Raw genomic sequence first — 429,412 nt, 5'->3', positions numbered from 1 at the left:
GCCAGCTGCGCCGGTTACGGCAACACGAACAGGTGCTTTCACAATAATTCTCCGGTTTGATCTTTTTGTTTGGTCTTTTGGACTGCGGGGCGCGAAAACCCGCGACCCACCTCTTAAGGCGGGCCCAATTATAGGGATCTTGCAGAAAATTGCATCTAAAAACGCGCCAGACTTAGCCCAAGGTCTACAAGCCCTTTATCGAGCCAGTTCTTGATAGCGCTGATTCAACGCCTGATAGAGCTCATCTTTAAAATCGGACTTGGCGGTATCCAGTTCTTTGACGGCTTCAACCAAGTGCTCGTTGTCTTCTTTACCAGACCAATTCTTGATGTAGCTACCATCCTGATAACCATTGTCCTGACGAAAGAAGTTCAGGACATTCTTTCCTACATAGCCGATGTAAAGATCTTCGAAACTCAGCTCAATGCCGGCCATGAGTCGGGCAAAAGCGCGCACACAAAAGGATTTTTCACTCAGGGTTTGGCAGGCAAAGGCTTCCAGATCCTGACGAAAATCGGGCTCATCAGTCTGGATATGCAACTGGGACTCAATCTCGGCGGCAAGATCAGTAACGGCTTTGCCACTGGAAAGCAGAATACTCAGGCCAAAGTGCCAGATATCGATAAGCTCCAGTTGTACCTGTTCGATATCCGGTGTCTGCTTTTTCCACCACTTCCAGCCATAGTGATCCAGCAACTCGGCGCATTCAATCCAGATGGCCCGATACCATTCAAAATTTTGATTGCGCCAGTCAGTATGAACCTTGGTATTCATGCTGTCCTGAAGCTCCAGCATGGTAATGATCTGTTGTTGCATGTATCCCCCTGAAGTCCCGCTTTAAACGGCCTTTTTAAACAAATTATGGAAATTCTCACTCGTGGTCCGGATGACCTCCTGGTAGCTCACGCCTTTTAACTCGGCGATAAACTCGGCCACCTGTTTGACATACCCCGGCACATTGGCCTTTCCACGGTAAGGTACCGGGGCCAGATAAGGTGAATCGGTTTCAACCAGCATACGGTCGAGCGGCACTTTACTGGCAACGTCCCGCAGCTCAGTGGCATTTTTAAAGGTCACAATCCCGGAAAACGAGATGTAGTAATTCATGTCCATGGCGGCTTTGGCCATCTCCCAGCTTTCGGTAAAACAATGCAGAACTCCGGCATTTTCCATGCAGCCATGTGCCTTGATCAGATCCAAAGTGTCCTGACGAGCATCGCGGGTGTGAACAATGACGGGGAGTTGAGCTTCAGCCGCAGCCTGCAGGTGCACCACAAAACTGTCCTGCTGTACCGACTTGCTGTCATTGCTGTAGTAGTAATCAAGGCCTGTTTCGCCCAGAGCAACCACCTTGGGATGAGCGCTCCACGCCACCAGTTGTTCAGCCGTTGCCAGGCCCTTTTCCACATCCAGCGGATGGACACCAACGGAGCTTACAACCTGAGGATAGTTTTCAGCCATGGCCACCACGGCCTCACGATTGTCGAGACTGATTCCAACACAGAGCATTTTCTCAACGCCCTGCTCTGTTGCATGAGCCATGACGGCATCCAGGGAATCATCAAATTTATCGAGTTTGAGTCGATCCAGATGGCAGTGAGAGTCAATTAACATAATAACTTCCGTACAACAAAATCGGATTAATCAGGGAAATAAAAAGGCCAGCTGATACTGGCCCTGAATAACATCATGTTCGGTATGAATTCGTTACTGTCAGCAAATCACATGGTATGAGTAGGACGATCGGAGTCCAGCGAACCGGCCAGATAGGTTTCAATTTTTTTCGACGCGGTATCGTCCTGGTCACTGAACTGCACACCGACGCCTGCCGCGCGATTACCCTGAGCACCCTTGGGGGTCACCCAGACAACCTTGCCTGCCACCGGAATCTTTTCCGGCTCATCCATCAGATTTAACAACATAAACACCTCGTCACCGAGGCTGTAATTTTTGTTGGTGGGGATAAACAGACCGCCGTTCTTTACAAACGGCATATAGGCCGCATAGAGAACCGCCTTGTCTTTAATGGTCAGCGAAAGAATGCCATTTCTGCCACCGAGTCCCTGCATGTTAAATCTCCAAATGCCGTGTCTATACAGACTTGCAAAAAATCAGGTAAGAACCAATGCTGCTAATTTAGTCCATTTAACAGCGAATGTCTCGCCTGCTGAGGTCTTTGCGACTGTTTTAGCAAGGCTTGCCAGTCCATCAATAATTCTTCGAGAAGCAGTTGCTTGTTGGGGTTACTGCCCGATAGGAGTTGCCGCTTGGTGATGATCAGCTTATCGAGCAGTCGAAAGACCAGTTGCTCTCTGACCAACAGCAATTTGCCAACCACCAGCTTCTCTCCTTCATGGTGTGGACTGGCATCCGAAAAGCGGGCTTTGGCTGATAGCTGCAACCAAAACAGCAACATCTCGACCAGCGCCAGAGGATCACCACCCTGAAGTTTCTGAGCCACATCAAGCGGAGAGATTCGGAACTCGGCAATATCGATCAGATATCGGGCAAACTGCTCCCGTATCTCCAGTTGATCACCATCCATCAACTCAAGGGCAGTCAGGGGAGCACCGGCGGCGCAATCAAGCAAATATTCAGGTTCCTGACCAACGGCCAGCGGCGTCAGCCACTCCAGGCTCTGACTGCGATCGGGAATGGCAAATTCCAACTGCTGACAGCGACTGCGAATGGTCGCCATCAACAGACTGGGCATATGAGAGACCAAAATCAGTGTGGTGTTGCCTGCAGGCTCTTCGAGACATTTTAACAAGGCGTTTGCCGCATTCAGATTCAATGATTCAGCGGGCTCAATAATGGCCACCTTGTGATTCCCCTGCTGGGGGGTTTTGGCGACAAACTCGGTCAACTGCCTGACCTGATCGATTTTGATTACCCGGCTTTTGTCTTCTGGCGCCAGATAAAGGTAATCCGGATGGCTTCCCGCTTTCATTAACAGGCAGGTTTTGCAATTGCCACAGGGGGTTTGATTTACCGGGGACAGGCAGGTTAATAACCGGGCAAAGGCTTTGGCAAAATGAACCTTGCCTATGCCCTCATGGCCCACCAGCAGCAGAGCATGGGGTAATTTACCATCCGCTTGCTGGCCAGACAGCCGTAGCCAGAGTTGCTGCTGCCATGGCAGCGGGGATAACAGGTGATCAGACATGAGGCTTTCAGTGGCGATATTTACAGGCAAACAGACAAGTCGGAAGATTACCAAATTGGCTAGGGCAATAACACCTGTTGATACAGTTGAGACAAAGATGGCTCAGACAAACGGGCTCTGCGATAATCGCGGCCATGAATCATCAAGCACTGCATATTCTCTACGCAGATGAAGATCTGCTGGCCATTAACAAACCCGCCGGATTACTGACCGTTCCCGGGCGAGGCATTGATAATCAGGACTGCCTGATCAATCGGGCACTGGATGCCTACCCCAACAGTCGGGTTGTTCACCGTCTCGATATGGCAACGTCCGGCATTGTCCTGTTGCCGCAAAACCATCAATCACTGAGTGCACTCAGCAAGCAGTTTCAGGCACGCACAGTCAAAAAACGCTACTGCGCCTTAGTCTATGGATGTATGGATGCTGATAATGGCAGCGTAGATCTGCCGTTGGTCTGTGACTGGCCCAATCGCCCCAGACAGATGGTTTGCCACACCAATGGCAAACCTTCACAAACTAATTATGAAGTGGTTGAACGTGAGAATGGCTTCAGTCGCGTTTTACTCTACCCCATCACAGGTCGGTCTCACCAGCTGAGGGTGCATATGCAGGCATTGGGGCACCCTATCCTTGGTGATTTCTTCTATGCTCACGAGCGGGCTTTGACGCCCTATTCCAGACTGATGCTGCACGCTGAATACATCGCTTTCAAGCACCCCAGAACAGGTGAAAGCATCACTCTGGAGTGTCCGCCGGCATTTTGAGCGCCTCAGGGCAACGTCAGTTGTCGCTCTAGACAGCTGCGAATATCCGCCTGGACTTGTTCCAGGGGTTGTCCCGCATCAATCAATTGATAATGATCCGGAGCCTGATCCGCTCGCTCTCTGTAACCACGACGAACCCGTTCAAAAAATGACAGTTCTTCGGTTTCAAAGCGATCAAGGTCGCCTCTTTGCCGAGCCCGTTTCAAACCAGTTTCAACATCGATATCAAGAATGAGCGTCAGATCGGGGCGTATGTCATTTTGTACCAGAGTCTCGAGGGACCTAATGGTCTCCAGTGCCAAGCCTCGACCGTACCCCTGATAGGCAAATGTGGCGTCGGTAAAACGATCACATAACACCCACTGGCCCTTTTCCAACGCAGGCAGAATGACTTGGTTTAAATGCTGTGCTCTGGCCGCAAACACCATTAACAGCTCGGCGGTAGGATCAACGGTTTCATCTCGTTTTTTTAGCAAAAGCTCGCGCAACTCTTCAGCCAGCGGCGTACCACCAGGCTCTCGGGTCACCAGCAAAGGGATGCTTTGATCCCGAAGATAGTTCTCAATAAAAGTGCGATTGGTGGATTTACCAACTCCTTCGGTACCTTCAAGGGTCAGAAATTTTCCGCGTGACTGTGACAATGATTGGCCTGCTGTGGTTATTTTCGCTGGGGTGGCAATGATTACTGAGGTGCCGAGCGATAGTTCGCCTTACGTGTTAACTGGTATTGACGAACTGCTTCCTCGTGTTCAGCCAAAGTGGCAGAAAAATAGTGACTACCGTCACCTTTGGCTACAAAAAACAACGCATCACCGTCTTTGGGGTTGAGTGAGGCTTGAATCGCCGCACGGCCCGGAAGTGCAATAGGCGTGGGGGTCAGCCCATTGATGACATAGGTATTATAAGGTGTTGCCTGTTTCAAATGGTGGCGCCTTATATTGCCCTGATAGTCATCGCCTAAACCATAGATAATGGTCGGATCTGTTTGCAGGCGCATCCCCTTGTTGAGGCGACGCACAAATACGCCGGCGATATCGGCTCTTTCACTGGGTACACCCGTCTCTTTTTCAACAATGGATGCCATGATCAATGCCTCATAAGGCGTTTCATATGGCAGAGGTTCTGTGCGTTTACCCCACTCATCTTCAAGCACCTGTTGCATACGCTGATAGGCCCTAAGCAACAGATCAAGATCAGTCGAACCTTCTGTGTATTGATAGGTATCGGGGAAAAGCCAGCCTTCGGGATTTGGTTGGCTGATACCCATAAGCCCGGCAATTTCGGCCACTGTTTTACCCTTGAGGGTGTGTTGTAATTTGTCCTGCTGAGCCAGAACATCGAGCGACTCTTTGAAAGTCGTCCCCTCAACCAAAGTAATTTTGTAACTGATTACCTGACCTGATAACAGTAGCTGCAACACTTCCAGATCGGAAGTGTTCTCTGCCAATTCGTATTCGCCGAGCTTGATGTTGGTTTGATCCATCAGGCGTGCAAACAGCACCAGCATACGTGGATGCTGAACCACCCCCTTTCGGGCCAAGCGGTTGGCAACAATGGTCAGGTTTTCACCTGCCTGCACTTGTATTGTTCGGTGTTCCGTTGCCACCGCAATGGGGGCTGTTAACATTTTTAATGAAATACCGGCACTGATTAACATCAGGGCCGGCAGCAGAGCCATACCCAATAGAATTTTCTGCAATCTGGTCAAAATTCAAAATGCTCCTTAGGGTGGCCGATAGCTTGGACTAGATAATCATCTACGGCCTGTTTTATGGTTTTAATCAAAGGGTTGCCGGAAACAAACCCCTGAGCTGCAATGGATGCAATTTCTACCACACCAGTAAGGGCATTGCATTTAAAAGCTGCTTTGAATTCTGCCAGGTCTGTTGCGGCAACAGTCTGAACAGTGACCTTTAATTGCAATGCTGGTGCCAGCTCTTCAATAATTAAACGGCGCAAAACCCCGGCGACACCACAGTCGCTTAGCTCGGGAGTTACCAAACGCTGGTGTTGATCAATAAAGAACAGATTACTGTTGGTTGTCTCTATAACGTGGCCGTTGCTGTCGCATAACAGGCCATCGCGATAACCTGCGGCTTTTGCCTCTTGTCGGGCCAGTACATTCTCCAGGCGATTGAGGTGTTTTATGCCCCCCAGACGGGGATTTTCATACATGGGGGTTTCACAGCGGATCAGATGCTCACTGCCGGGTGGATGAACCCGCCCCGGAGTGAAACGCACTACGACATTGGCTTTTATGTCCGCAGAGTACTGATAACCGCTAGTGCTGCTGCCTCGTGTGACCATCAACTTGGTGACGCCATGTCGGGCTTCTGGCTCAGAGTGAGTAAGATAATGTTGCAGCTGATTAAGACTGTCTGAGAGGCAGTCTCGGGGCACATCAATACCCAGTCGATTCAAACCATGCTGCAATCTGTCTTTATGAAACTGCCACAGGGGCATGATACCGGCCTGTACCCGAATGGTTTCAAACACACCGTCACCAAATGCCAGCCCCCGGTCATCGACAGCAATGGTGTCAGTGGGGATGCCATTAACAAGAAGAAAAGGTTTCATCAGCACGCAGATGGTTTAAGCCCGGAAATAAACAGAATCATCAATCAGATTTTACGGAAAACCAGTGAACCATTGGTTCCGCCAAAGCCGAAGGAATTGGACAGAGCAATTTCTATGGGTTTCTCTTGAGCATTCTTCGGCACCAGATTGATATCGCAATCGTCGCTGGGGTTATCGAGATTGATTGTGGGTGGTGCCACCTGATCCTGAATCGCCAAAGCAGTAAAAATAGCTTCGACACTGCCGGCAGCACCCAACAAATGACCGATCATGGATTTGGTGGAGCTGCAGGCTACCGAGTTTGCCCCCTCTCCTAACACCGATTTAACCGCACGACATTCCGCTACATCACCGGCAGGCGTAGAGGCTCCATGTGCATTGATATAATCAACGGTTTCTGGATTGACGCCGGCATCGTTCAGGGCATTGCGCATCGACATGGCTGCACCAGCACCATCTTCCGGTGGTGAGGTCATGTGATAAGCATCACCGCTCATACCAAAACCAATCAATTCACAGTAAATCTTGGCACCACGGGCTTTTGCCATTTCATACTCTTCGAGCATGATCACACCGGCACCTTCCCCCATGACAAAGCCATCACGGTCTTCATCCCAGGGGCGACTGGCCGCTTGAGGATCATCATTGCGGGTAGAAAGCGCACGGGCGGCACCAAAACCGGCAAGGCCAACATTTGTGGTCGACATCTCCGCACCGCCAGCGAGCATGGCATCGGCTTCACCGTATTGGATTATTCTCGCCGCCTGGCCAATGTTATGAGTTCCAGTGGTGCAGGCTGTCACAATCGATATATTGGGACCTTTCAGTCCGTATTTGATGCTCAGGTTGCCGGCAATCATATTTTGAATGGCGCCGGGTACAAAAAATGGAGAAACCCGGCGCGGCCCTTTCTCAGCAATAAGCAATGACGTTTCAGCGATGGATTGTAGACCGCCAATACCAGATCCGATGGCGGCCCCAACTCTTGGGGCATTTTCTTCGGTAATTTCCAGTCCCGCATCCTCAAAAGCCTGAATACCAGCGACCATGCCGTACTGAATAAAAGGATCCATTTTGCGTGCGTCTTTGGGAGCCATATAGGGCTCTACGGAAAAATCTTTCACCTGAGCCGCAAACTTGGTGCCGTAAGCTGAAGTATCAAACTTCTCAATCAGAGATACGCCGCTTTGGCCTGCGAGAATGCCCTCCCAGCTTGAAGCAACATCATTTCCCAATGGGGAAATCATACCCATTCCGGTAACAACAACTCTACGACGCAAAACGAAACCCTCCAAAGGTTTGGGATAAATGGCTTAAAGCCATGCATTATTATTGGTAGCTTACAGGGAATCAGCCAATTTTTTTATTTTGGCATTATCTGGCAGGCATTAAAAAGCCGCTTTATTGAATAATAAAACGGCTTTGGCCGATTTTGCTCTGCTCTTTAAGAAGCCGGATTCACTAACGATAAGCGAATCAAAGCAAAATCAAAATACCTGATTGGGTTATTAACCCAGGTTGGCATTTACGTAATCGATAGCCAGCTGAACAGTGGTGATCTTTTCAGCTTCTTCATCAGGAATTTCGGTCTCGAACTCTTCTTCCAGAGCCATTACCAGCTCAACGGTGTCCAGAGAATCCGCGCCCAGATCTTCTACGAAAGAAGCTTCATTTTTTACTTCTTCTTCTTTAACACCCAGTTGCTCGGCAACGATTTTCTTTACGCGCTCTTCAATGCTGCTCATAGTTAAATTTAACTCCACGTTATTTGTTAGCAGTTTGATTGCACCTTATTTGCTGAGTAAATCCCACCAAACAACGGAACAAACAAGTAGTTAGTTCAAGCGAAACTCGTCGGTCATTTTACCTAAAATTTCGAGAGTTGAAACAATTAAACTCAAAAAATCAGGCCGACCGGCAAATCCCACCAGAATTTAGTTCATATACATGCCGCCATTCACATGAATGGTGTCACCGGTGATATAAGCTGCGGCGTCGCTGGCAAGAAACGACACCACTCCGGCAATTTCTTCAGGCTGTCCCAGACGCCCCAGAGCGATCTGATCAAGCATCAATTTCTTTTGATCATCGGTCAGCTCCTTGGTCATATCGGTATCAATAAAACCAGGCGCAACGGTATTGACTGTAATGTTGCGAGAACCTACCTCTTTGGCCAGAGCACGGGCAAATCCGGCCACCCCAGCTTTGGTCGCAGCGTAGTTGGATTGTCCTGCATTACCCATTGAGCCTACCACGGAGCTGATATTGATAATGCGACCCCAGCGGGCTTTCATCATGCCGCGCAGACAGGCCTTGCTGAGTCGGTAAATGGCACTGAGATTGGTATTGATCACATCGAACCATTCTTCATCACTCATGCGCATCAGCAGGTTATCTTTGGTAATCCCGGCGTTATTAACCAAAATGGTGGGTGCACCGTATTCATCCTGAATTGATTTTAACAAGGCCGCAACAGACTCAGCCTCGGTAACATTCAGCACCTTACCGGATCCCTGAACCCCCTTTTCTGCAAAACGAGCACTGATTTTGTCAGCACCGGATTCCGATGTGGCAGTGCCGATAACAATCGCACCCTGCTCGCCCAGCATGTCGGCAATGGCTGCACCAATGCCACGGCTGGCACCTGTTACCAATGCCACCTTGTCTTTCAAGCTCATATTCATTCCTCAGTTATTCTTAAGATTCAGCAACAGCTTCCAGCGCTTTAGCCAAATCGGCTGGCGTTTCGGAGGCAAAACTGGTCAGAGACTTGTCAATGCGTTTACACAGACCGGACAGGACCTTACCGGGACCACATTCAACCAATGTATCAATACCTGCGGTTTGCAATGCTTTGGTGCAATCTACCCAGGGTACAGGCGTATAAATCTGTTGATACATAAGTTGCTGAATGGCTTCAGGATTATTCTCAACTGCAGCGGTGACGTTATGTACAACAGGTGTTTCTGGCGCCTTATAATCGGTTGCATCAATGGTTTCTTTCAGACGATCCGCAGCCGGCTTCATCAAAGAAGTGTGAAACGGAGCACTGACAGGCAATGGCATGGCACGCTTGGCACCAGCGGCCTTGCACAGTTCACCGGCACGTTCAACGGCAGCCGCTGAGCCAGCGATAACCACCTGTCCCGGTGAATTGAAGTTTACAGCGGCAACAACCTCTCCCTGTTCAGCCTCCTGGCAAGCTTTGTTGATGGCTTCATCGTCCAGACCAATGATCGCAGCCATTGCGCCCTCACCGGCAGGAACCGCTTCCTGCATGTAGCGACCACGAAGCTGAACAGTTTTAACGGCATCTTTAAATTCAACAACACCCGCGCAGACCAGCGCAGACCATTCGCCCAAACTGTGACCGGTCATCAGCGCCGGCTGGGCGCCACCCAGTTGTTGCCAAACCCGCCAGATCGCCACACTGGATGTCAGCAGCAATGGCTGAGTTCGCTCGGTCTGATTGAGTTCTTCCTGAGGGCCTTCCTGAACCAGCGCCCACAAATCATACCCAAGCACTTCCGAGGCCTCAGCAAAGGTTTCTTCCACTACCGGGTACTCGGCTGCCAGCTCTGCCAGCATGCCTACTTTCTGCGAGCCCTGACCGGGGAAAACAAAGGCAAGATTTCCTTTAGACATAGATATCCAATCCTGATTATTTGATTACACAGTAAAGGGAAAAATTGACCACTGCATGACAGTGATCAATTCAGGAGCATTGTTAGAGGTAGGCTTCAAGAAGGCTTTCGTTAATCAATTGGGGGACGTTGTGATTTACCTGATCCAACGCCGTTTCCAGTGCGAAACGAAAGCTCCTCGCGTCCGCACTTCCGTGGCTTTTAACCACTGTTCCCTGCAATCCCAAAAAGCTGGCCCCATTATAGACTGCCGGGTCAAATTTGTTATGCCATTTCAGCAACAGTGGCTGGGCAAATAGGCCAACCAACCGGCCCCACCACGAAGATTCCAGCTCAGCCTTAAGACCTGAAGCTAAAAATCTGGCCACACCCTCGCTGATTTTGAGCGCAATATTACCGACAAAACCGTCGCAGACCACAACATCTGCACGGCCCTCAAAAACCTGATCACCTTCTATATAACCCTGATAATTCAGCGCCTCATTTTCGCGCAGTAACGTAGCTGCAAGACGAATCTTTTCATTACCCTTAATGTCTTCAGAACCATTATTAAGTAAGGCTACAGCAGGTGAATGGGATTTCCCCAATGATTGCGCCAGAACACTGCCCATAATGGCAAACTGAAGTAATTGCTCGGCGGTCGAGTCGACATTGGCGCCCAAATCCAGCGCCAGACAGGAACCCGTCTCGGTTGGCACATATTTACAGATGGCCGGCCGATCAATGCCCGGAAATGTCTTTAACACGAATCGACCAATAGCCATCATGGCACCGGTATTACCCGCACTCACACAAGCCTGACAGCGGCCGCTGGCAACCAGCTCAATAACGCGCCACAACGAAGAATCTTTTTTTGTGCGCAGCGCCTGTGATGGCTTGTCGGCCATACCGATGACTTCTTCGGCGTGCTCGAAGCGAATATTGGGAGGAAAATCAGGGAGTTCAAGAAGGGATTCGTTACCGACCAGGGTCAGCTCTACCTCAGGGTGAGACAGGGCAAACTCCAGACAAGCCGGTAACGTAGAACGGGGACCTAAGTCCCCGCCCATCAAGTCAACTGCAATGCAGGTTCGCTGCATCGGAGCTGTACAATATTACTCGTCGTTACCGGTTTCGATAACTTTACGGCCTTTATAGAAGCCGTCTGGAGTAACGTGGTGACGGTAGTGCTTCTCACCGGAAGTTGGATCTACAGACAGGGTTGAACCAGTCAGAGAATCGTGAGAACGACGCATACCACGCTTGGAACGAGTCTTTTTGTTTTGTTGAACAGCCATTGTGTGCTCCTACTTTTCACTATTTTCCGGAACCGGGGCGCCTCAGGATTTCGGCGAGCCCTTAAGTTGTTCCAGTATTTGAAACGGGTTTCTCTCATTGGATGAGGCCTCTTCACCGGCTTCACCCTCGTCACCGAAACTGGTTTTACTCTGACAATTATGGTCGTGATAAGAAACCATAGGTAGCTCGAGCAATATTTCATCTTCGATAACGGTGTAAATATCTGTGACGCCCTCCCCGACAATCAATGGATCAAAGCGCTTGGGCAGATTCTTGGCCTCGTCTTCATCCCAGACGATCGCCAGATTTAACTCAGCCTCAAACGGTAGCTCCATCGACTCCAGACAGCGCTGGCAAGTAACCTCGGCGAGCCCGGTTATCTCTCCTTTAATCAGGCGAGTGCGTTGCTCATCCATACCAAAAGCCAGTGCCACATGTACTTCGGCACTGGGATTAAGTACCAGTTCCGCCACTCGAGGCATATCTGAGAAGGCTACCGGGCCTTCTATTTCGATCTGCTTTTGAGCGAATTTCCGCGGATCAAGCTGGCGCGGCAATCGTGTTTTATCTGGGGTGGTCGACATAAGCGCGCAATAATAGGGATCTGCAAGGCTCCTGTCAAAGGAAAAAGCCTTTAAAATCGGGGGATTAGCAATATTTTTTGACTGGGACAAAAAGCCGGGGGCAAACCGAACTCCAGCGACTGTCTCAACAGTCAGCTAACAGCCCCCAGTCAAGCACTTCCGCGGACAAAATAAACATCGCATATTGCTTCAATAATGAACTGCAAGCTATTGAAATTTAAAGATTTGCAACCCGAAAAAACATGCTCATGAAAGAGTCTTCAATCAGCCCAAAACAGAATAATCAGGTATGTCCTTCTTCCCAGCTTTGATGCCAGCTTTCGAATGCCTCGGGCTGCAGTGGCTGGGCCACAAAGTAACCCTGCATAAAATCTGCACCAATATGACAAGCCACATCCCACATGGATAGAGTCTCAACCCCTTCTACGACCACCTGCATGCCCAACCGCCTGGCCATGGAAATTGAAGACTCAATGGCCGCACGTTTGGATTCATCGCGATGCAGCTCCAACATAAACTGCTTATCAATTTTGACGACATTGAATGGCAGGTGCTGCAGCCGCTCAACAGTAGAAAAGCCTGCCCCGAAGTCATCAATTGCCAGCTTTAGACCATTAATGGAGAGACGACTCAGAACTTCCAGAACGGCGGTAAAGTCCTCAACCAGCCCAGTCTCGGTCACCTCAAGAATAACCTTGGAAGCAGGTACCTGATACTCCTCCAGTTTGCCAATAAGATACTCTGGAATTTCCAGCGTACTGAGCATGCCGGCAGAGATATTAAAGGAAATATGAGTATCGATACCCTTCTCCTGCCATGCGCGCCACTGTTGCAGCATGCCCTCGATAACAAACAGGGTTACAGGGCGAATCAAATCGGTGTTTTCGAGGGTTTCGATAAATTGTTGTGGGTAAATCACCCCCCGGCTTGGGTGATGAAGGCGCAACAGCACCTCTGCACTGTAGAGTCGACGACTGTGCACATCAATGATGGGCTGGTAGTAGAGTTGAAACTGCTGCTCTGCGATGGCTCTCAGTAATTCATGAACTTTGACTTTGTTGAGATAGGCTTCAGTCCTGTTATGGACCCCCATAAGCTCCTGATAGCGCTGCATCACCTCAACCACCGAGGTAACGGTAATGGGCTTGGGTACACTGCCAATAAAATCCAGCCGGTGCATTTTGACCAGGCTTTCAACGGTTTTAATGACTTTGGGTGACGTACCGCTGATCAGAATAATGGCAACATCCATTTTGCGCTTTTTGATTAAACGCAAAAATTCAATGCCATCGGTTCCCGGCATATTCAGATCGAGAAAGATCAAATCGAGCGGTAAGCCTTCATCAATTAGCTCCAGCGCCCGCTCTGCCGAGTTGGCAGTAAACACATGGGAGAGCTCACATTCATCCTTGAGAATACCTCTTAGCAAAGAGGTTATGGACACGCTATCGTCCACAATCAGACAGCGTGTCTCCTTGGAAATATTAAACGCCATAGGCCTATAGCCGCATTCCCTGTTGGTATTATCCCTAAAGGCTATCTGGATTTTTAACAAAATCAAAGAGCGGCGCAAAAATAAACACAGAAAAGAACAGCAAGAAATCGAAATGACAGCTAATAACACAGATGCCATAAGGGCTCTGTACCAGAGCCCCGATTAAAGATTATCGCTTAAGCTGCCACCGAACTTCTTCAATCAGCTGATCATACTGATCGTGCAGGCCATTGAGCGCTTTGGATGCCAAATCAAAAAACTGTGAGGCCGGCATCGAAACCTGATCGAGAATGATTTGTCTTTTGACGCAATCCAATAGTTCATTGGTGGCATCAATGCACTGTTGATCCGTTCTCAATTGTGACCAGACAGAGTCGGTATTTTCGCTTACCTTCTTGCACAGATAATTCAGCTTGATACGGGAGATGCTGTCGCACTCCCCCTTGGCAGCAACACCGGTACCAACAGCGCGGGCCTGACCGATAAATTCAGAGGCCGACAAAAGATCTCGCCAAAGTAAGTAGAATGGCTTATCTCCTTGAATTTTTAGGCTGAGCAAACCGTGATGCAGTGCCATATCATCGATCAAGAACAGCACGCTCTGGATCAGTTTGTTGTGCTGCAGCAGATTGTTTTCCATCTCATTATGACGGAAATTGCCGGCAAGCCTGGCCCAATGCTGGTTAATATTTTGCCAGCGCTCGCTTTTTTCAACCCACTCACCCACCTGGCAGATATCACTGATGTCACGACTGACCTGCACTTGCAGCGACTGGATTTCAGCCAGCAAGTCCATGCTGCCATTAAGGTAACCGTTACTGAGACCGCGGTGCTGTTGAATATGGGACAGCAATCTCTTCATGCTTTGCAGCCAGGAGAGACCGGCCATTTGTCTCTCATAGCGTTGTTTTACGTAGTTGTGGCGCAACAGTGCCGCCACCACAATCAATATCAACGATGCTGTAACTATCATGGCCAGATTGTTCATATGGCCTCCTCTTCTTTACGACACAATTCATGCAAATGCTGGGCAATACGTGAAGACTGCTCCGCTTTATCACCATTTTCTCTGGCAACCATCGCCACCTCTTCAATCGACTGGGAGATTTCAGCCGCAGCCTGTTTCTGCTGGACAGAGGCCTCAGAGATCGCCGAAAGCCCCTGAGTAACGGATTCTGTGTTATGGGCTATGGATTCAAACATCTCACCGGCCGATTTAACCGCAGCGGAACTCATGGAGGTTTTATTAACTACTTGATCCATACCCTGGATCACCTCATCCATATTCTGCTGAACTTCTTCAATATTGTCTGAGATCTGTTTTACAGAGGAATAACTGCGGGTAGCCAGAGCCCGAACCTCTTCCGCCACCACGGCAAACCCCCTGCCATGCTCGCCTGCACGAGCGGCCTCAATTGCGGCATTGAGAGCCAGCAGATTAGTCTGCTCTGATATCTCGCGGATAACGTTGGATATGGTGGAAATATTGGCGACCTTGTCATTAAGCTGTGTAATTTTCAGTTTGGTCGTGTCTATGAACGTCGTCACCTCATCCATATCACCAATGGCCTCACTGATGGCGCCAACACCTTCATGACAGCGACCAGTATTGACTGCAGACGACTCGTAAGCCCCTTCCATACGCTGAGCAATCTCATCGATACTGTGGCTGATTTCCGTGACCGTAGCAGCTATTGTGGTTGTTGCCTGAGATTGCTGGAGGATATTCGCTGCCAGTTGCTGAGCCGTTGAGCTCAGCTCTGCAGATGAATAGCCAATTTCTGAGGCCATGTCTTTGTGCCCGGTTTTATCCCTGCGTAAATTGCTTTCAGCTTCAAGCAGAGTTTTATCCAGCTGCGCAAACCCATTCATCTGCTCGGTGAGCTGATCCGGATCCAGATGATCAAAATGGGTCAGAGCTTTTTGCAGGTGCCCCATTTTTTGAGCAGTGATCAATGGCAGGCAAAATGACAAATAAACTGCCAGCAAGAAAAACGACAGCGCAACGGCAGAATTCCCACTTACCCATTGCAACAGAACAGTGACCAAAAAAAGCAGTGCAATGATTAATGAGTAGATATTCAGGCCAACCAGCTTAACCAGGTTACCTGCAGGTATAAAAAACATAACAGAACCTCACCCTCATCCTGAGGGATCCAACAATATTCAAGCAATCCTTGCCATCATTTATTCAGGAATACCTTTCCCTGAATGACTCAAACAACAAAAGGTATAATAGACTGAGCAAAATACGTTCCAGCACTAGAGAACGCTAAAAATGCACAGGATTGTGACGAATACACGACAAAAAAGAGATGGCGCGCCTCAAAACAACGCAGCAAAAAAACAGGTGAGCACCAACATGGTGCGCCACCATTCAAAAACTCAAGCGCTCAAAGAGTGAGCCTCACCACACAACCCAGGAATAATGTTATCAAGCGCTTCGGCAGGCATAGGTTTGCTGAACCAGTAACCCTGCCCGAGATCAGCCTTCATGGCAGCCAGGAGTTCGGCTTGTGCCTCACTCTCAATCCCCTCGGCGACAACTTGAATACCCTGACTGTGTGCCAAATCGACAATTGAGCGCACCAAATCGCGGCGCCTGACATCAGTTTCAATGGCATCCACAAAGGTTTTGTCTATTTTCAGTTGCCGTGGCTGAAAGTGGCTCAAATAACCCAAATTAGAGAAACCTGTACCAAAATCATCGATACTTAAACCAAAACCGGACTCGCTCAATGCTTCCAGCAATGGATGACGAGAATTAACAAAATCAGATTCAATAATTTCTATGTCTATATATTTAGGATCGACTCGGTACTGACGACACAGACTGTTTAAAAATTTCACAAAATTGGGATCATCCAGCTGTCTGGGTGAAACATTGATCGCCACGGTAATGTCCACACCGGATTTATGCCAACGGGAAATTTGGCTCACAGCAAGCTCTGCGACCTTTTGCCCTAACAGATGAATCAGACCGCTCTCTTCCGCCAGCGCAATAAAAGTTGTTGGGATATTGAGTTTTGGGTCATCAGATTTGAGCCGCGCCAGCGCTTCCACGCCGGCAACCCGACCGGTCTGCAGATTTAATTGCGGCTGGAAATGCAAATGCAGCTGATTGCGGCGTAAGGCCAGACGCAATTGATTGATCTGCTCTGCCTTGTTCTCCATGGCTTGGGACATTTTCGGATCATAGATAGCTGCTCTGTCCATCCTGTGCAGTTGCGCATGGGTAGCAGCTATGTCTGCGTACTGAAACAGCCTGTCGGCATCACGGGCCTGCAACGGAAACGAACAGCAACCAGCAAACGCGGATATTTGATGTCGATAACCCTTGAATGAAAAATCCTGCCCAAGGCGATCTAATAATTTACCGAGGCCACGCTTAAGGCTGTCGTCATTTCTGCCAGGCATAATCATCAGGAAATCGCCACCCACTGAACGGGCAATGATGTCATCTGGAGCCGACTCGCTTTCAAGTCGCTTGGCCGCCATGGTGATCAAACCATCCTGAACTGAGCAGCCATGTGCTTGGCCCGCCGCGCCAATCCCAAGCAGACTGACCTTAACCAGATGAAAAGGCGTTTCACTATCAATCAGCAGCGTAATTTTCTTTAGCAGACTCTGACGGTTATAGAGCCCGGTAAGATAATCATGTTTAAGTAACCAATTGGCTTTTTGCTTTGCAGCCTGCTCCCGCTGTAATAAACGACTCGTAAATACACCACTGAAGCGCAAATAGAGAACGGAGCAAAGTGCCAGCAATACAGCAAGACAAATGGTCAACCCAACGCTTTTATTCCAAAACTGTGCTGAAGCAGCCTGTGCCTGCTGTTGAATATCATGGTAGACCTCGGCAACCAGATGCATGGGCACGTCATTTATCATTTGCAGATCGCGCAACGCCTGCCTGATATCGGCAGCCTGACCAAGCGAATTTCTGGCCTCCTGGTAGCTGATTCTCAGAACTTCAAGCGCGTAGATGATGTGACGAACACTTTCAGTCAGGGACAGACTATCTGACCTGACCAGCAACTGATTGGCCAATTTCATGGTCTCTACCTCACTGCCCCTGAAACTGACCCATCGCTCTGACTCCTCAGCAGAGCCATAGTGGATCAGATACTCACCCCATTTTTTTGAGTGATTCTCCAGTGATAGCTTGAGATCAGCCGCTATCCGGGCGTCGGCTTGCTCTTTCAGCAAGTGTTGGTGTTGCCCATAGAGGAAATAAGATTGAGTGCTCAGGCCAATGGTTGCCAAAAGCAATATAAGAAGTGGCCCTGCGGCAAGACGCACCAGTATTGTACGTATGGTTTTATCTAACAAACCGGACTCCAGTACACCTATTTACTGGGGCGCGCTGACAAATTCTATTGAATGCCCCAATCCGTGGACTGCAGAGTAACAACAGGCGGTGACAGAAATATGACGAAATAGAGCCTCGATCTCTTCTATTCAGAGACTCAGACACAAGGAATGGGCAATCTGCCCGTTCTATTTTAAGGCCATTTCTAAAACACCCAAAAAGAAAAAAGCCTTGCAAATCATAGACCTGCAAGGCTTTTCTGTATGGGGTGGACGAGGGGACTTGAACCCCCGACGACCGGAATCACAATCCGGGGCTCTACCAACTGAGCTACGCCCACCATAGAGGTGTATCCTCCGGGCAGCATTCAATGAATGGCGCGCCCGGCAGGATTCGAACCTGCGACCATCCGCTTAGAAGGCGGATGCTCTATCCAGCTGAGCTACGGGCGCAATACAAGGCCCTGAAGACCAGCCTTCCCAGGCTCTTGAAATAGTGGTCGGAGTGGAGGGATTCGAACCCCCGACCCTCTGGTCCCAAACCAGATGCGCTACCAAGCTGCGCTACACTCCGACTTCTCATGGACGCTGCCGTCCGAAGAGGTGCGCATAATACTCATGCCCCCTTTGCCCGTCAACACTATTTGCTTCACTTTTTTTATTTTTTTATTAAAACCAATAACTTAGATAAAAAATCGGCGATTTGTTCAAAAATACTGCCCGGCATACTTATACATAGATATTGGACTTAACCATGGGCTATGGGAAAATACGCGCCCTTTAGATTACCACCCATTATTAACAGCCACCTTTAAATAGAACACTTAAATAGAGACCCGACATGTCCGCACTCGTTTTAGACGGAAAAGCCCTGGCGCAAAAGACCGAACAAGAACTTACCAGCCGCGTTGCCGCACTTAAGGAAAAAAGCGGGGGCCAAACCCCTATTCTTGCCACGATTCTGGTGGGCGGCGATCCCGCATCGGCTACCTATGTGAAAATGAAGGGCAACGCCTGTACCCGCATCGGTATGGACTCCCTCAAGGTTGAGTTACCGGAAGAAACCACCACAGATGAACTACTGGCCAAGATTGAAGAGCTCAACACCAACCCCAATGTGCACGGTATTCTTCTGCAGCACCCGGTACCGGATCAGATTGATGAAAGAGCCTGTTTTGATGCCATTGCTCTGGAAAAAGATGTCGACGGTGTAACCTGCCTTGGGTTTGGGCGTATGAGCATGGGTGAAGAAGCCTACGGCTGTGCCACTCCAAAAGGCATTATGCGCTTACTGGAAGCTTATGACATTCCTCTGCAGGGTAAGCACGCCGTTGTAGTTGGACGCAGCCCAATTCTCGGCAAGCCGATGGCCTTGATGCTGTTGAATGCCAACGCCACGGTCACCATCTGCCACTCTCGCACCCAAAATCTGGAAGATCATATTCGACAGGCTGATATCGTGGTTGGTGCGGTAGGCAAACCAGAATTTATCAAAGCCGAATGGATCAAAGATGGCGCTGTGGTAGTTGATGCCGGCTACCATCCTGGCGGCGTTGGTGACATTGAACTGGAACCGCTGAAAGACCGCGCTGCGGCTTACACCCCGGTTCCAGGTGGTGTTGGCCCCATGACGATCAACACCTTGATTTATCAGTCTGTCGATTCTGGCGAGAAAAAGATCTCCTGACCCCCGGCAGACTCTCGTCAATGGAGACCCTCCCCGTTCTCTATCAGGACGAATATCTCATTGCGGTGAACAAACCCAGCGGTCTGCTGGTGCATCGCAGTGAGATAGATCGCCATGAAACCCGTTTTGCCCTGCAAATTCTGCGCAATCAGCTTGGCCAGTACGTTTACCCCGTACACCGCCTGGACAAGCCCACCTCCGGCGTGCTGTTAATGGCCTTGTCCAGTGACATTGCCAGACAACTGAGTGAATCCTTCGCTCAACGTCAGGTGGCAAAAACCTATCATGCCATTGTGCGTGGCTACAGCCCTGAGCAAGGCTATATTGACCACCCATTAAAAGAAGAGCTGGATAAATACACCGATAAAAAAGCACGCCTTAACCGCGAACCACAGTCGGCCCAGACCGCCTTTTCCACACTGGCCACAACCGAAATCCCGGTGTTGATTGAAACCTACCACCAAAGCCGCTATTCACTGGTGGAGTGTCAACCGGAAACCGGGAGAAAGCACCAGATTAGACGCCACCTTAAGCACATCAATCACCCAATCATCGGCGATGCCAAACATGGTCGGGGACGCCATAACCGATATTTTAAAGAGCACTTCGATGCGGGCCGACTGTTGTTGCACGCCAGCAGATTGCAGTTACAACACCCCGTTACCAAACAGCTTCTACATGTTGAAGCGGACTTTGATGCCTGCTTTATGTCTCTGTTCAAGCGCTTTAACTGGGATAATCCCCTAGCCCACTGCTCACAGCCATAACCGTTGTGCGATAATGGTCTTTTATTTCTGAGAGGTCTCCAGTCACGCCATGCGTCTCGACAAGTACATCAGCCAAACTACGGATTTTTCCCGAAAGGAAGTTAAGAAAATGATCAAGAATGGCTGGATTGATGTTGACGGCGCAATCCAGACTGACGCGGGTTCACAGGTGATGCCCGGGCAACAAGTTTGCCTTGATGGTGAACCTCTGGCCCAACCTGGCCCACGTTATTTTATGCTGAACAAACCTCAGGGGTATGTATCGGTTACCAAGGACGCCAATCACCCCACCGTGCTGGAATTGATTGAAGAACCCAATCTGGATAAGTTGCAAATCGCCGGTCGCCTCGATATCGACACCACCGGGCTGCTGCTAATCACCGACGACGGCCAATGGAATCATGCCATCACCTCCCCCAGAAAATCCTGCAATAAGGTCTACCATGTCACTCTGGCCGAGGACATATCCAACGAAACCGCGCCGAGATTTTCCGAAGGAATCCTTCTGGATGGCGAACTGAAACCGACACTGCCTGCCACTCTGGACGTGATCTACGCCAATGAAGCCCGTCTGACAATTCAGGAAGGCAAATATCATCAGGTTAAACGCATGTTTGCAGCCGTCGGCAACCGGGTTGTTGAATTACATCGCGAGCGGGTGGGTGACATTGTTCTTGATCCGGATCTGGCTGAAGGTGACTATCGCCCGTTAACAGAAGCTGAAATCAGCAGCGTTCAGCCGTAAAGGATTAAATCTCTCAATGACCGATTGTTCTTTCCAACTGTTACTGCCTTACCTGCAAAACCGCGGTGAATCCACTCTGCTGATCGCCGATGAAAATTTGCTTGCAAGCATATCGTCACTGGCTAACAACCCGGATTTACAGGTAATCAGTAACCGCTTTGATGTCATCCAGGCCTGCAACAGCAACGGCATTAACGGCTTTTTCTCAGATTTTGACTTCTCCCCACTGCAAGATCACCCTCCGACGACCATTGCCTATCGCATCTCCAAAGAACGCCCGGTTGTGCATCATGTTATCAATCAGGCTTTTCGTATTTTAGAGCCCGGCGGCCGCTTGATACTCAGTGGCGAAAAAGGTGACGGCATCAAAAACACAGTGAAAGCGGCTGCAAAATTATTTGGCGCTGCGACTACAGCAATAAAGAATGGCAACAGTTACTTCGCCGAAATACACAAGCAGATGGAGTCTCCTGTCAGCAAGTGGCTTGACGATAAAGACTACAATAACCTGCGCGAAATCGGACAGCTGCAGGACAAGCCTGTATTAAGCAAGCCCGGCACCTTTGGCTGGAATAAATTCGACAAGGGCAGCGAGTTTCTGATCGAACAGGCAAGCTGCTACCTGAATACCAAACAACTGAGCAATGTCAGCTTGCTGGATCTTGGTTGTGGCTACGGTTACATCACGCTAAAGACCGCCCACTGGGACTTTGTCACCGAGCGATTCGCCACTGACAATAATGCCGTAGCCCTGCTTTGCCTTAATAATAACGCCGAACACTGGGGGATAGATCTCAACCTCAGCGCGGGTGATTGTGCCAGTCACATCGACAAAACCTTCGATCTGATCTTGTGCAACCCACCATTTCATCAAGGCTTTGACACAGACTCATCACTGACAAGGAAATTCCTGTCGCAAACTCATCGTCTGCTCAAGCCCGATGGTGAAGCCCTGTTTGTGGTCAACCAATTTATCCCACTGGAAAAACTGGCTAAAGATCAGTTCAGGGGAATCGACATTCTGGGTGATAACGGCAGCTTTAAAGTCATTGCCCTGAGAAAGCGCGCTGACTAGCCATAAATTTTGATCAAAATATCCCGAGCGCGATTGATTTCCACCAGCTGCTGATGATCACCGCCACGATCCGGGTGCAGTGCCATGGCTAATTTCCGATAGCGGCGCTTTATATCCTCAATCGTTACAGGCGCTTGTAAATCGAGCATCTGGAGAGCCCAGGCGCTGTCATCCATAGCCAGATATTTTTCCCAAAAGCGATTAAGTAAACCCTCAACAGAATCCTGAGTTGCGCCCTTGAAGTTTGTCCAATCCAGATAATAGTCACTTAAATCCGTGTGCATTAAGTCAGCAACAGCGCCGTTGTTATCAAACTGGGCTTGCGGCTGATCGATAAAAATTTCCAGTGGCGAAATAATCAAAGTCGGATAACGATCACGCTTAAGACTGTAAAGTGCATTCATTACCAGAAAGTGCGCCTGAAACATGGCCACTGAATCCCGACTGTAGTCTTCACCCAACGCGTTCTCTTCGACCAGATAACGTATCAATTGATGCTCTGACAGGCGTCCGCCGCCCAAGGAGGACAATATTTGAGCAACTGGTTGCAGCAAGGGGTTATTCAGCGTCGACTCCCGATTTTATTCTGTAGCGCGCAACCGTATAATCGGCGCACTGATATTTGAGGTCTCTATTATGTTCAATACTAACGAATACTTCGATGGCAAAGTCAAATCCATTGCCTTTCAAACCGAAACTTTGCCTGCCACTGTAGGTGTTATGGCTCAGGGTGAATACGAATTTGGCACCAGCCAAAAGGAATATATGACAGTAACCAGTGGCTCACTGACCGTAAAGCTGCCAGGCAGTGATGAATGGCAAACCTTTAAACAAGGCGAAACTTTTACTGTAGAGGCCAATCAGAGTTTTGGCGTAAAGGCTGATGTTGAGTCATCCTACCTGTGCTTATATGAGTAAGATCAAACACCTCTGACGGTTTTTGATTTAGGATCTTAGTTAATACCACTGCAACGGATTGGTTTTCTATGCAATACGATAAATTTATTGAGCTGCACGAGCAGTTTCCTATTGGTCGCTATGAGGTGAATAGCCTGCAGTTGCTCGATCTGCTGTCGCATAAAGGCTTCACCGGAATTGAGTCACGGGTGCTACACATGGGCTCCTTTCCGCTGGATGCCGGTGAAGTAGCCAAGCGACTCAATCAGCACCCACGCCTGGATGGCATCAACATTACCTGTCTGGATGGCACCATCATTATCGATGAGCCGAACCACAGTCACGACTGATCCCTCTGCCCTGTCGCCAGATACCTATCAGGGCTGGCGTCAGGAGCAACTCTTCAGTAGAGCTGAAACCTTTTTTTCCGCCCTGCTCGCCGCTATTGGCAAAGCCCAGTACACCATTGACCTTGAAACCTATATTTTTGATTACGACCGAATTGGTCGTCAGGTCGTCGAAAGCCTGATTGCTGCACATCATCGAGGTGTGCGGGTCAGGGTTTTAATGGATGCAGTGGGAAGTTATCAATCCAGTACCGAAGCGGCCAACAAGCTTGAGCAGGCCGGCATTTCTGTCAAATTGTTTCACCCGTTGCCCTGGCAGATTCATCACTACCATCGTGCAGCAACCCGTCAGGGCCGAATGATCGATCAATTTTTGTATTTTTTTAGCCGTATCAATCAACGGGATCATCGCAAGCTCTGTATCATCGACAAATCTCAGTTATGGACTGGCAGTCTCAATATCACCCAGAAGCACTTGCAAAAAAGCAACGGCGGTGAAGGCTGGCGAGATTATGGGGTGCGCACCACCGGGGTATTGGTTGAGGAACTGGAAAACCATTTTGATGCCCTTTGGCATCGACGCAAAATCATCCGCAAGGAGGGGTTGTTTCGCCACTACTGGCACAACTACGACCTCTGGAGTCGGCGACGCAAAAACCAGTTGTTGTTGCGCCAGATCCGTGAAGCGACATCCAGAATCTGGATAGTCAGCGCCTATTTCGCGCCCTCTGCGTCAGTGATTCGAGCATTGAAACAGGCCAGAGCAAGGCAGGTGGACATCAAAATTCTGGTGCCCAGTCACTCTGACATCGGCATCTTTCCATTTCTTACTGCCACCTACTATACGGATTTGATTCAGGCGGGTATTGATATCTATGAATATCAACCAGGCGTGCTCCATGCCAAGGCCTTATTCATCGATAACAACTGCCTGATTGGCAGTACCAATTTCAATCATCGCAGCTTCCTGCACGACCTTGAATTGGATATCAGTCTGAACAAAACTGAAAGTAAGCAAGAGCTGGAACGCTTTTTTAAAGCGGATCTGCAGGCATCCAAAAAAGTCTCCATGGAGAAACCAAAATACGGCCTATATGGGAGACTGGTTGGCATGCTCGCACGCGTACTGCGCTATTGGATGTAACAACTGGTTATGCCAACCCAACAAGGAATGCGATGAACGATTTCAAAGTTCTCACTTACAACATCCACAAGGGATTCAATGCCCGTAATCGCCAGTTTATTCTCGACGAGATACGTCAGGCCATTCGTCTGACCAAAGCCGATATAGTGGCACTTCAGGAGGTTCAGGGATCCCATAAAGGGCATGCCGAGACAGTAGCAAACTTTCAGGAAGAGGCCCATTTTGAATATTTGGCCGACTCGGTTTGGCTCCATAATTCCTATGGCAAAAATGCCATTTATCAACAGGGGCATCATGGCAATGCCATGCTCAGTAAATTCCCCTTCCATCGAACCCACAACCACGACATAAGCCAGTGGTGGTTTTCCCAACGAGGCATCCTGCATGGGGAAATCATGGAAAACCTGCACATCGCCTGTGTCCATCTGGGCTTTCTTCCCTATGAACAAGCTCGCCAGATCCGACGTTTGCAGCACTGGCTGGATGACTCGGTGCCCCCCCAGGATCCGGTCATTATCATGGGGGACTTCAACGACTGGCATCATCGCCTGCACCGCTTTATGACAAACAAACTGGGCTTCAACGAGGCCAGCTGCTATTGCTCCCACAGCGGCTGGAAGAAACGACCAGCTCGCACCTACCCAGCCCATAAGCCGCGGCTGTCGATGGATCGTATCTATTATCGCCATTTGAAACTCAAAAGTTCGGACGTCTTGAGTGGCGACCCCTGGAATAAACTCAGCGACCACTGCCCCATCACGGCAAATTTTTCTTACATATAAGAGACAATTGGCTAAATCGCTCTCGCGCGTGAATATAAGCTCGCTGCTATACTGACAATCAGGTGTTCGCATTATCGAGCCATCCGCAATCGGGAGAGCCCTTCCCATTGGGACAGCCATGGGAGACCTTATCAGGTTTTCGCTGTTAAGCAGCTGCAATGGCCTTTCACGTGCAGTTTTCTGCCGGCACATTGCTTGAGACGCTCCACTAGCAGCCATTATTATCGGCTCGGTGCGAACACCGCCACCTCAAAAAACCGCTATACTGCCGCGACTTTCCCAAGAGCGGTGCCATGGATATATATCGAACCCAACACAAAAAGCGGCTGAGCTATATGCCTTGGCTGTATTTTTCCCTCAAGCCCAAGCATCGTGAATGGGCCGAGCTCTGGCAGCAGGAAGTTCAGCAGCAACTGCAGAGTGTGGAAACCGTATCCATCGAGCAAGGGTGTTTTATCGCACCAGAAGCGAACATCTTTGCCGAACCCGGGCGAGATATCATCATTGGTAGTGGCAGTCATATTGCTGCTGATTGCTTCTTACACGGTCCCATTCAACTGGGTAAAAACTGCAGTATCAATCGTGGTGTCACCATGGAAGGTGGTCGCTGTGGAATCCACGTCGGTGACAACACCAGAATTGCCGCCAATTGTTGCCTATACGCCTTTAACCACGGCATGGATGGTGCTCAGCTCATCCGTGAACAAGCCACCACATCCAAGGGCATAACGATCGGCAGTGACGTCTGGATCGGAGCCAATGTCTCGATTGTGGACGGCATCAATATCGGTAACGGTGCCATCGTTGGTATGGGCAGCGTGGTCACGCGGGATGTCCCTGCCAACACCAAAGTTGCCGGTAACCCCGCCCGTCCGATCGGCAGCCGTTAACCTGTCTGCCCCGGAAAACGCCAAAACTGACACCGGGTTTGATAACTTGAAACAAAAAGTCTGGTCGTGGTTCCACCCTAAAAAACAGGGTGTTAGTGTCTATGCTCCAAACGTAACCCCTTGATTCTAATAACTGCTTAATAGCGTAAGTGAGCAATGTAATGGCATTACCTGAGATTTTGACCAAAGGCCTGCGTATCCCTGCTGTCGCCTCACCCATGTTTATCGTATCAACCCCAGAATTGGTACTGGCACAATGTAAAGCCGGCATCATTGGCTCTTTCCCGGCACTGAATGCACGTGGCGAAGGTGAATTTGAACGCTGGCTGATTCGCATTACAGAAGAGCTGGATGCCTACAATCAGGCCAACCCGGATCAGCCCGCGGCCCCTTACGCCGTTAATCAGATCGTCCATGGCTCCAATCCGCGGCTGCATGAAGATCTGGAACTCTGTGTTAAATACAAGGTTCCCATCATGATCACATCACTTGGCGCCAAGCAGGAAGTCAACGATGCTGCTCACTCATACGGTGGTATTACTCTCCATGACATCATTAACAATACGTTCGCCAAAAAGGCCATTGCTAAAGGTGCCGATGGCTTGATTGCCGTTGCCGCCGGCGCCGGTGGCCATGCCGGCACCACCAGTCCGTTTGCGTTGATACAGGATATCCGCAGCTGGTTTAATGGCCCATTGCTGCTCTCAGGATCCATTGGTAATGGCGGAGCCATTTTGGCAGCGCAGGCCATGGGGGCCGATTTGGGTTATATCGGTTCGGCTTTTATCGCTACTGAGGAAGCCAACGCCGTGGCAGGCTATAAACAAATGATTTGTGACAGTGACGCCGAAGACATTGTTTACTCGAATCTGTTCACCGGCGTACACGGAAATTACCTCAAGCCGTCTATCACCAATGCCGGAATGGACCCGGAAAAATTACCTGAAGGCGATATTTCCACCATGAACTTTAACTCCGGTGGCGATCAAGACAGCAAGGTATGGAAAGACATCTGGGGCTGCGGTCAGGGTATTGGTGCCGTGAAGGATGTCGTGCCCACCGCAGAGCTGGTTGAACGGCTGATTCGAGAGTACGATGCCGCGAAGGCCCGTCTGAGCATCAGTTAACAGATACACGTCCAGTTGATTGAGGGCGGGCAATCCGCCCTTTTTGTGCTCAAAGCACTTTCCACTGTTGTTGTGTATCAATACCGAGCACTTTCAGCATTTTCTGAATATCGGTTTTCAATATCCGGTGCTCGGTAGAGGGAATCGTGGCAAGAAAGCGTGCCTGATGCTCAAGCGCCATAATGTTGATCTTTTCCAGTAACTCTTCACCGAGCTTGGTCAGGTAGATATTAACCACCCTGCGATCCAGTCCTTCACGTTTTCGAGTCACAAATTTTTTCTCTTCCAGACGATCGAGCAAACGGGTTACTGCTGAACGGTCCACCATAATGCCCGCAGCGATTTCAGCTGGCATGGCTCCGGATTGTTGCCCCAGATGATTCAGTACCAGCCATTGCGGCCAACTGATGGATTTTTCACCCAGTTGGTCTTTCAAAATATCATTAAAATCATCCTGCATCAGTTGCCCAAGTCGACTGAGCCAGAAAGTCAGAGTGTTTTGATAATTCATCATAATTCAAACTCCCCCTTGATTTTATAGGTCACACACAATCTCTGATTGCAATATCAATCTGTTCGATCAATATAGTTGATTAATCAACTATAGGATATTAAAAACACAACCGGGCTATGGTTGTTAAAAATATGTAGTAAACAGACCCTCAAGCCTCTACTGCGTACATCAAAACGCTGTGAGGGTCGGGACTAAGGATTACTGACCGCTAATCCAGAAGACACAGGTGGTAACAAAGATTGCAATAAGAGCCACTGCTGCAATTGCATCAGCCGCACTGTCACCTGAGTCACGCATTTCAATTTCATCGTTCATTATTATTATTCTCCTGTTGGTCAAATTGTTTGTTGTTATCGTTATAAATCAAGCGCTTAGGACCTGACGATTCTAAACATAGTACATTTTATTCTAATAGCCAGTATTGCTAGACCTTTTACAACAGATTTAGAATCGCGCTCCAGCATTATTATCCGGGTTATGGCGCCTTGCAAACCCTTAGGTGTTGATATGCAAGGCATTTCTTAGTGAATTGCTGTAGTATGTGCGCCCTTGTGATTGGTGAGGACCGGGCACGTCTGATACACAGATGTGCACTCAAACCTCCCATAACGCTGTAAATTCGACTTTATCCAGGCTTACCCATGTACAAATACGACGAATACGACAACACGATCATACGTGACCGTGTCGCCCAGTTTCGCGGACAAACCGAGCGTTATCTGGCCGGAGAACTGAAGGAAGAGGAATTTCTTCCTTTGCGCTTACAGAACGGTTTGTACGTTCAGCGACTGGCTCCGATGCTGCGAGTCAATGTCCCCTACGGCATGATCAACAGCACCCAATTGAGAAAAGTAGCCCATATCGCACGTCACTATGACAAGGGTTATGTCCATATCAGTACCCGTCAGAACATACAGTTTAACTGGCCTGAGCTGGCTGAAGTGCCTGACATCCTCAGCGAACTGGCTGATGTCGAGATGCACGCTACCCAATCCAGTGGCAGCTGTATTCGTAATGTGACATCCGATCAGTTTGCAGCAATCAGCAGTGACGAATCCGTTGACCCTCGCCCCTACTGTGAAATTATCCGTCAATGGTCGTCTTTTCATCCTGAATTTGCGTTCCTGCCTCGCAAGTTCAAAATTGCGGTGACCGGTGCCAGTGAAGATCGCGCTGCCGTGCAGGTACACGACATTGGCCTGCAAGTACTGAAAAACGATTCAGGTGACTATGGCTTCCGCGTATTTGTCGGTGGTGGCTTGGGCCGCACCCCGGTGATCGGTACCGCCATCAACGAGTTCGTGGCAGAGCAGGATATTCTGACTTACCTGGAAGCCATCCTGCGCATCTACAACCAGATTGGTCGTCGTGACAACAAGTACAAGGCCCGCATCAAGATTCTGGTCAAGGCGCTGGGTGCAGACGCCTTTAAAGAAAAAGTTGAAGCCGAATGGCAACGCATCAAGAACACCGCACTTGCCTTGACTGCCGAAGAAATCGATCGTGCCAAGAGCTTTTTTACTGAGCCCGCCTATAAAACCATCGATGACTCTCAGGTTCAGGGCGAACTCAATGAGAAAAGCCAAGATCATGCAGCCTTTGGCAAATGGTTGAGCCGCAATGTGCGCTCTCACAAAGTCCCTGGTTACGCCGCTGTGACCTTGTCACTGAAACCTACCGGTGTGGCCCCCGGTGACATTACCGACAACCAGCTTGAAATCATTGCCGATCTGGCTGATGAGTTCAGCTTTGGCGAGGCCCGCACCACTCACGAGCAGAATATTGTTCTGGGTGACGTTGAAAAAGCCCGCCTGTTTGAGCTCTGGGAAAAATTGCGTGCAGCCGGTTTCGCCACCGCCAACATCGGTACATTGACCGATATGATCTGCTGCCCTGGCGGTGACTTCTGCAGTCTTGCCAACGCCAAATCCATTCCTATTGCCGAATCCATCCAGAGACAGTTCGATAATTTGGACTATCTCTACGATCTCGGTGATCTGGATCTGAATATTTCCGGTTGTATGAATGCCTGTGGTCATCACCACATTGGTCATATCGGCATCCTGGGTGTCGACAAGAAAGGACAGGAATTTTACCAGGTACAGCTCGGCGGTAATGCCGGTACCGACGCCAGTCTTGGCAAAGTGCTTGGGCCTGCGTTTGGAGCAGAAGAGATGCCTCAGGTGGTCCAGACTTTGATTGATACATTTGTGGCCTCTCGCGTTGAGGGTGAGCGTTTTATCGATACCTACAAGCGTATCGGCCTGCAACCATTTAAGGAGAAGGTATATGCCAAAGCTGATTAAAGATGGTGTTGTAGCGACCGATCAATGGCAGCTGCTTACCGAGATCGAAGATGGCTCCTCACTGCCTGCCGGTAACATCATTATTCCAGTCAATGTCTGGCTGGAATCTCGTGAAGCCCTCGCTGAGCGTAAAGCTGAGGTGGGTGTATGGCTTAACAGCGATGAGCTGGCCGATACTCTGGGTGAAGCCGCTGCGGAACTGCCGTTGATTGCACTGAACTTCCCAACCTTTATGGATGGACGTGGTTTCTCTACCGCCCGCTTGCTGCGTGATGCCTATGGCTTTTCCGGCGAACTCAGAGCCATTGGCGGGATTATTCGCGATCAGCTGTTTTATCTGAAACGCTGCGGCTTTGACAGCTTCAGTCTGGCAGACGACATTGATGCCGAAGCGGCGATTGCCAGTTTTAGTGACTTCAGTGAAACCTATCAAGGTGCTGAAGATCAGAAACTGCCTCTTTTCCGCCGTAGAGGCTAAAGCCCCCCGAAATATCCCAAAAAGTGTGTTAGGGTCTGTTTAAACCCTTAGAATTTAGTCTGAACAGACCCTGATGCACGACTCCCTATTTCAATCGTTTTTTCTTATCTTCAGTGGTGCGGCCATTATTGCGTCGCTGGCACTTTACACCCGCCAACCCCTGTTGGTTGCCTATATTGTTCTCGGCGCCCTACTCGGGCCCTATGGCATGGGTTTTATCACCGACATCAATTTGATTGTTGAGATAGCCCATATAGGCATCATTTTTCTGCTGTTTCTGTTGGGATTAGACATGCAGCCCAAGGCGTTATGGAGTGTTTTGCGCCAGGCCATCAGTGTTGGTTTAATCAGCTCTTTCGTATTCGCAGCAACCGGTTACGCTATTGGCCATATTTTTGGATTCACCCATGTGGAGAATCTGGTTATTGGTATGGCCATGATGTTCTCCAGCACCATCATCGGCATCAAATTGCTGCCAACCACAGTGCTGCACCATCGTCATACCGGTGAACTGATGATTGGCTTGTTATTGATGCAGGATTTTCTGGCAATTCTGTGTCTGATGATATTGCTCAGCGGCAATTTAGGTGAACTCGATCTGACCCAATTTGGCTATACCCTCGCCTCACTGCCTTTGTTGATCGGTTTTGCCTATGGTTTTGTAAAATTGATTCTGTTGCCATTGATACACCGTTTTGATCGCCTTCATGAGTATATCTTTCTGCTGGCGATTGGTTGGTGTCTGGGACTGTCTGAGCTGGCTCATTATATGGGGTTGTCGTCGGAAATCGGGGCTTTTATTGCCGGCATCAGCATTGCAACCAGTCCGATATCGCAATACATAGCGATTAATTTAAAACCGCTTCGGGATTTCTTCCTAATTCTGTTTTTCTTTTCAATCGGGGCACAATTCAATTTACCCCTATTGCCCGAGGTACTGCTCGCCACCGTAACACTGGCCACCATCATTCTGATCATCAAACCGGTTACGTTTCGTTTTTTGCTCAGAAGACACAGCGAGAAAGACAGCCTGGCCTGGGATATTGGGTTTCGACTTGGACAAATCAGTGAATTCTCATTGTTGATCGCTTTTGTCGCGACCAACGCATCTCTGATCGGTGAGCGGGCTTCTCTGCTAATTCAGGCCACAGCCATCACAACCTTTTTGATATCGAGCTACATCGTGATATTCAATTATCCAAACCCGATTGCTGTAAGCGATAAATTGCGAAGGGATTGAGTCAGAGGGGCAATGCCTAAGATAACAGACTTTACAGCAGTCTGAGGACAAAAAAGACTGCTGTAAGCGGGCTTATTAATCCGTCAATTTAACAATATAACGACCCAGTGCATGGCCGTTATATATCTGCTGCAGGTGTTGTGGCGCCTGCTCCAGGCTGATTTCTGCCGCCATACTCCCCAATTGATCCAACTTTAACTCGTCGGCCAACATCTGCCATGCTTCAGCTTTTACCGACAAAGGCAGCTCAACACTGTCAATCCCCAGCAAATTGACATTGCGTAGGATAAAAGGGAAAACGTTACCCTTGAGACTGGCATCCGCCGCCAGACCACAGGCAGCCACACTGCCACCATAATTCAGGGATTTAATCACGGTGAACAAATAATCGCCGCCAAGACAATCTACAGCGTGAGCCCATTGTGGCTTAAGCATGGGCTTGGCCGCCAGTTCATCGAGACTTTTGCGATCAATCAATTTGGTCGCACCCAACGAAGTGAGCATTTCATTGGAGTCCAGTTTGCCGGTCACAGCCGCAACGCGAAATCCTTTCTTGGCCAGCATCGCAATCGCCATGGTGCCAACTCCGCCCGTAGCGCCAGTGACCACCACTTCACCATCTTCGGGTTGCGCCCCCATTACCAGCAGCTTTTTAAGGCACAGTGCCGCTGTCAGGCCCGCAGTTCCATAAATCATGGCCTCTCTGAGGGTCAGCCCCTCCGGCAAGGGAACAGCCCACTCGGCTGGTACCCGTATGTATTGCGCCAGACCGCCATTGGTATTCATACCCAGATCATAACCAGTGACAATGACCTGATCGCCCTCAGAAAAACGCCCTGACCCATCACTGACTACAACACCTGAGGCATCAATTCCCGGGGTATGTGGATAGGTTTTGGTCACCCCCCTGTTGCCATGCGCAGACAATGCATCTTTAAAATTAAGAGATGAATAGTGCACTTCAATCAACAGCTCGCCTTCAGGCAAGTCATCGACAGATTGCTCCTGCAGGTTCATGGAGAAGTTATTTTCTTCCTCCTCAATCACACGCAGAGCTTTAAATACGGTCATGGTGGGCAATCCTTAAACGGAAATACATCAGGAGAAAAAGCGCGAGCTTTGCAAACGCTCCAGCCAATTCAACACAAAACGGTCTACGGCCGATTCGGCCGCCATACCAAAACGCTCGGGCAACGACTTTTTCAGAACGTAGCTGATCTCATAGATATCGGTCTGTTCTGATTTATCCATCAGATATTCATCGCTTGTGGCCAGTTCATCAACTAGCTTTTGGTCTAAAGCCCTGCTGCCAAACCAGACATCACCATTGGCGACGGCATCAATATCCAGCTGCGGACGATGCTCTTTGACAAACTGTTTGAACAGGTCGTGGGTATCTTCCAGATCTTCGAGAAACTTTTCCCGGCCTTTATCGGTATTCTGGCCAAACATGGTCAAGGTGCGCTTGTGCTCACCGGCCGTCAGCAATTCGAAATCGATGTCGTTTTTCTTCAGCAGGCGATGAAAATTGGGTAACTGAGCCACCACGCCAATAGACCCCATTATGGCAAAGGGCGCAGCCAGGATTTTGTCCGCGACACAGGCCATCATATAGCCGCCACTGGCCGCTACTTTATCGACACAAACCGTCAGCGGTATGCCCTTTTTCTTGATGCGATCCAACTGGCTTGAGCCCAAACCATAACTGTGAACCATACCGCCAGAACTTTCCAAGCGAACCACCACCTCGTCCTTTTCAGTAGCCATGGTCAACAGACTGCTGATTTCCTCACGCAGACTGTCAACGGCAGAAGCCTTAATGTCACCATGAAAATCAATCAGAAAGGTCCTGGGTTTAGCTTCTGCTTCTTTGTTAGCGTTATCTTTAAGTGCTTTTTTCTGCTGTTTCTTCTCTTGCTTGAGCTGTTTCTTTAATTCATCCGGGTCGATAATCGCCTCACGCATGATGTCGCGTTGCTCATCGAAGCGTTCATTGAGTTTAACCACGTCAATATGGCCTTTTGGCTGAGACTTCTGGCGCTGGCCAAGAGCCACCATGCTGCCCACTACTACCAGAATGGCAATTACCAATGTCACGGATTTAGCCAGAAACAGGCCATATTCAGTCAAAAACTCCAAAACTTACTCCATTCAAATTAAAGATTACTGCCAACGGCTGACGGCAGTTTGAGCCCGTTCATTCAGCGGACGAGCCTCGAGACCGGATTGTGTCAAAACAATCTCATAAAGGGCGCCATCGCTCATGGGGACAAAAGCGGCGGTACCGTAAAAGGTTTCAAGCCATTTAAGATGCTGATTAAACTGCTGACATAAAGCCCAGACATCAATGGCCAAATAGCTGGGGTTAAGAGCATAAGCAGTCCTCTCGGCGTTACGCTCTTTTTCAAAGGAATAATAGCGTCCCGAGAGCCTGTCGAGCCGATATCCAGGTTTGAAGCCCATTGAGGCCATTGCCGGGGACCACTTGAAAATACGCACATCGAGCTGCCATTGATCCCCTTTTAGCTCATAAACGCTTTCATCGCCCTGTCGATTCACCACAGTGGACTGGAAATGCTGATCATCAAGCTGTTCAAAACTGATAGTCGCTATGGATTTGCCATCCTCAATCTCTTTATAACGATAGACATCCCAGGCTACCAGTAGTGACAGGGCAGACACGATTAACAACAGTAATCCGAAGGTTCCCCGTAGCCACCCTAGAAACCAGCCCTTCCGCAGTAAGAGTTTGGAGGCGACAAGACAAACCACTCCTCCCAAGATCACAATAATAATGGCAGCAATGTCATACAGCATGGAACGATTCAAACTCCGTTGAATGGGCGGTTACTGAAAACGGTTCACAAAACCCCTGATGAGCTGGCCGGACAGGGTACCCTCGGGGGGAATAAGCGGCAGATCATCATATCGATACCAGTTGGCCTCGGCGATTTCTAGGCCATCAACCTCAATTTCACCGGATTGGTATTCGGCGTGAAAACCAATCATCAACTGACTTGGAAAGGGCCAACTCTGACTGCCAAAGTAACTCATGGGGCCAACATCAATATTGACCTCTTCTTTAACTTCACGAGCCAAAGCCGCCTCCAGAGTTTCACCCGCCTCGACAAAACCGGCCAGAGCACTGAAATAGCGTGCCGGGAATTGAGGGTTGTGCGCCAGCAGGCAGTATTCATCGCGCGTGACAACGGTGATGACACAGGGAGACAATCTGGGATAGAACTCAAGTCGACAGGAACCACAGACTTTTGCCCGTTCGTTGTTGTGAGGCTGGGTCTCTGCACCACAGCGACCACAAAAACGGTGATCTCGATCCCAGGTTACTACCTGCAGCGCCCGTGCAGCGATTTCATACATGGTGGGGCTCAGGCCACTTAACAATGCCCTTAAACCATCCCAGAAATAACCGGGAATGATTTCTTCATGAGTGATTTCCACCACGTAACAGGAAGCTGGTCCCAGCTCGCCCAGATAGTGGACCTGAGCATCCGGTTGTGGATTGAGAAAGCGCCACTGGCCGGCATGGATTGGCTGCCACAAATAATCTTCAGCCACCAGTAATTGCCCCTTACAAATAGGGATGTAGAGACGATCACCAGTATTTCCGCCTGAGCTAGCCTCGGCAATAACTCCCGGAACAAACGGTCCTGAGAGTGTCATTGATCGGCCCCTTCAACCTTATACCCCAAGGCTTCAAGACTGTTCTCCGCAATAGTGAGAACGGAATCATCGGCTTCAAGATCCATTCTCAGACTATCGAGATAATATTCCAGTCCAATAATGGCATCGGCAAAGGTTTCCAGTAACTGCTGCATGGCAACGGCGTGATTGCCATCAATCAGGGTCTGCTCTACAAAATCGACACACCCGGCCACAACCGCAGCGGCGCGATTGAGATTCAGGACAATCAGGCCGCCACGAACCGAATTCAGGGTCGAGGTAACATTCTGGATATGAGCGCTGTCATAGTTTGATTCCGAATAGGAACTCAATGCTCTCTTGATAAGCGCCAGGCCTGACTCAGCCTCCTGGATAACCAATAACTCGGCCTCTGCCAGCTGGGTTGAGGCAATAACCTCACGCCGTGCCAGAGAGTTGGCCATATTCAGCTCTTCATCCGATAGATTGAGTTTTTCGAGGCCGGAAATAGTGCTCTCTACGTACAGAAGTGCGTCGGCCACTTCGATCAATTCACGGGCATCGGTTGGCTCATTGGAGGCTTTCCAGTGTTCTATTTTGACCAATTCTTCCTTGAGGGTGTTGCTGGCCGACACCAGTCCCACCACGGACAGAATATCCGCCACTTTCGTGAGTGTTTGGATCAACTCATCGTAATCGGCGATCCCGTCCTGCCCCATTTGCGAGGCATTTTCGAGAATCTCTTTGGTGCTGCGCAGTTCATCTTTTAAGACAGCCGCCATGGAAGAAACAGTATTGGCACTTGGCCCTCTCATGGATTCACTTTCTTTGCGCAGCAGATCTTCGCTGTACTCGAGTGGCGCTGTGCCAAACGCTTGCAACACTTCTCGGGCGTGATCAGTTGGCTCCTTGGCCAATGCAATGATGTAGACCAGACCCGTCAATAATGCCGGGTTAGGCTTTTGATCCAATGCTTCGCTGCCACGCACCTGCAACTGCTTAAGTGAGCGGTCAATTGAGCTGAGCAGCAATTTGCGGTTTTTGGTGACATCCATACTGTCCTGCTGCATAACAGCCAGCGCATTAGAACCGGCCCATGTCAGCAAGCTGAACTCCCTGTCACAACACAAAGCATCGATACGCAGCAGTGCACGCTGCATGATCATCAACGCATTTTTCGGCTGCTTGCCCTGAAGCACATTCAACAATCCGACCTGATACATATGGCGCAGCCGCTTAACCAAATCAATAAAGTTATCTGGCAGTTCACTTACCTGATTGGAATTGGCCTGACGCCTGGCCGAATCGGAGTTAATCGAGAAAAAAGCAGAATCCGGCATCAGTGGTTGCTGCAGCTCTTCCCGAATGCTGTTGATATACGGGATCAACAGCACGGGTAAAGCGCGTCGGGTTTGCTGAACGTATTCCAGGTAGCGAGGCAGTATGAAAAATGCTCCGGTAATGACATTGAGCAAACTATCCGAGGGAGAGCCTGTTTTTTGAATGGATCGGGTTGCCTCCAGAATTTCAGTAGCGAGGGCCTCGCCACCGGGGAGCTGTATCAGTTTGAGAGTACCCGTTATCTGTTCTATCGCGGCGATACAGCTCGCAAGAGCCTCTTCATCACCCTGATTTAAGACAAATTGTTCGAGCTTGCCGGCAGCCTGCTCAATGGTAATCACCAATTCATCGCTGACCAGTTGCAGCGAATTCAAATTGACCAATTCACCCTGTGCCACAAAATTATCCTTATCATTGTTGTCTGTCGGCTTTACTCATCCCCAAAAACCAAGGCTGGTATTACCGGTTGGTTCCATCAATTCTGCTATCGGAATGCTTGAGCTGTAGCCCTTCAGAACTACTATAGCTTCCCCGACTCATTTTTTGTCTATACTCTCAAAAATATTCTCAAAAAGCACTTTGATCTCATTGAAAAGGTTGAATTTTTTTGAAATCAGAGTAGCTTTCGCCCTGCTTTGAAAACCGCGCCAATAATACACATCGGTCTTTTGGGCTAAAGGCAGACAGGTACGACCATATCTATCCTTTCAGCACGCAAGCCCGATGATGCAAAAACTAAAGGAATCACTATGGATCAGTCTTATGGCAGCGCCTTTACCAAGAACTTTCTTGGGCCAGCTCCCGGCTGGTATAAAAAGGCCATTCTGGCTTTTTTGGTCATCAATCCCATCCTGCTTTACACCGTCGGTCCATTTGTAACCGGCTGGGTATTGATCGCAGAGTTTATTTTCACTCTGGCAATGGCACTGAAATGCTACCCTTTACAACCTGGCGGCCTGCTGGCCATTGAGGCTGTTATTCTTGGAATGACCTCTTCCGAGTCTGTTTTTCATGAAGTGGAAGCCAATATTGAAGTAATTCTGTTACTGGTCTTTATGGTAGCCGGCATCTTCTTCATGAAAAACCTGCTTTTGTATGTCTTTACCAAGATTCTGATTGGTATACGTTCAAAGTCCATGTTGTCACTGCTGTTCTGTTTGGTTTCGGCTGTTTTGTCCGCCTTCCTGGATGCTTTAACCGTAACGGCTGTACTGATTAGCGTGTTTGTTGGTTTCTATACCGTTTACCACAAGGTCGCCTCTGGTAAAAAACAGCACCATGATCACGATCACGGCAACGACTCGGAAGTTATCGAATACCACCGCGAAGATCTCGATGGCTTTCGTAAATTTCTGCGCAGTCTGGTGATGCACGGCGCCGTGGGTACAGCACTGGGGGGTGTTTGTACTCTGGTTGGTGAACCACAGAACCTGTTGATCGCTGAAAAAGCGGGCTGGGACTTTATTGAATTCTTTATGCGTATGGCCCCTATTACCATGCCCGTACTGGTGGCAGGACTGGTCACCTGCCTGGCACTGGAAAAATTCAAATGGTTTGGTTACGGAGCTGAATTACCTGAGTCTGTTCGCAAGGTTCTGGTTCAGTTTGCCGAAAAACAGGATCAGAAGCGCACCAAGCGTGAAACCATGCAATTGGCCGTTCAGGCACTCACCGCGGTTTTACTGGTATTTTCCCTGGCCTTCCATGTGGCACCGGTTGGCCTTGTTGGCCTGATGATCATCGTTATCCAGACCGCCTTTAATGGCGTTGTCGAGGAGCATCAGATTGGTCATGCCTTCGAGGAGGCCCTGCCGTTCACGGCATTGCTGGTAGTCTTTTTTGCAATCGTTGCAGTAATCCACGATCAACATCTGTTCAATCCGATCATCGTGGCTGTATTGGCAATGGAAGAAAGCATTCAGCCCGCCATGTTCTTTGTTGCCAATGGCGTATTGTCCATGATCAGTGACAACGTATTTGTCGCAACCGTGTACATCAATGAGGTGAAAGCCGCTCTGGATGCGGGTGACATCACTCGCGATCACTTTGAAAAGCTGGCCATCGCAATCAACACAGGCACCAACCTGCCAAGTGTGGCAACCCCTAACGGTCAGGCTGCTTTTCTGTTCCTGCTGACCTCCGCACTGGCCCCACTGATTCGCCTCTCATATGGCACTATGGTGGTTATGGCACTGCCCTACACCATCGTTTTAAGCGCTGTGGGCGTCTACTTTGTAAGCACGACACTCTGATACCAACTGCTTAGAAACAAAAAAGCCCCGAACTCCGGGGCTTTTTTAGTCTCACACTCTGCTTTGCTGCGGCTGCAGTAAAGCCTAAGCGGCTCTTCTTTAACCTGATTTTACAGCGATTTATCTAGTCAGCTGACCAGAGACAACTGCCACCAGATGCCTTATCCAGTGATGCCAGTTTGTTGTTGTGCAGTTCAACTTCTTCGGCAGTCGCTGTAACGACCTTTAACGCGGGTCTGCTAACATTCAACCGCTGAACAAGCCCTCCAGCAGAACCGGCATCGGCCTCACTCTCATCATCACTATCACCTGCCAGCAACAAATTGCGCTGACCGCCAGTCATATACAGGTAAACGTCGGCGAGAATCTCGGCATCGAGCAATGCCCCGTGCAAATCACGCTGGGAGTTATCTACCCCGTAGTGTTTACACAAGGCATCCAGATTATTTTTCTGGCCAGGCCTTTTTTGCCGGGCCATAACCAGAGTATCAACAACACCACAGTAGTTCTCTATGGGTTGAAAGTCCGAAGCCCCCAACAGGTTGAATTCATGATTGATAAATCCAACATCAAAGGGAGCATTGTGGATGACCAACTCGGCGCCGTTGACAAAATCCAGGAATTCCCGGGCAATTTGGCTAAAAACAGGTTTGTCGGCCAAAAACTCATTACTGATACCGTGAACCGCAATGGCACCTTCATCCACTTCACGTTGTGGCTGAATATACTGATGATAGTGACGACCGGTCAGTTTGCGATTAACCAGTTCTACACAACCGATTTCAATGATACGGTGCCCCTGCGAAGGCTCCAGACCTGTGGTTTCTGTATCGAGTACAATCTGTCGCATAAATCTCTACTTAAATCTTTTCAATGCCTTGATTGGCCAACGTATCGGCAATCTCGTTCTCTCTGTGACCGGAATGCCCCTTCACCCAACGCCAGTCAATCTGGTGCCGAGCACTTTCTTGATCCAAACGTTGCCAAAGATCCGCATTTTTTACCGGTTTCTTGGCTGAAGTCTTCCAACCATTTCGCTTCCAGTTGACCAGCCACTGGGTAATGCCCTGCCTGACGTATTGAGAGTCGGTAGTCAAAACTACCCGACAGGGTTGCTTCAGAGCGGCCAGCGCCTCAATGGCAGCCAAAAGCTCCATTCGGTTATTGGTGGTTTCGGCCTCGCCACCACACAGCTGCTTTTCAACATCGCCATAACGCAGCAGTGCGCCCCAACCTCCTGGCCCCGGGTTACCTTTACAGGCGCCATCGGTGAAGATCTCAACGGTTTTCAACGAGTTTTCCTTTTGTTACTTGCCACTGGCCTATCACCGGAATGCGTTGCCAGCGAACTTGGGGGCGCTACTTTACCAGATGGTTCGACCAAACCAACAGAAGGTTTACCAACTGCCAACCCGGAAACCGGCCTGAAACCTTCCCAACGGGTTTTGATCGGCGTCATAGTCAACCGCTCTTTGCGTGCAACCAGTATGTAATATCCACCTACAGGAAGACGACTGCGGCGACACAGCCCCTCCCAAAAACCGGATTTATCCAATACCTTCTGGCTCTGCACCGGCGCACTGAAAAAGCCCTGATGGTACTCTACGGTTTCGAGCTCAAGCAGATGCAGCCAGTCCTTTACCCTGCCACGAGGTAAGGTATTCCTGCGCCAGAACCAATCGCGACTGAACAGACGCGAAAAGAAACCGAATAAACCCATCAAACTGTAGGGATTAAAGCCCACTACCACCAGATGGCCTCTTGGGATCAATACCCGACTGGCTTCGCGCAACAGCTGATGCGGGTGCTGGGAATAATCCAGTGCGTGATGCAATATGGCCACATCAATGCTTTCACTGGCGAAAGGTAACTGTTCAAACCGTGTGATCACAGATGCGTCATTGGTGCCGGCTTGTGTCACGCAGAAACGCTGATTAATTCGGCTCGAGCGACTCAGATCAGATTGAGCAAAGGCGGACAATTCCAGCAAATGATAACCAAATAAGGTAGACAGGACCTGATCCAGCTGTTCCTGTTGTTGACCAAAGAAGGCATTGGCCAAAGGCTTCCTTGACCAGCATTCCAATGCCGTCTGAACCGGCTCAGGTTCCCCCGGGCGATTCCTGAGAAGCAGCCAGTCCAAACATTTGTTAATAAAACGATTGTCAGCCACAACCTACTCCAAGGCTCGTGAATATTCAGGCATAATCATCGTTATGCCGACCAGACAGGTTACACCTATGAAGATAATTACTCTTCCCGCTTTTAATGACAACTATATCTGGCTATTTCACGCAGAAAACTCAAACCAAGCCTACGTTGTAGATCCCGGAGATGCAGCCGTTGTCGAACAGGCACTGCAGCAACATAATCTGGTATTGGCTGGGATTCTGGTCACTCATCACCACTTCGATCATACCGGGGGGATTGAAGCCCTGTGTGAAGACCGAAACATACCGGTGTATGGCGGACAAGCCAGTGAAGTAACCTGTCTGACACACAAATTCGAGGAAGGTCAAAAACTTCATCTCGACCAAGATTTGGAGTTTCAGATTATTGACGTGCCGGGGCACACAATGGACCACATCGCTTTTTATAGCGCAGAAAGTAAAACCCTGTTTTGTGGTGACACTCTGTTTGTAGCCGGTTGCGGCCGCTTATTTGAAGGCTCGGCAGCACAGATGCGCCACTCCCTGGAGAAATTGGCCAAACTTCCTACGGATACAAAAATCTACTGTGCCCACGAATATACTCAAGCGAACCTGCAGTTTGCGCTTGCAGTAGAGCCTGACAATCTGGCCATTCGTAAAAAGATTGAACACGTAAATGAGTTACGTGAACAGGATTGTCCCAGCGTACCAAGCACACTGGCTGATGAGCTGGCCACCAATCCGTTTCTAAGATCTGATCAACCTGCTGTTGTCGAGCAGTCGTACAACAGGGAAGGTAATAGCAATCTTAATATTGATCAGGTTTTTGCCAGCATTCGCGGCTGGAAGGACAGTTTTTGAGACCAGCATCGCACTTTTTGATGTGATTGGCGCCATGCCCCAGCTTATGGTTTGACCCTCGGAGGCTGGCTCCGTAGAATTCCCCGGAAACACTTGGGGTTCCTGTCGTCACTATGACACGCATTACTTTTCTGTTCTCAATACTGGCAGTTTTCAGCCTCGTCGGCTGCGTTCAAACAAACCATACCTCCAAAGTCGGTCACAAACAGGCCAATGACATTGAGAAGCTGCTGTCACAAGCCGAAATTGACAAACTCTGCCGTACCACCCACGTCGAACTCGAAAGCTTCCGCGCGGACGATTATGATCTTTTGTGGGACAGAATTCGCGCGGGCTATGGTCTGAAATACCAGCAACACCCCCGCATCGACAAACACCTCAGCTGGTATCGTAAGCACCCTTCCTATATCAAAAGAGTCACTGAGCGGTCCGAGAGATACCTCTTCTATATCGTGGAACAGGCTGAACAGCGCAATATGCCTCTGGAGTTGGCTCTATTACCCGTTGTTGAAAGTGCCTTTGATCCATTTGCCTATTCCCATGGCAGCGCTTCAGGAATGTGGCAGTTCATCGCCAGCACCGGTAAGCACTTTGGTCTGGAACAAAACTGGTGGTACGACGGCCGCCGCGATGTAATGGCTGCAACGGATGCCGCTCTCGACTTTCTGACAAGCCTGCACCGTCGTCTGGATAACGACTGGCTTTTGGCATTGGCTGCCTACAACGCCGGCGAAGGTAACGTCAGAAAGGCGATACGACGCAATAAAAATGCAGGCAAGCCAACCGACTTCTGGTCCTTGCGTCTGCCTAAAGAAACCAAAGCCTACGTACCTCAGCTTCTCGCCCTGTCAAAGGTGGTTATGAGCCCTGAGCAACACGGCGCCGAATTAACCCCAGTGGCTAATAAGCCCTACTTCGAAGCGGTTGATACCGGTTCACAAATTGACCTGGCTCAGGCCGCTCAACTGGCAGAGATTAGCATTAATGATCTCTACAAGCTCAACCCCGGCTTTAATCGCTGGGCAACCGCCCCGGATGGCCCTCATCGCTTACTGGTTCCAGTTGAGAAGGCTGAGACCTTCCGTAGTAACCTCAATGGTGTACCACCGGAACAACGCCTGAGCTGGAAGCGCTACATTATCAGAGACGGAGACTCGCTGATTTCCATCGCCAAAAAATTCAACACTCAGGTATCGGTTCTAAAAGACACTAATAATCTCCGAGGCAACACCATACGCGCCGGTAAAGCCCTGATGATTCCAGTTGCCTCAGCAAGCCAGAACAGTTACGCATACAGTCAGTCACAAAGAGTGAAAAAACAGGCTGACAGATACCAGGGCCGCGCGGGAAATCATAAAATTGAATATCGGGTGCGCCCCGGTGACAGCCTCTGGAACATAGCCAGAAAATACAACGTCAGCGTGCGTGCATTAGCCAAGTGGAACAGCATGGCACCCAAGGATACCTTGAGAGAAAATCAGAAGTTGGTTATTTGGACCAACAACAAGCAACTGGCGAGCACGGTTCCGTCCCCAAAAGGCATCATTCGCAAAGTATCCTACCGCGTTCGTAACGGCGACTCTCTGGCAAGAATCGCGGGCAAATTCAATTTATCGGTAACGGATATTGCCCGCTGGAACCCGGTGGATACCAAGAACTATATTCACCCAGGGCAGTCTCTCACCCTGTTCGTGGATGTGACCCGTATCAATTAGCCCGCCACATCACTAGCGACTACTGGCCAACATCTGCAGGCTCATCTGGGTCTGCAGCATAAAATGACGAAAGCTTTGAAATTGCTCCTCACTGATTTGTGATTCCAACTTCCAGCGGTCGGCATAAAACATTGCAATACATCGACTGCCAATAAATATCCCGGAGATCAGGCCAGAAAACTCCCCACCCATGACCGCTTTTATTTCAGGGGAAAACAGGTGCTTGGGAGCATCAGCAGATTGCATGTTAATCCACAGTGGACCCTTGGTGCGCATGGCTCGTGTAAACAGATTTTCATCCAGCCGTGAAACAGAAAAATCGAACTCTTTACGCCAACTCTCAGTACCTTCACCCAAAACAAACTTGGCCTGAATCCTGTCATTGTGAATAAAGCATAAAGCGACTCTTTCCAGCCCGACGCCTCGATGCAGTCCTTCCAGAACCATTTGAAAAATGGCATTCACATCGAGGTTTTCCATCAGGGCATTGGACAGTTCCCGCAGGATATTCAGCTGTAATTGCGGGTCGGCCTGCATGGGCTGAAAACCCTCATCGCTGAATTCAACCCCGTCCGATACCTTACGACCGGGGATCAAATGGCAGACCCGGGCCGCACCATAAGTCAAAGCGACACTGGAGGCCTCGTCGGCAGCGTCAAGTATCGATTTTTTTGTGTCCGCCAAACTCAATCCGCTGAAACGTGAAATACGTTTGGTAGCCTCCATGGCATCGGGAGATTCCCAGCCATTGATGGCTGCCTGGCTCAGCTGTTGCGCTAAAATGACAGCCGCCACTTTAGGAGACGGTTTACTGGGTGGGTACAATGACTGGATCAGCGTATCGCCCAGATTCCAGTTTTCTGCAAGTGACCGGGAAATGGATTTAAAACTGCATCCCAGCACAGCGTCTGTGGCTTCTCTTACAGGGGTACCCTGAGCCAACTGCTGCTCCAACTCTTCAACAGCGCCTTTACCACAGGACCAAAAGGCCATTTCTCCAAGGTTATAAAGTAAGGCCGCAATAAAAACTTCTTCCTGAACTTCTGCGTCTGTTCGGCGCACGAGATGTCTTGCCTGAACCGCTGCATGAAAAGCGCATGCCATTTGCTCCAGCAGCCGCTCTCGTGGCTCCTTACCCAACAGCGAATCAATCACCATGACGCTGATACAAATCGCTCTGACGCCGTTAAAGCCAATCAGTACAATAGCCCGGCTAACGGTGTTAATTGGATAATTTGAAGGGTTGTAGTGCACACTGTTGGCGATGCGCAGCACCTGTGAAGTCAGATTGGCGTCTTTTAAAATCACTTCTGCCAACTGATTTACATCGGCTTCATCATTACCGGTAAGATCATTTAATTCTTTAACAATACCAGCCAATACTGGCATATCACGCTTGGATAATTGCTCAACCCAAGCGTCTCGACCCTTGATCGTCATAAAAAGCCCCTGAGTAATAACAACAGTGTAGACAAAAAAGCCGCACGACCAACTGGTCGTACGGCTTTTAAGAGCAGATAATCGATGACTAAGGCTGTCACGAACAGCCTTAACCGAACACGATTAATAGACAGTGACCTCTGCAGCGGAACGCTTCTCAGTTTCAAACAGGCTCAACTCCGTTGCTCCCTGTTGCTGATTGACTGATTGCTGCAATCCAAGTTGTTGCTGTTCATCCAACTCGGGCAATTCTCCTTTTTTAACACCATTCAACATAATCACAGCCCAGTCACCATCATTGAGCTGTACTGAACCAACACTGGATTGCTGTTGAGGTTTGCTCATGGCAAATACATACCCAAGTAATTCACCGGGATAACCTGGCTGGGCACGATTGGCATCGATGGCAGCCTGCCATTGAAAATCATTCTGTGTGGCGATGGTTTCGATGTCTGAGCCATCACGCAATTGTTGCTCAATATCAGCAGACAACTGTTCAAGCTCGGCGCTGGCCCTTTGGCTGACCAGAATCTGTTTCACTTCGGCCGCCACATCCTCAAAGGGTTTAACCGCGGAAGGCTTATGTTCAGAAACTCGCAGAACAACCACGTGGTCATCACCGAGTTCGATTAAATCGGTGATCTGGCGATCCTGGAGAATTTCATCACTGAAAGCCATCGCCAGAACCTGATTATTGGAAGTAATACCCTCACCACCTACCCTGCCGAATAAGCCGGAAGTTTTCACTTCAAGGCCCAATTCATCAGACGCTGCAGACAAATCTTCGGCGTTGTAAGTAGCATCCGGGAGAGCATCTAAAAGTTCGACAAAAACACTTTCAGCTTCTGCCAGAGCAATTTCTGCACGGATAGCATCGTAACTTTCTTCCAGTGATGGGGCTTCAGCCTGTTGAATGGAAAGCAGTTTGATAAAATGAGTCCCCGCCTCTGTTTGGATAGGCCCAGACACTTCTTCCAATTCCAGCGCAGCAAGAGCAGCTTCAAATGACTCCGGGAAGGTTGAGCCATCGGTTACACCCAGATCACCGCCCATTTCACGAGACCCTAAGTCATCAGAATACTCAGAGACCAGAGTTTCAAAGCTGACCCCTTCTGCTAATTTCTCTGTGACTTCTGCCACCGTTTGCTGGTGAGAATCGTCCTCTTTGTCTTCAATCAGAATATGGGCCGCCTGACGCAGCGCACTGCCAGTGAAAGATTTAAGATTTTCCTGGTATTGTGCGGCAATATCGGCTTCAGCCACGTCAACGCCATCGGCCAGTTCATCCAAACTCAGCTCAATGTATTCAATAGCAATCATCTCTTTGCTCATAAATCGAGCCTGATTACTTTCAAAATAATCTTTGATATCAGCATCAGTAACTTCAATTTCATCACTGATTGCAGCCTGAGATAAGGTCAGGTAATTGAAGCTTCTGGTCTGCTGCGACAGGGCAATGAGATCTTCGATATCCTGACTCGTCATAAATGCAGTATCAGTAATACCAGAAATATGTTGCCTGACTAAGATATCCTGAGCCAATAACTGCTTATATGTGGTGGGAGTAAAACCACTGGAACGCAGCAACTGTTTGTATAATTCCGGATCAAATTTACCCGCTTGTTGGAACTGCGGGGATAATACGATTAGCTGATCGAGCTGGCTGTCGGCCACAATCATGCCGCCCCGCTCTGCTGATGTTTCGATAATTTCACGTTGAACCAAACGCTCAAGAACCGGTGGGCGAAGATTTTCATCACTCAGTAATTCTACTGGTGCCTGTTCACCGTATTGCTGCAACAATTGTTGTTTCTGATTGCGAACCGCTCTGGACAAATCAACTTCGTAAATGGGGTTACCATCTACCTCTGCAGCTTTACCCACGGTGTTATCTTGCAGAAACAAAGAATCGACACCAAACAAGGCAAAGGGAATAATCATCAGACCAACAACGATAACGGCCAAGGTTCCCTTTAGATTATCTCTAAACGTTTGAAGCATACGGACCTCAAGAAAAAAACTGCATTTAGTACCTATAAAAAAAGCGCATCACTGATGCGCCTTTTTATAATTCAAGCTTGAATGAAATCAACCATGCAAGCTTGAACAAATTTGACAGGGTTAACTTAGTTAACCGCGTCTTTCAGTGCTTTACCAGCTTTGAAGCTAGGAATGTTAGCAGCTGCAATTTCAATTGACTGACCAGTCTGTGGATTGCGACCAGTACGGGCTGCACGCTCTTTTACAGAGAAAGTACCGAAGCCAACCAGAGCAACTTGATCACCTTCTTTCAAGGCACCAGTAATTGCTTCTACAACGGCGTCAACAGCACGACCAGCAGCAGCTTTAGGAATGTCAGCAGAAGCTGCAACGGCTTCAATCAGCTCAGATTTGTTCACACGAAACCCCTTTTATTATTCGGTTTGTCTAAATTTTAGAAACTTTTGGGAGATATCTGTTCAGCAGGATCTAATCCCCAATTCGACCCTGCCTTCCCGCACCACGTCAGGAAAGAAGTGAATTTATACCAATAGACCCACCGAGGGGTCAAGCAAGATTATGAGAATTTCTTAAGACTTTTTTCACTGTGATCAGATTGCAGCCAATGAGCATGAAATACGTGCCAGCCCACGGCTGGCGCGCGCTCACAGGCAGTGGCTATTTTTCTAATGAGTATTCACCCGCAGAGATTTATCACCGCCGCCATTTTGAATTTCAGCTTCCAGTTCTCGATACTCTTCATCGGAATATGGCTTGGGTTGATGCTGTAAAGCAATCTCAAGAACCTCATCAACCCAACGCACTGGCACAATGGTCAAATCCTCTTTGATATTCTCTGGAATCTCAGTGAGATCCCTCTCATTATCTTGAGGTATCACCACAGTTTTAATACCACCACGATGTGCCGCCAGCAGTTTTTCTTTAAGCCCGCCAATTTTCAACACTTCACCACGAAGGGTAATTTCACCGGTCATTGCCACATCGGCTTTAACAGGAATGTCTGTGAGCACTGAAACCAAAGCGGTACACATTGCAATGCCGGCACTTGGTCCATCTTTTGGAGTGGCACCTTCAGGTACATGAATGTGGACATCATTTTTGTCGATGCAGTCAGGCGTTATTCCTAACACCTGGGATCTTGAACGAACAACGGTTAGCGCAGCCTGAATCGACTCTTGCATCACATCACCAAGAGAACCGGTTTTCACCAAACGGCCCTTACCTTTAACGGCAGAGGACTCAATGGTCAGCAGCTCGCCACCAACCTGAGTCCAGGCCAGCCCCGTTACCTGACCAATTTGGTTTTCCTCTTCAGCCACACCGTAATCGAATTTTCTGACGCCCAGATAATCTTCGAGTTGTTCAGCCTCAATGATCTGATGCCCCTTGGCAACTTTGCCTCTGACATGCTGGGTTACAACCTTGCGGCACAGTTTGGCAATTTCACGATCCAAACCACGCACCCCAGCCTCTCGCGTGTAATAACGAACAATATCCCGAATGGCATCCTCAGCCACTTCCATCTCTCCGGCTTTTAAGCCGTTATTTTTCATCTGTTTCGGAATCAAATACTTGAGAGAAATATTCAGCTTTTCATCTTCGGTGTAACCCGGAATGCGGATAACTTCCATACGATCGAGCAAAGGCCCGGGTATGTTCATTGAATTGGAGGTACAAATGAACATAACGTCCGACAGGTCATAATCAACTTCGAGATAGTGATCATTGAAGGAATTATTCTGTTCAGGATCCAGCACCTCCAACAACGCCGATGCCGGATCGCCCCGATGATCCATGCCCATCTTGTCGATTTCATCAAGCAGGAACAGCGGGTTTTTGACCTCTGCCTTGGACATCTTCTGAATCAGCTTACCCGGCATGGAGCCAATGTATGTGCGTCGATGCCCACGAATTTCGGCTTCATCGCGAACCCCACCCAATGCCATGCGTACAAACTGTCGATTAGTCGCCTTGGCAATGGATTCACCCAGTGAGGTTTTACCCACCCCAGGAGGCCCAACCAGACACAGAACCGGGCCTTTAATCTTTTTCACCCTTTTCTGAACGGCAAGATATTCAAGGATTCGCTCTTTGACCTCTTCAAGACCGTAGTGATCGCGCTCTAAAATTTTCTCAGCACGAGCCAAATCATGGCGAACTTTGCTTCGCTTGGACCAGGGTACATTTACCATCCAATCTATGTATGCCCTGACAACCGATGCCTCGGCTGACATGGGCGACATCATTTTTAACTTGGACAATTCTGCCCGGGTTTTCTTTTCAGCCTCTTCCGGCATGCCGGCATCAGCAATTTTCTTCTCCAGCTCCTCCTGCTCAGATGGCTCCTCGCCGATCTCACCCAGTTCTTTCTGGATGGCCTTCATTTGCTCATTGAGATAGTACTCGCGCTGGCTTTTTTCCATCTGCTTTTTAACGCGGCCACGGATTTTCTTTTCCACTTGAAACAGATCAATCTCGGATTCCATCAATCCCAGCAGGTGCTCAAGGCGCTCGCGAATATCGGTGATTTCCAGCAGCTCCTGCTTCTGGTGCAGTTCAAGCGACATATGCGCCGCAACGGTATCGGCCAATTTACCGGGCTCATCAATGCCATTGAGTGAAGACATCACCTCAGCTGGAACTTTTTTGCTTAAATTGACGTATTGTTCAAACTGATTCATGGCTGAACGCAACAGGGCATCCGCCTCTTTTTCCGGCACCTCTTCACAGTCAACCGCTTCAACTTCAACACTGTAGAATTCAATTTCATTGTTAAAGCTCATCACGCGCGCTCTGGATTTACCTTCAACCAGAACTTTTACGGTGCCATCTGGCAGTTTCAACAGCTGCAGGATGCTGGAAATGGTACCCATTTGATACAAATCATCGGGACCTGGATCATCATCAGAGGGGTTGCGCTGCGCCAGCAACATGACTTCCTTGCCACCTTCCATGGCCTGCTCCAATGCTGCGATCGACTTTTCTCGACCGACAAACAAAGGTATTACCATATGGGGGTAGACAACCACGTCTCTTAACGGCAGAAGTGGCAGGTTAATCAACGCATGTGGTTCTAAATCAGAATCAACCATCAGTGGCCTCTTGGAAAGGAATTCGTTCAACCATTGATTGGGGGCTAAACGGAAAAAAACAAGTAACTTCAGATAATATAGACAAAATAAAAGGGGCAAATGCCCCTTTTATTTTTTTATACTTGCCAATCGCGTTGCCTGACTGACAATTTGCTCAAAAAGAAAGCAATCATTCATCAGGAGCCGCTTTTGCTTGCGGTTCATCCTGCTCATCAGTGGTTTCGTAAACCAAAAGAGGCTCAGACTCCCCTTTGATTACGGATTCATCCACAACCACTTTGCTGACATTTTCCTCACTGGGTATTTTGTACATGGTATCGAGCAGAACGGATTCCATGATGGATCGTAAGCCGCGAGCACCGGTTTTCCGCTCCATTGCCTTGTTGGCCACGGCCTCCAATGCATCTGAACGGAAGTCGATATCGACCCCCTCCATTTTAAACAGCTTGGAGTACTGCTTTGTCAGAGAGTTTTTCGGCTCGGTTAGAATTTGAACCAAAGCCTCCAAATCCAGCTCTTCAAGTGTAGCAATAACCGGCAGACGGCCTACAAACTCAGGAATCAGGCCATAGCGCACCAAATCTTCAGGTTCGAGCTCTTTAAAGGTTTCTCCAACATTCTTGCTGTCATCCTTACTTTTGACTTCTGCGCCGAAACCAATACCGCCCTTTTCAGAGCGATCACGGATAACCTTATCCAATCCCGCAAAAGCACCACCACAGATAAACAGAATATTAGAGGTATCAACCTGCAAAAACTCCTGCTGTGGATGCTTACGTCCACCCTGAGGTGGTACGGAGGCAACCGTACCCTCGATAAGTTTCAGCAAGGCCTGCTGAACCCCCTCACCAGACACATCTCTGGTAATGGACGGATTGTCCGATTTACGGGAGATCTTGTCGATTTCATCAATATAGACAATACCCTGTTGAGCCTTATCCACATCGTAATCGCATTTCTGCAACAGCTTTTGGATGATGTTTTCGACATCTTCACCCACATAACCGGCTTCGGTCAGGGTGGTCGCATCGGCAATGGTGAAAGGCACATTGAGCAGTCGAGCCAGAGTTTCCGCCAGTAACGTTTTACCGCTACCAGTAGGCCCCACCATCAGGATGTTACTCTTACCAAGCTCAACATCGTCTTTATCTTTCTTGCTCTCGTCGGCACGAAGACGCTTGTAGTGGTTGTAAACAGCAACAGCAAGCACCTTCTTGGCGCGTTTTTGGCCAATTACGTACTGATCCAGAGTTTCAGAGATCTCAAAGGGCGTAGGCAAGCGCTCTGACGAACCCTCAGGGGAAGCCTCCTGAATTTCCTCACGAATAATATCATTGCAAAGATCTACGCACTCATCGCAGATGAACACCGACGGGCCGGCGATTAACTTACGGACTTCATGCTGGCTTTTGCCGCAGAAGGAGCAATACAACGACTTGCCGCCGTCATCGCCATTTTCATTGGTGTGGTCGGTCATCAAACCTCTCCATTAACTCTTATTTTGGACTTCAGCTACTACAATGGGTCCATTTGGATCTGTTTTCAAGTAGCTCAACTGCAGTATCAGCTAGAGCGGACTTAAGCCTCGTCTTTACGCTGATTGACAACGGCATCGATCAACCCGTATTCCACGGATTCTTCAGCGCTCATAAAGTTGTCTCTTTCAGTATCTTCGGCAATCTGAGCAACATCTTTACCTGTGTGATAGGCCATAATTTCATTCAGGCGATCACGGGTTTTCAGGATTTCCTGCGCATGAATATGAATATCACTCGCCTGTCCCTGGGCACCACCACTGGGCTGGTGAATCATGGTGCGGGCATTAGGTAGGCAATAACGCTTACCTTTTGCACCAGCAGACAGAAGAAACGCCCCCATGCTGCAGGCCTGACCAATACACATGGTACTGACATCTGGCTTGATAAATTGCATGGTGTCATAAATGGACATACCGGCGGTTACGGAGCCGCCAGGAGAGTTTATATAAAGATGGATGTCTTTATCAGGATTCTCTGCCTCAAGAAACAGTAACTGGGCAACAACCAGATTGGCCATGTGGTCTTCCACTTGGCCGACCATAAAAATAACACGCTCTTTGAGCAGTCGGGAATAGATATCAAAGGAGCGCTCACCGCGAGCGGTTTGCTCAATCACCATGGGCACCAGGCCGGAGTTTTGTATCACCTGCCCCTGAGAAATCGAATCAATTGTTGCCATTTTGTTTTTATATCCTTACACGTTATAAAACACATCTACGCCCTGCAGAAGACTGCATTGACGGAATCATTATCAAGGATTTTCGAGCTTAAACCTTGCGAGACTGTTATGCCAGCCTTGAAGGTGAAAAGAAGGGAAATTGCCGCGAAACAGAGCGTTTCGCGGCGGATATGATCAGAAATTAGCCCGCCTGTTCAGCAGGCTTAATCACATCTTCATAGGTGCTTTTTACATCACTAACTTTACAGGTAGAAAGAATGTGGTCAACAACCTGATCTTCCAGAACAACCGACTCAACGCCGTTGAGCATTTGCTGGTTGCCATAGTAGTAGTTGATAACCTCTTCCGGCTCCTGATAAGTAGAAGCAATCTCTTCGATCTTAGCGCGAACCTTGTCTGCATCCACCTGAATTTCGGCAGATTTAACAATTTCACCCACAACCAGCCCCAGAGCAACACGGCGCTCGGCCTGCTCTTTGAACATATCGTCCGGCAGCAGTGATTTCAGATCCATATCAGGCTGAGCGCCACCGAATTGCTGCATCATCTGACCACGCAAACCTTCGATTTCACCTGCAACCAAAGAAGCTGGCAATTCAACTTCATTAGCTTCAATCAACTTGTCCATAACAGATGCTTTCAGCTTTTGGCTGGCGGCATTTTTCAGCTCACGCTCCATATTGCCTTTAACATCAGCCCGGAACTCGGCTTCGTCTTCGGTTTCAACACCAAACTTGGCGTAGAATTCTTTATCCAGCTCAGGCAGCTTTTGCAGCTCATTACCTGTTACTTTAACTTCAAACTGTACTGCCGCACCCTTCAACTCTTCGCTGTGGTACTCCTCAGGGAAAGTCAGATCCAGAGTAGTCTCTTCGCCCGGCTTCATACCGATGATGCCGTCTTCAAAGCCAGGAATCATGGAGTTAGAACCAAGCACCAGCTGCTGACCTTCGGCCGTGCCGCCATCAAAGGCCTCACCATCTTTGGTGCCTTTGTAGTTAATGGTTACACGATCGCCTTTCTGAGCCTTGCGCTTACTGTCTTTCCAGTCTGCTTGCTGCTTGCGCAGGGTATCGATCATATTATCGATGTCTTTGTCGGTAACTTCGGCCTCAAGACGCTCGATTTCGAAACCGGAAGTGTCTGCCAGAGATACCTCAGGGTAGACTTCAAAAGTGGCAACGAACTCAACGTCTTTACCCTCTTCCATCTGCTTCGGCTCAATTGATGGCTGACCGGCAGGTTTTACGTCCTCCTGCTGTACCGCATCGTAGAAAGAGCGGCTCATCAGCTCACCGAGAACTTCCTGGCGAACGCCAGCGCCAAAACGCTGTTTAACTACTTTCAGAGGAACTTTACCTTTACGAAAGCCATTCAGACGCACAGTTTTGGCAGCCTGCTGCAGACGCTTTTGTACTTCAGAATCGATTTGATCGGCAGGAATGCCGACAGTCATGCGACGCTCTAAACCAGAAGTCGTCTCAATTGAAACCTGCATGATGTCCCTCATGAAAAATAGTGATCGCCATCATTTCAGACAGCAGAAACTTAAAAAATGGTGCGGACGGGGAGACTTGAACTCCCACACCTTGCAGTACCAGAACCTAAACCTAGCGCGTCTACCAATTCCGCCACGTCCGCAAAACTTATTCAAACCTCACACAAACTGTAACTCGTTGATTTTATAGAGATATTCAACAAAGAACGGCCTGATAGGGATTCAAGGGGTGCAAATTCTGCCACACAAATATGGGAGGTTCAACAAAATTCCGGGTTATAGGCAGCAAATACGCGGCAGTAGATAAATTAACGGGAAAAACAACAATGACAGCTCAATCATCAAGGCTTTTGGGAAACGATAAAAGCAACACGGCGCCCTGCTCACCCGCCCGGATATAACGTTGATCACTGCCAGTGCAACCGGGAATAAGCACACCCTGTTCAGGAGTGATAATCGTTTGAGAAACATTCGCCTGCCCCTCTACCCCGATTGCCAAAGCGTAGCTTTCGAGCGCATCAAGGTAAAACTCCCCACCAGGCTTCAGTGTCAGGCGCCAGACATAAAAGCTGTCAAAGTTGACGACCTCCTCAACCAAAACAGACGCCGATTCTTCAATAACTGCCAGCAACTGATTATCAGGCATATTGATATCCATTGAAGCCAAAGCCTGCTGGGTATCCCAATGTGGCTGCGTCAGTACTTTCTGGGCAAAAGAAATAATCTGGCGCTCATAGACCGGGGTCTGAAATTCAATGGTTCTAACACCGTGCATCAGCGAGTGTGGTGTGTAACATGGCACCTTAAGCACATCTCCAACACGCAGAGACTTGACCCCCTTAAAGCGATCCATTGCCCGTCGTAATTCAACCTCCTCTGCTAACAAGTCGGATGGCACCCTGCTCAACCAGCCCTTTAATTCCTCAGCCATGACAGGCTCTTCAAGGCTCAAGCCCTGCTCCAGCCTAAAGCCATCGGTCAGATCATCAATTTTGCGGCGAACCACCTCATAGCCAGCGACTGCTTTGGCGAAAGCCTTTTTACAGGCCTCATCTGAAGCAAACTCTTTGCGGACATCATCATCAAAACCAATGGATATCCCGCCAACCCCGGCCGGCCAGGCAGAGGGGTCAACATGAGTCACCACATAAACTTCCTGCTTTTCCTCATGCTGCTCGTAGTAAAGGTCGCCATAAACCGGCTCAGGCAGCGGGTCCAGTATCTTTAACAGATTGATATTATGTTGATTGTTCCCGCAGAGGGCTGATGGCATAAGAGCCAACAACCACGGCAAAGGCACCTGAGAAGAATCGCTGCCGACATTGGACTGACCTCTGGATTCTATGCCCGTATACCAGATTTCCTGCCCCCAGGGCTTGGGAATGGCAATTGGCTGCAGCGAAATGGCGTCATTAAAACAAAACACAGGTACCTGATTACTGCTGCACCACTGCTCGACAGAATCTCTGTCATCGCAACTCAGTAACTGCTGCTCAACTCCTTCAGACCAAGCGCATACAGCCCCCCAGACAATATCTCCACTTTCTATACCTACCACAGCAATGAGATCAATCACCGGCTCACCGGACAGATAATATTGCTTGTGACCAAATTGAAGACATATCAGCTGGTCGACGACAGATTCGTCTGCAACAAGAGACTTCAGATAGGCTTCAGGTTCTACAACCTTAATACAGGCTTTCAAATTGGCTCCAAAAATGGACTTCAAAAATTAAACGGGCGAAAGTCTAGCAAATGCCTTTCTAACTAAACAGAACCAATCACCCATAAAAAAACCGGGCAATGCCCGGTTTTTTAAACTCTGATAGGTATCAGAATTTATACACGCTCAAGTACAGTGGTAATACCCTGACCCAGGCCGATACACATGGTAGAAATACCTACGTTCAGATCTTTCTCTTCCATAACGTTCAGCAGTGAACCGGTAATACGCACACCAGAACAACCGAACGGGTGACCCAGAGCAATAGCGCCACCATTGACGTTCACCTTGGTCTCCATGTCATCGAGCAATTCCAGATCTTTCAACACTGGCAGAGCCTGAGCGGCAAACGCTTCATTCAGCTCAACGTAGTCGACATCCTTCATGTTCATGCCCAGCTGCTTCAGGGCAGTCTGAGTAGAAGGCACAGGACCATAACCCATAATTGAAGGATCAACACCAGCCAGAGTCGTCGCAGTCACCTTGGCAATAGGCTTCAGGCCCAGAGATTCGGCTCGCTCTGCGGACATAACCATCATGGCAGAAGCACCATCAGTCACCTGAGAAGAAGTACCCGCAGTAACAGTGCCGCCTTTAGGGTTAAAGGCAGGACGCAGCTGAGACAGACCCTCAGCGGTAGTTTCCGGACGAATGGTCTCATCCTGCTCAATCAAAACAGGCGCACCATTTTCATCGTGACCCATCATTGGAATGATCTCACGATCGAACTTGCCGGCGGCACGTGCAGCAGCAGCCAACTGATGCGAACGAGCACCAAACTGATCCATCTGCTCACGGGTAATACCGTGCAGCATAGCCAGATACTCTGCCGTCATCCCCATACTACCGGCAGCCTGAGCTACAGACAGACCCATTTTCGGGTTCGGATTCACACCTTTCATCATATTGATGTGACCCATGTGCTCAACACCACCGATCAGGTAAACATCACCGATACCAGCTTTAATATTAGCGGTAGCAGTATGCAGAGCAGACATGGAAGAACCACACAGACGGTTAACGGTCTGAGCAGGTACTGTATGAGGCAGAGAACTGCGCAACAGCATCATACGAGCAATATTCATTGCCTGCTCGTCACGCTGCATCACACAACCCCAGATCACATCATCAATGGTCGCCGGATCAATGGCTTCGTTACGAGCCAACAGGCCGTCAACCACATTGGCGCTGATTTCATCGGCGCGAACATTGCGAAAACAACCATTTTTAGAACGGCCCATCGCACTACGTGCGTAGTCTACAACTACAGCATCTCTTGGATTCAAGCTCACTTCACTTTCTCCTTAATATCGTTAGAGGACCGCCCTTAGGCGTAAAATTTCTTACCGTTAGCAGCCATATCGCGAATCATATCGATCGCTTCATAGCGCTTACCCAGGTCCTTGTACTTGTCACAAGCTGCAACAAAAGCGTCAACACCGATCTCATCAATCCAGCGGAATACACCACCGCGGAATGGAGGGAAGCCGATGCCGTAGATCAGCGCCATATCTGCTTCAGCTGCAGAATCGACAATACCCTCTTCCAGACAACGAGCTAACTCGTTAGCCATTGGGATCATCATGCGCATAACAACTTCTTCGGCATCAAACTCTTTGCGGTCAGCAACAACGGGCTTCAGCAGTTCATAGGTTTCTTCAGAAACCACTTTCTTAGGCTTGCCGCGCTTATCGGTTTCATAAACATAGAAGCCCTTGCCGTTCTTCTGACCGTAGCGATCATTTTCAAACATGACATCGCCACAGGTTTTGTAGTCTTTGGTCATGCGATCCGGGAAGCCAGCAGCCATTACTTCTTCAGCATGCACGCCAGTATCCATACCCACTACATCCATCAGATAAGCGGGTCCCATTGGCCAACCCCACTTTTCCATAACCTTGTCGACAGCCTGGAAGTCGGCGCCATCGCGAACCAGATCGGCAAAACCAGCAAAATATGGGAAGAGAACACGGTTAACCAGGAAACCAGGGCAGTCGTTAACTACAATGGCTTTCTTGCCCATGGCATTGGCGTAAGCAACGGTACGGGCTACAGCGGTATCGGAGGTTTTCTCACCGCGAATTACTTCGACCAGAGGCATGGCGTGCACAGGGTTAAAAAAGTGCATACCACAGAAGTTTTCCGGACGCTCCAGAGCTTCAGCCAGATAAGTAATGGAAATGGTGGAGGTGTTGGAAGCGATAACCGTATCTTCAGACACCTGCTTCTCGACATCAGCGAGAACAGCGTGTTTAACCTTAGGATTCTCAACTACTGCTTCAACCACTACATCAACACTGTGGAAGTTATCGTAGGACAGAGTAGCATCGATATTGGACAGGATGCTGCCCATCTTGTCAGCAGTCATACGGCCACGGCTAACGCGTTTGCTCAACAGTTTGTTGGCTTCATTCATACCCAGATCCAGACCGGCCTGAGCAATATCTTTCATTTTAATAGGTGTGCCTTTCAAAGCAGACTGATAGGCGATGCCGCCACCCATGATGCCCGCACCCAGTACAGCGGCACGCTCAACTTTTTTGTCTGCTTTCTTTTCCCAGCCTTTGGCCTTCTTGGCAATCAGCTGATCACTCAGGAACAGACCAACCAGAGATTTGGCTACCGGAGTGGAACCCACTTTGGCAAAACCTTGCTGTTCCACTTCCAAAGCCTCATCGCGGCTCATGCCAGCAGCTTTTTGAATGCATTTAACAGCCGTTACCGGCGCAGGGTAATTTGGACCAGCCTGACCAGCAATAAAGGCTTTGGCAGTTTCAAATGCCATCAGAGACTCGGTGCCATTCAATTGCAGTGGAGACTTCTTCACTTTACGACGAGCCTGATAGTCCAGCTTGCCGTCAATACAGTTTTGCAGAGTCTGCAGAGCAGCATCACGCAGGGCTTCTGGAGCAACAACACCATCAATAACGCCCGCATCCAGTGCCGCTTCGGGTTTTTGATCCTTACCGGAGGCAACCCATTCAATAGCAGTGCTTGCACCCGCAATACGCGGTAGGCGGACAGTACCACCCCAACCTGGAATCAGGCCCAGCTTTACTTCTGGCAGGCCAACTTTGGCTGCAGTACTGGCTACACGGTAGTCACAAGCCAGACAGAATTCCAAACCGCCACCCAGCGCGAAACCGTTAATGGCAACAACAACAGGTACACCCAAGTCTTCGATGCGATTGTTGTTGATATTATTCAGGTTGATATGCTCGCCGCCTTCTTCAAAGCCTTTATCGAACATAGGAACAAATTCAGAAATGTCAGCACCAACGATAAAGACACCCTTAGCGCTGGTAGCCAAAACACCTTTCAGGCCTTCGGTGTTTTCCAAAGCGGTGATGGCTTCACTCAGCTCGGTTACAGTCTTATTATCGAACTTATTGACCGATTCGCCTTGCAAATCGAAATTCAGCTCTGCGATGCCTGCATCTAGCATTTGCACCGTAATAGCATTGCCTTTAAATATCATTTTCAACCTCTTACAGTTTCAGGGGGAAATCCCAGCCCGCAAATATTGCCGGTTTAGCAAATTAAACCTATAGCAAAATTGTGATTTTATGGTGACCAAACCAACCAGTCGAATCACCTGAATACAGTATAGAAGATTAAAACAACCGTTTGAACGGTATTTGTGACAGGAAAAGATAAAACAGGACGATTCAGGCGCCAGCCAATACCCAACTGGCCTTTTCGCTGACGACTGAAAGCCGATATGGGATGGGAGCATAAAGAGAGACACTGTCACCCATGCTCAATTCCTGATCAAAATCGAGACTGAGCAGCCTGACATCACCATCAGTGACCAACATCAGACAATCATCATGCAGGAAATTGTTCGCCAGCTGATCTCCCTTCATAGCAGTGTAAAACTCTAATTTTCGACCATTATCAGAGTTTTGCTTATCGCCCTGAAAACTGGCATTGAGACTGAATAGAGCCCCCTCTTTAAGGGTGAGCGAGGATGGCACAACCTTGCAGTGTGAATCGGCCATGGAAATTGAGAAAAAGTCCGACATCGACATCGGAAATCCCTTCAGAACCTTTTCCAATGAAGCAACTGAGGGACTGACAGTACCGTGCTCAATGACTGATATTGCACTGTTGGGAACGCCAGCCCTTTTAGCCAACTCCCTTTGCGACCACCCATAAAACTTACGGATTGCCTGTAATCGCAGGCCAACCACTTCTGCCATATTTCCCTCAAGTTTCAACGGGTTATGCAAAACGCATAACCCAATCACAAGAGCTTAAATCATATCGGCGTAGCGGTCATTAGTCCCGTAACAGAGCGCTTTGGCAAAGCCAGGTACTGAAATGCCATTCTGGGTTATTTCAAGGGCATTTTCATCAATCATACCCTCGCCAAATCGATAAACGATTTGATAATCCCCTCGGGTGGCTGCCTGATCATAATTCGAGGCGGCCTGATGAGTGTTTTCCACCTTGTCAGACCAGGCCGCCATGGCGGCATCACCGTGCCGCTTGGCCATCATAGAAGCTACCGTACCGGGAGACAGGACAACCGCCGTCGCGTTGTTCCCGCCAAACCCCTTGGAGTTCAAAAAGGCGACCTTGGTTGGGCGATCGCTCAGATCGAGATCCTCAAGCGGCAACAACAAACGATCGGCCACCACGTCATCGGCGACCTTATCAATGGTTTTGATACCGGGCAGCAAGTTGTAATGGAAGCTGCCTAATGCCACGGCGAGCTGATCACCACTGGCCGGAGCCAATGGGTGCCCGACATAAGCCTTTACTGCGGCAACAGGCCATTCATTAATATCGAATGCTTCTGCTACCCGATCAAACAACTCGGATTCAGTCACCCGGTTTTGGGGGGTACTGGAACCATGGGAATACATCACACTGTGGTGCTGAACAGCTTCAATACCAACCAGATCTTTAGCCGCCGCCACAGCTTTTGCCAACGTAATAAAGTTACCCGGCCCAGGTGCTGGAATGGATTTTTTGAAACCATCGGCATTAATAAAGACTTCAGGTACAGCACCATGAATCTGCGCACCAAGCTCCAGCGCCAATTCATCATCCATCAACACAAAGAACTGTGCGGATTCAGCAATGGTGAAACCACAATTGTCACCAAACGGACGACTGGCGCGTCGATGATCGGGCTCATCATCCGTTTTGGCTTCAATCTTTTTCAGGTTTTCATCGGTGCCCAGTGCCCCCATGGTGGCATAGCCATCAATAATCTCCGGCACTACCGGGGCCTCACTGCAACCGACCATGACCACTCTGGCCTTATTCTGCTGAATCGCCTCAATGCCATTTTTGAGATTGTAAAGAAAGCTTGCACAAGCCCCGGTAGAAGCGCTGGTTGTACCGACATTACCCAGAACATAGGCGTTTACAAAATCGGCCGGCATGGTGTTCAGGCCCAGTGCCAACTGCTTGGCCGACACGCGATTACCTTCGGAGCGGGACTTGATCATCCCGCCAAAGCCGTTGTCGTCCAACTGCCCCATGCCACTACTGGCATAGACCGCAATTTCGTCGGGCTGAACTGCGTTTTTAATCACATCCCACTCGATGCCAACGGAATGCAGCGCATCACTGGCTGCAACAACCGTCATCTGCAGACCTCTGGGGTGGAAACGTGAATTGTATAGTTCTCCGGGATCAAAACCGGAAGGCAACTGCCCTGCCGCTTTAACGGGGAATTCGCGTTCCGAGTCCACTTTAATTACAGCGGCGGCATCCAGTGTTACCTTGAGCTTACCGTCTTCGGCGTCTTCAAGTTGCCAGGTGGCAGGTACCGGTTTGGGCAACTGGCTCTTTGACAAGATAAAACTGGTCGATTGGCCCGCGTCTGCATCAAGGGTCATGGACTGCTGCCATTTGGCGTGGTCAACATCAAAGAAACTCTTTTCAATTCGACGAACCAGAGTAGAATTCAGAATTGTGTTGCCAAGCCGGGTTTCGATCTCTTCGAGAGACAGCACCTCGCCTTCTCGACTGATAAAATCACCGTCATCAGATACTGCCACCTGCTTGGTCATCACAGCCAAGCCAGCCAGCGTATCCAGACGACTTTGACGGTCGATCGATTCAATCACCATACGACGAAAGCCGTGATGAAACGATGTTCTGCCGGCGGCATTGTAGCCACCAAAACCGACAATAACGGGTAAACGTGCCATATTCAGGCAACTCCTATGAGGATGTCCGATAAACAATAAAACCAGTTTATCGGGACGCCCCACTACACAGTTACAGCCTTTTAAGCCATAATTAAAGCCATATCAGCCAAATACTGCCATTTATGATGAATAAACACCTTGGTGCGGCCTTTGTGGTCATGGAACATATGCTCTCAACCAGCTTGACGCTGCCCATTGAAATGCTCAGAGCGGCCGAGGGTGCCGCTCGCGTTATCGACAGGAATGCCATCCGACTCAACATCGCCTCCGTCAGCACCACCACAGACCCTGTTTCCACCCAGTCCGGTTTTGATTTTCAACCTCAGCACTCCATCAATGAAAATCTGAAAACCGATTTTGTGGTTATCCCTGCACTGTGGCGAAATCCAAGACCGGTGATCCAGAAGTACCCGGAAATCATCGAATGGTTAAAGAAGCTGAATGAAAACGGAACCATCATTATCGCCGTCGGCACAGGTTGCTGCTTTCTGGCAGAAGCCGGATTACTGGACGATAAGCCCGCCACCACGCACTGGCATTATTTTGACCAGTTTCAGAAGCGGTACCCGAAGGTTCAACTCAAGCGCCAGTATTTCATCACCCAGGCCAACAACCTATATTGTGCCGCCAGCGTCAATGCCGTTGCCGATCTGACCGTACACTTCATCCACCGGGTTTACGGTGCGGACATCGCCAACCACGTCCAACGAAACTTTTCCCATGAAATACGCCGCGATTACGCCGAAACCAGCTATTACGATGACAAACATCGCTATCACCCGGATGAAGACATCGTTCAGGCACAAATCTGGCTTCAGGATAACTGCCATAAAGAAATCAACCTGAAAAACCTGGCTGAGCATTTTGGTATGAGCTCTCGTAACTTCAATCGTCGCTTTAAAAACGCCACTGACCAGACGCCCTTGCAATACCTTCAGGAAATAAGAATCGATATGGCCAAGGATTTATTGCAGACCAGCAATCTCTCCATCAATGAAATCGCCTATCGGGTGGGTTACAAAGATATGGGGCACTTTGCCGCACTGTTCAAAAAGCTGCTGACCACCACACCAAGTCAGTATCGGGCCACGGTCAGAGGCAAACTCTTCACGCCAAAGGCTTTCTGATAATAACGGTATCACTGCCAGAGTGGATTTTGTCCGCACACCATTCGCGGCAAAGATAATCGAAGCTCTGCTCAGAAAAAAAGCTGATATGAGTCAGATCATTCTTGTAGTGCCAGCGGCTGAAAGCTTCTCGGCTTTTGACTTTCTTGGTCATAATCCCCAGAACCCCGCCAGGTTTTAACAGTCGCCACAAGCGTTCCAATTCCTGCTTTGGTTCAGCAAGATGCTCAACCACCTCCGTGGCGGTAATGAAATCGTATTCGCCTGTAAGAACCTGCTTGTCAGGATGATAAAAAAGATCATAGAGGGACACTCTATGCCCTGCGGTTTCAAACATGGCGGCCAGAGCTGGACCTGGGCCACAACCAAAATCCAAGCCATTTGCTTCTTTTGGCAGCAAGGTAACAAGTGGGTCAAATAAACGGGACAGGAAGTGCCTGTAGCCCGGGTCATCCACCTGATTGTCGTGCAGGTCGTAGATGGCTTTTTCTTCAGCGGCTGATAATTGATCAGCCGCAGGGACATGCACCATGCCACAAGAGGTACAACCAAAGTAAGATCGACGACGATCTTGCCAATAGAGTGACGTGCACTCAGAACACAGAGGGCAATGATGTTGCGTCATAGCTTTTATTACCCGCAAATAAAAAAAGGAGCCCGATTAGGGCCCCTTTCACAGTGGATGATCGGCTCAATCAACTGGCCGCTTTCAAGCTGGCCTTGTCTGTCAATGCAGCAGACTTCTGAATCTCAATGGTCCGGGGCTTCATCGCCTCGGGAATTTCACGAACCAAATCCACATGGAGCAAACCGTTCTCAAGGTGCGCTGCTTGAACGCGAACGTGGTCTGCCAACTGGAAGCGCCGCTCAAAATTACGAGCTGCGATCCCTTGGTGCAGGAACTTGCGATCTTCGCCAGGGGCACCTTTCTGTCCCGAGATAACCAGTGAACCTGGCTCGGTCTGGATATTCAATTCATCTTCGCTAAACCCTGCCAGAGCGATGCTAATCCGGTACTCGTTTTCATCAAGCAGCTCAATGTTGTACGGCGGGTAGCTGGGTTGATTCTGTTCGGTACGGCTCAGGCTATCGAGCATGGATGCCATACGATCAAAACCAATGGAAGTACGGTATAAAGGGGAGAAATCTACATTTCGCATTGTCATATCCTCACAATTAAGCAATATATGCGGTTGCGGCCTATCTTATGATCAGACCGGGGCAGTTGCCCGATTTGAGCTCCTCGGATGAGCAAGCTCAAAAAAGAAATTTGGGCCAATGTGATTATTTTCAAGCCCAAAACAATAAATATCTTAAGGAACCTCACTTCATGCCCGACTACATTCTTGCCATCGACCAGGGAACCACCAGCACGCGCGCCATCCTGTTTGATCATAGGGGGCAGCCAAAATCCCAGGCTCAGCAGGAATTCGAACAGATTTTCCCTCACGACGGCTGGGTGGAACACGACCCGGAAGCCATTTGGGAATCAACCCTGAGTGTTTGCCGCAAGGCCATGGAAAAGCTCAATATTGATACCAGTCACATCAGTTGCATCGGCATTACCAATCAACGGGAAACAACCATTGTCTGGGACAAAAACACCGGCAAACCTGTATACAATGCCATCGTCTGGCAAGATCGCCGCACCGCAGCCCAATGCGAGCAATTAAAAGCCGACGGTTTTGAGGACATGGTTCACGCCAAAACTGGCCTGTTACTCGACCCGTATTTTTCCGCCACCAAGATTGCCTGGATACTGGATCACCAGCCTGGCCTGAGAGCTCAAGCTGAACAAGGCGAGCTACTTTTCGGCACCGTTGATAGCTATTTGCTCTGGCGCTTGAGTGACGGCATCAGCCACAAAACCGACGCCACCAATGCCTCACGGACTCTGATCTACAACATTCATTCCGGAGAGTGGGACAATGAACTGTTAGAACTTTTCAATATCCCAGCAGCCATATTGCCAGAAGTTTTAGACAGCAGTGCCTCATTTGGCGACACCAACGTATTCGACCACAGCATCCCGATCACGGGCATTGCCGGTGACCAACAAGCCGCATTATTTGGCCAGACCTGCTTCGAACCCGGCATGGTAAAAAGCACCTACGGCACCGGCTGTTTTATGATCCTCAATACTGGCGATCAGGCCGTTGATTCCCAGCATCGCATGCTGACTACCATCGGTTATCAATTAAATGGCAAGCCCAGTTACGCCATTGAAGGCAGTATTTTTGTTGCCGGCGCCGCCATCCAATGGTTACGTGATGGCCTACAGCTGATCAGCAAGGCCAAGCACACCGAAAAGCTGGCCAGCAAGGCAAATCCTGACGCCAATGTTTATATGGTCCCGGCTTTTACAGGCTTGGGCGCCCCCTACTGGGACCCACAGGCTCGTGGTGCCCTTCTGGGACTGACAAGGGATACCGGCATTGAAGAAGTGGTTGCCGCCGGCATTTTGTCGGTTTGCTATCAAACCCGCGACCTGCTTGAAGCGATGAACAAAGACGGCGCCAATCTGCCTGACACCCTGCGGGTCGATGGCGGCATGGTCAAAAATAACTGGTTTGTACAAAGCCTGGCCGATACGCTGGCCACCCGGGTTCAAAGACCCACCATCACAGAAACTACCGCTCTTGGGGCGGCCTATCTGGCCGGTTTACAGCTCGGGATCTTCGAATCACTGGAGCAACTGGCGGATCTGTGGCAATGTGACAACACTTTCGAATCCGCCATTGACGACAATCAACGTAATCGTCGTTATAAAGGCTGGCTGGAAGCGGTTGAAAGAGTAAAATCCAAACCTGAACTCACTCACTGAACTCCGACACAAAGTATCACCAACACATGGCAAAACCTCTTCTGCCCCTGAAACAGATTCTGGAGGGCGACTACAAAAGCCTGACCCAAAGTTTCAGGGAAGTTGCCCAGCAGGACAGCGCTTCGCCGAGTTATCGAACCGAATACCCGCTGGATCAACTGATCCAATTGATACCGGATCTGGATCTGGCTACATCGCCTTCTGAGAATGGATTTCTGGCTGCCAGTTTCGAAGCAAATTTGACAGACTGGAGCCCCTATAAAACCGACAGTCCGACGGCACTGATATTCTGTGAAACATTGATCGGAAAATTATACGGCGCTTACCGGTTTCATCCGCTGATTGAGCCCCTACTTCGCAAACTCGCTCTGCTCATCTTGCTGTCACTGAGTAAGCGCACTGAGGCCATTGTCGACAGCAACCACCCTGTTCGCCAATTTACAGAGCAATTGTTCCAGGCCGCCAGCATTTGGGAACCTGCGGGTGGCAGAACCGGTAAAGCCCTACTCAAACAGCTTCAGGTCCTTGTTAACAAATTGCCGGATTTTGACACCCAATCCAATGAAGCCTGGAAACAACAATCTCTGGCGCTTGAGGCCATTGATGATGCCACTCTTGCCAGAACCGAAATTCTGGAGCAACGCCTCCGGGAATCGACACTCAGCGATCCGCAAACCCAGAAAATGCAGCAGCTGGTCAGCCGCTGGATTAACCGTAAACTCAACAACAAGCCTCTGCCAGCGAATGTATTGCTTTTTATCCGCCTTGAATTGATTGCTGACCTTCAGTATCTGGTGGTTCATGAAGGTGACAAACACCCGACTTGGGCCAAGTGGCAAAAGCTGTTGCACCTGTTTTCATGGATATTCAAAGAAACTTCCGACACGGATGACCGACAGAAAAAGATGCAGGTAATCCTGCCTGTGGTTGAAGATTTGGATCAGAGTTATTACGAAGAGCTGGCTGACCCCCAAAAATATGAAAAGTTTTTGAGCGAACTGTCCGATAGCTTAATCGGTTTGATTCAGGGTACGCCACAACCTGTTGAGCTTTATACCGCGACTATTGAGGAGCAAAATTCGACCCCATTGAAACAAAGTGCTGCCATACAAAATGATGATTTTGAAGAACAGCAATGGTTTGTTTTCAACACCGTCACCCTTCAAGGGCTCAGAGCGAAATTACTGATCAAAGCATCAGATCAGGACACTCTCATCTTTGTTAATTGCCACGCCAAAAAAGTCTTTGAAAGTAATTTTGAAGAGTTCAGTCTGCAACTTGCCACCAAAGACTGTCTGCCGATTCGTCGCCACAATCTGTTTAAGCAGGCACTCTTTGAAGCCCTTAAATCGCTGGAACTGCAACATCGTGAAAACCTGAAGGCCCGAAAACTAGAGCTGGATAAGGTTGAGACAGCCAAACTGCAAGCGGCCGAAAAAGCACAGCTCGAAGCGCAGCAAATCAAACAGCGTGAAGAAGCAGAAAAACTGGCCCGCGAGCAGGAATTAAAACGTCGCAGTGAAGTGTCAAACGACCAACTGGAACACTACACCAATCAGATTAAAGCGTTACATGTAGGGGCCTGGCTTGGATTTCATGACCGTGATGGCAATATTGAAAAGCTCAAACTCTCGGTAAAACTGGCCAGCACAGGCCGTTATATATTTACCGATCGACTTGGCCAGCCCGTTAGCGAAAAGTCTCTTGAGGAATTACTTGATTTGATGATCGCCAATCGACTGGATATTATCCGTGGCGGAGAAAATTTCGACAATCGCCTTGAAAAAATTGTTCAGGGACTGCGTAAACCCAGAGATCAGAAAAGCCTATGAACCCGCCCAATAATAACAATAAGACAGAGCACCGACAGGAGTATCGACTGAAAGATTCTGCAACAGTTTTTATCGAGCTGATTGCTGAATCCCCTGAGGGTGATCCGGCCGAGATTCAGATAAGCTCAAGCGTCGATCTTTCCGCCAACGGTCTGCAAATAACCACCGACCAGCCGCTTCCGGTTCAGTCCATCTATCAGGCTGCAATTCAATTTTTTGACAAGCGAGACAGAATTCCTCTGACAGTTCAGGTACGCTGGTGTCGCTTCAATGAAGACAGCAGTAACTACCACGTGGGTCTGGCAGTTCTGGACGACAGTGACAGCCGGCTGGGAGATTGGAAAATGGACATCTCCCAGAGGCTGATGAATATAGAAAATTAGATTATTTGCCAAACAGGGATTTGAGTTGATTTAACTGATTGGCTTTTTCATCACCCAGCTTTTCGTTCAACTTTTCTTTGAGTTTTTCCTCGGCTTTGTCACGAGCCAATGCTTCCAAATCTTTTTTAACACTGCTCTCAGCAGATTTCAAAACCGGCTGAATCATGGCTTCAGCTAACTGCTCAGGTGTCAGGCCAGCATCCTTGGAACCGATATCATTGACCTTGATGGCGGGCAGTTTGATGGTTCGATCCCCCCACTCCTCGGTTGCCAATTCAACAACACTGTCACTGAAAGTGAAGCTTTTGACGGCCAGTTTGACTTCGGGTGCCGCCGAAGAATCAGTCTTGGCTGACGCCGAGGCATCCTTTGCACCCGAACCATCGCCCTGAACATTATCCAGCAAGGCCTGTAGGTTGGTTTGACCCATCCCTTTCATTTCTGCCAGCAGACGTGCACCAGATATCGTAATCTCATCGATCACTATGACCTCTTCGGTAAGGCTGCCCGGATCAACCTGAAGCGCAATATTGCCGAGTTCAAAAGCATTGGCATTACTGAACCCCTGAGGATTTGCTACCGTCAGCCCCTTTAATTCACCTCGACCATTGGTGATCTGAATATCAACTTCTGCCAACTAAACCGCTGTGCCTGTGACATCCGGGCCCACGGTTTCAACGGCAGTTTTTACAATGCCATTGATGTTCTGCAGCCCGATAAATACCACCAGCGCAATTACCACCAACGCCAACGCAATTAAACCGCCAATTACTTTCAATACTTTCATGCTCTAAAGTCCTTTATTAAGTTCTATCCGTACCATCTGGAGATTCCAGTGTTGGCTCCGGTTCAGTGGGTTGTTCCGCAGGAGGGGACGCTGGCATTGACTGCTCCATGGTTTCTCGGGCCCGCTTAACTTCTTCCTCAACGGTTTTCACCATAGCTTCCCAACCGTCAAGAATTGCATCATTGGCTTCCCTTACCAACCCCTGAATGGAGCTGCGATCCAGTTGTGCCACCTGCTCTTGTAAACGTCCCACCTCATTCTGGGTAACAGTCAAAGACTCCTCAAGCAGCTGCACCTGTTGTTGCGATGATGCCAGCTGCTGCTGAGTCTGATACAACATCCAGCCCAGCACCCCTACGGCAACCACCAGAATGACGCCAATTACTTTATTCATATACTACTTCCTTTACAGTTTTAATCATCTGCATGGCCTTTTTGCAGATACTTCATCAGCTTTAATTTTAGTGGAGCCGGTAAATTTTTCACGGTCAGACTGTCACTGCCCTGATCATAAACAATACTGTCGCCAAGGCACTCCACATCGAAGCTCATGCTGAGCCGATCATTGCGGCCACTGATGCGCAGAAACTGCTTGATCTGCCTACGCTCAGGGATCAGATCAACCACCGGCTCAGGAGTTTCACTGGCAATAAAGCGCTCGAATTTTTCCGGCTGATCTTCATTCAACTGGCGCGAAAGATCGCGAATAACCACAGGCTCTCCACGCTTATCCTGTTCAAGACAATAATCGATTACTGCGTGGCGACACTGTTGTCCGGCATCTTCATCCAAGGTTTCAGAATACTGGGTTACTGCCTGCAAAAACTGATTGGTCTCTGCGGCAATATCACGCTGATCAGAAAACCCAAGCCACTGCCAGAACAGATCGGTAAAATCCTTATCGCCCCGAGCGCGCAATACCGACAGGTAACCCGACCCCCCCTGTTCGGACTGCCATTCACTGACTGCCACCCGACCACCCAGCATAACCCCTTTCACATCGAGAAAGCGTGATATATCCAGGCCGAGATCGTGATTGATAAAGTAACCCTCGTTGTGACGCACAAAGAAAACCGAGAAGACTAAGCCATCAGCCAGTTCTTCGATGACGTACAGCAAATGGCCATCCATCACTACATCACTGTTTTCCAGCAGGGATTTGAAGTGCTCGGACGCCCGTTTGGCAAAAGAGGTGAAGGCCATTTTCTGCTCAAGACACTCTCGCAGCCACTGGGATACAACGCTAACAGAGAGATCCTGATCAAATGCACCGTACTGCTTTCCGGCTTTGCCAACATAGGCCTGCTTGAGCTCACCCACCAATTCCTGAAGGCCCCCGGTAATTGACAGAGATTCATCGGGGCAGCTCAGTTTTATTGGGGTTTCAGAATTTGCACGACTCAATTCGTGCACGACACATTCGGTAATCGGCATCCACAACTCTCAGGGATTATCATCAGCAAAAAAGAGCCATAGATTAACGAAAAACGCTAAGGATTAGGAGCCTTACAAGCCGGTTAAGTTACTTGTAAGGCCGCTGTTGATTCAGACTTTAAATTGCGATGCACTATGTTGCAGCTCGTGAGCCAGCGTAGTCAGCTCTGCAGCTGCACTGGTCAGGTTGTGGCTGTTTTCTGTGGTCTGGCTGGCGTGATGACTGACGGTGGTAATATTCTGGTTGATTTCTTCTGCTACCGCAGACTGTTCTTCTGAGGCACTGGCGATCTGGGTACTCATGTCATTAATGATCGACACATCGCTGGTAATTTCCTTAAGCGCATCACCCGCTTTCTGGGCCTGATGCACCGTTCGATCGGCGTATTCTTTACCCTGAGCCATAACCTGAACAGCATCCTGAGAATAACCCTGTAATTCCTCAATCATTCCTTGAATCATCTCTGTGGATTCTTTGGTCCTCTGTGCCAGAGCACGGACCTCATCGGCCACCACGGCAAAACCACGCCCCTGCTCACCAGCCCGGGCCGCCTCAATGGCCGCATTCAACGCCAACAAATTAGTCTGCTCGGCAATACCATTGATCACACTGGTAACATCGCCAATACGCTCACTGACGTCACCCAATTGCTGAATAACATCCGCCGCACGCTGAACCTCACCGGCCAGACCATTGATGGCTTCAATAGCAACTTCAAGTAACGCCATACCTTCGCCAGCTTCACTGTTGGCCTTGGCAGCCGCCTGTGCCGTATTGGCAACATTTTGCGCGACTTCGAGAACGGTAGCCGCCATTTCATTCATGGCGGTAGCTGCCTGATCGATTTCGGCCTGTTGCAAGTCCATACCCTCGCGAGTGCTTTCTGCAATGCTCTGCATTTCCTCCGTTGCAGACAGCACCCGCGTGGAGGAATGGCTGGTATTGGCGGTAATTTTCTGAAAACTGTCCAACATGGCGTTAAAGTCACGACCAATTTCGGCCATTTCGTCATTACCTACTGGCTGGGCGCGCAGAGTCAAATCGCCGCTGTCCTTGACCTGATTGATGGCACCCGCAACGGCCTTCAATGGCTGGGCAATACTGCGAATAATAAAGATATACGTCATGACAGTCAGGGCAGCCACAACCAACATCAGCCAGAATTGAAACAGGGCGTTCTCCATAAAAGTATCCATGACATCATCCAGATAGACACCGGTTCCCAGAATCCATCCCCAGTCCTTAGACGCTTGTACGTATGCAATTTTCTTGACGGGTTGCTCGTGACCGACCTTTGGCCACAGATAGGCAACGCTGCCCTCTCCCTGTTTTGCTGCTACCGACACCATTTCCCGAAACAGATACACACCGTCCTGATCTTTAACCGTACCGCCATTACTGCCTTCCAACTCGGGCTTGATGGGGTGCATAACGATGTTCTGGCTTCGATCCAGTACAAAAAAGTAATTGCCCGAGCCGTAGCGTAATGCCTTTAGTCCTTCCAACGCCTTTTGCTGAGCCTGATCACGATCTAATTCGCCGTTTCGCTCCATACGGATAAATTCATCGGTGATACCTTGGGCTACCTCAACCAGATGCCTGGCTTCATGGGTTCGAGACTCAATCAACTCGAAATACAGATTCACCAAAGCCACACCACTCATACTGCCAACGGCAAAGAGTGCTGCCAAAACCGTCGCCCATAAGCGAACCGCCACCGAATAACGACACAGTATTTCTCGCACAGATTCCTCGCTGAGTTATCAACCAAACTTTTAATTATAACGGCCAAGTCTTTTAATTAATTAGTTTTATTACCTACTTTTTTTAAGGAGATCAAAGAATGGCAGAGTTATGCCCTCCCAAACACATTGAGGAGAATGACTAAGGAAATACATTGTTAAGGGAGGTATTGAGGAGAGGCATTCAAGGGAGGGTGCGCAGACACTGCACACCCTCCTCAATAGTTGTTCTCTATGTAGACACTTTGAAACGACTGGTCAGCTGGCGCAGGCCTGTGGCCATGCTGAGTAACTCTTGACCAGAATCAGAGGCCATCACCGAATCCTCCGCCGCTTGATTACTGGCATTGAGGATATTATTCACATTGCGACTTATTTCATCGATAACACCGGTCTGCTCACCGGCGGCCGTTGCAATCATCGAGCTCTTTTTATTGATCTCTTCGATGGAGCCACTAACCTGCTCCATAAGAACCAATGATTCTTTGGTATTTTCAACACAACGATCGGCATGACTGCGGCTTGACTCAATCGCCTCAACAGCCGATTTACTGCCAAGTTGCAGCTTTTCAATCATCTGATTAATTTCTTCGGTGGATTGCTGTGTGCGTTGTGCCAGCGTTCTGACTTCATCAGCTACAACTGCGAAGCCTCTACCCTGCTCACCAGCCCGAGCCGCTTCGATGGCCGCATTGAGAGCCAGCAGGTTGGTTTGCTCGGCAATGCCTCTGATCACATCAAGTACGGTACCAATATCATTACTCTGTTGATTCAGAGTCGCCATGGTTTCCGCCGCACGATTTACCTCACCCGCTAATTGAGCCACAGAATTTTGGGTTTTCTGGCCAACACTTTTCGATTCCTGGGCGTTGATGTCAATTTCATTGGCTGAATCAGCGGCTTCTTCGGCGTTTCTGGACACCTCAACAATGGCCGCAGACATTTCTTCAACCGCGGTTGCGATCATATCCGTTTCTTTTTGCTGGGTTTCACTCAGCTGTCTCAAGCCCTCGGTCACATTTGCCAAAGCTTCACCACGCTGATTCAGATCTTCTGAGGTATCAGTAACACGTTCAGCCAGCTTGGCAACTTCTTCTGTGTAATCATCAAAACGACACAACAATGGCGTGGCCGCTGAAGATCGATGGGTCAGATCAATGCATTCCTCACCAATGATATGATCAGTTAAAGACATAATTTCAATGGATTGAATGGCATCCTTTTTCAGCTTCAACGACAGCAGCAACAAAATACTGCTTTCTACCACCACATAGGCAGCGTGCAAAAAGATAACCCACCAACCATTTTCGGTACTTCTCAAGATCCAAACCGAACTGCCAGAGAGCTGGAAATAATAAAAACTGAAATGATGTACTGCGATCACCCCGGCCGCCACGAGGATCGGCAACCAATCGCGGTAGTACAGCAGAATCGCGAGCAACACAAACACACCAAAATGCAACTCAATCATCCCATGCGCTTGGTGGATATGCAGTGCTGTCATCACCATAAAAGCGGCTGCCATCACAGAGCGACTGATCGCCGTACCCGGCGACAATTTATAGACTGCCGTTAGAGTTATGCCGGTGAGCAGACAAATAACAATGGACTCAGTCCAGGTATCAAACCAGGAAGCCAATCCCAAGCTGTATACAATCAATCCCAAATTGACAAAATACATGACGCGGTCTGCGTCCCGGTAGTGTTTTTGCATGGGTGATTCATTATTCATCAAACCTGACTCCCTCGTTTCTTATTGATCTGCCACGGGCAAAAACAACCCACAGCCTCATGGTTCAACCACTGCGGGTTGTGACCATCGGCAAGCGACGCCAATACACTGGCGACAAAATCTGTGCCCTCACCACATACTGCGCCGCTGCTGTATGGACCTAAATAAGCCAAATCCCCGCTGGCGCTCCAGATAGCAACAGACGGACTGACAGGCACCTCGAAGGTCCGAGCCACCTCATCACTGACAAATGAAAGATGTTCCATGCCATCAGAGAAATGTATTAGAGAGGAAAACTGGCTCTCCAAATCGGCTATGTGAGGTCGAGCGAAGCGACTGCAAGGGCATTCGGGATCCACAAAATGGACAACCAAAGGCCTCTCAAGGTCGTTCAATTTGGTGTCGAGCACCAGATGCTCACCTTGATAACTGACCCAGTGATTTTCGTAACTACCCAGATAGCGAAACTGAAACCACCAAAACGCAAAGACAGTCGCGATTACCCATACGATGACAATAAACGTACTTAATAGCTGCTTCTTTTTGTTAATTTTGTCAGTTTGTGTCATCGTCATGATTCAATTCACTATAAAAAGAACCTAATCTGAACTATCGGCTAAACGGAACCCTACTTTAGAGCTCTGAGCCACCGAGACGTCAAAGTCACAACCGTTCTCAGGCACAGTTAGTTATCAAGCCATATAACAAGGATAGACAATGCCCCAGGAAAGATCCCTTCTCGCTCTATCTCCCGATCACCTGACCTCTTACGTAGACGCCACCTCATTAGATGAAAAAGGCGACGACGACCAAAGCGATGACCTGCGAATCATTGGCCATGAACGGGCCAAAACAGCGCTCGACTTTGGTCTGGCCATGGACATCGATGGCTTTAATATTTTTGTGGTGGGAGAACGGGGTTCCGGGCGACGCACTCTGGTTCAGCAAATGCTCAAGCAGCACAGCCCTAAACACCCTCCAGGCTATGAATGGTGCTATCTGAATAATTTTGATAACCCTCATATGCCCACGGCACTTTATCTGGAACCGGGAGAAGGCAAAAAATTGATCGAGCGAATTGATCGTTTTATTGATGACCTGCTTGTGCTGTTTCCCGAAACCTTTGACAACCCCGGCTATCAACGCAAAAAGAAAGCCATTGATCGCCATTTTACCCAACGCTATGAACAGGCAATTACCCAGGTTGAACAGGAAGCCCTGCAAAACAGTGTTGGCCTCTACGAAGAAGAAGGAGCCATTACCTTTACCCCTCTGCTCGACGGCAAGGCCATTGACGACGCACAATTTGCGGCACTTGGTGAAGATCAACGCAATTATTTCTACCAGTTACTTGCCCACCTGGAAGAAAAGCTCTCGGAACAACTGCTTGAACTGCCTTCCTGGAAACGGGAATCTTCCGAGGAAATGCGCAAACTCAAATACGAAACCGTTGAACAAGCGGTTCGCCCCCTGCTGAAAGAGATCAGTCACGAATACCCCAGCAATCTGGGCATCCAGAAATACCTGAAACTGGTCAAAGACCATATTGCCGATGCCATCCTCGACATCCTATTGGTGGACGACAACGAAACAGCCGATGAGCGCAAACAAAGAGAACAGCTGATCGCCCTGTTTCAGCCCAATCTGCTGGAGAGCCGCGACCACACCCGCGGTGCGCCGGTGGTGTACGAACAAAATCCCACCTTTCAGAATTTGTTTGGCGTGGTCGACTACTCGGTGTCTCAGGGCGTTTTACAAACCAACTATCGGATGATCCGGCCCGGCGCACTGCATCGTGCCAATGGCGGCTATCTGATGCTGGATGCAGAAAAATTATTGAGCCAACCCCACATCTGGTCGCACCTTAAACTGGCACTTAAAACCCGAGAAATTCAAATAGAACACCCACTGGCTGAATCGGCGCCCAATGGCACCTTTGGATTACAACCAGAACGTATCGCCCTCGATGTTAAAGTTGTCCTGCTTGGTACCCGGGATATTTATTACGCCTTACAGGAATACGATCCTGAATTTACCGAGCTGTTCAGAATTCTGGCTGACTTTGATCACTATCTCGATGACAGCCCTAGTACCCTCAACGCTTTTGCCAATCTGATTCGGGAGAGAGGTAAGCGACTGGATTACCCTCCCATCAGCAATGAAGCCATTGCTGCACTGGCGGTTGCCGCCATGCGTCACTCGGAACACCAGAGGCGCTTAACCGCTAATATCCAATTGTGGAATGAGCTTTTGGATGAGGCCTGCTATTTATGGCGTCAAAGTCAGGACAGTGAAACCATAGATGCCGAGCACGTCGCTGCAGCAATCAGCGCCAAACGTGCCAGAACCGGTCGCATGAGCGAACTGATGCTCGATGAAATCAAAGAGCGCCAAATTCTGATCAGTACGGATGGCCAGGCCGTTGGCCAAATCAACGGCTTGACCGTTTTGGCCGTGGGCGACAGCAGTTTTGGCAACCCGGCGCGCATTACGGCAACCGCTTATGCTGGCAAAGATGGGGTCACAGACATCGAACGGGAAGTGGATCTGGGTCGAGCCATTCACTCCAAAGGGGTATTGCTCTTAACAGGTTTTCTCGGACACAAATACGGTCAGGACTTCCAGTTATCGTTGTCTGCCAATATTGCTCTGGAACAATCTTATGGTCTGGTAGACGGTGACAGTGCCTCATTGGCTGAAGCTTGCGCGCTGATTTCAGCCATCACCCGATTGCCTCTTGATCAGGGGCTTGCGGTAACGGGTTCGATCAATCAGTTTGGTGAGGTCCAGTCAGTCGGTGGTATCAATGAAAAGATTGAAGGCTTTCACCGCCTTTGCCTTGAAAGAGGCCTTACCGGTGAACAGGGTGTGATTCTACCAAAGACCAACGCCATTAACCTGATGCTCAACCAGGAAGTCATCGAGGATGTCAGAAGTGGTCGTTTTCATATCTATGTTGTTACCACCATAGATCAAGCACTTGAGCTGTTAACAGGAAAAGATGCGGGCAGCCATGCAAACCAGGGCTACCCCAAAAACAGTATCCATGGTCTTGCAACAGAGCAATTGAAAAAACTGGCTCGACTCAGCAGCGAGTAGACAAAATCCCCGGCTGGCTTTATGCGGGGTTTTCAGTTCTTACCTTGGCATACCACTGTGAGGGATTCTTCAAATCACCTTCATCGTCCAGTTCCGGGTATGCCAGCCCGCGCTCCTGACAATATTCAGCGATCATGGGTTGGCACCAGCGAAACAGCGTTTCTTCATACTCGGCATCACTGATTCGACGCTGCCCATACATATTGGCCAATTGCCTTTGGCGCTGTGCCTCCACCAAAATGATGGCGCACGCCACTGACACATTATAAGACTCGACCATGCCACACATGGGTATGATCACCTCCTGATCACATAAAGCCAGTGCGGCATCACTGACGCCCTCTTTTTCGGTCCCCATCAGAATGGCTGTGGGCTGGGTGTAGTCCACCTGGTGGTAGGCAACGGCCTTATCAGACAGATTGGCCGCTACAATACGGAACCCCTTCTGCTTCAATTGCGCCACACCCTCTTCTACAGAATCATGATGTCTGGTTTCGACCCATTTGTGACTTCCCAGCGCTGTTCCCCTATAAGGCCGGTAGCCTTTTTTGGGGACCACGCAATGAAATTCACCAATACCAACCGCATCACAGGTTCGAACTATCGCGGAAAGATTTCGGCCCTTGTGCACTTCATCGGTGATAACAGTCAAATCTGGTTGGCGATTCGACAAAACGCTCTTAATGGTGGCAAATCGTTCAGGGGTCATAAGGGGAATATCCGTCATACATCATTTCGCAATAACAAATCAGGGATCCATTATCGTTTTCCACAGATTCTGTGGATAAGTCAGTGGGTAGTTGTGTGATTAAACGCCCAGAACCATAAAAAAGGGGACTTTCAGCAAACTGAACACTTTTTAACCAAAGGAATAATATCCTTATTTTTCAATAACTTACAAATGTCAACAAGTGAATCTGGATTTTATTGAATTTTTTCCAAAGTAAACCATCAGGGATTGCACTGCTGTGCATAAAAAGTTAGGAGACCTTAACCATGTAGGCCGCAAACTTAAATCGGGCACCCAAACAGAAGACTCATCCAATGAAGAATCCGGCCAAAAAAGTGGCCAGATAATGCTTTTTTTGAACAGTTAAATCAACCACTTTCAGAAACGATAAAGCCCGGTAAACCGGGCTCTATCGTTTCTGCAAACATAGCCAGGTACTACCTGGCCATGCTCAGATGATGTTGGCTTAAGCTTTTAGCTCAGGCCCCGTATTTGGCTTTGGCTTCAATACGGTAAGCGTGCAACAACGGCTCGGTGTAACCGGAAGGCTGCTCCTTGCCTTTGAACACCAGATCACAGGCCGCTTTAAAGGCTACGCTGTCTTCAAAGTTACCATCCATATTGCGGTAGCTGGCATCACCGGCGTTCTGACCGTCTACAACTGCAGCCATACGCTTCATGGCTTCCATCACCTGCTCTTCGGTGCAGACACCGTGCTCCAGCCAGTTAGCCAGATGCTGGGAAGAAATACGCAGAGTGGCGCGATCTTCCATCAGACCAACGTTGTTGATGTCCGGTACCTTGGAGCAACCCACGCCACTGTCGATCCAGCGAACCACGTAACCCAGAATACCCTGAGCGTTGTTATCCAGCTCTTTCTGGATGGTGTCAGCGTCCAGAGCAGACACGTCTTGCTGCAAAGGAATGGCCAGAATGTCATCCAGGCTGGCGCGACCGCGCTTGGCCAGCTCCTGCTGAACCTCGACAACACTTACCTGATGGTAGTGGGTGCTGTGCAGAGTAGCGCCATTTGGAGAAGGAACCCAAGCGGTGTTGGCACCGGCTTTCGGGTGGCCAATCTTCTGCTCGATCATAGCCGCCATTTCGTCTGGCATGGCCCACATGCCTTTACCAATTTGCGCCTTGCCCTGCAGACCACACTCAATACCGATATCAACGTTCCAGTCTTCGTAGGCGTTGATCCAGGCCTGCTGCTTCATCACAGACTTAGGTACAAAAGGACCGGCCAGCATGGAGGTGTGGATCTCGTCACCGGTGCGATCCAGGAAGCCGGTATTAATGAACACAACACGTTCCTGAGCCACACGGATACACTCTTTGAGGTTAACCGTGGTGCGACGCTCTTCGTCCATGATGCCCACTTTCAACGTGTTGCGAGCCAGACCCAGGGCATCTTCGATGCGGGAGAACAGGTCGCAGGTAAACTGAACTTCTTCAGGACCGTGCATCTTCGGCTTCACGATGTAAACACTGCCGGTACGGGAATTCTTGCGAGTGGTATTACCCTTCAGGTCGTGAATGGCGGCCAGAACAGTGACCATGCCGTCCATAATACCTTCCGGTACTTCGTTACCGTCTTTGTCGATAATCGCGGCGTTGGTCATCAGGTGGCCAACGTTACGCACGAACAACAGGCTGCGACCGTGCAGGGTCAGCTCAGAACCGTCAGCGGCAGCGCCTGCGGCGATAGCGTGAGCGCTTGGAAGATAGTTGCGATCGGCGTTCATGGAACGGGTCATCACCTTGCCGCCCTTCTCGAAGGATTCTTCCAAAGTACCCTTCATCAGACCCAACCAGTTGCTGTAGACCTCAACCTTGTCTTCGGCATCAACCGCTGCAACGGAGTCTTCGCAGTCCATAATGGTGGTTACCGCGGCTTCCACCAGCAGATCTTTAACGCCAGCAGCATCGGTCTTGCCGATGGGGCTGTCGGCGTCAATCTGAATTTCGATGTGCAGGCCGTTGTTCTTAACCAGAACAGCCGTTGGGTTAGCGGCATCGCCGTTGTAACCCACAAACTTCTCAGGTTGAGCCAGAGCGGTTTCGGAGCCGTCAGCCATTTTAATAACCAGAGCACCATCAACGACGCTGTAACCGGCAGAATCTTTGTGGCTACCAGCAGCCAATGGCGCGGCATTGTCCAGATGGTTGCGAGCAAACTCGATCACCTTGGCGCCACGAGCCGGGTTGTAACCGGTACCTTTCTCCTGACCGTTTTCTTCAGAGATTACATCGGTACCGTAGAGGGCATCGTACAGGCTGCCCCAGCGAGCGTTATCCGCATTCAGGGCAAAACGGGCGTTCTTAACGGGTACAACCAATTGAGGGCCGGCCTGCTCGGCAATCTCAACATCAACGTTTTGAGTAGTAACCTTAAAGTCTTCGCCTTCTGGCAACAGGTAACCGATTTCCTGTAGGAAGGCTTTGTAAGCAGCGGCATCGTGCGCCTGACCTTTACGAGCGGTGTGCCACTCATCGATTTGCGCCTGCATTTCGTCACGCTTGGCCAACAGGGCCTTATTCTTTGGTGCAAAATCGTTGAGGATATTCTCAAACTCAGCCCAGAAGTGCTCAGTATCGACGCCAGTACCTGGTGCAATGTCTTTCTCTACCAGGTTGTAGAGATCTTCGGAAATCTGAAGTCCGCCTTTCTGGATACGATTTGTCATAACTCGCCTCTGCTTAGACCTTTAATGGTCATAGGTATAAAGAATGGCAACCGAACGGCTGCCAAGGTGTAGATTCAACGAGCTATAGTAGCCAAGCGACTATAATTTAGCGAATTTATTGTTTTTATTATCGTCATTCACAGATTGGATTTAGATCAAAAAACAGGCAGGCAATACCAGATTACCTGCCCTCTTTTAATTAGCCTGCTCAGAAAGCCTTTCCGCCACAGTTGCCATTAGTTTGCGCAACCAGCGATGCGCCGGATTATTTTGCAACAGAGGACTCCATGCCATTTTCAACTCAAATTTTGGAATTTCAAACGGCGGTGGCAACAACAGAATATTGGGATTAGCCGCTTGCAGTGTCGCCAGTCGACTCGGAACCGTGACAATCAGGCTCTCCTGCTCAGCCAGCAAGGCTGCTGCCTGATAATGGCGAGTAAATACCGAAATATCACGTTTTTTGCCCAGACGTTTCAAAGCCTCATCAACCCAGCCCAAACGCTGCACATCCGCCGGATTGATGCCCACACCAACCCCCATACCTGTCTTGCTCACCCATACGTGTTGGGCTCCCAGATAACTGTCGAGGTTAAAGTCCTTTGAAATGGGATTGCTCTTACTTAACAGACAACTGAAGTTGTCGTACCAGAGGGTTTTCTGGTGAAACGATTGCGGCATGGAATCAAACCGGTTGATGACCATATCCACTTTGCCCTGCTCCACATCCAGAAAGCTGACGTCACTGGGCGTCATAATATCCAGCGAAATGCCCGGAGCCATTCTGCGCAACTCGGTGAGTACTGAAGGGATCAATGTCGACTCGGCATAATCGCTGGCCATGATACGGAATACACGGTTACTTTTTTCCGGGTCGAAACTGCTTCGAGGTTGGACCGCATGTTCTATCTCGGTCAGAACCTTACGCACCAGAGGCTCAAGCTCCTTGGCACGCTCGGTGGGCGTCATACCCTCACTGGTTCTTATAAGAAGCGGATCATCAAACAGATCTCTTAACCTTTTAAGGCCATTACTCATGGCCGGCTGGCTGATCCCCAGCTGGTTGGCTGCCTTGGTGACATTGCGCTCACGCAGCAAAATATCCAGATAAACCAAGAGGTTAAGATCGACTCGAGCAATATTCATATTAAAAATACCGAATATAGAAACTATAAATTAGCTAAATTCTGTCACAAAAACTAGACTTTGTCTCGCTCAGGTGGGGAAGCGCACCTCCATCCCGCGTGGAACCACCGGATACTAAACACACATTTGTTAGGAAGGACTGATTTTATGTCTACTCTGAACGCCGATATCCAAGCTGTAGCCGCTCTGAAAGAAGCCGCTGGCAGCCCTTGGGACGCTATCAACCCAGAATCTGCTGCTCGCATGCGTGCACAGAACAAATTCAAAACTGGCCTGGACATCGCCAAGTACACCGCTGGCATCATGCGTCGCGACATGGCTGAGTTCGACAAAGACAAAACCAAGTACACCCAGTCTCTGGGCTGCTGGCACGGTTTTGTTGGTCAGCAAAAGCTGATCTCCATCAAGAAGCACTTCGGTACTACCGAGCGTCGCTACTTGTACCTGTCTGGCTGGATGGTTGCTGCTCTGCGTTCTGACTTCGGTCCTCTGCCTGACCAGTCCATGCACGAGAAAACTGCTGTAGCCGGTCTGGTTGAAGAACTGTACACCTTCCTGCGTCAAGCTGACGCTCGTGAGCTGGGTGGCCTGTTCCGTGAGCTGGATAAAGCGCGTGAAGCTGGTGACTCTGCTAAAGAAGCTGAAATCCAGTCTCATATCGACAACCACGAAACTCACGTTGTACCTATCGTTGCTGACATCGATGCTGGTTTCGGTAACGCCGAAGCGACTTACCTGATGGCTAAGCAAATGATCGAAGCCGGCGCTTGCTGTCTGCAGATCGAAAACCAGGTTGCTGACGAGAAGCAATGTGGTCACCAGGACGGTAAAGTAACTGTTCCTCACAACGACTTCCACGCCAAGCTGCGCGCTCTGCGTTACGCCTTCCTGGAGCTGGGTGTAGACGACGGTCTGATCGTTGCTCGTACCGACTCTGAAGGTGCTGGCCTGACCAAAGAAATCGCTGTGGTTAAAGAGCCAGGCGACCAGGGTGACGTTTACAACTCTTACCTGGACGTTGAAGAAATCGACGTTGCTGACATGAAGCAAGGCGATGTTGTATTCAACCGCGACGGCAAGCTGGTTCGTCCTAAGCGTCTGCCTTCCGGTCTATACCAATTCCGTCCTGGCACTGGCCACGAGCGTTGCGTATTCGATTGTATCGAAGCTATCAATGCTGGTGCTGACCTGCTGTGGATCGAAACTGCTGTTCCTACCGTGCACGAAATTAAGGGCATGATGGACGAAGTTCGTAAAGTTCACCCAGATGCGAAGCTGGTTTACAACAACTCTCCTTCTTTCAACTGGACTCTGAACTTCCGTCAGCAAACTTACGATGCGTGGGTTGCTGAAGGTAAAGACGTTTCTGCTTACGATCGTGACAACCTGATGAGCGCTGAGTACGATGACTCCGAGCTGTCTGCTGTTGCTGATGAGCGTGTTAAGACCTTCCAGGCTGACACTTCTCGCGAAGCGAACGTGTTCCACCACCTGATCACTCTGCCTACTTACCACACTACCGCCCTGTCTGTTGACAACCTGGCGAAAGAGTACTTCGGTGAGCAAGGCATGCTGGGCTACGTTGCTGGCGTACAGCGTAAAGAGATCCGTCAAGGCATCGCTTGCGTTAAGCACCAGAACATGGCTGGTTCCGATCTGGGCGACGACCACAAAGAGTACTACGCTGGTGAGAACGCTCTGAAAGCCGGTGGTGCTAAAAACACTTCTAACCAGTTCAGCTAAGTTTGAATTAGTTAAGCAAGTGCTTAAAAAGGCGACCTTCGGGTCGCCTTTTTTGTTAGACTTCCCGTAACACGCAAGACAATACTAAGGTTAGAAAATGACGACCCCTGCTAATCTTCAAGATTCAAAAGAACTGTTATCAAAAGACGGTTTCGCCATCAGCAACACCTGGTATCACGGCACCTCTTCCGGCCTGCTCGCCTCCATCCAGCAAGATGGCCTTAAGCGCTCTGGCGACAAAGCCATGAAGCAGGCCGCCAAGCAAACCATGGCCACCATTGGCAACAGCTATTCCGAATCCTTTGAGCCGGTTTTTTTAACCCAGAGTAAAGAGCTGGCCTACTATTGGGCAGAGCTGGCCGTGCGCAATCGCAAGGTGCGTTTTGAAGCCGATGAAGAGCCGGCCGTATTGGCAATCACCCTGCCTGAAGAATTGAACAATCAGGTAAGACCTGATGTGGGCGCAGCAGGCCTGCTGATGGTTAAAGAAGGCGAAGCCTATCTGGCCTATGTTGCCAGCCTGTTTGAAAAAGCCGGACTTGAGGCTCCCAGCATCGACCTAATGAAAGCCGATCGCATGGATTACCTCAATCAGCTGGGCATGGCCTACTACGACAAAGACATTGCTGCTGACTACGTAAGCGTGGTCTAACCAGACCTGTCACAACGGAGGAATAATCATCAGATTAATCCTCCGCTATACTGATCTGGCTGACATAAAAATAAAAACGGACAAACCGCTATCGTGGATAATGCGAGCCATATTCAGGAAATCAAAAGTCGCCTGATCAATGTGATTCTGGCCATATTGGCCGTTATGTCACTGCCGGGGCTTTCCGGATCATTGATGCGAATCCCGGAGTTCGGGTTTCAGCCCACCATGTTGATTCACATTATTGGCTCAGCCATGATGTGGCTGGTCTTACTGTTTCGCAACCAACTGCCATTACCGGTTAGAGGCGGTTACATCGTCTTTTCCATGTTTTTGGTTGGCCTGGGTGGCGTTCTCAAATTTGGCATTATGAGCACCGCACAGGCGTTCTATCTTGGCGCCATTGTCATTACCACCATCATCTTTGGTGTCAAACAAGGTGGTGTGGTATTTCTGCTGGCCTTGCTGTCCATTTGCTATGGCATGTGGCGCTCAGTCAATGGCGATATGATTTACACTGTAGAACCTGCCGCCTATGTTGACAGCACCTCTGCCTGGGTTAATTTCTTAACCACCATTTCAATGATCTCAATCTCTTTGCTGGTACTTCTCGGTCGCTTCAACAGTTTTCTGATTGAATTGATTGCCAGCCAGGAAGAACGTATTGCTGAACGGACACAGGACATATTGGCCAAGAATCAGGAGCTTGAAGACTCCCGTCGCGACGCTGAAATTGCCAATCGGGCGAAATCCAACTTTCTGGCCAATATGTCTCACGAAATACGTACGCCCATGAACGGTATCATAGGCATGTCTCAACTGTGTTTGCGCACGGATTTGAATCCAGAACAAAAACGCCACGTTGATGGTATTTCTCAATCCGCCAAAAGTCTGCTGGTGATTATTAATGACATTCTCGATTTATCCAAAATCGAGTCAGGCCAGCTGCAACTGGAGGAAATCCCCTTTTCCATTGTGGATACCATCAAGGGACTGGAATCCATATTTGGTCTTGATACGGATAAAACCGAGGTGAGTTTTAGCTGCAACATAGACTCCAGAATTCCGACCATCCTGATAACCGATCCGGTACGACTCAATCAGGTTTTGCTCAACCTCTGCTCCAACGCCATGAAATTCACCAAACAGGGACAGGTGAGTGTGTATGTCACTGGTGAGTTCACAGGCAGTGATGAGTTTAAGCTGAAAGTGTCCGTCACAGACACCGGTGTAGGCATCAAGCAGGAGAAGCTCGACGAAATTTTTGAGCCTTTCGCACAGGAAGATGTTTCAACAACCCGAAAATTCGGTGGCACCGGCCTCGGCCTGACCATTACCCGACACATCATTGAACTGCTGAACGGCGACCTTTACGTCAACAGCATCCCCGGGCAAGGTTCAGAGTTTCAGTTTGATATTCCAGTAAAAGTACAGCAAGAAACCACTTCAGAAGTATTGCCAGAGGCTGAAGCTGCAGCAGATATCGACTACGAATCCATCAATTTTCCTGGCAAGTCCATCTTGCTGGTAGAAGATATGGCCATCAACCGCATGATCATAGAAGACCTGCTGGAAGTAAACGACATAGAAATTGACGTTGCGGAAGACGGGCAACAGGCGCTGGATAAAACCTTAAGCAAAGATTATGACCTGATTCTGATGGACATCAACATGCCCATTATGGATGGCGTGGAGAGCACCCGGAGAATTCGTAGCACTCACTCCAAAAAGGCCCTGCCCATCATTGCCCTTACCGCAAACGTTATGCAGAGTGATATCCAATCCTATCTTGATGCCGGGTTTAACGACCACATCCCCAAACCTGTTGAATACGAGCAGTTGATCAGTACATTAGTCACGTTTCTGAACCCGTAATATTGATATTTCTGGCCTACTCTACTCCGCATGATTTACACCATCGGCTATGCCACCAAACCACTGCCGGATTTTATTGCTCAACTAAACAAATACCAAATCACGGCGGTGTGTGACGTTCGCTCAGTTCCCTTCAGCAAACGATTTTACGATTACCATCAGGATGCCATTAAACGCAGCTTGCACGAGGCCGGTATTCGCTATGTTTATCTCGGTGAAGAACTCGGCCCACGCTCCAAAGACCCTGCCCACTACGATGACTGTAATCAGGTGCAATTTGATCGACTGATGCAATCAGATCATTTTATGGAGGGTTTGGAACGCCTCAGGCAAGGGCAGGAAAAAGGGTTCACCATGGCATTAATGTGTGCTGAAAAGGACCCTGCGACCTGTCACCGCAGTTTGCTGATTGGCTATGCCGCTAAGCGTCTCTTTAATGAAGAGTTGCAACACATAACCCACAATGGCGACCTGGAAACCCAGGAAGCACTGGAAACGAGATTAAAAACCCTGCACGGTCTCGAACAGGATTTGTTTACTCCGGAATCGGAACTAAGATTTCAGGCCTATCAGCAGCAACTAAAAAAAACGTCCTATATCAAACCTGATGCAAACAGCATCCACGCTCAACAGCGACTTAAATAGCCGCCAGCCCGGCCTTGGCTTCTTTGATCTCTTCAAATTTGTAGTCGGCCTGAGTAATCAGATCCACACCGCAATCCAGACCGGATATCCAATTGAGAAACTTCTCAATTTCCGCGCCTTCAAAATAGCGACCATGTTGAGGCACAATTTTTTTGACGTTCATAGCCCGGACCATGTTGGCCCAAAGTGCACAGGCTTTTTGTGAGCACATATAGCGCTGGTGAAAGCCTTTCATTAAAGGAATGTGCGCCTCAAAATCTTCAACGGGAGCAGCCAGATCGTCATCACAAATCGAAGCCCCCATATCACCGGAAAAGAGAATGCCACTTTTCTGATCAAAGAATTGGAAGTTACCTACGGAATGGAGAAAATGCGCGGGAATGGCGTAAACGGTACTCTCACCCAGCGAGATAAATCCACCTTTATCAGGCAGAGGAATCAATCGCTGCATAAATGATTCGCCGTTTTGTTCCTGCATGTAATTGGGCGCAAGATGAGGTAAAAAACGGGCCCAGAGTTTTGAACAAACCACCTTGGCATCGGTCTGCAACATCCATCGGCCCAGTGATGAAATGATATCCGGGTCCTGATGTGACGCGAGGATATAATCCAGAGACTTAAGATCCGTATACTTGCCAACTTCAATACTCAAAGGAGCGTAAGTGAGATCTCCACCTGGATCGATCACTGCTTCGTGTGAGCCATCGATAATCAAAAACTGATTGGCCTGGATACCAGAACCCTTGACCAAATCACTGAACATCAAACACTTGTGCACACCATCATCGTATAAAACGATGGCCTTTGAACCGAAAACCATATTCTCACCGCCACAGAAAAAAGCTTATGGTAATAAGTGATAATGCAACTGCGTTTGATTAACAACAAAAACCCCGCAGATTGGCGTCAATCTCAACCAATTAATAACTCTCTTCTTGAGTCGGCCGGGAAGATAAAAAAGGTTATTAACAGAAACTTTTAACAACTGGTGCAACAAAGTGTGGATAAGTGCCGCAACCCCAGTGATTGCGGCACTTTGAATGGACCGGCCAAGAAATAAACAGCCATCTGTTAGTGAGAATTAAAGACTTTTTGTCACCACCTCAAACACATCCTTGGACAGCTCTTCCGTGGACCTGATCCGCTCAAGTTCATTTTTCATCAATTGCTGCCTTGCCGCATCGTATTTGCGCCACTTGGTCAAAGGTGTCACAAGTCTTGCGGCAATTTGCGGGTTGAGCTTATTCAGGGTGATGATCTGATCGGCAAGAAAACGGTAGCCCTCACCGGACTCAATGTGAAAATTGATGGCATTGTTATTACAAAAAGCACCGATCAAGGAGCGAACCTTGTTGGGATTTTTAAGATCGAAAGCTTCATGACTCATCAATTTTTCTACTCTCGCCACACCATCGGGCAAGCTACAGATTGCCTGAGCCATTAACCACTGATTGACCACCAATGCTTCCTGCTGCCAACGCTGATAAAAATTGGCCAATGCCTGATCCGCAAGATCTTGAGCCTTGTGTGGATCGGCGCCGAGAAGACCATGCAATGCAGCTATGGTATCGGTCATATTATTGGCTTGAGAAAACTGCTGTTGCGCTAAATTGATACCAATGGATTCATCGAGCAATAACAGATAGGAAAGGCAGACGTTTTTCAGGCTGCGCTGGGCGATTTGTTCGGCACTGGCCTTGTAAACAGTCTCCGGATTATTCTCTGCATAGGCTTCCGACAATTCAAACTTGAGCGCCTCAGCAATTTGACGCCGTACTTCCCGGCGCCCAAAGTGAATGGCCTCAACATCAATACTATCGGCCAGTTCACTGAGATAGGCTTCAGAAGGTAATTGCAGCATCAGAGACACCATGGCTTTGTCCAAACTCTTATCACTCAATACCGAGCGATAAGCCTGAACAAGGCGCGCATCCACAACAAACTCCTGATGGTCACGCCAGGCCTGCATAGCATCGTAAATGACTTCTACGGCCAACTGCTGTGCCGCATCCCAACGACAGAAGCCATCGTCTTCGGCGCTCATCAACCGCATCAATTCATCACGACTGTAATCGTAATGCAGTTTTACAGGCGCGGAAAAACCGCGCAATAGCGCAGGTACCGGTTTCTCGGGCAACTGATTAAAAACAAACTCCTGACGGGCTTCAGTCAGCTCCAATACTCTATGAGTATTATCTGGGGTCTCCGTATCCGGTAACGCCCCCTGCAGGTGAATCGCCAAGTTTCCAGCATCCCCTAACAGACCAATGGCAACAGGGATGTGCATGGGTAATTTCTCTTCAGCAGATGCCTCAGGTGTGTCCGGGCAACGCTGTTCGATAACCAGTCGATACTGTTGCGCAGCCTCATCATAGCTGTCGCTGACATGTAACTCGGGGGTCCCCGCCTGCGAGTACCAGAGCTTAAACTGTGTCAGGTCACGGCCGGACGCCTGCTCCATGGCGGCAACGAAATCTTCAATAGTAGCCGCTTCACCATCGTGTCTGTCAAAATAAAGATCACTGCCCTTTCTGAACGTCTTCTGGCCCAGCAGGGTGTGAATCATTCTTACCACTTCAGCACCCTTCTCATAAATCGTCAGGGTATAAAAGTTGGAAATTTCGATAAATGACGGTGGTCTTACCGGGTGCGCCATGGGACCACCATCCTCGGCAAACTGCATGGTGCGCAACAAGCTGACGTCTTCAACTCGCTTTACCGTTGCCGAGTTCATATCCGCAGAAAACTCGGCATCGCGGAATACCGTAAAACCTTCTTTCAAACTCAGCTGGAACCAATCACGGCAAGTAACCCGATTACCCGACCAGTTATGAAAATATTCGTGCGCCACCACACCCTCAACCCGCTGAAAGCCGGCATCTGTTGTGGTTTCCGGTTTGGCCAGCACACAGGAGGTATTAAAGATATTGAGCCCCTTATTCTCCATCGCGCCCATATTGAAATCGTCTACGGCAACGATCATAAAGATATCCAGGTCGTACTCCCGGCCATACACCTCTTCATCCCAGCGCATGGAGTTTTTGAGTGACATCATGGCGTGGTCACATTTATCCAGATCCTTTTCTTCGACGAAGATTTTTAAGTCGACTTGCCGCCCACTGCATGTGGTAAAAGTATCTTCCACCACGGAAAGAGTGCCAGCTACCAACGCAAACAGGTAAGCTGGTTTACGGAATGGATCGTGCCATACAGCGAAGTGTCTGCCCTGTTCCAGTTCACCAGCGTCAATGCGGTTACCATTGGATAACAACACGGGGAATTCCGATTTATCTGCTTCTATGCGAGTAACAAACTCACTCAGAACATCGGGCCTGTCCAAATAATAAGTGATTTTCCGAAAACCCTCGGCCTCGCATTGGGTACAAAACATCGTGCGTGATTTATACAGACCTTCCAATGAGGTGTTTGCCGCAGGATTGATAACAACAACCGTTTCAAGAACAAAGTCATCCCCAGGCTGATGAATGGTCAGGTATTGATCATCGGCACTGTATTCGTCGCCGGACAGAACGCGACCGTTGAGCGTCACCTGCTCAAGTAACATGTCTTGCCCATTCAATATCAACGGAGCATCCGACGCCTCGGATTTTGGGTTACGCCGCATCCGCAGAGTGGTGGCAACCCGGGTTTGTTCCGGATCTAATTGAAACAGCAGTTCTGTCTTATCAATTAAAAAATCCGGCACCTGATAATCGGCCAAATAGATAGCTTGTGGTTGTGCGTCTTTCATTGCCTGCATGACTTGTTCTCAAAAAAAGGTTACTGCCCAAAAAAATCGTTATGGGGTAATGGCTATATCGACCTGATAGCCGGTAAATTTACGAAGGTTGATCACACCGGTATCCAGAATCAGATACTGCCCCTTGATACCTTGCAACAAACCACTGACTTGTGGGGTTTTATCAAGATTGTGTGATTTGATCTTGTCCGGATAGGTCGCAACCGGATAACTGAATTCATATACCTCGCCATCGGTAATTGGCTGAATCGCCTGCACTCCATGTTCGCTTTGCAAACTACTGATGGCGCTGCGAGTCTTCTCAAACAGCTCATCTCGCAACGCAGCCAGATCAACGTCGTCAGCGTCACCCTTCAACAGGGCGCGCCAGTTGGTGCGATCACCTACGTACTCCCTGAAAGCGTCTTCAACGAAACCGGATAACTGACGGGTGGCAACCCGGAATATTGGCAGGGCCTGTTTTGCCCCCTGGTCCATCCAGCGGGTGGGCACCTGATTCAAGCGGGTAATGCCCACCTTGATACCTGAAGAGTTGGCGAGATAGACAATGTGATCGGTCATGCAAAACTCGTCAGCCCATTCCGGTTCACGGCAGGTACCCGCATCATAATGGCACTTTTCCGGACTCATAATGCAACTGTCACACTGAGCCAGTTTCTTGAAACAGGGGTAACAATAACCCTGACTGAAGCTCTTATTACTTTTACGTCCACAATGAATGCAGTGAATCAGATTGTCATAATGGATCGATAATTGGCTGCCAATATATTGGTTTAAGCCAATCAATTGCTCATCGAGAACCAGCTGATATTGGACGTTGTGGCTATCACCCTGACAGGTGTGCTCTGTGGCCATTTTACGCAAATGGCCAGAATAACGGTTTGTCTCCATGGAATACCCGCCGTTATTGCCATTTCAAAGGCTTCTCGCCTTCAGGCTCGGCCACATCCCCTTCCCCGCCACAATGGCTATGGGATTTCGGGGGTATATATCCGGTGCGCTCTTCAGCGGGCACATGCATTTGTTCATAAGCAATTACAGCTTGCATACACAGCTCTTTTTGCTCCTGATCGAGCTTGCGCCCGTCAGCCCATTTGCCCAGCTCAATGGCCGTTTTCAGGTTTTCATAGATGTCCGGAGTAATCGACTCCAGCAATTGTTTGATGTCCATAACTAGTCCAACTTTTTAATGTCACGATCCTGCCAAAACAGCCCCAACAGCATGCCTGACAACAAACCGACAGTATGAGCCGCATTGGCAATACTGCCATCGATAAACAGATTGATAGCGCCGGTTAAACCAATGACCAGCCACACCAACAGAAATCCAATGATGCCCGGGGGCAATCGCATCGGTGAATTGGGATTGCGCATCTGGATAACCCAGATAAAGCCCATCAAACCGTATAACACCCCTGACAGACCGCCGAACAGCGAAGGACCAGACCAGTAATACTGACCAAGATTGCTGAAGATTCCGGTAATCAGCACCACGCTCATCAATGTCACAGGGCTACGAAACCGCTCAATCCGGCGACCAAACTCCCAAACCCACAAACTATTAAAGGCCGCATGAAGCACACCGAAATGCAAAAAAATTGGCGTAATCAAACGCCAGTACTCGGCGCGATCCAGGGTGTCCTGCAGGGTTCCCCAGTAAGCTCGGCCGCCTTCCAGTAGAATTGGCTGCATGGTAAACCAGCCTATCGCACGATACTCACGGTCAAATTCAACCAGCAAAAACCCGCAAATTCCCAAAAAAATGGTCAATAAAGTCACCGGGTAATGGCTGATGCCAGATAAAAGTTTGAGACCGAGACGCGAAAAGAAATTGGAGACTTCAACCTGCTCCTGCTGAAAATCGGTGGTGTAATGCAGGTCATCGATACCTGCTTGCTCAACCTTTGCCAGCCACTGACTGACAGCTTCAACCTGCTCTTGCTGAGCGACCCAGAGACACTGATTGCCTTTTTCTTCCGTAACCCGACACATCACTCCATGGCGTTGCAGATGTACCAGCAGGCCGGAGAGATCCTTTGACAAGGGAAAGCTTTTAACCCGAAACCAACTCAAAATAGTTTTACCTGTCCACAGCCAACCAATTTATAAATCAAGGAGCTCTGCCTCATTGTTCTGCGGGTCGACATAGACCCATTTGAAATTGTCTTCCTTGAGGCTGGTTTCGCCATCAAAACAATAAGCGGTCAACCGACCAAAATTCACCGCACTGTAATCAAGACAGGCAATGTTGTGGAGCAGCGGTTTGGGGCGTCCTTTAAGCCAGTAGTGGCCAAAAAACACGGGAGGATCGTTGGGGTCGTAATGAACCAGACTCGATTTTTCATCCACCGCGATGGGATGCTCAGCCAGATCATAAGGCAGTGGATCGGGCTGAAACACGACATCGCCATAGGTTTTCGGGCTCTCTGACCAGAATTTGGTACGAAAAAAACGCCTGATAAAACCGTCTTTACTTTTTACCTTAAGCCCCTCTGGTAACGGCATACTGGTTCCTCTGGTGAGGCGGTCCACCACCTGGTGCTCCAGACTGTCGCGTTGCCTGGCGGCAGCCAGAAACTCCTCGGTAAGATAACTGGTGTGGTAGCGCTGTTGATACTGTTCAATCAATTCCGCATCCCAACAGGCATGAACCGCACGGAATCCCTCACCTTCCCAAAATAAAGCCAAGCCCTCAAACCATTGCGTGAACTCCTGCCACTCATCCGGGTAATCCCGAAATTGCTCAAGCGTAGCCTGCATTAATTTGTACATACGAGGGTGCAGCGCATCCTGATCACCACTGCGCAGATACTTATCCAGCTCCTGCTTCATCCAGATGGCATTGAACTCATGATTACCCACGATCACTCTGGCGTGGCCAGCTTGCTCCATGGCTCTGACCAGGTGCAGGGTTTCCCTGATTTTCGGGCCGCGGTCAATCAGGTCACCAAGGAAAATGGCTATCCTTTGCGGATGAGCGTAGGCCCCCTGCTGTTCACGATAACCCAGGCGTTGCAGCAGGCGAACCAGAGCATCGTGACAACCGTGGATGTCACCAAAAATATCGAACCCTGTGTTGCCCTCTGAATTATTCACCGCTCGACTCCGTCAGTCACCCAAATGACTGCCCCACCCCAGCTTGGTGCGACAGGTTTCGTAGAAGTTGTGATTCAGCGGATGAATCAGATTCAGTTTATGTGGCTTCTTGTGTATGTAGATTTCGTCGCCGGGATTGGTAACCACGTGAGTTTGACCATCAAATGTCACATGGGGATAGGCCACATTATGTTCGCCCACAATGATGCGTATTTCACTGCTGCCATCAATCACGATCGGTCTGCTGCTGAGTGTGTGCGGGTGCATGGGCACGATAACGATTGCATCCAATTTCGGATGCATAATGGGTCCACCACCGCTGAGAGCATAGGCGGTTGACCCAGTCGGGGTAGAAATAATCAAGCCATCCGAGCGCTGACTGTAGACAAACTGGCCATCAATGTAGAGCTCAAATTCGATCATGCGGACAAACTTACCCGGGTGGATTACCACATCATTCAGGGCATCCCCACCACCGAGCAAAGCGGTTTTGCGCATCACGGAGGTTTCCAGCAGAAAGCGGGACTCCATCATGTACTTACCCTGTAAAACCTCTTCGACCTTGCTTTCAATGTCGTCGGGTTTAATGTCGGTCAGAAATCCCAGGCGGCCACGGTTAACCCCCAGTAGCGGTACATTGTATTTGGCCAGAGATCTGGCCGCCCCCAACAGGCTGCCATCACCACCAACGACAATCACCAGATCACAGGATTTACCCAATTCCTCATTGCTGCAGACTCTGAGGGTATGCCCCGGAAGACTCTCTGCGGTGCCATCTTCAAGGATCACTTCGACACCTGCCCCCTGAAGATAGCGGATCAGACGTTTCAGGCTGTAGAGCGCTTGTTCGCTGCTACCCTGACGCCCTACCAAACCAATGATTTTAAACTCGGACATAGACAGGTATCTTAAATAAATAAAGGATCCCTATTATACAAATCCCTTTCATTGATGGGCACCCAATGACCGAATTATTCCGCAATCCTCTAGTTCCTGCTCTGGCACGAACCCTATCATGGTGCCTGCAATCACCGGATCTGGTTAATCCTCTGGCGTTAAACGCCGGCATCGAGGCAAATGGTTCCGGATTTGACTGTCAGGACATAGCGCCACACTTGCAGTCATGGCTTGATCGTATGGACAAACAGACGAGCTGCAGAACGTCCCCGGCACCATCCATTGAACAATGGCAAGCCGCTTGCCACTCCAAACGCCTCGGCCACCAATTCGAACGCTACTGGCATTATTACTGGCGTTATATCGCCGCACAGCCAAACCCCGCTGACTGGTTGTTCAATCAACAGATTAACGATAACGGCACCACGCTGGGTGAGATCGATGCACTGAATTTTGACGCCAACACCGATGAGCTGCATCACTACGAACTGGCGATCAAGTTTTACCTCGGTTACAACGCTCCGGATTCATCCACCCTGTGGCTGGGGCCCAATTGCAGAGACCGTCTGGATTTAAAACTGAGCCAGATGTGCCACAAACAGCTGACACTTCTGGAGCGGCACCCACAAGCCATTCCCGGGCAATGGCCCGCAACAGACATTGTGAAACACTTGCTGGTAAAAGGCTGGTTGTTTTACCCATTCAAACAACCGCTCGCGCCACCAGATTACGCAACAGACTGTCATAACAGAGGCAGCTGGCTGCATCAGAATCAATTGCGCGAACTTACAGACGACACAGCAACAACACCGCAATGGGTCATACTTCGACGATCGGAATGGCTGGACTGGTTTTTACAGGCAACAGACCTGCTGCACCAAGAACAAAGAGTGTTGGATAGCGTTGAGCTCCGCGCTGAAATCAACCGACTTTTCGAAACCGAAAAACAGTATTGTATGGTCATTCAATGCCAGGCCTGTTCGGCAGACCCGAATTATGTTGAGGAAGCCCACCGCTATATGGTGGTCGGCAATAACTGGCCGGAAAGTCTACCCAGCCCTAGCTGACCGAAGCAATCACCTGACCATCACGAATTACGTAATCCTGTATGGTCACCAGCTCGTGATAAGACTCTCGTGGGATGGCATTGGCTCCGTGCTTTAAATACAGAGCGCTCACGCCCGCTTCATTGAGCAATTTAGTCGCCGCCCTGCTGCGCCTGCCAGAATCGCAGTAAACCAGAAAACTTTTATCTGCCGGCAAGATACGTCGTTTCAGGCTCAGCAGATTGAGAGGGATATTAATGGCATCTTGAAGATGCTGACGACTGTATTCCTGCCCGGTTCTGACATCGATCACGATAAATTGATGCCGCTGTTGCTGCCATTGGGTCCAGTGCAAGCTAGGTACTCTATCCTCGCGCAGCAGCTCCAGAAAACGCCCTTTTTCCAACAGCATCAAGACCCCATCGGAGGTCATGGTGACGTTGGCATTTCTCACGGTCTGCTGCACCAGCGCATCTTCGCCAAAGCAACGGCCCGGGCCTATATCAGCAACATGCTCCCAACTTCCCAAAGCCTCATTGCGGCGCGTCACTTCAGCGGCGCCCTCTTTGATAAAGTAACAGCACTCACCATATTCACCCTGTCGAATAATGACATCACCCTTGTAAACCAACTCGGAGCGAATATCTTTGAACAGGCGCCCCATATTGGTGGGAGGCACCTTCAGAAACAGATTGGACCGCAATATGGTATTCATCCAATGAGTGTCTTCATCCAGATCCATATTCATCGAAATGTCCGCCAGAAGGTATTCCGCTGTCTGGCTCCAAGTCAGCAATTTATCCAGATAATCACGATCAAAACTGATAACCGAACAATCAGCAATCGCCACCAGAGTGTAGGGCCGGGGCTGTTCATCACCCAATGGCGTCAACGTTTGATAGGCTTCGACCGTTTCCACCTCACCGGAGCCATGACGATACTCCACCGTGCCGTAGAGCAGATAATAGACACGAGTATCAAATTGACCACCGGTGAACAGCGTTTCACCCGCAAACAGCCACTGCTGCTCCATGGTTTCGGCCAATGCCTGCAGATGACTGGGTAACATGGCCTGAAGCGGACTCAACATCGATAAAACGTCCGGGCTGACAGCCCTGGCCTGTTCTGATGAATGACTCATAAGCTATGGCAAACCCCTTTACTGGTAACTTCCGACTGCTGCTCGAGTGGCGGCAGCTTGGAGAATCCTCGACGCCCTTGCAGTCCGCCGGTATGAATCGCAACCACACGACTTCCAGCGGGCCAAAACCCCTGTTGCGCCAACTGGAGTATCCCCCACATCATTTTGCCGCTATAGACAGGCTCCAGTGGAATGCCCGTGGTGCCCTCAAAATCAACAATGAAGTCCAGCAGCTCGGGACTGGCTTTAGCATAACCTCCACCGTGGTAATCAAAAGTGATCCGCCACTGCCCTGTTTTTCTGACATCGACACTGTCGGCAATGCGCTGTTCCATTTCCGTCCACTGGCCTTCCCGGTCGCGGTTTGATGGCTTCAAGACACCAAAACCCAGAAACTTTTCTGCGGCATGACTGGTTTGTACGAGCCCCTGCAGAGTGGTGCCGGTGCCACAGGGTAAACAAACGGTTGCCGGACCCGGCATTCCCTGTCGCAGTACCTTCATTAAGGCGGAGCAGTATTCAGCACCTGCTGTACCCCCGCCCCCCTCAGGTATCAAATAAGGTAAATGCAGCGATTCAATATAGGCTTTAACAGTCTCTGCCCTCTCCTTGTCACGATACTCCTGATAACCGGCGAACATCAGTTTCATACCCAGCGACTCGCAATCGCTCAGTGTTGGCGATAACTGCTTTGGCCTGTGCCCCCGAATCACGCCGTGAGTTTCATAGCCTAACGCCTGCCCGGCAGCCGCCAGAGCGTGAAGGTGATTGGAATAAGCCCCACCAAAACTGACCAGTGACTGCGCCTTTTGGCGACGCGCCTGCTGCAGATGCCCCCAGAGTTTGTAGAGTTTGTTACCAGAAATCAGTGGATGAAGCAGATCATCGCGTTTTATCCAGCAATCAATACCGAGGTCGTTCAAGGGTTTCCAGACAAATTGTTGCAGCGGTTGCTGAGCCGTCAGGCGCTCTATATCGCCACCCAGCCATTTCCTCAACCTCGACGTATCAGGCCAACCGGTCATCAATCCTGCCCCTGACGACCATGGCTTTCACAGCGATCGCTCTCGCCCATCAGATAATCTGCAGGGCGCTCGACTCTGGGAATTCGACGACCACAGGGCAGTCCGCCATCGGCAATTGCCTGACAACTGGGGTTGCCATAGTGATGCAACCAGCTGCGGTACAAATGCTTATCGACACCACATTTCTCCGCCACATAGGCTTCGCTGTCTTCCATAAACAGGGGGATATCATCCACAGGCAAGGTTAAATGACCGTACCCCGGCTGAAATGACACAAAACTGATTGAGGCCTTGTGCAAACGCTCCAGTAACTGGTTGCCACTGTTGGCCAGCAGCTCCTGCTTTTCCTGCTGCAGCCGTTTCAATTCTTCTTCGAGGCCACTGCATTGGGTCTCCTTGTACATCAAGGAGACCTCTTTGAGCTGCACTTCTTCTTTCAAACTGGCTGTAGAGGCGTTCACCCGGGCATCAATTTCGGCTTCATAGGCTTTGCGCAGATCCTCCAAACTTTCTTCACCGCTGCTGACAGCGGTAGCCAGCTTATTTTCAAAATACTCACGCAGCCCCTGAATTTTTCCAGCCTGGCCGTCAATGGTCTGCTTCAGTTCTTCGTTTTTGGCTTGTTCCTGCTGGAGTTGTTGCTCAAGTTGTTCCCTGTCGGAACGAGCGTCTTTCAAATTCGACTGAAACTTGCTTTTGAGTTTTTGCAGTGCCTGCTCATGACTTTCCAGCATCGCCGACAGGCGCAAGTGATGCTCCTTTTTCAGCAATTCCAGAGCTTCAGTATTGATGGCCTGAGTCACGCCGGAGGTTACCGCCTGACCTTCCAGAATGGGGATATCATCGGGTTCCTGTTCGGCCACGAAACCCAACCGGTTATCATTGATGGCATCGCGAATCGCATGAAAGTGGGTGCTCTTGGAGCCCATTTCCGGGTCCCATAGATTGGGCTGATGCCACTCAATACAACACTGGCTACGACAGGCCAGGCGAATCGCCCCGCTACCCATATCGGGCCCACGGGCAGAGTTCTCAGCCAGTTGTTGCAGAGGAATATTCCAACGGTGATCGGCAAAACCTTCGGCATCAAAACTGATGGTAAAAAACACCAGTGCTTTAACCTTGAGGGCATCATCAATTTGAACATACACCGCCTTGACCTTGGTCCCGGCCAGCTCCGGCATAGGCGCATAATTGTCGAGAATGGCCTCAAATTCCGAGTAGCGCATTTCCCGCGACAACTTGTCCTGCTCAAAGATTAAGACTGCAGCCCTATCTTCCATTTACAAACACCAATATTCCCTTGTTAGTGATTATGCTGACCCTGCCAGCGCTAGTGAATGACACTCTCAGCTGAACGGCAGCCAAACGACACTCAACTTAATACTATAGTGTCGTCTACTGTGATTATGCCAAGTATTCGGCCAATCATCCTGTGAACTGGCTCAAATCCCGGCAAAGCTATACACATTTACCCTGCAACTGTTATGTTTGAAAACCATAACGGTGTACTTGCTCACAACATCTCCGGTTTCTCTCGCCTACATAAATTGGACTGGCGATACCATTGGGGATCATTTAACACCATTGGCTACCCTCTGATTTACCGGCAGGTTCGATCCGCTATGACCCGAGCTATTGTTACCTTTCTGATTGTACTGACGCTGGCTTTCACCTTTGCTTCAGCCAAAGCCTTTACCAGCGATGAAAGTATCATTTTTGCCGCAATGATCATCGTCCTGTTGGTCATTATCATCATTATTTCTCAAATCAGTCGACGCAAGCACAAACGCGGCAGGATCAATCTGCAGTTTACCCAAAAAGAGCTGGAACAAAAGATCATAGAGCGCACAGAAAAGCTCACCGACGAAATCGCCAAGCAGCAGGCGACCGAGGTGCTGTTAACCGAAACCCAGGAATACCTCAATAGCATCATCAACTCCATGCCATCGATCCTGATTGGCGTTACCGCCGATGGCACCATCACCCACTGGAACAGCGCCGCACACCATGCTACCGATATCACAGCTTATCAGGCCCTGACCCGTAATCTGTTCGACATTTACCCGGACATACCTGTCACCCAGGACATGATTACCACCACCATCGATCAGGGAACTCCCCGGCTTACCGAGAACATTCAGTCTGGCAGTGGCAGCAATGCCCTGCACACAGACCTGACCATTTACCCACTGGTTTCCGCCAATCGCCCCGGAGCGGTGATCCGTCTCGACGATGTCACCAAGCGGGTGCGCATGGAAAATATGATGATACAAAATGAAAAGATGCTGTCACTGGGCGAGCTGGCGGCGGGCATGGCGCACGAAATCAATAATCCGCTCAGTGCCATCATCAACAGCATTCAGAATATCCAACGCCGTACTACCCCTGAACTGCCCAAAAACCATCAGGTCGCACAATCTCTCGGCATTGAGGTGGAACAGATTCACGCCTATTTGAGCCAGCGGGAAGTCTTCAAGTTTCTCGACAATATCCGTGAAGCTGGTGATCGCTCGGCCAAAATTGTGACCAATATGCTGGAGTTTTCACGCAACAGCACTCAGGACCATGAACCGGTCGATTTAGAAGAATTACTGGAACACGCTCTGTTGCTCGCCAATAACTCATTCCAGTTGAAAACTCAGGATGGCGGCACCCAGCTGGCCCTGCAAAAGGAATATGAGACGGATTTACCCAAGGTTCCCTGCGCGGCCACCGAGATTCAGCAGGTGATCCTCAATTTGCTCCGCAATGCCTGTCAGTGCTTTATCACCACGGGAGCCAAAGCCGATGAACCGCCCAAGATTACCCTGCGACTCTACCGGTGGGATGAGCATGTCTGTCTGGAAATCGAGGATAACGGCCCCGGAATGGAAGAACCGGTCAGCCGCCATGTGTTTGAACCCTTCTATACCACCAAGGAGGTCGGCCAGGGCACGGGACTGGGATTGTCAGTCAGTTATTTTATTGTCACAGAGCACCATGAGGGCACCATTGAAGTTGAATCAACCCCCGGCAAGGGCTCCAACTTCATCATTACCTTGCCGCTGTGATCAATAGAGAATTATTTGGTTGAAAAGTGACCGTAACTGCCGTTTAAGTAGAGCAACGGATCAATGTCGCTCTCTTCGTTAACCAGCACCGTTTCTATTTGGGCAATCACAATACCGTGGGTACCGTAATCGACCCACTGATCAACCTGACAGATAAAACTGGCCAGTCCGTCTTCCAGCACTGGTGCTACACCGTCGAGATTCCAGTCACCGACGGACATGCGCGAGGCCCCCTGATCTCCGGAAGCACAGCGATTGGATACCTCCTCGTGTTGGGCGGCCAGCAGGTTTACTGAGAAGGATCTTGGTTTTTCGGCCTTCAGGGTTTTGTACATCAGGGTTTGCTGATTGATGCACACCAGCAGAGAGGCGGGACTGTCAGAGACCGAGGTAATGGACGTGGCGGTCATGGCACAGGGTTGACGGTCATCATCAAGACAGGCAACAACCGATACCCCAGAGGCCAGACGACGCATGCCTTCCTTCATTGCTTCACCCAATTCCACTTGTTTCATAAATACTCTCTGTTTCCATTACGCGCAATCGTACTGCACTGCTTGTCCACTTTATTGAACGGCTCAGGCTGCCCTGATAATGGCTAAAAAGATATAATGCCCTTTTTACCCTTACCCAATTACTTAAAGCAGTATTCCCCATGACGGTCAATCAAATCTTCCCCGAGCAGTACCAAAACCAACTGGACGATAAAATCGTCCGATTAGAGGAGCTGTTCGCCGGGTTTGAGACACCACAGATGCAGGTGTTCGAATCTCCCAAGGCCAATTATCGCATGCGCGCAGAGTTTAAGATCTGGCACGAAAATGGGCGCGCGCATTATGCCATGTATAAGCAGGGAGAATACAAGCGTCCCTTTATTATTGATGACTTTCCGGTCGCCACGGCGCAAATCAACCAACTCATGCCCTTGCTCCTTGAGAAGGTTAATAACAGCGAACTGTTAAGCCGCCGCCTATTTCAGGCCGAATTCCTCAACACGCTGACCGGACAAACAGTAATTACCCTGATTTACCATAAACCTTTGTGCGATCAATGGCAGGCTGAAGCCGAGCAATTGGCCTCCGATCTGGGTGTACACCTGATAGGCCGCAGTCGCAAACAAAAACGGGTAATCGGTCAGGATTACGTAGAAGAAACTCTGACGGTTCACGACCGCAACTATCACTACCAACAGGTTGAAGCCAGTTTTACTCAACCCAATGCCAAAATCTGCGAAAAAATGCTGGAATGGGCTCTGGATTCAGTAGCGACAACCAACCGAGACCTGCTGGAACTCTATTGTGGCAATGGCAATTTCACCATCCCTCTGGCCTCGCGTTTTCGCAAAGTCGTGGCCACGGAAATCTCCAAAACATCGGTCAAATCGGCTCATTACAATCTGGAGAAAAACCAAATCGACAACGTAGATATATTGCGGATGTCGAGCGAAGAGTTTTCTGAGGCGATGGATGGGGTACGGGAATTCCGACGCCTGAAGGAAATTAACCTGGATGAATACGATTTTTCAACGGTTCTGGTGGACCCACCCCGAGCGGGTCTGGATGACCACACCGTACAAATTGTCTCCCGGTTTGACCAGATCATTTACATTTCCTGCAATCCTGAGACGCTGAAAAACAATCTGGAAGCACTCAGTCAAACCCACGATATTCAGCAGTTTGCCCTGTTTGATCAGTTCCCTTACACCCATCATATGGAGTGCGGGATGGTATTGAACAAGAAAAGTTAATCCTAAAGATTATGGTGCCATCGACGGGAGCAAGACAGCTGCTTTCCAGACACGCCGTGAATACATCCCTGTAGGCTCTTTACAGACATCCCTGTCTGTAAAGGTCTGAAAAGCAGCTGCCTCACTCCCTCGGCAAAAGACTTCGAAAAGAGAAAAATGGAATATAAACTTTTCTGGGATTTCAGAGGTGTGACGGGTATTGCTATCCGAGACCGTTTGCAGCAAGGATGCTGCAATCGAGCCTACAGGGATGTATTCACGGCGTGTCTCGGCTAGCAATAGCCGGCGCGGCTCGCCACCCAAAACCAATCAACCTGCCTGATAAAACATTACCGACTCAACCTGAAACCGAGGGTCATCCAGTAAACGCTGAGCCGCATCCAGCACAAACTCTTTATGATCGGATTCTATGTTGACGCGCTCGGAGTCATAGGCCATTTTTTTCTTGGTCGAGAGGGCTTTCCATTCATCCAGAACCGGAATATGGGATGTGGCTTCGGCCAGCAAAAACACCGCTTTAAATTCTTCCTTGTGGCTTTCGCCAGCTTCCATAGACCCCAACAATGCACTGAGTCGAATGGCGCCTTCGGTCAGGGTTAACTGATCTTCTACAACCCCCTGAGCGATAATACGGATACTTTTTTTGCGTTTCTCCCGCTGTTCCTCAAGCTTCTTCTCGAGCAGCGCCATGGCCTCTTTCTGGGCCGCCTCCATTTCCTTCACTTTTTTGGTGTAATACCAGGCCATAACCATCAGCACCACAAGAACAATCAGAGCAAAGGCAACAATTACCAACATCCAGGTTTCATTCACAACATCAACTCTCAGTACACTCGTTATTCATCATCAACTGTTTCTGGCAAAACGCCGACACTGCCCGTCAACTCTTCGGCATCCTGATTGTCTGCCGCCTGAGCCAGTTGCTTTTTGGTCTTGGCCCCAAGCTTGCGCAACTTCTCTACCCGGCCGATCAAGTTGCCGCGGCCGTTGGCTAAGCGTTTCTGGGTCAGATCATAGGCTACCTGGGCTTTATCCAGTTGCTTACCAATATCCTCAAAAGCCGCAATTAACAGTACAAACTGATCATAGAGGCCGCCGGCCTGACGTGCGATTTCCTCGGCGTTCTTGTTCTGCTTTTCATAGCGCCAGATGTTTTCCACCGTCCTTAAGGTAGCCAGTAAGGTAGTTGGGCTGACTAATACAATGTGCTTGTCATAGGCCTCGCGAAACAGTCCCGGATCCTCTTGCAGTGCCAGCATAAAGGCCGCTTCCACCGGTACAAACAGGAACACAAAGTCGAGTGTCCGCAGCCCTTCCAGGTCTTCATAGGATTTGGCGCCCAGCTGTTTAATATGAGTACGCAAGGAATTGACATGTTGTTTCAAAAAATCGGATTTTTCTGGCTCCGAATCCGCTCCATAATACTTCTCGTAGTGCACCAGAGAGACTTTGGAATCGATCACAATGTCTTTGTTTTCCGGTAACCGGATAATCACATCCGGATTGCGGCGAGCCCCCTCTTCCGATTTGAGGCTGACCTGAACGTCATACTCGCGCCCCTTCTGCAAGCCTGACTCTTCTAACAGGCGCTCCAGAATAACCTCACCCCAATTGCCCTGCGCTTTATTATCCCCCTTGATGGCATTGGCCAGATTCAGGGCATCCTCTCCAATTTTGCTGGTCTGTTTTTGCAATTCGGCAATCTGCCCCACCAATTGATTACGCTCGGCCGCTTCTTTGCCGTAGACGTCTTCTACTTTCTTGCGAAAATCCTTTAACTGTTCTTTCAGGGGATTTACCGACGCATCAATGGTGGACTGACTCTGACGGCTGAATGCCTGTTGCTTCTCTTCAAAAATGCGATTGGCCAACACTTCAAATTCTTTGCCCAACTGCTGCTTGGACTCATTCAGCAATTGAAGCTGCTTGGCCATGTGTTCCTGTTCGGCCTCGGCTTTGGCTCGCAATGAGTTGTGCTCTGCCAACAGGGCCTCATAGGCTTCGCGCTTTTGCTTAAGTTCATCCAGTTGGCTGTCACGATGTTTCAGGGACTCTTGCAAAACCTGCTCAGCGGCGATCAATTGCTGACACTGTTGCTGCAATTGCCGGGTATCCTGCTGGTACTGCTCAATCTGACTGGTTTGCTCGCTTAACTGCGCCTGGCTTTGTTGTAACTGCCCCTGCAATTGCTCAAGTTCGCGTTCCGACAAGCCCTTGGTCAAAGCCATGTCCTGTTCAAACTGTTGCTGTTGCGAGGTAAAACGAGCCTCAAATAATTGCTTTTGATGCCGCCATATCAGAAACCACACCAGTGAAGTGGCCAGAACGCCCCCCGACAGGAAAATCAGGGTATCGGGGATTGATGTTAATGGTGTCATTGATTAAATTTCCTGAATAGCCAATTGCATGCGCCATAAAAAGAACAAACTATGACCGAGCTGAACGAGACACACACAAAACAGCTTAAAAAGCTCTGTGCGGATGCCTATGAACGCTACGATTGTGGGGATTTTAAGGCCGCGCTGCGATTATTCTATCAAGCTTGGGTTGGCCTCCCCAAGCCCCAGACCGACTATCGTGAATCCGGCTGGGTTCTAACAGGAATTGGCGACACCTACTTCCGTCTTGGTCAATACCCTCAAGCCTGTGAAGCGCTGGGGTCGGCCCTTCACTGTCCCGGTATGGAAAATAATCCCTTTGTACTGTTGCGACTTGGTCAAGCCCACTTCGACAATCAAGAAAAACCTCTGGGTCGCAAATATTTACTGAAAGCTCACCAACAGGGTGGCCAGGCGACATTCAACAATGAACACCCCTGTTATCTGCAAGCCATCACCGATCTGATTTAGTGTTGCTGACTGAAAATCCCTCTGGGTTGCTTGGCAACCTCAAAGATTAACTTCATAAATTCATCGGCTGGCAAGGGCTTGGCAAAGTAGAAGCCCTGAATGTATTCACACTCCAAGGAATCCAGATATTCATACTGCTCACGGGTTTCTACCCCTTCTGCCACCACCTCCAGAGAGAGCCGCTGGGCCATGGAAATAATCAGCTCTGAAATTACCCGATCATCTTCATCGTCCGGTAAATCCATAATAAAAGAACGGTCGATTTTGAGCTGATCGATGGGCAGACGCTTGAGATAACTGAGCGAGGAATAGCCAGTGCCAAAATCATCAATCGACACTCTGACGCCCAGCGCCCTAAGCTCATCCAGTTGATGTATATTCTGTTCAAGATTGCTCATAAACAGTGACTCAGTAATCTCAAGTTCCAGCAGAGAGGGTTTCAGATTGACTTCATTGATCGCCAGACCTACCTGACTGACAAACGCCGGATTGAGCAGTTGACGGGCCGAAACATTGATACTGATCACCACCTCCTGCCGCAAGGCCTTATAAAGTGTCTTGGCCTGCTGACAGGCGGTTTTCATAATCCACACTCCCAGCTCATCAATCAGGCCGCTGTCTTCTGCTGCGGGGATAAATTCCGCCGGGCTGCGAAATTCACCCGATGGCAGACGCCAGCGAATCAGGGCTTCAGCCGAGTGAATCCCGCCACTTTTCAGATGCACCTTGGGCTGGTAGAAGAGTACAAACTCGTGATTTTCCAGTGCCGACTTCACTTCTTGCTCCAGAGCCAGCCGTCGGGAAACCTGCTGATTCATATCCCGGGTAAAGAATCGGAAATTGTTTTTACCCTTGGCCTTGGCCTGGTACATCGCCAGATCGGCGTTTTTCATCAGTTCCTGAACTTCGACCCCATCATGGGGGGCAATCGTCACACCGATACTGGCCTGAACTTCAATCAATTGTCCTGTCAGGTGCATGGGCTGGCTCAATGCCTTAAGAATTTTATTGGCCACGATGGAGACGTAGTGCAGGACATCCACATCCGTCAACAGGATTGCAAATTCATCGCCCCCGAGACGCGCCACCGCATCCTCATTGCGCAGACACTCCTGTAACCGGCCGGCTACCTCAATCAGCAGCTCATCACCAGCGTCGTGACCCAGGGAGTCGTTAATGGTTTTAAAATTGTCCAGATCCAGATACAACAGCGCCAGCATCGATTCGGACCGATTCAAGGCATTCAATTCCTTTTCCATAACGCCTTTGAAAAAGGTCCGGTTCTGCAGGCCGGTCAGATGATCGTAATAAGCTAAGCGCTGAATCTCAGCGGATGTTTCGCCACTTTGAAACAGAGCCTGAGCGCTGTAGATAATACTGACGATGTCACCCTCTTCCCCTGTCTGGTAGAAGATTTTTTCCAGAAAGTTTTTGGTCGAGCCATCGTCAGTAGACTCAATATGAATTTCATTCTGCCAGATGCCATGGGTCTTGAGAGCGTCTTCCACCTCCTGAAAATGCCCAGCACCCAACTGAGGGAAAAATCCCCTATAGATTTCCCTGAAATCGCCATGGCCCAAATCCGCTCCGAACAAATCCAGAAAGGTTTCATTGGCAAAGATCAGTTCCCAATCAGGCTCCATAATCGCCGTCAAATTACCGGAGGCGTCCAGAGTGGAATACATGCTCGACAGGGACTTGCTCATGGCATCCAGACTGCTGATCGTCTTTTGATGACTGTTGATGGTTCGTCTCAGATTGGTCGCCAGATCGTCAATGGCGTGAGATAACTCGCCAACCTCATCCTCTTTTAAGGTTGGTGCGTTGTAGTGCCAATCGGACATCGGGATTTTCTGGGTTGCCGCCAGCAATTTCTTCAATGGCAGACTGATATAATGCTGCAGGCTCTGATAGGAGATCACGGTCAGAATCAGGGCTCCGGCGATCATAAACACCAACATTGCGTAATTGATCCGCAACAGCCTGTCATCGATAAAGGAATCCGGGTAGAGGCCAATCATCGACCACTCAGTGCCATTCATGGCCACCGTGACCAGATGGTATTTACCTGACCCGGGAATGTGCCACTGATCTACTGCCCCCTCATATTGTGGACCGGGGTAATCCTTCAGGACCGCAGCAATTGATTCCACTGTGAGGTCCGTATTGGGTGTTGCCTCCTCCAATAATTGCAACTGCACGCTGGACGCCAGCAGTCGATTGTCCTTATCAGTCAACAACAATTGTACGGGAAACTCGTTAGTCACCTGAGTCAGTCGATTAAATTTACCGTAGGGCATATCAAACACACCAACCAGAACTCCCCGCTGACGATCCTCTGTCATCACCTTCTGAGTCACGGTCATGGTGAATTCATTGTTGAGCGGGTCGAGTAACACAAACCAGTTACTGCCGTCCTTGTCTTTAGTGTCTGCAACAAACAGATCACTGCTGCGTGGATCAAAGTCCTTGGCCATCAATGACGCCCGGTGCAGCGGCTGGGTTCTCAAAAATCCGGTATCACTGATAAACGACAATGACAGTAACTCTCGCCCCAACTGGCGCTCGGATGCCCCCCAGGCACTGCCTGTGTAGGCGATTTCATCGAGCATATCCTCTGTCACAGCCAGCTGTTTGGGAATAAATACCGAGCTGTGGACGTCCACCTTGAAACGCTTATCAGCCAAATCCTGTTTCGAGCCTTTATCCCAGTATCGGGATACCGCATCAGGGTTGCGATAACTGGCTTCAAGATCATGTGCCAGAGCCAGCAATTGCGCTCTGCGGTCGTAAAAACTGACCTCAAAACGATCGGCCGTGGTCTTGACGAACCGGGCCAATGAGCGATTGTACTCGCGCTCAAAATCCAGACGCAGATAATGGGTCACAGCCAGCAGGTAAAACAGCGAGCCAATCACTGCGACACTTCCTACAATTTTCAAAATTCTTAGGCTGATTTGAGAGCGGGCAAGCACATCCATTTCCAGTTTCTGGTACTGATATTGTTTTCGTAGCAAGGAAAAATGCGACACCTTAAGACTAGCCCAAATACGTAAAAAGTAATTAGCCGCGAGCAGTTATTTTCGGTTTTCTACAACCCCACCTTATGCCATCATCCTGCTTTATCTAGAATCCAGACAGATCAGTAACTCATGCCCCGCCCCCTGATAAATATTGAGCCTCTGTTAGACGACATCGCGCAAGACACCCTGATACTGACACCCAATAGCCGGTTAAAAAACAAACTGTTACAGGCCTATAACCACCATCAGCAGCAACAAAAGCTGACGGTCTGGCCAAATATCAAAGTCTATGCCCTGCGCGAATGGCTGTTGCAATGCTACGAACAATTACTTGGTCAGGGTTTGCTTGAAGATCCAAGGGCTCTGGCCAGCAAGCTGCAGTTGCAACAATTGTGGCTACAGGTCATCGAATCCAACACCGACGGTCTGGAGCTGATTAACCCATTGCGACTTGCCACAGACGCTGCTAGCGCCTTTTCCAGTCTGGAGCAATGGCAACTGTCCGTAGCGGAACTTGACTGTGACAGCGACCAGCAGCGTCAATTTTGTGAGTGGGCTGAACAATTCCAATCGCAGATGGCGGCACAGAAGCTGCAAACGTTTGAGAACTTACAGAACCAGGTTAATCAGGCTTTTATCAGCGGCCGGTTGCCGCAGCAAAAGAAATTAATGGCACTGGACTTTGGCACTGTATCGCCGCTGGTCAGCGAATCCCTGCAAGTCATGGCAGAGCAGCTGCAGCAAAACAGCACCCATGCAATAGCGACCGAACGGTGCCAGCGCATCGCTTGCAACGACCGCAATCATGAAGCAAGACAGGCGGCACTCTGGGCCAGAAACCAATTGCAACAGGAGCAAACGGCGACCATTGGTATCGTGGTGCCGAATCTGGGTCAGGAGCGTGAGCGCATTGCCCGACATCTGACCGAGGTATTTGAACCCCATTATCTGCTGCCGGAAACCAGCCGCTACACCCTGCCCTTTAACTTTTCCACCGGTGTTCCTCTGGGGGCAACACCACTGATCAGTAATACTCTGGCCCTGCTGCGATTGAATAATCGCCAATGGACCTGTCAGGCGCTGACCGATCTGCTCTACTCGCCCTTTTGGGGGGTGAATCAGGACCTGGCTTTTCAGGAACAACTGCTGGCCCGCCTCGAAGGTCTGGGAAGGGACATTGTCCAGGTCGCCAGCCTGCGGCAAATCTGTCATGAGCTGCAACAGCAACACCCCTGCACTTATGGTCAGTGGCTCGATAAAACCCTGCAGGATTTTGAAGCTCAGCGCCGGCGTATCCCTGCCAGGCAGTCACCCAGCCACTGGATTGAAACCTTTCAGACTCAGCTACAACAACTGGGCTGGCCCGGAGAGCGTCGGCTTGACAGTAATGAATACCAACAGATCCAACAGTGGCAAACGCTGTTGGAGGATTTCTGTCGCCTCGACCATGTCCAACCGGCGCTGACGGTATCCGAAGCTTTGGATCTGCTCAACCGCCACGCCAGTGGCACCCCCTTTCAGGCCCAGACCCGCGAATCACCGATTCAGGTTCTGGGGGCGCTGGAAGCCGCGGGATTGGTATTTGACCAATGCTGGGTCATGGGCATGAGCCACGCAGAATGGCCCGCCACGGCGCAACCGAACCCACTGTTACCTCTTGATATGCAACGCCAGCTCAGGATGCCCCACGCCGATGCCACTCGTGAACTGGAGTACGCCCGTGAACTGACCGGTTACTATCAGCGCTGTGCCAACACCGTTATCTTCAGCCACCCACTTCAGGGCGAGGAGAGTCACCTGTCCCCCAGCCAACTGATTCAACACATCCCAGAGGTTACTGCTGAAGCATTGGGACTTGCGAACCAGATTGCGCCATTGGACCACCATATCGCCTGTCAGCGACAAGCTGTGGCGCTGGAAGCCGTCGACAGCCATCGGGCACCGCCACTGTCACACCTCGAACAACAGCATGTTCGCGGTGGCTCACAGATACTCAGAAATCAGGCGATCAACCCCATGGCCGCATTTCTGATTCATCGCCTAGGTGCCCGCCAACCAATAGAACCGACCGCAGGCTTTAGCCCCATTCAACGGGGTCAGATCCTGCACAACGCCCTGAAAATCATCTGGGATAAGCTGGGCGACCAGCAGCAGTTGCTAACGGCCGAACCCGAAGCATTGCAACAATTGGTCAAAACCGCCGTCACCGAGCAGGTTAAGCGTTATCAACGTCGTGAGCCCGGCGTCATAGGGGATAACTACGCCGCTAATGAAATCAGTCGCCAGAGTCGTCTCATTATTGGCTGGCTGGATCAGGAAAAACAGCGCCCCGGTTTTACCGTGATAGCCCACGAACAATCCATCCACACCGAGCTGGCTGGCTTACCACTGACCTTGCGGCTTGACCGACTGGATCAACTGGCAACCGGTGAGCTGATTGTTATTGATTACAAGACCGGCTCACCCAACATCAAACACTGGGGTGGAGACCGGCCCGAGGAACCCCAGCTGCCACTCTATGCCCTGGCCTACCAGAGTGATATTCAGGCATTGATGTTTGTCCAGATCAACGCCAGACAAACCACCGCCATGGGTATCGGACAGTTGCAGGACTATCATCCGGATATCTCTCCGGCCAGTGATGGCGCCAAGATGGAGCTGCCCGATAACTGGCCAGAGATATTGCAGCACTGGCAACAGACACTGGAATCACTGGCACAGGAATTTCAGCAGGGGCACACCCTCAACCAATTCAAAGGGGTCTCACAACAGCACTTTTATGAGTACCTGTCTCCCATTCTTCGGCTCAATCAACAACCGCCGGTAACCGAGGACAAAGATTGATGCAGCCCGCCGATTATCAAGCCCGACAGGCCGCTCTGGATCCAACACGATCCTTTGCCGTAACCGCCCCGGCAGGATCCGGTAAAACCGGTCTGTTGACCCAGCGGGTACTGACCTTATTGGCTACCGCCAATGAGCCCGAAGAAATCCTCGCCATCACATTTACCCGTAAAGCCGCGGCCGAAATGCAGGAGCGCATCAGCAGTGCCCTGATTCAGGCGGCCAGCAGCAACAGACCCGAGGCCGAGCATGACCAGCTGACCTGGGACCTTGCGCAAAGTGTGTTGCAACGGGATCAGGAACAAGGCTGGGCGCTACTGGACAACCCCGGTCGCCTGCGAATTCAAACTATTGATGGTCTGTGTCGTTCAATCACCCAGTTTCAGCCGTTAGCCAGTGGTCTGGGTGGCTCCACCCAGATGCTCGACAGGCCTGAAACCGCCTATCAGCAAGCCATTAACCAGTTGTTCCGATTACTGGAAAGTGATGAGTCCATTGTCGATCAACTGCAATACCTGTTGGCTCATCTGGACAATAATCTGGAGGCGACCCGGGATCTGCTCATGTCCCTGCTGCAAAGACGCGATCAGTGGATGGCGGCGTTAATGCAAACCCGTGATGCCCGTCATTATCTCGAGTCGGTACTTAACCAACTGATCACAGAAAGCCTGCAACAGCTGCAGCAGGCCCTCGGCCCACTGGCTTCGGACCTGTGTCTGGCGGCCGACTTTGCTGCTGGCAATTGTCGTAACGACAAGCCAGATTCAGCCATCTGCCAGCTACAGGGAATTACCACGTTGCCCGGCACGTCGTGCGCCGATCTGGATCAATGGCGAGCACTGACCGAACTGCTGCTGACCAGCAGTAACAGCTGGCGCAGTTCACGGGGCATCAACAAGAATGTCGGCTTCCCCACCGCCAAAGACAAACAGCAGAAGGCCCTGCTGGCCGAGCGCAAGCAACACTTTGTCGATCTGCTGGAACAGCTGCGCCAACAACCGGGACTGGAGGAGCAATTGCGTGTTGTACGCTATCTGCCGCCGGGCCGCTACCCGGAACAACAGTGGCAACTGCTGGCAGCCTTGACATCAATTCTGCCGAGGCTGGTCGGTGAGCTGTTGCTGGTCTTCCGCCAGCTCAATGCCACCGATTTTATCGAGGTAACACAGGGCGCTTTGAAAGCTCTGGGGGACTCGGAATCACCCACCGATACCACCCTGATGCTCGACTACCAGATTCGCCATATTCTGGTGGATGAGTTTCAGGACACCTCAACACCGCAGTTACAGCTGCTGGAACGATTAACCGCAGGTTGGGAGGCCGGAGATGGCCGCACCCTGTTTATCGTCGGCGATGGTATGCAATCCTGTTATGGTTTTCGCGCCGCCAATGTTGGCATCTTTCTGGATGCCCGCAACCATGGCATAGGCACCGTGGCACTGGAGAAGCTTGATCTGACCGTCAATTTCCGCTCACAAGCCCAGATCGTTAACTGGGTGAACGACACCTTTGCCGAGGCCTTTCCCGAGCGGGATGATATTGCCCGCGGTGCCGTACGCTACAGTGAATCCGAAGCCTTTAAACCGGCACTGGAAGGCACCGCCGTACAATGCTGGGGTTTATTGAATACCGACAACCGTTTGCTGGAAGCGGAAACCCTTTGCAGCAAAATCCGGTTGACGCAAAGCCAATTCCCCACTGATTCCATTGCCATTCTGGTCAGAAATCGCGGCTACCTTAAAGCCATTATCCCGGCCTTACAGGCACACCAGATCCAGTGGCAGGCGACCGATATCGAGCCACTTTCCGGGCGCATGGCCATTACCGACCTGATGACCCTGACCCGAGCTCTGACCCACCCGGGTGATCGCAACGCCTGGCTTGCCCTGCTGCGTACCCCATGGATGGGCCTGAATAACAGCGATCTGTTAACCGTGGCAGGCCTGCAACCTCTGGCCGATGGACAGGCCGGTTTTGTCAGCCTGATGCCATCCATCATCGAATGGCTGAACGACGCTGCCAGCACTCCGGATCTCTCACCGGAAGGGGTATGTAACCTCAAGCGCAGCGTTGCACTGATTCATCACGCCTGGCAAAGTCGACGCCGTAAATCCCTCAGACAAGTAATTCATGGGCTCTGGCTGGCGCTTGGAGGCCCTGCGGCGGCAACCGACAGCAGTGATTTAAACAACGCCGAAGATTTTTTCCAGTTACTGCAGAATTACGATGAGGGTGGCAGCCTGCCCCGTTGGCAGGAATTCGCGACCGATGTCGAACGTCTCTATGCCCGGCCTCAGATCACCAGTCACAACCCGGTTCAGGTGATGACCATTCACAAATCCAAAGGACTGGAATTCGATCACGTGTTTATTCCCGGCATCGACAAAGGCGCCAGACCGGATGATCACCAATTGTTGTTATTTCAGGAGCGCATCAATCAAGACCATGAAAAGCAGCTGTTGTTAGGGCCTCTTGCACCCAAAGGCGCTGATGCCGATGCCATCTACAACTATCTGCGTGAAGAGGAAAAGCTGAAACAGAAACTGGAGGCCACCCGGTTATTCTATGTGGGTTGCACCCGGGCGATTAAGCGTTTGCACCTGCTGGCCAACCTGAGTAAAACCGACAAGGGTGAACTCAAAGCCCCTTCCCCCGGTTCGCTGCTCGGTCCATTATGGCCAGTGGTCAAAGATGAAATTATAGGCTTGGAAGATGACTCAGTCGGCTCCACCTCGGGTGGAGACACTGCGGTAACAGACGTTATTTACCGGCTTGAAAAAAGCTGGCAACGCCCGGCACTGGCAATCAGCCCGCTGTTGCAGCCCTATCGCGGGGAAGAGTTCGATGACGAGGACAACATTCCCGAACCCCTATCGCTGCATAATCATTGGCGCCGTCACATGGGTACCATATTGCATCAGGCTCTGTGTCAGGTAACCCTAGATGGTGTTGCCATCTGGAGCAGTGAACGCATCGAGCGCCAGCGCCATTGCTGGCAGGTACAACTGCAAAATCTCGGGGTGACGGCTCAACATCTATGCCAGGCAGTGGATGCCGTGACAACCGGCCTGACCAATACCCTCGATGATCATACTGGCCGCTGGCTGCTGGATAACAGCCACAGTGACAGTCAGTGTGAGCAGGAGCTGTGGCAAGCAGGCCATACACCGCGGTTATCGATTGTGGATCGCACCTTTATTGATGGCGACACCCGCTGGATTGTGGATTACAAAAGCAGCGAACCGGCCCCGGGTCAAAGTCTGAAACAATTCCTGCAACAGGAAGTTGATGAGTACCGAGTGCAGCTACAACACTACGCAAGGCTTTATCAGACGCAGGAAAACGGCAATGACAACCCCGTTGCTGCCAGCAAAATACAAACTGCGCTCTATTTCCCCATGTTGAAGCACCTGGAAGCAGTAGAAATTTAGAAAAAACCCGGATTTCATACTCCTATTAAGGCGCAATTTCAGTAGAATAACCGCCTTTGCACAATTAAGACGATGTAACAACCATGACTCAAACCGCTGTAGATGACTTAAATATTGGTTCTCAGGAAGTTCTTATTTCTCCTGATCAGCTAAAAGATGAACTGCCATTGACCCCGGCGGCTGAAAAAGCCGTAACTGAAGGCCGTCAAACCATTCGCAATATTCTGGACCGCAAAGACCATCGCCTGATGGTTGTTATCGGCCCCTGCTCCATTCACGATGTGGATGCAGCCAAGGACTACGCCCAGCGCTTGAAGAAGCTGGCTGACGAAGTCTCAGACTCTCTTTACATCGTTATGCGCGTCTATTTTGAAAAACCCCGCACCACCGTTGGCTGGAAGGGACTGATCAACGATCCGTATCTGGATGACACCTTTAAAATTCAGGACGGTCTGCACATTGGTCGCCAACTGCTGCTGGACGTATCGGAGATGGGACTGGCCACAGCCACCGAAGCTCTGGATCCAATTTCACCACAGTATCTGCAGGATCTGATCAGCTGGTCCGCCATTGGCGCACGCACCACCGAATCCCAGACTCACCGTGAACTGGCCAGTGGTCTGTCTTCAGCGGTAGGTTTTAAAAACGGCACCGATGGTGGTCTTACGGTTGCCATCAATGCTCTGGAATCCGTATCCAGCCCACACAGCTTCCTGGGTATCAACACCAAAGGTCAGGTAGCCATTACCCGCACCAAAGGTAACCCATATGGGCATGTGGTACTGCGTGGCGGTAACGGCAAGCCAAACTACGACTCTGTGAGTGTTGCGGTATGCGAACAGGAGCTGGCCTGTGCCGGCGTTTCCACCAACATCATGGTGGATTGCAGCCACGCCAACTCCAATAAGAACCACGAGCTGCAGCCACTGGTTATGGAAAACATTGCCAATCAGATCATCGAAGGCAACAAGTCCATTATCGGCATTATGGTGGAAAGCAATCTGGGCGCAGGCAATCAGAAGATGTCTGACAATATGGAGTACGGTGTATCCATTACCGATAAATGCATTGACTGGGATACCACCGAAGCCACCCTCAAAAGCATGGCCGAGAGCATCGGTGATGCCCTTAAAAGCCGCATCTGATCAGCTGACTGATCACCAAAAAAACCCGGCACTGCCGGGTTTTTTTATGCATGACTTTTAATGCACAGCCGTGTGCCGTTTGGCCATCTCCGCATTGATAAACGCGCTGAGTATCAACGATTTAAGCTCGTCGGTTTCTGTGAACTCCACACCATAAACACGCTCACCCTGATTGTTTAAAGCTCCGGTATCACCAGCGGGCAGATCGAAACAGGTGCGGATCAAGGCTGACAATTCGATATTGCGAGCCACGCCGGCAACCTGTAGCTGGGATTTAATGTTTACCTGCTCCCCTACTTCAGCCCCCGCGGTTTCCATGCGGATTCTGCCACCGGAGATACTGATATCGGAAAACACCCCCTGAGCACTGACACCGCTGGCAAAGGTCATTTCCAGTGGCAACGTGATGTCCACGCGAGGGTCCTTGCGCACATTGTTGAAACTGAAATTGCGTGGGTAGGCCAGATACAACAGCGGAAAAGGTGATGAATTCAGTCCCAGCACCTTGGCGGAGAACGTCACCAGACCGTTGCTGGTGGATGCCTTGATGGAAATACTGTCTCCGGTTCTGAGGCGCCCCTCCGGACTGAGCCGTCCGTCACTTGTACGCGGCAAGGTCAGCAGAATACTTTTGTCGGGAATACAGCCAACGTAATGGCTGATCAGCCGCTGGGCTTCACCGGTAGTGTTGGTGTGGATATGCAACTGCTGATAGTTAACCAGCCCCAACTCTTCGAATTTCATCATAGGTTTATCAACCTGTTATCGGCCCATTCACAAGCCATTCACTGTTATTGTGTCGATTCAGACAATGCCGCCCGGCACTTGATACCGGCGGGCACAATCCCGTTTGGATTGGGCAGCTCGGTTCTCACCCGAAAGGTACCGCTGGCCGCATCAATGATCGGGTCTACCATGGTGATTTTAGCCAGATAATCGCCATTCACAGGAGCTTCCGGATAAATATGGATAGTGCCCTGACGGGGTATTTTCTCGAAATACTCATAAGGCATCACCAGTTCAACTTTCAGTGGATCCAGACTGGCCAGGGTCAGGATTGGGTCAGTGCCTACAAACTCACCCGGATCATTGAAGCGGTCAATCACCACACCATTGATCGGGCTCTCTATAGAACGCTGGGACAACACCGCTCTGGCGTGCTCCAGCTCTTTCTGGGCGACGTGCAGTTCGGTAATAAATTCATCCCGTTCGTGTGCAGAGATCAGATTATCCTGAAACAGGATGTCATTGCGTTCTACCTGACGCTGGGCAAACTCTTCCCGCACCTTGGCCAGTTCTACCGAGGCCGCCTCAACCCCTGACTTTAAAGAGAAAAGGCGACCCCCTCGTTTGACACTGTCGCCCAATTTGACCGAGAGCTTATCGACAACGCCTGTAACCGGGCTGCTGACATCAATGCGCATGCTAGGCTCAATCATACAGCCCATGGCAGGCAAATAATCCACGGACGGCCCAGGCGTTGCCATGTCTTCACTTTGCTGTGCAAACGCCAGTGAAGATGTCACCAGCCACGCCATCACCAAAACACCGCAGTGTTTTATACCGGCACTCAATGCCATTTACCGCCTCCCAAAAAAGCCAAAGTCTGTCGCTCCCTTTCATCCGATTTTAATGTCTGCCGCCGCTCACCGGCGTGACGTTTTTCCAACCGCCATTGCGAAAACCGTTGCAGACCATGCCCCAGTATATTGCGCAACGGCGGAATATATCCGCATATTGTGTGAATCACACGGGACAAATACAAGCCGTACATCAACACGATCGGATCATCGTAGGCAAGAATGTATTCAACACTGCCGGGATCACCCTGACGTGCGCAACGACCAGCCAGTTGGCGATCCACCCGGGCACTGTCGTTCAGTTCGGCAATGATGACATGCAAACCACCGGCGGCCTTGCAATCGGCATCCAGCTTGATGTCCGTACCGCGACCGGCCATGGAAGTGGCAATGGTGATCTGACCACTGCGTCCGGCTCCGGCTACGATCTCCGCCTCTTGCTGATCCTGCTTGGCGGTCAATAAGAAATAATCGACACCGCGCTTATCCATCAATTCAGCCAGTGCCTCGGACTGTTTGACCGAAGAGGTACCGATCAACACCGAACGTCCCCGTTTAGCCTGCTCGCAGGCGGACTCTACAATGGCCTGCTCTTTCGCTGCCTGATCTTTCAATACCTGATAACCGGTTTGTTTGCGTTTGGATTTATTCAGCAATGGTACCGCTTTGACTTTCAAGCCATAGACACCGAGAAACTCGTTGCGCACCTCTTTCGCGGTGCCGGTCATGCCAGACAGATAAAAGTATTTGCGGAAGAAATTCTGATAACTGATCTTGGCCAGAGTTTTACGGGGCTTGGTTAAAGGGCAGCTTTCTTTTATTTCAATCAATTGATGCAATCCACCTTCCCAGGAACGATCCCCTGAAGGACGACCGGTATACTCATCAACGATCACAATTTTCTCTTCCACAACGATGTAGTGTTTATCGCGGTGAAACAGGTGCAGAGCCGACAATGCCTGCGTCAGCATTTGCTGGCGACGAATCAGGTTGTACCAGGCCGTACCAATATCCAGACTGATTTGCTCAGCCGCCTCAATACCCTCTGCGTGCATCAACACTCTACGGTTTTTCAAATCTAGACTAAAGTGAGTGCCCTCGATCAGATTATTGGCCACCGACATCACCGTACGCAGATAATCTTCTTCGTCTTCCATATCCACATCACCACCGGAAATCACCAATGGGGTTCTGGATTCATCGATAAAGACACTGTCGGCCTCATCGACAATGGCAAAAGACAATCCCTGATGCATCAGGCGGCTAAGGAAATCCGAGCGGCCGTCTACCACCTCACGATGGACATCGAGAGGATCACGGCGATCTTCCAGCACCAGCGAATCTTTGAGGTAATCAAAAACCAGTTCGTTATTGGAGCAATAAATAATGTCGCCGCCATAGATGGCCTGACGCTCGGGTATCTCGCTCTCGTTGGTAATGGTCCCGGCCTGCAACCCCAGATAATCAAACAGTGGCTGCATTTCTTCACAGTCACGCTGGGCCAGATAATCGTTGGTGGTGATTACATGCACCTTGATTCCAGCCATGGCTGCGGTACAACTGGCCAGAGTACCCGCCAGAGTTTTGCCCTCACCGGTCGCCATTTCGGCCACCATGCCGCGCAGCAGTATCAACGAGGCCCGAATCTGGGTGTGATGATGGCGCATGGCCAGCGTTCTGAATGCCGCCTCACGTACCATCGCAAAGGATTCCACCAATGTCCGGTTGTTAATGCCCTGCTCAATCAAATCCTTACGCACGGCGGCCATCACCTGCTGAAAATCCTGTTCTGACAACTCACCGAATTGTTCTGAACGACGAATGATCTGCCTGACCAGACGACTTTCAGAGATCAGCAGGTTGCACAGGCCAATAAACACATGCTTGTACAGCCAGTAAAAAATTTGATCAAACCAGGTCCGGTTTTTAAAACCTTTCTCAGGGCGATGCTTAACTGACGCCTGTACTTTTTGTGGGTAGCGATAAAGCCATTTTGCAATGGAGTGTGCAACAGCGGATTTAGACATTAAATTGCTCCAGGAACACTCGGCGTACTGCACGATACAGGCGCCAGAAAATTGGTTCACTGCGCAATTGGAACTGAACAAAGAAACGCTCTTCTACAAACTCCAGAAACGCTTCGTCCGATGCCACCAGCAATTCAACGTGATTCTCGACCGCCGTTGGCGCTTCTGACTGCGAAGGGTCCATAACAATGACCCCACCAGCCTGATCGGACAACACCAGACTCGGCAAAATTTGAGTTACCTGAGGTGTAAAGCCGATCAATTCAGCGGGCAATTCCAACGAGCGGGATGAGGCCGAGCGCAACCGAATAAATTGTAATTCTCGGGCAATCTGTTCCGCCTCATGTTCAGGTAACATCACCTTGAGGACCAGTCGGTCTTCCTGAGTCAGGATATAACCCAAAAGCTCACCGCGTTCGAGATAGCTGTGCTGCAGTTGGGTGTGATTGCCCAGTACAACCTGACCGTCACTGAGGCTGACCACTCTGGCCTGCGCCAGACTTTGCCGAGCCTCAAGGAGTTCTGTTTCAAGCCGTTTGATCTCTTCGGCGACCACCAGATACTTGGCGCGGTCGCTGTAAACCGATTGAAACCGAGCTTTGGCTTCTTTCAACTGTGCCTCAAGGATATTGGCTTCACCTTCGAGATCGTAATTTTTTAAAATTGTGATGGTATTACCGGCCTTGACTGGCTCACCATTGCTCACCAGCACCTGCTCAATAAAACCACTTTCACCCGCGTAAAGGCGCTTGTCTTCGGATACCCAGGCCACCCCTTCAACCGTCGTTGTCTTGGGCAACGGTAATTCAAACAGCAACGCCCAGACAAACACCACCGCCATTGACATAACCAGATAGGGATTGCGGCCATTAAACCTGAACTCTTGTTCCGTAAACGGCTTGCTGATGGTCTTGCCAAAGGGAATCACCCAGCCCGAGGTAAAGGCCCAGATGGCCAACGCCACACCGACCACAAAATATTTACTGCCGACAAACAGAATGATCGAGATGGAAATAAACAAACGGTAAGCAAACGACAACAGGTTATAGAAAAACAGCCAAAAGGATTCCCGCGCATCACCACTGGGCGAGTGCACCGAGGTAATACCAAACAGGTAACGTTTAAACAGATAGCCCCAGTAAGACGTCGATTTCTTTGCCAGATTGGGAATCTCAAGATAATCGGAGAGCACGTAGTAGGCGTCGAATTTAAGCAGCGGGTTGCCGTTGAACAAAATGGTGGAAACCCCGGCCATAAACACGACATTAAACAACAGGGATTTCACTAAGCCGGGCTCGGAAATGGACCAGAACAACAGGGCCACCGCAGCGATCAATAGCTCTACGATTACACCTGCCGCAGACACCAGTATCCGGTGGTATTTATTGGTAAACGACGCCGACTCCGTTGCATTGACATAGGGCATCGGAAAAAAAACCAGAAACATGATACCCATTTCATGAACCTGACCACCAAATCTCCGCACCACATAAGCGTGACCAAATTCATGAATGATTTTAATTAACGGATACAAGAACCACATCAACAACAAATTATCAGCCGCCAGAACCCGATCGGCGAGATTGTTGGTCAGCGCATCAAAATGGCGAAGTGCCAGCACCCCGCCCCAGCCAATAAGGAGCAGATAAAGTACAACGAACTTCCAACCCAGCAGCCGGTCAAGAAAAGGCACGAGACGATCGAGTATCCGGGTGGGATCAAACAGTGGAACCTGAATCGCCAGTGGCGACTGCAATTTTTGCAACAACTTGCGTTGGCCTTTACCCGTCTTGCGTTGAAACAGATCCCGGGCATTGGCCGGCACATTCAAATGCAGCATGTCACTTTGGTAAAGATTACCAACCAGCGAAATAACCTCATCCTGAGTCGGCATTTCCTGTTCCAGCTGATCGCCGGAATTTTCCCAAATCTGGTTGAGACTGTGCTCGCCATCCATCAGTCCAATCAGGCTGTAGGCCTGCCAGGAATAGCGCTGTACGGTGCCCGATATGGTGTCACGCAACACATACCAGCGCTCGCCACGGTGCATCTGGGAGGAGATGTCGATTTGGACTTTAAGGCGGGGCTTAAGGTTTTCTACCCGATACCAGTTTTTACTGAACACATTGACCGACATAGCAATTAACTCAGCCCCAGAAAGACCAGAGTTTCATGGCCAGCCACTTGCGCAAATCGTGCGTCCAGTTATCGATCAACAGTCGGTCTTCCACATCAATCTTGGCGATCCCAACCAGACCGGGACGAAATGCCGGATCCGAGGTTTTGATATCGGCTTCGACCCGGAAAAAAGTACCGCCTTCGCGCACTTCCGTAATCGGGGTAATTTTTTCCACCAAAAAATCAAAGTTTTTATGGGGCAAAGAAGACAACACCACCTGACCGGTTTGCCCCAATTCCACATCACGAATTTTGTATTCACTGACATATAGAATCAGGCGATAGGCATTCATTGGTGAAATTTGAAACATTTCCTCGCCCTGATTGATGGAGCCACCCACCCGTTTGCTTAAATCACCGCTGACAATCAGGGCATCAAAAGGCGCTTTGATCACCGAGCGCTCAAGGTGACTGTTGGTCACTGCCAGCTGCGCTCTGGATTGCGCCATCTTGGCAAACAGGATTTGTGCCTGAGAGCGATCGTAATCCGCCAAGGATTCGGTGTATTGTTTTTTATCCTGCTCGATCTGGCTGAGCCATTTGATTTTTTCCAGCCGCAGATCGCGATCTTCCAGTGACGCCAGTTCGGCTCCCGCTGTGACTTTATCACCGGCTCTGACCAGAGCCTGTTTGAGATAACCATTAAACGGCGCCGACACAATCCGGATTTGTCGCGGCTCCAAGGCTACATCGGCATTGACGGTATAATGCCCTTCAACAAGAGAAAAGAAGGCCACTAACAACAAGGCACCGGTGACAAACAGCTTGCGCTTTAACTGCCCCGGTGTGACAAACTTGTGAAGTTGTTTTACCACTGATTTTTGCAAGTGGCGCAACAGGGATTGTTGCCCCTGAATTTTTTCTTCCAGACCCAAACCAACCAGCGCGGCGGCCGACTCGATAAAACCCACCTCTTCATCATTGAAGGGTTGTTCTGCATGTCGCTCCAACAGCACCATGGCGTAGATTGCATCATCTTTGCTAAGAGGCACGCAAAGCAAGCCCGTATTGTGGTGACTGCTGGACAGCTTTTCGGTGTTGTGACTGACTTGATGTGAGCCGCTCCGAGCCTCTGTCGGCGGCCAGACGACCAATGATTTCTGATCAAAAGCCTCTTGCATGGCCAGACGGATTTTTTTGGCGGACACAGATCGCAAATCATTCTCACTGCTGCCGGAGATGACCGCCAACTTAACCTGATGACGGCGAACATAGCCGATACTAACCCGTTCACACTGGAAACGGTTGGCCAGAGTATCGGCCCATTGCAGAGCAGACTCTTGCCAGTTTTCCGCACGAAAAATGGAAAGGTAACCGTCCAGAACCGTTTTCTGATGATCCAGCTTTGTTAAATGACTGGCCTCTGCCAACTTCAGAAAATGCGATTCAATCCAGAAACAAAGCCACTCCAGCCGGGCCATAAAGGTCTCAATATCACTGGCGCTGGACAGCTTGATCCGGCAGGCAAAGACGGATTTTATTTGATGATTGATAACCACCGGATAGGCAATGCCATAAGCCCCCTGACCATCATCCAGAGGCATAACCACCGGGTCTTCACAGTAGGCGGACTCCTCAATTAAATAACCCAGCAGCTCACTGTCCTGACTGCCAGCGATTGAGGCCGCCACAGGTTTTAAGCGTTGGGATTGGTCGTCATCAACGGCCAGTAACGCCGAGGCAATGCCAGATAAATCCCGCAGCGTGTAGTCGAGCCAGACCTGATACCAACTGCCCTGCTCCGCACATTGGTTAAGATAATCCAGTGTAATGGCCGGCGACTTGATGTCGCCTGACACCGGTTCGGTACTGGCGGAATGTGTGATGGACTCTATAGCCAAGTTTTTTCTCGGTAATTCTGAGTAGTTAACGCCGTAATAACAGGCGCTAAATCTAAAAACATCCTGTTAGAACGGAAAAATCCGCCAGGGTCAGCTTTGGTGAAATCTTTCACTAAAAACCCTGACGGACATCCGGTCTGCTTGTAGCAATCAGCGATCAGCCTTCTGAACCATCGCCAATGGTGCCAAAGCGGTTTTCATATTCTTCAACCACCTTACCCAGCAAATTGCTCAGACGCTTGGCAGCAAAAGGGTTCAGGATAATACGATCAGACAAATTGATGGCTACTTCCTTTTGACCAGTGTGCCAGGTCTGGTTGGTGCCAAACAGTAACGTCACCTCTTCACGGGTGCTTGATACATTACAAACATTGGCGTAAGAACTGCGCATATTGGAGTCATCCCATTTCAGCTTGGGTGCGTTCTGCGCTTGTTTCTTATCGGTCATTATGTACTCCCTAATGGTTCACTTTAATTATTCAGTTTGTTATTTCAATTTAACGATCATTGCTTCTGCGCTTGACCTCACCGTCTTGCCAGGTAAACAGTTTCTGCTCTCTGGCTTTGTGCTCAATCAATTCATCGCTATTTTCTACCACAAAACGGCGCTGATCGGTACGTCTTGAGCTCACTTTCCAGCGGCGGCTGACTGCGGCCAGAGCCAATACCGATTCCAGACCAGCAAGGGACTCACCCTCTTTCAGCTGTTCCTCCTCGGTATTCGGATCTTCTACAGGTTCACCGTCCTCTTGAGGCTGACAGGCTTCAGGCAGAACAATGGGCTCGCCGTTTTCATCAACGGCACCCTCTTCAATGATGCACTCTTCTGGGTTCACTTCCTCTTGATTCTGATCATCACCTGCAGCGGGTGCAGGCAGACTTTCAAGGAATTGCTGCAGCGAGTCGTTGGCAGATTCTGCCCCCTCATCGCCACTGCCAACACGTGCCAGCCTCAGGGCATCGTTATTGTAATAATCGACAAATTCGCCACCCACCTGGAATACATCTTCCCAGTTGAGGTTTTGAATCAATGCATAGCCATTGACCAGCAATCCTTGCGAAGCACCGATTAATTCAAGGTTACCCGGATCGGTAGAGACCACCACGCTATTGAGCGATGGCGAATCTGTGACACGACCGTAGTCACCCAGAATGACGTCTTCGGAGAAGTCGCCATCGAACGAGTCGCGTCCGGCACCACCGAACATCCAATCGTTGTCTTCGCCACCGATGAGAGTATCCTCACCGCCCATCAACGGATCGGTGGTATCAGCGTAGAGTTGATCCTGATCGTCATAGGCAATCCGACCGAAGTCGCCAAGAATGATGTCGTAACCATCACCACCATCGAGCTCGTCGTCACCGCCGCCACCCATGATCCAGTCGTCACCGTCTTCACCATAGACGGTATCGCGACCACCCAGAGGGGCTCTGTCGGTGGCCATTTGCACGAAGGCGTTATTGGCGAACAACAACTCGCCACTATCGGCCAGAATCATATCGTCGCCTTCGCCACCCATGACTTCGTCGTTACCAAAGCCGGCAATCACACGATCATTGCCCGCTCCGGTATCAATGGTGTCATTACCGGCGGTACTGCTATTGGTATCGGTGGAAACAATCCGAGTGGCATTGCCGTTGGCAAATTCAATCAGACCGTTATCACCGATAACGTCGTCTTCACCACCACCGGTTTCGACAGAGTCATTGCCGTTACCAGCAAGAACGACATTGTCGCCACCATCTACAGTAACTGTGTCATCACCACCCTCGCCCGGGTTTTGAGTAGACACTTGAACGATAACATTGTCCTGGTAGATAAATTCGGCATTGTCCGCGGCAATAACATCGTTGCCATTGCCGCTGCTTACGGTGTCATCATCCAGACCGGCAATAATGCGATTATTGCCTTCACCTGCATCGATGATGTCTTCACCGGTGGTACTGGTGTCGGTATCCGTGGAAATCAGGCGAGTGGCAATGCCATTGCTGTACTCAATCAGGCCGTTATCACCAAAAATATCATCGTCACCATCCGTAGTGGTAATGGTGTCATCACCCTGACCACCCATAATGGCGTTATGACCACCATCACTGGTGATGGTGTCATCGCCACCATTGGCAATATCGGTGGTTTCAAGTGTGGTAACCACTCCGGCGTTGTTGTAATTCACTTCACCGTTGTCACCGATAATCTGATCATTACCGCTGCCACTATGGATGTGATCATCACCCTGACCGGCAATAACAAGATTGTTGCCTTCACCGGTATCAATGGTGTCATCACCACCCTGTGTGGTTTCACTGCTGCTGGCACGAACCAGAATGGCGTCCACATAAAGCAATTCACCATTGTCGCCCAACAACACATTGTCGCCGGCATAAGACGTGATGGTGTCATCACCCTGTCCGGCCACTACGGTGTTGTTGCCTGAGGTCTGGCCAACGGTGATGGTGTCATCATCACCACTGGTATTGCTGACACGGACAAAGCTGACACTGCCTGTGTTGGGGCCAGTAACACCGGTGAAACCGATCTCGCCAAGGTCACCCAGAACGAAATTATCACCAAGGGCATCGGTAACGGTATCTTCGCCAAGACCGGCGACGATGTAGTCATTACCCTGACCACCATCAATGGTGTCATCGCTGGATACCGCAGTATCTTCACTGACTATTCTGGCCAGATTATCCAGCTCACTGGCCAGCAAATCATTACCGGCAGCATTTTCTGCTGAACCGGAATCACCAAAGACAATGTCATTACCCTGATCACCGAACAGGGTATCATCGCCTTCATTACCGCGAATGATGTCGTCTTCAGTACCGCCGTAAATCAGATCCTCGCCTTCGTTACCTTCGAGGGTATCGCGACCTTCGTCACCGTAAACCCGATCCTGACCTTCATTGGCATAAATGCGATCATCACCGGTATCACCGATCAGAACGTCATCACCCTGACTGCCAAAGATCAGATCATCATTGGCATCACCATCGGCGCGAATGGCCATAGTCGCCGTAGAGGCCTGAACCGTGTCATCCCCGGCATCGCCGAAGATATCCAGACGTCGGGCTTCGATGCCATAACCAGCATCAATCAGAGCCTGATGCGCCGGATCGGTAAGATCGTCTGCAGCGGTTACCGTAATCAGATCATCGCCAGAGTTACCGTAAACCGTGGTGATGGTCAGATCTTCCAGATAGAGACTGTCAACGGTGATGTCATCACCAGCCTGACCACCCCAGATAACCAGATCGTTATTGTAGTTGCCGGAGGTGGCTGTGTAGGTGATATCCGCCACCGACATACCACTAATCAGACCACCAGATAGGGTTGCGGTATTGGCCACATCACTGTCAAAGTCGCTGACATAAAGGCTGTTGGCGTCACTGCCGGCATCGATATTCAGCAGACCATTGATACCGTCCAGCGTACCGTGAGCCGCAGGCTGATTGTTCAGATCGCTGTCGGCATCACTGGTGACAAAAATCCGATCCTGACCGGCATGGGTGTTGATATTGGTCACCGTATCCGGGTGGGTCGAGCGCACATTGATATCATCGTTGCCACTGCCCGTATCAATATTCAGAGTATCCACACCGTAGTAGTTAATACCCTCCATTCGGGTAGCCACTTCAACGCCGGAAACTGCGGTTATGGTTTGATCGGCAAACTCACCCAGCATGCGCACAACCCAGTCGTTGCCCATTTTGGTAACGGCAACATTATTGGTATGCGGCAAAGCATCGTTGCTGTTATTGGGATTAACCACCGGTTGCAATGCGGCAAGGAAAGCGTCTTCATCCGCATCCCAGGCTACTGCGATCTGTTGTCCGAGGATTTCTATTTCAAAATCACCGGATTCTGCAGTCACAGTCAGAGTTTGCACCGTGCCGCTGGTGCTGCTGTCCGAGCCATCACGCAGTGTTTGCACGCGAGCGTCCACCGAAGTATCGGCATCGCTGGTGAGACCGGCGGTATCCACCACCATCTCGGCAATATTCTCTCCGGCCAGTTCACCACCAAAGGTGATGGTGTAGAGATAACCGCTGGCAGATTCAGAAACGTCCACTGTAACACCCGAGGTGACACCAAAATGATCGTTCAGCGCGGTGGTCATGGCGGTTTGATCCAAACCATAGGCAACAGTGAGAACGCCGTGGCTGCCAAAGTCCATGGCAAAACTGCCGCCAGCTGCCCGAATCAACAATTCCTGTTTTTCAGCCAGAGAAGGCATATCAAGACCGATCAGACTGGTCTCATTCACTTGCAAGGTGTTATCGGCCTGATCTCCGCTGTCGTCTAGATTGAGGACGTCGCCACCATTACCTCCCATATCCACGGCCAGCAGGTTGGCTATTTCATCAACCAGCTGTTCATTGCTGCTGACGGTAATCGTATCATCGCCGTCACCGGTGATGATGGAGGTCACACCAGCGACCGTTTTGATGTCCACATTGTCGCTGCCGTCGCCGGTATTGATATGAGTCGTACCCTCATGGGTCGATTCAATGGTGACATTGTCAATACCTGTGCCCAGATCAATATTGAGGCTCTCGAGATTTTCGTAGTGGATACCGCCCGCAATCGGCGTGTCGGCAATCACTACATCGTCACCCATACCCAAACCGGTAATCCGGTTATGAGTCAAGGTCATGGACTCTTCCGCCGGACTGCCGCTGTTGTAGATATTGAGGATATCCACCTGCACCGCTTCATCCACACGGGTATTGAGGTTCACAGGACGAATAAAGTATTCATCACCCACTGCGGGTTCGACACCATCTGGCAGATCCGCCAGAGTGAGAGTGAACAGATCGTCGGATATATCCACAACATCGACCACTGCCAGCAACTCGCCATCACGCATGATGCTGACTTCGTAGGGGTTACCGTCAATCCGCGAATCGAAACCATCCACAAAGGCCTTGGCCTCGGAATCCCAGTGCTCAGCGTTGGCGTTTGTGATGGTATTGCCATCAACCGCAGTCAGGGTGCCATCCACAGGGAACAGATTGGTTTCATCCGGCAGCATGACCGGATTGTTCAGCACATAGTCCGCACCAAGCTGTTCACCACCATTGATAAAGATCGGCCCGCGAATTTGATTGACTCGCTCGGTACCCGGGGCAAACACCTTGACGTCGCCACCATCGACAAACAGATCATCGATGGCATCGACGGAGACTTCCTGAATGGAATTCCAGGTGGTTGTACTGAATGTCACCGAGTCCTTGTCCGTGGACACCTGAATTTCATTGCGCTCAGCCGGATCATCGCTGAAGGCGTTCGCGCTATTGTAGGTTCGGGTTTCCGTACCGCCAATGGCAACACTGACATCATCACTCGGGGCACCGGACAACACCATCAGGTAGCTGTCACTCTGCCAAGCGGTATTGGCTGAGTTGCCATACTCTGCGTATTCAGCGGCCACAGTGTAAGTGATTTCGTAGCGATCCCCTTCACTCAATACCAGATTGGAATCCAGAGTGAAGGTGTCACTCAGAACGTCGTAACCGGTAATGATGGCGCTTTCGCCGTAAGCGGATGAATCTTCGCTGATCACTGTCAGGGTCATACCCACCAGATCAACAAAATCGGTATCCAACCCATGGCCATCCAGCGAAATATTCAACTGGTAGTTCTCGCTAATACCCTGCTCGCTGGTAGTGGTACCCAGGTGGGTAAACTGCGATGAGGTAGAACTGGAATAGGTTGTGGCAAACGGGTTGCTGTAATCGTAACTGGATAGGGTTGTCACCACATTCTGGAACGTGGAATGGGTAACCTCATAACCCACTTCAATGGTGTAAGTCCCAACCGTATCAAACAGCATCAGGAACATCGGATCGTTACTATCGTAACTGCCATTATCCCAGCCAGCCGAGAAATCGGTGACCGCAGCACCGGTTACCTCAATACCATTGCCATCGAAGACTTTGAGATAAGGAACATAGCTATAACTGTTGGTGATCGTAGTGGATACGGACTCAAAGTAATTCACCAGTCCACTGGTCCAACTGTTGAAGCTATCACTGGTGCTACTCAGAGTCTCGCTGTAAGAACGACCGAAATCGATATCAAACAGGCCCTGTACAAAAGCGATGCGTGCGTGAGAAATGACCGCATCATCAATGCCCTCAACCACCACTCTTTCATTGGTAGCGGTACTGCTGGTGGCATAGCCGGCGGTATTGAGCAGCGCCATCAGCTTATCTGCCACTACTTCATTGATCGGATCACTGGCATCGATATCCGCCTGAGTTACCGTGTGGGTAAAGTCCTGGCCGTTGACGGTTATCGTCCACTTATCACCGACTGCGGGAGAGTTGTCAGTATCGAGGTCCAGTACAAATTTGTCCCAACGATCTTGGGTATCGGAAACCGTATTGGACAAGGATTCGTCGTTCTGTATAACCAGACTGGCAGCTACCTGAGACTCATCACTCGCGACTATCACCAACTCACTGCCACTGGCAGTGATGGTGTATTCACTGAACAGGGCATCAAAGGCACTGGCCACATCAGCCAGACTGTCCAAATCACCCGAATCTGCATCGTTCAGTGTCAGCTCAATCGGTGTTTCGCTATCCAGAGTCAGAGTCCAGCGGTCTTTATTGTTAAAGTCATAGCCAGCACCGATATCAATGCTTTGGCTATAGACTGTGACGCTGTTACTGTTTTGGCTGTTTTGAACACTGACATCGGTCGCCACAATGCTTGCGGTAATATCGGGATCGGTAGTATCAGTAATAGTGATCACAGAACCATTGAGTACCGCCGTATCAAAGGCTGCATCCAGAGCGGCCTCCAGGGTCGACAGGTTTGCACTGCTGTTGTCGAAGCTGCCAGATCCCTGCAAGCGGAAGACCTCACCACTGACCAGAGATTGGCTCAGGTCTATGACCTGCTGGTAGTAATCCTGCTGGGTCTCTGTAATTGTGCCCTCAGAATTGGCCAGACTGTGGTAGAGCGTGTCGTTACCGTCAATTTTGGTGACCGTAAAGCCCTCTTCACCGTCAACGTAATCAACCACGTAGTAACCTTGTAACACCGCACTGTTGGCCAGATCGGTGGCCAGTTCATTGGCCAGAGCCTCTGCAATCTCGGCCTTGGTAGGCAGAGTCGCATCGGTATCATCGGTGGTAGTGTAACTGGCAGTAACTGGCGAAACCCCGCCTACAGAAATTTCCCATGTCTGGTCATAGGCAACAGTCCCGATGGAGAAATAGCTCTCAGGGACAAGATCAGAGCCATCCACACTGTAGTTACGCTCACCGGAATAAGCAACGCCTACCGTCGTAGTGGTATCAATCACCGTCAGGGTATTGCTGTTGTTGGTGTAGCTGATTCGATAATCATCACCCAGTGCAGCTTTGACGGTAGCCACGAGCTTGGCACCCACCTTATCGATGGTATTGTCAGCCGCCAGCAGGTCATAATCATAGGTTTCTGTACCAATGGTTACCGACCAGGTTTGACCTGCATCGAGCCCCCCTGCCGGTACAGCAATTACGGTATCCGTCTGAGTCAGAGTGGTATCTGAAGAGCCCGCAGTCAGCGTAGTTTCGTGATCAACGTCCAGTTTAAAGCCCAGATCGGTATTGGTGATCACTACATCGCTGCCATTTTCAACGACAACGGTGAAGAACGTACTGTCCAAACCGGTAGAGGCATCAACCAGCTGATTGTAAAGATCCGTTGCCAGATCATTACCATTGGTGGTGGCCGCAGTCACCGTATAGGTTTGTCCTGTTACATCCACAATCCAGCGATCACCCACAGTGACGGTATCCGGGAAATCAATACCGGCGGAGGTGTACCAGCCAGCCGTACTGCCCGGCGTAGATTGGCCATTGATCAACTGACCAGCAGGGCCAGACAGCATGTCCTGAGTAATTTCAAAGGTGTAGTAGTCTTTACTGCCAGAGCCGATGCCTTCGACCGTCAGGTGAGACATGGAATCATCAATGGCACCGCCCAGCTCGACATTGCCGATATTTTCATTCGGGGTGTCGTACCAACCGGTATTGTTGCCACCACTGAGAGCCTGACCATTAGCCGGATCAGACGATTCTGTTTCATTTTCCAGAACCGGAGCAGGAATAAATTTGAACTCGGAAATTTCCTGCTCAGGCAGGCTCAGGTGCAATTGATAATCCGCACCCTCTGGCACACCAGTACCATAGGTGGCTGCTGGATTAATGGTGCCATCCACCTCGATGATATAAACGCCGGCCTCACTAATACTGAAGGACAAGTGAGCGTCGTTAAGACTGGTGCTGCCGCTATCAAGACTGGCACTGCCAAAGCCGGTTTCGGCTTTCACATCCAGATCTGAACCATCCACACGAGACAACTTAAGGCTGCTCTGCCACCAGACAGAATCGCCGTCGGTGTAGCCATTATCAATATCCGCTGTCACCGTGAGACTGCCACCCGCCTCACTGAGCATGGTATCGGTCACCAGGAATTCAAAGTAATCCCGGCTGCCGTCACCGGTGGCGTTAACCGTAAGATGTGGCGTGCCTTCAGAATCTTCAATGTGATTATTGAGTGCCTGACTCCAGCGAGCCAGAGACACATCCTGAGCGTAGAACCAGGCATCGTTGCCACTCAGCTCATCAATCTCAGCCAAACCCACACTGCCGGTAAACAGATTACCAACCGCATCAGTAATCACCTCACCCTGCGCCAGCACACCATCAACCGCTTTCTCGGCTACGCGAGTAGAAGATCCATCCTGCAGGCTGTATGACTCAATCAGGTTGCCATCAACGGTGATTTCATGACGCTTGAGCAACAACAAGGTAGGGTGATCGCCATCGGCAATGGTGACATCCACCACACCCATAGCCATACCATCGTAGTTGCTGTCGGCACTGGTCACTGCGTGGGAAATGCGCCCGTAATGGGTACCTTCAACCACATCATCTGCCTTGGCACTGAACTCAATGGTTTGTACTTCATCCCAATTGGCCGATGTGAACGTCACCACAATGGAATCGGCATAGTCGGTATCCCCTGCTTTACGCAGTTCTACCTGACCATCCGTGCTGATGGTGATATTCACATCTTCAGCAGGTTGTGAAGTCAGTACCAGACGGTAGGAATCTTCATTCAGCTGAGCGATATCCTCTGCCACCAGCGGGGAGCCATTATTCTGGCTAATCACAACTGACGGTGCATCATCGTCAATCACCTCAACCACCATGCGACTGGCAATCAGGCGATCGTACTCATCACCGTCCTGATCGGTCAGGCCTTCCATCACGCTGTGACGAATTTCCACAGCCTGATTACCCTCTGCCATCAAATCATCCAAAGCAGAAACGGTGATGGTCTGAGCGATAAACCAGTTACTGCGATCAAACAGCAAGGTGGTGGCGTTCTCGTTGCCATTCAAGGCGACTCCCAGAGCACCTGCCGCCAGCGCATCTTCATCCGGTGTCGTCGCGGTGGCAGTAACACGCACCACGTCCTCCGGAGGACGCGTCAGGACCACCTCATAGACATTAACGGCATTGGGATCAACCAGCGCCGTGCCATCATCATCTTCGTGAGCCCTCAGAGATCCGGTAACCGCACGGATGATAATGCCGGCCTCGTCATCGTCCTGAATATTGGCAGAAATCATCTGCTCAATTTCGTTGAGACGATCGTCACCACTGGTAATGACGTTCTCAATCAATCCGCTGTGACCCAGCAGATCGTCGGCAACCACAGAGACTGCATCGCCGTCATTGCCACCAGCGGTTTCAAAAGTATCGCTGCCTTTGCCGCCTACCAGATTCAATTGGATATTTTCGTTGGTGCTATGCACAAAGAAGGTGTCGTTGCCTTCCATGCCATCGATCACCAGCTTCTCAATACCTTCAAAACTGGTGTAACGGCCGGCACCATAAACACCGCTTTCAGTCACGACAAAATCGTCACCGAACTCGGTACCGAGAATGGTTACCGTATCCAGACCATCACCACCGGAAATGTTAACCGGCGCATTCATGGCGTAACTGATAAAGTCAGCACCCTGACCACCGTTAATGTTGGTAAACGGCGCGTTCGGGTCATCGGGGTCGACCAGCACAAAGCTGCGAACCAGGAAGTTATCGTTATCCTCATCACCGTAGAGTGAAATCTCAGCCACGTTGCGATAGATGGTAAAGCTGTCTTCACCAACACCACCGCGTAAAGTGGCCGAATAACTGATGCCGTTACTGATAAAGCCCTGAGTCACACGAGTGGTATCGAACTGATCTTCCGGAGCCAGACCGGCTGCCGCATCGCGCGGTGAATTAAACACCTGTCCGACCTGGAAGCTGTCGTTACCGGCACCACCCAGCACTGTCATGACCGCGCTGGTATCGTCAAAGGTAAAGCTGTCGTCACCGTCGCGACCATAAACGGTAATACCGCCATTGAGGTCACTGCCGTAGTTGATGCGTTCAACCAGGCCGCCGGAAACGATATTGCCCTCGGCGTCGGTCTGCATGGCATTGATGCTGCCGGGACGGAACAGGAAGTTGTCCTTTTCATCCGTACCGTAAACATTGAGGGTGTTTATGGACTCCAGATCACCTGGCGCCTGATCATCAATATTGATAACGGAGGAACCGGTTCCCGCCAGCGCAATATTGTAGAAATCGGAACCGCCCTGACCGTGGAGGTTCAAGGTGCCACCAATGCCATTGAGGAAAGTCTGTTGGTTTTGGGCATCGTAATTGACGTTGATAACATCATCGACGCCTTCACCGGCATTGACCGTGGCACTTAAACCGGTGGCAGAAATATTCAGGGTATCGCCACCGTCGCCCAGATTGAGAAGGGTGTTGTCGGTATTCTCAAGCGCCACATGAATCTGATCGGCACCGTATCCGGCATTAAGAACAAAGTCATCCATGATGGTATTGGCATCGATGTTGATGACATCGGCTCCACCACCGGTGTTGAGCTCTATATCCAACCAATCCACGCCGTCAGTGATATTGACGGTGTCGACTATGTCACGACTGTCATCGGCATTGACGTTGAAAATGGCGTTTTCAAAACCACGCAGCCACAAACCTGACCAGTCGCTGTTTACCAGCTCAATGGTGTCGTAACTGACATCATAGGCGGTGTAATCTTCACCGGCGTCATTGGTCTGGCGACCGCTCACGTAATCGGACTCTACCTTGACATCGACGGTTTCGGTTTTATTAACCGTGATGGTCTCAGGCAGATAGAAACCCGCCGTATCCTGGAAACTGGCAATATCAATGGCGTATTCAACACTGTCAGACGCACCCACCTTCTTCTGCAGAATCAAACCGTCTTGCAGCAGCGCCTGAATATCCACACCATTTTGCTGCTGTGTCAGCTGTATCAGAGCATCCACATTTTCGTCGCTAAAGACCGTGGCCAAATCGTCATTTAAAACAGCCGACAACCCTTGATCTATAAGCAGGTTATCGCGGTAGGTGGCCAACTCGGCTGCCGTTTTGCCGGCATCACTCAACAGAGCATCACGGTAAGCAATCCAGTTGTCTGCCGTGAGGTAGCGCTCAGTGGTGCTGTCGACGTCGTATTCCAGCAAATCTTCATGAGCCACATCCGCGTTAAAGCGGTTGATGGCCACGCCTTCCAGTACCGGATCACCAGCGCTATCAACACCGTAATAGGAATAGGTGTAGTAGCTGGTATTCAACTGATTGATAGCCTCGACATAGGCCTTTTCCATCTCAATGGTATTGCCGGTCAGGGCGCCACCACCAACGCTGCCACTGACGCCACCAGCACCGCCAACCTGATAGATGATCTGTAACAGACGCAGGGTCTCGCCAGTTGTATCGTAACTGGCGAGTTCATCGGTGTTGACTTCATTACCGATCAAACCGGCGTAAGGACCAAAGCCGTTCTTCTGGAACCAGTTATTGGCCTGTTCCAACAGCGCCGGATCCCAGATTTCCTGACTGTACTCGTAAGTCGCCTCACGTAACGACAGATCCAGATCGGAACGGGTATAGACCTTCAGCGCCGTATCGGCGCTCCAGGTGTAGTCATCACTTAACTCTTGTTTGGCAGCGGCCAAGGTAATAAAGTCGCGCACGCTTTCCAGTGCGGTGATCACTGCTTTCGCAGTTGCATCATCATCGCCAGCGGCATCGGTATCACCATAGGCCCAGGACAACAGAGCGCTGTCAATCAACAGAGCTTCAAGTTTATCCAGCGAGAAATCACCGGACCCGATAATCTCAGTGCCATCGGATTCCTCCAGACCCAGCAGCTGCTGGCCTTTCTTGGCAAAGTTTTCAAGGGTAATTACCAGTGAAGCTTGATCGTCATTATTGCTATCCGGCACCAGCGCAGCAATGGCAGCGCGCAGACTCGCCAGTTCATCCTCAAGCGAGAAGGTTTCTTCAGTGGACTCTATCTGTAAGGTCACGGTGCCATCATCAAGTGCATCAGCCAGACCATTCTGGGCGAGACCATCCAACAGTCCGATTTGCTCTTGCTTGTTGGCACGCTCCAGTGCACCTTGCAGATCTTCATGGCTGACGCCATCTGGACGACCGGCTTGCCAAACACCGGAATCATCGAGATAGGTAATCAACGAATCATCCAGATTGTAGTCATACTCAGCCAGATGCAAATCCACACGACCTACATTCAACTCAGCGCCTGCGTCTTCCTGAATGTTGATGGTCAGCTTATCTTCGTTGCCGGGCCCCCCTGCCAGACGCACATTACCGGCAATGCGGGACAGATCATAATTCTCCGGCAAAATCTTGGTGACCGTACGCTGACTCAGATCATCAAAGCGGTAGGACGCTTCACCGCTGACTTCGACACCGATGTAATCCTGCTCAACGTTGGTGTTGCTGTCGTTGGGCATGATCGCCTGAGGATCGTAGAACATGGAGATCAGATCGCGGAACAGATTGCCGCCCTGCCCTTCACTCCATTGATCTTCTGGGATCCATACCGCGGATTCACCTTCCACATGTGGCATATTGATTTGATAGGTAACCGAACCGAAGATCCAGTAATCCACCGTGTACGAGCCAATGGACATCTGATCGCGGTAGTACATATCACCCACGTACAGATCCGGATCATAACCCCAGTTGTCCAGACGGTTTTCGCCATTGTTGGTACTGAAATAGATCTGATCGGCGTGGGCAAAATCACCCCAAATGGTCCAACCAACAACCTTGCGCAGGTATTCCATAAAGAACACATAATCCAGACTGCGGTTACCGGCCATCAGATCCCTGTCTTCAGCTTTAACATTACCGGCTGTCAGTTCATTCCAGGTATCCAAATGGGCCAGCGCCTGCTCCTGATCGCTGTTCAATACGGCACGATCCGGGGACAGGTTCAGCAGGGTCTGGAAGTCGATCGTATCTGGCAGAATCGGCGCGGTGGTGCCCAAGCCAAAGTAACCTTCCCAGTCACCACCAATTGCCTGACCAAAATCTTGCCCTTGGGGTACGCCATCCACTGTCGTACCGGAAGCATTAAGTAAAGCGGCTTCAAACGCATCGACATCGGCGCCGTATTGGGATGTGCCATACCAGGATTCGTTGATTTCCTTGTAAACATTCTGGGTCAGGTCGGACCAATCAATGGCATCCCAGATAGAAGTACCGCGAACCGGATCTTCCAGTGCCCGCTCGACGGCCTGGCTATAGAGTTTCAGTGCCACCGCCAGATTAGCCTCCAGCAGTTTCCAATGGATCAGATCCATCTTCACGGCATTCTTTTCTTCTTCGCTGGCATCCGGTTTAACCCAACGTACATAGAACTCGCGCCACAACTCTTCAATGTCGTTAGGGCTGAGATCGCGCTTGTTAAAGATGATATCGTTGTAGGTCAGACGCTCTTCGCCGTCGCTTTCATCAACAACAAGATCTTTCTCAACGGTGTAAACCGCACTGCTCTCGGGATAAACCACTTCAAAGGTCTGTTCCTCACCACCGAGAATCACTTCGTCATCACCGGAACCGGTATTGATCAGCAGCTCCAGTTCGGCACTCAAACCATAGAGGAAGACCTGATCGTCATCGGCACCGGTCACCAGTGCCAGACGCTCGATATTGCTGACGCCTTCGATCTTCAGACCCGCGCCATAAATGTATTGTTTGTCTTCGTTATCAGTAAAGACATAGAAGGTGTCGGCCAACGCCGTACCCGCCAGCACAATGGTGTCGAAGCCGGAACCGCCATTGATCACCACCCGGTTGTTCTGAACGTAATTGATCAGAATGTCTTTATCCGAATCTTCAATGTTGTTGTCTTCATCACCGGCACCGGCTGTTACTGTATTGCCGTCCACTTCAGAGCCATCGGACTGCAGATGAGCACGCAGGAAGAAGGTGTCATCGCCGGACTCACCGAACAATGACAACTCACCGATGTTGTGATTGACCTCGAAGTAGTCGTCGCCGGAACCGCCATAGAAGAAGCCGTTGTAACTGACACCGGCGGAAATACCTTCGTCACCTTTGACCACATCGATGGTTCGGCCATCAGCCAGTGTTACCGTTTCCGTTTCCAGTACCCGACCAATCAGGAAGTTATCCGCGCCTTCGTCACCATAGACGTAGGTGGCGGCCATGCTGTCATCGGAAATAATGGTATCGGCACCGACACCACCGTGAATCTCCACCTTCTCGGCGCTGAAGTCATAGTAAACCCGCTGGAAGTCGGTTGGATCGGACAACGACAACGAAGGTGCTGTGGTCGCTGCGGCATCGGCAATATCCAGTGGTGTACTGATATCGTCGGTATCCAGCGTCATCAGCTGAGCGTAATTGCCTTTGGAATCAATGTCGGCATCAAGCAGTTCAACCCGCCATGGGTCCCGATGGGTACCCGCACCAGCAACTGTGACATCGTTGATACCAGCCATATTTTCCAGTGCTGCTTCCAACTCAGCCTGACGCTGAGCTATGCGAGCATCCTGATCAGTTTTACTGAATCCACTGTCATCGTTGGGGTTGGTGGATAAGGTAATCAGCTCGCTGACACCGTTGTAACTCAGACTAAAGCTTGGTGTTGCATCGGCATTATCAGAGCGAACATAAAACTGCTGAAGCGCGTACTGCGGCTTTTCAAACATCGCATCGATGTCCGGCTTGCCCGCCAGCAGTGCCGCCGTGACATTATCGTCAAGGCGCTGCACCAAAGCCCTTGCCACACCAGCATCAGCCACAGCACTGTTACTACTGGAAATCTTGTAGAACTTACCTTCCGTATTTTGATCCGCATTCAACAGGGTAATGGCCCAGGGGTTGCTGTCACTGCCATCACCGGAAACTTCTACGCCACCCGTCGCAATACTGGACAGGGCTTCAAGCGCCGCCTGAATCTGGGCAACAGTGCTGCTGCCAGTAAGACTGGTTGTTGTCTGACCGTTGTAGCTCAGAGTAAAGCTCTCTGTAGTACCTTTGTACTCCACTTGCTGGCGGGAGGTATCAACATCCATGTGCAGGGTGTCATCCTGATTCAGGCCATTACCACCACCCCAGATTTCAACGCTGTCGGTATCTTCGCTGTCGTTGCTGCCGGAATCGGCGATTTCAACAAACGACTTGCCGTCAATATCGCCACTGAGTGTCATCACATAGGTGTCGGAACCAATGGTACCGTCGAGGATGGCCTGCTTGGTAAAATCGTTAATGGCAAAACTGTTGCTGCTGGCGCCACCATAGAGAACGAAGGATTCAAATACGCCAACCGTGGTTTCCAGCTCATCCACCACGCTGATCTCACCCAGCAATTCTTCCTGACCAGTGACATGCAACTCACTGTCAGACAGTGAATAATTCAAGTCCCGGGCTTCAATCAGGGTATCGGTTTCGGTGCTATCCGAATCGTCGATAAAGGTATCAACACCACCGTTACCAGTGACCGTGTCATTACCAATACCGGAGTTGATGGTGTCACCTCGATGACTGCCGACAATGCGATCGTCACCAGTGCCACCTATCAAAGTCAGATTATCAACCACATGGGCCGTGATAATTTGACTGGACAGAATGTCCGTGGAATTCGGCAGGAAACCGGCAATGACTTCATCGTCACCACCATCGGCATCTACGGTAACGTTGTCGCGGGTACCGATGCCATCCACATCGTCGTTATCATCGGCATTATCGTCGAGGTCGATACCTCTCACTACGATACTCAAAGAGCGATCACTGTCACCAATGCGATGGTGATCAATTTGCAGGGTATCGGTGTAAATCACCTGCTGGTCAGTACCCTCGGCGTCTACCTGATGACCGATAATAAAGGAATCATCGGCACCGGAACCGGCGATATAGATGCTGTCGACATCATTGTCATTGACGTAAGTCGGGTCGAGGAACCAGTCAGTCGCACCGGTTTTCACCAGTTCATCGCTGATCTTGTTGCCATCAGCATCGCGCTCGTAGTCCCACACATCCTTTTCCACCATGCGTGAGCCTTCCACCAGAATGGTCTGGTAGGGAGAAATATACAGATCACTGCCGGCATCGGTCTGGGTGGTCGACAAAACCGCCAATTGGGAGTTGCTATCGGAAACGGTTTGTAATTCCCAGACGCCCTCATCGCTCAACTTTTCAATGGTGTGATAGCTGGTGGGCGAGCCGATTCTGACGGCTTCAAACCCCTCGTTGTTGAAGTCGTATTCAACGGTCAGGTCCGAAGCACCGCCAAAATTTTCCACGGTGACAAACCATGGGGCCTGATCCGAACCATCACCTTCAACAACGAGTGTACCCATTGCCAGCGGCGCCAGAGCAGAAACAATATCACCGGCTACGGTGCTGTCTGTCAGCGTCAAATCGACTGATGAACCGTTATAACTGAGGCTGCCACCGGCAATGCCCGCCGGCAAAATAATAAAGGCCGATGTCGTTGTGGCAACCAACGCCTCTTCCACTTCCGGGTTGGCTGAATCAGTAAAGTTGGTAGCCAGAATACGGTTTTCCAGATTGGTGCCGTTAATAACGAACAAACTCTGAGTGTCGTCATAGGAGACCGTTACATCAGTAGTATCGGTACTGCTGCCAATGGCGCGAATCAGACTTTGCAGCTCGGCAGCCTGCTGATCTGCATCGGCAAAAATCTGGCTGGCCTCGAGAATAAAATCTTCATCGGGGCTAATCGAAATTCGAGTGCCCTCTTTGATCAGGTCACCGGTCAGTGTCTGAGTGGTAATGTCTTCAACGGTCGTGGTTTGTGCCGTTTCCAACATTTCCTGAACAAACACAGTGCGATTAAAGTCGTAAAGATCACCACCGCTGTCACGGTCAACATCGATAAAGGCCACAGACCATGGCTGACCATCAGCTGCCAATGAGCCAAAGCCGGCCACATCAACATCGGTGATATTACTCAGGCTCTCCAGAGCGGCTTCCACTTCCGCAGCAGTCATGCCCGCTTCAATCAGAACACGCTCGCCGTTGTAGTTGAAATAGCTGCTGGACTGCCAGCTTTCCAGACCGATGGTGCGCTCGGCGACCTCGGCATCTCTCTGAGTATGGCGGTCACCATAATTCAAGCTGATACTGGCCGCACTGAAGGCAGACATCAGACGGTATTCGCCTGTATCCGTCACCTCGGCATCCACCAGAGTGATAACCCAGCTACCCGCAGACCCGGTAACTTCCACCTGATCAATGGCATTGAGGCTTTCCAGTGCGGTTTCAATGGATTCAGCGCTGCCACTGAAATCGATATCCACCCCCTGATCGCCGTACCAAAGGGTTTGCAATCCACTCAAAGCAACAGATTGCAAACTGTTGGTGATTTCAGTGATCGACACACTCAGATCATCATCAATGGTGGCCAGAGCAGCGGTAAAGATATTTTCGAATACCGTGTCACTGCTAACCGTGGACGTCAGGGTCACTACGTATTCATCGTCGACGCTGCCATCGGCAACCACCACATCAGTGCTGGTAAAGGCATCAAAGCCTTGCAGTAACGCCTGAATATCAGCAGCCGTATCGCTTGCAGCAATCACCGCCGTTTCGGTGCCGTACCAGATTTGTGATTCACCGGACAGCAGGAACGTTTGCTCGGAATTCTGTTGATTGCCAGTACTGGCCTGAACCGTTGGTTGTTGCTCCTTGGTGGCTGTAATGGTTAACAGATCGACATCGGCGCCTGCATGAAACACAATTTCCCAGGGTTCACTGACAGCAGCAGGAATCACTACACTCAGGTTTTCATCGGTAAGAGCTTCCAATGCCGCTTCAAGATCCTCGGCAATTTGCGCGCTGCCTTTGGCAGTGACATCCAATACGGTGGTGCTGGCGCCATAACCGATTTCAAGCGCTACCACATCGCCAGGCCAAATAAACTGTTGACGAGCGTTATCAAACGCAGCGACTTCTGTTGCATCTGTGATCGTGCGAGTGTGGACCACTGATGTGTCCAGCGCCTCCCCGCCGGTGTTCAATTCCAGTATCAGCGCAGGGCCAGCGAATACAAATTCCCACGGATTGGCTTCGCTGCCATCTCCGCTTACGCTGACGGCATCGGCTCCCAACAGTGTGTTAAAACGCTGCTCAAGAATGGCCGCGGAACCGGGTGTGGTGTCATCTGCGCTGGTGGGTTCCAGCAGATCGTTGGCATCAAACGCAATGCCCTGATCGCCGTACCAGAGAATACCGTGGTCATCCAACAAGCGATCAAAGGTCAACAGCTGGATCTTATTATCCGTAATCGCGGTGGCGTCATTGGTGTTCTCTACCAAAGCCGGCTCATCGCCATCATAAAGATAGTCGGCGGTATCGCTGTCGAGACGATAGAACACCGTACTCGAGCGGCTGTCGTCGCGCTGTAGCAAGGTGCCGCTGTAAGACTGGTAGTGATAGTGGTAGGCGAAGGTCGACTCCCGGGTGACTTTACCCGGGTCAATGGTGATGACCCAGGGATCAGTTTCTGTGCCTGAACCGGTTACCATCAAGGCACCAGGATTAATACTGGAAAGATTCTCCTCAAGTGCGGTTTTGAGGTCGGCTGCATTCATACCCGCAGAAACTTCAACACTGTCAACCGACGCTATGCCATTGTTGTCGTAATACAGGGTGACCTTATCCAGCCCTTCAGGCAACCAGATGGATTGCTGATTGCCGGATACGTCTGCAAAGGCGCCACCATCCAGCAAGGTCGGTGAGCCATCGTCGTTAAACAGATAGCTGCCACCATCGGCCAGGTCGTAACGATAGAAATACTGCCCGGTGGTGTAACTTTTCTCTCCAGCGGAAGGATTCAGGCGGTATTCAAAACCGTCCGGATACACCTGATGATTCCCCTCGAAATCCCGATCCACCTGGAACATGGTGGCCATATCGGCGCCCAGTTGAACATCCACTGCCTGCAGACTGGTATCGAGCAGATCACCGATACTGATATTATCGCTGCCACCTTTGCTGTCGAGCTCTAGATTTTCAACGTCCAGATTGAGGCTGTCACCGTCGATCGTCAGGGTGGCGAAGTTGGGCTTACCGGTATCAATAGGTGTACCACTGTCATTCAGCGTAATGGTACTGTCACCGTCATTGACCACCGCCAGCAAGGTATCTTCACCGTCGCCACCCAGCACCTCCAGCAGAGAGCCATCGGCAATGTCTTCGTACTGCCAGGAAATGATGTCATCCCCTGCGCCGCCATAGGCTTTAACACCACCGGTACCGGCATCAATAATATCGTCACCAGCATCGCCGTGAATTTCATTGGTGCTTTCATTACCAAACAACTGATCGAAACCATCGCCGCCATAAATGGTGTCATCGCCTTCGCCACCGTGTACCAGATCACCATGGAAGCTGCGGATTACGACACTGACACCGTTGATATCCACCGGTGAACCACTGTGGGTACCGGTTTCACTTTCCATGGCCAGGCGATAAATACCCAACTCATTGTCAAACAGGTAATCGCCACCGGGTTCGGCAATAAACAAAGTCGGGAAACCGTATTCGTTGTAGCCGTGATCGGCCAGCAAGGTGTAGGACTCACCATTGGGCTGGTAAATATCGGGGTTACGCAGATTGCCATTGATATCCACATAGGTCGCGGCGGTTTCCGCACCACCGTAAATGGTGTCATTACCTGCGTAGGTCGCAATCACATCAAAGCCGCTGTCTGCGGAATTGATGCCTTCATCACCACCGTAGACCTTATCATCACCGGCACCACCAAAGATGGTGTCGTCGCCGGTACCACCAACGATGGTCATGCCGGCATAGGTGTTTTCACCGGTAATCTTAATGCTGTCATCACCGGCTCCGCCCTGCAGCAGATACACGCCGTCCTGTGTCAGGAGCATACTGTCAACACTGATACGGTCATCACCGTCACCGGCATTAATGATCAGCCTATCGATTTTGGTGTCGACTTCACCGTCGCCGGTAATTTCAATGATGTCGTCACTGGCGCCGGCATTAATAATCAGCTCGTTAATGCGACCATTGAGGTTTTTCAACACATAGCGATCCGCCTCGGCGTTGTCCGCTGCTGGTGCAGCAACCGGGTCGGTGCCCACCACAATGGAATCCACCTCAGACGCCAGGAAGACTTCAACACGCAGATTGTTACTGACGATAATCACCTCATCGTCCACATTGTTGGTGCGCCATTGGGCCAACTGTGCACTCAACGCCTGCTCTTCCGCCCGGGTGTAATACTCGGTATCGAGCATGCCTTCGGTCACCAGACTTTCCAGAGTCAGATCGTCATTAACGTCCCAGACATCGACGGTGTAATTTTCCGAGCCATCAGAATTGGCGCCAGCATAGCTGAGTGTCAGGGTACGATTATCCAGGTCCGCCAAATCATCTGGGGCCTCATGGACACACTCCCACTCAAATTCGGCAATGATTTCATCCACAAACCGGTCTTTGGCTTCAAACAGGGTAATGGTACTGAAGCCCATATCGATGCCGATCCACATAAAGGCTTCGAGGAAGACACTCAGTTGACCCTGCACATCGAACAGACACTGCGGGCCGTGGGTAATACGCTCAATCAGCTCCGAACCGTACATCTTGCCATCACCCACCGGCAGATCATTGAGGAACTGGGTCTCCATATCATTGAGGTCAAAACCGATGACGGCTTCCAAACCACCGCGCACACCGGCTTCCACAATACCGCCAATACCCAGAGATGCTGAGGCGCCAACTGCAGCGGTAATCGTGGCTTCGAATTCGTCACTGTCGGTATTTTCCATACCGTGATCATCGAGGTAGAAGCCATTGAAAATACGCCAGCTCTCAGCCATATCGAAATCGGTATCCATCCACTCGGAAAGACCGCGGGTATCAAAACCAAAATCGAAGTTGGTGTAGGCACCAATCTCACCAAACAGTCCCAGATTAAGGCCCGGGTATACCATATAGGATTTCGAATATTCGAATTCCAGCTCAAGATCCGGCAGGTCGTACCAGAACAGGTCCACCTCACCTTTACCCAAGATAAAGTTGAGCACCGACATGGGATCTTCAAGAACGGGAATGCGGAAACTCTTACCGCCATCTTTACCGGTCAAACCATCCTGATCCGGACCGGCAATGGCGTTTTGGGTTTCCTGTGACATGGTGTTACTGCCACCGCCACGGCTATTGGTATTGGCCGCAGTCGCCTGCTCATCCGGATCGCCCAGAGCGCCTCCGGTCAGATCAAAGGTACCAAAGTTGATCCCGCCATCCATGCTGCCCACGGACTCCATAAACTCAATGGTGGCATCGAGAACATTCAGAACTTTCTTGGCAGTATCCACCACATTGGCGGGCAAACGCAGGTAAGCAATATCAATAAACTGCAGTTTGGTGATGCCCAGATCAATCTCCATGGTCAGGAGATCCACCAGAGGTTTCAAAGGCGTAACAATGTCGTAAATAACATCGAAAGCATCACCCAGGAAGCTGTCGAATACGGAGCCCACATCCAGGGTAACGTTGTGCAGAACCAGGGTCGGGTCGCCGATCTCGAAACTGCTGTCACCCAGCAGTGACAGGGTTGCGTTCATTTCCTGAGCGTATTCGATGACCGTATTCACCGACGGCAGTACGTCACCGACACTGGTGGCCACTTGAGCGTACAAATTGGCCTGGGCACTGGCATTGGCATTGAGATCCACGCCAATACTTTCACCCAGTTCCAGACGGCCATCGCTGTTGCCATCGGTGATATCGACACCGAAGTGACCGGACAAGCCGGTAAAGCCGTCATTGGTAATTCCGGTGTCTTCTCCATTGAGCTGATCACCGTTGGTGATATCCATGGCAAGGAAGCCCAGAGTACCACTGGCGATGCTGTCATCACCCAACCAGGCGTCGGCATCCAGAGCGATTTCTTCACCTTTGGTATTGATACCGCTGGTATCGAGGAACACGCCCATATCGATACCGGTATCGCTCATATTGCCGATACCCAAGCCAATACCCATCAGGTAGTCGATCAACACTTTGATTTCAGCGTCCATTTCCAGATTTAATCCGGGAATGCCCACACCAAAATCGATTGGCAGAGATTCGGCTTCCAGCTCACCGGTGCGCTCACCGGTGGTTTCATCCAGTACATAATCGCCGACCAGCAGACCGCCAAACTTGAGATTGAAGGTCAACAAACCGGTTTCGGTAAACACCAGCTCAATATCATCGGCACTGGCAGGCAGCTTGGTAATCAGCTTACCGTCGTCATCGTATTGTTCTGCGCCGTATTCATCGTAAATGGGCACCACAAAGGAGAACAGTTTGCTGTCCAGACTGCTTAAACCGTTGAACAGCTCGGTGCGGATTTTATCCAGTACCGCATCCACCACACTTTCATCAGGCCCAAGTCCCTGCAGCCAACCGCCGAGCGAATCCGGATCCAGATAATTACCCACGGCATCGACTTCACCGAGAATATTAATGCGCAAGCTGTAGAGGGTGTTGGCAAGATCATCAAAGGATTCACCACCTACCAGTGGCAGTTCAATATTGGCAATACCGTCAGCAACGGTATCAATGGCATCAAAGAAACCTTCCAAACCGCCCAAAAGATTGTCTGGATCATTAATCAGATTGATCAACGCCATAATCATATCGGCGCTGCTGAAACCAAACGTGGGTAATGAATAGTTGTAATCGGTGGCAAAACCACTGGCAGAATCCCAGCTGAAGCCAGCGCTGGCCGCAAGGCTGTTATCAGCCACCCCATTGCCATCGCGATCCTCTTCACTACCGCCAAGAGGCATGGATTTCAGCGGGAAGTACAGAGGCAAATTCAGATCGGCGCCACCAAAGGCTTCGGCCTCAAAGGTGCCGCCCAGCTCGGTAAGTTCCAGCACTCCGTTATCATCAGTGGCTGCATCAAAGCCCGTCAGACCGGCAGCAAAGCCCAGCTCTATACCAGCCGAACCGTTTTCGGCCATCAAGCCCAGTTCAGAGCCGATACCCAGATCAAGTCCCAGAATAAAATCGATGTCTTCGGCTGCCGCACTCAGCAGCACATCAAAGCCGGAAGTTTCGTCAACGTAGACAATCGGATCGGTAACGTCCGACAGATCCCAGCCAAAGCCCAGATTCAGGTCGGCCTCGGCCAGCAGCTCGATGGTGCCTGAGGCTTCAATGGCCAGCAGTTCATCGAGATTGAGTCCGATATCCCATTGATCCAGTCCCAGATCATCGATATCCAGTGCCAGATCCAGGCTGTGCTCATACAGTGCGTTGAGATTGAAATCAAAGTCCATCACCGAATCGATGTATTCGGCCGTAAACAATTCAACATCGTCGGCGAAATTGAAGAAATCACGCAATTCTGCGTTGATAAAATCAACCAGCTCGTAAATATTGTCGGCGCTGTCACGTGCCGCATCGATGATGCTCTGGATGGCGTCTGCCACCCCTTCGGCGCCCTCGCCGATAAGGTCATCAACACTTTTGCCCACCAGCGGAATGTCCTGATACAGAATGCCGGTCTGGACGGTCCATCCCTGTGTCAGGGTACTGGTATTAAAACTGTTGGCGGTTACCTCCCACAGAGAGCTGGCCTGATTAAAGGCGTACTCGGTTACCGTGGAGCCATTGAGCAGGCCCCAGATTTCATCACCGACATCAGTCAACCAGCGGGTCAAGGTGACATCGCCATCGGTATCTTCGGACAAAGTCTGGATGGCAACGGCGTCGGACGACACCGTCTCGGTTGCATCAGTGGCGGTATAGACTTCTAGAGCCACAATCACATCCGCATCGGCTGCGGCCTGACTGCGGGTTTCCTTACCCCAAACGATAGGCGCACCTGTCCCACTGAGGTTGGTCCACTGCTTCAGGGTGATAAAGTTGCCGTTATCGTCGCGCACCTGAAGGCTAGGCTGTACACCATCCACCAGCAACGCCTCATAATCACCGTCGGCCAGTTCGGATGCGGCATCCACTGACCAGATACGCTCACGCAAATTATCGGCGCTGTCGCCGTAGGCGGTAAATTCTTCGCCCATCACCTGCTGCAACAGGTTTTCAAACATATCGAGGATGCTGTCCAGTGACAGCAGCCCCATATTTTTCAGATCAAAAATGTCCTGCGGAAAGACAACACTGTAATCGCCCAGCTCCGGTACCAGAGTATCAGGGTTCAGACCAAAACCCACACCCAGATGCAGTAAATTATCGGCGAAACCATCGGCATTCAGATCCAGTTCGGAGCCGCCAGCGGGATTGTCTTCAGTCGGGAAATACAAGGGCAAATCAAAGTGGGCATCACCGGCCAGCTCAATATCGAGCGCGTCGACGCCCGAGGCCTGCAATTGATAGATCGAGTAACGACCGGTGTTGATGTCTTTAAGGCCAACTCCGGCATCAATGCTGATCAGTCCCTCACCGTCACGTCCCCAGAAACCCAGCTCCTGACCAAACAGACCAATGGAGGCCTCGGCATCGAGATTAACACCACCGGCCTGGCCACTGAATGACAACTCGGAATCATCGCCCAGATAGGCGTAATTCAGAACATTGGCATTGCCCTTGGTAAAGGCTGTGGCCTTGGCGAATTCCTGCAGATCAAAATCAAGATCAAAAGTGAAATCCAGCACCGCATCAAACAGCAGGTCACCGGACGTGGCAAAGGTGGTCTCGACGAAATCAACCCCAAAGAATTCACCCAGATCCGGCATGGCCAGATCAAAGTCGTACCAGCTCAGGAAATCCCAGTTGAAGTTCCAGTCGAAGCCAAAGTTCCAGCCATCGAACAGGAAGCCCAGGTCGATGTCCGGCAAGCCAAACCAATCCGGCAACAAATCGAACAGGGACAGGATTTTCTGTTCCAGCCAGTCCGCCAGCCCGGCAAGACCATTGCTGATAGAGCCCCAAGCGTCTTTCAAATCATCCAGAATGCCATTAAAGAAAGCTTTGGCCGAATCGTAGCTGTCAGAGATCAGGGCAAACAGCTTGTCGAGATTGAAGTCAAAACCCGGAATATCAAAACTGAAAATATCGAGGCTGGTGATGTAATCAAAGGCACCGCGCAGCAGCTCAATAATGCCGTCGATAGACAGGGCAGAGAAATCGAACAGATCCGATAAATCCGGCAGTTCAATTTCCAGATTACTGAAGAAATCGGCAATGGCCGACAGGTCCGGTAAATCCGGAAGATCGGGCGTTTTGATGACAATGGTAGGCAGATCCGGCAGTTCGATACCCAGCTCCCCTACTTCCACCGTGATGGGCAACTCGGCTTTAAAGCCGGTACCGTCACTGACAGAAACAGCTAACTGGCCATTCAATGGCGCGGCGTTACCAAATTCATCGGCCGGGTCTGAGGGATCGTCCACAATGGCATCGATGGCGGCCTGCAACTCACTCTGAGTTTGATCACCACTGGTACCGAGCCTCAGCTCGGCATTCATTTCAATGGTGCCGTCGACCACACTGCCTTTCACCAAGCCGAAATCAACCGTAGCGTCGACGTCGTCTTCACTGATGCGCGACTCAAACACCAGAGCGGCATCACGCACAAAAAATTCACCGGCAACAGCACTGCCACCGGAATCATCCACCGCCAGTCCAAAGGCAAAATCAAAGCGCAGGGAGTTATTCAATTCAGGTTGAAAGTCGACATTCAATCCGGGGATATTACTCAGTGTGTCCCCCAGATCCAGACCGACTGCGTCCAGCTCGGAGAAAAGGGTCAGATCGGCGGCAAATTCCAGCAGGCGATTATTCAACGTAATCTGCAGCGGTGCCGCGTTAAAAATATCGTCGGTGGTGGCCGTATCACTGTTGTCGTTGGCCGTAGCATCTTCACTGCCCCAGAGCAGTGCTTTCAGAGGCTTGATCAGCTGCTCTTCGATGGCATTGCCAATCACCGTGGCGTAATCAAAAGCCACATCCACTTCAATCGGATCACCGGTCACAGGATCAAAGCCGGTGGTTTCCTTTTCAAACAGTTGACCAAAGGTGACGCCCAGAATCGGTACCGGCGTATCCAGTAATTCATCCCAATCGTCGTAGTTCGTGGAAATCAGATTGGCCCAATCTTTCAGGGTTATCAGGCCATTGATCAGCGCATCCTGAGCAGTAGCATCCAGAGTGACGTTGGCCTGCACCGCGGTGTTATCGCCCTGACCTTCCAGAATTTCTTCAATATCGAAAGTGGAAGTCACGGTATTACTGCCGTCGGTTACGGCAATACTGCGGCCCAACGCGGTAGCCAGATCCACTTCGGCGCCATCATCACGCCCAAAGTCATAACTGAGATCCGCTGTTATGGCGCTGAAATCAAGTTTATCCGCACCATCGGCATCAGAGACATCGTCATTACCCCAATCACCGGAAAACTTAAAGGTATCATTGCCATCGCCACCGGCCAGAGTATCGTCGCCGGCGCCACCGTCCAGCACATTGTCGTTGCCGTCACCGGTCAGGGTATCGGCCTGATCACCACCCACCAGATTTTCAATATCCGCCAGAGTCGCGATCTGATTAGGCGTTGCCTGAAGATCCTCGGCAACACCTGTGGACAGGTCCGCATTCACACCAATGGCTGCGAAGGTCGCAAAACTGACGGTATCATTACCGCCCTTGCCGTCGATGTTATCGGCTGGGTCTGCAGCACTCCAGGCCCCGATCACAAAGGTGTTGTCATTGTCATCACCGGTAAAGCTGTCAGCCGCGCCGGTGGCATTGGACCCCCACACCGTTTGAATATTGCGAATGCCGGTAAACGCGGTGGCCGTGCCCCAATTACTGTCCCCATCATCGGTTGATAAGTCGACGGAAATGGCGTTGTTATAGCCAAAGCTGGCGGCTGAAGCGCCGTTGTAATAATCCAGAGTATTGCGCCCTTCGGCAGCATCCAGCGTGCCGTTAAACACAGGGTTTTCGAGTGCACCCAGTGCCGAATGGCTGATGCTGTTGACCGAAATGGTGTCGTCACCGGAACCGGCTGTAATAGACCAGCTGCTGTTGTCAGTGTCGGTATCGGCGTTGTGATTCAAAGAAATTTTAGCGGTTTTAGGAACAGGCGAACCGGTTGGCGTGATATCGGCTTTGACAGTCAACTGTGCACCGGAATTGGCACCGGCATTATCCAGAAACAGGAACGTCAGATCCGCCGTCAGCATCGAAAGATCCAGAGTATTGGAGCCTTCCAAGTCTTTGATGGTATCGTTTTGACCGTTCTCTGCCGCCTGGGTCAAAGACAGTCGGTCATCCCAGTTTTCGGCAATCACATACTCGTCGTTATCAGCGCCGCCTTCCAAAGTATCGTCACCGAGACCGCCATCGAGCTTGTCATCACCTCCCTGTCCACGCAGGGTGTCATCGCCCTCACCACCGATCAGGGTATCAGCACCGTCACCACCGTCGATGGTGTCGTTACCGCCGCTGCCGTCGAGTATATTGTCCAGATTGTTACCGGTAAGGGTGTCATCGAACGCCGTACCGATAATATTGTTGATCCCCGTTGACGTACCAACGCCATCCAACACTGCCCCGGAAGACAAATCCACGGTGACACCGATTTGTGTGCCACCGGCGTCTTTTTTCACAAACTGGCTGTAATCCAGAATGGACAGACCATTACTGCCGTCAATTTCGCCCGTAAAATCCACTTCACCGACCAGCACAAAACGGTTTTCCCCTGTGCCACCAATCAGTTTTTCAACGTCATCGGCAACTACGGTGTAGGTTACCGTTTCCACTGCGGTAAATTCTTCGGTGCGATGCACCGGTGTGGTGGTGTCATCGCCATCGATCAGGAATTCAGCGCCCAGTGCACTCAGGCCGATCTTTAGGGTCTTTTGATGGGTAATTTCTACGTCGGTGGTCACGGTAACCTGTACCCGTCCAGTATCAGAGCCATCTTCGTTCAGGATTTTTTCGAGGGTAAACACCAGGTCGGAGGAAACCGCACTGAAATCCAGAATCCCCTGATTAACACCGGTGGTGGCGCTATCATCCAGATTGATGGTGCTGTCGCTGTTACCGCCCCACTGGTCGGCAAATACATAACTGTTATTGCCGGCACCGCCTTTGATCAGTTCAATGTTTTCCAGTGAGCCAGAACCGATCTCCAGCGTGTTGGCCGTTGCGGCTGAATCCGCCACCGACAGGGCGCCATTGGCAAAATCCAGCGTCAGATCGTTGCTGACTGCCGCGACGGCGCTCATAGCCAAAGTATCGCCACCGGCAATGATTTCTGCCTGACCGGCAAAGCTCAGGGTGTCATTGCCACCATCGACCAATTCCGTGACACCGCGCACGGACAGGTTGGTGCCCTGGGTCAGACCATTGGCCTGATCCACATTCAACACAGCGCCATTGCTGGCCGACACACTGTCATCACGAACTACGAGACCTTCACTGCCCGCCTGAGCAGTAAATTCCAGAGTAATATCCTGCTCGGAAGTGGTGCCATCGCCGTTATCAAGCGCCACTTTAAAACCGATAGACAGAGTATCGGCGTAATTATCCAGATCCGCAGGATCGTCCAGAACAAAGCTATAGCTGCCATCCTCCTTGATCACTAGATAACCCAGATCAGAGCCCAGACTGGTCAAAACCACGCTATCGGGTGGCGAGAAATTGGTGGTCGCCTGCCCATAGCCTGTCACGGTCTGTCCATCCACCAGATCCAGCAGACCATTGAGCGTCAACCCTTCCGCATTGGGATCAACCGATACGGTTCCGGAATCCACGGCAATTTCACCGCGAACGATGGTCAGAGTACGGGTGTATTCTTCGGAGAAACCGGCATCGTTCTCGACCGTAAAGGTAACGGTATCCATGACCGGTTTGCCCACCGCGATGCTGTCAAAAGCCATGCCCGGATCGTAGCTGTAGCTGCCATTGGCCTGAATGGTAATCTTGGCACCGCTGGGTAACGTGACTTCACTGCCCAAAGTAATAGCAGCCCCAGCGCTGTCCTTGGCAGAGATCACGGTCAGGGAATCAACGTCCTGGCCCCAATCGCCACTGAAGAGATAAGTATCATCGCCGTCACCACCGGCAAGGCCATCACTGCCAGCACCGCCCATGATAATATCGTTGCCATCACCGCCAAAAATCAGGTCGTTGCCACTGCCGCCATGCAACAGATCATTGTCATCTGTGCCAAAGACGTTGGTATCAACGTTGCCCGCTGCCAGAGAGTCTTTGTATTGGGTGCCACGCAACTCATTGATACCGGTTACCGTGCCACCGAAGCCCAACACCTGCCCAGCCACGGAATCGGCGGTAGACAAATCGATGGACAAGCCAGGAATGGCGGGCACCTCTGCTGCAACACCACCATCGACGGCAACACTCAGATTGCCATCGACATCACGACTGACTGTAAAGGTTACGCTGTCGGTTTTATCCGTTGCATAGGGTTGGCCATCAGCATCCAGTGCCCGGAAACTGACGATGATGTCCTCGCTGGTGTCATTGGCCAAACTGCTGAAATCATTTTCCGGATCAACCGTGTAGCGATAGCTGCCATCGCTATCAAGACTGACCTTACCTTTGCCAACCACAGGATGGCTGGTCAGCTCATAGCGGTCTTCACCGGCAATGCTCGCCTGACCCGTCGCGGCTGGATCCAGCTGAATTACATCGGAATAATCCAGACTGTGGGTGCCGGTGCTCGCGGCGGCGGCAATCAAATTCCCGGAAATAGCGCCATCTTCGGCGATTTTGTAGATATTATTAGCCAAACCGCCTTGGATATTGTCTACATTCTCGATCACTACTTTGTTGCCCAGAGTATCGAGCACTTCAACGGTACCGTTTGCCTTAATAGTAAAGTGCAAACTCTTGGTGACCGCGGAAAAATCCAGCGAAACCGTAGCGGGCTCGCCATTTGCAATCACCAGCGGCGACAGCCAGTTATCATTAAAGACGTAGTTCACCACGCCGCTGCCACCGACAATTTTTTCAACCTGGGTAATACCGCTAATGCTATTGGCTCCCACCGCCACATCAAAATTACCGGCATTGAGAGTAAAGGTCACATCGGCTGTGGTCTGAGAGAAATCCACTGTATCCAGAGCACCTTCGCCGGCGCCCTCAGTAATGGTGGTGCCAGCCAGATCATCACCGGAGAACAGATAGGTATCATCACCTTTGCCGCCCTCCAGACTGTCACCGGCGGTGGCGTGCAGACGATCATCACCTTCGCCACCCTTGAACGTATCGCTGCCAGTACCACCGTAGAGTTCGTCGTTACCTTTACCGCCATCGAGGGTATTGGTACCACCAACGCCATAGATTTCGTCGTCCCCGGCACCACCCAACAGTGTGTCGGAGGCCGTGTCACTGCCGATCAAGGTGTCATCACCCAGACCGCCGTCGGCCGTGAGCTGTTCGCCCGTGGTATTGACAATATGGTCGTAATCTTCACCACCGGACACCAGATTGTTGCTGTAAATCAGGGTGGTGCCACCGACTTCGGACACGTCGATGTAATTGAAGTTGATACCCTCAAAGGTCATCCAGCTGTCGTCGGCATTCTGTACACTGCTGGCTTGATAGAGAGCAAATGCCAGAGCATCTCCCTGCTCTGTGGTGGTGTTATTAACCACCACATCACCATTGAAATTGCTGGCAAACTTAAGATTATAATCGGTATCGGCATCCGCGCTGGCACTGGCAGATAAACTGCCGCTCAAGCTGCCATCGCCACTGAAGATGACATTGTTGACGTCGCTGCCCAGCTTGATGTCCGCCACACCTTCGGCATTCAGTACAAAGGTTTGATTGCCCGCCAGATGTATGGTGGCCTTAACCTGACCCTCACCGTAGATTTCGATATCCATCTCGGTGGTAACACTGGAAAGGTCCAGTAAATTTTTGGCCTGATCACCCTCAAACACCAACGCCAATTGACCGGCTTTGGTGATACTGCCAATTTGGTATACGGCGGAGCCAAGATCAGATGCCGGTACTTTTACGGTTTCAATATGGCTGGTATCGATGGCAAACGTCAGATCCTGACGCTCCAGCGTGGTGGCGGTGTTGGTGATGGTCAACACCTGCTCCGGAGCATCGACAAATAAGGTGCCCTCATCGTTAACGTCAACATCCACCTGAGTCAGATCGACACCGCCCACGGTACCTTGAGCAACAATACCGGCCTGAACCTTCTCCTTCCAAAGCTGCATCACCACTTCGGCCAGCTTTTCATTGGAAATGGCCTGCTGAATACTGGTTTTATTGGCGCCGGTATTGATGGCATCGGTATAAGCGCTATCGATGGCGGCTTGAATATCCTGAGCCCAGGCCTCGTACATGGCACTGCTGCTGTCAAATCCGGAATAATCTTTTTCCGGAATGGTCACCTGAAAAGCCACGGCAGCGGCAGCCGAGGCGTTGTCGGCAAAATCACCCAGCGCCAACGAGAAGGTCTGGGCCGCAAATACAGGTTCGCCACTGGTGGGTGGCGAGAAGTAATCCATCAACAGAATTTCAGCACCGGCATCACCACTGCCACGCACATCGCGATCGATACTGCCGGCCGTGGAAGCACTGTTCCAGAAGGCAATGCTGCCGGAATCCGACACCATGCTGATGCGGCCAAACACCTGATTGACGGTCACTGGCGCCTTGAGGCTTTCCGGCTCTGCGGCAACCCCTGATTCAGCCTGTACCGCAGCCGTAATGGCATCCTGAATATCCTGAGCCCAAGCGGCTTTGATTTGTGACGAAGTACCGGAGTAGGTTTTAGCCGCAACAGTGACTTCTACCAGCGTATCGGCGCGACCGACAGCCGTAGTGTCGTCATAGCCCAACGCCAGGGTAAATGTCTGGCCGGCGTAATTGCCGGTTGGTACGGTAAAGAACTGGCTGAGATTGATATCGGTAACGGCATTGGAGCCATTTTCAACGTAGGCGTCCGGTTGACCGGCATTGGTGTTGGCCGCAGCTTCATGGGAGTTCCAGAAAGCAATATTGCCTGTCAGGCTCATCCACAACTGACCACCGGGTTTGATGTCCACATCGGGAATCGGCATGGCAACGTCTTCACTGACGTCACTGGAAATAATTTCATCTTCCAGAACTTCGATGCTGCCAATCAGGGCACGCAATTCATCGGCCGTAATGGTACCGGCAGGTACAGTCACAGCCGCCGGATTACCGGTTTCGTCGGTAATCCAGAAGGTAAAGCTGCTGTAGCTGACATCGGTAATAGACGCGGGAATGTCCGGAACATAACCACTGGCATCAAAAGTCACCGGACCGCCTGTGGTGGTATGACTGATCTCTACGGTGGTGCTTTCAGCCTCAACGCTTTTGGCCGGGGCCGTAATCACCAGATTGCCATCGTCATTGATGACAATGGTCAGACCGGCAGCCACCTGAGTCAGATCGAGAATATCCGCGCCTTCATCGGCATTTTCATTGATGGTCAGATCCAGATTGGACGAGTCACCCCAGTCCTCACTGGAGACCACATAGGTGTCATCGCCAGTGCCACCCGACAGCGTGTCAGTGCCGTCATAGCCACGCAGAATGTCATCGCCTGCGCCACCGGCCAGGGTATCGTCACCTTCACCACCATAGACCCAGTCATCCCCCTTACCGGCATCAAAATCTACGCCACTGCCATCACCGCGCATAATATCCACGCCATCGTGGCCGGTAACTTTGGTGATTTTGGCAAAAATGGCATCGACAATATTGCCAAAACGGGAAATCTTGCCGGTGCCGTAATCGACGTTGGTGTTGCCGGTTTTGCCCTTGAGCACAATCGCCAGCGAGCCATTGAACGCGGAGGTATTAGAGGCGAGAGCCCCTGCAAGGGCTGCACCTTCGGCCAATGTGATGGTCAGACTGGCGGCATTGTTGACGATCAGGTTATCGATATCACCGTCACCACTGCGCAGATACTTGGCAGACTTGCCGGTGTTGTCCGTAACTGTGATCAATCCGGTGCTGGCGATTTCAATACCGACATTACCTGTCAATACCGAGAGATCCAGTGTGTCTATTGCCACATCGACACTCAGAGTTGCCGGGGTTGCCACATAATCGGCGGTTTCTGCCGTAGCGGTTTTGCCTTCAACGTCCTCACTAACCAGGACCCCTTGATACTGAGGATCGTTGGTAGCAAAGAAGTTTTCTGTCTCAATCACGCCACCTTCGAACTCGAGAATCCAGTCACCACCAATGCGATCATTGCCGGTTAGGTCGGTAGACGCAGCGATATCGGCCTGGGTAACGCCAGACAGGCGTTCAACAAATTCAAAGCCCACCTGCCCTGCGGCGAGATTACAACCGTAGAACAAAATATCACCGTTCTCGGTCAGCGCTTCACCCCAAATCGCCAACTGGTCGGCATAATCGGCCAGATTGTCGTTATTGAGCTCCGTACTTCCCAGTTGCAGACTGCCAGCATCGGCATGGCTCAGTACATGCAGAGCGGTGACATCCTGATAATCCGAGAGAACCTCGGTAATCTGGGCAATACCATCCTGTTCTGCATCGAGCAGCACCACAGAGATGCTGACGTCATCGTCTTGCCATTGGGCCACGGACAGTGAACTCTTCTCCAGGTCGCGCACCTGAAAGTCCAGTTCGGCTGCCGCCTCACCCATAAAGCGATCGATTAACAGCTGAAAATCTTCAACAGCGGTGTCCACCACCATGACATGACGGCCAGCCACACTCTGCAGATACACCTCTTCGCTGGCCGCGCGCTCAGCAAACAGATCCAACTGATCTTCATCAGACGGAAGGGTATTTTCGGGGGATTGTTCCGGGGAGATAAAATCGGGAAGGGTTTCGCGCTCAAGCCAAGGGGTTTTCAAATGATTACTGGCATCAACCTGAGCACTGTCGACCAGCTGCTGCAATACCTGTTCGTTATCCAGCAGATCACGAACGGCCTGATCACCGGCAAAAGGCGCCAAATCGGCCGACAGCAAATTTCTTGCTTCCAGCTGCTCCGCCAGATAGCGATTTTTTCGCTGACTGCGGACGGCGTCCATATTCCAAAGGTATTTTCTGAGCTCACGAAGTCGAGCAAAACGGGACTGCAACATGCGCGCGAACATGTATTTCATAACATCACCTAATAACAGTGCTTTTCGTATACGTTTAATCAAACATCCCTAACCAGGCAATCGAGCTCGTCAGCTCTTATGCTTAAATCTGGTTACCCCACCCCTCCCCAGAGGTGGCTCAGGTATCAATTGATTGAAACTCAATTAGAGATAGACGATTTTGGCCACCAATAATGTTAAATCAGGTGCCAGCGATTACCTATTTTCACCCCCCCTACATGGGGGGTGTTTTTGGATCTTTTTTGACTAAAAAAATACCCTTTCAGAAACAACAAGGGGTGCCACTGGCACCCCTTGATAAAAACCTTTAAAAACAAATGGTTAAGATTATTTGGCCGAAGCCTCGAGCCAGCCATTAACCTGCGACAAATCCGCATCGATTAACACGCCAGCGGCACGCTTTAGTCGAATAAAATTGATTGCATAATCATTGCGAGCCGTAATGTAATTCATTTGCGCCATCGCAAGATCCTGTTGGGCATCCAAAACCGCAATCATGCCGTACAAACCCGACTGAAAACCCCGCTCACGATTATCCAGCACAGCCTGCTGTGCCACCACGGTCTGTTCCAACGCCTTGATCTGAGCGATATTGGCCACCACGCCGTGATAGGCGGATTGCGCCTGATTTTCAACACCGCGTTTTACCTGGGTCAGATCTTCCTGAGCCTTATGCATCCGTTTTACGGCTTCGCGCTTGCGGGAAGAAACAGCCCCCCCCTGATAAATGGGCACATCCAGAGTCAGCATTACATCTTGCTGCTCGATTTCATTTTGCCCCCCATACAGTGAGCCGCCGGACTCCTGAGTGTAATCCTGAATCACCAGCGACAGGGTTGGAAAATGACCAGCATTCTGAGCCCTGATTTCATATCGGGCTTCCTGCAACTGTTCCTGCGCCACCTTGACATCAGGGTTGGACTCCAGACCTCGATTGACCCAATCCTCTGAACTGGCAGGCTCCGGAGATATCAACGGCAAATCCCGCTGCATTCCCTCGAGTCGCTCAGGTAAATGGCCGATTATCTCCAGCATGGCATAGCGGGCATCCCCATAGAGGCGTTGATATTCAACTTCCTGCGCAACCGAAGACAAATAGCGAGCCCGGGCATCCTGATATTCAGCCTCACGACCCAGACCAGCGTCAAAGCTTTTCTTGGCGTAATTCAGATGCCCTTCTAAGGCTTTTTTCTCAGCCGCAATGGATGACAACTGCTCTCGAGCTTTGAGCAATTCGAAATAGGTTTCACCAACACGCAGCAACAGATCTTGATAGGCTTTTTCAAACTCAAAGTCCGCCCGGGTTCGAGCCACTTTGGCCTGCCCATAACGCATCCAGTACTCATAATTAAAAATCGACTGCGACAGGGTCAGAGTATCGGTATCGGTTTCGAAATCCTGCTGCCCGGAACCGAATACATCGTTAGGGGTCTGGATGATATTCTGATCGGAATCCATTTGCTCAAGGGAATAGGTGATACCCGGCAATAATCTGGCACGCGCCTGCTTGACCGACTCTCCTACCGCCTCACGCTCAAACCCGGCACCAAGAAACTGTGGATCTGCAAGCTTGGCTTTATCGAGGATCTGCAACAGATTTTCCGCCCCGGCAGAATGCCCTATCAGCAAAGCGCCTGCAGCCAAACCATTAACCAACCACTTCATGTCCCTCTCCCTGTTACTGACTGTGCGTTCATGGGTGCTCATTTATAGACCAGATTCAGCCAAAATGCATACCCCATTCGAGTATTTAATTGCTCATCAGGTGTATACCTAAAACCTGCAATCGATCCCCTTGAACGGCAATGGTTATTTTTAAAGTACCACTGGAGCCAAATTCACTGCGCTCCGAAAAACTGACGTTATAAAACAATGTGTAAACCTGGGCATCACCCAAATTTTTTACAAACTCTGAATGAGAATAGGCACCATCGGGCTTAAGCTGATAAAACGCTTTCTTAAGCCGGCGCAACTCAGAATACATGTCAGCCTTATCAATTCGAGCCTGCGCAGCCGGACTGAACATATCGTATACGGCATCGAAATCTTCCCGATTGAAAGCCTCACGAAACTGGTTGAACCATCGATCTCGAACAACACCGCTGACAACCACCGGCAATTCAGCCGTCTTATCAGACTGCTCAGAAAAATCAGAAGAGGAATCGGGCTGAGTCAACCCGAAATACACAGTAGCCGCCAAATTGGCCAGCAGCAGAACAATCACCCAGCGCTGAAATGTGCTCATGTTCTGCTCCAGCAGAAAGATCAGTACACCTTAGAAATAGGCGTGTGAAGTATCGGTATGATCAGTGACATCACGGACTCCGGTAACTTCCGGAACCTTCTCCATCAGGGTTTTTTCGACCCCTTCTTTCAGTGTGACATCCACCGCACTACAACCCTGACAGCCGCCGCCAAATTCCAGAATGGCAAAACCTTCTTCGGTAAAGGTTTTCAGTGTGACATTACCACCATGAGCCGCCAGACCGGGGTTTACATCGTTGTAAAGTACATAGTTGATGCGGTCTTCAACCGGGCTGTCATCGCTGACTTGTGGCATCTTGGAATTAGGCGCACGTATGGTCAGCTGGCCACCCATACGGTCGGCGTTGTAATCGACCTTGGCATCTTCGAGAAACGGCACACTGCGCTCTTCAAAATGGGCCGCAAAGCCATTGAATTCGACGCGAATATCGCCTTCCTGCTCCTCTCCGGGGCGGCTGTAAGCAATACAGGTTTCCGCCTGAGGCGTACCGGGATTAGCCACAAACATACGGATACCAATGCCTTCACAATCTTGCTTGGCCAACAGTTCGCCCAGATACTCCTGAGCCGATTCGGTAATAGTGACGTTTACCATGAACGGATAATCCTAGAAATTTACAAAACGACCTTATTCTACAGCGTTTTACTCAGGTATAAAAACCTTCATTTATTGCGGCTTTTCCGAATAAGACCCCATAAAACATAGGTATTGACGAGCTTCTGCAAGACTGAACAATTCCTGTAGAATATCCCGCCAAAATACGGGCGAACAAACCTATATCAAAATATTTTGATATAGATTAAAATGCGCCCTTATCAGTGTTTTTAATTAATGTTTTCCAACTCGAGTTTTACAGATGTCAGACCGCAGCCAACGCCTCGCCCAGATACACAACATATTAAAAGACCGCATCATGATTCTCGATGGCGGCATGGGCACCATGATTCAGGCTTATCAGCTTCAGGAAGCCGACTACCGTGGCGAACGTTTTGCGGACTATCACATGGATATCGCAGGCAACAACGATCTGCTGTCCATCACCCAACCCGATATCATTCGTGAAATCCACACCGCCTATCTCGAAGCCGGTGCCGACATTGTTGAGACCAACACCTTCAACGCCACCCAGATTTCGATGGCCGACTACGAGATGCAGGACCTGGCCTTTGAGATCAATTTGGCTTCTACTCGCCTGGCTCGTGAAGCGGCTGATGCCGTGACGGCTAAAGATCCCAGCAAGCCTCGCTATGTGGCTGGTGTTCTGGGGCCGACCAGTCGCACCTGCTCCATTTCACCGGACGTTAATGATCCCGGTGCACGCAACGTCACCTTCGACGAGCTGGTGGAAAACTATCTGGAAGCCACCGATGGTCTGGTAAAAGGTGGTGCTGACTTTATCCTGATCGAAACCATTTTTGACACGTTGAACGCCAAAGCCGCCGTTTTCGCTGTTAAAGACTACTTTGAGCGTAATGGTATCGAATTGCCCATTATGATCTCAGGCACCATCACCGATGCCTCGGGCCGCACCCTTTCGGGCCAAACTACGGAAGCTTTTTATAACGCTCTGGCCCACGCCAAGCCCATTTCCATCGGCTTGAACTGTGCGCTGGGCGCCAAAGAATTGCGTCAGTACGTTCAGGAATTATCCCGTATTGCCGAGTGCCATGTATCCGCTCACCCCAACGCCGGTCTGCCCAACGAATTTGGCGAATACGATGAAACACCGGAACAGATGGCCGAAATCGTTGAGGAATTTGCGGCCAGTGGTTTCGTTAATATTATGGGGGGGTGCTGTGGTACCACTCCCGGCCACATCAAAGCCATTGCCGACAGTGTTGCCAAACACGCACCGCGCAAACTGCCGGATATTGAGCCCGCTTGTCGTCTGTCTGGTCTCGAGCCGTTCAATATTGAGAAAGATTCACTGTTTGTTAACGTTGGCGAACGCTGCAATGTCACCGGCTCTGCCCGCTTTAAGCGCCTGATCATCGAAGAGGACTATGACACCGCTCTGGAAGTCGCTCAGGAACAGGTGGAAAACGGTGCCCAAATCATCGACATCAACATGGATGAAGGCATGCTCGATGGTGAAGCCGCCATGGTGCGCTTCTGTAATCTGATCGCCAGTGAACCGGATATCGCCCGTGTACCCATTATGGTCGACTCCTCCAAGTGGGAAGTGATCGAGGCCGGCCTGAAATGCATCCAGGGCAAGCCCGTAGTGAATTCCATCAGCCTCAAGGAAGGTGAAGAAGAATTTATCGAAAAGGCCAATTTGTGCCTGAAATACGGGGCAGCCGTGATTGTGATGGCCTTTGACGAGACCGGTCAGGCCGACACCAAAGAGCGCAAGATCGAAATCTGTGAGCGCTCCTATCGAGTGCTGGTTGATAAGGTGGGCTTTAACCCGGCCGATATCATCTTTGACCCCAATATCTTTGCCGTCGCCACCGGTATCGATGAACACAACAACTACGCTGTCGACTTTATCGAAGCCAGCCGCTGGATTCGTGAGAACCTGCCGCATGCCGGTGTTTCCGGCGGGGTATCCAACGTGTCTTTCTCTTTCCGCGGCAATAACCCGGTACGTGAAGCCATTCACTCGGTATTTCTGTATCACGCCATTAAAGCCGGTCTGAACATGGGCATCGTTAACGCCGGTCAGCTGGCGGTCTATGACGATCTGCCCGAAGAACTGCGCCTGAAAGTGGAAGACGTGGTACTCAACACCTCCGATGAAGCCACCGAAGCCCTGCTTGCCATTGCCGATCAGTACCGTGGCGATGGCTCTGCCGGTGCAACCAAAGAAGATGAGGAGTGGCGCAGCTGGGAGGTGACCAAACGACTCGAGCATGCTCTGGTCAAAGGCATCACCACATTTATTGAAGAAGACACCGAAACCGCCCGGCAAGGCGCAACCCGCCCACTGGATGTCATCGAAGGCCCGCTGATGGACGGCATGAACGTTGTCGGCGATCTGTTTGGTGAAGGCAAGATGTTCCTGCCTCAGGTGGTCAAATCCGCCCGGGTCATGAAGCAGGCCGTAGCTTACTTGCAGCCCTATATTGAAGCTGAGAAAACCGAGGGCAGCGAGTCCAATGGCCGGATTCTTATGGCTACTGTGAAAGGCGATGTTCATGACATCGGCAAAAACATTGTGGGCGTGGTACTGCAGTGCAACAACTATGAAGTCATCGATCTCGGTGTGATGGTTCCCTGTGAGACCATTCTTAAAGAAGCGGTTGAAAACGATTGTGACATCATTGGCCTGTCCGGTCTGATCACACCGTCACTGGACGAAATGGTGACGGTCGCAAAAGAAATGCAGCGTCAGGGCATCAACAAACCCCTGTTGATTGGTGGTGCCACCACATCCAAGGCTCACACCGCGGTAAAAATCGACCCACAGTTCGATCTCAATCAAGCGACTTATGTGGCCGATGCCTCACGGGCAGTCAGCGTTGCCAGTTCTTTGCTGTCTGATGAGCTTCGCGATGATTTTGTTAACGCCACCAAAGCCGAGTACGTTACGGTGCGCGAACGCAACGCCAACCGCAAAGCCCGGGGCACCACCCTGACCTACCCGGACGCCATCGAGAAAGGCCTGAAGCTGGACTGGGACAACTATACGCCCCCCAAACCGGCCTTTACCGGCACTCAAGTATTTGACGATTACCCACTGGAAGAATTAATCGATTACATCGACTGGACCCCATTCTTCATCACCTGGGATTTGGTGGGCAAATACCCGAAAATTCTGAACGATGACACGGTAGGTGAAGCAGCAACCAGCCTGTTTAATGATGCCCAATCCATGCTTCAGGAGATCGTAGCCGACAAGTTGCTGCAAGCCAAAGCCACCATCGGCTTCTGGCCGGCTAATCGCACCAACGGCGATGACATTGCCATTTATGGCGATGACGACCGTCAAAATGAAATCGCAACCCTGCACCATATTCGCCAGCAAACCCAGAAACCCGGTGCGGTTCCCGTGAATATGTCACTCGCTGATTTTGTCGCCCCCGCAGGTCTGGCAAGCGACTATCAGGGTGGCTTTGCGGTTACCATCACCGGTGCCGAAGAGCTGGCCAAACGCTATGACGAAGCCCATGACGATTACAACAGCATCATGGTCAAGGCACTGGCGGATCGACTGGCGGAAGCTTTTGCCGAGCACATGCACGAGCGTGTGCGCAAAGAGTATTGGGGTTATGCGGCCGATGAAAGTTTTGACAACGAAGCCCTGATCAAAGAGCAATACAGCGGCATTCGCCCGGCCCCCGGCTACCCCGCCTGCCCGGATCACACCGAAAAGGCCACGCTGTTCAAGCTTCTGAACGCTCAGCAAAGCATCGGTATTGAACTCACAGAACACTTTGCCATGATGCCTGCGGCCTCGGTATCCGGTTGGTATTACTCCCACCCGGAGTCCAAGTACTTCAATACCGGCAAAATCCAGAAGGATCAGGTCGAATCTCTGGCGCAACGCAAAGGCATGGAGCTGGCTGAAATCGAGCGTTGGCTACAGCCTGTTTTGGGGTATGATGATTAAATCCCTTTTGATGGATGTCATCCCGAGTGCAAACGAGGGATCTCTATCAAGAGTCTCGAATATTCCGCAGGAGATCCCTCACATTCGTTCGGGATGACGGCGGTATTCCTTAGGGATGACGGCTATATTCGTTCGGAATGACATAAGTAGAGATACCATGAGCAAGGACGCCGACCATAAAAAAAGCCCGGACTCTGATCCCAACAGGGAAAAGAGCCCGGGCTTTTTTGCAATCATTCTCAGCACCATCGCAGCTGCTTTTGGTGTTCAAAGCGAAAAGAACTACCAGCGAGATTTCAACAAAGGCAATATCTGGATCTATATAGCCTCGGGCCTGATATTCACCATAATCTTTATTGTCGTGGTAGCCGCAGTGGTTTCAGCCGTGCTGGCTAACCACTAAGAACTCTTATTGGATTATTATTGAATCTCTCTGGCCAACTGATCCAGACAGCCGATCACGCGATCACTGGCATCCTCCATATCCACAAAGCGCTTATGAGCTGTGTGGTTATCGCCATCAATCTCAAACTGCAAGGCATCCAATCCGCTGGAATGAACCGCCGCATGCGGCGCCTCAAGAGACTGGAAGGCATGACTGCGATTGTAGTGCTCAGCCCCTTCCCCCTGGTAGTACCATTTACCGAGACGGCACATGGTGTGGTCGGCAAAGTCAGCGGGATTTCCGCGCCCCGTAATTGCGGCTTTATATATACTGGACTTCCAGGCAAGGTGATCCATTTTAACCGTCTCGATAAACCCGAGATCGGCATTGGCCTGAATACTGGCAGACATATCACGGGACAAATCGATGACACTCTCAATGGCCTGCATGCCCTGCCCCGCCTCTTCACAAAGGCTGACACAGGTTTCATGGGTTTCGGTGATGTGCTTATCGGTCTGCTCGATATCGTCATCAATCTGAGCCACCAAGGTAGAAATTTCACTGCTGGCCTGACTGGCGCGCTGCGCCAGAGTCCTCACTTCATCGGCCACCACCGCGAAACCACGACCCTGCTCGCCGGCGCGGGCCGCTTCAATAGCGGCATTTAACGCCAGCAGATTGGTCTGCTCGGAAATATTGTTGATGGCACCAACAAATTGGGTAATTTCGGAAGCCACACCTTTTAATTTGGAGATACTCTGATGACTGATACTGGCTTTTTCGGCCACATCGTTGAGATCGGTATCAATGCGAGACAAGGTGCTTACAGCCTGATCGTAGACAACGCCGGTTTGCGTAATGCGATCCCGCTGAGCCATCATCGATTCCGAAAGGCTGGCAACCGTTTCGCGCACCTCACCCAGACCGCCAAAACTGCGCAGTAACAAATCAATCCTCTGATGGGAAAAATCGTCCACTTCCGGCTCGGCCTCAAGTTCGACAATCCTATTCCTGAGTGTCTCAACCTGAGCCATTAGCTCCTGCTTCTCGGATTCCAAAACCTGACACCGGGCTTCTAACCGATCCACTTCCTGTTGCTTTCCCCAAAACATCGTTAATTTTTCTCCAAAATGATTCAAACGACAGTCGAATAACTATCGGCCGATCGGGCACGTTCTGCACCCAAATATATAAAATCCGAACTATGGTTTGCTGAACTATGGCTTGCTGAACTTCAAGGTCATGCGATTGGATTCACCAATGGCAATCATCTTTGCTCGGTATTCCGGGTTGTCTTTGCTTCCCCTGAGCGAAGGAGGCAAACGCCAGACCACCTCATCGGCACCCGGCTGATCCTGCGCATTGTGATTGATGTCGCTGGCTTCGATAAACGTAAAGCCAGCCAGTTCGGCTTGCTCAATCACATAGGATTGTTTGAGGTAACCCCGCGAGCCATTGGCCCATTCATCACTTTTGGTTTCACTGGCCTGATGCTGAACGATCCCCAAAATACCGCCAGATTTGAGCGCCATAAAAGACTCTGCCAATGCAGCTTTCAGATAGGCAGGATCAAATCGGTTGAGGTTATGCATGGCACGAATAAACAGCACTCGATCAGCCGTCGAGTTAAGTTCAGCGGGCATCGAACCAAACTGAAAACCACTGACCTCAGCGCCGTCAGCCACCCAACTACGTGCCTTTTTAGGCCACTGTGAGGTCCAGTTCAGTTTATTTTGCAGCATCTGCTCACTGAAAAAACTGAAGTTGCGCAACAGATCAATGGAGTAATCAGCACCAATCAAATGGCCTTCAGGTCCGAGATAAGCCATTAAAATTTTGCTGTACCAACCACGGCCGGGCAACACTTCCACCACGGTCATCTCGGGCTTCACATCAAAGAATTCAAGGGTTTGTTGCGGGTGACGATAGGGGTACCGGGACTGCACTTCAGGGGTCTGACTGGCCAGCACCGTTTGCAGCCGGTTATCGTCAGCAACCGCAGTGAACGCTGTAAGGAAAATACCCAAGCCCATTAACTGTCGTAGATTCATCGTGTCGCTCCTGACTGTTATTCGTTTTGTTCGATTAATCGCTTTTTTCAATCAACCGGTTTTCGACTGCAGTAATTGCTTCAATTCAGCAATCTCTGCCTGAATGTCTTTCAAAGTAGGCTCTCCTGCCAACTCTGCCTCTTCTTTGGCCATTTGCTGGTGCTCCTCTTCCATTACGCTGACCACAATACCGATCACCATATTGAGGAACGCAAACGCGGTAAAAAAGATAAACGTCAGGTAGTACGCCCAGCTGAAGCCATAAACCTCCATGGTCTCGTACATAACGTCTGTCCAATCTTCGAACGTCATAACCCGAAACAGAGTCAGCAAGCTGACCGCGATATCACCCCACAAGTCCGGATTGATGCTGGCAAAGAAAGTACTGCCTACAGCTGCGTAAATATAGAAGATGATAAACATCATCAACATCACATAGCCCAGTTGCGGCAGCGCCTTAAGCAGAGAATTGAGCAGCATCCTTAACTCGGGGATGATGGATACCATACGCAGCACCCGGAAGATTCGGATCAACCGACCGATCAGAGCCATCTCACTGTCTTCAATAGGCACCAGGCTCATCACCACAATTAAGGTGTCGAACACATTCCAACCATGATGAAAGAAGCGCTTTTTATCCGGCTCACCAATAAAGCGGATGATGATCTCAACCAGAAAGAAAATGGTGATGGTCCAATCCAGTATCGCCACAACACTGATCAGGCCCTCCGGCAGTTCGTAGGTTTTCACACCGATTACTAGAGCCGAGAAAATAATGATGCCGATCACAAACAGCTCAAACAACTTATTGGAGCGGAGCTTAAAAAAGGCATTTTGGAGTTTGTCGTTAGTAACTTCAGACATGATTTAACTCAAACAGTGGATTATCAGACACAACAAAGCCGGATGAATCCGGCTTTGGTTTTTCACTTAAATTGTTATCAGATCAATGCAATAGGATCGCGCTATTTCTAACGAGATCTTATTTAAAGACACAATGCTTGGCAAAATCCGTGGCTTCATTAGCCGTCCAGTCGCCTTTGGGCTTGTCTTTAAGCATAGAGCACCACTTGTCACTGCCAACTTCAGGGGCACAGGCTGCCAACAACAGAACCGCAGCGATCAATGCCAAACTTTTGCTTATGATTGTCATTATTGTCTCCTAGTTAAGCCACTCGGCCATCTGTTCAGCATAGTAGCTGATAATCAAATCGCAGCCAGCCCGCTTAAAAGCCATCATGGTTTCCAGCACCACAGCTTTTTCATCAATCACTCCTGCAGCGGCACCGGCTTTGAGCATCGCGTACTCACCACTGACGTGATAGACCGCCAGAGGTCGTTCGGAATTGGCGCGGATGCTGGCAATCACATCCAGATAGGCAATACCGGGTTTGACCATCAGAATATCGGCGCCCTCCAGTTCGTCCTGCATGGACTCTGCCAGCGCCTCACGGCCATTGGCCGGGTCCATCTGATAGCTGTCGCGAGTGCCTTTGAAGGTGCTATCTACCGCATCGCGAAATGGGCCATAGTAGGCCGAGGCAAACTTGGTGGAGTAAGACATCACCGGAATATGGCTGTAGCCATTTTCGTCAAGTACCTGCCGAATGGCGGCAATCATGCCATCCATCATGCCCGATGGCGCAATCACATCCACGCCGGCCTGAGCAGCGACCAATACCTGTTTTTGCAAATTGGCCAGAGTTGGGTCGTTGTCCACATCATTTTCAGCCACCACACCACAGTGACCGTGTACCGTGTACTCACAGAAACAATTGTCACTGACCACCAACATCTCTGGTTGAGCCTGCTTGGCCGTGCGAATAATCCGCGCCATCAAACCTTCAGGGTTCCAGGTATCGGAACCGCAGGCATCTTTATGAGTGGATACACCAAACAACAATACCGCTTTGATGCCCTTGCTCCAGGCACGCTGAACGGTTTCGGCCAATTGCGATTCCGGGTAGCGCACCACACCGGGCATGGAATCAATAGCGACCGGCTGGTCGATACCCTCTTCCACAAAGATCGGCATAATAAAATCGTTCATGCTCAGCTGATTTTCTCGAACCAGACTGCGCAGTGCCGGCGTTCTTCTTAAGCGACGAAAACGAAATTCCGGGGTAATGGTGTTGGACATAAGAATTTAATCTTCCCAGTTATCAATAATTTCACGAGCCGAGCGCATGGCTTCAATGGATGCCGGAAAGCCACAGTAGGCCGAGGCATGAAGAATCACCGCACGGATTTCTTCCTTGCTGCAACCATTGCGCAACGCACCACGCACATGACCTTTCAATTCATTTGAGGCACGCAAGGCTACCAGCATGGCGATGGTGATCAGACTGCGGGTACTGCGAGGCAGATCATCGCGGGTCCAGGGCCCGCCCCAGGCATTCTCCATCACCAGATCCTGCAGTGGCTGGTCGAATTCGTCGGCGTTATTCAGGGCGCGATCCACAAACTCGTCGCTCATTACTTCGCGGCGAACCTGTTCACCGGCTTTGCGATCTTCCAACCCCATTATTCTCTCCTCAACTCTTTGTTTACCTTAAATGGCGTTGCTTACTCGCGACGCCATTTGGTGCCCTCTCGGGAATCTTCCAAAACCACACCCTGAGCTTTTAACTCCTCGCGGATTTCGTCAGCGCGAGCGTAGTTTTTATCCAGTTTGGATTGCTGACGTTCGGCGATCAGCGCTTCGATCTCTTCGGCAGAAATACCTTCATCACCGGCAGTCTCAGTAAACCAACTTTCGGCATCCTGCTGTAACAATCCCATCAACTCGCCACCTTTCAGCAACAGAGACTTCAGCCGCGGCTTATCAGCCTCATCGGCCTTGTTCAGGTCACGGGCAATATCACGTAACTCACCCAGAGCAATGGGAGTGTTCAAATCGTCCAGCAGTGCCTTGTAAAATGCTTGATCTTTGACATCCACCTCGACGCTCTCCACATCTTTGACATCACGCAAAGCCGCATAGAAAGAATCGAGACGGGATTTAGTCTCTTCCAGCAGATCAACCGAGAAGTCCATCTCGGAGCGGTATTGGGCAGACAGAAGCGCACAGCGAATCACCTCGCCTTTGTATTCTCCCAGCAGTTCGCGCACGGTGCGGAAGTTGCCCAGTGATTTGGACATCTTCTCGCCGCCGATATTGATGTAGCCATTGTGCATCCAGTAGCGCACATATTCTTTGCCGTCGTGGGCACAGCAGCTCTGTGCCACTTCGTTCTCGTGATGAGGAAACACCAGATCGCGACCGCCACCGTGGATATCGATGGTCTCACCCAGATGGGCTTCAATCATGGCCGAGCACTCCAGGTGCCAGCCAGGACGACCGTAACCCCAGGGACTTTCCCAACCGGGCTCATCTTCAGAAGAAGGCTTCCACAGCACAAAGTCACCGGCGTATTTCTTGTAGGGGGCTACTTCCACGCGAGCACCGTCGAGCATATCTTCCAGCGAACGATTGGAGAGCTTGCCGTAATCTGCCATAGACTGGACCGCAAACAACACATGCCCTTCGGCCTCATAGGCGTGCCCCTTATCCACCAGGCGCTGCACCATATCGATCATATTGGGCACATGATCGGTGGCGTAAGGCACGATGGTTGGCCGCAGGTTATTAAGCTGATCCATATCGGCTTCAAACTCTTCGGCGTAGCGCGCTGCCAGCTGGGAAATGGGCTCTCCATTTTCTGCCGCGGCCTTCATGATTTTGTCGTCAATATCGGTGATATTGCGGGCGTAGATCACCTCGTCGTACTCGCTTTGCAACACCCGAAACAGGGTATCGAAAACCACCACCGGGCGAGCGTTGCCAATGTGCACCAAGTTATAAACCGTGGGACCACACACGTACATTTTGACCTTGTTGTCTTCCAGCGGCTGAAAGGCTTCCTTCTGACGGGTCTGGGTGTTGTAAACCGTTAAACTCATTCTTTATTCAACTCTTTAAACTTTGCTTGCCCAGTTATCTTTGAGGCCGATGGCACGATTAAACACTACCTTGCCGTCTTCGGAGTGCTTGCTGTCGAGACAGAAGTAACCTTCGCGCTCAAATTGATAACTCACCTCCGGTTCGGCATTAGCCAGGGATTGCTCGGCTTTACAACCGGTCACCACGGTCAGAGATTCCGGGTTGAGACAATCGAGAAAGTTCTTATCGCCGGCATCGGGTGCCTCGTCATTAAACAGACGATCGTAAAGACGCACCTCACAATCGATGCTGTTAGCGGCCGAAACCCAGTGGATCACGCCGCGCGGACGAATGCCTTCCGGCGGATTCTCACCCACGGTGCCCTCCACCAGAGAACAATGAATTTCGGTTATTTCTCCGGCCTCATCTTTGATGGTGTCTTCGTGTTTGATCACATAGGCACCGCGCAGACGTACGTATTCACCGGCCACCAGACGCTTGAACTTCTTGCGCGAGAGGCTGTTGTCTTCGTTAAAGTCGGCGCGATCAATATACAACTCGCGGTCAAACGGCAAATCGCGTTGCCCCATGTCCTCGCGGTTGGGGTGGACGGGCTGCGTCATGGTCTGTGATTCGCTCAGATTGGTGATCACCACTCTGAGCGGATTCATCACACACATGGCACGCGGCGCATCGCTATTGAGGCTGTCGCGCACGCAGTACTCCAGCTGCCCCATATCAATGGTACTGCCGGAACGGGTCACGCCAATCATCTCGCAGAAATTGCGGATGGCGGCGGCGCCATAGCCGCGGCGACGCATACCGGAAATGGTTGGCATACGTGGGTCGTCCCAACCATCCACATGCCCTTCATCCACCAATTGCTTGAGTTTACGCTTTGAGGTGATGGTGTAATTGAGTTCCAGACGAGCGAACTCGTACTGCACCGGCTTGTTGGGCACCGGCAGGTTTTCGATAAACCAGCGGTACAGCGGGTTGTGATCCGCAAACTCGAGCGTACAGATGGAATGGGTTACCCCTTCAATGGCATCGCCCTGACCGTGAGCAAAATCATAGGAAGGATAAATGCACCATTTGTCACCGGTTTGGTGATGAGCCTGCTTGCGAATGCGGTACAGAATGGGGTCACGCAAATTCATATTGGAGCTGGCCATATCAATCTTGGCTCGCAGGGAACAGGCACCCTCTTCGTACTCGCCGGCACGCATCTTTTCAAACTCGCTCAGGTTTTCTTCCACACTGCGATTTCTGTAGGGGCTCTCCTTACCGGGCTTGGTCGCCCAGCCGCGGTACTCCTTGGCCTCTTCCGGCGACAGGTGGCAAACGTAGGCTTTACCCTCTTTGATCAGATGCAGTGCCCACTCATAAAACTGATCAAAATAATTGGAGGCATAGCACACCTCACCCGGCCATTGAAAACCCAGCCACTCGACATCCCGCTGGATCGACTCGACGTACTCCATATCCTCTTTGGCAGGGTTGGTGTCGTCAAAACGCAGATTACAATGGCCACCAAAATCTTCAGCCAAACCGAAATTGAGACATATCGACTTGGCGTGACCGATGTGTAAGTAGCCATTGGGCTCGGGCGGGAAACGGGTAATCAGTTTGGTGGTGTTACCACTGTCCAGATCTTTGGTGATGATCTGCTGAAGAAAATTCAAGGGTTTGCTGGGTGCTTCACTCATAGGGGTTCTAAACTTGGCCAATTGGTAGGTTGGTTAATTTGGAAATCGTGTATTATAGCCACCTCGTTACGCTCTAGACAGCGGTATATGAGGCTTATTCCGGCAGTTTTTCATGGTTATGACATAACTGCCACGGCCTGACTGCGTAAACATCTCAAAAGGAATACAACATGATCACTTTGCATACTAATTTTGGCGACATCAAACTGGAGCTGGACTTTGACAAGGCCCCCAATACCGCCGCCAATTTCAAGCAATACGTGGAAGAAGGCTTTTACAATGGCACCATTTTCCACCGTGTGATCGACAACTTTATGATCCAGGGTGGTGGTTTTACTGCGGACATGGAGCAAAAAGACGTTCGTGACGCCATTGAAAACGAAGCCGACAACGGCCTGAAAAACGATAATGGCACCATCGCCATGGCCCGCACCATGGATCCGCACAGCGCTACCGCCCAGTTCTTTATCAATGTGAAAGACAATGATTTCCTCAACCACTCCGGCAAAAACGCTCAGGGCTGGGGCTATTGTGTATTCGGCAAGGTTGTTGAAGGCATGGATGTGGTTAACCAGATCAAAGGTGTAAAGACCGGTTTCCACGGCGGCCATCAGGACGTGCCGGTTGAGACGGTTGTCATCGAGAAGGCAACGCTTGAAGGCTGAATCGAGATAGCGTGAGTCCTCGTTCCCTGTCATCCCGAGGAACGAGGGATCTCACACAGCGCAGCGCCTGCTTAAAGAGATTCTTCGGCATGGCATGCCTCAGAATGACAAAATCCCATACCAGCCATCGATTATGACCACCCTGTTTATCTCCGACCTGCATCTGACCCCCGAACGCCCGGATATCACCCGGGCGTTTCAGCAATTTATGACCGGTAAAGCCCTCGAAGCCGACACCCTCTATATTCTCGGTGATTTTTTCGAGGTCTGGATTGGCGACGACGATGATGCCCCCTACGTCCTGAACATCATTAAATGGCTGCGTGAATACAGCGACAGCGGTCATCAGCTGTTTTTTATGTGCGGCAACCGCGACTTTTTGATCGGTGATAATTTCGCCAAAGCAGCCGGTGCCACCCTGCTCAGTGATCCGACAGTCATTGATCTCTATGGCATACCCACGGTTTTGATGCACGGTGACAGTCTGTGCACCCAGGATCTGGAGTACATGGCCTTTCGCCAGATGTCCCGCGCCCCGGCCTGGCAGACCGAACTGCTGGCAAAACCTCTGGCCGAGCGTCGCGCCATCGCCCAACACTTGCGCCAGCAAAGCAAAAGCATGAGCAGCATGAAAGCCGAAGACATTATGGATGTGACACCAGAAGAAGTGGTCAATACCATGAATCAACTCGGCGCCACCCGGATGATCCATGGCCACACCCACCGCCCGAATGTGCATCCACTGCAACTGGGTGACACGCAAGGTGAGCGCATGGTTCTCGGCGATTGGGGTGAAAAGCTTTGGTGGATAGAAGCCACTGCGGACTCAGCACCGACTCTGCGCCAAGAGCTGATTTGATATGAGCTATGAGTTTTTCCCCATAGGCACAGCTTCTACACCCTATCCGGAAAAATTTTCCATCCCCCGCCAACCGGGGCTGGTCACCAGCGACCAGAGCTATATCGAATTGCAGGGTGACGCCAACCGTGAAGAAATCCTTCGCGGCCTGGAGAACTTCTCCCACATCTGGGTTGTGTTCGTCTTCCATCACGCCATGCGCGACAACTGGAAACCCATGGTGCGGCCACCCCGTCTGGGCGGCAATGAAAAAGTGGGGGTATTTGCCAGCCGCAGCCCATTCCGACCCAATCCAATCGGATTATCCGTACTCAAGCTCAAGGGCATTTCATCCCATCAAGGGCGCTGGCGCATCCACATTGAGGGTGCCGACCTGCTCAATGGCACACCCATTCTGGACATCAAGCCCTACCTGCCCTACGCAGACAGCCTGAGCAATGCCCAGGGTGGTTTCGCAACCGCAGCCCCGGAGCGACTCCCGGTCATTTTTTCGGCCACCGCAGAGCCCCAACTGCAGAAGGCGGCCGGTGACTTTATCCAACTGCGCCAACTGATCATTGATGTACTGGGCCAACAACCCCAGCCGGCTTACCATTCCGACAAACAAAAAAGACAATATGGAATAAGCCTCTATACTCTTAATATCCGATGGCAATACAGTCAGATGGAACAAGGCTTTGATACTGCCGCCCCCGGCGCTTTCGAGCCCTGCATTGAAGTTACAGAGATCACCCAAATCGACTGATGCTGTTATTGATAAAAATTTGCCCACTGCACAAGCACTGCAAACGCATAGCCACTGGATTCTTGGCGCTACTGATGACCACTCTGGTGATGTCGCCGGCGGCAGCATCAGCACGTCAGACCATCCATTTCAGCTGCCTGGCCGCCGAAAATTTCCCCGAATACCAAAGACTGGAAACACTCTATCGAGCCAGCTTTGATGAGCTCGGTTATGACTTTAAGATGACTATTCTGCCGGAGCCTGAGATCGACAAAGGCTTTCGGAGCAACCACTACGATGGCGACTGCGCCCGCCTTAAAGGCTTCTTTGACGAGGAATATCAGGATAATTACCTGCTGCTCAATACGTCCACCATGACCATGAAAGTCAATATTTATGGCACCAAGACCATCCAGAACACCCCACTGGATCAACTGGTCGCTGGCACCCAGCCAAACTTTCATTTCCCAAGGGCTCTGGCCAAGCACTACAACATTAAAACCACCCCGCCGGTGACTTCGATGGAGGCCATTTGGGAACAATGGAACAAAGGCGAGATAAACGCTTATATCGGTATTTCCTACAGCTTTCCAACGAACGCAGCCACAGCAAAGAAGCTGGGCCTTGGCCCCCGCTTCAGTTTAATCAAATACCCCCTGCATCCGGCGCTGAACAAACGCTGGCTGCACTTGCAACCTGCCCTTGAAAGATTGCTGGCCAGCAAACAAATAACCTCGCCAGGCAAAGCGACACCAGCATCGCCTGCAGCTGCGAAAGCCAATCTTCAAAATACCAAGGATTACGACATAACGTTTGGCTGCCCAATCGCAGCCAATACCAAAACCTTTATCGATCTGGAACGCTTCTTCAAACAGATTTTTACCCGTCTGGGACTCAGCTTTCGCATGTTGGAGATGCCCCGCAGCAGGGAATCCCACGCCCTGATAACCGGAAAAATAGATGGCTCATGCGGGAGGATTCATGTCCCACAGAGCACGACGCCACCAGTGCGTCTGAGCACCGTGGTCACCAAAGATCGACTGGAAATCTGGAGTACCCGATTGCAGCCCTTGATCCATCACCTGGATCAGATTCCTGCCAGAGCAAGACTGGCTTACCGCAAGGGCTTGCTGACACAGAAGCAATTGCGCTCGGCTGACCATATACAATTTTCGCCTCAGCCACTGGCAGACCAGAGTCTGTTGGCGCTCAGCAATAACAGAGTCGATTATGTTGCTGATCTGCACGTACAGATCGACAACAACATGGCCCACCTGCGAATCGACAACCCCATTTATTTGACAGGCATTCTCGGCGAAAGCCAGATTGCACCCTATCTAAGCCACCAACATGAAAAATTGGTGACGCCCGTCACTCAAGCCATTGAAGACACCCTCAATGGCCACCAAACCATTTTCGATTACCTCTACAATCAAGCTCAGCCTTAAGACAATTAACTATTCTGAGCAATAGCTGCTTATTAGACGGCGGCCTTACTGATTTCAACGGGCAGCCCGGAGTGAAACCGGAAGAGTGGATCAGGAGTGCTGATGGCCTCCTGCTCCAGCTGTAGGAAAAACCCGACCCGCTCGTCAATACAGTCTTCACTGTAACTCTCAGCCAAGGTCAGATAATCCTGATAATGGCGGGCCTCCGACTTCAACAGAGACAGATAAAACTTCTCCAAATCGGGATCCAGGTGGGGGGCCAGAGTGTAAAACCGCTCGCAGGAACGGGCCTCGATAATGGCACCAACAATCAGGGTATCAATCAGATTCTGGCGCTGTTCCTTACGGATATGCCGGGCCATACTCGACGCGTATCGACTGGCCTTCAGCGCTCGGTATGTAATACCGCGCTTTTTCAGAATCTTTAACACCTGTTCAAAATGCACCAGCTCTTCTCGGGCCAAACGGCTCATTTTGTTGAGCAAATCCAGCTTGGTGGGATTTTTCGACATCAGGGTCATGGCCGATTGGGCCGCTTTCATTTCATTGGCGGCGTGATCGATCAGGATGATTTCCAGATTATTCAATGCCTCTGCAACCCAGGAATCCGGTGTGCGACATTTTAAAAAACCAAGAATCGGGGAAATATCAACCATAACTGTTACGAACCACGCCTACGGGACCAAATAATGAGGCGCCATTATAGTGAATTAGGACCACAAGGCACCCTTTCAAGGTGAAATACATGACCCACATCAAGCCACCTGCATCACTTTACCCCTTATTATGATGCGTTAAAGCCCACCACACTCAACCTTTTGGAGATGCGACCATGGCTGGAGAATTTGCCATCGCCCAACGTCTGATCAATGACGCCCTGGCTGAAGTAGAGAACAACAAATCCATGAGTACCGACGCCATGCAACTGGCCATTTTTAACGAAATCGTGGGTCTGTTGGCTAACACCAATAGCCGCGAACAACTTCAGGACCTGCTGCATTTCCGCCTGGCCGCTCAGGGGCAGGATGAACACGTCATCACTCGTGGCTGCTGAGCCTTCAGGACGACCAACGTCTAACTTTTACTGTCATAAATCCCTGCTAGGATTAGTGCACTTTGGCAGGACTCTTCGGGCAGGCCCGGTTACAGCGCCATTTCATCGATTCTGTAAATGCCTTCGGCCATCACTATTCACCTGACTGATAGTGATTATAAGTCGCTGATTCTCATGGTTTCTTAACTCGCAAGCCCAGTTCTGCTAGAATTCAGGCCCGCTAAATAGCAGCCCAAGGCTGTTTGGCCATCGGTGTGGGCCACCGATAGTCTTGACTGTCAGAGATCCTGACAGATCAAGTATCCAATAACAGAGGACAGAACTGAGAGGTTTGAATGAGCTTATATTCAGAATATATGGATGAAATCGCAACCCGTAAGAAAGAACTGGGTTTGAATCCAAAGCCGATTGACAGCGCCGAGCTGCTGTCAGAGATTATTGACCAGATCAAAGACACTGGTAATGCCAACCGCGAAGACTCTCTGAAGTTCTTTATCTACAACACTCTGCCAGGTACCACTCCTGCTGCCGGCGTAAAAGCCAAATTCCTGAAAGACATCGTACTGGGTAACGAAACCGTTGCCGAAATCTCCGCCGAGTTCGCTCTGGAGCAGCTGTCCCACATGAAAGGCGGCCCATCTGTAGAAGCTCTGCTGGACATCGCTCTGTCTGACGACGCTCAAGCTGCTGCTGCCGGTGAAGTTCTGAAGTCTCAGGTATTCCTGTACGACGCCGACACCGCCCGTCTGGCTGACGCCTTCAAAGCTGGCAACGCCATTGCTAAAGACATTCTGGAAAGCTACGCAAAAGCGGAGTTCTTCACCAAGCTGGACGATATTCCAGAAAAAATTAAGGTCATTACCTACATCGCTGCTGAAGGTGATATCTCTACTGACTTGTTGTCTCCGGGTAACCAGTCTCACTCCCGTGCTGACCGTGAACTGCATGGCCAGTGCATGATCAGCCCTGAAGCTCAGCAAGAAATTAAGAAGATGGGTGAAGACAACCCAGACGCTAAAGTCATGCTGATCGCCGAGAAAGGCACCATGGGCGTTGGCTCGTCCCGTATGTCCGGTGTGAACAACGTTGCACTGTGGGCTGGTGAAAAGACTTCTCCATACATTCCTTTCATCAACAACCGCCCTGTGGTTGCAGGTACCAACGGTATCGCCCCTATCTTCCTGACCACTGTTGGCGTAACCGGCGGTATCGGTCTGGACCTGAAAAACTGGGTTAAGAAAACCGACGCCAACGGCGAAGTTGTTCGCGATGAAAACGGCGATCCAGTACTGGAAGAAGCTTACTCTGTAGCTACCGGTACCGTTCTGACCATCGATACCAAAGCCAAGAAACTGCTCGACAGCGAAGGCAATGTACTGTCCGACGTAGCAGACGCTTTCACCCCACAAAAAGTGGAATTCATGAAGGCTGGCGGTTCTTACGCCGTAACTTTCGGTAAGAAGATTCAAACATTCGCTGCTGAAACTCTGGGCGTTGAAGCACCGGTTGTTTACGCTGCTTCCAAAGAAATCTCCAACGAAGGCCAGGGTCTGACCGCCGTTGAGAAAATCTTCAACCGCAATGCGGTGGGCGTCAAATCCAAAACCCCTCTGCACACCGGTTCTGACGTTCGCGTTAAAGTGAACATCGTCGGTTCTCAGGACACCACTGGCCCTATGACCTGTCAGGAACTGGAAGCCATGGCGGCTTCTACCATTTCTCCTGATGTTGACGGTGCTTTCCAGTCCGGTTGTCACACCGCTTCTGTATGGGACAACAAAGCCAAGGCCAACACGCCTAAGCTGATGGCGTTTATGAACGCATTCGGTGTAATCACTGCACGTGACCCGAAAGGCGTTTACCACTCCATGACCGACGTAATTCACAAGGTACTGAACGACATTACTGTTGACGATCGCGCGATCATCATCGGTGGTGACTCCCACACCCGTATGTCCAAAGGTGTCGCTTTCGGTGCTGACTCCGGTACGGTTGCTATCGCACTGGCCACTGGTGAAGCGGCCATGCCAATCCCTGAGTCTGTGAAGGTAACCTTCAAAGGCAACATGAAGCCACACATGGACTTCCGTGACATCGTTCACGCCACTCAAGCGCAAATGCTGAAGAAGTTTTCTGGCGAAAACGTCTTCCAGGGTCGTGTCATCGAAGTACAAATCGGTACTCTGCTGGCTGACCAGGCCTTCACCTTCACCGACTGGACTGCAGAAATGAAAGCCAAGGCTTCCATCTGTATTTCTACCGATGAAACCCTGATCGCGTCTCTGGAACTGGCCAAGTCCCGTATCCAGATCATGATCGACAAGGGTATGGATAACGCTGCCAACATGCTGCAAGGTCTGATCGAACTGGCGGATAAGCGTATCGCTGGTATTAAATCTGGCGAAGAGCCTGCTCTGGCGCCAGACGACAACGCCAAGTACTACGCCGAGCTGGTTGTGGATCTGGACGCTATCGAAGAACCAATGATCGCTGACCCGGACGTCAACAACGAAGACATCTCCAAGCGTTACACCCACGATGTGATCCGTCCGACTTCTTACTACGATGGCCGTAAAGTAGATCTGGGCTTTGTTGGCTCCTGTATGGTTCACAAAGGCGATATGCAAATCATCGCTGCCATGCTGCGCAATCTGGAGAAGAAAGGTCCTATCACCTTTAACGCGCCTCTGGTTGTTGCACCACCAACTTACAACATCGTTGACGAGCTGAAAGCTGAAGGCGATTGGGACATTCTGGCGAAATACGCCGGCTTCACTTTTGATGATGACAATCCAAAAGAAGCTGCACGTACCCAGTACGAAAACATCCTGTACCTGGAACGCCCTGGCTGTAACCTGTGCATGGGTAACCAGGAGAAAGCGGCTCCTGGTGACACCGTACTGGCTACTTCAACCCGTCTGTTCCAAGGCCGTGTTGTAGAAGACAGCGCTGAGAAGAAAGGTGAGTCCCTGCTGGGCTCTACCCCAATGGTTGTTCTGTCTACCATCCTGGGTCGCTTCCCGACCCTAGAAGAGTACAAAGAAGCCGTTGCCGGTATTAACCTGACTTCTTTCGCTCCGCCGTCTGAAGATCTGGCCGTTGAAGCTCAGCCAATTAAAATTGTTGGCTAAGTTTCAGCTGGGGTAGCGTTGCTACCCCAAATCATAAAAAAGCCCCGCCATCATTCGATGGCGGGGCTTTTTTGTTATTGAGTAAAAACCTTTAAATCAAACCAATATAATTCGCCACTTCAAAGGCATCGGGCTTGCCCTCTTCATTGCCGAAGTAGCAAATATCTTCCTGACGATCACCGTCATAGACACCCAGCACAAAATCGCACTTATGACTTTTAGCCAGTTTGAAAAGAAAACTTAATGGCTCTTTCAGATCAGCTCGCTTGCGCACCTGCATATTAATACCAACGCGTTGATACTCACCCTCTTCATCACGATCAGCCAGCAACTGGGCGCCGGTATCCTTTTCCTCTAACCAGGGAGTTATTTCCGCCTCCAGATCTGCCGCAATATCTTGCAACTCTTCGGCTTCGGCCTGGATATAAACATTAAACATGACTTTCATAGGATTACTTCGGTGTTGATGGCTTCAGTGTTAATGGCTTGGGTGTTGATGACTTTAATGCTGGCGCATTCTAACGGTTACCGGGATCAGTTGCTAAGACAAGTTGTCAGCCACTGCGAAATATCCCTGATCTGAGGCATACACACCTCGTGGTCCATGGGATAGGTTTTGTACTCAGCGGTAATAGATTTCGCCTTTAACAATTCAACAGCGCGCTGACCCAAGACCTCGGGAACCACAGAGTCGTAGAGACCGTGGGATACAAAGACCGGCAGCGGTTGATTGGCGGAGTCTACGGCAACGGTGTCACTGGTGGCAAAGTAGGTGGACAGGGTCATCAAACCGCCCAATGGTTTTGGGTAGCTTAACGCCGCCTGATAGGACACCGCTCCGCCCTGAGAAAAGCCGGCAACGATAATCCGTTCCGCGGCAATACCACGCTCAATTTCCCGATCAATAAGATCGTGAATGGCCTGAGCCGACTGCAATATCTGCTCTTCATCAATCTTGCGATCGATATCCAACGTAAAAATGTCGTACCAGGCGGGCATCACCATGCCGTTGTTAATCGTCACCGGGCGTGATGGCGCGTGGGGAAAAATAAAACGCACGGCCAGATCACCCAGATCCAGTTCGGGAACAATGGGGGCAAAATCATCACCGCTGGCACCGAGACCATGCAGCCAGATAACCGCTGCCGTAGCAGCGGTTTGCGGTTCAACTTCAAGACAAGGCAGGTAATTCATAGACTCTCAATTCTTCGATACCAATTGGCGTGAAGAATAACAGAGATGACCTATACGAGCGCTAAAAAAACGTGCTCTAGAAAATGCGATCCCTAAAAAAAGTAACGACCAGCCAGAAAAGCGTTAAGCGCCATCATCAGAAAATCCACCACAAAGATAAACAGCATGGTACCAGACAACACTTGCCACACCCCTTCTCCCCGGCGATTTGCCAGTGCCGTCGGCACATTAAAGGCAAACTGGGTACCGTGAGCGATGGCATTCACCAACAGCAGTAAAGCCCACTGCTGATTTTTATCAAACAGCTCAAGATTCAGCAGCAGTAATACATTCAATACCGCAAAGGCCAGATTGAAACCACCGAGAAATTTACCCGAGTGAATCAGCACATCGATTACCGGTGTATCACGCTGTTCACGCGGCACCACAAGTTTGGCAAAAATTTGTCCGCGCAGTGCAAACACATTGAACCCCATGATGAACCAAACGGCGTTCAGGATCAGTATCGCTTCAAGCATATGTTTCTCCTTGGTATACCACGGTGACGTTAACCATTAATTAACTTTTGCAATGTGCTGGCTTTCAATGGATGACCGCTAATGGAAAAATTGCCTTCCGGGGCCTCATTAAGCGTCACCCAAATATTGGGTTTCAGTGATTTGCCCAACGTACTGACAACCGCATCGGTAAGAGCGGAAGTCAGCTCAGCCTTCTGATCATCGGTTAATACACCTTCAACGGTTGTGTAGGTTATAAATGGCATAACGAATCTCCTTCATGGGTTGCCAATCAATGTGAACTCTTGCTCAGCCAATCTGATTCCAGAGTTTGGCGAAGCTGCCTGAGAGCCTGCAGCGATGACTGTTGTACCTGAGCTGAAAGCCCGGCGAGAATTTTATGCTGCTCTGGTGAAGCCGGATTGGGGTAATACTCCAGAGTTCGGATGAGCAAGCTGCCATCGATGGTTTCATCCAGTTGGTAGCGAATCGAGCCCCTGACGGTTTTCGAGTCGTATGTCACCTCCCAGACAAGTGGCACCCGGGACTCAACCACCCGATAGGTAAACAGAGTGTCCCGCTGGTTGATGCTGACTACTTCCGTAAACGTCTGACCCGCCGTTAATGACCCTCCCGGTGTTTCCGCCGATTCGAGTGGGGATACCAGTCGTGCCAGCGATCAGGCTGGGTAATGTAGTCATAAACAAAACTGATCGGTGCGGCGATAGGTACGCGATTGATATTTATCTCTGCCATAACCGGTAATCCAATTGACGCCAGAAAAACCAAAGCGACTGTTTGCTTGTACATCATCCTCTCCTGTCCAGACTGCTATTCATTCATGAGTTAGCTGATATGCCCTCAGTATCCGGGGCAGCCTCAAACAGCTCCATGGTTACAAAGACCAAAATATGATACTTTCGGACACAAGTAGCATTTATGGACAATAGGGTTTATTCGGAGAGACGAGCTTGGCAACCATTGATTGGCAAAAACGGCGAGACACATCCGGCGCATCCATGTTGTTGGACGTTGCCGCTGAACTGGGGCTGTCACAAAAGCAATGCCTGACCAGTACGGACATCGATCCGGACTCTCTTGATAGTCCCCTCGCCAGTATTTCCGTTTGGCAAGAACTGGCTCTGATCCGCAATATTCAAACCCTTCAAAACAGTGACGAAGGGCTTGGCCTGATGGTATCCAAACGCTGCACGGCTAACGCCATGGGCATGTTCGGCCAGGCACTGGCCACCAGCGAAACTCTTGCTAAAGCCAGAAAGTTGATGGAGCGTTACGGGATGCTGGGATTGGCTTTCAGCCGATTTGAGTTTAAAAACGATCAACACACTCTGCGCATGACGCTGCATGATTTTGAAATGCCCAAGGATTGCCAGCGCTTTTTAGAAGAACGGGGTCTGGGCGGTTGCCTGATGTTATTTTCCGACCTGCTGGGCCAAACATTGACCGCCAAGTCGGTATCCATGCGCTTGCACGCCCCCTCCAAACCCGAGACCTACCATGATTTTTTTGGCACTCAGGTAGAGTTTGCCGCCGACAAAACAGAAATTGTGTTCGAGCGTACCATTGAGCAAAAGCCCTTGCCCGGAGCCAATCGAAAATTGCATTTGGCCAGCATTCGCTATTGCGACGAAGTGGCAGAAGCACAAACCAACGCCCTCACCTACAGCGGACGGGTTCGAGGCACCCTGCAACATCAGGATCTTCTGGCGGATCTGGAAACCGTGGCGCAGCAGTTTGGCATCAGCAGCCGACAGTTACGCCGCTATCTGTCCGAGGAATCGACGAGCTTCCGGGATATCCAGCTTGAATTGAAATTCGATCGCGCCCGAGCCCTGCTGCGATCGGGGCTGTCCGTCAATCAAACCGCACAGGAACTGGGCTACAGCTGTCAGGCCAGCTTTTCCCGGGCATTCAAAAAATACACGGGCCAGCCTCCCAGCCAGTCAGCCAAACAACTGACTGGGTGACTCGCCAAAGTAACGCTTAAACTCACGACTGAATTGGGTCGGGCTCTCATAACCCACCTGTGACGCGGCCTGATTCACCTTGAGACCTCTGTCGAGCAACAGCTCCCGAGCCCGGTTCAAGCGCAATTTCTTTATGTACTGCTTGGGCGATGAGGAGGTCACCAGCTGAAAGTTGCGATGAAACGTGGAAGCACTCATTTTTGCCATCTCGGCCAACTGATCCACCTCAAAATGCTGATGGTAGTGATCGTGCAAGTGGGCCAGTACCTTTTCAAGCCTGGCCAGATGGGTGTTGTAGGACACCAGTGAAAACAGCGGTTTCGCCTGCGGCCCCAACAACAGATGATAAAGCACCTCACGCACCAGTCCCTGTCCCAACAGAGCACTTTCCAGCGGGGAGTTAAGGCATCGGGTCAAACGGGTTACGGCATCGGACAAGTCTGATGTACAGCGGCTGACATAGAGCCCCTTGGCATCGCTGAGTTTGTCCACGGTGTGCTCGTGTCGAAACTCATCGATCTGGCGAACCATCTCCCCCAGCAGCGCGAGATCCAGATCCAGCATCAGTGACAACATCGGCTTGCCGGGCTCCACCACCGTCTCGCATTCGGCGGCCATGGGCAGGGTTAACACCAGATAATTATCCGGGTTGTAGTCATACCCCTGACTATCAATAAAAATGCGTTTGCGTCCCTGCACCACAAAAATAACCCCCTGACGGTAACACAGAGGCGCCCTCTCCAGAGTGGCGGAGGTTTTGTACACACAAACGCCTGGCAACGGGGTTTTGTTCAAGCCCTCGTTAACCGCTAACGCCGCTACATTTTGAACCAATTGGGATGCCATAAACGTCTCTGAATATCACTGACTGACCACGCCGAAGTGTAATAACTCCGAATACAAAAGTCCTGAAAATTATTATCGCAGATAGCTTTAGGCATGATTTAGATAGAATTGTCCGTTTAAACAACCCCTTTGACTGATAATCTGTACACACATCAACAGTGAAGGGCTTACCATGAACAACTTCGACTTCTACAACCCGACCCACATTGTGTTTGGCCAGAACCGGCTCAACGAACTGGACAAGCTTGTTCCGGCCAAAGCGCGAGTCATGGTTCTCTACGGTGGCGGCAGCGTAAAGCAGCACGGCACACTGGATAAGGTACTTTCAGGCTTGGGGGATCGCTGTGTGGTGGAATTTGGTGGTATTGAGCCCAACCCCAAATTTGAAACCCTGATGGCAGCGGTGGCAGTGGTCAAAGAGCAACAGATAGATTTTCTTCTCGCCGTTGGCGGCGGTTCGGTGATGGACGGCACCAAGTTTGTCGCGCTGGCCGCCAAGACGGAGTCCGAACCCTACAAGATGTTGTTCCATGGTTTCAAACCCGTTCCCGCCAAAGAAGCTTTGCCGCTGGGTTGCATTGCCACGCTGCCGGCCACCGGTTCAGAAATGAACTCCGCAGGCGTCATTACTTTCAACAAACAGAAGTTCCCGTTTGCCTGTCCTCTGGTATTTCCTAAGTTCTCGTTTCTCGACCCGGATCTGACCCTGACCTTGCCCAAAGAGCAGATCGCCAACGGCGTCGCTGATGCCTTTGTACATGTGATAGAGCAATACCTGACCCAACCCACAGACGCCAAGGTTCAGGAGCGCATGGCCGAGGGGGTACTCAAAACCCTGATCGAAGACGGCCCCGTGACCTATCGCGACAACAGTGACATGGCGGCGCGCAAGAACTTTATCTGGTCAGCTACCAACGCGTTAAACGGTCTGATTGGTCGCGGCGTTCCCCAGGACTGGTCCACCCATATGATCGGCCATGAAATGACGGCCCTGTTTGGTATTGCCCATGGCCGGACTCTGGCCATTATCCTGCCGCACCTGCTGCGGGTGAGAAAAAACCACAAGCGTGACAAGCTGCTGCAATTTGCCGAGCGGGTCTGGGACATCACCGAAGGCACCGACGAGCAGAAGATCGATCGCGCGATAGACAACACCGAGGCTTTTTTTAACTCGCTGGATATTGTTACCAGCATCAGCCATTATGGCATTGACGATGAGGGCATCAACGCCCTGATAGGCAACATGGAAAAAATGGGGCTTACCGCCCTATCGGAAACCCGAGACCTGACTCTGGAAGATGTCCGTAATATTTTAGAAGCCGCCAAATAAAGATCCGACAAAGGCCCCGTACTGCGGGGCAATCCATTTCAGAGCCTCGCATTTTAATGACAAGTAACCAGTAATTGCCGCGGGGCTGCATGGTTTGTGTGGTAGACTGCCGCACCTTTCTTGAATCCCAAGACCTATAACCATGAGCTTACTCTTTGAAGAGATCGACAGTCAGTCATCCCCTCTGGGTGAAATTTCACTGCGCCGACGCCGAATTCCGGTATTTGGGGATAAAGACATCTACGAAGTAAAGCTGGGCGATGAATTTCTGATGTCGAGTATGTTTGTCGAAGCCGAAGAAGCCTTGTCGACCTTGGGGTTGGCCGCAGTTGAAGGCGACCAGCTCGATGTGGTCGTCGGTGGCTTGGGTCTGGGTTATACCGCCGTGGCCGCTCTGGAAGATTCCAGAGTCGCCGAGCTGCTGGTCGTGGATGCCCTGGACACTGTGATCAGCTGGCACCGCAATGAGCTGGTGCCTCTGGGCAAAACCCTCAATGCCGACTCGCGCAATCGCTATATCCATGGCAGCTTTTTTGATTTGGCTACCGCCCCGGACAGCGGCTTTGATCCGGACCAGAGCGGTCGGCAATTTGATGCCATCCTGCTCGACATTGACCACTCCCCCACCGAGTTTCTTAACGCCGACAACGCGGGTTTCTACACCGAAACAAACCTGTCTTTGATGGTACAACAAATAAAACCCAACGGGGTGTTTGCCATGTGGTCGCAAAATCTACCGGAAGCCGAATTTGAGGCCTTATTAGGCCGCGTATTTCACAGTGTCACCTCTCATATCGTGCCCTTTTACAACCCATTCCAGAATTGTGAATCCACCAATTCCGTTTACGTTTGTATCAAGTAATTGCTCTGGACCTTAACCAATCCATTACCAATATATATGAGTGAAAAAGTCCAACCGGCTATCACAGAAAGATTTCATACGATCTGGATCAAAAATGCATGACTGGCGACTTTTTCTGTCCGGTAAAATTACTATACTGGGGTCATGCCTTGTTTAAAGACAATCAATAACACTGTGTTCAGCCTCTTGCCTGCCCTGTTTCTTGGTAGTGCAGTGGCTGGGCAACAGCAGGAAGACCAAGCCTCCGAAGAACTGCAAGTGTCGACAGTCATCAAAACCGTCCGATGGACGGAGGAAACCAGGGACGCCATTTCATCATCGATACTGACCACCGCCAGAAGCATCGACAGCTGGATGTCCGGTGAGATCAGCGAAGGGAAAAACAAAAGCCGTATCAATATCGGTGTAGAGCAAAGTTTTGAGAAGTCGGGTGAGATGGAAACCGACTTTTATATTCGCGGTAAACTGGATATCCCCAACACCAAGCGCAAACTCAAACTGTTTTTTGATTCCGACACCAACGATCAAAGCAGCCTGGAAGACAAGCGCTTAAACAATAACGAAGAGAGCTTTTCCACCGCGGGTGTCAGCCGTGAGCGAACCGGTGATGTGTTTGATCTCAGCCACGACATAGGTGCCAAATTCAAAATCCCCTTTGACCCCTTCTACCGATTCAAGGCAAAACACAAACGTGAGCTCAACGAACTATGGAAAATGGGGTTTGAACAACGCCTCTGGTACTACCACCGTAAAGGCTGGGGTGAAAGCAGTGAGCTCAATTTCACTCGATTGTTGGGCGATCAACACAGCGTGATTTTCACTACTGAAATCCAATATCAAAACCGCTATGAAGAGTTTGAATTCGGCCAGTTCGCGACCTTGAGGCAAGCTATTCCCGGTAATCACTGGCACTCATTTACACTGGGAATCACCGGGTCCAGTCAGCCAGATCAGCAAACCGACAGTGTGTTTCTGTCGGCCAGCTACAATCAGCTGATTTATAAAGACTGGCTGATTCTTAGCGCCAGACCTATCCTGCGGTTTCCCGATTCCGACAACTGGAAACCCAACCCGGAACTGGAAATCAGACTGGATGTGTTCTTTCAGGAAACCACCAAGCGAAATTAAAGACGTTGCATGATCGGCTGAATGATTTCCTGCCAGACACGCTCATCCACCACACCCACGTGCTTGTAACGAATCACTCCCTCGCGATCCAGCACGTAAGTTTCCGGCGCACCAAACACACCCAGATCAATGCCCAGCCGGCCATCGGCGTCCACCACACTGAAAGCGTAAGGATCACCCAGCTTGGCCAGCCACTCCTGTGCGGATTTGGTATCGTCTTTGTAATTCACACCAAAGATCATCACTCCCTGCTTGGCCAGTTTATTCAGATAAGGGTGCTCGACTTTACAGGCCACGCACCAGGTCGCCCAGACATTCAGCAGTGATGGCTGCCCTTTCAGATCCTCCACCGTCACCCGGCGCTGAGCATCCTTGACAATGGGCAGTTGAAACTCGGGCATGGATTTGTCGATCAATGCCGAGGGCATGCGGGTCGGATCAAGACTCAACCCCTTCCAGAAGAACAGGCCCAATACCGCAAACACGATCAACGGAATAAATAACTTAAAACGTGACATTGATTGTTTCACCCAATACCTGATTAAGCTGCGGCCGTGACAGCCGCAGAGTTCTTCTGACGCAGTTTTACCGCACGATAGCGCTTATCCAGAATGGCCATGAGTCCACCCAGTGCCATAAAGATGGAACCCAACCAGATCCAGCGAACAAATGGTTTGGTGTGCACACGCACAGCCCAGGCGCCGTCATCAAGAGGTTCTCCGAGAGCCACATACAGATCGCGGAAGAAACCGGCATCGATCCCCGCCTCAGTCATAACATTGCCACCGGAGAGATAGCGACGCTTTTCGGGGTACAGAGTGGCAACCAGTTGTTTGTCCTGAAGAATCACAATTGTGCCCTGATCCGACACATAATTAGGACCGCGCACTTTCTGGGTACCTTCAAAGCGGTATTCATACCCACCCTGAGCCAGGGTTTGCCCCGGCGTCATGCGCAAATCGCGCTGGTCACTGTAAACCGTGTTCAGGCCCACACCCATCACCGTAAAGGCGACACCCATGTGAGCGATGATCATGCCATAGAAACTGATTTTCAGGCGCTGCATGCCCTGCCACACGGACTCAGCATTGCGGACCTTGTAGAGCACATCCGCAATTGAAGTAAAGGTAATCCAGGCACCCAAAGCAATGGTAATTGCCGCAGCAATCGAATAGTTCTCTGACATCAACATGGGTAATAAGCTGCCAGTCATCAACGCCAGTATCAGAGGCAACCGCAACCATTTGATGACAATATTACGGGACATCCGCTTCCAGTTGAGGAAAGCACCAACCCCCAGCATCACACTCAGGATGGCCATCAGGGGCACAAAAAAGAAGTTGAAATACGGAGGGCCCACTGAAATTTTTCCCCAGTCGAGCGCGTCGGCAATCAGCGGATACAAGGTGCCCAACAAAATGGTTCCCATCGACACCACCAGCACCACGTTGTTGCCCAGCAGGAAAGCTTCACGGGATAACCACTCAAAGCGAACGGTACTTTTGACATCCGGCGCTTTAAGGGCATAGAGAGTCAGCGAACCACCCACAACCACCGCCAAAAATCCCAGAATAAATACACCCCGCTCCGGATCGGCCGCAAACGCATGCACCGATGTCAGCACGCCGGAACGAACCAAAAATGTGCCCAATAAACTCAGGGAAAATGCAAAGATGGCCAGCAACAGAGTCCAGCTTTTAAACACACCGCGCTTTTCCGTGACTGCCAGTGAATGAATCAGAGCCGTACCCACCAACCAGGGCAAAAAGGACGCATTTTCTACCGGATCCCAGAACCACCAGCCACCCCAGCCCAGTTCGTAGTAGGCCCACCAGCTACCCAGGGCAATGCCCAGGGTCAGAAAGCCCCAGGCCACAGTAGTCCAGGGGCGAGACCAGCGCGCCCAGGCCGTATCCAGTCGACCACACAGCAACGCGGCAATGGCAAAGGCAAACACCACGGAGAAACCGACATAGCCCATATAGAGCATCGGCGGATGAATAATCAGACCCGGATCCTGCAGCAGCGGGTTGAGATCGCCCCCGTCGGCAGGGACATTCGGGAAAGTACGGTCAAAAGGGTTGGATGTCAGCAGCACAAACGAGGTAAAACCAACAGCAATCATGCCCATCACAGCCAGCACCCGCGACACCATTTCCAGCGGCATGCCACCGCTGAACAACGCCACGGCAAAGGTCCAGCCTGCCAGAATCAGCACCCACAATAGCAGTGAACCTTCATGCCCACCCCATACCGCACTGAATTTGTATTCAACCGGCAACAGACTGTTGGAGTGCCCCGCCACATATTTCACCGAAAAATCATCGGTGAGAAAGGCATAACAGAGACAGGCAAACGACAGACACAAGAACACAAAAAAGCCCGCCGACAAACTGCGCGCACTGTTCATCCACACCAGGTTACCCCGGTAACTGCCCCACAGAGGGATAATCGACAGGGCGATGGCCAGACCAAACGCCAGGATCAGGGAAAAATGTCCCAACTCAGGAATCATAACCGGCCCCCTCATAGCCTACGCCATCACAACTGGCCTGATGTTCGCCGCCGGCTTGCTGCATCGCTTCGGCAACCTCCGGCGGAGTATAGGTTTCATCGTGCTTGGCCAGTACTTCGGTAGCCATAAACACGCCATCACCAGTGACCTGCCCATTGACTACAACGGCTTCGCCTTCGGCAAACAGATCCGGCAGAATGCCGGTATAGCGCACCTCTACATTGGAGGCGCCGTCAGTGATTAAAAAGCTGACATCGAGACTGTCTTTGGAGCGCACCACCTTACCGGGTAATACGCAACCGCCGGCTCTGATGCGTTTATCGATCGGTGCCTGACCATGGGCAATGGCACTGGGCGGATAAAACAGATTGATATTTTCGCGCAGGGCAAATGCCATCAGACCAACGGCAACACTGGCAAACACCACAATAAACAGAACCATAATCAGACGTTGCTTTCTAACCGGGTGCATAAAATCTCTCAATAACAGGTTAATTCACGGTAATTCAATTGGTGCTGGCAGCCATTTGCTCGCGCTGCTTTTTTTCATGGGCTTCAATACGCTGGAGCCTTCTGATTTCCCGCAGCAGCACTTTGCGTGACCGCAAGGGGCTCACCGCCAGATAAATCAGACACAGAGCACCAATGATATAACAGGCCCAGACGTAGGGGCCGTGGCCCGACATGGTCAGAAAGTCAGACAGATTTTCAAATTGAAACACTAATTCCATGGTCAGCTACCCTTCTCTTCTGCCAGTGCTTTTACCCACTTGGTTTTCTTTTCCCGGCTCAGTATTTCGGTTCGGGTGCGCTGCAACAACACCAGAGCGTAGAAGCAGTAAAAGCCGGCAATCATGATCAACAGTGGGTACAGCATTGACCAGTGGATCGTAGATTCGGAAGTCAGTTTCAAGGTCGCGGGCTGGTGCAAGGTATACCACCAGTCAACGGACTTGTAGATAATGGGAATATTCACAGTGCCCACCAGAGACAGAACCGCACTGGCCTTATTGGCAGTATCCTGATGCTGATAGGCTTCCTGCAGAGCAATCACACCCAGATACAGGAAGAACAAAACCAGCATCGAAGTGATCCGCGCATCCCAAACCCACCAAGTACCCCAGGTCGGTTTGCCCCAAATGGCACCGGTCACCAATGCCAGAAACGTCAGCACCGAACCGATTGGCGCAGCTGACTTCATGACCATATCGGCCAGTTTCATCTTCCAGATCAGGCCGATGGCGCCACTGATGGCCATGATGTAATAGCCCGCCAGAGCCAGAAAAGAGGCCGGTACATGCAGATAGATGATCCGGTAACTGTTGCCCTGTTTAAAATCCGCCGGCGCAAACGCCAATCCCCATACGGTGCCAATCAGCAGCAGCGAAATGCTGATCACTGCCAACCAGGGTATCCAGGCATTTGTTTTCTCGTAGAACCACTTGGGCGAGCCCAGCCGGTGAAACCATGTCCAATCCACTCAGTTATCCTTTCAATCGTTAACCGTTAATACTGATGCGCAAAGCACCCACAACCGCCAGAGGCGCAAGAATCAGAGCCATTGCCTGAAACGCCCCCAACACCGCCAGCTGCCCAGCGAAGGGAAAGCCATCAATGGCACTGCTGACCGCGCTGGTACCGAAGATCAACACCGGCACATACAACGGCATGGTGATCAATGACAACAGCAAGCCCCCCTTTCTCAGCGCCACCGTCAGGGCAGCACCAATGGCACCGATCAAACTCAGGGATACGGTACCGAGCAATAGTGACAGGCACAGGGGAACAAATCCTTCAGCGGGCAGATGCAGCATCACACCCAGCAAGGGCGCCATAATGGTCAACGGCAATCCGGTAACCATCCAGTGCACACAGATTTTTGCCAGCACCTGAAAATACAAGGGCTGTGGTGTTATCAGCATCTGCTCCAGAGAGCCGTCTTCATAATCCCCGCGAAACAGACCATCGAGGGATAATAAAGTTGCCAACAAGGCCACCACCCAGATCATACCCGGTGCCAGTGACGCCAATACCACCGGCTCCGGACTGATACCCAGCGGCACCATGGTAATCACCATCAAAAAGAACATCAGGGGATTGGCCATTTCACCGCGATGACGAAATGCCACCACAAAATCCCGCTTGAAGGTTGCCACAAACCCCAGCCCCACCTCTGGTACGGGCGTGGCTTCGCTGCGGTTTATCTGATCACTGGCGGAATTCTCAAAAGACTCAGACATCTGCCACCTCCCGACAATCGAGCAGGTTCACTCGGCGAACCCCCTCAATACTCATGGGTTGATGGGTCGTCAGGATCACCGCACCACCTCCGGCTGCGTGCTCCAGCATCAGCTTTTGCAGATTTTCCACCCCCTGAACATCAATGGCGGTAAAAGGCTCATCCAATATCCACAGTCGCGCGGGGGTAAAAAACAGACGGGCCAGTGCCACACGCCTCATTTGCCCGGCCGACAGATGATAACAGGGAGTGTCTTCATAACCGAACAGACCCACCTCTTCCAGAGCCTGTTCCACCGTTGCCCGTTGATGGCCATTATTCATGCCCGCATACCAACCGAGATTTTCCCTCGGGGACAGCGCCTTTTTTATACCGGGTAAATGACCGACATAGAGTAATTGATTGCAGTACTCAACCTTGACCCGGGACAAGGGTTGCCCCTGCCACAGGATCTCACCACTGTAATCAGGCGAAATGCCCGTCAGGGTTCTCAGCAGTGTGGTTTTACCGGAGCCATTGGGGCCCTCTACCTGGAGAATATCACCGGCATTGACCGCCAGATTGAGGCCACTGAACAATACGCGCTCGTCGCGCTCACAAGCCAGATTTTGCAATTCCAACAGTGGTTGACTCAAAAGGGTTCCTGCCTCAATCCATTCGTATTGTGCTAAACGCATGCAGAAAAACATTTCTGCACAATATTCCGCCCCAGCGGCCGCTATAATAGCTGTATCTGCCGCCATCTTATGGCCACAGATCAAAAAAGAGCGCAGATTATAGCGCCTCCTGCAGTAAATTTAATCGGTATTTTATGGTTTATGACGATTGATCCCACCTCCCTGATGGGAAATGCAATTAAGTCCCTCCAGACTCAGCAAAAGCAGACCATCGAAAGCATTGCCCGGGTACTCAACATTCGTGTGGGTGAAGTGGTGAGCGGGACCGTCACGGACATCTCCAGAGTCACACCCCAGACCCGACAAACCCTGCTCGACGCCTATGTCGCCAGACGATCTGACCCGCAAACCGGCAATCCGGCCAGAGGCTACTTGTCTCAACAACCGGAAACCCAAACCGGCAATGCCAGACAAATGGCCCTACTGCAATCGCCCAAACTGCAGTTGCTGCAGGTTGTGGTACAAAACCAAAAATTACTGACCTACAGCGATCTGCCATTGGTGAAGAATCAGCCCGTGCAACTGCTGTTAAAATCCGCCAATCAACTGGAAGTGCTGCCCGGCAGCACGGCCGCCAAGACAACAACCGGTACACAACCAACGCCGCAACAGACCACGGTACAACAGGCCCTAAGGGCCAACCCGGTGCAACAGAGCAATCTGCAGACAGTACCCGCTCGGCAACTAACCGAGCTTCCAACTGCCTTACAGGCCATTCAACTGCTCAATCAGTTGACCCAGAAGCTCGGTAATTATTCGATGCAACCTCTGATTGCCAAGGATTTACAGGAAGCCCTGAAAAACGCCGCCAACCAAATCCGAACACCCGAGCAGCTGACCAAACCCGCGCAATTAAAGCAGGCACTGCGAGACAGCGGCGTGCAATTAGAGGCTCGGGTCAGGCATCAGGCAAACTTACCTGCGGCGGCCAAATCCGCTGAAAACAGACTATTTCAGACCAACACGCCAATAAAACCCGAGCAACTGTTGATGAAATCAGCACCGGCATCACCGCTGCAACCCCGCCCCTTGTCCCCTGTTGCCCAGCAGGATGTCAAAGGTGCCCTGCTGGCCCTACTGAATCGTCTTCAGACTGCAACGGTGGCCGGTGAAGAAGTAACGACCTCATCCACCCATAAAGCGCAGACCAGTCAGCCGCAGAACACTCTGCTGACAATACTGAAGACCCTGCTCGCCGGAACTCCGCAGCTGGCTCAGGTTAAGCAGGAAATCCCCCGTGAGGCCCTGATCCAACAGTTGCAACAACTGGTGCAACAATCACTCAACAAGATCCAGTACCGGCAGTTGCAAACCCTTAATCAACAACTGGCTCAAGGTTCAGAACTGCAGACCGGCCAGCTACAACACTGGCATTTGGAGTTGCCCATCCGCTATGGCCAGGAAGTACATGCCCTGTCCCTTCAGATCGATGAAGAGTGGCGTCAGATCAACGAGGACGAGCCTGAACAAGCCAACTCGGAAGAACGTAACGACAAAAAAGTACGCCAATGGTTTGTCAAACTCTGTTTTGAGCTCCCCGAGGCCGGTTACTTTCACGCGCACCTGACCATAGTCCAGAATGCCGTCAACGCCAGCCTTTGGGCAGAGAACCCGGTCACCCAGAAGAAAGCCGAGCAACAATTGAATCTGCTTAAACAGCGCCTGAACAAAGACGGCGTGGAAGTTAAATCACTGGATTGCTTTCCCGGCAAACCGCCACAACAGTCTAACCGTCTGGGCTATGCCCTGGTGGACATCAAAACCTGAGGGGCAATCGAAAGTGGATTTAAACAACCTGTCAGAGGATCAATTGCGTAAAGCTGTCGCTTTGTTCTACGACGGCGAAAACGCTCCGACGGTGACCGCCAAGGGCATTGGTGAAGAGGCCGAGGCCATTATGGCGGTGGCGAGAGCCCATGAAATCCCCCTGTGTGACAACGCCCAGCTGGTGGATTTGCTGGTGACTCTGGAACTCGGCGATGAGATTCCCGAAGCCCTCTATATTGCCATCGCCCACATCATTGCGTTTGCCTACCAATTGCAAGGCAAGGTCCCGGAAGGTTTTGAGCCAGCGTTTTAACCCGCTTTTGGTTATAATCCGGCGCTTTTGAGCACAGAGACAAGATCATGCCAACCACTTCCCGCATCGGTTTTATCGGCATGGGCCTGATGGGTGCCCCCATGAGTCTGCGTTTATTGAAAGCCGGTTTTCAGGTCAGTGTCTGGAACCGCAATCCCGACAAGACGCAGCCCCTGACTCACGCCGGCGCCATCGCCTGTAATTCACTGCAACAACTGGCTGAATCGAGCGACATCATCATGATGTGTGTGTCTGACACTCAGGCCGTGGAAGATGTCATCTTCGGTGATCATGGCCTGTGCCACAATCTGAAGCCCGGACAAATCATTGTGGATTTTTCCAGCATCGCACCAGATGCCACACAGAAATTCGCCTACCGGATTCAGCAACATCACCGGTGTCACTGGCTGGACTGCCCGGTATCCGGCGGCGTTGCCGGTGCGGAGAACGGCACGCTGGTGATTATGGCCGGTGGCGATGACCAATCTCTGAAGTTGGTGACACCGGCCCTCAACGCGGTATCTCAACGCATCACCCACATGGGCCCCAGTGGCAGTGGTCAGGCAACCAAAGTCTGCAACCAGATGCTGGTCAGCTGCAACGTCATGGTCATGGCCGAGGTTCTGGCGTTGGCCGAAAAAAGCGGCGTCGATGCCAGCAAAATTCCAGCCGCACTCAAAGGTGGTTTTGCCGATACTATCCCGTTGCAGTTAACCGGCAGCCGCATGGTCAACAATGATTTCGACGAAGTTAAATGGCACATCAAGACCCTTCTCAAGGACCTCACTCTGGCAGAGGAACTCGCCTCACAGGCTCAGGGGGCCACCCCCATGGCAGCCATGGCCAAACAGTTGATGCAACAGCAGGCCGAAGCCGGACTGGCCGATCAGGATCCGGCCAATCTGATCAAACACTACCGCAAGTAAGCCAACAAAACCGACCGCCACCATGAAAGATGCCCCATTGAAGCTCTGTGCCAATATCTCCCTGCTGTTTGGGGAATACAGCCTCTGTGACCGGTTTCGAGCCGCTCTCGACAACGGCTTCCAGGCCGTTGAAATCCAGTTTCCCTATGACACCAGCCTAAGCGAGCTGATTGAAGTGAAACGGGAAACCGGCTTGCAACTGCCGCTGATCAACGTCCCCGCCGGTGATTTGATGAACGGTGGTGAAGGCCTCGCTGCCAACCCCAAATGCCGGGACGCATTCAAGCGGGCGGTGGAGCAATGCCTCAGTTACGCCGAGCCTCTTGGGGTTGAAAAAGTCAATGTGCTGGCCGGCCGCTGTTATCAGGATACAGAGACCGAACGCTACTACGATCAGTTTTTGCATAACCTGGATTACGCTGCCGACCAGTTGCAATCGATCGGGGTTCAGGCCACCTTTGAAGCCATTAACACCTTTGATATGCCACACTTTTTGATTCACTCATTTGCCAGCATGCAGCAGGTACTGAGTGATCTGAACCACACCAATGTGGCCATGCAATACGATCTCTACCATATGGCACGCATGGGAGAAGATCTGACGCAACAGCTGGGCTCTCATCTGCCACAGATAGGTCATATCCAGTTTGCCGATACCCCGGACCGCCATGAGCCGGGAAGCGGCAATCTGAACCTGCAGCCTCTGTTGCAGCTCCTCAGAGACAAAGGTTACCGGCACTGGGTCGGGGCTGAATACAAACCTTCAGGCAAAACCGCCGACGGCCTTGGCTGGAGAAAAGCACTGGATTTCTAGCACCAGCGTCGCACCCGACGGCGATAGTCTCTATAGTCTTCCCCGAACAATTGCTCCAGCGCCCTCTCTTCCGGGACGATCTGAAAACGCTGGATATAGAACATAAAACCGGCGGTAAACAACAGGCTCCAGAAACCGGTAAAGTAGAGACAGAACGCAAACACCAGCAAGGCCATAGCCAGATACATGGGGTTGCGCGAGTAGGCAAAAATGCCATCGCAAACCAGTTCGGTAGTACTTTCGGGACTCAGGGGGTTGACTGTGGTATCCGCTCTGACAAACCCCATAATCGATATCCGTGCCAACACCATCGCCACAATCACCAAGACACTGGCAGCCGTCTGTACCACCACATCATCAGCCCCTTTTGGGTCGACCAGCCAGGCCAGTAGCATGGTGATAATCGCTACCATCAACGGCGGGATTCGGTTTTCCAGAAAAGCCATGATGTACTCCTTTTCCTTAACGCTTCTGACCGCAATGGATCTTATTCAATGAGTTGAGGCAGCGGTTCATAACCAGCGGCGAACCCGGCCCTTGTAGTCAACAAACTCTTCGCCGAACAGTTTCTCCATGGCCCGCTCTTCCGGCGAGATCTGAAACCGGGTGATGTACAGCACATAGGCCACTGTAAACAGAAGGCTCCAATAGCCGGTAAAGTAGAGACTGAAGGCAAACACCAGCAGCGCCAGGGCCACGTACATGGGGTTGCGTGAGTAACCGAAGATACCCGTGGTAACCAGAGTCGAAGCGGATTCCGGCTTAAGCGGGTTAACGGTGGTCTTGGCCCGAATAAAACCGGTAATTGACGCTCTGGCAATCAATACGGCCACGATCACCACCGCGGCAACTGCCCCCTGCATTGTGACACTCTCTGTGCCATCAGAGTCCCACAGCCAGCTGAGCAACATAAACAATACCGCCACCAGCGGTGGTGGAATTCTGTTTTCCAAACGATTCATACCATCCCCAAAAATATTGTTGTTATCGGCCCGATCCTAAACCTTTCAGCTACTGCAAGGTCAACACCGATCAGCGATTAGGAAAAACAGACACCGGTACCGCCCAGTCCACAGTAGCCCGATGGGTTCTTATGCAGATACTGCTGGTGGTAATCCTCGGCGTAGTAAAACGCCTGAGCCGGGACGATCTCAGTGGTAATGGCAGGCAACCCCTGTTGATTCAACAGGTTTTGGTAGACCTCCTGGGTTTGCTCGGCCAACTGTTGCTGCTGTTGTGATGCGGTATAGATCCCGGATCGGTACTGAGCACCCCGGTCATTACCCTGACGCATACCCTGAGTCGGATTATGTGATTCCCAGAAAACCTTGAGTAACGCCTCGTAGCTGATCTCCGAGGGATCGAACACCACCAGCACCACCTCATTGTGAGCGGTGCGCCCCGAGCACACTTCTTCGTAACTTGGGTTGGGGGTAAAACCGCCACTGTAGCCAACCGCAGTGGTGTAAACACCGGGCAATTGCCAGAAGCGCCGTTCAGCCCCCCAAAAGCAGCCCATGCCAAATATCGCCTGCTGCAAGTGTTCGGGAAAAGGCGGCAAGATCGGGTTACCCAACACCCCGTGCCGATTAATCACCCGCATGGGTTCGTGCCTACCACTCAATGCCTCTTCAGGTGCAGGCATAGTCAGACTTTTTTCAAAAAATCCCATAGTAAAGTCTCTATCCAAATCTTATCGACAAACGACACTCAGATCGTTCAACAAAACCGCATAAAACTGTAACAAACGCCAGAGGAGGGTCTAGACTGAAAAGTAAGACACGAAAAAGAGACTAAGACAATGCCCAGCTTAACTTTCCGCTTTACCACCGAGTGTGAGCTGACCCTGAATGGTGCTTCCTATGAAGAAGCCTACCTCAAATTCAAGGAGCTCTATCAAGCCAATAACGCCATCGTTGCCACCCCCACCCTGAAAGTCTATCCACCGGAAAGCAGTACCATCTACTTTGAAGTTGATGAACAGGATACGTTCAGTCAAATGGATGGGATCAAAGGTGACTTCCAGCAGGACATTCTGGCCAACTTGCCGCCTAACTGGATTGCCCGGATTGAATCCCGGAATGCCGTCAAACACTGACCGGCTAAAGAGGTAACCCATGAACGTCTGTTTTAACTCACTGGAATTAAAGGTGCCCCCGGTTACTGCAGACCGGTTACTGGCAAAAGGGTTTGAAAACTGTGATTACGACGACTGGGGGTTCAGCCCCCAGTTGTTCAGCTTCAAGGCATTCGTCGGCAATATCACCGATGAAGTAACCCGACTCGAACTGGAAACCATCTGGACCAACTGGATCAACCGGGACAAACAGGGCAACGGCAACGATCAAACCCTGACCATTGAGTTTGAGAGTGAAGACGTGCCCCCGGTAGCCGTTATCAACGCCATGATCGAATGGCTTAAGGCTGAGCAGCTGGATTTTGATCTGAACTACCGTTATCGACTGGAAAATGAAAACTGGCAGGGCCAACTGCAAGCCAACCATCATCATTGATAACCCAAACAACACATTCTTTGTGAACACATTCACTTTCTGAAAAGCCACATACCCAGATTTGGCGCGTTGCTAATTTAACGGCCGTTACTAACCCACTGATACTGACTTCAGGAGTCACCCCAATGAATAAAATGCTCGTCGCCGTATTTGACAATGAAACCGACAGTTTTGCCGGTTTAACCAGCCTTAAAGCCCTGCATCGCGATGGTGATATTACCCTCTACGCAACGGCAGTGATCGAAAAATCCAATGACGAGAGCGTCAACATCAAACAGGCGACCTCGGAAAATGGCGCCGCCACCGCCACCGGCTTGTTGACAGGCTCACTGATCGGACTGCTGGCTGGCCCTGCGGGTGTTCTGGTGGGCGCCTCCATTGGCACTCTCACGGGCATGCTGGTTGATCTTCGCGAAGCAGGTATCGATGTTGAGTTCATCGATGAGGTTTCCGGCGCTTTGTCACCGGGTAAAGTCGCCATCGTTGCTGATATTGATGAGTCCTGGACGGTACCCGTCGACACTCGTCTGGCCGAGCAGGGAGCGACCCTGTTTCGCCGGCTGCGCTCGGAAGTTGCCGAAGATCAACTCAACCGTGAGATGGAGGCAACGGTAGCCGAACTGGAAGCACTGGAAGATGAAATGGCTTCCGCCTCTGATTCCGCCAAACAGGCCATCAACCAGCGCAAAGATACCCTGAACAAGAAAATGCAAGCCACGCGCGATGCCGCCCAACAAAAATACGACGATTTGAAAGCCGACACCGATGCCCGTGTGGCCGCACTGGAAACACAAATCAGCGAAGCCAAGGACAGCAAACGCAAGAAACTCGAAAAGCGCAAAGCCAAGCTTGAAGCCGAAGCTGAAATCCGAATGGCAAAACTGAAAAATCTGCTTAACAGCTAAGCCCATTCACCTGAGTCCGGCCTGTGTTACAGGCCACTCAGGTAGCTTGTCACCGGTTTACCAAACCAGCGCTTGAACGCCCGCCTGAAATTGGCCTCATCACCATACCCCATCAATGCCGCCGTTGCCTCGATGGTCAACCCCCCTTGCTGCAGGTAGTTGAGAGCCTGTTGTTTCAGCCAGTCATCCAGCACCTCCTGAAAGCTGGTGCCCTCCTGTTTTAAACGGCGATTGAGGGTTCTCGGTGAAAAATGCAACGCATCGGTTACCGTGGTCATGGTACAGATGCGACCGGCTTGCTGGGTAAATACAGCCACCACCGAGTCTTTACAACTTCCGGTCTTCTGCAACAGGAAATACAGTTTTTGCAATCGTTCCAGAGCCGCGGAGAAAGCCTCGGGGTTGGAGTCTGGCAGGGTTTTATCCAGATCCCTTTTGGGAATAACAAATGCCGTAACATCACTGTCCCACTCAATTGGGCAACTCAGCAGGCTCACGTAGAGCTGGCTGTTATCGGGCTTTTGGCGATCCATTTTCAATGTAATGTTACTCACGACCGAACGCAGACTTTTCATGCTGCCCGAGGTAAATGCGGCACATACCAGATCAATGGCCATATCCCTTTGATCCTGCAAGGTGTCATCCATCTCAACGATCAGCTCCAGGTAATCGCCGCGGTCGCGCATGCTCAACCCGCCGTGAGGGTTTCTGACTTTGACAAAATTGGCAAACACCTCAAGCGACGCCCTCAATGTCGGAGCAGTTATCGAGGCAATACCCAGATCACCATGGGTGGTAATGGGTAAATTCATGCCCGCTCGCAGAGCAATCGCAGGGTCTCCTGAAACCTCGAAGGCATTTTTCAACAACCGCCGGTATTGCTCACCATTCATTCCCAGGCTTTGACGACCGTCACTTGAATCATCAATACCGGTCCCACGCAATACAGCCTTAACTTCAGAGGCATCTCGACCAGCAGCCCGGCTTATCACCCGGGCATAGATAACCGGAATCAGCGGCTGACCAATATTCATAAACCACCCTCAAAAGGCAATATATGACCTTATTTTGTCATTATATGACCTTATGGGCCAGTCCCTATGCCGACAAAATGGTCACAGGCTTCAACAATGACAACAAATAAAACCCAATAAGCGGATGCGACTGATGACGAACGAAACACAAATAAAGCGAAACCCCAGAGTTGCCATCATCGGTGCCGGCATGACTGGAATCCTGATGGCCATCAAGCTGCAGGAAGCCGGTATCCGGCAAGTAACCATTTTCGAAAAGAAAGACAAGATTGGGGGTACCTGGCGTGAAAACACCTACCCCGGCGTTGCCTGTGATGTGCCGGCTCATATGTACACCTACTCGTTTGAACCCAACCCCGAGTGGAGCAACCGCTTTGCCTACGGCCATGAAATCTTCGATTACTTTCAACGGGTATCGGACAAATACGGCATCACCAATACCATCAATTACAACGAAGAAGTCACCGAATCTGTTTACGATAACGGCTGTTGGCATCTGCAAACCAGCAAGGGGCAAATGCTGACTGTCGACTTTGTGTTCAACTGCACCGGCATCTTACACAAACCGGCATTTCCGGACATAAAGGGGATCAACAGCTTTAAGGGCGACATGTTCCACACAGCCCAATGGGATCACTCGGTGGAACTCAAAGGCAAACGCATCGGCATCATTGGTACCGGGTCCACTGCCACGCAAGTGATCCCGCGCCTGATCAACACCGAGGGTACAGAAGTATCGGTGTTTCAACGCACGCCGCAGTGGATCATCCCCTTCCCGCAAAAAGATTACAGCGACAAGGATAAACAGCGAGTCAGAAACAATCCCATGCTTGCGCCGTTGTTGCATAAATTTTACAGCAAGGGTTTCCGGGAGCTGTTCAGTAAACTGGTCACCGGCAGTAAAGCCCAGCAAGCCATGATTTCCCGATTGGCCAAGTGGAATCTCAAGCGCAGCATCAAAGACAAGACATTGCGGCAAAAGCTCACACCAGAGTATCAGGTGGGTTGCAAACGCCTGATCATCAACAACGACTTCTACCCGGCCATTCAGAAAGACAACGCCCATTTGGTGACGGAGTCTATCGATCAAATCACCGCCAAGGGTATTCAAACCAAAGACGGCAAGCTCCATGAACTGGATATCCTGGTACTTTCTACCGGATTTGATCCCTTTGCCTTTATGCGCCCCATGAATCTGATCGGCAGGGACGGTCTGGATATCAATCAGGTTTGGCAAAACAAAGCCGTGTCCTACAAATCCATCCTGCTACCGGGTTTTCCCAACTTTTTCCTGATGCTGGGACCCAATACCCCGATTGGCAATAACTCGGTGATCAGTATGAGTGAAACTCAGGCCGACTATGCCATGCAATTGATTGAAGACTGGCGTCACCAGCAATTCGATGCGGTTGAGCCTACTGAGGAAGCCGTAAAAGCGTTTATGGCCTATATCAAGAAAGGCATGCCCAATACTGTCTGGGTAACCGGTTGTAACAGCTGGTATCTGGATGCCGATGGCGATGCGGCCTCCTGGCCCTACAGTTGGGAGCAATGGATCACCGATATGAAAACGCCGGACTATGCCGACCTGCAACAGCACCGCGTTAAACCAGAGCCTGCCATTAGTGCGGCCTGAACAGGACAAGGGCTAACACAGGACAAGGGCTAAGACAGGCCAAAGACTGTAAACCATCAATAATAAGAGAGACCCATGGATAACTTTGCAAACGTTGAAAACAAGGTGGCACTGGTCACCGGAGCCGCCACCGGGATCGGCCGCGCCTGCGCCGAATTGCTTTGCGCCGGAGGTGCTCGGGTGCTGCTGACCGATATGGACACCGCCACCCTGGCTCAAACCACTGGTGAACTGAAAGCCAAAGACTATCAGGTAGCTCAGGCCCCACAGAATGTCATCGATGAAGATCGCTGGTCAGAGATTATTGATGAGTGCATCAACCAATTCGGGCGCCTCGACATATTGGTCAATAACGCCGGTATTTATGTTGGCGGCCTGTGCATCAACAATTGCTTGGAAGAGGTACGCCGGGTGCAGGAGATCAATGTCGACTCCATCTTTCTCGGTACCCGGGCTGCAGCCAAGGTCATGCAACCGGGCAGCTCCATCATTAATATTTCCTCAGCCGCGGGCATGATGGGCATTCCCGGGCACTCCGCTTACGGTGCCTCCAAAGGTGCGGTGCGTCTCTACACCAAACACACCGCCGTCGAATTTGCCCGCATGGGCACAGGCATTCGCGTGAACTCGGTGCACCCGGGCGTGATTGCCACCGCCATGGGAGAAAAGGTCTATCAGGATTTCGTGGATTGCGGCATGGCCGCCAGTATCGAAGAGGCTCAGCAAAAAGTTAAGGAGCTCACGCCATTGGGTCGTGAGGGTCGGGTGGATGAGGTTGCCAACGTGGTGCGGTTTCTTGCCTCCGATGCCAGCAGCTATTGCACCGGTGCCGAATTTGTCGTCGACGGTGGCACCTGCGCTTAGATAATCAAAACAAACAACACAACAACACAACAAACAATCTGAGAGAAACCATCATGCGATTAGAAAATAAAGTAGCCCTGATCACCGGTGCCGGTTCCGGCATTGGCGAGGCCATCTGTCACCGCTTTGCAGCCGAAGGGGCCACCGTTATAGCCACCGACATCAACTTTGAGGGCGCCAGCCGTGTTGCAGAGAGCGTCAAGGCCGAGGGTGGCAAGGCCATCGCCCTGCAACAGGATGTCACCAGCGAAAGTCAGTGGCAGGCGATACTGGAAACCGTCATCGCAGATCACGGCAAGCTCAACATTCTGATCAACAACGCCGGCATTGTAATCCCGGGCAACGTCGAAGAATGCAGCCTGTCCGATTGGCAAAAGACCAACCTGGTCAACTCCGACGCCGTGTTTATGGGGACCCGCGAGGCCATCAAGGTAATGAAAGACCGCGAGCCCGGCTCCATCATCAATATTTCATCCATTGAGGGCATCATCGGTGAACCCATCGCCGCGGCCTACAACGCGAGTAAGGGCGCGGTGCGATTGTTCACCAAATCCGCCGCGCTGCACTGCGCCACCAGTGGCCTCAGCATTCGCGTTAATTCGGTCCATCCGGGCTTTATTGAAACCCCTCTGGTGGCCAATGCCTTCGCCGATATGGACGCCGCCACCGCTACCGCCGCCGAGGAACGGATTCTTAACAGCATCCCCATGGGCAGCATGGGTCAACCGGTCGACATCGCCAACGGCTGCCTGTTTCTGGCATCCGACGAGTCCCGTTACATGACGGGAGCCGAGCTGATTATGGATGGCGGTTATACCGCCCGATAAGTTTCACCTAAGCGGCTAGCGGGGCCTGACATCGTTCAGGCCCCAATCGTAATCCAGAAACTCTATGTTGATATCCCCACTGACCAGCGCCTGGCGCTGAACTTCAGACAATCCCAGCGCATCACCATACAGTGCCAGAAATTCGGCCAGACTCTGACTGCCCCGCCAGCCCTCGGCAAAGTCCTGTTGGTACCAGTCAAAAATTTTGGAGACCTGCAGCTCACCGTCGCGAAAGCGATTGCGGCTGGCGTCCTTCAAAAAATTCTGAGTGGCCTGCTCCAGCTGCTGATCCAGTTTGTGGCCCTCAAAGGCTTCCGCCAATAACGCCGGGCAGCCAATGCTGGCACAATTCACGGCAAAGTGAATACGGGGTTCGTTGTAACGATCCGAACCACGAATCAGGCCGTGTTCAATATCGTCCAGCGAGCGGCGCTGCCCCAACAGAGGGATAAACTCGCGGCGCCAGGGGGAACTGAACCAACTGCCGATATCCTTGATGGAATCCAGATGCGGGTAGCGACTGAGAATCAGCTCTACCGTCCAGGCATTGTAGGCATTGATCAGAAAAGCCAGCTGCACGGGCCTGTCCCACTGGTCAAATTCTGGCACCGCAACCTGTTCCAACTGCTTGAGATAGCGTCTTAATAGCGGACGCTCTTTGGCTATCGCCTGATAATCGACCTGCGAAGCCCTGCCGTCATCCAGTACCACCACATGCCGGTTTACTATTTCGTGCCACACTCGGTGATCAAAATCGGCCACGGCTACCTGACTGCAGAGCAGACAAACAACACACCAACCCAGTAAACCGACTATTCTCCCTCGCATTGGTACCTCTCCTGTGATGATCTCTGGTAAGACGGACAACCCGATGATATTTGATTTTTAGCAGTATTTGTTCTGTGGCAGCATTTGATCTGAGGCAGCATTTGATCTGTAGCAACTGCAGCCCTATTTTTAAAGACAATCGGTTGTCGCTTGTTTCAACTCTCTACAAGTCCCGGTGCAGCCATTCTATTATTGGGAAAAGCATAGATCAGGATGACATTATGGCAGCGAAAATGACTGTCCAACAGGCGCTGCAAAGCATTTCCCGACAGCATTTTGTCGAGCTCAACCAGCACACCCGGGTTCAGGGTCACAGTATTCCGCCCCAGAATCGGGTTGAACAGATTCTCAATTCCCTGCATCTGAAACCCTCCGACCGGGTACTGCAGATAGGCACCGGTGCCGGTTACCTCACAGCCCTGATCAGTCGCATGGTCGACCAGATCATCACCATAGAGCAGAGCCAGATTCTGGCAGATGCCGCACAGAAACGCTTTGCCAAACTGAAACTGGAAAACATCTGCTTACTGCACGGCGATGGCAGTCAGGGTGCCGCCGACAAGGGTCCCTTCGAGATCATTCTGGTGGCATCGCCCAAGGTCACCGAACGTCAGCTGCTGTTGTCGCAACTGAGCGCCAAAGGGCGGCTGATTGCCGTTGAAGAAGATGAATATCTGACACCGATTCTGGTCGAATACCAAACCGGTGCCAGCGGTAATACCCGGCGCACTGAGCTTGGACCACTGGAGCAGAATTTCGACACCGGCGCGATTATGCTTGATCTGGGGGTGCTCAACGAAACCCTGCTGCAACAAGCCAGACAGCGTGCACGCAAGGAAAACAAACCACTGATCGAAGTCCTGCGCAAACTGGTGGATATCGAAGAAATTGATCTCTACCGTGCTCTGGCAACGCAATCGGAGATGGCCTTCAAAGATCTTGAAGACCTGATCCCGGTGGCCGACCCCGGATTTTTTGGCAGCTTTTCCCGCAGTTTTCTCGACACCCTGCATCTGATTCCACTGAGCAAAACCGACAAAACCATGCTGGTGGCCACCTTCGACCCGGAAGCCGACACCACCAACCTGCAACCGCTCTACTCCAACCTGAAAATCAACAAGGTACTGGTCACACCAACCGATTTTCGCCGTCTTTGGTCAATGCTGGAGATCTGCCTGCAGGGAGAATTAAAACAACTCAAAAGCTTTAAGCAGGAACAGAAAAACAGCGAGCAGGATCTGCTCAACAAACAGAAATCCGAAGTGGAAGCCCACCTGATTGCCCTGCTCGACGCCCTGTTACTGGATGCCGTCAGTGAAAGAGCCAGTGACATCCATCTGGAACAATACAATCAGCGGGTTCGCATTCGCTTCCGCATTGATGGTGAACTGCGCGATATCAGCCATTATCAGCTATCGCCACAGGAAGCTCGCGGACTGGTCAATGTCATCAAGATTCGGGCCGAATTGAATATTGCCGAAAAACGCCTGCCTCAGGGTGGCCGCTCCCACATGCAGGTGGGCCATGTCAGCTACGATCTGCGGGTACAGGTGCAACCCTCACTGCACGGCGAAGATGTGGTGATTCGTCTGCTACCACAGAACGAACAACTGATCGGCATTGAAGAACTGGGGCTGTCGCCACGCATCGCCAAAAGTTACCAGCGCTTGCTGGACAATCCCGCCGGTCTGATTCTGGTGGTAGGTCCAACCGGTTCGGGAAAATCCACCACCCTCTACGCCGGTCTGCAATTACTGGCCAATGATGGCCGCCGCAAGGTCATCACGGCCGAAGACCCGGTGGAATACTCCATTAACAACATTCAGCAAACGCAGATACGACCGGAAATCGACTTCCATTTTTCCGACGCCATGCGCTCATTTGTGCGACAGGATCCCGATGTGATTCTGGTCGGCGAGATTCGCGATCACGAAACCGCCGAGGAAGCCCTGCGTGCCTCTCAAACCGGTCATGTGGTGCTGTCCACCTTGCATTGCAACGACGCGACCGATGCACTGCAGCGCCTGTATGACCTGCACGTTCATCCCAACTCCATTGCCAGCGAATTGCTGGCAGTCATAGCGCAACGTCTGGCCAAACGTATCTGCCCCCAGTGCCGACAGCAGGTCGAACCGGACCCCGCCATTATCGCTGAACTCTTCCCTCTGGGAGTTCCGGACAACTTCAAATGTTTCGAGGGTATGGGCTGTAACCACTGCGATCAACGGGGCACCAAGGGGCGGATCGGTGTGGTTGAATACATGCAGGTCAACACCGATATCCGCAACGCCATTTCACAACAACAACCCATTCTGGAGTTGCGGGAAACGGCTCTGGATTCCGGTTTGTTAACCATGCGCGACAGCGCTCTGGATCATGTGATTCAGGGGGTAATACCCCTGTCCGAACTGCCTAGAATTCTGCCAGCCGAGCGCATGGCACCAGAGCAACGCGGCCACTTCGGGAGACAGGTAAAATGATGCAAAACAAACCACAACGCCCCTCGGCCGAGCAGATCTACAGCGAAGAATTACAGCGCCTGCGTGAGTGGGACAACCACCACCGCCCACCGGGCTGGCAACTGTCGCCACTGGCGGTAGAGAAATTTATTCTGGGTGACAGCAAGCTTCGTATCGAACGCAAGTTTGTTGCTCCCCGTGACGTGGTCAGCCGGATAGTGATTGGACTGGCAACCAATCGCGGGGCAATGCTGGTGGGCGAGCCTGGGACGGCCAAATCCTGGCTGTCGGAATTGCTCTGTGCCGCCATTTCTAACCAGTCAACCCTGACGATTCAAGGCGGTGCGATTGAGCAGGTGAACCAACTGCTCTACAGCTGGAACAGCCACCTATTAAAAACCCAGGGCCCCTCGCGACAGGCACTCTGCCCGGGCCCCATTTATCAGGGTATGCAGCAGGGCAAGTTGGTGCGATTTGAGGAGATTGCGCGCTGTACCCCCGCGCTGCAGGACGCCATCCTGTCCATTCTGTCCGAACGGATGATTCTGATTCCAGAACTTCACGGAGACGACGGCATAATCTATGCCCGCGAAGGTTTCAATATTGTCGCCACCTCCAACAGTCTCGACGAAGGTGTCAATGTCATGAGTGCCGCCCTGAAAAGGCGTCTGAATTTTGAAACCATTCGGCCAATCACCAAGGTGGAAGATGAAATCGGGGTGATCTACCGCGAAGCCCACAAACTGTTACAGCAATCGGGCGTAGCGGTAGAACCGGATATCCGCATCATTGAGGTGCTGGCGACCATTTTTCATGAATTGCGCAACGGCTGTTCGCTCAGCGGTCGCAGCACCGATCGACTGGCCTCCACCGTTATGTCCACCGCCGAAGCCGTCGCTGTGGCCCACGCGATGGGGGTTCACGCCTATTACTATCGCGACGGTGAAATGCGCGCCGATGATCTGGTGCACTTTCTGATCGGTGCGGCATTGAAAGACAATGAAGTGGATCGCCGACGCATGAAACACTACTTTGAGACCGAAGTAGCCGCCAAGCCTGGCCCCCACTGGCAAGCGGTTTATCAGGGCATAAAACTGCTGTAAATCCGCAAGCCGATCTGCGCGGTTTGAGCCCCCAGCGAGGTAAAGAGCCCTCAGCGCGGCATAAGAATCACGCCCCCAAGCTGTTCCAATGGCATCGGCCGGCCAATGTGATACCCCTGAACATAATCGATGCCAAGTTCCAGTAACGTTTCCACAATATCCGGACTCTCGACGAACTCGGCGATGGTTTTCAGGCCCATTTCATGGCCGATGGTATTGATCGACTGCACCATCACCTGATCCACCTTGTTGCTGACAATATCCTTGATAAACGCGCCATCAATTTTCAGATAATCCACGGGCAGATTTTTCAGATAACCGAAAGACGACAGGCCACTGCCAAAATCGTCCAGCGAGAAACGACAACCCAGCCCTTTCAGGGCCCGGATAAATTTCTGAGCAGCATCGAGATTGGCAATGGCCGCCGTCTCGGTGATTTCAAAGCAGATATTGTGATGCGGCACCTGATAGCGCTTAAATGCTTCCATAATGGCTTTCAGACAGGACTCGTCACCCAGTGACGCGCCCGACAGATTGATGGCGCAAACCTGAATGCTTTCGGGTTGTTTACGCAACATATCCCCAGCCCAGGCCAGTGCATTTTTAACCACCCAAAGATCTATTTCCTGAATCTGGTTATAGCGCTCCGCCGCCGGAATAAACGCACCGGGAGGAATCACACTGCCATCATCATCGATCATGCGCACAAACATTTCATAGTGGCCACTTTGTGCTGATATTTCACCAATCGGGGCAATCGGCTGGTAGTACAAACGCAGCTTGTCGTTATCCAGAGCCTCACGAATTTTCGAAACCCAGTGCATTTGCCCCTGACGCTCGGCCAGTTCGGCATCGTCACTCTGATACAGATGCACCCGATTGCGCCCCAAATCCTTGGCGGCATAACAGGCCGAGTCGGCCAGACTCAGTAACTTTTCAAGACTGGGGGAATCTTTACTCAATGGCACCAGACCGATACTGACACCAATCGCAAATTGCTTGCCATCCCAGGAAAACCGGTAGTCCTGAATGGCCGAGCGAACCTTTTCAGCAATCTCTACGCCCTTGTTCGGCGGACAATTGCGCAACAACACCCCGAACTCATCGCCGCCGAGCCGTGCAATGGTGTCACCTGATCGCAGCTGTTCCTTGATCAAGGTCGAAATCTGGCGCAACAACTCATCACCGGCCACATGCCCGCAAGTATCGTTGACCAATTTGAACTGATCCAGATCCATATAGCCGAGGATGTGCTCATGGTTTTCCAGTGAGGCCTGTTCCAGCAATTGATTGGCCATGGAGTCAAAACCGATGCGGTTGAGCATCCCGGTTAACGCATCGTGGGTAGCCTGATGCACCAACTGATTCTGCATATCCCGGGTGTGGGTGACATCGTGAAAAACCGCCACACAGCCAATGATATTGTCCTGTGGCCCACGGATGGGAGCCAGCGTGTGGTTGACGGCGAACTCCCGCTGGTCGCGACTGACCAACGTAACACCCTGAGAATCAAAAGATTGGGCCATTCCCAACAGGGCCCGTTTCAGAAAGCGGTTACTGTCATTGAAACTGCCCTCTTTAATCCGATAAACCTCACTGAAATGCCGGTCGCAAGCTTCCTGAAACGACCACCCGGTGATGGTTTCTGCCGCGTGATTGAGAAACACCACCCGCCCCTCTTCGTCGGTAGTAATCACACCATCGGCAATCGAACCCAGAGTCACCAGCGCACGTTCTTTCTCATGGTAGAGCTGCTCTTCCATCTGTCGCTTTTCGTGGACATCGCGAAATACCGCGGTGTATTGCGCTCGGCCGTTATTGCGCCCTTCGGTAACCGTCACTTCCATATGGAAAGGGTCCTGATCTTCGCGGTTACCCAACACCTCCCGGGTTTGATTCAGAGGCAACTCTTCAAGCAACTGCGAACCATTGACACTGCCTCGGTAGCGCTCCTGATGAAACAGCGCCTGAACCGGCTGGCCTATGGCTTCGGTAGCACTCAGGCCAAACACCTTTTCGGCAGCGGGGTTAAAACTGGTGAGTAATCCTTCGGTACCAAAAGTGACAATGCCATCGCGAATGTCGCGAACGATGGTGCGCGTTTGCTTAACCGCATCGGCCAGGGCATCCATGGCCTTATTGTAATTCTGGGCAATCTGGCCCACTTCGGTAAACGGCTCTACCGGCACACGAACACTGAGGTCGGCGGAGTGTTGCTGGGCGTCCATGGCGGTTATCAGGTCCACCAGATCATTGCGGGCACCGTGCTCTGACATATTCAAACCGTCTATTTCCGCTTTGACCGAAATGCGTAGCGGCTTGATCCGGTTGATAATAAAGATGCATACGAAAGCCACCAGCAAGGACCACAGAGCAATGGCGACCACCCCGCTCAACTGGGCCAGTAACTGCCCTTTAAAATCCAGTCCGGTGGCCAGAATCAAGGGGTCGCCAAACAGGGCCACAGCCAGAGTTCCCCAGATGCCAGCACCCAGATGCACCGGAATGGCGCCGACCGCGTCATCCAGCCTCAGGCGGAACATCCAATGATCCAAAACAATCATCACCAGCCCGCCCACGGCACCAATCACAACAGCCTCCATGGCTGTCACCGCATGACAGGAAGCCGTAATTGCCACCAACCCGGCCAGACAGCCGTTAAAAGGAACCATCAATTTATCGATGATCAACCGGGGAAACACTTTGGGTGAAACATAACCCACCAAACTTCCGGTCACCCCGGAGAGAATGGTATTGGCAATGATTCCGGGAACGTCCAGATTCAATTCAAGAGTGCTGCCACCATTGAATCCGATCCAACCGAGAACAAAGAACAACACACCGAGAAAAGCCAATGGCATGTTGTGTCCTGATATCGCATTGATCTGGCCATTGTTGAAACGTCCCTGACGCGGGCCAACAAACCACACGGCTACCAGTGCGACCCAGCCGCCCACACTGTGCACAACGGTAGAACCGGCAAAATCCACAAAACCGATTCGAGCCAACCAGCCCTGCCCTTCAGAGACCAAACCCGCCCAGGCCCAATGTCCCGCCACCGGATAAACAAGCACGACAATCAAAAACGTCAGTATCAGATAACCGTTAAAGCGCACTCGCTCGGCAATTGAGCCCGACACAATGGTTGCAGCGGTGGCACAAAACATGGCCTGAAACAGGAAGAAACTGGCTTCCCAGGGATCACCCTGCCCAACATCCGGTGCAAAGCCGGAGAGTCCGACCATCCCCTTCCAGCTGTCACCGAACATCAAGCCATAGCCCACCAGCCAGAAGAAAAAGATTGCCACCACAAAGTCCGCGGCATTTTTCATGGCAACATTGATGGCATTTTTGGAGCGGGTAACGCCGGATTCAAGGCACAGGAAACCGGCCTGCATCAACAGCACAAATGCGCCACACAAAGTCAGCCACAAAATGTTAATCAGATCGGGAGCCATACAACCTCAATAATCATTCATCAGTCACGAACTGCTGCAATAAACCAGCCAAAATCTTGGATTCCACGCCATATCCACGATCTGAGAATCTTATTGAAAACGATCGCACACCAAATTGGTGCGGTAATAAATTAAAACTGAGGTAACGCCACAAAAAGGGGCAAAAGCCTGTCGTATCAAACCCCTAAGTATTTTTCACATTCAGCCGATGCAGTGCTTATAATGATGCGCTTTTACCAAAGCGGATTTTGATAAGCTCAGGACAGGCACATGGCCCTATTTCCCAAGAAAAAAAACGAACCCAGTAAACCCGCCACACCTCTGGGTACCCGGGTAGACGCCTACAAGCGCCTGCTGGACTGCTTCAAAATAGGCAATCGCCTGCGCTTTCACCCGGAATTTGAAGACGACACCGTGCTGGAAGCCCTGATTATCGGCTACTACGTTGAAGGCCAGTTTATCTATCAACAAAAGCACATCGACATCAATGTGATTGAAGGCATACCCAGCCTTACCATCAAGACCCCTCAGGGCACCCAGTCCTATTCCCGCGTGAGCGAGTTCTATCTGGTGGTCCCCAGAGATGTGGGCCTTGAAGAAAAGCTCGATTACGATTCTCGCGCCACCCTGGGCAACACTGGCCCATTTAAAAAAGGAGCGGCACTGAAGCTGATGTCGTTTCAACCGGGTCGTGACAACCTCTCCTGTGAAGCCATGGTGCATCGCAACATCAAAATGGAAAGTGGCCCACACACTGGCCTGACCGTAGTGCAGCTCAAACCCTCTCTGGGCACTGTTCAGGAATATGAGCCCCGTAGTGAAACCCGGGTCAACACCCATTTGCCGGCGCACTTTCACCTCAATGGCGGCAATGACTTTCTGCGTTGCTACATTCTCGACTATTCCGAAAGCGCCATGCGCGTTGGCCTGATTGATGAAGACAACAGCTGGCCGGAGATGGGCAAAAAAGACATGGGCATCTTCTGCCTGAAACTCTCCAAAGACAGCCCGATTACCAAGCTGCAGTGCGACTGTGTCGACCAGCGGGGCAAAGAACGCATCTTCAAAGTCACCAAGATCAACCGTCAGGGACAGTTTGTGCCCTTTACCCGGCTCGACTCTCTGGAGTTCAAAGTCAATCTGATGAATCTGTTCGGTGAATGAGTCCGGTCATCACTGGACTGCGTATATTTTGCCGAAAGGTCATAAAAACCCGGTCATCCACTGGCGCTGCCGGTCTCACCATCTATAGTTAACGGAAGTTATCCTAGACGGCTTTTGCTCCCAAAAAGAACACAGGCTCTAGCCCCCACTGATTTTCAAGGATGATATGAACGCGCCAGCTTACATAGATCAACGCTACCGTGACGCCACCGACTGCTCGAGTAAAGCTCTGGAGAGAATGGCCCAGTTAAAGATCTTGCCCACCCCGGAAAATTACACTCTGTGGTTTCACTTTGAAAGCGGCTCCAACCCCAGACTCTGCGATCGCCTCAAGCAATTACTGCAAGACCAAACCAGTTTTACCAATGAGCTCAACAGCCAGCTGTATAAAGAGTTTTTTGAACAGGATCAGCCGGCCATCAACCTGTCTTCCAACGACGCCGTTGTCAATATTGCCGGACAGATCCGATCCGAGGCCGAGCACATTGGCAATAACATCACGGATTACGGCAACCTGCTCAATCTGTCAGCCAACCAATTACAGAACAACCCAGGCATCACCGCGGTGCAGCAACTGGCCACCCAACTGATCAGAGACACTCAGAAGGTACGCGAAGAGCACGAGGCCTCTACCCAAGCATTGAAAACCATGTCCGGTGAAATCGAGCGCCTGACTCAGGAACTGCGCGAAGCCTCGGAAATCGCCAATACCGACGCCCTAACCGGCATTGCCAATCGCCGTCGGTTTGAAAATTACTACCGCGACGAATTTACTCTGGCCGAAGCAGGACAGCCCCTGACTTGCCTGCTGATTGATATTGACCACTTTAAAAAGGTCAACGATACCTATGGCCACCCGGTTGGTGATCTGGTGATTCGTTTTACCGCCAACCTGCTGCGACGAGCTGTGGGCGACGAAGGCATGGTGGCGCGCTATGGCGGAGAAGAATTTGTGGTACTGCTGCCCAAACAGGGGCAACTGTTTGGTGAAAATCTGGCGGAAAGTATCCGTAAAGCCATCAGCAAGCAGGAACTCAAGTCTGCCGAGCACAAGGTCTCCATTGGCCAAATCACCATCTCTGTGGGGGTCAGTACCTATAAGGATGGCGACTCCATGGAGGGACTCATCGAGCGAACTGATTCCTACCTCTACAAGGCCAAGGAGGCAGGCAGAAACCGCGTAGTTTCAGACTCCAATGCGGCACCGCCGGCCTGGAACTTCACCTAGGACGGCTGTAACGAACTCATTCAAACGGTAAAAAGGATTTTTACTATGATGCTCAAACACCAGCGCACCCTGTTGGTCATTGACGATGACCCCATGGTTCACTTTCTGGTTGAGGAAGGACTCTCCTCTCAGGTAGATATCAGACTCACCGAAACCGGTGAAGCGGGTATCGATGCCGCCATCAAACACAAGCCGGATCTTATTCTGCTGGATGTTTCGCTGCCCGATGGCAGCGGCTTTGATGTCTGTCAGAAGTTGAAAAACGACCCAGATCTGGCAGAGACCCCCATTATCTTTGTCTCCAGCAACACCGATGAGGCATCCCACATCAAAGGCTTTACTCTGGGTGCCTCAGATTATGTCGACAAGCCCTTCTCACCCGATGAAGTCCGAGCCAGAATCGAACAGATTTTCAGCTTTATGGATCAGCGCGATGACATGGCTCTGCAGATAGGAGAAGCCACCAGCGCGGCGTTTACCGCCATGCGCGGTTCCAGCGAGTTGGGGCTGGCAGTACAGTTTATTGAGGCGATTCACAGCATTTCAGATCTGCAAATGCTCGCCACTACGTTTTTTGGCGTCACCAACAGTCTGGATATTCGCTGCAGTCTGTTACTGGAGGACAACGAATCCCGCCACTTTTTCAAAAGCGATGGCATGGTTTCGCCGCTTGAGAAACAGATTATGCAGGTGGTGCACGATCGTCAGGAACGATTCACCGATTTTGAAAACCGCACCATCATCACCTACCCCAAAGCGTCTCTGCTGGTAAAGAATATGCCCCGGGATGATGCCGACCGCTATGGCCATCTGAAAGACCTGTTGCCCTCCATGATGGGCAGCACCAATGCCCGAATGATTGCTATTGGCAATGAGAAGGCGATTACCGCCCTGACTCGGGAAACCAGAACCACTGTAGATCACGTCAAGGACACTCTGGGGGAAGTGGGTTTTGCTCTCGAACAGAATCAGACCGATGTGGTGGGCTTGCTCAAGGGATTACTGGAAGAATTCGAAGTCCGTATCCCTCGCATGGGGCTCGAAGACGATCAGGAGGCCTATCTGATCAATCGTCTGGATGCCACCATCAATGCCGCTCAGGATATTATCGAATCGAGCCACAACACCAGCGCGTCTTTTCTGGCCATCAATCGCTTGTTGCATCACATTTCTGCCCGGCAAAAACAGATACTCGACGGCATGGAAACCATGGCGCCACCAACGCCGACCGAGAACACCGAACCCTCCCAGACCGATGACGGCGTAGAGCTTTTTTAACGCGTCTGCCACAAAATATCTCGCAGGGGGTATATCTGCCCGGGAGCCCCCTTTTGTACCTTCTCCCTATACTGACAAGAGCCTTGCTGTGGCTTGTTTTCATCCAGTCAGATTTTAACAAGGGAAAATAACCATGACCGTATCGCACACCAGTTCCTACTATGCCGCTTCTGCCCACGACAAGGTGGTACGCCCGACACTGACCGAAGACATCACCGCCGACGTCTGTATTGTAGGCGCTGGCTACACCGGCCTGTCCACCGGACTGCATCTGGCCGAAATGGGCTACAAGGTTGTCATTCTGGAGGGCAGCCGCATTGGTTTTGGTGCATCCGGTCGCAATGGCGGCCAGATTGTTCACAGCTACAGCCGCGATATGGATTTCATCGAAAGGAATTATGGCAAGAGCACCGCCAAGGCCATGGGTGACATGGCCTTTGAGGGCGGTACCATCATCCGCAAATTTGTCGATAAATACGACATCGACTGCGACCTGAAAGATGGCGGTATTTTCGCTGCCTGCAACAAAAAGCAGCTGCGCGAGCTGGAAGACAAGAAATCCCTGTGGGAAGCCTACGGTCACGAGAATCTTGAATTGCTGGATAAGCAGGAAGTGCAAAAGTACATCGGTACCAGCCGCTACGAAGGCGCTCTGCTGGATAAAAGCGGCGGCCACTTTCACCCTCTGAATCTGGCCATGGGCGAAGCCGCAGCCCTGGAAAAACTGGGTGGCACCATCTACGAATGCTCTGAAGTCACCCGTGTGGTGGAAGGCAGCAAACCGAAACTCTACACCGCTCAAGGCAGCGTCACCGCCGACTTTGTGGTCGTTGCCGGCAACGCCTATCTGGGCGGTCTGATTCCGAAGCTGGAAGCCAAAGCCATGCCCTGCGGTACCCAGGTGATCACCACTGAACCCCTGTCCGAAACCCAGCAAAAAGAACTGCTGCCCGGTGACGAGTGTGTGGAAGACTGCAACTACCTGCTCGATTACTTCCGCCTGTCCGGTGATGGTCGACTGATCTACGGCGGTGGCGTTACTTACGGTGCCCGTGAGCCAAGCAAAATTGAATCACTGATCGTGCCCAAGATGCTGACCACCTTCCCACAACTGAAAGGCACCAAGATTGACTACGCCTGGACCGGTAATTTTCTGCTGACGCTGATGCGTCTGCCGCAATTCGGCCGCATCGGCAGCAACATTTACTACGCCCAGGGTTACAGCGGTCACGGCATCACCTCTTCTCACCTGGCCGGACGCATTCTGAGCCAGGCCATCAAGGGCCAGACCGAGAGCTTTGATGTGATGGCCTCACTGCCACAGTACTACTTCCCGGGTGGCCGTACGTTCCGCGTGCCCTATACCGCACTGGGCGCCCTCTACTACTCCCTGCGAGACAAACTGGGTATCTGAGCCCGGGCCATTCCAATAAGAAAGCCGGGTTTAACCCGGTACACACCATTAAAGGGTCGGCGCTGTGCCGCCCCTACTGTCGTCCAACAACAAAGGATACATACGCTATGAGCGTTGAAGTAGCATCCTCTCAGGAACCCCGTCCAGGCTATGGCATTGGCAACGGGGAACACACTCCCAACCTTATTCAACTCACCTTTTACGGTCTGGTCATGGCCGTCTTCGCTTATCTCTCGACGCAATTTCAAGGCGGGGATTACGGCGTCGTCAGTGTCCTGCCCGTGATTTTGGTGCTGTTTGTCGCGTTTAAAACCAAACGCCCTCTGGAAGCCATCTTTGCTGGCATCATCTCCGGCTTGCTGCTAATCAACCCCTCCGAAGCATTCACCGGGCTCGGCGAACTGTCCATGAGCGTGGTCATGGATGAGACCATTGCCTGGATTGTATTGGTCTGCGGCATGATGGGCGGTTTGATCACCATGCTCGAGCGCGGAGGCAGCGTGGTCAGCTTTGGGGAGGTTATGGCCAAGCGCGTCAAGTCCAAGCGCGGCACGCTGTTTACCACCGGTCTCCTCGGTATTCTGGTGTTTATTGATGACTACCTGAACTCGCTGGCGGTTTCCGCCTCCATGAAAAATCTCACGGATAAATACGGTATTTCCCGCGAAAAGCTGGCGTTTGTAGTGGACTCCACCGCCGCACCTGTGTGCATTCTGATGCCTGTATCCACCTGGGCGGTTTACTTTGCTGCACTGCTGGAAGAAAACGGCGCGGCAACCGAAGGCGCCGGCATGAGCCTCTATATTGAGGCCATTCCCTATATGGCCTATGGCTGGGCGGCTTTGCTGGTGGTCTGGCTGGTATCTGCTGGCTTGTTGAAAGATTGGGGGGCCATGAAAGACGCCGAAGAGCGCGCCCAGGCGGGTCAACCCATTCCCGATGGCATTGTTCAGGACGGCTTTGATAACTCCAAGCAACATCACGCCGCACCCTGGGTTGGCGTAGCCAATTTTGCGCTGCCCATGGCCGTACTGGTTGGCGCCACCCTCTACTATGAAATTGACCTGTTGATGGGTGCGCTGATCGCCTCCTGCTTCACCATGCTGCTGTACTTCGCACAAAAGTTGATGGACTTCAGTGAACTGGTGGATTCCATGCTAGACGGTTTTAAAGTCATGCTGCACCCCATCGCGGTGGTGTGTGCCGGCTTTATGCTCAAAGGCGTTAACGATCAACTGGGGATGACCCCGTACATCATTGAAACCCTGACACCGCTGCTGTCCAAGGAAATGTTCCCGGCACTGGTGTTCGCCTCCATGGCCGCCGTGGTGTTTGCCACCGGTTCCAGTTGGGGTGTGTTTGTGGTTTCTCTGCCCATTGTGATTCCAATGGCTCAGGCTATGGACATTTCCATGCCACTGACCGTCGGGGCCCTGATGTCGGCCTCCGCCTTCGGCAGCCACGCCTGTTTCTTCAGTGACTCTACCGTACTGACCTCACAGGGAGCCGGTTGTACCCCCATGCAACACGCGCTGACACAGATTCCTTACGCCCTGATTGGTGCCGCACTGAGTTTTGCCACTCTGGTGATACTGGGCTTCACCATGGCGTAAAGCACAAAAGACTTCTTTTCCGGTAAGGTGCTTGCCGGCTTATCCTCTGGGTAAGCCGGCTTTTTTATCTCCAGGGATGGAGTGTATCCTGGAAATGCAGGACGCAATTTCCAGGATTGGTGGGGCTGAATCTATTCTAGAAGCACTGAAGCAACTCTTAGCTTTAACCCCGAAACTATTATTTACAATACCCCAAATGCCTTGGGTATTTTGTTTGTCATTCTGACGACCAATGGGAGGAAGAATCTATGAGATCCTTCACTCCGTTCAGGATGACATAATTGAAATATGTAGAATGCCCCCCTGGCATCGCCGCTCCTGCGCATCGACCACCATGGACGATGGAAATGCAGCTTATGCAGGAGCAATCAGCTGCCATGCGCCCGAGGCATACCGTCCATCCCTGGCATCGCCGCTCCTTCGCATCGACCACCATGGACGGTGGAAATGCAGCTTATGCAGGAGCAATCAGCTGCCATGCGACCGCGGCATACACTCCATCCCTGGACATCGCCGCTCCTGTGCATCCATGCACCCGCGGCATACATGCCATCCTTGGCAATAAAAAACCCGGCAAAAGCCGGGTAAAGTCTCAGTGTGTAATTAAGACGGAAAATTTATAAACCCTGTTTCAGAAACGCCTCCATCCAGCGCCCTACTCTCAGGGATTCCGCCATGGCGCCGTGTTCGCGCAGGCCAGCCAAACCCGGATCGGTGTATTGCTCCGGGATCACATCGCCACGGCGCGCCTGCACCAGTTGATACTCGTAAGAAATACTGAATTCCGGGTGGGCCTGAAAGGTCAGGATCAGGTCGTCGTAATTCAGGGCCGCGTAACGGCAGAAATCCGACTCTGCCACGACTTCGGCGGCTTCAGGTTTTTCAATCACCTGATCCTGATGCATGGCGTTGATGGTAAAGCTCGGGGACTCTTTATCGAGCCAGGGTTTATCGCCACAGAGTTGATAGGTGTGCAGACCAACGCCCCAACCACCTTCGTATTTATCCACCTTGCCACCGAAGGCTTCGGCGACGATCTGGTGACCAAAGCAGATGCCGACCATTGGCTTGCGCACCTTGTGGATTTCGAGAATTAATTGTTTGAGGCGCACCATCCAATCCAGATTCTGATACACGTTGAATTTGGATCCGGTAATCACCCAGCCATCACAAACATCAGCCGCGGCAGGAAAATCCCCCTCGCGTACGTCAAAGGTTTCAAATTCAAACCCGCTATCGAGGGCACCAAACAGCTGCTCGAACATATAGGCGTAGGAGCCAAAATCATCAATCAGTTCATCCGGTGTAATACCGGTTGCCAGAATCCCAATCTTCATAAATCAAAAAGCCTCGTTATCATTGCCTTAAACCCAGTTGTTTTCTCAACAACTGTATTCTGATCACAATTGTGCCAGATACGCATCGTATTCAACGTCGGTAATTTTCGCACTGAGCTTTCCTAATTCCTGACGTTTGGCGGCGGTAAATACCCGAACAAAGGTTTCACCCAGATATTCGTTAAGGATGTCGCTCTGACTCAGGGCGTCAATGGCCTGTGGCCACTGGTTAGGCAGACGCTGCTCTTCCGCAGCATTGCTGTAAGCATCCCCTTCCATAGCCGGCGGCGGCATCAATTTATTTTCAATGCCATAGAGGGCTCCGGCCAGAATGGCGGCCAGTACCAGATAGGGGTTGGCGTCCGCACCGGATACGCGATGCTCAAGACGGCGAGCGACACCAGGGCTCTCAGGTACGCGTATCGCCACCGTACGATTTTCATAACCCCAGGTGGCAAAGGTGGGCGCGTGACTACCCTCCATAAAGCGGCGATAGGAGTTCATGTGCGGTGCAAAGCACAGCATGCTGTCGCCCATGGTTTGCATCAGACCGGCAATGGCGTATTTGAGCATGTCGCTGCCTTCGTCGGTGCCATTATCGAAGACATTATTACCCTGATCGTCCACCAGACTGAAATGGCAGTGGAAACCATTACCGCTGCAATCGGCATAGGGTTTGGCCATAAAAGTTGCGGCAAAATTGTGTTTTTGGGCGACACCCTTGACCAGCCTTTTGAACAGAATCGCGTGATCTGCGGCAATCAGCGGATTATCGATGTGATTCAAATTGATCTCGAACTGGCCCGGCCCCATTTCCGAAATGATGGTATCGGCGGGAATCCCCTGAATATCACAGGCACTGCGCAGCTCAGCAAGAAAGTCGGCAAAACCGTCCATCTCCACCACGGAATAGCCTTCATCGCCACTCAGACGCGGGCCCTGATCGCCGCCCAGCCGAGGGGGCTGTGGTCGCAAGCTGGCACTGGAAGCGCCGTCGAGCACATAGAATTCCAACTCGGTGGCCATAACCGGACGCAGCCCCATGGCCCGGAACTTCTGATAGACTTTGTTGAGAACCTGACGGGGATCTCCCTCAAACGGGGAGCCGTCATCATTGTACATTGAGGCCAGCATCTGATTGCGCGGTTGCTGGGCCCAGGGCACAGGAGTCAGGGCCTCGGCAACAGGTCGACAAATACCATCGGCATCACCGGTTTCAAACACCAGACCATTGTCGAGAACATCAGCTCCCCAGAAGTCAAAACCCATCACCGACAGTGGCAACTTCATGCCTTCGGTATGCATCTTTTTGACCGCGCCGGGGGGCATGCGTTTGCCTCGCAAATTGCCATTGAGATCGGAGACAAAAAGGTCGAATTCAAGATTGGTATTTGACATCGGAAAGCCTATTTTATTAACAATTGCCCTGACTTTAGCGAAGCTGCAAGGCTACTGTAACTATCACCGGGGGGGTATTTCTCACCCGACCGGCTCGAATCTATACTCGTTTTATCAATTACGGAACTGATATAAAAATAATAGCTCCAATAGCCGCCATGAAAGAAAAAACCAGCCAGATAGACATCAATGAAAGCCGCGAGAAAAATCTGGCGATACTGATCGATCACCAGCGTCTGCCGAGCTTTCCCCAGGTTCTCGAAGATTTCCTCGCCAGCCAGTGCGATTTTGATACCTTCCTTATGTTGACCTACAAGGAAGATTACAAACCCATTATGCTGCGCACATCATCGGCTTCCGAAACGCTGATGCAATATATGAACAGTGCCTACGTACTGGATCCCTTGTTCAATCACATCAAAAAGCAACCCAAGGCGGGTATCGTCCGGCTGGCCGAAATCATGCCCGACTACTTCGAAGACACCGATTACTATCGCGACTGCTATCGCAATTTTAAGCTGGTGGATGAGATCGATTTTATTATTCCGCTCAATGACAGGGTCAATTGCGTTATCACGCTGGGGCGCAAAGATGGCCTGGGCTCGATTACCCGACAGGAGCTGAAAAACCTCAACAACCTCTACCCCATCATCAAGGCGCTGGCACTGCAATTCTGGCAGTCACAATCGTCCAACTATGTTGACCAGCAGCAATCCGATGACAACATCAATCAGGCCATCCAGTCGTTTGCTACAGGTATTCTGACCTCCAGAGAAAGGGAGATCACCGCCCTCCTGTTGCAGGGCTTCACCTCAAAGGAAATCGCCGACACCCTGTTTATCAGTGCCGGTACGGTTAAGGTGCACCGCAAAAACATTCACGCCAAGATGAACACCTCCACCCAGGCCGAAATCTTTAACCTGTTTTTAAATCACCTGAAAGAAAGCGCTCTCAACCCCTGAGCCCTCAAGGCGCTACGGGGCTGATTACTCAGCGCCCTTGAGATTGATCCAGACCGATTTTAATTCGGTGTATTTTTCCAGTGCGTGCAGGGATTTGTCTCTGGCATTACCCGAAGCCTTGATGCCGCCAAATGGCATGGTTTGATCTCCGTCCCCCCAGGTATTTACCCAGACCATACCCGCCTCAATTTGGCGGCTGACCCGGTGCACCCGCGACAGATTATCCGACCAGATGCAGGACGCCAGACCGTATTGATTGTCATTGGCCAGAGCGATGGCTTCGGCTTCGCTTTCAAACTCGCCCACAGCCAGAACCGGACCAAAGATCTCTTCCTGAACAAACTTCATCTGGTTGTGAATATCCGTAATCACCGTCGGGCGCGCATAAAACCCCTTACCTTCGCGGTATTGTGGCAGGCCACCACAAATTACTCTGGCGCCTTCATCTACGGCGGATTGAATATACTGGGCCACGGTATCCAGCTGAGCCTTATCCACCATGGGTCCCATGGTGACATCAGGGTCGAGAGGATCACCGGGCAGGTATTCCTGCGCGGCATCCACCAGCGCGGCCAGGAAAGCCTCTTTAATGGATTTCTGCAAATACAGACGTGAACCGGCGATACACACCTCGCCCTGATTACTGAAAATACCTGCCGCCACCGTTGCCGCAGCCGCCTGCAGATCCTCACAGTCATCAAACACCAGAACCGGTGATTTGCCGCCGGCTTCAATCCAGACCTGCTTTAAATTCGATTGACCGGCGTACTCCATCAACATGCCCGCCACCCGGGTTGAACCGGTAAACGCCAGCGAATCCACCTGCGGATGCAACGCCAACGCCTTGCCAGCGGTGTGACCAAAACCCGGCGCCACATTGAGCACACCTTTGGGTAGCCCGGCCTCGACCGCCAGCTCCGCAAGTCGCAGCAGACTTAACGAGGCCTTCTCCGAAGGTTTCAGAACCACACTGTTGCCCGCCGCCAGCGCCGGTGCCAGCTTCCAGCAAGCCATCAGCAGCGGATAATTCCAGGGCGTAATGGCACCAATCACACCAATGGGGTTACGGGTAATCAACCCCAACAACTCATTACTGGTGGGGGCAATTTCGCCATAGACTTTATCGATACACTCGGCACTCCAGCGGAAGCAATCAATGGCATCGGGCACATCAAAGCTTAGCGGTTGCTGAATCGATTTACCCATATCCAGAGTATCCAACAGTGCCAGTTCGTCACTGTGTTGCTCCATTACATCGGCAACCTTCAGCAGGATTCTTTTTCGCTCGGCGGGCGCCATTTGCGACCAGACACCAGAGCGATAGACCTCACGGGCATTGGCGACAGCCATGTCGATATCGGCGGCGTCACAAGCTGCCACATCTGCCAAAACCTGCTCCGTGGCTGGATTGATAGAAGCAAAGGTCTCGCCACTGACCGCATCCTGATACTGGCCATTGATGTAAGCCTGATGGCGAAAATTCACAGTCTGGCTAAAAGCCTGCCAATCAGTGGTCTGGGTCATGGTGCCTCTCTTAAATGAAATATAAAAACTTCAACGAGGATAGAGCAACGGGATCAGGAGGAGCCATATCCCCTGATGGGTATTACCACCCGGCCAGCACATTTTTAAATAAAGCCACTGTCAATATTTGATAGAACTCAAAGTTGCTAAAAAGAAATGGCACAAAACTCAAAATTAACAACACTTTCATCGGGGTTGACTACACTTACTGAGAAATAATCGGGTGATATAAATCGCCACAACAAAACATCAACAAGAAAAACACCAACAAAGGCATAACTCAGTGGAAGACTCCAACCAAGAGCGTCAACGGGAACTGCGCCTTTTCCTGTTTATCGTCGTCGTACTCTTTCCGATTCTCTCTGTCGTTCTTATGGGCGGCTATGGCTTTATCGTCTGGATGAGCCAGCTACTGTCAGGACCTCCAACTTACTGATTCACCAGCAATTGAGCGGATGGTAATGGACAGTCAACGTCGAGCCTTTTTAAGCGGTCGCTTCCGAGAAGCAGGCACCCCTGTTGCAGCTCACGCTGTGCCAGCGAATGTCTTACCGGCTCTGCCCTGGTTTGATCAGGACAGAGCCAGCAACATTGACTGCAGTGATTGCCTCAAATGTGTCACAGCTTGCCCGACCAAGATTATTGAGATCAGCCAGGGTGGCAGGGTCGGAGTCAATTTTCATCGGGGCGAATGTGAATTCTGTCGCGAGTGTGCCGACATCTGCCCCGAGCAGCTGTTTAACCCCGTCAATGATTCCCCCTGGCAACTCAAAGCAGTCATCGAAGACACCTGTCTGGCGAACCAGGGGATTGTTTGCCAGACCTGCCGCGATCAGTGCCCAAGCGACGCCATAGATCTCACCCATCGCATTGGCACGGCACCCGGTCTGAGCATCAATTCAGACAATTGCAACGGCTGTGGTGCTTGCGTTGCGCCCTGCCCGGAGTCCGCCATTGCCATAACCCAAAATGATCAATCGATACTACCCAAACACAACAACCCAACCCAAACTCAGAGCAGCCAATGAACCCAGTCCAAATACAAGAATGCAGTGCAACCAGCGAGGCATCCGAGTGGCATATCGCCAGTCTGGTTGCCTACTGCCAACCTGAGCGATTTATGGCAGTGAAACAATTTCTGGATGAGCGTCCCCACATCGAGCTGCACACTGACGACGGCTCAGCCAAGATGATTTTGACCATTGAGGGCAAGAGCACCGCCGAGCTGTCCGAGCAGATGGATGAGCTCAATGCCAACCCTGATTTTATGAGCCTACAGATGGTGTTTCACCAACACGATCAGAGCGACTCAGCCGAGCAACCACCGGCTGCCAATCGACCCGTTACTGTTCAGCCCATTAACCTACCCGATGGCCCGTCAGCCTAAAGCGCCCCGCGAGGACAAACCATGAGCATAAATCGACGCGACTATATCAAGGCCAATGCTGTGGCTATGGCCGCTGCCGTAGCCGGAGTTCAGGCTCCAGCCAGCGCCAGCAACCTGATCACCAGCTCCGAAGCCACCAAACTCAACTGGGACAAAGCCCCCTGCCGCTTTTGTGGTACAGGGTGCAGCGTCAATGTTGCCACCAAAGATGGCAAGGTGGTGGCCACCCACGGCGATATCAAAAGCCCGGTTAATAAAGGGTTGAACTGTGTTAAGGGCTACTTCCTTTCCAAAATCATGTCTGGCGAGGATCGCCTGACCACCCCATTGCTGCGCAAGAAAAATGGCAAGTTTGACAAGAACGGCGATTTCACCCCCGTCAGCTGGGACGAAGCCTTTGACGTGATGGCAGATAAATACAAAACGGCTTTGAAAACCAAAGGTCCTGAAAGCATCGGCATGTTCGGCTCTGGCCAGTGGACCGTGTGGGAAGGTTATGCCGCCAGTAAACTGATGAAAGCCGGATTCCGCTCCAACAACATCGAGCCCAACGCCCGCCATTGTATGGCATCGGCGGTAGCTGGATTTATGCGCACCTTTGGCATCGATGAGCCCATGGGTTGCTACGACGACATTGAAGCCGCTGACGCCTTTGTACTCTGGGGTTCCAATATGTCGGAGATGCATCCGATTCTCTGGACCCGGGTCACAGATCGGCGTCTGAGCGCACCCCATGTCAAGGTGTCGGTGCTGTCGACCTACAAGCATCGAAGTTTTGATCTGGCCGATCAGGGTATTGTATTCACACCCCAAACGGATCTGGCCATTCTTAACTACATCGCCAATTACATTATCCAGAATGACAAGGTAAACACCGAGTTCGTCAATAAGCACACCCGCTTTGCTCAGGGCAACACCGATATCGGCTACGGTCTGCGCGACGAACATCCGCTCCAGCAAAAGGCAGCAAACGCCAGTAAAGCCGGCGGTTCCAAAAGTATCAATTTCAAACAGTACAAAAAGTTTGTCAGCCAGTACGACGCCGAGACAGTCAGTAAAATTTCTGGCGTATCAGAAGCGGATCTGGAAAAACTGGCGAAACTCTATGCCGACCCAAACACCAAGGTCACCTCGTTCTGGACCATGGGCTTTAACCAGCACACCCGCGGTGTCTGGTGTAACAATTTGATTTACAACATCCACCTGCTGACCGGCAAGATTGCCACACCGGGCAACAGTCCCTTCTCGCTGACCGGGCAACCCTCGGCCTGTGGTACCGCCCGTGAGGTGGGTACCTTCAGTCATCGTCTGCCCGCCGACATGGTGGTAAAAAACCCCAAGCACCGGGCCATGGCAGAAGAAATCTGGAAACTGCCGGAAGGTACCATTCCCGGCAAACCCGGTTATCACGCGGTACAGCACAACCGCCGCCTGAAAGACGGCACTATGAACGTCTACTGGGTGCAGGTGAATAACAATATGCAGGCGGCCGCCAACATCAACGAAGAAGGCCTGCCAGGTTATCGCAACCCAGACAACTTTATTGTGGTATCCGATGCCTACCCAACCGTTACTGCACAAACCGCCGACCTGATTTTACCCACCGCCATGTGGGTGGAAAAGGAAGGCGCCTACGGTAACGCCGAGAGACGCACCCAATTCTGGCACCAACTGGTGAATGCACCGGGTGAAGCCCGCTCGGATGTGTGGCAACTGGTGGAGTTTTCCAAACGCTTTACCACCGATGAGGTATGGCCCAAGGAATTGTTGGATAAAGATCCGTCGTTTAAGGGCAAAACCCTGTATGAGGTCCTGTTCAAGAACGGCAACGTGGATAAGTACCCACTCAGCGACATGTCTCCCGACCACGAAAATCAGGAGTCCAAGGACTTTGGTTTTTACCTGCAGAAAGGCCTGTTTGAAGAGTACGCCCAGTTTGGCCGCGATCACGGCCACGATCTGGCGGACTTCGACACCTACCACGCCACTCGCGGTCTGCGCTGGCCCGTGGTCAATGGTAAGGAAACCCTGTGGCGCTTCCGCGAAGGCTCGGATCCTTATGTCAAAGCCGGCACCGGGTTCCAGTTCTACGGCAAGCCGGACAATCGCGCCGTGATCTTTGCCCTGCCCTATGAGCCGCCTGCGGAATCACCGGATAAGGAATTCGATTTATGGCTGTGTACCGGACGAGTTCTGGAGCACTGGCATTCCGGTTCAATGACACGGCGTGTGCCCGAGCTGCATAAATCTATGCCCAACGCCGTCTGCTATATGCATCCGGAAGATGCCCGTGAACGCGGCTTGCGCCGCGGCGATGAGATTAAGGTTAGCTCCCGTCGTGGCCATATTCGCACACGGGTCGAAACTCGGGGTCGCAACAGACCACCCCAAGGCTTGGTATTTGTCGCCTGGTTCGATGCCAGTCAGCTGATCAACAAAGTGACTCTGGATGCCACTGATCCCATCTCGAAACAAACCGATTTTAAGAAGTGCGCGGTCAAAATCGAAAAAGCCTAACTTTAAGAAAGGTAATAAGCACAATGAAACAGCTTATACTGCTAGCAAGCATCGTACTGTCAATGTCTCTGGGCATGAATACTCAGGCCGATATAGATCAGGGACACATCGCCAATGCCCGGGGCAACACGTCTGTAGCCTCTTCCAGCAAGCCTCCGGCCATGCCGCCGGTGGTCAACACCGATATCAAACAAAAGCGTGACTACCCCATGCAACCGCCGCTGATCCCCCACAAAACGGATCACTACCAGGTGGATGCCAATGCTAATAAATGCATGGCCTGTCACAGCCGTCGCCAGACCGAAGAGTCTCAAGCTCCCATGGTCAGCGTCACCCACTACATGGACCGCGACGGTAACTTCCTCGCCGAAGTGTCACCACGTCGTTATTTCTGTAACCAGTGTCACGTTACTCAAACCAACGCCAAGCCACTGATGGAAAACACTTTTGTGGATATGGATACCCTGCTTGAGCAATCACTCAAGGAGAAATCACAGTGAAAGAATGGCTGAAAAAATACTGGAAAACCCTAAACCGGCCCAGTGTACACTTCAGTCTGGGGTTCCTGACGTTGGGTGGCTTTATCGCCGGGATTATCTTCTGGGGTGGATTCAACACCGCCATGGAATACACCAACACCCAGCAATTCTGTACCGGCTGTCATGAAATGCGCGATAACGTCTACGCCGAGCTGAAAGAGACCATCCACTACAGCAACCGTTCAGGTGTACGCGCCAAGTGTTCCGACTGTCACGTTCCCCATGATTGGACTTACAAAATGGCCCGTAAAATGGCCGCATCCAAAGAGGTCTGGGGTAAGATTTTTGGCACGATCAACACTCGCGAAAAATTTTTGGAAAACAGAAGGCGCCTGGCCGAACATGAATGGTCCCGACTGAAAGCCAATAACTCACGGGAGTGCCGCAACTGCCACGAATTTGATTACATGGACTTTACCCGCCAGAGCAAACGGGCTTCAGAAATGCACTCCACCGCACTGGCCAGCGGTGAAAAAACCTGTATCGATTGCCATAAAGGCATTGCCCACGAACTGCCGGATATGTCGGGGGTTGAAGGCTGGTAAGCAACCCAAATGCAGCCACAATTCTTCACAATATTGTGGTTGCAATTCCCCCGAAGCCCTGTATGATTCACACCTCTTCCAGACAAGCCAATTGCAATCAGATCAATGGCTTAGCGCAAATTTCGGAGTGTAGCGCAGCCTGGTAGCGCACCACACTGGGGGTGTGGTGGTCGTCGGTTCAAATCCGGCCACTCCGACCATTTTAAACGAAAAAGGCCGTCCACTAGGACGGCCTTTTTCGTTTAACAGCCCCAGACAGGCTGAATTCTGTTCACTCAAACGTATCGGTTCACAAAAATGCCGGGAGCATTTTTGGACTGCGTAGCAGCCCCGCAGGGGTGAGCGCCAGGACGGCGCGAATCCAATCCGGCTCTATTCAACCACGGTTATTAAGGTAGCGGCTTCCCTTCCAAGAAATAGTCATCGAATATTTCATAGTAAGTCTCGCGTTCAGCAACTGTGAGCCAACGGGCAATCAGATCCCTACCCCGATTGTGGATGGCCGGAGACATGGCATCAATGGCCTTCACGACCTTGCGCCCCAAAGGCGTGTCACTGCAGGCTATGTGAGACTTATCGTAACGCCCTACATCATTGAGCGGTACTTTAATCAATTGAGACTGGATGGCATGTTGCTCCACCCGGTAATTTATCAGCAAAGGCAGATTCAGGGTCATATCCATCCGATTGGCAGCCAGCATTTTCACTACTGCCTCTTTATCGGCGTAGCTTTTGACAATATCCGGTGTTCCGGCATGGCGAGCCAGAATTTCGTCTCTTTCAACACCATATGATTGGCTCGGTGTTATTAACAACTTTAACCCCTGACTATTGGCCATTATGTGATCAAAGCTCATTGGCTGGCCGGCCCATTGCGTCTTCTCAACAAAGCGTTCATGGCCTGCTTCACTGATATAGAGTTGATAGGTTGGGTAAATCATGACAGGCCGACTGTAAACCAGAAACGCTTCACGTTCCGGTTTGTGATGCAATACCGCACAAAGCTCCTCGCCTTTGCGAAATTCGGCAAACAACCTGGAGTAATTCAGCCTGAGATTGAGGTGCTGATACTCAGGCATTATCGCTTGAATCTGAGCGAATAATTGATCACCAATTCCCTGCCCCTGATCTTTTCCAGAAGCAATAAAGAGTGGTGCAAAACCAGGTTTGGCCCACTTTATTGAAGACTTTGGTGTGTGGGTGGTAGCTGTATTAAGGTTATCGTCCTGTGCATCTTCCACTATCAATTGAGGCGAAGCCTCAGAAGAACTGACCGTATCATGATCAATCTGATCTTTCGGCGAGCTGAACGCAATAAGAAATGGCAGGCATAAACAAAAAGCCACCCATGTGAATGCAGAATATTGCAAAGAAAATCCTTCGAAATACCCGATGCTAACCAGGTTATTTTATTTATTTTTATTAGCAGTGCTTCCAGTCACTCTAACAACAAGCACCAGAAACAAATCATAAAATAATGTGCTACCGCCCTGATCGTCAAGTACCAGCAGAGCTGAATTAAGCAAGAAAAGCGCCCTACCTAAGAGATTACCAATAATGGTGCTATCGAATGATGGTAGAGCTGATAGATAAAGTATCTGATAGCTTAAAACTACAGGCTACAGAAACAAAAAAGCCGGAGGCAAAGCCCCCGGCCATAGAGAGGAATTATTATTGCTCAGTTTGAGCTATTAGAAGCTGGCAGTAGCAGTAATCCACAGCTTGTCTACGTCCGCTTTACCGAAGGAATCATCACCTTCAGAATAACTGGCGTACTTGGCGCTCAGACCGTAGTTACCGAACTTCTTGGCAATCAGGATACCGTATTCACTACCCAGATCGTCGTCACTGGAGGCATTGTCTTCGTCAGCGGTAAAGTCGTGATAAACGGCCAGAACCTTAACACCAGCGATCTTGCCACCCACAGAGAAGTACAAATCGTTGATACCTTCGTCCGGAGTGCTCAGGAACTGGTCAGCCCAACCCTGAAACTTATGACCAGTTGCCAGCGGAGTTGAGAAACCATAATCACCGTTATCACTGCCCAGAGACTCATAACCCAAAGTCAGTTTAACGCCTTCTACGGTAAAGCTACCTTCGGCCAACATATAGTCGGCGTCATAACTTACACCGGAAGCCAGATCTTTGTCCTGAGTAGCGTACTCAAGAGCGTAGCCGAAAGCTCCGGTTTTGCCGGCAAAGCGCAGACCGTAAGTGTCGTATTGGGTATCGGCATCGGTTTCATCAAGCAGGTAGCTGTAGAACGTCAAGGTACCCACTTCCAGACCAGCGTACTTGATATTCAACAAATCAGTGCTGCTCTCAGTATCGCTAACAGCAGGATCATCTTCACCGAAGATACGGTTTACATTATCAATGTGCGCATAGAAAACAGTCGTATCGGTAATGCTGTTATTGGTGATACTGATGGCATCATAAGTCTGTTCATTCTGACGGAAGCCGACGCCACCCACAAAGCGCTGATTGTCCAGCAGAATACGCTGACGACCGTATTTCACCACTGAATCGTAACCGGTGTAGGCAAGATAAGCCTGGTTTACTTCGGTACCTTCCGGATCAGCGATAATTGTCTCACCAGGATAGTTACCGGTTAACTTCAGCGCCTTACTGGTGGCATAGTCTTCATCGCCAAGAGCAGTTACATCATCCAGCTCAACAAAGGCGGTAAAACCTTTATAGTCACCGGTTTTGTAGTTCAGGCGGGTTTTCAACGTTTGAGCCGTCGAATTATCCTCACTGGCGTTATCCACATCCACATCTTCGTGGCGCAAGCGGAAGCTGATGGACGCTTTACCTTCTTTTACCGCTTCGGCAATACTGTCAGCAGCGTGCACCTGAACAGTCTGACCCAATACGGCAGCGGTAATCGCGGCACTCAACAGGCTGGTTTTTAACGTTTTCATAATGGTCCTTCCCCCAATTTATGGATTGTTTTAAAACTTTTAATTAAGCCGCTTCGTCACTTTTGTTTTTGTCGGCTTTGGTATTGGTGCTGGATGCACCAATGTTCTCTACTTTGCGTTGCTTCTCGTAGAGGAACTTCAACACCTCGGAACGCAGGTGGGTGTACTCTGGATCTTCGGCGAGCGCCAAACGATCCCGTGGTCTTTCCAGATTAATATCCAAAATTTCACCAACGGTTGCAGCAGGACCGTTAGTCATCATCACAATTCGATCCGACAGCAATACGGCCTCATCAACATCATGAGTAATCATGATCACGGTGTTATTCAATTCGTTTTGGATTTCCATTAACGAATCCTGCATATGGGCACGCGTTAACGCATCCAGAGCACCGAAAGGCTCATCCATCAACAGGATTTCAGGTTGCATCGACAGTGCACGGGCGATACCAACACGCTGTTTCATACCACCGGAAATTTCATCCGGGCGTTTGTGCATGGCGTGATCCATGTGCACCAGCTTCAGGTTATGCTCAACCCACTCTTTGACTTCGGCCTTGCTTTTTGATTTTCCGAATACCTGTTTAACGGCCAGTTCAACATTTTCATACGCAGTCAACCAAGGCAGCAACGAATGGTTCTGGAACACCACCGCGCGCTCAGGTCCCGGTTCAGTAACTTCTTTACCATTGAGTAACACACCACCGGTAGACGCCTGATAGAGACCTGCAACAACATTCAACACGGTTGATTTACCGCAACCGGAGTGACCAATCAGCGAAACAAACTCACCTTTTTTGATTTGTAAATCCACATCCTTCAGTGCCGTGAATGGACCTTTAGGTGTCGGAAAAACCATATCGATATGACTGATATTCAATAAAGTTTCCATGGTAATAATCCTCAATCTCTATTAACTCTTTTTAATAATCAACGCTAAAGGCTTCTATTAGCGAGTTACGCTGTTCTTGTCCCAGGAAACAATTCGTTGCAGTTGCAACATGCCTCGATCCAGCAGGAAGCCGATAAAACCAATGACAACAACGGCGGTCATAATGCGGCTCAGTGAGTCAGAGCTACCATTCTGGAATTCATCCCAGACGAATTTTCCAAGGCCAGGGTTTTGAGCCAGCATTTCTGCTGCGATCAATACCATCCAGGCAACACCCAGAGACAAACGCATGCCGGTGAAAATCATCGGAACGGAAGCTGGCAGCACAATTTTTTGTACGTGTTTTAGTGCAGGCAGACGCAACACCTTACTGACATTAACCAGATCACTGTCGATCGAAGCCACGCCAACAGCGGTGTTGATAACCATGGGCCAAACACAGCACAGGGTTACAGTGATCATGGAGTTCAGAAACGACTTTGGAATAACCGGATCCGGAGTGGCGTAAAGTGCACTGACCACCATGGTTACCAGTGGCAACCAGGCCAATGGCGATACCGGCTTAAAAATTTGAATGATCGGGTTTACCGCGGTGTTCAGGGTTTTACTTAAACCGATGGCAATCCCCAGAGGTATGGCAATGGCGGCAGCCAAAAGGAAACCACTCATTACCGTAATCAGACTGGTAAAAATCTGATCAAGGAATGTTTCTTTGCCCGTGTAAGCGCGAATTTTTGGTACATAATCCGGGTCTTTGGCTACACGTGCAGCGTTACGTTTTTCCTGACGCTCGTAAAAAGCTTCTTCTTTTTCACGCTCGGTCACATGCTCATCGTAGAGCGAACCAAACTGTTCCCAGACAGCAGACGGGCCAGGAAATTTGCCCAGTGAAGTATCGATGTTGGAGGCGGCAATAGACCAGAACAGCAGGAAAAACAAAATACCCATCATTGGTATGGCAATTTGTTTACCCACTTCGGTCGCCATGGCCATAGCAGGTGATGGCGTGGTGTCGTCGGCCTTGTTCGAAAATACAGTTGCTAACATGATAAAACCTATTTAGCTGTCGGGTTAAAAATTCTTTTTTGGACTTGCTTATTTGTCATCTCGAAGCGAAGCAGAGGGATCTCTCGCATTCGCTTGAGATGACACAGGGTAGCTTTAATTAAATTTTGTCACCGGCTTTCAGACCGATAGAGAACTTATTGATGTACTCGTTAGGCTTGGTACCGTCGTAAACGATGCCATCAATAAAGTGGGTTTGTGGATCACGGAAGCCATCTTCGTCAGCAGCCGGGAAGTCTTTGGCTTGCACCAGACCTTCTTCAATCAGAGAGCTTGCAGCTTTCATGTAGATGTCAGGGCGATAAACTTTGGCTGCCAGCTCTTTGTACCACTCGTCACTCTTGTCTTCAGAGATCTGACCCCAGCGACGCATTTGCGTCATGTACCAGATCGCATCGGAGTAGTATGGGTAGGTGGCGTTGTAACGGAAGAACACGTTGAAATCAGGCACTTCACGCTTGTCACCTTTTTCGTACTCAAAGGTGCCAGTCATGGAGTTGGCAATAACGTCATAATCCGCACCTACATAATTGGACTGAGACAGAATCTTCACAGCCGCAGGACGGTTGGCGTTATCGTTTTCATCCAGCCACTGTGCCGCACGAATCAAAGCACGAGTCAGACGAACGGTAGTGTTTGGATATTTCTCTGCGAATTCAGCAGTGATACCAAATACTTTTTCCGGGTTGTCCTTCCAGATTTCATAATCGGTAACTACCGGTACACCAATACCTTTAAATACCGCTTGCTGGTTCCATGGCTCACCCACGCAGTAACCGTAGATGGTGCCTGCTTCCAGTGTGGCGGGCATTTGTGGTGGTGGCGTCACAGACAACAGCGCATCGGCATCGATCTTACCGGAGGTATCACCTTTATGAGGTGCGTAGTAACCAGGGTGAATACCACCGGCAGCCAACCAGTAACGCAACTCGTAGTTGTGGGTTGATACAGGGAATACCATACCCATATTGAAAGGCTTACCTTCGGCTTTGTATTTTTCTACAACCGGCTTTAAGGCATCGGCTTTAATCGGGTGAACCGGGCGACCGTCATCCATCTTTGGAATATTCGGCTTCATCTCTTCCCAGATTTCGTTGGAAACAGTAATACCGTTACCATTCAAATCCATTGAGAAAGGCGTAATGATATGAGCCTTAGTACCGAAGCCCATGGTGGCGGCAATTGGCTGGCCAGCCAGCATATGCGCACCATCAAGGCGACCATCAATTACACCATCGAGAAGAACTTTCCAGTTGGCTTGTGCTTCAATCGTGACGTACAGGCCTTCGTCTTCGAAGTAGCCATTTTCATAAGCTACAGCGATCGGCGCCATATCGGTCAATTTGATAAAGCCGAAAGTCAGCTCTTCTTTTTCTGGGTAGCCCAGCTCTTCAGCCTGAATGCTAAAGCTGGCACCAACCCCAACTACGGATGCCAGTGCTGCAACTTTGAACGGTTTTAACCACTTCATGGATTACTCCTCAGTTTGCCTTTTTTAGAATAAAAACTTTTCTATAACCGCAATGTGATTGTTCCCAGCCACTTTTTGGTTACCGATTTACGCAATCAATCGAATAATTGTTACGCCTCGTTACATAGGCTTTTGCACAGGGTGTGCCAACTTTAAAAAATGCGGAATAAAAGGTGTTTTGCACCACTGACAGGCACAAATAATAATTTATTTAAGAAAAAATAATCTGGCGGCGCGCCATATTGGTGCACAAACAATCACCGCACCAGAAAGAACCACAAAGGAGAAAGTGCCAAAAACAAAAAATGGTGCAAGATATTCCATCTTGCACCACTCTAATGCCCTCTAAGAATTCGAGGTATTTAAGAATAATCCGTAAATCAGTACTTAAATTTCTCTATTAACTGCTTTTGCTGACTGGATTGATTGGAAATCTGGTGGCTGTATTCGGCCGACTGGACCGCCTTCTCGGTCACATCGTCTGTGACACCACGTATCGCCTGTACATTGCGATTGATTTCCTCCGCTACACTGCTCTGTTCTTCAGCAGCCGTAGCAATTTGAGTCGACATCATATTGATCTCGGAAATGGAGCCGGCAATGCTATCAAGTGAATCCAGCGCTTCTTTTACCTGCTCGGAATAATCATTGGCCATTTCAGAGCTTTCCTGCATCGCATCAACTACATTACCCGTAGCCTGTTGCAGCTGGCCAATAACGCCTTCAATTTCCTCGACTGATTGCGCGGTTCGCCCCGCCAGGGCCCTGACCTCATCAGCCACAACCGCAAAGCCTCTACCCTGCTCACCCGCTCGCGCAGCTTCGATAGCCGCATTAAGGGCCAGAAGATTGGTTTGCTCGGCGATCGAGCTGATCACCTGCAGCACGGCCGCAATGTTATCGCTGTCACTGGACAGTTTTTCGACAATCGGCATGGCCCCCTGCATTTTGCTGGCTAATTGATTGATGTTCTCCGTCGTCGTCATGACAATAGCCCGACCCTGCTGGGTAGCCTCTTCTGCCGTCCCGGATGCACTGGCAGCCTGAGCCGCACTGGAGGCAACCTCTGCTGCCGTTTGACTCATTTCCTCTGAGGCGGTAGCAACCATCAACACGCTTTCCTGCTGCTCAGCCATTCCCTGACTGGTCTCTTGCGCCAATGCACTGGCCTGCTCGGTTGTTTTCAGTGAAGTCTGAATCGATTCGGCGAGAAGCCTGACCATGCTCGATAGCTGCTCCACAAACTGGTTGAAGTAGCCAGCCAGCACACCCACTTCATCCTTGCTTTGCACTGTGATTCTCTTGGTCAGGTCGCCTTCACCCGTGGCGATATCCTGCAGCGCGGAAGATACCTCCCGGATGGGATTGCTGATTCTGAAGGCCAGCAACACTACGACAGCTAGCCCGGCAACGCCGGCCAGTAAACCAGCGATGGAAACACCCCAAATTTGCTGGCTTTTGCCAGAATCAACCACGGATGCCACAGCATCAACCTGAGCCTGGATATAGCTGATGGGAACATCCACGTACAGAGTCCAGTTGGTAATACCGGCCATGTCCAAATTACGACTCAGGGTAAAATGGTCTCCCAAACTGGCCTCTTCATCAATATTCAGTGATATTTCTGTACCCAGATAATCACCATAAGGCTTACCCAAAGCACTTTGATCTTTGCTGTTACTGGCCAGAAAACCTTTATTAGAAATCAAGGCGATATGCCCCTGACCTTCCGCTAACTGGGTTGAACTGTTAACTGCCATTGACTGGAGACTATCAAGAGCCACATCAATCCCCAGCACACCCACCAGACGGTCACCGAAAAACATGGGGCTGGCAACCGAAGTCATCAGCACATCCACATCGTCCACACTGTCGAGGTAGGGCTCCAGGATGCACAGTTGCTTGCTTTCGATTGGGCAGCTGTACCAACTGTTATAGGGGGTACCACTGCTGGTGGGTTCAGTGTCCTGCAGCTCCTGTTCACTCATGACATCGGCAACGATTTCGCCATCGTCATTGCGGGAGAAATACAGAGAGAAACGCCCTACCTCATTAGAACCCAGATCTTCATCATCCACATGGTCGGAATCGGCGCCATCAAGCATATTGGGCAGGAAAACTACGTACAGCCCCAGAGCATCGGGATTATTCTTCAAAGCCCCCTGAATATACTCGTGCAAAATAAAGCGAACATCATCACTGGGCAAAAACAGCGAGCGAAATTGCTGACGCAAAAAAGCGATATCGTGGCTGTAAGTTTTGACATTGATGGCCATGCCCGAGAAGAAGTCTTCGATGCGCCCCTGCTGCTCATCTGCACTGGCACGCATGGACCCGTGGGCCATGGCTTTGAGTTTAGGCTCAATGGTTTGTTGCAACTTCTGACTGGTATCATTGATCAATACCGTACTGATAACCACCTGCAATAAAAGGATTACCGCCAGCAGAGCCGCTACCGGCACTACGATTTTCCACACCAAAGATGTTTTCATAAATTCTTTCCTGCCCATGCGCAAGTAATATGCAACACGCAAATGTTAAACATAGCCCATGAGGAATCCATCGGCCATCGGTGACAGTTCTTTAAGACATACAGTGATTTTGGAAGCTGTTGAGTTCAACTTCTCTCTTTTTGAAGGAATAAATGTATAAAGTTAGGGCGGGGTGTTCGATGATGTTTAATGAACGTTCAGAGTGGTAATTACGAATAACCAATAAAAAAGGCTGCGGGTGCAGCCTATTTATATAAAGGAGCAATAAAGCTTTCAGGGGGTTTTCAGTACCTGAAGCACTTCTTCAAGCTCTGTAATCATCTGCCCAACCAACTGCTTGAACTGATTACCATCTTCCTGAGCCTTATCGCCACCTTCCTGCTGGCCACTCATTTGCTGGCGTGCACCACCAATGGTAAAGCCCTGATCGTATAACAAAGCACGAATCTGGCGGATGGTAAGCACATCCTGACGCTGATAATAACGGCGATTACCGCGGCGCTTTACCGGGCTCAGTTGTGGGAATTCCTGCTCCCAGTAACGTAGCACGTGGGGTTTCACTGCACACAGCTCGCTCACTTCACCAATGGTGAAATAGCGTTTACCCGGTATTACCGGGAGTTCATCATTGTTCATCGGTTCTAGCATGGGTTTCTACTCTTGCCTTGAGTTTCTGACCGGGGCGAAAAGTCACCACACGGCGGGCAGTAATCGGGATTTCCTCTCCCGTTTTCGGGTTGCGGCCCGGACGTTGAGTCTTGTCACGCAAGTCAAAATTGCCAAAGCCGGACAGCTTTACGGGCTCATTGTGCTCGAGAGAAGCTCGTATCTCCTCAAAGAAAAGCTCTACAAGTTCTTTGGCTTCACGTTTATTGAAGCCCAGTTCCTCGTAGAGCATTTCCGCCAGTGACGCTTTGGTGAGTGCCGTCATTGCTATCCCGCGCTTTCCTGCCTGACCTGTCTCTAGGCCCTCTCGCACGTGATAGCGAGTTACCTCAGAGCAGCGTTAAACTCGTCCTCCAGTGATTTAACAACCACATCCATGGAGGCATTAATTTCATCCTCATTAAGAGTGCGCGATGGATGCTGAAACGTCAAGCCCAGTGCAATACTTTTTCTTTGTGGATCAATGCCTTTGCCCACATACACATCAAAGACCTTTAAGTCTTGAAGGTAACTTCCAGCCTGCTTTTCAACCAGATTTTGCAGGTCCGCAACGGCCACCGTCTGGTCGACCACTACAGCAATATCACGGCGCACTTCAGGGAATTTAGACAGGGGTTCAAATACCGGCACCTTGGCATCCATTAGCGCAGACTGCTCGATTTCAAACATAAACGCCGGTTGCGACAGTCCCAACTTCTTCTGCAACTGCGGGTGAATCGTTCCCACAATGCCCACAGCCTTGCCATCACAGCGAACCTCTGCGGTCTGGCCCGGGTGCAAAGCCGGGTGTTTACCCACGGCAAAGCTGAATCGCTCTGGCTGACCGGTTTTACCAATCAGGGCTTCAACATCGGCTTTGGCATCATAGAAATCCACAGCTTGTGGCTTACCATGCCAACTCTCTTCATTGAGGCCACCGTAGATCACACCGGCCATCATGGGTGTCTGCACCAGCTTGGCCACCGTTGCATCCTCGGACACAAAACGCAGACCGGTTTCAAACAGGCGGCCGCGGGATTGCTGGCGATTGAGGTTATACTGCAATGCCGACACCAGTCCTGGCCACAGGCTGGTGCGCATCACCGACATATCCTGGCTAATGGGGTTCTGCAGAGGTACTGGCTGAGCCTCAGGCTCAAAGGATTTCAGCAGTCCTTCATCCACAAAGCTGTAGCAAATGGCCTCTTCGTAGCCACGCTCAACCAGCGCACTGCGCAAATCACCCAGTTCCAGTGTGCCTTCATCATCGGATTCTATGTGCATGGGCACCGCCATGCTGGTAACCGGCAGGTTGTTATAGCCGTACACACGAGCCAGTTCTTCCAGCAGATCCGCCTCAATACTGATATCAAAGCGATAGCTGGGTACTTCAAAAGTCCAGCTGTTATCATCCGAGCTTTGCAGGTTCAGCCCCAGACGAGTGAGAATATCCACTACGTCGTCATCGGCCATATCAAAACCCAGACCACTGAGAATACGTTCTCGGCGTAGGCTCACCAGACGATCGGTAGGCTTGTGTTCATGTTCAACCACAGTTAACGGACCGGGTTGACCACCAACAATATCCATTAACAACTGAGTAGCACGCTCTACCGCCTGCTCTTGCAGCTTATAATCCACGCCCCGCTCAAAACGGTGGGAGGAATCGGTATGCAAACCGTAGCTACGGGCACGACCGGCAATGGCAATGGGATCAAAGAAGGCACTTTCCAGGAAGATGTCCTTGGTTTGCGCGGTTACCGAGGTCGGTTCGCCGCCCATAATGCCGGCCATGGCTACGGCCTGACTGTCATCGGCGATTACCAGCGTATCGGCATTCAATTCAATTTCCTGGCCATCCAGCAGAGTCAGCTTTTCGCCCTGCTCAGCCATGCGAGCCTGAACGCTACCTTGCAGGGTATTGAGGTCAAAGGCGTGCATGGGCTGGCCCAATTCCAACAATACGTAGTTGGTAACATCTACCACGGCATCGATGGAGCGAATATCAGCACGGCGCAAGCGTTCCTGCATCCACAGAGGAGAAGGCTTGGACACATCCACATTGCGAATCACACGGCCCGCATAGCGAGAACATGCAGCTTCGGCGTTCAAGTTAACCGTTACGGTCTCTTCGATCGTCGCAGCAACGGGCTCAATGTTCGGCTCGGTCACGGCCAGACGGTTGAGTACACCCACATCGCGGGCAATGCCCTTAACCGACAGACAATCACTGCGGTTTGGCGTCAGATCGATTTCGATGGCGCTATCGTTCAGACTCAGGTATTCGCGCAGGCAAGTACCAACGGGGGCATCGGACGGCAATTCCCACAAACCATCATCATCATCACCCAGCTGCAGCTCCGTTTGGGCACACAACATGCCGAAAGACTCAACGCCACGCAGTTTGGCCTTCTTGATTTTGAAGAGCTTGCCGTCTTCGCCCGGTGGTAACACAGCACCTACGGTGGCAAATGGAATCTTGATACCGGGGCGAGCATTGGGCGCGCCACAGACTACCTGGGCCACTTCATCGCCGCCGGCGACTTTGCATACACGTAACTTATCGGCATCCGGGTGCTGTTCCGCTTCCAGAATTTCACCGACGATCACACCGGAAAACTCGCCTGCCACCGCTTCCACGCCGTCCACTTCCAGGCCGGCCATGGTGATCTGCTCGACCAGATCGGCGGTACTCAGTTCGGGGTTAACCCACTCTCTTAACCAACTTTCACTCAGTTTCATAACAATATTTTCTTTAACTTAAAGCGTTTCTTTTAATTAAAACTGCTTAAGGAATTTGACATCGTTCTCAAAGAACATACGCAGATCGTTTACGCCGTAACGCAGCATGGCCAAGCGCTCGACCCCCAAACCAAAGGCGAAGCCCGAGTATTTCTCAGGGTCAATGCCACTGGCGGTCAGTACGTTCGGGTGCACGACCCCACTGCCGCCAACTTCCAGCCAACCGGTCTTGCTGGATTCCCACTTGATGTCGAATTCAGCGGATGGCTCGGTAAACGGGAAAAACGACGGGCGGAAACGCACTTCCAGATCGTCTTTTTCAAAGAAAGCACGCAGAAACTGAACAATGGTGCCCTTGAGGTCGGCAAAGCTGACATTTTTATCAATAACCAGACCTTCCACCTGATGAAACATCGGGGTGTGGGTCAGATCGGAATCGCAACGGTAGACGCGGCCAGGGCAGATAATATGAATCGGGGGCTCCTGGGTTTCCATGGTGCGCACCTGAACCGGTGAGGTGTGGGTACGCAGCACGTTGCCTTCGTCAATATAGAAGGTATCGTGCATGGCTCGGGCCGGGTGATGTGGCGGAATATTCAGGGCATCAAAGTTGTGGTAATTGTCTTCGATTTCAGGTCCCTGCTCTACCTTGTAACCCACGGAAGAGAAAATCTTTTCAATGCGATCCAGCGTTCGGGTCACCGGGTGCAGACCACCACCGGTTTGACCGCGTCCCGGCAAGGTTACATCAATGGTTTCACTGGCCAATTTGGCATCAATGGCCGCCTGCTCCATCGCTTGCTTCTTGGTATTAATCTGTTCCTGCACCTGCTGTTTGGCTTTGTTGATTTCAGCACCAGCGGCAGGACGCTCTTCAGGAGACAACTTACCCAGACCTTTCAGTAAGCCAGTGAGCTGGCCTTTCTTACCCAGGTATTCCACACGCACATGATCCAGCGCCGCCAGATCATCTGCATTTTTAATCAGTTCAAGCGCTTCTTCAGTGAGCGCTGCCAGGTTTTCCATCGAAGGGTATCCCGTTTATCGAAATTTAAACTCTTGAAACAATTCTTTAACTCTAGAAAAAACAAAGGGAGACGCCGAAAAACAGCGTCTCCCTTCTAACATTCAAAAAGAATGCAATGTTGGCAATTAAGCCAGAGCCGCTTTTGCTTGAGCAACTACTGCAGCAAATGCAACTTTATCGTGAACAGCCAAGTCTGCCAGAACACGACGATCCAGCTCAATGTTGGCCTTTTTCAGACCAGCGATCAGGCGGCTGTAGGACAAACCTTCAGCGCGAGATTGAGCATTGATACGAGTGATCCACAGAGCGCGGAAGTTGCGCTTCTTGTTGCGACGGTCACGATAGGCGTACTGACCAGCTTTGATTACAGCCTGCTTGGCAACGCGGAATACGCGAGAACGCGCTCCGTAGTAACCTTTTGCAGCTTTTAAGACTTTCTTGTGACGACGACGCGCCTCAACACCACGTTTTACACGAGCCATGATTTAATTCCTCTTCAAAAAGATTGACGGTACGTCGACTATTAGTCGTGACGCAGCATATGCTTGATTGCTGGTACATCAGCAGCATCAACGATGCTGGTACCGCGCAACTGACGCTTACGCTTGGTGGTCATTTTGGTGAGGATGTGGCTCTTGTTACATGATTTACGCTTGTAACCAGCAGCGGTTTTTTTGAAGCGCTTTGCAGCACCACTGTGTACTTTAGCTTTTGGCATGAGAATTCTCTCGATTAAAGGTTAAACAAAATACTTATCCGGGCTTTAAACAGCAAAGCCTGTCAAAGTGCCATTAAGTAAGTCATCTAGGCAGCTAAAAGCCCGATCACTTCTTCTTTTTGGGGGCGATGACCATCAACAGTTGGCGGCCTTCCATTTTTGGACGCTGCTCAACCGTACCGTACTCCTCAAGATCGACTTCGATGCGCTGCATCATTTCCATGCCGAGCTCTTGGTGAGCCATCTCACGACCACGATAACGCAGGGTTACCTTGGCCTTGTCCCCATCTTCCAGGAAACGAATAAGATTACGTAATTTAATCTTATAGTCTCCAATGTCCGTCCCTGGGCGGAATTTGATTTCCTTGATCTGTTGCTGCTTTTGCTTCTTCTTGGCAGCGGCTTTGGTCTTCTTAAGCTCAAACAGATGCTTGCCGTAGTCCATAATCTTACAGACTATCGGAGTTGAATCGGGCGCAATCTCTACCAGATCCAGAGAAGCTTTTTGGGCTTGTGCCAGTGCTTCGTCCAGGCTAACAATACCAACTTGTTCACCGTCGGCGCCGATCAAGCGGACCTCTGAAGCTTCGATCTGATCATTGATACGAGCTTTCTTAGAGCGTCCTTTGGAATTATCTCTATTAATGGTTTTTTCTCCGTTATTTACCCGATGCTAATGGCATCGGGCCTTATATCAGCCGAACCTGTACACAGCCCGGCCAACACCTTCACAATCCTGAACTCAACCCGCGCTTAAGCTTCCTCAGCTTCAACACGGCCTCGACGCTGAACATCTTCTGCCAGCAAATCTGCAAACGCGTCGAGAGTCATGGAACCGAGGTCTTCACCACTGCGGGTACGGACGTTAACCGTGCCGTTTTCGACCTCTTTATCCCCCACAATGAGCATGTACGGGATCTTCTGAATTGTGTGCTCGCGGATTTTAAAGCCGATCTTCTCATTTCTCAAGTCAGAAACGGCCCGGAAGCGGCGGTATTTCAGGGATTCTTCCACTTTTTTGGCATATTCGGCCTGTTTGTCAGTGATATTCATCACGACCGCCTGTTCAGGGGCCAACCAGGCAGGGAAAGCGCCCTCGTAGTTCTCGATCAAAATACCGATAAAACGCTCAAACGAACCCAGAATCGCACGGTGCAACATAACCGGGGTCTGACGTGTGCCATCTTCGGCCACAAACTGGGCATCCAGACGACCGGGCATGGAGAAATCCACTTGGATGGTGCCACACTGCCAAAAACGACCAAGACAGTCTTTCAGGGAAAATTCAATCTTGGGCCCATAGAAAGCCCCTTCACCGGGCAGATACTCAAAATCCAGACCTTTCGCCATCAGCGCATCGGCTAGGGCTTTTTCAGCCTTATCCCACACTTCGTCACTGCCCACACGCTGCTCAGGGCGGGTCGACAGACGGATAATCACATCGTTAAAACCAAAATCGGCATACACGTTGTAGAGCAGATCGGTAAAGATCGATACCTCTTGCTGAATCTGGTCTTCGGAACAGAAAATGTGGGCATCATCCTGAGTAAAGCCACGTACCCGCATCAACCCCTGCAAGGTGCCGGACGCCTCATTGCGGTGGCAACTGCCAAACTCCGCCAGACGCAGCGGCAGATCACGGTAGCTTTTCAGCCCCTGATTAAACACCTGCACATGGCAGGGACAGTTCATTGGCTTCACTGCGTAATCTTTATGCTCAGAGTGGACTGTGAACATATTCTCGCGGAATTTATCCCAGTGACCAGAGCGCTCCCACAGACTGCGATCCACAATCTGGGGAGTCTTAATTTCTTCGTAGCCATTATCCCGCTGTACACGGCGCATGTATTCTTCAACGGCCGCATAGATGCTCCAGCCTTTCGGATGCCAGAACACCATGCCGGGCGCCTCTTCCTGCAAATGGAAGAAACCGTACTTTTTACCCAATTTGCGGTGGTCACGCTTGGCAGCCTCTTCCAGAAACTTCAGATGTGCCTTCAACTGCTTCTTGTCCGGGAAAGCGGTACCGTAGATACGCTGCAGCATCTTATTGTCAGAATCACCACGCCAGTAGGCACCGGCAATGTGCATCAACTTAAAGTTGTGGCAGAACTTCATGTTAGGCACATGGGGGCCACGGCACATATCAATGTATTCTTCGTGATGATAAAGGCCCGGCTGATCGTCTTTGGCGACGTTCTCGTCCAGAATCTCCATCTTGTAGGTCTCACCACGGACCTCAAAGGTATCGCGGGCCTCCTGCCAGGAAACGCGCTTTTTGACCACATCGTAGTTGGAGCGCGCCAATTCCATCATGCGCTTCTCCAGCGCCTGCATATCCTCATCCGTCAGCTTGTGTTCCAGATCGACATCGTAATAAAAACCATTATCGATGGTGGGACCAATAGCCATTTTCACATCAGGCCACAATTGCTTGATGGCGTGACCCAGTAAGTGGGCACAGGAGTGGCGGATGATTTCAACACCGTCGTCGTCTTTGGCGGTGATAATGGATAACTCGGAATCTTCAGAGATTACTTCACAAGCATCAACGCGCTCACCGTTAACACGGCCGGCAATGGTGGCCTTGGCCAAACCGGGGCCAATATCGGCAGCCACATCCATAACGGATACAGGTTGATCAAACTCGCGCTTGGAGCCATCGGGAAGAGTAATAACAGGCATGGTATTTCCTATATTCAGTGGTCACCCCTACGATGGGCAACATGATGGTATTGACTTCTCATTGCGAGAAGCAGATTGGACGCGAATTATGAGGGAGGCCAGACTTTGGATCAAGCCAGAAAAACGATTACTCAGGTGTCAGGCCTCCCCCCATACCCCAGAGTCAATTCTTGGCATTTGGGCGAACACTGACACGCCGTCTTACCTTGCCATATATTTCATTTACGGTCGCCTCCATGGCCACAAAGCGCTCACTGGTTGACGGGTGAGTGGACATAAAGCTCTTCCTTTGACTGGCGGGGTACTCAGCCGCCATTTCCCGCCAGAAGTTAGCAATACCCTCAATGTCGTAACCGGCCCCATACAAATAATAGACTCCAACATAATCAGCTTCTTGTTCATAAGCTTTGGAATGAGTATTGGCTGCCAGATTGCCAAAAAAGTTACCCGTATTAATGCCATAGGCCGCAGCCGCAATATCAAAAACGGCTCCAAACCATGAATTCTTCTCTTTTTGATCCCGATGCTTCATGGTGTTATGCGCCAATTCATGGGCGATAACGGATGCAAGCTCACGATCTTCATCTGCGAAGCGCATCATTCCTGTCGTAATGGCAATTATTTCACCATTGGCATAGGCATTAACGGCATCATTATTCAGAGAAATCACCGGATAATCACAGACCCAGTCGGCCAGAATTCGATAATTCACTTGTTGGCCAAAACTATCCACTTTCAACCGAAGGTACTTGGATTTCTCTAGGGCCTCACGAATCCAAATCTGGGTATCAGCTGTAGCCGTTTTGCCAGGCACTATAGGTTTACCATTAATCTCGAGAATCTGTTCACCGGGAAATAACCCGGCTCGACTTGCCGGACCGGCCTCGATCATATGGGTAATCGTGGGGTACTCACCGATACCAAACGATTGCTGAGCCGCATCTTTATCCTGATCTTTAAAATCGTGTAACGACAAAAAGAACATTCCTGTTGTTCTGATACTTTTATCACGACATGCCCAACGAGATTTTTTCAGGATAGGATAAGCAACATTTTGAATGCGCCGATCGTAATCGACCTGCTTCTTTAATGCGATCTGTTTTTGAATTTCTCGTTCAGCATCTACTTCGTTTTTATTAATGCTAATTTTATGAGTTGTAGGAGCACATGCGGTTAACAGCAACACGGATAGGTAGAAATAGTATTTCATGGGTTTCCTTTATTATTGTTATTTGAAGGTTTGGTGTTAGTTTGTTAGAAGATTAACTGCACGGTACTACCACATCCTCATTAAATTCGATGGCATTTGGATCCAGCGTGAACTCCTTGGTCCATTTTTCGCGGGGATGGTATGGGGCATGGACTGGGATATCGGCAATTGTTCCGGCATAGGGGCCGTCTTGGATTTCTACTTGGATCCTTAAAAATTCGCCCCAAGAGCCATTTGCATCTTTCAATACCTTAACGATTTTAACTCTTTGACCTCGATTTATTGAGGTAACTATCTCTTTCATAATTCCTACTTGAGGCTTTTTTAAAGAAGAAATGAAAAACTCTCCAGAATACACTGCAGCTCTCCCCTGCCATAAATACTGATCTTTTTCTAATAAAAGACAACGCCCCTGAATATTGCTTTTGATCATAATTGGAGAGCAGCCAACGAGCACAGAGAAAGAAACAAAGATAAAAAATTTATTCGCCACGAAAAGAGTCCCAGACTAATTTATAACTAGGTACAGTTGAAATCATATGATTGTCACTCAAAACCCGCCAAGAAGAAGGGCTGTCAACAACAAAAACATCAGGTCTTACTGACGACATAATACTGCCTCCACAAATCGCATCACCGGAAGCACAATAACTCTCAGTTCCCGCCACTGGAAAGTCAAATATAGGTAAGGCTAACGTAATAGCATGGTTCACATAGCCTCTTCTTGCTATGTTATTAACCCTCCATGCCCCAAGACTGTGCCCTACCAAAGCCTCCTTGAAACCATCTGCTACAACTTGCTGCGCCACAGCATCAAGATATCCCTGAGCATTTAAAATAGAATCGTTTACATCCCATAGAACACCAATTTCATTACCCCATCTGCCCAACAAACCATGCCTTCTAGACAAAAACCCTTCGACTGAATTCTTCTCAGAATCGTAAGTCGTGCCGGCAACTTTTCTACCCACAAAAGAATTCACCATTAAAATCAAATTCAGCTCTTCACTGGTCAACCCCATATGCTCAGCTTGTTTAGCCACCTCCTGACGGACAGCATATTGCATGGTTTCACCAACAAAATTTTGAGCCATTGCTTCCGCTGGATCATTCCAGTTATCAAGGCCAAACGACAGTAAGAACCCCAACTCCTTATCAATCATTGATGTAGCCATCACCGCCACATCTTTAGCACTGTATGCCTTGGAGCCCTTATCACTAAGTCCAACACCAGCAGACAGTGTAGACACCAGCACACTCTTTATCGAATCACTGCTGATCAGGTCATCAAACACGGCACCAATATCACCGTTATTATTGATCAAGCTGGTGGCTGCCTGAGTGGACAGGCTATTGATCGCCGCATTGACTGAAGCAACAGCTGTTTTACTGGCACCTTCAACGCCTAATGATTGCAGAAAGCCAGCACCTGATCCTGCAGTTGCTGCCGTGACGGCAATCGCAATGATCAAGGCGCCACTCTGGGAAATACCACTGTGTTCATACTCCCAGCTGTCGTGAACTTCCTGAACTGCCTGCCAATCCACATCATCTCGCTCAGCCAGTTGTTGCATCCATTGCAGCTCGGGGCTGGACTGTCCCAGACGAGCCAGGGATTGTTGCAAACTCTCTCCGGATTGTTGTTGAAAATCGACGGACACACCCTTGGCAGCATCAACGTCCAAAGAGCCTCCTGCAATCAGTTCAGTGTGCTTAACCGTTTCACGATAGTAGCCATCACCTTTTATGGTCTGTTTAATGGCACCGCTCTTATTTTGATGATGACTGTAGCTGTCGATATCTTTTTCAGACAGTAAAGCCACCCTGCCCTGCTGACTGTTGAGTTTGATATCCATGCCAGCCTCTATCCGGCTGGCACTGACACGAATATCACCCTTGGAAATTACGGCCGTATCCCCGGCACTTTTCGCGTTGGCACCCGTGTAGTTTTCCCGATACATTTCGGTGCTTGAATTACTGGAACCACTGAAAGCCAGTGAAACGGCTTTAGACACACCATGGGTGGATTCCTCGTGTCGATAATCATAAATTTCTTTGGCGGCTTCGATCGCCAGTTCGCCACCCGCCGCCAGATAAATATCCTTCCCGGCCCCCAAACGGCTACCCTTAATCTTCAGGTTTTGCTCCTGCGCAGCAACACTCAAACCACCCCCTGCTGTTATATTGCTGGCCACATTGGTGGTTTGATAAATCTCAGTGGTTTCTGACTTACCACCAAAGGCGTCCTTATCTTCATCATGGATATAGCGATACAACCGGTCTGTAGCAGAAACAATGTTGATATTATTCCCCGCCAATAAAGACAGATCGTTACCTGCCACCACATCACTGCCAAAAATGTTTATATCGCCAGAGGCGTGCATCCCCAATTGATCGTGAGCATTGACTGTGGCCCTTAAATGACGGGTAGTATCAGAAACATTGTTTTTGTTATCGGCGCGCCGTTCGCGATCCGCGACAGCGGATACGGCGATATTGTCTCCCGCCACTAATTGAGCACTCCCGCCAGCAGATACAACCGAACCGCTGTTCTCAATTTGGCGACCAGCCTGAAGCAACAACTCCTCTGTGGCCTTAATCTCACTGGCTGAACTCGTGTCGGTAGAAATAAAGTCACCACGCCGCAAAATGGTTTGGTTGATATCTCTCTGATTACGGATGTCATCACCTGCCATCAGGGCGATATTGCGCCCATGTATTAGGCTCCCGCCACTGTTATCAATATTCTGACCCGCACTCATCGTCAGGTTGGCTCCCTCAATTCTGGAGTTTTGCCGGTTGGTTATATCTCTGCCAGCCAACAACAGGGTGTCAGCACCACGAATCTGACTGATCTGGGTGTTTTCAATACTCCCGCCAGCGTCGATAACTGCATTACCAAGCGTCGTAAAAACGGAAGATTGTTGGCCGGTGAGTGAACTGGATGAGTCAACCGATGATTCTGTATAACGGGTACTGTAATCGCCGGCAGCCTGACTGATATTGCGCCAGAAGCGCTCACGAGATTGGGAAACAGCCGTTTGTGTTTCCCTCTCGGCCGACAGGCTCAGAGTTCCACCCAATCGGGTCAAGGAATTGCCTCCCACCATTATTTGAGAGCCTTTCAGATCCATGTCATCCCCTGCCGCCAACCGCATCTCACCTTTGATATTGAGTGTCGATCCCTGCTGTGTGTGTTCAGTCACAAGGGTCACTTTATCCAGACGCTCACGCATGCGTGAGTCAGAGCCGGGCTTTTCAACCTGAACAATCTGGCCACCTTCGCTCCGCTGGTAATCATTAAGATAACGCTCACGAGTTTCGGTGGTGATGCTGTTGGTCACCGTTTCCAGCGTGACATCACGCCCCGCATTCAACACGCCATTACCCTGAATATGGATCTCTGAACCGGACATAACCAGATCCCTGCCTGAAGCAATAGAGGCGTCAGCGGCAATATTGATCTGGGCATTGAGATGTTTATCCCGCTTAATGGTTTTACTGACAACACCGGCCGTTTGATCCCAATGGTATTGGGATGAATAATCGGGCTTATCCAACATGGAAGCGATCTGAAGGTCGCGACCAGCCTGAATCCGGGCATGACCACCGGAATGAATATCACTGCCCAACAGGGCCATTTCCTTGCCAGTGCTGATCAACAGGTTTTGATGGGCAATAATTCGGGACTTGGTTGCCCCCAGATTCTGCAGAACAACATCGTCCTGCGTAGCCATAATTGCCAAATCTTGCGCTTCCAATGTTGCACCAAGATTGTGAATTGCCTTCTCTGCGGACAAAGACAAACGGTTATCAGCAAAGATATCGGAAGTGTTGTGGATGCTGCCGCCACTGTTTAACTCAATCTGTTCGGCATGCAGCGACGATCCCCCATGATCCAGCCGGGCCTGAGCCAAATACAGGGTTGGCACCAGCACTTTTTCACCATTAACTTCCTGCGCTTCAAGCCAAACCATATCCTGAGTCAGATTATTGATTTGTTCCGGCGTCAGTGCCACACCGACACTTAACTGCAAATCCTTCTGAGCACGGGCAGCATTTGCCATCAAGTGTTGATATTGCTCTGCGTCAGACCGGAATTGACGATTTAAAAAACGGTGACCAGTGGCCTCAGCAATGGTTCGAGCAATCAGGCGGCTCTCATAGAAACCATCACCAAGTCGCTTAATGGTTGTGTCCGGATCGAGACCGATCAACTCAAGCAAATGATCACTGCCCAATGCGTTCACGTATTTGGCCACGGAAGCGCGACTTGAAATCAGGGTGTTGGCGGTCTGCAACGCCGGATCAGTATAAGAAAATAAACCTCCAGCCTGATCTGGTAGAGGCAAATCAATATCCAACGGTACCTGCTCAAAATCAGCACCGGCAGGTAATTCCAACCAGGGTGTAAACGGATGATCTGGTCTGAGTGTCAAGTCATCAGCGATATAGGCTCCTGCGGGAGACTCAGGTAATGGTAAATCGGGAATTGCAATGTCTTCGGCATAACCCTGTTCCTCAAAACCATTGCTGATGGATTCGGTTGCGTTGACCAGCAGCTGATCACCCGCCGACATAAAGCCTTCATTAAAAATAAGAGCGGCCATAAAGTCGCCATAAAACAACTCATAATCCAAATCCTGCAGCCAGTGTTGGGATTCCAGTTGCCAGTCACCACGATCCGGCACAAAGGCTGCGGTTGATCGGTTTACAAAACGTGTCGTATTGACCGACAGAGAATGCCCAACCGAAATCAGACTTCCCTCATTGCGAAAATCGCCGGTTAGCGCGTTAAAGTTGCGACCGACATACACACTTGAATCACGAGTACAGGGAAGAAAACTATCGAGCAGAGATTGATAGGTCTCTGACATTACCTCATCGGGATTATCCCAACTGCTACCATAATTCCAGTACCACTCCACATAGCCAATCGCTTGCGGCAGCAACCAAAGATCCTCGCCGGTGGTATCTACCGGCATGCCATACCATTGGGCCGCATCAACGGTATAACCGCACAGAAACCCTTCAGGACAATAATCGGAATTGTCCATTTGATATAGGCCATCACGTGCGTTGAGAAACTCGTTAGCCGTCAGGTGTAAATCGTTGTAGCTCTCAATTGAAGCCGAAATATTGTGAAACGATTGTGCCGCAGTACCGGTTTCGTCTGCGGCAACGACAATGTCTTTCAGACCAAGAATTCGAGATTGACGATTGATCACAGTCTGGGCGTGCAGATTCATATCACCGGCGGCAAACAATAACGCTTCGCTTTGATTAAATACGCCACTGTTTTCAATGGTCTGATCAGCAACGACACGCAAATGCCCACCGCTGCCGAGCATTCCCTGATTCAATAAACGACTGACCTCAATGTCCATATCTGAGTCGGCAATCAAGCTACCGCGATTGATCAGAGTACCGGTTGCGGTTGTGAACCCGGCCTCGCCATCGGCGTAGACCGAACCATAAACATCAATATCATCACCCTGCCCGGCTTTCGCAATCAAATTGCGGCCCGACACCAACTTATTGATCTTCAAACTGCCATCCGCCTGCAAGATGATATCCCCGGTATCAGACGCCAATTCCCCCTGCATATTTACTCCGAGACCGGATTCGGTACCGACCAGCGTAATTTGATCGGCGTACATGCCACCCAATGAGGCCACGTCCAAAGCAAACTCTGGCCGATCTGCGTTACTGTCACCCAATGGACTGATGGAAAGATTCGTATAATCAACCTGATTTAAACCCGTCACCAGATTCAGTTGCTGCGCGTGCAGTGACTCATTAACGGTAATGGCACGGGCCAACAGATCCAGACGATCGATGGTGCTGGCATTCAGGCCCTCAATGGCAATTGCGCCACCATTTACGGTAAAGCTGTCCAGATCACCGTCGAGAAAACCCGGCGTCCCCGTGGTCAGCGTAGCGCGAGGGGTGTTGATAAAACCACAACCACGGCAACTGATGCCGTTTGGGTTTGCCAGAATGACATCGGCGGATTGACCGGCCACTTCCAGCAGACCATGCAATTGACTTGTCTGATTGCTGGTCACTTCATTCAGAATGATCTTGGCTGTGGTGGACAATCTATCGTTGCCATGGATCTGTCCGCCCAACTGCGTATCAGCAATAACCTTACTGTTGTTTAAAATCAGCCCCTGACTTTCCACCGAAAAACTCGAATATTTGTTGTGGCTGACACCTCCGATCGAGGGCGCAGCAATGTCGATAACGGGTACGCCATTCTGTGCCTGCCTGATCACCGCGCGATTGACGATCGGTGCACTTGAATCCACCACCACATCCGCGCGGATATTGACGGGTAATGCCAAATGAGCACTGACACAAAATGCCATCAGCCTCTGACACAAGGAGCTTTGCTGGTGTCTCATGGGTGTGGGTTATGCTCTTAAAAGTAATAATTGAAGCTGAGATCAAATCGCCTTTCCCGACGTTCAAACTCATCCGGTTGATGCAGCGGTTGTGCAAACAGAAAATCCAAAGACCAGTGACTCGCTGACAATTGTGCGCCAATCACAACACCGGCCAGATCTCTGTAATCCTCACCTGACGAAGATTGAACTGCACCGATGTCGACTCCGACAAACGGGGTAATCGTTCCAAGAAATTCCCAGGAAGAATCGGGAACAGGGTGCCAATACAGTGAATTGCGCCAGTAACCGCCGCGATTGCCTGACAGGGTTTCCTGTTTGAAACCTCGCACCGTATATAGAGAGCCAATGCTGATTTGTTCACTGGCGTAGAGCGCATCGTCGCTGTACTGATACAACCATCGGGACCGGTAAGAAAAACGGTGATCCATCCAGTCCACGGGCTTATGTAAGTCAACACTGGCCACGATCGTGGTGAAATCAGAAACCCCACCACTAACCTGGCTAAGAGTTTCAATCCCCTGATGAACCGCCACATTCGAAAACACAGCCGAGCCATCGGAAAAGTAATGATCCCATGTCAACTTCAACTCGGCTGACGACAACACTCTGGAGCTGACATCAATAAGAACGTCTTCAATATAATTGCGGGTTTTATGGCGTTTAAGTGAGGCAGTTACAAACCATTTACTCTGTTGATTGCGATGCAGCAGTCGTTTGAGATTGAGGCGAGCTGTCTCTGCCATTCCGGAGGATTCAAACGCCAGATCCCTCCCTGTAACTTCTTGCCGGTATTCAAAATGTGAGTAATCAAGGGCGACTGTCCATAGCCCCAAGGGCAAATCCCAATGCCAGCTCAAACTTCGACTGCGATGCTTGCCCTGACCAAAATCGCTGTCCGACTGCAGGGAGAAATAGGTGTAATCGTATAAACCCAGCGGTGAATCCCAACCCAAAAATCCCTGTAACTGCGACTCGCCGGTTGCTTCCTGACCGGAATTATCCACTGTGAAGTTAAGCTCCCAGGGCCGATCCCGTTGATGCTTAACCTGCAACAGGCTTTGCCCCAGTGCTTTACCCGGCAGCAATCGCACAGAAGCCTGCATGGACTGCAATCTATTGATGTGATCAACGCCCTGCTCAATATCCCTCAAATTGAGCAGCTGCCCCGGCTTCAGAGAAAATATTTCAGAATAATTGGTATCCCCAGGCTCGATGCCGGCAAACGTCCCTTCCACAATATCAATCTGGAGGTCACCATCGGCCAGATTCTGCTCGCGCAAATAGGCGCGGCTGGTGATGTAACCTCTGGAGAAATACTCAGCCGAAACACGGTCTAATAAGGTATTAATATCCTTGAGAGTCAGGCATTTACCAATCAAAGGATCTGCCCACTGCTTAAGATCAGATGAGCTGAACAATGTCTGGCCGACAAAATTGATTGTGTCTATTGAAAAACAGGATCCGGATTTTTCGCCGGATAACGCTGCTGGTAAATTGGGGGAATGTGATCGGGTTTTCTGCCGCTGCTTTATTTCAAGATTACGCTGCAGGTGTTCCTGATACTGCTGATCCTGCCGGATCAATCGCTCAGGTTTCTGTAACTCTGATCCATATAACGGATAAGAAAAGCAAAACAGGCAGAGGCAGCCAACAGCCAAAAAACGGTTCATAGCCTGTGCCTTTCTTATTATTAGAAGAGCACAGGTTAAACAGTGAGGTAAGAGAGTCTATAAAGAGGAAGTATGAATTTGACTCATCATCCCTACTGTCATCCTGAGGAATGAAACAACGAAGGATATCTCAAACAGTTTCTGCCACACCCTGAGGATTCTTCACCGCTTGGCGGTTCAGAATGACAAGGCGGAATGATTCAGGATGACAAGGAGGAGCGGATTGGAACAAAAAGGAACTTAAAGCTCTTTAACCACCCAATCAATCACCTGACCATAACGCTCGGGCAGCAACTCTCTCAACTGCTCCAGAGCACCCGGCAGATCACCTCCCAGAGTGCGACTGAAATTGATGTGGCCCATCTTGCGACCTTCGCGCAAGTCTTTGCCATACCAGTAAGGCTCTGCACCCGGCACCGCCCACCAGTTGACGTCATAAGCAGTACCCAGAAGATTGATCATAACACTGGTGTCTTTCACCTGTGGTTGAGCAATCGGCAAGTTTGCCACTGCACGAACGTGGCTTTCGAACTGGCTGATATTGGCACCAGCCTGAGTCCAGTGAGCGGTATTGTGAACCCGTGGCGCCAACTCATTGATAATCAATTCATCGCCTACCCGGAAACACTCCATGGCCATAACACCCACGTAATCCAGCTCTTCCATCAGCGCACCCAACATGGCCTGGGCCTGTGGTTGCAGATGAGCCAAACGAGCAAGAGGAGCAACGGAGGCGGTCAAGACACCATCGAGCTGCAATGTCAGGGTCAGGGGGTAAAAGAACATTTGCCCGGCGCGATCACGCACGCCGACGATGGCACACTCTTCATCGAAATTAATGGCCTGCTCGACAATGGCCTGATTGCGCCAATCATCGGGAATTTCTGTGCCTTCTGCCTGCTTCAGCCAAAATTGACCACGACCATCGTAGCCACCGGTGCGCATTTTCATCAGCGCGCGCTCGCCCAGAGACGCATACACCTCATCGGCGGACAGAGAATCATCCACCAGATGCCAGGGAGCCGTTTTCAACGCCAGGTCATCTATCAGGGATTTTTGGGTGAAGCGATCCGCCAGCCGGCCAAACACTTCGCGGTTAACAAAATTGGGGTGATCGGCCAGCTTCTCGGTTACCGGGGTCACCGGCCACTTTTCGATTTCAGCGGTGATATAGTCTTCCGGCTTAAAATCCGGAACCACTTCAGCATCCAGAGCCACCGGCTCAACATCCACACCCAGGGGCATGGAAGCATGCTTCAGCATCGCTCCTAATTGACCGTGACCTAAAACCCAAACTTTGCTCATAGCGTTGTCTTTTTAACTGTTTGATTAAACCCGAGGATCCGGATTGGACAATACCGCGGTGGTTTGCTCAAAGCGGAAATCATTGATGCGATCAGCCAACTGCGGATCGTTATTGGCCAGAATCTGGCAGGCCAGCAGTCCCGCGTTAAACGCACCGGCACCACCAATTGCCAGAGTGCCTACGGCTACGCCGCGGGGCATCTGGACAATGGATAACAGGCTATCCTGACCACTCAGAGCTTTACTCTGCACGGGCACACCCAGCACCGGCAAACGAGTCTTGGATGCCACCATACCCGGTAAGTGAGCTGCTCCACCGGCACCGGCAATAATCACCTCATAACCATTGTCTACGGCCGACTCGGAGAAAGTCATCAGCTTATCCGGGGTGCGGTGAGCCGATACCACTTCCACGTGATAGGCGACTTCCAGCTTATCCAGAATATCGGTGGCTTCTTTCATGGTATCCCAGTCACTTTTGGAACCCATGATCACGGCGACTTTTGGTTGCATATGCCCTACTCCTGCCCTTTTTTGGCGGATTAAACGTAAAAACCCGCTCTAATGGCGGGTCTTTGCTTGGCCCTGAGTCAGGGCTTGATAAACTTTGATTGGGGTTTGGCGCTACTTTAACCCATTGATTTGGCAGCGCTTTTCCCAGAACCAACAGCAGAAACACCAAACATTTCGGCACTGGCCCTATAGAAAGAAGCGGGAATTTTACGCATGTTGGCAACCAATGCAAGTCCTATTTATGATGCCCCATCCCCCTGATATCGGGTTAGCCAATCGGCAAACAATCGCTAAAGCATCTTTGTCAGTTGCCGCTAAACTCTCCTAAGAAGACCTATATATTTCGGGAGATATGATCGTGAAACCCCAAACCACTTTGCGTCAGATAACTTTGCGCCATGTAACAACAACTTTGGTTGCACTGGCCGCAGCCGTCGGCATTCACTCAGCCGCTCATGCGGTATCCGCCACCGGCACCGCCACGGTGACCTCTTTTGCTGACCCGACCATTACCCCGGGAGCCGACACCGATTTCGGCCTGATTCCCCTGACCGTAGGCGCCACCTGCGCCATGGATAATGCCGGCACAGTCACCGGCAGCTGTATTGATCCCGGTGGCGTGCAATCCATGGGCGACTTTACAATTTCAGGGTTACAGCCCAGCGTTGCGGTTCGCTTTACCCTGACAGGTGGCGACAGTGCCGGTAGCGAAATCACGTTTACCGCCGCCGGCGAAGCCGATGACGGCACCACCACCCTGAGCCTGGTGGACAGCATCCAATCCAACGTAGGCACTTTTACGACCACCGCCGTACCCGACAACATCGTGGTCACCGTGTTTGGTGACATTCTGGTGAATTCGGCACTGACCGCCAACACGACCTACAACATGACCTACACACTGGATGTGGTTTACGAATAAAAGACCGTAATCAGCGACGCACTAAAAGCCGGGGAAACCCGGCTTTTTTGTGCTCGAGTTGATCACTGCGACTCTTCCGGCAAGGTTTCGAGCGGCATCAGGCCACCTTTCAAATCCCCGGCCGAACGTGACCAACTTTGATCAGCCTGCTGCAACGCCATCAATTGCGCACACTGATCTTTACCCGCATCCAGAAATGGGCCGCCAAATACGGTAAATAATTCACGGCCATTGACCTGCCTTTTGATCACAGAGAGGTAATCATGCTGCTCCAGCAAAGCAATATTCTGGCTGCTGATGCGTGCGTAGCTGCCCAACTGACACACCACCGCATCGTCCGGAGCCTGAACCAGGCGCTGATGACTGAGACGTATTCTGGCCGGCAGGTTCTTGGGCACCACCTCCTGAGCAAATCCGGGGGCCGAGAACTTATTACCCCGCACCACAAAGGCGGCTTGGTCGTTACCTGAATAATCGAGAATGGCCTGTTTGCGCTTATGGGCCTGATCCGACACGCGATAGGGACCGGCCACCACGTAACTCTGCCCGGTTTCATGGTTGCGGAATACGTGCAGCTCATACTCATCATCCGGCAGTCGCGCGCGAATCATGTCCATATTGGGGACACTGTTGAACAGGCCCAGCTGAACGTAATAATCCTCGAAATTATGCGGGTATACTCTGGGGATTTTGCGCAACATCCAGGGCGTCTCCCGACCTGCAATTGTGCGCTTTGCGTTGTCCTGTGTAATTCTTGCCGGAGCAGCTGAGACCTTGGACTTTTCAACCCCAGCCGCTTTCACAGAAGCCTCTGACACCGAGGCCACTTGTACCAAAGTTAGCTTTTCTCTGTCTTCTGGCGGCACATCTGGCTCCGCTATAAAACGCTCTACCACCAGATCCGGCAGCCACTGGGCGCCCCCCTCCTGCGTGGTGATGACCGGCTTCAGCGACTGGCGCAATTTCAGCGAGCGTTCCACCAGATAATCGGGATCAATCTTGACCTTGTACTTGCCGGGCGCCAGCTGTGAAAACAGGTAATAACCATCCATCTCAGTCACCGTAGTGGCCACCGTGCGATTATCTTCACTGATGAGCGTCAGGGGCACACCGCCCTGGGCCCGGCTCATGCCGTTGTGGGAAAAGTACACCGAACCTTCGACTTCGTTCATGATTTGCAGCGGTACCTCAAACAAGGCCATACCACCGGGATGGGTTTTAATCACCGCATTCTCAACCACAGGCTGCAGATAGGGGTCATCGATTGAGGCCAAATCCACTTCGACCTTCTGGTGGGCATTGGGCGATGCCCCCACCAGCAGCACATCGCCGGTTTCCGACGTCGATAAATTGTGCCAACGGCGATTGCCGCGGAAGGATACGTCCTCAAGCCCCTCATCGCCCTCATCAAACACACGGTTGCGGTTGTTATCCACATAGGCGCGAGCATGAATGCGTGAACTGTAGCGCGATGCCTGATTATTCAGCACCACACTGCGGTCAAACGGGCTGAAATCCAAAGCCGTGGACACGCCCACGCTGGCAGCCCACTGTTCATCGTGGTTGTAGCCCACCGAAAAATTCAGATTGAAATAATCGTGACGCCAATTCAAACCGTGGGAGAAAGACCATTCGCTGAGCCGATCAGGGGCATACTGCACCCGGGTATTCATAAAAAACTTTTGATGGTTGCGCCAGCGAATCTCACCATTGAGCGACTGTAACTCCCAGTCATTCACCGGGTCCAACCGGGTTCGCAACGAATACTGGTGCTTGCCAATCAACTGGGTGGCAAACAGATCCGCCGCCATTTCATTGCCCCCGAGATTGCTGTTGTAGATCAACGAGCCCTGAATACTGCCGCCGGGCACCCGCTTGTAGAGCGTGCCATTCAAATAGGCATTGTCATCGGCATCGTACCAATCGGAATAGCGGCTGTTCAGACGCCAGCCCAACTGATTGGATTCTGAAAAGCTGCCACTGAACAGGGTATTGAGTTCAGAGCGCAGAGGATTCGATGAGCTCTGCAACTCACTGTCAAAATCACGATCAAACCAGGACAGATCACTGTTAATCCGAACCCCGCCAAAACGACCTGACATCCCCATAAACCACGCCTGACCATTTTTATCATCCAGAACGGTTTCAGCCTCGACACCAATACTGGCAAAGTTTTTCAGAAATCGGCCGCTGAGATAACGGCGGGACTCGCCACTGTCATCTTCACTCAACTGATGAACCCCAATCCCCAGAGAGGCGCTGTCACTGAGCCCATAGAGCAGGCTCAGGCGGCCCTCAAGATTACTCTCCATGGCATCGTTGCCTGCATCAATTAAGTGCTCGCTGCGATCGAGCAAAAAGCCTTCAAACCCCAGCTCGCCCTGATTCAGGCTGTTGCCATCCACATAAACTGTCTTGCTCAACTCCTGAATATCACCCTGAGGATTGTAGAGCTTGATGGTAAAATCATTTACACCAGTCAACAGATCAACGTCTTCAAAAATCAACCGGCCATCGTCATTGGTAACACTCGATGACAGAAACAAATTGCCGCGGAACAGCTCGGCACGCCACCCGGACGGCACATTCAAATCCACCGTCAGGCGCCGGAAACGCCCTGCGCCACTGGCCTCGCTGCCAAACTTGATGCCCAAACCACTGGCCGATGAATGCACCAAATTATCGCGATGGGTACTGATATCGCCAAAGCTGTAATTGGAGATCCCCAATGGGAAGCTGCTCTCCGGGGCGTTTTCGCGGAAAAACTTCAGGCGCTGCGAGTTGGAGTTCTCGGTGTCGCGGATATTCCACTCCACACTGTGGTACAGCAGATCCGCCACCCCTGTGGTATTGACCCGCAGAGATGAATCATCGGCTTCATTCCAGACGCTGTTTACCGACAGATAAAAAGACGGCGGGGTAAACACCTTATAACCATCAGCAAATGCCAGATCCGGCTCAAACTGATAACTGCCGGCATTGTAGCTGCGGGCTTTACGAGCCATTAGGGGCGCGTACTGCGGTTGTTCAGAAGCAAAGGTCAGCAGCAACTTGCTGTAATCAAAGGTAAGCGAGGCCTCCAGCAGTCCCTGCCAATCGGCGAGCGATAAATACGGGGTAAAACCATCATCCAGTGTTTGCGCCAGAGCCACATCCGGGCATTGATCCTGCGGCAGCGACAACTTCACATGCCCCCCATCCACAGCAGCCGATACATCCAGCGCGTAAGCCAGCCCATCCACAGGTAAATACAGCTCACCTGCCAGGTGATAGCCCTCGAGTGACGATGACAACAGATTAGGCCCGGCCTTTAAAGCCACCACCAGCCAATCCTCTTCTCTGGCCGGCTGCATGTGCTCAGCCACATCGTATTGGCACTCCGCTGCCTCAGCCAAAGGGGACCCCGGCAACAGCAAAACGGGCAGCAGTAAAACGCAGAAAGCCAGACATTGCTGCCTGACTCCCGAAACCTCTGCTTTAAGCCGGCCAACCGCTCTCATAGGCAACTACCGGTAAGGCACCTTCAGCTGGGTTTCCAGGTTGCCCGATATGCCGTGCTCCACAAAAGAGACGCTGACATCCCCCTCCGGCTCTCCCGATAAAGGCAATGTCAGGTAGCGCTGATTGATATTGGGGTAAACCGAGATACCCTTTACAAAGGCCAGTGACTGGCCACCTGAAGACACATCAAACTCGCCATAAATTGAGCGCCCCCCCTGCCGCTGCAGGCGCAAACCAAGTTGCCACTGACCCTGTTTATTTTGGGTGATGACCGCCTGATCCATGACCAATCCAGCGCCTTCGCGTAAATTGCCCTGACGCACAAATACCGGAATGTTATAGGCCATCTGTTTGGAAAACTGGGGTGCCCCCGAATCACCTTCCGTCGCCGGGCGGGTCAGTACCCGCACAAACGAGTAATACTCACCCTTGGCCAGATCCGGGTATTTTTTGAGTTTGAAGCGCACCACCTGAGACTGCCCTGACGCCAAAGCTCCTTTACGGGGGGAAAACTTGATCAACTCACCGGCCGAATGCTCTGGTTGATGATCACGCTCATAAAACTCAATCCGGCCATCTTCCTGCATGGCCGCGGCCCGCAAAGCAATGCGATACACAATCGGCTCAGGGCCGTTATTGAGCAATCGCATGGAATGGGAACGCTTGGCACCCTCAAACACGATCCGCTGCTCAGACAAACTCACCCCGTGCAGGCTCGTCACCCACAGCAGAATCGTCAAAAAAATGAATATGCGAGACAAATTTCAACCCCCATAAGAAAATCGTCAAAAAAACGACAACAGAGATCCTGTATCAGCACAGAGCGTGCCAGCTGGGACACTGAAAGGCCGGCGATTTCATACCTTCGCCCGATGGAGAAAAATACCGCCACCCTTCAGATTGTCCGTGATCAAATATGGCGATAAAAAAATGGATTCATCAGCCCCTGACTTTTCCCAGCTGGCCGATCAAGAGTTTCACTACTGGCAGGAGCTTGCCTATGACGACCCGAATAAACGCCCCAAAGCCAACACCATCACAGCACGAAAACAACGGATTAATAGGCTGAAAACCCACTTTGGCAGCACCCCCATTGATGCTATCAGCACTTTTGATGTCGCCAGATATTACGACACCCTAACCAGCACCCATGAATACCAAAAGATAAGAGGCATTCTCACCAGTGTCTTTCAATACGCCAGAACTAGAGGCCTATTCCCCGATCATCTGGTCAACCCGGGACAAGCGGCCCAACTTAAACGCGTTGCCAAACCCACCAGCCGCAAAGCTATGGAACCCGCTCAATACCGCGCGATTTATCATGAAGCACCAGAATGGCTGCAGATCGCCATGGATTTGATTCTTCAAACTGCCTTAAGGCAACAGGATATCTGGGCTCTGCGGTGGGATCAGATCAGAGACAACGGCCTGTTTGTTATCCCGCAGAAGTCCCAGACCCAGCGGAGAAACCAGCAACGACAAAGTCACTTGTGCTTCGAACTGGATAAAAACCACAGCCTGACAGCCATTTTAAATCGAGCCGCTGGCGTCAAACGTGAACTGGAAGAGCACTACCAACAAGCCAAATCCTGCCCTTTTATCGTTATGAGAACAGATATACAACGAATCAAACACTCTGCAAACAAGAACAGCCCCTTCCAAATCAACCGAACTCTGGCAGCCCACGCCCTGAAAAAAGCCAGAGACAGAGCAATGGAAAATACTAATTTTTTCAACGGGTTAACCCGAGAACAATTACCGGCCTTCCATGGCATCCGAAAATTAAGCCTGCAATTAATGCGAAAAGCCGGCGCAGATGACCAGTATTTACAAGCCATCGCCGCACATACCGATTTCAAACTGACTGAAGAAAGCTACCTGACACCCAACACAACGAGCTGGCAAAAGCTTGGGCACTATGACATTAAACTGCCTTAAGGGGACCGCCAAACAGCCGACCAAATGGTGTACAGTTGAACCATATTTGCATCAAAAAGAGAGTTCTATTAAAAGTGAACAGATTTATGAGATCAAATACAAGAAACCCTAATTCACAAGGCTATACAGAGCGAAAAAAAGGTCTAAAATAAGAATTATATTTAACCCTCAAAATATACCCACACTAATCTGAGGCTGATATGAGCGGTGTAACAAAAATGATGGCTGGCGTTTCTGCCAGCATTACAGAGTTTAAGGCAAACCCTAATTCAGTGATTCAACAATCTGATGGAGAGGCAGTGGCTGTGCTAAAGAGCAACGAACCCTGCTTCTACGCGGTACCACCAGCACTGTTTGAAATGATGACTGAGGCAATGGAAGATCTGGCTTTATTGACTCAATCCAATGAACGATTGAATGACGGCAAAACTACCATCGAAGTAAGTTTGAATGACCTATAAACTGAAATTTCACCCAGATGCCTTAAAGGAATGGGAAAATCTTCCGACAGTGGTGAAAAGCTTTTTCAAAAAGAAACTAAAAGAACGCTTGGAGCATCCACATATTCCAAAGGCGAGACTATCCGGAGCTCAAAATATTTATAAAATAAAAATTAAAAATCCGCCTTTTCGCCTGACATATCATGTCAATGATAACGAACTTATTGTTACAGCCTTAAGTATTGGTAAGAGAGATAAAGACGTTTACAAAGATATGCTCAAACGCATCTAAGGCTCTGAGCCATAGCCACAACCTTCATCATATGCTTAGGAGGCAAGAAATGGTAAATCTACCGCCAGAAACCCTAAATTAAAGGCTAAAGCCTCTGGCGGCTCAGAATTTGGTAGGACTACCCAGATTCGAACTGGGGACCTCTACCATGTCAAGGTAGCGCTCTAACCAACTGAGCTATAGTCCTAGAAAAGAGGCGCGAACTTTACCAGCGATATTTAATTATGACAACCCCACAACCTGTCATTCTGACAAGCTTTTGCTCCTGCAAAGCCTGCATACATGCCTTCCATGGCAATAAGCAAAGCGAAGAATCTAATCTGGAACACACTCCTTCTTTGTCACACCGAACACCCTATCCTGAAACCCCGAACGTCCCATCCTCGTCATCCCGAACGAACGTGAGGGATCTCCCAATCAATCTACAGACCTAGCCCTATAACTCCTAACCCCCTTTCGAATAAACACCGCAAACACCCCAATCATCCCACCCAGCACAACCGACAGAGCCATAACCAAATGACGTTTTGGGCTCACAGGTTTCTTGGGATCAAACGCCCACTTCACCACATTAATGCCTTCAACATCACCAACGGTATCCATAGTAGCCCGCTGTACACGCATTAATATCAGCTCTTTTTGTAATTCAGCCCGCGCTAAAGACTCTGCCTCCAATACGAATTCACTCTGTAACTGCGCCTCGAAAGCGGCGATATCACGATCCAGCGCTGTGCGCTTGCCTTCAATCAAATTCAATGCCGCAGCTTTTGAAGCGGCTTTTACCAAGGTATTTAATTGCTCTGCCATACCATCCGGACTAACCGTCTCCACCGTAACGCCATACACCTTGCTTTTTCGGCCTGGCGACTTCACTTTTGCTGACAGGCTGCGATCCAGAACTGAAGCCTGAAATTCCTTATCAGTAATAAGCCTACCCGAAAGCTCTGAAAGCTCTGAAAGCTCTGAAAACTCCTCAGGTTCAACAAACAAACTACGGCTTTCAAGCGCCGTTAAAGATTGGTATTGCAACGCAACCGAGTAAACATCCTTTTGCAAAGACAACCAGCCACCGCCAACCAATGTCGCCAGCACAGTACAAGCTACAATCAACCACTTTCCCTGCCACATAATCACAAACAACTCCATCAAATCGATTTCGTCGTCCCGGTAGTCTTGATAGTTATTGTTATTATTCGGTGAATCACCTTGCTGATTCATATATCCCCCGCACGCAGCCTAAATAAGCAAAAAAACAAAGCACAAAGGTATCTATCCCGCCCTTTTAAGACAACCATTAAAATCTCACGAAACCTCAAATAATTGCTTAAAAATCAAACAGTTAATTTTTTTAAAATAAAAGGTTGACGCCCCAGACACGGGTCATTATTATACGCGCCATCTTGTGACGGACGCACAGCATCCCAAACAGGAATACCAATCCGCCTTAGCTCAGTTGGTAGAGCAAATGACTGTTAATCATTGGGTCGCTGGTTCGAGCCCAGCAGGCGGAGCCAAATTTAAAAGGGGGAAGCAGAAATGCTTCCCCCTTTTTTGTTTCTATTGACTCATATCACATTAGAGAAACCCTTTTGTAGCTCTGGTTTATAAAATTCGATATAAATAGTCCCAGAAACGCACAACCTCGTCATTGCGAGGAGCAACGCGACGAAGCAATCTTCAGCAAAAGGCTCACAACACCAATGCTCCAACGCCTGTTCAACGCCAACCGCTCCACCAAACGCACCATCACTGTCATTTACGACATACTAGCCATTTCCATAAGCTTATATTTGGCTATTGCACTACGCTTAGGCGAGATAACCATCAAACTGGACCTGCCAATCCTAGCCAGCTTTGCAACAACGCTATTGATCTCCTTGGCTTTGATGATAAAGCTGGGTCTTTACCGTGCCATTCTGCGTTACGCTCCCCTGGAAAGCCTATTATCTATCGCCATGGCGACCACTTTTTCTGCCATTGCCCTAGCCTGTAGCAGCTTCTTTTTCCAATCAGATATACCCAGATCATCCCCTATCATCTACCTATTAGCTTGCACAATATTACTGGGTGCTCCGCGAATACTGATCCGCAACCTGATTCAATTTAGCCGCTACGGTATCAATGGCTTAAATAAAACCGACAAGTATAAAGAACCTGTCATTATCTACGGCGCAGGATATGCCGGCTACCAGCTAGCTCAAAACCTGAATAACGACCACAAATACATCGCCAAAGCCTTTGTGGATGACGACAAAAAATTGTGGGGCAACAAACTAAAAAACATCAACGTCTACCAACCTGAAAAGCTGGATGAATTGGCTAGACGCTACCAGGTAAAAACCGTGCTATTGGCCCTAGGCAGCGCAACACGATCTGAGCGCCGAGCAATTGTCGATCAAATTGAAAAAGCAAACCTAAAAGCGCAAACCATCCCCCCTATAAATGACATCATCTCAGGCAAAGCCCGTATTGAAGATATCAAACCCGTAGCCATTGAAGACTTACTGGGCAGAGATCCTGTCCCGCCAAAACTTGAATTGATGAATGCCTGTATCAAAGACAAGAATGTAATGGTAACTGGTGCTGGTGGATCAATCGGTTCTGAGCTTTGCCGAAAAATTATCGCTCAAAACCCACAAACACTGGTTTTATTTGAACTAAATGAATTTGCCCTCTACCAGTTAGAACAAGAGCTAACAACATTAAGCACCAAGCACCCTGAAATTAATACCAAGATTGTTCACACGATTGGCAATATCCAGGATCAACAAACACTGGAACAAGCCATGAAAGATAATCAGATTCAGACCATATACCACGCTGCAGCCTACAAGCATGTGCCACTGGTAGAAGATAATATTAACGCTGGAGTAAAAAACAATATTGTTGGCACTTGGCGATGTGCCGAAGCTGCTATCAATACAAGCGTAGAATCTTTTGTGCTGATTTCTACCGACAAAGCCGTACGCCCTACCAATATTATGGGTGCCACCAAACGCATGGCAGAACTTGTGCTTCAAGCACTCTCTCAGCGACAAAATACAACCCGTTTTACCATGGTAAGATTTGGCAATGTGCTAGGATCTTCCGGGTCTGTAATACCAAAATTTAAAGAACAAATCGCAAAAGGCGGGCCCATCACCCTTACTCACCCGAATATTATCAGGTATTTTATGACTATCCCTGAAGCGGCAGAATTGGTGATTCAAGCTGGTGCTATGGGTAAAGGTGGAGATGTATTCGTACTAGATATGGGCGAACCAGTTAAGATTATAGATCTAGCAAAGAGAATGATTAGCCTATCCGGCATGAAAGAAAAAACCCACAACACCCTCTCAGGTGATATAGCTATTGAAATAACCGGACTACGACCAGGCGAAAAGCTCTATGAAGAACTATTGATCGGAGATAATGTAACAGGAACGAAACACCCTAGAATTATGAGGGCGGAAGAAAAATTTATTTCTTGGGAAAAGACCAAGGAATTTCTTAATACATTTTCCGAGAGCAATGATAAAGCCATTTTGACCGACAAATTATTAAAGGCTCCAACCGATTATAAAATATCTTCATCAACCGGAAATCCTGATAATAAGATACTTAAATTAGCAAATAGCTAACACCTTATGAAAATTCTTATAACCGGTGCCTCCGGATTTATAGGCCGAAAAGTCTATGATAGATTAACTAAAAATCACGAGCATGAAGTCGTCAGCTGTGTTCGGAGAAAGAATTCTAATAGCCCAGTCAGCTCACTAGAAATTGGAACCATCAACTCAAAAACGAATTGGACTGATGCTTTAAAAGATTGCGACGTGGTAATTCATTTGGCCGCAAGAGCACACATCCTTGAACAAAATGAAGATAATCCAATAGAATTATTTAGAGAAAGCAACACCAAAGCTACGATCAACCTAGCCAATCAAGCTGCACAGGCCGGTGTAAAACGTTTTATTTTTATCAGCTCTATCGGCGTAAATGGCTCATCCAATAAAACGCCCTTTAAAGAAACAGACTGTCCTGAACCTTCCGAGCCTTATGCTATAAGCAAGTGGGAGGCTGAACAAGGCCTATGGGGAATTCAAGGTAATACTGATTTAGAAATTGTGATCATCAGACCACCCTTGGTTTACGGCAGCAATGCGCCTGGAAATTTTGGTAAAATGGTAAGATGGATTGAATCAGGCATTCCGCTGCCTCTAGGCGCTATCAACAACAAGCGATCCCTAATTTCCGTAGACAACCTCACAGATATAATTTTAAGGTGCGTAACCCTAAAAGAAGCCGCTAACCAACTATTTTTGGTGAGTGATGGCCACAACATTTCTACAACAGAACTATTAAGAGCCATAGCAAAAGCCAAAAAAGTGCCAAGCCGCTTAGTACCAATACCACCTATAGCTTTAAAGATAGCCGCAAAATTAATAGGAAAACAAGAAATAGCTAAGAAAATTATAGATTCTCTACAAGTGGATCCTACAAAATCAAAAGACCTACTAGGCTTCCGCTCTAGGAAAAAAACCACCGACTTGATAAAAGAAATTATTTAACAAAAATGCTCCGACTATTCGATATAATATTTTCATTTACAGGGCTAGTCCTTCTTAGCCCTATTTTGGTACTGCTAACTATTATCGGTATATTTGATACAGGCTCTCCTCTATTCAGGCAATCTAGAGTTGGGCGACATAAACAGCCTTTCACACTAGTAAAATTTAGGACGATGAAACCGAATACAGAATCAGTTGCAACACATTTAGTCGATTCATCTACAATAACAAAATTTGGCCATTTTCTTAGAAGAACTAAACTAGACGAATTACCCCAACTTTGGAATGTTTTAATAGGCGAAATGAGCCTAGTCGGTCCTAGACCATGTCTTTTAAATCAATTAGAACTAATAGCCGAGAGAGAAAAGCAAGATATATTTAAAGTTCGCCCAGGAATTACAGGCCTAGCACAAATCAACAAAATTGATATGTCTACCCCAGAAAAGTTAGCGGAAGTAGACAAGATCATGATAGAAGAATTATCTGTTTACAAGTATTTTCATTACATTCTAATGACAGTTATAGGAAAAGGATTGGGAGATAGAGTTAAATAACCCTGAAGAACATTAACTACTCCAAATCATATGATAAGCCATTGTATAAGCCACAGAAAAATCCGCACGAACAACCTCACCAGCAGCGTTACTAAAATGGTAAAAAGCGGACTACAGACAACTTCCGATTACGAGTTCTATCTGAGCCAACTCATATGACTTCAGAACTACTAGGAATTTCAGGCATTCTATTCTCTGGAATTCTTGTTTTCTTTTTTTCTGCTAAATATCCAGAGTATTCACGTGCACTTTTTGCTGCATACAGCTTAAGAGTACTTACTATTTGTTTTAATGAATTCATTGCCCCCTTGCCTGACAGCCGAGGCGATGCCATAAACTTTGAGGAGTATGCCTGGCAATTATCTAAAGACGGGCTAGAAAACATACTTCTCCAGTTTAATGGCCCGTCTAGTTATTTCCTGAGCTGGCTTGTTTCAATAATCTATTATTTTACCGACCGAAGTCCTTTGTTAATACAATCTATCAGCTTAACTTTTGGGATGGCTTCTGTTTTATCTGGTGCATTATTAAGCAAAGAGCTTTGGGGCAGAAGAACTTCCAAAAAAGTGGTATGGGCGCTAGCTATTTTCCCTTCATTAATATTGTACTCCGTTTTGATCCTACGGGAAGCTTATATAATTTTTTTCCTCCTGTGCGCCATTCGTTACATGGTCACATGGATAAGATCAGGATCCCCACGCTCCATTATATTTGGAGTAACTTCTTTCGTTGCAGCAGGTTTTTTCCATGGCGCGATGTTTTTGGGAGTATTTATCTTTGCTGGATTAATCCTATTAAAGCTTGTTAAAAATTCTTATAGAGCAAGGGGAAAGACAAAACTAATATCATTTGCAACCCTTATCGTGTGTAGCATTTTCTTTTTAACCTCACTTAACTTATTGAAAAGTGAAAAAATTCCTAAGTTAGGATCACTTGACAAGCTCCTTAATATTGAAAGAGTTTTATTCGTAATTCAGTCAAAATCTGGCAAAAATGAAGGAGGCGCAGATTATCCAGATTGGGTTACACCTAAAAAACCAATTGAGATACTTTATTTATCCCCTATTCGGATAAGCTATTATCTTTTTTCGCCTTTCATATGGGATATCAAGAAAAGCTCCCATCTAATTGGAATGATCGATGGCTTTCTGTATTTCTTTCTAACAATATTAATTTGGAAAAGTAGATCTTACATATGGAGCAATCCTGCAGCAAAATCAATTTTATTTTCCACTCTTATTTTTATAATAATCTTTTCATTTGGCTCAGGGAATTTTGGGACAGGAATTAGACATAGAGCAAAACTTGCAATATTGATAATAATTTTAGCTGGACCAGCTCTACCTGCCATAAAGAGAAGGGTGGGTTATTTACCAGATACAAACCCTCAATGAGAGTTCCCAACGTACTTATAGGTGTCAACTCAAAAAGTCACACTACTTATCCATAATTATCAGATCCGCATAAACATCCATATGTAGTGATACGATTTTTTGTATTGAAAATTTATCCTCTGCTAACTGCCTCCCTGACAACCCCATTTTTTTACGCAAACTAGCATCTTCAACAAACCTCTTTATCGCCGATGCCAGTTTCACCGAATCACGCGGGGGAACCAGAATTCCCGTAATATTTGATATTACTGCATCCCTACAGCCAGGCACATCCGTTGTTACAATAGGCCTTCCGCAAGCCGCAGCCTCTATAAGAGATTTGGGCAAGCCTTCACGATAAGAAGGTAAACATACAATATGAGATTCTGCATAATCTTTAGCTATATCATCACTATATCCAAGATATTGAACATTTCCTTCTTTAACAATCAGATCCAATTCAGCCATTGATAGCGACGATGAATTATCCTGATCAATCTCGCCAACAAGCTTAAAAATAACTTTAACATCTTCCTCTTTTAAGATTCTTGCTGCTTCAGCAAACTCGAAAACCCCCTTGTCTCTTAACAGCCTTGAAGCCATTATCACTACAGGGGTACTTATTTGTTCTGTTGAATATGGAAATTCAATAAGATTCACGCCAGACCCAGGAATAAGAACTGACTTACTTTCAACAAGCAAACCAGAATCAATAAAATAATTTTGATCATTTATATTTTGAAAGATAACTCTTAGATTTGACTTGCCAAAAATAAACCTTGCAAGCAAGTTAAATATAAACCTAATAATTAAATCCCGCTTAGAACTGGAAATAAAAACCGACCCTAAACCAGCTATTGCAGCACAACTCCCCCTTACCCCTAACACTCGAGCAAGAAAACCACCAATAACAACTTGCTTCAAGGTAACCAAATGAACAAGGTCCGGCCTAACGTTTATAAAAAGAGTAAAAACATCATATACACCTTTAAACTCATTAATGATACTTTGTTTTCCTCTTTGCACTCTAACGGAGTGATAAGTAAACCCGAGATTCTTTATAGTAGATATATCATTGTCCACATCCTTTGAACTTGGAGCAGCCACATGGACATCATAACCTGATTTTTTGGCCTCAACCGCAATATCCAAACGATGGGACAAAAAGTATTTAACATTATTAACAAGAAAAATAACTTTTTTCATAAAAAAACAAAATATATATAGAACCACTTAACTAATAATCTGTTCTTCCAAATAGTAATTCGATGAAAGAACTTTATCCTTCCCATGCTTCTAAATATTTTTCCGACATAATGCCCAGGCCAAAATTGTTTTTAATTCTATCGCGAGCTGCTTTCTTTCTATTAGCCCAAAGCGATGATTCCCTTTTAGCCTCTACGGCTAAGCTAATAGCGTCACCTAAATCTGATGGAGAAGAAGGGGGGACAACCCAGCCACTATCTCCGACTATATAAGCTGCATCACCAACATCAGTCGTAACACAAGGTATACCACAAGACATAGCCTCACATATTACATTAGGAAAAGCTTCACCGAAGGCGCTGGAGGTAACATGCAAATCAATTGCATTCATTATTGACGGAATATCCTCTTGTCGCCCCAAAAGATGAACCGCACCAGGGAGATTAAGGTCATCAAGATTTTTTGTTAATTCCTCATTTGAGTCATCTAGCCCAGAACCTACCAAAAGTAGATCAACAGAGCAGCCTTTTTTTACCAAATAGCTGAGACTATTCAAAAGATTCAAATGATCCTTCTGAGGAGCATAACGACCTACACTGCCTACTAAAAAGTCACTTTCACAAGCACTTAAGTTCTCTCTTACTTTTTCTCGCAACTGTAAATCAGGTATAAAATTTCCTGTATCATACCCATTTCTAACTACCACAGCCCTACTCTCAGAATAACCCTCATTAACATGTATTTCTTTTGATTTATCTCCACAATATATAACGGCCTTAGGTATGAAATGCGAAAGCAAAGCACAGGCCTTAGAAATTAAGCGAGTTAACAAAGGGTCTACACCAGGTATCAAATTTGTGTGATGAACCCCCCAAAAAATATCGACATTTCTAAAAAAGAAGCCACATAAGGCCGCGATAAAATTCCCATGATACATCCAACCCTGTATAAGATCAGGCTTAGACTTTCGTATTATGGAGAACATTTTGCGCACACTCCAAATATCAGACTGTAAATCCAATATATGAATTTTCACACCCTCAGCTTCAAGCAAAGGGACATACTTCCCTCCATTGCCAAGGCAAACTACCTCATGAATATGCTGAGGCAAAGAAAGAATCAATCGGTATAAAACCGCTTCTGCACCACCGTCTTTAAGATCAGTTATAATATGGATAATCTTCAATTAGAAAAACTCCCAATAATACGCTGATACTGATCAGCAACATTATCAACATTAAAATATTCAGCCCTCTCTTGTAATAAACGACTATCAAAATTGCTATTTCTTAGCACATTAGAAATTGAACGCGCCAAGGCAACTTCATCATCAACTGGCACCAAAATACCTATATTGTCTGAATTTAGTATTTCACTCGGGCCACTAGGGCAGTCAGTCGAAATTACAGGAGTCCCCAATGACAAAGCCTCAACAATTACGTTCCCAAAGCCCTCAAAATCAGAAGAAAGAACTAGAACATCCGCTCGCGTAATATATTGAAAAGGATTATCTACAAACCCCAAAAATCTAACATTTGAAGACAAATTAAGTTGATTAACAAGATTTTCCAAAGTGTTCCGCTCACCCCCGTCCCCCAGTATCAGCAATTTGGCAGAGGGGATCCCCTTTACAACATCCGAAAACGAATGAATAAGTAGATCAAACCTTTTTTGGACAACAAGCCTACCTACACCAATAATTGTTGGGCTATCAAAATCATCTAGAGTTGAAGCTTCAGCCATTTTTTGGATTGAAGTTGTATCTACAGGGTTATAAATTATTTCTATGTTCTTCAAATCCAAACCAAGTACTGACGACAAATCCTTTGCTACGCCTTTCGAAACAGCAATCACTTTCGTAGCACTTCGGTACAACACTTTTGCACCAAACAGTATCAACCCTCGTTTAAAAAAATTGAGCGCTGCTTTCTCGTTAGTAAAATTATTATGTTCTGTAACTATCAACTGACAGCGTTTGAAAGAAAGCAACCAACATAAGATTGACACCAAATTTAAATGGGTCAAGCACGTGAAAACAGTTTTAGATTTGCAGTTCCAAAAAAAGTTAAAAATGAAAAAGAAGCTTTTTAATGCGCCTCCCCTGCCTATAACTTTATAACCTACATTTTCAATCAAAAGATCCTTATATGGCCCCTCTTCAGAGAGCACAAGAATCTCCACATCCTCACCTCTAGAAGCTAATTTATTAGCAATATCAATAAAGACTCTTTCCGCCCCGCCGCCCCTAAATGAAGGCATAAAAAAATTAATCACTTATGCCGTCTCAATAATCGTCACATGAAATTTCACTTTGACCACCTTATCATCTTCACGTAGCCCTTTTATTAGAACATTAATTTAAAGCTAGCATTATTTTAAACTTCTCCTTCGTTTTAGAAGCTAAAAGATCAACTAATTCAGGAACTTCCATATCTACACCACCACTATGAACTTCGTCAAAATTATTAATCAACTCCTCAGACGACAGAGTAGATGCTGAAAGGACCAGGCCACGATGAACATTCAGCCCATCCAAAATACCCCACTTTGCTCCTTCGTCATAAGCTACTGCTGTGACAGGGACCCCTAAAGACCTCGCAAAAATAGCGGAATGCATTCTCGAAGCTACTAAAATATCAACACCCATATATTGATCAAGAAGCCCTTCAAATCCCAACTCACCCTCTACAATCTCCAATTCAACATTTGGATTTTGAGAAGCAATAATATAAAGCTCTTTCTCATAAGGCTCTAAATTATAGGTTACTTGTGGAATAATTTTTATTTGGAGATCTTTCTTTGAAATATGAGAAACCAACTTTGAAAAAGCATTTAAATATCGAGAATAGATTTCATCATTAGGTAATTCCCTCCGACCAATTAAGGTCAATCCAACAAGACCAGTTACGCCGCGATGAAGCATGGTTTTATTTTTATGTAAATATTGGTTAATCACATAAAAAGATAGATCTGGAATTCTGTCAAGTGAAGGGCATTCACTTAGCTTTAGCTCATTATATAGATAATTATATGAATCATTTTCCCTTACCAAAAAAGCCTTGGAATTTTTTACCGCAGCCTTCATCAACCACTTAGCTATTTTACTTTTTAAAGGCCAAACAGAAGCCCCAATACAAAAAACTGGCTTTTCAAGCATCAAACAAAAAAAAGGATTTACACACAACTCGAAAATTTTTAGGGCCTCACCAGCCCCGCCGCTTCCTCGAAAGTTTCTTCCATTCCAAATAACAATATCTGCCTGGTTATATACATCAAAGGTATTTTTTTGCTTGGATGTTAATAGCACTCTTACAAAAGAAGAAGGAACATTAAATCGTAGTAAAATTAACAAAAACACACAGAATATTGCCTGAAAAACCCGACCCAAAGAACGTGACCATCTTCCTCTGTTAAAATATGTATTAATTACCCCCCCAACCACAGGCAACCCGTAACCTTCTTCATAATGCCCAAATTCTTCTCGAACAGCTAAAAGCTCATTCGCCCCAAAATAGGTAGATATTGTAATATTTGAAGATACATTATCTCGGCAAAGCTCTATCAAAGCCCTTTGCATAACATCATCTCCAGTATTTGTCTGCTGGGCAAAGTCTAACAAAAGCACATTTATATTATTTTTAGGCATTTACACTGTCCCCTGAAAGCACAGCTTGATATACATTCTTTAAGGTTTGTCCACCACGACTCCAATGGTAAGTCTTACTTTCAATGAAATTATTTTCTCCATCTTTTTTCAATAAATCTTGATCTTTGATTAGGCGCCCAATATTTTCTCCCAACTCACCACACAAAATGGATTCTTCATCAATAAATTGCCCTTTTAAAACTTCAGGGATCCCCCAACTACCTTGAGTTAAGATAGGCAGCCCACAAGCAATAGATTCAAAAATAACTGTAGGTATGGACTCATACCCAAGAGAGGGAAACACACTTAAATCTGCAGCATTATAAAATTTAGGCAAATCTCTTTCTGGAACATTTATTCTGAGATCAATATATTTTCTTTCTTTCGCCAATAGTATTATCTTATCAAGGTAATTTTTTTGCCTTCCCAAATAACCCAAAACTAAAAGAAGTTTAGTATTTGGAAATAAATCATGAACAGAATCCATTGCATAAATCAGATAATCAACGCCCTTCTTGCTAGCAGCACGCCCTACAAACAAAACAACAAAGTCATCATCTGAAACTCGAATATCATTGCGTAATTTTTGCCTTAGCGCTATATCAGGCTTAAAGAGATCCGAGTCAACGCCATTATAGATAACCTTTATATTAGCCTCAGGAACAGAATACATATCAACCATCTCTTTAACCTGAAACTTACTTGGAGACAACACAAGATCCGCATTACACCAGGAAAATCGGTCTAACGCATGCTGTAAAACTCCATTAAATCTTAGCGCAAAATAAAATAATGCACTGCCTTGTTTAGCAGCATTCAACTCTGGCGTAGAAGTACCATGAGCCGTATATACTAATTTAGCATTAAGCCAACCTAATAATTTCAAAACAACTAGAAGAGGTATATTCAGGTGATGCACATGAATTACATCATAGCGTTTCCAGCCACGCAGCTTAAGAAAACATAGAAAAATCATCATTTCATATATGAACGATTTAACAACACCCTTAAAACAGCCATTACCTACTGACCAAACATCTATATCTGATATTCTATATTTTTTTATTGTTTCACCTGTGGTTATAACATCCACATCGCAACCACTCTCTGAAAGTGCCACTGTTTGATTATAAGGATTTTTAATCATACCACTTACAATTGCTTCCTTATCTGACGTTGGAAACATCTGAGTGCAAACTAAAATTTTCATCTTCCCTCACTGACCAGTGAATTATTAATTCATTTGACCTGCTTTAAAGTATTCGTACTGCAGCATTCATCAAGTTTATTGAACGAGCCCCAACTGAAAACCCAATAAATTCATATTCATCTTCAGAAAAGTTTTCAATTAGAGCTTTGTATTCATGAGCCCTCCAATTTGGATAGCCACACAACTCGTCAAACAAAATTATTGATCCAGAAGAAAGATAAGGCTTTAAATTTTTCAAGATAACTGAAGCAGGCGAATATGTATCCGTGTCGACGTGCACGAAAGCGATTTCTAAACCATCCGTAGACCCGACAAAATTAGGTAAAGTATCTTCAATATAACCATCAATTAGATGAACATTTTCAGATACTTTAGGAAAAATACCTTTTCGATCAAACCTTGAAGATGGAAACTCTTTATCCACACCAGTCCACTCTTGACTAAAACCTCTAAAAGAATCGAAGCCTATAATTGACCTTTCATCTTTAGTTTCCTTTAAAATTTTTGCGAAGAAGTTAATTGTCTTCCCATTAAAAAAACCCCAAATTCTAATACCATCCCACTTTTTGGGGCGGACATTAAAGCTTTTTCACGCAATTCTTCTTGCGATTTATAAAGTACTGTGCTTGTTGAAGATGACTTATAAATAAAGTTATATGAATCTTCCAAGCTTAATTTTCTATATACCAGATTTAAACCTCTAAAATTAAACCATCTCCAAAAAATAAGCCCCAATCTATTGAACACACCCATCTCCTAAACTTAATTCTTTGAATTCAGATATAATAAAGAATATTTCTAACATCAAAATAGCTTGGCCTTCAATTGTCTAAATATATTCTTTCGCTCGGCATTAAATTCTGACCGTCTGGATTCAATTTCCTCTTTATCAATAACAAAATCCGCCGCAAGTGTTAGCCTCTGCTCCGTACAAGGTATATCTAAAAAACTAGCCAGCTCTCTTACGGTAAACTCAGTACGATTAATAAGATCTTCATAACTCAAATCTATTAAGTCAGGTTTATATCTACTCACAAACAATTCAATTTCTTTCGAGTACCCTTTTGTGATATTTTTAGCTTCTTCAAAGTTAATTTTTTCAACACCTTTCCTTTTATTGACATGTTTGACTAAGGATTTCGCAGTACAGTCAACATTTCTACTAACTCTCACAACCTTGAAATCTCCAATAAAATCCATAAAGAATTCATTCATTGGAACTCTCCAAGCTTTCAATCCCCAAAGCAGTGAATTCTTCTTAATAGAATTTATACACTCCTCGCATTTTATTGAGTGTTTATCTTTTAATTTCAATACTTCTTCCAATGAAGGGGCATCTACTTTCTTAGCGTCATGACAAATTGCATATAATTTTTTATTCAAACGAAGAAAACTAGCACTCTCAAAATATCCTTTTGGATTACTATAATCTGCTGCTATCAAATCTGATCCGAAATCAACCCCTAACCTAGACAAAACACCTGACACAGTAGAAGTACCACTCCTACCTGGACCGACTACAAGAACACATTGCTGCATACTTCCTCCAAAAACCTAACAGCGACAACTACAAATTAAATAATTTCATGAAAGGGTTACTGACCCCTAACTGCCTACGAACAAAATAACTTAAGAGAATATTACATACCATCAAAGAAATCAGACTAGAAAAAGCAGCCCCCTCCATACCCCAGATAGGGATCAAAGAAATATTGAGTATTACATTGACTAACAATCCACATACACCGGCCAATAACGTCTCACGTACGTGGCCTGTCATATTAAGCAATAAGCCCACACTGCCAATTATTGAATTCAGCAATTGCCCCACAACCAAAATAACAAGTGTAAAATAGCCTACAACGAAGCGATCGCCAAAAAGAATCTGCAATATATGATCACCAAAAAACACATGAACCAAAACAGCGGGGATTGCCATACAGACTGTTATTTTGATACTTAGCATGAATAAACGCTCAAGCCTTTTAGCATCCCCATTAGCATGCAACTTTGAAAATTGTGGACCGATAACAGTATTAACTACCTGCAATCCAAACCCAATTATTGCGGCCAAACTCATAGCCACTTTATAAACACCCACCCCCTCCATTGAATCTAAAAGCCCGAGCATAATCAAATCCACTTGTGAATTTATTATATGCAAAGAAGAAAAAAAACCTAATGGCACTACTGCAGCGATCCACTTTGAAGTTTCAAATCTAATCTTTATTGGTACTAGCAACTCATGAGGCATCAGATAACGAAGAACTATAGAGCCTGATAGCACAGTCACAAATACAGCACCGACATATACATAAATTGCAACTAAAGAAGTCATTCCAAAATCGAAATAAAAGCAGAGAAAAATCCCTATCAAAAGAGCAGTAGGCTTAACTATTGAATCTATTAATTGACCTCGAAGAATATAATGCAACCCTCGTATTGCGCTGTCACATAACCTTGCCAAAGACAAAACCGGCACAATAAAAACACCAACAAGAAAAAGCGGTCTAAGAGAATCAGGAATAATGGCATCAAAATATGCCAAAGTATAAATAGATACAACAACGGCAAATGAAGCTGTCAATACGCAAACTGTGGACCAAACCCAAATAGAATAAACCTCCTCCCATTTTCCTGAAACATCAACTTTTGCAGTTTCTCGAATTAATAACTGAGGAAATCCCATTTGCACTGGAACAGATATAAGGAGCAATGTAGATAAAACAAAGGAAAATTCGCCGTACTGATCAACACCAAGAAATCTTGCTAAAACTATCGAAACAATAAGAGACAGAATTACTCCTATCAACCTAACAACCAAACTGGTTACACCAGTTTTAAAGAGGTTTAGAAAAAAATCGCTATTTAAAAAAGACATCGGTTAAGTTTTTAATTTATCTATATACCAAGGCATCGCTTTATCAATCCCTTGCAAGATCCGGTATTGAGGCTGATACCCCAAACCCTTTTCTGCCTTGCTTATATCCGCCTGTGAATGACGTACATCACCAGCACGAAAATCACGATAAATGGGCTCTCCCGAAATATTAATAGTACTTTTACCTAATGATTTTTTAATTGCAGCATATAAATCATTCAGCGCAGTTCGGTCACCAACAGCAACATTATACACTTCATCTTTAGCGTTCTCGGAAGCTGTTGCAGCTAATATATTCATCTGCACTGTATTCTCGATAAAGCAAAAATCCCTGCTAGTATCCCCATCACCATTAATAAATATTGGATCACCATTAATCATCGCTGCAATCCATTTTGGAATTACTGCCGCATAGGATCCATTAGGATCTTGCCGCTTTCCAAACACATTAAAGTAGCGCAGACCTATACTCTTAAAGTTATAAGTTTTTGCATAAACAGCTGCATACAACTCATTCACATATTTAGTAACGGCATAGGGAGACAACGGGTTACCAAAATTTTCTTCTACTTTTGGAAGAGCGGGGTGGTCACCATAGGTAGAACTGCTGGCAGCATAGGTAAAGCTTGTAACACCTTCACCTTTAGCTGCCTGCAACATATTCAAAAAGCCGGTTACATTGGCTGCATTAGTTGAAATCGGATTGGCAATTGAGCGGGGAACAGAACCCAATGCGGCTTGATGCAGCACATAATCCACATCTTTTACTGATTGCTCACAGCTACTGTAATCGCATATATCACCTTCAATAAAACGGAAGCGATCCCACTGCTCTGGTGTTACCAAATCACATACTTCATCGAGATTTCTCTGGTAACCCGTAGCAAAATTATCCAACCCCACTACGGTTTGATTCAATTTTAATAAGGCTTCCAACAAGTTGGAACCGATAAACCCTGCAACACCCGTGATCAACCAAACTTTTGGCGACTCTAACAGCTGCTGTTTTACTTCTTCATAGCGCGACATAATTGCCTCTTTGGTACAACTGAGCTCACATTTAGCTTAAAGCCGCATATCCACACTATCTTTTTCCAAAATATATTTAAGATCGTACAGAACATGTTTTGCTTTCCCTAAACCATGAATCTCTTCCGCGCCCATATCCTTAAAGTCTTTATGTCCAACCGCCAGAATTATCGCGTCGTAGTAATTGGAGCGGTAGTCTTTTGTCAGTTGCAAGTCGTATTCATCGGATGCTTCTTCAGGGGAACACCAAGGATCTACAACATCGACTGAAATATTGTATTCTTTTAGCTCATCCACGATATCGACCACTTTGGTATTACGAAGATCAGGGCAGTTTTCTTTAAAGGTCAGCCCCATAATTAAAACATTGGCACCTTCCACCTGAATACGGTCTTTAACCATGCGCTTTACCAGCTGAGATACAACGTATTCTGCCATTCCATCATTAAGACGCCGCCCTGCAAGAATCATTTCAGGATGATAACCCGTAGCTTGGGCTTTATGGGTTAGATAATAGGGGTCTACACCTATGCAATGACCACCAACTAAACCCGGCCGAAAAGGTAGAAAATTCCATTTGGTGCCCGCAGCCTCCAACACCTCCAAGGTATCAACACACAGCTTATTAAAGATAATGGCTAACTCATTGATCAGAGCAATATTGACATCCCGCTGAGTGTTCTCTATCACCTTGGCCGCTTCAGCCACCTTAATACTACTAGCCTTGTGTGTACCAGCTTCAATAATGGATCCATATAAAGCATCTACAAAATCAGAAATTTCTGGATTCGAGCCACTAGTTACCTTCAGTATATTGGTTACGCGATGCTCCTTATCACCCGGATTAATGCGCTCCGGGCTGTAACCGGCGTAAAAATCTACATTAAAGGTTAGACCGGAAACTTGTTCCACCACAGGAATGCAATCTTCTTCAGTGGCACCTGGATAGACGGTAGATTCATAGATAACAACATCCCCTTTTTGGATGACTCGTCCAAGCATTTCACTGGCTCTGAGCAAAGGGGTCAAATCTGGACGTTTGTACTGATCGATAGGCGTAGGAACAGTAACAATGTATACATTGCTCTCTATTAGTTGATCAATATCACTTGAAAAATTTAGCATTGAAGAACTTTTCAACTCTTCATCGTTAACTTCAAGAGTTGAATCATGGCCTGCCAAAAGCTGGTTTATCCGCGATTCATTAATATCAAAACCCAGGGTTTGGTATTTTTTACCGAATTCTACAGCCAAGGGTAAACCTACGTACCCCAAACCGATAATGGCAATTTTACTATCAAACAAGCTCATATTTTACCGGATACATCTCTATCAGCTACAACATCTTGATTTACAAAAATGATATATTTAGGCCAAATCATAAGTGATATCTGACAACAGAAAGTATAATAACGTTGTTATTTTTATCATAAAAACCGCCATTCCTTGGCCTAAATCAAGCCTAGCTAAAACCTTAATTAATAATAGGCTTACTAGGGTGGGGATAATGCCTGAATAAGCAAAAATCTGCCACCAATTGCTGTGCAGCATTTGAAGTGAATTTCAAATTTGTGAGGGGCATTCATTCTTTATGCACCCCAAAGTGATAAAAAAGCAACCCAAGAGAGATGTGGCGTTAACTAATAAGTAGTTTGTTTCCAACTCCTAAAATTACTGCCTTGGCACTACGGAATAGTTATTTTTATGCGGGGCAACAACTTATTGAAATGCCGTTTAAGCTCCTGCTTGGCATCGTCATCACCATGCACAATACGGATTTCACTGGGCTTACGGCGCATGCGCTTCACAAAGTTGATCAGGTCTTTCTGATCGGCATGGGCAGAATAACCGGATATGGTGTGTACGCTGGCATTGATGTCATAGCGCTTGCCATTCAGCTCTACCCAGCCAGGCTTACCCCTTGTCCGGATCAGGGGTCCGTATTTTTGGATATCGCGCCCCGGGGTGCCTTTGGCTTGATAGCCTACAAACAGGATATCGGTGCGCCGATCTTCTACCAGAGCCTTGAGGTAATTGACGATACGGCCACCGGCGCACATGCCGCTGGCGGCGATGACTATGGCCGGTTTACCGCTGTTTTTCAGATATTGTACGACCTTGCTGTGGTCGCTGTGACTGTCGATGGTGGTCAGTTGATCGAAAGATAATGGGTGGCGGCCGCTGGATTTTTTGGCTCTGGCTTCTTTGTCCCAGTAGGGTTGCAGTTTGCGGTAGACTTGGGTGAATTTACTGGCTAGAGGGGAGTCGATGATGATGTCGACAGCTCGCCACGTTATGCTGGGCGGAGATCCCTCCTGGCGTCGGGATGACATGTGGAGAGAATTGGATGACATGATGAGAGAAGGGGAAGACATTTGCCGGGGTTGGGATGATTTATGAATAATCTCTTCCAGCTCATAGAGCAGTTCTTGTGTTCGCCCGATACTGAAAGCCGGAATTAACACCGTACCGTTATTCTGTAAGGCCTTTTCTATCACCGTCTGCAATCTCTGTCGGCGGTTACGACGATTTTCATGGGTTTTGTCGCCGTAGGTGCTTTCTATTATCAATATATCGGTACTGTATGGCGCTTTTGGGGCGTTCAGTAATGGGGAATATGGAGCACCAAGATCGCCGGAGAAGATTACTTTGGAGGTTGTTTTCTTGAGATTGCCGCGTCGCTGTGCTCCTCGCGATGACGGCTGGTTTTCTGTGACTTTGCATTCGACATAAGCTGACCCCAGAATATGGCCGGCGGGCTTTAGCTTGATATCGATATCCTCACTGCCCCCTTCTACAATCCTGGTCCATTTTTTATAGGGTAGTGGCCTAAGCTGTTGCTTCAGATATTTCAGAAACCTCTCTATCAGACGCTTATCTTTGGTAAAGCCAATTTTCACGGCATCTTCCAACACCAGCGGCAAAAGCTTAGCACTGGGCTCGCTGCAGTAGATGGGGCCACGAAAACCGGCTGCAATCAGGTATGGGATTCTGCCTACGTGGTCGATATGCACATGGGTCACGACCAACGCCTTGATATGATCGATTGGGAAATCAATTTGTAGCTGATCAAAGCTGCTGCCTTCAGGGGATAGCTCTGCGCCCTGGAAGAGCCCGCAGTCGATTAAAATACCCGCTGAATCAATTCGTAACTCATGGCAAGAGCCGGTTACACCGGTGGTGGCGCCGTGGTGGAGTATTTGCATTTTATTATTCTTATTATTTATGGCTTTGGTTGATTATTTGACGGTTGAAGCCGGGATATTGGGGTTTTCAGGATTGGGCTCCAATTGCAGGCGAGCAGGATTAACGGTCAAATCCATATCCTCCATTGGGATTGCCCCTAAAAGCACCTCGTTTCCCAAAACTAATGCACCTGAAAAACAACGACGATTACCGTAAGAAATCTGTAAAGGCCCGACATAAGGGCAAAGCAAAGATTCACCACTGGCAATGGTAACCTCCCTCTTATCAGAGGCCTCGCAGTCATAACCCAACTGAATGGCAATGTGTTCTGGAATACATAAGTGTAAGGCTCCGGTATCCACCAAGCTTTTTGCCTCTACTTGAGACAACTGGGGCTCAACCAGATTCTTGAGTGAAATATCGGCGTAAACTAAACCCATTGCATCACCTTTTACCCGTGTTTCTATCAATATACGGGCAGAAGAGTCAGGAAACAATCCGTCTTGAGACTGGATTATTGAATACTGGCATTCACCCGATCGCGCAGCTCTTTACCCGGTTTAAAGTGAGGTACATGCTTACCCGCCAATTCAACCGAATCGCCGGTTTTGGGGTTACGCCCAACTCTAGGCGCACGATAGTGAAGGGAAAAACTACCAAAACCTCTGATTTCAATGCGCTCGCCATCAGCCAATGCATCGGACATATATTCCAGCAGCAGTTTTACCGCCAGCTCTACGTCTTTAATGGATAATTGATCCTGAAGATCGGCAATGCGTTCAATAAGTTCGGATTTGGTCATAAGAGATTTCTTTTTCTTGTAAAAGCCAAAAATCAAACGGTTCCGCGATATTTGTCGTGAAAAGCCTTTGAATTCAGCCCTAACCCATTGTTTTCAAAGGAGTATAGGCTTGGATTATGGGCTTGTCCATTGATCTTGTTAAACAAATTCACAGATATCCTCACTGGGACACACTCATACCTAAGTATGATTTTTCAACTTTTTGGCCTAAAAATGACTTCGACCTGAAATGTAATTTGCAAAATATCAACTGCTTGTATACTTTTTATCCATGGCTTTTTCCTTGAACAAAAAATAACAAGAAAGGAGGTTGCACATGCAAAAAATCCAAACTTCAGAGAAATCCATAGAGCTCATCACCAATAACCCCAGCCTGAACCAGACTGAAATGGCTCGTCAAATCACTCAATTGACTGGGGTCCCATGTCAAACGGCAACCAAGATTTCTAGGGATACCTCCCCCTCTTTGGTCTTAATTGACGCAGCAAAAATGTCATTTCCCGAGCTGTATGAATTTTTGAGGAAAAGCTATTTCAACCACGGCGCCATCAGCTGTGCCCTGTTTCAGCTGACACCAGATGCCCTGACATCCAAACTGGCCGAATGGCCACATGTGGAAGGTATATTCTACGAAGGTCAATCTGTTGAGGAATTGTCAGAAGGCATTGCCAAAGTTTTGAAAGGCCAAGTTCAGGTACCTCCTGAGCTTGCATTGCAATTATTAAAAACCCTGCGCCGGGCACCCAGGCAGAACCAGATCACACCCACCCTGTCTCGACTTAGCCGTCGCGAGAAGCAGATTTTAGTGCGGATACGGGAGGGCTTCAGTAATCTGGCGATTGCCAATATGCTGTTTATCAGTGAGCACACCATCAAAAGCCATCTATATGGTGCCTATCGGAAAATTGGCGTAACCACCCGACTCGAGGCCAGCAACTGGGCAATGGATAATCTGCTGGATGATGAAGATTTGTGGGATTAGCTTTTTATATTCAAATTACATTCAAAAACCAAAAACGGCGAGCCGGTTACCCGACTCGCCGTTTTTGTGAACGGTAATCTTGTGTCATCTCGACATGAAGCGGAGAGATCTCTCACTTCGTTCGAGATGACACAGCCTTAGGCCAATTACTTGTTCTGGCTCTCCATCTGAGCCTTCATCAGGTCACCCAGAGTGGCTGGCTTAACCTGCTCGGCCTGCTTGGCAGAGTGCTCTTTAATAGCAGCTTTCTCTTCAGCAGCGTCCTTGGCTTTGATGGACAGATTGATGCCGCGGTTCTTACGGTCAACGTTGATGATAACAACTTCAACTTCCTGACCTTCGCTCAGGGCGTTGCGTGCATCTTCAACACGATCTTGGCTGATTTCAGACGCTTTCAGTACACCTTCAACGTCGTCAGCCAGAGTGATGATGGCCGCTTTGGCATCAACTTCTTTAACGGTACCGTTTACGATGGAACCCTTGTCGCTGGTAGCAACGAAGTCAGAGAACGGATCGCTGTCCAGTTGCTTGATACCCAGGGAGATGCGCTCGCGCTCTGGGTCGATTGCCAGGATAACAGTTTCCAGCTCGTCGCCTTTCTTGTACTTGCGTACGGCGTCTTCGCCAGCTTCCTGCCAGGAGATGTCAGACAGGTGAACCAGACCATCAATACCACCGTCCAGACCGATGAAGATACCGAAGTCAGTGATGGACTTGATCTTACCGGAGATCTTGTCGTTCTTGGCGAACTGACGACCGAATGCATCCCATGGGTTTTCTTGACACTGCTTGATACCCAGAGAAATACGACGACGCTCTTCGTCGATGTCCAGAACCATAACTTCCACTTCGTCACCCACGTTAACAACTTTGGATGGGTGGATGTTCTTGTTGGTCCAATCCATTTCGGATACGTGAACCAGACCTTCAACGCCTTCTTCGATTTCAGCGAAGCAGCCGTAGTCAGTCAGGTTGGTAACCTTGGCCTTGGTGCGAGCACCTTCTGGGTAACGGGAAGTGATTTCTACCCATGGATCTTCACCCAGTTGCTTCAGCCCCAGAGATACGCGGTTGCGCTCACGGTCGAACTTCAGTACGCGAACTTCGATTTCGTCACCAACGTTTACGATCTCGGATGGGTGCTTAATGCGCTTCCAAGCCATATCGGTGATGTGCAGCAGGCCGTCAACACCGCCCAGATCTACGAAAGCACCGTAGTCGGTCAGATTCTTAACGATACCCTTAACAGCCATACCTTCTTGCAGGTTGGCCAGCAGTTCTTCACGCTCGGCAGAGTTGGCAGATTCCAGAACCGCACGACGAGAAACAACGACGTTGTTACGCTTTTGATCCAGCTTGATAACTTTAAATTCGAGCTCTTTGCCTTCCAGGTGAGTGGTTTCACGTACTGGACGTACATCAACCAGAGAACCAGGCAAGAAGGCACGGATGTTAGCAACGTCAACGGTGAAACCACCTTTAACCTTACCGTTGATAACACCTTTAACCACTTCTTCAGCGGCGTGGGCAGCTTCCAGAACTTTCCAGGCTTCAGCGCGCTTGGCTTTCTCGCGGGACAGTTTGGTCTCACCGAAGCCGTCTTCTACGGACTCCAGAGCAACCTGTACTTCGTCACCGATAGCCAGTTCCAGCTCACCGCTTTCGTTCAGGAATTGTGCGGCGGGGATAACGCCTTCAGATTTCAGACCAGCGTGAACAGTCACCCAGTCTTTGTCGACATCGATTACAACACCGGTCACGATGGAGCCGGGGATCATGTCAACTGTTTTCAAGCTTTCTTCAAAGAGTTCTGCGAAATTTTCGCTCATTGGGTACAACCTATATAGGTAACAGCACAAACCAACCTTATACAAAGCACATAAGCAAAAGTATTAAAGCCGATTTGTTCTACCACATCGCCAGAAATGTGGGCCGATTAAAATCGAGCAAGCCCCTGTTGTAACTGGCCGATACAGGGTTTGCCCTCCACCAAAAGCCCTTATCAAGAGCCCCTGCGGGCTTACGTAAGAACAATAGTGGCGCGGGAGGGTACCAAAAAAGGGGGTGAAAGACAATATTTTTGTAGTCTTTTCGGAGGTTGGCAGTGGTTTTCTTGGAGATTGGCAGTGGTTTTCGAGAGATCCTTCGCTATCGCTCAGGATGACCGCGGAGGAAGTTTAGAGCTCAGGATAACGGTGAAGAATGTTTAAAATTCAGGATGACAGCAATACTCCAGAAAACTGCAGGGGCTTACCGGGTTGGCTTGACCGTACTCCAGGATTTACAACCCGGGCACAGCCAGTGCAATTGCTGCCCGCCAAAGCCACAGCTGGTGCAGCGGTATTTGGCCCGGGTTTTATTAATGCTCTGCACGGCTTTGCTGGCCATTTGGATCGAGACCTCATCACCCGCCTGCCCCTGCAAGCTCAACATCTTTTCGGCCACACTCAGGCTCGGCGCCCGGTCAATATGGGCCGAGATAAAGACCAGCGCTGCATCCCGCCCCTGCTCTTTGTAGACCAGCTCGGATAATTCCAGCACGATGGCGGGATGAAAGTGCTGCTCAAGCATTTGCTCCAAGGCTTTTTTCAGAGCCTCAGGGCGCCCCGACATGCGATAGCACTGGGACAAACGTGGCACAATCTCTGGTACAAAGGCCGGGTCCTGATCCGGTATTTGTCTCAAAGTCTTGGCGGCATCCTTGTAGTGACCAAGCTTCATATCCAGATCCGCCTGAATCAGGCTGGCCCGGACTGAACTTTTATCGGCCCCCATCGCAGATTTCAGATGGCGCCGGCACACCAGATAATCGTTTCGGGCCAGACATTGTTCAGCCAGCTCACAATAAAACTGCCCCTGCACCACCCGCCACTCTTCCGGAGGTTTGCTGAAGCGCTTGCCGCTGAGCTGATTGATGGCCTGAATGCCTTTTAACCACTCTTTTTCATCCCGGTAAATTTCAATCAGATACTTAAGACATTGCACCTTGATTTGGTAAGGCGCCGTTTCCACCAACTCCTGCAGCAGGACTTCGGCGCGATCAAGCAAGCCGGATTTGACAAAGTCCTTGGCCAACTCGAGCTGAACCTGTTGGGATCGCTCTTCGGGCAAGCCCGGGCGGGCTAAAAGATTTTGATGAACGCGTATGGCCCGACTGACCTCACCGCGTTTGCGCAACAGATTACCCAAGGCGAGATGGGTCTCAAGCGTCTCACTATTGACTTCAAGAGCATGAATAAAGGTATCGATGGCCGCGTCCTGCTCATCGTTGAGAAAATAATTGAGGCCGCGAATATAATGTGGTGCCAACAAAGACTGGGGCGACTCGTCATCTTTTGGCAGGCTACGTCGTCCGAGCGCAAAACCCAGCCCGACAGCCACCACCAATAAAATCAAAAGCCCCCATTCCATCGTTCAGATATTCCTCTGGTATCACTCAGCCGTCAGTCCTTGAGCGGCGCTTTGCGCAGGCGGCCAAGTTCTTTATCCCGGCGGCGAACCTTGCGTCTTAAAGACAGATTTTCATTGGTAATTTTCAGAGTCGGAATCAGGCTGATCACAAACCCGAGAATTGCACCCAACATCAATACTCCGGTAATCAGAACTCCCTGAGCAATGGGCGGTAAGGAAAACCCCATCAACACCAGCGAGACAGGCTGAGGATTATCAACACTGATCCAGACTCCCAAGACCAGGGCCACTATCACCAAAGCCAACACCAGTAATGCTTTGAGACCTTTTACTATACCGCCACTTGAGCGTGTCTCACTGGTTTGGGCCACCATACTAAAATCCTTATGTTACCGGTTCGAACTTCTCTGACATGATCAGCCGATAGAATACCGTGTGCGAGGGATAATGAACATCCGATTAAAGCAATTTACAAACGCAAACGGCCTGACAATTGTCAGGCCGTTTAAGGGTGGCTGATGCCTGGCATCAGCCGTTGTGGCAGGACCGGATTAATCCAGTGGCCCTTCGGCCTCGATTTCTGCCAACTTGCGGTACTTGATGCGGTAAATCAGCATATAGAATACCGGTACAGCGAACAGAATCAGGAAGGTCGCAATTGCCAGACCAACCATCATTGCCGCTGCCATGGCAGCAAAGAAGGCATCGGCCAGCAGCGGGATCATACCGAGGATGGCGGCGATGGCAGTCAACGCCACCGGGCGTACCCTCGATACGGCACCATCAAAGATGGCCTTGTAGTCTTCTGCACCACCTTCCTGGTAGATGGTTATCTGGTCTATGAGCACAATCCCGTTTCGAACCATCAGACCAGTCAGGCTGAGTGCACCCAACAGAGTCATAAAGGTAAACGGCATATTGAAAGCCAGCAGACCGCCAACCACACCAATAATGGACAGCGGTACCACAAACCAGATCACCAGACCTTTTCTTACCGAGTTAAACAGCAACACAGTCAGAATGAACATGATCAGGTAACCGGCAGGCAGAGTAGAGAATACCGAGCCTTTCGCCAGAGTACTCTTCTCGTGCTTACCGCCCCACTCCATTTCATAACCCACAGGCAGATTGGCTTCGAACTCTGCCGCCGCAGGCAACATCAAACGACGCACGGAAGCAGAAGTTACATCCGAAGTGACATCGTAATCGGCCATCACAGTAATGGTACGTTTACGGTCGCGACGCAGAATGTAACCGTCCTCGAAGCCCATTTCGAAACCATCCACCACTTGCGAGATGGGCACGAAATCCTGCTTGGCCGGGCTCCAGATCATCAACTCCTGCAGATTATCCAGATCCACACGCTGATCTTCGGGTGGACGCAAGATTACGGGCATCATATCAGTGCCTTCCTTATAAACACCGATATTGCGGCCACTGAAGTTGGCACGAATAGCACCATCCAACTCTTTCTTGCTGATACCCAGACGACGACCGTTCACTTCATTGAACAACGGCTTGATCACTTTGGAGCGCTCCAGCCAGTCATCGCGAACCGATTCGGCACCATCGGCTTCGCGCATAAAGACTTTCGCCTCTTCAGCCAGCTTTCTCAGAACCAGCGGGTCCGGACCGGAAATACGCAGCTCAATGGCACCAATGGTTTGCGGACCAACCGCGTAACGTTTTGGCGTCAGCTGCAGGCTTGGGAATTTTTCCGGTGCATCTTCACGAATCTTCTTGATCACTGGCACCACATCCTCGGGAGTTTTGGTGGTAATGATCATATTGGCGTAGTTGTCGTAGTGCTTTTCAGGCTTATAGGCCAGCATAAAGCGTACATGGCCACCACCGATACTGGAGGTTGTCTGAGTCACTTCATCGTAGCTCAGCAAAAACTCTTCAAACTCCACCATCCGCTCTTTCATCGTGCGAATGTCAGTACCAAACCCTTCACGCACATCCATCTGGAACTGATTGATGGTCGAGGGCGGGAAGAACTCCGGCTTCACCAACTTAAAGCCTTTGGCGGAAACCACCAGCATCACCACCAACAGCGCGGTAAAGATCCAGAGGCTTCTCATACACACATCGAGCAGCCACTTAAAGCCGGTAAAAATCGCACCGCCATAGGGGTCGGCGTGTTCATCACCGTGACCATCAAATTCACCGTCTTTGTAGTAAATATCACAGAAATACGGCGTAATGGTAACGGCAACCACCCAGCTGATGGTCAGCGAAATCAACATCACCCAGAACAGCGAGCCGACAATTTCACCCGTAGCGTCCGGAGACAAACCAATGGGAGCAAAGGCAATAATCGCGATCACGGTCGCTGCCAGCAGCGGGTACTGAGTCTGTTTGACAATGGCGATCATGGAATCCCATTTACTTCGCCCTTTTTCCATCCCGATAATCAAGCCTTCGACGATCACAATGGCGTTATCAATCAGCATCCCGAGCGCAATAATCAAGGCTCCCAGAGAAATACGCTGCAGATTGATATCGTACATCTCCATAAAGATGAAGGTACCGGTGATGGTCACCACCAGAATAAAGCTGATCAGCAACCCGGCTTTTCGACCCATGGTAAACAGCAGGGTGAAGAAAATGATCACACAGGCTTCAGCCAGACTCTTCAAAAAGCCTTTTACCGAGCCATCCACACGATCGGGTTGATCGTAGACAAACTCATACTCCATGCCATGGGGACGAATATTTTCCAGCTCGTCCAGACGGGCACGAACGGCCTTACCCACATCAACCACATTCACGCCCGGTGCAAATGAAATACCCACACTGATGGCGTCTTTACCATTGATGGAGATCAGATTGGTGGGTTTATCGATAAAGCCTTTATATACCTTGGCCACATCAGACAGATAAATCAGCGTGCTGGTACCGGGAGGGGTAATCACGATATTGCGCAGGTCATCCAGATTCTGGAACTCACCGGTAGGGTTAAAGCGAATCAACTGATCGCCCACATGAACATCACCGGCAATGGATATCGCATTCTGATTGGCAATGGCGGTGGCCAGATTGCGATAACTGATGCCCTGATTGGCAATTTTTTCGCGATCGACTTCAACAAAGATTTGCTCCTGTTGCTCACCTTTGACCGCCACCTTACCCACACCGGGAACCAGTTGCAGTTCACGCTTGAGCAGATCCACATAATCACTGACGCGATCAATGGAATAGCCGTTGGCATAGACTTGCATCATCATGCCATAGACGTCACCAAAATCGTCGTTGATCACTGGCTTGGCTGCGCCGGGTGGTAAGTGGCGCTCGGCCTCACCCACCTTGCGTCGCAAATCGTCCCATAATTGCTGCACTTCATCCTTCTGGACTTCACGCGGCAAGTTGAACTCAATGTAGGACAGCCCATTGGATGACCAGGAAGCGATGTAGTCGATCTTCTTGATGTTCTGCAATGCAGATTCAAGAACATGAGTCACCTCTTCTTCCACCTGTTGCGCCGAAGCGCCCGGGTAGGCTGTCACAACGATGGCGTTCTTGATCGTAAAATCCGGATCTTCCAGTTGGCCCAGGTTAAAGAAACTGTTGATACCACCCAGTAGTAAAACCAGCGTGACAATCCAACTGACTACCGGATTTTTCATGAAAAAGGCGGCGGCTTTGCCCCCCTTTTCTTCCTTATACTCGTCTCGTATTGGCGTCGTCATCCTCAGATACCCCGCTGTTTCTTCCACTCGGACACTTTCATGCCATCAAGCAGGGTCTGGACACCAGCCGCTACAATTTCGTCGCCTTCATTCAAACCGCTGGTGACACGAACACCTTCATCGGTGATGCCATCAATGGTTACCATCTGCTGACTCACCATCATGGTTTCACGGTCCAGTTTCCAAACCGCATACTGCTTGTCATCCGGATTGGTTTCTGCCGGAGAGAAAACCGACTCCAGCGGCACCAAATAGTAGGCCGAGGTACCATCAATAATCTGGTCCAGCTCCAGCAGTACACTGGCAGTCATGCCCGGCACTATTACAACGCTGTCCGGCGCATTCATGGTCAGAGTCACTTTATAGGTGCGGGTACGCGGATCTACATCGCGATCCATCTCTTTAAAGCTGGCGCGATACACCTGATCTTTGTGCTTGGCCGATGAGGTAAAGCTGATCTTTGGACGATAGGTTTCAGCAACGCCCATATTCAGCTGACTGAGAATCGACTCGGGTAACTGAAAGGTAATATCCACACCGTCGGATGCGTGCAGATTAACGATGGACTGGGAAGCCTTAACAATCTCACGATTCTCCACTTTGACACTGGAAATCAAACCATCGAATGGCGCTTTCAAGGTGGTGTATCTGAGATTATTGCGCGTGGCTTCCAGACGGTATTTGGACAGTTCCATATCCGCCAGAGCCAAGTCGTAATCTGCCTTGGAAGTCAGATCCATGGACAGCATTTTTTTTCTGACGTTCGTAGGTTTTGAGCGCCAGATCAAAAGCCGCCTTGGCTTCTTTGACTTTGACCTCGTAATCGGTGGGATCAATTTGGGCGATAACATCACCCTTCTTAACCTCGGCACCGGAAACTACGTTCATTTCAACCAATTCACCACTGACGCGAAAAGACAGCTCCGATTCGTCAGAAGGTGCAACAAGGGCCGGGAAATTCTGCAGAAATTGACTGGAAGAATCACTGACCGGAAACACCTCAACGGGTCGGACCACTTCCTTTTGTACAACTTCTTCTTTTGACCCGCATCCTGTTAGCAATGCTGAGCACAGCAGGAGGGTCCCGCCCAGCAGTGTGTATTTCGATTTCATTGTCTATTCCCTGTGGTTTGAAGGGTTAAAAATGGTTCTGTTTGCAGCATTGGTTTTGACTTATTGACGCCAATACGCGCCTTAATAAGGTTTAGCCTAATTTTTGAACGGCAGTGCTAAATATTTGGATTTACTTCCAGAATTTAGCGGTTTATTGCCAAACAAAAACATTGCCTACAGAAACCTGTGGGTAGAGCTTGAGCCCCTCAATGGACTGGAGAAATAGAGAATAGTTTCAACAAGAAATGTACGGGATTGATGGAAAGACACATTGCGCATCTTCCATCACACAAACGGCCATATTTTAATAACTTTCGGTTTTAAAAATGGCTATCACTTAGTTAAAAGCAAAATTTTTGCGAGCACCTGTTCAATGCCCAATTCGGTGCAATCAAGCAGAGTCGCATCTTCAGCTGGCTTCAGAGGCGAAACGGTTCGCTCCCGGTCCGCCTTATCGCGGCTCTCGATGTCACTGAGAATGGTGTCATAGTCTGCATCAGCGCCCGCCGCCTCCAGTTGCAACACCCGACGTCGTGCTCTCTCAGCCGCACTGGCGGTAAGAAACACCTTCACCGACGCATCCGGAAATACCGTGGTACCCATATCACGGCCATCGGCTACCAAACCCGGGGCCACGGCAAAATCGCGCTGACGTTGCAGCAGAGCCAAACGCACCTCATCACAGGCGGCCACCACTGAAGCGTTCATTCCCACCTGTTCTGCACGTATGGCCTGGGATACATCGTCACCCGCCAACCAAATAATGGTGCCATGATCGCTAGGCTCAAATTCGACATCGAGACTGGCTGCCACTTCAGCCAGACCAGCCTTGTCATCAAAACTGACACCCTGACGCTCCGCCGCCAGTGCTGTCAGGCGATAAAGTGCCCCACTGTCGAGCAATTTATAACCCAGTTTCTGGGCCAGCAAATGGCAAATCGTACCTTTGCCCGCACCGCTTGGACCATCAATGGTAATAACAGGAATCATACTGCTCACATCTCCTTCCTATAATTACCAATCAAGCGATGGATTTGGCGATTGATTGACACACAGCCACCGGGTCGGCAGCTTGGGTGATCGGGCGACCAATCACCAGATAGTGGCTGCCATCGGCAATAGCTTGCTGCGGTGTCACGATGCGACGCTGATCATCACTGGCAGCATCCGCCGGACGAATCCCCGGAGTCACCAGCGAGAAGTCTGCACCCAATTGTTGGCTCAGCACAGGTGCCTCCTGAGCGGAGCAGACCACACCGTCCATACCACTTTGCTGTGCCAGCCCGGCCAGATGCAACACCTGCTCTTGAGGTGATCTGGCAATGCCAATCTGTGACAGGTCCTGCGCCTCCATACTGGTCAAGACCGTCACCGCAATCAGTAAAGGGTTACTACCGCTACGCTTTTCCAGCTCATTGCGAGCCGCTTCCATCATGCGCTGACCACCACTGGCGTGCACATTGACCATCCACACACCCAACTCTGCTGCGGCTTTTACCGCCTTGGCACAGGTGTTGGGGATATCGTGAAATTTGAGGTCGAGGAACACATCAAAGCCTTTGGCCATCAAGCCTTCCACCACCTGAGGGCCGGCCACGGTAAACAGCTCTTTACCTACCTTCAGACGACAATAGGCAGGATCCAGTCGATCAGCCAAAGCCAGACAATCGGCCTGATTGGCAAAATCCAAGGCGACAACGATTCTTGGGGAAACTGGTTGTGGCACAAACAACTCCAAACTCAAAAAAATGTGGAGCGAATTGTACAGATGGCGAGAGTTGGCTGCCAGTTGATTTAAATCGGGCCCTCAACCCCTGAGAGCCCAGAAAGGTTCATTAATTGTTCAGCATGCACTCTATTTGAGTGTTATCCGCGATTTGTTCTTGGCCAAAAACTTCGGGCCAATGCCTTTTACCTCCAGCAGCTGATCCATTGAGCTGAAATCACCATTGGCTTCACGCCAGGCCACAATGTCCTGAGCCAGTTTTGGGCCAACCCCTTTAAGCTCGGTCAGTGCCTGCGCGTCTGCGGCATTGATATTGATTACTGCCGGTAACTCTGCCTTCTCTTCCATTGCAACAACAGAAAAAGACAAACCTGAAACCAGTAACAGGATGGTAAAAAAAGAAAGTAATTTATGCATGGTAAAGCCTCCGTTTATTCGAGGCTTTACCATGTGGCAGACTCAAACCCGCAGCCATAGGCCGGGGGTATGATATTAAGCAGGTGCCGTAGAAAGGCTGATACCGGCCTTGGTTGCCAACTCCACAAACGTTGGGAAGGAGGTTGCTACATTGGCGCAGTTGCGAATGGTGATTGGCGCAGACGCGCGCAATGCAGCAACTGTAAAGGACATGGCAATACGGTGATCACCATGACTTTCCACTTCACCGCCACCGATGTCACCGCCCTGAATCACAATACCATCGGGCGTGGGCTCGGCCTTAACACCCAATGTTTGCAAGCCATCGGCCATCACCTGAATGCGATCACTTTCTTTGACACGCAGCTCTTCAGCACCGGTCAGAACCGTTTGTCCCTCGGCACAGGATGCCGCCACAAACAGAGCCGGAAACTCATCAATGGCCAGTGGCACCTGATCTTCGGGGATTTTGATGCCTTTTAATGGGGCGTATTTGACGCGAATATCCGCTACCGGCTCACCGCCAACCTCGCGCTGATTCTCCAGTGTAATGTCGGCACCCATCAATTTCAGAATATTGATCACACCGTCGCGCGTCGGATTGATCCCCACATGGGTCAGGGTCACATCAGAGCCCGGCGCAATGGCGGCAGCCACCATAAAAAAGGTCGCCGATGAGATATCCGCAGGCACTTCGATCTTGGTGGCCGTCAGCTTGCCGCCAGAACTCAGAGAGGCACTGGCGCCCTTGCGATTAACGTCGTAACCAAAGCCCTGCAACATACGCTCGGTGTGGTCGCGGGTGGGCGCCGGCTCCGTGGTTTGAGTTTCACCCTCGGCATAAAGACCCGCCAGCAGGACACAGGATTTCACCTGAGCACTGGCCATAGGCATTTGATAATCGATGCCTTTCAGCTTGGCGCCACCCTTGATTTTCACTGGCGGCAAACCGCCCTCGGCAGTCTCTATCTCCGCGCCCATGTCACGCAGAGGGTTGGCCACGCGGTTCATCGGTCGCTTGGACAGAGACTCATCACCGGTCAGTTCCGAATCAAAACTCTGCCCCGCCAACAGACCGGATAACAGGCGCATCGAGGTGCCCGAATTGCCCACGTAAAGAGGCCCCGGAGGCGCTTGCAGGCCATTCAAACCCACACCGTGAATTTTCACCCGACCATTATTAGGTCCTTCAATCACAACCCCCATATCACGGAACGATTGCAGGGTTGCCAGAGCGTCTTCCCCTTCGAGAAAGCCCTCCACTTCGGTAACCCCCTCTGCCAGGGACCCCAGCATAATGGAGCGATGGGAAATGGATTTATCGCCGGGAACGCGCAGTTCACCGTTTACGCAACCGCCGGGCTGCACTGTGTAGGTAATTTCTTGATCCTGCATGGATTCGCTGTAAGCCTTTTTGGTTAACATTTTGGAAAAGTGATCCCGGGCCACCTTGGCACGGGTAAACACACCCAACAGATATTCACTATCGCCTGCGGCTATCGCATCGCTGAGACGCTGCAGGTTGTCCGTAAACAAATTCAGAGCCTTGAGCACACTGCCCTTGTTGGCCTGCATAATGTCATGCCACATGATCGGATCACTGGAGGCAATGCGGGTAAAGTCCCGAAAGCCCCCCGCGGCATAACGAAAAATATTCTCGTTTTCAGCATCGTGGGCCAGAGTATCCACCAGCGAGTACGCAATCGCATGGGGCAAGTGACTGGTGGCGGCCAACACATCGTCGTGCTCATCAACTGGCATGGATAACACTTCGGCTTCTACCGCCTGCCACATGCGGGTAACACGGTTAACGTGTTCTGCGCCTGCCTCTGGCGTCGGAGTCAAAATAATGCGGTGGTCGACATAAAGCTCGGGGTTAGCGGCAGTAACACCACTCTGCTCGGAACCGGCAATGGGGTGTCCGGCCACAAACTGTGGCGGCACTTCACCATAGGCCTGTATGACCGCATTAATCACCGAGCCCTTGACACTGGCGCCATCGGTCACCGTGACTTCGGGGCTGACGTGGGCCTTGATGTCTTGCAAAATCTTGGCAACGGTCAAGGTGGGCACGGAGATAAAAATCACATCGCCCTCACCCAATTCCGGGGCAATTTTCGCCAGAGACAATTCTGCGCGATCCACTACGCCCAGTTTGACCGCATCAATGCAGGCCTGTTCACGACGGGCAATACCAATCACTTCACGACAACCGCCACGCTGCTTCAGAGCCGTAGCCAGACTGCCGCCAATCAGGCCAATGCCGATAACGACCAGACGGTTAATCACCTGCTCGTTATTGGGCAAAGAGTCATCACTGGTCACAAAACCGCCTTGGGGTAGGAGCCGAGAATCTTCAGGTCGGATGCTTTTTCGCCGATTGCCTGCAGCGCTTTTTGAACCTTGTCGTCGCCAACGTGGCCACTGAAATCAATAAAGAACACGTAGTTCCAGTTGCCCGAGCGCGATGGTCGGGTCTCAACCCGGGTCAGATCAATCTTGTGGTCCTGAAACGGCGCCAGCAGATCGTGCAGGGCACCAGGCTCATTGCGCATGGCAATCACCACCGAAGATTTATCGTCGCCACTGCTGGGAACTTGCTCACGACCAATAATCAAAAAGCGGGTGGAGTTATCCGGTTGATCTTCGATTTTCTCGGCCAGCTTGTTCAGACCGTACTTGTCTGCCGCCAGCTCACCGGCGATGGCCGCCGCATTCCACTCACCCTTGATGCGTCGAGCCGCCTCGGCATTGCTGTTAACGGCGATGCGATCGGCGTGCGGATAGTTGGCATCCAGCCACTTGCGACATTGCGCCAACGACTGGGAGTGGGAATAGATGCGGGTGATGCTGTCGGTTTTGGTTACTTCAGACACCAGCAAATTCTGGTGAATACGCAACTCCACTTCGCCACAAATCTTGGCGTTGGAGTCCATAAAATTATCCAGCGTGTGATTGACCACACCCTCGGTGGAGTTCTCAACTGGCACCACACCGTAGTGCACGCCACCGGCCTCTACTTCACGGAACACTTCATCGATGGCGGACATGGGCACCGCCACCGCAGAATGACCAAAATGCTTCAGTGCCGCCTGCTCGGTAAAGGTACCCTCAGGCCCCAGATAGGCAACGCGAATTGGCTGTTCCAGAGCCAGACAGGCCGACATGATTTCGCGAAACAGGCGCGCCATTTCCTCATCACCCAAGGGCCCCTGATTGCGGTCCATCGCTTTGCGCAGCACCTGGGCCTCACGCTCCGGACGGTAATAGACCACGTCCTCATCGGTATTGGCCTTCTTAACCTCGGCCACCGTCTGAGCACATTGAGCGCGCTCGGAAATCAGGCGACCAATATCGCTGTCGATGGCATCGATGCGATCTCGCAGTTCTGCCAACTGCTGCTGTTCAGTGGATTTATCGGTCATAACTCTACTCTGCTTAAGGTCTTACTCTTCACTTAAGGTCTTACTCTTCCGCTTCGCCTTCGGCCTCGGTATCTTCACTGGCCTCTTCAATGCGCTCAAGACCAATAATATGCTCATCGGTCTTAACTTTGATCAGGCGTACCCCCTGAGTGTTACGGCTCAGAACCGACACTTCATCCACCCGGGTACGTACCAGAGTACCCTGATCGGAAATCAGCATGATTTCTTCGCCATCAAACACCTGCACAGCGCCCACAACGGCACCGTTGCGCTCGGTAGTCTGCATGCCAATCACACCCTGACTGCCACGACCTTTGGTCGGGAATTCTTCCACATCGGTGCGCTTGCCATAGCCATTTTCGGATACGGTCAGTACCTTGCCGCCCTCTTGCGGGATTACCATGGAGATAACCTTGACGCCGTCCGGCATCTTGATGCCACGCACACCGCGGGAAGTACGACCCATGGCGCGAACATTGGTTTCATCAAAACGTGCGGCCTTACCATGGGAAGCAAACAGAATGACGTCACTGTTACCATCGGTAATGGCCGTACCAACCAGATGATCACCCTCATCCAGATCAATGGCACGCAAACCCACACTGCGCTGGCGGGCAAACTGGCTGAGAACGGTCTTCTTCACGGTACCGTTGGCGGTGGCCATAAAGATGTAATGATCATCGTCGTACTCTTTCACCGGCAAAATGGAGGTGATGCGCTCACCTTCTTCCAGCGGCAACAGATTGACCATTGGTCGGCCGCGGGACTGACGCCCGGCTACCGGGATCTGGTAGACCTTGAGCCAGTAGACTTTACCGGCGTTGGTAAAGCACAAAATAGTGTCGTGGGTACTGGCGATCAACAGATGCTCAACAAAATCTTCATCTTTGACCGAGGTCGCGGCCTTGCCCATACCTCCTCGACGCTGAGCCTGATAGGCATCCAGTGGCTGGGTTTTGGCATAACCACCATGGGAGATGGTCACCACGCGATCCTCTTCGGTAATAAGATCTTCAATCGTCAGATCCTGCTGGGAGCTTTGAATATCGGTGCGACGCTCATCGCCATAGCTCTCTACCACCTGTTCCAGTTCTTCGCGGATCACCTGCATCAGGCGCTCCGGGTTACCCAGAATTTCGAGGAATTCGGCAATCTGTTCCAGCTTCTCTTTATACTCGGCCAGCAGCTTGTCGTGCTCCATACCGGTCAGACGGTGCAGACGCAATTCCAGAATCGCCTGGGCCTGAGCTGGAGAAAGGTGATACACACCGTCGTGCAAACCGAAGTTAACCGGCAAATCATCCGGTTTACAGGCGTCGGCGCCTGCGCGTTCCAGGAACTGGCTGACATCACCCACCGGCCAGCCTTTGGCAATCAACGCCTCTTTGGCGTCTGCCGGAGTGGATGAGGATTTAATCAGCTCAATCACCGGATCAATATTGGCAATGGCTACTGCCAGACCTTCCAGAATATGACCGCGCTCGCGGGCTTTTCTTAACAGGTAAACGGTGCGGCGGGTAACCACTTCGCGACGATGGCGAACAAAATGCTCCAGCAGCTCTTTCAGATTCAGAATCTTCGGCTGACCATCAACCAGCGCCACCACGTTAATACCAAACACGCTTTGCAGCTGAGTCTGGGCAAACAGGTTGTTCAGAACCACTTCGCCCACTTCACCGCGCTTAAGTTCGATGACGACGCGCAGACCGTCTTTATCGGACTCGTCGCGCAACTCGGAAATGCCTTCAATCTTCTTCTCTTTAACCAGCTCGGCGATACGCTCAATCAGGCGAGCCTTGTTCAACTGGTAAGGGATTTCATTGATGATGATGGTTTCTTTGTTGGCTTTGTCGTTGCGTTCAATCTCGGTTTTGGCGCGCACGTAAATGCGACCACGGCCCGTGCGATAGGCCTGCACAATGCCGGCGCGGCCGTTGATGATGCCGCCCGTGGGGAAATCGGGCCCGGGAATGATTTCCATCAATTCATCGATGGTGATGTCATTATTATCGATAAAGGCCAGACAACCTTTGACCACCTCGCCCAGATTATGAGGCGGAATATTGGTGGCCATACCTACCGCGATACCGGAAGAACCATTAACCAGCAAATTGGGAATGCGGGTGGGCAGCACGGCGGGGATGTGCTCTGTACCATCGTAGTTGGGCACATAATCGACCGTTTCCTTATCGAGATCCGCCAGCAGGTCATGGGAGATCTTCTGCATGCGAATTTCGGTATAACGCATCGCCGCCGCGTTATCGCCGTCGATCGAACCAAAGTTACCCTGACCATCAACCAGCATATAGCGCAGCGAGAATGGCTGAGCCATGCGAACAATGGTGTCGTACACCGCAGAGTCACCATGCGGGTGGTATTTACCAATTACGTCACCGACCACACGGGCCGACTTTTTATAGGGTTTGTTCCAATCGTTGTTCAGCTCGCTCATGGCGTAGAGCACACGACGATGAACTGGTTTTAGGCCGTCGCGAACATCCGGCAGAGCCCGCCCCACAATCACGCTCATGGCGTAATCCAGATAGGACTGCTTCAGTTCGTCTTCAATATTGACCGGTGAAATTTCTTTGGCTAACTCGCCCATAGGATTGGCATTCCTTATTATTTTGGCGGTAAAAAGGTTAGGTTAAAAACCAGCCTCTAATGGTTCAATTCAGGTTTGTTGCAGCCGCATTTTGCTCCCCCGCAACGACCGCACATAAAGCCATTGATACTACCATAAAGCCTTGCCGTTAATCACGTTTAAAAGCACTCATATAAAGGAAGGCTGTGACTCCTGAGCCAGACACAGGTTATACTCCCGAGCCACTGATAAATGGCCCTCAAAAGCAACAATAATCACCCAAACTGAACAGAAAAAAGGCAACCCTTTCCCATGGTACCCACAGCAACCCTCGAAACCGTCGATCTGCTGATACACGCCCGTTGGATTCTCCCCATAATTCCCCGCGACAAGGTACTGAAAGATTGCTCTCTGGTGATTAATGGCCACACCATCCAGGACATTTTACCTACCGCCGAGGCCAAAAAGCGCTACCAGGCTGACGAGGAATACGATCTTGGTCAGCACCTGCTGATGCCCGGTTTGATCAATGCCCACGGCCATACAGCCATGAGCCTGTTTCGCGGTTACGCCGATGATCAACCACTGCAAACCTGGCTCGAGCAGCATATCTGGCCTGCCGAACAGCAATGGGTAAATCCCGAGTTTGTTGAAACCGGCACCGAACTGGCCATTGCCGAGATGATCCGCAGTGGCACCACCACATTTTCCGACATGTATTTTTTCCCGGAGCAAGCCGCCCAGGCAGCCGCCAAGGCAGGCATGCGCTGCCAACTGGCCTTCCCGGTACTGGACTTCCCCACCGCCTGGGCTCAGGATCCGGATGAATACATCAGCAAAGGCCTGGCACTGCACGATGACTACGCCGGCCACCCGCTGGTTTCGATTGCGTTTGGCCCTCATGCCCCCTACACCGTCTCAGATGAACCACTGCAACGCATTGCCACCCTGGCCGAAGAACTGCAGACACCCATCCAGATTCATTTGCACGAAACCGCCAGCGAAGTCGATGCGGCCCTTGCTGAAACCGGCAAACGCCCGATTGCCAGACTCAACGAACTGGGACTGCTGTCACCCCTGAGTCAGTGTGTCCACATGACTCAACTCAACGATGAAGATATTGAATTACTGCACAACACCGGCAGTAACGTTGTCCACTGCCCCAGCTCCAACATGAAACTGGCCAGTGGTTTCTGTCCGGTTGCCAAACTGCAGCAACAAAACGTCAACGTCGCACTGGGCACCGATGGCGCCGCCAGCAACAACAGCCTTAACCTGTTCGCCGAAATGCAACTGGCGTCGCTGCTGGCCAAGGGTGTCAGTGGCGATGCCACCGCTGTCGATGCTGCAACGGCACTGGAAATGGCCACCATCAACGGCGCCAAAGCTCTGGGCATGGAAGACAGCATTGGCAGTCTGGAGAAGGGTAAAAAAGCCGACCTAATTGCCATCGAGATGAGCCAGCTGGAGCAGCTGCCAATCTATAACCCGGCCTCCCAACTGGTGTACACAGAAATGGGCTCGCGAGTCAGTCACAACTGGATTGGCGGTCGCTGCGTACTAGACAATTACAGACTGCAAACCCTGCACGAAGAAACCCTGAGCCAGAAAGCGCTGCAGTGGCAGAGTCACATAGCCCGGGATTAATACATTATTCCTACAAGATTTCATTGAAAGGTTTATAAACTTCTATGAGCAACGTCGACCAATCCGAAATTGCAAAGTTCGCCGCACTGGCCAGCCGCTGGTGGGACAAGAACAGCGAATTCAAACCCCTGCACGATATCAATCCATTGCGCAGCAACTACATTGACCTGAACTCACCGGTAGCGGGCAAAAAGGTGCTGGACGTGGGCTGTGGCGGCGGGATTCTGTCGGAGGGACTGGCGCACCGTGGCGCTCAGGTCACCGGCATCGACATGGGCATTGAACCACTGGAAGTAGCAAAACTGCACTCTCTGGAAAGTGGCGTACAGGTTGACTACAGACGCATTACCGCCGAGGAGCTGGCCGAACAGGAGCCAGAAGCTTATGACATCGTCACCTGCCTCGAAATGCTGGAACACGTACCCGACCCCGCCTCGGTAATCAAAGCCTGCGCCAGGCTTTGTAAACCCGGTGGCCACGTCTATTTTTCCACCATCAATCGCAATCCCAAGGCCTACGCCTTTGCCGTAATTGGTGCTGAATACGTACTGCAAATGCTGCCCAAGGGCACCCACGAGTACAGCAAATTTATCCGCCCGTCCGAGCTATCGAACTGGATTCGTCAGGCCGAGCTGAGCCTACAGGACATGACCGGCTTAACCTACAATCCGATCACCAAAAACTACAAACTCAACCCCAAGGATGTGGACGTAAACTATATGGTTCACACCATTAAGGCCTGATCGAATGACGGTTAAAGCTGTACTGTTTGATCTCGATGGCACCCTGCTCGATACCGCCCCGGATTTTGAAGTGGTGCTCAACCAGCTGCGCCAAGAGGAAGGGTTGGGGCCAATAGACGCCGACAAGGTTCGTCAGACTGTTTCCAATGGTGCCCGGGCACTGGTGGAGCTGGGCTTTGACATCAAAGAAGGTGAGCCGGGTTTTGAAGATCTGCGCCTGCGACTGCTGGCTCTTTACGAGCAACACCTGGCCGTGGCCACCAAACCCTTTCCCGGGATTGAACAATTGCTCAGCTTCTGTAAAGAAAACAATCTGGCCTGGGGCATCGCAACCAACAAACCCGAACAGTACACCACCCCTCTGGTCAGAGCCCTGCAACTGCAACCGGACTGCGTCATCTGCCCCGATCATGTCAGCGAGCGCAAACCGCACCCGGAATCCATGACCCTGGGCGCCAGCATCATCGGCTGCCAAACCGATGAAATCGTTTATGTGGGCGACCACATCCGCGACATCCAGTGCGGCAACCGGGCCAACTGCACCACCATCGCGGTACGCTACGGCTATATTGATGAAGCCGATGACATCAACGCATGGCAAGCCGACTATATTGTTGATCAGGCCGATGACATCTCACCGATAATTGAAAAACTGCTTTAAAGAAAACACCATGACCCAGACACTCCCCAACGATTACCGACCTGCCGACAAACTGCTGCAAGACAAAGTTATCGCCATTACCGGTGCCGGTGAAGGCATTGGCAAGGTAGCCGCTCTGACCTTTGCCAACCACGGCGCCACCGTTATTTTGATGGGTCGGACCATCGCCAAACTGGAGGCGGTGTACGATGAAATTGAAGCTAACGGTGGCGCCCAGCCTGCGATCTTCCCGATCAACTTTGAAGGCGCCTGCGAAAAAGACTACGAAGATATGGCACAGGCCATTTTTGATGCCTTCGGCAAACTGGACGGTTTGTTGCACAACGCCGCATTACTGGGTGAAAGAACCCCTGTCAGCAATTATTCCAATGACACCTGGCAGACGGTGATGCACGTCAACGTCAATGCACCATTTATGATGACCAAGGCCCTGTTGCCGGTAATGGAAAAAGCCGAGAGCGCGAGCATTATCTTTACCGGCTCGACTGTCGGCTACGAAGGAAGGGCTTTCTGGGGGGCTTACGCCGCCTCCAAAGCCGCTCAGGAAAACCTGATGCAAACCCTTGCCCAGGAGTTGGAGGGGGTTACACGGATTCGTACCAACAGCATCAACCCGGGAGCCACCCGCACCCGAATGCGTGCCACCGCCTACCCGGCTGAAAACCCAGTTGATGTTAAAGCGCCCGAAGCATTAATGCCGCTGTACCTCTACCTGATCAGCAGCGACAGCGAAGGCGTAAGTGGCCAGCAATTCAGTTATCAGTAAGTTTTCCCGGATACCCTACTCTCGCCAAATGGGAGCCAAATGGGAATTAGGTATCTCAACGAAACTGTTTTTCCACTCGCTCAACAAGCCCCTTCACAGGCTTGCTTTTTACCAGACGAAAACCAATGGCATCGGAGCGATTGTTATCCGGGCTATTGAGCCTGAAGGCTGAGCGCAAGGTAAAGGGCAAGCTAAACCAGGAACCTCCCCGCACCGCCCTTTCCCGGCAGCCTTCATATTCCCGGGCTCTGGAACTGGAAGAGGCGTCTTTGTAGGTCTTAAACCAGCAATCCTCAACCCATTCCCAGACGTTGCCGTGCATATCGAAGAGGCCAAAGCCATTGGGAAGATAGGAACCAACCGGTTTGGTGCCGACACTCTGGCAGCGACTGAAACCAAACCGCGCTTGCGAACAACTGATGTCGTTACCCCAACTGTAAAGGGTAATACCACCCGCACGCGCGGCGTACTCCCACTCGGCTTCGGTGGGTAACCGGTAGTGGTCATTACTGGTGCGGTTGAGCCAGGGTAAAAACTCCTGTTTGATGTCGAGCCAACTCACCCCCACCACCGGACGACTGCCGCGCCCCATGCCGAAATCATCCGGGCGAAACGAACAGCCGCCAGAATTGACGCAGGCGTCCCACAGGGCAAAGGTGATTTCGTGTTTACTCATCCAGAAATCGGAAACCGACACCATTCTTACGGGTTGCTCATCCGGGTATTCTGAGTTGGACCCCATTGGAAATTTGCCACCGGGCACCAACACCATATCCGGCTCATACCAGAGCTGGTAACCAACCGAGCGATCGGGCTGCAAATCATTGGCGGTGCCACAACCGGACAATAGAACAGGAGCAACCAGCCCCAACAATAAACACAGACGCAGACTCACGCTGAAGTCTCCGCGAAGTAATTTTTGACAAACACGTGGATTCCTAAATACCTGCCGGTTTAATCTCTATATCGCCTGTTTTGCCCAAGGCTTGAGCCATTGCACATTTTAATTGAAACAATCGTCCTATAATGGCGGAAAACAGCTACTTAAAGAAGCGGCCTTTGCAGCCGATAACAACAGCAATAAGCAAAGCTCTTTCAGAGCCTCACTCAATTCAGACCCAAGACGCTGTTTATGCCTAGATTCTGCCGAAATAATAAGGGAAATAACCGGATAAGCCTGACGCGCTGGTTACCCCTCGCCCTGTTTGCCCTTCTGACCGGCTGTGCCATACAACCCGAACCGCTGGAACGGGAGGTGATGGAAAAGACCAATCAGCAGGATCAGGACTTTGCCTACTTTGGCGCCCCCAAAATTGATGGCGCCATCACGCTTGAAGAAGCCGTTGCCCGCGCCCTCAAATACAACCTTGAGCACCGGGTCAGAATTTACGAACACGCCATCGCAGTGGGTCAACTGGAAGTGGGCCAGTACGATATGATTCCGGCGCTGCTGGCCGAGGCTGGCTACGCCTGGCGGGACAAAGAAAACAGCCGATTCAGCGCCGATGGCAGTGACTCTACCTCGACCGACAAAAGTCACTCCATCACGGATTTCGGGTTTTACTGGAACCTGCTCGATTTCGGTCTGGGCTATTACAACGCCAAAGAGAGTGCCGACCACACCCTGATCGCGGTGGAAAAGCGCCGCCGCGCCATGCACAACCTGATCCAAGAGGTTGAAACAACATTCTGGCGTGCCGCTGCCGCCCAGGAATTACAAACCAGAGTGAGCCGCGCCATCGATGAAGGCGAATCGGCACTGCAGCGCTCACGCGCCATTGCCGACGCCAACATCCGTCGCCCGGAAGAGGCTCTGCAGTACCAGCGCAATCTGCTGGAAAACCTGCGCCTGTTGGAAAATGTCAATCGCGAACTGGTTGTTTCCAGAGGCCAGCTCGCCACCCTGATCGGTGAAAAACCGGGCACACCGATTCGCCTGATCATTCCCGCCACCGGTGGTCATCAACTGATTGCCCCCATTACCCAACTGGAAGAGCTGGCACTGATCAACAACCCGGATCTGCGCATCAAGCACTATGAAAGTCGCATTGCCGTGATCGAGACCCAGCGCACCCTGCTGAAAATGTTGCCCAACCTGTCGTTCAGCTACGGGTTTCGCTCAGACGATGACAGCTTTCTGAAAAACAGCAGCTGGCAGGATGCCGGTATGCAGGTCAGTTACAACCTGATTAATATCCTCAGCGCCCCCAAACGTCACAAGATGGCGGAATTGGGTGTCGATCTGGCCAGCACCAAGCGCGCCGCTCTGCAGATGAGTTTGCTGACACAACTGCACCTGTCGCTGCAGGAATATCATCACGCCCTCAGCCAATATCAGCGTGCACGGGATATCCATCACGTCGACAGCAAATTGGCACAACTGGCCTACAGCAAACAACAGAGCGCCGTTGCCAGTGATCTCGATCGCATTTCCAGCGAAGTCACCTCCATCCTCAGCGAAGTCCGTCACTACCACGCTCTGGCGACTGTGCGCGAAGCCGAAAGTCGAATCCAGGCTACGGTCGGACTGGAGCCAAAAGTGGGCAACCTCGATCAGATTCCGTTGCCGCAGCTGATGGACCAGCTACGCATCAGCCTCAAGAGCGACACCCTGTTCAGTCCTGACGATAACGTCGAGAGTGCCATTGCTCTGGCCAGTAAAAACACCGCGAAACCTGAACCCCAAAGCAAACCGATGCTGGGCCATCGCGACACCTGGCTGCAACTGGGCGCCTACAAGGCCTACGACAATGCCGAGCTGGCACAACATCAGGCCATGGCCGTGTTGCGCCACAACAAAAACATTCTGGCGGTCCTTTCAGCGCCCAATATCGAAAAGCAACAGGAGCTCTATCTGGTGCGCTTTGGTCCCTTTCTCTATGGCCACGCCGAGAGGTACGCTATGGGGCTGAAACAATTACTGAATAAACCGGTAGCTGTAGTAACTACTCAATAATCACGACGCAATAATCACGACGTAACAGTAACGACCTAATGAACAATCGGATGTACTTTATCAGCGCGCTTTTTGTCTCAGGTTTGGCCCTGGGCACTTGGACAACGTCGACTCATGCCAGCGACTTTGCCATCGACAATATGGAACTGCGAGCCCATCTCAATGCCCAGCGCCACACCACTCTGGCCGCAGAGTTTGATGCCAAGATCAACCGGATCCGGGTCGCCGAAGGCGAAGCCTTCAAAGCAGGGCAAACCTTGATTTATCTCGATTGCGACCTGCAACAGGCCCAGCAACAGAAAGCCAAAGCCAATCTGGCGGGCACCCAGAACACTCTGGCGGGTAATAAACGACTGCAGGAGCACAATGCCATTGGTCAGGTAGAGCTGGAAAACAGTCGTATTGAAGTACTGAAAGCCAAAGCCGATGTCAGCTATCTCGATACCACCCTGAAAAAGTGTCAAATCAAAGCGCCCTATAACGGTCGAGCAGGCGAACGGCATGCTCAGGAACAACAGTTTGTACAGGCCGGGCAGTCATTGTTGGATATTTTTGACGATTCGGTGCTGGAACTGGAGTTTATTATGCCCTCCAGATGGATGCGTAAAGTCAAACCCGGTTACGGCTTTGATGTACACATTGATGAACTGGACAAGCCCTATCCGGCTAAACTGGTTAGAACCGCCGCCCGGATTGACCCGGTCAGCCAATCTGTAAAAGCCATCGCCATCATCGACGGTCAGTTTCCAGAGTTAATGGTCGGCATGAGCGGCCGGATTTTGCTGACGCCACCGGCGCCTTGAATCATCCCATTACTCAGTTGCAACGCGTTGCATCAGGCAGGTAGATCATGTCAGACCAGAGTCACACCAAGCACCCGCTGAAACGCCAGGCCCCTGCTCCGTATAAACTCGAAGCGCGGCTGATGTTTGATGGTGCGGCAATTGAGACCCTTGTGGAAACCGGCTCAGCCCCAGTTCCGGCCCCAGCGACAGAAGCCTCTCCGGAATCATCACCTGAACCGGAAAATAACCTGCCTCAGGAAAGCCAATCAGGAGCATCAGGCAACTCACAGGCTACCGACACCGGACACGACCTGCTGATCATCAGCGGCAACACCAGTGGTAATAACAGCCAACAACAAAAGCTCGATGAAGCCGAATCACAACTGCATCAGCATTTGCACAACTGGTTCGCCAGTAGCGACTTTGAACAGCAGGCTCAACTGATATTTTCCGGCAACAGCGATGACCCGCAGTGGCAGAACAATCTGCAAGCCCTGCAACAGACCTACCTGCAACAACACTACAGCATTCAGCTGGATATTCGCAGTGACGAGACTTTATCCGGTGCACTCGGTGCCTACAGCGCAACGGGCACAAACGGCAGCCCAACCATCTATCTCAATGGCGATTGGCTGGACAGTACCAGCAGTGACGCCATTGCTGCGGTATTGCTTGAAGAAATTGGCCACGATTTCGATCAGATACTCAACAACGGTGTGGATACACAGGGCGACGAAGGTCACCACTTTGCCAGCCTGTTGCTGTACGGCACCACCAACTCGATCAACCCGGTTCAGGAGCTGGATCAGCTGACACTGGAAATCGACGGTTATACCCTCAATACCGAAGCCGCTGCCCCGGCCAATATCGTACAGACCGTCTATGTCCCCATCAGCGAAGCCGATATGGCGACCGCTCTCGACACCATTGCCAATGGTGCCGGCGGTGCCGCCTCCGGAATCATTGCCAACACCATCGCCATAGCACCCAATGCCACCGGCACCGTGGTGGTCTATGACCACTGGGAAGATGGCTATGAACTGGATTTAACCAACCCGCTGCAGGCCAGCACCCTGATCTGGGGGGGTGGGGATCTGACCAATGGCATTGCGCCCGGCACCGCCGATGATCTGCTGGTTCCCGGTCAACCGATCCTGTTACAAAACAACGTCGATCCCGGCACCCCGGTGGCCAATGATTTTGATGCCCGGGATAAAATCGGCACCAATCAGTCTGTCAATGTCAGCCGCGTTGGCTGGGATACCGGCATCGACACAGATTTGGCCGGCGCAGTAAAAGTCACCAGCACCAGCAATGCCGGCACCAATTTTATCTTGCCCATTGGTGAAGATGTTCAGGGCCAGAATCCGGGGCCCTTCCCGGTATTTGAATACACATCCCTGCACATCAGTGCCTTTACAGACGGCACCAACATCGACATTGATACCGACGGTGATGGCACCCCCGAATTCAGTGTCACTCTCAACGAGGGCGAGACTTACTTTGTCGATGGCGGCGTGCTCGCCGGTGCCACCGTCAGTGCCGATCAGAACATTGCGGTCTATGCCATCGCTGGCCAGACATCCAATCTCGGTAACTACTGGCTAAATATCGCCCCGGTAGACCAGTGGTCAGACAGCTACTACACCCCGGTTGGCAGTGTCGACCCGCTGGATCCTCAGGCGCTGTTTCTCTATAACCCATCGGGCACCGCTTTTGATGTCAATGTCGTCAGCCTCGATGCCAGTGGCCTGCAAACCACTACCACCGTCAATCTGGCCGCCAACAGCGTTACCCGGCATGTGATGCCTGATTCGGGCGCTCACATTTTCAGTGTCGACGGTGAAACTTTTTATGCGGTGACCGCTCAGGAAGACAATCTGGTGGATTGGGGCTTCCCACTGATATCGCAAGACAATTTGAGTTCTGAATTAACCATCGCCTGGGCCCCGGGAGACATTAGCAACAGCGCCACCGAAAACCCGGTCTGGGTGACTCCGGTATCGGACACCAGACTGCTAATCGACAGTGCCAACGTTACCGTGCGCGATGCCGATGGTGTGGCTGTTCCGGGGGCCATGATTGATGCCGACACCTATCGCTATAATCTGACCGGTCTCGAAAGTTATCGGATTTATAACACCGCGGCGAATTTTGACCTGTCCGGCTTACGCATTTATACCGAAGACGGCACCCTGATCGCGGCCGCCTATGGCACCGACCCAAGCCTCAGCCACTCTCTTGATATCGGCTCGTCGATCCTGCCAAATCCGGATTTCAGGTTGCATAAAACCTGGGAGGAATTCATCGGCGACGGCGATAACGACATTGATCCCGGTGAGCAAATCCAATTTACCCTGATTGGCAGCAACACCCTCAACAGCGAACTCACCAACCTGAATTTTACGGACACCCTGCCGGATCCGGCAGTTGCCACCTATATTCCCGGCAGTGCCACTCTGACCGTCTACGACGCCAATGGCGCCGTGCTCTATAACGACGCCAACCTGGATGGCGGCACCGGTAACTTTCCTCTCGACGGCGCCGGTTACAACCTGATTGATACCGACCCGGGAACCGGCGGCAACCAGGGACTGCAACTGGGACAACGGGTAGAGATCAGCTATCTGGTGCAGGTGGCACCTGACTTCAATCAAACTCTGGTAAACGACGACTACACCATCAGTGTAGGGGCCAGCATGAGTGGTGATGAAGGCGGTTCGGCCATCACCCCCAGAGCCGCGATTGCCGATGTCACCGTTGCCACCCCCGGCTTCCCAAGTTTCGATATCAACGACAGTAATGGTGTGGCCACCGGTGATATATCCGTGCTGGAAGGTTCAAGTCTGACCGGCGAGAGCTTTCTGGTATTTCCGCTCAACAATCTGACCTCCATTGATATCAACGGCACCGAAGTGGTCAGCGGCCCCTACCCCATCGTCATTGGTAGCACCGAAGGCACACTGACCATAACCGGTTACGATGCCAGCAGCGGTGAAGTCAGCTACAACTACACGCCCGCTGCCGCCCCCAAAGATCACAGTGGTGGCGAAATCGTCGACAGCATCACCATCACCATTACCGACAATACCGCGGAAACCGCCAGCGAAACGCTGGACATTTTGATTCTTGACGATGCTCCGGTCGCCGTAGTCGACAATATCAGCCTCACCGAGGCACTGACACCGGTGAGTAGCAGCGGCAATATCATGCTCAATGACAGCATCAACACCGACACACCGGTTGTAGTATCCGGCATTGCCGTTGGCGCCACCGGCGCCCCGCTGATTGACCCTCTGACTGTGGGTGTCACAGTCAATGGCAGTTTTGGTGACATCACCGTGGCCAGTAACGGTACCTACACCTACAATCTGGACATCAACAACAACGTAGTCAAAGCCCTCAATGGCGGCCAAAGTATCACCGATGTCTTTACCTATACGCTCGAAGACAGTGACGGCAGCACCAGTTTTAATACGATTCAGGTGACCATCAACGGCATCAATGACAATCCCACCATTACCATCCCGGATATCAATGGCGCCAATGTCGGTGAAGTAGATGTTGAAGAAGACAGTAACTTTGCCGGGGTCTTTCTGGTAACCCCGCTGAATAATATTGCCGCGCTAACCGTCAACAGCACCGATGTCACTACCGGCCCCTACCCGGTTGCCATTCCCACGGCCGAGGGCACCATCACCATTACCAGTTTTGACCAGACAACTGGGGTAGTGGCCTACAACTACGATCCCACTGGCAATAGCCGTAATCACACAGCCGGTGCTGTGATCGATAACATCACCATTCGTGTGGTCGATGGCCTGGCCCAGATTGCCAACAACACCATGACCATTCAAATCGTCGACACAGCGCCTGTTGCTGTAACCGATGCCAATAACATCACCGAAGCCACGCTACCCGACACCATAACCGGCAATGTCATCACCGGCGTCTCGGGGCCCGACGACCTCAGTGGCGATTTACCCAACACCGTAGTGGGACTCGCCGCCGGCAACACCGGCGTGGACTTGTCATCACCGGCCACTGTAGGCGTGGCCGTACCGGGCAGCTATGGCACCCTGACCATCCTACCCGATGGCAGTTACACCTATGTTCTGGACAACACCCTGTTTGCTGTGCAGGCATTGAATACCACCCAATCGCTGGTCGAAACCTTTACCTATACACTGGGTGATACCGATGGCAGTCTCAGCAGCACCACACTGGATATCACCATCGATGGCACCAGCGCACTGCCGGTGATCACCATCAATGATGACAATGCCGCTGACAGCGGTGACATCAGCATTCCCGAAAATGAAACCCTCAGCGGCCAGTTCAACATCCAGCCACTGCTGCCGGATCTTTCTGTGCTGACGGTAGGTGGTACCGACCTGCTGCCCAACACCTACCCTGTCGCCATCATCACCACGGAAGGCACCCTTACCATTACCGCCTATGATGGCCTAACCGGCGACTTCAGTTACGACTACACGCCATCCGGGCTGGGCAAAGATCACAGTGCCGGCGAGGTAATCGACAGCATCATCATCGATATCGCCGACCGCATTGGCAATACCGCCAATGACACACTTGATATTCTGATTACCGATACCATCCCCACCGCCGTTGCTGATCAGAACACCGTGGTAGAGGACGATGTCAGCGATACCGTCAGCGGTAACGTCATCACTGACCCGGTAACCGGCGACCTGGCCAATATCGATGGCAATTTAACCATTGCCGGAGTAACCCAGGGCGACACCGGCACCAATCTGATTGCTCCGGGAACAGTAAACCGCAGCATCAACGGAGCCTTCGGCAGTTTGCGCATGGCCGCCGATGGCAGTTACAGCTACACCCTCGATAACACCAATACCACCGTAACCCGCCTGAACGATGGCGAACAGCTCACAGAAGTCTTTACCTATACGCTGATTGATGGCGATGGCAGCGCCGTCAATACGACCTTGAGCATTGTGATTGAAGGTATTACCGACCCTCCGAATATCTTCATCGAAGACCCCAACCCGATCTTGCAGGATGATGCGGCAGACATCCTAGACGCTGGCAGCGATATCGTTCTGGAACCACTGCCATCCAGTGGCGATGTCTATTTGTCGCAGATACATAATCTCGACAGTAGCATTCCAAGCATCAATCAATTGATTGATGAACAGGGCAACAGCGACCTGATTGCCGACAGTCGCAACCTGATCCCCAGACCCGAGCAGCTTACCCCTCAGGCGATCCAATTCCATGAGCAACAAGCCCGGGAGGCATGCCAGTTACACTGGCTGGAAAAGTTTTCCGACGCGGCCGCACAGGATCTACAACAGGTGGAGCGCATGCTTGACCGTGCCTTATCGGAAACGGACAGCTTGGATAGTAGCGCGCCTGACAGCAACAATTATCGGTTTGAATCGCCTTCGGCTCTGCCCACGCAAACATTTGCAACCGGGAGCGAGCAATTCAGCTATGCAATACCGGCCGATGCTTTCAGGCATGGCAACCCCGATGCCCTGATCAGTTATTCCGCATCCATGGCCGATGGTTCGGAGCTGCCGGAATGGCTTGAATTTGATCCGCAAAGTGGCGAATTCACTGGTACACCGCCAGAAGATTTTATCGGCGAGTTAATGATCAAAGTAATTGCCCGGGATGAATCGGGGCAGCAGGTCGAGACTCTGATTACCCTGCGTCTGGAGCCAGACAGCAGCGCCGGGATTGGCTCACCCTCGTTCTCCGATCAACTGCGCCAGCAAAACCTTATGGCCTGGAAATCCGACTACGAACAGCGCATTGATACGGCGCGCACGCTCAGGATGGAGTCCTGATGGCGGAGCATCTGTTGCACAACCCCGGTGCCCTGCAGGCTCTCACTGTGTTATCCCGACGCAGCCGTGAGGCCGAGACTGAAGCCGAACTGAGATTCCTGCTCGTCAATGAGACCCATACTCTCTGCCCCTATCGTCAAGCGGTTCTGTGGCAACCCGGCAAGGAACCGGTTGTTTCCGGCGTTGCCGCAGCGGAGGCCAATGCCCCCTATACGCTTTGGCTGAAACAGGTTTTCGCATGTCTGAATAAACAGACCTACCAACAGCCGCAGCGTATAACACCGGATCAACTGCCGGAAACACTGAACGCCGAGTGGGGGCAATGGCTCCCCGATTTTGCCCTGTTTATCCCCCTGTCAACGGGCGGTTTGTTGCTGGTTCGCGAGCACTACTGGCACGACAGCGATCTCAGCAACCTGTCAGAATGGCTGAGTATCTGGCAGCAGTCCTATCAGCTCCACTCGAGCCATCAACACGGATGGCTTCAATCAGGCACTGCCACATTAAGGAGACCTCTACAGTGGTTTCGCTCGGTGCGCTTTTGGGTTGCTGCTCTGGTAATTGCCAGTCTGTTTTTGCCCGTGCGACTGAGTGTTCTTGCTCCGGGCGAAATCATTCCCTTTGAGCCCAAAGTTGTTAGAGCACCGCTGGATGGTGTTATTGCCGATATTGTGGTCAGTCCTTATCAATCAGTGGATCTCAACACAGCTTTGTTTGTGTACGATCAGACAGAAATCAACAACCGTCTGCAAATCACCACCGATGCACTGCGAGTTGCCAAAACCGAATACCGCCAAAAGGCTCAGCAAGCCCTGTTCGACACCCGTCTGAAAGCCGACCTAGCCCTGTTGCAAGCCAGAATCACTGAACGCCAGCAGGAACTGGAATACCTGCAATCCCTTAAACTCAGAGGCAAGGTCAACGCCGAACGACAGGGCATCGCCCTGTTTCAGGACCCATCCCATTGGGAAGGTCGGCCGGTGATTACCGGTGAGAAAATCATGGTCATTGCCACTCCGGATCAGATCGAAATAGAAGCCTGGCTGGCCCCCGAGGATGTCATCGAATTGTCACCGGGCAGCGAGGCTCTGCTTTACCTGAATGCCCGCCCCCTTGAACCAGTTCGGGCCAGTCTGAATTACGTTGCCCACGCAGCCAGCCTGAGACCTGAAGGCCACTACGCCTATCGGGTACGCGCATCATTATCGGGGCAACAGGATTTACCACAGCTGGGCCTTAAGGGGACGCTGAAGTTATACGGCGCTCCCGTCAGCCTTGGCTACTGGGTCATCCGGCGTCCTCTGGCATCACTTAGAAGCTGGCTGGGGTGGTAAACATGGCCAGCCTGCCCCGTTTGCGCGAAGACCTGATTCTTCATACAGCACCCAGCAGCCACAGCGGAGCTCCTAACTGGTCCCTGCAGGATCCGGTACGGAATCTGTTCTTTCGCATCGATTGGCAGAGCTTTGAAATGCTGTCGCGTTGGCATCTGGGGGACAGCCAGAAAGTTCTCGAAGCCATCGATGTCGAAACCACCATTACCACCGATAAAGACGACATGGAAAATCTGATCGGTTTTCTTAGCGACAATGAATTGATCCAACGACACGACCCCCAAAGCAGTCGCTGGTTTGCCGAACGAGAACAGCAGTCCCCCTCTCTGGGTAAAAAACTGGTACAACACTACCTGTTTTTCCGGGTTCCCCTATGGCACCCCGACCGCTGGCTTGATCGTCACTTGGCCAAAGTAACGCCTCTGTTTGGTAAAAGCTTCCTGTTACTGACCTTAGTGGTACTTGCTGTGGGCTTGATGCAACTGTCACAGCAATGGCAGACATTCAGCTCGTCTCTGGTGAATTTGTTTACCTGGCAGGGCGTGATTGCGTTTGGCTTGACCATCGCTCTCGTAAAATTTCTGCATGAACTCGGGCATGCTTTTACCGCCAAGCGCTATGGCTGTCGCGTGCCTACCATGGGCGTTGCTTTCCTGCTGCTGTTGCCGATGGCATATACCGACGTTAACGATGTATGGAGGTTACGCAGTAAAAGGCAACGTCTCGCAGTGGGCAGCGCAGGTATTATGGTTGAATTGGCGATTGCCGCCTGGGCCACCCTGGTCTGGTCCCTGTTGCCAGAAGGACAGCTGCGCAACGCCGCTTTTTTGCTGGCGAGTACCACTTGGATTTCCTCCCTGCTTATTAACCTGTCACCTTTCCTGCGCTTTGATGGCTATTTTCTGGTGATGGACTGGCTCGACATGCCAAACCTGCATCAGCGTAGCTTTGCCCTCGGTAAATGGTGGCTGCGCAACGGCTTATTCGGTCTGGCACAACCAGCACCAGAACCCCTGCCACCGGAACGCCAGCGCTTGATCATCGCATTCTGCTTTGCCACCTGGCTGTATCGTTTGATTATTTTTATCGGTATCGCCTGGCTGCTCTATCAAATGCTACCCAAACCACTGGGTCCCCTGCTGGCAGCAATGGAACTCTGGTGGTTTATCGCCGCACCCATATTGAAAGAGCTTTCGCACTGGACGTCACAGTGGCGTGCCATTCTGGCTTCTGGCAGAAGCTGGTTAACGGGATTTGGCTTCTTGATTGCGCTGCTGTTACTTGCCATTCCCTGGGACGGGCGTATTGAAGCTCAAGGTATTCTTCAGCCAGAGCGATCCGCCGACATCACCTCCCCCGGTGCCGCAAGAATCGATAACATTATGGTATCCGATGGCAGCTACCTGAATGCCGGCGACACCCTAATGATGTTGACCAATCCCGACCTGATGTTCCAGAAACAGAACTTGAATGCGAAACTTAAAAGTCTGGACTGGCAATTACAGACGGCACTGGTAGAAGCGAGCTTTCGTGAGAACCGACAACGTCTTCAGGCAGAAATGCTGAAAACCCGCAGTGAACAGCAGCTGATCGACGACGAAATAAAACGTTATTCTCTGGTTGCCCCCTTGAATGGGCATTTCTATTTTGCCGCTCCTGATATTCGTTCAGGGGACTGGATAGGAGACAAACAAATTCTTGGCCAGCTGGTTGATAAAAGCCAGTGGCAAGTCACCACCTATGTGACCGAAGCGCAGTTGTCCCGGCTCAAAGAAGGCGACCGCGCGCGATTTTATACCGATTCCGGCAGCCACACGCCCTTCGAACTTTTGGTAAGTACCATTGAGCCTGACGCGACCCGCATTCTGGAGGATGACATATTGGCATCAACCCACGGCGGAAAGATACTGGTGCGCGAATCGGATTCTGGATTAACCCCGGAGCAAGCTCACTATCGGGTTACGTTGACCCTAGACGAATCTCAACTTGAAGCTGCAGCGACCTTGAAATCCCTGCGGGGCAATGTCGTGATTCAGGGTCAACCCAAAGCCTATCTGGACGATTTCTTCCGTGCTGTTGCTGTGTTTTTTGTTCGCGAGGCCAGTTTTTAAAAGGAGACAACAATATGACCATCAGCAAGCTGCATCTGGCTATATTGTTCAGTTGCGGATTCTCAGCCTCGCTATCAGCAACTGAATCGACGTCACTGGTTGGTACGGTTTCCCATCTGCGAGGGGAACTCGTCAGCCTGGAAATGGATTCCGATTCTCGACGGGCTTTGACCAAGAACTCGGCCGTAAATGAAGGCGACCTTTTGATTACTGCCAAACAGAGTTATGCGCGCATTAAATTTACCGATGGCGGCAATCTGATCATTCGTCCCAACAGTGAAATCAGAATTGAGAATTATCGATTTAAAACCGATGCTCCCGAACAGGACCGCTACACTCTCAATCTACTCAAAGGCAGTTTGCGCTCCATCACCGGCTTGATTGGCAAGCGCAACCCCGATCGGCAATTAACCTACACCAGCCACGCCACCATAGGTATCCGGGGAACCCATTTTGGCTTGCTGCTTTGCGCTCAGGAACAGGATTGTATTGATGAAACCAACCTAGCTGGTCAGGTTCCCGATGCAGGGCTCTATATCGATGTTATGGAAGGTGCGGTAACAGCCATCAATGATGGCGGCCGACAGCAGATAAGCGCGGGGCAATATTCGCACATTGAAAACAACACCCGTGTAGCGCGGATACTGACGGCAGAAGAAGCTGTACGCGTAGGGATCCCTTCTTCAATGGTAGGCGACACCATTGAAGAAGATTGTCTGGACTAATAGGCACAGGGTTGGATTAAAGTGGCCACCACCAATCGTCACTGTTAGATCGCTGTAGCCCGGAATCATTAACGGAAGGCTGCGGAGTCCTTTTCTGAGGTGCCGTTTCAGCCTGAACCGGCTCTTGTTTGGTGAGGGTTTCCCACAGCGGCGGCTCTTTCTCTACCGTATCAATGATTTGATAGTCGTACATGTTTTCCGGGATCATCGGCAGCGTGTAGTCGCGCCACAATTTGTGGACACGGCCATTCACAAACTGAATAAAAACATGCTTTTCTTTGTGCCCGGTGTCCTCGTATTTGAAGAGAAACAGGACGCGTACACGTTGGTTTTTATTTTCGGAAAAACGGTAGGTGAACACTTCAGAGCCATTTTTATGACTCTTCATGGCATCGGGTTTACCAAGGTATTCCATCACCCACTTGCGGGTGGTTTTGCCAGCCGTGATTTGCTGAATGATTTCTTCCGGTACCCGCTTGCCATCGTGTTCATAGGTAACCTGATCGCGCACATCCACAAAGCTGCAAGCAGATAAGGCACTTGCCATAAAGGCCAGAATAGCGAAATAACGAAGCCGCGACATGATATGCACCTGTTCGTCTATCAGGCGGCAGCGTTTTTAACTTGGGAATGCATCAGCTCCATCAAAGAAGCCTCCGCACGAGATATGCCACAGCGACGGGCAACTTCTTCCGTATTGAGCCCGGCATTAAGTAAACGAGCGGCATCAGCCAGATCAGGGGCCAGCCCTTCAATAGGATTGGGGGCTTTGTCGGTCGCGACAACCGTTTCTGCTTCAGCCACCTGCACCAAATTTTCAGAAGCGACTTCGTTAGCGGCTTCGGCTGCATCTATTTGCTGCAACTGTTTTTCCAGTGCAATCAATCGGCGCCCCATGCCGATAGAACCATTATTGGTCATCTGCAGATTATGATCGAGGCGCTGATACAACCGCTGAGTCAGCAGTGACTGTTTGCGTAAGCGTCCATAGCAAACCATCGCAAGAGCCAACGCCATCCAACTGATGCCAATGCTGCCTATCAAGGCAAAATTCATCCACATAGTACTCGACATAACTCTTGAACCTCTTCACTGCCAGAGCGGGTTCGGTGACTGGTGGCTTATACGCTCTCCAGTTCGGCCCACTCTTCGTCTGTTAACAGTTTGTCCAGCTCGATGAGAATCAACAATTCATCGTTCTTGTGACAAACCCCTTGAATAAACTTGGCACTTTCATCATTTCCGACGTTTGGTGCCGTTTCAATTTCTGATTGTCTTAGGTACACAACCTCGGCCACGCTATCGACCAGAATACCAACCACATGGTTGTCGGCTTCGATAATCACAATACGGGTATTGTCTGTGATCTCGCCGGACTCCAGGCCAAAGCGGTGACGAGTGTCAATAACCGTCACAACGTTGCCGCGCAAGTTGATGATTCCCAACACGTAGGTGGGAGCACCAGGTACCGGGGCGATCTCGGAATAACGCAATACCTCCTGAACCTGCATTACGTTAATGCCGTAGGTCTCTCCGGCCAGTCTGAAGGTTACCCACTGCAATACCGGATCTTCACTTGCTTTGCTTTTTGTAGAGCTGGTTGTCATAACCACAAATCCTCAATAATTCGAGCGTCAAAAAACTAACATCACCACTCCACTACTATAGTTAATAGCAGCTTCTATGCCAGTGTATCGACTGTTTGCCAACTAAGTTAAATCTTTTTTGCATGATCTTCATTTTCCAAGAGCTGCCCCATCATGGGGATGTCGATCAATGCACACATATGCTGTTTTACCGTGCCGGCCAACCAGGCACGTTTACTTCGTTCACCACGCCATTTTACATCTTCTGGCTCCAGAGTGATGGGTTGATTTACTTCATCAACTGCCAATCCCCAAGGCAGACCATCGATGGATACTACGTATTTTGCGCTCTCCAAAAAGGCATCATCATAGCGCTCAGGCATCACAAATTTGGCGGTATTAACCGTACGTATTTTACCCATCGGAGTAGGCTGCAACCCCATAAACCAGTCGGCCTGACCAAATAGCGGGGTTAGCTCATCGGTTAAAGGTTGGATCTGCCCCAATGCGATCAGAGGCACGGCCAAAGTCAGACCGGAAACCGAAAATAACAACACATCGAAGCGTTCCTGGGCCCAGCGAGGGCGACCATTATCAAGCCAAGCCAGTGATTGCATCAGCTCTTCTTCTGGTACAGAGTCAGCCTCCACCTCTACTGACTGCTCTACCTCTACAATCTCTTCGACTGCAACGGTCGGTTCGATCTCGGTGACCGCTTCCTTAACGTACGCATCGACCACAGGCCTGGTTTCAGTCTGTGTTTTTGTTTGTACCGGTGCTGATGACAACAAGCGGGCTAATTTGGCCTTGGCCTGAACCTCTTTATCCCTTTGCTTTTCCTGAAAACTCAGCTCTGGAGGATCTGCTTTGGGTTCTTCGATCTTCTTGGGCTGCGGGCGAGGCTCCTCTGCAGCATTGACGGAGGAATCCAGCAGCAGATCATCAAAATAGTGCTGCAAACTGTCCTGTGGCGTTTCGCTGGTCACAGCGGCATCCTCAACGCTTGCTCCGCCAGATAATTGGCTTGCCATTTCATCAGCGAACGATAGGCTTCAACCGCGCGACTGCCGGGCTCGAATAAATGGGGGGGGACACCGGCTTTACTGGCATCACGTAACTTGGTGTCCACCGGTATTTTCCCCGGCCAGACTCGATCGCTGTAGGTATTGCGAATAATTCTCAGGCTGCTGACTGAAGCCTGAGTACGGCGATCGAACATTGTAGGAACAATGATGTAGTCCAGTGGTTTCTTGCGTGAGCGACTCATCATCTCCAAGGTATGGGTCATCCGCTCTAGCCCTTTCAAGGACAAATGCTCAGTTTGTACAGGTACCAACAGCTGATCACAGGCAGCCAGGGCATTGATCATCAAAACCCCAACCAACGGTGGGCAATCAATCAATACCTGATCGTAACGATCGCGGATCATCGCCAGCGCCCGACCAATTACCAATCCCATACCGTCCTGCCCAATAGCCTGGCGCTCCAATGTAGCCAGAGCCGTTGAGGCCGGAATCAGGGATAGATTATCAAAAGGGGTGTCTACAATGCACTCATGCAACAGTTCCGGCGTCAAAGATTTACGCTCCTGAAACAGGGTAAACGTCGAATGACTGACAGTATCCGGGTCCTGCTTGAAATAACTGCTCAATGAACCGTGGGGATCAAGATCAATCAGCAACACGCGCTTCCCCTGTTCAGCACACAGGCCGCCCATGGTAACCGTGGTGGTGGTTTTACCGACGCCACCTTTTTGATTGGCAATGGTCCAGACTTGCAAGCAGAACTCCCGATGTATCTTTCAAATAGTTTTTATGTCAAAGTTTTGGCGCGATTCAAACTCACCAGGTTTTAACCGGATATAACGCAAATATCGTACCCAATCTGATACTCAGTTCGTTGTATGACTTACTCAGATCAATTCCTTGGCAAGTCGGGGTCGCTGGTAAACAGTAATCCGCCCTGTTTGGTTTCTACCGGTTTGATCTCACCAATGGGCGCCAGACGGTCACCAGATTGTTCCTCATCGGCGGTTTCGTCAGTATCATTCGATTCAATACCCAGCGCATCCGGCCGGGAATCAAGCAAAGGTACCTCTTCCAAATCACTGCCGCGGGCCAAGCCGGGTTGAGGGTAAGGTGCCGAGCTTTCAAACGCATCTTCGGGCTCAATAACCTGTTGGATATCTTCCGATGTCCTTACATTGGGGCGATCCACTTTTTCCCGGGTTATCATCAATACCACACGGCGGTTCTTGGCTCGCCCCTCTTCTGTGGCGTTATCGGCTACCGGCTGATGCTCGCCATAACCCACGGCAGATAAACGACGGGTGGGAATACCCTCTTCAGCCAGCAGGCGCACAATGGCTGCAGCACGAGCGGCAGATAACTCCCAATTACTGGGGAAACGGGAATTATTTATAGGGACATTATCCGTAAACCCTTCAACCTGAATCGGGTTATTGAATGGCTTCAGCATTTCAGCAATGTCGGCAAAAATGGCTTCAGCCTGTAAACTGGGTTCAGTCCCGCCGGACTCAAACAGAATGCTGGATTTCAATTCAATCTCCAGCCACATTTCATTGCCGTGCAGCAATATCTGCTCGTCATCTACCAAGTCCGTAAACTCTTCGCGAAAGTGACCGGTTAATTGGGGCAAGTCCGCCGATTTATCAAAGGGCCCATCACCAGCCTCCGGGCCCTGACCTTTTTCCAGCATATCCTCTGTGATCAAATGAATTGCATTTGGATCGATGGATAAGGTCGGATCCCCCACCTGTATAGGATTGATGGCCCTGTTTTTATCTACATTGAAGGCATCTACCATGGTTTCTGAAAGCACCCGGTATTTGCTCTCATTCACCTGAGAGATGGAGTACATAACCACAAAAAAAGCGAACAACAGCGTAATAAAGTCTGCATAAGAGACCAGCCATCTTTCATGATTCACACTGATTTCAACGGGGCGTCTTCTGGGCATAACAGAGCCTCAATCCCTGAATCAGGGTAAATACCCATTGAGTTTCATTTCAATGGAGCGAGGGTTTTCACCTTCAGCAATGGCAATAATGCCTTCAATGATCATTTCACGATATTGGGCTTGTTCGTGAACACACATTTTTAACTTGTTGGCCACAGGTAACAAAAACAGGTTGGCAAACGCAACGCCATAAATAGTTGCCACAAAAGCGATGGCAATACCCGGCCCCAGTTCATTGGGATCGGCCAGATTGCGCATGACATGGATCAGCCCCATTACCGCACCGATGATGCCAATGGTGGGAGAGTATCCACCCATGGATTCATAGAAACGCACCGAGTCCAAATCCCGCTGTTCCTGAATCACCAATTCGGTTTCCATTACCCGGCGAATTGATTCAGGCTCACTGCCATCAACCAGTAACTGTAACCCCTTGCGCGCAAACGGATCTTTCTCGGTTTCGGCAATCGTCTCCAATCCAAGTAAGCCCTCTTTTCTCGCTGCAACAGACCAACGCACGACTCTGGAGAGGCCATCCTGAAACATATTGGCCGGGGGCTTAAAGACCCAGGGGAAAACTTCCAGGGCTCGGCGCAGCTGCGACCATGGAGTTTGCAGCAGAGCCGCACCCACGGTGCCACCGATGACAATCAATGCAGCGGGGCCATTGATCAGTGATTGCAGCGTGCCTCCCTCGATAAAATTACCACCGATCAGCGCGGCAAAACCGAGGATTACCCCTATGATGCTTAAAATATCCATATCAATTCAGCTCTTTCGCCAACTTGGGGCCAATATCTTTCAGTGATAAAACCTGGTCGGTAAGATTAGCCCGGGCTACAGCCATGGGCATGCCGTAGATAACACAACTGGCTTCATCCTGCCCCCAGATGGTAGCGCCCCGCTGTTTCAACAAGCGAGCACCTTCACAACCATCAGAGCCCATCCCGGTTAATACGATCGCCAGCACCTCGGCGCCATAGGCATTAGCAGCGGAACCAAATGTAATATCCACTGAAGGTTTGTAGTTGGTGCGATCATCTCCTGGTAAAATTTTTACCGAGTTCCGCCGGTCTATCATCATCTGCTTGCCACCCGGAGCCAGTAAAGCCAGTCCCGGACGTAACGAATCACCATCCTCAGCTTCTTTTACCTGAATCTGGCATTGGCGATTAAGCCGCTCGGCAAACGCTTTAGTAAAGTTTTCCGGCATATGCTGGGTCAGCACGATGGGCAAGGGAAAGTTGGAAGGCAATTTGGTCAGGACATCCGTTAAAGCCACTGGCCCACCCGTTGATGCACCAATGGCAACCAGTTTGAGCGAGGCTTTATTCAGAGGTTTAGTTCTCGCCGGGCGATAGTTTTCAGACTGCGCTGAGGATAAGTCAGTGCGAGCGCCCTTACTGAGGCTGCCTGAATCCCTTGAGAGTGAGCTTTTACCGCGAACATCTTGGGTCGATCGCTCTGACGTCGTTTTGGTGGTTGCCGGCTTTTCCGCTGGGGCCAAGCGCACCTTGGGTCGGGATGCTGCACTGCTTGCACCCTTAGCAATCGAAAGTAATCGGTTGTGTAACTTTTTCTTCAGTGCTTCGGAGTTTTTGGAAATTTCCGCAAAGTTTTTCGGCAGAAAATCCACCGCCCCCGCCTCCAGAGCGTCCAGCGTGGTTTTAGCACCCTCATAAGTCAAAGATGAGAACATCATGATTGGCACGGGACGATCCGCCATAATCTGGCGAATGGCAGAAACACCGTCCATTACCGGCATTTCATAATCCATGGTAATCAGATCAGGTTTGAGCTCTTTGGCTTTATCAACCGCTTCCCGGCCATTGGATGCCACGCCGATCACATTGAGATCCGGGTGATCATTCAACATTTCAGTCAGACGGTGCTGAAAGAAATGGGAGTCATCAACAATCAGAACATCAAGAGGCATTATGCAACCTCCCGATCAGTCATCAGATAATCTACGATATGAAAATCAAACGTGAAAGTCAGGCCCAACCCACCGATCAGACCTGTGGCAATGTGGTTATTAGCTGCGCTGCCCCGAGAAATGGATACCATGAAAAACCCGCTTATTATTTTCTAACACGACACCCCTCATCAGGTGTGTCCTGCATAGCGCTTGAGCATGCTGGGCACGTCAAGAATCAAGGCTATGGTACCATCTCCAGTAATAGTTGCACCGGCCATTCCCGGTGTTCCCTGCAACATTTTACCCAGAGGCTTGATCACCACCTCTTCCTGACCAATTAACTGATCCACAACAAAGCCAACTCGCTGGGTTCCCACAGAAACAATAACCACATGGGCTTCTTCTGGCGTTGGGTTAGCCGCACCACCATGAACCAACCAGCGTTTCAGATGGAAAATGGGCACAGCCTTTTCTCGAACCGAGACACATTCCTGACCATCGACAATGTTGGTCTGGGTCAAATCCATATGGAAAATTTCGTTCACACTGACCAAAGGTAATGCGAATGTCTGTTTGCCCAACATAATCATCAGAGTCGGCATAATAGCCAGAGTCAAAGGCACCTTGATACTGATACGCGTACCTTCACCCATCACCGAATCGATTTCGATCGAACCATTGAGTTGGGTAATTTTGGTTTTAACCACATCCATGCCGACACCACGGCCGGACACATCGGAAATTTCTTTCTTGGTGGAGAAGCCCGGCGCAAAGATCAGGGCAAAAGCCTCGTTGTCCGGCAGTCTTGCGGCAGCGTCTTCGTCCAGAACGCCCTTCTCAACAGCAATGGCTCGCAATTTATCCGGATCCATACCACCACCATCATCAGTGATGGACAGCAGGATGTGATCGCCTTCCTGTTCTGCTGCCAGAATGACCTTACCCACTCTGGATTTACCCTTGGCTTCGCGATCAGCCGGCAATTCGATACCATGATCCACCGAGTTGCGAACCAAATGCACCAGAGGATCGGCCAGAGCCTCAACCAGGTTTTTATCCAGATCCGTCTCTTCACCCTGAAGCTCAAGGTTAATTTCTTTCTTCAGGTTACGAGCCAAGTCGCGTACAACCCGAGGGAAACGACCAAATACTTTTTTGATGGGCTGCATCCGGGTCTTCATGACCGAGGTTTGCAGATCGGCCGTCACCACATCAAGATTGGCAACAGCTTTTGACAGGGATTCATCATTGCCCTTCATTCCCAAGCGAACCAGACGGTTGCGAACCAAAACCAGCTCACCCACCATATTCATGATGTCATCAAGACGTTGGGTATCTACCCGGACCGTGGTCTCACCGGCAGGTGCAGGGGCCTGCTGTCCACCGCCATCTCTGGCACCACCACGCGCAGCCTTGGGCTTACTGTCTTTCTTGGCTGCAGCGCCTTTGTCTGCAGCAGGCTCAGGTTTCTTGGCTGCTGGCTTGGCAGCAGGTGGGGTTGGCGATTTAGCAGCCGGGGCAGCGGCGGCAGCTGGCTCTGCAGCTTTATCGCTACCAGGCGCTTTGCCCTTGCCATGAAGCTGATCCAGAAGAGCATCAAATTCATCTTCCGTGATCAGATCATCGCCACCCTTGGCGGCAGGCTTCGGTGCCTCAGCAGCCGGCTGACCAGCTCCGGGGCCTTTACCCTTACCGTGTAATTCGTCGAGCAGAGCTTCAAATTCATCTTCACTGATTTCGTCACTATCAGAAGCAACCTTGGGAGCCGGGGCCGCAGCAGCCGGGGCTTGGGCCTCTTCGCCGGCACCGGGGCCTTTACCCTTGCCATGCAGCTCATCAAGCAAGGCTTCAAATTCATCTTCAGTGATTTCATCGCTGTCGGATGCAGTCGGCGTAGCAGCAGGCTCGGCAGCCGCTGGCGCTGTAGCCGATGCATCATCATCGCTTATGGCATCCAATAATTCTTCAAATTCTGAGTCGGTGATATCGCCTTCACCCTGTCCAGTACCCAGTGACGAAGGTGCCGCTTCAGCTTCAGGAGCAGCTGCTTCGGGCGTAGGTGCTTCAGCGGCAGGAGCGCCACCTTCAGCAAGATCTTCACAGGAGACCAGACGCTCGAGCTGAGCAATCAATTCAGGGGGGCGCGGTATCCACATCAACACGCTGAGATACCTGCTCAAATTGACCATTAACTGTGTCCAGAGCCTGCAGTACAACATCCATCAGCTCTGCGGTCACTTCCCGCTTGCCGTTACGAAGAATATCAAACAGGTTTTCAGTTACATGGCAGCACTCAACCATCTCGTTGAGCTGCAGAAAACCGGCACCGCCTTTTACGGTGTGAAACCCTCTAAAGATGGCATTGAGCAGATCCTTATCATCAGGCTGCTGCTCCAGATCGACCAGCTGCTCTGACAACTGCTCCAGAATTTCACCAGCCTCTACCAGGAAATCCTGCAGAATATCTTCGTCATCTCCGAAACCCATCAATGGCTCCTCAGCAGTAAAACTTTATTCAGAAACCCAGACTTGAAAGCAAGTCATCCACTTCGTCCTGGCCAGAGACACAATCGTCCCTCTCTTCGGCATGGATCTGTGGTCCCTCGGCCTCAACTACCTTTTCAGTATCGGCCTCTGCTTCTGTATCGGCAGGCTCAACCAAACCTGTAATTTCTTCTACCTGTCCGGCAATTCTCACCAAATCAACCAAGCTGGACTCAACGTCACGGATCAGCCCAATCACTTTGGTCAGCACCTGACCGGTCAGATCCTGAAAGCCCTGCTCCAGAATAATGTCCTGAAGATTTTGGTTGAGTTCGTTGCTGCCTGCTTCCATTTCGCCAAAGAAGGTATCAATGCGCTTGTAGACTTCACGAAATTCTTCAGCCGTCATTTCACGACTTTTCAAACGCGCCCACTCTTTTTTCAATTTTCCGGCTTCTTCACCAAGACTCAAAGCTATGGGAGCCGACGCTTCCACCTTGTCCATGGTTTTGTCTGCCGCATTTTGAGTGGTTTCGATCACATAGTTGAGGCGATCGGAAGCGTCCTTGATTTCAGAACTGGTGATATCGGGGGGTTCGCTGGTTAAATCGCCATCCACATTAAAGTTAACGATGGCGCTATGCAGGCCTCGGGTCAGCTGGCCAACCGCGGTGAATATATTTCTGTCTCTGACCTCGATCAGTTTCTGGATAACCAGAGAGGCGCCTTCCATATCATCACTGGAGAGCTTCTCAGACAATAACTTGGCACATTCCTGAAGCTCGCCAATGAACTCCTGGTTGTTATGCAACTCGGATTTGTATTCCATCACCAAGCCTTTTTTATAATTTATTGAGGTTTAAACGCGGTCAAAGATCTTCTCAATCTTTTCCTTCAAGGCAGCAGCAGTAAACGGCTTGACAACATAGCCATTCACACCTGACTGAGCGGCCTCAATAATCTGGTCTCGCTTGGCTTCAGCGGTCACCATGAGAACGGGCAAGGAGGACAGTTTTTCGTCTGCGCGCACTTCTTTCAGCAGATCAATACCGGTCATGCCTGGCATATTCCAGTCCGTAACCAGAAAGTCAAAGTCGCCACTGCGCAACATAGGCAACGCCGTGAGACCATCATCCGCTTCTTGAGTGTTGGTAAAACCCAGATCACGCAGTAAGTTTTTAATAATCCTTCTCATTGTCGAAAAATCATCAACAATCAGGATTTTCATATTTTTATCCAATGCTACCTCGCCTCCCTCATTTGGGACCCGTTTACTAATTAGTCTAGTCGCTGGTACACCTGAGGCCAGTTTTTACCTCAGTCAGCACCTTTTATAAGCAAATACAACCATCTGCCTATCTATGCATTCAAAACGGCGCAGAACTTAACCATAAAAAGCATCAGGGTCAATTCTGTTCTCGCCAATCGGACAGGCGTCCACGCAATCTCAGCGCCGCCTGGCTGTGAATCTGACTGACCCGAGATTCACTTACTCCAATAATCTGGCCTATTTCTTTTAAATTCAACTCTTCGTCATAGTACAGAGCCAAAACCAGTCTTTCTCTTTCCGGTAACTGGGTTATCGCCTGAGCCAGAGATTGCTTTAATGATTCTCTCTGAAAACCATCAAACGGGGATACAAACGGCATACTGACACTGTCGCCAGAACTGTAACCATCATCATCGCCGTAAGATTCTTCAAAACTGAACAGACGACTGGAAGCGGAATCGGCCAACATGGCATGATAATCACTCAGCTCAACGCCCAACTCTTCGGCCACTTCCTGATCGGTAGCATCGCGGCCCAATCTGCCCTCTACAGCATTGATGGCATCAGACACCCGCCGGGCATTGCGGTGTACCGAGCGCGGTACCCAATCACCTCGCCGCATCTCATCGACTATGGAGCCGCGAATCCTGATACCCGCATAGGTTTCGAAACTGGCACCTCGGGAAGCATCGTATTTCTGTGCTGCTTCCAACAATCCCACCATTCCTGCCTGAATCAAATCTTCCACCTGAACACAGGCTGGCATCCTTACCATCATGTGGTGGGCAATACGTTTTACCAGTGGCGCATATTCCTCGACGTTTATCTCCGGAGAGGATTGCTGCATGTCATCGTACATAGCAAGACCGTCTGCCATACCCATAATTAATACCCTGCATTAGCCGTCTGCAAAAGTCGCTCAACAAAAAACTCCAGGTGACCTCGCGCGGCACGCGGCAACGGCCATTGATCCACTTTCTCGGCAATGCCGCGGATAGCCTGTGCTGCCTTACAGGACGGTGCATACTCCAGCAAAGCTTTTTGCCGTTGCACCGACTTCCGGACATTTTCATCAAAGGGCACATTGCCCACATACTGCAGGGAAACATCCAGAAAGCGTTCGCACACCATATTGAGCTTATTGTATAGCTGCTGTCCTTCCTGAGCTGTGCGCGTCATATTGGCCACAACCCGGAAACGGAACAGATCATATTCGGTATTCAACAGTTTGATCAGGGCATAGGCATCCGTGATGGAAGATGGCTCATCGCAAACCACAACCAACACTTCCTGAGCCGCCCGTACAAAACTCACTACCGTATCGGTAATGCCCGCGGCGGTATCGACGATCAATACATCCAGCTGATTATCCAGCTCACTGAAAGCATTGATCAATGCCCCGTGCTCCTGAGGACCAAGACTGGCCATCTGTTGCATACCGGAAGAAGCCGGAACAACTTTAATACCGGCCGGACCTGTCACCATAATGTCGTTAAGGGAGCACTGACCACTGAGGACATCCGACAAATTTTTATCTGCCTTCAGACCCAGCAAAACATCGATGTTTGCCAGCCCAAGATCGGCATCCATTAACACTACCCGGCGACGCATTTCCGCCAGGGCTATGCCCAAATTGACGGATATATTGCTTTTGCCTACTCCACCTTTACCACCGGTAACGGCTATCACCTGGACTGGACGCGAAGGACTCATCGACGCTATCTCTCCTGACCTAATTACATTATTTCTACTTATCTGTCACAGCTATAAAAAAGCCATAACTTGTTGCCCTGAGGCTACTGCTTTGCTGCCTTACGGCGAGCAGGGATGTTCGACATCCCAGTATAGTTGTTCCTATACCACTTGAGGAGTCCGGCGCCATATTAAGTGCGCCAACCCGTCTATTACTTAACCATTTAGATGGCACCCTGAGCATACACTTGGCCATCTTTTAACAAGGACACCGCTCTGGCAACCAGTTGGTGTCCTTTGGCAACGTGCAAATCCTGCGGAATTTCCTGGCCATCGGTGGTGTAGAAAACCGGTAATTGATGCTCCATGATCACACTCAAGGCATCCCCCAGACTCGCCGTATCGTCAAGTTTGGTCACAATACAACCGGCCAGTTTCTCCGGATTGTGGGAATGTACCGCCGCTTTCAACGTCTGGTACTGACTGTTACTCGCCATCACCAACAACGTCTGCACCTCAGGAATATCCTTAATCACCTGCAACTGCTGCTTCAACATGGACTCACCACTGCGGAAACCGGCGGTATCAATCAACACCAGAGGACAATGTTTAAGGCTACGCAATACCGCAGGCAGATCGCTGTTGTCATCCACTACTTTTACCTGAACGCCCAAAATGCGCCCCAGCGAACGCAACTGCTCCTGAGCCGCCAATCGATAAGTATCGGTCGTCACCAGAGTCACATTTTGTGCGCCATGCTCCAATACATAACGGGCCGCCAATTTGGCCAGAGTTGTGGTTTTCCCCACGCCGGTAGGTCCAACCAGAGCGAAAACGCCACCGTTCATAACCCGATCTGAGGAATTGGCGGGCAATTCACGGGACAGCATCGTCAAAGCTTCAGTCCAGGCATCCTGAACGTTATTGCAAGATCGCAACTGGGAAGCCAACTCCTGAGCCAGCTCTTCGGCCACACCCATTTGTTGCAAGCGACGCAGGACAGCTGACTGAGCAGGACTGTCAAACTTGGGCGCGCGTGCAATTCGATTTAACTGTTGCTCCAGAAGCAGGCGCATATCAGCCAGTTCGCTCTGCAAGGAATCCAGCTTCTGCTGCTGGCGCTCGGCATCGCGCTCACGCATGGCAAGATCCCGCTCTCGCCTGGCATCTTCCTCATAATTATTTGGGCGAGTTGGCTGTTTCACCGCCATGGCCCGAGTATTCTCTGAATGAAAGGCCGACTGATCTGCCGGGGCAGCAGGAGCCGCTGAGGCAAAAGCCTCCTGAGATATCTGTGCCATAGGTTCACGCATCTGAGCAATCGGTTGTTCCATGGCCGCATTGGCTTTTTTAGAGGCCAACATACGATTGCGGGCATTCTCAATTTCCTGCGCCAATTGCTCCGGGGTTTTACCGGAGGCCAAACCACGGGACTGATCAATTTCAGGGGAAAAAGCCGGACGAGGTGGGATTGTTTCAGGGAATGCCTCCATGCCACTGTGTCCGGTACCAATAATTCTGTCAGCGTTATCAGCCATCGCCTTTTCTGCAATCACCTGATCACGCCAGGAACCGTCGCTGTTCATAGGCACGTCAACACCATCAACCGGTGTATCTACCGGCAAAGGCTGTTTGGGATCGTCAGCCGGAGGCTCGAAACTGGTCAGAATCTCCACACCCTGCTTAATGCGACGACTGGATAGAATCACTGCATCGGGACCCATTTCCTGTCGTACGAGCTCTAAGGCCCGGCGCATATCTGCGGCTACGAAACGTTTAACTGACATCTTGTTACCCTCCACCATCAGCCCTTTTGACTGAAGCATTACCTTTAAATATTGGTTTTACTGGTGTTTTTATTGTTGTTAACAGCGCCCTAAAAGCGCTTAGCTATTGTTAACCGCCGACTGTCGCGTCCACGGTAACCTGTTTGTTGTCCGGAATTTCCGTGTAGGCCAGTACAGCCATATCCGGCAAGCTGAAGCGGACAAACTTGGACATCAGCATGCGTATTGGCTCAGCCACAAGCAGTACCACTGGTTTACCGACCATCTCCTGCTTCTGTGCCGCATCCACCAGGGACTGCTGCAACTTCTCGGCCAGACTCGGCTCAATAAAGCCGGAATCAACGCCAGCTTTTTGTGCCTGCCTCATACTCTTCAGCAATAACTGTTCCAATCCGGCCTCCAGAGTAATAACCGGTATATCCTGCTCCTGACCCACGATGTTCTGTACGATCTGGCGGGATAGAGCGGTCCGAGCCATGGAAATTAACGCGTCAGGATCTTGACTCTTGCCTCCATCGGCGGCCAGTGCTTCAGCGATGGTGCGCATATCGCGAACCGACACCTTCTCCTTCAGCAAGCCCTGCAAGACTTTCAACAAGGTATTGAGCGTCACGGTATTGGGCACCAATTCTTCAACCAACTTGGGTGAATTCTCAGCCAATTTATCCAGTAAGGTTTGTACGTCTTCATGACCCAGCAGCTCGTAGGAGTGCTGCTGCAAAATCTGATTGATATGAGTGGCCACCACCGTACTGACATCAACCACGGTATAACCCAGTGTCTGTGCCTGATCTTTCTTGTCTGGATCAATCCATACCGACTCCAGACCAAAGGCCGGGTCCACAGTGGCGATTCCGTCAATCGCGCCAAACACCTGCCCGGGGTTGATAGCGAGATCTTTATCGGGATACACCTCAGCTTCGCCCAGTGAGACACCCATCAGACTGATGCGATAGGCGTTGGGACTGAGATCCAGATTGTCACGAATATGAACCGAGGGAATCAGGAAGCCAACGTCCTGTGACAGCTTTTTACGAACCCCTTTGATACGACCCAGTAATTCACCGCCCTGAGCTTTATCCACCATTGGAATCAGGCGGTAACCCACTTCGAGCCCAACAACATCCACAGGCAATACGTCGTCCCAGCCGATTTCAGAAGACTCCTCACTGGTCACCTCTCCCTCATGGGTAATGGCACCGGCAGGGCCGCCGCCAGCAGGTACCATGGCGTTGCCCGGACCCGCGGGGCCCGAACCACCCACACCCTGCTCTTCGCGTTGTTTCTTGTAGTGAATAAAGATGGCAAAACCGGCGGCAATAAGCGCCAGCCCCAAAAAAGACACATGCGGCATTCCCGGGATCGATCCCATAATAAACAGGATAAGCGCAGCAACACCGAGAGCCTTGGGTGAATCAAACATCTGGTTCATCACCTGATTGCGCATATCTTCAGAACTGTTAACGCGAGTCACCATAATGGCGGCAGCAGTCGACAATAGCAGCGAGGGAATTTGAGCCACCAGACCATCACCGATGGTCAGCAAAATGTACTTCTCCAGCGCGTCCTGAAACTCCAGATCGTGCTGCACCATACCCACAATCAGGCCACCAATAATATTCAGCACCAGAATCAGAATCCCGGCGACAGCATCACCCCGGACAAACTTACTGGCACCGTCCATCGCCCCGTAAAAGTCTGCTTCCGCCGCTACATCTTCACGCCGGGTACGGGCCTCATCCTGATCAATCAGGCCCGCGTTAAGATCCGCATCAATCGCCATCTGTTTACCGGGCATCGCATCCAGAGTAAAACGCGCACTCACTTCAGAGATCCGGCCGGCACCTTTGGTCACCACCACAAAGTTGATGATCATCAGGATAATAAAGATCACCAGACCCACGGCGTAATTACCGCCAATCACCACTTCACCGAAGGCCTGAATCACTTTACCCGCTGCGTCTCCGCCCTGATGACCTTCCAGCAAAACCACGCGGGTTGATGCCACGTTCAGCGCCAGACGCAATAAGGTTGCCACCAGCAGAATCGTTGGGAACACCGCAAAATCAAGAGGACGGAGGGTATAGATACCCACCAGCAATACCACAATGGCCAGTGCGATATTGAAGGAAAAGAATAAATCGAGAAGAAATGGCGGCACGGGCAGCGTCATCATGCCCAGAATCATCAACAGCAAAATGGGGATACCCAGATTACCGCGACCGGCACCACGAATACCTTCCATTGCCTGCTTGCGGTCAATAGTGGAGGCGTATTGCCGGAAATCGTTTAATGCTTGAAATGCCATAGGTGTATGCTTTTTTGACGCCGTTTATTGTTAAACAGCACTTCTGCAAAAAGCGCACCTACTTTGCCACAAAGCGGCAAAAAATTTCCTCTTACGAACAGACAGCCATCATAAAGAGCAAACAGAAGCCAGACCGAACAGAAAACAGACAGGCATCATCTAAAGTCCCAATGCAGACTTTTCAATGCGCGCCAATTCTCCGGCAACCAGACTGCTGATATAAAGATATTGATCGTCTTCTGAAGCCCCGGTTGTCAGCGGATAATGTGCCTCAGGGTCCTGCAAGTTTTGAACAATTCGCCCGGAACCATCAATGGCCAGCACATGCCCATAGAGCTTGGCTTTTGGCCGCACCCAGGCCGGTAGACGTTGTACTACTTTCCTGGCAAAGGGCTTGTCGGCCAGATTATCCAACAGAGCAATTCTGGGAGAGGTGAAGCCAAGCCAGTAGCGACCATCCTGCCCTGCCAGAATATTGTCAGGAAAACCCGGCAGGTTATCGATCAGAATTTCACTGTTACCGGCCTTCTCCCCTTTGAGCCAGTGTTTCCAGACCCGGTACTCCGAGGTTTCATTAACCAGGATAAATTCACCGTTGGAGTCGGTGGTGACGCCATTGGCAAAGCTCAACCCGGTCAAAACTTCGCGGGACGCGCCTGAAACCGGATCAAATTCCACCACCCGGCCGGTATAACCATGCTCAAGAATATCCACCAGACTGGCCTTATAGGTGTGCCCGTAAGCCTTGGCTGAAAAGCGCGCCGTGGAATCAGATATGTACAGCTTGCCATTGGCCGCCAGAACCAGATCGTTAGCATACAACAGGGGCTTACCCGCCACTTCGCTCAATACCAGCGTCTGTTCACCCTCAGCGGTAATGTGGAAGACCCCGGTAAACGCATCGGCCACCCAAAACCCATCGCTGTTATCCCAGGTAATTCCCAATGGCCGCCCCGGTAATTTCACCCAGCGCTCGGGCTGGGCTTGGCCGGGTGACCAACGCAGAATCCAGCCCTGCTCGGTCGTTGCGTAGACCCGACCATCGCGACCAACAACCACGCCCTCGGGACCGGTCAAACCGTCCATTAACATGGGTTCGTAATCCGCCAGAACCCGATTGGGTAAATATTTACCACGATATTCTGGGGCCTCAGGGGCCTGCCAGCTGATTGGTTCAACCACCACAGGCCAGCTCAAAAAGTAAACCAGAACACTGAGCAGCGACAACAACATCAATTGTTTCAACATAGCGAGCCTAAAGAATCAGTTTACGGGTCATATTGCATATCTTTGGGTACATCGATATTGCGTGGATACACCGGCATCTCACCAACGCCCTGCTTGTAGTTGCGCAGTTGAAATACGTAAGCCAATACCTGAGCAACCGCCATGTAGAGACCGCCGGGAATTTCGCCATCAACATCCGTCGTGTGGTAGATGGCTCGGGCCAGTACCGGAGACTCCATGATTTGAATGTCGTGCTCATTGGCGACTTCACGAATTTTCAAGGCGAAATGATCAACACCCTTAGCCACCATAATTGGGGTTTCCATGGTGGCAGGATCGTATTTCAAGGCTACGGAAAAGTGGGTCGGGTTGGTAATTACTACATCGGCCTCGGGCACCGACTGCAACTGACGGTTGTTGGCCATCTCCCGCTGCAGTTGGCGAATACGCCCTTTCACTTCAGGCTTGCCTTCGGTGTCCTTCATTTCATCCTTGATATCCTGACGGGATATTCTCAGTTTCTTGGTGTTGTCGTGGATCTGAAACGGGATGTCCACCATGGCAATCAGAATGGTCACCGCCGACAGGGCGATGGCCGCCCAACCGGACAGCTTCATGGACTCGACCACCGCTGGGAAAGGTGTCATCAACGCCAGTTCCAGAATATCCTGCTGCATACTCATCAACAGCACAATGGCCAGCGCCAGAATCACCAAAACCTTGGCTACTGCCTTGACCAATTCCATCAACCCCTTGGTGCCAAACATTCGTTTGAGACCTTCCAGCGGGTTCATTCGACTGGCTTTCGGCGCCATGGCTTTGGTACTCCAGAGCCACCCACCTAAAGCAATGGGCCCCAAAATGGCTGCCAGAAACAGAATCGCAAACAAAGGCAGCAGCATAATCATGCCATCGGCCATGGAATCTGTGAGATGGGAAATCATCAGATTGGTATCAAAGGCTGCATCGCGTTCGAGAATAAAATTAAAGCGAATAATATTGGACAGGGTTTCAGCCATAAAAGGACCGAACACAACCAGACCCACCGTGCCAGCCAATAGGATGGCGGTGGTAGTCAGCTCCCGCGATCGGGGAATCTGGCCTTCTTCACGCGCCTTTTCTAGACGCCGTGCCGTGGGCTCTTCTGTTTTTTCCTGACTGTCGTCGTTTTCGGCCATTACGGCACTCCCAGCAGGTGGTGTACGAAGTTGAACCCTTCTTCAACAAAGGTTTGGAAGTTGGGTAAAAAGCTGGCCTGCCCTACCCACATCAAAAACAGACCAAACACCAGAGTGATCGGGAAACCCACCGCAAACACGTTCATTTGTGGTGCAGAGCGACTCATCACACCAAAGGCGAGATTGACCACCAACAGAGCCGTCAGCAAAGGCAAGGCAATCAATAAGGCCCGACTGAATAGCCAACTGCCACTGGCAGCAATGTTCCAAAAATCCTGAGCAGACAACCCCTGCTGCGAAATGGGCAAAGTGGTAAAGCTGCTGACGATCAGCTCTATCACTGCCAGATGGCCGTTCACACTTAAAAATAACAGGGTAGTCATCACCAGATAATACTGAGACAACACCGTCACGGTGACACCGTTAGCCGGGTCGTTCATGGACGCAAAGCCAAGACCCATCTTCATCGCCACCACCTGCCCGGCCAACACAAACACCTGAAAAACCACCTGCAGGAAGAACCCCACAGCCAGGCCTATGACCACCTGTTGTAACACGATCATCAGACTGGACAATGACATCAATTCCACTTGCGGCATGGGGGGGCAAAAGAGGCACAACAATAAGCGTCAGCATCGCCGCCAGCAGAATCCGAATTCGAGCGGTTACCACCTTGGTACCCAAAATCGGCATGGCCATAAACAGCGCGGAAATACGAACCAGAGGCCAGAAATAACGCCCCACAAACTCCATTATATTGTTGTCGGTCAGCTCCCACATAAGTGCTATCGCCTTTTGACCTTAACCAATCAGAATGGGAATTCGATGAAACAGATCGGAGAACAAATCCATGAATTTGGTGAGCAGCCAACCACCGGCAAACATGATGGTCCCCAGAGTAATCAGCAACCGGGGCAAAAAACTGAGGGTCTGTTCATTAATCTGGGTGGCTGCCTGAAACATACTGACCAACAAGCCAACGGCAAGGCTTGGGCCAACGATCAAAGCCACCATCAATACCGTCAGATAAAAGGCATTGCCAAGCAAATCCATTACCACTTCGGGTTCCATATCAATCCCCCTTAGCCATAACTCGCCGCCAGAGTACCAACGATCATCGCCCAGCCATCAACCAATACAAACAACATCAGTTTAAAAGGCAGCGAGATAATCAGTGGCGATAGCATCATCATACCCATGGCCATCAATACACTGGCCACGACAATATCGATCACCAGAAACGGAATGAATATGATAAAACCGATCTGAAACGCGGTTTTCAATTCCGATGTTACAAAAGCCGGAATCAGAATATTCATAGGCACCTGTTCCGGGCCCTGAATATCCCTGCGATCAGCCAGCTCTATAAACAGGTCCAGATCGTTTTCCCGAGTCTGAGCCAGCATAAATTCATGAAACGGGCGCGTCGCGCGATCAAAGGCTTCTCGAGAACCAATCTCTTCATTGATATAAGGTTGCAGAGCCTGTTGGTTCACCTTCTCGAATACCGGTGCCATGATAAAGAACGTCAAAAACAGCGTCAGCCCGATCAATATCTGATTGGAAGGTGACTGCTGCAATCCCAGAGCCTGACGCAAAATGGCAAAAACAATGATGATACGGGTAAAGGAGGTAAGCATCATCAGCAGTGCCGGCAGTAGTGTCAGCACTGTCATGATCGCCAGGATCTGCAGCGTTATGGTGTATTCCTGAGTGCCATCGGGGTTGGTTTGCACCGACATGGCCGGCAACCCCGGTAACGCTTTCAGTGGCAGCAGTTGCTCGGCAGGTTCAGCCAGTTGCGGTTCCGCTTGAGCAGACACCACTGGCGTATAAGCCGCCACGGCGAACACTACCAACAACTGCAATGCAATAAGGGCTAGATTTTTGGAGCTCAGATTAAATGGCAAACACAGTCTCACGACTTAACCCCGCCGCTGCCAATAATTTCTTTGATCTTTTTACCGAACTCAGAAAGCTCTTTAGGATCGTCACTGCTGACAACGGGTTCATCAAAGCTGTGCAGTGTATTGATCTGGTGAGCCGTAATACCCAGCAGCAATTGTTTGTCACCCACTTCAACAAGAGCAATTCGCTCCCGGGTTCCCAGAGGCATATTGGCCACCAATTTAATGTGCTGACTTCCTACCAGCGAACCATGGCCCATTTTTTTGAAAAACCAGGCCAGCGCAAAAATCATGGCCACCACAAACATCAGAGCAACAACAACCTGACCAATATGATCGCCGCTATTGATCACATCAGGCTTGGGCTTATCAGCAACCTGCGCCACGACTGAAACAGGCATTGCCGCAAACAATAAACAAACCAACTGCGCAAAGGTCGCTTGCACTGACATAACCGCTCCAGGCTTCGATTAACGCAGTCGCTTGATGCGCTCAGACGGGCTGATCACATCGGTCATGCGAATACCAAATTTCTCATTTACGACAACCACTTCACCATGGGCAATCAAGGTGCCGTTAACCAGAACATCCAGCGGTTCACCCGCCAATCGGTCCAGCTCAATGACCGACCCCTGATTCAATTGCAACAGGTTGCGAATGGTAATCGAGGTAGCACCGACTTCCATGGAAATGGTAACCGGAATATCCAGAATCGTGTCCAGATCGGGATTACCCTCTCCCGGCACAACCTGAGGCTCACTTGGGGCAAACTCTTCGAGTTCCACAGAACTGACATCGTCTATGGGATCTGATGCAGAATCTTCGGCCTCAGCCATGGCTGCCGCCCATTCATCGGCCATGGCATCCTGATTAACATCACCTTCTTCGCCGCCCATCAAATCGTCTTCATCACTCATAATTAACCCTCATTGTTCACAGCGTTACCGGTCTCTTTTTCCTGAGAGGCCTGGTGCTCACGCTGCAGTGCGTCTAACGCAGATGAATTTTTTACGGAAGAGCGATCGATGGTTTCGGCAACTTTCATCGCCAGATTGCCATCGATCTGTCCCATATTGACTCGGAACATGGGGACGTTATTGGCCGTCACCACATGGTGCTCCGGCATTTCAATCGGAATGATATCGCCGGGTTTCATATCTTTGATGTCTCTGAGGGTAATTTCCCGCCTAACCAGTTCACACTCAAGGTCAACGGTGGCATCCATAATATCGTTGCGTAAGGCATGCACCCAGCGATCATCACGCTCATCGGTATCGCTCTGTAAACCGGCATCCAGCATTTCCCTGATCGGTTCAATCATGGAATAGGGAATGGTGATATGCAGCTCACCACCGCCACCATCCAGTTCGATATGAAAGGTACTGACAACCACCACTTCGCTTGGGCTGACAATATTGGCCATGGATGGGTTTACTTCGGAATTAATAAACTCAAAGTCAATTGGCATGACCGCACGCCAGGCCTCGGTCAAATCAACAAATGCCTGCTCCAAGACCATCTGTACCACCCGCAGTTCTGTGGGGGTAAATTCCCGGCCTTCAATTTTGGCATGACGGCCGTCACCACCAAAGAAATTATCCACCAGTTTGAACACCAGTTTGGCGTCAAGAATGATCAGAGCCGTACCACGCAATGGTCGGAACTTGACCATATTGAGGCTGGTTGGAACATAGAGCGTGTGTACGTATTCACCAAATTTCTGAATCTGGATGCCACCCGCAGATACATCGGCCGAGCGACGCAGCAAATTGAACATGCTAATCCGGGTATAACGGGCAAAACGCTCGTTGATCATCTCCAGCGTTGGCATCCGACCACGGACGATACGATCCTGACTGGTTAAGTCATAGGCCTTGACCCCACCAGGGTCGGAGTCCGATTCGGTTTCTATATCGCCGTCATCGACGCCGTGCAACAGGGCATCAATTTCGTCTTGTGAGAGTAAGTCCTGCACCGTTTATTCCCAATTCAATTGGCTATTATTCGTTTCGGTAAGCAACCGGGTTACTGCATGACAAAGTTGGTAAACAAAACCTGTTCAACACCCTTCTTGCCTATTTCCTGCTCCAGCAGTCGTTGCACCTCTTCCAACGCCAATTGGCGCAACAGCTCTTTACCTTCAGCGGTTTGCAACTCGGTGTAGTCCTGACCACTGAACAGCATCAACAAACCGTGTTGCAACATGGTGCTGTGCTCTTCAATGGCGGCAACTACGTCATTTTCCCTGACCATCAGACTGACATCGGCCTGAAGATAGCGCTGCTTACCCCGGGCATTAAAGTTCACAATAATGGTGGGCTTGAGAGGGTAATAAATCGCCGGCAGCTGCTTTGTCGCTTCAGCAGCTTCTGCTTCGGCGGCGGCCTGATCTGCAGCCATTTGCTCTGCGGATGGCGCATCACCACCCATAAACTTCAAAGCGACCAGAGTGTCGCCAACGGACAATCCAACCAGCAACAAGCCTATAACAATCAACATGATGAGCTTTTTCTTGCCGCCTGATTGTCCTTCCTGCTCTGGTGCGTTTTCTTCTGCCATGTCAAAAGTCCGTCGATATCGTCTAAGAGGAAAAGTCAGCAAGAGCTATGCCAGCCTGCACAAACAGACAAGATGGCCTCTCACTAATCAATAAAGAGAACTGATTAAAGCACGACAATAGGAGAATTCAAAGATTGCTCTGGCTTGCAGCAAGCTTCACGTACAAGGCGAGATCAAATCGATTATTTAGCTACCAGAGAAGCTCTGTATAACTGTGCCTGTAACATGGCTTAGCAATGACAACCCTCAAACAAAATGATCGACCAAACTGTTGGAAACCCGCGCAGTTACAGTCACCTCTTGCGCCTCTTCCGCATCAAAATCAGACTGGCCGGCGCCTGAATTTCCGTTAGAGCCGCCCTCTCCAGACTCTTGTGAAAAGGCCTCACCGGAAACATCCACATCAACCTGAGTCATGCCCTCTTGCTGGAGCATATCCCGCAAGCGAAATGCGGTTTGATCTAAAGCCTCGCGTACCTGGGCATGATGACTGGCAAACGCCACACTGGCCTGATCCTGATTCACTGTCACGCGAACCTGTAATGGCCCAAGTTCCGGGGGATCCAACTGAATTTCAGCAGATTTGATGTTCTGGGACGCCATAAAGGCAACTCTCTCAGAGATTACTGCCTGCCATTTAGGCTGGCCAATGCCGGCTTTCACCTGTGCTTGTAATGCATTAGCGGGATTGGTGTTGGTTAAAACCGAAGCCGGTTGCGACTGGGATGTGCCGCGGGATACGGCAGCCGCCAATGCAGATATAGCTGTGGTATTTGCCCTTACTGCCGGCATTTCAGAGCGAGCCGCCAGCTCTTTCAGGGCTTGCTCGGTACTGACAACAGGCTGCCCTCCCAACTGATTAGCCAATTGGCTTAACTGCCTGACCGCTGCGGACTTGGTTTCCGGTTGAATGGCAGCACTGCTCTCTTTCTTGCCGCCTTTGAGAGCCAGCTCCACAAAGGCCGACTCACCGGATTGATTCAACTGCCCCTCTTCTGAGGCAACGAGATTCAAAGGTTTACCTGCAGCATTGACCCGATAGGGCTTTAATTCATCGGGCACAGATTGTTGAGAGAGGGGGCTTAACGCATCCGCCTTGATGGTTTCAGCTCTCGCTAAAGGCGCTTGAGTCGCTGTAACGGCAACCACCTCTTCAGCCATCGTCTTGTCAGCTTCTAAAACCTCGCTGGAGGGATCAGCCTCTGAGTCAATAACTGAAGCTTCTCCTTCAGCGGGCACTGACGATGATTCCTCTGATTCTGCTACCAGTGCCAAATCCACCACCAAATCCTCAGTGCCAGATTCTTGGGTTTCTGAACTTACCGGTTCATCGCTGTCGGCGCTTTGGGGCTGACTCTGCTCTTGGGTGTCATCCTCTGGGGCACGATCAGCGTCGTTATCGGCAACAGTTTGCCGCTCAGCTTGAGGCGCATCGTCAGGCTTTGGGCTATCCGCTCTGGTCGCAGAATGCTCCTGATCAGCTGGTTTCTGGGTTTGCGAATCCCGCGAGTCCGACGGCTTATCCTGACGCTCCGGCTCCCTCCGAGGCTTGGCAACTTCCGGTCTATCCTGCTCAGACAGGATACGCCCAAAGGAATCCTGATCATCCGGGGCACTGCTGCGTGTCGTATCTTTTCTGGGTTCTGCAGCCGTATCCAGACTCAACAGCGTATTCACAGCAAGATTGGGGGAATAACTATTCATTGCAGCTCTCACACATCCACAGGTTTAGCGGCAACCCACTGCCGCTTTGCTTTAATTCCTGACCGAAATCGGTCTTTCCTGTGAAAATGCAAGCACAGTGCCAAAAGACATAACCGGCACCAACAAAACTAAAGTAAGGCGTTGAGAGCAGATCTGACCCTGCCAAACTCCGCCTCAATGGCATTAATGATGTCGCCGGCTTCCTGTAATTGTGATTGATTTGCCAGAGACTCAAGGCGTGAACAGATCTCCGTCATCCCAGCTGCCCCGACATTGCCGCTGCTGCCTTTTAAACTGTGAGCATTGCGCCTGAGTTCATCGGCATTATTCGCGTCAAGCTGTTCTCGCAGTTGGGGAATGCGTGTCAGAGCATCATCGATAAAGGTCTGCAAAAGCAGGGGGAAATCATCCTCCATCACCTCTTTCAGCATTTCCAGAGTTTCCGTATCAACAACATCGCCCATTGGTGATTTCCTAATTCAAACCCAATCATTAAAGAGAAGCAGTCTGAGCAAGGCCGGTTATTGCTGCCAGGAAAAAACAGCCTCTACTCGAGAACCATTATTACTATAGCGCAAAGTCTCACAAAGGCTTTTCACCAATGGAATCCCGCGACCGCTGTGCTCAAACATCTGGGTATCAAGATCCACGTTTTCATCTCTGGAAAACCCCTGACCGGTATCCTGCACCACAATGATAAGGCGGCCACCATTGGCACTGGTCTGGTGTGACAACTGGAACGAAATCCCCCCATCCTGCAACTTCGATAAACGCTCTTCACGCTCTGTATAGTAGCGGGTGAACCCCTCTGCCGTTGACTTCCAAGCGGAATCCAGTTGTAACAAACCGTGCTCAAGGGTATTGGAATAGAGCTCAGCCATTATGGTGTAAAGCTCACCGCTATAGCGTCGTAGACCAGGCACCTCCACCAGAATATTTAACAACAGAGGCAAGGGGTCAAAAATTTTGCAGGTCGAGGGTTTCAATTCCAGATCCAGAGACCACTCAATCAAACCTGCCGTGCTGTTGTGCTTGGTAAACTCCTGCTCCTGAGCTTCAAGGCTGTCTGCTGGGACCATCTCCAGCTCGATCATTGAAATATCATCGTCCCGCTCATCCGTACCGATATAGGCTTGGACATCTTTCAGCACTTCGTCAAACACCTCCGCAGGCAGCTGATTGCCCTCAAAAACCGCTTTCAGGCGATCCTCACCGTACATCCCCCCCTCAGGTCCACGGGACTCTATAATACCGTCAGACCACATATAAAAGCGGTCACCATGATTCATGGGAAAGGTCTGATAATCGTCACGAAACTCCTTGTCATCCAGAACACCCAAGGGTAGATGAGTGGAAGAAACCGCATCCACCTGACCGCTGTCTTTGCGATAGATATAGCAGTCAGGCAAACCGCCATTCCACACCTTGATCTGACGTCCTGAGAAATCCATATCCACGATGGTCGCGCAACAGAACACCCCTATTGGCAAGATCTGTTTCAGCTTTTGATTGATTTCCCGCAGGATATCAATCATCGAGAAACCCTTTTGCACCATGCCATAAAAAATCGAGGCCAGTGGCATAGCGCCGATTGCCGCCGGTAATCCGTGCCCGGTAAAGTCCCCCAGTAACACCAGCATATTGCCTGAGGGGCGCATCGCCGCAACAATAATGTCACCATTGAAAACCGCCAGAGGCGACAACAGATAATTGACGTTACTGGCCCCCAGACAGCCGGTATGGGCGATGTTGTCAAACACATGTTTGGCCACTGCCTGCTCTTTGAGCAATTGACTGTTGTGCAGGGCGATCTGATCACGCTGTTCCTGCATGGTGATATTCATTTCCCGCATACGGGAAAAGGCTTTGATTTTAGCCTGCAAGATAACCCGGTTATAGGGTTTGGAGAGAAAATCATCGCCGCCAGCATCCAGGCATTTCACCAAAGATTCGGTGTCATTGAGAGAGGTCAGAAAAATGATAGGGACCAGCTCTTCGCCCGCAAGGGCTTTGATTTGTCTGGCGGCGCCAAACCCGTCGAGGATCGGCATCAGGGCGTCCATCAGGACAATATCCGGGCGCTCTTGCTCGTAGGCGTTAACCGCCTCGACGCCATTACAGACACTGACCACCTGATGCCCTTCTCGTTTGACGATGGACTCCAGAATCATCCGGTCGGTATCGGTGTCGTCGGCGATCAGTACCTTGAGAGAGCTGGATTCAGACATGGTTAGGCACCCCGGACAAAATCAACAAAGGGGCTAGACAAGGACCATAAGCAATAGCTGCTGTCATCTCTCGGCCCCTGTAAAAACGATCTACTGAATACTGAATAACTGCTCGAAATTAGAGATGGTCAGAATTTTCTTCACATCGGGACTGCAATTAACAATCTCAATATGAGACGAATTACCACCGGCATGGTCTCTCAGCAGCAGCAACATACCCAGTGCCGAACTGTCCAGATAGGTGGTCTCATTCATATCGACTTTGAAGAGTGAGGGCTGCGCTTCTACAGACTCATAGCTGTTGCGAAAGTCCTGATGCGCACTGAAATCAAAACGACCATGGATCGAAATGGTTAACTCTTTGCCATCTTTCGATACATGAGATTGAATTCCCATAAACTGCCTCTTTTATAAATCCATTGTTTTTATTGTCAAACGTCCGGAAGCGTCCTCGAATCCGGATACTGCCTAAAAAGCTTACACCGATTATTGAACGTCAAATAGGCCCTGTCAAACTCACTATTTACTGTAGCCTTGTTGGATGATTTCTCTGGCAATCTTATTCAGCGGCAGCACCTTGCTGGCAGCGCCTAATTTCACTACTGCACCTGGCATACCCCAGACCACGCTGGTTTTTTCATCCTGGGCGGTGGTAAAACAGCCCGCCTGATTCATCCTCAGCATGGCTTCGGCGCCATCAGCTCCCATACCAGTCAACATCACACCCATGGCATTCTTGCCCGCCACTTCAGTTACCGAGTCAAATAACACCTCGACCGAAGGCTTGTGGCGGTTTACCGGATCGCTGTCCAGCAGCTTACAGACATAACCGTATGAGGAGCGGGCCAGCAGCAAATGCTTGTCACCCGGCGCCAGATAGGCACAGCCAGCCCTTACAGGTTGCTGATCTTCTGCTTCAAATACCTTTATCTCGCAATTATTGTCCAGACGTTCGGCAAATGACGTGCTGAATGCCGCTGGAATATGCTGGGTAATCAGTATCGGTGGTGACTGCTTGGGTAAAACCCTCAAGACATCCTTGATGGCCTCGGTACCGCCGGTGGAGGCCCCAATGGCACAGACAAAATTTGCCCGAATATTGCCATCAGCCTTGGCGACAGGAGTCTGCTCCAACCAATCACTGTCGCGCCCGGACAAGTTGGCTGAAGCCGCGGCCCGCACTTTACTGACAATGGTGGCACGGTAATCGGTCAGTGAAGCGCCACTCTCGCCTTTGGGTTTGGGCAGAAAATCGACCGCCCCAAGTTCCAGAGCCTCGAGTGTAGCTGGAGCACCGGCATGGGTCAGGGTGGAGATCATCACCACGGGCATAGGTCGCAACCGCATCAGATTTCCCAGAAATGTAATGCCATTCATCTTTGGCATTTCAATATCTAGGGTCAGTACATCCGGATTCAGTCGCTTGATCATTTCCCTGGCTTCGTAAGGATCTTGAGCGGCTCCAACCACTTCAATGCCGTTCTCGGATTGAAGGATTTCAGTCAACAGGGTCCTTACCAGAGCGGAATCATCCACAATAAGAACTTTGATGGTCTTGGCACTACTCATACAGTCATTTATCCCTATCACTTAGCGCTGGATTTATAGTCATTCAGGCTCGAAGCCAAATCTAGTTATAGCAGCCTCGCGGCCATGACGCCGCGATACAAATCAATAAATCAGAAAAGTTCGACATCACCCGCTGCAGGCTTGCTGGTAATGGATTGAATGTACTCTTTCTCACGACGCTCAACCGTATCATTACGCTGGGTTTTCAGTTTTCGCATCTTCACCGAACCCGTATCAGGAAAATAAAGGACCTTGCGTGGGAACGGGCCGCCGACGTCCTGAGCAGTAATCGTCAACCCCTCCTGCTCCAGATAACTGCGTGCAAACTCGATATTTCGGGCGCCCACATCGGACATATTGGCCAGAACCGCACCACCGCCAAACAACTTGACCTCCATGTCGGATTTCTTGCCACCCTGTTTGATGATTGCGTTAATCAGATATTCCATGGCCCAGTTGCCATAGCGTGAAGACGCTCCTGTTACCGAATCGGTTTCCCAGCTGCCTTTACCATCAGCCGATTCCGGCAACATAAAATGATTCATACCACCAATACCCAAGCGCTTATCCCTGATACAGGCAGAAATACAGGAACCGAGTACCGTAGAGATCATCTCACCCTGAGCGCTGATATAAAATTGACCTGGTAATATCTTGGCGGCAGGCACTTTTTGCTGCCTGTCCCAATAGCGGTTAACGTGCTCAAATCCCGGCAAAGGCTTTGGCAGTGGATGTTGGTTATTCACAAAACTCCTCAACTACTCAGAATGGAGAAGATTATCTGATTTTCTGGTAAATCGTGCGACCCACCGATTTAAATCGATCAGATACCTTGTGCAGATTTTCCGAATGACCAATAAAAAGGTAGCCCCCGGGGGCCAGAATATTGGCATAGCGATCAAACAGGGTTCTCTGGGTTTCCTTGTCAAAATAGATCACAACGTTTCGACAGAAAACCACATCAAACGGGCCTTTCATAGGCCAGTCATGTAGCAAATTCAGCTGCTTGAAAGTAATTAAATCCTGCAGTTCGGTCTTCATTCTCACGCTCTTGGCATCAGCTGCTTTAAGCAGCCAGCGTTTTTTACGCGAGTCCCCAATACCATCAGTTCTGTCAAGATTATAGACACCGGCTTTACCATGAGCCACAACATTACTGTCTAGATCTGTGGCCAGCAATTTAATATCCCATGAACTGATGGGCATTTTTTCCTTGAGGCACATGGCTATGGAATAAGGCTCTTCACCGGTAGAGCATCCCGCTGACCAGAAACGCACCCGATGTGTCGATGCATTTTTCCTTAAGAGTTCAGGAAAGACGGTTTCCTGCAGAAAGTCGAAATGATGACCTTCACGGAAGAACGAGGTCAGATTGGTGGTAATAGCGTTAATAAACTCGGTGGTTTCGCCGCTATTAGCTTGCGCCAACAGGGCACAATATTGATCAAAACTGTTTAGGCCATTGGCGCGAATACGGCGAGCCAAGCGGCTGTATATCATGTTTTTTTTCTGGTCAGTGAGATTAATACCCGTGATTTCATAAGCGATACGCTTAATCTCATCAAAGTTTTTATTGCTCATGGGGAATTCTTTCGCCATGTGCATTTCTTCAGAGTCTCTAACCATAATCAACTGTAATCGATATTCAGTACATCAGATGCTGACCATACTGAATACCACTCAGAATTCTTCCCATTCATCGTCTGTTGCTTCAGGGCGTCTGCCTGTCGATGAACCAGTTGTTACCGGACTGGTATTCACATAACTCCCAATCACAGTAGCTGGTGAACGATCAGACGCCATTGATCCGCTTACCACAAAAAAGTCCATCATTGCGCTCATACTGCGGGCCTGCTCAGCCATGGCTTCACCCGCCGCAGAGGCCTCCTCCACCAGTGCGGCATTTTGCTGAGTCATATCGTCCATTTGCGATACCGCGGTATTGACCTGATCAATACCTGAAGATTGCTCCTGGGCGGCCTCGCTGATCTCTTTCATCATGGCGCTCACCTGCTCTACCGCAGATACGATATCCTTGAGAGTCGCCCCCGATTCATTGACCAGCTCTGACCCATCCGTAATTTTTGCCACGGAATCTCGAATCAGCTCTTTGATCTCTTTGGCAGCCGCTGCCGAGCGCTGTGCCAGATTCCGCACTTCACCGGCCACTACCGCAAAACCACGCCCCTGTTCACCCGCTCGGGCTGCCTCAACCGCCGCATTCAAAGCCAGAAGATTGGTCTGGAAAGCAATCTCATCAATGACGCCAATGATGTCGGAAATCTTCTTGCTGGAATCATTGATTTCGTCCATGGCGCTGACCGCACGACCCACAACATCGCCGCCCTCGACGGCTTTGCTCTGAGCACTTTGCGACAACTGGTTGGCCTGCTGGGCATTTTCTGAGCTCTGGCGAACCGTAGAAGTCATTTCCTCCATGCTGGAGGCGGTTTCCTCGAGTGAGGATGCCTGCTCTTCCGTGCGCTGACTTAAATCTGCATTACCCTGAGCAATTTCATTGGCTGCCGAAGTGATAGCCTCTGCTGAACTGCGAATATTCCCTATCACCTCGGTCAACTTATTGGCCGTTGTATTGGTATCGTCTTTGAGCTGACCAAAAGCTCCTTGATAATCGCGGGTAATCCGCTCGGTCAAATCCCCTTTGGCCATGGCACCCAGCATTCGAATCACATCGTTCAGAGCAACATCAACGGTACTCACCAAAGTATTCAAACCATGACTCAGGTTGGCAAAAAAGCCCTCCTTGCCTGCCATATTGATTTGCTTGGAAAAATCACCTGCGGCCGCCGCATCAACTACAGCATCAATCTCATTTTCAATGGCAACTTCATTGGTACGATCATTCCACTCGACCACGGTACCAATGCGTTTTCCCTCAACATTAACCGGGTTGGCTACCAGTGAAAAGGTTCGACCACCCACATTGATTTGAGCCCTGTGAGTGCCTTGCAGGCGTTCAAGCATATGGCGTTGATGAGATGGATTTTTATGGAATACATCAATGTTGGAACCAATCAGTTTTGCAGTATCAAAATTCGGCAAATCTTTGCGAATATCCGCCTGAGCATTGGCCATCATCTCAATGATTGCTTCGTTCATATAAATGATGTCGAATTGATCATTGGCGATCATCACGTTGTTACTGACGGCATCCAGAGCCTGTTTTACTCTGGCATTTTCATTGGCAATGCGACGCTCTTCGGATTCTCTGGCCAAACGCTCAGTCTGATCATCCCATTCCACCACAGTCCCAATTCGCTCCCCTTCAACAATCACGGGATTGGCCACGAGGGCAAAGGTGCGCCCACCCACATTGATCTGAGCCCTGTGGGTACCTTGCAGACGCTCGAGCATATGGCGCTGATGAGCCGGATTTTTATGGAATACATCGATATTGGAACCCAACAGCTTTGCGGTATCAAAGTTGGGCAGGTCTTTGCGAATATCCGCCTGAGCATTACCCATCATCTCGCCAATGGCTTCATTCATATAGATGATGTCGTAGTTCTCATCGGCAATCATGACATTGGTGGTTACCGCATCCAGAGCTTGAGTGATCCGTTCCATTCGAGCCGCTGCTTCCGCCATTTTCTGATTGCGATCTTTCAACAGTTGCTGCATATCATCAATAGATTTGGCGATACTGCCAATTTCATCATCTCCACTGATAGGGATAATGTTATCAAGATTGCCATTACCGATGGATGCCAGTGCATCCTGACAACGAGCCAGAGGCATTCGGATACCCGTAATTACCACCAGCATCACAAAAATTACAGCGGCGACAAACACTAATGTGATCGCCAAAACAAACCAGAAATTCCCACGTAAATTGCTGACTCTCTGATCCAGTAGCGATTGCAAGTTGGCATTGACTACCTGAGCCAGATCAAACATTTCGTCTATGGCCTGAGTACCCAGCGAAAAATATTCAGAGGAGGTTAACGTCGTGCTCTGCGTGTTCACCAGTACGTTCAACTCTCGTTCAAAACCACTGATGGCTTTGATCGCATCATCGGCATTAAGCTTGGATCTCAAGCTGCTATTGGCAGCATAGGCAGAATCTAATGAAGAATTTAATCCCTTCACATCAATCTGTCCCAGTAACAGGGCCAGCGGAAAAACGCGGCTCTGCTGAAGATCACCAGAAGCAATAACGCCAGCGCCTTTACCCCGAGCCACTCCCATGGCCTCAATCAGCTTATGCAGACGAAAGCTGATAATTTCCATCAGATAAAAACTGTCGAGCTCGGGATCCAGTGTTAAGTTACTCAGATCAGCAACCTGAATAATGGTTTGCTGCAGGTCTTCTACAATTTCAGTGTGGGACTTGAATACACCACCAGCCGGACCATTAAAGGCTCGCTGTTCGAGAGATTGCCAATCAGATTTAATGTTTTCGACCTTGCTCGCAATCTCCATCTGATCGCCATACTCACTGATAGCTTTATCAATGTCTGCGAAACCTGCAGCCACTTTTGGCCTCGCCGCCAGCGCTTTCGATCTCGCCTGAGCGTTGCCATTGAGGTACGCATTGGTTGTTCCTCGGTGAACCTGAATATAGCGAATCGTGTTGTACAGCGGCAACAGATACTCTGTACCCAAACGTTCTTTGGAACTGAACTCAATGGTATCAAGACTGGCCTTGATAACCTGATACATAAGGAAAATGACCAGAACAAACGCCATTGACGCAGCGACAAGAAACTTAATCCCTACGTTATAGTTACGTAGAAAATTGACGCGTTCAAAGAAATTCGTGTAGGAACTGTTACTGTTCATAGTCACACCTTTTTCATACCTTCAATACCGACAGCCCGTTTGTGTTAGCCATTAGTAATCTTAGACCGACAGATAGAAGCCTCTCGGGCCATCGAATCCGCTTAAAACTCTTCCCACTCATCATCCATACTGCTTGTGGTACTGCCGGAAGAATAACCCGCCGGAGATTGATAGGAGTGAATATCATCGCCAGCCGGAGCCGCAGCAACCGACGCGGCGGAGACCGCTCCATGACCACTGACAACAAAGAAGTCCATCATGCTACTCATATTCCGTGCCTGCTCAGCCATGGCTTCACCGGCCGCAGACGCCTCTTCTACCAGCGCCGCATTTTGCTGAGTCATATCATCCATCTGTGACACCGCGGTATTAACCTGATCGATACCAGAGGACTGTTCCTGGGCGGCCTCACTGATTTCGCGCATCATGGTGCTCACCTGCTCTACCGCAGAAACAATATCGGTCAGGGTCTCACCGGACTCATTAACTAACTGTGAGCCATCTGCTATTTTGGAGACCGAATCACGAATCAACTCTTTAATTTCTTTTGCCGCAGCGGCTGAACGCTGAGCCAGATTTCGAACTTCACCCGCCACAACAGCAAAACCCCGCCCCTGCTCACCGGCACGGGCAGCCTCAACTGCAGCATTCAATGCCAAAAGGTTGGTTTGGAAAGCAATCTCATCAATTACGCCAATAATATCGGAGATCTTTTTACTGGAATCATTGATTTCATCCATCGCACTGACAGCGCGACTGACCACTTCGCCACCTTCTACCGCTTTATCCTGAGCGGCTTGAGACAAGCTGTTAGCCTGCTGGGCATTTTCAGAGCTCTGGCGTACCGTCGAAGTCATCTCTTCCATGCTTGATGCCGTCTCTTCAAGAGAAGAAGCCTGCTCTTCGGTGCGTTGACTCAGATCGGCATTGCCTTGAGCTATTTCGTTGGCAGCGGAGGTAATGGCCTGTGCCGAGCTGCGGATATTGCCAATCACCTCAGTCAGTTTATCGGCTGTGGTGTTTGAATCATCTTTTAACTGACCAAAAGAACCTTGATAATCACGAGTAATTCTCTCGGTCAAATCACCTTTGGCCATAGCACCCAGCATGCGCAGCACATCATTCAATGCCACTTCTACCGTGCTCACTAACGTATTCAAACCGTGACTGAGGTTGGCGAAGAAGCCCTCTTTGCCAGCCATACTGATTTGTTTGGAGAAATCACCGGCAGAGGCGGCATCAACTACCGCATCAATTTCCTGCTCAATTGCCACTTCATCGGTGCGATCCTTCCATTCGACCACAGTACCAATACGCTCACCGTCCACCGTAATCGGATTAGCCACTAAGGCGAAGCTCCGACCCCCCACAGTAATCTGAGCCCGATGAGTGCCCTGTAAACGCTCAAGCATGTGACGCTGATGGGCAGGATTCTTATGGAATACATCGATGTTTGAGCCAATCAATTTGCCGGTATCAAAGTTCGGCAGATCCTTGCGGATATCCGACTGGGCATTAGCCATCATATCGACAATGGCCCCGTTCATATAAATGATGTCGAATTTGTCATCGGCGATCATGACATTGGTAGTCACGGCATCAAGGGCCTGTTTAACCCGGGCATTTTCATTGGCCACACGTGTTTCTTCTGCCTTCTTGGCCAGTTCTTCAGTCTGGTCATACCACTCGATCACAGTACCAATACGAACGCCGGCAGCATTCTTCCAGGGGGTTGCGGTCAACTTGAAGCTCAAGCCTTCAACATTGATGTCGGTTACGTAAGGCTGGGTCAAATTGGCAATAATATTTCGTTGATGTCCCGGGCTGACATGAAAACCATCTACATTGGTACCAATCAGGGTGTCAACACGAAAACTGGGCAATGCTTTCTGTAAAGTCGCTTCGCGGTGGCGCAACATGGTTTCCACCTGCTCATTCATATAGACAATCGTCATATTGTTGTCAGCCAGCATGACATTGGCCTGACAAAGTTTGAGCGCGCTTGATACATCTGCCTGTTTTTTTTGCTCGGTTATGTCCTGAGCAAATTTAACCACTTTATAGGGCTTGCCCGTGGAATCGCAGATAGGGTTGTACGAGGCCTTAATCCAAATTTCACGCCCACCCTTGGCAAGACGCTTATACTCGGCAACATCGCCACGCCCTTGATTCAACATTGCCCAGAATTGTTGGTATTCTGCAGACGTAGCGTAATCAGGCTCCACAAACATTTTGTGGTGCTGCCCCTGAACCTCAGGCAGGGTATAGCCCATCGCCCCAAGAAAATTGTTATTGGCAGTAAGAATGGTGCCATCCAAATTGAACTCAATGACCGCTTGGGTGTTATCGATAGCAGCCATCATCTCTTTCAATTCATGAATTCTTACACTGCTTAATCCCGAATCATTACCGCCAAACAGATTTTGTAAAACGCCCATAATTTCCTCTCTCCAAACCCCAGATTGACAGCAGATTCTAGTTAATTGTTTTTATTGCCGATGACACCGAAGACAAATCCGGCATATCGTCGAGATTTAACAACTTATCGAGTTCCAGCAAAATCACCATTCGGTCATTCACATTCACCAATCCCTTGATAAAAGCAGTATCGATTGAGTCACCCAGATCCGGCGCTGCTCGCATATCTTCTACTGAAAGGTTGTAAACGTCGGACACTGCATCAACCACAATGCCCATAACCCGGCTGCCATTTTCTGACTGGACTTTCAGAACAATAACAACCGTTACCGGGCTGTACTCAATGGCATCCAGACCAAAGCATTGGCGCAGGTCAATAATGGGAACAATGGTACCGCGAAGATTAATCACACCTTTGATATTAGGTGGCGCGTTCGGGATCGGAGTGGCAGATTCCCACCCACGAATTTCCTGTACACAGAGAATGTCTACACCGTATTCTTCCCCCGCCATAAAGAAGGTCAGGTACTGATTGCCATCATCAACCGCTGAGGTACCAGCCTCTGAGGCCAATCCTTCCGTCGATTGTATTTCAGGGTTCAATGTCACTGTATTCTCCTTCTATCAGGCAGTCAGGCCATGTGCTGAACACTTTGATGAGAGCCGGCTAAATTCATCACGCGGGATCTCATTTGATGATTGATACCGGCAAGTTTCACCAGACCGGGAATATCGAGAATCAGAGCCACAGTACCGTCACCCAAAATAGTGGCACCGGAGATCCCCTCAACACGTCGATAGTTTTGCTCCAAACTTTTGATTACAACCTGCTGTTGTGCTTCTAATTCGTCAACCACAATGCCGACTTTTTCACCGTCGCATTCGACGACCACCAGCAGCGAATCATCCACCATCTGGTTATCCGGTTCGATACCAAAGATCTCAAACAATCGGATAACCGGCACATATTCATCCCGCAGTTTGAAGACATCGCAGCTGCCAGCCACATTACTCATCATGTCCTGATGGTTCTGCATGGATTCCACCACGGACACTAACGGGAAGATGTAGGTATGAGTTCCCACTCTGACCAACTGGCCATCCAGAATGGCCAGAGTCAGGGGCAGACGGATGGTAATACGTGAGCCCTGCCCCTCTTTGGAAGTAATTTCGACAGAGCCATTCAATTCTTGAATATTACGTCGGACAACGTCCATACCGACCCCTCGACCGGATACGTCGCTGACTTCCTTGGCGGTAGAAAAGCCCGGCTGGAAAATCAGATCGTGGACCTGATCGTCGCTCATAGCCGCAGCATCGCTCTCGGCAACCAAGCCATTTTCTATGGCCTTGCTCAGTAATTTTTCACGGTTAAGCCCTTTACCATCATCAGTAATTTCGATGACCACATTGCCACCCTGATGATAGGCATTGAGAACGATCTCACCGGTTTCACTTTTACCTGCAGCCAACCGCTCTTGCGGAGATTCAATGCCGTGATCGACGGAGTTGCGCACCAGATGCACCAGTGGATCGCCAATTTTTTCCATCACGGTTTTATCAAGTTCAGTTTGCTCACCCACCAAAACCAAATCGATATTCTTATTCAGACGGCGACTTAAGTCGCGAACCATTCTGGGAAAACGATTAAAGGCAAAGCTGATTGGCAGCATGCGAATGCGCATGACACTTTCCTGCAGCTCGCGAGTATTCTGCTCAAGCTGGCTCAATCCTTCCAGCAACTTGGGCATATGGCTCATTTCAAAGTCGGTACCCAATTGTCCCAACATGGATTGAGTAATAACCAACTCGCCAACCATATTGATCAGGCTGTCGATCTTGTCGATACCAACCCGAATAGAGGAAGATTCCGTGGAGGCCTTTTTCGCTGCTGGTTTGGCTGGAGTCGGTGCCTGAACCGGTTTTGGATCTGCTGGAGGCTTCACCTCGACAGGCTGCGATTGAATTTCTGTGGGTTCTGGAACTTCAGCCACAACAGGTTCTTCTGGCGGCTGGTTAACAGGGGCTTCAGTTTCGACAGCTGATGCATCAACAGTTTGCTGTTCGACCTCAGACTCTCCGGCCTGAATCAGAATATCGGATTCGTCTGCAACCCATTCAAAAGCTTCGTCAATTTGCTCCCGGGTGGCCGCCTCCGATAACTGTAAAGACCAGGACAGGTAGCAGGCTTCACTGTCAAGTTGCGACCAGGCGGGTACATTACTGACATCCACCTCAGCACGAATCTGACCGGCATCTGCCAGTTCCCGAAAAATCCTCAGAGGTTCGTTACCGGTGCGCAGAATGTCGGCATTGGGTTTGAATTGGATACACCAGTCATTGCCAGCTGCAGCTGAACTCTGACCCTGTGAATCGCTAGCCGCGCCCTCAGAGATAACAATCTCGGATTCATCCGCCACCCACTCAAATACCTCTTCGATATCCGCTCGAGAGGCATTACCTGTGCAGCTAATTTGCCACCCCAGATAGCAGGCTTCAGGCTCCATTTGTGGGAAAGCAGGAACACCATCGACCAAGGCCTGAACTTTAACCTCACCCAAATCGGACAGCTCGCGAAACATTCGCAGAGGTTCGTTACCGGTACGCAATACATCGCGATAGGGAATAAAACGAATATTCCAGACCGTTGTATCGTCGTCAGTACTTGCAGGCTCAGCCAACACCATTTCAGACTCTGCCGCCGTATCAGGAGTATCAGCGGGAGCCGGTGTTTCACCATTTAAAATGGCTTCAAAAGCAGTCTTCAAGGTTTCGGATTGTTGACTGTCAGGCTCTTCCTCCGCCTGCAGCGCAGTCAGCAATTCCCTCAGGCAATCCACCGACTGCAAAAACAAATCAACATCATCCTGGCTGATACCCCGATTTCCGGCCCTGACTTCATCGAGCAAGGTTTCAAGCACATGGGTAAATTCAGCAACAATGGAGAAACCGAAAGTAGCACTGCCCCCTTTGATGGAGTGGGCCGCACGAAAAATGGTATTGATGGTTTCTGAATCAATATCAGAAGGATCCAGCTCCATAAGAGCCGTTTCCATAGCATCGAGCCCTTCGAAGCTCTCCTCAAAGAAAACCTGATGAAATTGCGAAAGGTCGATACTCATGGTTTGGCCATCCTTTGGTCTTACAGTACCTTTTTGATGGTATTGAGCAATTGGTCAGGATTGAACGGCTTAACAATCCAACCGGTAGCACCGGCAGCTTTACCCTGTGCTTTTTTTGTCGGCACCAGATTCCGTGGTCAGCATCAGCATAGGAGTAAATTTAAACGCTGGCAGCTTGCGCAATTCAGCAATCAGGGTAATACCATCCATATTGGGCATATTGACGTCGGAAATAACCAGATCCAGTGGGGTCCCCTTGGCTTTGGCAAGCGCATCGACACCGTCAACCGCTTCAATCACATCGTGCCCCGCTCCCTTCAAAGTGAAGGACACCATTTGTCTCATTGATGCGGAATCATCAACGGCAAGAATCTTAGCCATACAAGTTCTCCATTTGGCTTATCAAAAATCAATCGAGTGCTAAATGCTCTTTCAGTCCGAGGTTTTCTGCGGCATCAATCAACGCAGGTGACGTTGCAGACCAGGACATTTCGGCATTGTGAGCCTTAAGTGCCTGATGAAAAGCGTACAGAGTTTGCAATCCTGCAGTATCCGCCCTCTCTACAGATGCGCCATTCAATACCACGTCTTGGCTGCCCACAGCATGAGGATCGAGCTGCTCATGCAGTGCTTCAACCGTGGCGATGGTCAAATTTTCTGGCAGGTCTACAGAAGTCGAGTTGCCCATGAAAATCTCCTGAATACAAAAGCGAAGGCCGTTACTGTATGGAGGCTATCGGTAGCCCGGCCCGGAACTTTATAATTATTCTGAAATTACATTTAAAAAATTACATTTTTACTGCCAGAAAAGGCAGCAGGCCTTATCAGGTTCTGAGATGATCGACCCAAATGAGGCACATCTGAATAGTTTAGCCATAAATCAGAATGATTCTAGTTAGCCAGATAAGGCAATTGCTCAGAGATACATCAGGGTGAATAAAGTAAAAGCAGAAATGGTGTTTTTTTTAAAACCGCTTGAAATCAATCGAAATAAATCAGGATTTTCGCAGCAGACTCTGTGAAGAAAGTTCGTCAATTTCTTTCTGTAGTTGCTTTTCCATCAGCGCATTTTCATCGAGTCTCATTTTCTCTATCAAATCGGCAATATTGTTGCGTTTTTGATAAGCCTTTTGCCAGGCAGCCAGCGCCTCGTCACATTGCCGATGACAACTGGCAAGTTTTTGTCTCTGTGCGCCGGCCGCGTCATCCAGTTGACCAATAAACGAGCGATCGCTGATCATCTCACGCGCTGACAGCTGCTGTTTGCTATTGATTTGCTCAATATATTCTTGCTGATAATCCAGCAGTTGTTGCAGTTGCTGTTCAGCAGCATTTAACTGATCCCGATATTGCTGCAACAATTCTGCGGCACTCTGCTCTGCCTGCTCTGCTAACTGCAGAACAATGGTCATACGCTTGGATCTCAATTGAGCCATAGAATTACATCACAATTTTATTGAGACTGTTGAGCCTGAGCCTGGGCCTGTCTTTGCCCCTGTAATGCACCGCCGTTACGCGGACCGGCAGCCTTCGCTTGAGGTGCCTGCAATACAGGACGCATCAGAGCATTCATTTCCGCCTGACTCTGCTCAAATGACACAGGTTCTTTCAGGCCCTGCATCACAAATGTTCGAAAATGCGGCTGACGCTCAATCGCCATATCCACATTGGGGTCCGAACCCTTGACGTAGGCGCCGATGTTAATCAAGTCTTTGTTCTGCTGATACAGTGACTGCAGCTGTTTATAGCGCTGCATCATCTTCAGATGCTCATCGCTGACAATATTCGGCATTGCCCGACTGATTGATGCTTCGATATCAATCGCCGGATAAGTGCCCTCTTCCGCAAGACGACGCGACAGCACCACATGGCCATCCAGAATGGCGCGGGCCGCATCGGCAATCGGATCCTGCAAATCATCACCCTCGGTCAGTACGGTATAAAAAGCCGTGATCGAGCCACCACCCTCTTCACCGTTACCGGCGCGTTCAACCAGTTGTGGAATCTTGGCAAAAACCGATGGCGGATAGCCTTTGGTCGCCGGAGGCTCACCAATGGCCAGAGAAATTTCACGCTGGGCCTGTGCGTAACGGGTCAGAGAATCCATCAACAGCAGCACGTTTTTGCCCTGATCGCGAAAGTGCTCGGCAATCCGGGTTGACAGCTGTGACGCCCTCAGCCTCATCAAGGGCGCATCATCGGCCGGTGAAGCCACAACTATGGAGCGCTGCAACCCCTCGGCCCCGAGGATATGATCAATAAACTCTTTCACTTCCCGGCCACGCTCGCCAATGAGACCAACCACAACCACATCGGCTTTGGTAAATTTGGTCATCATTCCCAGCAGCATACTTTTACCCACGCCACTGCCGGCAAACAAACCGATACGCTGGCCCCGACCAACGGTCAACAGGGAATTAATAGCACGAATACCGACATCCATCGGCTCACTGATTGGGTGACGCTTCATCGGATTGATGGTGTGCGGGGTAAAATCGAGAAACTCATCGCCAGGCCATAATGGCTTGCCATCCAGTGGTTGTCCCAAGCCGTTTATGACTCGTCCCATCAGCTGGGGGCTGATATGAATCCCATTGTGAGCCCCAAGCGGGCGGACCACCGCACCGGGCTGAACCCCTTCAAAATGCTGAATGGGCATAAGGTAGACCTTGCCTGAAGCAAAACCGACAACCTCAGCTTCGATGCTGCGATTATCCGCCGTAATCACTTCACACTGTTGGCCGACCGAAACGTTTAAGCCCACCGCTTCCAGTGTCATACCCACCAGCCGCGTCAAGCGCCCCTCAGCCAACGCCTCATATTTGAACGGCCGTGTTGGGCGATATTCTTTAAGCTGATCAAACAGGCTCATTGCCCGAATCCTGATCGGTTGACTGGCTGGTATCCTGAGCCTCGGGTAGTTCCTGCTCTGTATCACTTGCGGAAAGTTTGTCCGCCACTTCAGATTCGGTCTCTACGGCTGCTTCCGGGCAATCAAACTGACTGCCATCGTCGCTACCCACTAGTTGTTTGTTTTTAAATAATTGCAACAATTCAGACAATTGCGATTCGACTGAATAATCCACCAGACTGGCTTCTGTTTTAAGCCGGCAGCCGCCCGGCAACAAATCAGCATCGCCAATAAACTGCCACTTTTCACCCTGCCGCTCGGCGTAGCTTTCAACCAGCGCCAGATCGTCAGGGTTCAAAAACAGGGTAATATTTTCGGCACCCACCGGCAGAGCTGCCAGCGCCTCTTTAACCGTGATCAGCACATGAGAAGAATCGGTGGTTAACTCCCGCTCCACCAATTGCCGGGTCAGAGCACAGGTAAAATCCACCAACATGCGCTCAATCTGGTGTTGCTGCTCCGCAATGGGCTGCATCAGGGATTGAGCAATCGCCTGTAGTTGCCCTACTTGCTCGTTGAGCTTCTGGGCCGCTTCGACCTGAGCTTTTTTCAGCCCCTCCTGATAACCTCGATCCAAGCCTTCTTTGTGGCCCGAAACCACCCCCTCGGCCTTGCCCTTGGCAAAACCCTCCTGCTCTGCAGCATCGGTGATGGCCTGCAATTCCTCGGCGGTTATGGGGGAAAAACTGACCTCTTCGGCGGTGACGTCTTCGATGATTTCCTGATGCTCTTCAACAGCTGGCTCCGCTTGCGGGGTCTCCTCAGGCTCGGTAATAGCATCCGACTGACGATCACGGGCCTCTTTTTCTGCCGTGGGCAGGACATTGCCATCACCATCAAACCCGGGCAGGCTCCAGGCTTGGTAGTCAGCGGCTTCTTCCGCCGTGATCAGAACCGGCATTTTTGAGGACATTCAATCTTTCCTAAGGCTAAAACTGCACGCCAATGGTTAGAGCATCTGCTCGCCACCGCCACCCAGCATAATTTCGCCAGCATCGGCCATGCGGCGGGCAATGGTAAGGATTTCCTTCTGGGCACCTTCGACTTCCGATACTTTGACCGGTCCCTTGGCCTCCAGATCGTCGCGCAGCAACTCGGCGGCACGCTTGGACATATTCTTGAAGATTTTTTCCTGCAGGATTTCGTCGGCACCTTTGAGGGCAACGATAAGAATCTCCGAGGAAACCTCGCGCAACAGCGCCTGAATACCGCGGTCGTCCACTTCTTTGAGGTTGTCGAAGACAAACATAAGATCCTGAATCTGGTTGCCCATGTCCTCGTCGGTTTCCTTGATGGCCTCCATTAGATCGGCCTCGATGGAACCTTCCAGGTTGTTCATGATCTCTGCAGCTACTTTGTAACCACCCATATCTTTGGTCTGGGAGTTGGCATTGCCAGAGAACTGTTTCTCGAGAATATCGTTCAGCTCCTGCAGAGCACTCGGCTGTACCGTATCCAGTGAGGCCACTCGCATCATGATGTCGAGACGAACCTTATCCGGGAAGTAAGACAAGATTTCTGCCGCCTGATCCGCTTCCAGATAAGCCATCACAATGGCCTGAATTTGCGGGTGTTCGTTGCGAATAATGTCGGCTACAGATCGAGCCTCCATCCACTTCAGAGTATCCAGACCGGTGGTATTACCACCCAGCAGAATTCGATCGATCAAGCCATTGGCTTTATCTTCACCAAGGGCGGTGACCAGCATATTGCGGATATAACTGTCTGAACCCATGCCCAAACCGGTGAGAGTTCGCACTTCATCGAGAAATCCGCCGAGTACAGCCTCAACGGTGCTTTGCTCAACATTGGCCAGCTGCGACATGGCTGTGCCCAGTCGCTGTACCTCTTTAGGCCCCATATGCTTGAGAATTTCTGCGGCATCAGCCTCGCCCAGCGTCATCAGTAGAACAGCGGCCTGCTCTACCTTGGGCATTTTCAGCACTGGGGCATTTTGTGTTTGTTCAGCTTCACTCATCTTCGTTTACCCAACGCTTGATCACCTGAGCTACCCGACCCGGATCTTCGGCAATCAGACCTTTAACGGCATTTAATTGTTGCTCATAACTTTCTTCAGGGCTTGGCAAAGCCAGTGCATCACCACCGGTCAATGTCACGGTCTCATCGGACAAGCCTTCAAAACTGTCCAGTCCGGCGGATTCGAGGGCGGCCATCTCTCTGGCTTTTTCTTCCTCTTTGGTCTGAGCCCCACTGACCGACAGGCTTTTCAGTACCGGGCGCAGCAAGCCGGTAATCAATACCAGAATGACGATCAAGCCAACCAATTGTTTGATTATGGACTGAACCCACTCTTCTTCCCAGAAGGGACGCTCTACAAACAGGTCCTGATCGCGATCCACAAACGGGGTATTCAATACATTGACACTGTCGCCTCGCGCGGCTGAAAAGCCCACGGCATCGCGAACCAGAATCGAAAGTCGCTCCAGCTCATTATCAGTCCAGGGTTGGCGTATTTCATTGCCGCTGACCGGATCAATGGCGAGGCGATCATCGACCACAACCGCCACAGTCAGACGACGTAGTTTACCCTGTTGATGCTTGGTGTAGCTAACGGTTCTGTCCAATTCGAAGTTGCGGGTTGCCTGCTCACGGCGGTTCGACTGACCAGCGCCATTGGGACCTGCACCCGGCTCGGCCTCTTCAGGTGCTGCGCCATCGGCTGGCGGCTGATTGGTCAAGGCACCGGGAATGCCACCGACCATATTATTGGCTCGGTCTTCCACCAGGGTCTGCTCACTGCGAACAGCGGGCAGATCGGGGTTAAAAATCTCTTCGGCCTGTTCGATCGCCGTAAAATCCACATCGGCGCTGACTTCAGCCTTGAAGCTGTTGGAGCCGACAATAGGCTCCAGAATGCTGTTGATGCGCAGCGTGATGTCTTCTTCCATTTTGCGGGTAAAATCACGGTGCTTGGCCGCGGCCAGCATTTCTTCGTCTTCTTCGCCCTTGGACAACAGATTGCCCTTTTGATCCACCACGGTGACATTTTCCAGTAACAGCTCAGGAATACTGGAAGCCACCAGATTGGCAATGGCCTTCACCTGCTGGGGACGAATGCCACGACCGGGGTAAAGCTCTACAAAAACAGAAGCGCTGGGACGACGAGGGTCACGCACAAAAACCGAACGCTTGGGTATCGCCAAATGCACTCTGGAGCTGCGCACGGTATTGATACTGGTAATGGTTCTGGCCAGCTCACCTTCCAGACTGCGACGAAAGCGGGCATTTTCCATAAATTGGCTGGTACCCAGCGGCTGCTCCTTGTCGAGCAACTCAAAACCAATGGAGTTCTCACCGGGAACGCCGGCCTCGGCCAGTTTCAAGCGTGCCTGATGAACATCCTCAGAGGCCACCAGCAGGGCACCGGTGCTGCCATCAACCTTAAATTTAATATCGTACTGTTCAAGAATATCCACCACTTCGGCAGAATCCAGACGATCCAGACTGCCATAAAGAGGCCGGTAGTCTTCACCCTGAGTCCATAGCACCACGGCAAAACCGATGGCCACACTGGCCGCCAATCCCACCATCAAGCCAGCCTGTCGGAGGATATTGAGGTTATTGAAGCCTTCGATCAGGTCGCTGGCACTTCTGCTCTTGGCCGGTGCTTCCGTCATATCCATGTCTGTTTCTGCTGTCGCCATGATTTATTCTTTCCCAAACAAAAATTTTACGGAGTTATACCGGCATGTTCATAACATCACGATAGGCTTCGATCAGTTTGTTACGAACCTGCAGTGCGGATTGAAAAGCCACGCTGGACTTCTGAGAGGCAATCATTACGTCGGAGACATCGATATTGGGATCACCCTGCTCATAGGCCTTGGCAATGGCAGACGATTGCTTCTGTACATCGTTGACCTTGTTGACGGCTTGTTCCATCAACTCACCAAAGGAAGGGATTTTTTCTGACGGTTTGACCGCAGCGCCATTCCCCAGACCGGGGGCGGCAACGTCGCGGGCAGACAACCCCTGTGGCGGCTGAAACGCCTGGGACTGGGACTTGAGGGATCGCATTTCCACCAGCAAGCGGCTTATATCCATTCGATCAGTCATTATTTTTTGCTCTCGGTAAACTCAATTGTGGCCGCCATTTTTTTGGCTGCTCTATTGGATTTATCGAGTTATTGCACAAAGCAGGCCAATTATTGCCGCTTAAGATTATTTTTTGCCGGTTGCCGCTAATGGATAAAAATCGGCCAATCACGGCCTAAAAATACACCACCCAGAAACAAAAAAAGCCCTGCAATTGCAGGGCTTTTTACTCAACATAGGATCAATAACTGGTCACTCGAAATCAAACTCCATCAGCTCCCGTTCGAGACGGCGCTGTTCCAGCTTTTCTTCCAAACGACGGCGGGCTTCCATTTCCTGCTGTGCGACTTTGGATGGCCCGCGCTTTGAGGCTGCTTTTGCGCGAGACGGGGTTTGGGTAACTTTTTGGGCTTCCATAGCTTTCACTCCAACCGGTTATTTTTTATGTTTATAGTCTGGTTAAGCCAGAAACTAATCCGACCAAACGGAGAGGTCACGATACCGCTGTAATTTGACTGCTTTATGACACCTTTTTTGTCTTTTTCAGTCCAAATCAATCCTCTAATAAGCCAATTGATTGATATCCATACCCATTTCTTTAAGGCGCGCAATTTTGTAGCGCAGGGTTCTGGGGCTGATTCCCAGTCTGGCCGCGGTGTTCTTTTTACTGCCTCGCTCCTGCTTGAGCGTATTGGCGATAATTTCAAACTCGCGCTGTTTCAGATCACCACCCAAGTCCGGGGCCATATCCTCTTCAGACTCGACCTCTGCCGATTTATTGACACTGCTCACCACCAGCGCTGAAGCTTCCTGAACTTGATGACTGCTAGACGTATCGGTGACATCGGGTGTTACAGCTACACTCATCAGACTGGGCTTATCACTGAAGCAGACATCGGCCTCTAATCCCAGATCATGGGGTTCAATGGTCTCCCCGGTTTGCAGTATCAATGCCCGCTGAATCACATTATCCAGCTCACGAACATTGCCTGGCCAACTGTGTGCGACCAGAGCATCAGCGGCCGCCGGAGAGATCTGCATACCCGGACGGTGCTGTTTTTCCGAATGCTTGGCCAGCAGCTGCTCTGCCAAAGGCAGAATATCCGCCTTGCGGTCACGCAGTGGTGCCCATTGCAGAGGCAATACACTCAATCGGAAGTAGAGATCCTCACGGAACTTACCCTCTGCCACATACTCACGCATATTGCGGTTGGAAGTGGCGATGACACGAACATTAAGAGGGATGGTCTTACGGCCTCCCAAGCGCTCGACTTCACGCTCCTGTAAGACCCGCAACAATTTTGCTTGCAACCCAAGATCCATTTCTGAAATTTCATCCAGCAGCAAGGTGCCGCCATCTGCCTGCTCAAACTTACCGGGAGCACTGGTATAGGCACCGGTAAAAGCCCCCTTCTCATGACCGAATAGCATGGCTTCCAGCATATTCTCTGGAATGGCTGCACAGTTCACAGCCACAAATGGCTGCTTGGCCCGGGGCGAATGATTGTGGATGTAACGCGCCAGCACCTCTTTACCGGTCCCGGATTCACCGATAATCAATGCCGTTGCATCGGTTTCCGCCACGCGGCGTGCCAATTGCAACAGCTGCTGACTGGCTGGATCACTGGCAATCGGTTCGCCGTCATTATTACCGCCACGGTTGCCCACATAGCGACCTACCGTTTCCAGCAGAAGCTTGGGTTCGAAAGGCTTAACCAGATAGTCCACCGCGCCATCGCGCATGGCTTCAACCGAGCGATCAATGCTGCCGTAGGCAGTATTGAGTACCACCGGTATGTGCGGGTAGTGCTTTTTAATTTGACGCAACAGTTCGTGGCCATCCATACCGCCCATATTGACGTCTGAAATAACACACTGAATGTCGCTGTGTGCGGCCAACCGCTGCAGGGCCACCTCACCACTGTCAGCAGTAACAACTTCATACCCTGACAGCATCAGGGTATCTTCCACTGCCTCACGCAGATCCAGATCATCCTCTACGATCAGCAGTTTTCCCGCTGAATCCATATCCAAAGGCATTGCTGCAAGCGCCATCTTAAACTCCATCAGTTTTCGTCTGTGTCGGGGCAAATTGAGCCAGTGGCAAAAGCACACGGGCACAGGTTCCCACCCCAACTTCGGACTGCAATTCAAATGTTCCACCGTGTCGTCTCACGACACTTTCAACTACGGCCAAGCCCAAGCCGGTTCCCTGGGGTTTGGACGTCACGAATACTTCTTTGGCTTTACTCAATTCATCAGCGGGCATCCCCGGTCCATTATCACGAACCTCAATGGCCACAGCCTCATCCCCGCAAGGGGCCATCTGTATCTGAAGCTCGACGCCTTCAGCCTGGGATTGCACGGCGTTATTGACCAGATTCAGCAGAGCACCAATCAGCGCATCCTTATGGCAACGCAATAACTGCCCTGACACCTGATTATCCCAGTGACAGGCTGCATGACTGGTCTTGAGCACCATTTCCATTTCTTCGTTCAGCGCTCCCTGAAGCTCACCCGCAGTTACCAGATCATGCAAAGGCAATTCACCCTTAACGAAAGTCAGCATGTCCTGAACATGCCTTTCCATGTGGTTAAGACGCTTCATCAGCTTCTCGGAAAAGCGCTGCTGCTGAGCTGGCGACAAAGCACCACCACACAGGTGTCCGGCATAGAGCATGGCCGCAGACAAAGGGGTGCGAATTTGATGGGCCAGTGCTGACACCATTTGTCCCAGCGCAGACAGTCGTTCATGGCGACTCAGCTCGCCCTGTAGTCTGCGAGTCTCGGTTTGATCCGTTAACAAAATGATCTGTCCATCTTCCGCCAGCGAGCGGGTCGAGAGGCTATAACGGCGGCCATCACGGGTTGAAATTTCATGACCATCGTCTTCACGGGGGCAGAAATTGCGCTGAATGACATCGCGCCAAAGTTCGCCTTCAAGCGGCTCGCCCAGCATTTCTTTGGCAGCCATATTGGCCTCACTCACCCGCCCCGTGGCGTCAATCACTACCACACCGCCGGGCAACACACTCAACAGATTTTCCAGGCGATCAGCGATGCGCTCTTTCTCCGCCAACTCTTCCATGCGTTGGTGAGAGACGGTATTGAGCTCCTCGGTCAGATCAGCAACTCGCTCCTCCAGCACCTCATAAGAATCGGACAGCTGTTGCGACATCTTGCGGAAAGCCGCAAATGCGGAACGCACATCCGCCATATTGCGATCATTGGAATGATCCTCATGTAAGCGGACAGCTTCAGTCTCTGGTAAAGCGGCGGCCAACGCCATTGGCTCGTCTCCCTGTATAAATCAGATTGCCGATGGTCTTGTGTCAATAAACCAACACAAAGACACGGAATACATCTGTATTAGCAAAGGGAATGCCAATAAAATAAATTATTTAAAATCAACAGGTTAAGAAAAAACGAAAGAGGAAAGTCAAAATTCCGTCAAGAATCAAAAAGGGATTTAATGAATGGCGGGCAAAAAAAAGCCAGGGCAAGGCCCTGGCATTAAGCGAAAGGAAGTCTGTATTAAACCAGTCCTTGTACCACAACACTGATTTCGGCTTTGGACATGTAGCGAGGCACAGGGTAGAGATTACCGGTCTCGGAAATGGCCGCATCGGTGACATCCTGAACGTACTCGGGCTTAAAGCCCTTGGGCTTCAAAGGCATGGCCATATCGCTGCGCAGATCCTTGATGGCCTGAATAAAATCATTGGCCAGCTGACTGTCATTGTCATCGGCATTACCAATACCCGCCTCTCGTGCCAGATCGGCCAGCTTTTTATGCACGCTGTTGCCATAGGCACTGAGAACTTCAGGCAATACCATGGCATTAGCCAGACCATGAGGTGTTTCGCACAAGCGACTCAGTTGGTGAGCCACACCGTGAACATAGCCCAGTGATGTACGAGACATGGCCACACCCGCGTAAAACGCCGCCAGAGCCATATTGTCGCGAGCTTCCATGTCCTCACCATTCTGATAGGCACGTTTCAGGTATTTGAAAATCAGCTTGGTGGCGGTCTTGGCCTGCAAATCGGAAGCCTCACCACCGCCGGTTGCCAGATAGCTCTCAACGGCGTGGGTCAGTGCATCCATACCAGTGGCTGCGGTAATCCCCGGAGGCATGCCCTTCATAATTTCGGAATCCAGAGCCACGTACTGGGGAGCCATTTTGGTATCAATAATCACGAATTTGGCATGAGTGGTATCGTCGGTAATCACAGCACCAACAGACACTTCGGAACCGGTACCAGCGGTGCTGGGCACCACAAACTGGGTGACACCCGCTTTTTTGAATTTCTGGATACCGTCGTATTTTTTCAGCTTATCGCCCGGATTGGTGTGCATCATGGCCACCATTTTGGCGGCATCAATCACAGAACCACCACCGATGGATACCACCGCCTGACACTGTTCTTGCTGGAATAATGCCAGCGCCTCAAGTACCTGACTGAACAGCGGATTGGGCTGAACCTTGTCATAAATAGCGTAAGCGATGCCCGATTTATCCAGTTCTGCCTTAACCACATCCAAAGCACCCAGTTTGTGCAATACCTCATCGGTAACAATCAGTACTTTTGAGTAACCGAGAGAATCGATCTGACCACACAGCTGCACGGTAGAACCGGCGCCCTTGAAGACCACAGGCAGTTGAATTGGCAGAAATTTGAGAAGTGAGGACACGATACGGCCCTTCAATTTATACAGCAGAGACATGCTTACTTACCCTTATTTAATCGTTATATATTAAGTAACACTGGCAACAGATTATAAATGAACCCGATTCATTTACGTCATTCCCAAGCTGACATATTTGATTCATTTACAACACAAGAATAACGACTCCCAATTCTAAAAATGATAAAGTGGCGTAATGACTTCATCCCTGATTCCCGAACACCCCATATTGGTTTCGCCCTCCCTTGCTGCCACCATTGGCCTTGAAGAGGCAACACTGCTCAGCGTTTTGACGGAAATGACCCGCTACGTGCAAGGGGTGGTCAGTCAGGGGCATCACTGGTACGAAGTTTATGGTGAGCAACTGGAAGCCGCTCTGCCTTTTTGGCAAGTCCATGATATCCAGCGAGTCAGTCAAGCGCTGCGAGCCAAAGGCATCCTGTTACTGCAATCAGCCCCCTATTCCGAGAGCCGGCAATTAATCTTTGCCTATAACGAAGAATCGGGATCATCCTCCCTTCCGCCTTCGGCTTACCCTCACACCCAGTCCGCAGCCCCAGCTCTGCCGGGCAACTACACACTGGGGGCTTGCCCCATTTCTCCCGGCTGGCAACCGGACCGGGAAACCCTGGCTCGCATTGCCCAACACAATATCCCAGAGGAGTTTATCCGAGCCCAGGTGCCCGAATTTGTGACCTTCTGGCGCGAGAGCGGTGAATCACACCGCTCCTGGGGGGCCAAATTTTTGCAGCGAGTACAGCGCAACTGGGCCAAGCATCGTTCCCAACAGGCATGGGAAGATCAGCAGCGGGATACCGACACCCTGATGCACAGTGGCTGGCAACCAAGCCTCGACGCCATGGATATCATGACCCGGCAGGCCGGCATTAACCGCAGCTTTATAGAAGATGCCATCCCCGAGTTTATTCTCTACTGGAGCGAGCGCGGCGAAAAATCCCGTACCTGGAACACCAAATTTATCCAGCACGTCCGTCGCCAATGGGCACGTTTTACTGCCGCATCAGAACATGAGGCGGAACCTCGCCCGATCCCCGAAAACTGGCAACCGGGCGCCGATGTATTCGACATATTGCGCATGGCCAATATTGATCGGGAATTTGCCCTGCAACTTCTGCCAGAATTTATTGTATTCTGGCGTGACAGTAACCGCGTCTACGCCTCCTGGAATACCAAATTTTTGCAGCATGTAAAATACCATTGGGCTCAACGCCACTCCCTGAACACGCAACAAGGTCTTGTACATGAAGGACACCCGAGAGGTTCTCAATCAGGTAGAACAAAAGATCGCTCAATCTCAGAACAGCTTAACGACAGAAGCTGGGCCAGCTGAAGAGTCGCACCAGCAAAACCGGCTCCCCCCCAGCAACGATCTGATTGACGCCATCAATCAAACATTCGAGTTGTTCCGGATCAATTTTCACAACCAGTACTTCAGTGCCTTTGGCAATATCGAGACACTGAATCAGGCAAAACGGTTGTGGCTTGAAACCCTGCAGCGATTCCCCCCGGAAGAAATATTGATGGGTGCCAAACGGGCCATCGAGCAGTGTGAATACCTGCCGACCTTGCATAAAATGATCGAACTGTGTCAGGGTTCAGCGGCAAGTCACGGATTGCCAGACGTCCATGCGGCTTATATCGAAGCCTGTCAGGCACCCTCGCCCAAAGCCTCGTTTCACTGGAGCCACCCTGCGGTCTATCACGCCGGCAGGAACAGTGACTGGTTTATGCTCGCCAACAGCTCAGAAAAAGTGGCTTTCCCCATTTTCAAAGAAAACTATCTGTCCCTGTGCCAGCGGGTTATGGAAGGGGAAGCCTTGCCCGAACCGCAGTTAAAACAACTGCCGGAACACATCGAACACCCTCTGTCACGGGAAGAGAATCAAAAACGGTTGGATGAACTTCGCCAACAATTGGATCTGTGATGTCTCCGCAGCAACCAACTCCTTCTCAGAAACCAATCCTTGGCATCGCCTTTCTAGGCTACGCCATAGCCTGTCTGACCCTGACATTCTGGCTGATTTCACACCAGCAACAGATCAGCAGCAAGCACAATCTGAAAACAATGGCGGGCTCTTTACTTCCCATCAGCCCGATCATCAGTCACCGGACAGCACCTGACTTTGCTGCAATCGGCAATGTTCAGGAAAAGAAGCAGCGCTTTTTTGAATTTCTGCTGCCGGCCATACATCAGCAAAACGCCACCCTTTCGCAGCAACGCCAATGGCTGATAGCCCAGAAGCACAATAACGCCCCCACAACGGAACAGTTGGCAACGGTGCAACAACTGGCCAAACGCTATCGAGTGCCCGACGCTGAGCGACTCTCATATCAGGCATTGATCGACGAACTGTTAGTGCATGTGGATATCATTCCAGCAGCCCTGGTACTGGCTCAGGCAGCCAACGAATCGGCCTGGGGGACCTCGCGCTTTGCCACAGAAGCCAACAACTATTTTGGCCAGTGGTGTTTTAGCAGTGGTTGTGGCGTCGTACCCAAGCAAAGAAACACCGGAGCCACTCACGAAGTAGCCAGATTCAAATCCGCTGACGCCTCGGTCGAGGCCTACTTTCTGAACCTTAACCGCAATCAAAGTTATCGGAAATTACGCCGTATCCGCGCGGAGATGCGCAAAAACAATCAGAAAATTGATGCCATTCAACTGGCAGAAGGATTGGAGCATTACTCCAGCCGCGGCGAGGCCTATATTGAGGAATTGCAGGCCATGATTCGCTACAACAAATTGCAGCAATATCCGGATATCCTAGAATCTAAAAAAGCAGCGACCTGAAAAAGTAGCAACCTGAAACCAATAGCACGGCAGATACTGTAAAAACTGTCTGCCCTTTTAATCTTTCAGGAAATCAGAAATATTCAATCCGTATTGTTCAGGGTTGGCCGCTTTTATGGCGACACCATAGGTGTCGTATTTACGTAAGTCGACCACAAAGCCATCCAGAGCTTTCTGGCGCTTGGGGTCGTAGACCATCTGTACCACCGGGCGGTTAGGCTTCGCCGGATGATGCTCCTGCACCATGGCAATATGGCCACTTTCCAGTTCCACAAAAGAGCCCGGCGGATAGACACCCAGGCATCGAATCAATTGGTACACCATGTCCTTGTCCAGATGATCACCGGTCCAGGTCAGCATTTTTTTCAGAGCCACAGTTGGCTCCATGCCTTTGTGATAACAACGATCCGCCGTTACCGCATCATAGACATCCACCACCGAGGCAATTCGGGTATGTCGGGGCAACTGGGTGTGATCCAAACCGTAGGGGTAGCCGGTACCATCGAGCTTTTCATGGTGCTGGGCACAGATAGATTTGGCCAGAGGGGAGATACCATCAACCTCTTCCAGCGCCTCAATGCCGTAATCGACGTGGCGCTTCATCTCATCCCACTCTTCGTTGGTCAATTTGCCGGGTTTATGCAAAATCTCGTCCGGAACCCGGACCTTGCCAATATCGTGCAGAAAGGCTCCCAGAACCAGCTCTTTGACGATGTCTTCACGGTAGCCTAACGAGCGCACCATAATGCCCATCAACACCGAGACATTCATGGAGTGCTCCAGCAGATAGGCATCCATCGAGCGTTTGCGCATCAGGCTTGCCAGTGCATTCTGATTATTGACCAGCGAGGCGGTAATTTCCGAAGCGATGTCGTCTACGGTGGTCAGATCCAGAGCCCGCCCCATTTTAACGTCATGCATCACATCGTCTACCAGAGACAGCGCCTTGCTGTGCAGCTCAACGGCGTCACCCATCTCTTGCTCGAAGCTGACCAACGTCTTACCAATGTCATCGGTATCCAGTGATTTGGGTGGGGGTAAGTCGTCCAGCGAAGGCTGCGGTAATTCAATTTTTGTGGGGCTGATTTGAACGTCGTCAACACTGCCGATGCAATCGATGCCCTTTTCGACATCAATGTAAACCGTCCTGACATCCATCTGCTTGAGTTTTTCAACCGTCTGGACGCGGGTCAAAAGACCTTCATTACGCAACCGTGCCGATTCATCGTTAGAGCCGCCTTCCATGCCGGTAATGTACATGCCTACCTGCAACAGATCCGGTGTTATTTTTTTAATGGATGCCATTCAATTCCGCTCTGAACTGCCACTGTCAATGAATCGAGATTTAGAAACGATCATTATAATCATTTTTGCGCCAAAAACACCAAGCTCTCAGCCCTTAATTGACCGACCTTCACTAGGGTTCCGGGTACCAGCTGCCATCTTTTTGCGGGATGATAAATAACTGCGAGAACCAGTAAAAGCGCCCCTGCGGTCCCGCTGCCGTGCAGTTATAGCGTGAGCGACCCGGCAACAGAGCAGCAGAGGCTGTCACTCTGGCCTCACTCCCAACAATATCCACATCAATCTGCCCCTGCCCGGTAGCATAACAACGCAAACCATCCAGCCTTTCCGAACCGAATTTTATCTTCAACACAGGCCTGGATGGACCAGATAATACAGGCTCAACCCAGTGCGAATAGCTCTCCCCTTGAAAAGCCACGGACGCCACCGGTAAAGGCAGGCTATTAACCTTGATGGCAAAATCCTGCAGATCACCATAAGCACCGGCGAAGGGAAAACGGGGCAGGAGACGTACGTCCATCCAGTCACCCAGAGCCCCGGATTGTTGCCCCACTCCGGCAAAGCCGCGGCTGGCCATCAGTTGCAGCAAAGCCAGATTGTACTCGCCATAGGGAAATGCCAGTAACTTGTGGCTGTGCCCCACCTCGTCCTGAATCCGCTGTTCGGCCCTGTCAATCTCAAGCCCGACTCTCTCCTGCCAGTTGTCCTCAGACTCTTCCGGATACTGTCTAATCAAATGACTGTGTGAAACCGTGTGATTGGCAATATCCGCGCCCCGTCGTGAGATCTCGCGCAATTGCTCCCAGGACATGACACCCTGATAACCCTTGTCAACCGCTTCAGTACTGGCAAATACGGTGTAGGGCCAGCCCCGGTCTTGCAAGATCGGTGTGGCATGCAAAAGTACACTTTCATAAGCATCATCAAAGGTAATGACGACGGCCTTTTCCGGCAGTGTTCGCCCCTGTTTAATGGCATCAACCAGCGATACCAGACTGACCACGCTGAACTGCTGTTCGTGCAGATAATCCATGTGCTGACGAAAGCGTTCAACCGATACCGAGGTGGCATCAGGATAGCCGCTGCCGACATGGTGATACTGCAGGATTACAGCGGCCCTGAGAGGCAGGGAAAGTACACTACCGGCAAGCAATAAACAGCACACAACCCGCTTTATCATCCCCCCTCTCCTTGTAAATTCTCTAAAACCACGTCACACCGTGAAAACCATCAACAGGTGGCTATTATTACAGGATAGATGCCTGTCAGGCCATCGACACAAACGCCCCAGAGCTCGCAGCATTAACGCCAATGAACAGTAATATTATCCCTGCAGCCAGACGCATAGCCAAAACCATTCTCAACGGTTTTGAAGCCTATTTTGCCGACTTCCAGAACCTTACTCTGGGAGCCAAAACCCGATTTGAGCAAGGCAACTGGCAGGCCGTTCAGCAATCACATTTCAATCGCATTGAACTCTACAAGAGTAAAGTAAATCAGGTCATGGATCTGGTCGGCAGCGTTACCAGCAAAGACGTCAACAATCTGGAGCTCTGGAAGATGGCTCGCCTGGCCTACAGCCAACTGGTCTGTGATCACAGCAATTACGAAATTGCTGAAACCTTCTTCAACTCGGTGTTTTGCGCTCAGTTCAGTCATCAGCACATTCACGACAGCCATCTGTTTGTTAAACCCTCTCGCAGTCTCGATGACAAACCACTCAAGCGTTACAGTATTTACATGAGCTACGACATCAATCATTCCCTACCCGAAGTATTGAACGTCATGCTCGATGACTTTGAGTTTTCGGTTCCCTGGGAAGATAAAGAGCGCGATGTCGCCAATCTCTGTGCTTGCATGAAACCATACTGTCAGAGCGAAAAACTGAAGCAGGTGCACATCGACATTCTGGAGTCGGTATTTTATCGCAACAAGTGCGCGTACCTGGTTGGCAGAATTCGCCACCATAACGGTCTTATCCCCATCGTTATTCCTGTGCTCAACAATGAGAAAGGCGGGCTTTACATCGACACCGTGATCCTCGATCAGGACAGCGCCAGTATCATTTTCAGCTTTACCCGTTCGTACTTTATGGTCGATGCACCCATTCCCTCTCGGCTGGTGCGTTTTCTCAATACCCTGATGCCCAACAAAGAGTTAACCGAGCTCTACACGGCCATCGGTTTTAATAAGCACGGTAAAACAGAATTCTATCGCCACATCATTGAGCATATGAAACGCAGTGATGATCAGTTTGTTATAGCACCAGGCATCAAGGGGATGGTTATGAGTGTTTTTACTCTGCCCTCTTACGACGTAGTTTTCAAAGTCATCAAAGACAAATTTGATTATCCCAAGCAGGTCACGGAGAAAATCGTCAAAGAAAAATACAAGCTGGTGTCGCGCAGTGAGCGTGCTGGCCGCATGGCGGATACTCAGGAATACAAAAATTTTATCTTTTACCGCAACCGCTTTAGCAGTGAGCTACTTGATGAATTGATGAAAGTGGCCCCCTCCAAAATCATTCTCACCGACAAGTGGGTGATCATCCGTCATCTCTATACTGAGCGACGAATGATACCGCTGAACCTTTATCTGCAAACAGCCGATGACGAAGCCATATATGATGTTATGGATGAATACGGCAACGCCATAAAGCAACTGGCCGATGCCAATATTTTTCCCGGCGATATGCTGCTCAAGAACTTTGGCGTTACCCGCCATGGTCGCGTGGTATTTTACGACTACGATGAGATTGTCCTGATCACTGAATGTAACTTCCGCAAGATCCCTGAACCCCGAACCGAAGCGGAAGAAATGGCAGACAGACCATGGTACACAGTTGCAGAAAACGACATATTCCCGGAGGAGTTTCGATTGTTCTTCAGCGGCAACCCCAAAGCCAAAAAGGCCTTTGAGGAACAGCACAGCGATCTCTATGATTATCACTACTGGCAGGGCATTCAGGACTCCATAGAGCGCGGCGTCATTCGTAACACCTTTGCCTACCGTAAAAAAATTCGCTTCAACCGGCCCTAATCAACCGATCACATTCAACCGGCCACAGCCAGTTGCGCAATGTCACACAACCAAGGTTGACGCCATGGCCACCAGAGTGGCCAACACCGGAATCGCCACCGTAATCACCGCCAGATCCTTATAGGCTTCACGGTGTGTCTGACGGGTAATGGTCAACATCGCCACCACCGCGCCGCAATGAGGCAGTGAATCAAATCCGCCGCTGGCCATAGTCGCCAGTCTGTGCAATTCACCGGCAGAAATACCCATAGCGAGATAATCCTGCGCCATGGTTTCCATAAAGATCTGTAGCCCCCCCGAGGAAGACCCCACCAGTGCCGAAGTCAAACTGACGGAAACAAACATCGAAATCAGCGGTGGCAAGTCCACCTGCATAATAGCATTGGTAAATTGCTGAAAACCTTCGGTCTGAGTGACAATGCCGCCAAAGCCAATCACCGCTGCGGTATTCAGCAGCGGCATAATGGCATCTTCCGCGCCCTTGCTCAGTGATTGCACCGGATGTCGCCGCAAAACCGGAAATAAAATCACACAACAGACACTGCCAATCAGCAACGCAATGCTGGGCCAGATAATGGGCTGGGCATTAGCAAAAGTGATCAGAGCGGCGACTGAAGAGCCTGCACTCATATCAGTAACACTATCGACTAACAGTCGGGGAATAATAATGGCCAGTAATACCGTCACCAGCGGGATAAGCGCTAAAAACCAATGGGGCATTTCCTCATCACTGTCATCGGTCTGAGTGATTTCACCGGGTGCAGGGACAAACTTTTCACCATTACGAATGGCCTTGAGGCGCTCAGACTCAAGATACCAGAGACCACATCCAAGCATTACAAAGGTGGCAATAATGCCGTAGATGGCGCCTGCAAAAAGATCCGTGCCCAAGGCCACAGAGGAAATGACATTCTGTACGGAAGGAGTACCCGGCAGTGCCGTTAATGTAAAAGTGCCACTACCCAGAGCGATGGCGGCCAACAACAAGCGCTTGGGGATATCAGCTTCCTGCAGCAATCTTAATCCAAGCGGATAGATGGCAAAAATTACAATAAACACCACCACGCCGCCATAGGTCAGCATGGCACTGGCCAGTGCCGCAATCAACAGCGCGCGATGGGGTCCCAGTTTGCGGGAAAGGACGATGGCAATACTGGCTGCCGCATGACTCTCCCCCATCACCCGGCCAAAAATGGCCCCGCAGACAAATAACAGGAAAAACTTACCGGCAAAGGTAAAGGCTCCCAGAGGGCCAAAGCTGTAGTACTGACTGAAGCTTTCAGCCAAAGGTAACTGATTGGTAGCTATGATCAGCAGAGAACTGACCAGTGAAGCAAAGATGACATTGATTCCACGCAGCGCCATTACAATCAGCACAGCCAGAGCCAGAACCAAACCCAGGTTCTCCAGCATAGATAAATCCTTGAGGTAATTGTTATTTTTATTAAACCAATCCGGCCAACAACTGGTTACGGGTGAGTTTCTTGTTCGAGAACGGAAGTCTTTTCTTTTTCTTTAAGACTGTCAATATCCAAACGTTTCGGAAGCCTTATCGTAAACACACTGCCCTCACCAAACTCGCTGTTGACAGTTATTTTCCCACCCTGCATGGAGACAAATTCATTGGCCAGCACCAATCCCAAACCGGTGCCTTCCACTCGCTGGGTGATACCTGATTCCAATTGCGTAAACCGGGTAAACAGTTTGGGCAGATCCTCCTGTTTGATACCGATGCCGGTATCTTCCACGGCTATTTGAACCCAATCATTATCGTCTGTGACACGAATGACAACTCGACCAACATTGGTGTACTTAATGGCATTGGATACAAGGTTAAGCAGAGTCTGGACCAGTTTCTTCCTGTCCAGATAAACCAGAATATCGTAGCCCGGAAGTTCATCGGACAGCGACAAATTCCTGTCACCAGCCTGAGTCGACATCGTCAGTTGCACATCGCGAACCACACGATTCAACTCAAATTGCTCAGGGTGAACATTCATACGGCCGGATTCAATCTTCGAAACATCCAAAATTTCATTGATCACCTGCAACAGGTGCTGTCCATTGCGTTCAATGGTTTCCAGTGCATCCATATGCCGTGGGCTCAGTTCCCCCTTTAACTTTCTGATCAAACGTTGGGAAAAACCAATAATGGAATTCAACGGGGTTCGAAGTTCATGGGACATACCCGCCAGAAAATCACTCTTGACCCGACTGGCATGCTCCGCCCGGTTTCTCTCTTTCTCAAGCTCGCGCAGTAATAACAGACGTTCGGTAACGTCTATCTGGATAATTAAAATCCGGTTTTCACCACTCTCGGTATTCATTAATGGGACGGCAGAGGTATCCAGCCACACCGTATTACCGCTGTCGTTGGAAAAGCTGATATCAGCGCGCCAGATCTGTCCGTTGCGCATTTTTTCCCAGCCCTGGCGGTAGAATTCCTCGTCATGCAGTCCAGAGCGAAACAGCGAAACCGATCGCCCGATTAATTCTTCGCGAGGACAGTTACAGAATTCCAGCAAGTTGTCGTTGCAATCGACAATAACACCGTTCTCGTCAATCGTAGAAAGCAGGGAAATTTTATTGAGCGCCTCACGAATTCTCTGCTCATGATCGAACACGCCCCGTAACTGCAGAGCCAGATGGTTAAACGACGCAGTAACTTCCGATATTTCATCGTGACCTTTTACATCGATGGGAGTAAAGGGGCGGTCGGGCTTATAGCCCCCCATTTTTACAATCAAATCCTGCAATGGCATCAACCGGCTATGAATGTAGAGAGCACTGGCAGCAAAAACCAACACCATTAAAATCAGCGTGAATAACAGCACCCACGATTGCAACTGATACAACTCGGAAAACAGACTATCCAGCGGGGCATTAAGAACCGCATAGAGATAATAGGGATTTGCCACGCTGCCCACATTAAAGCGCTGTATCATAATCACCCGATCGCCATCGTCACTGTAAAACAGATGAGATAAACCAGCCCCCTGCTCCAGAAACGCCGCAGCCTCTGGCCAATCTGAAGCGATATTGCCATTTTCATTCATCAGATTATCCATCTCATCATCTGATTTAGAAGGCAAAACATAGTCGCCATTGATCGTAACAAAATTACCCCGGGTATCTGACAAGCCGGAATCCAGAAACGCCAGAAAAGACCGTTCCTGCTGGAAAAAAGAGCCGACATTGGCCTGCAGACTCATAACCCCCAGCGGATCACCCGTGGATGAAACCACTGTTGTCGATAACATCACAAACGGAATGGTCACCTCAGATCCGGCGCTATTGACGTGCCGCAGCACTTTGATGGGGGTCGTGTGTACAGCCCCGTCAGCCAGCCCGTCGACCAACGCCTTGAGCTGATTCGGTCCAGACTGGTAGTAAACACTGGCTGCTACTGACTCTATTTGCTGACCCTGCCGGGCAATGTAGAAGGCTTCTGGGATCTTCCCGTCGAAGGGCAAAAACTGAATCTGGATGATATGCCGATGGCTGGCCATAAAACTGCGCAGCAGCTGGGTGTAGTGTGCAGACGACTCAGAAGTTGCCGCTTGCGAACCATAATCCCCGGCCGGCATGGCGCTCGCCAGAAACCGCAGATCTGAGCGCAACTCTTCTGACTTAAGCTCCAATCGCGTCGTGGCAACTTTCAGATCCTGCTGGATTGACTGAACAATGCGCTCCGATACAAGAGAACCGTATTCGCGATTGTTAACGTAAGTCACTACGCCAACGATAAAAAGAATGCTGACACCAACCAGAACAACCAATCTGGTAGCCAATGAATTGAGCATGAATAAACCCGTTTGTACAACCTGAGACCAATCCAGCCTCTTACAACAATACCCGGCAGCACAGAGTGTAACTGTTTTGCTCACTCTGCGCTCTGTTAATGCGCCAATGATTGAAGGGTACCGGGGGGTTGTATAAGCTTGGCCATCGGGCGTCGAAGTACGCTCATTAATTGAATCAAGACCCTGCCGATATCTTAGGATCGCATCTATGACCGAGGTAATCACTGCGCCTGAAGCAGATGAACAGATTTCCCTGAAAACCTACGCCGAGAAAGCCTACCTGGACTATTCCATGTACGTCATTCTCGACCGGGCCCTGCCCAATATCGGCGATGGTTTAAAGCCCGTACAACGACGCATTGTGTACGCCATGAGCGAGCTGGGGCTCAAGGCCTCAGCAAAGTACAAGAAGTCGGCGCGAACCGTGGGTGATGTAATTGGTAAATTTCACCCGCACGGTGACTCGGCCTCTTACGAAGCCATGGTGCTGATGGCGCAGCCTTTTTCATACCGCTACACCCTGATCGACGGTCAGGGCAACTGGGGCTCCCCCGATGACCCCAAGTCCTTTGCGGCGATGCGTTACACCGAGTCAAAGCTGACCAAATACAGTGAAGCGCTCTTATCCGAGCTGGGTCAGGGCACGGTTGATTGGGTTCCCAATTTCGACGGCACTCTGAAAGAGCCCGCTGTTCTTCCGGCCCGGGTACCCAATGTCCTACTCAACGGCACCACCGGTATAGCCGTGGGCATGGCCACAGACATTCCTCCTCACAACCTGCGTGAGGTGGTCAATGCCACCGTACATATGCTGGAAAACCCCAAGGCAACGGTGGCCGATCTTATTGAGCATATTCCCGGGCCTGATATGCCCACTGATGCCGAGATCATTACGCCTCCGGCGGATCTGCAGAAGATGTATGAAACTGGCCGGGGCAGTGTGCGCATGCGTGCCAAGTGGAGCAAAGAAGACGGCGACATTGTGGTCACCGCTCTGCCCCATCAGGTCAGTGGCGCCAAAGTGCTGGAGCAGATCGCGGCTCAGATGCAGGCTAAAAAGTTACCGATGGTGGTGGATTTGCGCGATGAATCTGACCATGAAAACCCCACGCGTCTGGTGATTGTACCGCGCTCCAACCGCATCGATATGGACGAGGTGATGAATCACCTGTTCGCCACCACCGATCTGGAGAAAACCTACCGCGTCAATCTCAACATGATCGGTATCGATGGCCTGCCCCAGGTAAAATCGCTGGACAAGATCCTCAGCGAGTGGCTCAGCTTCCGCACCGTCACCCTGCGCCGCCGTCTGGAACATCGCCTCAAAAAAGTCGAAGAACGATTGGAGCGATTGGCGGCCTTGATGATCGTCTTCCTCAATGTCGATGAAGTGATTGAAATCATCCGCAACGAGGACGAGCCCAAACCGGTACTGATGAAGCGCTTCAATCTCAACGAAGCTCAGGCAGAGTACATTCTTGAAACCAAGTTGCGACAATTGGCGCGTCTGGAGGAGATGAAAATCCTTCAGGAGAAGGAAGCACTGGAGGGCGAGCGAGACAAACTGAAGCAGACACTGGACAGTGCCCGACGTCTGAAAACCCTGCTCAAGAAAGAACTACTGGCCGCTGCCGAAGAATTTGGCGATGAGCGCCGCTCACCGATTGTGCAACGTCAGGAAGCTCAGGCCTTCAGTGAAACCGATCTGCTGGGCAGTGACCCGGTTACCGTGGTGATTTCCGATAAGGGCTGGATTCGAGCCGCCAAGGGCCACGATATGGACCCAACCGCTCTCAACTACAAGGCCGGCGACGGTTACAAACTGTCCGCACAGGGCAAGACCAATCAAAACGCCATTCTGCTGGATTCCACCGGCCGCAGCTACGCCATTGCAGCCCACACCCTGCCTTCGGCACGAGGACAGGGCGAACCGGTCAGCGGGCGCCTTAACCCACCCAGCGGTGCCACCTTTGACGGGCTGTTGATGGGCAACAACGAGGAGCCTGTACTGCTGGCATCCGATGCCGGTTATGGGTTTGTGACCAAGCTTGGTGACCTCTACGCCAAAAACAAAGCGGGTAAAGCAGCACTGACCCTGCCCAAGGGCGGTCAGGTCATGGCGCCACTCAAGATCCGCAATGCCGAAACTGACCTGCTGGCCGCCATCAGCAATGAAGGCCGCATGCTGGTATTCCCAGTGGCCGAGCTCCCGGTACTGGCACGAGGCAAAGGCAATAAAATCCTCAATATTCCCTCCGCGCGGGTTTTAAGCCGGGAGGAATATATGGTCGCTCTGGTTGTCATCAGCGAAGGGGAGCAGCTGGCCATTTACTCGGGTAAACGTCACCTGACTCTGAAAGCATCGGATCTCGATCACTACCGAGGTGAACGAGGACGCCGGGGCAACAAACTGCCCCGAGGATTTCAGAAAGTGGACAGCGCAGCGATTAAAAGCTAATCATACGCCTCCCCTGACCGGGGGAGGCACAACCCAGCTGAACCTGCTAGGCTGAACAAAACAATAAGAAGCCACTGACCATGTCCGAACACCGCAATAGCCCAAGAGTGCCAATGAAAACCCGGATTCGTATCAGCCACGAATCCATCGGTGAAATTGAAACCACCACCCGAGACATCTCCAACAGTGGTGTCTTCCTGTTTATGGAAGATGTGCCGCTGCCAGAAATAGGCTCGATCGTAAAAGGGCAGGTTCAAGGCCTTCCAGGCGGTGACGCTCCGATCGTAGATATGGAAGTGGTTCGCCTGGACCCGGAAGGCATTGGCCTTCGCTATCTCAACACCGGGGAATAACCCGCCCTTTCCGACACCTTCTGTCGCTTATATTTGTACGGTGACGAACGGCTCGGTCACAGAACCAAGATCCAACTCAACCTGACAAAGAATAACCTGACTACTTCTAACCTGTTGATCCAGCAGCGCTCGCTTGATTGCCACACTGCGCTGTTTGCCCATCAGCAGAAGCTGTTGGATCTGATCGTCCGTCAGCTGTAAACCGGCTTTGGGCATGGTTTTCAATCCCAGCATACTCATGGCATCTTGCGCCGTGACCTTGGGACAAAAGCTCAAACTCAACTGCTGCTTAGACGTTAACAAACCGGAAAGCTCCTTAAGCCTTTGCATCTGCTCGGACGTCAAACTGGCATTGCCAGGCGGGAAGTAAAAAGGATCAAAGCGCAACTTCATGGCCGAACCCGCCACAGCCGAAGCAATATTAACCAGACCAAAGGGCGTGTAATAATTGATCACCGCCTGAGTCAGGGCCTTGCGAAACACCACCCCCATAACCTGAGCCAGCGAAAAATTTGGATCGCTGATATCACCATCAACGGGAATCTCTACCGTAATCCGGTCATCACCATCGCGCAGCAAATCGAGCGCCATAGCCACCGGTAAATCCTGAGTTTCTTCACCCTCTGCCAATTCATTTCGCGAGAGGCTTTCCATATAAAACTTTTCCAGCACCAGCTCGGACATAATATCCAGCTGATCCTCCTCGATCGCTACGGTCAGGGTTTCATTGATGTGGCCCTGCTGAATCTTATATTGCAGATTGCGCTCAACATAGGGCGATACTGGCAACGCATCAAAGCCTTCTATTCGCGCATCAAACGCCAGATTGACCTTTTCGGTAAAGGGTTTGACCCAGCCCTTGAGGCTGGCGGAGGAAAAATCATTGAGCGCTACCGCAAAATCAATCTCGGTTTGGTGCTGTGGCATCGAGGTATCAATACCCTGCACGGCCAGACGAACATCATTAAGCGTTTGCTTCACTTGGGGTTGAACACCTTCATCCAACCAAAAAACTCTGGAACCCTGCCCCAAAGAAAATTGATTCAGCGTCAACACCAGTGCGCCCTCCTGACCTGCAACAGAGGGGTCAGCCTGCGGCTGCGGTTGTTCGGTGTCATTTTTAGCCGGCAACAAAGCCGACAGTGATTGCTGCAACGCATTGACCCGCGGCTGAATCGGCAAGACGCCGTTACTGTCCCGATGTACCATTACCCCCAGACCCGCCAACGACAAGCTCTCCAAATCGGCACGTGGTTCCTTCAAAGAGTAAGCCATGTCCTGCAACCCAATCGCCTGCAATGACAAGTAGTAAGGCTGCACATCAACCATGGTCAGAGATGCCTCACGAGCCAAAACCTGCAGAGATTCAAGACTGAGATTCGCCAAAGTCAACGTATCGGCTTGCAGCTGTAACTGCTGCATCGTGATCGCCCCCAATCGCAGCACACTTTGCCCGGGAAGCTGATCCTTGATTGCCAGTTGTTGTAACTGAGCGCCAGGCAACTGGACACTGATGTCTTTATCCAGCACCAGCGACAGGGTTTGCGGAATATTGAATGATCTGAAATCCAGACAATAATCAGCCAACATCTGCCCCGCACTGCTGGCGTTGGCACAGGCGCCGATATTCTCCAGAGCCAACCGATCGACTTCAACGACAAAGGGCGAAGCCGATGCATCGGCTTCCGCCCCTGCCTGCGAATCGGGGGCGTTCGGGGTATTGCCACCAGTGCTGAGCAATTTTTCCAAATTCAGCCCCGCCAGCCACTGCTGGTTATCACGCTTACTGGCCTGCAGGTACAAACCATCAACACTGAATTCTGTAATCTGCAGGCGATTCTCCCTGAGCGGAAGCCAGCTGATATCCACAATCAAATCGTCCAGCTGCAACACCCTCTCACCATTGCGCAGTGCCTTGAGACCGGATAATTGCACGCGACCAACAACCGGGGCGATTTCAACATGAGCCAGTTCTGCCTCAATACCCTGTTGGGCAAACCAGTGCTCAACAGCGGTACGAATACCCAGTGGTAATAACGTGAAGACCAATAACAGGATCAGAAAAATCAACAACAGGGTATGTCCCCCCCAGCGCAGTAAACGACGGGAGAAGGTGGAATCAGTACCGGGCATAAACTTCACTCAACAGAAAGATAAAAATGACAGAAATAGGCCTAGATAAAAGCCATAGTCTATTCTCTAACAGTAGAACAACAAACGGGATTCTTGCATGAAAGCATCAGATTTAATGGTTCAGTGTCTGGAAGAGGAAGGCGTAGAGTACATCTTTGGCGTACCGGGTGAAGAAAACGCCGATTTTATGATATCTCTGGAACAGTCTGAAAAAATAAAATTCATATTGACCCGCCATGAACAGGGCGCAGCTTTTATGGCAGAGATATACGGGCGGCTTACCGGAAACCCCGCCGGTTGTCTGGGCACACTTGGACCAGGCGCGACCAATCTGATCACCGGCGTGGCTGATTCCAATATGGACCGTGCTCCCATGCTGGTACTTACCGGTCAAGGCGCCTCTACCCGCTTACACAAAGAATCCCATCAGGTCATGGATGTGGTGGATATGTTCAAGCCAGTGACCAAATGGGCGACCACCATCTGGCATCCAGAAAACATCCCGGAAATCATGCGTAAAGCGGTGCGTTTGGCCCGAACCGAAAAGCCCGGTGCCGTATTGGTGGAACTGCCGGAAGACATCGCCAAACTTCCCGTCAATAAAACGCCGCTGCCCGTGAAAAAATTCCGTCGCCCGGTACCCGCCGACAAAATTATCGACATGGCTTACGAGCGCCTGAAGAATGCCAAGCGTCCCATCATCATTGCCGGTAACGGTTGCATTCGCAAACGCGCCAGCAAACAATTAAGAATTTTCTGTGAGAAAACAGGTATTGGTGTACTGAGTACGTTTATGGCCAAAGGTTGTGTGGACATGGATGCGCCCTATTGCCTCTATACCATCGGTCTGGGCTCCAAAGACATACCCGCCTGCGCCATCGATGCCGCGGATCTGGTCATCACCATTGGCTATGACATGGTGGAATACCACCCCCGCCTCTGGAATGGTGAAGACACCAAAGAAGTCCTGCACATTGACTTCCTGCCGGCAGAAATTGACGAACACTACCACCCGGAAACAGAAGTTGTCGGAGATCTGGCCCACTCCCTGTGGATGCTCAATGAAAGACTCGACAATGACCCCAGCCCCACCAACTTCGATCTGCAACAGCAGCAATCTGTGCGCGAGCAAATGACTGAAGAGTTTGACCGCTACAGCAACGATGATACATCGCACACCATCAAACCCCAGAAAGTGTTGAGCGATGCTCGCACCGTGATGGGCGCTCACGACATCCTGCTATCGGACGTCGGTGCTCACAAAATGTGGATCGCAAGGCACTATCAATGCCACGAACCCAATACCTGCCTGATACCCAACGGCTTTTGCTCCATGGGGTTTGCCCTGCCAGGTACCATTGCCGCCTCGATCGTCTACCCGGATCGCAAAATTCTGGGCATTTGCGGTGACGGTGGATTTCTTATGAACGTTCAGGAGATGGAAACCGCCAAGCGGCTCAACTGCCATATGACCATCATGGTTTGGGAGGACGGCGGCTATGGTTTGATCGGCTGGAAACAGACCAATGAATTTGGCCGCCATACGGATCTGGCTTTCGACAACCCGGACTGGGTACAACTGGCAGAATCCTTTGGCTGGTCAGGCCATCGGGTGGATCACAGCAAAGAGCTGAAGACGGTTCTGGAAGCGGCCTTAAATGAAGAGGGGCCCAGTCTGGTGGTACTGCCCATCGACTATAGGGAAAATATGGAACTCACCAAGCGCCTTGGTAAAATGACCTGCCCGATTTAAATCTGGCGGTTATTGAGCTGCTAGCCAATTGGTTGTCCCTAACGGGGCAGCCAATCACCTTTTGCCAGCCAGGCATCCAGATCCGTAACCGCCATGGGTTTACCAATGTGGTAACCCTGAGCTTTATCGGCACCCATGAGCTCCAGATGCCTGAGGATTTCCTCTTCCTCTACCCCTTCCGCGACTACCGTAAGCCCCAGGTTGTGGGCCAGATTAATGGTGGAATTGACGATGATGGAATCCTGCTCGTCTTCCAGAATGTCTTTGACGAAGGAGCAGTCAATTTTTAAGGAGGTGACTGGCAAGCGTTTGAGATAAGACAGTGACGAATAACCGGTACCAAAATCATCAATGGCCAGCGTAATCCCCAGCTCATTGATTTCCTGCAACGCCTTCAGCGCCCGATTGGGGTCGGCCATAATGGCACTTTCGGTGATTTCCAGTTCAAGGTGACTGGCCGGCACCTGATAACGGCGTAACAGCGCGGCGACTCGATCCACCAACTGATCATTCAACAGGTTCTGTGCCGACAGGTTTGCCGCCACAGTAAAATTGTAACCGCTATCCAACCACGCTCGGGCCTGCTTAATGGACTGCTCCAGCACCCACAATGTCAGAGGATGAATCACCTCACTGACTTCCGCCAGAGGGATAAACTCACCCGGCGGAATAAAACCCATTTCGGGGTGATTCCAGCGAATCAAAGCCTCAAAGCCATAGCACTGGCGATCGTTCAGTCGGATTTTAGGTTGGTAGTAGAGTTCCAGTTGGTTCTCGCGAATGGCTTTACCCAAATCATTGATCAGTGCCAGACGTTTGGGCGTATGGCGATCATAACTGGAGCGATACACCGACACACCATTTCTCTCGGACTTGGCATGGTACATAGCCACATCCGCAAAGCGCATCAAGGTGCTGATATCCTGAGCCTGATCCGGTGAGATGGTAATTCCGATACTGGCGCTGATTTCGGTATTGAAACCTGCCAGCTCAAACGGTTCACGAACAGCATCGAGAATTCGGTACCCCAGAACAACCGCCTGCTGATTACTGCGGATATTCGACAGCAGAATGGCAAATTCATCACCACCCAAACGGGTAACCAGTGCATTGTGCTCGGCTATTTCCAATTCAATCCGTGGGCCGATTTTTTCAGCAATTCATCACCGACGTGATGGCCCAGGGTGTCGTTGATCTCTTTAAAGCGGTCGAGATCCATCAGCATCAGGGCAAACTTTTTACCTCGGGTTTCCCTAAGCTTCTTCTCAAGCTCTTTATAGAGAAAACTGCGATTGGGTAACAGAGTCAGAGAGTCGTGGGTGGCCTGATACTCCAACTTTTCCAGATAGCGGCGTCGCTCGGTGGTATCCCGTGCCGTACCCCAGATTCTGACCAATTGCCCGTCTTCGACAATACCCATAATCGACATCTGATAATAACGACGGGAGTTTGCGTGAGTCGTAATAACCTCACGATCTTGCAGACGATAATTGTTGGCCAGAAAATCATTCAAATCTCCGGCAAAACTGTGCCCAACATCTTTGAAAAAGCGGGTACCAATACGGTCATTGAGATTCTGAAAATCAAACATTTCCGCCATCACGGAATTACTTTCAACCAGCACCCCGGATTGCTCAATGGCCAGTGTCTGCTCTGCATATGGCAGGCCGGTATTAACCGGCGGGCTCATATCAATACAGAAAACGGCCTCTGAACTGTTGGCAATAAAAGCCCGGTAACGGGTTTCACTCTCTTCCAGCGCTTTTTTGTAAGAGACGTCAGTGGTGACGTCCTTGAAAGTCACCATAACCCCGGTTACCTCGCCGGCACCGTTCTTGGTCGGTACCTTATCGACCCGGTACCAGTAGTGTTGACCATGGATGGTGAAGTTTTCCAGCGTATCGTAAAGCGCAACGCCACTATCGATCACTTGTTGCAGCTCTGACTGACAACGCTGTGCCGAACCGGCCCCCGGCACAACCTGAGCAAAAGGTTTTCCTACCGCTTCAAAACGGGGAACAATTCTTTCCGCTTCCTGATTACCCTGCTTGATACAACCCCGGGTATCCAGATACCAGATAGGAGATCGAATAGAGTCGAGCAGCCCCTGCAGTTCAGCCTTCTGATCCAGTAAGCGATGCTCCAGCGTATCCGGCCTCTGGCTTGCTTCATTGGGGTGTATAACCCCCGCAACCTTCATACAGGCCTTGCCTTCCGGCATGATCTCAGGGCAGCCCCAGATAAAACCTTTCTGCTTACCCTTTGCCGTCTGCAGCATGACTTCGGTAAAGAAGGGTTCTCGATTTTGGATGGATTTACCGGCCAGAGACAGAAAATATTCACCACCATCTTCTGAAATCAGCGGTAAAAACTCCATCAGATTGGAGGCTTTGGCATTAAAGAAATTGTTGAAGTGCTCGTTACATTCAACCAGGCCGGTATCAATATTCCAGCTCCAGGCAGGCATAGCGGTATCAAACAGCTTTGCTTTTAGCGTGCTATCAGCTTTCTGTACAAGGCTTAGCTTGATATTGCTCACACTGGTTTACCCCGGCCGAAAAATCGAACTCTCAGGCTGCATTCCCGCGCAATACAGTACCGACTTGCTTTAAACAACAGATCAGGCACTGCAGTCTCCTCCAGCAGAGCTGGTAGAGATTTTAAGTATAGACGCCGATTTGGACTGAGGAACATTTTCCACTCTGCCTAGTAATGGGGAGGACGTTCATCCCCGGAAACGGGGCCAGTCAAGGAGCTTGCACTCTCCAGCTGTTTCATTTTTTCAGCGAAGTAACGCAACTGTTCTTGTAGCTTGGAGATATTGGCATCCTGTTCAGCAATTACATCATTCAGTTCCTGAAGATTGTCCTCCTGAAAGGACACCCGCATCTGCAGCTCCTGAATCTGCTCAAGCAACTCTTCACAGTCTTTGTCTTTTGTCATCCACCAACCTCGAACACCCCCGCCATACGGCACACCCTTTTAAATTTAAAAAGAAATTTAGAAAGGTCATGCAACTTACTGTTTTTATTATATTAGTACGGCTCAATTAACTACTTATGAACATACACAATGGCGCTGACAATTACAAAGCAAAAACTACCAAAAGCAGTGATTTGGCGCGTAATTCAAGAATTGGAGTTAGAAGCGATGCCGTGATCGCCTTTTGGCGTCAGGAACGACGCCCAAGATCGGATCCGCAGTGCTTGCAATGAAAGGCATCGGACTCGTGTCCGGCGTGATGACAATTTGGGCAAACAATCTGGGTCCGTTCTTTCTGCATCTCACTGGCCAATTCAGCCGTCAGAATGCCGGTAGGAACAGCAATAATGGAATAACCGGTCAACATGGCCGCTGAAGCAATAAACTGTCCCATCACGGTGTGCGGCGTGATGTCGCCGTATCCAACCGTGGTAATGGTTACTATGGTCCAATAAATACTTTTCGGAATGCTGGTAAAACCGTGCTCTGGCCCCTCAACAATGTACATCAAAGAACCAAAAATGGTTGAGAGCACCAATACGGTTGAGAAGAATACGAAAATCTTACGACGGGACATCTTCATCGACCGCACCAGAATATTGGCCTCAGACATGTACTGTACCAACTTCAGAACACGAAACACCCGCAATACCCGCAATACCCGCACTATCAACAGATAACGGGCATCGGTAAAGAACAGCCCCAAATAGGTCGGCAGAATGGACAGCAGATCCACAATCCCGTAAAAACTACGAATATAGGCCCAGCGTCTTTCGGTTACATAAATTCGCACCAGATACTCCAGGGTGAAAACCACCGTAAAGCCCCACTCGATCATGATCAGCCACTCACCCCATTCCTGCTCAATCCAGCTGACAGTCTCAAGCATCACCAGCAACACACTGATCACAATCAACCAGATCAGAACGAGATCAAAGGTTTTACCGGAAGGCGTATCATGACCGAAGATGATAATATTGAGTTTGCGTTGCAGGGCTGTGCGCTTCATTAAAAATCCCTTGAGGTAATGACCAAAAGCCTTGTAAGAATGTATGACAGAATTATAACCACACCACCGGGGAAACCAACGTGGCACTATTACTCAAACCTCTGCGCTGCCCCTATTGCAGCGAACCCATGGACAAACGCCTGTTACGCCGAGAAGGGCTACTTCAGGATTTCCTCAAAAGTGAAAAATTTCCCTGCCCCCATTGCAGCAATCAAGTTCGGTTCCCGGAAAAAGCCGACACCATGGCATCTATGGGTATTTTCGTAGCCGTCATTCTCGCGCCTCTATTCCACTTCTGGGAAGTACAGTTGATGGATACCCGCTACCTGTTTGCCCTTGGTGTCGCCATTTTTGTCGCCGGCAGTCTGACGCTAAAACTGGAAAAGGCCGGCAAGGCAGCGGATAAGACCGGGCATGGGGACATCAAGCAATGAACCCGCGAAACAAAAACTCCAAATTGGTCTACTCCACCGACATGGGTCGTATTAAAGAGGCCCCGGAAGCCGCCGCCACTCCTGAGGGCGACGGCATTGTCAGGCTGCACCGGGAAACCAAAGGTCGCAAAGGCAAGGGCGTAACTCTGATCAAAGGCGTACTGGAAAAGCCCGACGCACTGAAAGCTCTAGCGAAAAAACTCAAGCAACAATGTGGTGTGGGTGGCAGCGTCAAAGACGGTGTTATTGAAATCCAGACCGACGATCGCCAGAAATTGAAAGAGTTGCTTGAGAAAGCCGGTTATAGCGCCAAAATAGCCGGAGGTTAAGCCTGCCCCCTCTGTTGGCACAGATTCTGCTCTATCTCTGAAAACCTTTTACAACGTCACTTTTTTGGCGGAGATGGATTATGGAAACAACAGAACTCTGGCTATTGATCGATACTTCGGTAAAAATCGCACTGGGCGCCATTATCGCCGCTGCTTGCCTCTGGCTGGCAGGCCGCAGAAACCCTCTGACCCCAACGGATAAGAGCAACCGCCGCATCGAAATTCTTGAAGATGTATCCAGCAACGTCGGCAACGTCAATCACATATTTGCCAAGTACTCTTCTCTGGTAATTGAATCCACCCGCTTTGGCAATCAGTGGCCTGAAGCCCGCAAGGAAGAGCTCACTCGAGTTAACAGCGAACTGGTGCAGGAGTTCAAAAAAATGGCGGATGCAGAAGCCAAACTGTTGATGCTGGGGGAGAAAGCTCTGGAAAAAACTCTGCGTCTCTACGGCGCCCGCATTGCTCACTTCCGCAAGCAGGTCTATGTTGGCCGCCAGGACATCAGCGAACAGGACATCGTTGCCTTAAAACAGGAAATTCTGAAACTGCGCGAACAGTTCTACGATATCCTGAGCCAAAAATACGACCGTCTGCTGACGGCATAAACTGTCCAATAAGCCACAGCCGAAAGGCTCAAGTGGGTACAACTTTAGTCCTGTAGAAACTGATCACTGCGTGGTTTAGAATGGCCGACCTCAAACCGGAGAGGCAAACATTCACACCATGCAAGCCAAAGAATATTTGATGGTCGGCGCGGTTGCCGTCCTGCTTACCAATGTTTCCATTGTGGCAACACTGCTTGCCACTGGCGCCATAGGTGATTCCGAAGAAGAGGTAGTAGAAGAACCGCAGCCAGAAGTTGCCGCGGAAGCCGCCGCTGAGCCGCAGCCACCCAAGCCAACCGTGATCCATTCGATGGCCAAAGCCATGTACGTCTGCGAAGACAAATTGTTGACCTCTTCCAGCGGTAAAGAAATCAGCCATCAGTTTGATACGGTCGCCAGTCGCTACACCCCGGATGAGAACAAGTACGTTATTTTTATTGAAACCCAAACTTCCAGCCGCAACAGTGCACCTCAAAAAGACAATAGCATCATCTGCGAAGTATCCGATCAGGATTTATCCGTCAAAGGCTGGAAGGTATTGCCGCTTTAACGGCCTCGCAGGTTAAAGACTGACGGTAACGGAAGCAGACACCTTGCAGGCCTTAGCTTTGGCGTCGTCTATTGATTCTCCCCGAGCCAAACCCACTCCCATTCGGCGTTGTCCGCTGACTTCAGGCTTACCAAAAAGACGCAATCCCGTGTCTGCCTCAAGCAGAGCATTCGCGAGATTACCAAAACACACATCCTGAGACTCACCTTCCACCAAAATCACCGATGACGCGGATGGACCATGCAACTTGATATTGGGTATTGGCAATCCAAGGATGGCTCGGGCGTGTAGGGCGAACTCCGAAAGATCCTGCGAAATCAGCGTAACCAGACCGGTATCATGTGGGCGTGGTGACACCTCACTGAAAATCACCTGATCGCCTTTGATGAATAACTCGACACCGAACAGCCCCCAGCCACCCAGCGCGGAAGTGATTTTTTCACCCATATCCCTCGCAGCTTGCAGTGCCTCAGCACTCATGGGCTGTGGCTGCCAGGACTCCTGATAATCACCATTTTCCTGACGATGACCGATGGGCTCGCAAAAACTGGTGCCATCACGATGGCGGACTGTCAGCAGGGTAATTTCATAATCGAAGTCCACAAAGCCCTCTACAATCACCCGGCCAGCTCCGGCGCGACCGCCTTCCTGAGCGTAGTCCCAGGCAGCTTGAATATCATCGCTGTTTTTTATGAGACTCTGGCCTTTGCCCGAGGAGCTCATAATCGGCTTAACCACACAGGGAATGCCGATACGGGCAACCGCTGCAGAGAAGGCATCAAAATTGTCTGCAAACTCATAGGGAGAGGTTTGCAAACCCAGCTCTTCGGACGCCAGACGCCGGATGCCCTCACGGTTCATGGTCAACTGGGCCGCACGGGCAGTCGGCACCACGGTAAAACCCTCGGACTCCAAGGCCACCAGAGTATCAGTGGCTATGGCCTCAATCTCCGGAACAATATAATCGGGCTTCTCGAGCTCAATCACCGACCTCAGAGCATCACCATTGAGCATCGACAGCGTATAGCTGCGGTCAGCAACCTGCATGGCTGGGGCATTTTCATAGCGATCACAGGCTATCACCTCGACACCCAGACGTTGCAATTCGATCACAACCTCTTTGCCAAGCTCACCCGATCCGCAGAGTAATACCCGGGTGGCGGTGCTGGAAAAAGGCGTACCAATTGTGACATCGACTGACTGTTGACTCATGGCAATGGTTCTCAGAAACAGGGAAAGTTAACTGGCAAAAGGGTTATTGGCACGGGCACGCTGAGCGCAGCGCTTCAGCACATCCATACGTTCATCATTATCAAACACCCCCCAGTGACTGATCTCTTTGCCGGTGCGATAACAACCGGTACACACATCATCCTCGTTGAGAACACAGATGGAGACACAGGGGGAACTGATGGGTCTCTCCCCCGGACGAACCGAGGTACCTACTTTCTTTACATCACTCATAAATTATTTACTGCTGTTTTACACGCGCCGCTGCTGCCAATGCCTGCTTACGGCGCTCTATATAAATTGGATCTTTAGACCAGTCCTTTTCCCGGGCCGGATTGGTACGCGATAACTCGCTGCCCCAGAACTGATTCAGGAATTCTACCATGAGCCGGGCGGTAAACCCCCAAATTTCATAGCCCTGATAGTCGTAGGCCGGCGACCAGACCGCCCCACCCTCGCGCGGGAATACATCGGTACGGGTTCGCTGATCTTTGAGAAAGAAAGACAGTGGCACTTCAAAAATGGCATCGAGCTCATCAGGATTGGGCTGCAGAGGCAGGTTTTCAGCCACCACCCCCACATAGGGCGTCACCTCTATACCCTGCCAGGTATGGGCTACCGGCAGATTGCAAATCACGTCCACCCAATCTGGTTGCATCCCAATTTCTTCATGGGTTTCACGCAACGCGGTTCGCATCAGACTCTCGTCCTGATCCTCCCACTTGCCACCCGGCAGAGAAACCTCACCGCTGTGGTTATTGAGGTGCATCGCCCTTTTGGTGAGTATCACCGATGGGTTTTGTTCATTGCTGGTCAGCGCCAGTAAAACCGCAGCGTGCTTGGGGTGACTGCCACGCTTTTGATTCAATGGCGTCGAAGCCTTTATATTCGTCGTAAGTTGGCTCAACATTTTTAAACATCATTTTTTAAACTACACCTTACACGCTACCGTAAAACGCTTAGTGTCGTCCATGAACATCTGCTTTATACTGGCTGGATAAATTCACTCAAAGGGTTACTTATGAAGCATTGCAGTCACTGCGGCAGCGAAGTTGAGCTGCAGATTCCCAACGGTGATGACCGTCACCGCCATATATGCACCGACGATGACTGCAGTGCCATCCACTACCAGAATCCCAAAATCATCGCAGGCTGCCTGCCGGTCTACCAGGACAAGGTTTTGATGTGTAAACGCGCCATCGAACCACGTTATGGCTTCTGGACCCTGCCAGCGGGCTTTATGGAAAATAACGAATCGGTAGAAGAAGGTGCCGCACGGGAAACCTGGGAAGAAGCCAGAGCCAAAGTACAACTCGATAGCCTATATACCCTGTTCAGCCTGCCCCAGATCAGTCAGGTCTATATGATGTTTCGCGGCCACCTGACCGAGTCTGAGTTTTCCGCCGGCCCGGAATCACTGGAAGTGGCGTTGTTTAGCGAAGAGGAAATACCCTGGGATGACATTGCCTTCCCATTGGTAAAGAAAACCCTGAGACACTTTTTCAGTGACCGCAAAGCGGGCGAATTTCCAATGCGCAGCGAAGCCATTTACAAGCCCGGGACCGATAAGAACACCTCGTTCGACACCCCGGTTTATCGCAATAAATAAGATCAGAGATTACTTAGAGGCTTTCCAGCCGCCAAACGTCATAGGCCGGCTCTTCGTAGGGATATGCTTGCTTCAATGCCGCCACAGCCGGTTTGATTAAATGATCCTCACAGACCATCTCAATCCTGAACTCAGCAACCTTTTCGACCTGATTAAGGCTACCAATGTGAGGGTTGCTGCCCTCCAGCGGTCTGAACTGCCCCTGCCCCAGCACCTGCCAACAACAGCAATCGTAATCGCCAATTCGACCAGCACCGGCGGCAAACACCGCGGCCTTAACGGCCTCGGCATCGGCCTCAGGAACATAAAAGCAAAGCTTGTACATGAGTGCTGTAATTAACCCAAGACGCGCACATTGATCACGTGCTCAACCGCTTCAATCGCAGCAATCACATCGTCTGATGGCGCCTGTTCAACATCGAGAATGTTATAAGCCACATCGCCACGACTCTTGTTCATCATATCAATGACGTTGATGTCATTATCAGTAAAGACCGACAGCACATGCCCCAAAACCCCTGAAACATTATCGTTACAGAAGGTGATGCGCACACCTTCGGCACGAGGCAGACTGATTGCGGGAAAATTCACCGAGTTCTTGATGTTACCGTTTTCCAGATAATCCTTGATCTGATCTGCCGCCATCACGGCACAGTTCTCTTCAGCCTCAGCCGTACTGGCGCCGATATGCGGCATCGCCAGAACATCTTTGCGATTGAGCAAACAGGGCTCCGGAAAATCACAAACGTACATCCCCAACTGGCCCTTATCCAGTGAATCAGCAGCCGCCTTGGCATCAACAATCGACTCACGGGCAAAATTCAACAATACAGCCCCCTTCTTCACTGATTGCAGCGCCTCGGCATTAACCATATGGTAGGTAGGCTCAATGGCAGGCACATGCAGAGTGACATAGTCGGAGTGACTCAACAGCATTTGCAGATTTTCCATCTTCTCGACAGAACTTGGCAGACGCCAGGCCGCTTCCACAGACAGAGCAGGATCATAGCCGACAACGTTCATTCCCAGCGACAAAGCCATTTCCGCCACCATGGAGCCAATAGCCCCCAGACCGACTACACCAAGAGTCCGGCCATACAGCTCGTTACCGGCAAAGCGCTTTTTCTCTTTTTCCAGCAACTTGCCCATCTCACCGGCATCTTCCATATCGGTCAGGGTTTGAACATAATTCATGCCGCCCACAATATCCCGTGAGCTTAACAACAGACCGGACAACACCAGTTCTTTTACCGCATTGGCATTGGCACCCGGCGTATTAAAAACAACCACACCTTCTTTGGTGTAATCGTCCACCGGAATATTATTAACACCGGCACCGGCACGCGCCACGGCCACCAGCGATTCAGGAATCGCTTCACCATGAAGCTTGTGGCTTCTCAGAACATAGGCATCCGGGGTGGACATTTCGCTGGCCACTTCATAATGATCGCGATCGAAGCGATTCAGGCCTTTGCTGGAAATCGCGTTGTACGTTTTGATTTTGAACATGTTATTTCCCTGTTTGTTCTTATTGTTCCGGTAAAACTAAATTTGGATTTTTTAATCCGGACGGCTACTGGGTACTGCCTTCTGAGACACGCTGTGAATACATCCCTGTAAGCTCGGTTGCCGCATCCGAGCGCCATGGATGGCGTAAATGCCGTTAACGCAGGAGCAGTTAACTGCCCAGGCAAACGGTCTCAGAAGGCAGCACCCAGTATCCATCCTAACGACGTGCCAAATTCGATACTGGCACATTGCAGGGTGGTTGCCGGGGGTAAGGGTTGAAGGCCCTCTCCAGCAGGGATGCTGGAGCGGAGCCCCCATGGATGGGTTTACGGCGCGTCTTCAACCCTTACACCCGGTGACCGCCCGACAGCAACGGCACCTATACCGTCGCTTTATTAAAAATTAAGCAGTAACTTCCTGATAAGCCCATGCCAACCAAGGCATCAATGCTTCCATATCAGCCTTCTCAACCGTCGCACCACCCCACAAACGCAGGCCATCAGGAGCGTCACGGTAAGCGCCGATATCGTAGGCAACACCTTCACTATCGAGCAGCTTAACCATCGCTTTCACCTGATCAGCAGTGGCATCCAGTGTCAGACAAATACTGGTATTGGACAATGTCGCTTTTTCTGCCGCCAGAAAATTAATCCAATCATTCTCAGCGACAAAGGCTTCCACTACCGCCAGATTATCTTCGGATTTCTTAATCGCAGCAGACACACCACCCAGAGACTCAATCCAATTCAGGGCATCCAGATAATCCGCCACACACAACATGGAAGGGGTATTGATGGTGGCTCCTTTAAAGATACCCTCGATCAACTTGCCACCTTTGGTCATGCGGAAAATCTTGGGCAGAGGCCAGGCCGGGGTATAGTTTTCCAGACGCTCAACCGCGCGAGGACTCAGAATCAACATGCCGTGGGCACCCTCACCACCCAGCACCTTTTGCCAGGAGAAGGTCACCACATCCAGCTTTTCCCATGGCATTTCCATAGCGAAAACCGCAGAGGTGGCATCACAAATAGTGAGACCGGTGCGATCGTCCGCAATCCAGTCACCATCAGGCACCTTGACGCCCGAGGTGGTGCCGTTCCAGGTAAACACCACATCGTGGTCAAAATTGACGTCATCCAGATTCGGTAACTGACCATAGTCAGCCGTTATGGAGCGAGCATCATCCAGCTTCAGTTGTTTGGTGATATCACTGTACCAGCCGGACCCGAAAGATTCCCAGTGCACTACATCCACAGGGCGAGCACCCAACATTGACCACAACGCCATCTCAACCGCGCCAGTATCAGAAGCCGGCACCACACCTACACGGTATCCCTCAGGCAAACCAAGCAGCTCCGCTGTTTTACTGCAAGCCTCACCAAGTGCAGCCTTACCCAGACTGGAACGGTGGGAACGGCCCAGAGTTTCCAGACTCAGTGCATTGACGTCATAGCCCGGACGCTTGCTGCAAGGGCCGGAAGAAAAATTCGGATTCTGGGGCTTAACCGATGGCTTCATAGTGAAATTCACTCGCAAAATAAGAAGTGTAAAAAAATTGAAGTCGGCGATTATGACAGCTTTTCACACCACTGCCTATTCAGCTATGATCCGGTGACTTTTTAAAAATAAAAAACCGCAAAGCCAATAATAAGGTGAGACATTAATGAAGATTTACGAAACCAAAACCGCCCCCAATCCTCGTCGAGTACGCATGTTTCTTGCGGAAAAAGGCATCGATATGGAGTACGTGCAACTGGATATCGCCGGTGGTGAAAACCTGACGCCGGAAATGCGCGCCAAAAATGTTACCACCAAGGTCCCTTTCCTCGAACTGGATGACGGTACCTGCATTGGCGAGACTATGGCGATCTGTCGCTACTTCGAAGAAACCAACCCCGAAACACCGCTGCTGGGCAACACCCCACTGGAAAAAGCCGAAGTTGAGATGTGGCAGCGCCGAGTTGAGTTTGGCTTTATGCTGCAGGTGGGGTTTTGCTTCCAACACACCACCGGCTACTTTAAAGACCGCATGAACCCGGTAGCCGAATGGGGTGTAGAAGCCGGTAAAAACGCCGTCCAGTTTCTGGAACTGGCTGAAGAACAACTGGGCAAGCACACCTATATTGCCGGCGACAACTTCTCCGCCGCGGACATCAGCCTGCTGTGCGCCATCGATTTTGCCAGGGTAGTTAAGATCAAACCAACCGATGAACAGGTGAACATCAAACGCTGGCACGAGCTGGTTTCCAGCCGCCCCTCAGCCAAAGCCTGATAGAGAGCAGCGAGACCTAACCAAACAAAAAGCCCGTCAGAATCGGATTCTGACGGGCTTTTTAATGGCCGAAGGTAATCGCCATTAACCGGGCAAGCGAAATTTGGCGGTTTGCCGGCTGATGGCCAACAGGTTGCCTTCGGCATCCCAAATTTCACCGTCCTCTTCCAGAACGCCCTGGGTCATCATTTTGGACTTAAAGTGGACTTTCAGTGGACCGGATACAGGCTTGGCTCGCACTTGCACAGTCAACTCAATGGTTGGCACCCAACCTGTGGGACCAAAATGGGTAAATACCGGTGGCGGGTAGGCATCGGTAAAGTACAACAAGCTGTAGACATCCAGCACATTGCCATCTTTAAAATCAATCCAGCCACTCCATTCACCACTCTTCTGCGGCTCGCCCAAAAAGTTTTTATCCGCACCCGGTGCGACTTTCTGCAAGGTGTATTTCTGCACATTGATCATTGGAGCCCGAGGAATATCGATACAATCCTCAATAGCGGGAACATCCGGTGGGCTGACGTCCATGATCGTCTCACCGTAGAGTTTATCGAGCTGGGTATAGGCAGCCGTAAACTGGACTTTTAACTCGCCATCCTGAATCAACTTGGCCACGGCATAGCTGGTGGATTTGCCCAGTGTCAGCGGTTCAACCACAATCTCGCATTCACCAACACGAGAAGCGGCCATATAAAAGCCGTTGATCGACATAGGCTCTTTGTGAGGCAGAGCTTCACTCAAAGCCTTACCGGCGATGGCCATCAGATAACCGCCATTGGGCACCGGTCCAATGCACCAATTTTCGCTCAGCTGCGCTTTCCAGCGATTGTCGGCCACTTTTTCAATTGCGGTATTTTGATCAAAGAGCCCCATAAATCCTCTCTTGGACAAATTCAGTAAATTAAACAATAGGTGAAATAAGACCACAGGCAAGGCGGTTCAGCCAATGACCAAATGGGGCGAGTGACTTGATATCTGAAATTTGAAGAACAGGAGAAGGATGTCACCCCCGCAACGACAGGGATGACAAAAATGTACTTTTATTCCGGGCGCATGGCCGGGAACAGCAAGACATCGCGGATGGATGGCGAGTCTGTCAGCAACATTACCAGTCGATCGATGCCAATACCCTGACCGGCGGTTGGTGGCAGACCGTATTCCAGCGCCCGAACATAGTCGGCGTCATAGTGCATGGCCTCATCATCGCCAGCATCCTTTTCGGCCACCTGAGCCAGGAAGCGCTCAGCCTGATCTTCCGCGTCATTCAGCTCAGAGAAACCATTGGCAATTTCACGCCCGCCCACGAAGAACTCAAAGCGATCGGTTACAAATGGATTGCTGTCACTGCGACGCGCCAGTGGGGATACCTCGGTTGGGTATTCGGTAATAAAGGTAGGATCGTCCAGGCGATGCTCTACGGTCTTTTCAAAAATCTCGATCTGAACCTTACCCAGCCCCCAGGAATCCTTCAGAGGGATATCCAGATGCTCGGCAATCTGACGGGCACCCTGCTCATCGGCCAGCGCCTCTGCGGACATTTCCGGATTGAAATGCAGAATGGAGTCAAACACACTCATGCGGGCAAACGGTTTGGTAAAGTCGTAGATGGTCTCCTGAACCACTTCGCCATCGGAGTTCTTCACGGTGCTGGCAATCTGGGTGGTACCGATTACTTGCTCACACAGTTTGCGCAGCATGTCTTCGGTCAAATCCATCAGGTCGTTGTAATCGGCGTAGGCCTGATAGAACTCCAACATGGTGAATTCCGGGTTGTGACGGGTCGACAATCCCTCATTGCGGAAATTGCGATTGATCTCATAAACGCGATCAAAGCCACCAACAACCAATCGCTTCAGGTACAGCTCAGGAGCGATACGCAGGTACATATCGATATCCAGCGCATTGTGGTGCGTAATAAATGGGCGGGCCGAGGCACCACCGGGAATCGCCTGCAACATGGGCGTTTCCACTTCCAGGAAGTCGTTACTGTTGAGGTAGTTACGAATAAAGGCAACGATTTGAGAGCGCAGTTTAAAGGTGTCACGCACTTCCGGATTGGCAATCAGATCAACATAGCGCTGACGGTAACGCATCTCCTGATCGGCCAGACCATGAAACTTATCCGGCAGCGGGCGCAGCGCCTTGGTCAGCAATTTGTATTCGCCCATATTGACGTAGAGGTCGCCTTTACCGGACTTGTGCAGTTCGCCCTTACAACCAACGATATCACCCAGATCCAGTGTCTTGGCAAAAGGACGGGCCTCTTTGGTTACATACAACTGAATACGGCCATCAACATCCTGCAACACGATCCATGGGCCACGCATGGCCACCACACGACCGGCGACACTGACAACCTGCGCCTTTTCCTCCAATACCTCTTTGGTCTCTTCGCCGTAGGCATCTTTCAGCTGCTGGCTTTTGTGGGCTGGACGAAAGTCGTTGGGAAAGGCACCGCCTTCCTGCTCACGCAAAACATTGAGTTTTTCGCGGCGTACGGCGATCAATTTGTTTTCATCTTTCGGTTGCTGATTGTCGTTACTCATGGCTTGTCTCTAAGTACGCTAATTCAAATAAATTAAAAAATTATAGGCCGGCTTTCAGGCTGGCTTCGATAAACTGATCCAGGTCGCCGTCCAATACAGACTGACAGTTACTGGTCTGTACACTGGTGCGCAAATCCTTGATGCGCTGATCATCGAGCACATAAGAGCGAATCTGACTGCCCCAGCCAATGTCGGCTTTGCTGTCTTCGGCAGCCTGCTTTTCTGCGTTGCGCTTGAGCATTTCCTGCTCGTAGAGCTTGGCACGCAGCATCTTCCAGGCTTGATCCCGGTTTTTATGCTGAGAGCGCTGACTCTGACATTCCGCCACGATACCGGTTGGTTCGTGAGTCAGGCGCACCGCCGAATCGGTTTTGTTGACGTGCTGACCACCGGCACCGGATGCTCGATAGGTGTCGGTGCGAACATCCGAGGGATTGATATCGATTTCGATGTTGTCATCAATCTCAGGGGACACAAATACCGAGCTGAATGAGGTGTGGCGGCGATTACCGGAATCAAACGGCGACTTGCGCACCAAGCGATGCACACCGGTTTCAGTGCGCAGCCAACCGAAGGCGTACTCACCCTCAAAGCGAATGGTGGCACTTTTGATACCCGCCACTTCGCCGGCCGATGCTTCTTCCAGAGTGGTTTTGAAGCCCTTGGCCTCCCCCCAGCGCAGGTACATGCGCAGAATCATCTCGGCCCAGTCCTGAGCCTCTGTACCGCCCGAGCCAGACTGAATTTCCAGGAACGCGTTATTGGCATCCATATCACCGGAAAACATCCGGCGGAATTCCAGAGTGCCCAACTGCGCATCCAAAGACTCAATCTCCGCCTCAACCTCGGCCACGCTGTCTTCGTCGTTTTCCTCAACCGCCATTTCCAGCAGTTCGCGACAATCGGCTACACCCTGATCCAGATCTTCGATGGTCTTTACCACCTCTTCCAGACTGGAACGCTCACGCCCCAGGGCCTGAGCACGGTCAGGATCATCCCAGACACTGGGCTCGCCCAGCTCCATTTCAACTTCGGTTAAACGCTCTTTCTTGTGAGCGTAGTCAAAGATACCCCCTAAGAACGTCAGTACGTTCTTGCAGGTCTTTGAGGGAATTCAGCAGCGGATTGATTTCCATGGACGCTTCAACTCATTCGGAATTTTGGAGGCGCGAATTGTACAGCAGACCGCGCACGAACTCTATTCTTTGCCCCTGAGGTCAGTGGAAGTCAGAAAAAACCCACAAGGATTACCCGATAGGTCATGGCCGCCAAAAGATGAAGTCGATATGATCACAACCAATTAAAGATTCACCTTAGAAACCAACAATAATTTCGGAGATTTTGCATGAGCGTCGCTGAAGCATTACAAAAGCGTGTATCCACCCGCGGGTTTATCGATAAACCAGTCCCTAAAGAGCTGCTGGAAGAAATTTTCACCCAAGCTCAGCGCTCACCATCAAACTGTAACACTCAGCCCTGGCACTCTTATGTGGTCTCCGGTGAAGTCAAAGATCAACTGAAAGACAAACTGATTACCGGCCTGATGGAAGGCAAGCAGCCCAACCCGGACTTTGACTGGAATGTTTACTACGAAGGCGACCAGAAAGAGCTTCAATACGACTCCGCCAACGTACTCTACAGCGCCATGGGCATTGAGCGCAGTGACAAGCAGGGGCGACAAATGGCCATGGTCCGCAACTGGATGTTTTTTGACGCCCCACACGCGGTATTTTTCACCATGCCCAAGTACATGAATCTGATGGGTGCGGTTGATGTGGGCATCTACGCTCAAAGCCTGGCACTGCTTCTGACAGAAAAAGGCATCAGCAGCTGCTTCCAGGGGGCCCTGGGTCAATTTCCAGAACCAGTTCGTGAAACCCTCAATATTCCTGACGATCAAGGTATTTTGTTTGGTATGTCGTTTGGCTATGCCGACTCCGAAGCCCCTGCCAACAAGGCCATTCCGGGACGCCTGGAATTGAATCAAGCCACTTCATTCTTCGGCTAAGCCAGCCTTTATACGCCCACAGAGCCAAATCTGTGGGCGCTTTAAAATTCCAATAAAGTCAGCCATAGTCTACCTTTCATGAAACTGATTCATATTGGTACGAACCATGGATATCCGCACACTCGGTCGTCTTGACCTGAATCTTCTGGTTGCTCTCGAAGCCCTGATCGAAGAGCAGAGCGTCTCCAAAGCCGCAGACAGGCTTTTCATTACCCAGTCAGCCATGAGTAAAACCCTGGGCAGGCTCAGGGAGGTCTTTGACGACCAACTGTTTGTTCGCACCGCCAATGGCATGAGCCCAACCCCCAGAACCGAACAAATCGCGGAACATCTGCCGCAGGTTTTGCAGGCCGTGCAGTGTATGGTTCAGCCTTATGAATTTAATCCTATGACCACCGAGGCCCATTTTCGCGTGGCCATACCGATCCATATCTGCATCTGGGCCCTCCCCAGACTGATGCTCAAATTGAACGCACAAGCACCCAGATTCAGCCTCAGCACCGAAGGTCAGCAGGATAACCAGCTGGAAATGCTGGCCAGTGGCAAACTCGACGTCCTGATACAGGTTGCCCAGGATGATTATTCATCCGAGTATGACGTGGTCACCATGGGGGTAGCGCCACCCATGCTATTGGCCCGAGCCGGCCACCCCCTTGAGGGAACCCAACCGTCCTGGGAAGACATCAAACGCTATCCTCAAATCCGAACCCGCATTGCCGACATCAATGACAAGCACTTCTTCAAGAGCAAGGAATCAAAATTCATCAGTGAGGAAAGCACCATTCAACCGGTGCTTGAAACCGACCATCTGTTTCCGGCGATGGAGGTGCTGTGCAACACCGATTACATCATGCCAAGCACGCCCATTTTTATTGAGGAAGGTGATTTGAGTAAGGAGATCATATCGCTCCCCATCCCGGAGAACGAAGAGCTGATGTTCCGATTTGTTTTGGTCACCCATGAAAGGACCAGGAATTCGCCCACCCACCTGTTTTTAAAGCAATTGTTTACCGAAGTGGTTGAAGAGTGGCGCCAGCACAATGACATGCCAACCCTGAAAGAAATGAGAGAAATCCGGGGGTTTGATTATTAACAAAAAAATGCCCGCGTTTGCGGGCATTTAGGTGTTCTAAGACATTTCGATTAGCAGGACTGACAGCGGTTGTTGTTCTTTTCATCCTGATAAATAGCCAAGCCAAGAACTGAAGCGTAAAGCGCAATAATGATAGCCATGATCGTGTCCTCTCTTGATGATGTCAGGATATCCCCTGACCTTGATTAACAGTCTATTTTTTAATCTGTAATTCCACAAATGTATTATCATCATTGGCAGAATGAACGAAATTCATATTGATCCAGAAATAAAAATGCCCACAAAAGTGGGCAAAGAGAGCATTACGGAGAATTCGTTCAGCAGGACTTGCTAGCATCCGGGTTTTGCTTTTCCTGAAAGATAGCCAGACCAAGAATAGAAACGTACAGAGCAATGATAATAGGCATGATGAAGTCCTCTTTGTGTTGTTGGCGGGGTGTCCCCTAACCTTGAGAAACAGTTTATGAGCAACACCAAAATTCCACAAATGTATTAACTTCAATATAGACATGAATTAAATTCATACTTTATCAACAAAAAAGCCGGCTGATAGCCGGCTTTTTATGTAGAGGCTCTCTATACCTTGAAAGCCTTAATCAGATCTTTAAGCCGCGACACTGAATCAGACAACTGATTACTGGCCTGCTCTGTTTCGCTGGCCCCCTCAGCGGTGCGCTCACCCGCCCGGTTAATTTCAACAATATTCTGATCAATATCGTTGGCAACCGCTGTCTGCCTTTCTGCTGCAGTGGCAATATGCTGGCTCTGATCCACGATGCTGGTCACTTCGCCCAGAATATTTTCCAGCGCAGCCTGCACCTGATCCGACTGCCCTACTGTCTCATCAACCTTGGCGTGACTGGCATTCATGGATTTGACCGTGCCATCGACCCCGTTTTGCAACTTAACGATCATCTGCTCGATCTCTTCGGTGGATTGCTGGGTTCTCTGGGCCAGAGTTCGAACTTCATCGGCAACCACGGCAAAACCACGACCCTGCTCACCGGCACGAGCGGCCTCAATGGCAGCATTCAGAGCCAGCAGGTTGGTTTGCTCGGCAATCCCCTTAATCACATCCAGCACCTGACTGATGGCGGCACTGTCTGTTGCCAGTTGATTAATAACCGAAACAGACTCGTCAATTTCCTCTGCCAATGAGCGAATATTATCAACCTGCTGGCCTACCATCTCACGGCCATTCAGGGTTTCCTGATTGACACTGTGGGCGTTTTCCACCGCGGTACTGGAACTGCTGGATACCTCCAGGGTAGCGTTCGACATCTCGGTCATAGCCTGAGAAACCAGCTCAATCTGATGACGCTGACTGCCAACCAGTTGATTGCTCTCAGCCGACACGGACTTGACTCGCTCAGACTGGCTTTCAACTTCTGCCACCGTATCAATCACCAGTTGAATCAGATCGTGTATCTTATTCACCATGGCGTTTACAACGTTCCCCAGATCACCCAGCTCATCGTTGCTGCGCGCCTGAAAGCTGACCGTCATATCGCCGGCAGCCACCTTATCGACTACCTTGCTTAAACCCAAAATGGTCTCTCGGGTAGAGACATAAAACCCTGCGTAGAGATAAAAGATGATCAGAAACACCAAGATCAACCCCAAAATCGTGACCATCATTTGCTGGCGCTTGCTTTCCAGACGCTTTTCCAATTGCTGGGTAACAAAAACTTCCAACTGATCAACCAACACAAAGTTGTGAGCCATGATATCAGTGACTTTGCCGTACATGTCATCCCAGGGCTTATCCATGGCTTCGGCGTAGAGGAAATCATCCTCGATCAAAAGGGTTGTGCTGGCAAAAACCTTTTTGGCCTCTTCAATTTGCGCGAGTATTTCCTCGGGCAAGTCCGGGTTTTGGCTCTGGATCTCAAACGTTGCAACCTCATAACTCTTGGCATTTTTTTCCAGATCAGTAATCAGATCTTCGAGAAAGCCATAGTGATCAGAACCAATCATCCCGCCTTTACGCAAGGCTGAGCTGCCAATCGATCGGACATCGGAAATAACCTTGCTGGCATCAAAGGCACTGGTCAGCAAAAACTCTGTGATCTGGCGTGTACCCTGATCCTCATCCTGTGCCAGACCACTCTGGGTAGCCACCATTTTCATAAAGCCTTTGAATTCATTCATCATCAGATCGGCATTATTGAATTTACTGATGGGCATCAGATCGTTAGCAACGACCTCTATAGCCTTCTGCATGGAGGCTTTTTTGTCATTAAAACCGACAATCTGATCGGCATCGTCTGACGTTGACTCAAGACCATTGAGGTTCGCCATAGCCTCCTGAATCTTTGCGTCAGTCCGATCTTTAACTCCACCTTCTCGATCAGGCTGAACAAAATCCATATTGATGCGCGCAAGGCTGTGCACATCCAACAGATCACGGCGCAGCTTGGTGACATCAAGAATGCTCGCCATAGCGTCCAGTTCATCGCTGGTTTTCTTGAACTCTTGAAAGTAGCTGTTGATGACCATCAAATTGGTGACGGCCATGGGGATGATAAACACCGCACTGACCAACCCGAATTTCAAACCGAAGCTCAGTCGGTTCATAAGGTTTATGGCAGGAAGGAGTAACGCCTTCAAAACAAGCTCCCTTTGGGATTTTAGTCGTTATTAATAGAGTTTTTCACACGCAACCACAGAGGTAAATGTTGCATGTGCGGGCTCTGGTTATGGTTATTATCGGCCAAAGTCGAGACAACTGAAGTCTCATGCCTAAAGTTTCGCCGTTTTGAGGAAAAAAGGAAAGATCAAAAAGCCAAATAAAACGGGACCAATTAAGGCCCCGCTGAAGGGTGCGATGACAACTGACAGAAAACTTTCACCCCAATCCGGCGTAAGCTTTCTCTAACTTCTTCAGTTGTTTTTTGCCCAGCTCACCAAAACGGCTATTGAGCGCACTGCGAATCCGCGCTCGGCTCATATCCGGCCCCAGCAGTACCATGGAGTCCATCACCGAAAAAGAGGCGGTTGTACCGGCTATGGCAATGAACAAGGGGGCGAGAAAATCCTTCAATTTGATGTCCAACTCCCCTGCCAGAGTTTTCAGGGTGGCAAAGATTTCATCGCGCTCCCAAGTTCGCAGGGCCTCAAGGCGCCATAGCGCAAACTGCAGAACCGACTTGAGCTGGTCTTCGTCCAGTTTCACTTCCGCAAAACTGCTTTCGTTCAGTGGCAGCTGACCAGACACCAGAAAACTGGCCAGTGGAGCAAAATCACTGAGGGTATTCATCCGCTGCTGGGCATGGGGCAGAACCTGCATCAGGTTTTCTTTGTTGAGCGCCCAAGCCTGCAGGCGCTGTGCAAGAGCCTCCAGATCCAGATCCTCACGAATCCACAGACCATTGAGCCAGGACAACTTCTCCACATCAAAAATGGGGCCGCCCAGAGAGACCCGCTGAACATCGAAATTATCCATCATCTGCTGCAGACTGAACTTTTCGCTCTCATCTGGCATGGACCAGCCCATACGCCCCAGATAGTTCACCACCGCCTCAGGCAAATAACCCATACGCTGATAGTAGAGAATGGACGTTGGGTTCTTGCGCTTACTGAGCTTGGATTTGTCGGGATTACGCAACAAGGGTAAATGGCAAAGCTCGGGCATATCCCAGCCAAAGTACTCATACAGCAACTTGTGTTTGGGGGCTGAGTTAATCCACTCTTCACCGCGTAACACATGGGTAATGCCCATCAAGTGGTCATCCACAACGTTCGCCAGATGGTAGGTCGGCATACCATCGGATTTCAGCAACACTTGGGCATCTACCTGCCCCCAGTCCAGCTCGATGCTGCCGCGCAGCATATCGTCAACGGGACAAGGACCTTCACCTTCCGGCACCATCATCCGCACAACACTGGGCATACCCTCGGCTTCGCGGCGCGCCACTTCGGCTTCGTCCAACATCAGCTCACTGGGCTTCAGGGCCGCAAAACCACCAGCGGCACGGCGTGCAGCACGCAAGTCGTCCAGCTCTTCAGGGGTTCTGTAACAACGGAAGGCATGACCCTTTTCGAGTAGCTCTTCAGCGTACTTCGCATAGATATCACCTCGCTCGCTCTGACGATAGGGGCCGTATTCGCCTCCCTTGTCAGGGCCTTCATCCCAATCCAGCCCCAGCCAGCGAAGACTATCGAGAATGGCCTGTTCAGACTCGGGGGTAGAACGGGCACGATCGGTATCCTCGATGCGCAAGATAAACTCACCGCCATGCTGTTTGGCAAAACACAGGTTAAACAAAGCAATATAGGCGGTGCCTACGTGGGGATCCCCGGTTGGGGATGGCGCAATGCGGGTGCGAACGGTCATATTGACGACTCTCAGGTAAATCCAGGAAAGCTGGCGATTATACGCACAGCGGGGCTTAACCAAAAGTGGCCGCCCCGCCGAAGAGAGAAAATTTAGTCAGGTTTTTAGCTGCTTAGAGCTACAGCGCAGCCGACATTGAGTTGATCAAACCAGTCTAGAAACTGGCCAACCTGCTCGCCACGAAAAATACGCCCATGTTGTGGGCAGAGCATGTCGATATCGAGATCCCGGACTCTTGCAATCCAGTCTTTCTTGGCGGCATTAGAAGGCATCCAGCGACGATGAAAGTATTCCATATTCTTACAATGGGCATCAAAGTCATCCACAAATATAGAAACGTTCGCCGGCTCCAATGCGGCCCCGACATCGCCACTCATCAAAATTTTGGCTTTGGGATCATAGACGTGAAAATTACCCGACGCATGAAGGTAGTGGGCCGGTATAAAGCGCACTTCTTCACCATCGAGACTCAGGGTACTGCCTTCATCGGGGATGGAGTCATAGGCGATATTGTTCATCCCAAAATGACGGATAAAGCTCTCCCACAACCAGGGGGAATGCAGGCGGGCCTTGGGTAGCGTCTGATCCCACAACCCCAGGGAGGAAATAATGTCCGGATCCTGGTGTGACGCAAACAGATAGGTCAACTGCTCAATGGGGATCTGTTTAACTACCGCCGCCAGCATGGGAGCAAACAGCTCAATACCACCGGGATCCATCAGCAACGCCTGAGAACTGGTCACCTTCATATACTGATTGGTATCAATAATCTTTTCCGGCTTATCGGGATCCCGGCCAAAGTACAGCCAGCGGGAATTACCGGATTGGAAAAGCACTTCTGTTTTCATAAAAGCTATAGCCCGTTGTTCAGGTGATTATTTGGTATCGATGGTTTGGCTTACACGTTATTAAACAGATTACGGGAATAATTGACCCTTTTTTTAATGCGATTGGCGGTGGCATCGACCGTTTCCGCTACCGTAAAAAAGGTGCCCTGATTACCTTCATCGACCCGCGACGCTTCGACTCTGGAGATAGAAGCAATCACATTGGCAGAGCGCAAATGCTGCTCCAGGTCCTCAAGGCCCATGCGCATCTCTGCAACCAACGCCTCAAACTCTTTTTTCAGGTCATTGTATTTTTCTTCGGTTCGATTCACCGCAGCATCAATGGAACTGGCGTAGGTGGCACCCTGAGCCTTGAGCTGTACCGTCTTGAAACGATTCAGGGCGTTTTCCGAACGCGCTGTCTCTGCGGCTATTTTACTGGTACGAACCGCTAACTGATTGATATGGCGCGCCATGCGCATGGTATAGCTTGCCAATTCATCGATAAATTTGGTCAGCGCCCGGAAACCCACGGCCTTGTCGCCAGCTCGCAGGGACGCCGCCTGAGCATTGCTTGCTGTCAAATTGATGGAACGGCAATCCTGCAGGGTGTGGTACAGCTCGGCCGCCACGATGGCAGCCACCACATAGTAATTTTGTAGATATTTATCGTTGGCCATGGCAGTCACAAAACCCTTTAGACACCCGCATCCCAGTATAGTCCGCCCAAAACCATGAAAGGCGACAACAAACAGGGGCAGAAGATTACTTATTGTAGCGGCCGCAGGGAATTTCTCTTTACCTATAAAACACCGGATTTAGCTGATACCAAAATCTTTATAGGATTTACTGCGCCCTTCAGCAATGGGCTTACCGCTATCACGTTCTGCAACGGCCTGTTTGAAACCCTCAGCCTGAGCCCGCTCTTCAAACCATTTACCTTCCGGTGAATGACGTGCCACACCATCAAACATGGTAGCGAACATCTGAGTGGTGTTCAGTCCCATATTTTCATAGGCCTGATTCACCACCATTTTGTTCATCATCAACTGGTTTCTGGGCACTCCCTTGATGCGATCGCACAGAGCCTGTACTTCAGCATCCAGCTGATCAGCCGGTACCGACTTCTGAATCAATCCCATCGATTCTGCTTCTTTTCCATCCACCAAATCACCGGTAAACAACATCCGCTTGGCTTTCTCGATCCCCAACCGGTAAACCCACATCATGGTTGTCGGAACCCCCCAGACTCTTACCGGTGGATAACCAATGCGGGCGTCATCGGCCATAATGATCATGTCGCAACACAGAGCAATGTCACTGCCGCCAGCTGCCGCCGCGCCATGAATTTTGGCAATTACCGGCTTGGTACATCGCCAGATGGACATGTAGTTCTGAGTGCAATTCCACATGGCCTGAAAATCCAGGGTCGGATCCCATGGCATGTCATTCTGACTGCAGGGATGCTCGCCACTGCCTTCGGCATACTCCACCAGATCATAGCCACCACAAAAGCCCTTACCAGCGCCTTGTAGAACAATGACATGAACATCAGGATCTGCCTGAGCCGCAGCAAACACCTTGGGAAATTCTTCTGCCAGCCCGAAATTAATGGCATTTAAACGATCCGGGCGATTCATGGTAATGGTCGCCACCCGGTCACTGACTTCATAGAGGAAATATTCAAATGTCATGGAGCCTCTCCTTGTTGTTATTCTTTGTTATTTATTCGATCACCTGCCTGACAAGATAAACCCGGCAGCCGTAACAACCAATGTCATTTACCAACTCTTGGGCAGACATAAACACTAAGAAGTGCGAGAAGAATTACAAGCAGCAACTAGCCGGAATAAAAATCCCTGACAGGTTTTATCGAAAACCTAATCATAAAGATGGCAGGCAATCAGTCGACCAGCCACAGGCTTGAGCTCAGGTCGTTGACTGTGACATCGCTCACTGGCCTGATCACAACGGCCCACAAAACGACAACCCGGAGGCAAGTTGACCGGCGAGGGTACCTCACCCTGAATCAATTTGTGCTGTTGCAGTTTCTCCCGTTTGGGATCCGCCACCGGATTGGATTCCACCAGAGCCTTGGTGTATGGATGTTTGGGCTCAAAAAACACATCATCGGCCGGCCCTTGCTCAACGATACCACCCAGGTACATCACCACCATTTCATCAGAGATATAACGCACCATCGACAGGTCGTGAGCAATGAACAGCAACGTCAAGCCCATGGATTTTTGCAGCTCTCCGAGCAAATTAATCACCTGCGCCTGAACTGATACATCCAGTGCCGAGATGGGTTCATCACACACCACAAACTCCGGCTGGGTAATCAGGGCTCTGGCGATACCGATACGCTGCCTCTGACCACCGGAAAATTCATGGGGGTAACGCCCTAGATGGGCCGCCGACAAACTGACCTTTTCCATCCACTCTGCCGCGCGCTGTCGTGCCTCCGCAGCAGAACACTGCTTTTGCAGTTTTAAGGGCTCCGTAAGAATCTCTTCAATGGTCATACGTGGATTAAGCGAGGCATAGGGATCCTGAAAAATCATCTGGATGTTTTTACTGTGCCGGCGAAAATCGGCAGCCTGATAACTGCCCGGCAAAGTTTCACCACGATATCTGACCTCTCCACCGGATTTATCGTGCAATCCTACCAGGGCTTTACCCAAGGTTGATTTGCCCGAGCCACTTTCGCCCACCAGACCAACAATCGTATTTTCCTGAATGGTCAGTGAAACACCATCGACGGCGTGCAATACCTTGCCCCGACCAACATGGAAGCGCTTTTGCAAATTATCAATTTCAACTAGCACGGCGCGTCCTCGCGGTTAACTGACGGGATATAGAGATCGTCAATGATCCGGGTAGATTGGGGATGCTGCAGCCAGCAACGACTGTTGTGCGAACCGTCCTGAGCAACATCCACAACCGGAGGCGGCATGCTTTCACAAACGTTCATGGCGTAGGGACAGCGACTGCAATAGCCACATCCGACCGGAGGAGAAAACAGATCGGGCGGGCTTCCGGCAATCGCCTCAAGGCGATCTTCGGCGTGCATGGTCAGACTGGGCATGGCCTGCTTAAGCCCCTGGGTGTAGGGGTGCGCACTGCGATAGAAAATATCGTCCACACTGCCGGATTCGACAATCTGGCCGGCGTACATCACAGCAATCTGTTCGGCCATACGCGCCACGACACCCAGATCGTGGGTAATCAGCACAATCGCCATGCCTTCATCACGCTGGATTTCGCGCATCAATTCCAACACTTGATTCTGAATGGTAACGTCCAGCGCCGTGGTCGGTTCATCGGCAATCAAGACACTGGGATTACAGGCCAGACTCATGGCAATCATGGCCCGCTGCAACATGCCTCCGGAAAACTCAAACGGGTATTGCTGCGCCCGCTTGGCAGCTTCTGGAATCTTGGTTCGATCCAGCAACGCCACCGCTCGCTGCAACGCTTCACGGTGTCCCATGGCTTTATGAATCATCAAGGTTTCAGCAATTTGCTCGCCAACCTTCATGGTCGGGTTAAGCGCACTCATGGGATCCTGGAAGATCATACCGATGTCAGCGCCACGAATGCGGTTGAGCTGCGGGGTCTTAAGGCCGAGCAATTCCTGGCCATTCAATTTTGCCGAACCGGAGATCACGCGCCCCGGCGGGGATGGGGTCAGGCCCATAACACTCATCATGGTCACAGACTTACCGCACCCGGACTCACCGACGATAGCGAGCGTCTCGCCGCGATTCACCTCCAGAGACACACCACGAACCGCATGTACTCGACCGCCCTGCACCGCAAAGTCCACATGCAAATTGTCGATTACCAAGGCTTTGGGTTTATTTTCGCTCATGGTCACTCACCCTTCATTTTGGCATCCAGGGCATCACGCAAACCATCACCCAGCAAATTGAAAGCCAATACCGTGACACTGATCAGCAATGCCGGAAACAATAACTCGTGGGGATGGCTCAAAAATGATTTGATGCCGTCATTACACATGGCCCCCCAGCTGGGTGTGGGTGGCGCAACGCCCATGCCGATAAAGGACAGAAACGCCTCGGTAAAAATGGCGCTGGGTATGGCAAAAGTCAGCGAAACCAGAACCACACCCATGACATTGGGCAACATATGGCGCCAGATAAGGTACGTGGATGAGCCACCCATCAATTGGGCTGCTTCCACAAATGGCTGCTCGCGCAATTGCAAAACCTGTCCTCGCACCAGCCGTGCAACCGAAGGCCATCCCAAGGCCACCAGGGCGATCAACATCGGGGTGATGCCACTTTCTCCCGACTCGATACCCATGGCCACGCGGAACAAAATCATGAACAACAGAAAAGGCAGTGCGATCACAAAATCGGCAAACCGCATCATTACCTCATCCGCACGCCCCCCCAGATAGCCGGACAAGCCTCCGTAAACGATCCCCAGTGCCACAAACAACAGCGGTGCAACAATGCCGATAAACAGGGATGTCTGGGCACCGTAAACCAGACGAGCCAGCATATCGCGCCCTAACTGATCGGTACCCAACAGGTGCCTGGGCAGTGCCACCTCTGCACCAATGGCAACACTGTTATCAATGAGCCCCCGACGCAGCGCATCACCATAACTGGTCGCATGGCGCGGCGTCACTTCCAGCGATGAATAGCTCAACACCTTATGCCCGGCATCCAGCGCAACCACGGAATAATAATAGGGGTCGGTTTTAAGTTTTAGCCGGTCTTCATAGTAGACCTGATCCGGATACTGAGTTGCTCCCAGAGGTAGCCCCAAATCCAACAACCCGGAAGGGACCAGAATGTGACGATACACCTGATATTCCACTGCACCATGCACTGGCTGCCAAAACAGACGCACTGACTCAGTATGGGGCTCCTGAGCCAACTGCAGCTGTGTTAACCGGGTATTGGTCGCCACACTGTGATCAGCATAGCGCCCTGCCCAGGGAGCGGTATCGACAATCAGGGATGTCCGGGCAAAACTTGGCCCCTGCGAGATCTGGGTTAAATCCTGTGATTCAGGGTCCAGCTTCACAACCAGTGGCAACACAAAGGCAAAGCCTAACAGCGCAACAATCAGGTACAGCGACCAGATGGCTCGTCGATTGGCTTTCAGACGGCGCCAGGCGTCCTGCCAATAGGACTGCGAGGGACGCACCATCACGTCTTCTGAAACCTGTAATTGAAGTGTCTCAAACGCGTCAGCCGGCATGGCTACAGTGGTCAGATTATGATTCATATCAGCCCCCTACCCACCGCGTTTGCCGACCCGGATTCGCGGATCAATAAAGCCATAGAGAATGTCCACCACCAATACCATCAACACCAGAAAAGCACCGTAAAACACAGTGGTCCCCATAATCACGGTGTAGTCCAATTGTTGCACCGCCTGCACGAAGTAGCGCCCCAACCCGGGAATGGCAAATACCAATTCAACCACAAACCCCCCGGTGGTAATGGCGGCGATGGCCGGCCCCAGAACAGTAATCACAGGCAAAATGGCATTGCGCAACTGGTGTTTAAAAAAGATTCGCAACGGCGGCACACCTTTGGCCCGAGCCGTGCGGATGTAATCGGCGCTGGTAACTTCCAGCATGGAAGAACGCATCAAGCGGGTAAGATAAGCCATGGTGCCAAGACCCAGAACCAGCGCCGGCACAATCATATGACTCGGGCTGCCCCACCCCGCCACCGGCAACAGCGAAAACCCCAACCAATTATTCAGATTGAGAATGCCTAACTGGCCCAGCATGGCAAAGACAAAACTGGGAACCGATACCGACACCACTACCAGAAACATAATCACACTGTCGGGCCAGCGGTTGCGGTACACCGCGGTAATGGCACCCCAGACTATGCCGCCCACTGCGGCAATCACCAGCGCCAGCACACCCAACACAGCTGAAATCGGAAAATGTTCACGAATAATGTCATTGACCTTGCGGTTCTTCTGCGTAAATGAAATACCAAAGTCTCCCTGAAGCATATTCCCCATGAAAATACCGTATTGCTGCAAGATGGGCTTATCCAGGCCGTAGCGAGCCTCCAGGTTTTTGCGAATTTCCGGTTTCATTGCCTTGGCATTGGCCAGGGGATCACCGGGCACCATGTGCATGCCAACAAACGTTGCCGTGGCAATAAACCAGATGGTGATGAAGCCTGATAACAGGCGCTTGAGAATAAATTGCTTCACTGCTGGGCCTCCGAGTGCTTGACCCGTTGATCCGCACTCTCCGGTGGTTCAATGTAGGCAAATTTGAAATTGGGATCGCCACCAATGGGGCGTCGGACAACGTCTCTCAGGCGGGTATTCTGAACATAGGTAACACCGCGCTCGAACAGGGGCACTATGATGGCGTCTTCGTAAATTAAACGCTGCATATTGGCAAACGCCTCGGCTCGCACTTCGGGCTCCAGTGATGACTGGGCCACAGCCACCCAGTGATCGTATTCCTCACTGGCATAGCGTCCCCGATTGTTGAGGTTCTTGCTGAGGAACAAATCGCCATAAGTCAGCAGATCTTCGTAGTCGGGGCCCCAACCGGACACCACCAGATCAAAATCGCCCACCGACATTTTGGCCAGCCGCTGTTTGAAAATCTGGGCATCGACCCGCACATCCAAATCCAGATGCTGTTTGAGCATAGCCTGAAAATATTCAGACGTTTTTGAACCGCCAGGGCTGTCATCGGCCAGTAAGGTAATCGGTGGAATCACATCGACCCCCAGCTCCTGCTTGGCCATATCGAGATAACGCCTGCCCAGCTCAACATCAAACTCAACCTTGGTGGGCGGGTATTCACGTACAAAGTTATCCTCCACCCCTTTCATCCATCTGGGGAAGATCGTATTGACCGGGTATGTTCCCGGGCTACCAATGACCTTGTAAACCAGATCTTCGGTGTTGAGCACAGACTGGATCGCCTTGCGCAGGTATTTACTGCGCGTTGCTCTATCCGGGCGTTGATTGAACTCAATAAAAAAAATGGCGCCATCAAAGAAGGTTTTGATTTGCATACGCTCGCGCATGGCTCCAATCAGCGCCTGCTCGTTGAGGCCATTGGCGATGGCCGTCATACCATCACGATAAAGATTGAGGCGGGCATTGGCGTCTTCTGTGATATAGGGCACATCAATGGTGTTCAGCCAGATACTGTCACGGTTCCAGTAATGACCATTTTTCTCCATTTTCAACGAGGCACCATGAACCCACTCGGTCAATTGGAAGGGACCGTTGTAGAGCATGTCCTCCACATCCGCAGCATAGCGACCGTTACGAGACTCGTAAAAAGCCTGATTCACCGGATTCAGAACCCCAAAAGCGGTCAGGCCCAAAAAATAGGGGCATGGCTGAAACAGATCCACTTCCAGCGTATGGTCATCCAAGGCTCTGACCCCGAGCGCTTCCGGCGCCAGCTTACCTTCATTGATGGCCTGTGAATTGGTGACAGGATAGAGAATAAAGGCGTATTCCGATGCGTTGGCCGGATCAACAACCTTGCGCCAGGCAAACACAAAATCGTGGGCAGTGACCGGCTCACCATTACTCCAGCGGGCATCTTTGCGTAACCAGAAGGTTGCGCCATCTTCACGCAGCTGCCATTTTTCAGCGACACCGCCGACCAGATTATTATTCTGATCGTAGGACATTAGCCCCTCCATCACATGGGTTAACACCATAAAGCTGATGGAGTCGGTGCTGGTAGTTGAATTCAGATCCGGTGGTTCGCCGGCAAACGCCATGGCAATACTGCGATTGTCATAATCAACACCCACGGCATTTGCGTACTGGAAGCAACTGACAGTCAGGAGCATCCCCCAGAGGAGTTTCTTCAGCATGATTATTTTTCTTCTGCGGATTTTAGTGTCTTAAAGCAAAAGACCACGTTATATGGAACCGGGATAAATGCAAAGCTTAAGATAGCGCAAAACGACCGCTAATAAAGCCTTCGATTCAGCCCTGCTTTAGAGCTTGCTCCTGTTAATGTCCGTGGAACAACTAACATCCACAGAAAAACTAACATCCACCGACCAAATAATGGCGACCCGTTTTAGTGCACTCAAAAATACCAAAACACTAATTTGGCGCAAATCTGGCAATCTCTGTGAATGTTTCAGACAGCAACGCCAGAACCAACCGCTGAAATTACCAACACATTGCGCACTTTAGCCACTAATGTTACCTAAATAATCGTTATTTGGCTTTGATGAAGCGTTTTGGCACAGCACCTGCAATAGAGATATTGTTCGTAATGAACATACAGTCTCTCCTTCGGCCCCGAATGACACCGTCACTCGGGGCTATTTTTTTGTGAAGCAGAAAGACCGTTTCTATGAGTAGATCGTACTGATCTGATCCTGACTGAAACCACGATAAGCAAGAAAGCGCATTTGCCTAGACCGCTCTTTGGCGTCCTGCGGCAAGCATCCCCGGAACTTTTTTTGCCAAACATCAGCAACCGAGGCAAACCAGTCAAACCTGCAATTATAAATCTCCGTTTTGGCCATATTGTCATCCACCCCCTTGTCCCTGAGCTCTGAGAGAATCCTTAATGGGCCATACCCTTTCCTGTGGCGCATTGCTACATAGGCCTCACAATATCGCTGCTCCGATTGCAGCCCCTCCATGGCCAGATCCGCTATGCAGTGTTCTATTTCAACTAGGTTATCCGGGTAACGCTTCGACAACTTAAGACGTAACTCTTTTTGACTGTGTTCCCGGCGAGACAAAAGATCCATCGCGTTCCAGCGAATGCGCTTAGCAATATCATCCCCGGTTGCAAACAAGCCACTCGGTTCTGGTGCAACCTCTGGATTTAATGGCTTCGATGATGTCTCCGCGGTCTTGGGAGTCCCCTGAGACTCAATGGCTTTGACCTTAGCCTTTAAAGTAGCGAGATCTACTGACATAAATGCCCCTCAACAAGCAATTCCTGCAACCGAATACGGATCATCAAAGACTCCCCAACCATTGGCGTATTACCTGTTCAGCGCGATCAAAATCAAATTCATTAATGGCGTCATGGATCTGCCTGATCGATTCCCGATCTTTGGGTAAATCATGTTGTCTGATGGCATCCAGAATAGTCAGAGATTCGGCATCGCAATTCTCCACCTGCTGCAACAGCTGTTTTAGAAGATCCGGCAGTGACGACAATGGTTCGGATTGAACTGATTCCCCTGAAGCTCCCCAATCGGCTTGATGAATGGCCTTAACAACCCGATCTATATTCGCCTGAACGGCATCCAGCAGTTGCATCATTGATTCTTGATTGTCCGGTTGGGCACAACTCAACTCAAGGCTGGCAGCGGACTGCTGAATATCATGTGCCGCAATATTGGCCGCCACACCTTTTAATGTGTGCGCACATCGAACCGCTGCCCTGTCATCCTGCTGCGCTAAACTTTGCAGAAACCGATCGCGGAAATCCACTTCCCGATCGGCAAATTTGAGCAACAATTTTTTGTATAACGCGGCATTGCCCTCAAAAGTTTGCATTCCAATCTCTATATCCACGCCCTCAATCTCCGGCATTTTGCCAACATCAGGAAGAGCTTCTCGGGAAGACTGGCTCAAAGGAGACTTCGGTTTAATCCATCGCGCCATGGTTATAAACAAATCACGCTTGCGGATAGGTTTGGCGATATGGTCGTTCATACCCGCAGCCAAAACCTTTTCCTTGTCGCCGACCATCGCATTAGCTGTCATGGCCAGAATGGGCAGTTTCTTGAATTTGGAATCCGAACGGATTGCCTGGGTGGCTTCGTAACCATCCATTACCGGCATTTGACAGTCCATCAGAACCCCATCAACCTCTTCCTGCTCTAAACGTTCAAGGGCTTGCTGTCCATCCACTGCAGTCACTACGGTAATATCCTGACGTTCAAGGATATCAACAGCCAGCTCCATATTGATTTCATTGTCTTCTGCCAACAATATTTTCGCACCACGTAATTTATCAATGGCTCGCTCTTCCTCCGTTTCCATATTTCCCACAGGATTAGGGGCAAATTCTTTCTTGCCTTGCGACAGAAGGATCGAATCCAGCAGCGTAGAAGGCGTTACCGGCTTGGATAAAAAGTCCTTAATCTGTATTTCATCAGCGATTTCCATGGCCGCTTCACGGCCATAGGCAGTCACTAAAATAATTTGTGGCGGGCTGACCAGATTACTATTTGTCTGAATTTGCTTGGCGGTTTCAATGCCATCCATAACCGGCATTTTCCAATCCATAAACACCAATTCAAATGGCTTTCCTCGTTGATCTGCCTATTCAATCAATTTCAAGGCACGATTACCCGAACTGGTCTGCTCAACTTGCAACCCGAGGCGATCGATCATGCCGCCGATAATTTCTCTGGAGTTACTGTTATCGTCAACTACCAGAATTTTTGTATTAGAGACTTGCTCAATACTTGGCCGTTCAATAATGCTGCCGCTGATGCCGAAAGTGAGATTAAACCGAAACAAAGAACCTATACCCTGCTCACTTTCACATTCTATCTGTCCTCCCATTAACTCGGTCAGACTCTTACTGATAGCAAGCCCAAGTCCGGTACCACCGAATTTTCTGGTAGTAGAAGCGTCCGCCTGGGTAAATGATTTAAATAATCCCTGAAGCTGTTTCTCGGAAATTCCAATCCCGGTATCAGAAACTTCAAACATCAACTCAATCAGATCATATTCTTGCTTCAGCACCTTAACGCGGATAATGACTTCACCCTGTTCGGTAAACTTGATGGCATTGTTACCGAGATTAATCAGTATCTGTGAAAGGCGCAGAGGATCGCCAATCAGGGCTGGCGGCAAATCAGCGGGTAGATCAAAAATCAATTCCAGGTTCTTCTCTTCGGACTTGAATCCGAGCAGGTTACCCAAATTATCCAGAATATATTCCAGACGAAACTCCACAGATTCAACATTGAGTCTTCCGGCTTCTATTTTCGAAAAATCAAGAATATCGTTAATAATCCCCAACAGGGATTCTGCAGAGCGATGGACCTTGCTGATGTAATTGTGCTGCTTGGGCGATAAACCCGTGTCCATCGCCAGCTCCGAGAGACCAATAATGGCATTCATTGGTGTCCTGATTTCATGACTCATATTAGCGAGAAAATCGGATTTAGCTCGGGTTGCCTCTTCAGCCAATTGCCTGGCCGTAATACTTTGACGTTCAACTTCCTTCAGGTTGGTAACATCAATAATCCAACCTAGAATGCCCGGCTTGGAGCGATAATCGATGAGATAAAATGTGCTCAAAATATCAATCGGTTTGCCATCTTTATCCAGCAACTGCATTTCAAAATCAGTCACGACATCTTTGTCTTTAAATTCGGCCATCAACTGGCTACGCCGACTCAGATCAGCCCAGGAATTATTAATATCATCACCCAGATCAACACCCAGCATATTAACCAGTTTGTCATTGACATAATCCAGTTTTGAATCAACGGTAATGCCTACGCCTACCGGACTGGTATTTAATGTGTCCTGTAATAACTTCCGTTCATTTTCCAAAGCTTCTTCATGAACTTGGGCCGACCGGATAAAAGCCCGGAACATGCGCCAGACAAAGTAGAGGATAAATTTCAAAACCAGCACTTCAACGATCACTGTAATGATCAAGGTCAAATAGGTCAGCTCGGATTGCTCATTGGCGTCATCATAAACCCGACTGCTCTGTTCCAATAAAACTCTGGAATAATCCGATATCGTCGCTTGCAACTTTTCATAAACCACTTTTTCCTGCTTGGTCACACTGAGAAACGCGGCCACCCGTATACCTTCTTGCTGATATTTCTTTGTCACTGCCAATGCGGCCAGATACTCATCCCAGGCTTGAATAATCTGTTCGAATTCAACTTGCTTCTGCCCAATACCGTTAATTGAGCCATTCTTGTCCTGTAATTTTTCTAGGCTTGACGCAACTGCATTGATGGCTTTTTCCAGTTCAGCCTCGGTTTCACGGGCCATAGCCTCATCAGGTGACAAAACCAATTGTTTCGATAGCAGGCGGATATCCGCGATGGGTTTGGCGATATCACTGGCCAGAGAATCCAGTTTTCGCGCGGTTTGGTATACAGACCCAATTGATGCATCCACTTTCTTGAGATTGGAAAGATTGTAGACGCCCTGAGCAATCATCACGGTGGATGCTAATAACAGCAAAATAATTATCCAACGTGACAAGGCTCTTTCACGCTCAGCCCCCTTCTGAACGTCCTTTACTGACTCGGTCTTATTGTTATCACTCATGATTCACCTGCACCGGAATATACCTTTTTAATTGCGACAGGTTGCTTCCGATATTCAGGTAAGCCTTCAGCACCTCTCAATGACCAGTGATAGTTCGTCACTTGCAGATCCCTCAGAAAAACAAACGCTGATGATCCAGGCGTAAAATGCACTTCTTTATTGACCGCGAAGACATTATTTGGAGTTGGCAAAAACACCATTAAATTATTGCTATGCACATAGCGAATAATATCCGCGGCAGATTGCGCGTAGTATTCCGAGTCAATTCCTGCTCGGAATAAATTATCGATCAATTCCACAAGGTAGGAATCGGGGGGGATTGTTGACCAGGCGTAGGACGGTAAATAAACAAAGAATGCCGACCATGGGTGTTTATACCAATCGGTATTTCCCCAAAGCAACAGATCCCAATCCATGGTATTTTCACCCTTCCAGGTTACATGTAACTGGCCGAATATATCCTCTTCTGCAGGCAATACTTCGACGTTCAGGTCAATATTGATCAAATCCAGAAAATACTGGATATCCCTTACCAGAAATAGGAAGCTTTCTTGAGCAAGCAAAGTTAACTGCAGTTTCTCTTCGGGGTTGAGACCTTGCCGCTGTTGATATGCACGTACTCTTGCACGCATGGATTCAACGCTCTGTTGCCTGATACCATCCGACTCTGTCAGGTAATCCTCCAGTCTACTGATCGCATCATCAAGACGATAAAAATTTGGTGACACCATGGTTGGCGACGGCATTCCCTCTCCCAACATTGATAATTCCAATAGATACTGTTGATCAATCACTTGGTTAATGATTTGTCTGATTTCAGCATCCCGAATAGCCGAATCACCGTTAATCATATTAAAGTGCATTGCGTAGTTATTTTTTGAGGGGCTACTGGCAAGTTTGCCATGATCTGACAAAATGGTTTCCAGTTGTTTGGAAAAGGCGATCGGCATAATATCGACAATCCCCTCGGACTGCGTCAATCCTGTAAATGCCTTATCAGAGGTCACATCCAGATGAATGGTTATTTTTTCAACCTTGGGCTTGCTTTCACCCCAGTAATTTTTATTGGCCACCAGCTCAACCACTGAAGAACGGCGATCGCCTTCGACATAGCCCTTCGATAGGATATAGGGACCCAAGCCATAGGGGCCGGGCTCCACCAGATTCGGGCAAGTTGGCTTCCCGTTCCAACCGTGCTTCAGCAAATAAGACGAAGTGTAAAATTGCAACCAGATGGCATCGTAGGGAAATGCACCATAGGGTTCTTTCATAAAAAAACGAACCCGGTAATCATCCACTTTTTCTACATGACTCAATACACTGGCAAATTTACTGAATGTAAAAGGAGCCTTCTGAAAGGCGGCGACATTTTCCATTACTGAGTCCGCATTGAAATGACTGCCATCCTGAAAATAGGCATCCTTGCGGAGCTGAAAATCCCAAACTTTATTATCGATACTGGTATGGGAGGTCGCCAGATCGTATTGCCAGCCCCGGTCATTATCCGCCGGGCGCAATAGTGCGCCGTTGATGGCATGAGAAATGGCTAGATAAGGTAAATTTGGCAGGTACAGTTTGACGTGGGAGCCATGTTTGAAGCTTCCATCCACCTCAAGGTCGGCCTGATCAGGTTGCAAACCAATATCCATCTGACTGGCCTGACACACGGTTAAAAACAACAAGAAAAGCAGGGATATACCACCCTTGCAATAATATTGATGTCCAGCTCTGATTGGCATCGGACCAACCGCCCCCTGTATTTATCGGCTCGTATCTATTAGAAAACCCTTCATCCAATTTAGCACCAAAATGAGCAACCTTTAACCTGCCCCAAAAAAGAAAAGGCCGCAATCATGCGGCCCTTAACGTTTTTAAAAGTGGCTGAGTTGCTACTTTAATCAGAGAACTCAAATCAGAGAGTTCAAGCCATTGATCAAGCCTCGGCTTCTTCAGCACTGGACTCGCTTTGAGCAACTGGATCCGGTAAAAACTCTTCGCGAATTTTCTTCTCGATGGTTTCAGCAATTTCCGGATTTTCCTGAAGGTATCTGACCACATTATTTTTACCCTGGCCGATTTTGGTTCCCTGATAGCTGTACCAGGCGCCGGCTTTGTCCACCAGACCCAGTTTGACACCGTAATCGATGATTTCACCCATGCGGTTGATGCCTTCGCCATACATAATCTGGAATTCAGTCTGAGTAAACGGCGGCGCCACCTTGTTTTTAACCACCTTGACCCGGGTTTCAGAGCCCACCACTTCGTCGCCATCTTTTACTGCACCGATGCGACGGATATCCAGACGCACAGACGAGTAGAATTTCAGAGCGTTACCACCGGTAGTCGTTTCAGGGTTGCCAAACATGACACCGATTTTCATACGGATCTGGTTAATGAAGATGGCCAGACAGTTGGCATTTTTAATATTGCCGGTAATTTTACGCAGCGCTTGAGACATCAGACGTGCCTGCAAATTTTGTCCGATACTGTTGTTGTCATAAAGATATTTACGAAACTAAATTCTTATTGATAAGATACTCTAACCTACTGATATTGCAAGACTATTTATGAAATCAGCCAACTCTAATTCACGAGGCGCCCTATATGACAAGTTATCATTTAGGGGATTAACATCATGACGCATGATTCAGCTCCCAAAAAGGGAATTCTACAACCACGAGATTACAATCGATGGAACGATCTGTGGGGCCACAATTCTAAACAAGCAGAACAACTCTTGTCCTCAGCTTACAAAGACAAAACTAATACCATTAGATCTAAAGTGCAGAGAGCATTTCGCCTCTTACCCCTTGTCAATCCAGTCGTTCCGCCCAAATGGTTCGCTGACCGAGTATTGGTGCAAGAACTCTTTAGACGCCTATTTGCCCACTACGAATCCGAGCTGAATCAGGGCCGTTTGTCAGCAATCACAGTGGAAGAGATATATCGCGAGATTACTCGATGCACTCGGATTTTACATGCAGAAGGACTACTGTCAGATATTGCCATACCGCCTCCCCTACCTAACATAGGGCCCGGTATCACGGCCTTCGTACCTAGCCACCAGCTAATAAAGAACGCAATGGATGAACTTATATGGCGGTCAATATGGGGAGACAAGAGTAAGCAAGTTGGACAGGTAATTGAGCGAGAACTAGCTCACTTAGTTGAAAAGTCACAGCGCGAACATATTACAGCGATATTGGATCTGTACTGGCTGCAGCAAACACCTCTTGATCCAAACTGGCACATGAACAAGTCCGAAATACCTAAAGTTGTTTCCGAGTACTTCAATGCCCTTCATGATATTTATCCAACTCAGGCCTATAAGAATAGAGCTATAACTAGGCTAAGGGGCTGCCTAATTTCTTTACAGAAATCGAACTTGCTCTGTTTATCCCCTATTCCTTTTTGCACAAAGGACACATTAGAAACTCCCCTTTCCATTAGTGACCACGCGAGTGACCTATGGCCTCAGGTCTGGCAAAGCAAAAGCAACGATGCCGAAAGAGCACTACAGATTATGCTGAACAAAGAAACAGGCATACCACAACAGGCCGCAATTGAACTGTGCGACGATATCATTACTTTCACTTCTGTAAGTAACTGCCCTACTTCAGAAATATGGCTCAACTCTCCAGATCATATTACGCAGGGTGTAGACCACTTTAATGAAAAACTTCTCTCTGAATACAATAACAGCAACATCGATTGGAGCATAGCTAAGGAAAGAAGTGCCAATTTCTACAAAGCTTTGCACTATCTGCAAGAATTTCAAGCAATCTCTCAAGTACCAATCACCAAAATAGATAGAAAGCCACGTAAACAACGCCTCAAATCAACTCCTGACTCATCGTTTCTTGCCAAAGCTGACTGCCAAGCATGGCAATCGATTTGGGGAAATCATGCGGATAAGATCGAAGAGAAACTTAAGAAATCAACATCTAACTTAGGCAGATCCGTACAACGTCGTGTTATTCGCTCATTCTTACAACTAAAAGAAATGAGTGAATTCGATTTTCCTACTGAATGGTACACCGATTCTGACTTCGTCGCACGCCTGTACAGCTTTCATCTATCCAAACTCCTGCACCTGCACAACCAAGAAGATGGAATTGCATGGGGCACTCTGACCACAGACTATAACACGCTACGCCGCTATTCCATTCAACTTCAAGGCGCAGATTTAATGGCAAAAGCACCACTCATCAAGCTCTCTGAACGTTCAAATTACATATTTGACACCCGAAAAACCAATCAGTTGTTGGGTAGTCTGTGCATGACGGATATTGCACAGGGAATATCCGCGAGGGAAGCAGAGGTCGCTAGTGTTGACACATTCCTCTCTGAAGTTCAAACACACCTACAAACCCAATACGACCATGTATTGAAGACAGCTCGCAAGATCCTTAAGGAAGGACTGATCGACTTCCACAATGGAAGAAAAATGGCAGATAGAAATATCGATCACATAATGAGAACACCAGACCATCTTGATCGAACCAAAGCGAAAGATCGGAGCCCAATAAGTTTCTTCAGTAAAAATCACCCTGAAGGCTTAGAGAATTTAGTAGCATATCTTGCTCAAGAAAGAGAACATCAAGCCAGACAAAGAAGCTTCATTGGCGAACATCATATAGATGAGTGGGGTTACGAATATGTCCGACGCCATCTAGGATTGACACCTTTAGTCGCAGTTGCTGCGCAAGCGATCATAATCGGGGACGATGGAGTAAATGCAGACTCCCTACACAATACCCAACTCACTTCTATTCCAGGGGGAGAAGGCGTATTCACTAATCACAACGGCGAGCTAACTATCACCTATAAAAAGCTTCGCGCAAGAACATTTCTCACTAAACCTCTTGGATCACTACCGAGCAAAGATCTAGCTTCCATACCAGAAGAAGAAATCGATAGTGCAGTTGCGCTTGCCGCAGTTCTCGAAATGACACGACCCTATCGAGAATATACAGGATTATCGCACCTCTTCCTGGTTGATCAAGGTGGGGTGGAGAACTACGAAAGCACAGCTGTTCCACTTTCGATTCAATCTCGCAGATCCGCCTGGAAAAGACTTGTCAACGAACTTACTGAAACAGTATCTCTATGCAACCCAACCTTGAAAAAACTGAGAGTTACGGGAGGCGTTTTAGAGTGGTTCAATACTGGAGGCGACATTGGTGCGGTAGCTCACCGGCTAGGAAATACTATCGGGACAGCCTTGCGCAGCTATATCCCACTACCACTTCGAGAAGCCGTGTATCGTAAACAGATACGTAGATTCCAAAACGTACTTCTCGTAGCAGCTATTAAAGATCAGTCATACGCGACCTCAGTAACTGGACTTCATCAAACTGACCTTGATGGTTTTATGTCAGAGCTTTTGGAATATCAGAAGCGCATGCAAACACATAGTGAATTAGCAGAACTCCTCTTCGGAAAAGAACTGGCATCAGGAAGCTCTTATACCAGTGAAACTGTGCAGCCTTACATTACATTCGTGATGTCGCTAAACAATATAGCCCTATGCTATGCATTATCCAAA

The 429,412-nt window shown here is 50.4% G+C and carries 338 protein-coding genes, 7 tRNA genes and 4 pseudogenes; 106 read left to right on the top strand and 243 right to left on the bottom strand.

From position 1 onward, the window contains the following. Positions 1–195 precede the first annotated feature (195 nt). The 4 genes from ACPXV9_RS08580 to ACPXV9_RS08565 all read right to left on the bottom strand — a co-directional run bounded on the left by ACPXV9_RS08580 (position 196) and on the right by ACPXV9_RS08565 (position 3,166). Complete coding sequence (locus ACPXV9_RS08580; RefSeq protein ID WP_423896035.1) at positions 196–816, bottom strand: dUTP diphosphatase; 621 nt, start codon at positions 814–816, stop codon at positions 196–198. 21 nt (positions 817–837) lie between these two features. Then, complete coding sequence (locus ACPXV9_RS08575; RefSeq protein WP_423896034.1) at positions 838–1,614, bottom strand: TatD family hydrolase; 777 nt, start codon at positions 1,612–1,614, stop codon at positions 838–840. Between the two features lie 107 nt (positions 1,615–1,721). Next, entirely contained in the window at positions 1,722–2,069 is a 348-nt protein-coding gene (locus ACPXV9_RS08570; RefSeq protein WP_423896033.1) for a PilZ domain-containing protein, read from the bottom strand. Positions 2,070–2,131: 62 nt separating this feature from the next. Continuing rightward, positions 2,132–3,166 (bottom strand): DNA polymerase III subunit delta', encoded by a 1,035-nt coding sequence (locus ACPXV9_RS08565; RefSeq protein ID WP_423896032.1) that lies wholly within the window; start codon positions 3,164–3,166, stop codon positions 2,132–2,134. A 134-nt stretch (positions 3,167–3,300) separates the two neighbouring features. On the opposite strand from ACPXV9_RS08565, the gene ACPXV9_RS08560 reads away from it, so the two are divergent. Next, complete coding sequence (locus ACPXV9_RS08560) at positions 3,301–3,933, top strand: RluA family pseudouridine synthase (RefSeq protein WP_423896031.1); 633 nt, start codon at positions 3,301–3,303, stop codon at positions 3,931–3,933. A 5-nt stretch (positions 3,934–3,938) separates the two neighbouring features. On the opposite strand, the gene tmk is transcribed toward ACPXV9_RS08560, so the two are convergent. The 17 genes from tmk to ACPXV9_RS08475 form a co-directional block, all read right to left on the bottom strand. Beyond that, entirely contained in the window at positions 3,939–4,574 is a 636-nt protein-coding gene (tmk, locus tag ACPXV9_RS08555) for a dTMP kinase (protein ID WP_423896030.1), read from the bottom strand. Positions 4,575–4,615: 41 nt separating this feature from the next. Next, positions 4,616–5,641, bottom strand: a complete 1,026-nt coding sequence (mltG, locus tag ACPXV9_RS08550) for an endolytic transglycosylase MltG (protein ID WP_423896029.1) — start codon at positions 5,639–5,641, stop codon at positions 4,616–4,618. Further along, the gene (gene pabC, locus ACPXV9_RS08545) at positions 5,638–6,510 is read right to left on the bottom strand and encodes an aminodeoxychorismate lyase (protein ID WP_423896028.1); all 873 of its coding nucleotides are present in this window, start codon (positions 6,508–6,510) and stop codon (positions 5,638–5,640) included. The genes mltG and pabC overlap by 4 nt, the downstream gene beginning before the upstream one ends. A gap of 44 nt (positions 6,511–6,554) precedes the next feature. Next, positions 6,555–7,790 (bottom strand): beta-ketoacyl-ACP synthase II, encoded by a 1,236-nt coding sequence (gene fabF / locus ACPXV9_RS08540; RefSeq protein ID WP_423896027.1) that lies wholly within the window; start codon positions 7,788–7,790, stop codon positions 6,555–6,557. A gap of 228 nt (positions 7,791–8,018) precedes the next feature. Beyond that, on the bottom strand, positions 8,019–8,255 hold the full coding sequence (gene acpP, locus ACPXV9_RS08535) for an acyl carrier protein (protein ID WP_166993717.1): 237 nt from the start codon (positions 8,253–8,255) through the stop codon (positions 8,019–8,021). Positions 8,256–8,444: 189 nt separating this feature from the next. Next, entirely contained in the window at positions 8,445–9,188 is a 744-nt protein-coding gene (fabG, locus tag ACPXV9_RS08530; protein WP_423896026.1) for a 3-oxoacyl-ACP reductase FabG, read from the bottom strand. Between the two features lie 19 nt (positions 9,189–9,207). Further along, positions 9,208–10,155 (bottom strand): ACP S-malonyltransferase, encoded by a 948-nt coding sequence (gene fabD / locus ACPXV9_RS08525; protein ID WP_423896025.1) that lies wholly within the window; start codon positions 10,153–10,155, stop codon positions 9,208–9,210. A gap of 82 nt (positions 10,156–10,237) precedes the next feature. After that, on the bottom strand, positions 10,238–11,233 hold the full coding sequence (plsX, locus tag ACPXV9_RS08520) for a phosphate acyltransferase PlsX (protein ID WP_423896024.1): 996 nt from the start codon (positions 11,231–11,233) through the stop codon (positions 10,238–10,240). A 15-nt stretch (positions 11,234–11,248) separates the two neighbouring features. Next, positions 11,249–11,431 (bottom strand): 50S ribosomal protein L32, encoded by a 183-nt coding sequence (gene rpmF, locus ACPXV9_RS08515; RefSeq protein ID WP_423896023.1) that lies wholly within the window; start codon positions 11,429–11,431, stop codon positions 11,249–11,251. A 42-nt stretch (positions 11,432–11,473) separates the two neighbouring features. After that, complete coding sequence (locus tag ACPXV9_RS08510; RefSeq protein ID WP_423896022.1) at positions 11,474–12,016, bottom strand: YceD family protein; 543 nt, start codon at positions 12,014–12,016, stop codon at positions 11,474–11,476. A 283-nt stretch (positions 12,017–12,299) separates the two neighbouring features. Beyond that, complete coding sequence (locus ACPXV9_RS08505; RefSeq protein WP_423896021.1) at positions 12,300–13,511, bottom strand: EAL domain-containing response regulator; 1,212 nt, start codon at positions 13,509–13,511, stop codon at positions 12,300–12,302. 169 nt (positions 13,512–13,680) lie between these two features. Next, a complete protein-coding gene (locus ACPXV9_RS08500) occupies positions 13,681–14,499 on the bottom strand; it encodes a hypothetical protein (protein WP_423896020.1) in 819 nt (272 codons plus the stop codon). Further along, positions 14,496–15,638: a methyl-accepting chemotaxis protein gene (locus ACPXV9_RS08495; RefSeq protein ID WP_423896019.1), complete on the bottom strand. Its 1,143-nt coding sequence runs from the start codon at positions 15,636–15,638 to the stop codon at positions 14,496–14,498. The genes ACPXV9_RS08500 and ACPXV9_RS08495 overlap by 4 nt, the downstream gene beginning before the upstream one ends. Positions 15,639–15,896: 258 nt before the next feature. Continuing rightward, complete coding sequence (locus tag ACPXV9_RS08490; RefSeq protein ID WP_423896018.1) at positions 15,897–17,843, bottom strand: putative bifunctional diguanylate cyclase/phosphodiesterase; 1,947 nt, start codon at positions 17,841–17,843, stop codon at positions 15,897–15,899. A gap of 244 nt (positions 17,844–18,087) precedes the next feature. Then, positions 18,088–18,163 (bottom strand) — tRNA-His (locus ACPXV9_RS08485). Positions 18,164–18,198: 35 nt separating this feature from the next. Then, positions 18,199–18,275, bottom strand: a tRNA-Arg gene (locus ACPXV9_RS08480). Between the two features lie 44 nt (positions 18,276–18,319). Continuing rightward, a tRNA-Pro gene (locus ACPXV9_RS08475) sits at positions 18,320–18,396 on the bottom strand. A 267-nt stretch (positions 18,397–18,663) separates the two neighbouring features. Here ACPXV9_RS08475 and folD point away from each other — a divergent pair. From folD to ACPXV9_RS08455, 4 genes are read left to right on the top strand one after another with little or no spacing between them, the layout of a single operon-like run. Next, positions 18,664–19,509, top strand: coding sequence for a bifunctional methylenetetrahydrofolate dehydrogenase/methenyltetrahydrofolate cyclohydrolase FolD (folD, locus tag ACPXV9_RS08470; protein ID WP_423896017.1), 846 nt, complete (start codon positions 18,664–18,666; stop codon positions 19,507–19,509). Positions 19,510–19,529: 20 nt separating this feature from the next. Further along, positions 19,530–20,276 carry a tRNA pseudouridine(65) synthase TruC gene (gene truC / locus ACPXV9_RS08465; RefSeq protein ID WP_423896016.1) on the top strand — a complete coding sequence of 249 codons (747 nt, stop codon included), beginning with the start codon at positions 19,530–19,532 and terminating at the stop codon, positions 20,274–20,276. Positions 20,277–20,325: 49 nt separating this feature from the next. Then, positions 20,326–21,021, top strand: coding sequence for a 16S rRNA pseudouridine(516) synthase RsuA (rsuA, locus tag ACPXV9_RS08460; protein ID WP_423896015.1), 696 nt, complete (start codon positions 20,326–20,328; stop codon positions 21,019–21,021). A gap of 16 nt (positions 21,022–21,037) precedes the next feature. Beyond that, on the top strand, positions 21,038–22,096 hold the full coding sequence (locus ACPXV9_RS08455) for a methyltransferase (RefSeq protein ID WP_423896014.1): 1,059 nt from the start codon (positions 21,038–21,040) through the stop codon (positions 22,094–22,096). Here the strand turns inward: ACPXV9_RS08455 and ACPXV9_RS08450 are convergent. Beyond that, the gene (locus ACPXV9_RS08450; RefSeq protein WP_423896013.1) at positions 22,093–22,650 is read right to left on the bottom strand and encodes a DNA-J related domain-containing protein; all 558 of its coding nucleotides are present in this window, start codon (positions 22,648–22,650) and stop codon (positions 22,093–22,095) included. The two genes, ACPXV9_RS08455 and ACPXV9_RS08450, sit on opposite strands and share 4 nt — an antisense overlap. Before the next feature lie 82 nt (positions 22,651–22,732). Here ACPXV9_RS08450 and ACPXV9_RS08445 point away from each other — a divergent pair, with 82 nt between their 5' ends. From ACPXV9_RS08445 to ACPXV9_RS08420, 6 genes are all read left to right on the top strand, one after another. Beyond that, positions 22,733–23,014: a pyrimidine/purine nucleoside phosphorylase gene (locus tag ACPXV9_RS08445; RefSeq protein WP_423896012.1), complete on the top strand. Its 282-nt coding sequence runs from the start codon at positions 22,733–22,735 to the stop codon at positions 23,012–23,014. A gap of 68 nt (positions 23,015–23,082) precedes the next feature. Next, a complete protein-coding gene (locus ACPXV9_RS08440) occupies positions 23,083–23,343 on the top strand; it encodes a hypothetical protein (RefSeq protein ID WP_423896011.1) in 261 nt (86 codons plus the stop codon). Continuing rightward, a complete protein-coding gene (locus ACPXV9_RS08435) occupies positions 23,318–24,484 on the top strand; it encodes a phospholipase D-like domain-containing protein (RefSeq protein ID WP_423896010.1) in 1,167 nt (388 codons plus the stop codon). The genes ACPXV9_RS08440 and ACPXV9_RS08435 overlap by 26 nt, the downstream gene beginning before the upstream one ends. A 32-nt stretch (positions 24,485–24,516) precedes the next feature. Next, complete coding sequence (locus ACPXV9_RS08430) at positions 24,517–25,266, top strand: endonuclease/exonuclease/phosphatase family protein (protein WP_423896009.1); 750 nt, start codon at positions 24,517–24,519, stop codon at positions 25,264–25,266. A gap of 293 nt (positions 25,267–25,559) precedes the next feature. Further along, positions 25,560–26,156 (top strand): acyltransferase, encoded by a 597-nt coding sequence (locus ACPXV9_RS08425; RefSeq protein ID WP_423896008.1) that lies wholly within the window; start codon positions 25,560–25,562, stop codon positions 26,154–26,156. Positions 26,157–26,317: 161 nt separating this feature from the next. Beyond that, entirely contained in the window at positions 26,318–27,283 is a 966-nt protein-coding gene (locus ACPXV9_RS08420) for an NAD(P)H-dependent flavin oxidoreductase (RefSeq protein WP_423896007.1), read from the top strand. A gap of 49 nt (positions 27,284–27,332) precedes the next feature. On the opposite strand, the gene ACPXV9_RS08415 is transcribed toward ACPXV9_RS08420, so the two are convergent. Next, positions 27,333–27,797, bottom strand: coding sequence for a MarR family winged helix-turn-helix transcriptional regulator (locus ACPXV9_RS08415; RefSeq protein ID WP_423896006.1), 465 nt, complete (start codon positions 27,795–27,797; stop codon positions 27,333–27,335). Between the two features lie 641 nt (positions 27,798–28,438). Between ACPXV9_RS08415 and ACPXV9_RS08410 the strand changes: the two genes are divergently transcribed. The 3 genes from ACPXV9_RS08410 to ACPXV9_RS08400 all read left to right on the top strand — a co-directional run bounded on the left by ACPXV9_RS08410 (position 28,439) and on the right by ACPXV9_RS08400 (position 31,821). Then, positions 28,439–30,103 (top strand): nitrite/sulfite reductase, encoded by a 1,665-nt coding sequence (locus tag ACPXV9_RS08410; RefSeq protein ID WP_423896005.1) that lies wholly within the window; start codon positions 28,439–28,441, stop codon positions 30,101–30,103. Beyond that, on the top strand, positions 30,087–30,581 hold the full coding sequence (locus ACPXV9_RS08405; RefSeq protein WP_423896004.1) for a DUF934 domain-containing protein: 495 nt from the start codon (positions 30,087–30,089) through the stop codon (positions 30,579–30,581). The genes ACPXV9_RS08410 and ACPXV9_RS08405 overlap by 17 nt, the downstream gene beginning before the upstream one ends. A gap of 73 nt (positions 30,582–30,654) precedes the next feature. Next, positions 30,655–31,821, top strand: coding sequence for a cation:proton antiporter (locus ACPXV9_RS08400; protein WP_423896003.1), 1,167 nt, complete (start codon positions 30,655–30,657; stop codon positions 31,819–31,821). Between the two features lie 75 nt (positions 31,822–31,896). Here the strand turns inward: ACPXV9_RS08400 and ACPXV9_RS08395 are convergent, their stop codons facing one another. From ACPXV9_RS08395 to ACPXV9_RS08375, 5 genes are all read right to left on the bottom strand, one after another. After that, positions 31,897–32,892 carry a YhdH/YhfP family quinone oxidoreductase gene (locus tag ACPXV9_RS08395; protein WP_423896002.1) on the bottom strand — a complete coding sequence of 332 codons (996 nt, stop codon included), beginning with the start codon at positions 32,890–32,892 and terminating at the stop codon, positions 31,897–31,899. Positions 32,893–32,919: 27 nt separating this feature from the next. After that, positions 32,920–33,960 (bottom strand): protease SohB, encoded by a 1,041-nt coding sequence (sohB, locus tag ACPXV9_RS08390; protein ID WP_423896001.1) that lies wholly within the window; start codon positions 33,958–33,960, stop codon positions 32,920–32,922. A 24-nt stretch (positions 33,961–33,984) separates the two neighbouring features. Then, on the bottom strand, positions 33,985–34,512 hold the full coding sequence (locus ACPXV9_RS08385) for a cation/multidrug efflux pump (protein ID WP_423896000.1): 528 nt from the start codon (positions 34,510–34,512) through the stop codon (positions 33,985–33,987). A gap of 156 nt (positions 34,513–34,668) precedes the next feature. Continuing rightward, positions 34,669–35,502 (bottom strand): NAD(+) diphosphatase, encoded by an 834-nt coding sequence (gene nudC / locus ACPXV9_RS08380; RefSeq protein ID WP_423895999.1) that lies wholly within the window; start codon positions 35,500–35,502, stop codon positions 34,669–34,671. Continuing rightward, positions 35,499–37,220 (bottom strand): pilus assembly protein, encoded by a 1,722-nt coding sequence (locus ACPXV9_RS08375; protein ID WP_423895998.1) that lies wholly within the window; start codon positions 37,218–37,220, stop codon positions 35,499–35,501. The genes nudC and ACPXV9_RS08375 overlap by 4 nt, the downstream gene beginning before the upstream one ends. 351 nt (positions 37,221–37,571) lie before the next feature. Here ACPXV9_RS08375 and nhaB point away from each other — a divergent pair, with 351 nt between their 5' ends. Beyond that, complete coding sequence (nhaB, locus tag ACPXV9_RS08370; RefSeq protein ID WP_423895997.1) at positions 37,572–39,074, top strand: sodium/proton antiporter NhaB; 1,503 nt, start codon at positions 37,572–37,574, stop codon at positions 39,072–39,074. 124 nt (positions 39,075–39,198) lie between these two features. Here the strand turns inward: nhaB and dnaQ are convergent, their stop codons facing one another. From dnaQ to ACPXV9_RS08355, 3 genes are read right to left on the bottom strand one after another with little or no spacing between them, the layout of a single operon-like run. After that, complete coding sequence (gene dnaQ / locus ACPXV9_RS08365; RefSeq protein WP_423895996.1) at positions 39,199–39,924, bottom strand: DNA polymerase III subunit epsilon; 726 nt, start codon at positions 39,922–39,924, stop codon at positions 39,199–39,201. Positions 39,925–39,934: 10 nt separating this feature from the next. Next, positions 39,935–40,366, bottom strand: a complete 432-nt coding sequence (gene rnhA, locus ACPXV9_RS08360; protein ID WP_423895995.1) for a ribonuclease HI — start codon at positions 40,364–40,366, stop codon at positions 39,935–39,937. Continuing rightward, positions 40,363–41,247 (bottom strand): class I SAM-dependent methyltransferase, encoded by an 885-nt coding sequence (locus ACPXV9_RS08355; RefSeq protein ID WP_423895994.1) that lies wholly within the window; start codon positions 41,245–41,247, stop codon positions 40,363–40,365. Before ACPXV9_RS08355 ends, rnhA begins: the two co-directional genes overlap by 4 nt. 67 nt (positions 41,248–41,314) lie before the next feature. Between ACPXV9_RS08355 and gloB the strand changes: the two genes are divergently transcribed. Continuing rightward, the gene (gene gloB / locus ACPXV9_RS08350; protein ID WP_423895993.1) at positions 41,315–42,085 is read left to right on the top strand and encodes a hydroxyacylglutathione hydrolase; all 771 of its coding nucleotides are present in this window, start codon (positions 41,315–41,317) and stop codon (positions 42,083–42,085) included. Positions 42,086–42,198: 113 nt separating this feature from the next. Next, positions 42,199–43,800: a LysM peptidoglycan-binding domain-containing protein gene (locus tag ACPXV9_RS08345; RefSeq protein ID WP_423895992.1), complete on the top strand. Its 1,602-nt coding sequence runs from the start codon at positions 42,199–42,201 to the stop codon at positions 43,798–43,800. Positions 43,801–43,812: 12 nt separating this feature from the next. Here the strand turns inward: ACPXV9_RS08345 and ACPXV9_RS08340 are convergent, their stop codons facing one another. From ACPXV9_RS08340 to ACPXV9_RS08280, 13 genes are all read right to left on the bottom strand, one after another. Next, complete coding sequence (locus ACPXV9_RS08340) at positions 43,813–45,240, bottom strand: HDOD domain-containing protein (protein ID WP_423895991.1); 1,428 nt, start codon at positions 45,238–45,240, stop codon at positions 43,813–43,815. Positions 45,241–45,363: 123 nt separating this feature from the next. Then, positions 45,364–47,241 carry a SurA N-terminal domain-containing protein gene (locus ACPXV9_RS08335; protein WP_423895990.1) on the bottom strand — a complete coding sequence of 626 codons (1,878 nt, stop codon included), beginning with the start codon at positions 47,239–47,241 and terminating at the stop codon, positions 45,364–45,366. 125 nt (positions 47,242–47,366) lie between these two features. Further along, entirely contained in the window at positions 47,367–47,639 is a 273-nt protein-coding gene (locus tag ACPXV9_RS08330) for an HU family DNA-binding protein (protein WP_423895989.1), read from the bottom strand. Between the two features lie 267 nt (positions 47,640–47,906). Continuing rightward, positions 47,907–50,333: an endopeptidase La gene (gene lon / locus ACPXV9_RS08325; protein ID WP_423895988.1), complete on the bottom strand. Its 2,427-nt coding sequence runs from the start codon at positions 50,331–50,333 to the stop codon at positions 47,907–47,909. Positions 50,334–50,502: 169 nt separating this feature from the next. After that, positions 50,503–51,810, bottom strand: a complete 1,308-nt coding sequence (gene clpX, locus ACPXV9_RS08320; RefSeq protein WP_423895987.1) for an ATP-dependent Clp protease ATP-binding subunit ClpX — start codon at positions 51,808–51,810, stop codon at positions 50,503–50,505. Positions 51,811–51,911: 101 nt separating this feature from the next. After that, positions 51,912–52,550: an ATP-dependent Clp endopeptidase proteolytic subunit ClpP gene (gene clpP / locus ACPXV9_RS08315; RefSeq protein ID WP_423895986.1), complete on the bottom strand. Its 639-nt coding sequence runs from the start codon at positions 52,548–52,550 to the stop codon at positions 51,912–51,914. Positions 52,551–52,731: 181 nt separating this feature from the next. Then, positions 52,732–54,048, bottom strand: coding sequence for a trigger factor (gene tig / locus ACPXV9_RS08310; RefSeq protein ID WP_423895985.1), 1,317 nt, complete (start codon positions 54,046–54,048; stop codon positions 52,732–52,734). A 58-nt stretch (positions 54,049–54,106) separates the two neighbouring features. Beyond that, a tRNA-Leu gene (locus ACPXV9_RS08305) sits at positions 54,107–54,191 on the bottom strand. Positions 54,192–54,382: 191 nt separating this feature from the next. Continuing rightward, entirely contained in the window at positions 54,383–55,753 is a 1,371-nt protein-coding gene (locus ACPXV9_RS08300; RefSeq protein WP_423895984.1) for a hypothetical protein, read from the bottom strand. Positions 55,754–55,887: 134 nt separating this feature from the next. Then, positions 55,888–57,063 carry an acetyl-CoA C-acyltransferase FadA gene (gene fadA / locus ACPXV9_RS08295; protein ID WP_423895983.1) on the bottom strand — a complete coding sequence of 392 codons (1,176 nt, stop codon included), beginning with the start codon at positions 57,061–57,063 and terminating at the stop codon, positions 55,888–55,890. A gap of 35 nt (positions 57,064–57,098) precedes the next feature. Beyond that, complete coding sequence (fadB, locus tag ACPXV9_RS08290; RefSeq protein ID WP_423895982.1) at positions 57,099–59,249, bottom strand: fatty acid oxidation complex subunit alpha FadB; 2,151 nt, start codon at positions 59,247–59,249, stop codon at positions 57,099–57,101. Between the two features lie 190 nt (positions 59,250–59,439). Continuing rightward, positions 59,440–59,973: a helix-turn-helix domain-containing protein gene (locus ACPXV9_RS08285; protein ID WP_423895981.1), complete on the bottom strand. Its 534-nt coding sequence runs from the start codon at positions 59,971–59,973 to the stop codon at positions 59,440–59,442. A gap of 54 nt (positions 59,974–60,027) precedes the next feature. Then, complete coding sequence (locus tag ACPXV9_RS08280) at positions 60,028–61,941, bottom strand: beta-ketoacyl synthase (protein WP_423895980.1); 1,914 nt, start codon at positions 61,939–61,941, stop codon at positions 60,028–60,030. A gap of 122 nt (positions 61,942–62,063) precedes the next feature. Here ACPXV9_RS08280 and ACPXV9_RS08275 point away from each other — a divergent pair, with 122 nt between their 5' ends. Further along, positions 62,064–63,068: a GlxA family transcriptional regulator gene (locus ACPXV9_RS08275; RefSeq protein WP_423895979.1), complete on the top strand. Its 1,005-nt coding sequence runs from the start codon at positions 62,064–62,066 to the stop codon at positions 63,066–63,068. On the opposite strand, the gene ACPXV9_RS08270 is transcribed toward ACPXV9_RS08275, so the two are convergent. Beyond that, entirely contained in the window at positions 63,049–63,693 is a 645-nt protein-coding gene (locus tag ACPXV9_RS08270; protein WP_423895978.1) for a class I SAM-dependent methyltransferase, read from the bottom strand. The genes ACPXV9_RS08275 and ACPXV9_RS08270 overlap by 20 nt on opposite strands. 70 nt (positions 63,694–63,763) lie before the next feature. Continuing rightward, positions 63,764–64,228: an Hsp20 family protein gene (locus tag ACPXV9_RS08265; protein WP_423895977.1), complete on the bottom strand. Its 465-nt coding sequence runs from the start codon at positions 64,226–64,228 to the stop codon at positions 63,764–63,766. A gap of 170 nt (positions 64,229–64,398) precedes the next feature. On the opposite strand from ACPXV9_RS08265, the gene glpK reads away from it, so the two are divergent. From glpK to ACPXV9_RS08250, 3 genes are read left to right on the top strand one after another with little or no spacing between them, the layout of a single operon-like run. Beyond that, positions 64,399–65,892 (top strand): glycerol kinase GlpK, encoded by a 1,494-nt coding sequence (glpK, locus tag ACPXV9_RS08260; RefSeq protein ID WP_423895976.1) that lies wholly within the window; start codon positions 64,399–64,401, stop codon positions 65,890–65,892. Positions 65,893–65,918: 26 nt separating this feature from the next. Further along, a complete protein-coding gene (locus tag ACPXV9_RS08255; protein WP_423895975.1) occupies positions 65,919–67,724 on the top strand; it encodes a DUF1631 family protein in 1,806 nt (601 codons plus the stop codon). Then, the gene (locus ACPXV9_RS08250; RefSeq protein ID WP_423895974.1) at positions 67,721–68,107 is read left to right on the top strand and encodes a PilZ domain-containing protein; all 387 of its coding nucleotides are present in this window, start codon (positions 67,721–67,723) and stop codon (positions 68,105–68,107) included. Before ACPXV9_RS08255 ends, ACPXV9_RS08250 begins: the two co-directional genes overlap by 4 nt. A 1-nt stretch (position 68,108) precedes the next feature. Here the strand turns inward: ACPXV9_RS08250 and ACPXV9_RS08245 are convergent, their stop codons facing one another. The 7 genes from ACPXV9_RS08245 to ACPXV9_RS08215 all read right to left on the bottom strand — a co-directional run bounded on the left by ACPXV9_RS08245 (position 68,109) and on the right by ACPXV9_RS08215 (position 74,378). Next, positions 68,109–68,744 carry an AsmA family protein gene (locus ACPXV9_RS08245; protein ID WP_423895973.1) on the bottom strand — a complete coding sequence of 212 codons (636 nt, stop codon included), beginning with the start codon at positions 68,742–68,744 and terminating at the stop codon, positions 68,109–68,111. Continuing rightward, entirely contained in the window at positions 68,745–68,894 is a 150-nt protein-coding gene (locus ACPXV9_RS08240; protein WP_423895972.1) for a hypothetical protein, read from the bottom strand. A gap of 16 nt (positions 68,895–68,910) precedes the next feature. Further along, positions 68,911–69,288 carry a hypothetical protein gene (locus ACPXV9_RS08235; RefSeq protein ID WP_423895971.1) on the bottom strand — a complete coding sequence of 126 codons (378 nt, stop codon included), beginning with the start codon at positions 69,286–69,288 and terminating at the stop codon, positions 68,911–68,913. 20 nt (positions 69,289–69,308) lie between these two features. Next, positions 69,309–70,328, bottom strand: coding sequence for a nucleoid-associated protein (locus ACPXV9_RS08230; RefSeq protein WP_423895970.1), 1,020 nt, complete (start codon positions 70,326–70,328; stop codon positions 69,309–69,311). A gap of 111 nt (positions 70,329–70,439) precedes the next feature. Next, complete coding sequence (locus tag ACPXV9_RS08225) at positions 70,440–72,020, bottom strand: methyl-accepting chemotaxis protein (RefSeq protein ID WP_423895969.1); 1,581 nt, start codon at positions 72,018–72,020, stop codon at positions 70,440–70,442. Positions 72,021–72,303: 283 nt separating this feature from the next. Then, entirely contained in the window at positions 72,304–73,803 is a 1,500-nt protein-coding gene (locus ACPXV9_RS08220) for a methyl-accepting chemotaxis protein (protein WP_423895968.1), read from the bottom strand. Next, positions 73,803–74,378 (bottom strand): DUF6436 domain-containing protein, encoded by a 576-nt coding sequence (locus ACPXV9_RS08215; protein ID WP_423895967.1) that lies wholly within the window; start codon positions 74,376–74,378, stop codon positions 73,803–73,805. Before ACPXV9_RS08215 ends, ACPXV9_RS08220 begins: the two co-directional genes overlap by 1 nt. Positions 74,379–74,520: 142 nt before the next feature. Between ACPXV9_RS08215 and ACPXV9_RS08210 the strand changes: the two genes are divergently transcribed. Then, positions 74,521–76,902 carry a Lon protease family protein gene (locus ACPXV9_RS08210; protein ID WP_423895966.1) on the top strand — a complete coding sequence of 794 codons (2,382 nt, stop codon included), beginning with the start codon at positions 74,521–74,523 and terminating at the stop codon, positions 76,900–76,902. A gap of 19 nt (positions 76,903–76,921) precedes the next feature. On the opposite strand, the gene trmH is transcribed toward ACPXV9_RS08210, so the two are convergent. From trmH to ACPXV9_RS08195, 3 genes are all read right to left on the bottom strand, one after another. Further along, on the bottom strand, positions 76,922–77,611 hold the full coding sequence (trmH, locus tag ACPXV9_RS08205) for a tRNA (guanosine(18)-2'-O)-methyltransferase TrmH (RefSeq protein ID WP_423895965.1): 690 nt from the start codon (positions 77,609–77,611) through the stop codon (positions 76,922–76,924). Between the two features lie 500 nt (positions 77,612–78,111). After that, positions 78,112–80,322 carry a malate synthase G gene (locus tag ACPXV9_RS08200; RefSeq protein WP_423895964.1) on the bottom strand — a complete coding sequence of 737 codons (2,211 nt, stop codon included), beginning with the start codon at positions 80,320–80,322 and terminating at the stop codon, positions 78,112–78,114. A 195-nt stretch (positions 80,323–80,517) separates the two neighbouring features. Further along, complete coding sequence (locus tag ACPXV9_RS08195; RefSeq protein WP_423895963.1) at positions 80,518–81,468, bottom strand: LysR family transcriptional regulator; 951 nt, start codon at positions 81,466–81,468, stop codon at positions 80,518–80,520. A 147-nt stretch (positions 81,469–81,615) separates the two neighbouring features. Here ACPXV9_RS08195 and ACPXV9_RS08190 point away from each other — a divergent pair, with 147 nt between their 5' ends. From ACPXV9_RS08190 to ACPXV9_RS08175, 4 genes are all read left to right on the top strand, one after another. Beyond that, a complete protein-coding gene (locus tag ACPXV9_RS08190) occupies positions 81,616–83,211 on the top strand; it encodes an isocitrate lyase (RefSeq protein ID WP_423895962.1) in 1,596 nt (531 codons plus the stop codon). 97 nt (positions 83,212–83,308) lie between these two features. Further along, positions 83,309–83,863: a hypothetical protein gene (locus ACPXV9_RS08185; RefSeq protein WP_423895961.1), complete on the top strand. Its 555-nt coding sequence runs from the start codon at positions 83,309–83,311 to the stop codon at positions 83,861–83,863. Between the two features lie 93 nt (positions 83,864–83,956). Next, entirely contained in the window at positions 83,957–85,738 is a 1,782-nt protein-coding gene (locus ACPXV9_RS08180; RefSeq protein ID WP_423895960.1) for an ATP-binding protein, read from the top strand. 30 nt (positions 85,739–85,768) lie between these two features. Next, entirely contained in the window at positions 85,769–86,383 is a 615-nt protein-coding gene (locus ACPXV9_RS08175; RefSeq protein ID WP_423895959.1) for a DUF488 family protein, read from the top strand. Here the strand turns inward: ACPXV9_RS08175 and ACPXV9_RS08170 are convergent. The 7 genes from ACPXV9_RS08170 to ACPXV9_RS08140 all read right to left on the bottom strand — a co-directional run bounded on the left by ACPXV9_RS08170 (position 86,376) and on the right by ACPXV9_RS08140 (position 94,136). Then, positions 86,376–87,203: an MBL fold metallo-hydrolase gene (locus tag ACPXV9_RS08170; protein WP_423895958.1), complete on the bottom strand. Its 828-nt coding sequence runs from the start codon at positions 87,201–87,203 to the stop codon at positions 86,376–86,378. The genes ACPXV9_RS08175 and ACPXV9_RS08170 overlap by 8 nt on opposite strands. Before the next feature lie 261 nt (positions 87,204–87,464). Then, positions 87,465–90,134 carry an aminopeptidase N gene (gene pepN / locus ACPXV9_RS08165; protein ID WP_423895957.1) on the bottom strand — a complete coding sequence of 890 codons (2,670 nt, stop codon included), beginning with the start codon at positions 90,132–90,134 and terminating at the stop codon, positions 87,465–87,467. 48 nt (positions 90,135–90,182) lie between these two features. Beyond that, positions 90,183–91,034 (bottom strand): DUF2797 domain-containing protein, encoded by an 852-nt coding sequence (locus ACPXV9_RS08160; protein ID WP_423895956.1) that lies wholly within the window; start codon positions 91,032–91,034, stop codon positions 90,183–90,185. Between the two features lie 13 nt (positions 91,035–91,047). Further along, positions 91,048–91,314: a YeaC family protein gene (locus tag ACPXV9_RS08155; RefSeq protein ID WP_423895955.1), complete on the bottom strand. Its 267-nt coding sequence runs from the start codon at positions 91,312–91,314 to the stop codon at positions 91,048–91,050. Positions 91,315–91,316: 2 nt separating this feature from the next. Next, entirely contained in the window at positions 91,317–92,216 is a 900-nt protein-coding gene (locus ACPXV9_RS08150) for a rhomboid family intramembrane serine protease (protein ID WP_423895954.1), read from the bottom strand. Positions 92,217–92,246: 30 nt separating this feature from the next. Further along, on the bottom strand, positions 92,247–93,239 hold the full coding sequence (locus ACPXV9_RS08145; protein ID WP_423895953.1) for a metallophosphoesterase: 993 nt from the start codon (positions 93,237–93,239) through the stop codon (positions 92,247–92,249). Positions 93,240–93,251: 12 nt separating this feature from the next. Further along, complete coding sequence (locus ACPXV9_RS08140) at positions 93,252–94,136, bottom strand: NAD(+) kinase (protein ID WP_423895952.1); 885 nt, start codon at positions 94,134–94,136, stop codon at positions 93,252–93,254. Positions 94,137–94,201: 65 nt separating this feature from the next. Here ACPXV9_RS08140 and ACPXV9_RS08135 point away from each other — a divergent pair, with 65 nt between their 5' ends. Continuing rightward, complete coding sequence (locus ACPXV9_RS08135; protein ID WP_423895951.1) at positions 94,202–95,203, top strand: DUF1853 family protein; 1,002 nt, start codon at positions 94,202–94,204, stop codon at positions 95,201–95,203. Here the strand turns inward: ACPXV9_RS08135 and ACPXV9_RS08130 are convergent. From ACPXV9_RS08130 to ACPXV9_RS08120, 3 genes are read right to left on the bottom strand one after another with little or no spacing between them, the layout of a single operon-like run. Beyond that, positions 95,196–96,323: a cyclic nucleotide-binding domain-containing protein gene (locus ACPXV9_RS08130; RefSeq protein ID WP_423895950.1), complete on the bottom strand. Its 1,128-nt coding sequence runs from the start codon at positions 96,321–96,323 to the stop codon at positions 95,196–95,198. The two genes, ACPXV9_RS08135 and ACPXV9_RS08130, sit on opposite strands and share 8 nt — an antisense overlap. Continuing rightward, the gene (locus ACPXV9_RS08125) at positions 96,320–97,348 is read right to left on the bottom strand and encodes a 1-aminocyclopropane-1-carboxylate deaminase/D-cysteine desulfhydrase (RefSeq protein WP_423895949.1); all 1,029 of its coding nucleotides are present in this window, start codon (positions 97,346–97,348) and stop codon (positions 96,320–96,322) included. The genes ACPXV9_RS08130 and ACPXV9_RS08125 overlap by 4 nt, the downstream gene beginning before the upstream one ends. After that, a complete protein-coding gene (locus ACPXV9_RS08120; protein ID WP_423895948.1) occupies positions 97,348–98,631 on the bottom strand; it encodes a hypothetical protein in 1,284 nt (427 codons plus the stop codon). The genes ACPXV9_RS08125 and ACPXV9_RS08120 overlap by 1 nt, the downstream gene beginning before the upstream one ends. A gap of 342 nt (positions 98,632–98,973) precedes the next feature. Between ACPXV9_RS08120 and ACPXV9_RS08115 the strand changes: the two genes are divergently transcribed. Beyond that, positions 98,974–100,401 carry a two-component system sensor histidine kinase NtrB gene (locus ACPXV9_RS08115; protein WP_423895947.1) on the top strand — a complete coding sequence of 476 codons (1,428 nt, stop codon included), beginning with the start codon at positions 98,974–98,976 and terminating at the stop codon, positions 100,399–100,401. Positions 100,402–100,412: 11 nt separating this feature from the next. Here ACPXV9_RS08115 and ACPXV9_RS08110 read toward each other — a convergent pair whose 3' ends face one another. Then, positions 100,413–100,916, bottom strand: coding sequence for a flavin reductase family protein (locus ACPXV9_RS08110; RefSeq protein ID WP_423895946.1), 504 nt, complete (start codon positions 100,914–100,916; stop codon positions 100,413–100,415). Positions 100,917–101,056: 140 nt separating this feature from the next. On the opposite strand from ACPXV9_RS08110, the gene trmA reads away from it, so the two are divergent. Then, positions 101,057–102,148: a tRNA (uridine(54)-C5)-methyltransferase TrmA gene (trmA, locus tag ACPXV9_RS08105; RefSeq protein WP_423895945.1), complete on the top strand. Its 1,092-nt coding sequence runs from the start codon at positions 101,057–101,059 to the stop codon at positions 102,146–102,148. A 309-nt stretch (positions 102,149–102,457) separates the two neighbouring features. On the opposite strand, the gene ACPXV9_RS08100 is transcribed toward trmA, so the two are convergent. Both ACPXV9_RS08100 and rmuC read right to left on the bottom strand, forming a co-directional pair. Beyond that, the gene (locus tag ACPXV9_RS08100; protein ID WP_423895944.1) at positions 102,458–102,961 is read right to left on the bottom strand and encodes a DUF2489 domain-containing protein; all 504 of its coding nucleotides are present in this window, start codon (positions 102,959–102,961) and stop codon (positions 102,458–102,460) included. Positions 102,962–102,984: 23 nt separating this feature from the next. After that, the gene (rmuC, locus tag ACPXV9_RS08095) at positions 102,985–104,526 is read right to left on the bottom strand and encodes a DNA recombination protein RmuC (protein WP_423895943.1); all 1,542 of its coding nucleotides are present in this window, start codon (positions 104,524–104,526) and stop codon (positions 102,985–102,987) included. Between the two features lie 51 nt (positions 104,527–104,577). Between rmuC and ACPXV9_RS08090 the strand changes: the two genes are divergently transcribed. Further along, positions 104,578–104,997 carry a hypothetical protein gene (locus tag ACPXV9_RS08090; RefSeq protein ID WP_423895942.1) on the top strand — a complete coding sequence of 140 codons (420 nt, stop codon included), beginning with the start codon at positions 104,578–104,580 and terminating at the stop codon, positions 104,995–104,997. On the opposite strand, the gene ACPXV9_RS08085 is transcribed toward ACPXV9_RS08090, so the two are convergent. Next, positions 104,994–108,014: a bifunctional diguanylate cyclase/phosphodiesterase gene (locus ACPXV9_RS08085; protein ID WP_423895941.1), complete on the bottom strand. Its 3,021-nt coding sequence runs from the start codon at positions 108,012–108,014 to the stop codon at positions 104,994–104,996. The two genes, ACPXV9_RS08090 and ACPXV9_RS08085, sit on opposite strands and share 4 nt — an antisense overlap. A 135-nt stretch (positions 108,015–108,149) precedes the next feature. Between ACPXV9_RS08085 and ACPXV9_RS08080 the strand changes: the two genes are divergently transcribed. From ACPXV9_RS08080 to ACPXV9_RS08070, 3 genes are all read left to right on the top strand, one after another. Further along, positions 108,150–110,864, top strand: coding sequence for a PD-(D/E)XK nuclease family protein (locus ACPXV9_RS08080; protein ID WP_423895940.1), 2,715 nt, complete (start codon positions 108,150–108,152; stop codon positions 110,862–110,864). Continuing rightward, complete coding sequence (locus ACPXV9_RS08075; protein ID WP_423895939.1) at positions 110,864–114,295, top strand: UvrD-helicase domain-containing protein; 3,432 nt, start codon at positions 110,864–110,866, stop codon at positions 114,293–114,295. The genes ACPXV9_RS08080 and ACPXV9_RS08075 overlap by 1 nt, the downstream gene beginning before the upstream one ends. A gap of 83 nt (positions 114,296–114,378) precedes the next feature. Further along, positions 114,379–115,440, top strand: coding sequence for a 3-deoxy-7-phosphoheptulonate synthase (locus ACPXV9_RS08070; protein WP_423895938.1), 1,062 nt, complete (start codon positions 114,379–114,381; stop codon positions 115,438–115,440). A gap of 57 nt (positions 115,441–115,497) precedes the next feature. On the opposite strand, the gene ACPXV9_RS08065 is transcribed toward ACPXV9_RS08070, so the two are convergent. From ACPXV9_RS08065 to nfuA, 10 genes are all read right to left on the bottom strand, one after another. Continuing rightward, entirely contained in the window at positions 115,498–116,187 is a 690-nt protein-coding gene (locus ACPXV9_RS08065; RefSeq protein WP_423895937.1) for a flagellar brake protein, read from the bottom strand. Between the two features lie 44 nt (positions 116,188–116,231). Next, complete coding sequence (locus ACPXV9_RS08060; RefSeq protein ID WP_423895936.1) at positions 116,232–117,020, bottom strand: efflux RND transporter periplasmic adaptor subunit; 789 nt, start codon at positions 117,018–117,020, stop codon at positions 116,232–116,234. Next, on the bottom strand, positions 117,011–119,047 hold the full coding sequence (locus ACPXV9_RS08055) for a DEAD/DEAH box helicase (protein WP_423895935.1): 2,037 nt from the start codon (positions 119,045–119,047) through the stop codon (positions 117,011–117,013). Before ACPXV9_RS08055 ends, ACPXV9_RS08060 begins: the two co-directional genes overlap by 10 nt. Next, positions 119,040–121,184 carry a hypothetical protein gene (locus ACPXV9_RS08050; protein WP_423895934.1) on the bottom strand — a complete coding sequence of 715 codons (2,145 nt, stop codon included), beginning with the start codon at positions 121,182–121,184 and terminating at the stop codon, positions 119,040–119,042. The genes ACPXV9_RS08055 and ACPXV9_RS08050 overlap by 8 nt, the downstream gene beginning before the upstream one ends. A gap of 10 nt (positions 121,185–121,194) precedes the next feature. Beyond that, the gene (locus tag ACPXV9_RS08045) at positions 121,195–123,066 is read right to left on the bottom strand and encodes an efflux RND transporter periplasmic adaptor subunit (protein ID WP_423895933.1); all 1,872 of its coding nucleotides are present in this window, start codon (positions 123,064–123,066) and stop codon (positions 121,195–121,197) included. 157 nt (positions 123,067–123,223) lie between these two features. Further along, the gene (locus ACPXV9_RS08040; protein WP_423895932.1) at positions 123,224–123,514 is read right to left on the bottom strand and encodes a DUF3467 domain-containing protein; all 291 of its coding nucleotides are present in this window, start codon (positions 123,512–123,514) and stop codon (positions 123,224–123,226) included. Positions 123,515–123,563: 49 nt separating this feature from the next. Further along, the gene (locus ACPXV9_RS08035) at positions 123,564–157,574 is read right to left on the bottom strand and encodes a DUF4347 domain-containing protein (protein WP_423895931.1); all 34,011 of its coding nucleotides are present in this window, start codon (positions 157,572–157,574) and stop codon (positions 123,564–123,566) included. Positions 157,575–157,901: 327 nt separating this feature from the next. Continuing rightward, positions 157,902–159,239, bottom strand: a complete 1,338-nt coding sequence (locus ACPXV9_RS08030; protein ID WP_423895930.1) for a TolC family outer membrane protein — start codon at positions 159,237–159,239, stop codon at positions 157,902–157,904. An 85-nt stretch (positions 159,240–159,324) separates the two neighbouring features. Continuing rightward, positions 159,325–159,819: a hypothetical protein gene (locus ACPXV9_RS08025; RefSeq protein WP_423895929.1), complete on the bottom strand. Its 495-nt coding sequence runs from the start codon at positions 159,817–159,819 to the stop codon at positions 159,325–159,327. A 30-nt stretch (positions 159,820–159,849) separates the two neighbouring features. Further along, positions 159,850–160,434, bottom strand: a complete 585-nt coding sequence (gene nfuA, locus ACPXV9_RS08020) for a Fe-S biogenesis protein NfuA (protein ID WP_423895928.1) — start codon at positions 160,432–160,434, stop codon at positions 159,850–159,852. A gap of 262 nt (positions 160,435–160,696) precedes the next feature. Here nfuA and metH point away from each other — a divergent pair, with 262 nt between their 5' ends. Together metH and ACPXV9_RS08010 are read left to right on the top strand one after the other, a co-directional pair. Then, complete coding sequence (gene metH / locus ACPXV9_RS08015) at positions 160,697–164,395, top strand: methionine synthase (RefSeq protein WP_423895927.1); 3,699 nt, start codon at positions 160,697–160,699, stop codon at positions 164,393–164,395. 157 nt (positions 164,396–164,552) lie between these two features. Next, positions 164,553–164,798 carry a DUF2970 domain-containing protein gene (locus tag ACPXV9_RS08010; RefSeq protein ID WP_423895926.1) on the top strand — a complete coding sequence of 82 codons (246 nt, stop codon included), beginning with the start codon at positions 164,553–164,555 and terminating at the stop codon, positions 164,796–164,798. Between the two features lie 17 nt (positions 164,799–164,815). Here ACPXV9_RS08010 and ACPXV9_RS08005 read toward each other — a convergent pair whose 3' ends face one another. From ACPXV9_RS08005 to ACPXV9_RS07965, 9 genes and pseudogenes are all read right to left on the bottom strand, one after another. Continuing rightward, positions 164,816–165,136: a CZB domain-containing protein gene (locus ACPXV9_RS08005; protein WP_423896041.1), complete on the bottom strand. Its 321-nt coding sequence runs from the start codon at positions 165,134–165,136 to the stop codon at positions 164,816–164,818. Between the two features lie 99 nt (positions 165,137–165,235). Beyond that, positions 165,236–165,658: pseudogene (locus ACPXV9_RS08000) on the bottom strand (methyl-accepting chemotaxis protein); the annotation flags it as partial. A gap of 339 nt (positions 165,659–165,997) precedes the next feature. Further along, a complete protein-coding gene (locus tag ACPXV9_RS07995; RefSeq protein WP_423895925.1) occupies positions 165,998–166,831 on the bottom strand; it encodes a class I SAM-dependent methyltransferase in 834 nt (277 codons plus the stop codon). A gap of 51 nt (positions 166,832–166,882) precedes the next feature. Continuing rightward, complete coding sequence (locus ACPXV9_RS07990; RefSeq protein WP_423895924.1) at positions 166,883–167,695, bottom strand: ion transporter; 813 nt, start codon at positions 167,693–167,695, stop codon at positions 166,883–166,885. Positions 167,696–167,813: 118 nt separating this feature from the next. Continuing rightward, on the bottom strand, positions 167,814–167,984 hold the full coding sequence (locus tag ACPXV9_RS07985) for a DUF3012 domain-containing protein (protein ID WP_423895923.1): 171 nt from the start codon (positions 167,982–167,984) through the stop codon (positions 167,814–167,816). A 9-nt stretch (positions 167,985–167,993) separates the two neighbouring features. After that, positions 167,994–168,971, bottom strand: a complete 978-nt coding sequence (gene hemB, locus ACPXV9_RS07980; RefSeq protein ID WP_423895922.1) for a porphobilinogen synthase — start codon at positions 168,969–168,971, stop codon at positions 167,994–167,996. Positions 168,972–168,977: 6 nt separating this feature from the next. Continuing rightward, a complete protein-coding gene (locus ACPXV9_RS07975; RefSeq protein ID WP_423895921.1) occupies positions 168,978–169,355 on the bottom strand; it encodes a carboxymuconolactone decarboxylase family protein in 378 nt (125 codons plus the stop codon). 41 nt (positions 169,356–169,396) lie between these two features. After that, positions 169,397–170,773: a cysteine--tRNA ligase gene (gene cysS, locus ACPXV9_RS07970; RefSeq protein ID WP_423895920.1), complete on the bottom strand. Its 1,377-nt coding sequence runs from the start codon at positions 170,771–170,773 to the stop codon at positions 169,397–169,399. Positions 170,774–170,788: 15 nt separating this feature from the next. After that, positions 170,789–172,462 carry a glutamine--tRNA ligase/YqeY domain fusion protein gene (locus ACPXV9_RS07965; protein ID WP_423895919.1) on the bottom strand — a complete coding sequence of 558 codons (1,674 nt, stop codon included), beginning with the start codon at positions 172,460–172,462 and terminating at the stop codon, positions 170,789–170,791. A gap of 170 nt (positions 172,463–172,632) precedes the next feature. On the opposite strand from ACPXV9_RS07965, the gene ACPXV9_RS07960 reads away from it, so the two are divergent. The 4 genes from ACPXV9_RS07960 to ACPXV9_RS07945 all read left to right on the top strand — a co-directional run bounded on the left by ACPXV9_RS07960 (position 172,633) and on the right by ACPXV9_RS07945 (position 176,158). Next, on the top strand, positions 172,633–173,127 hold the full coding sequence (locus ACPXV9_RS07960) for a peptidylprolyl isomerase (protein WP_423895918.1): 495 nt from the start codon (positions 172,633–172,635) through the stop codon (positions 173,125–173,127). 133 nt (positions 173,128–173,260) lie between these two features. Beyond that, the gene (locus tag ACPXV9_RS07955) at positions 173,261–173,986 is read left to right on the top strand and encodes a UDP-2,3-diacylglucosamine diphosphatase (protein WP_423896040.1); all 726 of its coding nucleotides are present in this window, start codon (positions 173,261–173,263) and stop codon (positions 173,984–173,986) included. Position 173,987: 1 nt separating this feature from the next. Then, positions 173,988–174,731 (top strand): tRNA (N6-threonylcarbamoyladenosine(37)-N6)-methyltransferase TrmO, encoded by a 744-nt coding sequence (gene tsaA, locus ACPXV9_RS07950; RefSeq protein ID WP_423895917.1) that lies wholly within the window; start codon positions 173,988–173,990, stop codon positions 174,729–174,731. A 74-nt stretch (positions 174,732–174,805) separates the two neighbouring features. Next, entirely contained in the window at positions 174,806–176,158 is a 1,353-nt protein-coding gene (locus ACPXV9_RS07945; protein ID WP_423895916.1) for a hypothetical protein, read from the top strand. Positions 176,159–176,190: 32 nt separating this feature from the next. Here ACPXV9_RS07945 and ACPXV9_RS07940 read toward each other — a convergent pair whose 3' ends face one another. Continuing rightward, on the bottom strand, positions 176,191–176,814 hold the full coding sequence (locus tag ACPXV9_RS07940; protein ID WP_423895915.1) for a tRNA-(ms[2]io[6]A)-hydroxylase: 624 nt from the start codon (positions 176,812–176,814) through the stop codon (positions 176,191–176,193). A gap of 176 nt (positions 176,815–176,990) precedes the next feature. On the opposite strand from ACPXV9_RS07940, the gene ACPXV9_RS07935 reads away from it, so the two are divergent. Both ACPXV9_RS07935 and ACPXV9_RS07930 read left to right on the top strand, forming a co-directional pair. Continuing rightward, positions 176,991–177,212, top strand: coding sequence for a hypothetical protein (locus tag ACPXV9_RS07935; RefSeq protein ID WP_423895914.1), 222 nt, complete (start codon positions 176,991–176,993; stop codon positions 177,210–177,212). A 335-nt stretch (positions 177,213–177,547) separates the two neighbouring features. Next, positions 177,548–180,343, top strand: a complete 2,796-nt coding sequence (locus tag ACPXV9_RS07930) for a bifunctional aconitate hydratase 2/2-methylisocitrate dehydratase (RefSeq protein ID WP_423895913.1) — start codon at positions 177,548–177,550, stop codon at positions 180,341–180,343. A 91-nt stretch (positions 180,344–180,434) separates the two neighbouring features. On the opposite strand, the gene ACPXV9_RS07925 is transcribed toward ACPXV9_RS07930, so the two are convergent. From ACPXV9_RS07925 to ACPXV9_RS07905, 5 genes are all read right to left on the bottom strand, one after another. Next, positions 180,435–180,791 (bottom strand): hypothetical protein, encoded by a 357-nt coding sequence (locus ACPXV9_RS07925; RefSeq protein WP_423895912.1) that lies wholly within the window; start codon positions 180,789–180,791, stop codon positions 180,435–180,437. Positions 180,792–180,877: 86 nt separating this feature from the next. Further along, entirely contained in the window at positions 180,878–181,537 is a 660-nt protein-coding gene (locus ACPXV9_RS07920) for an alpha/beta hydrolase (protein ID WP_423895911.1), read from the bottom strand. Between the two features lie 92 nt (positions 181,538–181,629). After that, the gene (locus ACPXV9_RS07915) at positions 181,630–182,055 is read right to left on the bottom strand and encodes a hypothetical protein (protein ID WP_423895910.1); all 426 of its coding nucleotides are present in this window, start codon (positions 182,053–182,055) and stop codon (positions 181,630–181,632) included. 29 nt (positions 182,056–182,084) lie between these two features. Next, positions 182,085–182,300 (bottom strand): tautomerase family protein, encoded by a 216-nt coding sequence (locus tag ACPXV9_RS07910; protein WP_423895909.1) that lies wholly within the window; start codon positions 182,298–182,300, stop codon positions 182,085–182,087. 26 nt (positions 182,301–182,326) lie between these two features. Next, a complete protein-coding gene (locus ACPXV9_RS07905; RefSeq protein WP_423895908.1) occupies positions 182,327–182,575 on the bottom strand; it encodes a hypothetical protein in 249 nt (82 codons plus the stop codon). Positions 182,576–183,005: 430 nt separating this feature from the next. On the opposite strand from ACPXV9_RS07905, the gene ACPXV9_RS07900 reads away from it, so the two are divergent. After that, positions 183,006–184,022, top strand: a complete 1,017-nt coding sequence (locus tag ACPXV9_RS07900) for an AraC family transcriptional regulator ligand-binding domain-containing protein (RefSeq protein ID WP_423895907.1) — start codon at positions 183,006–183,008, stop codon at positions 184,020–184,022. Here ACPXV9_RS07900 and ACPXV9_RS07895 read toward each other — a convergent pair. After that, positions 183,999–184,868: an AraC family transcriptional regulator N-terminal domain-containing protein gene (locus ACPXV9_RS07895; protein ID WP_423895906.1), complete on the bottom strand. Its 870-nt coding sequence runs from the start codon at positions 184,866–184,868 to the stop codon at positions 183,999–184,001. The two genes, ACPXV9_RS07900 and ACPXV9_RS07895, sit on opposite strands and share 24 nt — an antisense overlap. A gap of 172 nt (positions 184,869–185,040) precedes the next feature. Between ACPXV9_RS07895 and ACPXV9_RS07890 the strand changes: the two genes are divergently transcribed. The 3 genes from ACPXV9_RS07890 (at position 185,041) to ACPXV9_RS07880 (ending at position 188,188) form a co-directional block, all read left to right on the top strand. Beyond that, on the top strand, positions 185,041–186,198 hold the full coding sequence (locus tag ACPXV9_RS07890) for an iron-containing alcohol dehydrogenase (protein WP_423895905.1): 1,158 nt from the start codon (positions 185,041–185,043) through the stop codon (positions 186,196–186,198). A 142-nt stretch (positions 186,199–186,340) separates the two neighbouring features. Then, positions 186,341–187,060, top strand: coding sequence for a spermidine synthase (locus tag ACPXV9_RS07885; RefSeq protein WP_423895904.1), 720 nt, complete (start codon positions 186,341–186,343; stop codon positions 187,058–187,060). Positions 187,061–187,234: 174 nt separating this feature from the next. Continuing rightward, positions 187,235–188,188 (top strand): hypothetical protein, encoded by a 954-nt coding sequence (locus ACPXV9_RS07880; RefSeq protein ID WP_423895903.1) that lies wholly within the window; start codon positions 187,235–187,237, stop codon positions 188,186–188,188. Here the strand turns inward: ACPXV9_RS07880 and ACPXV9_RS07875 are convergent. The 7 genes from ACPXV9_RS07875 to ccmA are packed head-to-tail and all read right to left on the bottom strand — an operon-like array spanning position 188,185 to position 193,577. Further along, complete coding sequence (locus ACPXV9_RS07875) at positions 188,185–188,706, bottom strand: DsbE family thiol:disulfide interchange protein (RefSeq protein ID WP_423895902.1); 522 nt, start codon at positions 188,704–188,706, stop codon at positions 188,185–188,187. The genes ACPXV9_RS07880 and ACPXV9_RS07875 overlap by 4 nt on opposite strands. Positions 188,707–188,729: 23 nt before the next feature. Further along, on the bottom strand, positions 188,730–190,703 hold the full coding sequence (locus ACPXV9_RS07870) for a heme lyase CcmF/NrfE family subunit (protein ID WP_423895901.1): 1,974 nt from the start codon (positions 190,701–190,703) through the stop codon (positions 188,730–188,732). Then, positions 190,693–191,175, bottom strand: a complete 483-nt coding sequence (ccmE, locus tag ACPXV9_RS07865; protein ID WP_423895900.1) for a cytochrome c maturation protein CcmE — start codon at positions 191,173–191,175, stop codon at positions 190,693–190,695. Before ccmE ends, ACPXV9_RS07870 begins: the two co-directional genes overlap by 11 nt. A gap of 34 nt (positions 191,176–191,209) precedes the next feature. Next, the gene (ccmD, locus tag ACPXV9_RS07860; RefSeq protein ID WP_423895899.1) at positions 191,210–191,434 is read right to left on the bottom strand and encodes a heme exporter protein CcmD; all 225 of its coding nucleotides are present in this window, start codon (positions 191,432–191,434) and stop codon (positions 191,210–191,212) included. A gap of 2 nt (positions 191,435–191,436) precedes the next feature. Then, positions 191,437–192,183 carry a heme ABC transporter permease gene (locus tag ACPXV9_RS07855; protein ID WP_423895898.1) on the bottom strand — a complete coding sequence of 249 codons (747 nt, stop codon included), beginning with the start codon at positions 192,181–192,183 and terminating at the stop codon, positions 191,437–191,439. 19 nt (positions 192,184–192,202) lie between these two features. Next, the gene (ccmB, locus tag ACPXV9_RS07850; protein WP_423895897.1) at positions 192,203–192,943 is read right to left on the bottom strand and encodes a heme exporter protein CcmB; all 741 of its coding nucleotides are present in this window, start codon (positions 192,941–192,943) and stop codon (positions 192,203–192,205) included. Further along, entirely contained in the window at positions 192,936–193,577 is a 642-nt protein-coding gene (ccmA, locus tag ACPXV9_RS07845) for a cytochrome c biogenesis heme-transporting ATPase CcmA (protein WP_423895896.1), read from the bottom strand. Before ccmA ends, ccmB begins: the two co-directional genes overlap by 8 nt. 183 nt (positions 193,578–193,760) lie before the next feature. Here ccmA and ACPXV9_RS07840 point away from each other — a divergent pair, with 183 nt between their 5' ends. Genes ACPXV9_RS07840 through ACPXV9_RS07825 form a run of 4 tightly spaced genes read left to right on the top strand, consistent with a single transcriptional unit; the run spans position 193,761 to position 197,439 of the window. Then, on the top strand, positions 193,761–195,386 hold the full coding sequence (locus ACPXV9_RS07840) for a flagellar hook-length control protein FliK (RefSeq protein WP_423895895.1): 1,626 nt from the start codon (positions 193,761–193,763) through the stop codon (positions 195,384–195,386). Between the two features lie 13 nt (positions 195,387–195,399). After that, positions 195,400–195,699 (top strand): EscU/YscU/HrcU family type III secretion system export apparatus switch protein, encoded by a 300-nt coding sequence (locus ACPXV9_RS07835; RefSeq protein WP_423895894.1) that lies wholly within the window; start codon positions 195,400–195,402, stop codon positions 195,697–195,699. Between the two features lie 47 nt (positions 195,700–195,746). Further along, positions 195,747–196,625, top strand: coding sequence for an NAD(P)-dependent oxidoreductase (locus ACPXV9_RS07830; protein ID WP_423895893.1), 879 nt, complete (start codon positions 195,747–195,749; stop codon positions 196,623–196,625). Positions 196,626–196,647: 22 nt separating this feature from the next. Then, positions 196,648–197,439, top strand: a complete 792-nt coding sequence (locus tag ACPXV9_RS07825) for a hydroxypyruvate isomerase family protein (RefSeq protein ID WP_423895892.1) — start codon at positions 196,648–196,650, stop codon at positions 197,437–197,439. Here the strand turns inward: ACPXV9_RS07825 and ACPXV9_RS07820 are convergent. The 3 genes from ACPXV9_RS07820 to msrA form a co-directional block, all read right to left on the bottom strand. Then, positions 197,436–197,885, bottom strand: a complete 450-nt coding sequence (locus ACPXV9_RS07820) for a methyltransferase family protein (RefSeq protein WP_423895891.1) — start codon at positions 197,883–197,885, stop codon at positions 197,436–197,438. The genes ACPXV9_RS07825 and ACPXV9_RS07820 overlap by 4 nt on opposite strands. A 66-nt stretch (positions 197,886–197,951) precedes the next feature. After that, the gene (locus ACPXV9_RS07815) at positions 197,952–198,401 is read right to left on the bottom strand and encodes a methyltransferase family protein (RefSeq protein ID WP_423895890.1); all 450 of its coding nucleotides are present in this window, start codon (positions 198,399–198,401) and stop codon (positions 197,952–197,954) included. A 77-nt stretch (positions 198,402–198,478) separates the two neighbouring features. Next, positions 198,479–199,111 (bottom strand): peptide-methionine (S)-S-oxide reductase MsrA, encoded by a 633-nt coding sequence (msrA, locus tag ACPXV9_RS07810; protein WP_423895889.1) that lies wholly within the window; start codon positions 199,109–199,111, stop codon positions 198,479–198,481. A gap of 129 nt (positions 199,112–199,240) precedes the next feature. On the opposite strand from msrA, the gene ACPXV9_RS07805 reads away from it, so the two are divergent. From ACPXV9_RS07805 to ACPXV9_RS07795, 3 genes are all read left to right on the top strand, one after another. Next, positions 199,241–199,537, top strand: a complete 297-nt coding sequence (locus tag ACPXV9_RS07805; RefSeq protein ID WP_423895888.1) for a hypothetical protein — start codon at positions 199,241–199,243, stop codon at positions 199,535–199,537. Between the two features lie 19 nt (positions 199,538–199,556). Then, positions 199,557–199,952: a hypothetical protein gene (locus ACPXV9_RS07800; protein ID WP_423895887.1), complete on the top strand. Its 396-nt coding sequence runs from the start codon at positions 199,557–199,559 to the stop codon at positions 199,950–199,952. Positions 199,953–200,077: 125 nt separating this feature from the next. Continuing rightward, the gene (locus tag ACPXV9_RS07795; protein ID WP_423895886.1) at positions 200,078–200,857 is read left to right on the top strand and encodes a DUF1269 domain-containing protein; all 780 of its coding nucleotides are present in this window, start codon (positions 200,078–200,080) and stop codon (positions 200,855–200,857) included. A gap of 26 nt (positions 200,858–200,883) precedes the next feature. On the opposite strand, the gene ACPXV9_RS07790 is transcribed toward ACPXV9_RS07795, so the two are convergent. After that, the gene (locus ACPXV9_RS07790; protein WP_423895885.1) at positions 200,884–201,891 is read right to left on the bottom strand and encodes an AraC family transcriptional regulator ligand-binding domain-containing protein; all 1,008 of its coding nucleotides are present in this window, start codon (positions 201,889–201,891) and stop codon (positions 200,884–200,886) included. Positions 201,892–202,024: 133 nt separating this feature from the next. On the opposite strand from ACPXV9_RS07790, the gene ACPXV9_RS07785 reads away from it, so the two are divergent. The 3 genes from ACPXV9_RS07785 (at position 202,025) to ACPXV9_RS07775 (ending at position 205,218) form a co-directional block, all read left to right on the top strand. After that, complete coding sequence (locus ACPXV9_RS07785; protein ID WP_423895884.1) at positions 202,025–203,527, top strand: flavin-containing monooxygenase; 1,503 nt, start codon at positions 202,025–202,027, stop codon at positions 203,525–203,527. Between the two features lie 75 nt (positions 203,528–203,602). Next, positions 203,603–204,391 (top strand): SDR family NAD(P)-dependent oxidoreductase, encoded by a 789-nt coding sequence (locus ACPXV9_RS07780; RefSeq protein ID WP_423895883.1) that lies wholly within the window; start codon positions 203,603–203,605, stop codon positions 204,389–204,391. Between the two features lie 53 nt (positions 204,392–204,444). Next, complete coding sequence (locus ACPXV9_RS07775) at positions 204,445–205,218, top strand: glucose 1-dehydrogenase (RefSeq protein ID WP_423895882.1); 774 nt, start codon at positions 204,445–204,447, stop codon at positions 205,216–205,218. Positions 205,219–205,233: 15 nt separating this feature from the next. Here the strand turns inward: ACPXV9_RS07775 and ACPXV9_RS07770 are convergent, their stop codons facing one another. Then, positions 205,234–206,046, bottom strand: coding sequence for a DUF547 domain-containing protein (locus tag ACPXV9_RS07770; protein ID WP_423895881.1), 813 nt, complete (start codon positions 206,044–206,046; stop codon positions 205,234–205,236). Between the two features lie 221 nt (positions 206,047–206,267). Here ACPXV9_RS07770 and ACPXV9_RS07765 point away from each other — a divergent pair, with 221 nt between their 5' ends. Next, a complete protein-coding gene (locus tag ACPXV9_RS07765; RefSeq protein WP_423895880.1) occupies positions 206,268–208,526 on the top strand; it encodes an ATPase, T2SS/T4P/T4SS family in 2,259 nt (752 codons plus the stop codon). Continuing rightward, a complete protein-coding gene (locus ACPXV9_RS07760) occupies positions 208,523–209,608 on the top strand; it encodes an ATP-binding protein (protein ID WP_423895879.1) in 1,086 nt (361 codons plus the stop codon). The genes ACPXV9_RS07765 and ACPXV9_RS07760 overlap by 4 nt, the downstream gene beginning before the upstream one ends. A 50-nt stretch (positions 209,609–209,658) precedes the next feature. Here ACPXV9_RS07760 and amt read toward each other — a convergent pair whose 3' ends face one another. Beyond that, positions 209,659–213,066, bottom strand: a complete 3,408-nt coding sequence (amt, locus tag ACPXV9_RS07755) for an ammonium transporter (protein ID WP_423895878.1) — start codon at positions 213,064–213,066, stop codon at positions 209,659–209,661. A 270-nt stretch (positions 213,067–213,336) separates the two neighbouring features. On the opposite strand from amt, the gene ACPXV9_RS07750 reads away from it, so the two are divergent. From ACPXV9_RS07750 to ACPXV9_RS07730, 5 genes are all read left to right on the top strand, one after another. Then, the gene (locus ACPXV9_RS07750) at positions 213,337–214,230 is read left to right on the top strand and encodes a hypothetical protein (protein ID WP_423895877.1); all 894 of its coding nucleotides are present in this window, start codon (positions 213,337–213,339) and stop codon (positions 214,228–214,230) included. Positions 214,231–214,396: 166 nt separating this feature from the next. Continuing rightward, the gene (locus ACPXV9_RS07745; RefSeq protein ID WP_423895876.1) at positions 214,397–215,458 is read left to right on the top strand and encodes a GGDEF domain-containing protein; all 1,062 of its coding nucleotides are present in this window, start codon (positions 214,397–214,399) and stop codon (positions 215,456–215,458) included. A gap of 45 nt (positions 215,459–215,503) precedes the next feature. After that, positions 215,504–216,736, top strand: coding sequence for a response regulator (locus ACPXV9_RS07740; protein ID WP_423895875.1), 1,233 nt, complete (start codon positions 215,504–215,506; stop codon positions 216,734–216,736). A gap of 133 nt (positions 216,737–216,869) precedes the next feature. Further along, positions 216,870–218,150, top strand: coding sequence for an NAD(P)/FAD-dependent oxidoreductase (locus ACPXV9_RS07735; RefSeq protein WP_423895874.1), 1,281 nt, complete (start codon positions 216,870–216,872; stop codon positions 218,148–218,150). A gap of 107 nt (positions 218,151–218,257) precedes the next feature. Further along, entirely contained in the window at positions 218,258–219,763 is a 1,506-nt protein-coding gene (locus ACPXV9_RS07730; protein WP_423895873.1) for a Na+/H+ antiporter NhaC family protein, read from the top strand. 617 nt (positions 219,764–220,380) lie between these two features. Here ACPXV9_RS07730 and ACPXV9_RS07725 read toward each other — a convergent pair. Both ACPXV9_RS07725 and ACPXV9_RS07720 read right to left on the bottom strand, forming a co-directional pair. Beyond that, positions 220,381–221,100 carry a glutamine amidotransferase-related protein gene (locus tag ACPXV9_RS07725; protein ID WP_423895872.1) on the bottom strand — a complete coding sequence of 240 codons (720 nt, stop codon included), beginning with the start codon at positions 221,098–221,100 and terminating at the stop codon, positions 220,381–220,383. A 63-nt stretch (positions 221,101–221,163) separates the two neighbouring features. After that, entirely contained in the window at positions 221,164–222,498 is a 1,335-nt protein-coding gene (locus ACPXV9_RS07720) for a glutamine synthetase family protein (RefSeq protein WP_423895871.1), read from the bottom strand. Between the two features lie 158 nt (positions 222,499–222,656). On the opposite strand from ACPXV9_RS07720, the gene ACPXV9_RS07715 reads away from it, so the two are divergent. Continuing rightward, a complete protein-coding gene (locus ACPXV9_RS07715; RefSeq protein ID WP_423895870.1) occupies positions 222,657–223,460 on the top strand; it encodes a response regulator transcription factor in 804 nt (267 codons plus the stop codon). Between the two features lie 24 nt (positions 223,461–223,484). Here the strand turns inward: ACPXV9_RS07715 and ACPXV9_RS07710 are convergent, their stop codons facing one another. Then, on the bottom strand, positions 223,485–224,984 hold the full coding sequence (locus ACPXV9_RS07710) for an aldehyde dehydrogenase (RefSeq protein ID WP_423895869.1): 1,500 nt from the start codon (positions 224,982–224,984) through the stop codon (positions 223,485–223,487). Between the two features lie 283 nt (positions 224,985–225,267). On the opposite strand from ACPXV9_RS07710, the gene napE reads away from it, so the two are divergent. The 7 genes from napE (at position 225,268) to ACPXV9_RS07675 (ending at position 230,172) form a co-directional block, all read left to right on the top strand. Beyond that, a complete protein-coding gene (gene napE, locus ACPXV9_RS07705) occupies positions 225,268–225,420 on the top strand; it encodes a periplasmic nitrate reductase, NapE protein (RefSeq protein WP_423895868.1) in 153 nt (50 codons plus the stop codon). 25 nt (positions 225,421–225,445) lie between these two features. After that, positions 225,446–226,012 (top strand): ferredoxin-type protein NapF, encoded by a 567-nt coding sequence (napF, locus tag ACPXV9_RS07700; protein WP_423895867.1) that lies wholly within the window; start codon positions 225,446–225,448, stop codon positions 226,010–226,012. After that, a complete protein-coding gene (locus ACPXV9_RS07695; RefSeq protein WP_423895866.1) occupies positions 226,009–226,371 on the top strand; it encodes a chaperone NapD in 363 nt (120 codons plus the stop codon). The genes napF and ACPXV9_RS07695 overlap by 4 nt, the downstream gene beginning before the upstream one ends. Before the next feature lie 21 nt (positions 226,372–226,392). Next, entirely contained in the window at positions 226,393–228,888 is a 2,496-nt protein-coding gene (napA, locus tag ACPXV9_RS07690) for a nitrate reductase catalytic subunit NapA (protein WP_423895865.1), read from the top strand. 23 nt (positions 228,889–228,911) lie between these two features. Continuing rightward, the gene (locus ACPXV9_RS07685) at positions 228,912–229,388 is read left to right on the top strand and encodes a nitrate reductase cytochrome c-type subunit (RefSeq protein ID WP_423895864.1); all 477 of its coding nucleotides are present in this window, start codon (positions 228,912–228,914) and stop codon (positions 229,386–229,388) included. Continuing rightward, positions 229,385–229,972: a cytochrome c3 family protein gene (locus ACPXV9_RS07680; RefSeq protein WP_423895863.1), complete on the top strand. Its 588-nt coding sequence runs from the start codon at positions 229,385–229,387 to the stop codon at positions 229,970–229,972. Before ACPXV9_RS07685 ends, ACPXV9_RS07680 begins: the two co-directional genes overlap by 4 nt. A 123-nt stretch (positions 229,973–230,095) precedes the next feature. Next, positions 230,096–230,172: transfer RNA gene (locus ACPXV9_RS07675), tRNA-Pro, on the top strand. Between the two features lie 189 nt (positions 230,173–230,361). On the opposite strand, the gene ACPXV9_RS07670 is transcribed toward ACPXV9_RS07675, so the two are convergent. From ACPXV9_RS07670 to purE, 20 genes are all read right to left on the bottom strand, one after another. Continuing rightward, positions 230,362–231,342 (bottom strand): hypothetical protein, encoded by a 981-nt coding sequence (locus tag ACPXV9_RS07670; protein WP_423895862.1) that lies wholly within the window; start codon positions 231,340–231,342, stop codon positions 230,362–230,364. A gap of 321 nt (positions 231,343–231,663) precedes the next feature. Beyond that, on the bottom strand, positions 231,664–232,896 hold the full coding sequence (locus tag ACPXV9_RS07665) for an alginate export family protein (RefSeq protein ID WP_423895861.1): 1,233 nt from the start codon (positions 232,894–232,896) through the stop codon (positions 231,664–231,666). 43 nt (positions 232,897–232,939) lie between these two features. Beyond that, entirely contained in the window at positions 232,940–233,788 is an 849-nt protein-coding gene (locus ACPXV9_RS07660; protein ID WP_423895860.1) for an ABC transporter ATP-binding protein, read from the bottom strand. A gap of 57 nt (positions 233,789–233,845) precedes the next feature. Beyond that, complete coding sequence (locus ACPXV9_RS07655; RefSeq protein ID WP_423896039.1) at positions 233,846–234,781, bottom strand: ABC transporter permease; 936 nt, start codon at positions 234,779–234,781, stop codon at positions 233,846–233,848. Between the two features lie 172 nt (positions 234,782–234,953). After that, positions 234,954–236,324, bottom strand: a complete 1,371-nt coding sequence (locus tag ACPXV9_RS07650; protein WP_423895859.1) for a CmpA/NrtA family ABC transporter substrate-binding protein — start codon at positions 236,322–236,324, stop codon at positions 234,954–234,956. Between the two features lie 380 nt (positions 236,325–236,704). Further along, complete coding sequence (locus ACPXV9_RS07645) at positions 236,705–238,816, bottom strand: methyl-accepting chemotaxis protein (RefSeq protein ID WP_423895858.1); 2,112 nt, start codon at positions 238,814–238,816, stop codon at positions 236,705–236,707. 273 nt (positions 238,817–239,089) lie between these two features. Next, positions 239,090–239,464, bottom strand: a complete 375-nt coding sequence (locus ACPXV9_RS07640) for a MerR family transcriptional regulator (RefSeq protein WP_423895857.1) — start codon at positions 239,462–239,464, stop codon at positions 239,090–239,092. Continuing rightward, the gene (ihfA, locus tag ACPXV9_RS07635) at positions 239,442–239,747 is read right to left on the bottom strand and encodes an integration host factor subunit alpha (RefSeq protein ID WP_423895856.1); all 306 of its coding nucleotides are present in this window, start codon (positions 239,745–239,747) and stop codon (positions 239,442–239,444) included. The genes ACPXV9_RS07640 and ihfA overlap by 23 nt, the downstream gene beginning before the upstream one ends. 59 nt (positions 239,748–239,806) lie before the next feature. Then, positions 239,807–242,203 carry a phenylalanine--tRNA ligase subunit beta gene (gene pheT / locus ACPXV9_RS07630; protein ID WP_423895855.1) on the bottom strand — a complete coding sequence of 799 codons (2,397 nt, stop codon included), beginning with the start codon at positions 242,201–242,203 and terminating at the stop codon, positions 239,807–239,809. 36 nt (positions 242,204–242,239) lie between these two features. Then, complete coding sequence (gene pheS / locus ACPXV9_RS07625; RefSeq protein ID WP_423895854.1) at positions 242,240–243,229, bottom strand: phenylalanine--tRNA ligase subunit alpha; 990 nt, start codon at positions 243,227–243,229, stop codon at positions 242,240–242,242. 126 nt (positions 243,230–243,355) lie between these two features. After that, positions 243,356–243,712, bottom strand: a complete 357-nt coding sequence (rplT, locus tag ACPXV9_RS07620; RefSeq protein WP_423895853.1) for a 50S ribosomal protein L20 — start codon at positions 243,710–243,712, stop codon at positions 243,356–243,358. A gap of 41 nt (positions 243,713–243,753) precedes the next feature. Beyond that, positions 243,754–243,948, bottom strand: a complete 195-nt coding sequence (rpmI, locus tag ACPXV9_RS07615) for a 50S ribosomal protein L35 (protein ID WP_423895852.1) — start codon at positions 243,946–243,948, stop codon at positions 243,754–243,756. Positions 243,949–244,054: 106 nt separating this feature from the next. Next, positions 244,055–244,594: a translation initiation factor IF-3 gene (gene infC / locus ACPXV9_RS07610; protein WP_423896038.1), complete on the bottom strand. Its 540-nt coding sequence runs from the start codon at positions 244,592–244,594 to the stop codon at positions 244,055–244,057. Positions 244,595–244,701: 107 nt separating this feature from the next. Next, positions 244,702–246,633, bottom strand: coding sequence for a threonine--tRNA ligase (thrS, locus tag ACPXV9_RS07605; RefSeq protein WP_423895851.1), 1,932 nt, complete (start codon positions 246,631–246,633; stop codon positions 244,702–244,704). A 163-nt stretch (positions 246,634–246,796) separates the two neighbouring features. Further along, a complete protein-coding gene (locus ACPXV9_RS07600) occupies positions 246,797–247,843 on the bottom strand; it encodes a M48 family metalloprotease (RefSeq protein ID WP_423895850.1) in 1,047 nt (348 codons plus the stop codon). A 52-nt stretch (positions 247,844–247,895) separates the two neighbouring features. Then, on the bottom strand, positions 247,896–248,336 hold the full coding sequence (locus tag ACPXV9_RS07595) for a hypothetical protein (protein ID WP_423895849.1): 441 nt from the start codon (positions 248,334–248,336) through the stop codon (positions 247,896–247,898). Continuing rightward, positions 248,326–254,214 (bottom strand): hemagglutinin repeat-containing protein, encoded by a 5,889-nt coding sequence (locus tag ACPXV9_RS07590; protein ID WP_423895848.1) that lies wholly within the window; start codon positions 254,212–254,214, stop codon positions 248,326–248,328. Before ACPXV9_RS07590 ends, ACPXV9_RS07595 begins: the two co-directional genes overlap by 11 nt. Positions 254,215–254,267: 53 nt before the next feature. After that, positions 254,268–255,923 carry a ShlB/FhaC/HecB family hemolysin secretion/activation protein gene (locus tag ACPXV9_RS07585; protein ID WP_423895847.1) on the bottom strand — a complete coding sequence of 552 codons (1,656 nt, stop codon included), beginning with the start codon at positions 255,921–255,923 and terminating at the stop codon, positions 254,268–254,270. A 240-nt stretch (positions 255,924–256,163) separates the two neighbouring features. Beyond that, entirely contained in the window at positions 256,164–257,228 is a 1,065-nt protein-coding gene (gene purK, locus ACPXV9_RS07580) for a 5-(carboxyamino)imidazole ribonucleotide synthase (RefSeq protein ID WP_423895846.1), read from the bottom strand. Between the two features lie 24 nt (positions 257,229–257,252). Continuing rightward, positions 257,253–257,741, bottom strand: a complete 489-nt coding sequence (purE, locus tag ACPXV9_RS07575) for a 5-(carboxyamino)imidazole ribonucleotide mutase (RefSeq protein ID WP_423895845.1) — start codon at positions 257,739–257,741, stop codon at positions 257,253–257,255. A 358-nt stretch (positions 257,742–258,099) separates the two neighbouring features. Here purE and ACPXV9_RS07570 point away from each other — a divergent pair, with 358 nt between their 5' ends. Beyond that, positions 258,100–258,663 carry a hypothetical protein gene (locus ACPXV9_RS07570; protein ID WP_423895844.1) on the top strand — a complete coding sequence of 188 codons (564 nt, stop codon included), beginning with the start codon at positions 258,100–258,102 and terminating at the stop codon, positions 258,661–258,663. A gap of 62 nt (positions 258,664–258,725) precedes the next feature. On the opposite strand, the gene ACPXV9_RS07565 is transcribed toward ACPXV9_RS07570, so the two are convergent. Beyond that, positions 258,726–262,058: an SdrD B-like domain-containing protein gene (locus ACPXV9_RS07565; RefSeq protein WP_423895843.1), complete on the bottom strand. Its 3,333-nt coding sequence runs from the start codon at positions 262,056–262,058 to the stop codon at positions 258,726–258,728. Positions 262,059–262,169: 111 nt separating this feature from the next. Continuing rightward, positions 262,170–262,925, bottom strand: coding sequence for a fimbrial biogenesis chaperone (locus tag ACPXV9_RS07560; RefSeq protein WP_423895842.1), 756 nt, complete (start codon positions 262,923–262,925; stop codon positions 262,170–262,172). 169 nt (positions 262,926–263,094) lie between these two features. On the opposite strand from ACPXV9_RS07560, the gene ACPXV9_RS07555 reads away from it, so the two are divergent. The 3 genes from ACPXV9_RS07555 (at position 263,095) to ACPXV9_RS07545 (ending at position 264,834) form a co-directional block, all read left to right on the top strand. After that, positions 263,095–264,102, top strand: a complete 1,008-nt coding sequence (locus ACPXV9_RS07555; RefSeq protein WP_423895841.1) for a tyrosine-type recombinase/integrase — start codon at positions 263,095–263,097, stop codon at positions 264,100–264,102. A 200-nt stretch (positions 264,103–264,302) separates the two neighbouring features. After that, positions 264,303–264,563, top strand: a complete 261-nt coding sequence (locus ACPXV9_RS07550; protein ID WP_423895840.1) for a type II toxin-antitoxin system Phd/YefM family antitoxin — start codon at positions 264,303–264,305, stop codon at positions 264,561–264,563. Then, positions 264,553–264,834 (top strand): type II toxin-antitoxin system RelE family toxin, encoded by a 282-nt coding sequence (locus ACPXV9_RS07545; protein WP_423895839.1) that lies wholly within the window; start codon positions 264,553–264,555, stop codon positions 264,832–264,834. Before ACPXV9_RS07550 ends, ACPXV9_RS07545 begins: the two co-directional genes overlap by 11 nt. A 110-nt stretch (positions 264,835–264,944) precedes the next feature. Here the strand turns inward: ACPXV9_RS07545 and ACPXV9_RS07540 are convergent. Beyond that, a tRNA-Val gene (locus ACPXV9_RS07540) sits at positions 264,945–265,021 on the bottom strand. 230 nt (positions 265,022–265,251) lie between these two features. Beyond that, positions 265,252–266,052 (bottom strand): GNVR domain-containing protein, encoded by an 801-nt coding sequence (locus tag ACPXV9_RS07535; RefSeq protein WP_423895838.1) that lies wholly within the window; start codon positions 266,050–266,052, stop codon positions 265,252–265,254. A 220-nt stretch (positions 266,053–266,272) separates the two neighbouring features. Here ACPXV9_RS07535 and ACPXV9_RS07530 point away from each other — a divergent pair. From ACPXV9_RS07530 to ACPXV9_RS07510, 5 genes are all read left to right on the top strand, one after another. Further along, positions 266,273–266,348, top strand: a tRNA-Asn gene (locus tag ACPXV9_RS07530). Positions 266,349–266,534: 186 nt separating this feature from the next. Next, positions 266,535–268,454 carry a polysaccharide biosynthesis protein gene (locus ACPXV9_RS07525; protein ID WP_423895837.1) on the top strand — a complete coding sequence of 640 codons (1,920 nt, stop codon included), beginning with the start codon at positions 266,535–266,537 and terminating at the stop codon, positions 268,452–268,454. A gap of 6 nt (positions 268,455–268,460) precedes the next feature. Beyond that, positions 268,461–269,384 carry an NAD-dependent epimerase/dehydratase family protein gene (locus tag ACPXV9_RS07520; RefSeq protein ID WP_423895836.1) on the top strand — a complete coding sequence of 308 codons (924 nt, stop codon included), beginning with the start codon at positions 268,461–268,463 and terminating at the stop codon, positions 269,382–269,384. A 5-nt stretch (positions 269,385–269,389) separates the two neighbouring features. After that, positions 269,390–269,938 (top strand): sugar transferase, encoded by a 549-nt coding sequence (locus tag ACPXV9_RS07515; RefSeq protein ID WP_423895835.1) that lies wholly within the window; start codon positions 269,390–269,392, stop codon positions 269,936–269,938. Between the two features lie 155 nt (positions 269,939–270,093). After that, positions 270,094–271,332 carry a hypothetical protein gene (locus tag ACPXV9_RS07510; RefSeq protein ID WP_423895834.1) on the top strand — a complete coding sequence of 413 codons (1,239 nt, stop codon included), beginning with the start codon at positions 270,094–270,096 and terminating at the stop codon, positions 271,330–271,332. A gap of 42 nt (positions 271,333–271,374) precedes the next feature. On the opposite strand, the gene ACPXV9_RS07505 is transcribed toward ACPXV9_RS07510, so the two are convergent. The 14 genes from ACPXV9_RS07505 to ihfB form a co-directional block, all read right to left on the bottom strand. After that, positions 271,375–272,517, bottom strand: a complete 1,143-nt coding sequence (locus tag ACPXV9_RS07505; protein ID WP_423895833.1) for a glycosyltransferase family 4 protein — start codon at positions 272,515–272,517, stop codon at positions 271,375–271,377. A 73-nt stretch (positions 272,518–272,590) separates the two neighbouring features. Next, complete coding sequence (locus ACPXV9_RS07500; RefSeq protein ID WP_423895832.1) at positions 272,591–273,703, bottom strand: glycosyltransferase; 1,113 nt, start codon at positions 273,701–273,703, stop codon at positions 272,591–272,593. After that, complete coding sequence (locus ACPXV9_RS07495; protein WP_423895831.1) at positions 273,700–274,791, bottom strand: glycosyltransferase; 1,092 nt, start codon at positions 274,789–274,791, stop codon at positions 273,700–273,702. The genes ACPXV9_RS07500 and ACPXV9_RS07495 overlap by 4 nt, the downstream gene beginning before the upstream one ends. 79 nt (positions 274,792–274,870) lie before the next feature. After that, positions 274,871–276,163, bottom strand: a complete 1,293-nt coding sequence (locus tag ACPXV9_RS07490; protein WP_423895830.1) for a polysaccharide pyruvyl transferase family protein — start codon at positions 276,161–276,163, stop codon at positions 274,871–274,873. Beyond that, complete coding sequence (locus tag ACPXV9_RS07485) at positions 276,156–277,373, bottom strand: glycosyltransferase family 4 protein (RefSeq protein ID WP_423895829.1); 1,218 nt, start codon at positions 277,371–277,373, stop codon at positions 276,156–276,158. Before ACPXV9_RS07485 ends, ACPXV9_RS07490 begins: the two co-directional genes overlap by 8 nt. Before the next feature lie 43 nt (positions 277,374–277,416). Then, positions 277,417–277,875, bottom strand: a complete 459-nt coding sequence (locus ACPXV9_RS07480; protein ID WP_423896037.1) for a class I SAM-dependent methyltransferase — start codon at positions 277,873–277,875, stop codon at positions 277,417–277,419. Further along, positions 277,869–278,120 carry a hypothetical protein gene (locus tag ACPXV9_RS07475; RefSeq protein ID WP_423895828.1) on the bottom strand — a complete coding sequence of 84 codons (252 nt, stop codon included), beginning with the start codon at positions 278,118–278,120 and terminating at the stop codon, positions 277,869–277,871. Before ACPXV9_RS07475 ends, ACPXV9_RS07480 begins: the two co-directional genes overlap by 7 nt. A gap of 57 nt (positions 278,121–278,177) precedes the next feature. After that, positions 278,178–278,912 (bottom strand): sulfotransferase, encoded by a 735-nt coding sequence (locus ACPXV9_RS07470; RefSeq protein ID WP_423895827.1) that lies wholly within the window; start codon positions 278,910–278,912, stop codon positions 278,178–278,180. Between the two features lie 28 nt (positions 278,913–278,940). Next, positions 278,941–280,254, bottom strand: a complete 1,314-nt coding sequence (locus ACPXV9_RS07465; protein WP_423895826.1) for a flippase — start codon at positions 280,252–280,254, stop codon at positions 278,941–278,943. A 3-nt stretch (positions 280,255–280,257) separates the two neighbouring features. After that, entirely contained in the window at positions 280,258–281,283 is a 1,026-nt protein-coding gene (locus ACPXV9_RS07460; protein WP_423895825.1) for an NAD-dependent epimerase/dehydratase family protein, read from the bottom strand. 36 nt (positions 281,284–281,319) lie between these two features. Next, entirely contained in the window at positions 281,320–282,594 is a 1,275-nt protein-coding gene (tviB, locus tag ACPXV9_RS07455; RefSeq protein WP_423895824.1) for a Vi polysaccharide biosynthesis UDP-N-acetylglucosamine C-6 dehydrogenase TviB, read from the bottom strand. A gap of 374 nt (positions 282,595–282,968) precedes the next feature. Beyond that, positions 282,969–284,489, bottom strand: a complete 1,521-nt coding sequence (locus tag ACPXV9_RS07450) for an MBL fold metallo-hydrolase RNA specificity domain-containing protein (RefSeq protein ID WP_423895823.1) — start codon at positions 284,487–284,489, stop codon at positions 282,969–282,971. A gap of 33 nt (positions 284,490–284,522) precedes the next feature. Next, positions 284,523–284,909, bottom strand: a complete 387-nt coding sequence (locus tag ACPXV9_RS07445) for a hypothetical protein (protein WP_423895822.1) — start codon at positions 284,907–284,909, stop codon at positions 284,523–284,525. A 74-nt stretch (positions 284,910–284,983) separates the two neighbouring features. Continuing rightward, the gene (ihfB, locus tag ACPXV9_RS07440; RefSeq protein WP_423895821.1) at positions 284,984–285,271 is read right to left on the bottom strand and encodes an integration host factor subunit beta; all 288 of its coding nucleotides are present in this window, start codon (positions 285,269–285,271) and stop codon (positions 284,984–284,986) included. 490 nt (positions 285,272–285,761) lie between these two features. Between ihfB and ACPXV9_RS07435 the strand changes: the two genes are divergently transcribed. Continuing rightward, entirely contained in the window at positions 285,762–286,253 is a 492-nt protein-coding gene (locus ACPXV9_RS07435) for a LuxR C-terminal-related transcriptional regulator (protein ID WP_423895820.1), read from the top strand. Positions 286,254–286,399: 146 nt separating this feature from the next. Here the strand turns inward: ACPXV9_RS07435 and rpsA are convergent, their stop codons facing one another. The 12 genes from rpsA to gyrA form a co-directional block, all read right to left on the bottom strand. Then, positions 286,400–288,082 carry a 30S ribosomal protein S1 gene (rpsA, locus tag ACPXV9_RS07430; protein ID WP_423895819.1) on the bottom strand — a complete coding sequence of 561 codons (1,683 nt, stop codon included), beginning with the start codon at positions 288,080–288,082 and terminating at the stop codon, positions 286,400–286,402. A gap of 421 nt (positions 288,083–288,503) precedes the next feature. After that, positions 288,504–289,664, bottom strand: coding sequence for a lipopolysaccharide assembly protein LapB (gene lapB / locus ACPXV9_RS07425; protein ID WP_423895818.1), 1,161 nt, complete (start codon positions 289,662–289,664; stop codon positions 288,504–288,506). Positions 289,665–289,696: 32 nt separating this feature from the next. Beyond that, positions 289,697–290,038 (bottom strand): LapA family protein, encoded by a 342-nt coding sequence (locus ACPXV9_RS07420; protein ID WP_423895817.1) that lies wholly within the window; start codon positions 290,036–290,038, stop codon positions 289,697–289,699. 177 nt (positions 290,039–290,215) lie between these two features. Continuing rightward, positions 290,216–293,356: an efflux RND transporter permease subunit gene (locus ACPXV9_RS07415; protein ID WP_423895816.1), complete on the bottom strand. Its 3,141-nt coding sequence runs from the start codon at positions 293,354–293,356 to the stop codon at positions 290,216–290,218. A 2-nt stretch (positions 293,357–293,358) separates the two neighbouring features. Continuing rightward, complete coding sequence (locus ACPXV9_RS07410; protein WP_423895815.1) at positions 293,359–294,096, bottom strand: efflux RND transporter periplasmic adaptor subunit; 738 nt, start codon at positions 294,094–294,096, stop codon at positions 293,359–293,361. Further along, positions 294,011–294,469: a biotin/lipoyl-binding protein gene (locus ACPXV9_RS07405; protein WP_423895814.1), complete on the bottom strand. Its 459-nt coding sequence runs from the start codon at positions 294,467–294,469 to the stop codon at positions 294,011–294,013. Before ACPXV9_RS07405 ends, ACPXV9_RS07410 begins: the two co-directional genes overlap by 86 nt. 333 nt (positions 294,470–294,802) lie before the next feature. Further along, positions 294,803–295,459, bottom strand: a complete 657-nt coding sequence (gene cmk, locus ACPXV9_RS07400) for a (d)CMP kinase (protein WP_423895813.1) — start codon at positions 295,457–295,459, stop codon at positions 294,803–294,805. 31 nt (positions 295,460–295,490) lie between these two features. Next, positions 295,491–296,195, bottom strand: a complete 705-nt coding sequence (pyrF, locus tag ACPXV9_RS07395; protein WP_423895812.1) for an orotidine-5'-phosphate decarboxylase — start codon at positions 296,193–296,195, stop codon at positions 295,491–295,493. A 129-nt stretch (positions 296,196–296,324) separates the two neighbouring features. Further along, the gene (locus tag ACPXV9_RS07390; protein WP_423895811.1) at positions 296,325–296,612 is read right to left on the bottom strand and encodes a ComEA family DNA-binding protein; all 288 of its coding nucleotides are present in this window, start codon (positions 296,610–296,612) and stop codon (positions 296,325–296,327) included. A gap of 75 nt (positions 296,613–296,687) precedes the next feature. Then, complete coding sequence (locus ACPXV9_RS07385; protein ID WP_423895810.1) at positions 296,688–298,937, bottom strand: bifunctional prephenate dehydrogenase/3-phosphoshikimate 1-carboxyvinyltransferase; 2,250 nt, start codon at positions 298,935–298,937, stop codon at positions 296,688–296,690. Then, complete coding sequence (gene pheA / locus ACPXV9_RS07380) at positions 298,934–300,037, bottom strand: prephenate dehydratase (RefSeq protein ID WP_423895809.1); 1,104 nt, start codon at positions 300,035–300,037, stop codon at positions 298,934–298,936. Before pheA ends, ACPXV9_RS07385 begins: the two co-directional genes overlap by 4 nt. Positions 300,038–300,077: 40 nt before the next feature. Then, positions 300,078–302,642 carry a DNA gyrase subunit A gene (gyrA, locus tag ACPXV9_RS07375; RefSeq protein WP_423895808.1) on the bottom strand — a complete coding sequence of 855 codons (2,565 nt, stop codon included), beginning with the start codon at positions 302,640–302,642 and terminating at the stop codon, positions 300,078–300,080. Between the two features lie 291 nt (positions 302,643–302,933). On the opposite strand from gyrA, the gene ACPXV9_RS07370 reads away from it, so the two are divergent. Genes ACPXV9_RS07370 through ACPXV9_RS07355 form a run of 4 tightly spaced genes read left to right on the top strand, consistent with a single transcriptional unit; the run spans position 302,934 to position 306,438 of the window. After that, complete coding sequence (locus tag ACPXV9_RS07370; RefSeq protein WP_423895807.1) at positions 302,934–304,268, top strand: TRZ/ATZ family hydrolase; 1,335 nt, start codon at positions 302,934–302,936, stop codon at positions 304,266–304,268. A 44-nt stretch (positions 304,269–304,312) separates the two neighbouring features. After that, the gene (gene ubiG / locus ACPXV9_RS07365) at positions 304,313–305,011 is read left to right on the top strand and encodes a bifunctional 2-polyprenyl-6-hydroxyphenol methylase/3-demethylubiquinol 3-O-methyltransferase UbiG (RefSeq protein ID WP_423895806.1); all 699 of its coding nucleotides are present in this window, start codon (positions 304,313–304,315) and stop codon (positions 305,009–305,011) included. 4 nt (positions 305,012–305,015) lie between these two features. Next, positions 305,016–305,672, top strand: a complete 657-nt coding sequence (locus tag ACPXV9_RS07360) for an HAD-IA family hydrolase (protein ID WP_423895805.1) — start codon at positions 305,016–305,018, stop codon at positions 305,670–305,672. Positions 305,673–305,682: 10 nt separating this feature from the next. Beyond that, positions 305,683–306,438, top strand: coding sequence for a YciK family oxidoreductase (locus tag ACPXV9_RS07355; RefSeq protein WP_423895804.1), 756 nt, complete (start codon positions 305,683–305,685; stop codon positions 306,436–306,438). 55 nt (positions 306,439–306,493) lie between these two features. On the opposite strand, the gene ACPXV9_RS07350 is transcribed toward ACPXV9_RS07355, so the two are convergent. Further along, positions 306,494–307,333 (bottom strand): formylglycine-generating enzyme family protein, encoded by an 840-nt coding sequence (locus ACPXV9_RS07350; RefSeq protein ID WP_423895803.1) that lies wholly within the window; start codon positions 307,331–307,333, stop codon positions 306,494–306,496. A gap of 237 nt (positions 307,334–307,570) precedes the next feature. On the opposite strand from ACPXV9_RS07350, the gene ACPXV9_RS07345 reads away from it, so the two are divergent. Genes ACPXV9_RS07345 through ACPXV9_RS07320 form a run of 6 tightly spaced genes read left to right on the top strand, consistent with a single transcriptional unit; the run spans position 307,571 to position 320,186 of the window. Beyond that, positions 307,571–309,394: a TolC family protein gene (locus ACPXV9_RS07345; protein WP_423895802.1), complete on the top strand. Its 1,824-nt coding sequence runs from the start codon at positions 307,571–307,573 to the stop codon at positions 309,392–309,394. 38 nt (positions 309,395–309,432) lie between these two features. Next, positions 309,433–310,197 (top strand): efflux RND transporter periplasmic adaptor subunit, encoded by a 765-nt coding sequence (locus ACPXV9_RS07340; RefSeq protein WP_423895801.1) that lies wholly within the window; start codon positions 309,433–309,435, stop codon positions 310,195–310,197. Positions 310,198–310,244: 47 nt separating this feature from the next. Further along, on the top strand, positions 310,245–316,016 hold the full coding sequence (locus ACPXV9_RS07335; RefSeq protein ID WP_423895800.1) for a VCBS domain-containing protein: 5,772 nt from the start codon (positions 310,245–310,247) through the stop codon (positions 316,014–316,016). Then, positions 316,016–317,350, top strand: coding sequence for an HlyD family efflux transporter periplasmic adaptor subunit (locus ACPXV9_RS07330; protein WP_423895799.1), 1,335 nt, complete (start codon positions 316,016–316,018; stop codon positions 317,348–317,350). Before ACPXV9_RS07335 ends, ACPXV9_RS07330 begins: the two co-directional genes overlap by 1 nt. 2 nt (positions 317,351–317,352) lie before the next feature. After that, positions 317,353–319,461: an HlyD family efflux transporter periplasmic adaptor subunit gene (locus ACPXV9_RS07325; RefSeq protein ID WP_423895798.1), complete on the top strand. Its 2,109-nt coding sequence runs from the start codon at positions 317,353–317,355 to the stop codon at positions 319,459–319,461. A 14-nt stretch (positions 319,462–319,475) separates the two neighbouring features. Further along, positions 319,476–320,186, top strand: a complete 711-nt coding sequence (locus ACPXV9_RS07320) for a FecR family protein (RefSeq protein ID WP_423895797.1) — start codon at positions 319,476–319,478, stop codon at positions 320,184–320,186. Between the two features lie 16 nt (positions 320,187–320,202). Here ACPXV9_RS07320 and ACPXV9_RS07315 read toward each other — a convergent pair whose 3' ends face one another. The 47 genes and pseudogenes from ACPXV9_RS07315 to ACPXV9_RS07085 form a co-directional block, all read right to left on the bottom strand. Then, positions 320,203–320,769 carry a hypothetical protein gene (locus ACPXV9_RS07315; protein WP_423895796.1) on the bottom strand — a complete coding sequence of 189 codons (567 nt, stop codon included), beginning with the start codon at positions 320,767–320,769 and terminating at the stop codon, positions 320,203–320,205. A 20-nt stretch (positions 320,770–320,789) separates the two neighbouring features. Further along, positions 320,790–321,260: a DUF2802 domain-containing protein gene (locus ACPXV9_RS07310; RefSeq protein ID WP_423895795.1), complete on the bottom strand. Its 471-nt coding sequence runs from the start codon at positions 321,258–321,260 to the stop codon at positions 320,790–320,792. Positions 321,261–321,307: 47 nt separating this feature from the next. Beyond that, complete coding sequence (locus ACPXV9_RS07305; RefSeq protein WP_423895794.1) at positions 321,308–321,793, bottom strand: chemotaxis protein CheW; 486 nt, start codon at positions 321,791–321,793, stop codon at positions 321,308–321,310. A gap of 107 nt (positions 321,794–321,900) precedes the next feature. Further along, complete coding sequence (locus ACPXV9_RS07300) at positions 321,901–322,758, bottom strand: chemotaxis protein CheW (protein WP_423895793.1); 858 nt, start codon at positions 322,756–322,758, stop codon at positions 321,901–321,903. After that, positions 322,755–323,552, bottom strand: coding sequence for a ParA family protein (locus ACPXV9_RS07295; RefSeq protein ID WP_423895792.1), 798 nt, complete (start codon positions 323,550–323,552; stop codon positions 322,755–322,757). The genes ACPXV9_RS07300 and ACPXV9_RS07295 overlap by 4 nt, the downstream gene beginning before the upstream one ends. A gap of 137 nt (positions 323,553–323,689) precedes the next feature. Then, positions 323,690–324,751: a flagellar motor protein MotD gene (gene motD, locus ACPXV9_RS07290; RefSeq protein ID WP_423895791.1), complete on the bottom strand. Its 1,062-nt coding sequence runs from the start codon at positions 324,749–324,751 to the stop codon at positions 323,690–323,692. A 21-nt stretch (positions 324,752–324,772) separates the two neighbouring features. Continuing rightward, the gene (locus tag ACPXV9_RS07285) at positions 324,773–325,513 is read right to left on the bottom strand and encodes a flagellar motor protein (RefSeq protein ID WP_423895790.1); all 741 of its coding nucleotides are present in this window, start codon (positions 325,511–325,513) and stop codon (positions 324,773–324,775) included. A 1-nt stretch (position 325,514) separates the two neighbouring features. Continuing rightward, the gene (locus tag ACPXV9_RS07280; protein ID WP_423895789.1) at positions 325,515–326,687 is read right to left on the bottom strand and encodes a protein-glutamate methylesterase/protein-glutamine glutaminase; all 1,173 of its coding nucleotides are present in this window, start codon (positions 326,685–326,687) and stop codon (positions 325,515–325,517) included. 170 nt (positions 326,688–326,857) lie between these two features. Continuing rightward, a pseudogene (locus ACPXV9_RS07275) lies at positions 326,858–329,156 on the bottom strand (chemotaxis protein CheA). A 28-nt stretch (positions 329,157–329,184) separates the two neighbouring features. After that, the gene (locus ACPXV9_RS07270) at positions 329,185–329,982 is read right to left on the bottom strand and encodes a protein phosphatase CheZ (RefSeq protein WP_423895788.1); all 798 of its coding nucleotides are present in this window, start codon (positions 329,980–329,982) and stop codon (positions 329,185–329,187) included. Positions 329,983–330,012: 30 nt separating this feature from the next. Next, positions 330,013–330,393: a chemotaxis response regulator CheY gene (cheY, locus tag ACPXV9_RS07265; RefSeq protein ID WP_423895787.1), complete on the bottom strand. Its 381-nt coding sequence runs from the start codon at positions 330,391–330,393 to the stop codon at positions 330,013–330,015. 166 nt (positions 330,394–330,559) lie between these two features. Further along, positions 330,560–331,300 (bottom strand): RNA polymerase sigma factor FliA, encoded by a 741-nt coding sequence (locus ACPXV9_RS07260; RefSeq protein ID WP_423896036.1) that lies wholly within the window; start codon positions 331,298–331,300, stop codon positions 330,560–330,562. 8 nt (positions 331,301–331,308) lie between these two features. Beyond that, positions 331,309–332,136: a MinD/ParA family protein gene (locus tag ACPXV9_RS07255; protein WP_423895786.1), complete on the bottom strand. Its 828-nt coding sequence runs from the start codon at positions 332,134–332,136 to the stop codon at positions 331,309–331,311. Positions 332,137–332,339: 203 nt separating this feature from the next. After that, a complete protein-coding gene (gene flhF / locus ACPXV9_RS07250) occupies positions 332,340–333,902 on the bottom strand; it encodes a flagellar biosynthesis protein FlhF (protein WP_423895785.1) in 1,563 nt (520 codons plus the stop codon). Positions 333,903–334,011: 109 nt separating this feature from the next. Then, on the bottom strand, positions 334,012–336,210 hold the full coding sequence (gene flhA / locus ACPXV9_RS07245; protein WP_423895784.1) for a flagellar biosynthesis protein FlhA: 2,199 nt from the start codon (positions 336,208–336,210) through the stop codon (positions 334,012–334,014). 159 nt (positions 336,211–336,369) lie between these two features. Next, positions 336,370–337,458, bottom strand: a complete 1,089-nt coding sequence (locus tag ACPXV9_RS07240; RefSeq protein ID WP_423895783.1) for an SMP-30/gluconolactonase/LRE family protein — start codon at positions 337,456–337,458, stop codon at positions 336,370–336,372. Between the two features lie 20 nt (positions 337,459–337,478). Then, positions 337,479–338,615, bottom strand: coding sequence for a flagellar biosynthesis protein FlhB (gene flhB, locus ACPXV9_RS07235; protein ID WP_423895782.1), 1,137 nt, complete (start codon positions 338,613–338,615; stop codon positions 337,479–337,481). After that, positions 338,615–339,196 (bottom strand): flagellar biosynthetic protein FliR, encoded by a 582-nt coding sequence (gene fliR, locus ACPXV9_RS07230; protein WP_423895781.1) that lies wholly within the window; start codon positions 339,194–339,196, stop codon positions 338,615–338,617. Before fliR ends, flhB begins: the two co-directional genes overlap by 1 nt. Positions 339,197–339,416: 220 nt before the next feature. After that, positions 339,417–339,686 (bottom strand): flagellar biosynthesis protein FliQ, encoded by a 270-nt coding sequence (fliQ, locus tag ACPXV9_RS07225; RefSeq protein ID WP_423895780.1) that lies wholly within the window; start codon positions 339,684–339,686, stop codon positions 339,417–339,419. An 11-nt stretch (positions 339,687–339,697) separates the two neighbouring features. Continuing rightward, positions 339,698–340,525, bottom strand: a complete 828-nt coding sequence (fliP, locus tag ACPXV9_RS07220; RefSeq protein WP_423895779.1) for a flagellar type III secretion system pore protein FliP — start codon at positions 340,523–340,525, stop codon at positions 339,698–339,700. 8 nt (positions 340,526–340,533) lie between these two features. After that, entirely contained in the window at positions 340,534–340,974 is a 441-nt protein-coding gene (gene fliO / locus ACPXV9_RS07215; protein ID WP_423895778.1) for a flagellar biosynthetic protein FliO, read from the bottom strand. Between the two features lie 18 nt (positions 340,975–340,992). Next, positions 340,993–341,439: a flagellar motor switch protein FliN gene (fliN, locus tag ACPXV9_RS07210; RefSeq protein ID WP_423895777.1), complete on the bottom strand. Its 447-nt coding sequence runs from the start codon at positions 341,437–341,439 to the stop codon at positions 340,993–340,995. 2 nt (positions 341,440–341,441) lie between these two features. Next, a complete protein-coding gene (gene fliM / locus ACPXV9_RS07205; protein ID WP_423895776.1) occupies positions 341,442–342,497 on the bottom strand; it encodes a flagellar motor switch protein FliM in 1,056 nt (351 codons plus the stop codon). Between the two features lie 50 nt (positions 342,498–342,547). Next, a complete protein-coding gene (locus tag ACPXV9_RS07200) occupies positions 342,548–343,081 on the bottom strand; it encodes a flagellar basal body-associated FliL family protein (protein ID WP_423895775.1) in 534 nt (177 codons plus the stop codon). A 246-nt stretch (positions 343,082–343,327) separates the two neighbouring features. Continuing rightward, positions 343,328–344,785 carry a flagellar hook-length control protein FliK gene (locus ACPXV9_RS07195; protein ID WP_423895774.1) on the bottom strand — a complete coding sequence of 486 codons (1,458 nt, stop codon included), beginning with the start codon at positions 344,783–344,785 and terminating at the stop codon, positions 343,328–343,330. Positions 344,786–344,913: 128 nt separating this feature from the next. Further along, a complete protein-coding gene (locus tag ACPXV9_RS07190) occupies positions 344,914–345,249 on the bottom strand; it encodes an Hpt domain-containing protein (RefSeq protein WP_423895773.1) in 336 nt (111 codons plus the stop codon). A gap of 57 nt (positions 345,250–345,306) precedes the next feature. After that, the gene (locus ACPXV9_RS07185) at positions 345,307–347,013 is read right to left on the bottom strand and encodes an ATP-binding SpoIIE family protein phosphatase (RefSeq protein ID WP_423895772.1); all 1,707 of its coding nucleotides are present in this window, start codon (positions 347,011–347,013) and stop codon (positions 345,307–345,309) included. A 90-nt stretch (positions 347,014–347,103) separates the two neighbouring features. Then, a complete protein-coding gene (locus ACPXV9_RS07180) occupies positions 347,104–347,409 on the bottom strand; it encodes an STAS domain-containing protein (protein ID WP_423895771.1) in 306 nt (101 codons plus the stop codon). Between the two features lie 123 nt (positions 347,410–347,532). Next, positions 347,533–348,582 carry a protein-glutamate methylesterase/protein-glutamine glutaminase gene (locus ACPXV9_RS07175; RefSeq protein WP_423895770.1) on the bottom strand — a complete coding sequence of 350 codons (1,050 nt, stop codon included), beginning with the start codon at positions 348,580–348,582 and terminating at the stop codon, positions 347,533–347,535. A gap of 110 nt (positions 348,583–348,692) precedes the next feature. Next, on the bottom strand, positions 348,693–349,328 hold the full coding sequence (gene cheD / locus ACPXV9_RS07170) for a chemoreceptor glutamine deamidase CheD (protein WP_423895769.1): 636 nt from the start codon (positions 349,326–349,328) through the stop codon (positions 348,693–348,695). A gap of 31 nt (positions 349,329–349,359) precedes the next feature. Next, positions 349,360–350,181 carry a CheR family methyltransferase gene (locus tag ACPXV9_RS07165; protein WP_423895768.1) on the bottom strand — a complete coding sequence of 274 codons (822 nt, stop codon included), beginning with the start codon at positions 350,179–350,181 and terminating at the stop codon, positions 349,360–349,362. 81 nt (positions 350,182–350,262) lie between these two features. Continuing rightward, positions 350,263–353,385 (bottom strand): methyl-accepting chemotaxis protein, encoded by a 3,123-nt coding sequence (locus tag ACPXV9_RS07160; protein ID WP_423895767.1) that lies wholly within the window; start codon positions 353,383–353,385, stop codon positions 350,263–350,265. 101 nt (positions 353,386–353,486) lie between these two features. Further along, positions 353,487–355,823 carry a methyl-accepting chemotaxis protein gene (locus ACPXV9_RS07155; RefSeq protein WP_423895766.1) on the bottom strand — a complete coding sequence of 779 codons (2,337 nt, stop codon included), beginning with the start codon at positions 355,821–355,823 and terminating at the stop codon, positions 353,487–353,489. 37 nt (positions 355,824–355,860) lie between these two features. Then, on the bottom strand, positions 355,861–356,412 hold the full coding sequence (locus tag ACPXV9_RS07150) for a chemotaxis protein CheW (protein ID WP_423895765.1): 552 nt from the start codon (positions 356,410–356,412) through the stop codon (positions 355,861–355,863). A 23-nt stretch (positions 356,413–356,435) separates the two neighbouring features. Continuing rightward, positions 356,436–358,925 (bottom strand): chemotaxis protein CheW, encoded by a 2,490-nt coding sequence (locus ACPXV9_RS07145; protein ID WP_423895764.1) that lies wholly within the window; start codon positions 358,923–358,925, stop codon positions 356,436–356,438. A 20-nt stretch (positions 358,926–358,945) separates the two neighbouring features. After that, positions 358,946–359,306, bottom strand: a pseudogene (locus tag ACPXV9_RS07140) (response regulator). Positions 359,307–359,334: 28 nt separating this feature from the next. Further along, entirely contained in the window at positions 359,335–359,613 is a 279-nt protein-coding gene (locus tag ACPXV9_RS07135; RefSeq protein WP_423895763.1) for an STAS domain-containing protein, read from the bottom strand. Positions 359,614–359,920: 307 nt separating this feature from the next. Further along, positions 359,921–360,361, bottom strand: a complete 441-nt coding sequence (gene fliJ, locus ACPXV9_RS07130) for a flagellar export protein FliJ (RefSeq protein ID WP_423895762.1) — start codon at positions 360,359–360,361, stop codon at positions 359,921–359,923. A gap of 17 nt (positions 360,362–360,378) precedes the next feature. Continuing rightward, on the bottom strand, positions 360,379–361,797 hold the full coding sequence (fliI, locus tag ACPXV9_RS07125; RefSeq protein ID WP_423895761.1) for a flagellar protein export ATPase FliI: 1,419 nt from the start codon (positions 361,795–361,797) through the stop codon (positions 360,379–360,381). Beyond that, positions 361,784–362,749 carry a flagellar assembly protein FliH gene (locus tag ACPXV9_RS07120; RefSeq protein WP_423895760.1) on the bottom strand — a complete coding sequence of 322 codons (966 nt, stop codon included), beginning with the start codon at positions 362,747–362,749 and terminating at the stop codon, positions 361,784–361,786. Before ACPXV9_RS07120 ends, fliI begins: the two co-directional genes overlap by 14 nt. A gap of 36 nt (positions 362,750–362,785) precedes the next feature. Continuing rightward, positions 362,786–363,814 (bottom strand): flagellar motor switch protein FliG, encoded by a 1,029-nt coding sequence (fliG, locus tag ACPXV9_RS07115; RefSeq protein ID WP_423895759.1) that lies wholly within the window; start codon positions 363,812–363,814, stop codon positions 362,786–362,788. Continuing rightward, positions 363,807–365,501 (bottom strand): flagellar basal-body MS-ring/collar protein FliF, encoded by a 1,695-nt coding sequence (gene fliF, locus ACPXV9_RS07110; protein ID WP_423895758.1) that lies wholly within the window; start codon positions 365,499–365,501, stop codon positions 363,807–363,809. Before fliF ends, fliG begins: the two co-directional genes overlap by 8 nt. A 34-nt stretch (positions 365,502–365,535) precedes the next feature. Further along, positions 365,536–365,913 carry a flagellar hook-basal body complex protein FliE gene (gene fliE, locus ACPXV9_RS07105; protein WP_423895757.1) on the bottom strand — a complete coding sequence of 126 codons (378 nt, stop codon included), beginning with the start codon at positions 365,911–365,913 and terminating at the stop codon, positions 365,536–365,538. Between the two features lie 231 nt (positions 365,914–366,144). Then, positions 366,145–366,309 (bottom strand): PA3496 family putative envelope integrity protein, encoded by a 165-nt coding sequence (locus tag ACPXV9_RS07100; RefSeq protein WP_423895756.1) that lies wholly within the window; start codon positions 366,307–366,309, stop codon positions 366,145–366,147. 144 nt (positions 366,310–366,453) lie between these two features. Then, positions 366,454–367,947 carry a sigma-54-dependent transcriptional regulator gene (locus ACPXV9_RS07095; RefSeq protein ID WP_423895755.1) on the bottom strand — a complete coding sequence of 498 codons (1,494 nt, stop codon included), beginning with the start codon at positions 367,945–367,947 and terminating at the stop codon, positions 366,454–366,456. Between the two features lies 1 nt (position 367,948). Then, positions 367,949–369,181, bottom strand: a complete 1,233-nt coding sequence (locus ACPXV9_RS07090; protein WP_423895754.1) for a sensor histidine kinase — start codon at positions 369,179–369,181, stop codon at positions 367,949–367,951. 245 nt (positions 369,182–369,426) lie between these two features. Further along, a complete protein-coding gene (locus ACPXV9_RS07085; protein ID WP_423895753.1) occupies positions 369,427–370,620 on the bottom strand; it encodes an iron-containing alcohol dehydrogenase in 1,194 nt (397 codons plus the stop codon). Between the two features lie 157 nt (positions 370,621–370,777). Between ACPXV9_RS07085 and ACPXV9_RS07080 the strand changes: the two genes are divergently transcribed. The 3 genes from ACPXV9_RS07080 to ACPXV9_RS07070 are packed head-to-tail and all read left to right on the top strand — an operon-like array spanning position 370,778 to position 373,393. Beyond that, positions 370,778–371,932 (top strand): DnaT-like ssDNA-binding domain-containing protein, encoded by a 1,155-nt coding sequence (locus tag ACPXV9_RS07080; protein WP_423895752.1) that lies wholly within the window; start codon positions 370,778–370,780, stop codon positions 371,930–371,932. Continuing rightward, positions 371,844–372,527 carry a replication protein P gene (locus ACPXV9_RS07075; RefSeq protein WP_423895751.1) on the top strand — a complete coding sequence of 228 codons (684 nt, stop codon included), beginning with the start codon at positions 371,844–371,846 and terminating at the stop codon, positions 372,525–372,527. Before ACPXV9_RS07080 ends, ACPXV9_RS07075 begins: the two co-directional genes overlap by 89 nt. After that, on the top strand, positions 372,527–373,393 hold the full coding sequence (locus tag ACPXV9_RS07070; protein WP_423895750.1) for a glucosaminidase domain-containing protein: 867 nt from the start codon (positions 372,527–372,529) through the stop codon (positions 373,391–373,393). Before ACPXV9_RS07075 ends, ACPXV9_RS07070 begins: the two co-directional genes overlap by 1 nt. 57 nt (positions 373,394–373,450) lie before the next feature. On the opposite strand, the gene ACPXV9_RS07065 is transcribed toward ACPXV9_RS07070, so the two are convergent. After that, the gene (locus ACPXV9_RS07065) at positions 373,451–374,698 is read right to left on the bottom strand and encodes an HD-GYP domain-containing protein (RefSeq protein ID WP_423895749.1); all 1,248 of its coding nucleotides are present in this window, start codon (positions 374,696–374,698) and stop codon (positions 373,451–373,453) included. Positions 374,699–374,810: 112 nt separating this feature from the next. After that, a complete protein-coding gene (locus tag ACPXV9_RS07060) occupies positions 374,811–375,878 on the bottom strand; it encodes a polysaccharide deacetylase family protein (protein WP_423895748.1) in 1,068 nt (355 codons plus the stop codon). A 131-nt stretch (positions 375,879–376,009) separates the two neighbouring features. On the opposite strand from ACPXV9_RS07060, the gene aceK reads away from it, so the two are divergent. After that, complete coding sequence (gene aceK / locus ACPXV9_RS07055; RefSeq protein WP_423895747.1) at positions 376,010–377,737, top strand: bifunctional isocitrate dehydrogenase kinase/phosphatase; 1,728 nt, start codon at positions 376,010–376,012, stop codon at positions 377,735–377,737. Positions 377,738–377,779: 42 nt separating this feature from the next. Here the strand turns inward: aceK and ACPXV9_RS07050 are convergent, their stop codons facing one another. Continuing rightward, positions 377,780–379,150, bottom strand: a complete 1,371-nt coding sequence (locus tag ACPXV9_RS07050) for a GntP family permease (protein WP_423895746.1) — start codon at positions 379,148–379,150, stop codon at positions 377,780–377,782. A gap of 56 nt (positions 379,151–379,206) precedes the next feature. Beyond that, positions 379,207–381,540: an ATP-binding protein gene (locus tag ACPXV9_RS07045; RefSeq protein WP_423895745.1), complete on the bottom strand. Its 2,334-nt coding sequence runs from the start codon at positions 381,538–381,540 to the stop codon at positions 379,207–379,209. Between the two features lie 208 nt (positions 381,541–381,748). Here ACPXV9_RS07045 and parC point away from each other — a divergent pair, with 208 nt between their 5' ends. Then, positions 381,749–383,998 carry a DNA topoisomerase IV subunit A gene (parC, locus tag ACPXV9_RS07040; protein ID WP_423895744.1) on the top strand — a complete coding sequence of 750 codons (2,250 nt, stop codon included), beginning with the start codon at positions 381,749–381,751 and terminating at the stop codon, positions 383,996–383,998. A gap of 80 nt (positions 383,999–384,078) precedes the next feature. Then, on the top strand, positions 384,079–384,351 hold the full coding sequence (locus tag ACPXV9_RS07035) for a PilZ domain-containing protein (protein WP_423895743.1): 273 nt from the start codon (positions 384,079–384,081) through the stop codon (positions 384,349–384,351). A 27-nt stretch (positions 384,352–384,378) separates the two neighbouring features. Here ACPXV9_RS07035 and ACPXV9_RS07030 read toward each other — a convergent pair whose 3' ends face one another. After that, positions 384,379–386,484: a DUF748 domain-containing protein gene (locus ACPXV9_RS07030; protein WP_423895742.1), complete on the bottom strand. Its 2,106-nt coding sequence runs from the start codon at positions 386,482–386,484 to the stop codon at positions 384,379–384,381. A 97-nt stretch (positions 386,485–386,581) separates the two neighbouring features. Between ACPXV9_RS07030 and ACPXV9_RS07025 the strand changes: the two genes are divergently transcribed. Continuing rightward, on the top strand, positions 386,582–388,237 hold the full coding sequence (locus ACPXV9_RS07025) for an acetolactate synthase large subunit (protein ID WP_423895741.1): 1,656 nt from the start codon (positions 386,582–386,584) through the stop codon (positions 388,235–388,237). 38 nt (positions 388,238–388,275) lie between these two features. Here ACPXV9_RS07025 and ACPXV9_RS07020 read toward each other — a convergent pair whose 3' ends face one another. From ACPXV9_RS07020 to ACPXV9_RS07005, 4 genes are all read right to left on the bottom strand, one after another. Further along, positions 388,276–389,367 carry a putative bifunctional diguanylate cyclase/phosphodiesterase gene (locus ACPXV9_RS07020; RefSeq protein WP_423895740.1) on the bottom strand — a complete coding sequence of 364 codons (1,092 nt, stop codon included), beginning with the start codon at positions 389,365–389,367 and terminating at the stop codon, positions 388,276–388,278. Continuing rightward, entirely contained in the window at positions 389,358–390,704 is a 1,347-nt protein-coding gene (locus ACPXV9_RS07015) for a diguanylate cyclase domain-containing protein (RefSeq protein ID WP_423895739.1), read from the bottom strand. The genes ACPXV9_RS07020 and ACPXV9_RS07015 overlap by 10 nt, the downstream gene beginning before the upstream one ends. 239 nt (positions 390,705–390,943) lie before the next feature. Further along, positions 390,944–391,180, bottom strand: coding sequence for a SlyX family protein (locus ACPXV9_RS07010; protein WP_423895738.1), 237 nt, complete (start codon positions 391,178–391,180; stop codon positions 390,944–390,946). Positions 391,181–391,409: 229 nt separating this feature from the next. Beyond that, positions 391,410–392,228, bottom strand: coding sequence for an ion transporter (locus ACPXV9_RS07005; RefSeq protein WP_423895737.1), 819 nt, complete (start codon positions 392,226–392,228; stop codon positions 391,410–391,412). Positions 392,229–392,308: 80 nt separating this feature from the next. Between ACPXV9_RS07005 and ACPXV9_RS07000 the strand changes: the two genes are divergently transcribed. The 4 genes from ACPXV9_RS07000 to ACPXV9_RS06985 all read left to right on the top strand — a co-directional run bounded on the left by ACPXV9_RS07000 (position 392,309) and on the right by ACPXV9_RS06985 (position 394,149). Further along, complete coding sequence (locus tag ACPXV9_RS07000) at positions 392,309–392,662, top strand: hypothetical protein (RefSeq protein WP_423895736.1); 354 nt, start codon at positions 392,309–392,311, stop codon at positions 392,660–392,662. Next, positions 392,659–392,991 (top strand): stress response translation initiation inhibitor YciH, encoded by a 333-nt coding sequence (gene yciH, locus ACPXV9_RS06995; RefSeq protein ID WP_423895735.1) that lies wholly within the window; start codon positions 392,659–392,661, stop codon positions 392,989–392,991. The genes ACPXV9_RS07000 and yciH overlap by 4 nt, the downstream gene beginning before the upstream one ends. An 80-nt stretch (positions 392,992–393,071) precedes the next feature. Continuing rightward, entirely contained in the window at positions 393,072–393,599 is a 528-nt protein-coding gene (locus ACPXV9_RS06990) for an energy transducer TonB (protein WP_423895734.1), read from the top strand. Positions 393,600–393,717: 118 nt separating this feature from the next. Then, complete coding sequence (locus ACPXV9_RS06985; RefSeq protein WP_423895733.1) at positions 393,718–394,149, top strand: hypothetical protein; 432 nt, start codon at positions 393,718–393,720, stop codon at positions 394,147–394,149. 12 nt (positions 394,150–394,161) lie between these two features. On the opposite strand, the gene purT is transcribed toward ACPXV9_RS06985, so the two are convergent. The 3 genes from purT to ACPXV9_RS06970 are packed head-to-tail and all read right to left on the bottom strand — an operon-like array spanning position 394,162 to position 396,289. Further along, the gene (gene purT, locus ACPXV9_RS06980) at positions 394,162–395,361 is read right to left on the bottom strand and encodes a formate-dependent phosphoribosylglycinamide formyltransferase (RefSeq protein WP_423895732.1); all 1,200 of its coding nucleotides are present in this window, start codon (positions 395,359–395,361) and stop codon (positions 394,162–394,164) included. A gap of 27 nt (positions 395,362–395,388) precedes the next feature. Next, positions 395,389–395,613: a DUF1289 domain-containing protein gene (locus ACPXV9_RS06975; RefSeq protein WP_423895731.1), complete on the bottom strand. Its 225-nt coding sequence runs from the start codon at positions 395,611–395,613 to the stop codon at positions 395,389–395,391. A 7-nt stretch (positions 395,614–395,620) separates the two neighbouring features. Beyond that, entirely contained in the window at positions 395,621–396,289 is a 669-nt protein-coding gene (locus ACPXV9_RS06970) for a CoA pyrophosphatase (RefSeq protein ID WP_423895730.1), read from the bottom strand. Positions 396,290–396,400: 111 nt separating this feature from the next. On the opposite strand from ACPXV9_RS06970, the gene ACPXV9_RS06965 reads away from it, so the two are divergent. Then, positions 396,401–396,988, top strand: a complete 588-nt coding sequence (locus tag ACPXV9_RS06965; protein ID WP_423895729.1) for an NUDIX hydrolase — start codon at positions 396,401–396,403, stop codon at positions 396,986–396,988. A 13-nt stretch (positions 396,989–397,001) separates the two neighbouring features. On the opposite strand, the gene ACPXV9_RS06960 is transcribed toward ACPXV9_RS06965, so the two are convergent. The 3 genes from ACPXV9_RS06960 to ACPXV9_RS06950 form a co-directional block, all read right to left on the bottom strand. Continuing rightward, positions 397,002–397,313, bottom strand: a complete 312-nt coding sequence (locus tag ACPXV9_RS06960) for an NGG1p interacting factor NIF3 (protein WP_423895728.1) — start codon at positions 397,311–397,313, stop codon at positions 397,002–397,004. A gap of 11 nt (positions 397,314–397,324) precedes the next feature. After that, positions 397,325–398,497 (bottom strand): phosphoglycerate dehydrogenase, encoded by a 1,173-nt coding sequence (locus ACPXV9_RS06955; protein ID WP_423895727.1) that lies wholly within the window; start codon positions 398,495–398,497, stop codon positions 397,325–397,327. A gap of 402 nt (positions 398,498–398,899) precedes the next feature. Next, positions 398,900–400,015 (bottom strand): phosphoserine transaminase, encoded by a 1,116-nt coding sequence (locus ACPXV9_RS06950; RefSeq protein WP_423895726.1) that lies wholly within the window; start codon positions 400,013–400,015, stop codon positions 398,900–398,902. 145 nt (positions 400,016–400,160) lie between these two features. On the opposite strand from ACPXV9_RS06950, the gene ACPXV9_RS06945 reads away from it, so the two are divergent. Beyond that, positions 400,161–400,769 (top strand): glutathione S-transferase family protein, encoded by a 609-nt coding sequence (locus ACPXV9_RS06945; RefSeq protein ID WP_423895725.1) that lies wholly within the window; start codon positions 400,161–400,163, stop codon positions 400,767–400,769. An 84-nt stretch (positions 400,770–400,853) separates the two neighbouring features. Here the strand turns inward: ACPXV9_RS06945 and ACPXV9_RS06940 are convergent, their stop codons facing one another. The 3 genes from ACPXV9_RS06940 to prfB all read right to left on the bottom strand — a co-directional run bounded on the left by ACPXV9_RS06940 (position 400,854) and on the right by prfB (position 404,454). Next, positions 400,854–401,645 (bottom strand): thioesterase family protein, encoded by a 792-nt coding sequence (locus tag ACPXV9_RS06940; protein ID WP_423895724.1) that lies wholly within the window; start codon positions 401,643–401,645, stop codon positions 400,854–400,856. 167 nt (positions 401,646–401,812) lie between these two features. Then, entirely contained in the window at positions 401,813–403,318 is a 1,506-nt protein-coding gene (gene lysS / locus ACPXV9_RS06935) for a lysine--tRNA ligase (protein WP_423895723.1), read from the bottom strand. Positions 403,319–403,358: 40 nt separating this feature from the next. Then, a protein-coding gene (prfB, locus tag ACPXV9_RS06930; RefSeq protein WP_423895722.1) for a peptide chain release factor 2 occupies positions 403,359–404,454 on the bottom strand; the annotation gives its coding sequence in 2 pieces (ribosomal slippage) (positions 403,359–404,381 and positions 404,383–404,454; 1,095 coding nt in all). A 209-nt stretch (positions 404,455–404,663) separates the two neighbouring features. On the opposite strand from prfB, the gene ACPXV9_RS06925 reads away from it, so the two are divergent. Both ACPXV9_RS06925 and ACPXV9_RS06920 read left to right on the top strand, forming a co-directional pair. Next, complete coding sequence (locus tag ACPXV9_RS06925; protein ID WP_423895721.1) at positions 404,664–405,326, top strand: nitroreductase; 663 nt, start codon at positions 404,664–404,666, stop codon at positions 405,324–405,326. A 106-nt stretch (positions 405,327–405,432) separates the two neighbouring features. Further along, positions 405,433–406,419 carry a LysR family transcriptional regulator gene (locus tag ACPXV9_RS06920; RefSeq protein WP_423895720.1) on the top strand — a complete coding sequence of 329 codons (987 nt, stop codon included), beginning with the start codon at positions 405,433–405,435 and terminating at the stop codon, positions 406,417–406,419. Between the two features lie 576 nt (positions 406,420–406,995). On the opposite strand, the gene ACPXV9_RS06915 is transcribed toward ACPXV9_RS06920, so the two are convergent. The 15 genes and pseudogenes from ACPXV9_RS06915 to ACPXV9_RS06845 form a co-directional block, all read right to left on the bottom strand. Then, positions 406,996–408,996: a methyl-accepting chemotaxis protein gene (locus ACPXV9_RS06915; RefSeq protein WP_423895719.1), complete on the bottom strand. Its 2,001-nt coding sequence runs from the start codon at positions 408,994–408,996 to the stop codon at positions 406,996–406,998. Positions 408,997–409,267: 271 nt separating this feature from the next. After that, the gene (gene gltX, locus ACPXV9_RS06910; protein ID WP_423895718.1) at positions 409,268–410,755 is read right to left on the bottom strand and encodes a glutamate--tRNA ligase; all 1,488 of its coding nucleotides are present in this window, start codon (positions 410,753–410,755) and stop codon (positions 409,268–409,270) included. Between the two features lie 104 nt (positions 410,756–410,859). Next, entirely contained in the window at positions 410,860–411,603 is a 744-nt protein-coding gene (locus ACPXV9_RS06905) for an MBL fold metallo-hydrolase (RefSeq protein ID WP_423895717.1), read from the bottom strand. A gap of 50 nt (positions 411,604–411,653) precedes the next feature. Continuing rightward, entirely contained in the window at positions 411,654–412,262 is a 609-nt protein-coding gene (locus ACPXV9_RS06900; RefSeq protein WP_423895716.1) for a chemotaxis protein, read from the bottom strand. Positions 412,263–412,400: 138 nt separating this feature from the next. After that, the gene (locus ACPXV9_RS06895) at positions 412,401–413,276 is read right to left on the bottom strand and encodes a crotonase/enoyl-CoA hydratase family protein (protein ID WP_423895715.1); all 876 of its coding nucleotides are present in this window, start codon (positions 413,274–413,276) and stop codon (positions 412,401–412,403) included. 186 nt (positions 413,277–413,462) lie between these two features. Beyond that, positions 413,463–414,410 (bottom strand): ABC transporter ATP-binding protein, encoded by a 948-nt coding sequence (locus ACPXV9_RS06890; RefSeq protein ID WP_423895714.1) that lies wholly within the window; start codon positions 414,408–414,410, stop codon positions 413,463–413,465. Then, entirely contained in the window at positions 414,404–415,456 is a 1,053-nt protein-coding gene (locus ACPXV9_RS06885) for an ABC transporter ATP-binding protein (RefSeq protein WP_423895713.1), read from the bottom strand. The genes ACPXV9_RS06890 and ACPXV9_RS06885 overlap by 7 nt, the downstream gene beginning before the upstream one ends. A 2-nt stretch (positions 415,457–415,458) precedes the next feature. Then, positions 415,459–416,847, bottom strand: coding sequence for an ABC transporter permease subunit (locus tag ACPXV9_RS06880; RefSeq protein WP_423895712.1), 1,389 nt, complete (start codon positions 416,845–416,847; stop codon positions 415,459–415,461). A gap of 9 nt (positions 416,848–416,856) precedes the next feature. Further along, positions 416,857–417,801, bottom strand: a complete 945-nt coding sequence (locus ACPXV9_RS06875) for an ABC transporter permease (protein WP_423895711.1) — start codon at positions 417,799–417,801, stop codon at positions 416,857–416,859. After that, positions 417,798–419,447, bottom strand: a complete 1,650-nt coding sequence (locus ACPXV9_RS06870; RefSeq protein ID WP_423895710.1) for a peptide ABC transporter substrate-binding protein — start codon at positions 419,445–419,447, stop codon at positions 417,798–417,800. The genes ACPXV9_RS06875 and ACPXV9_RS06870 overlap by 4 nt, the downstream gene beginning before the upstream one ends. 492 nt (positions 419,448–419,939) lie before the next feature. Continuing rightward, positions 419,940–420,518 carry a regulatory protein RecX gene (locus ACPXV9_RS06865; protein WP_423895709.1) on the bottom strand — a complete coding sequence of 193 codons (579 nt, stop codon included), beginning with the start codon at positions 420,516–420,518 and terminating at the stop codon, positions 419,940–419,942. Positions 420,519–420,561: 43 nt separating this feature from the next. Beyond that, positions 420,562–421,851: a response regulator gene (locus ACPXV9_RS06860; protein ID WP_423895708.1), complete on the bottom strand. Its 1,290-nt coding sequence runs from the start codon at positions 421,849–421,851 to the stop codon at positions 420,562–420,564. A gap of 27 nt (positions 421,852–421,878) precedes the next feature. Next, positions 421,879–423,864, bottom strand: a complete 1,986-nt coding sequence (locus ACPXV9_RS06855; protein WP_423895707.1) for an ATP-binding protein — start codon at positions 423,862–423,864, stop codon at positions 421,879–421,881. Next, positions 423,861–425,513, bottom strand: coding sequence for an ABC transporter substrate-binding protein (locus ACPXV9_RS06850; RefSeq protein WP_423895706.1), 1,653 nt, complete (start codon positions 425,511–425,513; stop codon positions 423,861–423,863). Before ACPXV9_RS06850 ends, ACPXV9_RS06855 begins: the two co-directional genes overlap by 4 nt. A gap of 284 nt (positions 425,514–425,797) precedes the next feature. Further along, a pseudogene (locus tag ACPXV9_RS06845) lies at positions 425,798–426,337 on the bottom strand (recombinase RecA); the annotation flags it as partial. Between the two features lie 609 nt (positions 426,338–426,946). Between ACPXV9_RS06845 and ACPXV9_RS06840 the strand changes: the two are divergent. After that, positions 426,947–429,412, top strand: a 2,466-nt coding sequence (locus ACPXV9_RS06840; RefSeq protein ID WP_423895705.1) for a hypothetical protein, incomplete at its 3' end; no start/stop codon positions are given.

Source organism: Candidatus Pelagadaptatus aseana, assembly GCF_040362265.1.
GTDB classification, from domain to species: Bacteria; Pseudomonadota; Gammaproteobacteria; order Pseudomonadales; family Cellvibrionaceae; genus Pelagadaptatus; species Pelagadaptatus aseana.
The sequence above is the reverse complement of the archived record's forward strand: the minus strand, read 5'-3'. Positions and strand labels throughout refer to the sequence as shown.

Bases quoted from the DNA above. Each gene is read 5' to 3' on its own strand.
- ACPXV9_RS07995 (WP_423895925.1), bottom strand. From the start codon at position 166,831: ATGAATCTACGACAGTTAATGGGCTTGGGTATTTTCCTTACAGCGTTC.
- ACPXV9_RS08190 (WP_423895962.1), top strand. From the start codon at position 81,616: ATGTCTACTCTGAACGCCGATATCCAAGCTGTAGCCGCTCTGAAAGAA.
- ACPXV9_RS06975 (WP_423895731.1), bottom strand. From the start codon at position 395,613: ATGAGTGATGTAAAGAAAGTAGGTACCTCGGTTCGTCCGGGGGAGAGA.
- pepN (WP_423895957.1), bottom strand. From the start codon at position 90,134: ATGAAAGACGCACAACCACAAGCTATCTATTTGGCCGATTATCAGGTG.
- ACPXV9_RS06985 (WP_423895733.1), top strand. From the start codon at position 393,718: ATGCAAGCCAAAGAATATTTGATGGTCGGCGCGGTTGCCGTCCTGCTT.
- ACPXV9_RS06955 (WP_423895727.1), bottom strand. From the start codon at position 398,497: ATGTTCAAAATCAAAACGTACAACGCGATTTCCAGCAAAGGCCTGAAT.
- fliJ (WP_423895762.1), bottom strand. From the start codon at position 360,361: ATGGCTCAATTGAGATCCAAGCGTATGACCATTGTTCTGCAGTTAGCA.
- plsX (WP_423896024.1), bottom strand. From the start codon at position 11,233: ATGCAGCGAACCTGCATTGCAGTTGACTTGATGGGCGGGGACTTAGGT.
- ACPXV9_RS08265 (WP_423895977.1), bottom strand. From the start codon at position 64,228: ATGCGAAATGTAGATTTCTCCCCTTTATACCGTACTTCCATTGGTTTT.
- tig (WP_423895985.1), bottom strand. From the start codon at position 54,048: ATGCAGGTTTCAATTGAGACGACTTCTGGTTTAGAGCGTCGCATGACT.
- ACPXV9_RS07730 (WP_423895873.1), top strand. From the start codon at position 218,258: ATGAGCGTTGAAGTAGCATCCTCTCAGGAACCCCGTCCAGGCTATGGC.
- ACPXV9_RS07510 (WP_423895834.1), top strand. From the start codon at position 270,094: ATGACTTCAGAACTACTAGGAATTTCAGGCATTCTATTCTCTGGAATT.
- ACPXV9_RS08395 (WP_423896002.1), bottom strand. From the start codon at position 32,892: ATGACCGTATTTAAAGCTCTGCGTGTGATTGAGGAGGAAGAAAATAAC.
- ACPXV9_RS07090 (WP_423895754.1), bottom strand. From the start codon at position 369,181: ATGGCGTTGGCCGCCGCTTTACCAGAGACTGAAGCTGTCCGCTTACAT.
- ACPXV9_RS08255 (WP_423895975.1), top strand. From the start codon at position 65,919: ATGGCAAAACCTCTTCTGCCCCTGAAACAGATTCTGGAGGGCGACTAC.
- ACPXV9_RS07660 (WP_423895860.1), bottom strand. From the start codon at position 233,788: ATGGAAACTTTATTGAATATCAGTCATATCGATATGGTTTTTCCGACA.
- ACPXV9_RS07240 (WP_423895783.1), bottom strand. From the start codon at position 337,458: ATGTTGAAACAATTGATGTTGTTGTCGCTGCTCAGTGTTCTGGTTTAC.
- ACPXV9_RS08580 (WP_423896035.1), bottom strand. From the start codon at position 816: ATGCAACAACAGATCATTACCATGCTGGAGCTTCAGGACAGCATGAAT.
- ACPXV9_RS07465 (WP_423895826.1), bottom strand. From the start codon at position 280,254: ATGTCTTTTTTAAATAGCGATTTTTTTCTAAACCTCTTTAAAACTGGT.
- aceK (WP_423895747.1), top strand. From the start codon at position 376,010: ATGAACAGTAATATTATCCCTGCAGCCAGACGCATAGCCAAAACCATT.
- ACPXV9_RS07780 (WP_423895883.1), top strand. From the start codon at position 203,603: ATGGATAACTTTGCAAACGTTGAAAACAAGGTGGCACTGGTCACCGGA.
- ACPXV9_RS08050 (WP_423895934.1), bottom strand. From the start codon at position 121,184: ATGTCGGTCAATGTGTTCAGTAAAAACTGGTATCGGGTAGAAAACCTT.
- ACPXV9_RS07485 (WP_423895829.1), bottom strand. From the start codon at position 277,373: ATGAAAATTTTAGTTTGCACTCAGATGTTTCCAACGTCAGATAAGGAA.
- nhaB (WP_423895997.1), top strand. From the start codon at position 37,572: ATGGATCAGTCTTATGGCAGCGCCTTTACCAAGAACTTTCTTGGGCCA.
- ACPXV9_RS08230 (WP_423895970.1), bottom strand. From the start codon at position 70,328: ATGCCGATTACCGAATGTGTCGTGCACGAATTGAGTCGTGCAAATTCT.
- ACPXV9_RS07315 (WP_423895796.1), bottom strand. From the start codon at position 320,769: ATGTCGCGGCTTCGTTATTTCGCTATTCTGGCCTTTATGGCAAGTGCC.
- ACPXV9_RS07745 (WP_423895876.1), top strand. From the start codon at position 214,397: ATGAACGCGCCAGCTTACATAGATCAACGCTACCGTGACGCCACCGAC.
- ACPXV9_RS08405 (WP_423896004.1), top strand. From the start codon at position 30,087: ATGCCAAAGCTGATTAAAGATGGTGTTGTAGCGACCGATCAATGGCAG.
- ACPXV9_RS06925 (WP_423895721.1), top strand. From the start codon at position 404,664: ATGAGCGTCGCTGAAGCATTACAAAAGCGTGTATCCACCCGCGGGTTT.
- ACPXV9_RS07550 (WP_423895840.1), top strand. From the start codon at position 264,303: ATGAGCGGTGTAACAAAAATGATGGCTGGCGTTTCTGCCAGCATTACA.
- nudC (WP_423895999.1), bottom strand. From the start codon at position 35,502: ATGACACTCTCAGGACCGTTTGTTCCGGGAGTTATTGCCGAGGCTAGC.
- ACPXV9_RS07685 (WP_423895864.1), top strand. From the start codon at position 228,912: ATGAAACAGCTTATACTGCTAGCAAGCATCGTACTGTCAATGTCTCTG.
- ACPXV9_RS07760 (WP_423895879.1), top strand. From the start codon at position 208,523: ATGATGCAAAACAAACCACAACGCCCCTCGGCCGAGCAGATCTACAGC.
- ACPXV9_RS08240 (WP_423895972.1), bottom strand. From the start codon at position 68,894: ATGAAAGTATTGAAAGTAATTGGCGGTTTAATTGCGTTGGCGTTGGTG.
- hemB (WP_423895922.1), bottom strand. From the start codon at position 168,971: ATGTCCAACACCATTACCCCGGAATTTCGTTTTCGTCGCTTAAGAAGA.
- ACPXV9_RS08070 (WP_423895938.1), top strand. From the start codon at position 114,379: ATGACTCAAACCGCTGTAGATGACTTAAATATTGGTTCTCAGGAAGTT.
- ACPXV9_RS07490 (WP_423895830.1), bottom strand. From the start codon at position 276,163: ATGCCTAAAAATAATATAAATGTGCTTTTGTTAGACTTTGCCCAGCAG.
- ACPXV9_RS07775 (WP_423895882.1), top strand. From the start codon at position 204,445: ATGCGATTAGAAAATAAAGTAGCCCTGATCACCGGTGCCGGTTCCGGC.
- pheA (WP_423895809.1), bottom strand. From the start codon at position 300,037: ATGACCGATAAATCCACTGAACAGCAGCAGTTGGCAGAACTGCGAGAT.
- ACPXV9_RS08505 (WP_423896021.1), bottom strand. From the start codon at position 13,511: ATGGCGTTTAATATTTCCAAGGAGACACGCTGTCTGATTGTGGACGAT.
- ACPXV9_RS07885 (WP_423895904.1), top strand. From the start codon at position 186,341: ATGAGCTTACTCTTTGAAGAGATCGACAGTCAGTCATCCCCTCTGGGT.
- ACPXV9_RS08335 (WP_423895990.1), bottom strand. From the start codon at position 47,241: ATGCTTCAAACGTTTAGAGATAATCTAAAGGGAACCTTGGCCGTTATC.
- purT (WP_423895732.1), bottom strand. From the start codon at position 395,361: ATGAGTCAACAGTCAGTCGATGTCACAATTGGTACGCCTTTTTCCAGC.
- ACPXV9_RS07335 (WP_423895800.1), top strand. From the start codon at position 310,245: ATGTCAGACCAGAGTCACACCAAGCACCCGCTGAAACGCCAGGCCCCT.
- ACPXV9_RS07890 (WP_423895905.1), top strand. From the start codon at position 185,041: ATGAACAACTTCGACTTCTACAACCCGACCCACATTGTGTTTGGCCAG.
- fadB (WP_423895982.1), bottom strand. From the start codon at position 59,249: ATGATATTTAAAGGCAATGCTATTACGGTGCAAATGCTAGATGCAGGC.
- ACPXV9_RS08500 (WP_423896020.1), bottom strand. From the start codon at position 14,499: ATGAACAATCTGGCCATGATAGTTACAGCATCGTTGATATTGATTGTG.
- rsuA (WP_423896015.1), top strand. From the start codon at position 20,326: ATGCGTCTCGACAAGTACATCAGCCAAACTACGGATTTTTCCCGAAAG.
- ACPXV9_RS07370 (WP_423895807.1), top strand. From the start codon at position 302,934: ATGGTACCCACAGCAACCCTCGAAACCGTCGATCTGCTGATACACGCC.
- fabD (WP_423896025.1), bottom strand. From the start codon at position 10,155: ATGTCTAAAGGAAATCTTGCCTTTGTTTTCCCCGGTCAGGGCTCGCAG.
- fliR (WP_423895781.1), bottom strand. From the start codon at position 339,196: ATGTCATTGTCCAGTCTGATGATCGTGTTACAACAGGTGGTCATAGGC.
- fliI (WP_423895761.1), bottom strand. From the start codon at position 361,797: ATGAGCCTGTTTGATCAGCTTAAAGAATATCGCCCAACACGGCCGTTC.
- rmuC (WP_423895943.1), bottom strand. From the start codon at position 104,526: ATGACACCATTAACATCAATCCCCGATACCCTGATTTTCCTGTCGGGG.
- ACPXV9_RS06970 (WP_423895730.1), bottom strand. From the start codon at position 396,289: ATGTTGAGCCAACTTACGACGAATATAAAGGCTTCGACGCCATTGAAT.
- flhB (WP_423895782.1), bottom strand. From the start codon at position 338,615: ATGGCCGAAAACGACGACAGTCAGGAAAAAACAGAAGAGCCCACGGCA.
- purE (WP_423895845.1), bottom strand. From the start codon at position 257,741: ATGCAACCAAAAGTCGCCGTGATCATGGGTTCCAAAAGTGACTGGGAT.
- ACPXV9_RS07075 (WP_423895751.1), top strand. From the start codon at position 371,844: ATGAAGGACACCCGAGAGGTTCTCAATCAGGTAGAACAAAAGATCGCT.
- ACPXV9_RS07915 (WP_423895910.1), bottom strand. From the start codon at position 182,055: ATGCTTGAAGCGATACTGATCCTGAACGCCGTTTGGTTCATCATGGGG.
- ACPXV9_RS07665 (WP_423895861.1), bottom strand. From the start codon at position 232,896: ATGAAAACGTTAAAAACCAGCCTGTTGAGTGCCGCGATTACCGCTGCC.
- ACPXV9_RS06885 (WP_423895713.1), bottom strand. From the start codon at position 415,456: ATGAGCGAAAATAAACCCAAAGCCTTGGTAATCGACAATTTGCATGTG.
- ACPXV9_RS06990 (WP_423895734.1), top strand. From the start codon at position 393,072: ATGGAAACAACAGAACTCTGGCTATTGATCGATACTTCGGTAAAAATC.
- ACPXV9_RS06945 (WP_423895725.1), top strand. From the start codon at position 400,161: ATGAAGATTTACGAAACCAAAACCGCCCCCAATCCTCGTCGAGTACGC.
- ACPXV9_RS06960 (WP_423895728.1), bottom strand. From the start codon at position 397,313: ATGTACAAGCTTTGCTTTTATGTTCCTGAGGCCGATGCCGAGGCCGTT.
- ACPXV9_RS07035 (WP_423895743.1), top strand. From the start codon at position 384,079: ATGTCCGAACACCGCAATAGCCCAAGAGTGCCAATGAAAACCCGGATT.
- ACPXV9_RS07460 (WP_423895825.1), bottom strand. From the start codon at position 281,283: ATGTCGCGCTATGAAGAAGTAAAACAGCAGCTGTTAGAGTCGCCAAAA.
- fliF (WP_423895758.1), bottom strand. From the start codon at position 365,501: ATGGCGACAGCAGAAACAGACATGGATATGACGGAAGCACCGGCCAAG.
- ACPXV9_RS07555 (WP_423895841.1), top strand. From the start codon at position 263,095: ATGGATTCATCAGCCCCTGACTTTTCCCAGCTGGCCGATCAAGAGTTT.
- ACPXV9_RS08440 (WP_423896011.1), top strand. From the start codon at position 23,083: ATGCAATACGATAAATTTATTGAGCTGCACGAGCAGTTTCCTATTGGT.
- ACPXV9_RS07310 (WP_423895795.1), bottom strand. From the start codon at position 321,260: ATGTCGAGTACTATGTGGATGAATTTTGCCTTGATAGGCAGCATTGGC.
- ACPXV9_RS08170 (WP_423895958.1), bottom strand. From the start codon at position 87,203: ATGGTTTTCGGTTCAAAGGCCATCGTTTTATACGATGATGGTGTGCAC.
- ACPXV9_RS08010 (WP_423895926.1), top strand. From the start codon at position 164,553: ATGAGCAAGGACGCCGACCATAAAAAAAGCCCGGACTCTGATCCCAAC.
- ACPXV9_RS07330 (WP_423895799.1), top strand. From the start codon at position 316,016: ATGGCGGAGCATCTGTTGCACAACCCCGGTGCCCTGCAGGCTCTCACT.
- ACPXV9_RS07815 (WP_423895890.1), bottom strand. From the start codon at position 198,401: ATGAATCGTTTGGAAAACAGAATTCCACCACCGCTGGTGGCGGTATTG.
- ACPXV9_RS07840 (WP_423895895.1), top strand. From the start codon at position 193,761: ATGACGATTGATCCCACCTCCCTGATGGGAAATGCAATTAAGTCCCTC.
- ACPXV9_RS08250 (WP_423895974.1), top strand. From the start codon at position 67,721: ATGAACCCGCCCAATAATAACAATAAGACAGAGCACCGACAGGAGTAT.
- ACPXV9_RS07940 (WP_423895915.1), bottom strand. From the start codon at position 176,814: ATGGTTGATATTTCCCCGATTCTTGGTTTTTTAAAATGTCGCACACCG.
- ACPXV9_RS07065 (WP_423895749.1), bottom strand. From the start codon at position 374,698: ATGGCATCCATTAAAAAAATAACACCGGATCTGTTGCAGGTAGGCATG.
- ACPXV9_RS07185 (WP_423895772.1), bottom strand. From the start codon at position 347,013: ATGTCTGAATCCAGCTCTCTCAAGGTACTGATCGCCGACGACACCGAT.
- ccmE (WP_423895900.1), bottom strand. From the start codon at position 191,175: ATGCACCCGGTTAGAAAGCAACGTCTGATTATGGTTCTGTTTATTGTG.
- ccmB (WP_423895897.1), bottom strand. From the start codon at position 192,943: ATGTCTGAGTCTTTTGAGAATTCCGCCAGTGATCAGATAAACCGCAGC.
- ACPXV9_RS07005 (WP_423895737.1), bottom strand. From the start codon at position 392,228: ATGAAGCGCACAGCCCTGCAACGCAAACTCAATATTATCATCTTCGGT.
- ACPXV9_RS07600 (WP_423895850.1), bottom strand. From the start codon at position 247,843: ATGAAATACTATTTCTACCTATCCGTGTTGCTGTTAACCGCATGTGCT.
- pheT (WP_423895855.1), bottom strand. From the start codon at position 242,203: ATGAAACTGAGTGAAAGTTGGTTAAGAGAGTGGGTTAACCCCGAACTG.
- trmA (WP_423895945.1), top strand. From the start codon at position 101,057: ATGACGGTCAATCAAATCTTCCCCGAGCAGTACCAAAACCAACTGGAC.
- ACPXV9_RS07590 (WP_423895848.1), bottom strand. From the start codon at position 254,214: ATGGCATTTTGTGTCAGTGCTCATTTGGCATTACCCGTCAATATCCGC.
- ACPXV9_RS07975 (WP_423895921.1), bottom strand. From the start codon at position 169,355: ATGGGGTTGGAAGATCGCAAAGCCGGTGAACAGGTTCGCCGCGAAGTA.
- ACPXV9_RS07255 (WP_423895786.1), bottom strand. From the start codon at position 332,136: ATGAGTCCTTCGCGTCCAGTCCAGGTGATAGCCGTTACCGGTGGTAAA.
- ACPXV9_RS08035 (WP_423895931.1), bottom strand. From the start codon at position 157,574: ATGAAATACATGTTCGCGCGCATGTTGCAGTCCCGTTTTGCTCGACTT.
- ACPXV9_RS07085 (WP_423895753.1), bottom strand. From the start codon at position 370,620: ATGTCTCTGCTGTATAAATTGAAGGGCCGTATCGTGTCCTCACTTCTC.
- ACPXV9_RS07640 (WP_423895857.1), bottom strand. From the start codon at position 239,464: ATGCTAGAACCGATGAACAATGATGAACTCCCGGTAATACCGGGTAAA.
- ACPXV9_RS07195 (WP_423895774.1), bottom strand. From the start codon at position 344,785: ATGAATAGTTATTCCCCCAATCTTGCTGTGAATACGCTGTTGAGTCTG.
- ACPXV9_RS07920 (WP_423895911.1), bottom strand. From the start codon at position 181,537: ATGAATTACCTGCCTTGTCTTGAAGTTGAACCGCAAACCGCTGCTACG.
- flhF (WP_423895785.1), bottom strand. From the start codon at position 333,902: ATGTCAGTTAAACGTTTCGTAGCCGCAGATATGCGCCGGGCCTTAGAG.
- gltX (WP_423895718.1), bottom strand. From the start codon at position 410,755: ATGACCGTTCGCACCCGCATTGCGCCATCCCCAACCGGGGATCCCCAC.
- ACPXV9_RS07200 (WP_423895775.1), bottom strand. From the start codon at position 343,081: ATGGCAGAAGAAAACGCACCAGAGCAGGAAGGACAATCAGGCGGCAAG.
- ACPXV9_RS08155 (WP_423895955.1), bottom strand. From the start codon at position 91,314: ATGGACATCAAACAATTGCTGGAGTCGATTACTCCGGACATCTATGAA.
- ACPXV9_RS07100 (WP_423895756.1), bottom strand. From the start codon at position 366,309: ATGGAAGCCCAAAAAGTTACCCAAACCCCGTCTCGCGCAAAAGCAGCC.
- ACPXV9_RS08075 (WP_423895939.1), top strand. From the start codon at position 110,864: ATGCAGCCCGCCGATTATCAAGCCCGACAGGCCGCTCTGGATCCAACA.
- ACPXV9_RS08130 (WP_423895950.1), bottom strand. From the start codon at position 96,323: ATGAGTCATTCATCAGAACAGGCCAGGGCTGTCAGCCCGGACGTTTTA.
- tsaA (WP_423895917.1), top strand. From the start codon at position 173,988: ATGAGCTATGAGTTTTTCCCCATAGGCACAGCTTCTACACCCTATCCG.
- ACPXV9_RS07945 (WP_423895916.1), top strand. From the start codon at position 174,806: ATGACCACTCTGGTGATGTCGCCGGCGGCAGCATCAGCACGTCAGACC.
- dnaQ (WP_423895996.1), bottom strand. From the start codon at position 39,924: ATGCGACAGATTGTACTCGATACAGAAACCACAGGTCTGGAGCCTTCG.
- motD (WP_423895791.1), bottom strand. From the start codon at position 324,751: ATGCCCAGAAGACGCCCCGTTGAAATCAGTGTGAATCATGAAAGATGG.
- ACPXV9_RS07735 (WP_423895874.1), top strand. From the start codon at position 216,870: ATGACCGTATCGCACACCAGTTCCTACTATGCCGCTTCTGCCCACGAC.
- trmH (WP_423895965.1), bottom strand. From the start codon at position 77,611: ATGACCCCTGAACGATTTGCCACCATTAAGAGCGTTTTGTCGAATCGC.
- ACPXV9_RS08025 (WP_423895929.1), bottom strand. From the start codon at position 159,819: ATGAGCACATTTCAGCGCTGGGTGATTGTTCTGCTGCTGGCCAATTTG.
- ACPXV9_RS08285 (WP_423895981.1), bottom strand. From the start codon at position 59,973: ATGGCAGAAGTGGTTGGCCTGCGATTACAGGCAATCCGTAAGTTTTAT.
- ACPXV9_RS07875 (WP_423895902.1), bottom strand. From the start codon at position 188,706: ATGTCACGTTTTAAGTTATTTATTCCGTTGATCGTGTTTGCGGTATTG.
- ACPXV9_RS07470 (WP_423895827.1), bottom strand. From the start codon at position 278,912: ATGCAGCAATGTGTTCTTGTAGTCGGTCCAGGTAGGAGTGGTACTTCT.
- ACPXV9_RS08565 (WP_423896032.1), bottom strand. From the start codon at position 3,166: ATGTCTGATCACCTGTTATCCCCGCTGCCATGGCAGCAGCAACTCTGG.
- ACPXV9_RS07180 (WP_423895771.1), bottom strand. From the start codon at position 347,409: ATGGGAATTCAATCTCATGTATCGAAAGATGGCAAAGAGTTAACCATT.
- ACPXV9_RS07935 (WP_423895914.1), top strand. From the start codon at position 176,991: ATGGCTGGAGAATTTGCCATCGCCCAACGTCTGATCAATGACGCCCTG.
- ACPXV9_RS07585 (WP_423895847.1), bottom strand. From the start codon at position 255,923: ATGAACCGTTTTTTGGCTGTTGGCTGCCTCTGCCTGTTTTGCTTTTCT.
- ACPXV9_RS08120 (WP_423895948.1), bottom strand. From the start codon at position 98,631: ATGGAAGATAGGGCTGCAGTCTTAATCTTTGAGCAGGACAAGTTGTCG.
- clpX (WP_423895987.1), bottom strand. From the start codon at position 51,810: ATGACCGACCACACCAATGAAAATGGCGATGACGGCGGCAAGTCGTTG.
- ACPXV9_RS07955 (WP_423896040.1), top strand. From the start codon at position 173,261: ATGACCACCCTGTTTATCTCCGACCTGCATCTGACCCCCGAACGCCCG.
- ACPXV9_RS07650 (WP_423895859.1), bottom strand. From the start codon at position 236,324: ATGAAGTGGTTAAAACCGTTCAAAGTTGCAGCACTGGCATCCGTAGTT.
- parC (WP_423895744.1), top strand. From the start codon at position 381,749: ATGACCGAGGTAATCACTGCGCCTGAAGCAGATGAACAGATTTCCCTG.
- ACPXV9_RS07990 (WP_423895924.1), bottom strand. From the start codon at position 167,695: ATGTCTGAAGTTACTAACGACAAACTCCAAAATGCCTTTTTTAAGCTC.
- ACPXV9_RS06850 (WP_423895706.1), bottom strand. From the start codon at position 425,513: ATGGATATTGGTTTGCAACCTGATCAGGCCGACCTTGAGGTGGATGGA.
- ACPXV9_RS08090 (WP_423895942.1), top strand. From the start codon at position 104,578: ATGACCGAGCTGAACGAGACACACACAAAACAGCTTAAAAAGCTCTGT.
- ACPXV9_RS08445 (WP_423896012.1), top strand. From the start codon at position 22,733: ATGTTCAATACTAACGAATACTTCGATGGCAAAGTCAAATCCATTGCC.
- ACPXV9_RS06855 (WP_423895707.1), bottom strand. From the start codon at position 423,864: ATGAGTGATAACAATAAGACCGAGTCAGTAAAGGACGTTCAGAAGGGG.
- ACPXV9_RS08495 (WP_423896019.1), bottom strand. From the start codon at position 15,638: ATGTTTTTTATACCTGCAGGTAACCTGGTTAAGCTGGTTGGCCTGAAT.
- napA (WP_423895865.1), top strand. From the start codon at position 226,393: ATGAGCATAAATCGACGCGACTATATCAAGGCCAATGCTGTGGCTATG.
- ACPXV9_RS06920 (WP_423895720.1), top strand. From the start codon at position 405,433: ATGGATATCCGCACACTCGGTCGTCTTGACCTGAATCTTCTGGTTGCT.
- ACPXV9_RS08135 (WP_423895951.1), top strand. From the start codon at position 94,202: ATGACCGAATTATTCCGCAATCCTCTAGTTCCTGCTCTGGCACGAACC.
- ACPXV9_RS07050 (WP_423895746.1), bottom strand. From the start codon at position 379,150: ATGCTGGAGAACCTGGGTTTGGTTCTGGCTCTGGCTGTGCTGATTGTA.
- ACPXV9_RS07360 (WP_423895805.1), top strand. From the start codon at position 305,016: ATGACGGTTAAAGCTGTACTGTTTGATCTCGATGGCACCCTGCTCGAT.
- thrS (WP_423895851.1), bottom strand. From the start codon at position 246,633: ATGCCTGTTATTACTCTTCCCGATGGCTCCAAGCGCGAGTTTGATCAA.
- ACPXV9_RS06865 (WP_423895709.1), bottom strand. From the start codon at position 420,518: ATGTCAGTAGATCTCGCTACTTTAAAGGCTAAGGTCAAAGCCATTGAG.
- ACPXV9_RS07930 (WP_423895913.1), top strand. From the start codon at position 177,548: ATGAGCTTATATTCAGAATATATGGATGAAATCGCAACCCGTAAGAAA.
- ACPXV9_RS07450 (WP_423895823.1), bottom strand. From the start codon at position 284,489: ATGCAAATACTCCACCACGGCGCCACCACCGGTGTAACCGGCTCTTGC.
- cysS (WP_423895920.1), bottom strand. From the start codon at position 170,773: ATGAGTTTAACGGTTTACAACACCCAGACCCGTCAGAAGGAAGCCTTT.
- ACPXV9_RS08575 (WP_423896034.1), bottom strand. From the start codon at position 1,614: ATGTTAATTGACTCTCACTGCCATCTGGATCGACTCAAACTCGATAAA.
- lysS (WP_423895723.1), bottom strand. From the start codon at position 403,318: ATGAGTAACGACAATCAGCAACCGAAAGATGAAAACAAATTGATCGCC.
- ACPXV9_RS07325 (WP_423895798.1), top strand. From the start codon at position 317,353: ATGGCCAGCCTGCCCCGTTTGCGCGAAGACCTGATTCTTCATACAGCA.
- ACPXV9_RS08185 (WP_423895961.1), top strand. From the start codon at position 83,309: ATGACGACCCCTGCTAATCTTCAAGATTCAAAAGAACTGTTATCAAAA.
- fabG (WP_423896026.1), bottom strand. From the start codon at position 9,188: ATGAGCTTGAAAGACAAGGTGGCATTGGTAACAGGTGCCAGCCGTGGC.
- fliQ (WP_423895780.1), bottom strand. From the start codon at position 339,686: ATGGAACCCGAAGTGGTAATGGATTTGCTTGGCAATGCCTTTTATCTG.
- ACPXV9_RS08570 (WP_423896033.1), bottom strand. From the start codon at position 2,069: ATGCAGGGACTCGGTGGCAGAAATGGCATTCTTTCGCTGACCATTAAA.
- lapB (WP_423895818.1), bottom strand. From the start codon at position 289,664: ATGGAATGGGGGCTTTTGATTTTATTGGTGGTGGCTGTCGGGCTGGGT.
- cmk (WP_423895813.1), bottom strand. From the start codon at position 295,459: ATGATTCCTGTTATTACCATTGATGGTCCAAGCGGTGCGGGCAAAGGT.
- ACPXV9_RS08345 (WP_423895992.1), top strand. From the start codon at position 42,199: ATGACACGCATTACTTTTCTGTTCTCAATACTGGCAGTTTTCAGCCTC.
- ACPXV9_RS07695 (WP_423895866.1), top strand. From the start codon at position 226,009: ATGAACCCAGTCCAAATACAAGAATGCAGTGCAACCAGCGAGGCATCC.
- gyrA (WP_423895808.1), bottom strand. From the start codon at position 302,642: ATGGGCGAGTTAGCCAAAGAAATTTCACCGGTCAATATTGAAGACGAA.
- ACPXV9_RS07985 (WP_423895923.1), bottom strand. From the start codon at position 167,984: ATGACAATCATAAGCAAAAGTTTGGCATTGATCGCTGCGGTTCTGTTG.
- ACPXV9_RS07725 (WP_423895872.1), bottom strand. From the start codon at position 221,100: ATGAAGATTGGGATTCTGGCAACCGGTATTACACCGGATGAACTGATT.
- ACPXV9_RS08060 (WP_423895936.1), bottom strand. From the start codon at position 117,020: ATGGCATTGAGTGCCGGTATAAAACACTGCGGTGTTTTGGTGATGGCG.
- ACPXV9_RS08140 (WP_423895952.1), bottom strand. From the start codon at position 94,136: ATGTCCGAGTTTAAAATCATTGGTTTGGTAGGGCGTCAGGGTAGCAGC.
- ACPXV9_RS08195 (WP_423895963.1), bottom strand. From the start codon at position 81,468: ATGAATATTGCTCGAGTCGATCTTAACCTCTTGGTTTATCTGGATATT.
- ACPXV9_RS06900 (WP_423895716.1), bottom strand. From the start codon at position 412,262: ATGGCCAACGATAAATATCTACAAAATTACTATGTGGTGGCTGCCATC.
- ACPXV9_RS07135 (WP_423895763.1), bottom strand. From the start codon at position 359,613: ATGGGCAACTCGACTTCTGTAGACCTGCCAGAAAATTTGACCATCGCC.
- ACPXV9_RS07270 (WP_423895788.1), bottom strand. From the start codon at position 329,982: ATGGAATACAAATCCGAGTTGCATAACAACCAGGAGTTCATTGGCGAG.
- ACPXV9_RS07345 (WP_423895802.1), top strand. From the start codon at position 307,571: ATGCCTAGATTCTGCCGAAATAATAAGGGAAATAACCGGATAAGCCTG.
- ACPXV9_RS07260 (WP_423896036.1), bottom strand. From the start codon at position 331,300: ATGGCAGACGGTCTTGCTATGTACGATGACATGCAGCAATCCTCTCCG.
- fliN (WP_423895777.1), bottom strand. From the start codon at position 341,439: ATGAGTGATGAAGACGATTTGATGGGCGGCGAAGAAGGTGATGTTAAT.
- ACPXV9_RS07340 (WP_423895801.1), top strand. From the start codon at position 309,433: ATGAACAATCGGATGTACTTTATCAGCGCGCTTTTTGTCTCAGGTTTG.
- ACPXV9_RS08340 (WP_423895991.1), bottom strand. From the start codon at position 45,240: ATGACGATCAAGGGTCGAGACGCTTGGGTTGAGCAATTATCCAAGCGT.
- ACPXV9_RS07715 (WP_423895870.1), top strand. From the start codon at position 222,657: ATGAAAGAAAAAACCAGCCAGATAGACATCAATGAAAGCCGCGAGAAA.
- ACPXV9_RS08200 (WP_423895964.1), bottom strand. From the start codon at position 80,322: ATGACAAATCGTATCCAGAAAGGCGGACTTCAGATTTCCGAAGATCTC.
- ACPXV9_RS08005 (WP_423896041.1), bottom strand. From the start codon at position 165,136: ATGGATCACCTTGCCTGGAAGTCCAGTATATATAAAGCCGCAATTACG.
- ACPXV9_RS06915 (WP_423895719.1), bottom strand. From the start codon at position 408,996: ATGAACCGACTGAGCTTCGGTTTGAAATTCGGGTTGGTCAGTGCGGTG.
- ACPXV9_RS08110 (WP_423895946.1), bottom strand. From the start codon at position 100,916: ATGAAACAAGTGGAATTGGGTGAAGCAATGAAGGAAGGCATGCGTCGT.
- ACPXV9_RS08455 (WP_423896014.1), top strand. From the start codon at position 21,038: ATGACCGATTGTTCTTTCCAACTGTTACTGCCTTACCTGCAAAACCGC.
- ACPXV9_RS08275 (WP_423895979.1), top strand. From the start codon at position 62,064: ATGATGAATAAACACCTTGGTGCGGCCTTTGTGGTCATGGAACATATG.
- msrA (WP_423895889.1), bottom strand. From the start codon at position 199,111: ATGGGATTTTTTGAAAAAAGTCTGACTATGCCTGCACCTGAAGAGGCA.
- gloB (WP_423895993.1), top strand. From the start codon at position 41,315: ATGAAGATAATTACTCTTCCCGCTTTTAATGACAACTATATCTGGCTA.
- ACPXV9_RS07805 (WP_423895888.1), top strand. From the start codon at position 199,241: ATGCCCAGCTTAACTTTCCGCTTTACCACCGAGTGTGAGCTGACCCTG.
- ACPXV9_RS07795 (WP_423895886.1), top strand. From the start codon at position 200,078: ATGAATAAAATGCTCGTCGCCGTATTTGACAATGAAACCGACAGTTTT.
- ACPXV9_RS07435 (WP_423895820.1), top strand. From the start codon at position 285,762: ATGTCATTTCCCGAGCTGTATGAATTTTTGAGGAAAAGCTATTTCAAC.
- rpsA (WP_423895819.1), bottom strand. From the start codon at position 288,082: ATGAGCGAAAATTTCGCAGAACTCTTTGAAGAAAGCTTGAAAACAGTT.
- ACPXV9_RS08160 (WP_423895956.1), bottom strand. From the start codon at position 91,034: ATGGAGACAAACCGTTATTCTGGCCATTTGCGTAAAATGGCCACAGAG.
- ACPXV9_RS07820 (WP_423895891.1), bottom strand. From the start codon at position 197,885: ATGGCTTTTCTGGAAAACCGAATCCCGCCGTTGATGGTAGCGATTATC.
- ACPXV9_RS08125 (WP_423895949.1), bottom strand. From the start codon at position 97,348: ATGACCGGTTGGCCTGATACGTCGAGGTTGAGGAAATGGCTGGGTGGC.
- ACPXV9_RS07030 (WP_423895742.1), bottom strand. From the start codon at position 386,484: ATGCCCGGTACTGATTCCACCTTCTCCCGTCGTTTACTGCGCTGGGGG.
- ACPXV9_RS08215 (WP_423895967.1), bottom strand. From the start codon at position 74,378: ATGACGATGACACAAACTGACAAAATTAACAAAAAGAAGCAGCTATTA.
- yciH (WP_423895735.1), top strand. From the start codon at position 392,659: ATGAACCCGCGAAACAAAAACTCCAAATTGGTCTACTCCACCGACATG.
- ACPXV9_RS07720 (WP_423895871.1), bottom strand. From the start codon at position 222,498: ATGTCAAATACCAATCTTGAATTCGACCTTTTTGTCTCCGATCTCAAT.
- ACPXV9_RS07160 (WP_423895767.1), bottom strand. From the start codon at position 353,385: ATGAACAGTAACAGTTCCTACACGAATTTCTTTGAACGCGTCAATTTT.
- ACPXV9_RS07800 (WP_423895887.1), top strand. From the start codon at position 199,557: ATGAACGTCTGTTTTAACTCACTGGAATTAAAGGTGCCCCCGGTTACT.
- ACPXV9_RS06895 (WP_423895715.1), bottom strand. From the start codon at position 413,276: ATGACATTTGAATATTTCCTCTATGAAGTCAGTGACCGGGTGGCGACC.
- ACPXV9_RS07830 (WP_423895893.1), top strand. From the start codon at position 195,747: ATGCCAACCACTTCCCGCATCGGTTTTATCGGCATGGGCCTGATGGGT.
- ACPXV9_RS07190 (WP_423895773.1), bottom strand. From the start codon at position 345,249: ATGGGCGATGTTGTTGATACGGAAACTCTGGAAATGCTGAAAGAGGTG.
- ACPXV9_RS07655 (WP_423896039.1), bottom strand. From the start codon at position 234,781: ATGGCCATGGCGACCGAAGTGGGTAAACAAATTGCCATACCAATGATG.
- pheS (WP_423895854.1), bottom strand. From the start codon at position 243,229: ATGGAAAACCTGGCAGCGCTCACTGAAGAAGCGCTTGAACTGATTAAA.
- ACPXV9_RS07515 (WP_423895835.1), top strand. From the start codon at position 269,390: ATGCTCCGACTATTCGATATAATATTTTCATTTACAGGGCTAGTCCTT.
- ACPXV9_RS08270 (WP_423895978.1), bottom strand. From the start codon at position 63,693: ATGACGCAACATCATTGCCCTCTGTGTTCTGAGTGCACGTCACTCTAT.
- ACPXV9_RS08400 (WP_423896003.1), top strand. From the start codon at position 30,655: ATGCACGACTCCCTATTTCAATCGTTTTTTCTTATCTTCAGTGGTGCG.
- ccmD (WP_423895899.1), bottom strand. From the start codon at position 191,434: ATGGAATTAGTGTTTCAATTTGAAAATCTGTCTGACTTTCTGACCATG.
- rpmI (WP_423895852.1), bottom strand. From the start codon at position 243,948: ATGCCAAAAGCTAAAGTACACAGTGGTGCTGCAAAGCGCTTCAAAAAA.
- amt (WP_423895878.1), bottom strand. From the start codon at position 213,066: ATGGCTCCCGATCTGATTAACATTTTGTGGCTGACTTTGTGTGGCGCA.
- ACPXV9_RS07095 (WP_423895755.1), bottom strand. From the start codon at position 367,947: ATGGCGCTTGCAGCAATGCCTTTGGATATGGATTCAGCGGGAAAACTG.
- ACPXV9_RS07965 (WP_423895919.1), bottom strand. From the start codon at position 172,462: ATGAGTGAAGCACCCAGCAAACCCTTGAATTTTCTTCAGCAGATCATC.
- ACPXV9_RS08560 (WP_423896031.1), top strand. From the start codon at position 3,301: ATGAATCATCAAGCACTGCATATTCTCTACGCAGATGAAGATCTGCTG.
- ACPXV9_RS07145 (WP_423895764.1), bottom strand. From the start codon at position 358,925: ATGAGTATCGACCTTTCGCAATTTCATCAGGTTTTCTTTGAGGAGAGC.
- ACPXV9_RS07870 (WP_423895901.1), bottom strand. From the start codon at position 190,703: ATGATTCCTGAGTTGGGACATTTTTCCCTGATCCTGGCGTTTGGTCTG.
- ACPXV9_RS07520 (WP_423895836.1), top strand. From the start codon at position 268,461: ATGAAAATTCTTATAACCGGTGCCTCCGGATTTATAGGCCGAAAAGTC.
- nfuA (WP_423895928.1), bottom strand. From the start codon at position 160,434: ATGGTAAACGTCACTATTACCGAATCGGCTCAGGAGTATCTGGGCGAA.
- ACPXV9_RS07045 (WP_423895745.1), bottom strand. From the start codon at position 381,540: ATGCTCAATTCATTGGCTACCAGATTGGTTGTTCTGGTTGGTGTCAGC.
- folD (WP_423896017.1), top strand. From the start codon at position 18,664: ATGTCCGCACTCGTTTTAGACGGAAAAGCCCTGGCGCAAAAGACCGAA.
- ACPXV9_RS08435 (WP_423896010.1), top strand. From the start codon at position 23,318: ATGAGCCGAACCACAGTCACGACTGATCCCTCTGCCCTGTCGCCAGAT.
- ACPXV9_RS07535 (WP_423895838.1), bottom strand. From the start codon at position 266,052: ATGAATCAGCAAGGTGATTCACCGAATAATAACAATAACTATCAAGAC.
- fliE (WP_423895757.1), bottom strand. From the start codon at position 365,913: ATGACTGATCGAATGGATATAAGCCGCTTGCTGGTGGAAATGCGATCC.
- ihfB (WP_423895821.1), bottom strand. From the start codon at position 285,271: ATGACCAAATCCGAACTTATTGAACGCATTGCCGATCTTCAGGATCAA.
- ACPXV9_RS07925 (WP_423895912.1), bottom strand. From the start codon at position 180,791: ATGAAAGTCATGTTTAATGTTTATATCCAGGCCGAAGCCGAAGAGTTG.
- ACPXV9_RS08415 (WP_423896006.1), bottom strand. From the start codon at position 27,797: ATGATGAATTATCAAAACACTCTGACTTTCTGGCTCAGTCGACTTGGG.
- purK (WP_423895846.1), bottom strand. From the start codon at position 257,228: ATGAGCAAAGTTTGGGTTTTAGGTCACGGTCAATTAGGAGCGATGCTG.
- napF (WP_423895867.1), top strand. From the start codon at position 225,446: ATGGACAGTCAACGTCGAGCCTTTTTAAGCGGTCGCTTCCGAGAAGCA.
- ACPXV9_RS08040 (WP_423895932.1), bottom strand. From the start codon at position 123,514: ATGACCGATAAGAAACAAGCGCAGAACGCACCCAAGCTGAAATGGGAT.
- fliG (WP_423895759.1), bottom strand. From the start codon at position 363,814: ATGAGTGAAGCTGAACAAACACAAAATGCCCCAGTGCTGAAAATGCCC.
- ACPXV9_RS07505 (WP_423895833.1), bottom strand. From the start codon at position 272,517: ATGAAAAAAGTTATTTTTCTTGTTAATAATGTTAAATACTTTTTGTCC.
- ACPXV9_RS06880 (WP_423895712.1), bottom strand. From the start codon at position 416,847: ATGAATCATAATCTGACCACTGTAGCCATGCCGGCTGACGCGTTTGAG.
- ACPXV9_RS08235 (WP_423895971.1), bottom strand. From the start codon at position 69,288: ATGAATAAAGTAATTGGCGTCATTCTGGTGGTTGCCGTAGGGGTGCTG.
- ACPXV9_RS08175 (WP_423895959.1), top strand. From the start codon at position 85,769: ATGATTTACACCATCGGCTATGCCACCAAACCACTGCCGGATTTTATT.
- tviB (WP_423895824.1), bottom strand. From the start codon at position 282,594: ATGAGCTTGTTTGATAGTAAAATTGCCATTATCGGTTTGGGGTACGTA.
- ACPXV9_RS07155 (WP_423895766.1), bottom strand. From the start codon at position 355,823: ATGGGCGTTTTACAAAATCTGTTTGGCGGTAATGATTCGGGATTAAGC.
- ACPXV9_RS07895 (WP_423895906.1), bottom strand. From the start codon at position 184,868: ATGGCATCCCAATTGGTTCAAAATGTAGCGGCGTTAGCGGTTAACGAG.
- ACPXV9_RS07525 (WP_423895837.1), top strand. From the start codon at position 266,535: ATGCTCCAACGCCTGTTCAACGCCAACCGCTCCACCAAACGCACCATC.
- ACPXV9_RS07015 (WP_423895739.1), bottom strand. From the start codon at position 390,704: ATGCCTGCCTGGAGCTGGAATATTGATACCGGCCTGGTTGAATGTAAC.
- truC (WP_423896016.1), top strand. From the start codon at position 19,530: ATGGAGACCCTCCCCGTTCTCTATCAGGACGAATATCTCATTGCGGTG.
- ACPXV9_RS07010 (WP_423895738.1), bottom strand. From the start codon at position 391,180: ATGACAAAAGACAAAGACTGTGAAGAGTTGCTTGAGCAGATTCAGGAG.
- ACPXV9_RS07910 (WP_423895909.1), bottom strand. From the start codon at position 182,300: ATGCCATTTATAACCTACACAACCGTTGAAGGTGTATTAACCGATGAT.
- ubiG (WP_423895806.1), top strand. From the start codon at position 304,313: ATGAGCAACGTCGACCAATCCGAAATTGCAAAGTTCGCCGCACTGGCC.
- ACPXV9_RS08220 (WP_423895968.1), bottom strand. From the start codon at position 73,803: ATGAATAATGAATCACCCATGCAAAAACACTACCGGGACGCAGACCGC.
- ACPXV9_RS08065 (WP_423895937.1), bottom strand. From the start codon at position 116,187: ATGATGAAATTCGAAGAGTTGGGGCTGGTTAACTATCAGCAGTTGCAT.
- ACPXV9_RS07080 (WP_423895752.1), top strand. From the start codon at position 370,778: ATGACTTCATCCCTGATTCCCGAACACCCCATATTGGTTTCGCCCTCC.
- ihfA (WP_423895856.1), bottom strand. From the start codon at position 239,747: ATGACGGCACTCACCAAAGCGTCACTGGCGGAAATGCTCTACGAGGAA.
- ACPXV9_RS08080 (WP_423895940.1), top strand. From the start codon at position 108,150: ATGCCCCGCCCCCTGATAAATATTGAGCCTCTGTTAGACGACATCGCG.
- ACPXV9_RS07320 (WP_423895797.1), top strand. From the start codon at position 319,476: ATGACCATCAGCAAGCTGCATCTGGCTATATTGTTCAGTTGCGGATTC.
- fliO (WP_423895778.1), bottom strand. From the start codon at position 340,974: ATGTCAGTGCAAGCGACCTTTGCGCAGTTGGTTTGTTTATTGTTTGCG.
- ACPXV9_RS08425 (WP_423896008.1), top strand. From the start codon at position 25,560: ATGGATATATATCGAACCCAACACAAAAAGCGGCTGAGCTATATGCCT.
- flhA (WP_423895784.1), bottom strand. From the start codon at position 336,210: ATGGCATTTCAAGCATTAAACGATTTCCGGCAATACGCCTCCACTATT.
- ACPXV9_RS07750 (WP_423895877.1), top strand. From the start codon at position 213,337: ATGGCCCTATTTCCCAAGAAAAAAAACGAACCCAGTAAACCCGCCACA.
- ACPXV9_RS07060 (WP_423895748.1), bottom strand. From the start codon at position 375,878: ATGATAAAGCGGGTTGTGTGCTGTTTATTGCTTGCCGGTAGTGTACTT.
- ACPXV9_RS08430 (WP_423896009.1), top strand. From the start codon at position 24,517: ATGAACGATTTCAAAGTTCTCACTTACAACATCCACAAGGGATTCAAT.
- ACPXV9_RS06905 (WP_423895717.1), bottom strand. From the start codon at position 411,603: ATGAAAACAGAAGTGCTTTTCCAATCCGGTAATTCCCGCTGGCTGTAC.
- ACPXV9_RS07790 (WP_423895885.1), bottom strand. From the start codon at position 201,891: ATGAATATTGGTCAGCCGCTGATTCCGGTTATCTATGCCCGGGTGATA.
- ACPXV9_RS08280 (WP_423895980.1), bottom strand. From the start codon at position 61,941: ATGGCACGTTTACCCGTTATTGTCGGTTTTGGTGGCTACAATGCCGCC.
- ACPXV9_RS07305 (WP_423895794.1), bottom strand. From the start codon at position 321,793: ATGACAACCAGCTCTACAAAAAGCAAAGCAAGTGAAGATCCGGTATTG.
- rpmF (WP_423896023.1), bottom strand. From the start codon at position 11,431: ATGGCTGTTCAACAAAACAAAAAGACTCGTTCCAAGCGTGGTATGCGT.
- acpP (WP_166993717.1), bottom strand. From the start codon at position 8,255: ATGAGCAGCATTGAAGAGCGCGTAAAGAAAATCGTTGCCGAGCAACTG.
- ACPXV9_RS06965 (WP_423895729.1), top strand. From the start codon at position 396,401: ATGAAGCATTGCAGTCACTGCGGCAGCGAAGTTGAGCTGCAGATTCCC.
- ACPXV9_RS07785 (WP_423895884.1), top strand. From the start codon at position 202,025: ATGACGAACGAAACACAAATAAAGCGAAACCCCAGAGTTGCCATCATC.
- ACPXV9_RS07740 (WP_423895875.1), top strand. From the start codon at position 215,504: ATGATGCTCAAACACCAGCGCACCCTGTTGGTCATTGACGATGACCCC.
- ACPXV9_RS07420 (WP_423895817.1), bottom strand. From the start codon at position 290,038: ATGGTGGCCCAAACCAGTGAGACACGCTCAAGTGGCGGTATAGTAAAA.
- ACPXV9_RS07175 (WP_423895770.1), bottom strand. From the start codon at position 348,582: ATGAGTAGTGCCAAGACCATCAAAGTTCTTATTGTGGATGATTCCGCT.
- pabC (WP_423896028.1), bottom strand. From the start codon at position 6,510: ATGAAACCTTTTCTTCTTGTTAATGGCATCCCCACTGACACCATTGCT.
- ACPXV9_RS06940 (WP_423895724.1), bottom strand. From the start codon at position 401,645: ATGGGGCTCTTTGATCAAAATACCGCAATTGAAAAAGTGGCCGACAAT.
- ACPXV9_RS07960 (WP_423895918.1), top strand. From the start codon at position 172,633: ATGATCACTTTGCATACTAATTTTGGCGACATCAAACTGGAGCTGGAC.
- ACPXV9_RS08420 (WP_423896007.1), top strand. From the start codon at position 26,318: ATGGCATTACCTGAGATTTTGACCAAAGGCCTGCGTATCCCTGCTGTC.
- glpK (WP_423895976.1), top strand. From the start codon at position 64,399: ATGCCCGACTACATTCTTGCCATCGACCAGGGAACCACCAGCACGCGC.
- ACPXV9_RS07765 (WP_423895880.1), top strand. From the start codon at position 206,268: ATGGCAGCGAAAATGACTGTCCAACAGGCGCTGCAAAGCATTTCCCGA.
- ACPXV9_RS08410 (WP_423896005.1), top strand. From the start codon at position 28,439: ATGTACAAATACGACGAATACGACAACACGATCATACGTGACCGTGTC.
- ACPXV9_RS07770 (WP_423895881.1), bottom strand. From the start codon at position 206,046: ATGCGAGGGAGAATAGTCGGTTTACTGGGTTGGTGTGTTGTTTGTCTG.
- ACPXV9_RS08115 (WP_423895947.1), top strand. From the start codon at position 98,974: ATGACCCGAGCTATTGTTACCTTTCTGATTGTACTGACGCTGGCTTTC.
- ACPXV9_RS07710 (WP_423895869.1), bottom strand. From the start codon at position 224,984: ATGACCCAGACCACTGATTGGCAGGCTTTTAGCCAGACTGTGAATTTT.
- ACPXV9_RS07285 (WP_423895790.1), bottom strand. From the start codon at position 325,513: ATGGATATTTTAAGCATCATAGGGGTAATCCTCGGTTTTGCCGCGCTG.
- ACPXV9_RS07025 (WP_423895741.1), top strand. From the start codon at position 386,582: ATGAAAGCATCAGATTTAATGGTTCAGTGTCTGGAAGAGGAAGGCGTA.
- ACPXV9_RS07070 (WP_423895750.1), top strand. From the start codon at position 372,527: ATGTCTCCGCAGCAACCAACTCCTTCTCAGAAACCAATCCTTGGCATC.
- ACPXV9_RS06870 (WP_423895710.1), bottom strand. From the start codon at position 419,447: ATGCTGAAGAAACTCCTCTGGGGGATGCTCCTGACTGTCAGTTGCTTC.
- clpP (WP_423895986.1), bottom strand. From the start codon at position 52,550: ATGGCAACAATTGATTCGATTTCTCAGGGGCAGGTGATACAAAACTCC.
- ACPXV9_RS06950 (WP_423895726.1), bottom strand. From the start codon at position 400,015: ATGAAGCCATCGGTTAAGCCCCAGAATCCGAATTTTTCTTCCGGCCCT.
- ACPXV9_RS07280 (WP_423895789.1), bottom strand. From the start codon at position 326,687: ATGCCTCTTGATGTTCTGATTGTTGATGACTCCCATTTCTTTCAGCAC.
- ACPXV9_RS07120 (WP_423895760.1), bottom strand. From the start codon at position 362,749: ATGTCCTCAAAAATGCCGGTTCTGATCACGGCGGAAGAAGCCGCTGAC.
- ACPXV9_RS07165 (WP_423895768.1), bottom strand. From the start codon at position 350,181: ATGGCGAAAGAATTCCCCATGAGCAATAAAAACTTTGATGAGATTAAG.
- lon (WP_423895988.1), bottom strand. From the start codon at position 50,333: ATGGTTGATTCTGATTTAGAACCACATGCGTTGATTAACCTGCCACTT.
- rplT (WP_423895853.1), bottom strand. From the start codon at position 243,712: ATGGCTCGTGTAAAACGTGGTGTTGAGGCGCGTCGTCGTCACAAGAAA.
- ACPXV9_RS07415 (WP_423895816.1), bottom strand. From the start codon at position 293,356: ATGACGACGCCAATACGAGACGAGTATAAGGAAGAAAAGGGGGGCAAA.
- ACPXV9_RS07445 (WP_423895822.1), bottom strand. From the start codon at position 284,909: ATGGGTTTAGTTTACGCCGATATTTCACTCAAGAATCTGGTTGAGCCC.
- ACPXV9_RS07825 (WP_423895892.1), top strand. From the start codon at position 196,648: ATGAAAGATGCCCCATTGAAGCTCTGTGCCAATATCTCCCTGCTGTTT.
- ACPXV9_RS07355 (WP_423895804.1), top strand. From the start codon at position 305,683: ATGACCCAGACACTCCCCAACGATTACCGACCTGCCGACAAACTGCTG.
- ACPXV9_RS07410 (WP_423895815.1), bottom strand. From the start codon at position 294,096: ATGGATCTGACTTCCAAGGCAGATTACGACTTGGCTCTGGCGGATATG.
- ACPXV9_RS08210 (WP_423895966.1), top strand. From the start codon at position 74,521: ATGCCCCAGGAAAGATCCCTTCTCGCTCTATCTCCCGATCACCTGACC.
- ACPXV9_RS08510 (WP_423896022.1), bottom strand. From the start codon at position 12,016: ATGTCGACCACCCCAGATAAAACACGATTGCCGCGCCAGCTTGATCCG.
- ACPXV9_RS08055 (WP_423895935.1), bottom strand. From the start codon at position 119,047: ATGTCTAAATCCGCTGTTGCACACTCCATTGCAAAATGGCTTTATCGC.
- ACPXV9_RS07545 (WP_423895839.1), top strand. From the start codon at position 264,553: ATGACCTATAAACTGAAATTTCACCCAGATGCCTTAAAGGAATGGGAA.
- ACPXV9_RS08030 (WP_423895930.1), bottom strand. From the start codon at position 159,239: ATGAAGTGGTTGGTTAATGGTTTGGCTGCAGGCGCTTTGCTGATAGGG.
- ACPXV9_RS07645 (WP_423895858.1), bottom strand. From the start codon at position 238,816: ATGAAAACATCTTTGGTGTGGAAAATCGTAGTGCCGGTAGCGGCTCTG.
- metH (WP_423895927.1), top strand. From the start codon at position 160,697: ATGTCAGACCGCAGCCAACGCCTCGCCCAGATACACAACATATTAAAA.
- ACPXV9_RS07390 (WP_423895811.1), bottom strand. From the start codon at position 296,612: ATGCATAAATTACTTTCTTTTTTTACCATCCTGTTACTGGTTTCAGGT.
- ACPXV9_RS07405 (WP_423895814.1), bottom strand. From the start codon at position 294,469: ATGAAATCGAAATACACACTGCTGGGCGGGACCCTCCTGCTGTGCTCA.